The sequence below is a fragment of the Oceaniserpentilla sp. 4NH20-0058 genome (assembly GCF_040371755.1).
Lineage (GTDB): Bacteria > Pseudomonadota > Gammaproteobacteria > Pseudomonadales > Oceanobacteraceae > Bermanella.
The window spans coordinates 57,672-519,044 of sequence record NZ_BAABWE010000001.1 but is presented as its reverse complement, the minus strand read 5'-3'; the positions used below and the strand labels follow the sequence as shown (position 1 = coordinate 519,044).

The 461,373-nt window shown below is 41.3% G+C and carries 422 protein-coding genes, 5 tRNA genes, 1 pseudogene and 1 riboswitch (2 of these 429 running past the window's edge); of the genes and pseudogenes, 221 read left to right on the top strand and 207 right to left on the bottom strand.

The features are described from left to right. From sdhA to ABWV45_RS02320, 16 genes are all read left to right on the top strand, one after another. On the top strand, positions 1–1,055 hold the 3' portion of the coding sequence (sdhA, locus tag ABWV45_RS02395) for a succinate dehydrogenase flavoprotein subunit (protein WP_353348313.1). 721 nt of this gene lie to the left of the window's left edge; only the last 1,055 of its 1,776 coding nucleotides appear in the window; its start codon lies beyond the left edge, outside the window; its stop codon occupies positions 1,053–1,055. 17 nt (positions 1,056–1,072) lie between these two features. Further along, complete coding sequence (locus ABWV45_RS02390) at positions 1,073–1,777, top strand: succinate dehydrogenase iron-sulfur subunit (protein WP_353348311.1); 705 nt, start codon at positions 1,073–1,075, stop codon at positions 1,775–1,777. A gap of 256 nt (positions 1,778–2,033) precedes the next feature. Next, on the top strand, positions 2,034–4,865 hold the full coding sequence (locus ABWV45_RS02385; RefSeq protein WP_353348309.1) for a 2-oxoglutarate dehydrogenase E1 component: 2,832 nt from the start codon (positions 2,034–2,036) through the stop codon (positions 4,863–4,865). A 27-nt stretch (positions 4,866–4,892) separates the two neighbouring features. Beyond that, complete coding sequence (odhB, locus tag ABWV45_RS02380) at positions 4,893–6,134, top strand: 2-oxoglutarate dehydrogenase complex dihydrolipoyllysine-residue succinyltransferase (RefSeq protein ID WP_353348307.1); 1,242 nt, start codon at positions 4,893–4,895, stop codon at positions 6,132–6,134. An 81-nt stretch (positions 6,135–6,215) separates the two neighbouring features. Next, entirely contained in the window at positions 6,216–7,664 is a 1,449-nt protein-coding gene (lpdA, locus tag ABWV45_RS02375) for a dihydrolipoyl dehydrogenase (protein ID WP_353348584.1), read from the top strand. A gap of 181 nt (positions 7,665–7,845) precedes the next feature. Next, complete coding sequence (sucC, locus tag ABWV45_RS02370; RefSeq protein WP_353348582.1) at positions 7,846–9,012, top strand: ADP-forming succinate--CoA ligase subunit beta; 1,167 nt, start codon at positions 7,846–7,848, stop codon at positions 9,010–9,012. 1 nt (position 9,013) lies between these two features. Beyond that, the gene (gene sucD / locus ABWV45_RS02365; protein ID WP_353348305.1) at positions 9,014–9,886 is read left to right on the top strand and encodes a succinate--CoA ligase subunit alpha; all 873 of its coding nucleotides are present in this window, start codon (positions 9,014–9,016) and stop codon (positions 9,884–9,886) included. 131 nt (positions 9,887–10,017) lie between these two features. Next, positions 10,018–10,401 (top strand): SpoIIAA family protein, encoded by a 384-nt coding sequence (locus ABWV45_RS02360; RefSeq protein ID WP_353348303.1) that lies wholly within the window; start codon positions 10,018–10,020, stop codon positions 10,399–10,401. 15 nt (positions 10,402–10,416) lie between these two features. Further along, on the top strand, positions 10,417–11,373 hold the full coding sequence (locus ABWV45_RS02355; protein ID WP_353348301.1) for an HlyD family secretion protein: 957 nt from the start codon (positions 10,417–10,419) through the stop codon (positions 11,371–11,373). Next, on the top strand, positions 11,373–12,299 hold the full coding sequence (locus ABWV45_RS02350) for an ABC transporter ATP-binding protein (RefSeq protein ID WP_353348299.1): 927 nt from the start codon (positions 11,373–11,375) through the stop codon (positions 12,297–12,299). Before ABWV45_RS02355 ends, ABWV45_RS02350 begins: the two co-directional genes overlap by 1 nt. After that, positions 12,296–13,393, top strand: coding sequence for an ABC transporter permease (locus tag ABWV45_RS02345; protein ID WP_353348297.1), 1,098 nt, complete (start codon positions 12,296–12,298; stop codon positions 13,391–13,393). The genes ABWV45_RS02350 and ABWV45_RS02345 overlap by 4 nt, the downstream gene beginning before the upstream one ends. 421 nt (positions 13,394–13,814) lie before the next feature. Continuing rightward, positions 13,815–14,864 carry a hypothetical protein gene (locus tag ABWV45_RS02340; protein ID WP_353348295.1) on the top strand — a complete coding sequence of 350 codons (1,050 nt, stop codon included), beginning with the start codon at positions 13,815–13,817 and terminating at the stop codon, positions 14,862–14,864. 518 nt (positions 14,865–15,382) lie between these two features. Next, a complete protein-coding gene (locus ABWV45_RS02335; RefSeq protein ID WP_353348293.1) occupies positions 15,383–15,763 on the top strand; it encodes an MAPEG family protein in 381 nt (126 codons plus the stop codon). Between the two features lie 108 nt (positions 15,764–15,871). Next, positions 15,872–16,141 carry a hypothetical protein gene (locus tag ABWV45_RS02330; protein WP_353348291.1) on the top strand — a complete coding sequence of 90 codons (270 nt, stop codon included), beginning with the start codon at positions 15,872–15,874 and terminating at the stop codon, positions 16,139–16,141. Next, a complete protein-coding gene (locus ABWV45_RS02325; RefSeq protein ID WP_353348289.1) occupies positions 16,131–16,520 on the top strand; it encodes a hypothetical protein in 390 nt (129 codons plus the stop codon). Before ABWV45_RS02330 ends, ABWV45_RS02325 begins: the two co-directional genes overlap by 11 nt. Before the next feature lie 123 nt (positions 16,521–16,643). Continuing rightward, a complete protein-coding gene (locus ABWV45_RS02320) occupies positions 16,644–17,267 on the top strand; it encodes a class I SAM-dependent methyltransferase (protein WP_353348287.1) in 624 nt (207 codons plus the stop codon). Positions 17,268–17,313: 46 nt separating this feature from the next. Here ABWV45_RS02320 and trhP read toward each other — a convergent pair whose 3' ends face one another. Then, positions 17,314–18,663, bottom strand: a complete 1,350-nt coding sequence (gene trhP / locus ABWV45_RS02315; protein WP_353348285.1) for a prephenate-dependent tRNA uridine(34) hydroxylase TrhP — start codon at positions 18,661–18,663, stop codon at positions 17,314–17,316. Between the two features lie 173 nt (positions 18,664–18,836). Here trhP and grxD point away from each other — a divergent pair, with 173 nt between their 5' ends. Together grxD and ABWV45_RS02305 are read left to right on the top strand one after the other, a co-directional pair. Next, positions 18,837–19,163, top strand: a complete 327-nt coding sequence (gene grxD, locus ABWV45_RS02310) for a Grx4 family monothiol glutaredoxin (RefSeq protein WP_353348283.1) — start codon at positions 18,837–18,839, stop codon at positions 19,161–19,163. Between the two features lie 194 nt (positions 19,164–19,357). Next, positions 19,358–20,746 (top strand): substrate-binding domain-containing protein, encoded by a 1,389-nt coding sequence (locus ABWV45_RS02305; protein WP_353348281.1) that lies wholly within the window; start codon positions 19,358–19,360, stop codon positions 20,744–20,746. On the opposite strand, the gene ABWV45_RS02300 is transcribed toward ABWV45_RS02305, so the two are convergent. Next, the gene (locus ABWV45_RS02300; RefSeq protein WP_353348279.1) at positions 20,712–21,140 is read right to left on the bottom strand and encodes a YbaN family protein; all 429 of its coding nucleotides are present in this window, start codon (positions 21,138–21,140) and stop codon (positions 20,712–20,714) included. The genes ABWV45_RS02305 and ABWV45_RS02300 overlap by 35 nt on opposite strands. Positions 21,141–21,262: 122 nt before the next feature. On the opposite strand from ABWV45_RS02300, the gene ABWV45_RS02295 reads away from it, so the two are divergent. Further along, positions 21,263–21,565, top strand: coding sequence for an STAS domain-containing protein (locus tag ABWV45_RS02295; protein ID WP_353348277.1), 303 nt, complete (start codon positions 21,263–21,265; stop codon positions 21,563–21,565). Between the two features lie 3 nt (positions 21,566–21,568). Beyond that, positions 21,569–23,266 (top strand): ATP-binding SpoIIE family protein phosphatase, encoded by a 1,698-nt coding sequence (locus ABWV45_RS02290; RefSeq protein WP_353348275.1) that lies wholly within the window; start codon positions 21,569–21,571, stop codon positions 23,264–23,266. A gap of 1 nt (position 23,267) precedes the next feature. On the opposite strand, the gene ABWV45_RS02285 is transcribed toward ABWV45_RS02290, so the two are convergent. Beyond that, complete coding sequence (locus ABWV45_RS02285) at positions 23,268–23,840, bottom strand: YecA/YgfB family protein (RefSeq protein WP_353348273.1); 573 nt, start codon at positions 23,838–23,840, stop codon at positions 23,268–23,270. Between the two features lie 79 nt (positions 23,841–23,919). Between ABWV45_RS02285 and ABWV45_RS02280 the strand changes: the two genes are divergently transcribed. Beyond that, positions 23,920–24,873, top strand: coding sequence for a LysR family transcriptional regulator (locus tag ABWV45_RS02280; RefSeq protein ID WP_353348271.1), 954 nt, complete (start codon positions 23,920–23,922; stop codon positions 24,871–24,873). Here ABWV45_RS02280 and ABWV45_RS02275 read toward each other — a convergent pair. Together ABWV45_RS02275 and ABWV45_RS02270 are read right to left on the bottom strand one after the other, a co-directional pair. After that, entirely contained in the window at positions 24,870–25,973 is a 1,104-nt protein-coding gene (locus ABWV45_RS02275; RefSeq protein WP_353348269.1) for a polysaccharide deacetylase family protein, read from the bottom strand. The two genes, ABWV45_RS02280 and ABWV45_RS02275, sit on opposite strands and share 4 nt — an antisense overlap. Then, positions 25,949–26,521, bottom strand: a complete 573-nt coding sequence (locus ABWV45_RS02270) for a DNA-J related domain-containing protein (protein WP_353348267.1) — start codon at positions 26,519–26,521, stop codon at positions 25,949–25,951. Before ABWV45_RS02270 ends, ABWV45_RS02275 begins: the two co-directional genes overlap by 25 nt. 65 nt (positions 26,522–26,586) lie before the next feature. Between ABWV45_RS02270 and ABWV45_RS02265 the strand changes: the two genes are divergently transcribed. The 3 genes from ABWV45_RS02265 to ABWV45_RS02255 are packed head-to-tail and all read left to right on the top strand — an operon-like array spanning position 26,587 to position 28,585. Beyond that, the gene (locus tag ABWV45_RS02265; protein WP_353348265.1) at positions 26,587–27,624 is read left to right on the top strand and encodes a prenyltransferase; all 1,038 of its coding nucleotides are present in this window, start codon (positions 26,587–26,589) and stop codon (positions 27,622–27,624) included. Further along, entirely contained in the window at positions 27,621–28,100 is a 480-nt protein-coding gene (gene greB / locus ABWV45_RS02260; RefSeq protein WP_353348263.1) for a transcription elongation factor GreB, read from the top strand. Before ABWV45_RS02265 ends, greB begins: the two co-directional genes overlap by 4 nt. A 56-nt stretch (positions 28,101–28,156) precedes the next feature. Next, complete coding sequence (locus ABWV45_RS02255; RefSeq protein ID WP_353348261.1) at positions 28,157–28,585, top strand: hypothetical protein; 429 nt, start codon at positions 28,157–28,159, stop codon at positions 28,583–28,585. A 4-nt stretch (positions 28,586–28,589) separates the two neighbouring features. Here ABWV45_RS02255 and ttcA read toward each other — a convergent pair whose 3' ends face one another. The 12 genes from ttcA to ccoN all read right to left on the bottom strand — a co-directional run bounded on the left by ttcA (position 28,590) and on the right by ccoN (position 39,807). Continuing rightward, positions 28,590–29,567, bottom strand: coding sequence for a tRNA 2-thiocytidine(32) synthetase TtcA (gene ttcA / locus ABWV45_RS02250; RefSeq protein ID WP_353348259.1), 978 nt, complete (start codon positions 29,565–29,567; stop codon positions 28,590–28,592). 88 nt (positions 29,568–29,655) lie between these two features. Continuing rightward, positions 29,656–30,156 (bottom strand): hypothetical protein, encoded by a 501-nt coding sequence (locus ABWV45_RS02245; RefSeq protein ID WP_353348257.1) that lies wholly within the window; start codon positions 30,154–30,156, stop codon positions 29,656–29,658. A 131-nt stretch (positions 30,157–30,287) separates the two neighbouring features. Then, positions 30,288–31,073 carry a fumarate/nitrate reduction transcriptional regulator Fnr gene (gene fnr / locus ABWV45_RS02240; protein ID WP_353348255.1) on the bottom strand — a complete coding sequence of 262 codons (786 nt, stop codon included), beginning with the start codon at positions 31,071–31,073 and terminating at the stop codon, positions 30,288–30,290. Positions 31,074–31,167: 94 nt separating this feature from the next. Continuing rightward, the gene (locus ABWV45_RS02235; RefSeq protein WP_353348253.1) at positions 31,168–31,836 is read right to left on the bottom strand and encodes a sulfite exporter TauE/SafE family protein; all 669 of its coding nucleotides are present in this window, start codon (positions 31,834–31,836) and stop codon (positions 31,168–31,170) included. A gap of 3 nt (positions 31,837–31,839) precedes the next feature. Further along, on the bottom strand, positions 31,840–32,040 hold the full coding sequence (gene ccoS, locus ABWV45_RS02230; RefSeq protein ID WP_353348251.1) for a cbb3-type cytochrome oxidase assembly protein CcoS: 201 nt from the start codon (positions 32,038–32,040) through the stop codon (positions 31,840–31,842). An 11-nt stretch (positions 32,041–32,051) separates the two neighbouring features. Further along, entirely contained in the window at positions 32,052–34,439 is a 2,388-nt protein-coding gene (locus ABWV45_RS02225; protein ID WP_353348249.1) for a heavy metal translocating P-type ATPase, read from the bottom strand. 2 nt (positions 34,440–34,441) lie between these two features. Further along, positions 34,442–34,924, bottom strand: a complete 483-nt coding sequence (locus ABWV45_RS02220; protein ID WP_353348247.1) for a FixH family protein — start codon at positions 34,922–34,924, stop codon at positions 34,442–34,444. Positions 34,925–35,020: 96 nt separating this feature from the next. Then, positions 35,021–36,445, bottom strand: coding sequence for a cytochrome c oxidase accessory protein CcoG (ccoG, locus tag ABWV45_RS02215; protein WP_353348245.1), 1,425 nt, complete (start codon positions 36,443–36,445; stop codon positions 35,021–35,023). A gap of 225 nt (positions 36,446–36,670) precedes the next feature. Continuing rightward, positions 36,671–37,573 carry a cytochrome-c oxidase, cbb3-type subunit III gene (gene ccoP, locus ABWV45_RS02210; RefSeq protein ID WP_353348243.1) on the bottom strand — a complete coding sequence of 301 codons (903 nt, stop codon included), beginning with the start codon at positions 37,571–37,573 and terminating at the stop codon, positions 36,671–36,673. Then, entirely contained in the window at positions 37,566–37,748 is a 183-nt protein-coding gene (locus ABWV45_RS02205) for a cbb3-type cytochrome oxidase subunit 3 (RefSeq protein WP_353348241.1), read from the bottom strand. Before ABWV45_RS02205 ends, ccoP begins: the two co-directional genes overlap by 8 nt. A gap of 4 nt (positions 37,749–37,752) precedes the next feature. Next, complete coding sequence (gene ccoO, locus ABWV45_RS02200) at positions 37,753–38,361, bottom strand: cytochrome-c oxidase, cbb3-type subunit II (protein WP_353348239.1); 609 nt, start codon at positions 38,359–38,361, stop codon at positions 37,753–37,755. Between the two features lie 15 nt (positions 38,362–38,376). Then, positions 38,377–39,807 carry a cytochrome-c oxidase, cbb3-type subunit I gene (ccoN, locus tag ABWV45_RS02195; RefSeq protein ID WP_353348237.1) on the bottom strand — a complete coding sequence of 477 codons (1,431 nt, stop codon included), beginning with the start codon at positions 39,805–39,807 and terminating at the stop codon, positions 38,377–38,379. Between the two features lie 269 nt (positions 39,808–40,076). Here ccoN and ABWV45_RS02190 point away from each other — a divergent pair, with 269 nt between their 5' ends. The 6 genes from ABWV45_RS02190 to ABWV45_RS02165 all read left to right on the top strand — a co-directional run bounded on the left by ABWV45_RS02190 (position 40,077) and on the right by ABWV45_RS02165 (position 45,404). After that, positions 40,077–40,718: an alpha/beta family hydrolase gene (locus ABWV45_RS02190; RefSeq protein ID WP_353348235.1), complete on the top strand. Its 642-nt coding sequence runs from the start codon at positions 40,077–40,079 to the stop codon at positions 40,716–40,718. A gap of 18 nt (positions 40,719–40,736) precedes the next feature. Continuing rightward, entirely contained in the window at positions 40,737–41,795 is a 1,059-nt protein-coding gene (gene rlmM / locus ABWV45_RS02185; RefSeq protein WP_353348233.1) for a 23S rRNA (cytidine(2498)-2'-O)-methyltransferase RlmM, read from the top strand. 422 nt (positions 41,796–42,217) lie between these two features. After that, positions 42,218–43,429 (top strand): beta-ketoacyl synthase N-terminal-like domain-containing protein, encoded by a 1,212-nt coding sequence (locus ABWV45_RS02180; protein ID WP_353348231.1) that lies wholly within the window; start codon positions 42,218–42,220, stop codon positions 43,427–43,429. A gap of 35 nt (positions 43,430–43,464) precedes the next feature. Next, the gene (locus ABWV45_RS02175) at positions 43,465–44,679 is read left to right on the top strand and encodes a hypothetical protein (RefSeq protein ID WP_353348229.1); all 1,215 of its coding nucleotides are present in this window, start codon (positions 43,465–43,467) and stop codon (positions 44,677–44,679) included. 30 nt (positions 44,680–44,709) lie between these two features. Further along, the gene (gene acpP / locus ABWV45_RS02170) at positions 44,710–44,949 is read left to right on the top strand and encodes an acyl carrier protein (protein ID WP_353348227.1); all 240 of its coding nucleotides are present in this window, start codon (positions 44,710–44,712) and stop codon (positions 44,947–44,949) included. 233 nt (positions 44,950–45,182) lie between these two features. Further along, positions 45,183–45,404, top strand: a complete 222-nt coding sequence (locus tag ABWV45_RS02165; RefSeq protein WP_353348225.1) for a DUF2834 domain-containing protein — start codon at positions 45,183–45,185, stop codon at positions 45,402–45,404. 81 nt (positions 45,405–45,485) lie between these two features. Here the strand turns inward: ABWV45_RS02165 and ABWV45_RS02160 are convergent, their stop codons facing one another. The 5 genes from ABWV45_RS02160 to ABWV45_RS02140 form a co-directional block, all read right to left on the bottom strand. Next, a complete protein-coding gene (locus ABWV45_RS02160; RefSeq protein ID WP_353348223.1) occupies positions 45,486–45,638 on the bottom strand; it encodes a lipoprotein in 153 nt (50 codons plus the stop codon). A 68-nt stretch (positions 45,639–45,706) separates the two neighbouring features. Continuing rightward, positions 45,707–46,081 (bottom strand): hypothetical protein, encoded by a 375-nt coding sequence (locus tag ABWV45_RS02155; RefSeq protein WP_353348221.1) that lies wholly within the window; start codon positions 46,079–46,081, stop codon positions 45,707–45,709. Positions 46,082–46,295: 214 nt separating this feature from the next. Beyond that, positions 46,296–46,835 carry a DUF2058 domain-containing protein gene (locus ABWV45_RS02150; RefSeq protein WP_353348219.1) on the bottom strand — a complete coding sequence of 180 codons (540 nt, stop codon included), beginning with the start codon at positions 46,833–46,835 and terminating at the stop codon, positions 46,296–46,298. 60 nt (positions 46,836–46,895) lie between these two features. Next, positions 46,896–47,318: an MmcQ/YjbR family DNA-binding protein gene (locus ABWV45_RS02145; RefSeq protein ID WP_353348217.1), complete on the bottom strand. Its 423-nt coding sequence runs from the start codon at positions 47,316–47,318 to the stop codon at positions 46,896–46,898. A 4-nt stretch (positions 47,319–47,322) separates the two neighbouring features. After that, the gene (locus ABWV45_RS02140) at positions 47,323–48,126 is read right to left on the bottom strand and encodes a DODA-type extradiol aromatic ring-opening family dioxygenase (RefSeq protein WP_353348215.1); all 804 of its coding nucleotides are present in this window, start codon (positions 48,124–48,126) and stop codon (positions 47,323–47,325) included. A 212-nt stretch (positions 48,127–48,338) separates the two neighbouring features. On the opposite strand from ABWV45_RS02140, the gene tpx reads away from it, so the two are divergent. After that, positions 48,339–48,833, top strand: coding sequence for a thiol peroxidase (gene tpx, locus ABWV45_RS02135; RefSeq protein ID WP_353348213.1), 495 nt, complete (start codon positions 48,339–48,341; stop codon positions 48,831–48,833). Between the two features lie 65 nt (positions 48,834–48,898). On the opposite strand, the gene trhO is transcribed toward tpx, so the two are convergent. The 13 genes from trhO to ABWV45_RS02070 form a co-directional block, all read right to left on the bottom strand. After that, on the bottom strand, positions 48,899–49,912 hold the full coding sequence (gene trhO, locus ABWV45_RS02130; protein WP_353348211.1) for an oxygen-dependent tRNA uridine(34) hydroxylase TrhO: 1,014 nt from the start codon (positions 49,910–49,912) through the stop codon (positions 48,899–48,901). Between the two features lie 140 nt (positions 49,913–50,052). Beyond that, positions 50,053–51,411 carry a leucyl aminopeptidase family protein gene (locus ABWV45_RS02125; protein WP_353348209.1) on the bottom strand — a complete coding sequence of 453 codons (1,359 nt, stop codon included), beginning with the start codon at positions 51,409–51,411 and terminating at the stop codon, positions 50,053–50,055. A 529-nt stretch (positions 51,412–51,940) separates the two neighbouring features. Beyond that, the gene (locus tag ABWV45_RS02120; protein ID WP_353348207.1) at positions 51,941–52,147 is read right to left on the bottom strand and encodes a cold-shock protein; all 207 of its coding nucleotides are present in this window, start codon (positions 52,145–52,147) and stop codon (positions 51,941–51,943) included. A 277-nt stretch (positions 52,148–52,424) separates the two neighbouring features. Next, positions 52,425–55,802, bottom strand: coding sequence for a methylmalonyl-CoA mutase family protein (locus ABWV45_RS02115; protein WP_353348205.1), 3,378 nt, complete (start codon positions 55,800–55,802; stop codon positions 52,425–52,427). Positions 55,803–55,905: 103 nt separating this feature from the next. Next, positions 55,906–57,384, bottom strand: a complete 1,479-nt coding sequence (locus tag ABWV45_RS02110) for a protein adenylyltransferase SelO (RefSeq protein WP_353348203.1) — start codon at positions 57,382–57,384, stop codon at positions 55,906–55,908. Positions 57,385–57,409: 25 nt separating this feature from the next. Beyond that, the gene (locus tag ABWV45_RS02105; RefSeq protein ID WP_353348201.1) at positions 57,410–58,282 is read right to left on the bottom strand and encodes a DMT family transporter; all 873 of its coding nucleotides are present in this window, start codon (positions 58,280–58,282) and stop codon (positions 57,410–57,412) included. Position 58,283: 1 nt separating this feature from the next. Then, on the bottom strand, positions 58,284–58,457 hold the full coding sequence (locus tag ABWV45_RS02100; RefSeq protein WP_353348199.1) for an SEC-C metal-binding domain-containing protein: 174 nt from the start codon (positions 58,455–58,457) through the stop codon (positions 58,284–58,286). 9 nt (positions 58,458–58,466) lie between these two features. Beyond that, the gene (locus tag ABWV45_RS02095; RefSeq protein ID WP_353348197.1) at positions 58,467–60,128 is read right to left on the bottom strand and encodes a BatD family protein; all 1,662 of its coding nucleotides are present in this window, start codon (positions 60,126–60,128) and stop codon (positions 58,467–58,469) included. Further along, the gene (locus ABWV45_RS02090) at positions 60,122–61,993 is read right to left on the bottom strand and encodes a VWA domain-containing protein (protein WP_353348195.1); all 1,872 of its coding nucleotides are present in this window, start codon (positions 61,991–61,993) and stop codon (positions 60,122–60,124) included. Before ABWV45_RS02090 ends, ABWV45_RS02095 begins: the two co-directional genes overlap by 7 nt. Further along, positions 61,986–63,011 carry a vWA domain-containing protein gene (locus tag ABWV45_RS02085; RefSeq protein WP_353348193.1) on the bottom strand — a complete coding sequence of 342 codons (1,026 nt, stop codon included), beginning with the start codon at positions 63,009–63,011 and terminating at the stop codon, positions 61,986–61,988. The genes ABWV45_RS02090 and ABWV45_RS02085 overlap by 8 nt, the downstream gene beginning before the upstream one ends. Next, positions 63,005–63,439: a DUF4381 domain-containing protein gene (locus tag ABWV45_RS02080; RefSeq protein ID WP_353348191.1), complete on the bottom strand. Its 435-nt coding sequence runs from the start codon at positions 63,437–63,439 to the stop codon at positions 63,005–63,007. The genes ABWV45_RS02085 and ABWV45_RS02080 overlap by 7 nt, the downstream gene beginning before the upstream one ends. Then, positions 63,436–64,395 (bottom strand): DUF58 domain-containing protein, encoded by a 960-nt coding sequence (locus tag ABWV45_RS02075; protein WP_353348189.1) that lies wholly within the window; start codon positions 64,393–64,395, stop codon positions 63,436–63,438. The genes ABWV45_RS02080 and ABWV45_RS02075 overlap by 4 nt, the downstream gene beginning before the upstream one ends. A 9-nt stretch (positions 64,396–64,404) precedes the next feature. Next, positions 64,405–65,367, bottom strand: coding sequence for an AAA family ATPase (locus ABWV45_RS02070; RefSeq protein WP_353348187.1), 963 nt, complete (start codon positions 65,365–65,367; stop codon positions 64,405–64,407). A 182-nt stretch (positions 65,368–65,549) separates the two neighbouring features. Between ABWV45_RS02070 and ABWV45_RS02065 the strand changes: the two genes are divergently transcribed. From ABWV45_RS02065 to ABWV45_RS02055, 3 genes are all read left to right on the top strand, one after another. Then, positions 65,550–70,403, top strand: a complete 4,854-nt coding sequence (locus tag ABWV45_RS02065; RefSeq protein ID WP_353348185.1) for an NAD-glutamate dehydrogenase — start codon at positions 65,550–65,552, stop codon at positions 70,401–70,403. 61 nt (positions 70,404–70,464) lie between these two features. After that, entirely contained in the window at positions 70,465–70,683 is a 219-nt protein-coding gene (locus ABWV45_RS02060) for a DUF2835 family protein (protein WP_353348183.1), read from the top strand. 76 nt (positions 70,684–70,759) lie between these two features. Continuing rightward, on the top strand, positions 70,760–71,782 hold the full coding sequence (locus ABWV45_RS02055; RefSeq protein WP_353348181.1) for a quinone-dependent dihydroorotate dehydrogenase: 1,023 nt from the start codon (positions 70,760–70,762) through the stop codon (positions 71,780–71,782). 67 nt (positions 71,783–71,849) lie between these two features. On the opposite strand, the gene rmf is transcribed toward ABWV45_RS02055, so the two are convergent. Then, positions 71,850–72,044: a ribosome modulation factor gene (gene rmf, locus ABWV45_RS02050; protein ID WP_353348179.1), complete on the bottom strand. Its 195-nt coding sequence runs from the start codon at positions 72,042–72,044 to the stop codon at positions 71,850–71,852. A 248-nt stretch (positions 72,045–72,292) separates the two neighbouring features. Between rmf and rlmKL the strand changes: the two genes are divergently transcribed. The 7 genes from rlmKL to ABWV45_RS02015 all read left to right on the top strand — a co-directional run bounded on the left by rlmKL (position 72,293) and on the right by ABWV45_RS02015 (position 81,220). Next, complete coding sequence (gene rlmKL, locus ABWV45_RS02045; RefSeq protein WP_353348177.1) at positions 72,293–74,491, top strand: bifunctional 23S rRNA (guanine(2069)-N(7))-methyltransferase RlmK/23S rRNA (guanine(2445)-N(2))-methyltransferase RlmL; 2,199 nt, start codon at positions 72,293–72,295, stop codon at positions 74,489–74,491. Between the two features lie 221 nt (positions 74,492–74,712). Further along, entirely contained in the window at positions 74,713–75,924 is a 1,212-nt protein-coding gene (locus tag ABWV45_RS02040; protein WP_353348175.1) for an ammonium transporter, read from the top strand. A 99-nt stretch (positions 75,925–76,023) separates the two neighbouring features. After that, positions 76,024–76,242 (top strand): DUF6500 family protein, encoded by a 219-nt coding sequence (locus ABWV45_RS02035; RefSeq protein ID WP_353348173.1) that lies wholly within the window; start codon positions 76,024–76,026, stop codon positions 76,240–76,242. Positions 76,243–76,588: 346 nt separating this feature from the next. Continuing rightward, the gene (locus tag ABWV45_RS02030) at positions 76,589–77,224 is read left to right on the top strand and encodes a MiaE family protein (protein ID WP_353348171.1); all 636 of its coding nucleotides are present in this window, start codon (positions 76,589–76,591) and stop codon (positions 77,222–77,224) included. A 101-nt stretch (positions 77,225–77,325) separates the two neighbouring features. Further along, positions 77,326–78,108 (top strand): PhzF family phenazine biosynthesis protein, encoded by a 783-nt coding sequence (locus ABWV45_RS02025; protein ID WP_353348169.1) that lies wholly within the window; start codon positions 77,326–77,328, stop codon positions 78,106–78,108. A 246-nt stretch (positions 78,109–78,354) separates the two neighbouring features. Then, positions 78,355–80,097: an ABC transporter transmembrane domain-containing protein gene (locus ABWV45_RS02020; protein ID WP_353348167.1), complete on the top strand. Its 1,743-nt coding sequence runs from the start codon at positions 78,355–78,357 to the stop codon at positions 80,095–80,097. A 265-nt stretch (positions 80,098–80,362) separates the two neighbouring features. Continuing rightward, the gene (locus ABWV45_RS02015) at positions 80,363–81,220 is read left to right on the top strand and encodes a PA4780 family RIO1-like protein kinase (protein ID WP_353348165.1); all 858 of its coding nucleotides are present in this window, start codon (positions 80,363–80,365) and stop codon (positions 81,218–81,220) included. A 60-nt stretch (positions 81,221–81,280) separates the two neighbouring features. Here ABWV45_RS02015 and ABWV45_RS02010 read toward each other — a convergent pair whose 3' ends face one another. The 4 genes from ABWV45_RS02010 to ABWV45_RS01995 all read right to left on the bottom strand — a co-directional run bounded on the left by ABWV45_RS02010 (position 81,281) and on the right by ABWV45_RS01995 (position 84,177). Beyond that, entirely contained in the window at positions 81,281–81,694 is a 414-nt protein-coding gene (locus ABWV45_RS02010) for a GNAT family N-acetyltransferase (RefSeq protein ID WP_353348162.1), read from the bottom strand. Between the two features lie 20 nt (positions 81,695–81,714). After that, a complete protein-coding gene (locus ABWV45_RS02005) occupies positions 81,715–82,371 on the bottom strand; it encodes a YoaK family protein (RefSeq protein WP_353348160.1) in 657 nt (218 codons plus the stop codon). Positions 82,372–82,446: 75 nt separating this feature from the next. Then, the gene (locus ABWV45_RS02000) at positions 82,447–83,307 is read right to left on the bottom strand and encodes an endo alpha-1,4 polygalactosaminidase (protein WP_353348158.1); all 861 of its coding nucleotides are present in this window, start codon (positions 83,305–83,307) and stop codon (positions 82,447–82,449) included. A 126-nt stretch (positions 83,308–83,433) separates the two neighbouring features. Further along, entirely contained in the window at positions 83,434–84,177 is a 744-nt protein-coding gene (locus ABWV45_RS01995) for a YehS family protein (protein WP_353348156.1), read from the bottom strand. A 151-nt stretch (positions 84,178–84,328) separates the two neighbouring features. Between ABWV45_RS01995 and ABWV45_RS01990 the strand changes: the two genes are divergently transcribed. Beyond that, complete coding sequence (locus ABWV45_RS01990; RefSeq protein ID WP_353348154.1) at positions 84,329–84,580, top strand: VF530 family protein; 252 nt, start codon at positions 84,329–84,331, stop codon at positions 84,578–84,580. Here the strand turns inward: ABWV45_RS01990 and ABWV45_RS01985 are convergent. Further along, positions 84,577–84,744 (bottom strand): DUF2986 domain-containing protein, encoded by a 168-nt coding sequence (locus ABWV45_RS01985; protein ID WP_353348152.1) that lies wholly within the window; start codon positions 84,742–84,744, stop codon positions 84,577–84,579. The genes ABWV45_RS01990 and ABWV45_RS01985 overlap by 4 nt on opposite strands. Further along, positions 84,745–85,770, bottom strand: coding sequence for a zinc-binding alcohol dehydrogenase family protein (locus tag ABWV45_RS01980; RefSeq protein ID WP_353348150.1), 1,026 nt, complete (start codon positions 85,768–85,770; stop codon positions 84,745–84,747). Positions 85,771–85,897: 127 nt separating this feature from the next. Between ABWV45_RS01980 and bioA the strand changes: the two genes are divergently transcribed. From bioA to ABWV45_RS01965, 3 genes are all read left to right on the top strand, one after another. Then, complete coding sequence (gene bioA / locus ABWV45_RS01975; RefSeq protein WP_353348148.1) at positions 85,898–87,187, top strand: adenosylmethionine--8-amino-7-oxononanoate transaminase; 1,290 nt, start codon at positions 85,898–85,900, stop codon at positions 87,185–87,187. Then, the gene (locus tag ABWV45_RS01970; RefSeq protein ID WP_353348146.1) at positions 87,184–87,729 is read left to right on the top strand and encodes an RNA methyltransferase; all 546 of its coding nucleotides are present in this window, start codon (positions 87,184–87,186) and stop codon (positions 87,727–87,729) included. The genes bioA and ABWV45_RS01970 overlap by 4 nt, the downstream gene beginning before the upstream one ends. 262 nt (positions 87,730–87,991) lie before the next feature. Continuing rightward, the gene (locus tag ABWV45_RS01965; RefSeq protein WP_353348144.1) at positions 87,992–89,080 is read left to right on the top strand and encodes a methyl-accepting chemotaxis protein; all 1,089 of its coding nucleotides are present in this window, start codon (positions 87,992–87,994) and stop codon (positions 89,078–89,080) included. 59 nt (positions 89,081–89,139) lie between these two features. Here the strand turns inward: ABWV45_RS01965 and argF are convergent, their stop codons facing one another. Both argF and ABWV45_RS01955 read right to left on the bottom strand, forming a co-directional pair. Further along, positions 89,140–90,048, bottom strand: coding sequence for an ornithine carbamoyltransferase (gene argF / locus ABWV45_RS01960; RefSeq protein ID WP_353348142.1), 909 nt, complete (start codon positions 90,046–90,048; stop codon positions 89,140–89,142). 12 nt (positions 90,049–90,060) lie between these two features. Continuing rightward, positions 90,061–91,245, bottom strand: coding sequence for an aspartate aminotransferase family protein (locus tag ABWV45_RS01955; protein ID WP_353348140.1), 1,185 nt, complete (start codon positions 91,243–91,245; stop codon positions 90,061–90,063). Between the two features lie 455 nt (positions 91,246–91,700). Between ABWV45_RS01955 and ABWV45_RS01950 the strand changes: the two genes are divergently transcribed. After that, positions 91,701–92,498: an SDR family NAD(P)-dependent oxidoreductase gene (locus ABWV45_RS01950; protein ID WP_353348138.1), complete on the top strand. Its 798-nt coding sequence runs from the start codon at positions 91,701–91,703 to the stop codon at positions 92,496–92,498. A gap of 106 nt (positions 92,499–92,604) precedes the next feature. Here ABWV45_RS01950 and ABWV45_RS01945 read toward each other — a convergent pair whose 3' ends face one another. Together ABWV45_RS01945 and ABWV45_RS01940 are read right to left on the bottom strand one after the other, a co-directional pair. Further along, positions 92,605–93,816 carry an acyl-CoA dehydrogenase family protein gene (locus ABWV45_RS01945; protein WP_353348136.1) on the bottom strand — a complete coding sequence of 404 codons (1,212 nt, stop codon included), beginning with the start codon at positions 93,814–93,816 and terminating at the stop codon, positions 92,605–92,607. 323 nt (positions 93,817–94,139) lie between these two features. Beyond that, on the bottom strand, positions 94,140–95,630 hold the full coding sequence (locus ABWV45_RS01940) for an aldehyde dehydrogenase (protein ID WP_353348134.1): 1,491 nt from the start codon (positions 95,628–95,630) through the stop codon (positions 94,140–94,142). A gap of 246 nt (positions 95,631–95,876) precedes the next feature. On the opposite strand from ABWV45_RS01940, the gene ABWV45_RS01935 reads away from it, so the two are divergent. The 7 genes from ABWV45_RS01935 (at position 95,877) to ABWV45_RS01905 (ending at position 102,904) form a co-directional block, all read left to right on the top strand. Beyond that, a complete protein-coding gene (locus ABWV45_RS01935; RefSeq protein ID WP_353348132.1) occupies positions 95,877–97,796 on the top strand; it encodes a sensor domain-containing diguanylate cyclase in 1,920 nt (639 codons plus the stop codon). A 690-nt stretch (positions 97,797–98,486) separates the two neighbouring features. Beyond that, positions 98,487–98,969: a PaaI family thioesterase gene (locus ABWV45_RS01930; protein ID WP_353348130.1), complete on the top strand. Its 483-nt coding sequence runs from the start codon at positions 98,487–98,489 to the stop codon at positions 98,967–98,969. A gap of 2 nt (positions 98,970–98,971) precedes the next feature. Then, positions 98,972–99,412, top strand: coding sequence for a PaaI family thioesterase (locus ABWV45_RS01925; RefSeq protein WP_353348128.1), 441 nt, complete (start codon positions 98,972–98,974; stop codon positions 99,410–99,412). A 112-nt stretch (positions 99,413–99,524) separates the two neighbouring features. Next, complete coding sequence (gene htpG, locus ABWV45_RS01920) at positions 99,525–101,414, top strand: molecular chaperone HtpG (RefSeq protein ID WP_353348126.1); 1,890 nt, start codon at positions 99,525–99,527, stop codon at positions 101,412–101,414. Positions 101,415–101,564: 150 nt separating this feature from the next. Continuing rightward, positions 101,565–102,116, top strand: coding sequence for a YfaZ family outer membrane protein (locus tag ABWV45_RS01915; RefSeq protein ID WP_353348124.1), 552 nt, complete (start codon positions 101,565–101,567; stop codon positions 102,114–102,116). Beyond that, entirely contained in the window at positions 102,116–102,562 is a 447-nt protein-coding gene (locus ABWV45_RS01910; protein ID WP_353348122.1) for a DUF6586 family protein, read from the top strand. Before ABWV45_RS01915 ends, ABWV45_RS01910 begins: the two co-directional genes overlap by 1 nt. A gap of 93 nt (positions 102,563–102,655) precedes the next feature. Then, positions 102,656–102,904, top strand: a complete 249-nt coding sequence (locus ABWV45_RS01905; protein WP_353348120.1) for a hypothetical protein — start codon at positions 102,656–102,658, stop codon at positions 102,902–102,904. 47 nt (positions 102,905–102,951) lie between these two features. On the opposite strand, the gene lexA is transcribed toward ABWV45_RS01905, so the two are convergent. Further along, positions 102,952–103,554, bottom strand: a complete 603-nt coding sequence (gene lexA / locus ABWV45_RS01900) for a transcriptional repressor LexA (protein WP_353348118.1) — start codon at positions 103,552–103,554, stop codon at positions 102,952–102,954. A gap of 127 nt (positions 103,555–103,681) precedes the next feature. Between lexA and ABWV45_RS01895 the strand changes: the two genes are divergently transcribed. From ABWV45_RS01895 to ABWV45_RS01855, 9 genes are all read left to right on the top strand, one after another. After that, on the top strand, positions 103,682–104,404 hold the full coding sequence (locus ABWV45_RS01895) for a TetR/AcrR family transcriptional regulator (RefSeq protein ID WP_353348116.1): 723 nt from the start codon (positions 103,682–103,684) through the stop codon (positions 104,402–104,404). Between the two features lie 22 nt (positions 104,405–104,426). Next, positions 104,427–106,715 (top strand): efflux RND transporter permease subunit, encoded by a 2,289-nt coding sequence (locus ABWV45_RS01890; RefSeq protein WP_353348114.1) that lies wholly within the window; start codon positions 104,427–104,429, stop codon positions 106,713–106,715. 22 nt (positions 106,716–106,737) lie between these two features. Then, positions 106,738–107,523 carry an outer membrane lipoprotein-sorting protein gene (locus tag ABWV45_RS01885; RefSeq protein WP_353348112.1) on the top strand — a complete coding sequence of 262 codons (786 nt, stop codon included), beginning with the start codon at positions 106,738–106,740 and terminating at the stop codon, positions 107,521–107,523. Between the two features lie 31 nt (positions 107,524–107,554). Beyond that, positions 107,555–108,763: a hypothetical protein gene (locus ABWV45_RS01880; protein ID WP_353348111.1), complete on the top strand. Its 1,209-nt coding sequence runs from the start codon at positions 107,555–107,557 to the stop codon at positions 108,761–108,763. Positions 108,764–108,922: 159 nt separating this feature from the next. Beyond that, a complete protein-coding gene (locus ABWV45_RS01875; RefSeq protein WP_353348110.1) occupies positions 108,923–109,555 on the top strand; it encodes a TetR/AcrR family transcriptional regulator in 633 nt (210 codons plus the stop codon). Between the two features lie 29 nt (positions 109,556–109,584). After that, complete coding sequence (locus tag ABWV45_RS01870) at positions 109,585–110,064, top strand: L,D-transpeptidase family protein (protein ID WP_353348108.1); 480 nt, start codon at positions 109,585–109,587, stop codon at positions 110,062–110,064. After that, a complete protein-coding gene (gene nagZ / locus ABWV45_RS01865; RefSeq protein ID WP_353348106.1) occupies positions 110,065–111,057 on the top strand; it encodes a beta-N-acetylhexosaminidase in 993 nt (330 codons plus the stop codon). Positions 111,058–111,059: 2 nt separating this feature from the next. Further along, the gene (locus tag ABWV45_RS01860) at positions 111,060–112,163 is read left to right on the top strand and encodes a mechanosensitive ion channel family protein (protein ID WP_353348104.1); all 1,104 of its coding nucleotides are present in this window, start codon (positions 111,060–111,062) and stop codon (positions 112,161–112,163) included. Next, a complete protein-coding gene (locus tag ABWV45_RS01855) occupies positions 112,160–112,909 on the top strand; it encodes an S-methyl-5'-thioinosine phosphorylase (RefSeq protein ID WP_353348102.1) in 750 nt (249 codons plus the stop codon). The genes ABWV45_RS01860 and ABWV45_RS01855 overlap by 4 nt, the downstream gene beginning before the upstream one ends. A 42-nt stretch (positions 112,910–112,951) precedes the next feature. Here ABWV45_RS01855 and ABWV45_RS01850 read toward each other — a convergent pair whose 3' ends face one another. Beyond that, positions 112,952–113,686 carry a CsiV family protein gene (locus ABWV45_RS01850; RefSeq protein ID WP_353348100.1) on the bottom strand — a complete coding sequence of 245 codons (735 nt, stop codon included), beginning with the start codon at positions 113,684–113,686 and terminating at the stop codon, positions 112,952–112,954. After that, positions 113,683–117,123 carry a transcription-repair coupling factor gene (gene mfd / locus ABWV45_RS01845; RefSeq protein ID WP_353348098.1) on the bottom strand — a complete coding sequence of 1,147 codons (3,441 nt, stop codon included), beginning with the start codon at positions 117,121–117,123 and terminating at the stop codon, positions 113,683–113,685. The genes ABWV45_RS01850 and mfd overlap by 4 nt, the downstream gene beginning before the upstream one ends. A 221-nt stretch (positions 117,124–117,344) precedes the next feature. On the opposite strand from mfd, the gene ABWV45_RS01840 reads away from it, so the two are divergent. From ABWV45_RS01840 to ABWV45_RS01800, 9 genes are all read left to right on the top strand, one after another. Next, positions 117,345–118,796, top strand: a complete 1,452-nt coding sequence (locus ABWV45_RS01840; RefSeq protein ID WP_353348096.1) for a glyceraldehyde-3-phosphate dehydrogenase — start codon at positions 117,345–117,347, stop codon at positions 118,794–118,796. Positions 118,797–119,056: 260 nt separating this feature from the next. Then, the gene (locus tag ABWV45_RS01835; protein WP_353348094.1) at positions 119,057–120,388 is read left to right on the top strand and encodes a Na(+)-translocating NADH-quinone reductase subunit A; all 1,332 of its coding nucleotides are present in this window, start codon (positions 119,057–119,059) and stop codon (positions 120,386–120,388) included. Positions 120,389–120,390: 2 nt separating this feature from the next. Continuing rightward, the gene (locus tag ABWV45_RS01830) at positions 120,391–121,599 is read left to right on the top strand and encodes an NADH:ubiquinone reductase (Na(+)-transporting) subunit B (protein ID WP_353348092.1); all 1,209 of its coding nucleotides are present in this window, start codon (positions 120,391–120,393) and stop codon (positions 121,597–121,599) included. Then, complete coding sequence (locus ABWV45_RS01825) at positions 121,589–122,392, top strand: Na(+)-translocating NADH-quinone reductase subunit C (protein WP_353348090.1); 804 nt, start codon at positions 121,589–121,591, stop codon at positions 122,390–122,392. Before ABWV45_RS01830 ends, ABWV45_RS01825 begins: the two co-directional genes overlap by 11 nt. Before the next feature lies 1 nt (position 122,393). Then, positions 122,394–123,056, top strand: coding sequence for an NADH:ubiquinone reductase (Na(+)-transporting) subunit D (locus ABWV45_RS01820; protein WP_353348088.1), 663 nt, complete (start codon positions 122,394–122,396; stop codon positions 123,054–123,056). Continuing rightward, entirely contained in the window at positions 123,056–123,664 is a 609-nt protein-coding gene (gene nqrE, locus ABWV45_RS01815) for an NADH:ubiquinone reductase (Na(+)-transporting) subunit E (RefSeq protein ID WP_353348086.1), read from the top strand. The genes ABWV45_RS01820 and nqrE overlap by 1 nt, the downstream gene beginning before the upstream one ends. A 15-nt stretch (positions 123,665–123,679) precedes the next feature. Beyond that, entirely contained in the window at positions 123,680–124,915 is a 1,236-nt protein-coding gene (nqrF, locus tag ABWV45_RS01810; protein ID WP_353348084.1) for an NADH:ubiquinone reductase (Na(+)-transporting) subunit F, read from the top strand. An 84-nt stretch (positions 124,916–124,999) separates the two neighbouring features. Beyond that, on the top strand, positions 125,000–125,416 hold the full coding sequence (locus tag ABWV45_RS01805) for a secondary thiamine-phosphate synthase enzyme YjbQ (protein WP_353348082.1): 417 nt from the start codon (positions 125,000–125,002) through the stop codon (positions 125,414–125,416). Positions 125,417–125,545: 129 nt separating this feature from the next. Next, positions 125,546–125,935, top strand: coding sequence for a hypothetical protein (locus ABWV45_RS01800; RefSeq protein WP_353348080.1), 390 nt, complete (start codon positions 125,546–125,548; stop codon positions 125,933–125,935). Here ABWV45_RS01800 and ABWV45_RS01795 read toward each other — a convergent pair. The 3 genes from ABWV45_RS01795 to ABWV45_RS01785 are packed head-to-tail and all read right to left on the bottom strand — an operon-like array spanning position 125,902 to position 127,918. Further along, entirely contained in the window at positions 125,902–126,492 is a 591-nt protein-coding gene (locus ABWV45_RS01795) for a YigZ family protein (RefSeq protein WP_353348078.1), read from the bottom strand. The genes ABWV45_RS01800 and ABWV45_RS01795 overlap by 34 nt on opposite strands. Beyond that, entirely contained in the window at positions 126,485–127,579 is a 1,095-nt protein-coding gene (locus tag ABWV45_RS01790) for a methyltransferase (RefSeq protein ID WP_353348076.1), read from the bottom strand. The genes ABWV45_RS01795 and ABWV45_RS01790 overlap by 8 nt, the downstream gene beginning before the upstream one ends. A 3-nt stretch (positions 127,580–127,582) precedes the next feature. Next, positions 127,583–127,918 carry a hypothetical protein gene (locus ABWV45_RS01785; protein ID WP_353348074.1) on the bottom strand — a complete coding sequence of 112 codons (336 nt, stop codon included), beginning with the start codon at positions 127,916–127,918 and terminating at the stop codon, positions 127,583–127,585. A gap of 119 nt (positions 127,919–128,037) precedes the next feature. Here ABWV45_RS01785 and ABWV45_RS01780 point away from each other — a divergent pair, with 119 nt between their 5' ends. From ABWV45_RS01780 to sthA, 5 genes are read left to right on the top strand one after another with little or no spacing between them, the layout of a single operon-like run. Next, the gene (locus tag ABWV45_RS01780; protein ID WP_353348072.1) at positions 128,038–128,988 is read left to right on the top strand and encodes an AEC family transporter; all 951 of its coding nucleotides are present in this window, start codon (positions 128,038–128,040) and stop codon (positions 128,986–128,988) included. Positions 128,989–129,003: 15 nt separating this feature from the next. Then, on the top strand, positions 129,004–129,933 hold the full coding sequence (locus tag ABWV45_RS01775) for a DUF4062 domain-containing protein (protein WP_353348070.1): 930 nt from the start codon (positions 129,004–129,006) through the stop codon (positions 129,931–129,933). Between the two features lie 29 nt (positions 129,934–129,962). Beyond that, positions 129,963–130,970 carry an FAD:protein FMN transferase gene (locus ABWV45_RS01770; protein ID WP_353348068.1) on the top strand — a complete coding sequence of 336 codons (1,008 nt, stop codon included), beginning with the start codon at positions 129,963–129,965 and terminating at the stop codon, positions 130,968–130,970. An 8-nt stretch (positions 130,971–130,978) separates the two neighbouring features. After that, positions 130,979–131,212 carry a (Na+)-NQR maturation NqrM gene (nqrM, locus tag ABWV45_RS01765; RefSeq protein ID WP_353348066.1) on the top strand — a complete coding sequence of 78 codons (234 nt, stop codon included), beginning with the start codon at positions 130,979–130,981 and terminating at the stop codon, positions 131,210–131,212. Positions 131,213–131,235: 23 nt separating this feature from the next. After that, the gene (gene sthA, locus ABWV45_RS01760) at positions 131,236–132,630 is read left to right on the top strand and encodes a Si-specific NAD(P)(+) transhydrogenase (protein ID WP_353348064.1); all 1,395 of its coding nucleotides are present in this window, start codon (positions 131,236–131,238) and stop codon (positions 132,628–132,630) included. A gap of 44 nt (positions 132,631–132,674) precedes the next feature. Here sthA and ABWV45_RS01755 read toward each other — a convergent pair whose 3' ends face one another. Together ABWV45_RS01755 and ABWV45_RS01750 are read right to left on the bottom strand one after the other, a co-directional pair. Next, complete coding sequence (locus tag ABWV45_RS01755; RefSeq protein WP_353348062.1) at positions 132,675–133,253, bottom strand: hypothetical protein; 579 nt, start codon at positions 133,251–133,253, stop codon at positions 132,675–132,677. A 109-nt stretch (positions 133,254–133,362) separates the two neighbouring features. After that, a complete protein-coding gene (locus tag ABWV45_RS01750) occupies positions 133,363–133,809 on the bottom strand; it encodes a DUF1499 domain-containing protein (protein ID WP_353348060.1) in 447 nt (148 codons plus the stop codon). A gap of 117 nt (positions 133,810–133,926) precedes the next feature. Between ABWV45_RS01750 and ABWV45_RS01745 the strand changes: the two genes are divergently transcribed. Beyond that, positions 133,927–134,427 carry a hypothetical protein gene (locus ABWV45_RS01745; protein WP_353348058.1) on the top strand — a complete coding sequence of 167 codons (501 nt, stop codon included), beginning with the start codon at positions 133,927–133,929 and terminating at the stop codon, positions 134,425–134,427. Here the strand turns inward: ABWV45_RS01745 and ABWV45_RS01740 are convergent. The 4 genes from ABWV45_RS01740 to ABWV45_RS01725 all read right to left on the bottom strand — a co-directional run bounded on the left by ABWV45_RS01740 (position 134,424) and on the right by ABWV45_RS01725 (position 137,573). Next, positions 134,424–135,134, bottom strand: a complete 711-nt coding sequence (locus tag ABWV45_RS01740; RefSeq protein WP_353348056.1) for an SIR2 family NAD-dependent protein deacylase — start codon at positions 135,132–135,134, stop codon at positions 134,424–134,426. The two genes, ABWV45_RS01745 and ABWV45_RS01740, sit on opposite strands and share 4 nt — an antisense overlap. A 6-nt stretch (positions 135,135–135,140) precedes the next feature. Beyond that, a complete protein-coding gene (locus ABWV45_RS01735) occupies positions 135,141–135,845 on the bottom strand; it encodes a glycerophosphodiester phosphodiesterase (protein ID WP_353348054.1) in 705 nt (234 codons plus the stop codon). An 18-nt stretch (positions 135,846–135,863) separates the two neighbouring features. Beyond that, complete coding sequence (locus tag ABWV45_RS01730; protein WP_353348052.1) at positions 135,864–136,724, bottom strand: DNA replication terminus site-binding protein; 861 nt, start codon at positions 136,722–136,724, stop codon at positions 135,864–135,866. A gap of 120 nt (positions 136,725–136,844) precedes the next feature. Then, on the bottom strand, positions 136,845–137,573 hold the full coding sequence (locus tag ABWV45_RS01725; RefSeq protein WP_353348050.1) for a TSUP family transporter: 729 nt from the start codon (positions 137,571–137,573) through the stop codon (positions 136,845–136,847). Between the two features lie 174 nt (positions 137,574–137,747). Here ABWV45_RS01725 and ABWV45_RS01720 point away from each other — a divergent pair, with 174 nt between their 5' ends. The 4 genes from ABWV45_RS01720 to ABWV45_RS01705 all read left to right on the top strand — a co-directional run bounded on the left by ABWV45_RS01720 (position 137,748) and on the right by ABWV45_RS01705 (position 141,610). Further along, positions 137,748–139,376 (top strand): methyl-accepting chemotaxis protein, encoded by a 1,629-nt coding sequence (locus ABWV45_RS01720; protein WP_353348048.1) that lies wholly within the window; start codon positions 137,748–137,750, stop codon positions 139,374–139,376. Between the two features lie 157 nt (positions 139,377–139,533). Further along, positions 139,534–140,304: a peroxide stress protein YaaA gene (yaaA, locus tag ABWV45_RS01715; RefSeq protein WP_353348046.1), complete on the top strand. Its 771-nt coding sequence runs from the start codon at positions 139,534–139,536 to the stop codon at positions 140,302–140,304. Between the two features lie 25 nt (positions 140,305–140,329). Next, positions 140,330–140,893 (top strand): YajG family lipoprotein, encoded by a 564-nt coding sequence (locus ABWV45_RS01710; RefSeq protein WP_353348044.1) that lies wholly within the window; start codon positions 140,330–140,332, stop codon positions 140,891–140,893. Positions 140,894–140,899: 6 nt separating this feature from the next. Further along, positions 140,900–141,610: a DUF599 domain-containing protein gene (locus ABWV45_RS01705; protein ID WP_353348042.1), complete on the top strand. Its 711-nt coding sequence runs from the start codon at positions 140,900–140,902 to the stop codon at positions 141,608–141,610. A gap of 36 nt (positions 141,611–141,646) precedes the next feature. Here ABWV45_RS01705 and ABWV45_RS01700 read toward each other — a convergent pair whose 3' ends face one another. Both ABWV45_RS01700 and ABWV45_RS01695 read right to left on the bottom strand, forming a co-directional pair. Beyond that, positions 141,647–143,713: a carboxy terminal-processing peptidase gene (locus ABWV45_RS01700; RefSeq protein ID WP_353348040.1), complete on the bottom strand. Its 2,067-nt coding sequence runs from the start codon at positions 143,711–143,713 to the stop codon at positions 141,647–141,649. Between the two features lie 249 nt (positions 143,714–143,962). Next, positions 143,963–148,831, bottom strand: coding sequence for an ATP-binding protein (locus tag ABWV45_RS01695; protein WP_353348038.1), 4,869 nt, complete (start codon positions 148,829–148,831; stop codon positions 143,963–143,965). A gap of 208 nt (positions 148,832–149,039) precedes the next feature. On the opposite strand from ABWV45_RS01695, the gene ABWV45_RS01690 reads away from it, so the two are divergent. Continuing rightward, on the top strand, positions 149,040–149,297 hold the full coding sequence (locus ABWV45_RS01690) for a hypothetical protein (protein WP_353348036.1): 258 nt from the start codon (positions 149,040–149,042) through the stop codon (positions 149,295–149,297). 156 nt (positions 149,298–149,453) lie between these two features. On the opposite strand, the gene ABWV45_RS01685 is transcribed toward ABWV45_RS01690, so the two are convergent. Genes ABWV45_RS01685 through ABWV45_RS01675 form a run of 3 tightly spaced genes read right to left on the bottom strand, consistent with a single transcriptional unit; the run spans position 149,454 to position 151,739 of the window. Next, entirely contained in the window at positions 149,454–150,347 is an 894-nt protein-coding gene (locus tag ABWV45_RS01685) for a carbon-nitrogen hydrolase (protein ID WP_353348034.1), read from the bottom strand. Positions 150,348–150,360: 13 nt separating this feature from the next. Further along, the gene (locus ABWV45_RS01680; protein ID WP_353348032.1) at positions 150,361–151,389 is read right to left on the bottom strand and encodes an agmatine deiminase family protein; all 1,029 of its coding nucleotides are present in this window, start codon (positions 151,387–151,389) and stop codon (positions 150,361–150,363) included. A gap of 20 nt (positions 151,390–151,409) precedes the next feature. After that, the gene (locus ABWV45_RS01675) at positions 151,410–151,739 is read right to left on the bottom strand and encodes a hypothetical protein (protein WP_353348030.1); all 330 of its coding nucleotides are present in this window, start codon (positions 151,737–151,739) and stop codon (positions 151,410–151,412) included. 120 nt (positions 151,740–151,859) lie between these two features. On the opposite strand from ABWV45_RS01675, the gene ABWV45_RS01670 reads away from it, so the two are divergent. Together ABWV45_RS01670 and ABWV45_RS01665 are read left to right on the top strand one after the other, a co-directional pair. Continuing rightward, positions 151,860–153,104, top strand: a complete 1,245-nt coding sequence (locus ABWV45_RS01670; protein WP_353348028.1) for a lipoprotein-releasing ABC transporter permease subunit — start codon at positions 151,860–151,862, stop codon at positions 153,102–153,104. Then, positions 153,094–153,792: an ABC transporter ATP-binding protein gene (locus ABWV45_RS01665; protein ID WP_353348026.1), complete on the top strand. Its 699-nt coding sequence runs from the start codon at positions 153,094–153,096 to the stop codon at positions 153,790–153,792. Before ABWV45_RS01670 ends, ABWV45_RS01665 begins: the two co-directional genes overlap by 11 nt. Here the strand turns inward: ABWV45_RS01665 and ABWV45_RS01660 are convergent, their stop codons facing one another. After that, positions 153,793–154,317 (bottom strand): DUF2062 domain-containing protein, encoded by a 525-nt coding sequence (locus ABWV45_RS01660; RefSeq protein WP_353348024.1) that lies wholly within the window; start codon positions 154,315–154,317, stop codon positions 153,793–153,795. 90 nt (positions 154,318–154,407) lie between these two features. On the opposite strand from ABWV45_RS01660, the gene ABWV45_RS01655 reads away from it, so the two are divergent. The 6 genes from ABWV45_RS01655 to ABWV45_RS01630 are packed head-to-tail and all read left to right on the top strand — an operon-like array spanning position 154,408 to position 160,552. Then, entirely contained in the window at positions 154,408–156,558 is a 2,151-nt protein-coding gene (locus ABWV45_RS01655; RefSeq protein WP_353348022.1) for a DNA internalization-related competence protein ComEC/Rec2, read from the top strand. A gap of 37 nt (positions 156,559–156,595) precedes the next feature. Then, positions 156,596–157,225, top strand: a complete 630-nt coding sequence (locus ABWV45_RS01650) for a MotA/TolQ/ExbB proton channel family protein (RefSeq protein WP_353348020.1) — start codon at positions 156,596–156,598, stop codon at positions 157,223–157,225. Positions 157,226–157,228: 3 nt separating this feature from the next. Then, complete coding sequence (locus ABWV45_RS01645; RefSeq protein ID WP_353348018.1) at positions 157,229–157,642, top strand: ExbD/TolR family protein; 414 nt, start codon at positions 157,229–157,231, stop codon at positions 157,640–157,642. Between the two features lie 2 nt (positions 157,643–157,644). Further along, a complete protein-coding gene (gene msbA, locus ABWV45_RS01640) occupies positions 157,645–159,390 on the top strand; it encodes a lipid A export permease/ATP-binding protein MsbA (protein WP_353348016.1) in 1,746 nt (581 codons plus the stop codon). 3 nt (positions 159,391–159,393) lie between these two features. Further along, complete coding sequence (gene lpxK / locus ABWV45_RS01635; protein WP_353348014.1) at positions 159,394–160,374, top strand: tetraacyldisaccharide 4'-kinase; 981 nt, start codon at positions 159,394–159,396, stop codon at positions 160,372–160,374. Then, positions 160,367–160,552 (top strand): Trm112 family protein, encoded by a 186-nt coding sequence (locus ABWV45_RS01630; protein WP_353348012.1) that lies wholly within the window; start codon positions 160,367–160,369, stop codon positions 160,550–160,552. The genes lpxK and ABWV45_RS01630 overlap by 8 nt, the downstream gene beginning before the upstream one ends. Positions 160,553–160,555: 3 nt before the next feature. Here the strand turns inward: ABWV45_RS01630 and ABWV45_RS01625 are convergent, their stop codons facing one another. Beyond that, the gene (locus tag ABWV45_RS01625; protein WP_353348010.1) at positions 160,556–161,305 is read right to left on the bottom strand and encodes a murein hydrolase activator EnvC family protein; all 750 of its coding nucleotides are present in this window, start codon (positions 161,303–161,305) and stop codon (positions 160,556–160,558) included. Between the two features lie 146 nt (positions 161,306–161,451). Here ABWV45_RS01625 and ABWV45_RS01620 point away from each other — a divergent pair, with 146 nt between their 5' ends. Both ABWV45_RS01620 and murB read left to right on the top strand, forming a co-directional pair. Further along, a complete protein-coding gene (locus ABWV45_RS01620; protein WP_353348008.1) occupies positions 161,452–161,910 on the top strand; it encodes a low molecular weight protein-tyrosine-phosphatase in 459 nt (152 codons plus the stop codon). Continuing rightward, positions 161,907–162,914 (top strand): UDP-N-acetylmuramate dehydrogenase, encoded by a 1,008-nt coding sequence (gene murB, locus ABWV45_RS01615; RefSeq protein WP_353348006.1) that lies wholly within the window; start codon positions 161,907–161,909, stop codon positions 162,912–162,914. The genes ABWV45_RS01620 and murB overlap by 4 nt, the downstream gene beginning before the upstream one ends. Before the next feature lie 58 nt (positions 162,915–162,972). On the opposite strand, the gene rne is transcribed toward murB, so the two are convergent. Further along, on the bottom strand, positions 162,973–165,447 hold the full coding sequence (gene rne, locus ABWV45_RS01610) for a ribonuclease E (RefSeq protein ID WP_353348004.1): 2,475 nt from the start codon (positions 165,445–165,447) through the stop codon (positions 162,973–162,975). Between the two features lie 411 nt (positions 165,448–165,858). On the opposite strand from rne, the gene rluC reads away from it, so the two are divergent. The 16 genes from rluC (at position 165,859) to ABWV45_RS01530 (ending at position 179,885) form a co-directional block, all read left to right on the top strand. Further along, positions 165,859–166,815, top strand: a complete 957-nt coding sequence (rluC, locus tag ABWV45_RS01605) for a 23S rRNA pseudouridine(955/2504/2580) synthase RluC (RefSeq protein ID WP_353348002.1) — start codon at positions 165,859–165,861, stop codon at positions 166,813–166,815. Between the two features lie 10 nt (positions 166,816–166,825). Beyond that, complete coding sequence (locus ABWV45_RS01600; protein WP_353348000.1) at positions 166,826–167,494, top strand: HAD-IA family hydrolase; 669 nt, start codon at positions 166,826–166,828, stop codon at positions 167,492–167,494. A gap of 22 nt (positions 167,495–167,516) precedes the next feature. Next, entirely contained in the window at positions 167,517–168,485 is a 969-nt protein-coding gene (gene sppA, locus ABWV45_RS01595) for a signal peptide peptidase SppA (protein WP_353347998.1), read from the top strand. Positions 168,486–168,544: 59 nt separating this feature from the next. Beyond that, positions 168,545–169,087: a YceD family protein gene (locus tag ABWV45_RS01590; RefSeq protein WP_353347996.1), complete on the top strand. Its 543-nt coding sequence runs from the start codon at positions 168,545–168,547 to the stop codon at positions 169,085–169,087. Positions 169,088–169,096: 9 nt separating this feature from the next. Further along, positions 169,097–169,276, top strand: a complete 180-nt coding sequence (gene rpmF / locus ABWV45_RS01585) for a 50S ribosomal protein L32 (protein WP_353347994.1) — start codon at positions 169,097–169,099, stop codon at positions 169,274–169,276. A gap of 2 nt (positions 169,277–169,278) precedes the next feature. Next, the gene (plsX, locus tag ABWV45_RS01580) at positions 169,279–170,277 is read left to right on the top strand and encodes a phosphate acyltransferase PlsX (RefSeq protein ID WP_353347992.1); all 999 of its coding nucleotides are present in this window, start codon (positions 169,279–169,281) and stop codon (positions 170,275–170,277) included. Between the two features lie 66 nt (positions 170,278–170,343). After that, on the top strand, positions 170,344–171,258 hold the full coding sequence (gene fabD, locus ABWV45_RS01575) for an ACP S-malonyltransferase (RefSeq protein WP_353347990.1): 915 nt from the start codon (positions 170,344–170,346) through the stop codon (positions 171,256–171,258). Positions 171,259–171,267: 9 nt separating this feature from the next. Continuing rightward, entirely contained in the window at positions 171,268–171,993 is a 726-nt protein-coding gene (fabG, locus tag ABWV45_RS01570) for a 3-oxoacyl-[acyl-carrier-protein] reductase (RefSeq protein ID WP_353347988.1), read from the top strand. A 211-nt stretch (positions 171,994–172,204) separates the two neighbouring features. Further along, positions 172,205–172,438 carry an acyl carrier protein gene (gene acpP / locus ABWV45_RS01565; protein ID WP_353347986.1) on the top strand — a complete coding sequence of 78 codons (234 nt, stop codon included), beginning with the start codon at positions 172,205–172,207 and terminating at the stop codon, positions 172,436–172,438. Positions 172,439–172,525: 87 nt separating this feature from the next. Continuing rightward, the gene (gene fabF, locus ABWV45_RS01560) at positions 172,526–173,758 is read left to right on the top strand and encodes a beta-ketoacyl-ACP synthase II (RefSeq protein ID WP_353347984.1); all 1,233 of its coding nucleotides are present in this window, start codon (positions 172,526–172,528) and stop codon (positions 173,756–173,758) included. A gap of 8 nt (positions 173,759–173,766) precedes the next feature. Then, positions 173,767–174,600: an aminodeoxychorismate lyase gene (pabC, locus tag ABWV45_RS01555; protein WP_353347982.1), complete on the top strand. Its 834-nt coding sequence runs from the start codon at positions 173,767–173,769 to the stop codon at positions 174,598–174,600. Then, on the top strand, positions 174,593–175,615 hold the full coding sequence (gene mltG, locus ABWV45_RS01550) for an endolytic transglycosylase MltG (RefSeq protein WP_353347980.1): 1,023 nt from the start codon (positions 174,593–174,595) through the stop codon (positions 175,613–175,615). Before pabC ends, mltG begins: the two co-directional genes overlap by 8 nt. A 3-nt stretch (positions 175,616–175,618) precedes the next feature. Continuing rightward, positions 175,619–176,242 carry a dTMP kinase gene (gene tmk / locus ABWV45_RS01545; protein WP_353347978.1) on the top strand — a complete coding sequence of 208 codons (624 nt, stop codon included), beginning with the start codon at positions 175,619–175,621 and terminating at the stop codon, positions 176,240–176,242. Further along, positions 176,239–177,246 carry a DNA polymerase III subunit delta' gene (locus tag ABWV45_RS01540; protein WP_353347976.1) on the top strand — a complete coding sequence of 336 codons (1,008 nt, stop codon included), beginning with the start codon at positions 176,239–176,241 and terminating at the stop codon, positions 177,244–177,246. The genes tmk and ABWV45_RS01540 overlap by 4 nt, the downstream gene beginning before the upstream one ends. Positions 177,247–177,277: 31 nt before the next feature. After that, complete coding sequence (locus ABWV45_RS01535) at positions 177,278–177,625, top strand: PilZ domain-containing protein (RefSeq protein WP_353347974.1); 348 nt, start codon at positions 177,278–177,280, stop codon at positions 177,623–177,625. Between the two features lie 676 nt (positions 177,626–178,301). Continuing rightward, entirely contained in the window at positions 178,302–179,885 is a 1,584-nt protein-coding gene (locus ABWV45_RS01530) for a glycerol-3-phosphate dehydrogenase/oxidase (RefSeq protein ID WP_353347972.1), read from the top strand. A gap of 193 nt (positions 179,886–180,078) precedes the next feature. On the opposite strand, the gene leuA is transcribed toward ABWV45_RS01530, so the two are convergent. Next, positions 180,079–181,746, bottom strand: coding sequence for a 2-isopropylmalate synthase (gene leuA, locus ABWV45_RS01525; protein WP_353347970.1), 1,668 nt, complete (start codon positions 181,744–181,746; stop codon positions 180,079–180,081). A 270-nt stretch (positions 181,747–182,016) separates the two neighbouring features. Here leuA and ABWV45_RS01520 point away from each other — a divergent pair, with 270 nt between their 5' ends. The 3 genes from ABWV45_RS01520 to ABWV45_RS01510 all read left to right on the top strand — a co-directional run bounded on the left by ABWV45_RS01520 (position 182,017) and on the right by ABWV45_RS01510 (position 184,597). Then, positions 182,017–182,493 carry an Lrp/AsnC family transcriptional regulator gene (locus tag ABWV45_RS01520; protein WP_502914647.1) on the top strand — a complete coding sequence of 159 codons (477 nt, stop codon included), beginning with the start codon at positions 182,017–182,019 and terminating at the stop codon, positions 182,491–182,493. 324 nt (positions 182,494–182,817) lie between these two features. After that, a complete protein-coding gene (gene arsH / locus ABWV45_RS01515; RefSeq protein ID WP_502914646.1) occupies positions 182,818–183,474 on the top strand; it encodes an NADPH-dependent FMN reductase family protein in 657 nt (218 codons plus the stop codon). A 31-nt stretch (positions 183,475–183,505) separates the two neighbouring features. Continuing rightward, positions 183,506–184,597: a hypothetical protein gene (locus ABWV45_RS01510; RefSeq protein WP_353347968.1), complete on the top strand. Its 1,092-nt coding sequence runs from the start codon at positions 183,506–183,508 to the stop codon at positions 184,595–184,597. 21 nt (positions 184,598–184,618) lie between these two features. On the opposite strand, the gene ABWV45_RS01505 is transcribed toward ABWV45_RS01510, so the two are convergent. Together ABWV45_RS01505 and ABWV45_RS01500 are read right to left on the bottom strand one after the other, a co-directional pair. After that, a complete protein-coding gene (locus ABWV45_RS01505) occupies positions 184,619–185,551 on the bottom strand; it encodes a universal stress protein (protein WP_353347966.1) in 933 nt (310 codons plus the stop codon). A gap of 86 nt (positions 185,552–185,637) precedes the next feature. Beyond that, positions 185,638–186,540, bottom strand: coding sequence for a LysR family transcriptional regulator (locus ABWV45_RS01500; protein WP_353347964.1), 903 nt, complete (start codon positions 186,538–186,540; stop codon positions 185,638–185,640). A 236-nt stretch (positions 186,541–186,776) separates the two neighbouring features. Between ABWV45_RS01500 and leuC the strand changes: the two genes are divergently transcribed. The 18 genes from leuC (at position 186,777) to ABWV45_RS01410 (ending at position 208,935) form a co-directional block, all read left to right on the top strand. After that, positions 186,777–188,204: a 3-isopropylmalate dehydratase large subunit gene (gene leuC, locus ABWV45_RS01495; protein ID WP_353347962.1), complete on the top strand. Its 1,428-nt coding sequence runs from the start codon at positions 186,777–186,779 to the stop codon at positions 188,202–188,204. 11 nt (positions 188,205–188,215) lie between these two features. Next, positions 188,216–188,863 carry a 3-isopropylmalate dehydratase small subunit gene (gene leuD / locus ABWV45_RS01490; protein ID WP_353347960.1) on the top strand — a complete coding sequence of 216 codons (648 nt, stop codon included), beginning with the start codon at positions 188,216–188,218 and terminating at the stop codon, positions 188,861–188,863. Positions 188,864–189,000: 137 nt separating this feature from the next. Beyond that, entirely contained in the window at positions 189,001–190,086 is a 1,086-nt protein-coding gene (gene leuB, locus ABWV45_RS01485; RefSeq protein ID WP_353347958.1) for a 3-isopropylmalate dehydrogenase, read from the top strand. 2 nt (positions 190,087–190,088) lie between these two features. Then, complete coding sequence (gene asd / locus ABWV45_RS01480) at positions 190,089–191,213, top strand: aspartate-semialdehyde dehydrogenase (RefSeq protein WP_353347956.1); 1,125 nt, start codon at positions 190,089–190,091, stop codon at positions 191,211–191,213. 232 nt (positions 191,214–191,445) lie between these two features. Further along, positions 191,446–194,910, top strand: a complete 3,465-nt coding sequence (locus ABWV45_RS01475) for a FimV/HubP family polar landmark protein (RefSeq protein ID WP_353347954.1) — start codon at positions 191,446–191,448, stop codon at positions 194,908–194,910. Between the two features lie 70 nt (positions 194,911–194,980). Then, the gene (gene truA, locus ABWV45_RS01470; protein WP_353347952.1) at positions 194,981–195,817 is read left to right on the top strand and encodes a tRNA pseudouridine(38-40) synthase TruA; all 837 of its coding nucleotides are present in this window, start codon (positions 194,981–194,983) and stop codon (positions 195,815–195,817) included. Then, entirely contained in the window at positions 195,814–196,443 is a 630-nt protein-coding gene (locus tag ABWV45_RS01465; RefSeq protein WP_353347950.1) for a phosphoribosylanthranilate isomerase, read from the top strand. The genes truA and ABWV45_RS01465 overlap by 4 nt, the downstream gene beginning before the upstream one ends. Beyond that, positions 196,427–197,659, top strand: coding sequence for a tryptophan synthase subunit beta (gene trpB, locus ABWV45_RS01460; RefSeq protein WP_353347948.1), 1,233 nt, complete (start codon positions 196,427–196,429; stop codon positions 197,657–197,659). The genes ABWV45_RS01465 and trpB overlap by 17 nt, the downstream gene beginning before the upstream one ends. Positions 197,660–197,916: 257 nt before the next feature. Next, on the top strand, positions 197,917–198,720 hold the full coding sequence (gene trpA / locus ABWV45_RS01455; RefSeq protein WP_353347946.1) for a tryptophan synthase subunit alpha: 804 nt from the start codon (positions 197,917–197,919) through the stop codon (positions 198,718–198,720). Between the two features lie 70 nt (positions 198,721–198,790). Further along, positions 198,791–200,044 (top strand): bifunctional tetrahydrofolate synthase/dihydrofolate synthase, encoded by a 1,254-nt coding sequence (gene folC / locus ABWV45_RS01450; RefSeq protein ID WP_353347944.1) that lies wholly within the window; start codon positions 198,791–198,793, stop codon positions 200,042–200,044. A gap of 9 nt (positions 200,045–200,053) precedes the next feature. Then, the gene (locus ABWV45_RS01445; protein WP_353347942.1) at positions 200,054–200,593 is read left to right on the top strand and encodes an SPOR domain-containing protein; all 540 of its coding nucleotides are present in this window, start codon (positions 200,054–200,056) and stop codon (positions 200,591–200,593) included. Positions 200,594–200,696: 103 nt separating this feature from the next. After that, positions 200,697–201,200 carry a CvpA family protein gene (locus ABWV45_RS01440; protein WP_353347940.1) on the top strand — a complete coding sequence of 168 codons (504 nt, stop codon included), beginning with the start codon at positions 200,697–200,699 and terminating at the stop codon, positions 201,198–201,200. A 22-nt stretch (positions 201,201–201,222) separates the two neighbouring features. Beyond that, entirely contained in the window at positions 201,223–202,737 is a 1,515-nt protein-coding gene (gene purF / locus ABWV45_RS01435) for an amidophosphoribosyltransferase (protein ID WP_353347938.1), read from the top strand. A gap of 10 nt (positions 202,738–202,747) precedes the next feature. Beyond that, positions 202,748–203,950, top strand: coding sequence for an O-succinylhomoserine sulfhydrylase (locus ABWV45_RS01430; protein WP_353347936.1), 1,203 nt, complete (start codon positions 202,748–202,750; stop codon positions 203,948–203,950). A gap of 37 nt (positions 203,951–203,987) precedes the next feature. After that, entirely contained in the window at positions 203,988–204,902 is a 915-nt protein-coding gene (locus ABWV45_RS01425; protein ID WP_353347934.1) for an AAA family ATPase, read from the top strand. Continuing rightward, complete coding sequence (locus ABWV45_RS01420; protein ID WP_353347932.1) at positions 204,902–205,870, top strand: DUF58 domain-containing protein; 969 nt, start codon at positions 204,902–204,904, stop codon at positions 205,868–205,870. Before ABWV45_RS01425 ends, ABWV45_RS01420 begins: the two co-directional genes overlap by 1 nt. Continuing rightward, on the top strand, positions 205,863–207,830 hold the full coding sequence (locus tag ABWV45_RS01415; protein ID WP_353347930.1) for a transglutaminase TgpA family protein: 1,968 nt from the start codon (positions 205,863–205,865) through the stop codon (positions 207,828–207,830). Before ABWV45_RS01420 ends, ABWV45_RS01415 begins: the two co-directional genes overlap by 8 nt. A gap of 61 nt (positions 207,831–207,891) precedes the next feature. After that, a complete protein-coding gene (locus tag ABWV45_RS01410) occupies positions 207,892–208,935 on the top strand; it encodes a methyltransferase domain-containing protein (protein WP_353347928.1) in 1,044 nt (347 codons plus the stop codon). A 13-nt stretch (positions 208,936–208,948) separates the two neighbouring features. Here the strand turns inward: ABWV45_RS01410 and ABWV45_RS01405 are convergent, their stop codons facing one another. From ABWV45_RS01405 to ABWV45_RS01395, 3 genes are all read right to left on the bottom strand, one after another. Further along, positions 208,949–211,108, bottom strand: coding sequence for an HD domain-containing phosphohydrolase (locus tag ABWV45_RS01405; protein ID WP_353348576.1), 2,160 nt, complete (start codon positions 211,106–211,108; stop codon positions 208,949–208,951). A 76-nt stretch (positions 211,109–211,184) separates the two neighbouring features. Continuing rightward, positions 211,185–211,799: a DUF6436 domain-containing protein gene (locus tag ABWV45_RS01400; RefSeq protein WP_353347926.1), complete on the bottom strand. Its 615-nt coding sequence runs from the start codon at positions 211,797–211,799 to the stop codon at positions 211,185–211,187. After that, entirely contained in the window at positions 211,799–213,181 is a 1,383-nt protein-coding gene (locus ABWV45_RS01395) for an adenylate/guanylate cyclase domain-containing protein (protein ID WP_353347924.1), read from the bottom strand. The genes ABWV45_RS01400 and ABWV45_RS01395 overlap by 1 nt, the downstream gene beginning before the upstream one ends. A 141-nt stretch (positions 213,182–213,322) precedes the next feature. On the opposite strand from ABWV45_RS01395, the gene ABWV45_RS01390 reads away from it, so the two are divergent. The 3 genes from ABWV45_RS01390 (at position 213,323) to ABWV45_RS01380 (ending at position 216,029) form a co-directional block, all read left to right on the top strand. Beyond that, a complete protein-coding gene (locus ABWV45_RS01390; protein ID WP_353347922.1) occupies positions 213,323–213,874 on the top strand; it encodes a nitroreductase family protein in 552 nt (183 codons plus the stop codon). Positions 213,875–214,296: 422 nt separating this feature from the next. Next, positions 214,297–214,384: transfer RNA gene (locus ABWV45_RS01385), tRNA-Ser, on the top strand. A 733-nt stretch (positions 214,385–215,117) separates the two neighbouring features. Beyond that, positions 215,118–216,029: a hypothetical protein gene (locus ABWV45_RS01380; RefSeq protein ID WP_353347920.1), complete on the top strand. Its 912-nt coding sequence runs from the start codon at positions 215,118–215,120 to the stop codon at positions 216,027–216,029. A gap of 57 nt (positions 216,030–216,086) precedes the next feature. On the opposite strand, the gene ABWV45_RS01375 is transcribed toward ABWV45_RS01380, so the two are convergent. Then, the gene (locus tag ABWV45_RS01375) at positions 216,087–216,398 is read right to left on the bottom strand and encodes a DUF3301 domain-containing protein (RefSeq protein WP_353347918.1); all 312 of its coding nucleotides are present in this window, start codon (positions 216,396–216,398) and stop codon (positions 216,087–216,089) included. Between the two features lie 21 nt (positions 216,399–216,419). Beyond that, positions 216,420–217,193, bottom strand: a complete 774-nt coding sequence (locus tag ABWV45_RS01370; protein ID WP_353347916.1) for a hypothetical protein — start codon at positions 217,191–217,193, stop codon at positions 216,420–216,422. Between the two features lie 311 nt (positions 217,194–217,504). On the opposite strand from ABWV45_RS01370, the pseudogene metH reads away from it, so the two are divergent. Then, positions 217,505–221,253: pseudogene (gene metH / locus ABWV45_RS01365) on the top strand (methionine synthase). A gap of 359 nt (positions 221,254–221,612) precedes the next feature. Beyond that, entirely contained in the window at positions 221,613–222,812 is a 1,200-nt protein-coding gene (locus ABWV45_RS01360; RefSeq protein WP_353347914.1) for a permease, read from the top strand. A 1-nt stretch (position 222,813) separates the two neighbouring features. Here the strand turns inward: ABWV45_RS01360 and ABWV45_RS01355 are convergent, their stop codons facing one another. The 13 genes from ABWV45_RS01355 to metG form a co-directional block, all read right to left on the bottom strand. Then, positions 222,814–223,125, bottom strand: a complete 312-nt coding sequence (locus tag ABWV45_RS01355; protein ID WP_353347912.1) for a hypothetical protein — start codon at positions 223,123–223,125, stop codon at positions 222,814–222,816. Between the two features lie 2 nt (positions 223,126–223,127). After that, on the bottom strand, positions 223,128–223,574 hold the full coding sequence (hisI, locus tag ABWV45_RS01350; RefSeq protein ID WP_353347910.1) for a phosphoribosyl-AMP cyclohydrolase: 447 nt from the start codon (positions 223,572–223,574) through the stop codon (positions 223,128–223,130). Further along, positions 223,567–224,412 carry a 6-carboxytetrahydropterin synthase gene (locus tag ABWV45_RS01345; protein ID WP_353347908.1) on the bottom strand — a complete coding sequence of 282 codons (846 nt, stop codon included), beginning with the start codon at positions 224,410–224,412 and terminating at the stop codon, positions 223,567–223,569. The genes hisI and ABWV45_RS01345 overlap by 8 nt, the downstream gene beginning before the upstream one ends. Before the next feature lie 95 nt (positions 224,413–224,507). Further along, positions 224,508–225,530 (bottom strand): GTP cyclohydrolase FolE2, encoded by a 1,023-nt coding sequence (gene folE2 / locus ABWV45_RS01340; protein ID WP_353347906.1) that lies wholly within the window; start codon positions 225,528–225,530, stop codon positions 224,508–224,510. A 49-nt stretch (positions 225,531–225,579) separates the two neighbouring features. Next, a complete protein-coding gene (gloA, locus tag ABWV45_RS01335; protein ID WP_353347904.1) occupies positions 225,580–225,969 on the bottom strand; it encodes a lactoylglutathione lyase in 390 nt (129 codons plus the stop codon). A gap of 8 nt (positions 225,970–225,977) precedes the next feature. Beyond that, positions 225,978–226,613, bottom strand: a complete 636-nt coding sequence (gene nth, locus ABWV45_RS01330) for an endonuclease III (RefSeq protein ID WP_353347902.1) — start codon at positions 226,611–226,613, stop codon at positions 225,978–225,980. A gap of 2 nt (positions 226,614–226,615) precedes the next feature. Continuing rightward, positions 226,616–227,329, bottom strand: coding sequence for an electron transport complex subunit E (locus ABWV45_RS01325; protein WP_353347900.1), 714 nt, complete (start codon positions 227,327–227,329; stop codon positions 226,616–226,618). Continuing rightward, on the bottom strand, positions 227,326–228,039 hold the full coding sequence (rsxG, locus tag ABWV45_RS01320) for an electron transport complex subunit RsxG (protein ID WP_353347898.1): 714 nt from the start codon (positions 228,037–228,039) through the stop codon (positions 227,326–227,328). The genes ABWV45_RS01325 and rsxG overlap by 4 nt, the downstream gene beginning before the upstream one ends. 2 nt (positions 228,040–228,041) lie before the next feature. Continuing rightward, on the bottom strand, positions 228,042–229,097 hold the full coding sequence (gene rsxD / locus ABWV45_RS01315) for an electron transport complex subunit RsxD (RefSeq protein WP_353347896.1): 1,056 nt from the start codon (positions 229,095–229,097) through the stop codon (positions 228,042–228,044). Further along, on the bottom strand, positions 229,094–231,247 hold the full coding sequence (gene rsxC, locus ABWV45_RS01310) for an electron transport complex subunit RsxC (RefSeq protein ID WP_353347894.1): 2,154 nt from the start codon (positions 231,245–231,247) through the stop codon (positions 229,094–229,096). Before rsxC ends, rsxD begins: the two co-directional genes overlap by 4 nt. Continuing rightward, positions 231,248–231,823 (bottom strand): electron transport complex subunit RsxB, encoded by a 576-nt coding sequence (gene rsxB, locus ABWV45_RS01305; RefSeq protein ID WP_353347892.1) that lies wholly within the window; start codon positions 231,821–231,823, stop codon positions 231,248–231,250. 8 nt (positions 231,824–231,831) lie between these two features. Then, the gene (gene rsxA, locus ABWV45_RS01300; protein WP_353347890.1) at positions 231,832–232,413 is read right to left on the bottom strand and encodes an electron transport complex subunit RsxA; all 582 of its coding nucleotides are present in this window, start codon (positions 232,411–232,413) and stop codon (positions 231,832–231,834) included. A gap of 352 nt (positions 232,414–232,765) precedes the next feature. Further along, entirely contained in the window at positions 232,766–234,793 is a 2,028-nt protein-coding gene (metG, locus tag ABWV45_RS01295) for a methionine--tRNA ligase (RefSeq protein WP_353347888.1), read from the bottom strand. A gap of 160 nt (positions 234,794–234,953) precedes the next feature. Between metG and apbC the strand changes: the two genes are divergently transcribed. Further along, a complete protein-coding gene (gene apbC / locus ABWV45_RS01290; protein WP_353347886.1) occupies positions 234,954–236,039 on the top strand; it encodes an iron-sulfur cluster carrier protein ApbC in 1,086 nt (361 codons plus the stop codon). Positions 236,040–236,062: 23 nt separating this feature from the next. On the opposite strand, the gene ABWV45_RS01285 is transcribed toward apbC, so the two are convergent. Next, positions 236,063–238,105, bottom strand: coding sequence for a tRNA(Met) cytidine acetyltransferase TmcA domain-containing protein (locus ABWV45_RS01285; protein WP_353347884.1), 2,043 nt, complete (start codon positions 238,103–238,105; stop codon positions 236,063–236,065). An 80-nt stretch (positions 238,106–238,185) separates the two neighbouring features. Here ABWV45_RS01285 and dcd point away from each other — a divergent pair, with 80 nt between their 5' ends. The 3 genes from dcd (at position 238,186) to ABWV45_RS01270 (ending at position 240,581) form a co-directional block, all read left to right on the top strand. Next, complete coding sequence (dcd, locus tag ABWV45_RS01280) at positions 238,186–238,767, top strand: dCTP deaminase (RefSeq protein ID WP_353347882.1); 582 nt, start codon at positions 238,186–238,188, stop codon at positions 238,765–238,767. A gap of 148 nt (positions 238,768–238,915) precedes the next feature. After that, the gene (locus ABWV45_RS01275; protein WP_353347880.1) at positions 238,916–239,287 is read left to right on the top strand and encodes a hypothetical protein; all 372 of its coding nucleotides are present in this window, start codon (positions 238,916–238,918) and stop codon (positions 239,285–239,287) included. Further along, the gene (locus tag ABWV45_RS01270; protein WP_353347878.1) at positions 239,277–240,581 is read left to right on the top strand and encodes a type II toxin-antitoxin system HipA family toxin; all 1,305 of its coding nucleotides are present in this window, start codon (positions 239,277–239,279) and stop codon (positions 240,579–240,581) included. Before ABWV45_RS01275 ends, ABWV45_RS01270 begins: the two co-directional genes overlap by 11 nt. On the opposite strand, the gene ABWV45_RS01265 is transcribed toward ABWV45_RS01270, so the two are convergent. From ABWV45_RS01265 to purM, 7 genes are all read right to left on the bottom strand, one after another. Then, positions 240,568–241,437: a phosphotransferase gene (locus tag ABWV45_RS01265; protein ID WP_353347876.1), complete on the bottom strand. Its 870-nt coding sequence runs from the start codon at positions 241,435–241,437 to the stop codon at positions 240,568–240,570. The two genes, ABWV45_RS01270 and ABWV45_RS01265, sit on opposite strands and share 14 nt — an antisense overlap. Next, positions 241,430–242,113: a nicotinamide riboside transporter PnuC gene (gene pnuC, locus ABWV45_RS01260; protein ID WP_353347874.1), complete on the bottom strand. Its 684-nt coding sequence runs from the start codon at positions 242,111–242,113 to the stop codon at positions 241,430–241,432. The genes ABWV45_RS01265 and pnuC overlap by 8 nt, the downstream gene beginning before the upstream one ends. A 9-nt stretch (positions 242,114–242,122) precedes the next feature. Then, complete coding sequence (locus ABWV45_RS01255) at positions 242,123–242,395, bottom strand: YkoF family thiamine/hydroxymethylpyrimidine-binding protein (RefSeq protein ID WP_353347872.1); 273 nt, start codon at positions 242,393–242,395, stop codon at positions 242,123–242,125. A gap of 49 nt (positions 242,396–242,444) precedes the next feature. After that, positions 242,445–244,607: a TonB-dependent receptor gene (locus ABWV45_RS01250; RefSeq protein WP_353347870.1), complete on the bottom strand. Its 2,163-nt coding sequence runs from the start codon at positions 244,605–244,607 to the stop codon at positions 242,445–242,447. An 81-nt stretch (positions 244,608–244,688) separates the two neighbouring features. Beyond that, positions 244,689–244,788: riboswitch (TPP riboswitch) on the bottom strand. A 33-nt stretch (positions 244,789–244,821) separates the two neighbouring features. After that, on the bottom strand, positions 244,822–245,559 hold the full coding sequence (locus tag ABWV45_RS01245) for a DUF3108 domain-containing protein (RefSeq protein WP_353347868.1): 738 nt from the start codon (positions 245,557–245,559) through the stop codon (positions 244,822–244,824). An 89-nt stretch (positions 245,560–245,648) separates the two neighbouring features. Next, the gene (gene purN / locus ABWV45_RS01240) at positions 245,649–246,314 is read right to left on the bottom strand and encodes a phosphoribosylglycinamide formyltransferase (RefSeq protein WP_353347866.1); all 666 of its coding nucleotides are present in this window, start codon (positions 246,312–246,314) and stop codon (positions 245,649–245,651) included. Between the two features lie 5 nt (positions 246,315–246,319). Continuing rightward, entirely contained in the window at positions 246,320–247,375 is a 1,056-nt protein-coding gene (gene purM / locus ABWV45_RS01235) for a phosphoribosylformylglycinamidine cyclo-ligase (protein WP_353347864.1), read from the bottom strand. A 177-nt stretch (positions 247,376–247,552) separates the two neighbouring features. Between purM and ABWV45_RS01230 the strand changes: the two genes are divergently transcribed. The 3 genes from ABWV45_RS01230 to hda all read left to right on the top strand — a co-directional run bounded on the left by ABWV45_RS01230 (position 247,553) and on the right by hda (position 250,519). Then, positions 247,553–248,638: a DUF2066 domain-containing protein gene (locus ABWV45_RS01230; RefSeq protein ID WP_353347862.1), complete on the top strand. Its 1,086-nt coding sequence runs from the start codon at positions 247,553–247,555 to the stop codon at positions 248,636–248,638. A gap of 103 nt (positions 248,639–248,741) precedes the next feature. After that, positions 248,742–249,812 carry an AI-2E family transporter gene (locus ABWV45_RS01225; protein ID WP_353347860.1) on the top strand — a complete coding sequence of 357 codons (1,071 nt, stop codon included), beginning with the start codon at positions 248,742–248,744 and terminating at the stop codon, positions 249,810–249,812. After that, positions 249,812–250,519 carry a DnaA regulatory inactivator Hda gene (hda, locus tag ABWV45_RS01220; protein WP_353347858.1) on the top strand — a complete coding sequence of 236 codons (708 nt, stop codon included), beginning with the start codon at positions 249,812–249,814 and terminating at the stop codon, positions 250,517–250,519. The genes ABWV45_RS01225 and hda overlap by 1 nt, the downstream gene beginning before the upstream one ends. Here hda and ABWV45_RS01215 read toward each other — a convergent pair whose 3' ends face one another. Beyond that, a complete protein-coding gene (locus tag ABWV45_RS01215) occupies positions 250,520–251,026 on the bottom strand; it encodes a hypothetical protein (RefSeq protein ID WP_353347856.1) in 507 nt (168 codons plus the stop codon). Positions 251,027–251,060: 34 nt separating this feature from the next. Between ABWV45_RS01215 and ABWV45_RS01210 the strand changes: the two genes are divergently transcribed. Then, entirely contained in the window at positions 251,061–251,288 is a 228-nt protein-coding gene (locus ABWV45_RS01210; protein ID WP_353347854.1) for a hypothetical protein, read from the top strand. 36 nt (positions 251,289–251,324) lie between these two features. Here the strand turns inward: ABWV45_RS01210 and ABWV45_RS01205 are convergent, their stop codons facing one another. The 3 genes from ABWV45_RS01205 to arsC are packed head-to-tail and all read right to left on the bottom strand — an operon-like array spanning position 251,325 to position 252,631. Then, positions 251,325–251,687, bottom strand: a complete 363-nt coding sequence (locus ABWV45_RS01205; protein WP_353347852.1) for a DUF2069 domain-containing protein — start codon at positions 251,685–251,687, stop codon at positions 251,325–251,327. After that, complete coding sequence (gene wrbA / locus ABWV45_RS01200) at positions 251,688–252,284, bottom strand: NAD(P)H:quinone oxidoreductase (protein ID WP_353347851.1); 597 nt, start codon at positions 252,282–252,284, stop codon at positions 251,688–251,690. Beyond that, on the bottom strand, positions 252,284–252,631 hold the full coding sequence (gene arsC, locus ABWV45_RS01195; RefSeq protein ID WP_353347849.1) for an arsenate reductase (glutaredoxin): 348 nt from the start codon (positions 252,629–252,631) through the stop codon (positions 252,284–252,286). The genes wrbA and arsC overlap by 1 nt, the downstream gene beginning before the upstream one ends. On the opposite strand from arsC, the gene ABWV45_RS01190 reads away from it, so the two are divergent. Beyond that, positions 252,611–253,891, top strand: coding sequence for a YihY family inner membrane protein (locus tag ABWV45_RS01190; protein WP_353347847.1), 1,281 nt, complete (start codon positions 252,611–252,613; stop codon positions 253,889–253,891). The two genes, arsC and ABWV45_RS01190, sit on opposite strands and share 21 nt — an antisense overlap. Before the next feature lie 4 nt (positions 253,892–253,895). Here the strand turns inward: ABWV45_RS01190 and ABWV45_RS01185 are convergent, their stop codons facing one another. The 4 genes from ABWV45_RS01185 to ABWV45_RS01170 all read right to left on the bottom strand — a co-directional run bounded on the left by ABWV45_RS01185 (position 253,896) and on the right by ABWV45_RS01170 (position 257,361). Continuing rightward, a complete protein-coding gene (locus ABWV45_RS01185) occupies positions 253,896–254,498 on the bottom strand; it encodes a CBS domain-containing protein (RefSeq protein WP_353347845.1) in 603 nt (200 codons plus the stop codon). Between the two features lie 103 nt (positions 254,499–254,601). Next, entirely contained in the window at positions 254,602–254,967 is a 366-nt protein-coding gene (locus tag ABWV45_RS01180; RefSeq protein ID WP_353347843.1) for a group I truncated hemoglobin, read from the bottom strand. Positions 254,968–255,028: 61 nt separating this feature from the next. Beyond that, positions 255,029–255,607, bottom strand: a complete 579-nt coding sequence (locus ABWV45_RS01175) for a lytic transglycosylase domain-containing protein (RefSeq protein ID WP_353347841.1) — start codon at positions 255,605–255,607, stop codon at positions 255,029–255,031. Then, a complete protein-coding gene (locus ABWV45_RS01170; RefSeq protein ID WP_353347839.1) occupies positions 255,607–257,361 on the bottom strand; it encodes a proline--tRNA ligase in 1,755 nt (584 codons plus the stop codon). Before ABWV45_RS01170 ends, ABWV45_RS01175 begins: the two co-directional genes overlap by 1 nt. 116 nt (positions 257,362–257,477) lie before the next feature. On the opposite strand from ABWV45_RS01170, the gene ABWV45_RS01165 reads away from it, so the two are divergent. The 3 genes from ABWV45_RS01165 (at position 257,478) to ABWV45_RS01155 (ending at position 258,384) form a co-directional block, all read left to right on the top strand. Further along, positions 257,478–257,939 (top strand): hypothetical protein, encoded by a 462-nt coding sequence (locus ABWV45_RS01165; RefSeq protein WP_353347837.1) that lies wholly within the window; start codon positions 257,478–257,480, stop codon positions 257,937–257,939. Beyond that, positions 257,932–258,162, top strand: a complete 231-nt coding sequence (gene tusA, locus ABWV45_RS01160; protein ID WP_353347835.1) for a sulfurtransferase TusA — start codon at positions 257,932–257,934, stop codon at positions 258,160–258,162. The genes ABWV45_RS01165 and tusA overlap by 8 nt, the downstream gene beginning before the upstream one ends. Positions 258,163–258,225: 63 nt before the next feature. After that, on the top strand, positions 258,226–258,384 hold the full coding sequence (locus ABWV45_RS01155; protein ID WP_353347833.1) for a cell developmental protein SirA: 159 nt from the start codon (positions 258,226–258,228) through the stop codon (positions 258,382–258,384). Positions 258,385–258,400: 16 nt separating this feature from the next. Here ABWV45_RS01155 and ABWV45_RS01150 read toward each other — a convergent pair whose 3' ends face one another. From ABWV45_RS01150 to ABWV45_RS01125, 6 genes are read right to left on the bottom strand one after another with little or no spacing between them, the layout of a single operon-like run. Further along, on the bottom strand, positions 258,401–259,396 hold the full coding sequence (locus tag ABWV45_RS01150; RefSeq protein WP_353347831.1) for a glycosyl transferase family protein: 996 nt from the start codon (positions 259,394–259,396) through the stop codon (positions 258,401–258,403). Next, positions 259,396–259,710, bottom strand: coding sequence for a TusE/DsrC/DsvC family sulfur relay protein (locus ABWV45_RS01145; RefSeq protein ID WP_353347829.1), 315 nt, complete (start codon positions 259,708–259,710; stop codon positions 259,396–259,398). Before ABWV45_RS01145 ends, ABWV45_RS01150 begins: the two co-directional genes overlap by 1 nt. A 2-nt stretch (positions 259,711–259,712) precedes the next feature. Further along, positions 259,713–259,991, bottom strand: coding sequence for a sulfurtransferase complex subunit TusB (gene tusB, locus ABWV45_RS01140; RefSeq protein ID WP_353347827.1), 279 nt, complete (start codon positions 259,989–259,991; stop codon positions 259,713–259,715). Continuing rightward, complete coding sequence (gene tusC, locus ABWV45_RS01135; RefSeq protein WP_353347825.1) at positions 259,992–260,366, bottom strand: sulfurtransferase complex subunit TusC; 375 nt, start codon at positions 260,364–260,366, stop codon at positions 259,992–259,994. Further along, positions 260,366–260,755: a sulfurtransferase complex subunit TusD gene (tusD, locus tag ABWV45_RS01130; RefSeq protein ID WP_353347823.1), complete on the bottom strand. Its 390-nt coding sequence runs from the start codon at positions 260,753–260,755 to the stop codon at positions 260,366–260,368. Before tusD ends, tusC begins: the two co-directional genes overlap by 1 nt. Positions 260,756–260,810: 55 nt before the next feature. Then, complete coding sequence (locus tag ABWV45_RS01125) at positions 260,811–261,491, bottom strand: Bax inhibitor-1/YccA family protein (RefSeq protein ID WP_353347821.1); 681 nt, start codon at positions 261,489–261,491, stop codon at positions 260,811–260,813. A gap of 197 nt (positions 261,492–261,688) precedes the next feature. On the opposite strand from ABWV45_RS01125, the gene ABWV45_RS01120 reads away from it, so the two are divergent. Next, positions 261,689–261,779, top strand: a tRNA-Ser gene (locus ABWV45_RS01120). A 59-nt stretch (positions 261,780–261,838) separates the two neighbouring features. Here the strand turns inward: ABWV45_RS01120 and ABWV45_RS01115 are convergent. Then, positions 261,839–262,765 carry a histone deacetylase family protein gene (locus ABWV45_RS01115; protein ID WP_353347819.1) on the bottom strand — a complete coding sequence of 309 codons (927 nt, stop codon included), beginning with the start codon at positions 262,763–262,765 and terminating at the stop codon, positions 261,839–261,841. 78 nt (positions 262,766–262,843) lie between these two features. Between ABWV45_RS01115 and ABWV45_RS01110 the strand changes: the two genes are divergently transcribed. The 7 genes from ABWV45_RS01110 to ABWV45_RS01080 all read left to right on the top strand — a co-directional run bounded on the left by ABWV45_RS01110 (position 262,844) and on the right by ABWV45_RS01080 (position 269,220). Then, positions 262,844–265,573 (top strand): bifunctional acetate--CoA ligase family protein/GNAT family N-acetyltransferase, encoded by a 2,730-nt coding sequence (locus ABWV45_RS01110; RefSeq protein WP_353347817.1) that lies wholly within the window; start codon positions 262,844–262,846, stop codon positions 265,571–265,573. 66 nt (positions 265,574–265,639) lie between these two features. Next, on the top strand, positions 265,640–266,290 hold the full coding sequence (gene uvrY / locus ABWV45_RS01105) for a UvrY/SirA/GacA family response regulator transcription factor (protein WP_353347815.1): 651 nt from the start codon (positions 265,640–265,642) through the stop codon (positions 266,288–266,290). 14 nt (positions 266,291–266,304) lie between these two features. Further along, the gene (uvrC, locus tag ABWV45_RS01100) at positions 266,305–268,107 is read left to right on the top strand and encodes an excinuclease ABC subunit UvrC (protein WP_353347813.1); all 1,803 of its coding nucleotides are present in this window, start codon (positions 266,305–266,307) and stop codon (positions 268,105–268,107) included. 24 nt (positions 268,108–268,131) lie between these two features. Further along, a complete protein-coding gene (pgsA, locus tag ABWV45_RS01095) occupies positions 268,132–268,710 on the top strand; it encodes a CDP-diacylglycerol--glycerol-3-phosphate 3-phosphatidyltransferase (protein ID WP_353347811.1) in 579 nt (192 codons plus the stop codon). 165 nt (positions 268,711–268,875) lie between these two features. After that, positions 268,876–268,951: transfer RNA gene (locus tag ABWV45_RS01090), tRNA-Gly, on the top strand. A gap of 93 nt (positions 268,952–269,044) precedes the next feature. Beyond that, positions 269,045–269,118, top strand: a tRNA-Cys gene (locus ABWV45_RS01085). Between the two features lie 16 nt (positions 269,119–269,134). Beyond that, positions 269,135–269,220 (top strand) — tRNA-Leu (locus ABWV45_RS01080). Between the two features lie 66 nt (positions 269,221–269,286). Here the strand turns inward: ABWV45_RS01080 and ABWV45_RS01075 are convergent. The 4 genes from ABWV45_RS01075 to purB are packed head-to-tail and all read right to left on the bottom strand — an operon-like array spanning position 269,287 to position 273,364. Further along, positions 269,287–269,925, bottom strand: coding sequence for a hypothetical protein (locus ABWV45_RS01075; RefSeq protein WP_353347809.1), 639 nt, complete (start codon positions 269,923–269,925; stop codon positions 269,287–269,289). Then, positions 269,874–270,773 carry a GNAT family N-acetyltransferase gene (locus ABWV45_RS01070; RefSeq protein WP_353347807.1) on the bottom strand — a complete coding sequence of 300 codons (900 nt, stop codon included), beginning with the start codon at positions 270,771–270,773 and terminating at the stop codon, positions 269,874–269,876. The genes ABWV45_RS01075 and ABWV45_RS01070 overlap by 52 nt, the downstream gene beginning before the upstream one ends. Beyond that, on the bottom strand, positions 270,770–271,936 hold the full coding sequence (locus ABWV45_RS01065; protein WP_353347805.1) for a ribosomal protein uL16 3-hydroxylase: 1,167 nt from the start codon (positions 271,934–271,936) through the stop codon (positions 270,770–270,772). The genes ABWV45_RS01070 and ABWV45_RS01065 overlap by 4 nt, the downstream gene beginning before the upstream one ends. 60 nt (positions 271,937–271,996) lie before the next feature. Further along, complete coding sequence (gene purB, locus ABWV45_RS01060) at positions 271,997–273,364, bottom strand: adenylosuccinate lyase (protein ID WP_353347803.1); 1,368 nt, start codon at positions 273,362–273,364, stop codon at positions 271,997–271,999. 148 nt (positions 273,365–273,512) lie between these two features. Between purB and ABWV45_RS01055 the strand changes: the two genes are divergently transcribed. Then, entirely contained in the window at positions 273,513–275,348 is a 1,836-nt protein-coding gene (locus ABWV45_RS01055) for a sulfatase-like hydrolase/transferase (RefSeq protein ID WP_353347801.1), read from the top strand. A gap of 5 nt (positions 275,349–275,353) precedes the next feature. Here the strand turns inward: ABWV45_RS01055 and hflD are convergent, their stop codons facing one another. The 4 genes from hflD to ABWV45_RS01035 are packed head-to-tail and all read right to left on the bottom strand — an operon-like array spanning position 275,354 to position 278,153. Continuing rightward, entirely contained in the window at positions 275,354–275,986 is a 633-nt protein-coding gene (gene hflD, locus ABWV45_RS01050; protein ID WP_353347799.1) for a high frequency lysogenization protein HflD, read from the bottom strand. Between the two features lies 1 nt (position 275,987). Continuing rightward, entirely contained in the window at positions 275,988–277,097 is a 1,110-nt protein-coding gene (gene mnmA / locus ABWV45_RS01045; protein ID WP_353347797.1) for a tRNA 2-thiouridine(34) synthase MnmA, read from the bottom strand. Then, positions 277,090–277,542 (bottom strand): NUDIX hydrolase, encoded by a 453-nt coding sequence (locus ABWV45_RS01040; RefSeq protein ID WP_353347795.1) that lies wholly within the window; start codon positions 277,540–277,542, stop codon positions 277,090–277,092. Before ABWV45_RS01040 ends, mnmA begins: the two co-directional genes overlap by 8 nt. Next, positions 277,539–278,153, bottom strand: coding sequence for a pseudouridine synthase (locus ABWV45_RS01035; protein ID WP_353347793.1), 615 nt, complete (start codon positions 278,151–278,153; stop codon positions 277,539–277,541). Before ABWV45_RS01035 ends, ABWV45_RS01040 begins: the two co-directional genes overlap by 4 nt. A gap of 249 nt (positions 278,154–278,402) precedes the next feature. Between ABWV45_RS01035 and ABWV45_RS01030 the strand changes: the two genes are divergently transcribed. Further along, positions 278,403–280,631 carry an NADP-dependent isocitrate dehydrogenase gene (locus ABWV45_RS01030; protein ID WP_353347791.1) on the top strand — a complete coding sequence of 743 codons (2,229 nt, stop codon included), beginning with the start codon at positions 278,403–278,405 and terminating at the stop codon, positions 280,629–280,631. Positions 280,632–280,684: 53 nt separating this feature from the next. Here the strand turns inward: ABWV45_RS01030 and ABWV45_RS01025 are convergent, their stop codons facing one another. Beyond that, positions 280,685–280,960, bottom strand: a complete 276-nt coding sequence (locus ABWV45_RS01025) for a cold shock domain-containing protein (RefSeq protein ID WP_353347789.1) — start codon at positions 280,958–280,960, stop codon at positions 280,685–280,687. A 183-nt stretch (positions 280,961–281,143) separates the two neighbouring features. Here ABWV45_RS01025 and clpS point away from each other — a divergent pair, with 183 nt between their 5' ends. Then, the gene (gene clpS, locus ABWV45_RS01020; RefSeq protein WP_353347787.1) at positions 281,144–281,491 is read left to right on the top strand and encodes an ATP-dependent Clp protease adapter ClpS; all 348 of its coding nucleotides are present in this window, start codon (positions 281,144–281,146) and stop codon (positions 281,489–281,491) included. 11 nt (positions 281,492–281,502) lie between these two features. After that, the gene (gene clpA / locus ABWV45_RS01015; protein WP_353347785.1) at positions 281,503–283,776 is read left to right on the top strand and encodes an ATP-dependent Clp protease ATP-binding subunit ClpA; all 2,274 of its coding nucleotides are present in this window, start codon (positions 281,503–281,505) and stop codon (positions 283,774–283,776) included. A gap of 43 nt (positions 283,777–283,819) precedes the next feature. On the opposite strand, the gene infA is transcribed toward clpA, so the two are convergent. The 3 genes from infA to aat are packed head-to-tail and all read right to left on the bottom strand — an operon-like array spanning position 283,820 to position 285,520. After that, entirely contained in the window at positions 283,820–284,038 is a 219-nt protein-coding gene (gene infA, locus ABWV45_RS01010) for a translation initiation factor IF-1 (protein WP_007017783.1), read from the bottom strand. A gap of 59 nt (positions 284,039–284,097) precedes the next feature. Then, positions 284,098–284,835: an arginyltransferase gene (locus ABWV45_RS01005; RefSeq protein WP_353347782.1), complete on the bottom strand. Its 738-nt coding sequence runs from the start codon at positions 284,833–284,835 to the stop codon at positions 284,098–284,100. Continuing rightward, entirely contained in the window at positions 284,828–285,520 is a 693-nt protein-coding gene (gene aat / locus ABWV45_RS01000) for a leucyl/phenylalanyl-tRNA--protein transferase (protein ID WP_353347780.1), read from the bottom strand. Before aat ends, ABWV45_RS01005 begins: the two co-directional genes overlap by 8 nt. Before the next feature lie 76 nt (positions 285,521–285,596). Here aat and ABWV45_RS00995 point away from each other — a divergent pair, with 76 nt between their 5' ends. The 14 genes from ABWV45_RS00995 to ABWV45_RS00930 all read left to right on the top strand — a co-directional run bounded on the left by ABWV45_RS00995 (position 285,597) and on the right by ABWV45_RS00930 (position 302,625). Then, on the top strand, positions 285,597–287,990 hold the full coding sequence (locus tag ABWV45_RS00995; protein ID WP_353347778.1) for a DNA translocase FtsK: 2,394 nt from the start codon (positions 285,597–285,599) through the stop codon (positions 287,988–287,990). A gap of 10 nt (positions 287,991–288,000) precedes the next feature. Then, entirely contained in the window at positions 288,001–288,621 is a 621-nt protein-coding gene (gene lolA, locus ABWV45_RS00990) for an outer membrane lipoprotein periplasmic chaperone LolA (protein ID WP_353347777.1), read from the top strand. A 1-nt stretch (position 288,622) separates the two neighbouring features. Beyond that, positions 288,623–289,954, top strand: a complete 1,332-nt coding sequence (locus ABWV45_RS00985) for a replication-associated recombination protein A (protein WP_353347776.1) — start codon at positions 288,623–288,625, stop codon at positions 289,952–289,954. Positions 289,955–289,956: 2 nt separating this feature from the next. After that, a complete protein-coding gene (gene crcB, locus ABWV45_RS00980; protein ID WP_353347775.1) occupies positions 289,957–290,331 on the top strand; it encodes a fluoride efflux transporter CrcB in 375 nt (124 codons plus the stop codon). 12 nt (positions 290,332–290,343) lie between these two features. Continuing rightward, complete coding sequence (gene serS / locus ABWV45_RS00975; protein ID WP_353347773.1) at positions 290,344–291,633, top strand: serine--tRNA ligase; 1,290 nt, start codon at positions 290,344–290,346, stop codon at positions 291,631–291,633. Positions 291,634–291,638: 5 nt separating this feature from the next. Beyond that, positions 291,639–293,045 (top strand): siroheme synthase CysG, encoded by a 1,407-nt coding sequence (gene cysG, locus ABWV45_RS00970; protein WP_353347771.1) that lies wholly within the window; start codon positions 291,639–291,641, stop codon positions 293,043–293,045. Positions 293,046–293,115: 70 nt separating this feature from the next. Continuing rightward, complete coding sequence (locus ABWV45_RS00965; RefSeq protein WP_353347769.1) at positions 293,116–294,735, top strand: methyl-accepting chemotaxis protein; 1,620 nt, start codon at positions 293,116–293,118, stop codon at positions 294,733–294,735. A gap of 148 nt (positions 294,736–294,883) precedes the next feature. Continuing rightward, positions 294,884–297,772, top strand: a complete 2,889-nt coding sequence (locus tag ABWV45_RS00960; RefSeq protein WP_353347767.1) for an insulinase family protein — start codon at positions 294,884–294,886, stop codon at positions 297,770–297,772. A gap of 17 nt (positions 297,773–297,789) precedes the next feature. Continuing rightward, entirely contained in the window at positions 297,790–298,539 is a 750-nt protein-coding gene (locus ABWV45_RS00955) for a DUF3450 domain-containing protein (RefSeq protein WP_353347765.1), read from the top strand. After that, positions 298,539–299,894 carry a MotA/TolQ/ExbB proton channel family protein gene (locus tag ABWV45_RS00950; protein WP_353347763.1) on the top strand — a complete coding sequence of 452 codons (1,356 nt, stop codon included), beginning with the start codon at positions 298,539–298,541 and terminating at the stop codon, positions 299,892–299,894. Before ABWV45_RS00955 ends, ABWV45_RS00950 begins: the two co-directional genes overlap by 1 nt. A gap of 2 nt (positions 299,895–299,896) precedes the next feature. Further along, positions 299,897–300,400 carry a MotA/TolQ/ExbB proton channel family protein gene (locus ABWV45_RS00945; RefSeq protein ID WP_353347761.1) on the top strand — a complete coding sequence of 168 codons (504 nt, stop codon included), beginning with the start codon at positions 299,897–299,899 and terminating at the stop codon, positions 300,398–300,400. A gap of 11 nt (positions 300,401–300,411) precedes the next feature. Next, positions 300,412–300,819, top strand: coding sequence for an ExbD/TolR family protein (locus ABWV45_RS00940; protein WP_353347759.1), 408 nt, complete (start codon positions 300,412–300,414; stop codon positions 300,817–300,819). Further along, positions 300,819–301,430: an energy transducer TonB gene (locus ABWV45_RS00935; protein WP_353347757.1), complete on the top strand. Its 612-nt coding sequence runs from the start codon at positions 300,819–300,821 to the stop codon at positions 301,428–301,430. Before ABWV45_RS00940 ends, ABWV45_RS00935 begins: the two co-directional genes overlap by 1 nt. A 1-nt stretch (position 301,431) precedes the next feature. Beyond that, positions 301,432–302,625, top strand: coding sequence for a tetratricopeptide repeat protein (locus ABWV45_RS00930; protein ID WP_353347755.1), 1,194 nt, complete (start codon positions 301,432–301,434; stop codon positions 302,623–302,625). Here the strand turns inward: ABWV45_RS00930 and xthA are convergent. Next, positions 302,622–303,437: an exodeoxyribonuclease III gene (gene xthA / locus ABWV45_RS00925; RefSeq protein WP_353347753.1), complete on the bottom strand. Its 816-nt coding sequence runs from the start codon at positions 303,435–303,437 to the stop codon at positions 302,622–302,624. The two genes, ABWV45_RS00930 and xthA, sit on opposite strands and share 4 nt — an antisense overlap. A gap of 69 nt (positions 303,438–303,506) precedes the next feature. On the opposite strand from xthA, the gene ABWV45_RS00920 reads away from it, so the two are divergent. Then, a complete protein-coding gene (locus tag ABWV45_RS00920; protein ID WP_353347751.1) occupies positions 303,507–304,343 on the top strand; it encodes a DUF350 domain-containing protein in 837 nt (278 codons plus the stop codon). Positions 304,344–304,373: 30 nt separating this feature from the next. Here the strand turns inward: ABWV45_RS00920 and thiI are convergent, their stop codons facing one another. The 15 genes from thiI to ABWV45_RS00845 form a co-directional block, all read right to left on the bottom strand. Further along, on the bottom strand, positions 304,374–305,819 hold the full coding sequence (gene thiI, locus ABWV45_RS00915) for a tRNA uracil 4-sulfurtransferase ThiI (protein WP_353347749.1): 1,446 nt from the start codon (positions 305,817–305,819) through the stop codon (positions 304,374–304,376). Between the two features lie 101 nt (positions 305,820–305,920). Next, positions 305,921–307,156, bottom strand: coding sequence for a tyrosine-type recombinase/integrase (locus ABWV45_RS00910; protein WP_353347747.1), 1,236 nt, complete (start codon positions 307,154–307,156; stop codon positions 305,921–305,923). A gap of 3 nt (positions 307,157–307,159) precedes the next feature. Then, positions 307,160–308,197 carry a dihydroorotase gene (gene pyrC / locus ABWV45_RS00905; RefSeq protein WP_353347745.1) on the bottom strand — a complete coding sequence of 346 codons (1,038 nt, stop codon included), beginning with the start codon at positions 308,195–308,197 and terminating at the stop codon, positions 307,160–307,162. A gap of 79 nt (positions 308,198–308,276) precedes the next feature. Beyond that, entirely contained in the window at positions 308,277–311,342 is a 3,066-nt protein-coding gene (locus ABWV45_RS00900) for an efflux RND transporter permease subunit (RefSeq protein WP_353347743.1), read from the bottom strand. Positions 311,343–311,350: 8 nt separating this feature from the next. Beyond that, positions 311,351–312,394: an efflux RND transporter periplasmic adaptor subunit gene (locus tag ABWV45_RS00895; RefSeq protein WP_353347741.1), complete on the bottom strand. Its 1,044-nt coding sequence runs from the start codon at positions 312,392–312,394 to the stop codon at positions 311,351–311,353. A gap of 346 nt (positions 312,395–312,740) precedes the next feature. Continuing rightward, the gene (locus tag ABWV45_RS00890) at positions 312,741–313,616 is read right to left on the bottom strand and encodes a cation diffusion facilitator family transporter (protein ID WP_502914643.1); all 876 of its coding nucleotides are present in this window, start codon (positions 313,614–313,616) and stop codon (positions 312,741–312,743) included. Between the two features lie 2 nt (positions 313,617–313,618). Then, the gene (locus ABWV45_RS00885; protein WP_353347737.1) at positions 313,619–314,017 is read right to left on the bottom strand and encodes a YnfA family protein; all 399 of its coding nucleotides are present in this window, start codon (positions 314,015–314,017) and stop codon (positions 313,619–313,621) included. Between the two features lie 72 nt (positions 314,018–314,089). Beyond that, the gene (locus ABWV45_RS00880) at positions 314,090–314,362 is read right to left on the bottom strand and encodes a TMEM165/GDT1 family protein (protein WP_353347735.1); all 273 of its coding nucleotides are present in this window, start codon (positions 314,360–314,362) and stop codon (positions 314,090–314,092) included. A gap of 40 nt (positions 314,363–314,402) precedes the next feature. After that, positions 314,403–315,005: a methyltransferase family protein gene (locus ABWV45_RS00875; RefSeq protein ID WP_353347733.1), complete on the bottom strand. Its 603-nt coding sequence runs from the start codon at positions 315,003–315,005 to the stop codon at positions 314,403–314,405. A 40-nt stretch (positions 315,006–315,045) separates the two neighbouring features. Further along, positions 315,046–318,159, bottom strand: coding sequence for an efflux RND transporter permease subunit (locus ABWV45_RS00870; protein WP_353347731.1), 3,114 nt, complete (start codon positions 318,157–318,159; stop codon positions 315,046–315,048). 11 nt (positions 318,160–318,170) lie between these two features. Next, positions 318,171–319,238: an efflux RND transporter periplasmic adaptor subunit gene (locus tag ABWV45_RS00865; protein ID WP_283786464.1), complete on the bottom strand. Its 1,068-nt coding sequence runs from the start codon at positions 319,236–319,238 to the stop codon at positions 318,171–318,173. Beyond that, the gene (locus tag ABWV45_RS00860) at positions 319,238–319,486 is read right to left on the bottom strand and encodes a hypothetical protein (protein WP_353347729.1); all 249 of its coding nucleotides are present in this window, start codon (positions 319,484–319,486) and stop codon (positions 319,238–319,240) included. Before ABWV45_RS00860 ends, ABWV45_RS00865 begins: the two co-directional genes overlap by 1 nt. A gap of 54 nt (positions 319,487–319,540) precedes the next feature. Next, complete coding sequence (locus tag ABWV45_RS00855; RefSeq protein WP_353347727.1) at positions 319,541–320,803, bottom strand: TolC family protein; 1,263 nt, start codon at positions 320,801–320,803, stop codon at positions 319,541–319,543. A gap of 59 nt (positions 320,804–320,862) precedes the next feature. Next, positions 320,863–321,228 (bottom strand): hypothetical protein, encoded by a 366-nt coding sequence (locus ABWV45_RS00850; protein ID WP_353347725.1) that lies wholly within the window; start codon positions 321,226–321,228, stop codon positions 320,863–320,865. Between the two features lie 41 nt (positions 321,229–321,269). Next, the gene (locus tag ABWV45_RS00845; RefSeq protein ID WP_353347723.1) at positions 321,270–322,067 is read right to left on the bottom strand and encodes a cation efflux transmembrane domain-containing protein; all 798 of its coding nucleotides are present in this window, start codon (positions 322,065–322,067) and stop codon (positions 321,270–321,272) included. Positions 322,068–322,261: 194 nt separating this feature from the next. Here ABWV45_RS00845 and cadR point away from each other — a divergent pair, with 194 nt between their 5' ends. After that, positions 322,262–322,663 (top strand): Cd(II)/Pb(II)-responsive transcriptional regulator, encoded by a 402-nt coding sequence (gene cadR, locus ABWV45_RS00840; protein WP_283786468.1) that lies wholly within the window; start codon positions 322,262–322,264, stop codon positions 322,661–322,663. A 241-nt stretch (positions 322,664–322,904) separates the two neighbouring features. On the opposite strand, the gene ABWV45_RS00835 is transcribed toward cadR, so the two are convergent. From ABWV45_RS00835 to ABWV45_RS00825, 3 genes are read right to left on the bottom strand one after another with little or no spacing between them, the layout of a single operon-like run. Next, positions 322,905–323,288, bottom strand: coding sequence for a DUF6262 family protein (locus ABWV45_RS00835; RefSeq protein ID WP_353347720.1), 384 nt, complete (start codon positions 323,286–323,288; stop codon positions 322,905–322,907). Beyond that, positions 323,281–324,729, bottom strand: a complete 1,449-nt coding sequence (locus tag ABWV45_RS00830) for a tyrosine-type recombinase/integrase (protein WP_353347718.1) — start codon at positions 324,727–324,729, stop codon at positions 323,281–323,283. Before ABWV45_RS00830 ends, ABWV45_RS00835 begins: the two co-directional genes overlap by 8 nt. Beyond that, positions 324,726–325,949 (bottom strand): tyrosine-type recombinase/integrase, encoded by a 1,224-nt coding sequence (locus ABWV45_RS00825; protein WP_353347716.1) that lies wholly within the window; start codon positions 325,947–325,949, stop codon positions 324,726–324,728. Before ABWV45_RS00825 ends, ABWV45_RS00830 begins: the two co-directional genes overlap by 4 nt. Positions 325,950–326,041: 92 nt before the next feature. On the opposite strand from ABWV45_RS00825, the gene ABWV45_RS00820 reads away from it, so the two are divergent. After that, positions 326,042–326,881, top strand: coding sequence for a CZB domain-containing protein (locus ABWV45_RS00820; protein WP_353347714.1), 840 nt, complete (start codon positions 326,042–326,044; stop codon positions 326,879–326,881). A 97-nt stretch (positions 326,882–326,978) separates the two neighbouring features. Here the strand turns inward: ABWV45_RS00820 and gorA are convergent, their stop codons facing one another. The 12 genes from gorA to ABWV45_RS00760 all read right to left on the bottom strand — a co-directional run bounded on the left by gorA (position 326,979) and on the right by ABWV45_RS00760 (position 337,709). Continuing rightward, entirely contained in the window at positions 326,979–328,325 is a 1,347-nt protein-coding gene (gene gorA / locus ABWV45_RS00815; RefSeq protein ID WP_353347712.1) for a glutathione-disulfide reductase, read from the bottom strand. After that, positions 328,322–328,852, bottom strand: a complete 531-nt coding sequence (locus ABWV45_RS00810; protein WP_353347710.1) for a type II secretion system protein M — start codon at positions 328,850–328,852, stop codon at positions 328,322–328,324. The genes gorA and ABWV45_RS00810 overlap by 4 nt, the downstream gene beginning before the upstream one ends. Further along, the gene (gspL, locus tag ABWV45_RS00805) at positions 328,845–329,993 is read right to left on the bottom strand and encodes a type II secretion system protein GspL (protein ID WP_353347708.1); all 1,149 of its coding nucleotides are present in this window, start codon (positions 329,991–329,993) and stop codon (positions 328,845–328,847) included. The genes ABWV45_RS00810 and gspL overlap by 8 nt, the downstream gene beginning before the upstream one ends. Then, positions 329,993–331,096 carry a type II secretion system minor pseudopilin GspK gene (gene gspK, locus ABWV45_RS00800; RefSeq protein WP_353347706.1) on the bottom strand — a complete coding sequence of 368 codons (1,104 nt, stop codon included), beginning with the start codon at positions 331,094–331,096 and terminating at the stop codon, positions 329,993–329,995. Before gspK ends, gspL begins: the two co-directional genes overlap by 1 nt. Continuing rightward, the gene (locus ABWV45_RS00795; RefSeq protein WP_353347704.1) at positions 331,047–331,784 is read right to left on the bottom strand and encodes a GspJ family type II secretion system protein; all 738 of its coding nucleotides are present in this window, start codon (positions 331,782–331,784) and stop codon (positions 331,047–331,049) included. Before ABWV45_RS00795 ends, gspK begins: the two co-directional genes overlap by 50 nt. After that, the gene (gspI, locus tag ABWV45_RS00790) at positions 331,777–332,160 is read right to left on the bottom strand and encodes a type II secretion system minor pseudopilin GspI (protein ID WP_353347702.1); all 384 of its coding nucleotides are present in this window, start codon (positions 332,158–332,160) and stop codon (positions 331,777–331,779) included. Before gspI ends, ABWV45_RS00795 begins: the two co-directional genes overlap by 8 nt. Beyond that, positions 332,147–332,719, bottom strand: coding sequence for a pilus assembly FimT family protein (locus ABWV45_RS00785; protein ID WP_353347700.1), 573 nt, complete (start codon positions 332,717–332,719; stop codon positions 332,147–332,149). Before ABWV45_RS00785 ends, gspI begins: the two co-directional genes overlap by 14 nt. A gap of 6 nt (positions 332,720–332,725) precedes the next feature. After that, entirely contained in the window at positions 332,726–333,139 is a 414-nt protein-coding gene (gene gspG / locus ABWV45_RS00780) for a type II secretion system major pseudopilin GspG (RefSeq protein ID WP_353347698.1), read from the bottom strand. 17 nt (positions 333,140–333,156) lie between these two features. Further along, on the bottom strand, positions 333,157–334,374 hold the full coding sequence (gene gspF, locus ABWV45_RS00775; RefSeq protein ID WP_353347696.1) for a type II secretion system inner membrane protein GspF: 1,218 nt from the start codon (positions 334,372–334,374) through the stop codon (positions 333,157–333,159). 2 nt (positions 334,375–334,376) lie between these two features. Then, on the bottom strand, positions 334,377–335,864 hold the full coding sequence (gene gspE / locus ABWV45_RS00770) for a type II secretion system ATPase GspE (protein ID WP_353347694.1): 1,488 nt from the start codon (positions 335,862–335,864) through the stop codon (positions 334,377–334,379). Between the two features lie 166 nt (positions 335,865–336,030). Further along, a complete protein-coding gene (locus ABWV45_RS00765) occupies positions 336,031–336,960 on the bottom strand; it encodes an electron transfer flavoprotein subunit alpha/FixB family protein (protein WP_353347692.1) in 930 nt (309 codons plus the stop codon). Continuing rightward, positions 336,960–337,709, bottom strand: a complete 750-nt coding sequence (locus tag ABWV45_RS00760) for an electron transfer flavoprotein subunit beta/FixA family protein (protein WP_353347690.1) — start codon at positions 337,707–337,709, stop codon at positions 336,960–336,962. The genes ABWV45_RS00765 and ABWV45_RS00760 overlap by 1 nt, the downstream gene beginning before the upstream one ends. Positions 337,710–338,121: 412 nt before the next feature. On the opposite strand from ABWV45_RS00760, the gene ABWV45_RS00755 reads away from it, so the two are divergent. Then, positions 338,122–339,765: an electron transfer flavoprotein-ubiquinone oxidoreductase gene (locus ABWV45_RS00755; protein ID WP_353347688.1), complete on the top strand. Its 1,644-nt coding sequence runs from the start codon at positions 338,122–338,124 to the stop codon at positions 339,763–339,765. 114 nt (positions 339,766–339,879) lie between these two features. Here the strand turns inward: ABWV45_RS00755 and ABWV45_RS00750 are convergent, their stop codons facing one another. Next, on the bottom strand, positions 339,880–340,404 hold the full coding sequence (locus ABWV45_RS00750; RefSeq protein ID WP_353347686.1) for a DUF1285 domain-containing protein: 525 nt from the start codon (positions 340,402–340,404) through the stop codon (positions 339,880–339,882). Further along, entirely contained in the window at positions 340,404–341,288 is an 885-nt protein-coding gene (locus ABWV45_RS00745) for a radical SAM protein (protein WP_353347684.1), read from the bottom strand. The genes ABWV45_RS00750 and ABWV45_RS00745 overlap by 1 nt, the downstream gene beginning before the upstream one ends. 132 nt (positions 341,289–341,420) lie before the next feature. On the opposite strand from ABWV45_RS00745, the gene ABWV45_RS00740 reads away from it, so the two are divergent. Then, on the top strand, positions 341,421–344,117 hold the full coding sequence (locus ABWV45_RS00740; protein ID WP_353347682.1) for an SNF2-related protein: 2,697 nt from the start codon (positions 341,421–341,423) through the stop codon (positions 344,115–344,117). Positions 344,118–344,167: 50 nt separating this feature from the next. On the opposite strand, the gene rraA is transcribed toward ABWV45_RS00740, so the two are convergent. From rraA to ppsA, 3 genes are read right to left on the bottom strand one after another with little or no spacing between them, the layout of a single operon-like run. Next, entirely contained in the window at positions 344,168–344,656 is a 489-nt protein-coding gene (rraA, locus tag ABWV45_RS00735) for a ribonuclease E activity regulator RraA (RefSeq protein ID WP_353347680.1), read from the bottom strand. A 4-nt stretch (positions 344,657–344,660) separates the two neighbouring features. After that, positions 344,661–345,620, bottom strand: coding sequence for an alpha/beta hydrolase (locus ABWV45_RS00730; protein WP_353347678.1), 960 nt, complete (start codon positions 345,618–345,620; stop codon positions 344,661–344,663). A gap of 8 nt (positions 345,621–345,628) precedes the next feature. Next, on the bottom strand, positions 345,629–347,998 hold the full coding sequence (ppsA, locus tag ABWV45_RS00725; RefSeq protein WP_353347676.1) for a phosphoenolpyruvate synthase: 2,370 nt from the start codon (positions 347,996–347,998) through the stop codon (positions 345,629–345,631). An 83-nt stretch (positions 347,999–348,081) separates the two neighbouring features. On the opposite strand from ppsA, the gene ppsR reads away from it, so the two are divergent. Both ppsR and ABWV45_RS00715 read left to right on the top strand, forming a co-directional pair. Next, entirely contained in the window at positions 348,082–348,894 is an 813-nt protein-coding gene (gene ppsR / locus ABWV45_RS00720; RefSeq protein WP_353347674.1) for a posphoenolpyruvate synthetase regulatory kinase/phosphorylase PpsR, read from the top strand. Positions 348,895–349,116: 222 nt separating this feature from the next. After that, positions 349,117–350,409: an anthranilate synthase component I family protein gene (locus ABWV45_RS00715; RefSeq protein ID WP_353347672.1), complete on the top strand. Its 1,293-nt coding sequence runs from the start codon at positions 349,117–349,119 to the stop codon at positions 350,407–350,409. Here ABWV45_RS00715 and thrH read toward each other — a convergent pair. After that, positions 350,399–351,016 (bottom strand): bifunctional phosphoserine phosphatase/homoserine phosphotransferase ThrH, encoded by a 618-nt coding sequence (thrH, locus tag ABWV45_RS00710; RefSeq protein WP_353347670.1) that lies wholly within the window; start codon positions 351,014–351,016, stop codon positions 350,399–350,401. The genes ABWV45_RS00715 and thrH overlap by 11 nt on opposite strands. 174 nt (positions 351,017–351,190) lie before the next feature. Between thrH and ABWV45_RS00705 the strand changes: the two genes are divergently transcribed. Continuing rightward, complete coding sequence (locus ABWV45_RS00705) at positions 351,191–351,922, top strand: phosphoadenylyl-sulfate reductase (RefSeq protein ID WP_353347668.1); 732 nt, start codon at positions 351,191–351,193, stop codon at positions 351,920–351,922. A 22-nt stretch (positions 351,923–351,944) separates the two neighbouring features. On the opposite strand, the gene cysB is transcribed toward ABWV45_RS00705, so the two are convergent. Then, on the bottom strand, positions 351,945–352,919 hold the full coding sequence (gene cysB / locus ABWV45_RS00700; RefSeq protein WP_353347666.1) for an HTH-type transcriptional regulator CysB: 975 nt from the start codon (positions 352,917–352,919) through the stop codon (positions 351,945–351,947). A gap of 143 nt (positions 352,920–353,062) precedes the next feature. Between cysB and ABWV45_RS00695 the strand changes: the two genes are divergently transcribed. After that, positions 353,063–353,848, top strand: coding sequence for a sulfite exporter TauE/SafE family protein (locus tag ABWV45_RS00695; protein ID WP_353347664.1), 786 nt, complete (start codon positions 353,063–353,065; stop codon positions 353,846–353,848). Positions 353,849–353,850: 2 nt separating this feature from the next. Here the strand turns inward: ABWV45_RS00695 and ABWV45_RS00690 are convergent, their stop codons facing one another. Continuing rightward, positions 353,851–354,351: a universal stress protein gene (locus tag ABWV45_RS00690; RefSeq protein WP_353347662.1), complete on the bottom strand. Its 501-nt coding sequence runs from the start codon at positions 354,349–354,351 to the stop codon at positions 353,851–353,853. An 89-nt stretch (positions 354,352–354,440) separates the two neighbouring features. Here ABWV45_RS00690 and ABWV45_RS00685 point away from each other — a divergent pair, with 89 nt between their 5' ends. From ABWV45_RS00685 to ABWV45_RS00670, 4 genes are all read left to right on the top strand, one after another. After that, entirely contained in the window at positions 354,441–354,620 is a 180-nt protein-coding gene (locus tag ABWV45_RS00685; RefSeq protein WP_353347660.1) for a helix-turn-helix domain-containing protein, read from the top strand. A 131-nt stretch (positions 354,621–354,751) separates the two neighbouring features. After that, positions 354,752–355,819 (top strand): 3-deoxy-7-phosphoheptulonate synthase, encoded by a 1,068-nt coding sequence (locus tag ABWV45_RS00680; RefSeq protein WP_353347658.1) that lies wholly within the window; start codon positions 354,752–354,754, stop codon positions 355,817–355,819. Between the two features lie 79 nt (positions 355,820–355,898). Next, positions 355,899–356,393, top strand: coding sequence for a 5-(carboxyamino)imidazole ribonucleotide mutase (gene purE / locus ABWV45_RS00675; RefSeq protein ID WP_502914641.1), 495 nt, complete (start codon positions 355,899–355,901; stop codon positions 356,391–356,393). 3 nt (positions 356,394–356,396) lie between these two features. Next, a complete protein-coding gene (locus tag ABWV45_RS00670; RefSeq protein WP_353347654.1) occupies positions 356,397–357,503 on the top strand; it encodes a 5-(carboxyamino)imidazole ribonucleotide synthase in 1,107 nt (368 codons plus the stop codon). 58 nt (positions 357,504–357,561) lie between these two features. Here the strand turns inward: ABWV45_RS00670 and nfuA are convergent, their stop codons facing one another. Further along, complete coding sequence (nfuA, locus tag ABWV45_RS00665) at positions 357,562–358,140, bottom strand: Fe-S biogenesis protein NfuA (RefSeq protein WP_353347652.1); 579 nt, start codon at positions 358,138–358,140, stop codon at positions 357,562–357,564. Between the two features lie 208 nt (positions 358,141–358,348). Here nfuA and ABWV45_RS00660 point away from each other — a divergent pair, with 208 nt between their 5' ends. Next, a complete protein-coding gene (locus tag ABWV45_RS00660; protein WP_353347650.1) occupies positions 358,349–360,010 on the top strand; it encodes a nitrite/sulfite reductase in 1,662 nt (553 codons plus the stop codon). Beyond that, entirely contained in the window at positions 359,994–360,479 is a 486-nt protein-coding gene (locus tag ABWV45_RS00655; RefSeq protein WP_353347648.1) for a DUF934 domain-containing protein, read from the top strand. The genes ABWV45_RS00660 and ABWV45_RS00655 overlap by 17 nt, the downstream gene beginning before the upstream one ends. Positions 360,480–360,565: 86 nt before the next feature. Here the strand turns inward: ABWV45_RS00655 and ABWV45_RS00650 are convergent, their stop codons facing one another. Continuing rightward, positions 360,566–361,261 (bottom strand): hypothetical protein, encoded by a 696-nt coding sequence (locus tag ABWV45_RS00650; protein ID WP_353347646.1) that lies wholly within the window; start codon positions 361,259–361,261, stop codon positions 360,566–360,568. A 383-nt stretch (positions 361,262–361,644) separates the two neighbouring features. On the opposite strand from ABWV45_RS00650, the gene ABWV45_RS00645 reads away from it, so the two are divergent. Further along, on the top strand, positions 361,645–362,808 hold the full coding sequence (locus ABWV45_RS00645; RefSeq protein ID WP_353347644.1) for a cation:proton antiporter: 1,164 nt from the start codon (positions 361,645–361,647) through the stop codon (positions 362,806–362,808). Here the strand turns inward: ABWV45_RS00645 and ABWV45_RS00640 are convergent. Together ABWV45_RS00640 and sohB are read right to left on the bottom strand one after the other, a co-directional pair. Then, positions 362,805–363,785 (bottom strand): YhdH/YhfP family quinone oxidoreductase, encoded by a 981-nt coding sequence (locus ABWV45_RS00640; protein ID WP_353347642.1) that lies wholly within the window; start codon positions 363,783–363,785, stop codon positions 362,805–362,807. The genes ABWV45_RS00645 and ABWV45_RS00640 overlap by 4 nt on opposite strands. 14 nt (positions 363,786–363,799) lie before the next feature. After that, a complete protein-coding gene (gene sohB / locus ABWV45_RS00635) occupies positions 363,800–364,816 on the bottom strand; it encodes a protease SohB (RefSeq protein WP_353347640.1) in 1,017 nt (338 codons plus the stop codon). Between the two features lie 235 nt (positions 364,817–365,051). Between sohB and ABWV45_RS00630 the strand changes: the two genes are divergently transcribed. Next, positions 365,052–365,366 carry an SCP2 sterol-binding domain-containing protein gene (locus tag ABWV45_RS00630; RefSeq protein ID WP_353347638.1) on the top strand — a complete coding sequence of 105 codons (315 nt, stop codon included), beginning with the start codon at positions 365,052–365,054 and terminating at the stop codon, positions 365,364–365,366. 40 nt (positions 365,367–365,406) lie between these two features. On the opposite strand, the gene ABWV45_RS00625 is transcribed toward ABWV45_RS00630, so the two are convergent. From ABWV45_RS00625 to ABWV45_RS00605, 5 genes are all read right to left on the bottom strand, one after another. Beyond that, positions 365,407–366,048, bottom strand: a complete 642-nt coding sequence (locus tag ABWV45_RS00625; protein WP_353347636.1) for a hypothetical protein — start codon at positions 366,046–366,048, stop codon at positions 365,407–365,409. Further along, complete coding sequence (locus ABWV45_RS00620; RefSeq protein ID WP_353347634.1) at positions 366,048–367,688, bottom strand: FimL-related protein; 1,641 nt, start codon at positions 367,686–367,688, stop codon at positions 366,048–366,050. Before ABWV45_RS00620 ends, ABWV45_RS00625 begins: the two co-directional genes overlap by 1 nt. A 107-nt stretch (positions 367,689–367,795) precedes the next feature. Beyond that, positions 367,796–368,500 carry a DNA polymerase III subunit epsilon gene (dnaQ, locus tag ABWV45_RS00615; RefSeq protein ID WP_353347632.1) on the bottom strand — a complete coding sequence of 235 codons (705 nt, stop codon included), beginning with the start codon at positions 368,498–368,500 and terminating at the stop codon, positions 367,796–367,798. After that, complete coding sequence (gene rnhA / locus ABWV45_RS00610) at positions 368,500–368,946, bottom strand: ribonuclease HI (protein ID WP_353347630.1); 447 nt, start codon at positions 368,944–368,946, stop codon at positions 368,500–368,502. Before rnhA ends, dnaQ begins: the two co-directional genes overlap by 1 nt. Further along, on the bottom strand, positions 368,930–369,664 hold the full coding sequence (locus tag ABWV45_RS00605) for a class I SAM-dependent methyltransferase (protein ID WP_353347628.1): 735 nt from the start codon (positions 369,662–369,664) through the stop codon (positions 368,930–368,932). Before ABWV45_RS00605 ends, rnhA begins: the two co-directional genes overlap by 17 nt. 72 nt (positions 369,665–369,736) lie before the next feature. Between ABWV45_RS00605 and ABWV45_RS00600 the strand changes: the two genes are divergently transcribed. The 6 genes from ABWV45_RS00600 to ABWV45_RS00575 all read left to right on the top strand — a co-directional run bounded on the left by ABWV45_RS00600 (position 369,737) and on the right by ABWV45_RS00575 (position 377,271). Continuing rightward, the gene (locus ABWV45_RS00600) at positions 369,737–371,335 is read left to right on the top strand and encodes a lytic transglycosylase (RefSeq protein WP_353347626.1); all 1,599 of its coding nucleotides are present in this window, start codon (positions 369,737–369,739) and stop codon (positions 371,333–371,335) included. Positions 371,336–371,399: 64 nt separating this feature from the next. Further along, the gene (locus ABWV45_RS00595; RefSeq protein ID WP_353347624.1) at positions 371,400–372,428 is read left to right on the top strand and encodes an ABC transporter permease subunit; all 1,029 of its coding nucleotides are present in this window, start codon (positions 371,400–371,402) and stop codon (positions 372,426–372,428) included. Beyond that, positions 372,428–373,477 (top strand): ABC transporter permease, encoded by a 1,050-nt coding sequence (locus tag ABWV45_RS00590; RefSeq protein ID WP_353347622.1) that lies wholly within the window; start codon positions 372,428–372,430, stop codon positions 373,475–373,477. The genes ABWV45_RS00595 and ABWV45_RS00590 overlap by 1 nt, the downstream gene beginning before the upstream one ends. Positions 373,478–373,486: 9 nt before the next feature. After that, positions 373,487–375,289: an extracellular solute-binding protein gene (locus ABWV45_RS00585; RefSeq protein WP_353347620.1), complete on the top strand. Its 1,803-nt coding sequence runs from the start codon at positions 373,487–373,489 to the stop codon at positions 375,287–375,289. Further along, a complete protein-coding gene (locus ABWV45_RS00580; RefSeq protein WP_353347618.1) occupies positions 375,258–376,277 on the top strand; it encodes an ABC transporter ATP-binding protein in 1,020 nt (339 codons plus the stop codon). Before ABWV45_RS00585 ends, ABWV45_RS00580 begins: the two co-directional genes overlap by 32 nt. Beyond that, entirely contained in the window at positions 376,264–377,271 is a 1,008-nt protein-coding gene (locus tag ABWV45_RS00575) for an ABC transporter ATP-binding protein (protein WP_353347616.1), read from the top strand. The genes ABWV45_RS00580 and ABWV45_RS00575 overlap by 14 nt, the downstream gene beginning before the upstream one ends. A gap of 82 nt (positions 377,272–377,353) precedes the next feature. Here the strand turns inward: ABWV45_RS00575 and ABWV45_RS00570 are convergent, their stop codons facing one another. From ABWV45_RS00570 to tig, 6 genes are all read right to left on the bottom strand, one after another. Beyond that, complete coding sequence (locus tag ABWV45_RS00570; protein ID WP_353347614.1) at positions 377,354–379,192, bottom strand: SurA N-terminal domain-containing protein; 1,839 nt, start codon at positions 379,190–379,192, stop codon at positions 377,354–377,356. Between the two features lie 112 nt (positions 379,193–379,304). Then, complete coding sequence (locus ABWV45_RS00565) at positions 379,305–379,577, bottom strand: HU family DNA-binding protein (RefSeq protein WP_353347612.1); 273 nt, start codon at positions 379,575–379,577, stop codon at positions 379,305–379,307. Positions 379,578–379,715: 138 nt separating this feature from the next. Then, on the bottom strand, positions 379,716–382,109 hold the full coding sequence (lon, locus tag ABWV45_RS00560) for an endopeptidase La (RefSeq protein WP_353347610.1): 2,394 nt from the start codon (positions 382,107–382,109) through the stop codon (positions 379,716–379,718). Between the two features lie 113 nt (positions 382,110–382,222). Further along, entirely contained in the window at positions 382,223–383,509 is a 1,287-nt protein-coding gene (gene clpX, locus ABWV45_RS00555; RefSeq protein ID WP_353347608.1) for an ATP-dependent Clp protease ATP-binding subunit ClpX, read from the bottom strand. Positions 383,510–383,606: 97 nt separating this feature from the next. Continuing rightward, on the bottom strand, positions 383,607–384,236 hold the full coding sequence (gene clpP, locus ABWV45_RS00550; RefSeq protein WP_353347606.1) for an ATP-dependent Clp endopeptidase proteolytic subunit ClpP: 630 nt from the start codon (positions 384,234–384,236) through the stop codon (positions 383,607–383,609). Between the two features lie 102 nt (positions 384,237–384,338). Then, positions 384,339–385,649: a trigger factor gene (gene tig / locus ABWV45_RS00545; RefSeq protein WP_353347604.1), complete on the bottom strand. Its 1,311-nt coding sequence runs from the start codon at positions 385,647–385,649 to the stop codon at positions 384,339–384,341. 213 nt (positions 385,650–385,862) lie between these two features. Between tig and ABWV45_RS00540 the strand changes: the two genes are divergently transcribed. Next, positions 385,863–386,201: a hypothetical protein gene (locus tag ABWV45_RS00540; RefSeq protein WP_353347602.1), complete on the top strand. Its 339-nt coding sequence runs from the start codon at positions 385,863–385,865 to the stop codon at positions 386,199–386,201. Here ABWV45_RS00540 and kdsB read toward each other — a convergent pair. Genes kdsB through gltX form a run of 4 tightly spaced genes read right to left on the bottom strand, consistent with a single transcriptional unit; the run spans position 386,193 to position 390,438 of the window. Further along, entirely contained in the window at positions 386,193–386,960 is a 768-nt protein-coding gene (gene kdsB / locus ABWV45_RS00535; RefSeq protein ID WP_353347600.1) for a 3-deoxy-manno-octulosonate cytidylyltransferase, read from the bottom strand. The two genes, ABWV45_RS00540 and kdsB, sit on opposite strands and share 9 nt — an antisense overlap. A 16-nt stretch (positions 386,961–386,976) precedes the next feature. Beyond that, on the bottom strand, positions 386,977–387,531 hold the full coding sequence (locus ABWV45_RS00530) for a KdsC family phosphatase (protein WP_353347598.1): 555 nt from the start codon (positions 387,529–387,531) through the stop codon (positions 386,977–386,979). Continuing rightward, positions 387,528–388,916, bottom strand: a complete 1,389-nt coding sequence (locus ABWV45_RS00525; RefSeq protein WP_353347596.1) for a sugar phosphate nucleotidyltransferase — start codon at positions 388,914–388,916, stop codon at positions 387,528–387,530. The genes ABWV45_RS00530 and ABWV45_RS00525 overlap by 4 nt, the downstream gene beginning before the upstream one ends. Before the next feature lie 7 nt (positions 388,917–388,923). Next, positions 388,924–390,438 (bottom strand): glutamate--tRNA ligase, encoded by a 1,515-nt coding sequence (gene gltX / locus ABWV45_RS00520; RefSeq protein ID WP_353347594.1) that lies wholly within the window; start codon positions 390,436–390,438, stop codon positions 388,924–388,926. Positions 390,439–390,547: 109 nt separating this feature from the next. Here gltX and ABWV45_RS00515 point away from each other — a divergent pair, with 109 nt between their 5' ends. The 3 genes from ABWV45_RS00515 to ABWV45_RS00505 all read left to right on the top strand — a co-directional run bounded on the left by ABWV45_RS00515 (position 390,548) and on the right by ABWV45_RS00505 (position 397,149). Continuing rightward, positions 390,548–393,064, top strand: coding sequence for an EAL domain-containing protein (locus ABWV45_RS00515; protein ID WP_353347592.1), 2,517 nt, complete (start codon positions 390,548–390,550; stop codon positions 393,062–393,064). A 141-nt stretch (positions 393,065–393,205) separates the two neighbouring features. Continuing rightward, entirely contained in the window at positions 393,206–394,924 is a 1,719-nt protein-coding gene (locus ABWV45_RS00510) for a carboxylesterase/lipase family protein (RefSeq protein ID WP_353347590.1), read from the top strand. 458 nt (positions 394,925–395,382) lie between these two features. Next, entirely contained in the window at positions 395,383–397,149 is a 1,767-nt protein-coding gene (locus ABWV45_RS00505) for a carboxylesterase/lipase family protein (RefSeq protein ID WP_353347588.1), read from the top strand. Between the two features lie 192 nt (positions 397,150–397,341). On the opposite strand, the gene ABWV45_RS00500 is transcribed toward ABWV45_RS00505, so the two are convergent. Beyond that, positions 397,342–398,109 carry an SDR family NAD(P)-dependent oxidoreductase gene (locus tag ABWV45_RS00500; protein ID WP_353347586.1) on the bottom strand — a complete coding sequence of 256 codons (768 nt, stop codon included), beginning with the start codon at positions 398,107–398,109 and terminating at the stop codon, positions 397,342–397,344. Between the two features lie 241 nt (positions 398,110–398,350). Here ABWV45_RS00500 and dusA point away from each other — a divergent pair, with 241 nt between their 5' ends. The 4 genes from dusA (at position 398,351) to ABWV45_RS00480 (ending at position 401,545) form a co-directional block, all read left to right on the top strand. Then, positions 398,351–399,337, top strand: a complete 987-nt coding sequence (dusA, locus tag ABWV45_RS00495; RefSeq protein WP_353347584.1) for a tRNA dihydrouridine(20/20a) synthase DusA — start codon at positions 398,351–398,353, stop codon at positions 399,335–399,337. Positions 399,338–399,484: 147 nt separating this feature from the next. Next, positions 399,485–400,450 carry a transaldolase gene (gene tal / locus ABWV45_RS00490; protein ID WP_353347582.1) on the top strand — a complete coding sequence of 322 codons (966 nt, stop codon included), beginning with the start codon at positions 399,485–399,487 and terminating at the stop codon, positions 400,448–400,450. A 2-nt stretch (positions 400,451–400,452) separates the two neighbouring features. Then, on the top strand, positions 400,453–400,896 hold the full coding sequence (locus tag ABWV45_RS00485) for a tellurite resistance TerB family protein (RefSeq protein ID WP_353347580.1): 444 nt from the start codon (positions 400,453–400,455) through the stop codon (positions 400,894–400,896). A gap of 403 nt (positions 400,897–401,299) precedes the next feature. Beyond that, positions 401,300–401,545, top strand: coding sequence for a Rossmann-fold NAD(P)-binding domain-containing protein (locus tag ABWV45_RS00480; RefSeq protein WP_353347578.1), 246 nt, complete (start codon positions 401,300–401,302; stop codon positions 401,543–401,545). Positions 401,546–401,547: 2 nt separating this feature from the next. On the opposite strand, the gene ABWV45_RS00475 is transcribed toward ABWV45_RS00480, so the two are convergent. Further along, positions 401,548–401,787: a DUF1289 domain-containing protein gene (locus tag ABWV45_RS00475; protein WP_353347576.1), complete on the bottom strand. Its 240-nt coding sequence runs from the start codon at positions 401,785–401,787 to the stop codon at positions 401,548–401,550. A gap of 246 nt (positions 401,788–402,033) precedes the next feature. Between ABWV45_RS00475 and ABWV45_RS00470 the strand changes: the two genes are divergently transcribed. From ABWV45_RS00470 to ABWV45_RS00455, 4 genes are all read left to right on the top strand, one after another. After that, the gene (locus ABWV45_RS00470) at positions 402,034–404,223 is read left to right on the top strand and encodes a malate synthase G (RefSeq protein WP_353347574.1); all 2,190 of its coding nucleotides are present in this window, start codon (positions 402,034–402,036) and stop codon (positions 404,221–404,223) included. Positions 404,224–404,702: 479 nt separating this feature from the next. Then, complete coding sequence (locus tag ABWV45_RS00465; RefSeq protein WP_353347572.1) at positions 404,703–409,685, top strand: diguanylate cyclase; 4,983 nt, start codon at positions 404,703–404,705, stop codon at positions 409,683–409,685. A gap of 373 nt (positions 409,686–410,058) precedes the next feature. Continuing rightward, positions 410,059–412,350: an RCC1 domain-containing protein gene (locus tag ABWV45_RS00460; protein WP_353347570.1), complete on the top strand. Its 2,292-nt coding sequence runs from the start codon at positions 410,059–410,061 to the stop codon at positions 412,348–412,350. Between the two features lie 142 nt (positions 412,351–412,492). After that, positions 412,493–412,696: a GGDEF domain-containing protein gene (locus ABWV45_RS00455; protein WP_353347568.1), complete on the top strand. Its 204-nt coding sequence runs from the start codon at positions 412,493–412,495 to the stop codon at positions 412,694–412,696. A 72-nt stretch (positions 412,697–412,768) separates the two neighbouring features. On the opposite strand, the gene ABWV45_RS00450 is transcribed toward ABWV45_RS00455, so the two are convergent. Continuing rightward, complete coding sequence (locus tag ABWV45_RS00450; protein WP_353347566.1) at positions 412,769–412,927, bottom strand: hypothetical protein; 159 nt, start codon at positions 412,925–412,927, stop codon at positions 412,769–412,771. Between the two features lie 392 nt (positions 412,928–413,319). Here ABWV45_RS00450 and ABWV45_RS00445 point away from each other — a divergent pair, with 392 nt between their 5' ends. Then, positions 413,320–418,302 carry a diguanylate cyclase gene (locus ABWV45_RS00445; protein WP_353347564.1) on the top strand — a complete coding sequence of 1,661 codons (4,983 nt, stop codon included), beginning with the start codon at positions 413,320–413,322 and terminating at the stop codon, positions 418,300–418,302. A gap of 21 nt (positions 418,303–418,323) precedes the next feature. On the opposite strand, the gene ABWV45_RS00440 is transcribed toward ABWV45_RS00445, so the two are convergent. The 4 genes from ABWV45_RS00440 to ABWV45_RS00425 form a co-directional block, all read right to left on the bottom strand. Next, entirely contained in the window at positions 418,324–418,629 is a 306-nt protein-coding gene (locus ABWV45_RS00440) for a hypothetical protein (protein WP_353347562.1), read from the bottom strand. Positions 418,630–418,700: 71 nt separating this feature from the next. Beyond that, a complete protein-coding gene (locus ABWV45_RS00435; protein ID WP_353347560.1) occupies positions 418,701–419,588 on the bottom strand; it encodes an IS3 family transposase in 888 nt (295 codons plus the stop codon). Beyond that, entirely contained in the window at positions 419,519–419,893 is a 375-nt protein-coding gene (locus tag ABWV45_RS00430) for a transposase (protein WP_353347558.1), read from the bottom strand. Before ABWV45_RS00430 ends, ABWV45_RS00435 begins: the two co-directional genes overlap by 70 nt. 51 nt (positions 419,894–419,944) lie before the next feature. Then, positions 419,945–420,649, bottom strand: coding sequence for a hypothetical protein (locus ABWV45_RS00425; protein ID WP_353347556.1), 705 nt, complete (start codon positions 420,647–420,649; stop codon positions 419,945–419,947). Between the two features lie 281 nt (positions 420,650–420,930). Here ABWV45_RS00425 and ABWV45_RS00420 point away from each other — a divergent pair, with 281 nt between their 5' ends. Then, positions 420,931–421,926, top strand: coding sequence for an alpha-amylase family glycosyl hydrolase (locus ABWV45_RS00420; RefSeq protein ID WP_353347554.1), 996 nt, complete (start codon positions 420,931–420,933; stop codon positions 421,924–421,926). 268 nt (positions 421,927–422,194) lie between these two features. On the opposite strand, the gene ABWV45_RS00415 is transcribed toward ABWV45_RS00420, so the two are convergent. Both ABWV45_RS00415 and ABWV45_RS00410 read right to left on the bottom strand, forming a co-directional pair. Beyond that, positions 422,195–422,833 (bottom strand): transglycosylase domain-containing protein, encoded by a 639-nt coding sequence (locus ABWV45_RS00415; RefSeq protein WP_353347552.1) that lies wholly within the window; start codon positions 422,831–422,833, stop codon positions 422,195–422,197. A 69-nt stretch (positions 422,834–422,902) separates the two neighbouring features. After that, complete coding sequence (locus tag ABWV45_RS00410; protein WP_353347550.1) at positions 422,903–423,403, bottom strand: hypothetical protein; 501 nt, start codon at positions 423,401–423,403, stop codon at positions 422,903–422,905. A gap of 95 nt (positions 423,404–423,498) precedes the next feature. Here ABWV45_RS00410 and ABWV45_RS00405 point away from each other — a divergent pair, with 95 nt between their 5' ends. The 4 genes from ABWV45_RS00405 (at position 423,499) to ABWV45_RS00390 (ending at position 428,185) form a co-directional block, all read left to right on the top strand. Then, on the top strand, positions 423,499–423,816 hold the full coding sequence (locus tag ABWV45_RS00405) for a hypothetical protein (RefSeq protein WP_353347548.1): 318 nt from the start codon (positions 423,499–423,501) through the stop codon (positions 423,814–423,816). 147 nt (positions 423,817–423,963) lie between these two features. After that, positions 423,964–425,580 carry a GMC family oxidoreductase gene (locus ABWV45_RS00400; protein WP_353347546.1) on the top strand — a complete coding sequence of 539 codons (1,617 nt, stop codon included), beginning with the start codon at positions 423,964–423,966 and terminating at the stop codon, positions 425,578–425,580. A gap of 54 nt (positions 425,581–425,634) precedes the next feature. After that, the gene (locus ABWV45_RS00395) at positions 425,635–425,814 is read left to right on the top strand and encodes a DUF6435 family protein (RefSeq protein WP_353347544.1); all 180 of its coding nucleotides are present in this window, start codon (positions 425,635–425,637) and stop codon (positions 425,812–425,814) included. Between the two features lie 829 nt (positions 425,815–426,643). Next, on the top strand, positions 426,644–428,185 hold the full coding sequence (locus ABWV45_RS00390; RefSeq protein WP_353347542.1) for a sensor domain-containing diguanylate cyclase: 1,542 nt from the start codon (positions 426,644–426,646) through the stop codon (positions 428,183–428,185). On the opposite strand, the gene ABWV45_RS00385 is transcribed toward ABWV45_RS00390, so the two are convergent. The 5 genes from ABWV45_RS00385 to ABWV45_RS00365 form a co-directional block, all read right to left on the bottom strand. Next, complete coding sequence (locus ABWV45_RS00385) at positions 428,175–428,789, bottom strand: glutathione S-transferase family protein (RefSeq protein WP_353347540.1); 615 nt, start codon at positions 428,787–428,789, stop codon at positions 428,175–428,177. The two genes, ABWV45_RS00390 and ABWV45_RS00385, sit on opposite strands and share 11 nt — an antisense overlap. A gap of 34 nt (positions 428,790–428,823) precedes the next feature. Continuing rightward, positions 428,824–430,944: an ATP-dependent DNA helicase DinG gene (gene dinG, locus ABWV45_RS00380; RefSeq protein WP_353347538.1), complete on the bottom strand. Its 2,121-nt coding sequence runs from the start codon at positions 430,942–430,944 to the stop codon at positions 428,824–428,826. Next, on the bottom strand, positions 430,934–431,503 hold the full coding sequence (locus ABWV45_RS00375) for a general secretion pathway protein GspB (RefSeq protein ID WP_353347536.1): 570 nt from the start codon (positions 431,501–431,503) through the stop codon (positions 430,934–430,936). Before ABWV45_RS00375 ends, dinG begins: the two co-directional genes overlap by 11 nt. Position 431,504: 1 nt before the next feature. Next, positions 431,505–432,959, bottom strand: a complete 1,455-nt coding sequence (locus ABWV45_RS00370; protein ID WP_353347534.1) for an ExeA family protein — start codon at positions 432,957–432,959, stop codon at positions 431,505–431,507. 334 nt (positions 432,960–433,293) lie between these two features. Then, on the bottom strand, positions 433,294–434,241 hold the full coding sequence (locus tag ABWV45_RS00365) for a LysR family transcriptional regulator (protein WP_353348574.1): 948 nt from the start codon (positions 434,239–434,241) through the stop codon (positions 433,294–433,296). Between the two features lie 150 nt (positions 434,242–434,391). On the opposite strand from ABWV45_RS00365, the gene ABWV45_RS00360 reads away from it, so the two are divergent. Then, on the top strand, positions 434,392–435,993 hold the full coding sequence (locus ABWV45_RS00360; RefSeq protein ID WP_353347532.1) for an isocitrate lyase: 1,602 nt from the start codon (positions 434,392–434,394) through the stop codon (positions 435,991–435,993). A gap of 809 nt (positions 435,994–436,802) precedes the next feature. On the opposite strand, the gene ABWV45_RS00355 is transcribed toward ABWV45_RS00360, so the two are convergent. From ABWV45_RS00355 to topA, 5 genes are all read right to left on the bottom strand, one after another. Further along, a complete protein-coding gene (locus ABWV45_RS00355; RefSeq protein ID WP_353347530.1) occupies positions 436,803–437,225 on the bottom strand; it encodes an FAD synthase family protein in 423 nt (140 codons plus the stop codon). Positions 437,226–437,296: 71 nt separating this feature from the next. Then, entirely contained in the window at positions 437,297–437,950 is a 654-nt protein-coding gene (locus ABWV45_RS00350; RefSeq protein ID WP_353347528.1) for a CDP-alcohol phosphatidyltransferase family protein, read from the bottom strand. Positions 437,951–438,353: 403 nt separating this feature from the next. Continuing rightward, positions 438,354–438,857 (bottom strand): M48 metallopeptidase family protein, encoded by a 504-nt coding sequence (locus tag ABWV45_RS00345; protein WP_353347526.1) that lies wholly within the window; start codon positions 438,855–438,857, stop codon positions 438,354–438,356. Positions 438,858–438,868: 11 nt separating this feature from the next. Next, on the bottom strand, positions 438,869–439,285 hold the full coding sequence (locus ABWV45_RS00340; RefSeq protein WP_353347524.1) for a tetratricopeptide repeat protein: 417 nt from the start codon (positions 439,283–439,285) through the stop codon (positions 438,869–438,871). Positions 439,286–439,341: 56 nt separating this feature from the next. Continuing rightward, positions 439,342–442,059 (bottom strand): type I DNA topoisomerase, encoded by a 2,718-nt coding sequence (topA, locus tag ABWV45_RS00335; RefSeq protein WP_353347522.1) that lies wholly within the window; start codon positions 442,057–442,059, stop codon positions 439,342–439,344. A gap of 178 nt (positions 442,060–442,237) precedes the next feature. Between topA and ABWV45_RS00330 the strand changes: the two genes are divergently transcribed. Then, positions 442,238–443,014, top strand: a complete 777-nt coding sequence (locus tag ABWV45_RS00330) for a hypothetical protein (RefSeq protein ID WP_353347520.1) — start codon at positions 442,238–442,240, stop codon at positions 443,012–443,014. Here the strand turns inward: ABWV45_RS00330 and ABWV45_RS00325 are convergent. From ABWV45_RS00325 to fadB, 3 genes are all read right to left on the bottom strand, one after another. After that, positions 443,011–443,223: a DUF1653 domain-containing protein gene (locus ABWV45_RS00325; protein ID WP_353347518.1), complete on the bottom strand. Its 213-nt coding sequence runs from the start codon at positions 443,221–443,223 to the stop codon at positions 443,011–443,013. The genes ABWV45_RS00330 and ABWV45_RS00325 overlap by 4 nt on opposite strands. Positions 443,224–443,306: 83 nt before the next feature. After that, positions 443,307–444,482, bottom strand: a complete 1,176-nt coding sequence (gene fadA, locus ABWV45_RS00320; RefSeq protein ID WP_353347516.1) for an acetyl-CoA C-acyltransferase FadA — start codon at positions 444,480–444,482, stop codon at positions 443,307–443,309. A 29-nt stretch (positions 444,483–444,511) separates the two neighbouring features. Then, complete coding sequence (fadB, locus tag ABWV45_RS00315) at positions 444,512–446,659, bottom strand: fatty acid oxidation complex subunit alpha FadB (RefSeq protein WP_353348572.1); 2,148 nt, start codon at positions 446,657–446,659, stop codon at positions 444,512–444,514. A gap of 491 nt (positions 446,660–447,150) precedes the next feature. On the opposite strand from fadB, the gene ABWV45_RS00310 reads away from it, so the two are divergent. Beyond that, positions 447,151–447,981: a hypothetical protein gene (locus tag ABWV45_RS00310; RefSeq protein ID WP_353347514.1), complete on the top strand. Its 831-nt coding sequence runs from the start codon at positions 447,151–447,153 to the stop codon at positions 447,979–447,981. Here ABWV45_RS00310 and ABWV45_RS00305 read toward each other — a convergent pair. Beyond that, a complete protein-coding gene (locus ABWV45_RS00305) occupies positions 447,971–448,456 on the bottom strand; it encodes a hypothetical protein (RefSeq protein WP_353347512.1) in 486 nt (161 codons plus the stop codon). The two genes, ABWV45_RS00310 and ABWV45_RS00305, sit on opposite strands and share 11 nt — an antisense overlap. Beyond that, positions 448,456–450,372, bottom strand: a complete 1,917-nt coding sequence (locus tag ABWV45_RS00300; protein WP_353347510.1) for an ATP-binding cassette domain-containing protein — start codon at positions 450,370–450,372, stop codon at positions 448,456–448,458. The genes ABWV45_RS00305 and ABWV45_RS00300 overlap by 1 nt, the downstream gene beginning before the upstream one ends. Positions 450,373–450,537: 165 nt before the next feature. Here ABWV45_RS00300 and ABWV45_RS00295 point away from each other — a divergent pair, with 165 nt between their 5' ends. From ABWV45_RS00295 to ABWV45_RS00280, 4 genes are all read left to right on the top strand, one after another. Further along, positions 450,538–451,671, top strand: coding sequence for an efflux RND transporter periplasmic adaptor subunit (locus ABWV45_RS00295; RefSeq protein ID WP_353347508.1), 1,134 nt, complete (start codon positions 450,538–450,540; stop codon positions 451,669–451,671). A gap of 2 nt (positions 451,672–451,673) precedes the next feature. Further along, on the top strand, positions 451,674–454,805 hold the full coding sequence (locus ABWV45_RS00290) for an efflux RND transporter permease subunit (RefSeq protein WP_353347506.1): 3,132 nt from the start codon (positions 451,674–451,676) through the stop codon (positions 454,803–454,805). A gap of 70 nt (positions 454,806–454,875) precedes the next feature. Beyond that, on the top strand, positions 454,876–456,837 hold the full coding sequence (locus ABWV45_RS00285) for a transglycosylase SLT domain-containing protein (protein WP_353347504.1): 1,962 nt from the start codon (positions 454,876–454,878) through the stop codon (positions 456,835–456,837). 35 nt (positions 456,838–456,872) lie between these two features. Beyond that, a complete protein-coding gene (locus ABWV45_RS00280) occupies positions 456,873–457,472 on the top strand; it encodes a hypothetical protein (RefSeq protein ID WP_353347502.1) in 600 nt (199 codons plus the stop codon). Here the strand turns inward: ABWV45_RS00280 and ABWV45_RS00275 are convergent. Further along, positions 457,464–458,264: an MOSC domain-containing protein gene (locus tag ABWV45_RS00275; protein WP_353347500.1), complete on the bottom strand. Its 801-nt coding sequence runs from the start codon at positions 458,262–458,264 to the stop codon at positions 457,464–457,466. The two genes, ABWV45_RS00280 and ABWV45_RS00275, sit on opposite strands and share 9 nt — an antisense overlap. Positions 458,265–458,343: 79 nt before the next feature. Continuing rightward, positions 458,344–459,276 carry a chemotaxis protein CheV gene (locus tag ABWV45_RS00270; RefSeq protein WP_353347498.1) on the bottom strand — a complete coding sequence of 311 codons (933 nt, stop codon included), beginning with the start codon at positions 459,274–459,276 and terminating at the stop codon, positions 458,344–458,346. Positions 459,277–459,380: 104 nt separating this feature from the next. Between ABWV45_RS00270 and ABWV45_RS00265 the strand changes: the two genes are divergently transcribed. Beyond that, entirely contained in the window at positions 459,381–460,604 is a 1,224-nt protein-coding gene (locus ABWV45_RS00265) for an EAL and HDOD domain-containing protein (RefSeq protein WP_353347496.1), read from the top strand. Positions 460,605–460,703: 99 nt separating this feature from the next. Here ABWV45_RS00265 and clpB read toward each other — a convergent pair whose 3' ends face one another. Continuing rightward, positions 460,704–461,373 carry the 3' end of an ATP-dependent chaperone ClpB gene (gene clpB, locus ABWV45_RS00260; protein ID WP_353347494.1) on the bottom strand. The gene runs 1,952 nt beyond the window's last position, so the window shows 670 of its 2,622 coding nt (coding positions 1,953–2,622); the start codon falls outside the window, past its right edge; its stop codon occupies positions 460,704–460,706.

Sequence of the window (461,373 nt, the reverse complement as noted above, 5' to 3'; positions counted from 1 at the left end):
AAATGTGGCAGTTTCACCCAACAGGTATTGCAGGCGCGGGTGTGCTTGTAACCGAAGGTTGTCGTGGTGAAGGTGGTTACTTAATTAATAAAGACGGCGAGCGTTTCATGGAACGTTATGCGCCTAACGCGAAAGACCTTGCTGGTCGTGACGTTGTGGCTCGTTCTATGGTTATGGAAATCCTTGAAGGTCGTGGTTGTGGCCCTGAAGGGGATCACGTAATGCTTAAGCTTGATCACCTAGGTGAAGAAACGCTTAACGCTAAATTGCCTGGTATTCTTGAGCTATCTCGTACGTTTGCTCACGCTGATCCTGTTAAAGAGCCAATTCCAGTTGTACCGACTTGTCACTATATGATGGGTGGTGTACCGACGAACATTGGCGGTCAGGCAATTACTCAAGACGAAAACGGTAACGATAAAATTATCGAAGGTTTATACGCTTGTGGTGAAGCTGCTTGTGTATCTGTACACGGTGCAAACCGTCTTGGTGGTAACTCGCTACTTGACCTTGTGGTATTCGGTCGTGCAGCAGGTTTGCAAATTGAAAAGAGCTTCCGTGAAGGTTTCGATTCAATTGATCCTCGCGAAGAAGACATTCAACGTGCAATGGCTCGTTTAGATCGTCTAAATAACTCAACATCTGGTGAAGATGTTGCGCAAGTTCGCGCAGACCTTCAAAAATGTATGCAACTTTACTTCGGTGTATTCCGTGAAGGTGAAGCCATGCAAAAAGGTCTTGAGATGTTGAAAGAAATTGGTGAGCGCGTTAAAAACACTTACCTTGAAGATAAGTCTTCTGCTTTCAATACCGCACGTATCGAAGCTTTAGAATTAGATAACCTTTACGAAGTGGCTCTTGCTACGGCAATTGCAGCAGAAGAGCGTAAAGAATCTCGTGGCGCTCATGCTCGAAATGACTTCACTGAGCGTGATGATGAAAACTGGTTGTGCCATTCATTGTATTTCCCGCAGGATCAAAGCATTAAGAAACGTGCTGTGAACTTTGCGCCGAAGACAATGGACGCGTTCCCACCAAAAATTCGTACATATTAAGAGTGGGGAGAGAGAATATGTTGCAAGTTAGCGTTTATCGTTACAACCCTGAAACAGATGCTGCACCCTACATGAAAGACTATCAGGTTGATACTGGTGGTAAAGACTTGATGGTACTGGATGTTTTGGCTTTGGTTAAAGAGCAAGACACGTCTTTGGCATATCGTCGTTCATGCCGTGAAGGTGTGTGTGGTTCTGATGGTCTTAACATTAATGGTAAAAATGGTTTGGCATGTGTGACGCCATTATCTGAAAGTGTTAAGGGAAATAAGTTAGTATTGCGTCCATTACCTGGTTTACCGGTTATCCGTGACCTAGTAATTGATATGAGCTTGTTCTATCAACAGTTTGAGAAAGTGAAGCCTTTCTTACAAAACAATACACCAGCACCAGCGATTGAGCGTCTTCAGAGCCCTGAAGAGCGTGAAAAGCTAGATGGTTTATATGAATGTATCCTGTGTGCATGTTGCTCAACTTCATGCCCATCATTTTGGTGGAATCCAGATAAGTTCATTGGGCCTGCTGGTTTGCTTCAAGCATACCGTTTCTTGGCAGACAGTCGTGATACTGCGACCGCTGAGCGTTTGGATGGGTTGGATGATCCTTTCAGCGTCTTCCGTTGCCGCGGCATCATGAACTGTGTGAATGTGTGTCCTAAGGGGTTAAACCCAACCCGTGCAATAGGCCACATTCGCAACATGTTGTTGTCGAGAGAAATTTAAATAAAAGGGGCTTTATGCCCCTTTTATTTATTCGTAGTGTGCATTTTTTAAGTTAATTGTCTTAAAAGACAAAAAAAATTATAAAAAAAAGGTCCATTAGCATCATATTTGCTAGGCTGTAATAAATAGATCAAACAGGGAATCGGGAAACCCCCGAATTACTTGAAGAGCTTCAGGCCATACCCGGCCATCTGTCGATCCACGCAGGGGAGTTTGAAAGGTAATATCCCTCGAATTAAATTAAGGTGGTTTTGTCATGCACGAAGGCTCGATGGAGCAGCTATGGAGTACGTCCCAACTTGCAGGTGGGAATGTAGCCTACATAGAAGAGCTATACGAAGTATATTTAACAGATCCCAATGCGGTATCTGAACAATGGCGAAGTTATTTTGCTACGTTACCCCGAGCAGAGGGCGGGGCGTTAAATGATATCCCTCATACTCCTGTAAAAGAACAGTTTGTACTGTTGTCTAAAAACCAGCGTCGTTCTGGTGGTGCAACTCAAAGCCAGGTGTCTAGTGGCTATGATCAAAAGCAGTTGCGCGTTTTTCAACTTATTAATGCTTATCGCTTCCGTGGCCATCAACATGCCAAGCTTGATCCATTAGGGATTATGGAGCGTGAGCAGGTTCCCGATTTAGACCTACGCTTCCATGAATTATCAGAAGCGGATATGGATAGCACTTTCCAGACTGGCTCATTATTTATTGGTAAAGAAGAAGCCACGTTGGCTGAAATTGTAGATGCCTTAGATGCCACATATTGTCAGACCATTGGTTCTGAGTTTATGCACATTGTTGATACAGCAGAGAAACGCTGGTTTCAACAACGCATTGAAACTGTGCGCTCCAAACCTGAATACAGCGAAGAAGCCAAAAAGCACTTGCTGGAACGTTTAACCGCGGCGGAAGGTTTAGAGAAATATTTAGGCTCAAAATACCCAGGTGTTAAGCGTTTTGGTTTAGAAGGTGGTGAATCTCTTATTCCAATGATGGATGAAATTATCCAACGCTGTGGAACTTACGGTGCCAAAGAAATCGTTATAGGCATGGCGCACCGTGGTCGCCTTAACCTATTGATTAATACTCTGGGTAAAGCGCCATCTGATTTATTTAATGAATTTGATGGTAAAGCCTCGTTCGATCACTCTGGTGACGTTAAATACCACCAAGGGTTTTCATCTAACGTATTAACTCCTGGTGGGGAAGTTCACTTAGCACTTGCGTTTAACCCATCTCACCTTGAGATTGTATCGCCAGTGGTTGAGGGTTCAGTTCGTGCTCGCCAAGATCGTCGTGGTGATCCTATTGGTGAAACCGTAGTGCCAATTGCTATACATGGTGATTCTGCGTTTGCAGGTCAAGGTGTGGTAATGGAGACGTTCCAAATGTCTCAGACACGTGGTTATAAAACCGGTGGTACCATACACATTGTGGTTAACAACCAAGTAGGTTTTACCACTAATAAGCGTGAAGATGTACGCTCTACTGAATACGCAACAGATGTTGCTAAAATGGTTCAAGCTCCAATTCTTCATGTGAATGGTGATGACCCAGAAGCGGTATTATTTGTTACGCAATTAGCTGTAGATTACCGCAATGAATTCCATAAAGACGTAGTAATTGATTTAGTTTGTTATCGTCGTCGTGGTCATAATGAAGCGGACGAACCGTCAGCCACTCAGCCTTTAATGTACAAAGTTATCAAAAGCTTAAAAACCACTCGTACTTTGTACGCTGAAGAGTTGAATGATTCAGGCGTAGTGAGTGATGATGAAATTAAAACCATGGATGAAGATTACCGCAATGCCTTAGAAGAAGGTAAGCATGTGGTAAAAAGCTTGGTCACTAAGCCTAACTCAGAAATGTTCGTAGATTGGGCACCTTACCTTGGTCATGATAATGACGTGACGGTACCCACTACATACGATTTGAAAAAGCTCCAAGATCTTGCTATTAAACTACAAGAAGTACCTGAAGGATTTAATGTCCAACGTCAGGTAAATAAAATTCTTGAAGACCGCCGTAAAATGGCTGCGGGTGCTTTAGCGATTAACTGGGGTTTTGCTGAAACCATGGCATACGGTACCTTGTTAGATGAAGGTTACCCAATTCGTTTAACTGGGCAAGATGTTGGTCGTGGTACCTTCTCTCACCGTCATGCGGTTTTACATAATCAAAAAGATGGAGCATCTTATTGCTCACTTCAAAATATGAGTGATGATCAGCCTACCTATACCATTCATGACTCTTTATTATCTGAAGAGGCTGTACTTGGTTTTGAATATGGTTACTCAACCACAACGCCTAACATGTTGGTTATTTGGGAGGCGCAATTTGGTGACTTTGCTAATGGTGCTCAAGTGGTTATGGACCAATTCATTTCCTCCGGTGAACACAAGTGGAGCCGCTTATGTGGTTTAACTATGTTGTTGCCACATGGTTATGAAGGACAGGGCCCTGAGCATAGTTCTGCTCGTTTAGAGCGTTACTTGCAATTGTGCGCTGAGCATAACATGCAGGTATGTGTACCCTCGACTCCGGCACAAATATTCCATTTGTTACGTCGCCAAGCAATTCGACCTTTACGTAAGCCTTTAGTGGTTATGTCGCCTAAGAGTTTGCTTCGTCACAAAGAAGCTATTAGTACATTAGAAGACTTAGCTCATGGTGGCTTTCAAAATATTATTCCAGAGGTGGATGATGTAAAAGCAAAAGCCATCACTCGAGTGGTTTTGTGTAGCGGTAAGGTTTATTACGATTTACTGGATCGTCGTCGCCAAGAAGAAATGGATCACGTGGCAATTATTCGTATAGAGCAGTTATACCCCTTCCCAGAAGACGAGTTATATGATGCTATTTCTTCTTACAAAAATTTAAAAGAAGCGTTCTGGTGTCAGGAAGAGCCTATGAACCAAGGGGCATGGTACAGTTCTCAACACCATATGCGCCGTGTGGTTGATCGTCTTGATCCAAAACTGAACTTAGATTACGCAGGACGTGATGCTTCTGCAGCACCTGCGGCAGGTTACATGGCGTTGCACTTAGAACAACAAGAGCAATTGATCAAAGATGCACTGGGCTTATAAGCTCCAGCGACGAAGGAATTGAATGATATGACGATTGAAGTTAAAGCCCCGGTTTTCCCTGAATCAGTTGCCGATGGCACCATTGCAACTTGGCACAAACAGCCAGGTGAATCTGTTAAACGCGATGAATTACTAGTAGATATCGAAACCGATAAAGTGGTTTTAGAGGTTGTTGCGCAATCGGATGGCGTAATTAAAGAAATCCTAAAAGCCGAAGGCGAAACTATTTTAAGTGCTGAAGTGATTGCAATTTTTGAAGCGGGTGCTGCCGGGACAGAGGCCGCTCCTGCTCCATCTACGGAGACCGCAAGCGAATCAGCAGCTAACGCTGACGACTTAAAGGTCAACCCTGCTGCTCGTAAAATGGCAGAAGAAAAAGGGGTAGACTTGGCAGATGTGAAAGCCTCTGGCAAAGACGGCCGTATTACCAAAGAAGATGTTGTAAACCACCTTAAGCAGCCAGCTCCAGTAGCGCAAGCACCAGCGGCACCTGCTGCGGCAGTACAGGCCCCTGTAGCACCTACTCCTGTAGCAGCTCCATTAGCGCCTGTTTTTGCACCGGGTGACCGTGCAGAAAAACGTGTTCCAATGACTCGTTTACGCTCTACCATAGCTAAACGTTTAGTTTCGGCGCAACAAAATGCGGCCATGTTAACCACTTACAATGAAGTGGACATGAAAGCAGTAATGGAACTGCGCAAGCAATACAAAGACGCTTTTGAGAAAAAGCATAACGGCGTGCGCTTGGGCTTTATGTCGTTCTTTGTGAAGGCGGCCACTGAAGCACTAAAACGCTTCCCGTCAGTGAATGCCTCTATTGATGGTAATGACATTGTTTACCATGGTTATCAAGATATTGGTGTAGCTGTTTCAACAGAAAAAGGCTTGGTTGTACCTGTACTTCGTGATGTTGATGCTTTAGGTTTAGCAGATATTGAAGCGGGTATTTTGGATTATGCACTGAAGGCTCGTGACGGCAAACTTGCAATCGAAGAGATGCAAGGTGGCACGTTCACCATCACAAATGGTGGAACTTTTGGTTCATTAATGTCGACTCCAATATTAAATCCACCACAAACGGCTATCTTGGGTATGCATAAGATTCAAGATCGACCTGTGGCTATTGATGGCCAAGTGGAAATTCGTCCCATGATGTACCTAGCATTATCGTATGATCATAGAATGATCGATGGCAAAGAAGCGGTTCAGTTTCTAGTGACCATCAAAGAGCTGCTAGAAGATCCAGCGCGCATTTTGCTGGATATTTAATCGCTAAAAATAAGAAGGCCTAGTGCAATCTAGGCCTGACTTCACTTTTTATTATGCTTTGCTACAGGCGTAAAAGGAAAAATCATGGATAAGTTTGACGTTATCGTAATTGGTGGTGGTCCTGGTGGTTATGTTGCTGCGATTCGTGCAGCTCAATTGGGCTTAAAAACCGCGTGTATTGATAAGTGGTTAGATGAAGACGGTAAAGGTGTATTTGGTGGGACTTGCTTGAATGTAGGTTGTATTCCTTCAAAGGCGCTTTTAGACAGTTCAAGCAAATATGAAGAAGCAAAACACAATTATGATGTTCATGGTATTTCTATCAAGGATATCAAAATTGATGTGCCTGCAATGATTGCACGCAAAGAAAAAATAGTTAAAAACCTCACTCAAGGTGTGGCAGGGTTATTCAAGTCTAATGGTGTAACACCGTTAGAAGGCTTTGGTAAATTACTGGCAGGTAAAAAAGTTGAATTTACTAACCATGCTGGAAAAACCGAAGTACTTGAAGCTGAAAATGTAATTATCGCAACAGGCTCTATTCCAGTTGAGATTCCACCTGCGCCATTAACAGAAGGTGTGATTGTGGATTCAACCGGTGCGCTTGAGTTTTCCGAAGCGCCAAAGCGTTTGGGTGTAATCGGCGCCGGCGTGATCGGCCTAGAACTTGGCAGTGTTTGGGCTCGATTAGGAGCTGAGGTTACTGTTCTTGAGGCTCAAGACAAATTCCTGCACCTAGTTGACCAGCAAGTAGCCAAAGAAGCAGCTAAGCAATTTAAAAACCAAGGCTTAGACGTTAAATTAGGTGCGCGTGTAACGGGTACAGAAGTTAAAGGCAAGGGTAAGAAAAAAGAAGTTATCGTTTCTTACTCAGATAGCGAAGGTGAAAAAACCATTACGTTTGATAAATTGATCGTAGCGGTTGGCCGTCGTCCATACACTGAGAACCTATTATCAGGTGATTCAGGTGTTAACTTAGATGAACGTGGTTTTATCTTTGTTGATAATAAATGCTCAACTGATGCCCCTGGTGTTTATGCAATTGGAGATGTAGTGCGTGGCCCTATGTTGGCGCATAAATCCTCTGAAGAGGGTGTGATGGTCGCTGAGCGTATTGCTGGCCATAAAGCTCAGGTAAACTACGATTGCATTCCATCTGTTATTTATACTCACCCAGAAATTGCTTGGGTAGGTAAGAGTGAAGATGAATTAAAAGCTGCAGGGGAAAAATACAATGTTGGTACATTCCCATTTGCTGCAGTTGGTCGCGCAATGGCAGCGAATGATACGGCTGGCTTTGTAAAAATTATTGCTGATGCTGAAACTGACACCATTTTAGGTGCTAGTGTCATTGGCCCAAGTGCTGGTGACTTAGTTCAACAAGTGGTTATTGCAATGGAGTTTGGTTCAAGCGCAGAAGATTTAGGTATGATGGTGTTCTCCCACCCAACCTTGTCAGAAGCGGTGCACGAAGCGGCTTTAAATGTAAATAATCACGCCATTCATAAAGCGAATAGAAAGCGCAGATAATAGAAAAGTTGTGCGAAAAATAAACTGACTAGTTTAATTACTAGTCAGTTACCGTCTTATTTCCCTTGGTTTTACCCCGAAAGTGTTATTTATATTTTGTTTTTGATATAACAAAATTGTATATGACACATTGATGGTTTTTGGTGTGTCTTTTTCCATAATGAAGCACGACGAGGTCATCATGAATTTACATGAATACCAGGCTAAGCAGCTTTTTGCCGCTTATGGTTTGCCTGTTTCTCAGGGGGTGGTAGCCAGTACGCCAGAGGACGCTGAAAAAGCAGCAGACAATGTACCGGGCAGTGCATGGGTGGTTAAAGCACAAGTGCATGCTGGTGGTCGTGGAAAAGCAGGGGGCGTTAAGGTTGTTTCTGATAAATCAGACATAAGAGCCTTTGCTGAACACTGGTTAGGGAAAAACCTAGTTACCTATCAAACCGATGCAGGTGGTCAACCTGTTAAACAAATCCTAATCGAAGAATGTACGGATATTGATCAAGAATTGTATTTAGGTGCAGTGGTTGATCGCGCTTCACAACGTGTTGTGTTCATGGCATCAACAGAAGGCGGCGTTGAAATTGAAAAAGTCGCCCATGAAACCCCAGAAAAAATTCTTAAAGCCGAGATAGACCCACTAGCAGGTGCTCAGCCATACCAAGCCCGTGAGCTGGCGTTTAAGTTGGGTTTGAAAGACCATCAAATTAAGCAATTCACTCAAATCTTTTTAGGCCTATCTAAATTATTTTTCGAAAAAGACTTAGCATTGTTGGAAATTAACCCATTAGTGATTACCACTGAAGGCAATCTTCACTGCCTAGATGCCAAGATCAACATTGATGGTAATGCGCTTTATGCCCATAAAGACATTCAAGCTATGCATGATCCATCTCAAGACGATGCGCGTGAAGCAGAGGCCGCCAAGTGGGAGCTTAACTATGTTGCACTAGATGGCAATATTGGCTGTATGGTGAACGGTGCGGGTTTAGCCATGGGCACCATGGACATAATCAAATTACACGGTGGTGACCCTGCAAACTTTTTAGATGTTGGCGGCGGTGCTACAAAAGAGCGTGTGGCCGAAGCGTTTAAAATTATCCTTTCTGATAGTAATGTAAAAGCCGTATTGGTGAATATCTTTGGTGGTATCGTTCGTTGCGACATGATAGCCGAAGGCATAATTGGTGCAGTAAAAGAAGTGGGCGTAAAAGTACCAGTGGTGGTTCGCCTAGAGGGTAATAATGCAGAATTGGGTTCGCAAAAGTTGGCACAAAGCGGTTTAGATATCATTGCTGCAACCAGTTTAAAAGACGCTGCTCAGCAGGTAGTAAATGCAGTAGGGGGTCAATAACATGAGCATTTTAATCGACAAAAATACCAAAGTTATTTGCCAAGGTTTTACTGGCTCACAAGGTTCATTTCATTCAGAGCAAGCCATTGAATACGGCACTAAAATGGTAGGTGGTGTGACCCCAGGTAAGGGCGGAACAACTCACCTTGGCTTACCTGTATTTAACACAGTAAAAGAAGCGGTTGAACAAACAGGCGCAGAAGCATCCGTGATTTATGTGCCTGCGCCATTTTGTAAGGATTCTATTTTAGAAGCGGCCAATGCTGGTATTCAGTTAATTGTATGTATCACAGAAGGTATACCGACTCTGGATATGATGATTTGCAAAATCCGTTGTGATGAACTGGGTGTCACTTTAATCGGGCCAAACTGCCCCGGTGTGATTACTCCCGGCGAATCGAAAATCGGCATTATGCCGGGTCACATTCACAAGCCGGGTAAAGTGGGTATTGTCTCCCGTTCAGGTACTTTAACCTATGAAGCCGTTAAACAAACAACCGATTATGGTTTTGGCCAGTCTACGTGTGTCGGCATTGGTGGCGACCCGATTCCGGGTTCAAGCTTTATCGATATTCTTCAGCGTTTTCAAGATGATCCTAAAACAGAAGCCATTGTTATGATTGGTGAAATTGGCGGTTCAGCCGAAGAAGAAGCGGCTGCTTACATTAAAGCGAATGTGACCAAACCAGTTGTGTCTTACATTGCTGGGGTAACGGCTCCTGCAGGTAAGCGTATGGGTCACGCGGGGGCGATTATCGCTGGCGGCAAAGGAACAGCAGCCGAGAAATTTGAGGCCTTAGAGGCGGCAGGAGTGAAAACCGTTCGCAGCCTTGCTGATATAGGTGAGGCGCTCAAAGAAAAAGCCGGTTGGTAAGAATTAGCCCTCACATAGAGGGCTTTTTTTTGTCTATTTTTTATTAATCTGCTTTATATCATGGTTCTCATTAAATTTAGGTGTAGTGTGATGAGTGAAGTATGCATTCACAATACAATCAGGAGAGCATTATGACATTACAAAAACATGGGTTAACCATAGGCATGGAGCGTGTGGGTGAAGCGGTGTTCTTATCTTTAAAGGTGCAAGGCAAATTAACCCATGATGATTACCAAACGATCAATCCCATGTTAGACAGTGTTCTTGCACAATTGAATGAGCCAAAAGTCAAAGTGTTTATTGATGCTAGCGAATTGCAAGGGTGGGAATTAAGAGCCGCTTGGGATGACCTTAAACTTGGTTTAAAACATGGTAATGAGTTCACGCATATCGCCATTTATGGAAACAAAAAATGGCTGGAGTTAGCGGCTAAATTAGGCGCATGGTTTACCAAGGGTGAAATCAAATACTTTGAAGATCATGACGAGTCCTTGCTCTGGTTATCCTCTCATTAATACGTGAGTTAAAGTATGTCGGTGAAGCCATTGCATATAACATTTTCTTTGACCATTTTAATCTTACTTTTAATTGGTTGCAGTCCAAAGCAAGTGGAGCAAGCCTACGGAGTGCTTGAGCGTGATCGGGTTGTTTTAACCGCCACCGCCAATGAAATCATCACATCTTTGCCGGTGGCCAGAGGGAGCCACGTCAAAGAGGGGCAAGTTTTGGTTCAGCTGGGGACATTACAGCAGAATGCGAAACTTGCCAGGGCCAAAGCGGAATCAGCCAAGGCTGAAGCATTTCTATTGAAATTAGTGAATGGGGAGCGTCGAGAAGACATCGCCTTTGCTCAAGCGCAATTACGCCATGCTCAAGTCAATTTAATTGAAAGCAAAAAAAAGTATCAGCGAGTGCTTGGTTTAATAGAAGAGAGCCTCACGTCATACGCACAGAAAGACACAGCTCAAGCACAAAGAGATGCGGCACAGGCCGATTATCACTCATCTAAAGAAAAACTCGACAAGCTAATTAGTGGTGAACGTCCAGAAGTTATTAAACAAGCACAAGCCTCACTCGAAGCAGCAGACGCGGAAGTGACCTTGCAACAATCCATACTTGATGATTTAACCGTTGTGGCGACTCGTGGAGGAATACTCGACAGCCTGCCGTTTAATGTCGGTGAGCGAGTCCCGCAAAATGCCATCGTTGCGGTCATTCAAGCCGACTCCGTTCCCTACGCTCGGGTTTATATCCCTGAAAACAAAAGAGTGGGCTTAAACGTCGGCGATGTTCGCATGTTAAGTATTAATGGTGCTGACTCCTCAATAGAAGGGCGAATTCGTTGGATTGCATCCGAACCCGCCTTTACCCCTTATTACACGTTAAGTGAAAGTAGCCGTTCGCGATTAATGTACCTTGCCGAATTCTCCCTGCCAGAGTCTGCCAGTGCGTTACCCAGTGGCATTGCGGTGAAAGTGAGCTTGTAATGACAGAGTCAGCCATCAAAGCCACCAACTTGACTCGACAGTTTGGTGATTTTACCGCAGTCAATAAACTGAACTTGAGCGTTTCTAAGGGGCAGATTTATGGTTTTTTAGGTCCTAACGGCTGCGGTAAATCAACCACCTTGCGCATGTTAACCGGATTACTGAAACCGACCTCGGGTCAAGTTAGTGTACTGGGGTTATCCATACCGGAATGTGCTGAGCAGTTACGACTTCGTGTCGGTTATATGACCCAGAAATTTTCCCTGTATGATGACTTAACCGTCGAAGAAAATTTAAAATTCATGGGGGAAATATTTGGCTTGAGTGGGCGAATATTAAACAAACGCATCGCACAACAAGTATCCGTTTATGGATTAAATAAACGGCTAAAACAACGAGTGTCTAGTATGAGTGGGGGTGAAAAACAAAGATTAGCGTTATCAGCAGCCACTATTCACAACCCTGATGTTTTATTACTCGATGAACCCACTTCGGCGGTGGACCCTGAGAACCGTCGCGATTTTTGGGAGAAATTATTCGACCTTAGTGATGTTGGCACAACCATTTTAGTCACTACACATTACATGGACGAAGCTGAACGTTGCCACGGTCTTGCCATCATGGACAAAGGTGAAATCAAAGTCGATGGACCACCAGAGAAACTGATGCAAAACATGGGCGTAACTGTGGTAGAAGTGGAAACGGATCAGCCCAGACAACTGAAACAAATACTTTTATCCTTACCGCAAGTACGCTCGGTTGCGCAATTAGGTGTGCGGCTACGGGTACTCGTAGATGAAACCATTACAGAGCCAATTAACTGGCTAATTGGGCAGTTGCCAACGCTACACAACGCTCAGCTGAGTTTGGCGCGACCCAGTTTAGAAGATGTATTTGTAAGTGCTACAGGTGAGGCCCACAAATGATATTAAGCCTGTTGCGCATGAAAGCCATCATGCAAAAAGAAGTGCGTCAACTGACCCGTGACCGCATTACCTTTGCCATGGTGGTCATGATCCCCTTGATTCAACTTTTGCTATTCGGCTATGCCATCAATACAGAAATCAGAGACATCCCCATTGCAATCGTTGATCAAAGTGAATCAGAAGTAGGGCGAATCATTGCCGAGGCGGTCGAAGTCACGCAAGTGGTGACCATAGTGCAACGTTACGCCACCGTACATGAGGCCCAGCAAGCTATAAACGACGGCACCGCCAGAGCTGTATTAATATTACCTTCGGATTTGACACAACGCATTGCACAAAAACGCACATTAGGACAATGGCTAGTGGACGGATCAGACACCATGATCAGTGCTGCCATCATGCAATTAAAAAATATGCCTTTGAATATGTTGATTAATTATCAAACAAGCCAGCCAGCCACGTTTGAGGTGGCCTTGTTTTTTAACCCTCAACGTCGCTCGGCGGTGAATATCGTACCGGGTTTACTGGCGGTGATTCTCACCATGACAATGATTTTATTTACCTCCGCAGCGGTAGTGCGCGAAAAAGAGCGGGGCAACATGGAGTTGTTGATCACGACCCCTGTGCATCCGATGGAACTCATGCTGGCGAAAATTCTACCTTATGTGGTGGTAGGGTTTATCCAAGTCATTATTATATTGGGTTTAGGATACTACGTATTTGATGTGCCCATTAACGGCTCCGTTGTACAAATTTTGCTTGGCACCTTGCTGTTTATTCTAGCCAGCCTAACTCTAGGTTTAATTATTTCAACCCGTGCACAAACCCAACTGCAAGCCATGCAAATGACCATCTTTATTCTGCTGCCTTCAATATTACTTTCAGGGTTTATGTTCCCCTATGAAGGGATGCCAGTACCTGCCCAATGGGTAGCCGAAGTATTACCGGCTACCCATTTTATGCGAGTAATACGGGGGATCATTCTACGAGGCGCTGATTTACTGGATGTGTGGCGTGATACCCTGTGGCTTATTTGTTTTACTCTATTGGGTCTAGTCGGGGCTTCATTGGGATTCAAAAAATCGCTGGATTGATGTGAAATATCATGCCTTCGTTGAAAGCTGGTTTTATTGTCAGTACGACAGTAAATATTAATATTTATTTTAGACGTCGAACTCCGTAGAAGGTGAGGGAGTCATGTACATACAAATGGTTCAGCCGTTTTGAATTCATGTTTTTAACACTCACGGCGCTCATTTTTCCTGAAGATAAGGTAAGACTTGTTGTGTTGGCTATTAAATAGACTGGTTTAATCCAGTGCTATTTTCTTATCATGGGTGTCAGGTTAAGTTTTTATGGTAAATGAGTTTGCATATGGGATAAATCTTCAATAATAATGTATCAAATATGCGGTATTGTAACCGCTCTCTTGTTTTATACTCGGTTGGCTTTATAGTCTGCTTAGTTGATCTTATTTAATAAAAAGACTAAAAGCTAAATTCAAGGAGAGAGAACATGTCACACGTTCAATGCAAAGAGAATAGTCCTCTTGTTGGGGAAACACTTGCCGAATATCGCTCTAAGCAAATGAGTGAAACTAGATGGGAAAATATTAATCAAGGTGTTTCAAATCAGGATCTTGATAATAACTTTGAGTTTTTAAATGCAGCGGTATTAAACAGAAGTGCCGATGATGAATTACTCCTCACAACAACAGGTATATTTGGGCCGATTCGCAGCGGAACAATCGTGAGTTTGGACATCGATACCAACAATTTAGTTGTGCAAAGTGAACAGGCACCCACCAACCCTGAAGCTACATTAATACATCGCCTAAATAGCCTTCATGATGAACGTACTGGAAAGCCACCTGCACCAACACAGGCTTTGGAAGTCAATGGATATTGGACAGCTGCCGTGGACGGAGCGGGCATTGTTACGGACAAGTCAGCCAATGTGTTTGGCAGCACAGGGCAGTTGATTTGTGATACCGATGAATTGAAATTTCCTTTGTTACAATATGGGTCTAGCGAAGCCTCACAAGCAGAATACCTAGATGCTCTGGCGTACTATGGTGGAACATTAATTAAACCAAATGAAGAATTTGCCTTAGGGTTTAATCAAGACCTTTGGGGCATTCAATATGACCAAAAGCTTCCGCAGTACATTACTAAATATCAGTTTGGTGCAAAAAAAGCCGGTGGTTTATTTGTAGAGCACCATCCTTTCCCTCATATCTGGTTACCAGCACAAGGCAAAGACCCCGTCTTTAAACGTGAAACAGTTTCTCGGATTTTATTGGGCCGTCGACTAGATACTTCTCATGAAGACCCATACTTCCGTACAGTTGGCACTCAAAAGTTTCATTTCACCATGTTTGAGGTACCCGTGGGTGGATATGCTTTGGCGATTCGTCCGCAGTGTATTCACAATGATAGTTTTACCGATGGTGCACAGACCGTATTTTTAGCAAATACGCCAGCGAACACGGTGGCTTTACGCCAGAGTATGCCGATTACTAAGATGTCGGCTGGTGATACACCTGTAAATGAGTTAGAGAAGTAGTTCTGTTTAATTGAGGTGTTGATGGATAAATTGTGATTACCGTGAATGCCGCATTTAGTTATCGAAACGGGTCTGGTTTCCGATTGATAATGAAAAATTGTAGGAGGGCTGGGATACCCTCTGCCCGAAAGTGTGGAGGGAGTTGTCATTAGCGCGTAAGCGGTAATCCAATGACATATTCAAAAATTATCTATCATTAAAAGCGTCACGCGACCGTGTATTAAGATAAACAGTCGCATGACGTATATCCCCGAAATCAAGCATGATTAAGCTGATAATCAGTTAAAAGTACCAGTTACAAAAAATGGTAAGTAAATGAATAGATTGCGAGTGTACAAATGCTTAAGTGCGACCTAAAAAAAGGCACATGGAATTGACGAAATCACTTTTTATACCCCATGATTGCTGGATTAGAAAGGAATGTATGGCGTAAAATGTCCCGGCAAATACGTCATCTATAAAAAGCGTCTTGCGACGTTGAATAAACTGTTATATTTAAATTCATGTAAGGAATCTTGTTGAACTATTTCTATCTATATACAGGGTTAGGGGTTTTACTGATCACGGTTCTAGCAATGAACGTGACTCGAATTCGTTGGGTTCAAAAGATACCAGATGGTGACAATGACTATCTTCCGTTGAAGTTAGCTATTAGAACGCACATGAATAATCTAGAGCATATTGTACCGTTCGCCTTATTGATTTTTTCTCTTTCAGAAATAAAAATTGAGTCTATATACTTGGGTACGCTTGCTTTCGGTTTTATTTCACTACGAGTATTAAATAGTTACAGTATGCTGGCTTCTATATTTAAATTACGTGTTGTCACAGCAGACCTGACATATTTATTTGAATTTATCGGTTGTTTATTAGTTATTTGGTATGGGTTTTCAATATAACAAACGTAGGCAGGGCGACAGCTTTTCCGTTTCGCCTATCGGCTACACTACAAAGCTGCGCCTGCTACGGGCGTTAGCTGCCAGGCAGAATTTAAGTAAGGAGAAAGTTTGAAGTCACTGGATAGAGATAAAGTTGCTCAAAAACTAAGTGAAAAAGGTGCAACAAAGCCTTGTCATAGGTGCGGTCAAAATTCATTTACCGTATTAGAAGGGTATACGAATATCCAACTCCAAGATGACTTTAAAACAGGGCTTGTTATAGGGGGGCCAAGTGTACCTGTGACACATATCGCTTGTAATAATTGTGGTGCAATAACTTCTCATGCTCTTGGGGCATTGGACATGCTTCCTAAAGAGGAGGTTCCAGATGGAAAATAATGAGCAAGTAGCCAGTTTTAGTACGGGTGATGAGAGTAGGTTTGTTAATGAGCGTAGGTCAAATGTGAAATCTGACCTAATTGAAATAACAGAAGATAAACTAGAAAACATTCTAATCAAACATATCAAACGAATGGGAACTAGAAAAGGCTGGTTAGCTCCTTTAGGTTTATTTATTTCAGTTGTGCTGGCAAATGTCTCAGCTACATTTTCTGCGAAGTTTGGAATACCAGCTAGTACATGGGAAGCTATATTTATTTTGGCTGCAATAGGCTCTGGAATATGGCTTTTCGCAAGCCTTATTGTTATGTGGCTTAACTGGAAGGAAAGTACAACTGATTTTCTTATATGCAAAATTAAAGATTCAGATGAGAGTTAATTGCAGCTAACAAGCTGTTAAACAAGGAAAAAAACAGTTGGCTTTTGCTCCTTCGTCGCTAATTTTAGCCAACAATTTTTTGCCTGTTAACAGGGCGTTAACTCAAATGAAGGGTATCAAGATATGTCATTTTTAAGCGCACTGTTCTACGACAAGTGCATGAAGGCTACTGAAGACGCGTGTCTAATTGATTGGAGAAAGGATCTTTTAAAAGATATTAATGGCTCTATCTTGGAAATTGGTGCTGGCACTGGTGCTAGTTTAGAGCTTTATCCCAAAACTGATGGCTTACATATCACTCTATCTGAACCCGATAAAAATATGAGAGCTCAGCTTGAGGAGAAAATAACATCAAAAAAATTGAGCAATGTCTCTGTTTTACCTTGTCCAAGCGAGAGTATATCTTCTGACGATAACTCATATGATTATGTGTTTGCTTCTTTGGTGTGCTGCTCAGTAAATGATGTTAACGCTTCTCTTAAAGAAATAAAGCGTGTGCTAAAACCGGATGGTAAGTTTATATTCTTGGAGCATGTAGCAGCCGAGAGTGGATCAAATCGAAGAAAATGGCAAAACCGCTTGAATCCATTTTGGAAAAGATTAGCGGGCAATTGCCATCTAAATCGAGAAACTGAAAATTTAATTAAAGCCGCCGGATTTGTTTTAGAGGATGTCAAACGTGAGAGTATGCGCAAAGCCATGTCTTTAGTTAGGCCCACAATCCGCGGTATAGCGAGAATGAGTTAACAAGTGACTGTAACCAGCTACCAATATGGCGGCTGGCAAGGCGCTATTAACACTCCCCTAAATCTTTCATCAACAACGCAAACGGCGAATGGGAATATCCTTCCGGTTCCGGAATCATCACTTTAATCCCTGCACCTTGGGCGATTGGTTTTGGTTGGCTCTTGGTATCTAACATGCCTTGCACCACAAAGCGGAAGTTACCGCTAGGTGTCATGAGCTCCACTTGGTCGCCTTCTTCGAAGTGGTTTTTCACATCAATGCTGATGTAGCCTTGGTATTTTTGCTCGATTACTTCACCTACAAATTGTTGCTTGGTGCTTTCAGAGGTGCCCCGTTCGTAGTTTTGGTATTCGTCATGTACATGGCGGCGGTAGAAGCCTTCGGTGTAGCCGCGATTGGATAGGGCCTCCAAGGTGTCCATTAGTGACATATCAAAGGATTTTCCGGCCAAGGCATCGTCGATGGCTTTACGATAGGTTTGGGCAGTACGGGCGGTGTAGTAGTGGCTTTTGGTGCGGCCTTCAATTTTTAGCGAGTGCACGCCCATTTCCACTAGTTTTTGTACGTGCTGAATGGCACGTAAATCCTTAGAATTCATGATGTAGGTGCCGTGTTCGTCTTCAAAGGCGGGCATGTATTCTCCGGGGCGGCCCGGTTCCTCCAACAGATATACTCCATCAGTCGGCTCCCCTTCACCTAAGGTCGGTTTAAAACTGGGCTGTTCCGGCTGCCAGATTTGGGCGCTGTCTTTGGTGATGATGTCGCCGGTTTCACTTTCGGTGGCTTCATGGGTGTTGTATTTCCAACGGCAGGCGTTAGTGCAGGTGCCTTGGTTAGGGTCGCGCTTATTAATGTAGCCACTGAGCAAGCAACGACCAGAATAGGCAATACATAAGGCGCCGTGGACAAATACCTCTAGCTCCATTTCGGGTACCAGCATGCGGATTTCTTCGATTTCTTCCAATGAAAGTTCACGAGAAAGAATGACTCGTTCAATACCTTGTTTATGCCAAAACTTAACGGCGGCAAAGTTGACCGCATTGGCTTGTACGCTTAAGTGAATGGGAGTGTCTGGCCATTTTTCTTTTACCATCATAATAAGGCCGGGGTCAGACATGATCAGCGCATCGGGTTTCATTTGAATCACAGGTTCAATGTCTTTTAGGTAGCTGTGTACCTTTTTGTTATGTGGGGCTATGTTGCTGGCCACATAGAATTTTTTGCCTTGGTTGTGGGCTTCTTGAATGCCCAGATCTAGGTTTTCAAGGTCAAAGTCATTATTACGCACTCGCAGGCTATAGCGAGGTTGGCCTGCATAAACGGCATCGGCACCATAGGCAAAGGCATAACGCATGTTTTTTAGGGTGCCAGCGGGGCTTAATAACTCTGTTTTCATGGGGAATAGGGCAACTTACGAACAAAAGTGGCGTATTATGCCAACATATGATTTGCTGTTTTTGATCTTGATCAAGGTTTACTGTGGACGTTTACAGGTGGTTTAACCTAGTAATTTACTGGGTTATTGTTTAGAATACGCCATCATTTTAGTACTTAGATGAGAGCCAGAAAATGTCCGAGATCATTGATCAAATTAAGCAGCAAATAGAATCTAACGACGTTCTTATTTACATGAAGGGTAATCCAAACCAGCCACAATGTGGTTTTTCTGCCCGTACGGTTGCGGCATTAATGGAATGTGGTAAACGCTTTGCGTATGTGGATGTGCTTTCTAACCCAGATGTTCGTGCAAATTTACCAGCGTATGCCAACTGGCCAACGTTCCCTCAGCTTTGGGTGAAAGGTGAATTAGTAGGCGGTTGTGATATCGTAACTGAAATGGCTGAAAGCGGTGAATTGCAAAAAGTAATTGATGCAGCAGTACCAGACGAAGCCTAATTTTTTTAATGCTTTAGTCAAACCTTAAAACCGCCATTGGCGGTTTTTTTGTATCAGTTTCTCATTATTTATTCTTAAATTTTATACTTAAACGTATCTATATATCCTTGTAACAATTCCGTCATATTTAATGGTTAGCCTGCTGCCAATTTAAAATTTAATGGATAATTTGAATGTATATTTTCCGCAGTATAATGTTTTTAATTTGTTGTTTTAATTTACTAAATGCCAATGCATCATTATCTATAGAGCAAGAAATCCGTCGCACTGACGTTTTATCTAGTATTCAGGTTGCCCCAAAGCCATTTCAAACTATTAAATCCTCTTCATCATTAGTGCCTTTATTTACTATTCATGGTTCTAACACCGTGGGTGAAAGCTTAGCGCCTTCATTGGTGGTGTCTTATTTAAAAGCTAAAGGGGTAGAGAATATTCGTATTCAACCGACAGGTCGTGAAAACGAAAAATGGATTAAAGGGGATTTATTAGACCTCGGAAAAACAGTGCAGGTGTCTATTGCTGCGCATGGCTCTAGTACGGGCTTTAAAAGCCTAATGAATGGTGATGCTCATATTTGGGCGTCTTCGCGTCCAGTTAAAGACAAAGAAGTGGAAAATGCTAAATGGCGCTCGGATTTAAGATCCCCTGATTCTGAACATGTCTTAGGTATTGATGGATTAGCCATTGTAGTTAATCCAATCAACACGGTTTCAAAACTTAGTAAAGAGCAACTAAGTTTGATTTATTCTGGTTCTGTTGATAATTGGTCGCAAGTGGGTGGGCCAGATTTACCCATTACATTATTTGCCCGTGATGAGAATTCAGGTACTTGGGATAGCTTTAAAAATATGGTGTTGGGTAAGCGTTATTCGTTAAGTGATACGGCTGAACGTTACGAGTCCAGCGAAAATCTAGTGAATAATGTTTTGCAGCACAGTGGCGGTATTGGTTTTATTGGTATGGCATTTGTTGGTAAAAGTAAATTGTTAGCGATTAGTGATGGGCCAACACAGGCGTTTGAACCGACTCAATTAACGGTTGCGACGGAAGACTATGCATTATCACGCCGTTTATTTTTTTACACTCATGATGAAAAAAATAATGAGTACGTTGATGAATTTATGGAGTTTGCTCAAGGGGTAAATGGGCAAGCAATTGTTCGCTCTGAAGGGTTCATTTCACAAAATGTAGAGTCAATGGAAGTGGGTCTTGCGGATAACTTACCGGAAGATTATCTGAATATGGTTGACGGTGCTAAGCGATTGAGTGTGAATTTTCGTTTCCAAGAAGGCAGTGCACAATTAGATAATAAGGCGTTAATGGATATTCAACGTTTGGCTTATTTTATTCGTCACGAAGGAAAGGGGGCAGAAGTATTGCTGATTGGTTTTGGCGATAAACGTAAAAGTGAAAGCCGTTCTAAGTTGTTGTCAAAGTTACGAGCCATGGCCGTACGTCGTGAATTGGCTCGATTGGGCATCTACCCTAAAAAGACTACAGGTTATGGTGATTTTAACCCGGTAGCGTCATTTCACGGCGCGTCTAAGGTCAAGAATCGTCGGGTAGAGGTTTGGGTTCGCTAACCACGTCTAAGGTTGGTAAGCGCCAAATATAAATGCTTACGGCTAAACCTATGGCTAATAGTGTGAGTTTCCCCCAAATAACGGGTACAACCAGTAAGGCTGATGTGCCCATTGTTATAAAAATAAGTCCAATTGTTAGATATTTAGCCCGTTTGGGCAGTCCTTTCCCATCCAGATAATGCAAGATATAAGACCCTAATTTAGGGTGCTCAATTAGCCAGTTATAGAATTTTGGACTGGTTCTGACAAAACAAGCTGCAGCTAATAGTAAAAATGGTGTGGTGGGCAATAACGGTAAGAAAATCCCCAATACCCCCAAGAATACGCTGAGCCAGCCCACAGACATTAAAATCCAAGCCAGTATGCCATTGCGGTTTTGCGGAGGGTTTTGCATTCTTAGTCTCAAGCAACAGGTATTTTTACCTTTTTATAGTAAAAATCTAACATTTGTATGCGCAAAATTCCAATAGAGCATCTATTCTGGAAGATAAGCAAAGGCAAATATAAAGGACGACGATGACAAATGTAGCTGTTGAGCAATCGGGCTCTGATGTAACCATCTGTATTAAGGGGCGTTTTGACTTTAATATTTTGCAAGAATTTCGTAATGCCTATTCCGAGCACCAAGATTCAGGGTTGAACTTCACCATTGAACTGGCTGAAACTGAATATATTGATAGCTCTGCGTTAGGCATGCTGCTAAATATGAAAAACCATCTTGGTAGTGAAGATCGAGCAATCACCATTAAAAATTGCCAGCCCAATTTGATGAAAATCTTCTCCATTGCCCATTTTGATAAAAAATTTAAGTTTGTTTAATCCATGAAAGTATTAGTAGTTGATGACCAGGAGACCAATAGGGCGATTCTTGTATGGCTGCTGGAAGATGACGGCCACCAAGTAATTGAAGCGAAAGATGGTAAACAAGCAGTTGAGGCTTATGAAAAGCATGATGTTGACATTGATATTATATTAATGGATGTCATCATGCCCGTTATGGATGGCTTACAGGCTGCCAAAAAGATCAAAAGCTTAGCGTCTGATGGCTATCATGTACCAATTATATTTTTAACGGCACTGGATGATGATAAAGCCTTGAGCCAATGCTTAGAGTCTGGTGGAGATGATTTTTTATCTAAGCCCTATAATGAGGCCGTATTAAAGGCCAAAATTGCGGCTCATCAGCGTATTCGTGAATTAACTAACCAAATATCTCAGAACAATAAAGAGCTTACCTTGCACAATAGTCGCTGGGAGCGTGAGCAAAATATTGTGTCGCATATTTTTAACAAAGCGCTTGAACATAACTTAAGCGATTGTAGCAATTTACGCACCCATATAGCCCCTGCCTCAACCTTTAATGGGGATATTTTATTGTCGGCCCCAAGTCCAACTGGAGGCGTATATGTGTTTATTGGTGATTTTACAGGGCATGGTTTAGGCGCTTCAATCGGAACATTACCCATTGCAAACAGCTTTGATCAATTAGTGCAGCGTCATTTAAGTGTAGGGGAGATGGCATTCGAATTTAACAGAATGCTGCTAACCATGCTTCCTGATTATATGTTTTGTTGTGCATGTATCTTAGAGCTCAATCAACAGGGAAATAGCATCCAGTTATGGATGGGTGGCTTGCCTGATGGTTATATTCTAAATGCAAATGGTACAATAAAAGAGGCACTAAAATCTCAGAGTATGCCGTTAGGCATCGAAGATGCAGATTCTTTTAATAAAGGATTTGAAGTTAAAACCCTACAGGAGGGTGAAAGAGTAATTTTATTCACTGACGGTATTATTGAGGCAGAAAATCCTGAGGGTGAATTTTTTACTGAAGAAGGTTTGCAAAGTGCGTTTACAACTGGAACGAAAGATCCCATGGGGTCGCTGTTAAAGACCATGAATGACTTCATTCAAGGGGCAGAACAGCACGATGATATAACCTTGGTTGAAGTCTGTGCAGGTGAAGTAAAAATAAACAATAACAGCACAGTTGAAACATCCATTTACCAGGGTATTCTATGGAAAATACAGTGTGACTTAACCCCTGAGGACTTTAGAAAGTCGGACCCAATTGAAGAGTTAATGTCGGTTTTGGGGGCTCAAACCTCACTTAGGCCAAATAAAGATATCATCGGTTTGTTGCTTGCAGAACTGTATAGTAACGCTTTAGAGCATGGAATTTTAAACTTGTCCTCTGAGCTTAAACGCAGTGAAGAAGGGTTTATATCCTATTACCAAGAGCGATCAGATAGACTAAACAATTTAAGTGAAGGTCTAATACAAATTAATTGTGAGCTGATTCATGACGACACACCCGAACATGAGCTTGTTTTAAGAGTGCGTATACAAGATTCAGGGAATGGGTTTGATGTTGATGAAATGATGGGAGGAGCCCATGAGGACTCCTTTGGCCGAGGAGTTTCGCTTGTTAATCAGGTATCAAAGCGAACTCAATACCTAAATAACGGGAATACGGTAGAAGTGGATTTTCCCGTTAATCGTTCATTTAACCTAGAGTAATTTATTCACCGTGGTAGAGTAAAAATAGGTCAATCACGTTGTCAGGGATGCTGGCACAAACTTGTAGGCTTAACTGATCGTCGTTATCAATTTCTGCAAATGCGCTTTCGTCTGCATTTAAACCAGATGCATAGACAATTGGGAATAACAGTTCAGCTGCATTTTCTTCGTGCTCACCGTACCATACATCTGGCTTTTCTAAGCTTAATAGCATAAAACCAACCGACCAGTTTTCTAGTGGAGCCGCTTCGCCGTCTTCATCTGCTTCGACGTTTAAATCGCAAGGAACAGGAAAGCTTTGTCCTGATTCAACCAGCTCAACAATTTCTTTTTGCAAAAGCGAAATTAATTGAGCGATTTCTAGCTTTTGTTGATCGTTTGACCAGTCAGGTTCGCCATCAAAGATAATTGGAATTAATGCTTCTATGTCAAAAGTGGTAGGGCTAACCGCGTTGGCCGTTAATAAGCCATGAAGAGCGAAAAAATCTAAGCCCTCAGCGGTTTCTGCTTGATCTTCAAGAAAAAGAGCAAGGGTTTCTAGTTGGTCTTCATTTAAGGCTGCGGCTGTCGTCATAAAGCGGCTTCACTTGTAATTCACTAAGGGACTGTTTTATGCTGCAAGTATATCAGACTTTCACAGATAGATTTCTAATATGCCGATGCGTGGTCCAAGAGTAACTTTAGAGCAATGGCGTACATTACAAGCCGTGGTTGATCACGGCGGTTATGCCCAAGCGGCGGAAGCCCTGCACAAAAGCCAATCTTCAATTAGCTATACCGTGGCGAAACTTCAAGAACAACTTGGAATGGAGCTTTTGCATATAGAAGGGCGTAAAGCCGTATTAACGCCCTCTGGGAAGGCGTTACTTGAGCGATCCCGTCATTTAATTGATCACGCTATTGAAATTGAACAAGTAGCTTCCTCTATGGAGCAGGGTTGGGAAGCCCAAGTAGGGTTAGGGGTAGATGTAATCTTTCCTAAATCCATTTTAATTAAAGCGTTTAAGCAGTTTTATCCTGAGAGTAAGGGATGCAAGTTATTGCTACGTGAAGAGGTGCTCTCTGGTGCGGTAGAAGTGTTATTGCAAAAGAAGGTGGATATTTCTATTACGCCTTGGGTGCCACCGGGTTTGTTAGGTGAGCGACTTATGACCATTGATTTTATTGCAGTGGCTCACCCCGATCATCCGTTGCATAAATTGGGTAGAAAAGTGACCAGTAACGATTTAAGCCAGCATCTTCATGTGGTGATTAAAGACTCAGGAGAAAAGCAAAATCGCGATTCTGGTTGGTTGGGGTCAGATTTACGCTGGACGGTGACGAATTTAGAGAGTGCCCGTCAATTAGTCTTAGAGGGCTTAGGCTTTTCGTGGATTGCGGTGCACGAAGCTTGTGAATACATTCAAAAAGGGCAGTTACTGCCCATTGATCTTGATGAAGATTATCAAAAGCTTGGCTCATTATATTTGGTGTATGCGAATAAAGCCATTGCCGGCCCTGCCACACAATTACTCGCAGAATGTATCAAGCAATGCACCATTGAACACATGGCGTCTCAGCCTAGTGTAGAGCAATTGAAAAATGTCATTAATGCTAGCGGTGCTTAATCGACCCAAGTATTGTTTTCACCAATAGTGATAAACGGTATTGAATACCAGTAATACTCTCTGCTTGTTTTTGATGGAGCTGTACAATTATAACGGCTTCTGCCCAGCGCAAGGGGGCCATTAAACTGAGCTTGAATAACTAAAGTATCCTCAACTAGTTGTGCCGTGGTATCAATGGCTTCTCCTTGGTAAAAGCATTGTGCTTGCTGGTAATGAATATTATTGGGTTTGACGGTTAATATGAGTTGAGGTGCCGATTCCAGTTCTGACCGGATAATTGGTTTAGGTTCAACATTGATGATTTGAAATGGCAGGCTGTTTAATTTGACTTTAAGGGTTGCTGGGTTGGCATAAATCCCAGATGCAGGGAAGCGGGGCAGTGACTGAAAATCATTACTGATGTTGATTGGGCCTGATTGTTGCGAGAATGAGATAAAATTTAGCTCGCTTAATAGTTGTTTGAGGGCTTCATCAAACTCACCATATGGGTAAGCGAAATAGCGATTTTTAATGCCTAACTTTTCAACAAGACGGTTCTGAGCCGTTAATATATCCCCTTGAATACGTTGCTTCCAATCTAGTTGTGTTTCGTTGTCTATTTTTTTCAATAGGTGCAAATGTTCTTGGCTGTGATTAGCGATTGTGGCGCCTTGTGTTTGCATTTCTATTAAGTTTTCCCATGTCATGGTGCTGCCATGTTGCTCGTCAATGGCCAGCGGATTGACAAATATAGTAAAAGGCAAGTTACGCGCTTTTAATAGTGGAAAAGCGGTTGTGTAAATTGAGTCATAGCTGTCATCAAAAGTGATGGCCAATGTTTTTTGTTTAAACCCAATTCCTGAGTGTAACCCTTCAATCACGTCAATTAGGGGGAGCACCTGAAAGCCTAAATCATCAATAAGCTGTAGGTGTTCGGCAAAGCCTTCCGGCGAGATACTGGTGCTTGGAGGTGTGGCTTCACTGACATGGTGATACTGCACAATCACTGCGTGATGGTTAGGGTTAACCGTTTTAATTGTACCTTCAGTGGTAGCAACAACACTTTGACTAAAAATTGTGAAAAAAATAGTTAAAACTAAGGGTAATACTGCTGTAAACATTGAACTGCCTGATGAATTTCAATAAGAGTATCGGCATCGCCACCGCGGTCGGGGTGATGTTGCATGGCTAATCGACGATATTGCGTTTTTATGGCTTTAGAGTCAATTGGCTCACATAGACCAAGAGTATCCAATGCTTGCTGTTTTTGGCTGTCATTGAAATAGTGCTGCCAGAAGTTATCTAATAACTTAATGACATCGGTTTCTGTGGTTTGATTAAGGTGGTTTAAATCTAAATAGAAGATTGCAAGAGGATCAAATTGAGATAAATTACGGCTGGTGGTTGGTCTAAGCCGTGTGCATTCAACACGAACTTCAATACTGGAAATTTCAAGTGAATATTTGTTGTGTATTAAGGTGTTCAGTTGCAGTCTATACAAAGCGTTATAAATTAAAAAATGGGCCCTAAATAATGATAATGGCGTTGACAGTGCATTGGTGGGGATTCGCCCAAGGTTTTTTAAGTGAAGAATGATCTCATATTCTTTACAGATCTTTTTTTCTAAGATAAATGTTTCTATCTCTTGGCTCAAATCAAAATTAAACATACAGTATTTGCCACAATGATCTCTTACTAGCTTAGCTGATAAGTGGCTTGATTATAAGGAAGCATATGGACCAATTACGCATACCTAAAAGTAGTGGTGAACTTGACGTTTTATTGTTAACGGGTGAGTACCAGAATACAGCAGGCTGGGTGGCTTTATCAGAGCACAATCAAGAGGTTTTTTTTACTCAAGTGAAAAGCGACCCGCCATCGTGGCTTTATCGCTGGTTTAAAGCCCTACGCGCTATTAGCTTAACCGCTACTATCATGCCTGCAATAGCCACCGTTTTTTTATGTTTAGTGCTAGACGCTCATATTCAGTGGTGGGTTTTAGTACCAGCACTAATAGCCATGGTGTTACTGCAAATATCCGTTAATTTATTAAATGATGTTGAAGATTATCTAAAATTGATTGATCTGCCAGATACCCTAGGAGGAAGTGGCGTGATTCAATCGGCATGGCTTACAACAAAACAAATCCGAAATGCAGGTTGGGGGTGCTTTGTTCTAGCGGGTTTATTGGCTTTGCCTGTGTTTGTCGTTGCGCCCAGTATTATTTTGTTATGTGCCTTGCTGGCGGGAATAGGGGTCATCGGTTATTCCAGCAAGCCATTTGGGTTTAAATACAAAGCACTTGGAGATGTTTGGGTATTTCTTTTATGTGGGCCTGTACTGACTGCTGGAGTGTCACTGGCGGCCACTGGCGTGATTCAACCTGCAAGTTTGTTACTGGGATGTTTCTTTGGTTTGCTTGCGGGGACGATTTTAAACGCAAATAATATCAATGATATAAATGTCGATAAGAAAGCAGGGGCGATTACAATAGCAGGGAAATTAGGGCTTAAAAATGCTTCTGTATTACAGCTGTTGTATTACGTGGGGGCTTTTGGGGCTTTGCTAATGGTGGCTACTCTTATTCATTTATCCTTGTTATTACCCTTACTGGCATTACCCTTGGTCATCAAACATCTTAAAGTGCTGTTTTTAGCTCAATCCAGTGAAGACCCTAATTTGAACGAAATCCGTTTTGACGCGGCTAAAATGCATTTGTTAATGAGTGTACTCATGTGTATAGGACTGTTGCTCACTTGGGGTTGGTTTTGAAAACTCAACTAATTACTGAGCAAGGGTTTGCTGCATTAAAAGATGAGCTAGACCACTTGTGGCGGGTATACCGCCCTGAGATTACTCAAAAAGTTACGTGGGCTGCCAGTTTAGGGGATCGCTCAGAAAATGCGGACTATAAAGAAAACAAACGAATTTTAAGGCAGATTGACTCTCGGGTGCGTTACTTGAGTAAATGCATTGAAACCTTAAAAGTGGTGCCTTACTCCCAACAACAAGAAGGCAAAGTTTTTTTTGGGGCCTATGTGGAAGTTGAAAATGAACAGGGAGATACAAAACAGTTTCGCATTGTTGGCCCTGAGGAGATTTACTCTGGCAGTCAAAATATTTCTATCGATAGCCCCATGGCGCGAGCCCTTTTAAGTAAAGAGCAAGACGATGAGGTAGCTGTAAAAACGCCCTCTGGCTTACAAACTTGGTTGATCAATCACGTTCGTTACCAACCGTTTGACTAACCTAGCGCGATAGCCTGTTTGAACTAAGCTAAATATATTAAATGAGGATTTAATATATGCGCGGGCTTATTTTTTTGTTGTGTCTGTTTTTATCTATTAGTGTACAGGCCAAGACTGAAAGTCAAACCATTGAACAGGTGTTTAGGCTTAGCCCTGTTATCTATGATGTAAAAGGCATGGGGAATTGGAAAACAGCTAAGCATTCTGGGCAAATTCGCTTGGTCATCACCCGTTCGGATAAGCAAGATGAGATGTTTCTACAGTGGGTGCAATGGAATGAAAAAGGCCCAGAACTTATAAAAAGTACGGTGGCCATAAAAGAGATTCAGCAAGCAGGGCGCTTTAAGGTGATGTTTATTCGCCGAGAAAGCACAAATGGTCAACGGAAAATCATATTAGGGCTTGAAAACCTGCACGATAAACTATCCACACGAGCCATTATTCATGTGGATGGAATTGGGCGCTATCGCTGCGTGTTAGAGTAAAAATTTACCCTTTAGTAGGGTCTGCTTCAATGGATAAGTTAATGGCGTTAATTAGGTTGTCTGGTTTTAACCTAGGCGGCATTTGCGCAAATTCACCCACTCCTTCTATGATCTGCGCTTCGGCATATTCATAATCATCGCGTTGTTGGCTGCGGTCTATTATTAGGTTCTCAAAATCAAATAACTGGGTATCAGCCAATTGAGATGGCGCGATATTTTGTAGTGCATTGAATACTTGCTGAACCCTTCCTGGGGTGTCTTTTTCCCATTGAGCCAACATGGCCTTAATATTTTGACGTTGTAGGTTTTCTTGGCTGCCACATAAGTTACAAGGGATAATTGGGTAATTCTTAGCTACAGAAAATTCACTAATATCGCTTTCTTTGCAGTAAGCAAGAGGACGAATTACGATGTTGCGTTTGTCGTCACTGAGCAACTTGGGAGGCATGGCTGCAAAGCGTGCCCCATAGAACATATTTAAGAACATGGTTTCTACAATATCGTCCCTGTGGTGTCCTAGTGCAACTTTATTGCAGTTAATATCTTCAGCAAAACCATAAAGTGTGCCGCGACGTAAACGCGAACATAAGCCACAGGTGGTGCGTCCTTCTGGTACTTTTTCTTTTACCACTGAGTAGGTGTCACGATTAACGATGTAGTATTCAATATCTAATGTATCTAAATAACTTGGTAGAATATGCTCAGGAAAGCCCGGTTGTTTTTGGTCTAGGTTCACGGCAACTAATTCAAAGTTCACCGGCGCACTGCGTTGTAAACTGATTAAAATATCCAACATGGTAAAGCTGTCTTTACCACCAGAAAGGCACACCATAATGCGGTCGCCTTCTTCGATCATATTAAAATCTGCAATAGCACGACCCACGTCTCGACGAAGGCGTTTTTGCAACTTATTAAATTCGTTCTTTTGTTTTTTTTCTTCGACTGATTGGGCAGACGCAGAGGCGTCAACGAACTGGACCATTATTAAACCTAGCTAAGGGGTATTCTGGCGCGGATTTTAGCCTAAATGAAACCAATTTGCCCATGATATAGGGTTATAAAGCCTAAGCTTAATAAGCAAAGGCCGAAAGAGCAGGTGGATTGTGAATAGCATTGTAACGACTAATGTAGTCTTCTAGCGGGCCTTGGGGGCGGCTATGGAAGTGCTTGCGCCAGTATTTAGCCATAGCAGGTAAGTCAGAAGCTTCTGGCAGTGTGGCGTCTTTACGGGCGTAAATCAGCCAAGCAATGGCGGTGGCATAGCGCAAATTAGTGGTTAATTCTGTATGAGGGTCTTTTAAAAACTCATGCTGACTCGCCAGTCCACGTACTTTGCTGGCGAGGTCTGGCTTGGTCGCTAAGTAGTTATCCCACAGTAACTGATGGGTTCTAGGGTTGATGTGATATACCCCAAGCCCTTTTCCTTGTTGTTGGTTTAATTCATAGCCCAAGCCCGACTCTACAGCGGCGGTACCTAATAATAAGGTTTCTGCTGACAGCGAATATTGCTCTAAATATTGTAAGGTGGGGCGAATCACCAAGTGCCGAAGATCATTTGGGCACAGTCCCATGGTGGTGTCCTTGCATCTAGCGTGTTTGTATTTCTAGGCCAATCCTGAGAAAGATAGTTATACATTAGATGCAATTAGACAAAATGCAAAAAAAATACTTGCATTTTGTCTTTTTCTTTTATTTCAAGGGGTTAGTTTGATTGCTTGGGGTGCAGTTGGCAATCGGATTGGTCGCTAACAGTGCCGGCCAATGTATTGAGTTCATCCAAATTCAATAATGTGACTTCTTTGCTTTCTGTTTTGATGAATCCTTTCTTTTGAAAGCGGGTAAATATACGGCTCACCGTTTCAACGGCAAGACCTAAGTAGTTGCTAATGTCCACGCGTGACATGGCTAAGCGGAAGGTACTGGCTGAAAAGCCTCGACGCTCAAAACGGCTACTAATATCTAATAAGAAGTAAGCCATGCGCTCATCGGCTGTTTTTTTAGAAAGCTGTAACATCATTTGTTGGTCTTGACGAATTTCTCCACCCATATTGCGCATTATTTGTTTGCGAAGACCCGGAATCTCGTCACATAGGGTTTCTAGTTTTTCTAGGGGCAGTTCGCATACGGTAGTGGTTTCTAGTGCTTTAGCAGAAAGTGGGTATACGTCTTCGCTGTAACCAGATAAACCAACCAATTCACTGGCTAAATGAAAGCCAGTAATTTGTTCTTCACCACTTGGTGCAACTGTGAAGCTTTTGATGGTTCCTGTACGAATGGCATAGATAGCTTTAAATGGGTCACCTTGTTTAAACAGCAGCTCACCTTTTTGAATAGGGCGGCCACGTTTGATCATTTTATCAAGGGAGTCTAAATCGCCTTTCTCTAGGGCAATCGGGAGACATAGCGAGCTTAGACTACAGGTGCTGCAGTGGGTCTCATTCGGCTTGCTGGTGGCCAAAAAATGTACTGTTTGGTTGTCCTTAGACATCTCGCTCTCCTAATGACCTGTGTGTTGCGATGGAGTGACAGGTGACTAACAAGTCGGGAATACTCGTCAATAGTATGATTTATGTCAAGGCTTGTCAGTGGTTAATTTGAAGGATAGGGGCTACAAGCGTCCAAATACCAAAGCCAATGATACCTAGGCCTACAAAAGCTTTTACAAATACATTTTGTTTAAAGCGATTAATTTGGCCAGTGAAGGCGGCTAAACTTAATAATGCAGGCATATTTCCAAGGCCAAATGCTACCATTAAGCTTGCGCTATGAAGAGGATTGGCCGCCACTAAAGCCCAGCTTAAGGTGCTATAAACGAGTCCGCACGGCAGCAATCCCCATATGAGACCAAGTGCGATAGCTTGTTTTATATTGCTAATAGGGATGAGTGAACGGCTGAGGGGTTGAATACGCTTCCACAAACCAGAGCCAGCTTTCTCTAGCCATAGTAGTGCTTTGCTTGAGCCTAAAATATAAATGCCCATTAAAATCAGCAATACACCGGAAATTCCTCTTAATACTTGTCCTGCATAATCGTGGGTTTGTGACAGCCAAAGCCCCGCAAAGCCTGCTAACAAACCGATTAGGCCATACATACTAATGCGACCAAGGTGATAACTTAGCTGCAACTTTATGCTTTGTTGACCTGTATTAACCGATAGTGCACCGACAATACCTCCGCACATGCCCATGCAGTGTAAACTGCCAAATATACCTAGCAGGAAAGCAGTTAAATAAGAAAGCGGCTCAAGCATGGTTTAGTTATCTTGCTTTGAATCTTTGGTTGATTCAGCAGTATCTTCTTTTTTCGCTTCAGGAGTATCTTCCTCAAATAGAATGCGGTGGGCTGGACTATCTAGATCATCAAATTGTCCGCCTTTGTTTGCCCAAAAAAAGATGGCCACACCGCTGGCTATAAACAAGAGCGTAACGGGAACGGTGATAAATATGATTTCCATATGAGTCTCGGTTATTTAGGTAAGGTGTTTAAGCGAAGGGCATTAAACACCACGACTAATGAGCTGGTGGACATGCCAATGGCTGCAATGTAGGGCGGAATAATCCCCAATGCGGCTAATGGCAAAATACTACTATTGTACAGCAACGCCCAGAGTAAATTTTGCTTAATTATGCGCTGGGTTTTATGAGCTTGTTTGATTAACTGGCTGATGCGTTTTAGCTGGTTATTAACCAGAATCACATCCGCGTGGGTTTTGGCCAAGTCACTGGCACTGCCAATGGCAATAGAAATGGGTGCTTGGGCCAGTACCGGTACATCATTAATACCATCACCAATCATAATGGTTACATCACTAGGATCTTGTTTGGCCAAATAGGCTAATTTACCTTGGGGACTGACACCTGATTGAAAACGATCAATCTTCAACTGGTGCGCAATATCTTGTACGTGTCGGCTTTGATCACCACTTAAAAGCTCACATTCAAGTGACAGTTGTTTTAATTCTTGAATGGCTTCATAAGCGTGCGGACGAATTTCATCACTGAGTAAAAACCAAGCCAGTAGGTGTGTGTCGTTTGCAAGTGCGACCCAATGGCCATCATTCGGTGGCGTAGCATCAAGGCCCACAAATTGAGCTGTGCCGATTTTATAGGGGATTTGTTCAATAATACCGCTGATACCTTCCCCTGGGTGATTCATTACATCGGATGCAGGTAATATCTGGTCGTGTTGAAAGGCGCTGGCAATGGGGTGCTGGCTGTGTCGCTCAAGGCTGGCCGCTATTTGAAGCGGGTTTATTTGGCAGTGGTTTAATTCAATGTTTTTTTCGATGGTGAGCTGGCCTAAAGTTAGCGTACCTGTTTTATCGAATAAAATACGACGACTTTTTCGTAAGGTTTCCAGTACATGGCCACGGGTAATCAGCACGCCGTTTCTGCGAAGGGCTGCCGTTGCTGCGGTTAATGCAGTAGGTGTGGCCAGTGATAGCGCGCAAGGGCATGTGGCTACTAATACGCTAAGGGTAATCCAAAATGCACGATCACTGTCGATGAAATACCAGCTAGTAAATACGATGGCTGATGTTAGTAATACACCTGCTACAAAGTATTGTGCAAGTTGGTCGGCCAGTTGTGCAATTTTAGGTTTATCTTGGGTGGCTCTGTCTAATAGGGCCATGATAGTTGAGATTTGTGTGTCTTTACCTAATGCGTGTACTTTCACATCTATGGGGTTGTCTACGTTTAAACTACCAGCAATAACCCCGTCATTTGTTGCTTTATTTACGGGAATAAACTCACCAGTAATAATGGATTCATCTACTGAGCTTTTACCCGAAACAATCACTCCATCGGCTGGAATGGTGCCACCGGATACCACACGAATGACATCCCCTATGGCAATTTGAGTAACAGGTAGTAAGGCTTCGTCGCCGTTTTCAAGGATTTTTAATGTGGCTCGAGGCATCAAATTATGTAATTGATTGCCAGCTTCTCCATTGCGCAGACGTGTTCTGGTTTCTAAATAACGGCCCACCAATAAGAAAAAGGTAAACATACAGACACTGTCGTAGTAAACCTCTTGGCCATGGGTAAAGGTTGAATAGACACTGGCAAGGTAAGCGCCGCCAATTGCAATTGAAACAGGCACATCCATGGTGAGATGCTTAGATTTTATATCACGCCAAAAGGCTTTGAAAAAAGGTTTTGCACTGTATAACACAACGGGGGTCGTGATGATTAACCCTGCAAATCGAAAGTAGGTTTCGTATTGCAGAAGTATGCCGCTCCATTCACCAACGTATAAGGGAACGGCAAACATCATTGCCTGCATAGTACCTAATGCGGCTAAAACCAAGCGTTGAATGGATTGCTTCTGCTCTTTTTGTAATTGCTGAGAGGCCGCGTCAGGGGTATAAGGTTGTGCTTTGAACCCAAGACTGTAAATACGGGAAATAACATGGCTTAGCGGTGTAGTGTCTTGCTGCCATTGTAGGTAAAGCTTGTGCTCTGTGAGGTTTAAACGTACCGACTTAACGCCTTCGAAGTCTGCTAATTGCTTTTCAATTAGCCAAGCGCAAGCTGCACAGGTAATGCCCTCAATGATTAAAATGGTTTCGTAGGCGCCATTTATTTGAGAGCTAATGTCAGCTAGAACATCTGGATTATCAAATAGGGTTAGCTCTTGTTTGACGGTTTGGGGTAGGGTATCTAATGTGAAATCGGGGGTTTGATTGGTATCACTTCGAAACTGATAAAAGGACTCGCCGCCATGTTGTACAATAGCATTGGCCACCGCTTGGCAACCAATACAGCACATGTCTCGTTGTTCGCCTAACACTAAGGCGGTTAACTCGACACCTTTTTCAATAGGCTGTCCACAGTGGTAACAATCACCCATGTTTAGATTGCCGTCAACACGCCGTTTTTCACCCAGATATCTTTACGTACACGCCATTCTTGTTCTGGGCATTCCACTAACAAGTAATAACGGCCGTCTTCGATATCATCAATAAATCCAATGAAGCGTTTAGCTTCTTTTAGTTGCAAATGCGAGGCACGATCTTTTTCTGGAATAGTCGGGTGACCTAGGGATACTTTCAAAGTAGATGGCGGATTTTTACGTGAGTTTAGTATATTAAGGGTAAGGTTATTGCCCTCAATTAATAGATTTAAGCGAACATCTAAAGCATCCGCTTGTTTATCCCACTGCAGTTCAGAGTTATACGCTAAGCCATCTTTGTAGTAGTTGTCTCTTACTAGTGAATCTTGGTTTACGACCGCTGTGGTAATAAAGAAAATACCCACAATGACAGATGATAAAGGGAAGCCAATTAGCATCCACACGTAGGGTTCTTTATACCAAGGTTTTTGTGTGTCAGTCATGAATCAATACTGCGTAATAAAAATAGAGCGCCAGTGTATCACTACAGTGGCGCTGAACAAATTGATAGGTGCTTTAAGAATGGTAAAGTTATCTTTTTAGCGACCAGCTGGGCCAATAAAGCGACTTTCTTCGCTGACTTCTAGTCCGTCATCTCTCGTAGCAATGAAAATAATATCTGTTCTAGACTGTTTTAAGTCCCACGGTATCGCTCTTAAATTTAGCGGTAAAGAGCGCACTTCGCCCGGCATGAGGTGAACGGTGGTTTTACCGCTCAACTCACCACCTTCTAAACCTTCTACGCGAACAGTAAATGTGTGCTCTTCATTAGACATGTTAATGACTTTAGCAAAATAGCTATTTTGCAGGCGGCCATCACTGCTGGTGGTATATAAAGATCCACGGTCACGAGCCACATCAATCTCAGCGGGCTCTCGGTCAAAAATGGTATAAACAAAAATACCCATCATAACGATTAACGCCATGGCGTAACCTACCAGTTTGGGGCGAATGATATGTACTTTATTGCCTTTTAAAGCATGTTCATTGGTGTAACGAATTAATCCTTTTGGATAATTCATTTTGTCCATGATTTCATCACAGGCATCCACGCATAGTGCACAACTAATACACTGATATTGCAAACCATCACGTATATCAATGCCTACAGGACAAACCTGTACACACAAGCTGCAATCGACGCAATCCCCAATGTTTTGTTCAACAGGGTCAACACCCTTTTTACGTGTTCCTCGACCTGAACCGCGTTCTCCGCGACGTTCATCGTAAGAAACGATCAATGTATCTTGGTCGAACATAACCGCTTGGAAGCGGGCGTAGGGGCACATATGGGTGCACACCATTTCACGTAACCAGCCAGCATTGCCGTAAGTGGCTAACGTGAAAAATAACAACCAAAAACTGGCCCAGTGGTTTTCAATACTAAAGGTCATAATATCTGGCAGTAATTCACGAATAGGGTAGAAATACCCCACAAATGCGACTGCGGTTGCTAGTGATATTACGATCCAAATAGAGTGCTTAACGGCTTTCTTTAAAACTTTGGATTGAGTCAAAGGGGCTTTATCAAGCTTCATACGCTGATTTCGATTGCCTTCGATTTTCTCTTCCACCCACATGAAAATAAACGTCCAAACGGTTTGTGGGCAGGTGTAACCACACCAAATACGACCAGCTAATGTGGTAATGGTAAATAAGCCAAAGGCACAAATAATTAACAGCCAAGATAATAAAATGAAGTCTTGTGGCCAAAAGGTTAGGCCCCAGATATGAAACTGGCGGCTAGGTAAGTCGAACCAAACTGCTTGCATGCCGCCAATATTGATCCAAGGCGTCACAAAATAAGCAATCATCAATCCCCAAAGGGAAAAGGTACGAATTTTATTAAAAAGCCCATTGATCGCGCGCACATAAAGCTTGCCGTTTACTTTGGCAGAAACGCCTTCGTACTTTTCGTGAATATTGACAGGGGTAACGTCTTTAACGGGTATTTCATCACTCATACTGACCACCTTGTTTTTAAGAAGCGTCACGCATAGAAGATCAATGTTAATTGTAGTCTATGAGGCTTATTGAATGATGGCAGGGCACACCATTACTTTGTTATTAGGGCCAACACGTGTTACTTAAGTGTAAATTTGTCTTAAGTCTAAAACATTAGCAGCTTCTAATAAACACAAAAAAAGCGGCATATAGCCGCTTTCTTCGTATTAGTTGAGATAGCTCAATTATTCTTGGTTTTGAGACAAGGAATAAACGTAAGCAGACACAACATGTACTTTATCTTCACCTAGAATGTCTTTCCACGCAGGCATTACGCCGGCACGGCCGTGACGAATGGTGAAGTCAATTTTCGCTTCACTGCCGCCGTATAACCAAATGTTATCGGTTAGGTTTGGCGCACCAACAGCTTGAAGGCCTTTACCGTCCGCACCGTGACAAGCGGTACATGCTTGAGCGAATAGGGTTTTACCTTTCGCAGCATCACCAGAGCCTTCACGACCAGATAGTGACAACACATGGGCCACAATATCAGTACGCTCAGTATCAGTCATATTAGGCTTTAGGCCATTTGCAGGCATGGCACCGTTACGACCATTTAAAATTGAATGCTTGATAGCAGCAGGGGTACCGCCGAATAACCAATCGTTATCAGTTAAGTTCGGGAAGCCTTCAGAGCCAGAAGCGGTAGGGCCGTGACACACTGAGCAGTTCGAAGCAAAGATACGCTGGCCTGTGGCCAATGCTTCTTCGTCTTTAGCTAGCTCTTCAATTGTCATAGCGTTTAGCTTGTCGTAGTAAGGCTTGTATTTTTCTTCTGCCTTTGCCATCTCTTCTTGCCATTGGCCGTGGGAGCTCCAATCACGGAAACCAGTCCAGTCGCCAATACCAAAATATAGGATGTAGCCAAAGCCGTATATGATAGTAGACCAGAAGAAGTACACCCACCACTTAGGTAGAGGGTTGTCTAGTTCGTCGATACCATCAAATGAATGACCTGTTGTCTGGTCAGTTTCTTCATCATATTTTTGACCTTTTTTGGTCACAATAATCAAGGCGCCACAGGCAACCATGGAGCCAATAATAATGACACTTACCCATATGTGCCAAAAAGTACTTAATTCAGTCATTTTTCTCTCTCTCCGCGTCAGATGTACGTTGCGCGATTTGTTCGTCTTTAAAAATCATATCGGCGTCATCTTCGAATCGAGTCTTACGAGATGAACTGTAAGCCCATGCAATGATGCCTAAGAAAGCGATTAAAGCGAAAATGGTACCTAAACCGCGAACGTCATTAATATCCATAACTCTACCGTTTTTGGGTTAGAACTGTGCCAAGCTGCTGTAAGTAGATAACTAGGGCATCGATTTCACGAACGCCGTCAGCTGCTTCTTTTGCACCAGCGATTTGCTCATCAGTGTAAGGAACACCAACAGAGCGCAGAGCTGCCATTTTCTTCGGAGTATCACGACCATCTACTTTTTGCTCAAACAACCAAGGGAATGAAGGCATGTTTGACGATGGCACTACATCACGAGGGTTATATAAGTGAGCGCGGTGCCAGTCATCAGAATAACGTTGACCAACACGGGCTAAGTCAGGGCCGGTACGTTTAGAGCCCCAAAGGAAAGGGTGCTCGTAAACGTGTTCGCCAGCTAGCGAGTAATGACCATAGCGTTCAGTTTCCGCACGGAAAGGACGAATCATTTGAGTGTGACATACGTGACAACCTTCACGGATGTAAATGTCACGGCCTTCCAGTTCAACGGCTGTTAAAGGTTCAAGACCTTCAACAGGCTCAGTGGTTTCTTTTGAAAAGAATAAAGGAACAATTTCGGCTAATGCACCCCAACTGATTGCAATCACAATCAGTACGATCATTAGCGGTAGGTTTTTTTCGACGACATCATGTTTCATACTAATTTCTCGTCCTTATGCTTGTGCTAACTTAGCTTGTTCATCGGCGCTGGCGCCGCGAACTGTTTTATAGGTGTTGTAAGCCATTACCAGCATGCCTGCTAGGAAGATTGCACCACCAAGAGCACGTACAAAGTAACCAGGGTAAGAGGCTTCAAGTGATTCAACAAAGCTGTAAGTTAGTGTGCCGTCAGAGTTTACAGCACGCCACATTAGACCTTGCATGATACCGTTAACCCACATAGCTACGATATAAAGTACTGTACCGATAGTCGCTAGCCAGAAGTGAATGTTGATTAACTTAATTGAGTACATTTCACCTTGTTTCTTACCTAGAACAACCGGTAAAAGGTTATAGATAGCACCGATGGATACCATGGCTACCCAGCCAAGCGCACCTGAGTGTACGTGACCAACGGTCCAGTCAGTGTTATGAGATAAGGCGTTAACCGTTTTGATTGCCATCATTGGGCCTTCGAAGGTAGACATACCGTAGAAAGACAAAGAAACAACCAAGAAACGCAAAATAGGGTCTGTGCGAAGCTTATGCCATGCGCCAGAAAGGGTCATCATACCGTTGATCATACCACCCCAAGAAGGCGCTAGAAGGATCAAAGACATGATCATACCTGCAGATTGGGCCCAGTCAGGCAATGCAGAGTAATGAAGGTGGTGAGCACCAGCCCAAACGTAAATAGAGATAAGTGCCCAGAAGTGAACGATAGATAGACGGTAAGAGTAAACCGGACGCTCAGCTTGTTTAGGTACAAAGTAGTACATGATGCCAAGGAAACCAGCCGTTAGGAAGAAACCTACCGCATTATGGCCGTACCACCACTGAACCATTGCATCAATAGCACCAGCATAAATCGAGTACGATTTAAACGCGCTAACAGGAACAGAAAGGCTGTTGAAAATATGTAATACAGCGATGGTGATGATAAATGCACCAAAGAACCAGTTGGCAACATAAATATGCTTTTGTGAGCGTTTTGCAAGGGTGCCAAAGAACACAATTGCATAACACACCCAAACCACAGTAATGGCAATATCAATTGGCCATTCTAGTTCAGCGTATTCTTTAGAAGAAGTCAGACCCAGTGGAAGCGTAATAGCTGCCGCCACAATGATGGCTTGCCAACCCCAAAAGGTAAACATGGCTAACGAGTCAGAAAAGATTCGAGCTTGGCAAGTGCGCTGAACCACGTAGTAAGACGTGGCAAATAAGGCGCAACCGCCGAATGCGAAAATAACCGCATTTGTATGTAGAGGGCGTAAACGTGAGAACGTTAGATACGGTGTATCAAAGTTCAGTTCAGGCCACACAAGTTGAGAGGCTATCAGTACGCCAACAGACATACCGACAATCCCCCAGACGACTGTCATGATGGCAAAGTATTTTACCACCTTATAGTTATAGGTTGGATGCTCTATAGCAGTGCTCATGATCTAGTTCCATTCGCAGCAAGTTAAAAAATCGACGCAATTATCAGTAAAGGCGGGAGTAAATGCAATGAAAAGCCATGACACATATCAACCTTTTCTCTAGTGATAACAAATAGTTAGCAATATTGCTTAATAAATGCGCAATAAAAGAGGGTTTGAAATAGTTTATAAGCTTAACAGGGAAAAGCCAGTCCTGACGCGAAATTGCTAGACTGACAATCCCATCATTAATGATTACACTGCGCGCACTTAAATTAGTGGGTGAAGTTATGCCTTTGAAAATTGACGGTGAAAGCAATCCGTTAACTTGCATTTTTGCCCATGGTGCTGGTGCGCCTATGGACAGTGAATTCATGGAGACCGTCACTCAAGGCTTGGTAAAGTTAGGTGTCAAAGTGGTGCGCTTTGAATTCCCTTACATGCAAGAAAGACGCGTTAATGGTAAAAAGCGACCACCTAATCGTCAGCCTGAGCTAATTGCTGAGTTTAAATCAGTGGTTGCCCAAGTGAACGGGACGTGTGTATTAATGGGGAAATCTTTGGGAGCGCGCATGGCCAGTATTTTAGCCAGTGAAACCACATGCCCAAAGCATGTTTTGGGTGTTGTGGCATTCGGTTATCCGTTTCATCCCATTGGTAAGCCTGAGACGTTACGCATAGCTCACCTGCCAGATATTCAAGTGCCTATGTTGGTACTACAGGGTACTCGAGATAAATTAGGTGCCAAAGAATACGTTGCGGAATTAAATATTGGTAAAAAAGTGCAAGTGCGCTGGTTAGAAGATGGGGATCATGATTTAAAACCTAGAGTCAAAAGTGGGTTTACCCACGAGCAACACCTAAATCAAGCCATTGAGATAAGTGCTCAGTTTATAACGCAGTGCTTTGCTCAGAATGAAAACAAAATTTAATAGTTGGTAATTATGGCCATGACACAAATAATTCTGCTTTGCCGACAAGGCTTTGAAGCAGAAACCGCTGCCGAAATCCAAGAACTCAGCGCCCAAGCAGGTTGCTTTGGTTATTGTAAAACACAGACCAATCAAGGATATGTGAGCTTTATTGCTGAAGAACACCAGCTTAAGCAATTAATCGAGCACGTTAGCTTTCGCCGTTTAATTTTTACTCGCCAGTGGTTTATAGCTGGGGATGAGTTTGAACTAGATACATCGAACCGAGTGGATTCAATATTTTCTCAACTAGAGGGTGTGCCTCATTGCGGAGAAGTTGAGTTGGTGCATGTGGATACGAATGAAGGCAAAGAATTAAGTCGTTTGTGTAAAAGTTTAACCGCGCCGTTAGCTTCAACCTTGCGTAAAAAAAATAAATTAAGCGCCAAACGTAATCACAAAGTACCTAGGTTAATGATCTTATTGTTAGAGGATCAAAAGGCCATTGTTGGTTATCATTTTACTAATAATGCGTGTAAATGGCCTGATGGCATATTGCACTTAAAATCTCCTAAAGATGCACCGAGCCGATCCACCCTTAAATTAGAAGAGGCTTGGCACTGGTTTATCCCTAAGCGCCAATGGGGTGAACGTTTAAGTGCGGGTATGCGAGCGGTGGATTTAGGTGCAGCACCCGGTGGCTGGACATGGCAGTTAGTTAAACGCAGCATGATGGTTGAAGCCATTGATAACGGCCCCATGAAAGGGGATTTAATGGATAGTGGTCAGGTAACTCATCACAAAGAAGACGGTTTTAAATTTAGTCCAAGTAAGAAAGCACATTGGATGGTGTGTGATATGGCCGAAAGCCCAATCAAGGTAGCCGAGAGAATGGCTCAATGGATCATTCAAGACTGGTGTGCTGAGACGGTTTTTAACCTTAAATTACCTATGAAAAAGCGCTATCAAGAAGTGCGAGAATGCTTAGATTTGATTGAAAAGATGTGTTCAGATGCGAAAATCGAAGTGGATATAGCTGCAAAGCATTTGTACCATGATCGCGAAGAAATCACTTGTCACATTAGAAGACGCTATTAATAGCGCCTTTACTACTCAAAAAAGGGTGAAAAGTCACCCTTTTTTAAGGTTTCCTTGGTTTATATCAGTTTGTTGTTAATTTGCGCTCATTGTGCATCTTATGTGTCACGGTGAATCAACACCCTGATACTTTGAGTCAAGTTTCCTATTGCCTTCATCCCTATATTAGCCACCACTGCCACCTAGGGTGAATATTATTTGTTCATAAAAGTGTAAACAAACACCCTGAATATAGAGCCGTTGAAAATTATTTTTATTGAACGGGCGAGAAAAAGCTCGCAGGTGCAGTTTTATGAGTAAGAGATACCCAATATGTCGGCATTCGTAGTATTAGTTAATCAAGTAAATGAACAATATCTTTACGATGCCAAAGAATTAACGCTAGGGATGTTCCCAATATGCGTTCAACTGGGAGACACCAAATGAACCGTGTCGCTATTGTAGGTGTCGGGTTAGTTTCAAGCTTAGGTAATAGTTGGGCCGCAGTAAAAGAGAATTTATATATTGGTAAAAGCGGTATTACGGTAAACGAAGCGTTTATTGAAAGGGGTCTACGTTCTCATGTCAGCGGCAAAATTAACTGCCCTGAAGTGGATGAAATAGATCGTAAATTACGCCGTTTTATGGGTATAAATGGTGAATGGTGCCATGTAGCGATGGCACAAGCGGTAAAGCACGCAGGCTTAACTCAAGAGCAATTAAGCAGTGAAGATACCACCTTAATAGTAGGTGCTGGTGGAGTGGCCAGTGATGACTTGGTCGAGGCACTAGATGTCCTTGAAAAACAAGGTATCAAGCGAGTTGGGCCGTATCGAGTGACTCGTGAGATGGGCAGTGCGCCATCTGCGCAACTAGCCACCAATTATAAAATTAAAGGCCCGAGTTTCTCCATTTCCTCAGCCTGTGCCACAAGTGCCCATTGCATTGGCACTTGTTATCAGCATATTAAAATGGGATTGGCAAAAACGGCAATAGCAGGAGGGGTTGATCAACCTCATTGGTCTCACGCTATGCAGTTCGATGCAATGGGAGCATTATCAACCCAGCATAATGATCAACCCGAAAAAGCATCACGTGCTTACGACAAAAATCGAGATGGATTTGTTATTAGTGGTGGGGCGGGCATCGTCATATTAGAAGAATGGGAACACGCTAAAGCACGAGGTGCTCAAATTCTTGGAGAAATTGTTGGCTTTGGTGCCAGTAGTGATGGCGATAATATGGTCGCACCCAGCGGTGAAGGGGCTGAAAGAGCAATCGAATTAGCACTAAAAGATGCAAATGGTATCAGCATTGATTACATCAATACCCACGGCACAAGTACACCTCGTGGGGATGTGACTGAGCTTAAAGCCATTGAAAACGTATTTGGTGAAAATATTCCGTACATTAGTTCCACTAAGTCATTATCTGGGCATGCTCTAGGAGCTGCCGGAGTACATGAAACCATTTTTAGTTTAATTATGCTCAACGAAGGTTTTGTCTGTGCTAGTGCCAATGCGGAAGATGTAGAAGAAGATATTCAACACTTGCCTTTGGTAAGGCAAAGGCTTGATCAGAATATCAACACCGTATTAAGTAATAGTTTTGGTTTTGGTGGAACTAATGCGTGCTTAGTGATTAAAGCCGCTTAAGATACCTCTATGCACTTTAACAAACAGGAGGCGTAATGGGTTATTCACCAAGAACAAAAAATAACATTTGTACCAATGCGCATCCTGTTGGATGTTACTTTAATGTGTATCAGCAAGTACTCGAAGCCAGTGAAAATAAAATAAATGGCTTAGAAGGTGGTACTGCGTTAGTTATTGGTGCCAGTTCTGGTATTGGCTTAGCATCTAGAATTGCTTTGTCTTTTTCTTATGGAATGGACACATTAGGTGTATACTTCGACCGCGCTGCGCAGCCACATAAGTATGGAAATGCAGCATGGTATAAGAATCAAGCATTAGAATATTTTGCTCGCAGAGCGGATCGGATTGCACTGAGTACTAATCAAGATGCATTTCAACGTAATGCAAAGGACTGGGTAATACAAAAGCTACAGCAGTCAGGTAAAAAGATCGACGTATTGGTTTATTCGTTGGCTTCACCAAAGCGTAATATCAAAGGTGAAGGTGAATATAAAAGTGCTTTAAAACCAGTGAACAGCAATTTAAAAGGTAAATCATTGGATGTATTTAAAGGCACCATTGATTTACTAGATGTTCCAGTTGCCAGTCAACAAGAGATAAACGACACCATTAAAGTCATGGGTGGCGATGATTGGCAAGAGTGGGTAGCCCGCTTGAAAGAAGCAGGTGTGCTAGCCAATAATTTTAAAACCATTGCATATAGCTATGAAGCCCCTGCACTAAACAGGGCAATATATAGTGAAGGCACATTAGGTTTAGCAAAAGAAGAATTAAAAAAGGTGTGTGAAAACCTTGATACCGCATTAAGTGATATTCAAGGGCAAGCCAGAATAGGCATGATGCAAGCATCGCTCACACCCTCAAGCTCTGTGATACCTACGTTACCATTGTATATGGCCGTATTACATCAGCAGCAGCTAAAAAAGGGATTGCATGAAAGTGCATTACAGCAAGTTACTCGGTTATTCAGAGATAACTTGTTTAGTGATGTTGCCGAGCACACTTTGCAATTACGTGTTGATGATATTGAGCGTAATGAAGAAATTCAAAAGCAGGTGAGTTCGATAATAAACCAGATTAACGGGGATAATTTAAAAGATCTCATAAATTTGGGTGATTTTAAGCAATATCTATTACAACAATTTGGCTTTTCATATGACTTTATTGATTATAACCAAAGGCCAGATCCATTAACGCCGCCAGCGATTCATGATTTCTCTCAAATGCTGGGAATGAAGAAAGCGGGATAATTTAAACCATCAGATTCTTAGGAGATAAAAATGTCTGATATCTTAGTAAAAGTAACAGAAGTAGTAGTTGAGCAACTAGGTGTTGAAGCGGATCAGGTTAAACCTGAATCTCATTTCATTGAAGACCTAGGTGCAGATTCTCTAGACACAGTTGAGCTATTGATGGCTCTTGAAGAAAAATTCGATTGCGAAATCGATGAAGCTTCTGCTGAGAAACTAACTCGCGTACAAGATATTGTGCAATTCATCGAAGCGCTAGAAGCCGCTTAATCGATTGAATTTAAAAGGCCCCATGCTCACAAGGCTTGGGGTTTTTTTATGTCTGCTATTTTTAGAAATTGTTTTAGCTCTAAAAACAATGCTGAATTTTGCGAAAACTTGGTACGGCTATTCCCCGCTTTTTTCTTATATGGCTCAAACGCAAAATTCCTAATTTTAATCAAGGATGATTATGAGAATTTCAATATTCCCTCTAATTGTTTTTAGCCTTTGGTATTCAGTTAATGTCTAGCCCAGATACCGCTCAAGTTGTTACGGATTTATATATTCTTGCAGTGTTAGCTTGCATTTGGATTTACCAAGACGCTAAAAAACGCGGTAAAGGACTGAAATGTACGATTCCGTTTTTTACTCTGACAGTTGTGTTTGTTTCTGCTGGTTCGTTATTGTATTTGGTATTACGAGGTGAGGGGCGGGACAGGTTAAACAGTGACCTGAAAAATTAATTAAGATTATGTGAGCGGTTGTGAAATTGATTAGATTGAAGCAAATAACCGCGCAATTTTACGCGGCTATTTAATCGCGTATTACATGTCTTTTTTCATTTCTTCGTAGGCTTTTTCAGCCTTTGCTTTGGCGCGATCGGCGGCTTCACGGCCATCATCTTTTACTGTTTGAGGTATGCTTTCACAGCCGGCCAGTATTACGGTGGAAATTATTAATAAAAGATAGCGCTTCATGGAACGTCCTTTTAGCTGGTTTAATTATAGGCAAGCGAACTAGCCTTATCTGCCTAGTATTAAACAAGTTATTTTGAGTTGTGTAAATGCAACGCTTTGACTTGCCAGCCTTGTTTGGATTTTATCCAGTTTTCTTCAAAAATAACATCTGAAAATGGCTTTCCATTGGAGAGCATGCGTCCATGACCGGAAATTTTGGCTTTACCATCGTTAAGTAGAAATTGCAGGGCGTCTTCTTCTTTAAATACATTAGCCTCGAACCACTGTCCGCTTTTGATGGCTTGCTGAATGGATTCGTAGCGCGTATCCCTAGCTTGCTTGCCTTTTGCGCTGCTCACATAAAAATCGGAGGCTTCAATCTGTTTTAAGGTTTCTGTGTTACCGTCAAAATAGGCTTGATACCAATGTTCGCGGGTTTTCTTAATATCGCTTAAATCACTCATATATTCCATTACCTCAAGTAAGTAATTATGCAATGCGGAAGCTAATCATATGGCGGCTTCAAAAATATTATGAAGGGTGGGATTAGCCTTTGATTGTATAAGTTATAACCACATAGGGTATTTTTTAATCTTATTAGTTCATTTAAATATAGCCGATTTTAGCTAAAAAAAAAGCTTAGCCATTTTTGGCTAAGCTTTTTATCTTAGGTGGGGCTTACCACATTAGATCATCAGGAATTTGATAATCAGCGTATGGGTCTTCGTCGTCGGTTTCAGATTGCTGACTGATATCTGCCTGATACACAATAAAGCTGTCATTTCGTTCGCGGATTTTGTCGGCCACTACGCCCGGGATGACAAAATATGATTGATCAAGCTTAGCTATGGCAAGCATGCCACGGCTAAGTTGGTGCTGTAGTAACGGGGTTACTTGAATGCGTTTTACTTTTTTTCCATCGGTGAAATTATAATCAACATCTGCATTTTCGAGATTTATAGCGTGGTTGTGCACCAGTTGTTTGATTTGTGCTGCAAGGGCTTTGGTATGTTCTTGAGCTTTGCGCTCTTCATTAAGTTGTTTGTCTTTTTCCAGCTTGGCTAATCGAGCTTTTTCGGCTTGGGCTTTGGCTTCATCAACGACGTCTTCACCTTTACGTATTTGCTTTGCGACCTTTTTTTTGGCTCGTTCAGCTTGCTGAGCCTTCTTTTTATTGGTCAAGCCTGCTTTAAGTAGTTGTTCTTGGAGAGATGCCATTGGGTGCCTGCAAACGTGAATCTGAATTTCTTATATTTTAATACGCTAGGGTGTGCGTGCCTAGTCTTGTTGCTGATATGGTGAGAGTCCGGCGTAGAGCTTGTCTTTAGAATAGAGAGTCTCTAAACGGTTTCGGGCGGTTTTGGGTAGTTTACTAACGACTAATGCGTAGCTGTGATCAATGAGCCTTTGTATTTCGGTATCGGGTAGGGAGCCATCTAAAACTAAGCTGTTCCAATGTTGTTTGTTCATATGGTAACCCGGCTTAATGGTATCAAATACATCTCTGAGTTCTTGGGCATGGTGTGGCAAGCACTTTAGGTTCATTTGCGGATGCTTCCCTTGGGTGTAGTTTCCTTTTAGGGTGAAAAGGGCAAACATCTTTCCACATACCTTGTAGACGGGCACGTCTGGGTCAAACGGGTAGGATAATTCAGCTTCTGGCTTTTGCTGAGAGTAAGCTTGGCATTGGGTTAAGTTCATGGAATTACCAAATAAATGTACTGGCGAGTTTGTTTAATACCGTCACACTGATGTGCTCTTGGCAAGGGGCTTGGTTCAGTCCATAGCAGATATGCAGTGGTAGTAAGTGCTCTTCTCTGGGATGACAATAGCGAGCATGAGGTGCTTGTTCCCAGTTTATCAATTGGCTTTCTCTTTGTGACTCATTTAAGTGTGCATTACAGCATGTATCAGTTAGCCAGTTTTCAAATGCTAGGTTAGCCTGTTTTGATTTATGTGTGGGCGTTTGAAAAAAGTCAGGCAAATTATGAAACGAAAATCCAGATCCAATAAACAATATGTCTTGTTGTAATAATGGCTGTAAGGCTTTGCCAATATTAATGTGAACATGAGGGTCCAGATTGTTTAAAAGTGACACCTGCACGCAGGGAATATCCCCTTGAGGGTACATTACTTTTAAGGGGACAAAGACACCGTGATCGAACCCTCTGTTATTATTTAAATGAGTAGTGATTGCATGATGATTCAAATGTTTTGCAATGGAGTTGGCGAGGCTTGACTGTCCTTTAATTGGATAGTCAATTTCATATGCCTCAGGAGGGAATCCATAATAGTCGTAAATCAGTTGTGGTGTGTCATGAGCGGTTATTTCGACAGTCTCACCTTCCCAGTGTGCACTAAAAACCACAATTGCTTTTGGGGTAATGAGCTTGTCGGGTAATGATTTTAACCCTGTTATTAATTGTTTATGCCCCGGATCGCCAAGTAGTGGCATTGGGCCACCGCCATGAGATAGAAAAACGGTACGTGCTTTAACGTGCGGCATCATAAGCTTCACCTAGTTACATTCATCAAGGCTACTGTAAATTTAAACGATTGTTGAGTGTTATTACGATTAACTTTGAAAAAATTACGGTACTAATAGTTCATCTTTTACGCTATGGGTTTGTTGTGATCAAATAGGGTTTCCTATTCGTAAATGTTTCAGGCAAGCTAGTAATAGTTTGATTGTTAAAACCATATAAAATATAAGGAAAAGTTATGGCTTCTGTTACCCTTCAAGGTAATCCGTTTGAAACTTGTGGTGAGCTTCCTAAAGTTGGCTCTCATGCTCCTGGTTTTTCTCTAACACTGGGGGATTTATCTGATTTAACCCTTTCTGATTTATCGGGTAAACGCGTTATTTTAAATATCTTCCCTTCTGTGGATACTCCAACCTGTGCAACGTCTGTGCGTAAATTTAACGAACAAGCCGCTTCAATGGATAACACGGTTGTAATTTGTGTGTCAGCAGACCTACCTTTTGCAATGACACGTTTTTGTGGTGCTGAAGGCATTGGGAATGTAAAAGTGGCGTCTACTTTCCGTTCTAGTTTTGGTCAAGACTACGGTGTAGAGTTTGCCAACGGTCCACTTTTAAAATTGCTATCGCGTTCAGTTTTGGTGCTTGATGAGACAGGTAAAGTGATTCATGCTGAGCAAGTTGCTGAAACAGCAAACGAGCCAAACTATGATGCCGCTTTAGCTGTTCTTTAAGGGCTAAAAAATAAAAAAATGCCGCTAATAGCAATTAGCGGCTTTTTTTTACGTTAAATAAATGCTTATTTTTGTCCGGCTAGACTGCGTTGGCGTTGTTTTTCGCGTTCAGCTTCTTTAGCTTTACGGTGCTCTTCAATGGTGAGTTTTACGTCGCCACCGATGTGAATTTCACCGCGTCGTTTTGCCAGTTCTACTTGCTTTTCGCGTTCGGCAAAGCGTTGGCGTTGTTCTTGTGTTAATTTATCGTAACAGTGTGGACAACTTACACCTTTTTGATAGCGCGCATCTTCCATTTCTTCTTCAGTGATCGGTAAGCGGCATGCATGGCACTGGTCGTATTGACCTTTTTCAAGTTTGTGATTGACGGTAACGCGTTCATCAAAAACAAAACATTCACCGTCCCAAAGTGTGTTGTCTTCTGGCACTTCTTCTAGGTATTTTAAAATACCGCCTTTTAAGTGGTAAACCTCTTCAAATCCCTGTTCTTTCATATAAGCGGTGGATTTTTCACAGCGAATACCACCGGTGCAGAACATGGCCACTTTTTTGTGCTTGTTTGGATCGAGGTTGTCTTTCACATATTGTGGGAATTCGCGAAAGGTTTCAGTATTAGGGTTGATGGCGTTTTTAAACGTGCCCACTTGAAATTCATAGTCGTTGCGCGTATCCACAAGTACTACTTCAGGGTCGCTTATTAGGGCGTTCCAGTCTTTTGGGTCCACATAGGTGCCAACCACTTGTTTTGGGTCGATACCCTCAACACCCATGGTGACAATTTCTTTTTTCAATTTCACTTTAGTTCGGTGAAAGGGGGCAATCTCTGTGTAGGATTCTTTGTAGTCAATGTCGGCCAGTCGTTCGTCTGTTTTTAACCAAGCTAATACGGCGTCAATGCCTTCTCGTGAACCTGCTACAGTACCGTTGATGCCTTCTTTGGCTAATAGTAAGGTGCCGCGTACTTGGTTATCTTCCATAATATTTAGGAGATTCGGGCGGATGGCTTCAAAGTTGTCGAGAGTGACAAATTTGTACATGGCGCATACAACGATGCTACCAGTCTGTTTAGATTGGGTCATGATGTCTCCTGCTGACCGAAGCGTAATTTCGGCGCATTAACGAATGTAAATGGCAATAAGCCACAAAGCGCCATTATAGGGGGTGAGAAGGATTTGTGAAGAGCCAGCCTAAGAATAAGGCTGGCTTTGAAGACTAGGGGTTAGGCGTATTTAGTTTGCAGTAACTCAAATACAGCGCGAATGCCCATGGCTTCACCACCCACAGGGCGTCCTGGTAAATTGCGGTTGTTCCATGCCATAACATCAAAATGCACCCAAGGTATGTCTTTTTGCACAAATGACTGCAGATACAAGGCGGCTGTGATGGCGCCACCAAAGGGGGTTGGTACGCTGTTAACTATATCGGCTATGTCGCTTTTTAGCATATCGCGATAGGCTTGGTGTAACGGCAGTTGCCAAATATAGTCTTGGCTTACGTTACCTGCCACCATTAATTGGCTGGAGGTTTGCTCATCATTACAAAAAAAGCCGGGTAGTTCTGTACCAAGGGCAACGCGGCAAGCACCGGTTAGTGTAGCAAAGTCGATGATGAGTTCTGGCTCGTCATTGTTAGCTTCACTTAGTGCGTCACATAGTACTAAACGGCCTTCGGCATCGGTATTGTCTATTTCTACACTCAAACCATGGCGTGTGGTGATGACATCGCCAGGGCGAAAGGCGTTATCAGATACTGCATTTTCTACGCTTGGTACTAATACTCGTAATTGAATAGGTAGATTGTGACTCATGATTAAGCGCGCTAAGCCTAATACATGAGCGGCTCCGCCCATGTCTTTTTTCATGTTACGCATGGCCGCGCCGGGCTTTAAGTCTAAACCGCCGCTGTCAAAACACACGCCTTTTCCGACCAAGGTTACCTTAGGGTGCTTAGTATCCCCCCAGTGCATATCCAACAGGCGAGGAGCATGACAACTGGCTCGACCTACCGCATGAATAGTTGGGTAATTTTGAGTAAGTAGATCGTCGCCTATGATCTCACTGAATTGTGCATTAAATTCTTGAGCTAAATTAGCCATGGTTGCGGACATATGTTGCGGCATCATATCGCTGGCGGGGGTATTAATCATGTCTCGCACTAAGGTGACGGCTGAAATAATTTTATTGGCTTGTTCAACAATGCTTTGATCGTCAATGGCTAAAATTGGTTGGGCTTGGTTATTTGTTTTGTATTTTTCAAAGCGATAACTAGCTAGACCAAATGCGACCGCTGCATTTAGCTGGTATTCAGGTTTGGTATTTAATACAAAGGTTTGTGCTGGTAGTAATTTAGCTAAGTCGGCGCTGGCAAAATACTGTGATAAGTCATCACTTACAAAAACCGCACAGGCTAATTCGCCATTGGCTGCGGGTATTAATGCTAACCCTTGGTTTTTAAATTGACTGTTAGCCAGCCAGTTTTGAGTAAGGGTATTTTGATTATCTAGCCAAGAAGGGAAGTCAGACTTATTAATTAAATGAAGCGCAATACCTTGAGTATTGTGAATAATGCAGTTTGGCATGATGGATCCTTAAACTATTTTTAATAGTTTACCATGGCTTAGTATGTAGGCGACATTGCTTTAGCTGAATCTCGCGTGGTAAAGGGGCTTATATGAGGTTTAATATACTCAGTGGGTTAAGTAAAGTATTTACATGAGTTTGATCATCTTTGCTGAATTTAACATTGATAATACACAGTAGATATAGACGTATTTAGAGTGGACACCATTTATATTTAACCCAGTTGACTAAAGCGTCTTGGTAGTAAGGTGGCGGGAATAGTTGAAGGGTTAATCTAATGCTGTTAATAAAATGTAAGGGGCGGTTTAGTTTTTTAGCCATTCATGTAGTGAATAATATGGCTAACGTAATTTTTTGATAAATGAATAATGTAACGGTGAAAGGGTTTTGCTCCTAACCATAAACGGGAGGTATAACCATATGATGCGCTTGAGGGTCTACCGATTAATAAGGGTAGTAAGCACATGGAATGAATGGCGAACCTAAAGACAAAGAAAGTGGTCAAGACCACTTTCTTAAAAGTCATATTTAGGCTGGAGTAACGTCTTCTGCTTGAGGGCCTTTTGCCCCAGCTGTTACTGTCATTGTTACTGCTTGACCTTCAGCGAGTGTACGACGCCCAGTCGCGTTGATTGCACTGTAGTGAACAAATACATCTTTGCCACCTTCTTGCTGAATGAATCCAAAACCTTTTTCGTCGTTGAACCATTTAACGGTTCCGTTTACACGTGACATTTTTCTACTCTCTTGACTGGCTAACTTATTTAGCATTTTAACTGCCAACCTGACTTTGAATTTAGTATGGCAGGCATCGTACCTTTATTGCTGAGGTAACAGCGCATAAAGTGATAAACATATTAGACTCAATTATTCTCAAATAAAACCAAAAAATCGCAAAAATTATTTTTTTTTGTAATTGGAATATTCTTGTAAATATTATCGAAAAATTAATTGTTTTTGAGCGTACATTTATAAAAATTGGTAATAATATTGCAATATAAACTCAGGGTGACTACATGTTTCGGCGATACTCCCCTCCACATGAATAGAGCGTTTTACATATTTGACCCAGTGAAGCGTGCTTCACTGTTTCCATAAGAGCTTCAAATATATTTGTGCCTTGCTGGGCACTTTTAGTCAGCATGGTAAGGGCTTCATTAGTTTGTTGATTATGACGTTCATGAAAAGCATTTAAAGTATTAATTTGTTGTTGTTTTTCAGTTTCATTGGAACGGGCTAGGTTCAATTTTAAATCTGACTGATCTTTTGAATCGCCTAAAAACGTGTTTACGCCAATAATAGCAAGGCTGCCATCATGCTTTTTATGTTCGTAGTTCATTGATTCATCTTGAATTTTACTACGTTGATACATGGTATCCATCGCGCCTAGTACACCTCCTCGTTGATTGATTCGATCAAACTCTTCAAGTACTGCGTTTTCAACTAGATCTGTGAGTTGTTCTATGAAGTATGAGCCTTGCATAGGGTTTTCACACATATTCATTCCCAGCTCGTGATTTATAATGAGCTGTATAGCAACAGCGCGGCGAACACTTTCTTCAGACGGTGTAGTTAGTGCTTCATCGTAGGCATTGGTGTGTAAACTATTGCAGTTATCAAATAAAGCGTACATGGCTTGTAGGGTAGTGCGGATATCGTTGAACTGTATTTCTTGAGCGTGCAGTGATCTGCCTGATGTTTGAATGTGGTACTTAAGTTTTTGTGAGCGAGGGTTTCCTTGGTAGATATGTTTTATGGCTCTGGCCCAAATCCTACGTGCGACACGTCCAATTACGGCGTATTCTGGGTCCATACCATTGCTAAAAAAGAAGCTCAAATTTGGTGCGAAATCGTTTATATCCATGCCCCGTTGTAGGTAATACTCTACCATGGTGAAGCCATTCGCTAATGTAAATGCAAGCTGGGTGATTGGGTTCGCACCTGCCTCTGCTATGTGGTAACCACTTATGGAAACACTGTAAAAGTATTGAATGTTGTTATTGATAAAATATTCTTGCATGTCTCCCATCATTTTTAATGCAAACTCTGTTGAGAATATGCAGGTATTTTGTGCTTGATCTTCTTTTAATATATCTGCTTGTACCGTTCCTCGAATACTGTTTAATGTTTGTCTTTTGATGTTCTTGTATGTCGCGGAATCAACTAAAGACTCACCATTTATCCCTAATAGAGCCAAACCTAATTGATTGTGTGATTCGGGAAGTGGCCCTTGATATTTGGGTTGCTTATGATCTTTAAACTGACATGCTATTTTTTTCTGTGCGTCTTCCCAATCACCACTTTGTTTTAAATGGCGCTCTACTTGCTGATCAATGGCTGCTTGAAGAAAGAAAGCTAAAATAATAGGGGCAGGGCCATTAATGGTCATGGATACAGAAGTATCAGGTGCGCATAAATCAAAGCCGCTAAAAAGCTTTTTCATATCATCTAAGGTAGCGATACTTACCCCGGAGTTACCAATTTTTCCATATATGTCAGGCTTGGTGTGAGGGTCATCGCCATATAATGTCACGCTATCAAAAGCGGTAGATAAGCGAATTGAGTTTTGTCCTTGACTTAAATAATGAAACCTATGATTGCTACGCTCTGGAGTGCCTTCTCCGGCAAACATGCGAATTGGGTCTTCAGAGTCGCGCCTATATGGAAATACCCCTGCTGTATATGGATAAAAGCCGGGTAGGTTTTCTTTTGCTAAGTAAATAACTAAGTCATGCCAGTTTTGTAATTTTGGTGTGCAAACTTTTGGAATATTTAAACCACTTAAACTTAATTTGTAGTTGTCTCCTTGTATCGTTTTCTCTCGAACTTGGTAATGGTATTGATCCGCGGTGACAGCTTGTTTTTGAGTTTGCCACTGTTTTAGGTTGTTTAGGGTATCTTGGGTAAGTTGTGAAAGTGCATGATTATATTTTTCGGCTATTTCTGGGTATTTTGAACGTATTAATGTGTGTTCGTTAAAGGGTTCTAGTGGTGAGGGCAGATTTTCATCATTAAGTGACTTTAATGTGAGATAAAAATATTCTGCTTGTTTAGCGTGTTCTGCTTGAGCATTGATTTCTGCTTGAGCATTTCTTGCTTGCTGTGTTATTTCAGACAAATAACCAGTGCGGTTTGTTGGTATTAATGGCTTGATTTTTGTTTGTTCAAATTTTGTAGGTTTAGGCTGGTGCCTAAAGTTCTTAGAAAGCTGGCTAAGTTTTATGAGTAATTGATTAAAAAAATAAGTGACGCCAGTATCATTAAACTGATTAGCCATGCAGGGGTAAATGGGTAGTGATTCATCATTTAGGGTGAATTCATTGTGGTTTCTTCGCCATTGTTTTCTCACGTCTCTAAGTGCATCTTCACTGCCCAGTTTTTCAAATTTATTGATGATGATGCAATCAGCCATATCCAACATGTCTATTTTTTCTAGTTGGCTGGCTGCGCCATATTCATGGGTCATTACATAACAACTGATGTCGCTATGATCCACAATTTCACTGTCACTTTGACCTGTGCCTGCGGTCTCTATTACAACTAAATCAAAACCTGAGTGTTTGAGATATTGAATTACGTTTTGTAAGGGGGCATTGGTGGAGGCATTGTGTCGCCGAGTGGCCATAGAGCGCATAAAAATACGGCTATTGCGTAAGCTATTCATGCGAATTCGATCACCTAGTAGCGCGCCACCTGTACGACGTTTAGAAGGGTCCACCGCTAATACGGCTATATTGAGTTGTGGGTAGTGAAGTTTAAAACGAAGTAGCAATTCATCGGTTAGGCTTGATTTTCCTGACCCACCTGTGCCGCTAATACCAATAACAGGACAAGGTTGTTGGCTTTTATAAAATTTGTTTAACGATTGCTTAAGTTCTTTGAGCTGATCATTTTCAATGGCACTTAATATTCGGCCAAGTTCAGTAGAACAGGGTAAAGTCGCAAAAGGCAAAGTCGGTTGTCGTGTGATTTGCTTTTGCAGTACTCTATTAATGACATCATCAATAATACCAGTAAGCCCCAAACGTAACCCGTCATTAGGGTGATAAATTTTTTCTACACCGTAGTTTTCAAGAGTGTGTATTTCATCATGGGTGATGGTGCCTCCGCCACCTCCAAAAACGCTGATATGGTGCGCACCATTTTGTTTTAGTTGATCGACGAGATATTTGAAATATTCAATGTGTCCACCTTGATAGGAGCTAACACAGATAGCATTGGCGTCTTCTTCAATGGCAGCATTGACCACTTCCTCCACGCTTCTATTGTGTCCTAAGTGAATGACTTCGGCCCCTTTATTTTGAATGAGTCTGCGCATAATGTTAATGGCAGCGTCGTGACCATCAAATAGGCTGGCAGCGGTCACAAATCTTAGTGGTGGAAGGGACATAGACACCCCCTGATGGGTTGGCACTCAATAATTTATCGTTATTATATTTATTGAGTTTAGACCACGGGGGCTATATTTGCAGGCTTGTTAGTAAAAAGTAGCCCTAAGACGAGCAGCTAATTTCGAGCTTTTTCCCCCAATCTGGTGGTAGCGCAGCATAGGATTCAAATTCAGGCTGTTCATCAAATGGGTGTAGTAAAACAGTATGCAGTGTTTGTACTTTAGAGTAATCACCTTGTTGGGCCGCCTCAATGGCTTCTTGGGCTAAATAATTACGTAAAATATATTTTGGATTTACGCGATTCATCGCTAGATATCTTTGAGTGTCGTGCTGTGAGTTCAGCGGTTGCCCGTTTTCTTGTAATGCATTTTGGTAGTGGATAAACCATTCATCAAAGGCGTTAATATCCATGGATATATTGCGCAATTCTTGTTGAATTGCTGTTACATGGATATTCCCAAGCTTCCTAAAAAAGAACGTGTAATCCAGCTTGCATTGAGCGAGCATGGCTAAGGTTTTTTCGATAACACTGAGGTTAGCTTCGTTATTTTTAGATAGACCTAATTTAGGCAACATTAACTCAATAAAATACTGTTGAAACGTTTCTGAATAGCTTTCAAGTATGTCTATTAGGGATTCTTTTGGTACCAGTGGTAAAAGGGCCTGAGCTAAGACTGCTAGGTTCCAATTGGCTATGTTAGGTTGTTGATTAAATGCATAACGCCCTTGGTGGTCTGAGTGGTTACAGATAAAAGTTGGATCAAAATCATCTAGAAATGCAAAAGGGCCAAAATCAAAGGTGTCTCCAATGATAGACATGTTGTCTGTGTTCATTACCCCATGTGCAAATCCAATGCTTTGCCAGTGTGCCATTAACTTTGCGGTACGTTGCAAAACCTCTTGATAAAACGCGGCGTAAATATTGTCACTTGATTGCTTAAGTAATGCAGGAAAATGCTGTGCGATGGTGTGCTCACATAAGGTTTTTAAAAGATCATGTTGTTTGGTGAACGAGCAATATTCAAAGTGACCAAAGCGTATGTGGCTTTTAGCGACGCGTAATATGGTTGCACCTGTTTCGGCGGTTTCACGATACACAGGTGATTCACTGTCCATGACACATAAGGCTCGAGTGGTGGGGATGTTAAGGGCGGCTAAGGCTTCACTGCATAAAAACTCGCGAATGCTAGAGCGTAATACCGCGCGGCCATCCCCTTGGCGAGAATAAGGTGTTGGGCCCGCGCCTTTGAGGTGTAAGTCCCAGATTAGTTTGTCGTGTTCAACTTGAGTGAGTAAGAGGCCACGACCATCGCCTAAGTCAGGATTGTAATGACCAAATTGATGGCCAGTGTATTTCATGGCCAGAGGCTTCCACGTGTTTAATATGCCATTGCCTGAAAGCAAATTTAAACTAGATGGCTCATCAAGGCATTGCTCGTCTAAACCAATTAATTGGCTACAAGCGGCACTTTTTACCACCAACTTTGGATTTTCTAAGCCTCTAGGTTGAACATAGGTGAATAGGGTATTAGGTAGGCTTTGAAATGGCTGAACATAATTCAGGTTTAACCAGTTTTTCATATGTATCTCAATGGCCCTATATAAACTAAGGTTTTTTTGTAATGGCTTGTTGCCCACTATACAGCACTAAAAAGATACCGGATAAAATTCCCAAGCTTGCTAAAAAGAAAGTTAAGGTTATGGTTTCGTTATTCCATAATATTCCACCAATAGCAGCAATAATTGGAACACTTAATTGCATAACTCCAGCACTCAAGGCAGAAAAGTTGGGCAGCACTTTATACCAAACCCAATAACCTAAACCAGATGTGATGGCACCTGATGTGAAGGCAAGTAAGACCCCATTGGTTGTTATCATTGGTTCTGCAATCCACCAATATAATGGCACGATTAATGGGATAAACAATAAGCTATTGATAAAATTACGAGCGGTGTCTAGTTGTGCGTTTTGGCTGTTTTTTCCGGATAAAGTATAAAACGCCCAAGCAATACCGGCAAAAATCATAAGTAATATCCCGAAAAGATCAGGTCGTTGAGTACTGGGTGCAAGCCAGCTGACAAAGCAAATCACAGCAAGAGCAATCCCTACTAACTCCAGTCTTCGCAATGTTTTACCTTGTAAAAATTGACGGATTAACATGGCCAACTGAACGGTAACAAATAACACCAATGCTCCGGGGGCTGTACCTAAAAGAATGTACGCATAAGAAAAGCCTGCAGCATAAATGAACAAGTAAGCGGCTTGTCGGATTTGACGTGGATTCGGCTTGTTTAAAATCAGTTGAATTTTCAGGTTTAATAAGGCAACTAAAATAAAAGCACCACTTATCAGTCGAATAATGGTGAAGCTGGTAGCGTCTATTTGGGGATCTTGTAAGGCTAAACGGCATAATACACTGTTGCCAGCGAAAGCCAGTAAGGCAAAAGTGGTTTGTAGGGCTAAAGAAAAAGGGGACATGTTAGTCCCCTTTGTTGATGTTTTTCAGTAGGTCTTTGAGTTCTTGTGCTTTTTTTGGGTCGCTCATGGCCTGCTTAATTTTTTCGCGGGCTGCATTGGCGTGATCGTATTCTTTTTTACAGCATGTATCAAAAGGCTTACCGCTGCCACATGGGCATAATTCTTCATCTGTCATGCTGTTTCCTCAAACCGAGCTTGGATATAGAGGTGGCAATTCTACCTGATCTTTAGTGGATTCGGGTTTTAAATTTCGTATTAATTGCCATAGGTGTTCTCCTTGCCAAGCGCTATTTCCCGAGGGGGAATACAAGGTGTAATCTAATTCTTGTAGTGCCTGTTTAAGTTCAGATGAGGTATGCAAACTTGCAACATTATCTAGGTTTAAAATAGCTTCTGCTTTTTGGGATTGTGCCCACGCCAAAATGGCTTCTCTGGTCGACTTTGCGTCATTGTTACGGCATGACTTTTTAATATTCTTTAATAAAATATTGTTGTTAGGGGAGTTACTTTGATCTTTTGGTTTCACTTTATTAGGAGTTTGATGGGCACGCCATAAAAAGTAGCTTGTGGTTAACCATAACAGCATAAATAGTAAGCTGACTACAGGCCAAAAACGTGAAGCGGGTTGTTTGATGGGGCCAGAAACCTCTGGGATTATCGCCGTGCTATTGGTATCCATAGGCGATGCCGCTGGTACGATACTTTTATTTTGCGGGATACTGCTAGCTACTTTTAGAGTTTGTGCGGGAAGAATGGCGTATTCTGCGCGGCCATCTTCAGTGTTAAACCAAGGGATTCGGATTTCAGGAATGATAAAATCACCACCTTGAGTTGCCACCACCGCAATGTTTTGTGTGAGCCAGCTTGTCACACCTGAATCGTTATTGCTTTCATTTTTTTGTGCTTGCTCTGGGTAGTATTTTAAGCCATTCACTTCTGGTAATTTGATCGCAGGCAAATGGGCGGATGATAAACCGTTTGCTTTTAATGTGATGGATAAGGTGACAGGGTCACCGGCATTCATTTGAGTTTCATTACCTAGCCATTTAGCACTAACATCAAAGTTCTTTGCTGGTAACCATGTACTATTCTGTGGGTAATTGGCAGGCTGGGGTAAAACCTGTAATCGAATAGGAGGGTGGCTCACGGATATGGGACGACCTGGTCGCCAGCGACCATTACTTATTTCGCCTGAATACCTTGGGCCGGGAATAATTAATTCACCACTTGTTTGAGGATATATGACAAAACGGCGTTCATATACTTCAAAGCTGCGGCCGTTGAGTTGGGTGCGGTATTGTCGGGTTTCACCAAGTGCTTCTAAAACCGCATCTTCAACGGCTACTTCACTGAGTTGGCTATTATCTAATGGTACAGAAAAATACAGTTTCTCTGAATAAACCACTTGTCCTTGAACATAGCTTGTCTTCACGTCCGTTTCGGTGTGAAAAAACACATCTTTGTCTTGTTTAGCAATGTTCGGATTGATTTTTTCCACGTTAATTTGAATGGGTTTAGTACGCTCGCCTTGGTATTCAATGGAGGGCAGTACTAGGTTGCCTTTGCGTTTTGGTGTGAGGGTGACGGTCCACACTGTCCAAGATTCGCTTTTACCATTGATGTATTGAAAGCTATTTTTACGTTGTTGGTTTTCAATTTCAAATTGTTGGTTTAAGGCGGATAAGTCCGGCTCACCAGAAGACACATTACTGTTGTAGCGTAGAGTTAAAAATAACGATTCGCCTTCACCGATAGTACTGCGATCTACACTGGCCTCGAAAGTTGTGGCCCAAGTTAGGTTTGCCAGTAGACTTAGCATGATGAATAGTAGGGCATGCCTTACCATGGTTTACGCTCCTCGTTTTGTTCTTGTTGACCTTGACGCTGTTGGTACTGGTATAAAAATTTGTTTCGTAGTAAACCGCCGGGGTCATCTGGTATACGTTGAATCCATTGTTGCATGGCTTGTTCTTGTTCTAACTCTTCTGCCGTTTTTTCAGTTTGTATATTACTTAATTTGGAATCTTTTTGAGAGTCTTCTTGTTCATTTGGTGGTTGTGATTGTTCTTTTTTTAGGGCTTCCATCTCTTCTTCACGCTGTTTCTCCTCTTCAGTTTGAGCCTGATTGAGGGGGTTTTCGCTGGCTTGGTTTTCATCTTCTTCACTTGCTTGAGCGTCTTTTTGATCTGTCTGTTGGTTGTCAGAAGATTCATTATTTTTAGACGAATCAGAATTACTTTGTGAATCCTTCTCATTGTTTTGTTGTTTGCTTTGATCGCCTTGTTGCTCTGATGAATCTTGCTGATCTTGTTGATTTTCTCCCCCTTGTTGATCCTGTTGCTCTTGCTGCTCCTGTTGATCTTTCAGTTGCTCTAATAAGGCTTTATTGAATTGGGCATTTTCAAATTTAGGTTGTTGATTGATTGCTTTGTCATAAGCGGCAATGGCTTCATCAATTTTATGTAATTGTGCTAAGGCATTACCTTGATTATACAAACTTTGAGCGTCATCAAAATTTTGCCAAATAGTTAAGGCTTCTTCATATTTACCGGCTTTATACAAGCTACTGGCTTTCCATTTAGGGTCATTAAAATATTGGGAGGCTTGTTCTGGGTTTTGTTCATAATACTTAGCCCCTGTTTGGTCACCATTTAATAATATATCGGGTAACTCATAGGCGTATGTTTCAGAAGGGGGCAGTGCAATGCAAACAAGTATGGATAAAACGATGCCCTTACGGAACGCGCCAAGGGTTAAGAGTAATAATGGTAAAATTAGCCAGTAACCGCTATCTAGCCATTGATCAAACTGCAGGCTTTCTTCTTGCTTTTGATAGTTTTGTTGAATGTTTGTAGATGCCATTAGCTGATTTATATCGGTTTCTGTATTTGAGAGCCTCACAATTTTTCCGTTGCTATGACTTGCAAGTTGGTTCAGGGCTTCCCACTCTAAAGGGGGTAAGATCACTTGGCCTTGGCTGTCTTTTATGAATCGACCGTCAGGGCGCATCATAGGAGCGCCTGCTTCTGTACCAACTGCTAATATGTTTAGTTGAACATTTGCATTGGTTAAAATATTGGTGGCGGCATTAATGTCACTAGTTTCAACTCCATCCGTGATCAATAAAAGAGTTCTGGGCTGGCTGTTGCTTTGTTCAAATAATTCAACGGCTTTCTCTGCTAGAAGCAGGATGTTGCTTCCCTGTTTTGGCATTATGTATGGATCTACCGCAGGTAGCATGGATTTTATTGTATTAATGTCTTGAGTGAGAGGGCTTACCACGTGTGCATCACCAGCATAAGCAATCAGGCCAATATTTTTATCTTGTTGTTGTTCTAAAATATCAATGATTTTGTATTTGGCTCTTTGGATACGGGATGGCGATGTATCCTGTGCTGTCATAGACAGCGATAAGTCTAGGCCGATTACGATACCTTCAGAAGAGCGGTAAACGGTACTTTCTTGTCTTTCCCAACTGGGGCCAGATAGTGCAAATACACTGAACAACGCTGCTATCCATAAACTAGAACTGATCAGGTTTGAATGGCTTTGTTTGCCTTGGTTGAACAATACATACTGCTGTAATTTTGGGGCGATTACATTCTGCCAATTTCCAGCTTTTAGTGGTTTCACTTGTTTATAAAAAAACAACAAAGCTAATGGCAGTATTAAAAATATCCATTCAGGGCGAAGAAAGTGAAAATCAGACACGGGCTTTCTCCTTGTTTGGTGAGGTAATATCAATCAATTTATTCAGCCAGCGCTGTTGAATCATAAAAATAACGGTGGCCAATCCTAGAGCGAATGCTAATACATAGTGAAACAGGGATTTTTCAGGTCGAATAACTTGCTTGTCTGATTCGATAGCTTCTAAGTCATCTAAAAAGCTATATATCTGATTCAGTTCTTCTAGGTTTCGTGCACGAAAATATTGGCCGCCGGTTAAGTCTGCTACTTCTGTTAGGGTTTTTTCATCAAGGTCACGACTAGGGTTGACTCTGCGAGGGCCAAAGAATCCTTGTACGACTAATTCGTCAGCGCCTATGCCTATAGTATAGATTTTAACACCAGCTTGTTGTGCCAGTTTTGCTGCTTGAATTGGATCGATTTCCCCAGAGGTATTTTGCCCGTCGGTTAAAAAAATCAAAACACGGTTTGATTCAGGTAACGATTGTAAGCGTTTAACTCCTAAACCAATGGCGTCTCCGATAGCGGTTTGTTTACCAGCTAAACCGATGGCTGACTCATTTAATAATTGTTCTAGAGTTTGTAAGTCAAAAGTAAGGGGCGTTTGTATATAAGCTTTTGAGCCAAATAAAATTAAACCTAAACGATCACCTTTACGTTTTGCTATAAAATCTGTCAGCACCACTTTTACAGCCTGTAAACGGTTGATTAAGCGACCCCGAACGGCCATATCTTCTTCAGACATACTGCCGGATATATCTACGGCTAACATCATGTTTCGGTCGGTTTCTATGATCGGTTTGGGTTCACCAACATAAACTGGTCGAGCAGCGGCTGTGACTAAACAGAACCAAGCCAATGCCATTAAAATGTAAAGCACAATTGAAGGTTTTTGCGCGCCGATCTGTCTTTGTTCCGCTAGCATCATTAAGCTGGGTGCAAAAACTTGGCTTTGCATGGTTTGTTTAGCGGGTATTAAAAAATACACAAATAAAGGTAGTGGTAAGGCTAAAAATAGCCAAGGCCAATTGAAACTCAGCATTTTGCTTTCCTTATCCAAGTTCTAACGGCTTTTTGTAATTCAGTGTTATCCAGCTGTATGTTTGGTTCATCTAAAATATGGGCAAATGGCCTAAGTTGAGGCATGAAAATGGGTTGTTTGGTTTTAGTGTCTAAGTATTCTAACCATTCTTCACCACTTAGTCGGGCGCTGGTTTTATCGAACTTAAAAACGGTAATTTGCTTGAGTAATTTATTGCAATCACGGTGAGCTAGTTTTGGTTGCTGCCAGTTGATTTTATTAAACTGTTTTAATGCTGTTCTGCGCCAAGCTTGGCGTTTGTATTGCCATACGAATACAGCCACTATAGTCAATATTACCACCATGAGCAGCCACCAAGGCCAAGCCGGTGGCCAAATTGAAACAGCATCCGGTAATTGAATATCTTTTAATTGATCAAGAGGGTTCATACTTTTCCTCTTTGTTCTAACGCTATTTTTAATGCCATAAAGGGAATATCAGAAGCATCAATTTGATGGTGATTAATAGCCAATTGCTTAAAGGTTTGCTCAATACCTTGCTGGAAAACATTTACGGCTTCTTTGTAAGCTTGCTGAGAATGCTTGTTTTGCGTATCCAAGAAACCTTCCTGTAATCCGTCAGTTACAGCATATAAACCCGGTGGAGGCATTTGTCGTTCTAATGCATCAAACACTTGAAGCGCAACCACATGGTTGTGGCGCTTTAAATTAAACAATGCAGCTTTATCATTGGCACTTAAATCAAAAAAGTCACTGATAATATAAATGGTAGTGCCGGGTTTTACCCCTTGGTGTAGTTTATTTAAGCAATTACTTAGCGTATTGGTGATGTTCTGATGCTTTTCTAAAGCGTGATTGTACTGGTTTATGGTTTGTAATATTTGAAGCACATGTTGCGAGCGTTGTTTAGGCCTGAAGTCTTTCTCTGTTTGATCACCTAATACTAATGCCCCTACACGATCACCGTGATCCAGTGCAGCCCAAGCAATAATGGCGGCACACTGGGCCGCAACCACAGATTTAAAACTGCGTTTAGAGCCAAAAAACATTGGGGTACGTTGATCGCAAACAATCATTACAGGGCGTTCACGCTCCTCTTTATAAACCCGTGTATGAGGGGTTTGAGTACGAGCAGTAACGCGCCAGTCAATGGAACGGATATCATCACCGGGTAGGTATTGCCGAAGCTGGTCGAGATCTAAACCTCGGCCTTTTTGCTTGCTATCGTGGCCACCAGCAAGCATGCCAGTGATTTGCGGTAAACTTGCAAGGCGAAGCCGTTTAGCCAGCATCCTTAACTGTGTCAGTTGATGCTCATCGGTAAATGGCCCAGCAGGGAAAAAACCTTCAAGGTAATCCAATTGTTTGTTGGTAGCTACAGACATGACTTACCCCTAAGGAACGGCCACGCGCATGATTAATTCATTAATAATACGGTCTGCATTCATACCCGTGGCTTCTGCATCAAAACTAACGATTAAACGGTGACGCAAAACAGGGTGTAACACTGCCTGTACGTCGTCAGGGCTGACATAATCCTTACCTGCTAACCAAGCATGAGCACGAGCGCAACGGTCAAGGGCAATGGTGCCACGAGGGCTGGCACCAAATTCTATCCAACTGGCTAAATCTTCACCATAAGCTTGAGGTTGGCGAGTCGCCATAATCAGTTGCACAATATACTCCTCAACACGTTCACTTAAGTGCATGCTGAGTACTTCTTGACGGGCAGCAAAAATATTCTCGGCGCTGAGTTTTTCGCTAGGCAAGGGTGTAGCTTGGTTTTGTGCTTCACCACGGGCTAAGCGAAGAATCTCAGTTTCAGCTTGTGCGCTAGGGTATTGAACTCGGACATGCATCAAAAAACGATCAAGCTGTGCTTCAGGTAGTGGATAAGTACCTTCTTGTTCGATGGGGTTTTGTGTCGCCATGACTAAAAATAGCTTGTTCAAATCGTAAGTGGTGCCAGCTACACTTACTTGTCGCTCAGCCATGGCTTCTAGCAAAGCTGATTGTACTTTTGCTGGTGCGCGGTTGATTTCGTCGGCAAGAACTAGATTATTAAATAGCGGCCCTTGTTGGAATTTGAACTCACCAGTTTGAGCGCGGTATATTTCGCTTCCTGTTATATCGGCTGGTAACAAATCAGGCGTAAATTGTATACGCTGGTAATTACCTTCAATGCAGTCTGATAATGTTTTAATGGCTTTGGTTTTAGCCAATCCGGGAGCCCCTTCAACAAGCAGGTGGCCGTCGGCTAATATGGCAACCAGTAAAGCGTTTACTAAATCTGGTTGGCCAATGATGTGCTCTTGTAAGCTTTTCTGTAAAGCGATGATGTGCTCACGATTTGTCATATAACCGTTTCCAAGTTTTTGTTTTTGCAAGCATTTTAGGAGTATTCCTAATTGGGTCAAGGGTAGGATTACTGGATTATTAAAGAGTTCCCATCCCAGTTAATAATACATTGCATGAAGAGTGCGCGTTTTTTTAGGTTTAAACTATCATTTATATAAAGATAAATCCGTTAGGAACCGAAATGAATAACCTGTTGAATAAGGATGTACACCCTCAAGTTAGTCAATTAATTGAGCGTTTATTGGGGGAAGTTCCAAAAAATCAAGCCAAAGCTATTGAGCAGTTTACCAAAACTTACTATGCCGCGACCCCAGAACAGGAACTAGAAAGTCGAAAACTAGAGGATTTATATGGCGCAACGCTGGCATGTTGGAATTTTATGCAAAAGCGTCCAGAAACCAGCAAGATTCGAGTATTTAACCCAGATTTTGAAGAGCACGGCTGGCAATCGACTCACACCATTGTTGAAGTTTTACATGCGGATGTACCATTTTTGGTCGACTCGATTCGCATGGAGCTTAATAGGCGTGAAATGTCTATACACTTCATTAATAATGCTGTGATGCACGTTGATAGAACGGAGAAAGGCGAGTTAGATCTCAACTCTCCTCTTGATCATTCTGATAACCCAAGAGAAGCCATTGTATATGTGGAGATAGACCGCCACAGTGATGAAAAAACCCTGAAGGACTTATCTCAGTCTTTAAAAGAGATTCTGGATGAAATTTGCTTGGTGGTAAGTGATTTCCCCACGGTTAAATCAAGGTGCGAAGAAGCGGTTGGTTGGGTAAAAGATAGTAAAGGCCCGTTTACCAAAAAAGATGTCAATGAGTCGGTAGCGTTTTTAGAGTGGTTATTAGATGACCACTTTACGTTTTTAGGAACGGTTGATATATCCATCGAAAAAAGTGGTGATAAAACCGTATCCCTTAAAAATAAAGAAAGCGAAACCGGTTTGTTTAAGCGAGCGTTACATGGGAAGTCGAAGGTAATCATTGATGACCTTTCGCCAGGCATGCAGGCTTCCATAATGGCTCCACAGCTGATTTCTATTTCTAAATCAGGGCGTCGCTCACGAATTCATCGTCCAGCGTATCCTGATTACATTACAGTTAAAAAGGTAGATAAAAATGGTCAGGTGACAGGAGGAAGACGTTTTTTTGGTCTATTTACGTCCAATGTATATACGGAAAGTTCTTTTAATATTCCAATTGTTCGTCGTAAAACCGAGCAAGTTATTAAGCGTTCAGGGTTGAACTCTGGTAGCCATCATAATCGTGAACTGCAACATATTCTTGAAGTTTACCCAAGGGATGAGTTATTTCATACCGATGTGGACCAGTTAGCTAAGGCAGCAATTGGTATTTTAAATTTACAAGAGCGTCGACGTACTCATGTATTTATCCGCCATGATCAGTTAAATAAGTTTCTATCATGTTTGGTCTATGTGCCCCGAGACTTATACAACACCGAGCTTCGTCATAAGGTACAAAATATCTTAACTGACGTTTTTAAACCAGTTGATGTGGAATTCACCACGTATTTTTCTGAATCAATTTTAGCTAGAACATTATTTACTCTAAAGCTTAATCAGAATGACGTGATTGAATATGATGAAAAACGTATACAAAAAGACATACAGGCCGTTGCTCGCTCTTGGCAAGATGACCTGATGTCAGCTTTGATTGAAGGGGTAGGTGAAGAGACGGGGAATAAATATTTCCAACTGTATCGCCGAGCTTTTGGTGCCAGTTATCGTGAAGAGTTTACACCTCGCACCGCTGTTGTTGATATACAACATGTTATGTCCATGAAGTCTGATGAAGATGTCGCCATGAGTCTATATCGGAATGTGGCTGACACCGGTAGCCGCTTCAAGTTTAAATTATATAATCCAGAGAATTTATTACCGCTTTCTGACGTTATACCTATTTTAGAAAATTTAGGTTTACGTGTGATTGGTGAGCACCCATATGGAATCCATCGTAGTGATGGCAAGCAATTTTGGGTACATGATTTTAGTATGATTTATACGTTTAGTGACAATATTGACCTTCATGAAAGCAAGGAAAATTTTCAAGAAGCCTTCAGAGCGGTATGGTTTGGAAAAGCCGAGAATGACAGTTTTAATCGCTTATTGTTAGGTGCCAAACTAGGTTGGCGAGAAGTGGCATTGTTACGTGCTTACGCTCGTTATATGAAGCAAATTCGTTTTGGTTTTTCAGAGTCATTTATTGCCGATACATTGTGTAAGTACCCTGATTTAGCTTCGTTTATTGTGCGCTATTTTGTTACGCGTTTTAATTTAGTGAAAAACACGGTAGATGTTAGGAAAAAACATTTAGAAAAATTAGATGAACAATTCGCTGAATTACTTGATCAAGTAGAAAGCATCAATGAAGATCGTATTTTTCGCCGTTACATTGAATTAATTCAAGCCACATTAAGGACAAATTTCTTCCAGCATGAAGAGAATGACGAGTTAAAACAATATTTCTCGTTTAAGTTCAGCCCAAGAAAAATCAGTGATATACCCTTGCCTAAACCCATGTTTGAAATTTTTGTGTATAGCCCTCGTGTTGAAGGGGTGCATTTACGTGGTGGCAAAGTGGCTCGTGGTGGTTTGCGTTGGTCGGATCGGGTTGAAGATTTCCGCACTGAAGTGTTGGGTTTAGTGAAAGCTCAGCAAGTTAAAAACTCAGTTATTGTACCTGTTGGAGCAAAAGGCGGTTTTATCGCTAAGCAATTACCAGAAGGGGATCGTGATGCGTTTTTAGCAGAAGGAATAGAGTGCTATAAAACGTTTATCTCCGGTTTGTTAGATATTACGGATAACTTAATGGACGGAGAAGTCATTCCTCCTGAAAAAGTGATTCGTTTTGATCAAGATGACCCATACCTTGTGGTAGCGGCAGATAAAGGTACAGCCACATTTAGCGACATTTCAAATGGTATTGCTCAAGAGCGAGGATTTTGGCTTGGCGATGCGTTTGCTAGTGGTGGCTCAGTAGGCTATGACCATAAAAAAATGGGTATCACAGCCAAAGGGGCTTGGGTATCCGTGCAGCGGCACTTCAGGGAGTTGGGGCTTAATGTTCAAAAAGAGTCTATCTCTGTTATTGGTGTTGGGGATATGGCTGGAGATGTATTTGGTAACGGCATGTTGCGCAGTGAATACATTAAGTTGGTGGCGGCTTTTAATCACCTGCATATTTTCATTGATCCGAACCCAGAAGACGTTATAGCCAGTTTCAAAGAACGTCAACGTTTGTTTGATTTACCAAGAAGCGCTTGGACCGATTATGAAAGCACATTAATCTCTAAAGGGGGCGGTGTATTTAATCGTTCGGCAAAATCCATAGATATCACCCCAGAAATGAAAGCTTGTTTTAATTTAACCGCTGACCGGATGTCACCGAATGATTTGATTCATAGTTTATTAAAAGCACCTGTGGATTTGATTTGGAATGGTGGTATAGGCACGTATGTTAAATCTTCAAGCGAATCACATAATGATGCAGGTGATAAAGCAAATGATAGTTTGCGTATCGATGGGAAAGAGCTAAATGCAAAAGTCATAGGCGAGGGGGGGAACTTAGGTATTACTCAGCGTGCGCGAATTGAATATGCATTAAGTGGCAGTGGTGCATCCTTTACCGATTTTATTGATAACGCGGCAGGGGTAGACTGCTCGGACCATGAAGTTAACATTAAGATATTACTAAATGGTTTGGTTCAAGCTGGTGATTTGACCATAAAACAGCGCAATGAATTATTAGAAAGCATGACAGATGAAGTGTCGACTTTAGTGCTTTTAAATAACTACCGACAAACTCAAGCCATCGCGTTAGCTTATCGGGAAGCGAAAACCCGAATGGATGAATACAAACGTTTGATGAACGATTTGGAAAAACAGAAAAAACTGAATCGTGAATTAGAGTTTCTACCAAACGATGAAGAATTAGAAGAGCGCAAAAGCCAGAAAAAAGGCCTAACACGTCCAGAGCTTTCAGTTTTAATAAGTTATACAAAAGGCGATTTAAAAGAGTTGCTTAATACCCCTGAGATTTCTCAGGATACGTATCTTGCAAGGTCCGTAGAAAGCGCCTTTCCAAATACATTATTAGAACGTTTCCCTGAGGCGTTATATGACCATCAGTTACGTAGTGAAATTGTGGCGACCCAGCTTGCTAATGAAATGGTTAATCGTATGGGAATTACCTATGTGAACCGCATGCGAGACAGCACAGGTAGCGATATTAATGCCATAGTGAAAGCGTACGTCGCTGCACGAGATGTGTTTCGTTTAAGCGAATTGTGGGAGCAAATTGAAGCGCTGGATTATAAAATATCTTCAGACATTCAAGAAAGCATGATGGCTTCATTAATGCGCTTGGTACGCAGAGCTTCACGATGGTTTTTACGTAATCGTCGCCGTGAACTGAATATAGCTGAAGAGGTTGAGCGCTTTAGGGATCGTGCCGCCAGTATTAACTCTAAGTTGTCAGAGTTATTGGCAGGTGAAGGGCAAAAAGTATGGCAAGATCATTATCAAGAGTTAATTAATGCGCAAGTACCAGAAGAATTAGCTGCCACCGTGGCGGGTGCTAATAATATGTTCTCCGCTTTAAGTATCATTGAGGGGGCCGAGCAAACCGACCGAAGCCCAGAGGACGTGGCGGCCACTTATTATCAGGTGGGCTGTAACTTGGATTTGGAATGGTTCTTAGAGCAGTTGAATAAAGTTTCTGTGCAAAGTCATTGGCAGGCTTTGGCTCGTGAAACCTATCGTGATGACCTTGATTGGCAGCAACGAACATTAACGGCCAGCATTATCAAAACCCTACCCGATGGCGATATAGAGGCTCGTATGAATGCTTGGCTGATAAAAAGTGAGCCAATGATTGGTCGCTGGCGCAAAACAGTTGAAGAGTTACAGGAAAGTGACATCAATGATTTTGCTGTCTTTTCAGTTGCCTTAAGGGAGTTGTTAGATTTGGCTCAAGCCAGTCGATTAGCCACTGAATGTGATTAATTTTACTGCCAAGGGCCAATAGGCCCTTGGGTTTACACTGAGAAAAATAATGGAAACCGGTGTGAATACAATTGATGTTGATATACACATATCATCAGACGAGCTACAGTGCGCCTATGAAGGGGTTGGTACGGTGTTCGCGCACAGTTTAGATGGCCGCAGCATGCGTTTCCCTATTAAAATTCTATGGCAATTTATTGGCCATGATGGGATTCATGGCCGATTTCGCATTGAGTACGGTATGAGTGGGCAATTTGAGCGTGTAACACGAATTGCCTAAGGATTTTTGCCGATTCATAAGCAAACTCATTAGGCTTTCTATATAATGGCGCCCATATTTCATTGAGGGCCTGTCCGTGTATACATTGCTGCGTAAACTGTTGTTCAAAATCAATGCTGAAACCTCCCACGAACTGACTCTTGATATGCTGGGGGCGGCAAAGCGCCTAGGGCTACTGAGCTTCTTTGCACCTAAAGTAGCGGATCAGCCTGTTGAAGTGTTAGGCCTTACCTTTAAAAACCCAGTTGGGTTAGCGGCAGGTCTAGATAAAAACGGCGACTATATTGATGCACTGGGCAGTCTAGGGTTTGGTTTTATTGAAATTGGCACGATTACTCCTCGCCCACAAGCAGGTAATCCTAAGCCTCGCTTGTTCCGCTTGCCTGAGCATCAAGCCATTATTAATCGCATGGGGTTTAATAATAAAGGGGTTGATCATCTAGTTGAGCAGGTTAAAAAGTCTAACTATACAGGGGTTTTAGGCATCAACATTGGTAAGAACTTTGATACCTCAGTCGAAGACGCCAACCAAGACTATTTAATTTGCCTAGAAAAAGTATATGAATATGCAGACTACATAACTGTGAATATCTCAAGCCCAAATACCCCTGGGCTTCGCACGTTGCAGTTTGGGGAGTCATTAACCTCATTGTTAAGCGAGCTTAAACAGGCTCAATTGAAACTTGAAAAGCAACACGGCCAATACACCCCCATTTTGGTGAAAATCGCTCCGGATATGAACGAGGAAGAAACTCAAATGGTGGCTAAAACTTTAATAGAGACACAAATGGACGGTGTGATTGCTACCAATACTACATTAGAGCGTGATGCTGTAGCAGGGCATAAGTTTGCGGCCGAGGCTGGTGGTTTGAGTGGATTACCTGTTCAGGATGGGTCGTTACAGGTTCTTAAGTGGCTAGCTCAAGCGTTAAACGGTAGCATGCCGATTATTGGAGTAGGTGGTATTGTGGATGGTGAGTCGGCTGCAGATAAAATTAAAGCCGGCGCGGAGCTGGTTCAGGTTTATTCTGGCTTTATTTATGAAGGACCAAAATTGATTTCACAAGCAAATGATGCGATTGCAGCGGTGAAAAACTAGAAAAAACTTGATAGGGCCCGGGTGGGGCCCTTTGGTTTTGATATTCGGTAAAGTTTAAAGTGTGATGTTAAATGGGAAGACGATGAACGCCAGCTACACCTGAGTAACCATCCCAATGGTCTGCTCGACCCTCGCGCCATCCCGTCATCCAATTGAAGTGGGCTGTTCCTTCTGGGCATAGATCTTTAGATCGACCTTGAACACCCGCCAAGTAACCTTTTTGGTAAGCTCGGCGATCCATATCACGCTTCTGTCTTCTCATACGTCGTTGCCTCTGTTTGAAGATCAGTGGAAATTTGTCAGGTTAGAAAAGCACCGGACAAATTCAGTATGGGGTTATTACAGTTTCGTGTTAATGATTTATTTGGTCTTAATCATTGTTTTTTTAGCTTTAAAAGTTATTAAAAACCTAAGTAATTGATCTCCCAACAATTTTAAATTTCTATTTTGTGTGAATTTCATACAAAGATACCTAAATAAAGTTAATTTTAAATGAAAGTAGAAGCCTCTATGCAAGAACCTCAAGAACAGCCCATGGTGATAACCTGCCCTAAAGGGTTGGAGTCATTACTTGCACAAGAACTAACTGATTTAGGTGCGCAAGGTGTCAAACTGGGTGTGGCGTTTGTCAGTTGTCAGGCAGATCAAGTGATGGGTTATAAGGTTTGTTTATGGTCTCGTTTGGCCAGTCGCGTGTTGTATCCGCTGGCGCACTTCCCAGTGGAAAATGCGGACGATATGTATCAGCAGTTACTTCAGATTAATTGGCTAGAGCATTTAAGTGATCGCCAAACCTTTCGAGTTTATTTCTCTGGCACCAATGACGATATCCGCAACACCCATTTCGGTGCTTTAAAAGTAAAAGATGCCGTATGTGATTACTTTCGCGATAAGACTGGTACACGGCCAGATATTTCCGATCAGCCTGATATCAGTATTCATGTGCGTCTAAGCCGCGATGCTATTTCTGTTTCATTGGATATGGCAGGTGAGCCTTTACATAAACGGGGGTATCGCCAAAGCCAAGGGCTTGCACCGTTGAAAGAAAATCTAGCTGCTGCGCTTTTGACGCGTGCAGGCTGGCCGAAATTAATGAAGCAAGAAGACGGTGCATTACTGGACCCTATGTGCGGTTCAGGAACATTGCTCATAGAGGCGGCTTTAATGGCTGCTGATATAGCCCCTGGTTTATTGAGAAATCAATTTGCGTTTGAAAAATGGAAAACGTTTCAATCGCCAGAATGGCGTGAAATTAAGCAAGATGCTGAAAATCGAAAACAAGCGGCACAAGAGTCAGAAGTGGAGTTAACACTGATCGGCTATGACATGGATGAAAAAGTATTAAACAAAGCCAAAGATAATGCGCGACGTGCAGGTGTAATGCATTTCATTCATTTTAAAAATCAAACATTGAATGAATTAACTAAAGAAAAAGGGCTGCCTGAATCTGGCCTAATTTTATCCAATCCACCTTATGGTGAGCGTTTAAGTGATGAGGTGGCAATAGGCTCGTTGTATGCTGCTTTTGGTCGGCTGGTTAAGCAAAACTTTGCAAATTGGACATTAGGTGTGTTCACCGGTAATCCAGGGCAAGCGTATCAATTTAAGATGCGCGCCCATAAACAGTATCAGTTTTATAATGGCGCTATTGCCTCAAAACTTTTTTTATACACTATCTCTGAAGGGTCTAGTGAAAAAGCACAGGCTCAGGCTCAAGTGCAACTTGAAACAGGTAAAACGAATGAGCCGGTGGTTTTGGGCGAAGGCGCACAAATGGTGTGTAACCGCTTAAAGAAAAACCTTAAAAAAATTCGTTCATGGGTAAAAAAGCAAAATACAAATTGTTACCGCTTATACGATGCTGATATGCCTGAGTACTCAGTTGCCATTGATGTTTACGATAAGTGGGTTCACATTCAAGAATATGCACCGCCTAAATCCGTAGATCCAGAGAAAGCCGAAAACAGATTACGCGATATTTTAGATGCGGTACCTGTTGCTTTAAATATAGATAGGGAGCAAGTGGTACTAAAACAGCGCAAGGTGCAAAAAGGCAAGCGGCAGTACGAAAAACAAGACAAACAAGAGCAGTTTTTTGAGGTGCAGGAAGGTAATTGTCGTTTTTATGTGAATTTAACCGATTATTTAGATAGTGGATTGTTCTTGGACCATAGACCTATTCGTATGGATATTGCGCAGTGGGCCAAAAACAAGGATTTCCTAAATTTGTTTAGTTATACCTGCACGGCAAGCGTGCATGCCGCAGTGGGCGGAGCCCGTTCAACCACCAGTGTAGATATGTCGCAAACCTATTTAAATTGGGGGCGTAAAAACCTAGCATTAAATGGGCTGGCGGATACAGATCATCAATTTATACAGGCGGACTGCACTAAATGGCTTGAACAAGCTCAGCATGAAAAAGACCGTTATGACTTGATTTTTATGGACCCTCCCAGTTTCTCTAATTCAAAGCGTATGATGGATATTTTTGATGTACAGCGAGATCATGTGAGTTTAATTGAGCACGCTATGGGGTTATTACGTCCAGGGGGGACGCTTGTTTTCTCAAATAATCTTAGGCGCTTCAAAATGGAGCATGATGCACTAGAAGAGTTCAAAATTAGTGATGTAAGTGAGGGGAGTATCCCGCAAGATTTCGCTCGTAACCAAAAAATACATCAATGTTTTTTGATTGAAAATAAGTCATAACCCCTTGTATTTACTGAGTAAAATCAATGTTTTTACTCAGTGCTTATTCTTTTACTGAAATTTATTGCACTCTTTTAATGCTAGTGGCACGTAAAATGCATCTTATTGGGTCGATATAAAACAGTGAGATAAGCAAATCTGCTTTAATTACTATTAACTATAAGACTCGATCTCTTAGCAATGGCCCTTGCTTAACGAGACAATAAAAAAAGGGGAATGTTGTGGAAAACATCAACAGTGCTGTAGAAACCCTAATCAGCAGCTCAAATACTTTCTTTATCCTTCTGGGCGCCATCATGGTGTTCTTTATGCACGCAGGCTTTGCTTTTCTAGAAGTCGGTACTGTTCGTCATAAAAACCAAGTCAACGCACTGGTTAAAATCATTACTGATTTTGCCGTATCAACCATTGCCTACTTTTTTGTGGGTTACAGCATAGCCTACGGCGCTGACTTTTTTGCCAGTGCAACAGATCTTGCCCAAAACAATGGCTATGAATTAGTTAAATTCTTTTTCTTATTAACCTTTGCAGCGGCGATTCCGGCTATTGTGTCTGGTGGTATTGCAGAGCGTGCTAAGTTCTACCCGTTTTTAATTGGTTCTGCATTAATTGTGGGCTTAGTTTATCCATTTTTCGAAGGTATGATCTGGAATGGTAACTACGGCTATCAAGACTGGTTAGAAGCCACCTTTGGTGCTCAATTCCATGACTTTGCTGGTTCCATCGTTGTGCATGGTATGGGTGGCTGGATAGCATTAGCGGCTATTTTATTGCTGGGTGCGCGCAATGGTCGTTATCGTGAAGGTCGTCCAGTTGCATTTGCGCCATCAAGTATTCCATTTTTAGCGTTAGGTGCATGGATTTTAACTGTAGGTTGGTTTGGCTTTAACGTTATGTCGGCACAAACTCTAGACGGTATTAGTGGTCTTGTTGCTGTTAACTCTCTTATGGCAATGGTTGGCGGTACATTAGTTGCCATGTTAATGGGTAAAAATGATCCAGGTTTCATTCATAACGGGCCGTTAGCTGGGCTTGTGGCTGTATGTGCGGGTTCTGACTTGTTCCACCCAATGGGGGCGTTAGTAGTAGGTGGTGTAGCAGGTGCACTGTTTGTTTATACGTTTACGTTATTCCAAAATAAATTCCCGCGTATTGATGATGTGTTAGGTGTGTGGCCGTTGCACGGTTTATGTGGTTTTTGGGGAGCTGTAGCCGCTGGTATTTTTGGTTTAGAAGCCTTTGGTGGTATGGGTGGTGTTACCTTTATGTCTCAGTTGGTTGGATCATTGACAGGTGTGGCAGTTGCCTTAATTGGTGGTTTCCTTGTTTATGGTTTGGTTGGTGCATTGGCTGGTTTACGTTTAAGCCAAGAAGAAGAGTACAATGGTGCTGATTTATCTATCCATAAAATAGCATCAACCTCTGAAGACTAATTTTTAATTCGTTTTAGCCTAAAAACACCAATGGCCAACGCCCTTGGTGTTTTTTTATGGGTAGTATTTGTTTAATTTATATGAAATTAAGAAGAGTATATGAGAGTAAGTTTGAGGGATAAAATAGTTAAAGTATGTGAGCAAAAGGTTAATCAAAAAGGCGAAAATGTAGGGCTTTCGTTTTATGCTTTTTTTGAGAATAAAAATAGTGATCCAGAGCGACTGATGGAAGTTGCTACTTGGTGGATACAGACACATAAGCTAGACCATTTTGAAAAGGCTGTGAAGATAAAGCAGATGGTGACTTTAGGTGAGTAGTATTAATTAGTTGTCTGTTAGAAATGCTTTAAATAATGTTTCTCCATAGTTAATTTAATGAGCGTTGATTGTCACCCAACTCAAAGACAGTCATATTTAAAATAATCAAAATACCTTTCATTAAACCAAGTAAATCCAGCTGTTCACCAAAGGAGTACTATGTGCTGGGGTGAACAAAAATTAACCTTACCTTGTAGATCTAATAAAAGCTGATGCAATAGCAATTTTTTGTATCTTAGATCAGCAAACTCACCGGTCTGTGCCTATGAGTGATGACAGCGTGAGCTATTACAAGAAATGTCGCTATAATAGCGCTTTTTGATTTGGCGAAAGACAGAGTTATTCCATGGCGAAAATTGATATCGATGCCCTGATTGAACCGGTTTTAGAGTATTTACCAAATAGAACCCCAGACGTTTGGGTCGATATGGCACTTGAAAATCAAGAAACCATATTGATAGATCATGCCACTAATGAGCTAAAAGCAGCCCAGCAAGCCATGACCCTAATGGCTCGTAACCCTTTAAATATGGACATTCAAAATAAAATGTCCCGTCTAGCCCGTGAAGAATTAGTCCACTATGAACAGGTGCTTAAAATTCTAAAAAAGCGCGGTATCACCTTTCGTACCATGAAAGCCAGTGGCTATGCTTACAATATGGCGAAACATATTCGTCCAGATAACAAAGGCAAACTAACCGATAATTTGATCATCGGCAGTATTATCGAGGCACGCTCATGCGAGCGTTTTCATAAAATTGCCCCAAGCTTAGACGATGAACTAGGTCAGTTTTATATTTCATTACTTAAGTCTGAGTCTCGTCATTTTAAAGACTACCTAACCTTGGCGCAAAAATATTCAGAAGAAAATATACAGGATCGAGTTGAGTTTTTCTTAAAAACAGAAGATGAAAGCATTATGCAACCTGATCCATTATTGCGCTTACACTCAGGTGTACCTACCGCGGATTATCGGGTTTAAATCCATGCAGGACTTTTGTAAAGAATAGTTTCAAGGGTATTAGTCAGGCAACTACTGGATGTGCTCACCATTATTTAACTTAAGCATTACAAGGAATGTTTATGAAATTGCTAATATACCAAGTTGATGCCTTTGCAAAGCGTCTATTTGAAGGTAACCCGGCTGCGGTTGTTCCTTTGGAATCATGGTTGCCTGATGATGTAATGCAAACCATTGCTGCAGAAAACAACTTATCGGAAACTGCATTTTTTGTGGAAATAGATTCAGGGTTTCATATCCGCTGGTTTACCCCCACTAAAGAAGTGAGCTTATGTGGGCATGCAACATTGGCTAGTGCGTTTGTATTATTTGAGCAGCTAGGTTTTGAAGGAGAAACCTTGGTGTTTGATTCTCTGTCTGGTGAATTGAGCGTGAATCGAACTCAATTTGGTTATACTTTGAATTTTCCATCGCAAATGCCTGAACAAAGTACATATATAAACGAAATTGAGAGGACATTAGGTGTTAAACCTATTGCTTGTTTTGAACACGAAGACATAGTTGCGGTATTTGAATCAGAAAATGTGGTGAGGAGTCTCGACCCAGATTTTTCAATTCTAAAAACGCTGCCTTTACGAGGTGTTATTGCCACCGCTCAGTCGGAAGAATACGATTTTGTAGCGCGTTTTTTTGCCCCTAAGTTCGGTATTGATGAAGATCCAGTTACTGGCTCGGCCTATACTAAGCTTGCGCCTTATTGGGCTGGTGTGCTTAACAAGACGCATTTAAATGCTCGACAAATATCAAAGCGTGGAGGTGACGTTCATTGCGTATTAGACGGCGATAGAGTGTTAATTTCAGGTGGAGCAGTATTGTATATGAAAGGTGAAATAGACATCAATTAATGTTTATTCATTGAAAATAAGTACTTAATTCCAAGCATTTACACTAAAAAGTAAAGCGGGCAACTCATGTTATATTGCATATGCTGTAGGCTACATGATTTTGGTACTTTAAATGTATTGTAGTTGATGGTTCTACGGTTAAAATCTATCAACAAGAATCGATTCTAACAAATGTCTGAACGTGATTTGTAAAGATTGTTTCTACGATAACTTAAAATAATAATATTACCTTCAAGGATGTATCTCATGTTGTCTTGGTTGTGGCAATTCGTTAAACCCTATAAGTCTCAGGTATTTTTGGCCTTGGTAGCATTGCTGATGACTTCTGCGGTAACTCTCTCCATAGGCGAGGGTTTAAAGCAGATGGTGGATGAAGGTTTTTCAGAAAACTCAAGCCAAGGTTTAATTGATGCGCTTGTTGTTATTTTGGTTATCTCTCTTGTATTGGCTATTGGCAGTTTTGTGCGTTTTTATTTGGTGTCTTGGATTGGGGAGCGGGCGGTTGCCGATATCCGTAAGCAATTGCATCAACATTTATTAACCCTACAGCCGAGTTTCTTTGAAGATAATTTAGCAGGCGAAATACAAAGTCGTGTTACTACCGATACCACATTACTCGAAACGGTCATTGGCTCTTCAGTGTCGTTTGCGTTGCGTAATATCATCACCTTTATTGGTGCAGTTATCTTAATGTTTGTGACAAACGCAAAACTTGCGTTAATCGTGCTTACCATGGTGCCATGTGTGAGTGTTCCTCTTGTGTATTTTGGTCGTAAAGTAAGAAATTATTCAAAAGTAAGCCAAGAAAAAGTTGCCAATGTTGGCGCTTGGGCCAGTGAAAGTTTGCAGCATATTAAAGTGGTGCAAGCCTTTACCCGTGAAGATTTAGTATCACAACGTTTTTCAGCATCCGCTGAGATGGCCTTTGATGCAGCTCGTAAGCGTATATTTCATCGCGCCATGCTGATTGCTTTGGTGGTCATTTTGGTTTTTACGTCTATTGCTGCCATGATTTACGTGGGTGGGACGGATGTTATTAATGGTGAGCTGACAGCTGGTGAGCTTTCTGCATTTGTATTTTATTCGTTAATGGTGGCTGGGTCATTAGGGGCGGTTATTGGTGTGTTTAGTGAAATACTCAGAGCAGCAGGTGCGATAGAGCGCATTCGAGAGTTATTCTTAACAAAGCCATTGATTCAATCCGTTGAGTTACCAACTCCTATAAACTCTCAAGATACCTTTAAAGATAATTTAATCGAATTTAATCATGTTAATTTCATCTATCCCTCTAGGCCGGATTATTTAGCCTTGAATGATTTGAGCTTTACCGTGAAACAAGGAGAAAAAGTGGCTTTGGTAGGGCCAAGTGGCGCTGGTAAATCTACACTGTTTGATCTGTTGCTGCGCTTTAGAGATGCAAACGATGGTGAGATTTTATTAGCGGGTACACCTATTACAGAATTAGATATTCATGATTTACGAGATCAATTTGCATTGGTGCCCCAGCAGCCTGTGCTGTTCAGTGCTGATGTGTGGGAAAACTTGCGTTATGGCTCGCCAAATGCGACTCAGGAGCAAGTCATTGCGGCAGCAAAAGCGGCAAATGCACATGATTTTATTATGGAGTTACCAAATGGTTATCATGCGTTTCTAGGTGAACAAGGAGTTAAACTTTCAGGCGGACAAAAGCAGCGATTAGCCATTGCCCGCGCTATATTGCGTGATCCTAAAATCCTTTTGTTAGATGAAGCGACTAGTGCGTTAGATGCTCAAAGTGAATTCTTAGTCCAGCAAGCACTCAATGAATTAATGAAAAACAGAACTACATTTATTATTGCCCACAGGTTGGCCACAGTGGCTCAAGTGGATCGTATCTTTGTATTAGACCATGGGAGACTAATAGATAGCGGTTCGCACCAAGGTTTGATGGCCTCCAGTGAGTTATACGCACGTTTAGCCAAACTGCAATTTGAGGCGGCCACATTGTGATTAAGCTATACCCTTAAATTGCTAGTATGCGCTTTTGGTGAGGCCTAGGTTGAATTATCAATATATTGATTTAGGCTGCCATATTAGACAATATCTAACCCACATCTAATTTAGCCGCTATTTGCTTGTTTGCTATTTTGCTATGTTCTCATTTCCCAATAAAGGCTAAAAATAACTGAGTTAAATCATAGCTCCTTTGGTAATATCTATTTTAAAATCAGTAACCTGCATTCCAACTAAGGTCGAACTAAGGTATAACGGCCCAATGAAGATCCCAAAACGATTACAGCCTCTATATGAGGACGGCCTGATTGACGAAGTGATCAGCCAATTAATGAGCGGTAAAGAAGCCACTGTATATGTAGTAGCCAGCGGTGACGATATTTTATGCGCAAAAGTCTATAAAGATGCGGCCCAACGTAGCTTTAAGCAAGCCGTGCAGTATCAAGAGGGCCGCAAAGCCAAGAACAGTCGCCGCCAGCGAGCCATGGAAAAAGGCAGCAAGTATGGTAAAAAGCAACAAGAGGACGCTTGGCACAATGCTGAGGTAGACGCACTCTATAAACTAGATGCCGCCGATGTGCGTGTACCAAAACCCTTTGGTTGTTTTGATGGTGTGTTGCTAATGGAGCTTGTGTCTGACGATGAAGGCAATGTGGCACCGCGTTTAAACGATGTGGCCTTTGATGAAGCTCAGGCAATTGAAGACCACACCACCATGATGGAGTACATCAAGCGAATGCTGATAGCGGGCGTGGTTCATGGTGACTTATCCGAATTTAATGTTCTGGTGGATGATTACGGCCCAGTGATTATTGATTTACCTCAGGCAGTGGATGCAGCGGCAAATATGCATGCTAAGTCCATGCTAGAAAGAGATGTAAACAACATGCGTGCTTATTATGGTCAATACGCCCCACAATTATTAAATACACAGTACGCTAAAGAAATGTGGGCATTATATGAAGACGGTGAGCTTAAACCCGACACTGAACTTACAGGTTTGTTTGCAGAGGACAACACCGCTGCTGATGTGGACTCGGTTTTAGAGGAAATTAAAGCGGCTCTTCAAGAAGAGCAAGAAAAGCAAGCCAGACTAAAAGAAGACGAAGAAGAGCTTTAAGCGTATTTTTTGTATAACCATGGATAATTATAGCCATGGTTTTTTTATGTCTGCTGTTTTCTACTTGATGGTTTGGTGGCGCTCTAATACCCAGCAGCGTTCATTATTTGTAAAGCCAATGTGCTGGTAGTAATCATTGGCTGCAGGTGCGGAAATTAAAATCAATTTACATTTATCATTTAATTGCTGTTGCACCTTAACTTGTAATGCTTTGCCAATGCCTTGATTTTGGAAAGACTCATCTACGGCTAAATCAGACAAATAACAGGCGTAATGAAAATCCGTCATACACCGTGCAATGCCAACTAACTGATTATTGTGCCATGCACTGATACATAAATTGCTGTTTTCTAACATGCCTTTCAAACAAGTCTCATCGTCTATTGGGCGTCTTTTTGATAATGAAGACGCCTTAAGTAAGTTTGAAAATTGATCAACTGAGATTAATGCGTTGATCTTATATTGAATGTTCACCAGTATTCCTTGGCTGTAAATTAATTAAGTGTCCGTTGCCAATAAATTCGGTAGGCAATGGCTAATAATACACATAAAAAGGCGGGGGCGAATAGGGCGTTAAAGTGTAAGTGGTGAAATAAGAAAGCGCCTAAGCTACCACCTAAAATAAAACCAAGAATTAACCAAAAAAATAAGCGGCATTTTCTTGAATCAAATGGTTCTCGTCTTAAGGCGGAGCCCAGCATAATACCTAAGTCTGTGAAAATTCCTGTCATGTGGGTAGTACGGATAACCGCACCACTGTATTGAGTGGCTAATGCATTTTGTAATCCGCAAGCTGCCGATGCTAAATAGTGACCCATATTGGCCTCTTGATTTAAAAAGTACACAGCTAAACTTAACAACGTTCCTTCTATTAGTAATAACGAGTCGTAATGGCGCCCGAGTTTTAGTGAGGTACTAGTGAGTAAAAAACCACTTAGCATAGAACCAAAAACAAAGCTGGCTAAAATGATAAATAATTCCCAGCTTATTTCAGATAGTGCCCATAATTGTGTACCTAGTAGAGTTGCGGTGCCGGATAGGTGCGAAATAGCTTGATGTTGAAATCCCAGTAATCCGATTGAATTAATGGTGCCAGCAAGCAAAGCAAGTGTAAAAGCACCATATTCAATCCAGCGAGGTAAGGTATTCATGGTATTGGCTTATTAGGTTAAAAAGAATCATGAAACTCATACAAAATTAATGCCTAAATGCTGGATATATTAGTTTTATAGGCAGCTGTAGCGAAATTCATCGTCAAGGTCTAATGGCAAAATTAACGTGCTCAATTGTAAAGCATTGGCCGCTTTGCATAATGCAGTGCGGTTTTGATCATTGCTTACATAATCATCATGATATTCTGCATTAAAAACAGGTTTTCCTGCATCAATGAAAGGAATTAACGCGTCGCATTCGTCATATTCAAAGCATTGCTCGTTTACGGCAAAGTCATAGTAATCCACAAGTTCTTCGATTTGATCTAAATCGTTTTTAAGGCCTACAGATAAACCGTATTCATGAGCGGTATTGGCAATGAATCGATTAAACGCTAATTGATCATTGGCACTTAAATTGAAGCCTGAGTTATTTTGGTAGGCGTCCATATTATCTGGCTCTACGCCATCACATTGTTTTTCGGCGGCGTATTCGATGCGAGCTTCCATAATTTCATGAACACTGCTTAAACGAATATCTAACCAGCGTTCGCCTTCCCAGCCATCTAGATTATTGCCTAATGCTTCTTGTGGAAATTGGCTTTCATCAATTCGCCAATGTTCATAAGAACCTGCTGAGAAGTAACAGATGACTTTTCTGCCATTGGCTTGTAATGCGTTTATTTGTGAAATCGATGTATCGAATAGGTCAACGTCATACACGTCAACGTTATAACTGCTATTAAGGGTCTCACCATTCGGTATCAGTAGTTGCCATTGCCAAGTAGTTAAAACGTTTGGCTGAAACACATTACTGTTCTCTACGGGTGGAGGGTTAAGGGGGAGTTCTGATTTTATATCAGTTGTATTTGCACTGCCACAAGCGCCTAAAAGGCTTGTGATACATATAATTGATAGAGTATTAACTGTTTTCACATGCAACAGCCTAGAGAAATATTAATAACTCTAGGCGTGAATAGACGGCTTTTCAATTTTCATTTAGGTTATTTGATATCACTGTGACTTAGTTTACTAAATTCACACAAACACCTAGCCAATTTATTAACTGTCAGTTTTACTCCCCCAGATATCTTGGTTGACTGAGGTTTCTGAGTCGCTCTTTTTAAGGGAAATTTTAGAGCGTTTTGTTTTTTCAGGTTTACCTGTTTTTGATTCATCTTTACCCTTTAAGTTAGGGTTTTTATAGACCACTTTTTCGCTTGTCTTTTTAGGCTTTAAAAAGGGTTTAGTATCTTTTGATTTGCCCTTATTATTTTTGTATTCGGCTTTTTTATTTTCTGCTTTGCCCTTTAATGCTTGGTAATTTGATTGCGGGCGGGCAGTGGTTGAATTGGTAAATTTAAGTTGCAAGCCTTGAATGAAATTACGCAGGATTTGATCTTGGCATTCACGGAAATGGCGGTGATCAGGTTTGCGGAAAAAAGCCGTTAGCTCGGCTTTACCAATGGCAAAGTCGGCAAGTTCTAGGGTGTCTAGAATATCTTGATCAATAAAGTTTAAAGCAATTTTAAGCTTACGAAAGATAATATTGTTATTCAGACTGTATTCGGCTTTTGGTATTTGACCATCTTTACTGCCACGTTTTTCAATAATAAAGCCGTTTAAGAATTGGGCCATTTCGTGGTCAGTACAGCGGACGTATTCAGGGTCTTCTTCTTTTTTCAGCCAAGTTTTTATAATGTCAGTACTGACATCTAAACCTGCAAGTGCGCAGATTTCGACCATTTTGTGATCGTTGTAATTAAAGGTAAAGCGCAGTCGGCGAAGAATATAGTTGTTAGTCACAAAAAGCTCAGAACAGACGTTAAAAACCGTATTCTAACGGTTTTTGTGTGATTTCGCTGAGTTATTCCGTATCTTGGAATAAATTGATATAAGCCTAGCAGGTAAGCGACAGGGAGAGTCTGTGTTAATATGCGTTTTTTAGAGGTAGATTATGTCAGATCAGCCAAACAATCCGTTACATGGCATCACACTTAAAGCCTTGTTAGAAGATTTAATTGAATATCTAGGTTTTGAAAAGATGGGCAATGAGGTGAATATTCGCTGTTTCACCCATGATCCCAGCCTCAACTCTAGCCTTAAGTTTTTGCGCAAAACCCAATGGGCCAGAGAAAAAGTAGAGGCGCTATATTTAGAGCACCAACAAGCCATTACTCAAAAAAAGAGCATCTATAAACAGCCTTAATCGCTGGCGTCGTTAGAACCCTCAGCGGCTTGTTCGGCCTCTTGAGCCAGTCTTTCACGCTCGGCCTTTGATATATATTTAGGTTTATGTTTAGGGTTTGCTTTCAAATTTGCCTTTTTTGCTTTTGATGAAAGCTTGGTGAAAATCTTCTTTTTACGGTTCATTTAAAAGCCCTCCAAAACCAGTTTGCCTATACTTTGGCTTGATTCGGCAAGGGCATGGGCGGTTTTAAGGTTGTCCACATTGATTTTGCCAAGGTGCTTGCCCAACGTGGTTCCAACTTTGCCTTCATCCACCAGTTGAGCCACTTGATTTAAAATATGGTGCTGGCGAATCATATCGTCGGTTTGAAATAGACTGCGGGTAAACATCAGCTCCCAGTGTAGGCTGACACTTTTCGCTTTAAGTTGTTGGATATTTAATGGGGTAGCTGGGTCGTCAATTAAGCAGATTTTACCCTGAGGTTGGATGATTTGAGCAAAATCATCAAAGTGGCTGTGACTATGGGTAATACTGGCAATGTGGCTTACGCCCTTGATCCCTATGCTTTCAAATTCGCTGGCAATGCCGTTGGTGTGGTTGATTACATAATCGGCCCCCATGGTTTTACACCATTGCTGACTTTCAGGGCGGCTCGCAGTGGCTATCACCGTAACATCAGGGCAAAGTGCCTTAACCAGCTGAATCATGATACTGCCAACCCCTCCGGCCCCTGCGGTAATTAGTAACGAATTTTCTTTAGATTGAAAGGGACGTTTGGTATCGATTTGCAGGCGGTCAAACAGCATTTCATAAGCGGTAAGGCTAGTTAGGGGCAGAGCAGCCGTTTGAGCGCTGTCTAATGTGTTCGGTGCTTTGCCCACTAAGCGTTCATCGACAAGTTGATATTCGGCATTGCTACCTTGGCGATTCATGTCCCCAGCATAAAACACCACATCACCCACATTAAAAAGAGTGCAGTTTTCGCCTATTTCTTCAACGGTGCCTACTGCGTCATACCCTAAGACCTTGGGTTCGGCCTTTTCTGGGCGCGCACGCATGCGGATTTTGGCATCCACCGGGTTCACGCTAATGGCGTCTATTTTCACCAGAAGATCATGACCGGATGCCTTTGGTTTAGGTTGCTGTAATTCAAATAAACTATTGTCATCTGCAATGGGAAGGCTGAGGTCAAAGGCAATGGCTTTCATGTGATCACTAAAGATAAATTGGAGATTGCGCGAATTATAACTCAATTCAATGTTTCGTGTGGCTTCCTTGGTTCAATGGGCTTGATCCGTTAGAATGAAGGCTCTTTTTTATCTTGCTAGGTGAGTCATGGCCCAGTACACACAAGCCCAAATTGAAACACTCGATAAGCAACACGTTTGGCACCCGTATTCTTCATTTACATCACCTTTAGCGCCGTTTCCTGTGGCCAGTACAGATGGTGTGCGCATTACATTGATGGATGGCCGTGAACTGATTGATGGCATGGCGTCTTGGTGGTCAACCGTGCATGGCTATGGTCACCCTAAACTTAAACAAGCGGCCCATGATCAAATTGAAATCATGAGTCATGTGATGTTTGGGGGGTTAACTCATGAACCTGCTGTGACCTTGTGTGAGAAATTAGTGAAGCTTGCACCAGAAGGCTTAAATAAAGTTTTTATTAGTGATAGCGGATCAGTCGCGGTTGAAGTGGCCATTAAAATGGCGTTTCAATACAGCATAAGCCAAGGCCATAAAAACAAAAATAAATTATTAACTGTAAAAAATGGCTATCACGGCGACACCTTTGCCACCATGGCCACGTGCGATCCTGTAAACGGCATGCATCACATGTTTGAAAAGGTGTTAAACCAACATATCTTTGCTGAGGCGCCAGCTTGTTTGTTTGATGAAGAGTTTAACGAACAACATGTAGCGGATATTAAACAAAAACTTGAAGGTCATCGCAGCGAAATTGCTGCCATTATTTTAGAGCCCATCGTTCAAGGGGCCGGTGGCATGCGTTTTTATAGTCCTGACTATTTGAAACGTATTCGTGAACTGTGTGATGAATATGACATTTTATTAATTGCCGATGAAATCGCCACAGGCTTTGGTCGTACCGGGAAAATGTTTGCCTGTGAACACGCAGGTATATCGCCGGATATTTTATGCGTAGGTAAAGCGTTAACTGGTGGTTTTATGAGTTTAGCGGCAACCTTATGTAGTGATAAAGTTGCTAAAGGCATTTGTGAAGGGGAAGCCGGTGTATTTATGCACGGCCCAACGTTCATGGGTAATCCTTTGGCCTGTGCCGTTGCCAATGCCAGTTTAGATTTGTTAATGGAAGATAAATGGCAGCAGCAAGTTGCCAATATTAATGCAGGTTTAGAAAAAGGTTTAGCACCTGCCCGAGCATTACCACAAGTGAATGATGTGCGTATTTTAGGTGCCATTGGTGTGATTGAATTACATGAACCCGTGGATATGCCAACGGTTCAACCCATGTTTGTAGAAGAAGGCGTATGGGTGCGCCCGTTTGGAAAATTGATTTATGTATTGCCGCCATTTGTGATAAACGAAGAAGATTTGGCTTTTTTAACTCAAGCAATGATTAATGTGGTGAAAAAACTTTGAGTGATTTGGAAAATAAAACATCTGTTAGTATTGGTTTAATCAACCCAAAAGATGCGCAAAATGTGGGGTCTGTTTTGCGCGCCATCGGCTGTTACGAAGCAGATGATGTGTATTACACCGGTAATCGTTACGCTTATGCGTTAAAGCACAATACTGATACTCATAATATTCAGTCCACCACTGACATAACAAAAGTGGATGACTTAATTGATGTGCCTTCAAAATACATGACACCATGTACCAAAATTGTGTGCATTGAATTAGTAGAGGGAGCAACGCCGCTACCTGAGTTCGAACACCCTGAAAGTGCGCTTTATATTTTTGGCCCAGAAGATGGCAATATTGGACAAAAGATTATCAATCAGGCAGATGAAGTGGTGTATGTGCCAACCATTGGTTGTATGAATTTAGCGGCGACGGCGAATGTGGTGTTATATGATCGCATGGCGAAGTCTCACCGTGCTAAAGAGCTAATCACACAAGGTAATGAGCTGATTCGTGCTAGCCGTGATGGCAATAATCATTTAATCGTTAAAACGTAATTTTCCGCTCACTTACAATAAATAAGGCTAAGCCAAAATCATGCTTTAACCGTATTCATGCAGTCCATGGTCATAGCGATGAGTTATTTATGGGCCGAGTAGTCATTAAGGGAATATGGTGATTTAAGATTGGGCCAAGCAGATTCACTTTATTGTTTTTTATTTGGCGCAATTTGGTCAGTTTGAATTTACATTCCATAATGGCAGATTGAATTTTTAATCTACACTTATTACTTATATAGATTATTTTTAGGTATGCGGTATGTGGTTTAAAAAGCAACAAGAAAAGCCTGATGCTAGAATTGCTGATATGGCGATGCAAATCTCACAGCTAGAGCAACAAAATGCCAGTTTGATGGCCGAAAATAACCAAGCTAAAGAGAAAGTGGCACAACTTAAAGAATCATGTGGCCATTATGAGAAGTATCTTTCTATTATGTTGGTCAGTTACCAAGGCGTAGAAGATATTCGTCAGTCGATTGCAGGCAGTGCTGAGTCCTTTCGTAATCAAACCCGTCGTATTGAAAGTCAAAGTGTTGTTTATGATGATACCTCAAGTATGTTGCACGATACTTTATCGGGTTTGCATAGTATTGCAGATAACGCACAAAGCAGTTTTGATCAAGCTGCACGCTTGCAACAATCGGCTTCTGAAATATCTCAATTCACAGAAATCATCAATGGTATCTCTGAGCAAACAAATTTATTGGCCTTAAATGCTGCGATTGAGGCGGCTCGAGCAGGGGAAGCAGGCCGTGGTTTTGCGGTGGTTGCGGATGAAGTGCGTTTGCTGGCACAAAAAGCAGGGGAGTCCAGTTCAAAAATCTCAGAGTTGGTAGCGCGTATTGAGAGTGATACGAAAGACACGCAAGACACCATTAACCAAAATTTAGAAAAAACCAAGCATCTAAGCGCCACGTCAGAAAAAATTATGGATTCGGTGGGCAGTGCGTTAGATCTAGCTAAGTCTATGCAAGGCACCATTTCATTAGAAAGCAGTAGGGTGTTTATTCAAGCGGTGAAAATGGATCACCTAGCTTGGAAGTCCAATATCTATCAGATTTATGAGCAAAAACAACATGATAATATTCCTATTACAGATCATAAAGAGTGCCGTTTAGGTCACTGGTATTACGAGGGTGAAGGGGCGGAAAAATACAGTCATTTATCAAGCTTTAAGCAATTAGAAAACGCCCATATAAAAATCCATGAGTATGGGCTTGAAGCCGTTAATAAAATGAAAGCACATGACACGGAAGGGGCGATACAGTTACTTCAGAAAATGGAGCAAGCCAGTGAGGATGTAATGTGTGCTTTGGATAAATTATCGGATGAAATTGAACGTACTTAATAATTAACAGGCAAAAAAAGGCCTCTTGTGAGGCCTTGATTATGTTGTTAACAGTCAGATCACTCAGAGGCGAGTAAGTATTCCATTAAGGCTTTTTGTGCATGAAGGCGATTTTCCGCCTCGTCCCATACCACTGCACGAGGATCATCTAACATGTCGTGTGATATTTCCTCGCCGCGGTGAGCAGGCAAACAGTGCATGAATATAGCGTCTTTATGCGCTAAATCCATAATGGCAGGGCTAACTTGGTAGTCTTTAAATACTTTCTCGCGTGCTTTTTGCTCTTCTTCTTGGCCCATGGAAGCCCAAACGTCAGTCACTAATAAGTGAGCATCTTTTGCGGCTTCTTTGGTATCACGCACAATCCGAACACGATCTTTGTTGTCATTTAAAAGCTCAGGTAGTGGGTCGAAACCTTCTGGGCAGTTCACAACTAATTTGAAATCCCATTGGCGAGCTGCGTTTATGTAGCTGTGGCACATGTTATTACCATCACCAACCCAGACCACGGTTTTACCTTGAATGCTGCCGCGATGCTCTTGATAGGTTTGCATGTCAGCTAATAACTGACATGGGTGATAGTCGTCAGTTAAAGCGTTGATTACCGGAACGCGAGAGTTTTCTGCGAAAGTTTCAACGATGTCATGACCAAAGGTGCGAATCATGATGATGTCACACATACGTGATAGTACTTTAGCGCTGTCTTCAATAGGTTCGCCACGACCAAGTTGAGTATCGCGAGACGATAAAAAGATAGCCTGACCACCTAGTTGTGCGATGCCTGCTTCAAAACTTACGCGAGTACGGGTTGACGATTTTTCAAAGATCATCCCTAGTACTTTATTTTTAAGGGGTTCGTAAATTTCGCCCCTATGTTGCATAGCCTTTAGCTCGATGGCGCGGTTCATGAGCATTTCTAATTCTGAAGGCGTAAAATCCAATAATGTCAAAAAGTGACGGTTTGCCATAATGTTGGCCTTTTATTTTTGTGCGTCGAAATAAGCAATAATTTGCTCGGCCGTTTGTTTGGCCACTGCATCTGCTTCTTCGTCGGTTAAAACAAAGGGTGGTAATAAACGCACCACATTGCCGGCAGTGACGTTTAACAATAAACCTGCCTCTAATGCAGACTTCATTATGCCTGCTGCGTTTTCTTCGGTGTTCAGTACCACACCAATCATCAAACCTTTGCCTCGGTATTCTTTAACCAAACCTGTTTGATCTAAATGTGTTTTTAACTGGTTACGAATGCGATCACCCAGAACAGCCACACGTTCGCATAGGTTATCTTGAGTAATAGTATCTATAACGGCACATCCAGCAGCACACGCTAGCGGGTTGCCGCCATAGGTACTGCCGTGAGAACCCGGTTGCAGTACTTCAGCCGCTTTACCTTTAGCTAGGCAAGCACCGATAGGTACACCGTTACCTAGGCCTTTTGCTGTGGTTAATACGTCTGGCTGCCAGTTAAAGTGTTGGAACGCAAAGTATTTACCAGTACGGCCATTACCGGTTTGAATTTCGTCCAGCATAAGAAGGGCGTCTTTTGTATTACACAACGCACGTAAGCCGTTCATATATTCATCGGTAGCCGAGGTGACACCGCCTTCCCCTTGAACGGGTTCAACCAATATAGCAACAATGTTTGAATTATTTTCAAAGGCATTAGTAGCGGCTTGAAGGTCATTAAATGGCACACGCACAAACCCTTCAACTAGCGGCCCAAAACCGGCTTGTGCTGCTTTGTTAGCTGTGGCCGTTAAGGTGGCTAGAGTTCGGCCGTGAAAGGCGTTTTCCATTACCAAAATAGTAGGGCACTCGATGCCTTTGTTATGGCCATATTTACGGGCAATTTTAATGGCCGCTTCATTAGCTTCAGCACCAGAATTGCTAAAGAATACGTTATCCATACCGCTGATGGCAGTCAGTTTTTCAGCTAATTCTTGTTGGCGACCAATACCGTATAAGTTCGAGGTATGAACCAAGTTTTCAGCTTGAGAACAAATAGCTTTAGTGATGGCAGAGTGGCCGTGGCCTAGGCCGCATACAGCAATGCCGCTTAGTGCATCTAAGTACGGGCGGTTGTCGGCATCATAGACATAAGCCCCTTTACCATGGGTAAAAGTGGCAGATAAACGTCCGTAGGTATTCATAATAGGTTGCATTTCATTCCCCAGCAGCCTAAACGCAAAAAGGCAGCAATGTAGGCCAAACCCCTAATCAAGGGGGCTTACCTAGAGGCTGCCATAAAAAATCAAGGGAAGCATAATACATAACTGGCATGTGAATACAAGTAATGCGGGGGCTGTAGGGGGTTTTGTCTGGTTTAGTCGATTGATCTTAAATTTTATACAAAGCATCTAATTTGGGTGGCACTGGTATCTTGTTTTAGCCTGTTGGTGGCCAACGTTTAGTGGTGTGTTTAGTCATTTAGATTAAGTTGTTCACATATTTGTAAAATTTGCACAGGGTTTTCTGAGTACCGTTTGTTTGACTTGTGAGAGGGTTTTGTGGAACGGTTTAATTCATTTCTATTTAAAGGGTTTAAGTGACATTTCTGTGTAAAAAATCATATTATCCTGTGAGCAATATTTCGCTTAATTGAAAGAAGGAGGAATAAATGAAAGATTTATTTGATGTGGCGGGTAAAGTAGCGGTTATTACTGGTGGTTCTCGTGGAATTGGCGCCATGATGGCGCAAGGTTTATTAGCAAACGGAGCAAAGGTTTACATTACTGCCCGTAAAGAGCCTGAATTAAAAGCCGCACAAGAGCAATTAGGGACTTTAGGTGAGTGTATTGCCATTCGTTCTGATTTATCCACTAACGAAGGCGTTGCCGCGTTTGCAGATGAAATCAAACAACGTGAAGAAAAAATTGATATTTTGATCAATAATGCAGGTGCCACATGGGGCGCTGCATTTGAAGACTTCTCAGAAGCAAACTGGGACAAAGTAATGGATTTAAACGTGAAGTCTATTTTCTTTTTGACTCAACAACTTTTCCCTGCGCTAAAAAATGCAGCCACATATGAAGATCCAGCCCGTGTAATTAATATTGCATCGGTGAACGGTCTAACTCACCCAGGTATGCAAACTTATTCTTATTCGTCATCTAAAGCAGCTGTTATTCATTTAACTAAGCATTTAGCTGTGGATTTAGCTAAAGATAATGTAAACGTTAACGCCATTGCTCCTGGTTTCTTCCCTAGTAATATGACCGCTTTTTTGGCCAATGATCAGGCTATGCATGATGAATTAACCAGTAATTTACCCCGTGGACGTATGGGTGATGCAAAAGACGCAGCCGGTGCCGCTATTTATCTTTCTTCACGAGCAACAGCTTGGATGACAGGTAATACGATTGTATTGGATGGTGGACAAGTAGCCGCTGCGGGTGCCAATGACGGTGGCCATTAATATCTTGGTTTTATGAATGTTAGGCACTGTGGTTTCACAGTGTTTAAAAAACGAAAAAGGCGTTACTTAAAAAGTAACGCCTTTTTTGTGCTAAATAATAAAATTATTAAGCGGTGTAGCGTTTGATTAAGCGCTTACCAAGTTGTGACATGTGAACTTGGTCAGGGCCATCCGCTAAGCGAATAGAGCGTGCAGATGCAAAGCCACGTGGCAAGAATGAATCTTGGCTAAGACCCATGGCGCCGTGCATTTGAATGGCACGTTCAATTACATTGATGGCCATATTAGGTGCCACAATTTTAATTTGTGAGATCATTTCAGCTGCAACTTTGTTACCGTAAAGATCCATGGTGTTAGCGGCTTTAAGGGTTAACAAGCGAGCTTGTTCAATTTCACATGAAGAGCGAGCAATGTCTTCACGTACAGAGCCTTGGTCGGCTAGTTTTTTACCAAATGCAATACGGCTATCAGCGCGATGACACATGGCTTCAAGAGCACGTTGTGCTTGACCAATTAAACGCATGCAGTGGTGAATACGGCCAGGCCCTAAACGGCCTTGAGCGATTTCGAAACCACGACCTTCACCAAGAATGATGTTTTCAGCAGGTACACGTACGTTTTCGAATAAAATCTCTGCGTGACCTTCTGGCGCATCATCCCATCCTAATACTTGCATTGGACGTACGATTTTAACTCCAGGGGTTTTCATTGGCACAAGAATTTGTGATTGTTGAGTGTGACGGTTTGGATTTTCAGGGTCTGTTTTACCCATTACGATCATGATTTCACAATGCTTGTTCATGGCGCCAGAGATGTACCATTTACGACCATTGATTACGTATTCGTCGCCATCACGTACGATAGAGGTTTCGATGTTTGTCGCATCTGAAGAAGCCACTTCTGGCTCAGTCATAGCAAAAGCAGAACGAATTTCACCTGCAAGCAATGGCTTTAACCATTTTTCTTTTTGTGCTTCTGTACCGTAAGTTGAAAATACTTCCATGTTACCCGTATCAGGGGCTGAGCAGTTAAACACTTCAGGTGCCCATACAACACGCCCCATGATTTCAGCTAATGGTGCGTATTCAAGGTTGTTTAAACCGGCACCGAATTCTTTGTTAGGTAAAAAAAGGTTCCAAAGGCCGGCCTCTTTAGCTTTAGGCTTTAATTCTTCAACGATAGGGTGAATGTCCCAGCGATCTTCCATTGTTCCAAGCACTTGTGCGTACTCTGTTTCGCGCGGATAAATATGCTCATCCATAAATGCTTCAAGTTTAGTTATCAGGCCTTTTACTTTGTCACTGTATTCAAATTCCATGATACGGCTCCTATTGTGTGGTTTTTTATTTCTATCTAGTGGGATAAGCATAATCCCAATAGAAGTATTTAGGAAATTTATATTTTGAATACATTTGCATTAGAGGTATTAATAGATGATATATATCAGTTTTGATTTATGAATTATCCCGAAACCTCCATAAATATAAGGGGATTTTTGAATAAGCAGGGTGAATCACCGCTACTTGAGAGTACGTATTGGGGTTTAGGTGTGCGGATTTGGCCTTCAAGGAGGGGCCAATGTACATGTTGACGACAGCAATGACGTCATTACTTTGCTTGAGTGCTTGTTTTTATCCTAGCTTAGCTAAGCTCAATCCAAGTGGTTTTTAATTCAGTATAGTCATTCATGGCGTGTATGGATTTATCACGACCATTACCAGACTCTTTAAATCCACCAAATGGGACGGTGATATCACCACCAAAGTAGTTGTTAACACCCATGGTGCCTGTGCGTACGCTTTTAGCGACTTTCAATGCAGTATTGATATTCTGGCTCCAAACTGCCCCAGCTAAGCCGTAAGGAGAGTCATTAGCAATTCGTATGGCATCGGCTTCATCTTTGAAAGGGATGATGGTCATGACTGGACCAAAGATTTCTTCCTGTGCAATGCGCATATTATTGTCAACATGATCAAAAATAGTGGCTTGATGGTAATAGCCGCCATTTTGCTTGATTATGCTGCCACCTAAAATTAATTTTGCTCCTTCTTTTTTACCTATTTCGATATATCGCTGAATAGTGTCTAGCTGGGCTTGGTTAATAATGGCTCCCATGCACGTTTCAGGGTGTATAGGATCGTTTGGTTGCCACTGTTGTGCGTAGTGTAGAACTTTTTTAACAAATGCTTTGTGAATGCTTTTTTGCACCAATACTCGAGTACCCGCAGTACACGTTTGGCCACAGTTGTAAAATACCCCCATGGCAGCCATTTCAGCTGCTGCATCTAGATCGGCATCCGCAAATACGATATTGGCGCTCTTACCGCCTAATTCTAGGAATGTACGTTTAAGGTTGGATTGACCAGCATATTGCATTAATAATTTGCCGACTTTAGTCGAGCCTGTAAACGTCTGCCCATCAATATCAGGGTGCAATGATAGATGTTTACCTAGACTGATTCCGTCACCGGGTAATACATTTAAAACCCCCGCTGGTAGGCCAGCTTCTAACGCTAACTGGGCTATGTATAAGGCCGTCATTGGGGTTTTAGGGTCTGGTTTTAGAATAACGCTATTTCCAGTGGCAATGGCTGGGGCTAATTTCCAAGCAGTGGTGGAAAGTGGGAAGTTCCAAGGGACTATGGCTAAAACCACTCCCAATGGTAAACGTTCGACTAGCGCGATGGTGTTATGGGGGGTCGGGGCGATTTCTTCATAGACTTTATCAATGGCTTCGGCCGTCCAGCGAATGGTATTCAATGCACTGGGTACATCAATGTCATAAGTATCACTAATGGGTTTACCAGCATCTAAACTTTCTAATAGGGCGATCTCAGCTTGATGCTGTTCAATCAAATCGGCCCAACGGAGCATGGTGAGTTTACGCTCTTTGGGTTCCATTTTTGACCATACACCGCTTTCAAATACTTCCCGGGCGTTTTTTACCGCTAAGTCTGCATCTTCAGGTGTGCAATCAGCAACATGGTCTAAAATTTGACCATTAGCCGGATTAAAGTTTTCTAGGGTACGACCACTGGTTGAATCAGTATTCATGCCATTAATGATGGCCTGATTCGGTCGCTTAATGTGCTGTGTTAGTTTTATCCAGTTAATGCTATTTACATCGCTCATGATTGCTTCTCGATAGTAAGTGAACGTGCGATTTTAAAGGAACTATACCCCTATACTGCTAGTTACTTAATTATCTGTCTATATAGCCATAGGGGTATCTGGACGTAATGCGACTATATGGTGCTTAGTACGGGATTTCAGATAAAAAATGCCTTAAATTGGACATTGCTGTGTATTCTTCTTATGCTTTTTTAATACATTTGTAGTAAATCTGAGATCGGATTGACTGTTTACATGATGGTGATTATGTTCAACCCATTAATAAGTGCATTAAACCGTTTTCTAATTTTAGCTGGTATTTTGTGTTTCATTTCACCTGCGGCTTTTGCTGTGACTGTTATTAGTAACGATATTAATGATAGTGATATTAAAGACATCCAATTTTGGATATCTGATGTGGCATCTACTGATACTGAATCCCTCCCAAGAAAAATCGCTCAAAAAAACTGGCAACCTTTACGTCATATTGAAAGCAGTGAGGTTGGCAAAGGCGGCTCTGTTTGGTTTAAGTTCGAAATCAAAGCTTCCGAAGCGCTAATAGACCCTTGGGTGTTGACGCTGCGACTGGCGATCACTCAGCGAGCTAGAATTTTTACAGTTAATCAATCAACAAAAGCTTTATGGGGGAGTAAAGTTCTTGGTTTGCATTACCCATTTGAGGATCGCTACGAGCAGAGTCGTCACCTTGTTTTTCCTATCGATATTGAGCCAAGACAAATTTATGACGTATACCTAGAAATTCAAACCACTAATGTCATATTCGTGCCAATGATGGTATCTAAACAAAGTGACTTTAAAAAGCACAATACGCAAGATCTAATAACAATGGGCTTGGTGGTAGGGTCGTTGTTGGTGATGTTGTTTTATAATTTAGGCGTATTTTCAATTCTCAGAGATCCTACGTATTTTTATTATTGTGTTTATGTGTTTTCGGCCTTGCTTTATATCTTATGTATTACGGGTATCGCACAAATTTATATTTGGGAGGATAACTTATTTCTGATTAATGAAGGGGTTTATTTATTTGCATCGTTGACCTTTTTAACAGCCACCATCTTTTTTAGGAAATTTTTAAATTTAAAATCTTATGGTGGTTGGATTATTTGGGTGAATACATCAATTCTCGCTGTGTGGGCTAGCATTGTATTCTCTTTTATTTTTTACAATACTATTTATTTGGTTTCAATTATGGGCTTAATGTCCATTATTACGACCTTGATTGGTATTTATATGTCGGTCTATTTAGCATTAAAGCGTGATCGAATTGCTGTGATTTACTTATTTTCATGGTTCTTTTTGATGATAGGGACCATCACGTTTATTTTGATGAGTCGTGGGGTTTTAGAATACAACTTATTTACGACATATTCTCAAATGATTGGGATGGTGATTGAGCTTGTTTTACTTTCTTATGCTCTTGCTTACAGAATTAACTTAGGCCGTGAGCAAACTGCGGCAGCACAAGAAGAAGCTCTAGTATTAGCTAAAAGAGTTAGTACTGAGCGTCGCCGCCGAATTGTTGCACAAGAGGAAACACTATCATTACAGCGCAATATTAATGAAAAGTTAGAACAACAAGTTGAGCTTAGAACCAAGCAATACGAAGAGGCAATGGATCAGTTAGAAATTGCTAATGCAGATTTAACAAAACTTTCATTAACTGACCAATTAAGCCAAGTATTTAATCGTCGTGGTTTTGATGAAGCAATTGAGAGCGAGTGTAGAAGAGCCCGTCGTGAGCAACAAAACTTAGCCATGATTATTGTGGATATTGATAACTTTAAAACTATAAATGACAGCTATGGACATACAGTAGGTGATACCTGCATTAAAGAAATTGCTAAGGCATTAAAAAGTGTCGTCAATCGTTCTGTGGATATGGTTGCACGTTATGGTGGTGAAGAGTTTGTATTTTTATTGCCTAATACTAGTGTAGAAGATGCTCAATTAGTGGCTGAAAAGGCTCGTAAAATTGTAGAGGCATTGGAAATACATGACGAAGGCCATACTTTAAACATTACGGCTAGTTTTGGCGTGGCAGCATGGGTGCCTGAAACAGATGTTGATTTTCAGTTACTTATTAAGGCATCGGACGCAGCCCTTTATCAAGCTAAGGAAGCAGGACGAAACAGAGTGCACTTAGGGAGTAGAGACGCTGTTGTTTAGTTAACACATCAGGCAATCAGATATAATTGAGTAATATTGGTTTAAAGTGTTGTTGTAATCCTTCCTATATGTAATCACATTTCCAAAATCGCAGATCTAATTGCATAACCTACACACATACCGCTTAGGCTGTATAGGTTTTTATTCTAGGAAAAAGCTCCCCAGCCATGACTATCAACGGATGAAAAGAAAAAAGGGGGACAATCCTATGTAAATTAAACAGGTTGCAGTGCCCAGATCATTATTATTAATGGGATTTCTGATGGAACCTAAAAAGTGTGGTTGATATTTACCCTAAAAGTAACGGACGAATTATCCTTTAAAATCCTATGTGTAATTGACGCAGGTATTAAATGGCTGGTTTTATTTGTAGATCAATTTTACGTTTATCGTCCTACCTTATAGATGTGCTTTTTTCGTGTTTCCATTTAGCTTGTTTTTGTGTCAATGAGGTCTTGTTCGAAGTTGTGAAATATACTCGCATTCTAGATTCTGTTTAGTCTTATTTTAATGCTGTAAGGATTAGATTTTTTATGGAGCATGAGATCATCTTGATAAATATGTCCAAAATAGCGGTGAAAATATACCTTTAGGCCGGGAGGGCTTTGGCGGTGTCGTATTTTGTTGTATAACCACCGGTCAGTTATTCCGTCTATGCTTAAGTTAGATACAACTAAGGTTTAAATTCATATGAGTAGAAGCAACCCGTATTTAGGTCGCGCACAGCGATTTATAGGCTTACTACGTCACTGCCAAGTATTGGGCATGGTGGTGCAAGAGGCCAGTAAAGAGAGCCTAACCATTGAGTTGCCTTATAATGAGAGTCACGTAGGCAACCCATCTACAGGAGTGATTCATGGGGGAGTGCTAACCACTTTAATGGATACAGCGTGCGGAACCATGGTGATTAATGCGTTACCTGAATTTGAGTTGTGCCCAACGTTAGACTTAAGAGTGGACTACATACGTGCTGCAGAGCCAAATAAGTCGATATTTGCTTTTGCTGAGGCTTACCGTGTAAGTCGCCATGTGGTGTTCACACGATGCACTGTACATCAAGGAGACGTGGGTGAGCCTGTGGCTAATTGTGTTGGGACATTTATGCGAATCGGTAGTCACTTGTCACCACCGGATTTTAAACAAGCGGTATTGGGCGACGAGGGAGAAGGTTAATCATGGCGAATTTTGAACAAATCTTACATGCCGCTCATGAAGCAGGAGATTATCAACCTGTACTTTTCGCAATACCTTATGCTCAGTTGATAGGTATGGATTTCCAGCGTTTTGGCAGCGATGTCATGTTTAGGTTGCCAGATAATCCTAACAATATTGGTAATCCTATTTTACCTGCTGTGCATGGCGGTGTTCTTGGTGGGTTTATGGAGATGTCAGCCGCGCTGCATCTTATGATGATGCTGGATACGCCAGCTATGCCTAAAATTGTGGATTTTTCACTAGATTATCTGCGCGCTGTGCGTGGTGGCAGTGATACCTTTGCGGAATGTCAGGTAATCCGTCAGGGCTCCAGGGTGGCGAATGTCATCATAAACGCGTGGCAAACAAAGCGTGAAGAAGCGGTCGCAACCGCCAGAGCACATTTTTTATTGGCACCTTAATCCTAATTGGATAAATTTGATTACTAGGATTTTTTCTAGATTCCCCTTGAATTTGAAATTCCAGACCTCATATAGGCTCCTCTGCATGATAAAAAGGACAGTGAGGAGTCTTATGACCACAGCACAAAAAGAAACCTTAGGCTTTCAAACTGAAGTGAAGCAAATGCTTCATTTAATGATTCACTCTCTATACTCCAACAAAGAGATATTCCTACGTGAATTAATTTCAAATGCCTCAGACGCATGTGACAAGCTGCGTTTTGAAGGACTTAATAATGACGCTTTATATGAAGGCAATCCTGATTTAAGTGTGAGCATTGAATTTGATGCGGATGCCAATACGGTAACCATTTCTGATAACGGTATTGGTATGAACCGTGATGAAGTGATTGAAAACCTAGGCACCATTGCTAAGTCAGGCACATCTGCATTTTTACAAAAACTAAGTGGCGATGATAAAAAAGATGCGCACTTGATTGGCCAGTTTGGTGTGGGCTTTTATAGCTCATTCATCGTTGCCGATAAAGTTGAAGTATTAACTCGTCGTGCGGGTACTGATACCAAAGAAGCCATGCTTTGGACATCCGCAGGTGAAGGTGATTTCACCATTGAAGGCGCTGAAAAAGCGAATCGAGGTACGCAAATTACTTTGCACCTGAAAGCAGACGAAAAAGAGTTTGCTGATGGCATTCGTTTACGCAGCCTAGTGAAAAAGTATTCAGACCATATAGCTGTTCCTGTACAAATGATTAAAGAGCACAGTGGTGAGGAAGAAGCACCAGCTGAAACAGAATGGGAAGCGGTTAACTCGGCTAAAGCCCTATGGGTTCGTAGCAAAAGTGATGTTAAAGAAGAAGAATATCAAGAGTTTTATAAGCACATTGCCCATGATTACGAAGATGCCTTAACTTGGTCTCATAACAAAGTTGAAGGTACCTTAGAGTACACCAGCTTGTTGTATGTACCTAAGCGTCCTCCATTTGATTTATGGAACCGTGAAGGCAATCGCGGACTTAAATTATATGTTCAGCGTGTGTTTATTATGGACGATGCTGAGCAATTCTTGCCGCCATACCTACGCTTTATCAAAGGTGTCGTGGATAGTAACGATTTACCATTAAACGTCAGTCGTGAAATTTTACAAGATAACGCCAGCATTAGTTCAATGCGCACAGCATTAACTAAGCGCATCTTAGATATGCTTAAAAAGTTTGCGAAAAAAGACCCTGAGCAATATCAAACGTTCTGGGAAGGGTTTGGCCAAGTACTAAAAGAAGGGCCAGCTGATGACTTTGCTAATAAAGAAAAAGTCGCAGAGCTATTCCGTTTTGCATCCACGAAAGGCGAAGACAATAAGCAGTCGGTTTCTTTGGATGCCTATCTTGAGCGTGCTGAAGAGTCACAGGATAAAGTTTACTACTTAACCGCTGAAAACTACTTAACGGCTTCGCGCAGTCCTCACTTAGAGGTATTCCGTAAGAAGGGTATTGAGGTGCTTCTATTAACGGATCGTGTAGATGAGTGGATGATTTCTCACTTAAGTGAATTCAAAGGTAAAACGTTTGAAGACATCACAAAAGGTGATTTGGCTCTTGATGAAACCGACAAGGCGGAACAAGAAAAAGCCGAAAAAGAAAATGAGTCATTAGTTCAACGCATTAAAGATACATTAGGTGACAAAGTAGAAGATGTACGCATTTCTAACCGTTTAACCGATTCCGCAGCTTGTTTAGTGGTTGGTAAAGACGACATGGGCATGCAAATGCGTCGTATGTTGGAAGCAGCTGGTCAGGCATTGCCAGAGGCAAAGCGTGTACTTGAAGTAAATCCAGAGCATCCTCTTATTGTTAAGATGGATCTACAAAGTGATGAAGACCGTTTCAAAGAAATGGCCGAAATCATTTATGAGCAGTCACAGCTTGCAGAGGGTAGCCAATTACAAGACCCAGCAGGGTATGTGGATCGCATTAATAAATTGCTACTAGGTTTATTAGACGCGTAGGTCAGCTTGATCAAAAAAAGCTCAGTGTTTTGCACTGGGCTTTTTTTGTGGCGGATCCTAGGCCAGTACCCAAAAGGGTGACTAGGTTTATCCATAAGCTTATCGTATGATAGCGCCATAATAACCATACATATATTTAAAAGGTGATACATGAAATTGCTGAACCTATTGGCCCCAATTGGTTTGTTGCTTAGCTCTGCTGTATATGCGGGCGGTTCTTTAGATTTGAGTATAAATGATGAAACAGCGGGTTTAGAGTACGACGCTACCCGTATGGGCAGTCCTATGCATATCTCCGCTGGTTTTCTTTATCACGAAGAAGACGGCGAACTAATTACTTTTGGTTTGAATGCGGTGGATGTACGTGATTCGAAAAGTAGTCTTCGCATCGGCGTAGGCGGCAAGGTTTATGGTTATTTCAATGATGCTGGTGATGGCGGTGCGCTAGCTGTAGGCGGTTTTGTGCGATATGCACCACCTGAGCTTAATGGTTTAGGGTTTGCTGGCCATGCGTATTATGCGCCTAGTGTATTATCGTTTTCGGATACTGAAAATATGGTGGATGTGAGTGCCCGTGTCGAGTACATGTTATTGCCTACAGCCATGGTGTATTTAGGTTATCGCTTTATCGAAGCCAATGAAGACGCTTTAGATATCGAAGTTGCAAATAATGGCCACTTTGGACTGCGCATTAACTTCTAATGAGTGCTGTCAGTCGAACTAACCAAGTGGTGTTTTTTGCTCGCAGTTGCCTAGCACAAGCTGAGCAGGCTGCAGGGCAAGATAAGCGTCAGCTAGAAGAGGGCGCTTTATCTCATTTGTATACTGGTGTTGTTTCATTTGCTAATGAGCTGGTGGGTCAATATCGTTTAGCCCCATTTGAAGATATCAAAGAGCTATTCATGCGAACTGACCTACCTGCTGAGTTGTATGAGTTGGCACTTTTACAGCAGGACTCTAGTAGCTGGATAGCTGCATTGTTAAAACAGTATCAAAGAATGTTATTAACTGGGCTGGATGATGGTGTTGTTACACATTCGGCACAATTAATTTCTAGCCAGTCGGACTATGTCAGTCTTATGCGTAACTGGTTGATTGAATTAGAAAAAACCATACAACGTATGCGTTTACACTACCAAGAAAACTAAACCTCAAGATTTTAGGCGTTGGAGGCATGCTTTTGCAGTGATATACTCCCGCCCCCTTTGTATCGTGTCACCTGTTTTGAGAGAATGTTTTTCATGGCCTCTGTATTTGAAATTGTAGAACTATCCGATGGCGATATTGCCCTTAAGCGCAGTGACGGTGAAGGTGAGCCTTTAGTTCGTATAACATTTTCTGTAGATGCGAAAGAAAGTTTTCCTGAGCAACACATTGAAATAGCAAAAGCCATGATTGAGGCAGGTGTTCGTAAAGTAGGTGAGTTAAGTGGTGTAGAGGTGGAAGATACCTCGGCCATCGCCGATTTAGAGCATCGTGTTATACACTAACGCAGATTAAGTAAACGCTGCTAAGGCAGCGTTTTTTTTGGTGATGGTTATTGAATGTGTTGGCGAATGACACCTACATAAAGTCCTTCAATTTCCATGTCTTGAGTTTCTAAATCAACCACAATTGGTTGATAGTCGCTATTTTCTGCTTGCAATAGCACTACGTTATTATTCTTCACAAATCGTTTTACAGTAACTTCTTCGCCTACTCTGGCTACAACGATTTGGCCATTACGTGCCAGATTTGTTTTATGCACTGCGATTAAGTCGCCGTCCATGATACCTACATCTTTCATGCTGTCCCCGTGCACCTCTAACAAAAAGTCTGCATTGGGTTTAAAAAACTCTCTAGGTAGCTCTACATAGCGCTCAATATGCTCTTGTGCCAATATTGGTTCGCCAGCGGCAACGCGACCAATAATAGGTAAACCGCTTTCATGTTGAGCAAGGCGAATACCCCGGCTGGCACCTGGTGTCATTTCTATTGCGCCTTTGCGAGCGAGTGCTTTTAGGTGTTCTTCAGCAGCATTAGGGCTTTTGAAGCCTAATTCTTGAGCGATTTCGGCTCGTGTTGGAGGGAAGCCAGTGGACTCGATCGATTGCTTGATTAAATCTAAAACTTCTTGCTGACGTGCGGTAAGTTTGATCATGTTGGCTGCTTATCTGTTTTTATATACATGTTGTGATTATATACAGTGTTTAACTTGTGTAAAGTCATTGCCTAAAAAAGGGTTGACCGCATAGTTTCTTTATTCTAATTTGACGGTTCGTCAAAAAATGACGGTTCGTCAAAAATATGAAGTAGGTCATAAGTTGAAGCCTGTGAATCATAAAGATCAAGTAAGACTAAATAGAGAATCGCTGATTCTAGATGTGGCCTTAACCCAATTAAACGAGAAAGGGTTTCAAGGGTTGACCATGCAAGGTATTGCAAATGCCACTGATTACTCGAAAGGAACCATTTATCAGCATTTTGGTTGTAAAGAAGATGTGATAACTAAGCTGGTGATTCAATGTGCAAAGCGATTACTCCACCTAATTGATGTGGCGCTTGAGCATGGTCAAGGGTTGCGCCATCAGGTGATCTTGGTGAGCTGGGCATTTTTTAAAAATGCAGAACGTCACCCTGTGCTGACAGGATTATTATCCCGGGCTAAATCTCCAGATTTTCAAAGCAAAGTAAGCGAGCCGCTGCAAACCGAGTTGTCGTTCATTGATCAAACTATATTGTCGAAAGTTATGGGGCTGTTTGCTAGCCAAACTGATCTTGCACCTGAACAAGTAAAAGCCGCGGCATTTGGCTGGTGGGCTATGAAGTGGGGCGTCCAAGATGTAATGGTTAATGGTTGGGAGCTTTCTCGCTTAGGTTTTGATGATCCTAAAAAATTTTTTTTTGAGTCATTGCACATATTTTTAGATGGTTTTGGGGTTCAGCAAGATGAGCCCAGCCGCCAATATGAGCAACTACAAACATTATCAAACTCTATCTTTAAAATTTAACGATAAAAATAAGGAAATTTGTATGATAGAAAAATTAACGGCTTGGGTTGTCAAACATCCTTGGATGGTTGTGCTAAGCACACTTATTATTGTTGTTGCTTGTGGTTTTGGTGCTAAAAACATCAAACTCAATGCGGATTATCGAGCGTTTTTTAGCCATGATAATCCACACTTAAAAGCATTTGAAGATTTACAGGATCAATACAACAAAGTAGATAATATTCTTATCGCTTTAGTACCTGAGGATGGCGATGTATTTAATAAACGTATTCTCACTCTTATAGAGAAATTAACGGAAGACTCTTGGCAAGTGCCATATAGTCGCCGTGTAGATTCCATATCTAACTTTCAATATACCTATGCAGAAGAAGATGACTTGATTGTTGAAAACTTATTCGAGTTTTCAGCAGAATTAACCCAAAATGAAATTCAAGCAAAAAAAGTGGTTGCTCTTAAAGATCCTGTATTGGCAGGTAACCTAATTTCCCATGATGGTAAAGCGACAGGTATTAATATAACTATCAATCTTCCCGGGGTTGATCAGGCTGCAGAAGTACCTGAAGTAGTGAGTTATGTTCGTGAAATGGTTGCCGAATATGAAAAACAATATCCAAATGTAGGCTTCTATTTAACGGGGGTCACGATGACAAATAATGCATTCCCCGAAGCCAGCCAACAAGACATGCAGCAATTGTATCCAGTGATGATTGTCTTGATTTTAATCTTACTGTTTTTCTCTTTAAAGGGCATGTGGGGAACCTTAGCAACATTCAGTATTGTGGTGTTTTCATCTGCTCTGGCTATGGGGATTTTTGGCTGGCCTGGGCCTCAGGTTACTCCAACGACTTTATCGGCCCCTGTCATGATTATGACGTTAGCCATAGCGGATTGTATTCACATATTAATGAGCTATTACCATGGTATAGCAAAAGGGCAATCCAAACAGGCCGCTATGATTGAGAGTATTCGCATTAATTTTCAGCCTGTACTGTTGACCAGTGTTACAACGGCTATTGGCTTTCTAACGCTTAATTTCTCTGATGCACCACCGTTTCATGACTTAGGCAATATTGTGTGCATAGGTGTGCTGGCAGCGTTTGTATTGGCTATTGTCTATTTACCTGCATTAATGATGTTACTGCCTTCAAAGCGTGTTTCTGAGTCGTTTGAAGAAAACCCACGCATGCAGTCATTATCGGATTACGTTATCAAACACTATAAGAAGTTATTGGTGGTTTTTAGCGTGGTGATCGTTACGCTTATTGCCTTAATTCCGTTGAATGAACTTGACGACAATACCATTGAGTATTTTGATTGGAGTATAAAGTTCAGAAGTGATAGTGAAAAAGTCGCCGAAGTGTTAACAGGAGTGCAAAGTATCAATTATTCGCTTCAAGCGGATGGTGAGATGGGGGTTGTTGCCCCTGATTATTTAAAAACAATTGATGCGTTTTCAGAGTTTATGCGTGAGCAGGCAGGGGTGCGTCATGTAAACACATTTAGTGATGTGATGAAGCGGCTTAATAAAAATATGAACGGTGATGATGACGCATTTTATACTTTGCCAGATGATCGTCAGCTTGCTGCTCAGTATATGCTGTTATATGAATTATCCTTACCTTATGGATTAGATTTAACTAATCAAATAAACGGTAATAAATCTGCAACAAGAGTTTCGCTTCAAGTAGATAAAATTACTGCTCAAGAATTAATTACTTTAGATAAAAAGGCTGTTGCGTGGCTGGAACAGAATGCAGCGCCATACATGGTGACAGAAGGCGCAAGTACCAACATTATGTTTGCTCATATTACCGAACGTAATATTAAAAGTATGATTGGGGGTGTTGTGGGTGCATTAATCTTAATCTCTTTTATTATTATGCTGGCTATTAAGTCCGTTAAGTTAGGGCTAATTAGTTTAATACCCAATTTAGTACCTGCTGGTATGGGTTTTGGATTATGGGCGGTATTTGATGGGCAAGTGGGTTTAGGCTTGTCTGTTGTTATGGGTGTGACACTTGGGATTGTTGTTGACGATACCGTTCACTTTATGACGAAATATGTACGAGCAAAACGTGAGCTTAATCTCACTACTGAAAAAGCCATTGAATATGCGTTTCATACGGTGGGCGTTGCTTTAACTGCAACAACAATAGTACTTTGTGCTGGTTTTATGGTGTTAATGCTTTCTCCGTTTGCAATTAATACCCATATGGGAATTATGAGCGCATTAACTATAGCGTTAGCTTTGATTGTCGATTTCTTTTATTTGCCGCCATTATTATTGGCGCTAGATAAAGCGAATAAATAACTTATTTGAATAGGGATATATAATGTTAAAAACGATATTTGTATCAAGTGTTTTAGCTGTGAGCTGTGCGATGTCTTTTGCTCAAACGCCAGAGCAGAAAGGTTTAGATATAGCAGTTGAAAGCGATAAGCGAGACCAAGGATTTGATGATTCAATGGTTTCTTTGAGAATGGTACTTATTGATAGTAAAGGGACTGAGTCACCTCGTAAGTTACGTATTAAAGCGTTAGAAGGCGAGGGGGAAGAGGGAGATAAATCATTAATGATTTTTGATACGCCGATTGATCAAAAAGGCGTAGCAATGTTGACTTATACTCATAAAACGAAAGCAGATGATCAATGGTTGTATTTACCGGCACTTAAGCGTGTTAAAAAAATATCTTCAAAAAATAAGTCAGGCCCATTTGTGGGTAGTGAATTTGCTTTTGAAGATATCAGTGCTCAAGAGGTAGAGAAGTACAAATACAAATATCTACGTGATGAAACCTATGATGGCAAAGATTGCTTTGTGGTTGAACGTTACCCCACGGATCGTTATTCAGGTTATACCAAACAGGTTGCATGGATTGATAAAGAAGGTTACCGCCCATTAAAAATTGATTTTTATGATCGCAAAGATAGCTTATTAAAAACTTTAGAAAATAAAGAGTATAAAAAATACCTCGATAAGTACTGGCGTCCAAATATTAGCTTTATGCGAAATCACCAAACTGGTAAGGCTACTCGTTTAGAGTACAAAGACTATGAATTTAAAGTAGGTCTTAACAATAAAGAGTTCACAAAAAACAGTTTGAAACGAGCAAAATAAAATGAGATGCCTTTCTTCTTTTAGTGTATTTATGCTTGCCAGTGCATTTTCGTATTCAGATGTGAATATTACCTCTCAACTGGATTACGAAGGCACAGGGTATGTTGAAAATAGCAAAATAGATGAGTCAAATTCAACGAGTTTTAATCACTCGTTAAGTTTCAATACGGAAATCTATTCAGAAATAGCAGATGGTCAGTCTGTTACGTTTAAACCGTTTTTTCGTTGGGATGAAAACGATGACGAACGTACTCATGGCGATATCCGTGAGCTGATATGGCACAAAGTTGCTGATACATATGAGCTTAAAGCAGGTATAGGAAAAGTATTCTGGGGGGTGACAGAGTCACAGCATCTGGTTGATATTATTAATCAAACAGATGGTGTTGAAAGCTTAGATGGTGAGCAAAAACTGGGTCAACCTATGGTTCAGCTGTTGCTGGAACGTGACTGGGGTAACTTAGATTTATTTGTTTTACCTTTTCATCGTGAACGTACTTTTGTAGGCAAGGAAGGACGTTTAGGTGCTGGGCTTGATTATGCTGATGGGATATATGAAAGCAGCGAGGAAGAGCGCCATATTGACGTTGCTGCTCGCTTTTATACCTATATTGATGAATTTGAGTATGCTGTATCGTTGTTTCATGGTACAAGCCGAGAAGCTGCCGTTGGGTTTGACCTCATCCAAAATAAATTATTGCCATATTATCCGGAAATTACCCAGCTGGGTGTTGAGATGCAATACCTAGCAGAAGGGTGGGCTTGGAAGTTTGAAGGGATTGTTCGAGACGGTATGCCTGAAAGCTCGCTCAATGGCTTTCCTGTGGTATTTGATGGGATTAATCTTTCCGTCGCGGAATCGGATGAATACTTTGCTACCACAGCGGGATTTGAGTATACCCAAGTGGGCATTTGGGATACTCGTATTGATCTTGGTTGGGTTGTAGAGCACATCTATGATTCAAGGTCGTCTGATGTGAGTCCAACTACGTTTGATAATGAAGTCTTGCTAGCAACACGCTGGGCAGCCAATGATGCTGAATCATCTATTTTATTGGCTGGTGTATTGTTGGATGAAAAAGAGGGTGATTATAGCTTGAGCGTAGAAGGCAGTACCCGCGTACTGCAAAATATGACAATGGCTATAGAAGCCCGCATTTTTAGTCCTAATGAAGATAGTCAATTATGGGCTTTTCGCGATGAAGACTTTATTAAATTGACGTTTTCATACTATCTTTAATTGGTTTTTACTGGTTATGCTTGCTCTAGTTGCAAGCATAGCCCTTCTAAATATGAATAATTGCGATATGTAAGTTTATTTCTCATGTCGTGTACCATTACTTGACATGATTTTGAGTTAAACGTATGTTTCAAACAGTTGTTTGTTTGGACGCGCTACATGACACAAGTTGATACAGTAACAAGAATTCTTGATGCAGCAGAAGCCCTGTTTGCAGAGCGCGGCTTTGCAGAAACCTCTCTACGTAGTATTACCACCCGCGCGGATGTGAATTTAGCAGCTGTGAATTATCATTTTGGTTCTAAGAAAGCGCTGATTCAAGCTGTGTTCTCTCGTTTTCTTGGGCCATTTTATAAATTGGTTGAGGCCAGTCTTGATAATCATGAAAAAACACAACCAGACACGGTTTTGTCCATAGAAGATATTTTGCATTTTGTGGCCCACGCCATGACTGCAGTATCAAAAGGGGACCGCAGTAAGCTAACCATTTTTATGCGTCTACTTGGTCTTGCTTATAATCAAGGTCAGGGACATTTACGTAAATTCCTTCAGCGCGAATACCGCAGTTTGTTTCGTCGAGTAATGGCTTTAGTGACTAAGGCTACACCAGATTTAGATCCAATGGAGCGTTTTTGGCGTTTCCACTTCATGCTTGGCTCGGCCGCTTTTACCTTGTCTAGCATGGAACACCTAATGGCCATTGTTGAGGATGACCTAAGCATTAAATGTACAGAAGAAGACGTCGTTGGCTATCTTCTGCCTTTCCTTGCAGCAGGTATTCGGGCAAAGTAACCCTTTGTGGTTAATTGACGGGTTTTACTGTGCGGCATTTGCACATCTCCATATCAAAACAAGTATTAACGGCCTATGAAAATAAGGCCGTGGCTTTTGTTTTTTCTATTTCTAGTGCTTTAAACGGTACGGGTTGCGAGCAAGGTTCGGGTAAAACCCCCTTGGGTGCTCATTATATTCGTGCAAAAATTGGTCAGGGTGAACCCGTTAATTCTGTATTTGTTGGTCGTCGTACCACTGGCGAAGTTTATAGTGCCGCGCTTGCTTCACAGTTTCCTAATCGAGACTGGATTTTAAGCCGGATTATGTGGCTATGTGGCACAGAGTTGGGGGTAAATCGTTTAGGTTCTGTGGATTCAATGGCTCGATATATTTATATTCACGGTACGCCTGATTCAGAACCCATGGGAGTTGCTAAAAGCCATGGGTGTATCCGTATGCGTAATGAAGATGTGATTATGTTGTTTGATTGGGTGCCCAAAGGCTGCCCAGTGATGATCGAGGAATAAATGCCTGTTACATTCATAACTGATATTCAAGGTCCCGCTTTAACTAATCAGGAAAAAATCTGGTTAAAAGATGAATACTTAGGCGGTTTGATTTTATTTACTCGCCACTTTCAAAATAAAGCTCAATTGGTTTCTCTGATCAGTGAAATCAAAGCTATAAACCCTAAAGTTTTAATAACGGTGGATCACGAAGGTGGGCGAGTTCAGCGCTTTCGTGAGGGCTTTACTCAAGTACCTGCCATGGGGAAAATTGGCGCATTATATGAGCACGACAAACCTAAAGCGCAGACTCTAGCTAAGGCCGCTGCCATTGTTCTTGCCTATGAATTATTAGAAGTAGGGATAGATCTTACTTATGCTCCGGTTTTAGATATTAATTACCAGCGTAATACGGTTATTGGTGATCGAGGTTTTTCCGGCAAGAAAGAAATTGTGCAGGATTTAGCGAGTTACTTCATGCAAGGTCTAAAAGAAGTAGGTTTTGCAGTGGTAGGTAAGCATTTTCCTGGCCATGGTTGGGTCGATTTAGATAGCCATGTTGCCTGTCCTGTGGATGCAAGAACATTGGAAGAAATTCAACAGCAAGATTTGCAGCCTTTTAAAATGTTACTACCTAATATTGATTGGATGATGCCCGCTCATGTGGTGTATGAAAAAGTTGATTCAGAAACTGCGGGTTTTTCGGCGTATTGGTTGCAAACGGTTCTGCGTGGCGAATTAGGTTTTAATGGTCGGATCGTAAGCGATGATCTAAGCATGCAGGGTGCTGCAATAAAAGGGGGCTACAAAGCCCGTGCAATTGCAGCAATGGACGCAGGATGCGATATCTTATTAGCGTGTAATCATCCACAAGCATCCACTGAAATTTTAGGTGCCTTGGGCGAATTAAATGAATCACCTTTGAATCTTGATGAGTATCGACCCCGTGTTGAATTAAGTGAATTGACACTTATATATATGGATGCACTAGCGAAATTGAGTGAGTTGAAATAAAAATGCCTGAGTTATCAGATTTAGTTCAATTGTTAGAATTTTGGTGGGTAAAGTCGATCGTTACTTTAGTGATTGGCTTGATTGCGTATTTCATCTCATTGTTTGTGATTAACCAGTTAAAAATTAAGGCCAGTTATACTCGTAATCTATTTGATGATGCTGTGATAGGTGCACTAGAGGCGCCGATTAACTATGGTGTCATGCTGTGTACGATTGGTTATATATTGCATATTGCACAAGTGGAATTTGCCATTCAAATTCTTCCAAAACCCTACCATATATATGTCGTTTCAATTTCTGTGTTGTTTGCTTGGTTTGTCCTGCGGTTAATTCGCATACGAGAACATCAAATATTAAAAGGTAAAGTTGAAACTAAAGCAGACCAAACCACTATTAGCGCAATATTTAAATTGTTACGTATTAGTGTGGTGGTGGTTACCTGCTTGGTGGTGTTTCAAACACTGGGCGTGTCGGTAAGCGGTATTATTGCGTTTGGTGGTGTGGGTGGGGCTGCGGTAGCGTTTGCAGCAAAAGATATGCTAGCAAACTTTTTTGGTGGCTTAATGGTGTATTTAGATAAACCATTTGCTGTAGGTGACTGGGTTCGCTCACCGGATCAAAATATTGAAGGTACTGTGGAAAATATAGGCTGGCGCGTCACTCGTATTCGTACATTTGATAAGCGCCCTTTATATGTACCGAATTCTGTTTTTACTCAGATTAGTATTGAGAATCCATCTCGTATGAGTCATCGCCGAATCTATGAAACCATAGGCGTTCGTTATGCTGATTTCTCTCAAGTAGAGGCAATCTGTAATGATGTGAAAGCACTACTTAAACAACACGTGGACATTGATGATTCACAAACCATGATGGTGAATTTCAATCGTTTTGCAGATTCATCTCTCGAATTTTTTATATATTGTTTTACCCATACCACCCATTGGCAAACGTATCATGCAATTAAGCAAGATGTATTACTAAAAATAGGTGAAATTATCCTTAGTCACGGTGCTGAAATTGCCTTTCCAAGTCAAAGTATTTATGTCGAAAATACTAATCCAGTGACCCAAGCCCAAAGTGAAGTTGAGAATATCCAAAAATGAGCAGTACTTTAATCGGTATCATTGGTGGTACAGGGTTAACCCAATATCCTGGCCTTAAAGTGTTAAAAGAAGAAAAAATTGAAACAGAATTGGGCACAACCAGCGCCCCTTTAGTTTATGCTGAGTTAGCTGGGAAACCTGTTGTGTTTCTGGCTCGTCATGGGCATCCGCATACTCTCCCGCCCCATAAAGTAAACTATCGTGCAAATATATTGGCGTTAAAACAAGCTGGTGTGACAGAGATTATTGCGGTTAATGCAGTGGGTGGTATCAGTGAAGAGATGGGTGCACAAGCTATATGTGTGCCTGATCAGATTGTTGATTATACTCATGGTCGTGAAGATACATTCTTTGATGGTGTATTTAAACCTTTAGACCATATTGATTTTACTTACCCTTATGATGCTGTTTTAACTGAAAAGTTAGTGAACGCTGCAATCAGAGAAAATGTGGTTGTTCAGCATGGTGGCGTTTACGCAGCAACCCAAGGGCCAAGGCTTGAAACAAAAGCTGAAATTATTCGCCTGGAAAAAGACGGTTGCGATGTGGTGGGTATGACAGGGATGCCAGAGGCAGTATTAGCTCGGGAATTAGCAATCCCTTATGCATGTTTAGCGTTAGTAGTGAATAAAGCAGCAGGCAAAAGTGAAGGGCTTATCACTATGGATGATATTCACGCTGCACTTGAAAGTGGTATTCAAAAAGTGCAGATGATTATTCACAATTATTTAAAAAATACAGATTAGATAGCTGATACAACCGTTATTTTAATAGTTTCATTAAGTTGCCTAAAGTCGAATATTCAACGCAGAATTTAAAGAAGGTGTTTGCTTATCTTCTGGACTTTCTTGGGTTTCGACTTCTACTTTTTCCAGTGGGTGCTCCACTGGGATAATACGGATAATAGCCCCAAGTAATGGATGGTCGAGGTAGTGCATTTCTTTACTTCGCATACGACTGCTTTGTTCAAAGCTAATCACTTCAGAAGTCGATACAGCTCGGCTAGGTAAAAACTGCAAATCAATTGTACTGTGCAGGTAGCGAGAAACATGCAGATGGAATAGGCCTTTAACTTGGGCTGTTCCTAGGTGTAACTGTGAGCTTTCAAAATAAATTGGCAGACTGTGGGCTTGCTCATAAACAGGTTGCTGCCATTGTACGTTATACAAGATAGGTTGATTAACAGGATCAAGCTTGGACATTTTTTCAGCCCAGTCTTGATCTATGGTTTGTTCGGTAAAAGCAAGGTTGTTTGTGTTTTCATGGTGTAGGGCTAATGTAGCATTCATACCTGAATTTGATAGTGCGAATGCTTCATCATTTTTAAGCTTGATGATGTCAGCCATGTCTAATGGAAGTGGCGTGAACTTAAATGATTCATCAAGTTTAAGGTCGGCTTTTTGCTGGAAAAGCGTAAAGTTTACCTGATACCAACGGGCTTTTTTAACTTTTGCTTGTTCATCTTCAGCCAAACTCATTTGGCATACGATTAAAGCAGCTATAAAAATAATAATCTTATTCATGATGTACTCGGTTGAGATAATAGGTCTAGCACATTATTAATGGTGTCAAAACGTGCCTGTGCATCTGGCATGTCAAAAATAAACTTAAATGCGGTAGAGCCATCAAGTTTGTAGCTGGCTGGCTTGGTTTGTACCATACGAACCATGGTGTAAGGGTCGATGCTTGTTTCTGAGCCGAATTCCATTCGTCCTTGGATATCTCCAGCATCTAACTTCACTATACCTAGTTTGGCAAGTTTGAATTTAAGTTCTGTCACTTGGAACAAGTATTTGACTTGTTGAGGTAGTAATCCAAAACGGTCGATCATTTCAACTTGTAAGTCTTTCAGTTCATGTTTGTCTTTTGCATTGGCGATACGTTTATACAAAATAAGTCGGTTATGAACATCGGGTAAATAATCATCAGGTATGAGTGCAGGAATACGTAAATTGATTTCGGCTTGCGTTTGAGTTGGATTATCTAGGCTTAACTCTTTGCCGGCTTTGATGGCTTCTACTGCACGATCTAATAGTTCCATATACAAGCTAAAGCCAACGTTGTGTATATGACCGCTTTGCTCTTCTCCAAGTAATTCACCAGCACCACGAATTTCTAAGTCATGGGTGGCTAGCATGAATCCAGCACCTAAATCTTGAGCGTTACTGATGGCATCTAAACGTTTTTCAGCATCTTTTGTTACCTTCTTCTCTTGTGGTGCCAGAAGATAGGCATAGGCCTGATGGTGGCTGCGACCGACACGACCACGCAGTTGATGCAGCTGGGCAAGGCCGAATTTGTCAGCGCGTTCAATTATAATGGTGTTTGCGTTGGGAACATCAATACCGGTTTCAATAATGGTGGTACACATTAATACGTTAAAACGCTTATGGTAAAAATCCCCCATAACCGATTCTAACTCGCGCTCAGACATTTGTCCGTGAGCGACTCCTATACGTGCTTCGGGAATTAATTTAGCCAAATCTTCAGCGGCTTTATTGATGGTTTTAACTTCATTATGTAAAAAATACACTTGTCCGCCACGAAGTATTTCCCTTAATACCGCTTCTTTAATTTGATGCTCATCCCAAATTTTAACAAAGGTCTTAACTGCTAAGCGTCGTGCAGGAGGGGTAGCAATGATGGATAAATCTCGTACTCCCGACATGGCCATATTAAGGGTTCGCGGAATAGGGGTGGCGGTCATGGTTAGAATGTCCACTTCCGCTCTTAATGCTTTCACCTTTTCTTTTTGCTGAACACCAAAGCGATGCTCTTCATCAATAATGAGCAAGCCAAGATCTTTATACTTTACATCCCCTTGGAGTAATTTATGGGTGCCTACAACGATGTCTGCGCTACCGTCTTCTAAGGCTGCGATGGATTTTGTTTTGGCTTGGCCGGTTTTAAATCGAGACAGGCTTTCAACTTTTATTGGCCAATCAGCAAATCGGTCTCGAAATGTTTCATAATGCTGTTGTGCTAACAAAGTGGTAGGTACTAAAACAGCCACTTGTTTGCCGTTTTGTATGGCCAAAAACGCTGCCCGTAATGCTACTTCGGTTTTACCAAATCCTACATCACCACAGACTAAGCGATCCATTGGGTTGGGTTTCATCATGTCGGTAATAACGGCGTTAATAGCGGTTTTTTGATCGACGGTTTCTTCAAATGGAAAGTCGGATTTGAATATTTCGTAATCATCTCGGGGGAAGGAGAATGCATGGCCAGGTTTGGCTTCTCGTTTTGCGTAAACCTCTAGCAGTTCAGCGGCTGTGTCACGGATTTTTTCTAGTGCTTTACGCCTTTGAGCGGACCACTTTTCAGTACCTAATTTATGCAGCGGTGCCATATCAGTGTCTGCGCCGCTATAACGACTGATCAAATGCAGTGAGGAAACAGGTACATATAGTTTTGCTTGATCTGCGTATTCAAGCATTACAAATTCTGTGGCATCCCCGTCAACCTCGATAGTTTGCATGCCGCGATAACGACCTACACCGTGGTCAATATGTACCACAGCTGCTCCCATGGTTAACTCGGTAAGATTGCGAATGACGTTTTCGCTTTGATCTTTTTCTTGTTTTTGCCTACGACTTTGGCGAATGCGCTCACCAAAAAGGGCGTTTTCACTTATTAACCAAGCGTTTATTTGATTACTAAAAAAGCTATCTTCAATGGGTGCGGTGGTGATGGCAAATTCAAATTCATGTTCTAAAAGGTCGTGCCATGAATCGATAATTTGAGGGGTAATATTGATCCGTTCAAGCAACTCAAGAAGAGCCTCACGGCGCCCAGCACTTTCTACACAAAAGACAACGGCTTCATTGTTTTCCATTAAAAAGTTTTCAAGGGAAACCAATGGGTTATCTAGTTTGTGATTAACTTGCAAAGACGGTAATACGGGCAGCGAAAAGTTCTCATGTCCTTGCTGCTCGTTAATGGCTGTATCGCAAGTTTTGATGCGTCCATATAGCTTAAACTGGGCAAATGTTTGGTTGTCGTTTAGATAGATTTGATTTGGTGGAAGTACCGGATGTCGTATGTCGTGTCGGCGTTCTTCGTATCGGTTTTCTACATCTTTCCAGTTGTGCTGTAAGCTTTTTTCAAGGTCGTGATTAAATATTAGTTGGCTATTTTGAGGTAGGTAATCGAATAATGTGGCTGTTTCATCAAAGAACAGTGGTAAATAATATTCAATACCACCAGGGGCGATTTGCTTGGTGACATCGGTGTATAAAGGTGACTCTTTTGGATCGCACTCAAAGAAATCAAACCAGCGTTGCTTAAAGCAGCGTATGCCTGACTTATCTAGCGGTACTTCTTTAGCTGGCAGTAATTCAATTTGGTCAGTGGTTTCCGTTGAACGCTGGGTTTCTGGGTTAAACCAGCGAATACTCTCTACTTCATCATCAAACAGTTCTATGCGAAATGGTTGATCTGAACCCATTGGGAAGATGTCCAAAATGGCACCACGAATACAAAATTCGCCATGCTCAAAAACACCATCAACAGACTGGTAGCCCGCACTGATTAAATTTAATTTAAGTTGATCGAGTTCTAAGGTTTGGCCAACTTTAACGGTGAAACTGTGGCCTAAAATATAATTTACAGGTGGTAGTCTTAATTGTAGCGATAGAGCAGGTATTACTAAAATACTGTGTTTGCTGATTGGAAGTTTTGCCAGTGTACTTAGTCGTTCACTTATTATGTCTTGATGAGGTGAAAAGTAGTCATACGGTAGAGTTTCCCAATCGGGCAGGTTGAATACGGTGCCTTCAAAAAAATAACGTATTTCTTCCGTCAAGCGTTGGCTTTGGCTGCTGTTATTCGCTACAACTACGGTCAGGCCGTCAAATGCACTGGCAGCATTGGCTATGGTATGAGCCAAATGGGTGCCTTGGGTGTTGCCCCATGAAATAATGTTGCCGATTTTACCTGGCAGAGAGGGGGTCGCCATGACGTTCCTTTGTTACTAAATTAAAATAGGCCGCTAGTGTACTGAAAGCTTTGATCGGTGTTAAGGTTTGCTGCTTGTGTCTGGTCGAAATTACACAATGATGGGTAATCTTTGTACAGTGGGTGGTGTGGGGTTATTTAAACTGCCTAAGTGATTGAGATTGGTACTCTTTATGGGCATAATACCGCACAATTTTTTTGCCTAAGTACGAGGGTGTACCTGTGAGCCAAGACGTTCGTGAAGCTAGCTTGACTGATTGGACTATGCGTGAAGAAACCGCAGAATCCATGATTCCTTTGATTGGTGGTTTGTACCGTAAAAACAATGTTGTATTGTCTGTTTATGGTCGTGCCATTATCAATCGCTCTGTTATTGATATTTTAAAAGCGCATCGCTTTGTTCGTCAGGTAGAAAAAGAAGAGCTATCTGTATTAGAAACGTTCCCTGTGCTTAAAGCTTTAATTGATTTAAATGTTAATGCGTGTCATATCGATATTGGTAAAATGGCAGTTAACTTCCGTAAGGAAGGCAATGGTGCGTCTGTTGAAGAATTTGTTAAAGCTCAATTAGAACAAATGACAGTCAATGCATCTGATACACCAGCTGGTAAAGATGTGGTTCTTTATGGTTTTGGTCGTATTGGTCGTTTGTTGGCTCGTATCATGGTTGAAAAAGCCGGTAGCGGTCAGGGTATGCGTCTTCGTGCTATCGTTGTTCGTAAAGGTAAGGGTAACGACTTAGTTAAGCGTGCCAGTTTATTGCGTCGTGACTCTATTCATGGCTCTTTTAAAGGTACCATTCAGGTTGATGAAGAAAATAGTGCATTAATCGTAAACGGTACTTACATTAAAATCATTTACGCTAACAGCCCATCTGAAATTGATTACACTCAGTTTGGAATCAACGATGCGTTATTGATCGATAATACCGGTGTTTGGCGTGATGCAGATGGTCTTGGTTTACACGCAGCATGTAATGGTATTGATCGCGTTGTATTGACGGCACCTGGTAAAGGGGATATCAAAAATATCGTATACGGCGTTAACGATGGCGATATTACTCCAGAAGATACGATTCTTTCGGCTGCTTCTTGTACAACTAACGCCATTACGCCAGTACTTAAAGCGCTTAATGATGCATACGGTGTTGAGTGTGGTCACGTTGAAACAGTTCACTCTTATACAAATGATCAAAATTTGATTGATAATTACCATAAAGGTGATCGTCGTGGCCGTGCAGCGGCACTAAACATGGTTATCACTGAAACTGGTGCGGCTAGCGCAGTAGCAAAAGCCCTTCCTGAATTGGCTGGTAAGCTAACGGGTAATGCTATTCGTGTTCCGACTCCAAATGTATCGATGGCGATTCTTTCTTTAACTTTAAATAAAGAAGTAAGCCGTGATGACTTAAATGCATATTTGCGTGATGCATCACTGCACTCTGGTCTGCAAAAACAAATTGATTATGTTGCTAGTCCAGAAGTGGTATCGAGCGACTTTGTTGGTAATCGTTGTGCAGGTATTGTGGACGGTGAAGCGACAATCGTAAGTGGTAATCGCGTTAACGTTTATGTTTGGTATGACAATGAATATGGTTATAGCTGTCAGGTTGTTCGTATTGCGCAGCAACTTTGCGGTGTAAATTACCCTGCATACCCAGCGCTAAGTAAATAAAATATAAACCGCTGATATAGTCAGCGGTTTTTGTGTGTGTAATTTTTAAGCATACTAGGCGACTATGGCTATACTTACACCCAATTGCTTAGGGTTGTTCAAAAGTTATCGCTAGTCACCTAGTATTGACATGATTATACTAGCGAGCAGTTTTAGTAGAGCGTTTACTTAATGTAACTGTTTGAATAATAAGCAAAAAGCGGGCATCGTTCGATGCGAACGCTAACAGAATTTTTCGAAACTGTGATTAGGCAAGGCATATGATCAATATCAAGAAGGGTCTTGACCTGCCAATAGCTGGGAAGCCGGAGCAAGCCATTACCAAAGGTAATGCGATTTCTCGGGTAGCATTGGTGGGTTTCGACTATGTGGGCATGAAGCCTACCATGCTTGTGCAGGTAGGGGACAAAGTCAAAAAAGGGCAGGCGCTCTTTACCGACAAAAAAAATGAAGGGGTACAGTTTACTGCACCAGCTTCAGGTACGATCGTAGAGATCAATCGTGGCAGTCGCCGCGTATTTGAATCTTTAGTGATTGAAGTGGAAGGTAATGATGAACTAACGTTTAATCGTTATAGCGCAAGCGAACTTTCTGGGCTATCGCGTGAACAAGTTGAATCACAGCTGGTTGAATCCGGTATGTGGACGGCAATTCGTACACGTCCATACTCTAAAGCCCCAGCGCTTGGCAGTGAGCCAAGTTCTATTTTCGTCGCTACTATCGATACAAACCCATTGGCAGCAGATCCTTCAGTGGTGATTGCTGAGCAAAAAGAAGCGTTCTCTAATGGTTTAGCTGTATTGTCTTGTTTAGCTAAAAAAGTATTTGTTACTAAAGCACCTGAAGCAACGGTTCCTGCTGGAAAGGCTCAGGTAGTGGATGTAACTGGACCGCACCCTGCGGGTTTAGTCGGCACAGCAATTCATAACTTAGACCCTGTAAGTGCAAATAAAACGGTTTGGCATGTTGGTTATCAAGATGTAATTGCCATTGGCCACTTGTTTGTTGAAGGCTCTATTTATACTGATCGAGTTGTTGCTTTGGCTGGTCCTCAAGTTAAACAACCACGTTTAGTTAGGACTCAAGTAGGTGCAAGCCTTACCGAACTTACCGCAAACGAATTAAATGATGCTGACAATCGCATTATTTCTGGTTCTGTTTTTGGTGGTTCAACGGCCGCTGGGACTACGGCGTATTTGGGGCGCTTTGCGAATCAAATATCGGTACTTGAAGAAGGGCGCGCGCGTCAGATTCTTCATTATTTACGTGCCGGTGTTGATAAGCATTCAGTAAAAAATATCTACCTTTCTAAATTATTACCTAATAAATTGCTGAACTTTACTACCTCAACTAGTGGTAGTGAGCGTGCAATGGTGCCAATTGGTGCCTACGAGAAAATAATGCCGTTAGATATTTTGCCTACCCAATTGCTGCGTGCATTGATCGTAGAAGATATGGATTCTGTCATCAGTTTAGGTGGCCTAGAATTAGACGAAGAAGATTTAGCCCTATGTACTTATGTTTGCTCTGGTAAATATGAATATGGCCCAATTCTTCGCGGTAACCTAGATCGTATTGAGAAAGAGGCATAATCATGGGTTTAAGATCGTTATTAGATAGCCTCGAACCGCATTTTACGAAAGGCGGTAAATTCGAGAAGATGTATCCTCTATATGAGGCCATTGACACAGGTTTGTATTCACCTCCGTCAGTGACAAATAATACCTCACATGTACGTGACGGTATTGACCTTAAGCGTATCATGATCACTGTATGGTTATGTTGTTTCCCTGCCATGTTTTTTGGTATGTGGAATATAGGTATGCAAGCAAACAACGCACTAGATTCAATGAATATTGCTGAAATTGAAGGTTGGCGCGGTGCCGTTATTGGTGCGATTGCTGGATACGATGCTGGCAGTATCTGGGATAACATAATCTTTGGTGCTACTTACTTCCTACCTATTTATGCCGTGACGTTCATCGTTGGTGGTTTTTGGGAAGTGCTATTTGCTACAGTTCGTGGTCACGAAGTGAACGAAGGCTTCTTCGTAACGTCAATTCTGTTTGCATTAATCTGCCCACCCAATATTCCACTTTGGCAAGTTGCTCTTGGTATTAGCTTTGGTGTTGTGATTGGTAAAGAGATTTTTGGTGGTACTGGTAAAAACTTCTTGAATCCAGCTTTAACTGGTCGTGCGTTCTTATTCTTTGCATACCCAGCACAAATCTCTGGTGATGCAGTTTGGACTGCCGTTGACGGTTTCTCTGGTGCGACGCCTCTTGGTTTAGCTGCTACTGGTGGTATTGATGCCGTATTGGCTTCAGGCCTAACTTGGTTTGATGCTTTTGCAGGTACAATTCAAGGTTCTATCGGTGAAACCAGCACAATTGCCATTCTAATTGGTGGTGCAGTGTTGATGGTTATGGGTATTGCCTCATGGCGTATTGTTGCCGGTGTGATGATTGGTATGGTTGCGCTGTCTCTGGTGCTTAATTCTATTGGTTCAGATACAAATCCAATGTTTGCTATGTCTTGGTACTGGCACTTGGTAGTAGGTGGCTTTGCCTTTGGTATGATCTTTATGGCCACTGACCCAGTATCAGCATCCATGACGAACACGGGTAAATTCTTCTTTGGTGCGTTAATTGGTGTGATGGTGGTATTGATTCGTGTCATTAACCCAGCATTCCCTGAAGGCATGATGTTGGCAATTTTGTTTGCTAACTTATTTGCTCCATTAATTGACCATTTTGTAGTCCAAGCAAATATTAAACGGAGGATGGCTCGCAATGTCGGCTAATAACGATAGCATTCAAAAAACCATTTTGGTTGCGGTGCTGCTGTGCCTTGTGTGCTCCATCATCGTGGCAGGTTCAGCGGTTTCTTTAAAACCGATTCAAGTGAAAAACAAACTTGAAGATAAAAAGAAAAACATCTTAGCAGCCGCTGGCTTACTAGTGGCTGATAAGACAATTGATGAACAATTCAAACAAGTAACGACGCGTATTGTTAACCTAGAAACAGGTGAATACGCTAACGAGACAGAACTTGGTAAATTAGCGGAATCAGGTTACCCGGTTGAAAAGTTTGATCAAAAGAAGCTAGCGAAAGATCCTGGTTTCAGCGATAAGCTAGTAGGTAGTGAAGACCCTGCAAGCATCAAGCGTAAAGAAAAATACGCCGCTGTTTATCTTGTTGAAAAAGAAGGTCAAATTGATCGTATTATCCTACCTGTTCATGGTTACGGTTTATGGTCAACCTTATATGGTTTTGTGGCTTTAGAAAGTGATGCAAAAACCATCGCTGGTTTGGGCTTTTATGCTCACGCTGAAACACCTGGGTTAGGCGGTGAAGTAGATAACCCTTCTTGGAAATCATTATGGGAAGGTAAACAAATCTATAATGATCAAGGTGATGTGGCTATTGGTGTTGTAAAAGGCAAAGTAGTTGCGGGTAATCCAAAAGAAGATAACCAAGTTGATGGCCTTTCTGGTGCGACATTGACCAGTAACGGTGTAACCAATTTAATGCGCTTCTGGTTGGGTAAGCAAGGTTTTGCTGCCTATCTAGCTAGCCTAGAGCAGGGGGTTTAACATGTCATCCGTTAAAGAAATTTTAACCCAGCCGCTTTTGCACAATAACCCAATCGCTATTCAGATTTTGGGTGTGTGTTCAGCGTTGGCTGTAACTACAAGTTTGAACGTTACCTTAGTTATGTGTATCGCACTTACATTAGTTACTGCTTGCTCTAACTTTGCTATTGCGCTTATTCGTAATCAGATTCCAGGTAATATTCGTATTATCGTGCAAATGACGATCATTGCGTCTTTGGTAATTGTAGTTGATCAAATATTGAAGGCTTATGCTTATGAAATCTCTAAGCAACTTTCTGTATTTGTTGGCTTGATCATTACTAACTGTATCGTAATGGGTCGTGCTGAAGCCTTTGCTATGAAAAACCCTCCAGGTTTAAGCTTCCTAGATGGTATTGGTAATGGTCTTGGTTACTCTGTGGTGTTGATTTTTGTTGCTGTGATTCGTGAGCTTTTAGGTTCTGGTTCACTATTTGGTTTCGAAATTCTACCTCTAGTAACGAATGGCGGCTGGTATTACAGCAATGGCTTGTTGCTTTTGCCTCCTAGCGCATTCTTCATTATCGGTTTATTTATTTGGGCATCTCGTACCTTGATTCCTTCTCAAGTAGAAGAAGCAGATTTCAAGATTCAGCCTAATACTGAAACATCAGGGGCACACTAATGGAACATTATATTTCTCTATTTGTGAAAGCCGTATTTGTTGAAAATATGGCATTAGCCTTCTTCTTAGGTATGTGTACCTTTTTGGCTATCTCTAAAAAAATCCAAACTGCTCTAGGTTTGGGTATTGCTGTTATCGTGGTATTGACAATTACAGTGCCAGTTAACAACTTAATCTACACCTACTTGCTTAGAGAAGGTGCGCTTGCTTGGGCTGGTTTCCCTGACGTTGATCTAAGTTTCTTGGGTCTTTTAAGTTATATAGGTGTTATTGCGGCGATTGTTCAAATTCTAGAAATGTTTTTGGATAAATACGTACCGGCACTTTACAACGCTTTGGGTGTATTCCTTCCTTTGATTACAGTGAACTGTGCCATTATGGGTGCTTCATTATTCATGGTTGAGCGTGATTATCAGTTTGATGAATCTGTGGTTTACGGCTTAGGTGCGGGTGTAGGTTGGGCGTTAGCCATTACTGCATTAGCGGGTATTCGTGAAAAATTAAAATACAGTGACGTGCCAAAAGGTCTTGAAGGCTTAGGTATTACCTTTATGACGGTAGGCCTAATGTCCCTTGGCTTTATGTCATTCTCCGGCGTATCTCTATAAGGACGGTGACAGAATATGGGTGAATATACAGAAATTATTTTAGGCGTATTCATGTTTACAGCTATGGTGCTTGCACTTGTGGCTGTGATCTTAAGTGCGCGTGCCAAACTAGTGAGTTCTGGTGAGGTGACCATTGAAATCAATGGTGACCCTGAGAAAACAATCAAAGCAGCGGCTGGTGATAAACTATTGCAAACCCTTGCTAATAATGGTGTTTTCTTATCATCTGCCTGTGGTGGCGGTGGTACTTGTGCTCAGTGTAAGTGTATTGTTGAAGAAGGTGGCGGCTCTATGCTACCTACCGAAGAATCGCATTTTACAAAGCGTGATGCCCGTGAAGGCTGGCGTTTATCTTGTCAGGTACCTGTAAAGCAGGACATGAAAGTAGAAGTAGAAGACGAAGTATTTGGTGTTAAAAAGTGGGAGTGCACGGTTGAGTCTAACCCTAACGTGGCTACCTTCATTAAAGAATTAACATTGAAGCTGCCAGAGGGTGAAAATGTTGATTTCCGTGCAGGTGGTTACGTTCAGTTAGAATGCCCTCCATACGAAATTAACTTCTCAGAATTCGATATTCAGCCTGAATATCGTGGCGACTGGGAACACTTTAAGTTCTTCGATTTAAAGACAGTAAACAAAGAGACCACGATTCGTGCGTATTCCATGGCTAACTACCCTGAGGAGAAGGGCGTAGTTAAGTTCAATATTCGTATTGCAACACCGCCTCCAGGTACTCAGGGTATCAATCCAGGTATCATGTCTACTTATGTATTTAACATGAAGCCTGGCGACAAAGTGACGGTATACGGTCCTTTTGGTGAGTTCTTTGCTAAAGATACAGATGCCGAAATGGTATTCATCGGTGGTGGTGCGGGTATGGCGCCAATGCGTTCGCATATCTTTGACCAGCTTAAGCGTTTGAATTCTACGCGTAAAATTAGCTTTTGGTATGGTGCGCGCTCATTGAAAGAGCTGTTCTATCAGGATGAATACGACGCATTAGCGGCTGAATTCCCTAATTTTGAATGGCATGTGGCTATGTCTGACCCACAACCTGAAGATAACTGGGAAGGTCTAACAGGCTTTATTCATAATGTTTTATTAGAAAACTATTTGAAAGAGCACCCAGCCCCTGAAGATTGTGAGTTCTACATGTGTGGGCCTCCAATTATGAACCAATCCGTAATCAATATGTTGTTAGAGTTGGGTGTTGAACCTGAAAACATCATGCTTGATGACTTTGGTGGCTAGGCTTAAAAGCTAGTTAGCAAAGCGAAAAACCCATAAAATTTATTTTATGGGTTTTTTTATGCCTGAAATTTGGAGGTTATGACAATGTGGCAGCAGAAAACTATTCATTTAGCGGAAAAACCAAGAGGGTTCCATTTAATAACAGAGGAAGTTTTAGCTCAGTTACCCGAAATTAAAAACATCAAGATAGGCTTGGTACACCTTCTTTTACAGCATACCTCGGCAGGATTGACCTTAAATGAGAATGCAGATCCAACAGTTCGTGAGGATTTTTTACAGTATATCAATAGGTTAGCTCCAGAAGATCTAAATTACTTGAAGCATACCTACGAGGGCGATGATGATATGCCTGCTCACTTAAAAAGTAGCCTATTGGGCGTTGAGCTTATGTTGCCAATCACTCAAGGTCAATTGAACCTAGGAGTATGGCAGGGAATTTACCTTGGAGAATATCGAAATTTCGGTGGTGTTAGGCAGCTAATTGTCACAATACAATCGTAAAATGTGATTTAGTTGGCCCAATTTTTGTTCACTATTGTGAAAATTGTGTAATATTTGCTATATATTAAATGATTGTTTGAAAAATAACCTATTTGTGAACCCACAATAGACTAATACGTTGTTTGATCTATGAATACGAATGTTGTTAAAACTAAATCTAACGCCCCTAGCTTGCAAGTTGATGCGATGACCCTAGAGGGAAGCGAAAGTTTTTCATTAGTTGGTAGTCAAATCACTCCTAGAGGGGTTTGTGTTAGCTGCTCTGATAGTGAGATTACTGCCTTGCATGGCAGTAATAACTTTGAAAGTCAGCCTAAATTTCCTGTATTGCTTATTTCTCTAGATTTAGAGTTTTGTTCTGGTGAGCTTATTCAATTAGAGACCCAAGCTCAAATTCAAAGTATACGTAGGGTTTCTCAGCAGGAGTTCGAAGTATATATGAGTTTTAACAACATGGCGCAAGACGGTTATCGGCACATTGCTCGCTATATTGTGGACTGCGAAGGTGTGACTGAATAGGGTACTTTGAGTTCTATACCTTTTGGAATTTCCACTGTAATTTTCACAGTTTGAGAATACTCAACAGATTTAATTTTCCCGTCTGACGCTTCTACAATACGTCTAATTTCCGCTTCTTGAGAAAAATCAGCAATCAGTGATATTTGCTCTGTTTCTACATATTGTTTTAAGGTTACTTTTTCTAAAACTGATTTGGCTGCATCTGAATAGGCGCGAGATAAGCCTCCGGTTCCTAATTTTGTACCACCAAAATAGCGCACGACAACAATGGTAATTTCACCAATGTTATTGTGTTTTAAGTGTGAAAAAATTGGCATACCAGCGGTTCCACTTGGCTCGTTATCGTCGCTAAAACCGTATTGATTACTATCCCAAGGGGAACCTGCCATAAATCCATAGCAATGGTGACGAGCGTCAGGGTAGTCTTCTTTGAGTGTTTGAATGAAGGCTTTAGCTAGTTTGTTGCCCGCAGTGTGGGCAGCATAAGCAATAAAGCGACTCCTCTTCACTTCAATTTCTGTTGTACATGTGCCCACCGGAATTGAATAACTAGCCATGAGCACTCAATAGTACAAATTTTGAATTGGTCGCAAGTAAGTCTACATTCTTGAAGTATCTTTTAAGTGTTTGGTGGTAATTCAAATGCCGATTGCCGACGACGATCAGATGACCAGATTGCCTTAAAGCCTGTTGGCATTGTTTGAAAAGTCGCTTGGCAATATGATCACCGACGGTATGGGCTTCATGAAAGGGTGGGTTACAAAGAATGAGTTCGTAAGGCTTAGTTTGTGAGCCTAGGCCATCATTCCAGTAAAAATTAGCTTTCTGTGGTAGCTGATTTAACGCCCATGATTCTTGGCTACTGCGTACTGACATGTATGACTCATCATAAAAATCAATTTGCGCGTTTTCATGGTTTTGGGCGAACTTAATGCCTAAAATCCCACTACCGCAGCATAGGTCTGCAACTATATTGCTTGAAGGGATTTTAGCTAGGTTTTCCAGAAAAAATTGAGCGCCAGAATCTAACTTGTCTCGACCAAAAACATTGGCATGGCTTGATAGTCTAACGCCCATAAATTGATTGTTTTTTGGGTAGCTAGCATGATGGTGTTTACTTAGATTCAAGCTATATACAGTGGCTTTTTTAATAAATGGTAGGCGTTTAACCGTGCCATATTTTTGCAGTAATTCTAAAATATTTTTTGGTAGATGTTTCATCATTCCTGCAAGAAGCACATCATGAGTACCTAATTCATAGCAGGTTTGTAATTGATATTCTAGATAACTGATATTTTTAGGGATTTTAATTAGTGCCAAGTTTGGTGTTTTACTTGGTGTATCTAATGAATTTAAAATACTTACTTCGCTTTGGTGCTCGTTTATCTGTAGATTTAACTTTAATGCTTCATGGGCGCAATAACTATCGGATTGCCAAATAGGATGGCTTTTACTTAGAGCACAGCCTAAAGCGCCAAACTGATCATTTAAGATAAGTGGAGGGGTGCTTTTATAATGTTCAGAATATTGCTTAATTAAGTATTCATCTGCGGCATCCCAAGCTCTTAGAGGTTGCTTGGGATGGGCCCCTGGTCGGACCAGTTCAAACTGGCCGAAGGGGCAATCAAGTGTTTCTTTGAGCATGTGTTAGAAAGTGTCTGGGTTCTGCGGGTTTTCTAGTTGATCCCAAAGTGAAGTATCTTTTTTTGGTTTTTCGTAATGGCTGTCCATAACATCAGGAGTGTTAACAGTAGCGACACTTTCTGTAGCTTTAACTGGCTTTGCCACATGCTGAGTTTCTACGAGGTTGTTATCATCTAAAAACTTTTGATATACCGAGCGTTGACGGTTTTTGTTAACCGGGTTGGCAGCTTTTTGCTTTGCTTTACGCTGCTTTCTTTCAAGCTTCGTACGCTCTTTTGTTCCGGTTTTAACCCCGCCTGTTACGCGCTTTAAAGAACGTGATTTTTTAACTCGAGACATAATAGCCACCTGTGTATTGTCAGGCCATTGTATCACACTGATTAAGCCAAATAAATCGCCTATTTTATGTACAGAATATGAGTTGCTAAAACTGATATAATGGGCTTTTTGAGTAAAATATGGATTACATTTCAGCGCTAGAGTACACGGTTTCAGTGACTGGGCCTGTCTTTATTATCGTATTTGTGGGGTTTTACTTAAAGCGTAAAGACGTTATTGATCAGAACTTTATCACAAAGGCGTCTGGGCTTGTGTTTAATGTCTGCCTGCCAATTTTAATCTTTTTATCCATGCTTGATAACGACTTAGATATGAGTCAACAAGTACCGTTAGTTATATTTTGTATATCGGCAGCCGTCGCGAGCTTTGTGATATTTTGGCTGTTATCAAAATATTGGGTTGATCACCAAGATAGAGGAGTTGTTGTACAAGGGGCATTTCGGAGCAATTTAGGTATTATTGGGATTGCGTTATGTGCCAAGGCATTTGATCAAGATGGGCTAGCAATTGGGGCAATTATTTTGGCAGTTGTAACCCCTGTGTACAATATATTGTCTGTTTATGCGCTCAATAGAAGTGTGGATTCAAATAGGGCGGTCAATTGGCAAAAAACCTTCATAGATATTTTGAAGAACCCGTTAATAATTGCCATATTTCTTGGTTTTTTGGCTAATTGGTTGGATTTAAAACTACCCAAAGTCATGTATGATGCTAGTCACTACTTAGCCCGAATGACGTTACCATTGGCATTGATTGCCATTGGCGGTGCATTGAGTATCCAAGAGTTAAAAAATACCAGTGTTTTGTCATTTTGGGCGGTGGCTGGGAAGTTGGTCATCGTACCGATTTTCGCAGGCTTGTCGGCGTATACACTGGGTTTTGAAGGTGCAGCTTTAGGTTGCATTATTTTGATGTTCGCAAGCCCAACAGCAGCAGCTAGCTTTGTAATGGTTAGATCAATGGGTGGGAATGACCGACTTGCATCGAATATTATCGCCGTTAGCACATTGTTGTCTGTATTCAGTGTTAGTTTTTTATTGTATTTCACGAAGGTACTAGCGTGGATTTAAGTGGTAAATAAGGATATGAGTCAAAATACACAACCTATGGTTTATATATGTGCCGATCCAGATGATTCTGGTGAGTCGCTGTACACAATTATTAAAGTGGTGCTGCAGTTAGGCGGTATCCCTGTTCATTTAAATTTCACCCCTAACTCAGGAGATTATGATTGGCCTTTGGCTTCTAAGACCATAGATAAATCAGATCTGTTTATTTTATTGGTTGGTGACTCTTATGGTGCCATTTCCCCGACCAGTGAAAGTTATATTCACCGTGAAGCGGTTTATGCAAAAAGCAAAAATAAAAACATTATTGCTTTGTTGAAAAATGCGGAATTAAAAGAAATGCCTTCGCAAGATGTGCAGAGACTTAGAGCACTGCATCGTTTGACCATGTCTGGCACCTTTAAATACTGGAACCATAAAGAGGACTTGTTGCTTATTTGTCGTCAGGTTTTACGTGACTTATTAAAACCTCAAATTAGCTCAGATAAAACTAAATTAACAAGTGATAGAGACGTGCATATACCGCTGCATGAGGCAATTGCGGATACATTATTTGATATGCAGAGCTATGAAATGCGTTTTACAGGTAAGGTGTTTGCTCATGGTAATTGTCAAGAAATTCCTCGTACTATTAGCCTAACTTGGGATATGGCGTTTTTGAATATTGGTGTAATGATGACAGCACCAGTCAGTGAAGACAGAATGCGTTCGGCACTTGAGAGTTTCATTGAGGATCAGTACCGTGATGACTTTATGAATGAAGTTCCTGATTCTCATGCGTTATCTAATGTCCGCTGTAATGATATGGAATTTCAGCGTTTAAAAGCTTTTTTGAAAGGCGCTGGTGTGATTGAAAATGTGGCAACCGAATCATCAGGACTGAGAAGTTATTGGCAATTGACTCAGGTTGGTGAGAATCGCCTTCAGAAATTGCTTATACCTAACTAATTAAATGGGTAATTAAGAACAACTCATATATGAAGTATCTATTAAGTTTATTTGTAATGCTCCACCTTGTGGCATGTTCTGATAGTCAGCCGACTTTGGAGAAACTTCACGGCTATACCATGGGTACAACGTATACTGTGCAGTGGCCTCGACTTGATAATGCCGATAGTAACCTAGTTAATCGCTTACAATCCGAAACGAATACCCTGTTAAAACGGGTAAACCAGCAAATGTCGACATATCAAAAAGACAGTGAGTTGAGTGTCTTTAATACTATGACGGCACCTGCACAAATGGACGTGAGCACCGGCTTGATTGACGTTGTTGGAATGTCGCTCAGTTTGAATGTATATACCCACGGGTACTTTGATATTTCGGTTGGGCCTATTGTGAATCTATGGGGTTTTGGACCGGATAAAATGCCGTTGACGATGCCAACACTTGAACAAAAGCGCCAAGCAAAGTCGATGATGGGCTTAGAGGCCATAAAAATCAGTAATCAAAGTATTCAGAAAACAGCGCAGCGCTATTTAGATTTATCTGCAATTGCCAAGGGATACGCAGTTGATAAAGTAGCTGAATTGCTTGAAAGCAATGGTATTGCCAATTATTTAGTGGAAATTGGTGGTGAAATGCGTGTTGCTGGTGAAAAGGCAGAGGGACAAGCTTGGAAAGTCGCGATAGAAAAACCCGATGAAAACCTAAGAAGTGTACAGAAAGTATTCGAGATTACGGATGCTGCCATGGCTACATCTGGTGATTATCGTAACTTTTTTGAAATGGATGGCGAGAAATTTAGTCACAGCATTGATCCATTTACAGCTATGCCTGTTAAGCACTCTTTGGCATCTGTTACTATAATAGATAAATCATGTGCTCGAGCCGATGCGCTGGCAACTGCTATGCTAGTGATGGGGGCCGAAAAAGCAAAGGTATTTGCTGAGCATAATCAAATTAAAGCTTACCTGATTGAACGAGTATCAAGTGGCTTCAAAGAATATTCATCACCAGCGTTCAAACGCTGGCAAATAATGTGAGGTAAACCGTGGAGATGATATTAGTTGTCTTTGTTTTCATGCTTATTGTGATTGCTCTTATGGCGGTTGGCGTCATTTTAGGTAAAAAGCCGATTGCAGGGTCATGTGGTGGTATGAGTGCCATTGGTATGGAAAGCGCCTGTGATGTCTGTGGCGGTGATAAGCAAAAATGCGATACAGAAAAGAAAAAAGTGGCAAAATCGGCGAAGTCAAACCTTGGATACGATGCTAGCCAACAATAAAAAGACAAATTAAGGAGTCTTGAATGGCCGATTATCATTATGATGTCATTGTATTAGGAACCGGACCTTCTGGCGAAGGTGCGGCTATGAATGCGGCTAAAAAAGGCAAAAAAGTTGCTGTAGTAGAAGAAGCTGCAGTAGTCGGTGGTCATTGTACCCATTTTGGTACTATTCCATCGAAGGCGTTACGACATTCAGTTAAGCAGATTATTTCTTATAATACTAACCCCATGTTTCGGGATATCGGTGAGCCAAGATGGTTTAGTTTTCCTCGCGTATTGAAAACAGCCGAACGTGTTATTGCTAAACAAGTTAAGTTGCGAACTGAGTTTTATAGTCGTAATCGTGTACATTTGTATCATGGCCACGGTCGCTTTGTTGATAGCCATACTATTGAGATCTCTGAAGGACCAGCGTCGAGTACTAGGCTGCATGCGGACCAAATCGTATTAGCTACAGGCTCAAGCCCGTTTAGACCATCTGGTGTGGACTTTAACCATGAGCGTGTTTACGACTCGGATACTATTCTTAAATTGGAACATACCCCTAGAACAATCATCATTTATGGTGCAGGAGTAATCGGTTCTGAATACGCCTCCATATTTAGTGGCTTAGGTGTAAAAGTGGACCTTATTAATCCTGGTGAGCGCTTATTGCCATTCTTGGATGATGAGATTTCAGATGCTTTAAGCTACCACTTGCGGGATACTGGTGTATTGATTCGCCATAACGAGTTATTTGAGTCAGTTGAAACTGACGACACCTCTGTTGTTATGAATTTTCAATCTGGTAAACGTATCAAAGCTGATGCCCTATTATGGGCGGCTGGTCGCAGTGGTAATACTCAAAATTTAGGTTTAGAGCATGTAGGGGTTGAGCCTAATAGTCGTGGTCAAGTTGAAGTAGATGAAAACTATAAGACTACTGCGGATCATGTTTATGCAGTTGGTGATGTAGTGGGCTGGCCTAGTTTAGCCAGTGCGGCCTATGACCAAGGGCGTAGTGCAGCAGCTCATTTAGCGGGTGATGATGATTTCTGGTTTGTTGATGACGTACCCACGGGGATTTATACCATACCTGAGATCAGTTCTATTGGTAAAACTGAGCGTGAATTGACCAATGAAAAAGTGCCGTATGAAGTGGGTCAGGCATTTTTGAAAAGTATTGCAAGGGCGCAAATAACAGGCGAAAGCGTCGGAATGTTGAAAATCCTATTTCATCGTGAAACCTTTGAAATATTAGGTATTCATTGTTTCGGAGACCAAGCGTCAGAGATTATTCACATCGGTCAGGCAATTATGAAACAAAGTAATGGTGGTAATAATGTACGTTACTTTGTGAATAATACTTTCAACTACCCAACGATGGCCGAGGCTTATCGTATTGCGGCACTGAATGGTTTGAATCGGGTTTCTTAAGCCAGAGCTTAAAAAGCGAGCAGGAGGCTCGCTTTTTCAAGCTTTTAGAATTTTACGCTGTTTAGGGACTCAGGGCTTATATCTTTTTCATAGTAAGCTAAGCCAAGTACGTTTAAGTAATCATTCCTGTCCATGGTCACAACGTTTTCTTGAATCGCGTCTAAATCAAATGCCAGTCCACGTGCCTGATAAATTTCTTCCAGATAGCCCATATATGGGTTTAGATCTAATAACATAACAGCGGCGCCTACATCAGGTTTTACGTTGCTATTTTCAGCTTCATTTAATGTCACCTCTAAAATAGCAGGTTGTTCATCTTTCCCTGTATGTAGCAAGCGTGCGCGAACTTTTTGCTTTGCCCAATAGTAGGCCAGCTCCTTGCTTTGGGTTAGGAAAATGGGTTCTTTGCGCTCGGTGTAGTTGTTACCAATTGTCGCCATAGCCTTTTTCGTGGCTTGGTTTAAGTCATTATCGCCAGAGCGCTTTAACCCATCGGCTAGAATGGCAGGGGTTAGACCGCAGGTTGTGCCATGGTACCAAGTGTTGCTGGTTTTAAATCCATCATCTGTTAATAGATCTTTACTATCAATCAAGCTTTCAGGTGTGTGTATTTCTGTTGACATAACTACTCCGAAAATAAGCTTTTAGCGGTAAAGCAAGCCGCTATTATGTTTTGGCGCGATTATAGCAAGAAATTCATAAGAGTGTGATTAGCACATGCGGCTTTGATGTTCATAGAGCTGAGCACCCCTCAATAAAGTGTCGTTTTAACCATATCATCCTATCCCGATTGACGCCGAAGTCGCTGTAGCCAACTCTTGATGCCGAGCGCACATGAATAAGGTTACCTTGTCGTAACAGTTCGACGTCGTCGATGAAACCAAATACAGTGCTTTTAAATTCAGCGTGTAAGTACATATTGTTAGATTCAATGATTTTTACATTTTCCATCTGTTTTAGGCATAACGAAAGTTTCAACAAGGAATTATTAGCCCCAGCATCGCTGATAGGTGGGATGTAATTCATGCCTAAAGAAGAGCTTGAAACGCAATTTGGTGAAGCAGGGCATGGCTGTAAAGTGCCTTGTAGTGTTTCACCTAGCTGAAGCGGAGGGGCGGAGCTACAAGATGTAATAAGTAACGATAATGAAAGTATTGAAGCTAAATACATTATATTCATGGTATATCCGGTTGCTAACAAGAGTTAACAAATGATTATGCCTTTTTACAAAGGGAATACCATTGATAACTCTTTATCTCATAACGTGTGAAGTTATTCTCATTTGAAAGCGTACTATTGAGATTCAATTTTGGAGGCTTATATGGGCATTACAAAAAAATAATGGTGGTATCACTGATTCTTTTTACGCCTCATGCATGGTGCAATGAAGTAAATATTGTATATCAGGAAAGCAAGGCCATAGTTAAGCATTTAGCTAATTGGGATAATGAAATTCTTCGAGTGCTACTTGAAAGGCGTTATGAAGATAATGACAGCTTACTAGAGCTTGCTGCATCAAATGAATTGATTGAAAGTAATAAAGAGGTGGACGATGACTTTAATCATGCGATTAATAAATTATTAGATGATCAGAAAGGACTGAATTATTTTACAGAACACTTAGTTACTATCAGCACTAAAGAAAATTTGAATTTGGATGAATTCCTATTAAAAACAAATTGGATCAGAAGTCAATTTGAGGAAGATTCGGCGTATATTTCAGGAGAGCAAGGTGCTCGTACTCTTATAAATCGACTTATATATTTAAGTTTAATGGAAAAATATACTGTGAGCTAAAGCGATATGTATTCAGAGGCTGTCATTCTATAATACTTAATATTTTTATAGGGTAGGATAACCGGATCAGGATCAATAACTTCCACGGATATGTTGTTGTTCATTGCAATATTTAAAGCAATATTAGTAATGTTGACACTGAAAGATGTGCCCATGAATACGATTTTGTCTGCACTTTGCATTTTCTGTTCTGCTTCATTCATACGATATAAATTTGTATAAAATTCATCAAATAATAGAACAAAAGGCTTCAAGCTAATATTAAGCTCTGGTTTTTCTTTGATTTTAAAATGCTCTAGTAGTGAATTTACTGTATCGTTTGGGTCAATCTTGTCCCATGGTGCATCAAGTATTTTAGTGTCTTCTCCTTGCTCATGAAATGTAGTGACCTTGTCTAGGCGGCCATGAATAGCGATGTAGTCTTTATTGCCAGCTTTTCCATCTAACCCATCAATATTTTGAGTGATTAGGTTTTTATTTGCTAGCCAACGATGAACGTCATTTGGACCATGATGGCGATATGTAGCAAAGCGATGATAATACCATGCTAAAAAATCCGCTGGTTTTTGCGTGTACATTTTACGGGTTGCCATTTCCATTGGTGTGTAGTTTCGGCTGCCTATGCTCCAAAAACCATCTTCACCTCGGAATGTGGGAATGCTACTTTCAGCGCTTACCCCGGCACCTGTAATGTATAATGTATTCATATGTAATTAGGCAGTTGTTACCGTTAACGTTTCTTTTGCTTGTTGCGGGAAGTCACTAATAATACTGTCTGCACCAAGTTTAAATAAATCAGTCATGTCTTCAATTTTATTGACAGTCCAGACACTAACATGAAGATTCTTAGCTTGGGCTTGTTTAATGTACTGTTTACGGGCCAAAGTTTTGTTTAGGCATAAAAAATCACACCCTAAATTAATGGCTGTTTTTAAACCGTTAGGGTGATGCCATTCTTGAACATACCCCCGCGCAATATCAGGTAGGTGTTTTTGAAAGGCTTTTAATGTACCAATGTGTTTTGAAGTGATGACCACATTATCTTCTAGTTGGTAGGATTTAATTAATTCTAACATTGGCTTAATAAAACCAACCTCTGTACGTTGAGTTTTGATTTCGAACTGCCAATGTTTGACGCTAGGGCAAGCTTTAACCACATCTTCTAAGGTAGGGATGCCTTCATTAATGCCTTTTAATTCCGTTCTCTTTAAATCTTCTGAATGGGACTTGCTGACTAGTAAATCTGTATGTGTGAGACGGTTTAGTTTTTCGTCATGGATTACCATTAACTGGCCATCGCTACTTAAACGAATATCCAATTCAAAGCGATCAATTCCTTGGCTAACAGCAAGTTTGAAGCCCTTTATGCTGTTTTCCATGATGATACCTTTTGCACCGCGATGACCATAGATTTTCATAAAACTTACCTTAGATGATTAATAATATCGATGTACGCGGATACTGGGTAAAAATGGTGTATCTTCTATTTTACGGTCGCTACGTACAGCCCTTGCTCGATTAGTTGGAGGTACAGTATCGGGTGAATTGTGCACCGGTAATGTTTCATTCTTGCTGCACTTTATTAAAATAGGCAAAGAAATATTCATAGCTTGTCGAAGAGGGTGATGGCCGTCTTCATAAAATAAATTTGCCCGCATAGTCGGTGCTAAGTTTTGTACTTTAGCTAAAGGGGTGTTACTTGGTAGTTTCACTAAAGCTGCTAACTGAACTTGTATATGTTTGCTGTCTGTATTTAAACGGCTTAGTGAATCATAAGCTTGTTGAACGGTTATTTTTGTAATACTTCTGCCAGATTGGTACCAATTAAACCCTATTCTTGAGGGGGCTCGCTCTATGATTGGAATTGTTCGCCATGTTTGTTTTAAATGCAAACGGCTTAAGCCTGAGAAATGGAGTTGTTGTTGTACAGACGGGTGTCGCCTTGCTAGTTCACCTTTTAACGATACCCATGATTCTTTATTGTGTTTTTGAAATTTTTGCACACATTCTTTAAATGATTCTTTAAGAGTATTGATATCTTTGGCGTGCTGAAGTACGTGTTCAGGAAGCGCGATAAACCCAAAGCAACTTCGAGTCTCGCGGCCGTCTTGACCATCTTTATACCAAAAGTCTTGTAATACAGAGCAGGCAGACGTCAAGTTGGAGTCATCTTTAGGATTCACTTGATCAACCGCCGGGAGCCAAAAGCCTCGTTGATATGACTTTATATCCGAGGTTAATGCTTGAGTATCCACCACCAGTTTATCAAATATTTGAGTTAGTTCGAGGCTATCCATATTCTTTATACCGTTATCTTTTGGTAAGAATAACTGCTTTTAGCCTATAAATGTAGCTCTACTTTGATATTTAATATTTGATATTTGATATTTTGGGAGTGAACTGCGGTATGTATGTGATTAAACAAATGGCGTTATCAGCATGCGAATGGCTAATACTGTCAGGCAGCCTTTAAATAACAGGATAAATAACGTTTCAGAAACAAATCCCCTCACTGCAGTGCCCATTTTTGAGCCAAATATGGCAACGATTGAGAGGATAATTAACGGAATTGTTTCACTGGAAAGAGTTACCCCCATAAGCATGAATAACAATATTTTAATGAGGTGGCTGGCACTCATAATGACGGCATTACTGGCGACAATTTCGTTTTTATTAAATCCAAGTTTATAAAGTAGGGTGTTTCCTAGTGGGCCAGTGGCTCCAAATAGCATTCCAAGAGCCCCCTGAAATAGGCCTGTTATGAATAGAGGCTTTGGGAGTTTACTGAAATTGACGGGCAGTTTAAGCCAAAGTTGAGTCAGTATGTATATTGCGATAATGGGCTCAATCCAGTGCCAGTTGGCTGTATCAATCATGGGTGTGATTATAGTAGCCCCTAGAAAAGTACCGAATAGAATAGGGGTTATGATGTTCCATTTAATATGAGGAGTCGCTAAGAATGCTCTGCTGGCATTGCTTGAGAGCTGAATGACACTATGAAAGGCTATTAAAAGTGGCAGCTTTAAATATAAGGCAAGTACCGCAAATAATATTAGGCCCCCACCTTGGCCAATAATACCAGCTAGAGTGCTTGTTAGGAGCGCGCAAATAACTAGAAAAATAAAATCTAGCGAGGCGATATCCATAAATACCTTCTTTGATATATGAGAGTTTAGTAATAACGCCTAAGGTTTTTTAGCGTTTCTTAATATACTGATTTTTATAGCAAATCCTATAGATTCTTTGAATTGCATTTATAATCGCAGAAATTGCTTAACCTATTGGTTGAACTATTCTAAATATATAGATAGGAGAGCCTTATGAAATGGTCAGACCTAGGGTTGGCTAAAAAGTTACGTCTACCCATAGCGCTAGTGGGTATTTTGCTATTACTGGTATCTATTCTTCAAATTAATAGTATGCAGGTTATATCTAACGATTTCTCACATATAAATGAAGAATATATTCCAAGTATAGAGCTAGTTTTAAATGCAGATAGGGACTTATATCAAGCTCAGGTTGCTGAGCGAACTATGGCAATGGGTTTGTTAAATGATGATTATTTGAAGGCTCATAGTGAAAATATCCAGCAAGTTGAAGATCGAGTTAAAAAGATTTTAAGCTTGGATGTATCGAAAAAGGTTAAAGAAGAAGCCAAAGTATTCCTGACGTCATTTTCAAACTGGCGGCCTCAAACTCTATCCCTTGTTGATAAGATCCGTAATCAAAGTGTATCAATTGATGAGGCTACTGAGTTAAGTACGGGTAGTTTAGATAATGTATTTGAATCCATGAGGGGTAAGCTTGATATTCTTGGTGAAAGCTTGGGTCAAGAAGCTGCTTCGCTACAAGCCTTAACAGTAGAGGTAAAGTCAGATTCCATGACAAATACGGTTGTGTTAGTGCTAATCGTTTTTATCATAACCACATGTGTTGGTGTGCTATTTCCAAAAATGATAATAGGGCCATTAAATGACCTTTCAGTTGCGTTAAACGAATTGGCCAGCGGTAAAGGAGATTTAACGAAACGCATGCCTGAAATGGGTGAGGATGAAATTGGAAAGCTAGCTCATAGTTTTAATCAATTTTTGACGGGGGTGCAGCAATTAATGACAAATGTGAAAGCTGTATCTCTTGAAATTAACAGTGCCAGTCAGAGTTTAAAAGAAGGCGCTCAAGATAGCGTTTCAAATAGTGAGCAATATGCACACTCTATGGAAATGGTGGCTACGGCCAATAATGAAATGGGTTTGGCGATTCAAGAAGTTTCTAATAATACGCAACAGGTTTCAGAGGAAGCAAAAAATGCTGATTCTACCGCTAAGCAAATTGCCCATGATTTTAGTCGTGCTATGCGTGAGATTGAATCACTGGCAGATAATGTCAGTAATTCAGGGTTGGTTATTCAAGAATTGGTGGAAGAGACTACAAATATTGCATCTGTGCTAGATGTTATTAAGGGTATTGCGGAGCAAACAAATCTATTGGCATTGAATGCTGCAATAGAAGCTGCCCGTGCAGGAGAACAAGGGCGTGGATTTGCCGTGGTAGCAGATGAGGTGCGGACCCTTGCCAGTAAAACCCAACAGTCCACGGGTGATATCAATAATATGATCGAAAACCTCAGAAACGGGGTAAACAAGGCAGTTGAATCTATGAAAGATGGTCAAGAAAAGGCCACTTCTACTGTGGATTATGCTAAAAAGTCTGAAGAGAATCTTAATAATATTTCATCGTCTTTAGTGAGTATTAGTGATCGAATTTTACAGGTGGCCTCTGCAATTGAAGAGCAAACATCCGTTATTGACGAAATTAACTCAAATTTAGAGGGAGTGAATGAATTAAGCCAAGGCGCTAAGCAGAGTGCTGAATCCATTGGTAATGCCGTTCAGGGGCTTAACAAGCAGTCTCAAAGCTTAACCAGTCAAGTATCCAGTTTTATTCTATAAAGCCTCTCAGGCTCATTAAATGAGCCTGATGCCATTGTTTTTATCTATGTCCAACTGTCATATTTCTTTACGTTACTGTTCACAAGGTAGGTGAATGCTTTACTATTAGACATGAATTCTTTTGGGTGTCATTCCCTTCTAGTAATAAGGCTAAATCATGTTAATGCTAGTATCACCAGCAAAAACGTTGGATTACGAAACCCCTGCTCCAATTAATGAACATACATTACCGGATATGCTTGAGCAGTCTCATGCTCTCATTAAAGAATTAAAGCAGCTTACACCTAAGGACGTCGCTAGTTTGATGAAATTGAGCGACAAATTAGCTGATCTCAATGTCTCTCGGTTTCAGCATTGGTCTCTACCATTTACTCAACAGAACGCCAAACAAGCCATTTACGCGTTTAAGGGTGATGTATACACAGGGCTGGATGCATACAACTTTAGTAAATCGGATATGAACTTTGCGCAAAAACATTTGCGAATGCTTTCCGGGCTTTATGGGCTTTTAAGGCCTATGGATTTAATACAGCCATATAGGCTAGAAATGGGAACGAAGTTTGAAAACCACAAAGGTAAAAACCTCTATGAATTTTGGGGGAATCAAATTACAGATAAAATTAATCAAGAACCTAATGGATCGGATGTGATTGTTAACTTAGCGTCCAATGAATATTTTAAGTCAGTTAAAACCAAGCAGTTAAAGGCTAAAATTATTACGCCGGTTTTTAAAGATGAAAAAAATGGGCAATTTAAAATTATTAGTTTTTACGCAAAGAAAGCCCGTGGATTAATGTCAGCATATATTATTAAACAGCGCATTAAAGATGTTGAAAATATAAAGAAATTTGATGTTGACGGATATTATTTCTCCCCAGACCAATCGAATGATTGTGAATGGGTATTTTTAAGAAAAGAACAGAAATAATGAATCATAAATTAAGGAAATGAAAATGAAAATTAGATTTATATATGTAATGGCTTTATTTAGCTTATTAGCTGGGTGTGCAGTAGGCCCACAAACAGTGAATGTTAGCCCAATGTTGGACTTTCAAAATATGAAAGGTGTTAGTGTTCCTGTTGAGCTTGTAGTTGAAGATGAGCGTAACACCCCTGAGGTTCTTGGATATCGAAATGCTAAAAACGAAGGACCTATTACGTTTGATGAATCACTTTCGAAATCTATGGGTGAAGCTATACAGTCAGCTATGTTGGCACAAAATGTAGAAATGGAAAGAAAACCAGAACCTTTATCAAAGGTTAAGGTGAATATTGTAAAGCTTAGATACTCGTCCCCTAACAAAGATTGGGTTAGCCGAGTTGAACTGGAAGGTGAAGTGGTCATTAGCTTGCAGCGTGGATTGGCGAGTATGACCAAGCGTTTTTCTGCCAATCGTTCTCAAGATGTAGCAACAGCGCCTACACAAGAGTTTAATCAGAAATTCCTAAATACGCTGCTAAGTGAGTTATTTAATAAAGCATTTAATGATAAAGAAGTGATTAACTTTCTTAAGTAGGTATGAATGGAATTGATAAATTATTTTGATTCAATATGGTTGGACTATAGTGCGTTTGTTTTTTTTGTATTGATATGGGTGGGGTATAGCTATTTTGCTAAAAAAATGGCAAAGCGTATTCATTGCCTGGCTTCTGTTTTAGATTTGCATAGAGTTTCATGGATGGAGCGAATGATGCTTCGTGAAAATAGAATAGGGGATGCAGCATTACTTGCAAACTTAGAGCGCAATGTAAACTTTATGGCTTCTACAACTGTAATTATAGTGGCAGCTATATTAACGGCATTGTCTTCATCTTCAGATTGGCACTTATTAAAGCAGGTTAGTACTGAGTTTAATCAATATAAGCTAGGCCTTATTCTGTTTATTATGGTGTATGCCTTCTTTTGTTTTACTTGGTCACTGCGCCAATATGGCTTTGGCAGTGTATTGGTTGGAGCCTCACCAATGCCAGATCAGGAGGAGTTTAATGCAAGACAAAGAAAAGAATACGCATATTCGACAGGTAAAATTCTTGATCAAGCAGGGCATGCATTTAATTATGGGTTGAGGGCTTATTATTTTGCCATGGCTTCATTGGCATGGTTCATCCATCCGTTATTGTTTATTATCTCAACATCTATTGTGGTGACGATATTATATCGGCGAGAGTTTACTTCTAAGGCTTTAAAGTTATTGGTAATGGATGCAGATATTTTAGAGGGAAAAATAAAATAAAAAAAACCACGCTTAGCGTGGTTTTTTTTAGGTGGATTATTTTTTAGTTAAAACTTGATTTGTATCGAGTTGGATGAAATCTACTAATATCTCACCACCTTCTATTAATAATGCATCTTCAGTTGCATTCTTTTTCTCGCTATCAGGATTAGGCTCTTCACTTTCATCTTCAGCGTTATCTAATTTATCTAGTAATTTTAACCCCTTTGCTTTTCGACGTTTATTTTCAAGGGCAAGCCGACGAGACTCGTTAGTTAAGCGTTCTTTTTCACGGGTTTCGATATTTAAAGAAATACTTGTGTCATTTCTAAGCTCTTTCAAAAACTCCACTTGTTCGTTTAGATATTCGAAATCTGGATTGTTTGAAATTCGCTTCTCGTGCTGTTCTTTTAGAATAGGAATGCTAGAGCTCAGGTTATTTTGTGGTTTGAATTTTGAGGCTTCAATTTTATCCCAAGGTAATGCCTCTTCCAGTGCGCTCTCGCCAATCTTTTCAATGTCATAAATTTCTGGGTAACTGATGTCAGGGATGACGCCACGATGTTGTGTACTTTCACCACTGACACGATAGAATTTTGCATTGGTGACCTTCATTTGTCCTCTGAAAAGAGGGATTAAAGTTTGAACTGTACCTTTACCAAATGTTTGGCTGCCAACAACTAGACCGCGGCCGTAATCTTGGATTGCTCCTGCAAAAATTTCAGAAGCACTCGCACTTAAGCGGTTTGTTAGAACGACAAGAGGCCCGTTATATAAAACGCTAGGGTCCTGATCTGCTAATACTTGTGTGTGCCCAAAACTATAGTGAACTTGAACCGTCGGCCCTTGAGGGATAAATAATCCAACAAGGTTATTAACCTCGGCTAGTGAGCCACCACCATTATTACGTAAATCAATAATTAAGCCGTCAATATTGTCTTTTTTCAAATCTTCGATTAAACGACTAACGTCACGAGTTGTGCTTCGATAGTTGGGGTCGTTTGCGTTTTTAGCTTCAAAGTCAGCGTAGAACGCAGGAATATCAATGACGCCTAGTTTATAGTCTTTATTTTGTCGTTTAACATCTATGGTTTCACTTTGTGCTGCTCTATCCTCTAACTTTACTTCATCACGAACAATTGAAATTGTCTTATGTTCTTCGGTTTGGCCGCTTCCTGAAATAATGTCCAAGCGAACAGTGCTGTCTTTTGGACCTCGAATCAGGTCGACAACCTCGTCTAAACGCCAGCCGATGACGTCCTTCATTTCTTTATCACCTTGAGCGACACCAATTATTTTATCGCTTGGCTTGAGTTGCCCGGCTTTGGCAGCAGGACCGCCAGTTACAAGGCGCTCAACAATGGTATTTTCATTTTCAGATCTAAGGACAGCTCCAATACCTTGAAGGGAGAGACTCATGTTGATGTTGAAGTTTTCGCTATTGCGAGGGGACATATATTGAGTGTGAGGGTCAAATGTATAGGTGATGGCATTCATATATGACTGGAATGCGTCTTCAGAGTTGATCTGTTTAATTCTGTTTAATTGACTTTCATAGCGACGCTTAAGCAGGCCGGCAATGTCTTCGTCAGCTTTACCTGCTAATTTTAAGTTCAAAACCGTATTTTTAATGCGTTTGCGCCATAATGTGTCTAGTTCCTTTTCAGTTTTTGCCCAGTCGGTAGCTTCTCTGTCGAGTTCAAGTGATTCATCTTTTTTGAAATCAAATTGTTTGATTCCTTTATCTAAAACACCAATTGCAAACGTAAGGCGCTCGATGGCTCTTTGTTCATAGCGATTATAAATCTCGAAAGCAGGAGCAAGATTATTCGTTTTGATGGCTTCATCTAGCTGTTTTTTAAATTTCTCAAATTGCTTGATATCCGCCTGCGTAAAATACGAGCGAGTATTGTCGAGCAGGTCCAAAAACCGGGTATATACCTTTTCAGAGAATTCATTGTTGAGATATTTTCGTGAGTAGTGATGTTGGTATAAATGATGTACAACAGCACGATTAGCAAGTGCGTGTTCTGCTTCAGGCTTTAATAGCGGTATTTCTGGAGTGTTCGAGTGTACAAATGATGTGCAAAGCAGGGTGCTGAGTAATAATAAATGACGAAACATTTATGGGGCTTTCCTTATTAGATGACGCAAGCATATAAAGGGTGAATATTGATATTTATAGCACTTAAACCCAGTTTAATGTGTGCTTTGGCTGATAATAGCCAAAAATAAACCCATATTATCCTAAGCTTTCAGATATTTCATGTTTTACGTTATATCTATGATTCGCTTGAAGGCGAACAGTTCACATGAATATTTATGAGGGGCATAAAAAAAGCCCTAGCAATGCTAGGGCTTCAGGCTCAACAGTTAGTGTTGAACAGGGCTTATTACAAAGAGTAAGTCCCCTTGGTTTACTTGTTGTCCTTCTTCATTTTGAATGCGGACCACTTTGTATTGAGCGTCTGGATCATAAAGTGTATTGCCTTGTGTATTGAACGAGCTTAGGTTCAATGGGCTGAACATCTTCATAGCTTCCATTAGGCACAGGGTCTTAGTAATGGAGATAGTATCACCTTCCTTCACATATGGAGGCTCAGTTGGTGATGGTGCGCTATAGAATATAGAGCTAGCAGGGGCTAACACTTTAAGCTCACTTGAACCTTCGATGCGTAGACTATCGATTGTCATGCTTTGCTTGTCGTCACCGGCACTGGTTGCAATATCTTCAATCAATTGTTTCTGGTCAATACGATTCAAGAATTTAGGAAGGTAATTCGTATCGTAATCGCCATTTACAAAAACATCGTCAGTTAATATACGCTTAAGTAGCGGAATATTGGTACTAACGCCTTGAATAACAACGTCATCAAGGTACGCAAGTAGTTTTTTGATGGTGTCGTTACGATCTTTGCCAAAGCAGATAATTTGCACGACCATGCTATCGTAGAAAGGCGTGACTTCTTTGCCGTCATCGATAGATTTCAGGATCTGAATGTCTTTATTTTCAGGTAATACAAACTTAGTAATCTTACCCGCGTTTGGAATAAACTGAACTTCACCATTTTGTACCGCTGCCTTCTCTGCGTTAATACGCAGCTCCATGGCATAACCTTTCTGTGCAACTTTAAGGTCAGCAATACTTTCTCCACCGGCAATCTTGAACTGCTTGCCCATGATGTCAGTATTTGTGACTAGCTCAGTTACAGGGTGTTCAACCTGTAAACGAGTGTTCATTTCCATGAAGTAAACATCGTTTGCATCTAGGTTATAGATGAATTCAACGGTACCAGCACCAAAGTAATCCACTGCATCAGAAAGTTTTGCAGCGTAATCGTATACCTTTTTCTCTAGGTCCGCTGGTAACATGGTTGAGCCAGATTCTTCAATGATTTTTTGGTTATTACGCTGAACAGAACAGTCACGAAGTCCAAGTACTTTAGTATTGCCCTGACTGTCACGTAGAATTTGTACTTCAATGTGACGTAGAGAGGTTACAAACTTCTCAAGATAAACATCACCACTACCAAAGGCACTGCGAGCCTCGGTTGAGATTTGATGGAATAGCTCATGAATTGTTGACGGTTCATGTACCACTTGGATGCCTTTACCACCACCACCGTGTACGGCTTTTAATAGAACAGGGTAACCAATCTCATCTGCTACTTTGGCTGCCATTGCAGATGTAGTCACGATGCCGTGAGAACCCGGTACAACAGGTACGCCAGAGCTAATAGCGGTATTGATAGCGTTTGATTTATTACCCATGGTTTCCATTGATGAAACGCTAGGGCCAATAAAGTTGATGTCGTGGTTTCCACAGAATGCGGCGAACTGAGAGCTCTCAGATAAGAAGCCAATGCCCGGATGAAGGGAGTCTACTTTCTCAAGCTCAGCAATGCGGATAACACTTTGAGCGTTCAAGTAACTTTCATCAGGAGTGTTACCACCAATACATACCAAGCGTCCGTTTTCATTGAGGTTGTCCGCTGCGGTACTGCTCATATCAGGGTCAGATTGAACTAATACGACATCAATATCATTCTCTTGTGCTTTACGTACCAGTTTTTCGGCAGTACAGCCACGAGCATGAATTAGGATTTTCTTAACTGGGCGGAAAATCTTTTCTTCGTTTTGACTGGCAAGTTCTTTTGCTTCGGCTTTTTCTGGTGTCACATAGCCTTCAAGTATACGACCTAATACTTCATCCACTGTTTTGTTTGCAACAGGGATGGCAGGGTCGATGGCACGAAGTTGGCTATCTAAGTCTTCAACAAAAGGATGTTTAACCAAGTCGGCCATCGAACCATTATTTAATGATAAATAGTTAGAAAGGGTTGCCGTAGATGGCAGATAAGACGGAACAACAATTTGTCCAGCAAAAGGCATGTTGGTGCCAGAGAAGTAGAAACTTTGCACCATCGGGTGTGTTACAAAACTGGCCTGTGCGCCACCAGTACAATCGCCATAACCAAATACAGCAATTGGAAGGTCGTTATCACGAACAAAACGTGTAATACGGTCATTCACTACTGCCATGGAGAATAATGCAGATGCACCTTCTTTTGTCTGCATGCCACCAGAGCTGACGAAGCAGACAATAGGGTAGTTGTGCTTGGAACATTCAACCATTAACTTACAGAATTTTTCAGCAGATGCCATGTCGAATGCACCTGCTTGGAAATCTAGGTTGGAAATAAGAGTACCGACACGGCGGCTTTCATTTCCAATCTTGATAGTACCAAAACCTGTGATGACACCACATGGTGTAATGTTATTGTTTAATGCTTTCTCAATCGCATTTCTGAAACCAGGGAATTGTACTGGATCAGATGTCATAAGGTTGGCGTTAACTTCTTCGAAATCATTAAAGAAGCGGTCAATTATTGCCTGACTACCTGTGGTTTTTTGTTTTTTAACATCGTCTAAAACATCTTGGATTAACAAGTCAAAATAAGCGATTGTTAAACGGTTCCAGAAGTCTTTTTTACGGCCAATGCTATAAGGGTTAATACGACCATTGTATTCAGTGCCATCTTTAGCACCGTAGAATTCAGCCAGTAATTTATCAAAGAAGAAGGTGACGATAACAAACAGGGTGTCACTTAAACGAGGGAAGCTGTGTTTTTTCCACTCTTCTACTTGTTTTAAGAAATCACCACGAGAGCCTGACTCCATGAAGAATTTAAACCAGTTGGCGAATTCTTCTTTATGGTTTTCAGCGATGCTCAAGTTGTTCGTATACTCTAGGCCTTTGTTTAGAAGGTCGGAAACGGCAGTATAAGATAAGCTGTGAGTCTCTTTTGCTTCTTTAGCAATGACACCTAGATTACGAATAACGTAATCATATAACGCGCCAAACATGATTAAGTTTTGGCTGATACTGATAAACTCAGAGCGTAAGTCATCTAAAAGAACGGCGTCTAATACACTTGATTCGCGGCGATTTTTAATTGTATTTTCATCGCTTTTAATGCGAATGTATGGGGCTAACGCATCTTCTAGTGCACGACGATTAGCTTCACTAACACTGCTGGCAACACTATTTAATAATTGCTGTGATAGTGGGCTAAGGTTAATGCTTTCAGTGACTTCTTGAGGAAGTTTATCTGCTTTAATCATGATGTTTAAAGCTTCAGTTAGGCCGCCTAATAATTCATTGGCTGCTTTGCCGCTTTCATGTTTAGCCAGTAATGCTTGCATATCATAGTCTAACGATTTTTGAATATGCTGCGCTAATGCGTGTTCATTATTTTTAATGAATCCAATGATTGCTTCACTGTCTAGTATGTCGTCTTGAGTTAATAAGAAACGGCTTTCTTGATAGTTTTCTAAGTAATCAATTAATTCAACAAAGTTTACGTCGGCATCAGACTTCCAGCGATTAAATAAATATAACCCTAACGAGAAACTGAAATCCTGTTTTGCTTTAATATAGTTATCTTCTGGCTCACCAAAAAATAAGCGAGAGATGGAGCCACGTGAATCACTACGTTCTTCAGCTTTTTGGGTGTAGTTTTTCCAAAGTTTGTATAAGTCTTCGTCGTAACGGATTTTATCTGGTGCTTGAAGCCATTTTTGAAACTTCTTACGTTTTTCTTCTTCATTGCGCTCGTTCAACTTACCTTGAGGTACTTCAACTTCAGCAAGACGGCTATAAGTACCAGAGCTTGTAGAAGAAATACGTCTGCGCAATGTTAGGTAGCGCATGTAACGGTAAGTCATGCGGAATAAATTGTGATGCTCTGTTGCAGTTGTTGCGATGTTTAAGTTTGAATCGTTTTCTAAGGCAACCAATTTATCGGAAGGGTTCAAGTAGCGCTCTACACTTCGCTTGTAGTGGTCCATTAAATAAGGGTTTTCACGAGCAAACGCTTCGGATCCCTTTTCAATACCTTCAATGGAGCTTGTAATTGCAAGTGATAAGTTTTGTAGCTTGTCAATTCGATCGCCAGGGGCGTAATCGATGATACCGTCAATGACGTTACGTAGCTGAAGCTCATATGCAGATACACCTACGTACTTAGCACATTCCTGCCAAGATAGGTTGTATTTACGTGCGATGCTAGCTAGGCCTTGTGGTTGAATGGTGTTGAAAATACCATCACGTACAGATAATAAAATGTTGGTTGAGGCAAGAGGGATGGCACCACCAGAATAACCGGCGCCAAGAATGATGCCCACTGTTGGGATATCGATATTGGACATTTCAGCGATTAAGCGTGAAATGCTGTGTGCTTGGTTGTCTAGGTTAGCTTGTTCGTTTGCATCGGCCCCTGGTGTGTCAATGAACGTAATAACTGGCGTAGCGTGTTTTGCAAATTTACGTAAAGACTCAACGGCTTGCTGGTGGTGTTCTGGTAACCATGCACCATTACGTTCAGCACGGTTTTGACCAATTACACCAACACGGCGAAATTTGTTGTTGAAGTCTAGCTCGACTTCGGCAACGTATAGAGGGCCGTAATCGTTTTCGCTAATAAAACGATGGGTCAATTTGTGTACAATTTGCTTGGCATTTAAGCGTTGGCTAGATTCGCTTGGCGATACGACTTCTTTTATATAGCTATCTAGGTCTAACTCTTTAAATGCGGCGCTTTTGTCTTCCACTTGTTGTTGGCTTAGTAGGCCCTTAACAACAGAAGTGGCTTGGCTGTCCTCATGCTCTGGGAACAGCGAGAAATCTTGGCTAAGTTTTTCTGCTATTTGAAATAGCTGATCAGTTTCAAACTGCGACATATCTATTGGCACTTTTTTAATTGGTTATTAGGTAAAGCTGGCTGATGTTCTAAGCCAATATGCACTGCTTTATAACAGAGATTTATGAAGAAAACAGCCTCGTGGACTGGTTTCTTGAGATCTGTCATAAAATTAATTTTTTACGGCTAACCCTAAGGTTTATCCTGTTGGTTAACCTGACTATAATAGGCTCAAAATGGAGGTCACTATGGACTTAGCCGAAATACGGCGTACAAATGCTTCAACTATCATGCTTGAAAATGCACTGGATGAATTATCCTTTGCAATGTGTCTTGGCAAAGATGAAGAGCAAATCGCCGCTTTAATGGCCCCAACTAGCAAAAAAGTCATCTCAGATTCACTTGCTCGCTCAATGGAGCAGACCTTTAGCAAACCTAAGCTTTGGTTAGATACTGAGCCAGATAATACTATCACGAATGGCCCGAGTTACGACCTCTTTGGCTAGCGCCTAAAAAGTAGGTTGTACCATATAGAAAAAGGCCCAGCATTTGCTGGGCTTTTTGTTGCAACAACATGACTTTCTGTAATGCCGAAAGTCATGAGTCAACTGAGAATTGCAGAATGTGCTTAGGTTCCCATTATAAGCGGTATGCAGAAGGGGTTAGTCTTTAATATATCGCGATTGTAAACCTGTGTAAGCATCGATTCTGCGGTCCCTGAAATAGGGCCAAATTCGACGAGTCTTTTCAGTTTTATTAAAATCAATTTCGGCTTGTATTAAACAGGTCTCTTGGTGTTCGGCTATGTCTAGAAACTCTCCTTGAGGCCCTGTAATAAATGAATGCCCCCAGAATTTAATGCCAGAACTTTGATTGCTTGGGTCTGGTTCGTGCCCGACTCGGTTAATGGCAACAACAGGCAGGTTGTTTGCGATGCTGTGGCCACGTTGAACGCCAATCCACGCATCTTTTTGACGAGTTTGCTCGTCAGGTGTGTCTGTATCGTCCCAGCCTATGGCAGTAGGGTAGATGAGTATTTGAGCCCCTTTTAGGGCCATTATTCGAGCGCCTTCCGGATACCATTGGTCCCAACACACCATTACACCAAGTTTACCAATGCTGGTTTGTATTGGTTCAAAGCCATCAGGGTCGCCAGGAGTAAAGTAGTACTTTTCGTAAAAGCCTGGGTCATCAGGAATGTGCATTTTGCGGTAAAACCCAGCAAGTGAGCCGTCTCGCTCAAAAACTAAGGCTGTGTTGTGATATATGCCTGCTGCTCGTCTTTCAAAAATAGATCCTACAATCACCGCGTTTGAGTTTTTCGCTTGCGCACTTAAAAATTGAGCTGTTGGGCCGTCAAGTGGCTCGGCTAGGTCAAATTTATTGGGCTCCTGTGTTTGGCAGAAATAATCTGTGGCATGTAGTTCTTGCAAAACGATTAAATCTGGTGATTGCTTTGATGCTTGTTTAATAAGCGTTTTGGTAATTTCAAATGATTGTGCTTTTTCAGTTGAGCATGTTTGCTGAATACCAATCACTTTAATTATTTGAGACATAATCTGGATTTTCCTATGGGTTTACAGCGGCTGGAATTTGCATGGTTAAGCAATGCAAACTGCCAAATTGGCGAATAACCATTGAGCAATCAATTGGGATGATTTTATATTCTGGCAGTGCTTGTTGCATAGTTTGAACGGCTATTGGGTCTTGGGGAGTACCATAGGTAGGGAGTAATACAGCATTATTTATGAATAAAAAATTAGCATAAGTGGCTGGTAACCTATCGTTGCTTTCAGTGTCATATTGAGCATCGGGCCAAGGAAGTTCAATCAATTTAAATGGTTCATTTGGGCAGTTGGTAAGCTCACTTAATTGGGCTTTCATTTTTTGAAGCTCATCAAAATGAGCATCGTTTTTATCATTGCAGCCTTGAAAAATGATTTGATTGTTGGGGGCAAATCTTGCCAGTGTGTCGATATGGGCATCAGTATCATCGCCTAGTAAATCCCCATGGTTTAGCCATAATACTTTTTTTATGCCCAGTTGGCTGCTTAATAGCTGCTCGATTTGAGCTTGGTTTAAAGATGAGTTCCGGTTGGTATTTAATAGGCATTGGCGAGTGGTCAAAAGACAGCCCTTGCCGTCACTTTCGATGCTGCCACCTTCTAAAATGAAGTTGACCTTGTCTAGTTGATCACTAGGGTAGGCATTTTGATTAAATAAGTTTTGAGTGATTTGGTTGTCCAGTGAGGCATCAAACTTTTGACCCCAGCCATTGAAGATGAAGTCTTTTATAACCAGTTTGTTATTTTCTATAACAGCTATTGGGCCGTGATCTCTTGTCCATGTGTCATTATTTTGTGAAGCATAATAATGACATTTAAATTTCTTCTGTTTTAGGCTGCGGTTGATTGTTTCTACTAACGATAAATCTTGCACACTTAAAATAACATGCTCATGCTCTAATATGGTGTTAATTAGGTTGATATAAAATACTTGGATGTCAGCTAATATCCAGTGCCAATCAGTTTCTGCGTGAGGCCAAGTAAGCTGAATGGCGTATTGAGGGTGCCATTCAGCAGGTAGGTATCGGTTCATGTGTGTATTCTGAATAAATGTTAGTTTGAGCGATTAACAGTATGAATAAGGGACTTTGATTCAAAAAAGGCGCTAAAGGTGGGGTAATCCCATCGAGTAATGGGGGGCTTTCCTTTTGCTGGATGTACCTTTATTGGTTCCCCATATGTTTGCTTAACCGTATTCATGGATGTGCCCCTTGTAGGGCCAATGCTATTTTGCTTTATGTTTTTAGCAGATAGAGGGATGGAGATTTCTTCTATTTCTGTGTGGGTTTCAACTATTTCATTTTCATTTGCATAGGATGAAATGCATGCACAAAGCAGTAATGTGAATGCTGTGATGCTTTTATGTAGTTGCAATGATTTCATATTCATAGCCATTAGGTTGATTCTATCCTTAAATTTTAGCGTTAAATAATCATGAAGACCATTTCATTTCACAAGGGAATTCATTAGTCTTACGTTTTTTCACATTGGTAGTTATAGCGAATGCTTAAAACCTTGCCTGTTTTAATTGGTCTCAGATACACAGGGGCTAAGCGGCGTAATCACTTTATTTCATTTATCTCTGCTATTTCAATGGCTGGCCTTACGCTTGGCGTGGCGGTGCTTATTTTGGTTTTGTCCGTCATGAATGGATTTGATCGTGAGCTTCGTCAGCGTATTTTAGGTATGGTGCCTCATGCTGCGCTTTATGCAAGGGATGGTTTAGAGGATTGGCAGGCATTAGCTGAAGTGGTGGAGGCTAAACCTGGGATTGTGGGTGTTGCTCCTTTTGTAAATATTCAGGGGATGATGACCCATAAAGGCCGCGTTCATGGCGTCATGGTTAACGGCATCGAGCCAGAATGGGAGGCCAAAGTTTCAATATTGCCTGACTTTATGAAGCAGGGAGAGTTTACATCTCTTCAGGGTGGTGCTTATCAGGTGATATTAGGGGATCTTTTGGCGAGAAAGCTAGGGGTGACGTTAGGGGATAAAATAACCCTAATAATGCCTGAAGCAAGTTTAACTCCAGCAGGGGTTATGCCTCGATTAAAGCGTTTTACTGTGAGTGGTATTTTCTCAGTAGGTGCAGAATTGGATGCTAATTTTGCATACATTCATATGACAGATGCGGCAAAACTGGCTCGCATGAAACATTCAGCCCAAGGCTTGAGATTACAAACAGAAGATTTATTTCAAGCGCCCAGAATAGCATGGAACCTTACGTTTGATTTAGATGCCAGTATTACCAGTAGTGATTGGACACGGACGCACGGCAATTTATTTCAAGCCATTCAAATGGAAAAAACCATGATCGGATTGTTACTGCTGATAATTGTAGCGGTTGCGGCTTTTAATATTGTTTCGACTCTGGTTATGGTAGTCACAGATAAACAAGGGGATATTGCCATTTTAAGAACTCTTGGGATGTCCCCTGGCAGTATTATGAAAGTCTTCATGGTTCAGGGTTCGGTAATTGGTGTGGTTGGTATTTTGTTAGGAACCCTATTAGGCATTATTTTAGCGCTGACGGTTTCCGATATTATTGCGTGGGTTGAGCATTTGTTAGGTATTCAATTTTTGAATGCTAATGTCTACTTTATTAGTTATTTGCCATCTGAACTCAAATGGATGGATGTTTGTATTGTTACTGGTAGTGGTTTATTAATGAGTTTTCTTGCAACTTTATATCCTGCCTACAAGGCTTCTAAAGTTAAACCTGCCGAGGCATTACGTTATGACATCTAATCAATGGGTTTTACGCTGCCAGTCTTTGGTCAAAGAATATAAAGTTGGGCCTGAGCCCATTCGTGTGTTGGATAATCTGGAGTTTAACTTACAAAAAGGGGATTGGGTTTCCATTGTTGGTGCATCAGGTTCAGGGAAAACCACATTGTTAAATATGCTTGCCGGCCTTGATTCACCAACGCAAGGTAAGGTGTTATGGGGTGAGCAAGACATCCAACTATTAAATGAAGCCAGCTTAGGTAAATTTCGGAACCAGCATTTAGGATTTGTTTATCAGTTTCATCATTTGTTAGCTGAGTTCAGTGCTATAGAAAACGTGGCCATGCCATTATGGATTCAGGGTATTAATAAGTCTGAGGCATTAGCTCGGGCTAGTGAGATGTTGGCGAAAGTTGGCTTGAAGTCTCGTGTTGAGCATAAGCCTGCAGAGTTATCCGGTGGTGAACGTCAAAGGGTGGCCATTGCACGAGCATTAATCACACAGCCAGCCTTGGTTCTACTGGATGAGCCTACTGGAAACCTTGATGCTTCAACTGCTCATGATGTACAGCAGTTAATTGCAAAGTTAAACCAAGATATGGATACCGCTTTTGTTGTGGTTACCCATGATCAAAGCTTTGCTCGATTAGCAAAAGAAAGTTATACGCTGTTAGATGGCCAATTAAAGCCCATGGTAGAGCTTGCTTAATTACGAATTGGAATGGCGCTTGAGTTTGCGCTTGTTCCAGTTGCTAATGACATGAAAACGCCAAAATAAACGTATACCTACATAGCTGGCTAGCGAGAATATCGCACCGCACAATAAAGAGCCTAGAATCAAAGGTTGCCAAATGGCTCCGAGTTCTGTGAGTGCCCACTCTAAAGACAGCTCGATTTCGAATGCACGAGTAGGGGTGTCTAATAATATCGTGCCGACTTTATAGGTGAAATAGAAAATAGGTGGAATAGTGATGGGGTTACTGATCCAAACAAGTCCTATGGATATGGGTAAGTTTGAATGAGCAAAAACACCAATTAATGCCGCTGCAACCATTTGAAATGGCATGGGCATGAAGGCAAAAAATACTCCGACTAAAAAGGCGCGAGAAACAGATCGTCGGTTTAAATGCCAAAGATTAGGTTCATGAAGTAATGGTCCTAAAAACTGTAAAGAAGGCTGTTGCTGAATGGTCTTAGGGTTGGGGAATAACCGCTTAAGTGTCTTTTTTGGCATAGTTTTCTCTGGCACGTCCCCAGGAATAATTTAAATCAATGGACATGTGTCCCCAGAAGTGGGCGCAATTATGCACGGAATGCATAGATCATGCTAGTTCAGATACGACCCATTTATGGTTTTATTATAGGTGTATTATTGGCTTCTATTTTTCCTTTAGAAGTCCTGTTGTTATCTCCCTTATATCTCATATTGGTGGCTTTTGTTGCTCCTAAGCAAATTATTCTGGCCTTAGCATTTATGCTAGGGCTTATTTGGGTTTGCACTCATTGGTTTATAGCAGATAAACAGGCTTGGCCAGAGTCGGCAGGTAAAATTGAGCTAACATTAAAAGGAAGGGTAGAGAACCTAACCTTTGAAGCTAATAAAACGGGGTTTGATTTTTACACCCAAGGGCCACATTTTGAAAAGCTTAAAGTCAGTTGTTATTACTGTCCTTATGTATTGAATCCCTCCCAAACTTGGATTTTCAATTTACGCATAAAGCCGATACATGCTTTTGCTAACCCTCAAGGCTTTGACTATCGAAAATGGATGCTTACCAAAGGGTACACAGCCCAAGCGTATGTAAATGTGAAATCGACACAAAACCGAGTAATAAACGATACACAAAATGTATTGAAAGTTACTGTTTCTGATATGTTTGCTTGGGATGAGCTTCCTATATTACGAGCATTGGTATTGGGAGATAAATCCAGTATTCCAGCCGATATCAAAAGAACAATATATTCATTAGGTATAAGCCACCTTTTTGTTGTCTCTGGATTGCACATTGGAATTATGGGGGCATTTATTGGATTAATAGTTTATTGGTTGCAGCGGCCTTTATTATTGTTTCACTGGTGTTATGCAAAAGAAGTGGCTGTTTTTTTTAGTGTGCTGGCAGCTTTTTGTTATGGGTATCTTTCTGGTTTTCAAGTGCCGGCGTTACGGGCATTTTTTATGTTGTTTTGTGCCGGTGTGTTTGTAATTTCTTCGCGCCATATTCATGTGCTTAATTATTTAATCGCAGGGTTTATTGGAACGGTGTTTCTTTATCCGATTGCCTTTATGGATATGGGAAGCTGGCTTTCATTTTCTATAGTGGGGGCTTTGATTATAGGTTTAAGTGGGTATCGTAAATTACCTTGGTATATGGGGTTATTGAAAGTGCAGTGGTTGGCGTTTTGTGTTGGAGGCTTAGTATTAATTGGGTTTGGGCAAGGGGTTGTTCCAGGGGCCTTTTTGGTTAATCTGTTGTTGATTCCCATATTTAGCTTAATCCTGATGCCGCTTATTGTTGTGGCCGTTATTTTATACGGGCTTTTTTCAATTCAACTATTTTCAGAAATTGAATACGGACTGAATTTAATATTTCAACTTCTAGAGCTCGGGAAAGCGTTCTTGAGCTGGTGGTTACCGATTCATGAAGGGAATGTTCTGCTTATTTGTTTATCCCTTATATTATTGGTATTACCAGTAGGGTTAGCATTAACAAGATTGGCTGTCGCTGTTTTAGTGATTGGTTTGTTGCTTCCCGTAAATCGTTCTCATAGCGGCGGGTTTCGTTTAACTGTATTAGATGTTGGACAAGGAAGTGCGGCAGTAGTTGAGACTACGAATCGTACGATTGTTGTAGATACAGGTGCTAGGTTTATGAATGGGGCTACATTGGCCGACATGGTAGTTATGCCTTACCTTAGGCAAAAAGTCATAAGAAGTGTGGATTTGTTGCACCTAACCCACAATGATAATGACCATGCAGGTGGTAAAAATCAGCTAATCCCGTTTACAAATGAAGTGATCACGCAAAATGCCTGTAAAAATGAACAATGGGAGTGGGATGGTGTCTTATTTGAGCGCTTTCAGTCCCCCGACCATTATGAGGGTAATAATGGTTCGTGTTTATTGAAAATAACCTCTACTGGCAAGCAAAGTGTTTTGTTCACTGGAGATATAGAGCAAGAAGCAGAAGATAAGTTAATCTCTCGTTTTTCTCAGACATTGAAGTCAGATGTGATGATTGTGCCACACCATGGTAGTAAAACATCCAGTTCTGATAATTTTTTAGATGTGGTTGATGCCCATACTGCAATTATATCTGCTGGTTTTTTGAACCGATATGGTCACCCACATGAACAAACTTTAATCAAATTAACCGATAGAAACCTGTCGGTGTACACAACCTTTATAAATGGGGCCCTTCAAGTTGATTTTCCACCTAGACAAGCGGCGCTAGTTGTTTCAACATACCGCCCTTAATTGCATTAACAGAATAAAAATTTTAGGAGTAAATGAGGTGAAAGAACTGGTATTTGCTGGCGGCTGGATGATGATTCCCCTTATTTTGTCCTCTATTTTGGCCGTAGCCATTTGTATTGAGCGTTTTTTTACACTCAGAACTGAAAAAATAGCCCCTAAACACTTGCTTGCTCAAGTATGGATGTGGATAAAAAATAACGAATTAGACGGCACTAAACTTAAGCAGTTAAAACAAGAATCTCATTTAGGTTCGATTTTAGCAGCTGGGTTGAGTAACTCCCGTCATGGCCGCGATATTACTAAAGAAGCCATCGAGCAGGCTGCCAGTAAGGCTATTCATGAAATGGAGCGCTTTTTGAACGCGTTAGGTACCATTGCTGCCGTTGCTCCATTGATGGGCTTATTAGGAACAGTACTGGGCATGATTTCAGTCTTTAATGAAATTCTGGCGCAGGGTACAGGTAATGCTGGCGTACTGGCAGGGGGTATCTCAGAAGCCCTTGTGACCACTGCAGCGGGTATGATGATTGCCATTCCTGCGTTAATTTGTTTTCGTGTCTTACAGCGTCGTATTGATGAAATTGTCGTATTCATGGAACAAGAAGCTGTGAAACTGGTGGACGTACTGCACGGTGACCGTGAAGTTAGTGAGATGCCAGAGGGTTAAATTGTGAATTTTAAGCGTCAAAATAAAGAAGAGCTTAACTTAAACCTGACCCCTTTGATTGATATCGTATTTTTGTTGTTGATATTTTTCATGGTAAGTACCACCTTTACCAAGGAAAACCATTTAGCGATAAACTTACCAGAAGCAGATGGTGAGGTTGCACAAGCACCCGATACCATGGTTGAAGTGTTGATAGATAATCAAGGTATGTACAGCGTAAACGGCCAAGCTTTAATCGGGCAAAAAATCATTGTGCTCAAACAGGCCATTGAAAAAGTATCGGCGGGTGATCGAAGCCTGCCGTTTATTATTACCGCGGATGCGGCTACCCCTCATGAATTTGTAGTACGAGCCATGGATGCGGCCGGTCAATTGGGTTTTTCTCGATTGAGTATTACCAGTAAACAAGCTAAATAAATATGAAACAGTCCGAAGCTACAACCGATTGGGCGCTTTATAAGCGCCTACTTGGGTTTGTATTTCAACAAAAAGCCATGTATGCCATTGCTATGCTTGGTTTTTGTATCTATGCATCTACTGCACCTATGCTTGCTCATTTGATGGATTTAATTGAACAGACCTATCAAACCCCAACAATTGAAGCGCGGTCTCTTTTGGTGGTTATGGTTTTGAGTATTTTTGCATTTAGAGGGTTGGGCAGTTTTCTGGGAGATTTCTTTTTAGCAAAAGTGGGTCGCACAGTGGTGCATAAACTGCGTACCGCATTATTTAATCATTATTTGATCTTGCCAAACGATTTTTTTGATAAGCACGCTAAAGGCCATATCATCTCAAAAATCACGTTTGATGTTGAACAGGTTTACGGCTCTATTACAAATGCGGTTACCAGTTTGGTTCGGGAAGGCTTAACTGTCATATTCTTACTTAGTTATATGTTCTATATGAATTGGAAGCTGACACTTATCTTCTTTGCCGCAGCGCCTTTTTTAGCTTTGATAGTTAAACAAGCTAACAAGTATTTCAAAAAATACAGTATCAATGTTCAAGGTAGTATGGGAAAGGTGACCCAAATAGCTGGAGAAGCTGTTAACGCATATCAAGAGGTTAAGATATTCTCTGGTCATGAATACGAGAAAAATCGTTTCGCTGGTGCCAGTGACGTAAACCGTAAACAGACCATTAAATTTTACCGCGTGAAAGCTATAAGTGTGCCCGTCATGCAGATGATTGTTGCCATGTCTATCGGTGCACTAATCTGGGTGGCTTTAGATCCTAGGGTAATTGGTGGTATGGACTTCGGCGAATTGATGGCCTTTATGACGGCCGCCAGTACATTGGCCAAGCCTATGCGCACATTGGCAGGTATTAATGCCATGATTCAACAGGGCATAGTTGCTGCGAAAAGTATTTTTGATGTTTTGGGTAGTCCTGTTGAAGACGATTTGGGAGAAATTGACATTACTCGATCAAACGGTGATGTCACGATTAAAGACTTGAGTTTCTCATACCCAGATTCAGATGAAATGGTTTTAAAAAATATACAACTTGAGGTAAAACCCGGTGAAAGCGTCGCGTTGGTTGGTAAGTCAGGAAGCGGAAAGTCGACACTGATTAATTTGTTAACACGGTTCTATGATTATGAAACAGGAGACATATTCTTAGATGGCACTAGTATCAAAAATTATCCATTGGATGATTTGCGTCGTCAGATCGCGTTAGTTAGCCAAGGTGTTACATTATTTAATGATACGATTTTCAATAATATTGCATATGGTTGCCTAGCTGAAAAAACCAAGGAAGAAGTTTACATCGCAGCTAAAGCGGCTCATGCACTAGAGTTTATTGAGCAATTGCCACAAGGTATGGATACCATCATTGGAGACGATGGAGTGATGTTGTCAGGTGGGCAGCGTCAACGTTTGGCCATTGCTAGGGCTATATTAAAAGATGCTCCAATTTTAATTTTGGATGAGGCGACCAGTGCCTTAGATACTGAGTCTGAGCGTTATATTCAAGATGCATTGGATAACTTAATGAAAAATCGTACCAGTTTTGTGGTGGCACATAGGTTAAGTACAATTGAAAATGCGGACACTATTTTAGTGGTAAATAATGGTGAAATAGTGGAGCGTGGCAATCATAATTCATTGATCAGTAAAGGTGGTTTTTACAAAAACCTTTATGATATGCAATTTAGTGGATAGCCCGTGTTAGAGCGCCTATTTAATGCAAGTTGGTACGGTTGGTTTCAATGGACTTGGCTGCTTTATCCATTAACCATTTTAGTTAGTGTAATAACTAAACGTAAACGCCAGACTTTTTTGGCTAACAATCCTCAGCCTTTTTCAGTGCCTGTAATAGTGGTGGGTAATATCACCATTGGTGGTACAGGTAAAACACCTGTTGTGCAGTCCTTAGTACGTTATTTGCAAAGTTTAGGCTACAACCCTGGCATTGTAAGTCGCGGCTATGGAGGCTCGTTAGATCAATTTCCCCATATTATTACCACTGACGATAGCTGTGATGTAGTAGGGGATGAGCCATTTATGTTGTCTCGGTCTTTAGGTGTGCCAGTGGTGGTTGACCCTGTTAGGACCCGTGGTGTTAAACATTTAATTGAGCACGGTGTAAGTATTGTTATAAGTGATGATGGCTTGCAACATTATCAGATGTATCGGGACTATGAGGTTTGCGTAGTAGACGGCTCTAGAGGCCTAGGTAATCAGCAGATTATGCCTGTTGGACCGTTACGAGAAGGGACGGACAGACTTTCGAGTGTGGACTACGTGTTAACCAGTGAAAGTAAGCTATCTGATCACAGCTTTCAAATAGAGCCAGTTTGCTGGGTGAATGTGAAAACACAAGAGCAGGTGGCCATAAATGCACTTCGAATTAATGATGGTGCTATGGCAATTGCTGGAATTGGTAACCCTGAAAAGTTCAAGCAAACATTAAGTGAGTTAAATATACATGTTGAGCATAAATGGTTTTCAGATCACTATGCGTACAGTGAATCCGACTTAAATCAGTTACCATCACAGATATTGATGACAGAAAAAGACGCGGTAAAAATTAAACGCTTTGCATCAAAAGATATGTGGTATTTGCAGATCGCAGCAAATCTTCCACAGGTATTTAAAAATAACATAAAATATTCGCTAGATAATTGGGTGAGAGACCATGGATAAAAAATTACTTTCTTTACTTGTGTGCCCGTTATGTAAGGGTAATTTGATTTTAGATAAAGAAAAGTCCGAGCTAATTTGTAAGTTCGATGGTGTTGCTTACAAAATTGATGACGATATCCCAGTTATGTTGCCAGAAAGTGGGCGAGCATTAAGCACTGATGAGAAACTCGCAAAATAGCGGTTACTTTTTAAAATATACGAATGGGTCTTGAGCTTTGCCTTTGTAACGAATTTCAAAGTAGAGCTTGGCCTGTTTTCCGTTAGACTCTCCGACAGCTGCTATTAATTGACCTTTGCCGATTGGCTCACCCTCAGTTACATAATTTGAATAATTATTACCATAAACGCTGATTATATCGTTGTCGTGTTGAATTAAAATCAAATTGCCATAGCTGTTAATGGCGTTACCGCTGTACAGTACGACGCCTTTCTCAATGGCAACCACTGGGTCGCCTAATTTAGCATGTAGCTCTATTCCATGTTTATGGTTGGTATAGTCAATATCCGTGATATTGGGTTGTCTTTCTAAAGGCCATTTAAGTTGAGTTGGACCATTGATGGACTGGTCTGGTCTTGTAGGTGATAGATTGTTATTTGCGCTTTGAACGACAGGCACATTGTTAATTACTTCTGGATTGTTTGAATATGTTGAGTGAATTTGTGTATTGTAGTGAGGGTCTCTTAGAACAAGGCTTATACTGGTAAATACCAAAATCGCTAAAATGAATGTTAAGCCTAGTTCTTTGTAACCTATGCTGAATCTCAATACATGATCTGTGGTTTTTTCTAGCCTTTGTAAGCGCTTATCTATATGGCTTACTTTATTATTTAATCCGAGGATGAACCTTGCTCGACTTGACCCTTGAGCTTTAAGGTTTATGTTTTTTTTATCAGTCTTTTGTAAGTCAATGAGCTTAGGTTGCGCTTGCATGAGTTAAACCAATGTTAATTGTTACGACTGTAATTGCATAATGTTTGCCAGTTAATGGAAATGTAGGAATAGCAGGGTGTACAATGAATCAATACAGAAAAAAGCGGCAAGGGTTAACCTTGTTTAGGGCAATTTTTGGATAGTTTATGAATGTGTTATTTGTGTGTTTGGGGAATATTTGCCGATCCCCAACAGCTGAAGCGGTGCTAAGAAAGCTGACCTCGGAACAAGCGTTGGACGTTAAGATAGATAGCGCTGGTACAGCGGCTTATCACATTGGGAAGTCTCCTGATGCTCGATCTCAAGCGGCGGCTAATATGAGAGGCATTAATATGTCTGGTTTAAAGGCTAGGCAGGCTAATGTAAATGATTTTTATGAGTTTGATTATATCTTTGCAATGGATGAATCTAATTATCAAGATTTATTGGCTTTAAAACCCAGTAACGCAAGTGCGCAGTTAGTATTGTTTTTGAAAGAATATGGCACATTAGGATTTAACAATGTACCAGATCCTTATTACGGCGGTGATCAGGGGTTTGAAGAGGTACTAGATTTACTAGAGGATGCCTGTGAAGCATGGATCAATAGAAGTTATAACAAATGAACTTGGAACATAACGTCTCCTTGAAATCACTTAATACATTGGCCGTTGACTCTACGGCTTTAGTGATGGTTAAGGTCAATGCATTAGAGCAAGTACAAGAAGTATTGGATTACGCTAAAGCACATCAGACTAGAGTTCAGGTGATAGGCGGTGGAAGTAATATCGTGCTTCCTGATTGTGTGAAAAGTATTGTACTTCAGTATACGGGTAGAGATTCCCGAATTATTTCAGAAGATTCAGATCGGATTCTAGTTCGAGTTGAAGCTGGCTTTAATTGGCATGATTGGGTCATGTATAGTATTGGCCAAAATTGGTATGGCCTTGAAAACTTGGCTTATATACCTGGGCATGTAGGAGCTGCCCCTGTACAAAATATTGGTGCATATGGCGTAGAAGTAAAAGATTTTATTGAAGCAGTACATGGTATTTATTTAGATACAGGCAAGGCTTTCACATTTTCAAATGACGAATGCTGCTTTGCTTATCGTGAAAGTATTTTTAAGCAGGCTCATGATAATAATACGCTGATTACTCATGTGGATTTTAAACTGCTCAAATCACAAAATGTGAATGTTAATTATGCACCTTTAAATACAATGGCAAGTGAGAGAGGCATGCCTGATCCAGAGCAGCTTGCGCAATGGGTAATTGAGGTACGCAAAAGTAAGTTGCCTGATCCGCAGGTTTTGCCTAATGCGGGGTCTTTTTTTAAAAATCCAGTTCTCTCTTTAAAAGCTTTTGAAGTGCTACTTAAGAAATTTCCTAATATTCCACGTTATGAACAGCAAGATGGAATCAAGATTCCGGCAGGTTGGCTGATCGATCAATTAGGGCTGAAAGGACAGCAGTTTGGTCCCGTGAGTGTTCATGATTTACAGGCATTGGTTTTAATTAACCATGACGGAAGCGCAGAGGATATTTTAAATGCAGCCCGCGAAATTAAGACATTGGTGAAAAGCGAGTATGGAATAGAATTAGAACAAGAGCCGAGACTAATTAGTTGATACCCAGTCCATTAAAAAAGGCCGCTATTAGCGGCCTTTTTTAATGGAAAAGCAGTGCTTATACGTTGCTGCTGCTTTCTTGGCTTGTTTCTGCACGAGCCTTTGCTTCTGCTTCCAAGCGGCGGCGTTTCACTTCCCTAGGGTCGTTGTAGGCACGCTTGGGTGCTTGGTTGGTAACAGGCGCTTCAGCTACAGGCGTTTCAGCCTTAGGAGCTTCAGCTTTAGGTGTTTCAGCTTTTGCTTCTTGTGGTGCAGGGGCAGCTTCAGGAGCTTTTACTGGCTCTACTTTTTTGCTTTCTGTAGGTGCTTTTATTTCAGCTTTAGGTGCATCAGAAGGCACAGCCTTTTGCTCTGTTTTGACGGTTTTTGCAGTTTCGGTTTTATTTGCAACTGCATTAACACTAGACTCAGAGGCTTTAGGGGCTTCATTTTTTGGTGTTTGAGGTTTAGCTGGTACTGAATCAGGTTTGCTTTCAGTTTTTACCGACTTTACTTCAGTTTTTTTCGCTTCCTGAGTATTACTCTTGTTGATTTTAACTTCTTCAACTTTACGAGCAACATTTTCATCTAATTTATTAGATTGTTCTTTTCGATTGCGGCGACGAGGCGCGTTTTGAGAGCGAGACTCGTTGTGGCTATCATTGCTGCGTTCACGACGAGGCTGCTCGGATTTACCTTCACTGCGTTTTTCGCTTTTGCTATCGTTATTTCGGCTGTTACGAGTATCTTTCTTAGGCTCGTTACGGCGATTGCGATTACTAGAGCGGTGCTGGTTGTTTCGGCTGTTACTGCTAGAGTTGCTGCGGTTTCGGCTAGAGCTTTTGCTGGATGTGCTTTTCTTAGTCGTTGCTACGGGCTTTTCTTCACTTTTGAATAGCCCTGACAAGGTGCTTGCAAATTTGCTTAATAATCCCGGCTCTTGAGGTGCTTCAGCTGCAATCGGAGCAGGTGCGCGTGCACTCGAAACCGCTTGTACTGCGGCAGTCTCTTTTTTCACTTGAGCATCTTGTTCGGTAGCTAGCTCTTGTTCATAGTTGATTTCAAAGCTAACTGGATCAAACTGGTTTTCGCCACTTCTAATACGCGCTACTTCAAAGTGTGGAGTATGGAAGTTCGGGTTAGGAATAATCAGGATTTGAGCTTTGTGTCGTTGCTCAATGGTCATGATTTCTTGGCGTTTATCATTGGTCAGGAACGTGGCAACTTCTAAAGGAACCGTTGTACGCACTTGAATCGTATTTTCTTTGCTGGCTTCTTCTTCGATTAAACGAATTAGCGACAAGCTTAGAGAACGCATATCACGGATGAACCCAGTACCTTCACAGCGAGGGCAAACATGGCCAGAGGTTTCACCTAGAGAAGGGCGCAAACGCTGACGAGACATTTCAAGTAAACCAAAGCGTGAGATTCGGCCAACTTGTACACGTGCACGATCAATTTCTAGCGCATCTTTCATGCGATTTTCAACTTCACGCTGATTTTTATTGGACATCATATCGATAAAATCAATTACGATTAAACCGCCAATATCACGAAGTCGTAACTGGCGAGCGATTTCATCAGCGGCTTCTAAGTTGGTGTTGACGGCGGTATCTTCAATGTCGGTGCCTTTTGTGGCGCGTGAAGAGTTGATATCGATAGAAATAAGCGCTTCCGTTGTGTCGATAACAATTGAGCCACCAGAAGGCAGTTTCACTTCGCGCTGAAACGCAGTTTCGATTTGGGCTTCAATTTGGTAACGGCTAAATAGAGGAGTGCTGTCTTCGTACAGTTTGATTTTATTTTCATACTGAGGCATTACAGCTTGTACAAAGCTTTGGGCTTCTTCGTAAACCGTTTTGTCGTCGATTAAAACTTCACCAATATCTTGACGTAGGTAGTCACGAATCGCACGAATAACCACATTACTTTCTTGTAGTAATAGGCAAGGAGCTTGACGGCGCTCATAAGCACCTTTGATGGCATCCCAAAGCTGAGCTAGGTAATCCAAATCCCATTGAAGTTCTTCAGAGGCACGACCGATACCGGCAGTACGAACGATAGCGCCCATGTTATTAGGCACATTTACTTCACGCATTGCATCGCGAATTTGATTGCGCTCATCACCTTCAATACGGCGAGAAATACCACCTGCGCGGGCATTGTTCGGCATAAGAACCAAATAACGGCCAGCAAGACTGATCATTGTAGTAAGGGCTGCACCCTTATTACCGCGCTCTTCTTTGTCTACTTGAACAATGACCTCTTGGCCTTCTTCAATGACTTCTTTGATGTTAGGGCGACCAGATACTGATGTCTTGAAATACTCGCGGGAGATCTCTTTAAGAGGTAAAAAGCCATGACGTTCCGCACCAAAGTCTACGAAAGCAGCTTCTAGGCTTGGTTCTATACGAGTAATTTTACCCTTATAGATGTTGGCTTTTTTTTGTTCCCTTGTCGTAGGTTCGATATCTAGATCGTACAGGCGTTGGCCGTCGACCAGTGCAACACGCAACTCTTCTGATTGAGTGGCGTTAATTAGCATTCTTTTCATTAATTTATAGAGCTCATATTTATGTGGTTCTGACTCGAAACACAAGGGTTGAGCTAATCAAAATATTTATGCGTGCTTTGCGTGGATCTCTATACCGACTCTGGATTGACTACTTCCACGCAGGGGTGTTTAGCTGTTTTTTTACATGAATGTGCTAACACCGACACGAAACATAAGCTGATTTAGCAAGACCCCTTGCTCAATCAGAACGTATCGTTTTTCATATCTAGCGGCAATTTGGCCGCTAAATGCCAAAATTCCGGGAAGTTTCTATCTAACTTTCCCTAACTTACGTTATCATCCGGGCCCAATGTTGTTTGGGGCGCTTTAGCCCAGGGTACAACCGGAATGGCTGAATATAGCAAAGATTGACAATGCGTCAAACTGGTTTTTCTTAACTATGAGTTTTATATGTCAGAAAGTTCTAAGCGAGGGGTTATTTTTGAAGAAGTAAGCCTAGATTATGCAGGTCAGCGTCTAGATAACTTCTTGATGTCTCGAATAAAGGGGGTGCCAAAGTCTATGGTGTACCGAATTATTCGAAAAGGAGAGGTGCGGGTTAATAAAGGGCGTATTAAACCCGATTATAAATTGAAGGAGGGGGATGTGGTGCGTATTCCTCCTGTTCGTGTCAAAGAAGAGTCAAAGATTGAAAATGTACCTGATAAATTAGCCCATGATATTGAGGCTGCCATATTGTTTGAGGATGACTCTTTAATTGCGGTAAATAAGCCAAGAGGTATGGCTGTTCATGGGGGGAGTGGTATTAGCTTAGGCTTGATTGAAGCTTTGCGTGTCATTCGCCCTGATATAACACGTTTGGAATTGGTCCATCGTTTAGATAGAGATACTTCAGGTGTTATCTTGGTGGCTAAGAAACGCTCAGTTTTAGTTGCCTTGCATGAAATGCTGCAAAAAAAATCGGGAATTCAAAAGCGATATTGGGCTTTGGTTTATGGTGGTTGGCCTAAGCATGTGAAAGATGTCACTGTGCCTCTTTTGAAAAACGAACTTAAATCCGGTGAGCGTGTTGTAAGGGCGTCCCAAGAAGGTAAATCGTGTCATACGCGTTTTTCATTAGAAAGGCGTTATAAGGGTTATACTTTACTCAATGCTGAGCCGGTAACGGGTCGTACTCATCAGATTCGAGTGCATTGTCAATTTACTGGGCATTCTATCGTTGGGGATGAAAAATACGCCACAGATGAAGAGCTTAAACAGGCAAAAATTGAAGGTGCCAAGCGTTTATTTTTACACGCTAAGTCATTGAGTTTTATCCATCCTAAAACAAAAGAAAAACTACATTTGGAAGCACCTATTGATCAACTATATGGTGGTTTTTTATCCAAATTAGAACCGATTAATTAAAAAGTGGTTTATGAAATACAAAGCAATAATTTTTGATTGGGATGGTACGTTGATGGATTCAACAACTCGTATTGTTGAATCCATGCAGTGTGCTGCGCAAGAATTTGATTTACCATTTCGATCTGAGTTTGAAGTTAAACAGATAATTGGCTTAGGTTTGCCTGAGGCAATAGTGGCTTTATGGCCAGAGCTTGAGTTAGATAAATCCACAGTTAAATCTGTTGCAAGACAATACAGTGTGCACTTTTTGGCAGAAGAGCGTTCTGAGATGGCTTTGTTTGAACATGCACTTGAGTTGTTCGATGTTATTAAAAGCTTAAATTTAAGGCTTGCTGTGGCAACAGGTAAGGGGCGTGTGGGTTTGAATCGTCACTTTGCCCAATTTAAGTTGGCGCATGTGTTTGATGATTCACGTTGTGCTGACGAAACCCGCTCAAAACCCCATCCGTTAATGTTGCATGAATTATCAAAATCTCTAAATGTAGAAACTGATAACATGCTGATGGTTGGTGATACACAATTTGACTTGGATATGGCCCATAATGCAGGGGTGGATTCAGTTGCTATTACACATGGTGCTCATGCACTTGATAAATTGAAAAAAAGTAATCCTATTCATATAGTTGATGATTTGAAGCAATTAACGGATTGGATTCATTTACAAGCAAAGTCTATTTGAAAATAAATATTAAAGGGAATATATGTACCAAGATCCTGTAGATCGCCCTCAGTCGGATAAAGAATGGAAGTTGATTGAAAAAATGGTGGGCTCAATCAATGTCGAACAACGCCGTGCTCGTCGTTGGGGGATATTTTTTAAGCTGATGACGTTTGCCTATTTGTTCGTGGCTTTAACATTGTTTGCGCCGGGTAATATTGATACAAAAGACATCGGTGCGGATGGTAATTTTACAGCGCTTGTTGATGTGCGTGGCGTAATTGCTGATGGAGAAGAGGCTTCAGCTGATTTAATTGTAACCGGTTTGCGCAATGCTTTTGATGCAGAAGGAGCAAAAGCTGTGGTCTTGCGTATCAATAGCCCAGGTGGCTCACCTGTGCAGTCTGGTTATGTGTATGATGAAATTAAGCGCTTGCGTGCATTGCATGATATTCCGGTGTATGCGGTTATCTCGGACTTAGGTGCTTCGGGGGCTTATTATATTGCTGCTGCAGCAGATGAAATTTATGCTGATAAGGCCAGTTTGGTGGGCTCTATTGGTGTTGTGGGTTCAGGGTTTGGATTTGTGGATGTAATGAAAAAAATTGGGGTGGAGCGTAGGCAGTTTACCTCCGGAGAGCATAAGGCTTTCCTTGACCCGTTTACGCCGCTAAATAAAGAAGAAAAAACCTTCTGGGAAGGGGTGTTGGCAACAACTCATAAACAATTTATAGATCAAGTGAAAAAAGGCCGTGGTGATCGTCTATCAGAAGACGAAAGGTTGTTCAGTGGTCTAGTATGGACAGGAGAGCAAGCCTTAGGTTTAGGTTTGATTGATGGGTTGGGGAACTCAAGTTATGTGGCTCGAGAATTGGTTGGAGCGGAGAAAATCGTTGATTTTACTCCGCAACCTTCGCCGTTTGAGGCGTTGGTTGGGCGACTAGGGGCATCTATGGGGCAGGGTCTGGCTGCTTCATTAGGCCTGACAAATTCGCCACTTAGCCTAAAATGATGGTTTGTGCTTGATTTTACTTGAAAAATCGTCAAATAACTTTGACATGACTTGGTCCCATGAGTACTATTGCGCGCATTATGAGCCATGCTTTATTTCCAGTACGAGTTGATCCGCTTAAAAGCGTGGAACAAGAAGCTGAATTCAGCGGTTCCATTGCAGTCTCCAAATTAGATCGTCTTCAAGACTTTCTTCAGGATGACAGTGGTGAGGCTCAAGTAGAGATACAATTTGGGCACGATGAACAAGGCACCGCCTTGTTACGTGGTAAGAGTCACGCCAATGTACGCATGACGTGTCAGCGCTGCATGAATCCGGTTGAGGTGGCATTAGTCACTGACTTTGAGCTCGGTATCGTTTTTAGCGATGAACAAGCTAAGCATTTAGATAAGCAATACGAACCCGTTATTGCTGAACATGAATCTTTAGAATTGTTACCCGTGATTGAAGATGAGCTAATTTTGAGCTTACCTATGTATGCTTATCACAAAGAATGTGGTGATCATGAATTGGTAGATACGCCAAAAGAAGTTGAAAAACCGGTTGAAACACAAGCGCCGAACAATCCGTTTAGTGTACTAGAGCAATTAAAGAAACAGTAGGAGAGCCTAATGGCTGTTCAAAAGAGCAAAAAATCTCGTTCACGTCGCGGTATGCGCCGTTCACACGATGCACTAACCACTCGTGCATTGTCTATCGACCCAACTTCTGGTGAGACTCATGTGCGTCACCACGTGACTGCAGATGGTTTCTATCGCGGTCGTAAAGTTGTTGAAGTACAAGACAGCTAATTATGGTCACCATTGCCATTGATGCAATGGGCGGGGATCATGGTCCCCGCGTGACTGTTCCTGCTGCGCTATCTGCCCTTGAAGCGCACTCTGATTTAAATATCCTTCTCTATGGTAATCGCGCCAAGTTAGATCATTACTTAAATGACTCTACTGCATCTACTCGTTTAAAGATAATTCACACGGATGAAGCCGTAAGTAGCGGGGAGCGTTCTTCTGGTGCTTTGCGTAAAAAACAATCTTCAATGCGTTTGGCAGTGGATTCGGTTAAAAACGAAGAGGCTGATGCCCTTGTAAGTGCTGGAAATACCGGTGCTCTAGTGGCGATTTCAAGGTATGTCTTGAAGACTATGTTAGGTATTGACCGGCCTGCTTTGATTGCTAGACTCCCGAATGTCTATGGCTTCAGTTATATGTTGGATCTAGGTGCAAATGTAGAGTGTGATTCTGAAAATCTACATCAATTTGCTGTTATGGGTTCTGCGTATGCAAGCGCGATTGGTGAAATTCAAACCCCAAAAGTTGCCTTACTAAATATCGGCAGTGAAGAAATTAAAGGTAATGAAGATATCCGTTTAGCGAATGCTATTTTAAAAGATTCAGAGTGCCTAAATTACGTTGGCTATGTCGAAGGTGATGATCTTTATAAGGGTATTGCAGATGTCATTGTTACCAATGGGTTTGCTGGTAATATTGCACTGAAAAGCTCGGAAGGTTTGTTAAGTTTTACGACGCACATGGTGCGAAAAGCGTTTAAGAAAAATATATTTACACGTGTGATTGGCTTATTTGCACTACCTGTGCTGGATTCACTTAGATTGGCCTCAGAGCCAGATTTAAAAAGTGGCGGTGTATTGCTAGGTGTGCAAGGTATAGTTGTAAAAAGTCATGGTAAATCTCAAAAGTGTGCCTTTGAAAATGCGATAGACGGTGCTTATAGACTAGCAAAAAACAAATTGTTACAACAAATAGCTGAAATGCTAGACGATGAAATGTTATAACCCCCTCCTAAAAAAATAATATAGCATTCTTTTCTATTTAATAAAAAACGTCATTCTGGAATGAATATGTATAAAAATGCCGTAGTTTTCCCCGGTCAAGGATCTCAAAGTGTTGGGATGTTATCTGACGTGTTCGCTGAATATGCAGTCGCACAAGAGACATTAGCGCAAGCAGATGAAGTATTAGGTTTTAAAATAAGTGATCTTATCCTGAATGGTCCTGCTGAAGAATTAAACAGTACCAATAATACCCAGCCCGCTTTGGTTGCAGTTGAAGTGGCTTTATGGCGAGCAATGAATGGTGCGTTTGCTGCTGATGTCATGGCGGGTCATAGTTTGGGTGAGTATTCTGCATTGGTATGTGCAGGGGCTTTGAGCTTCGAAGATGCGTTGTTGTTAGTTCGCCGTCGTGGCGAGTTAATGCAAATTGCGGTACCTAATGGTGTGGGCGCTATGGCGGCTATTTTAGGTATGGAAGATAATAAGGTAGAAGAAATTTGCGTACAAAGCGCTCAAGGTCAAGTGGTACAGGCGGCTAATTATAATAGCCCTGGTCAGCTTGTAATTGCAGGTAATAAAGAAGCGGTAGAGCGTGCGGTAGACGCTTGCAAAGAAAACGGCGCTAAACGAGCTATGTTGTTGCCAGTAAGTGGGCCGTTTCATAGTGCGCTTATGGCACCAGCTGCTGACGAGTTTGCTCAGTTTTTAGAAGGGTTTGATGTCAAAAACCCAAGTGTCCCAGTTCTTCAAAATGCCACTAACACATTCGAGCAAGATGCGCAGCAAATTCGATTAAACTTGGTTAAGCAAATTGCCTCTCCGGTACGATGGACTCAATCTGTGCTTCAGCTTGCTGACAAAGGGGTGGAAAATCTGGTAGAAGTAGGACCAGGCAAAGTACTAACAGGTTTGAACAAGCGAATTGCCAAGCAGTTAAATTCTCAAACTGTAAATTCAGTTAGTACGCTACAAGCTTTGTAAGGAATTAAGATGTCAAAAGCCATTGCGGTTGTAACAGGTGCCAGTCGTGGGATTGGTCAAGCTATAGCAAAATCATTAGTGGAAGCTGACTATTTTGTGGTGGCGTCTGCCACCTCTGAGTCTGGCGTATCCGCTATTAAAGATTATTTAGGTGAAAACGGTACAGCGTTTGTACTTAACTTATCCAGTAAAGAAAGCTGCGCGGAATTTACCAAACAAGTGAATGCTTTAGGTGCGGTTGCCGTGCTGGTAAATAATGCTGGTATTACTAAAGATAATTTAATGCTTCGCATGAAAGACGAAGATTGGGAAAACGTCATCGAGACTAACTTAAGTGGTGCGTTCCGTCTGACTAAAGCCTTCTTGAAGGGGATGATGAAGCAACGCTGGGGCCGTATTGTTAATATTAGCTCTGTGGTTGGAGCTATGGGCAACCCAGGGCAGGCTAACTACTGTTCATCTAAGGCTGGTATTGAGGGTCTTACTCGTTCTTTGGCTTATGAGGTTGGTAGTCGCGGAATTACTGTGAATGCGGTTGCGCCGGGTTTCATTGCAACCGATATGACGGATGAGTTAACGGAAGATCAGAAAAACGCCATGATGGCTAATATTCCTCTTGGTCGTTATGGTGAGCCAGCAGAAATTGCCAGTGCAGTTTCTTTCCTTACTTCACAGGAAGCAGGCTACATTACAGGCCAAGTGATTAACGTCAATGGTGGCTTAAATATGGGTTAATCACCCATAGCTACTATTTGGTATTAGTATAAGCGGAAATATGGCTTTAATATCAATAGCTTAAGGAATGTTGACTTGTAATTTGGCAATTTAATCCAGCACAGAACAGGTGTAAACTTTGGTTTACCCCTGCTCAAAGAGCGGTATAATGTGCTTTTTATAGATTGAGCCATTATAGAGTGTAGGCTCTATAGATTAAATAGGATGAATTATGAGCAGCATTGAAGAACGCGTAAAAAAAGTTGTTTGCGAACAGCTAGGTGTTAAAGAAGACGAAGCGAAAGGTACTTCTCGCTTTGTTGAAGACTTAGGCGCAGACTCTTTGGATACGGTTGAGTTAGTAATGGCTCTTGAAGAGGAATTTGAAACTGAAATTCCTGATGAAGACGCTGAAAAACTAACGACTGTTCAAGAAGCTATTGATTACATCATTGCGCATATCTAAACGATAAGCATTGATAAAAAAGCCGCCACTTCATAGGCGGCTTTTTCGTTTGTAAGAACAATAGAGACAATAAAAAAGGAAAAGAATATGGCTAAGCGCCGTGTTGTAGTGACTGGTTTAGGGGCGATCACCCCAATAGCAAATGATGTGGAATCCACTTGGCAGGGCCTAATTAAAGGCCAAAGTGGTATTGACACCATCACTCACTTTGATGCCTCTGCAATTGCCACTCAATTTGCAGGTACTGTTAAAGATTTCTCATTGAAAGATGTGATTACCCCGAAAGATGCTAAAAAAATGGATACCTTTATCCAATATGGCTTAGTAGCTGCGGATGAAGCGGTGAAAAACTCTGGCATCCAAGACGCAGGTTATTCGCCAGACCGTATCGGTTGTGCTTTAGGGTCAGGTATTGGTGGTCTTAGTACCATTGAGCACAACTACACTCAGTTGACTAAATCAGGTCCACGTCGTGTTAGTCCTTTTTATATTCCAGCTTCAATTGTAAATATGTTAGCGGGTCATGCTGCGATGCTATGGGACTTTAAAGGCCCTAACTTTGCAATTTCTACAGCATGTACCACAGGTACCCATAACATTGGTTATGCTGCTCGTACAATTGCTTATGGCGATGCTGATGCAATGTTGGCAGGTGGTGCTGAAGCTGCTTGTACTCCAAGTGGTATGGCTGGATTTGCGGCTGCCCGTGCTATGTCTACTCGTAACGATGATCCACAAAAAGCATCTCGCCCTTGGGATAAAGACCGTGATGGCTTTGTATTAGGTGATGGTGCAGGTATTTTAGTTTTAGAAGAATACGAAGCAGCTAAAAAGCGTGGTGCAAATATCCTAGCTGAAATCACTGGTTTTGGTATGAGTGATGACGCTTACCACATGACAACACCACCAGAAGACGGTAGTGGTGCGGCAAAAGCCATGGCCAATGCGCTGAAAGATGCTGGTCTAAATGGCTCTGACGTGCAGTATGTAAACGCACATGGTACATCTACACCTGCGGGTGATGTGGCAGAAAGCCGTGCGATTGAAGATACTATTGGTGGGCATACGCTAGTATCTTCAACCAAATCAATGACTGGCCATTTGTTAGGCGCAGCGGGTGCTATTGAAGCTATTTTTGCGGTTAAGGCATTAATGCATAATATTGTTCCCCCAACTATTAACCTTGAAAACTTAGAAGACGGTTGTAACCTAGATTACGTGCCTCATACTGCGCGTGAAGTTGAGTTGACGAACGTTTTAAGTAATTCATTTGGTTTTGGCGGTACTAACGGATCGTTGATCTTCAGTAAAGTTAAATAAGGCCTGCTATGTGGGTAATAGACAATCAGCAGTACTTGGGTCAGCTGGATGGTTGGAATCGAGCCGCTCAATTTGCTGATGGTCTATTTGAAACCATGGTATTAAAAAGCGGGATGATTCTTGGTTTAAGGCATCATGTGATGCGTATGTCACAAGGATTATCTCGTTTAAACATTGCGCTACCGGATGAAAATCTGGCAGAGTTCTTTGAAAGTTATGCTCGATCATTTGTTGACTTAAGCGGCGTTAAAAACGGTGTTTTAAAAGTTGTTGTTAGTCGAGGAGATAGCCAAAGAGGTTATGGCTATGACAAAAGTATTAAGCCTCATGTCACTGCCTTCTATAATTCAGCACCTGAATACTCTAATGAAATTTATTCATCGGGTGTTGATGTCACGATACTAAATACACAATGTTCAATTCAACCCCAGTTAGCAGGGCTTAAACATTTAAATCGTTTAGAGAATGTTTTAGCGAAAGCTGAATTGGGTGATTTAGCTTTTGAAGGATTAATGGTTAACCATCTGAAATTTATAATTGAAGGTGCTATGAGTAATGTCTTTTTTGAAAAGAATTCAGAGTTGATTACACCTAAATTAGATGTATCTGGCGTGGCCGGTGTTATGCGGCAATGTGTAATGAATTACGCTGTGAAAAATGGCATTAAAATCACCGAAGTAAATATAACCACTGATGATCTGTCAGCCATCTCCAAGGGTTTTATTTGTAATAGTGTGATGGGAATCGTGCCAATAAAAACATTACTGAAAAGAGAATTTAAAATCGGTGAGGTGAGCACTGACCTTATTGATGCGTGGGAAATAGGGGATATTTATGCGTAAGCGAATCAGCTTGCTAATGATTATGCTGCTAATTTGGTTTTTAGCATTAATGATATACGGCATGTTTCAATTGCAGCGCCCGTTAAACATATCTGAAAAACAAGTTGTAGCATTAGAGAAAGGCCGACCTGTATCTAGTTTTTTTATGAAGTTAGAGCGTGAAAATTGGATGCAGGACAGTCGCTGGATTATGCTTGTTGCTAAGTTGTCTGGTAAATCCCGTTTAGCAAAAGCCGGTGAATATGAATTAACCCCGCAAATGAATAGTTGGGATGTTTTAGATACCTTAATAAAAGGCAAATCGGTTCAATATAAAATTACCCTAGTTGAAGGGCAAAATGTTCATGAAATGATGTCTCGTCTTGCCGCTAACGATAAGTTAATTCAAGATCTGCCGTCTGATGTCTCGCAGTTAATGACTTTCTTAGGATTGGAAGGGCATCCGGAAGGTCGCTTTTTTCCAGATACATACCAGTTTCATAGAAATACTCGTGCATCTGAGATTCTTGTGCGGGCACAGATTCGCCTAGAAACTGTATTAGCAGAAGAGTGGCGTGAGCGTGAAGAGGGTTTACCCTATAAAACGCCATATGAGGCATTGGTTATGGCTTCAATTGTAGAAAAAGAAACGGCAGCCCCAGAAGAGCGTGAAATGATTGCAGGTGTATTTGTAAGACGCTTACAGAAACGCATGCGTTTAGAAACAGACCCAACCGTTATTTATGGTTTAGGTGATCGGTATAAAGGTAATATCCGCAAGAAACACCTTCGAGAAAAAACAGCTTATAATACTTATCGCATGAAAGGATTGCCGCCGACTCCGATTGCCATGGTGGGGCGAGAAGCCATTCATGCTGCTTTGCACCCTGCAGATGGTGAAGAGTTATATTTTGTTGCAAAAGGCGATGGTAGACATCAGTTTTCATCCACTCTAGCGGAACATAATAAAGCGGTTCGCCATTATCAAATATACAAACGTAAAGATGAATATCGTTCAACGCCAACGGATCAATAAATTATGAAAGGTTGTTTTATTACCATTGAAGGCATTGAAGGTGTTGGTAAAACCACAAACCTTAAATTTATTCAGGCATGGCTAGAAAAACAGGGCATTGAATATATCTCAACCCGTGAACCAGGCGGTACAGACTTGGGTGAGCGATTACGGGAATTGCTGCTTCACGGTGGTGATGTCAGTAGTGAAGCTGAATTGCTTATGATGTTTGCTTCTCGCTCTCAGCATTTAGAAAAATTAATTAAACCTGCAATTGACCAAGGGAAGTGGGTGATTTGCGATCGCTTTACAGATTCTACCTATGCTTATCAAGGTGGTGGTCGTCAAATGAACTTAAGTTCAATTGAGAGTTTAGAGACTCTGGTACATAAAAACGTTCAGCCAGATTTAACATTATTGCTGGATGCGCCAGTTGAAATTGGACGCGAACGTGCTGCTAAACGCAGTGCTGCTGATCGCATAGAAGCGGAAGACTTGGCGTTTTTTAATCGTGTCAGAGATATGTTTTTAGCACGAGCAAAGCAGTATGACCGATTCAAGGTAATAGACGCCACCCAAAGTCTTGAAGATGTTCAGACTAATATCGAAACCAGTTTGGAGCATCTTTTGCAGCGAGAGAGTGTATGAAAGTCCCACATGCCTTGCCTTGGTTGAATATTATAAATGACCAGATATTGGGTCAGTATGATAAGCAGCGTTTAGGTCATGCATTGTTGCTAACTGGTCAGGCTGGCTTGGGCAAACGATTGTATCTGCGTGAACTTAGTCAATTGCTATTATGTTCCAATAGAGAAACAAAACCTTGTGGCCAATGTGCCAGTTGCAATTTGTTTAATGCTGGCTCACATCCTGATTTACTGATGGTTGAGCCAGAAGAGAAAGGTAAGCAAATTAAAATTGAGCAAATACGCAGGGTCACAGAGTTTGTAAATACCACTGCACAAAAAGGCCAGAGCAAAGTAGTGTTATTGGGCCCAGCTGAAGCTATGAATATCAACGCTTCAAATGCGTTATTAAAAAGCCTAGAAGAGCCTAGTTCAAACGTAACGCTGCTATTGTATAGTCATCAGCCTAGTGGACTATTAGCGACTATAAAAAGTCGTTGCCAGCAGTTCTCGATTTATCCGCCTGAATTCCAGCTAGCCTTAACATGGTTGCAGCAAAATAGTGCAACTCAATTAAGCCCAGAAAATGCCAACAGTGTATTGCGGTTAGCCAGTGGAGCCCCACTTAAAGCAATAGAGCTTATTGAGCAAGATGTTCATGTTCAGTATATGCAGTTTTGCCAAAATATGATGGATTTTCAAAACCGCCAAGTTATGTGGAGTGATCTATTAACAAAATGGAAAAACTGGGATATGGAGAACCTATTACAATGGTTTTACCATTTATTATTGGATGCTCAGAAGTTAAAGTCGGGTTCAGATACCGTGAATATAGCCATGCCTGAGCTGCGTGTTCAAACTCAGCAAGTGGCGCAGTGTGCTCCATACACCCAAATAGAACGAGTTCTAATGAAGCTTGTACAATCTCAAATGGCGTTTAGAGGGCAGGCTAACCCTAACCCTGTGATGATGATAGAGTCTGTGCTCATTGACTGGCTTGGCTTATTGGGGCAATCTTCTAAATAACTTGCAGTATTACAATAATAAGGTCAGCAATATGCCACCTAAGTTAGGGCCGGGGAACGGCATTCTATCGCTAACGATCAAAGACAAAGCAGTTTTATACGCCGCTTATATGCCATTTATTAAACATGGCGGCTTGTTTATACCAACCAATAAATCTTACTCCATGGGAGATGAGGTGTTCATGCTGTTGAGTTTGATGGATGAACCAGAAAAAATCCCAGTTGCAGGTAAGGTAATTTGGATTACACCAAAAGGTGCTCAAGGTAACAAGACAGCTGGTGTTGGGGTTCAGTTTGCAGAAGAAAATGCTGCACGCAATAAGATCGAAACTCACTTAGCAGGTGCGTTAAGTTCAGATCGACCTACTCATACGTTATAAAATTAAATACCTGCGCAAATATCACAAGGTTTTTCCTATACTCTCTTTTAAAGCTGCAATGACATGATTGTGGCTCATTAAACCCTAAGCCAGTGTAATACTTGTATAGAAAGTTGAGTATTACGTAAGACCGCTTGCTCCTGTTTTAAAAAATTATCTAGCTCTCATCTATAATTTTATAATTGATAGTATACACATTGAAATATTGATTGAAGCGCTGTTAATACGTCTTTAATCGTTTGGCAATGGATGTCATAGCCATGTTGCAAAGTATACGATAAGAGCCAGTTTGGATATATTGAGAGCGTTTAAATCAAGGTGTGTTAGGGAATCGAGACAAGTGAGCAATAAGGTTTTGATGGGCTATGTGTATTGCCATATGTATGCCTAGGTCTAGGCTTTTAATATGTTAGGTGTATCAAAACCCAAAGTGGCGAAGCAAGCAAGAAGCCTCCCAATAGATAGGATAGAATCACGAGTGGCGATAGTTATCTGATTGTTAAAAGACTGACATGAATAATCATTAGTATGGCGTGCAGATAAGTTACCCTCTTTTTGAAAGCAGGGGAAGTGCTTGGAATAAAAGTAATATTTGTACTTTCAAGTGGGTTTTTTATAGGGCGTGAACCCAGATGCTCAGCTTATACGTAACTGCTAATTTAAGAGAATGTATTTAATGGAATTAAATCGGCTAGATACCCGTTCTAAAGTCATAGATTCAATTAAGGATCACAATGAATGGGATATGGTGATTGTTGGTGGCGGGATTACAGGTGTAGGTGTTGCAAGAGAAGCCGCTCGTCAAGGGTTTAGTGTTTTATTGCTTGAACAAAAGGATTTTGCATGGGGGACTTCAAGCCGTTCATCTAAAATGGTGCACGGAGGGTTGCGTTATTTAGCGTCAGGAAATCTAAAATTGACAAGCCATTCTGTTAAAGAGCGGGAGCGACTAATGAAAGAAGCTCCGGGACTTGTGAATCTGCTGCCTTATGTTTGGCCTCATTATAAAGGGCAGTTTCCTGGGCCGAGAGTATTCTCCATATTATTGGCTGTTTACGATTTATTTGCTGGGCATAAATATAGAAAGTACATCAATAAACAAGCTGCATTGTCTGTATTACCTGGGTTAAATAGCACTAACTTAATAGGGGTGACTCAGTTTGCAGATGCAATAACAGACGACTCCCGCTTGGTTATGAGGGTACTGCAAGAAGCTCAAAATGATGGAGCTGTGGCGCTAAACTATTGTGAAGTTACAGAAATTATCAACGAAGAGGAGCAAATTAATAAGCTGCAAGCATTTGACCAAAAAAGTGGGGAAGCTTACCAAATAAAAGCAAAAGTTATTGTCAGTGCTACTGGTGCGTGGGCTGATAAATTTAGGCAAGATTTTGGTCAGTCGCCAAAAATTCGCCCATTACGGGGAAGTCATTTAATGTTTCACAATAGGCGTCTACCCTGTGACCTCTCTATTACATTAAAACATCCCACAGATGGTAGAAGCATGTTTATTTATCCGTGGGAAGGTATGACCGTGGTGGGAACGACAGATCTCGATAACCCAAAGGTAAGTCTAACTGAGCCTTCGATACAACAAAATGAGGTTGATTATTTATTAAAGGCGGCGAACGGATTATTTCCAGATTCTAATTTACAAAAAACAGATATAGTCTCTTCGTTCGCAGGAGTCAGGCCAATTGTATCAAGCGGTGCTTTGAGTCCATCGGCAGAAAAGCGAGATCATACTATTTGGGATGATAATGGTGTGATTACAGTTAGTGGGGGTAAATTGACGACCTTCAGACTCATTGCTTTAGATGTATTGAAAGCGGCTAGTCATTATTTAAAGGGCTTGGCCTACGCTGATAATAAACAACGTATATTTAATCATTACCCAATTAATAATGAAGCCTTGAATGAATTAACTGAACAACAAATTCAACGATTGTCTGGTTTTTATGGTGCCAGATTAAATGACCTGTGCCAATGCAGTAAGGAAGAAGGTTGGGTGCTGGTACCCGGGACATTGACGTTTTGGGCTCAAGTGCGTTTTTCGGCTCGTTCAGAAAGTGTGATTAACTTAGATGATTTGATGCTTCGTCGCACTCGTATTGGTTTGTTTTTGGATGATGGTGGTACCCAAGAGCGAAATAAGATTAAACAAATATGCCAGCAAGAATTGATGTGGTCAGACGATGAGTTTGCTGAACAATGGCAACGATACTGTGATATTTGGAAAGCGTATTATTATTTGCCTTAAAAAATATAGCTAAATTGTATTTAATATTGATTGTAGAATGCGAGTTAATATTCGCTACATTTAGTCTGATTCGATGAATAAGTAATAACTTCAAAATATCTATGGGGCTGAATTAAACGTTGGCCTGTTATTTCCTACCCCTAAGCATTCTCTTTAAAGTACTAAGAAATATGCCTCGGGGTGTTGTCATACCTTATGCTGCGATGGTTTGCTTACTTAAGTAAGTGTTAGTCGCATTCATAATTGCGAGTAAGCTTGCTTTTAAGCTGTCTTTCTCGATTGCGCATCCATAAATGGTTTGATTGTTTATATTAATTTCAATACTCGCCAAAGCATTCGCATCAGAATGAAACCCTAAAGAGCTTTCATTATATTGTGTGACGTCCATTGATACATTTAAGTATTCGCCTAGCGCTTTTGTTAAGCCATCAATGGCACCTTCGCTTTGATGGTGTAATGTGAATGTTTTATGTTCGTCTTTTAAATGAAGATGCATGACCTTGGATTGAGAGTCTTGCTTAGCTTGTATGTCATAATCCAATAACGAAATAGGCCCATTCGAACTTAAAAAGTGCACTTTAAATATTTGGTATATTTCATTGGCTGATACCTCGCCTTTACCTTCACTTTCTTGCTGCACTTTTTGGCTAACTTGAATCTGCATCCATCTTGGCAGCTGAATATTAAACTCAGACTCTAAAATGTAAGCCACGCCACCTTTACCACTTTGACTATTAACCCGTATGACGGATTGGTAGTCTCGGCCAATATCTTTTGGGTCAATGGGAAGATACGCTACTTCCCATGTTGAATTCTCGTCTTGCAAGGCTAAACATTTTTTTATGGCATCTTGATGAGAGCCACTAAATGCTGTGTAGACTAAGTCCCCCATCCAAGGGTGGCGTGCATGTGTTGGGATGTTAGTACATTCTTCAACAGTTCGGGTTATGCGTTTTGCATCACTTAAATTTAGTTTTGGGTCGATGCCTTGGCTGTATAGGTTCATGGCCATAGTGATAATGTCCATGTTTCCTGTGCGTTCACCATTGCCCAATAATGTCCCTTCAATTCTGTCAGCTCCTGCTAGTATTGCTAACTCGGCAGCTGCGACTGCACATCCTCTATCATTATGGGTATGAATACTGATTATGATGTTTTCTCGTTGTTTTATATGCTCGCAAAAAGTTTCCACTTGATCTGCAAATACATTCGGGCCAGCGCACTCGACAGTAGCAGGCAGGTTGATAATAATTTTTTTGTCAGATGTTGGTTGCCATACATCAATAACGGAATTACAAACATCTATAGCAAAATCAGTCTCGGTACTGGAGAAACTTTCAGGGCTATATTGAAATGTCCATTGTGTGCTGGGATAACGTTTTGATTCGGACAAAACTTTTTGAGCACCTCTTGTCGCAATATTTATGATGCCTTGCTTATCTAATTCAAATACTTTTTCACGCTGAACAGGGGAGGTTGAGTTGTAAACATGTACAACGGCTTGTTTCACTCCTTTCAAAGCTTCGAATGTTCTTTCAATTAACTCGTCACGTGCTTGTACCAAAACTTGGATGGTGACATCTTGAGGAATTTGATTTTCTTTGATTAACCATCTAACAAAATCAAAGTCAGTTTGTGAGGCACTAGGAAAACCCACCTCAATTTCTTTAAAACCCATGTCGATCAATAGAGTCCATAATTTCTGCTTTTGCGCCACGTTCATCGGTTCTATAAGGGCTTGGTTGCCATCTCTGAGGTCAACTGCGCACCACGCGGGTGCTTGCTCGATAGAGTTTGCTGGCCACTTTCTATCTGTCTTTTTAATACCTTTGTTAGGTTTGTATTTTCTGTGGTCAAACATAGTATTTCTCGACTGTCATCATGGGTTGTTACTTGAAAGGAGAATCACTTTTGGTGATGGGTTTGGACTTTAAAGGCTTTTGGCCTTTTTAATGTTCTTAGCTTGTGGCTAATGGCTCCTTCCAAGTGATATTAATTATATGTGAATATTCAGGGTGTATGATTGCTAATATTGCAGTTTAAAGCTGATTTTAGGGTTAATAATTTCAACTTGTTGTTGTATTTTGGTGTATAATTGCTGGGTATTTGTTATTTTGGCTAGGAGGGGTGAATGATGCACCAGTTGGATCGAACGGATCGTCGAATTTTAATGGAAATGCAAAAGAACGGGGCTATCAGTAACCTTGAATTAGCCGAGAAAGTAGGTCTGTCAGCAAGTCCTTGTTCTCGTCGAGTAAAAGCTCTTGAGGATGCTGGGTTTATTATAAAAACCGTAACCATTCTAGATGCAAAAAAGTTAGGGTTAGATCTGTTGGCAATAATTTCTATTAGTATGGATCGTCACACCCCAGAGCGTTTTGAGAGCTTTGAATCTAAAGTGAATAGCTTTGAAGAGGTTCTCGAATGTTATCTGATTACAGGTCAGAGCGCGGACTATGTGTTAAAGGTGGTAGTGTCAGGTATGGATGCTTACCAGAAGTTTTTACTGGGTAAGTTAACGAAATTAGAAGGTGTCACAGGTGTGCATTCAAGTTTTGTAATGAGGAAGGTTCTAGAAAGAAGCACGCTACCAATTGAATCGAGCTAATTGAGTGGGTAGTTAGTTTGGTGGCTAAAAAGAGATTAGCTTGAGATATTCTAAAAGAACTAATGCCGTTTTTTATACGGTTAAATAGTCCAAATTTTAACCTATCTTGATTTTAAACTGGGTGGATTGCCAAAGGGATTTAAATCTTTATCGGTTATGGCTATGGCAGAATATTTATACCAGCTGTTACAATTACTTTAGTTTCAATATGACAAGTGTGAAGGTCAATTGGCGAGCACGTTAATTGACTTTGAACGCAAAACGGTATTACACGGGTAAACCTATTACATCACTAAGGGTTCCTGTGGGCCATTACGGTGTATTATGTTACCAGATCACAATTTAAACGATTCATTAAAAAAAATTAAGTCCACTAGTTTAAGTGAACACCCACCAAAAGTACTGATTTTATATGGTTCTTTAAGACCAGAGTCTTTCAGTAAAAAAGCGGCGTTAGAGGCGGCTCGTATTCTTGAGTCATTTGGTGCGGATGTAAAAGTATACAACCCAGAAGGGTTACCAATTTTTGACCGTCAAACCTATGAACACCCAAAAGTGCAAGAGCTACATGAGCTGGCTCAGTGGTCTGAGGCTATGGTGTGGTGCTCTCCAGAAATTCACGGCAATATCACTTCTGTGATCAAGAATCAGATTGATTGGATTCCTTTAAGTATTGGGTCAGTTAGACCGACTCAAGGTAGAACTTTAGCGGTCATGCAAGTCAGTGGTGGGTCTCAGTCATTTAATGCTGTGAATAATTTACGTATTTTAGGTCGTTGGATGCGTATGTTCACGATACCGAATCAATCATCAGTAGCAATGGCGTGGAAAGAGTTCAATGATGACGGTACTATGAAAGATTCTAGCTATCGTGATCGTATTATTGATGTTATGGAGGAGTTATTCCATATGACATTGATCTTGCGTGATCATAGTGATTTTTTAACCCATAGATTTAGTGAAAACAAACCTAAAGATTAAAGGATTAGGTTACAGCCTTATGGAATGTAATATGCGTATATTGTTGTCTTTGGTTATCTGTTTGTCGCTATCGGCATGTTCGGGTTTAACCCCTATTGAGCAAAGAAACTTGCTGGATAATACCCCAGCAAAGGATGTGCTTAGTTTTGAGCCGCTGCCTGTTGGAATGCAGGAAGATCCTGACTTATCTTCTGGTGTGATAGATATAAATGGTAAGAAAAGCTTTTATAAAGCGTATGAGTTACCTAAAGGGCATGGAAGTTTTGTTATTCAACTACGGACCTATATTCAAAAATCAGAAGAAGGGGATGGATTCTTCTATCCCGTTATTGAGCTTTACAATTACGCTATGGAGCAGGTCGATATTCAGCGACCACAACTTCGCTTTACTCAGTTTAGTTCTGCTGGTCGATATGCGGCTGTCCCTGTTCGTTTGAATCCAGATATTGGTTATGTGGTTATTCGTACGGAACCAAAACTTTTTGGACAAGAAGCCTCATATACGACTAATCATGAAGGTGCCAGTTGGAGTTATAGTGTTTCACCCTTTAGTAAGCGCAAGCCTGCGGCGTATCTTCCATTAGGTCATCTTGAACTGCTAACCCCAGATGAGGACTTTCCTCAACCGTTTGAAAAATTATCTGGTCCGTTCTGGCAGTTTGCTTTTGATAAAGGCGGTTATGATTTAGCAACAGCTGAAGATTATTTACCAGATTTAACACTCGGAGGTGGCCCAATGTTGTCCATGGGTTATTCGTTTGCAGTGCCTTCAAGACCATCTTCTAGTATTCGTGCCAGTTTAGGTTTTGGTTATTTATCAGTTGGAGATAAATCAGGGGCTAGTCATTCGCAATTCTATGGAATGTCTGATTTGTTATGGGTTGAATCTAATCAAGTGAGCAGCTTGGGGCTAGGTTTAACGTTTAGAGGTGGGCATCAATATACATTAAGTGGCGATAAATATAAGTTCGACCCTACATTTGGGCCTAAAGTATTTGCTGAGATTCGTGGCGCAATGGGAGTGTCTTTGGGAGCGCAGTTGAGTTGGTTAACCTTCACCAGAGCTGATGGTGAAAAATATACCAGTAATCAAGCCGGTATATTTTTTACCAAGTTATATTAAAGCTGTTTGGCGAGCACCTTGTTAGCTCGCCTCATCAATATCCTTTACCCCGTCTTGGGGTTTGATGGCTAATACATCACTATCAGTCGCATCAAGAACGTGCTCTACGGTGCTACCCAAAATAGTACTTTGTAATTCATCATCAATTAATACTCCGATAGCGATGACATCTGCATCTAGTTTTCTAGCGATATCAGTGATGGCTGTTTCTGGGTCGCCTTCTAATACGTGAATTCTCTCTTCAGGTATATTGAATTTTTCAGCGAGAGACTCACTGGCATCGATATGCTGTTGTTGTACATACTGCTGTAAATCTTCCGGAATGGGTGCATCTGGTAGGCTGGCAAGTGTTAGGCTCATTAAAGGAAAGCTGTTTACAAGATGTACTTGGTAATTGTTGTCTTGATTTAAAATTTCAGTGAATTCAAAAATGTGTTCATTAATGATTTTATGAGCGTCATCAAGTGATGTGGCATCCACAGCATTGACGATGGTTTGAGCGTCCCAAGAGGTTTTGCCTTTTACCAGTAAAACAGGGGCGGGTGAATATTTTAGTAAATTCCAATCTTGATGCTGTAAAACACGTTCAAGAATATTATGGTGTTTTGCTGCGGCTTTGATAACTAAGTCAAAGCTGGCTTCTTCAGTATTATCCAATACCGCTTGATAGGCGTGATCACTCCAACAAATAGAAAGTGGGGTGTCTTTAGGAAGGTAGTGTTCTTCAAATAACGCCTCAGCCCACGCTTGAGCTTGTTCCAATAACATGGATTTAAGTTCATGGCGCATGTCTAAGTCTGTAAGGGAACCTTCTTCACAGGCATGATTATACGTATAGGTTGTTACAAAAAGGTTTGCATCGTGCTCTTTGCAAACTTGCATGGCGCGTTTTAATGCTGTGTTGTTTTCTAATGATTGGTCTAATACCAATAACACGTTATTAATGGCTAGCATGGCTGTGCTCCGTTTATGTAACTTTATTTAGTTTAGTCGTTATCTTTTTATTATGCGCTTCAAGCTAAAGTAAATATTGCTGTATGTCATCCATTGTTCGGAAGAATGGCTAAAAAGGCTTTGCCAGCCGTCCCCAGAGTTTTGCCTTTTCGTTGTAGTACTCCTAGTTCACGATGTAAGTGCTTTGGTCCAATGGGTAATTTCATTAAATCTTTATCTTTAGCCATATGTTCTGGAAGGACTGCCCAACCAAGGCCTACGCTGGCCATCATTTTAATGGTCTCCATATAGCTGGACATCATGCTGATGGTTTCTCGATAACGACTCGGCAGGGCGCTTTGCAATGAGAGTCCATCCGCTTTAAAAGCGTCTTCTATTATCTCAAACGTAACTGTATTGGGTTCCGGCAGAATGGCTTCAAATTGGGTGAGATCTTGAAGGGTTAATTTTTTCATTTTGCTTAGTGGATGAGTGAAAGCACAAACAAAACTGAGTGGGTCACGCCAAATAGGTTGCATATCTAGTTTAGGGTGCTCCTCAAGGGGCAGTGTGGCAAAAGCAATGTCGAGTTCTCCTTGGGCTAAAGCCTCGCAAGCGGCTTCTGATCCTAAAAACTGCATAGCCAGTTTTACTTGCGGGTAAGCGGTATGGAACTGCCTTAATAAATGAGGCAAGTGGTGTAGCCCTATGTGATGGCTGGTGCCTATGCGTAATGTTCCGCTGATATCGCCACTTAAGCTGGCCAACTCAGTTTTTATTTCAAGTAACTCGCTTAGAATATGCTTGGCCTTGGGTAACAAAGCCTCACCTGCAGGGGTAAGCACCGCTTTTCGGGGTAATCGATCAAATAACTGACTGTCTAGGCTGTCTTCTAGTAAAGCAATACGCTTACTTACCGCAGGTTGGGTAAGATGCAGGCGCTGGCCAGCCAGTGAAAATGACTCGGTTTCAGCAACGGCTATAAAAGCCTGTAAAGATTGGGTATCCACTATTTAACCTTACGGATTACTAAAAGTTATCCAATTAATAAAAAATATGAATTTGAGTTATTTGTAGCGGGGTCGTACACTTGCGTCAAGTAAAAAATATTATAAAGAGAAACGTCGTCGAGGCCGTCAGTACGCGGAAAAATGGGCGAAAAACCGGAGCTTAGTGCGCTAAGTGAGGATTTGAGTCAATTTTTAACAAGGTACTGGCAACGTAGACAGTTTCGAGGAGAGAGCAGATGGCACAAACACTTTACGACAAACTATGGAACCAGCACGTGGTGAAAACCCGTGATGACGGCACCGCTTTAATCTACATCGACCGCCAGTTACTGCACGAAGTAACCTCTCCGCAAGCATTTGAAGGTCTGCGTATTGCGGGTCGTAAGCCTTGGCGCATCGATGCTAATTTAGCCACCCCAGATCATAATGTACCAACCACCAAAACAGAGCGTGATGTGGGCATTGAAGGCATTGTGGACCCCGTTTCTAAAATCCAAGTGAAAACCTTAGATGACAACTGCGATGAATTTGGCATTGTTGAATTTAAAATGAAAGACATTCGCCAAGGTATCGTACACGTAGTTGGTCCAGAGCAAGGCGCTACTCTTCCGGGTATGACCGTTGTATGTGGTGATTCCCATACTGCTACTCACGGTGCGTTTGCTGCATTGGCTCATGGTATTGGTACATCTGAGGTTGAGCACGTTATGGCCACCCAGTGCTTGATTCAGCGCAAAATGAAAAACCTTTTAATTAATGTAGAAGGCGAGCTAGGGGCAGGCATTACAGGTAAAGACGTTGTATTGCATGTCATTGGTTTGATCGGTACGGCAGGTGGTAACGGTTGTGCAATGGAATTTGGCGGCAGCGCCATACGTTCCATGAGCATGGAAGGCCGTATGACCATGTGTAATATGGCAATCGAAGCCGGTGCTCGCGTGGGTATGGTGGCATTTGATGAAATTACGGCTGATTACGTTAAAGACCGTGCTTATGCACCAAAAGGCGATGATTGGGCTAAGGCAGTAGAAGCCTGGTCTGATTTAAAATCCGACGAAGATGCTGTATTTGATAAAGTGGTTCAGATCAAAGCCGAAGATATTCTTCCGCAAGTGACTTGGGGAACAAGCCCTGAGATGGTCACCACCATTGATGGTTTTGTACCTAAGTTAGAAGACGCTAAAGACGATGTAGAGCGCAGCGGTTTTGAACGTGCCTATGAGTATATGGGCTTAGAGCCAGGTCAAGCGATTACCGATATCGAATTGGACCGTGTATTTATCGGATCGTGCACCAATAGCCGTATTGAAGATTTACGCGCAGCCGCCGCTGTTGCCAAAGGCAATAAAGTAGCTGATAGCGTAAAGCAGGCTTTGGTTGTACCGGGTTCAGGCCTAGTTAAAAAACAAGCGGAAGAAGAAGGATTGGATAAAGTCTTTATCGAAGCTGGTTTTGAATGGCGTGAGCCGGGTTGTTCAATGTGTTTGGCTATGAATGCGGATAAGTTAGGTAATGGTGAACATTGTGCCTCAACTTCTAACCGTAATTTCGAAGGTCGTCAGGGTTACGGTGGTCGTACCCATTTGGTGAGTCCAGCCATGGCAGCAGCGGCTGCGGTGGCAGGTCACTTTGTTGATGTTCGTCAGTTCGAATTGGTTAAATAAGGAGTATCAATATGGAACCTTTTGTAAAACAAAGCGGTATCGTGGCTCCTATGGATCGAGCGAATATCGATACGGACATGATTATCCCTAAACAGTTTTTGAAATCCATTAAACGCAGTGGTTTTGGCCCTAATTTGTTTGATGAATTGCGCTACTTAGATGAAGGTCAGCCGGATGCAGATAACTCTGGTCGTCCGTTAAACCCTGACTTTGTATTGAATCAGCCTCGCTATAAAGGCGCGTCTGTTTTATTGGCCCGTGAAAACTTTGGTTGTGGTTCATCGCGTGAGCACGCGCCATGGGCGTTAGAAGATTATGGTTTTCGTACGATTATAGCGCCAAGCTATGCGGATATTTTCTTCAATAACAGTTTTAAAAATGGCTTGCTTCCGATTGTGTTGGATGAAGCGACAGTAGATGGATTATTCAAAGACGTTGCAGCTAACGAAGGCTATGAGTTAACCGTAGATTTGGAAAACCAAAATATTGTTAAGCCTAATGGTGACACCATTGCCTTTGAAGTGGATTCGTTCCGCAAGCATTGTTTGCTAAATGGCTTAGATGATATTGGTTTAACACTGCAAGATGCTGACGATATTAAAGCGTATGAAGCGAAGCGTCGTCAGACATCGCCTTGGTTGTTTGATCAGGTTAAATAGCTAAACGTAAAATGTGGGATGAGAGACGTTAGACGTGTTTGTCTCATGTGAATTTTAATGGTGCGGGGTTTGAAAGAGCGTATTACCGTCTTTCATCTCCCGTTGCCCATCTCTCTTTAAAGAGCGAAGTGAAATAAATGACTAAAAAAATTCTAGTATTACCGGGCGATGGTATTGGCCCAGAAATCGTAACTGAAGCGGTTAATGTTTTAGAAGTCGCAAAAGAAAAATTCAATTTAGATATTGAATTAGATAATGCATTAGTCGGCGGTGCTGCTTATGATGAGTTCGGTTCGCCATTACCTGATGTCACTATGGATAAAGCCCGTTCAGCGGATGCTATCTTGCTTGGTGCGGTTGGTGGCCCTAAATGGGATAACCTTGAAGATCGTGAGCTTCGCCCAGAAAAAGGCTTACTTGGTTTGCGGTCTGGCCTTGAACTGTTTGGTAACTTGCGTCCGGCTATTTTGTATCCGCAGCTGGCGGATGCTTCAAGCTTAAAGCCTGAAGTGGTTTCAGGTTTGGATATTTTAATCGTACGTGAATTAACCGGTGGTATTTATTTTGGTAAGCCTCGTGGTATTCGCACGTTAGAAAACGGCGAGCGTGAAGGTTACAACACTTACGTGTACAACGAGACGGAAATTCGTCGTATTGCTAAAGTGGCGTTTGAGTCGGCACAAAAACGCGGTAAAAAATTATGTTCTGTTGATAAAGCTAACGTACTCGAAGTGACCGTACTTTGGCGTGAAATTATGGAACAAGAAGCGAAAAACTATCCAGATGTTGAGCTTTCACATATGTATGTGGATAACGCCGCCATGCAGCTTGTGCGAGCGCCAAAACAATTTGATGTAATGGTAACTGGTAACATGTTCGGTGATATTTTATCCGATGCTGCTGCCATGTTGACGGGCTCGATTGGTATGTTGCCATCTGCCTCTTTAGATAAAGACAACAAAGGTATGTATGAGCCTTGTCATGGCAGTGCGCCAGATATTGCTGGTCAAGGTATTGCAAATCCACTTGCCACAATTTTGTCTGCTTCTATGATGCTTCGCTATAGCTTGGGTGAAGTGGCTGCAGCGGATGCAATTGAAAAAGCCGTAAGTAACGTACTGGATCAAGGCCTGCGTACAGCCGATATTTTCTCTGATGGCATGACTAAAGTATCGACAGCGAAAATGGGTGAGGCGGTAGTTGCAGCCCTACAGGAGCTATAAGTATGAGTAATGAATTGAAAGTTGGTCTCGTTGGCTGGCGTGGCATGGTGGGCTCTGTGCTCATGCAACGTATGCAAGAAGAAGGGGATTTTGATTTAATTAATCCTGTGTTCTTCACAACGTCTCAAAAGGGTTTACCTGCACCTGATTTTGCAGGCAAAGATGCTGGATTGTTGGAAGATGCATTTGATGTTAATGCGTTAAAAGCCCAAGACGTAATCATCACTTGTCAAGGCGGTGATTATACTAAAGAAGTTTACCCTAAATTGCGCGAAGCCGGGTGGGATGGCTACTGGATTGATGCGGCATCTTCTCTTCGCATGAAAGACGATGCCATTATTGTTCTTGATCCTGTGAACCAAAATGTAATTGAGAGTGGCCTTGATTCCGGTGTTAAAACTTATGTAGGTGGTAACTGCACGGTTAGCTTGATGTTATTGGCATTGGGCGGTTTATTCGAGAAAGATTTGATCGAATGGGTTTCCCCTATGACTTATCAGGCGGCTTCTGGATCTGGGGCTAAACACATGCGTGAGCTAATCAGCCAGATGGGCGCGGTTCGCGATAATGTGAAAGGTTTATTGGATGATCCTGCCTCAGCGATTTTAGAGATAGATAAAAGCACCGCTGAATTCATTCGCAGTAAAGAATATCCGGTAGACCAATTCGGCGTACCACTGGCGGGTAGCTTAATTCCATATATTGACTCCCAATTAGAGTCAGGGCAAAGCCGTGAGGAATGGAAGGCTGAAGTGGAGGCCAATAAAATCATGGGTACCTCAAATGCGCCAACGCCAATTGATGGGCTGTGTGTGCGAGTGGGTGCCATGCGCTGTCATTCTCAAGCTATGACAATTAAGCTGAAGAAAGACCTACCTGTGGCTGAGATTGAATCTATTTTGGCCGGTGCCAATGACTGGGTGAAAGTGATTCCGAATGACCGTGATATCACCATGCAAGAGCTAACGCCAGCTAAAGTGACAGGAACGCTAAGTATTCCTGTAGGTCGTATCCGTAAGCTGTCTATGGGGCCTGAATACATATCTGCCTTTACGGTTGGTGATCAGCTTTTATGGGGTGCAGCTGAGCCTCTTCGTCGTATGTTGCGTATACTATTAGCGCGATAAATTGAGAGCACCTACAGAATCCATGATCCTGTAGGTGTTAAATACCTCAAATCCTGCCAAGCGATCCTCACAATCATGCTGAAACGGCTCGCAAGCCCTTATAAATATTGATAAATACTTGAAATTACTTAATACTTACTCGCTTAATTACACAATCATATAAGTTGGTTGTTAGATAGGGCTAAATTTACCCTGTCGGCCCAAAGTATTAAAAGAATAAGGATACATTGCTATGTTGCGAAAGCTCGCGATTGCAATTGCCGCATCTGGGGCGATGATGAGTGCGACAAACGTTCTTGCCTTGGGCATGGGCGATATAGAGCTGGAATCTGCGTTAAACCAGCCCTTAGATGCACGAATCAAGCTTATGAAGGCAGGTGAGCTAGAAAATTGGGAAATGAAGCCCAACTTGGCCTCTTCAGACGAATTTGAAAAGTCTGGGGTTGAGTATGTATTCTTTTTGAACAGCCTTAAGTTTGAGGTGGAGCGTGAAGAAAGCGGAGACGTATTTATTCATGTGACATCACAAAAAGCGGTTGTTGAACCTTTTTTGAATTTTCTTGTGCAGGTAGATTGGCCAAACGGTCGTTTGCTGCGCGAATATACTTTATTACTTGATCCCCCTGTATTTACCGAAGAGCCAGTTGAAGCTGTTGCTCCTGCTGAATCTGATTATGTTGAAGAAGAACAAGAACCTTCTTTGCCAGCTGTGGCACCAGTTTCAGAAAAGCCGGATGTTACTCAGGTTGAACCTGAAAAGTTTGTGCAAAAGCAACCAAAGTCAGTTGAAAAGAAAGATGACGTATATAAAGTCAAGACTAACGATACACTTTGGGAAGTAGCAATTACAACCCGCCCAAATCGTTCTATCTCACCTCAACAGGCGATGTTAGCGATCCAAGATTTAAATCCTGATGCCTTTATTGGCGGTAATATTAATCGTCTCAAAGCGAATCAGGTTCTTCGTGTTCCATCTGAGGAGCAAATGTTATCGCGCACTTTTGATGAGGCGGTATCTGAGGTTGCACTGCAGAATCAATCACTAACTAAGCGTAAAGCACAGTTAGATGCTACTCGAAAAGAAACTACTATAGAGCGCGCCGATAAGGTTGAAGAAACTCGCCTTAAACTCGTTGCTGGCGGTGATGCAACAACAGATAGTGAACGTGGGGCCAGTGGCCAAGTGTCAGCTAAAACAGCGGGCGATCAGTCCCGTTTGGAAAAAGAGCTGTCAATCACACTTGAAAATCTTGATAAATCCACTCGTGAAAATCAAGAACTGCGTACTCGTCTAGATACTCTTGAAGAACAAATTAATACCTTGCAACGTTTGATCAATCTAAAAGATGAGCAAATGGTTGCGATCCAAGCAGGTATGGCGAAACCGAGCGGACTTGAGAAACCAGTAGTGGAAGCTGCAGATCCGAATGCTCCTCAACAGGATTTGAATTTTGCTGACACAGTGAAAGAGGAGGTTAAAAAGCCTGAGGCTGTGAAGGCAGAAGATCCTAAGCCAGTTAAACCAAAAGCCTTACCATCTCCTGTCGTCGAAGAGGCGTTTGATCCTATAGCTTTTGTTATGGAAAACCCACCTATTTTAGGTGCGGGATTGCTAGTGCTGCTGCTTGCTTTAGTGGGTGTCAATGTCGCGCGTAAGCGTAAAGAAAAACAGCAAGATGCTGAAAACGAATCAACAAAATCTATGTTGGATAGCGATATAGATGATGTGGATCTAGGTGATGATTTAGATGCCAACATAGATGTATCTGAAGAGAATAATGAAAATGAGTTTGACCTTGGTACAGAGTCTGAGTCTTTAGATACTGGAGAACTTGCTTCTGCTGAACCTGAGTTAAGCCCAGAAGATGTAATGGGTGAGGTAGATGTATATCTAGCTTATAACCGATTAGAACCAGCTCGTGACCTACTTGAAAAGTCGTTAGTCTCAAGTCCAGATCGTCAAGAGTATCGTACCAAGTTAATTGAGATTTTAACTGAGCTTGGTGACGATGACGCTGTAGCAAAACAGCAAGAACTACTATCAAGTGATGCATCGGGTGAGATTGAAAGTGCGGTTGAAGATGTCAATGAAGACTTCTCAATGGACTTTGATCTTGATGAACCCGAAAACTCTGCAGATCAAAGCGATGACCTCGTAGCTGATTTGTCAGAGGATGCATCTATTGAAGAGTCAAGCGATCTAGATTTTGATCTGGATGGGTTGGACCTTGGGACTCAGGACGATATTTCGTCACTTGATGAAGAACTATCCCTTGATTCCGATTTGGAATTTGATATGGATTTCTCATCAGACGGGAATTCTATTGATGAATTGTCTGATTTAGACTTAGAAGAAGAGGTAGCTAGTCTTGATGACTTGGACCTAGAAGAAAATTCTTCCACTGCTGAGCTTGAAGCGTTAAATGATTCTTTAGGGGAAGGTGTTTCCCTTGGCGAAGATGATGTTGAGTTTGATTTTAATGAATTGGATGCTGAGTCAAATGAAGCTGATAGTGATTTGGAGTTTGAATCATTGGATGTGGATGAATCTGATCTAATCCACACTGATAGCGATGACTTAAATTTAGATGATTTAGATTTAAACGCTGACGACGATGTATCATTTGAAGGTTTGGATTTAGATTTAGAAGATTCAGAGATTTCTTTGGACGCGACTGAAGATCAAGATTCAACGGTAGACGAGTCTGCTGAATCAGATGATTTTGACTTTAGTATTGATGAAGAGGCTGAATCAGGTGACTCTTTAGATTTTGAGTTATCAGATGATGATGTGGATGTTATTCCTGAGTTATCAGCAGACGATCTGCCGTTGGATATTAAAGATGAATCAGTCGATGATATTTCTTTTGAGCTTGATGACGAAGCCGAGACAGACAATACAGATGATTTATCTTTCGATCTAGCTGAAGAAGCTACTTTGGATTTAGCAGATGAATTAGATGATGATATACAGTTAAGTGCTGATTTTGACTCTGAAGAGGAGCAGCTTCCTGAGTTTGAAGAAGGACTCTCTTTTGATGAAGAAGTGGATCTTCCTGAATTAACAGATGAAGTTGTTGATGATATTGATGCTCAGTTAGATGAGCTTTCAGCCACTGATATTGAATTGCCAACACTTGAATCTGAATCAGATGAGCTTTCAGCTGATGATATTGAATTGCCGGTATTAGAATCTGAATCAGATGAGCTTTCAGCCACTGATATTGAATTACCAACATTAGAGTCTGAATTAAATGAGCTTTCAGCTGATGATATTGAGTTACCAACATTAGAGTCTGAGTCAGATGAACTTGATCTGCCTGAATTGAATGATGATTTTGATATATCAGTTGCTGATGAAGCAGATACAGAAGCAGACCTTCAAGAAATACTTTCATCCACAGATGCTGTTGCTGAGGAATATAAAGAAGAGTTACCAACATTAGGTTCTGATGACTTAGAGGATGATGATTTTCCTCCATTAGGTGACATTGATGACCTAGACTTGGATAACCTCGATAGCGATCTAGATTTCCTAAGTGGTACTGATGAAAGTGAAACCAAGTTAGATTTGGCAAGAGCCTATATCGACATGGAAGATCAAGAGGGTGCAAAAGAAATTCTTCAAGAGGTAATTGAAGAAGGTAATGACCAACAAAAAGTTGAAGCTAATAAGTTGCTAGACAGCTTGGCTTAATTCTTTAAATATGACAAACAAAACCCGATTATGGTGACATATTCGGGTTTTGTTTTTTTAGGTAGTGGTAATGATAGAAGAACCAACTATTCAACGCTGGGCGGCAGGAGTTGAGTATAATGGCGCTCGTTTTCATGGGTGGCAAAAGCAAAAGCACCAACCAGGGGTGAGTATCCAAGAATCCTTAGAGGCTGCTATCTCTGAGGTGGCTAATCACGAGGTAGGTATTGTGTGTGCAGGACGAACGGACTCGGGAGTACATGCCAGTGCACAAGTGATTCACTTTGATTCGACGGCTGTTCGTTCAGACCGCGGCTGGAAAATGGGTATCAACACCAAGCTGCCTGATGGTATTTGTGTAAATTGGGTTCAGCCTATTACTAGTGATTTTCACGCACGTTTTAGTGCGGTTGCACGTCGTTATCGTTATTTCATTATGAATAAGCCGGTGAAGCCGGGTTTGATGCATGATCAAGTGACGTGGTGGCGTAAACCGCTAGATGCCGAAAAAATGCATGAGGCGGCTCAGGCGTTACTTGGCGAGCATGATTTCACGTCGTTTAGGGCTCGTGATTGTCAGGCAAATCATGCTAGGCGTACTATGAAAGACATTAGCGTGAAGCGTATGGGTGACTGGGTCATGCTTGAGGTATGCGCTAATGCCTTTTTGTATCACATGGTACGAAATATCGCAGGTGTATTGTTACCGATAGGTCATGGTAGTAAACCTGTAGAATGGTGCGAGCAAGTTTTAAGCGCTAAAGATAGAACAAAAGCAGGGGTAACAGCACCGGGGGAGGGGTTATATTTTGTGGATGTTGAGTATCCAGATTATCCAGATTTACCTTCCTATAAGAACGGCCCTCCATTTTATGAATTAATGGCAACTCAGGGTGAATTAAAATGAAAAGAACTCGCGTTAAAGTGTGTGGTATTACCCGGGTGGAAGATGCTCTGACGGCTGTTGATGCAGGAGCAGATGCAATTGGTTTAGTATTTTATGAACCAAGTCCAAGGAATGTGCGTATAGAACAAGCAAGGGTTGTTGCACAAGCGGTTCCGGCCTTTGTAACAGTGGTAGCGTTATTTGTGAATGCAACTGTCGATCAGGTGCAAGAAGTATTAAATAGCGTTAGAATAGACTTACTTCAATTCCATGGTGACGAAGAAAATGACTTTTGCAGTCAATTCCAGCGCCCCTTCATCAAAGCCCAACGTGTCCGGCAAGCGTCGGATGTGGTGGCGTCGAGCCTGCGGTTCCCAGACGCATTGGGCATACTGCTAGATAGCTACAAACCTGGTGTGCCAGGAGGAACCGGTGAGACCTTTGATTGGTCCTTGATTCCAGAATCACAAACAAAACCTTTAATACTCGCAGGGGGGTTAGCCCCTGATAATATTGCTCAAGCCATTGAACAAGTACAGCCGTTTGCTGTGGATGTTAGTGGCGGTGTTGAGCAATCCAAGGGAATAAAAGACCCTGCGAAAATAGATGCATTTTTAAGTGAGGTATATCGTGTCAACAACCGATAAGACAGCGATTGATCTTAAAGCGGTAACGCAACTTCCAACTAAAACCGGACATTTTGGTCAGTATGGGGGCCGCTTTGTTTCTGAAACGCTAATGTCAGCATTAGATGATTTAACCGAACTCTATGAGCGTTTAAGTAAAGATCCCGCATTCCAAGAAGAGTATGACAAAGACCTTGCTCACTATGTAGGTCGACCTTCACCTTTGTATTTTGCAGAACGCTTAACCGAAAAAGCAGGCGGGGCAAAAATATATTTAAAGCGTGAGGATTTAAATCATACGGGTGCCCATAAAGTAAATAATACAATTGGCCAAGCCCTATTGGCTAAATACACAGGTAAGCCAAAAGTGATTGCCGAAACCGGTGCTGGACAGCATGGTGTTGCTACGGCTACCGTCGCTGCCCGTTTAGGTTTGCAGTGTACTGTGTTTATGGGTAAAACCGACGTTGAGCGCCAAAAACTCAATGTATATCGTATGCGTTTGTTAGGGGCAGAAGTAATACCTGTCACGTCAGGTACGGCTACGTTAAAAGATGCGATGAATGAAGCCATGCGTCACTGGGTGACCAATGTTGATGATACGTTCTACATCATTGGTACTGCGGCAGGGCCACATCCGTATCCAAAATTAGTACGTGATTTCCAGTCTATTATTGGTCGAGAGACTAAGCGTCAAAGCATGGAACATGAAGGGCGTTTACCTGACGCAGTGGTTGCGTGTGTTGGTGGTGGCTCTAATGCTATTGGGATGTTTTACCCATTCATCGAAGATGAATCGGTTGAAATGTACGGTGTAGAAGCTGGTGGTCATGGTTTGGATGGTGATGATCATGCTGCACCTCTATGTAAAGGAAAGCCCGGTGTGTTGCACGGAAATCGCACCTATTTAATGGAAGATGAAAATGGTCAGATCATGGGTACTCACTCAGTATCCGCCGGTTTAGATTATCCCGGTGTTGGACCTGAGCACTCTTACTTAAAGGATATTGGTCGTGTTAATTATGTAGCGGCTACTGACAAAGAAGCGTTGGATGCGTTCCATACGTTAACTGAAATTGAAGGTATCATGCCTGCGTTAGAGTCGAGCCATGCAGTGGCTTATGGTATGAAACTAGCTGCGACCATGGATAAAGATAAAGTTGTGGTAATAAATTTATCTGGTCGTGGTGATAAAGATATTCATACGGTAGCAGGCCTTGACGGTATTGAAATCTAGTTGCTTGGAGCTAGCTGCATTGTTAATGCTGCGTTAAAAGATCGCTCAGGTTTGTCATTTATGGATTATAAAATCCGCACCTTCGCGATCTTTTGTCTTGCCTTAACGGCTTCGCTAACGCTCCATGTTCAGTAGAGTTTTTTATAACCAGAACTGAACCAGAGTTTAAATTGTACGAGGCCACCCCGTGGCCGATCTTAAAGAATTAAAATTAGCGTCCGGCGTCTGACATCAGGCATCCGACTAGGAATAAAAAAATGAATCGAGTAGATCAGTGTTTTGCCGATTTAAAAGCGGCAGGAAAAAAAGCATTAATTCCTTTTATTGAAGGAGGTGACCCAAAGCCTTCTTTGACCGTTGAATTAATGCATACGTTAGTAGAAAACGGCGCAGATATAATTGAGTTAGGCGTACCATTTTCCGACCCAATGGCAGATGGCCCAGTGATTCAATTAGCCTGCGAAAGGGCGCTTGCACACAATACCAGTCTTACCGACATTTTAGGTATGGTAAAAACCTTTCGTGAAACTGATTCAAAAACCCCCGTTGTTTTAATGGGGTATCTGAATCCAATTGAAGTCATGGGTTATGAAGTCTTTGCAAAATCTGCAAAAGACGTTGGCTTGGATGGTGTGTTAGTTGTCGATATGCCACCAGAAGAATCCGAAGAGTTTGCCGGTTTCTTGAAAGAGAATGATTTGAAAATGATTTTCTTAATGGCCCCAACGACACCTGATGCACGTGTTACCACAATATGTGAGCATGGTTCTGGCTATTTATATTATGTGTCTGTGAAAGGTGTTACTGGCTCAGCTGCATTGGATGTGGATGATGTAAAAGCAAACTTAGACCGTATTCGCTCTAAAACACAACTGCCTCTGGGTGTGGGTTTTGGTATTAAAGATGGTAAGACAGCGGCTGCGGTCGCGGCTATTTCAGATGCTGTAATTGTAGGTAGTGCTTTGGTGCGTTGCATCGAAGAAAATGAACACGAACCTGAGATTATTAAATCTCAACTAGCTGCGTTGATGAGTGAAATGCGTAACGCTATGGATGCTTAATACGCGTGTGATGCCCTGTATTCTCAGGGCATTTTTATATAAATATTTTTTGTGATTTGTAGTTGGAAAGATGAAGCAAAACTTAGATCAATGGCTGTCGTATTTAGAGTCCAATCATCCAACTGAAATTGATATGGGGTTAGAACGTGTGCGCATTGTTGCGCAGCGTTTAGATCTTTTTAAGCCGACACCATTGGTATTACTGGTAGCAGGAACAAATGGTAAAGGCTCCACCGTTACATTTTGTACTGAGTTCTTAAAAACTTTAGGTCTCAATGTGGGTAGTTATATGAGCCCGCACCTCCATGTATATAACGAACGTGTTCGGATTAATGGGCAACCAGTTAGTGACGAATTAATTATTGAAAGTTTTGAGGCTATTGAAATAGCTCGACAGGAGATTAGCCTTACCTATTTTGAAGTGGGGACATTATCTGCACTTTATATTTTTAAACAACAAAAACTAGATGCCTGTGTACTAGAGATAGGTCTTGGCGGTCGGCTGGATGCGGTTAATATTGTGGATGCAGACGGTGCGGCGGTAACCAGTATTGGCTTAGATCATCAAGACTGGCTTGGTAGCGACTTAAATCAAATATCTTATGAAAAAGCAGGGGTCTTTCGAGCCAATAAAGCAGCTGTTTGCGGTCAGCGTTTACCACCTGAGTTATTGATAGAGCATGCTAATGACATTTCTGCCAATTTATTTGTCAAAGGTGAGGCCTTTGATTTTGATTGCAAAGATAACCTATGGACGTGGAGAGGGCTTGATACTTTAAATCGCCCTGTGGTTTTTGAAGGCTTGCCATACCCAAGTTTACCTATTGAAAATGCCGCAACGGCTATTCAGCTTATGGTTCAAGTGAAACCGGAGTTGACTTATGATCAGGTGAAAAAGGGGCTGTTAAGTGCTCAATTAGATGGTCGTTTACAGGTGTTTACGCACCCATTCAACGGTGTGATGGATGTAGGGCATAACCCACAGGCGGCCCAGTTGTTAAACCAGTATTTAATCCGTACTCCGGCGAAGGGTCGAAAAATTGCACTTCTTGCTATGCTGCATGATAAAGATGCTCCTTTGGTAGTTAAAGAAATGACGCAAATAGATGAATGGCACTTGGCTGGATTATCTGGTTATCGAGGACAAACCTCCGAGGAATTAAGGAAAAAATTACCAAAGACTATGGTTGTTGAACATTGCCATCAATCGGTTAGAGATGCGCTGGATGCCTTAATAGATATAGTTAATCCGGATGATACAGTGGTAGTATTTGGTTCATTTTTTACTGTTGCACAATTACAAGATTGGCTGAGTTCACACTAGGGGAGTGTTATGGAGCAAGGTGTTAAGCGGAAGTTAATCGGCGCTGGGGTGTTGTCTGCACTGGCAATTATCGTCTTGCCACAATTATCTCCAAGTGCTGATGATGCCTCATACTTATCGCAAAGCGTGGTGGTGGAAGAAAATATCCCTAAAATGGACATGCCATTGCCTAAATCATTAAATATTGTCACGCCAGATCCGCAGTCGGTGGCTAATCAGGTGCCTGCAAAAATCCCCATGTCTGATATGAAAATAGATAAGGCCAATATAAAGGTTGATGATTTTAATAAGCCAATCCTTGAAAAAACAGGGCAGGCAGTGGTTTGGCATATTCAAGTGGCTAGCTTTGCTAAGCCAAAAAACGCATTAGATCTTAGAGATAGCCTGCGTAAGGCTGGATATAAAGCATTTGAGTTACAATCTAAAGATGGCTTATATACTCGTGTATTTGTGGGTCCGAGTACACAAAAAGACCAATTGCAGGCACAACAGATCAAAATTAAGCAAGAGTTTAAGTTGAATGGTCAAATTGTTGTGTTTGAGGGGTAATGAATCCCTTTGCGAGGACTCTTGGCTTTGTTAGAATGCGCCCTTTCCTCAAGGGCGTTGGTTTTCATGTCCCACACATCAGTACATAGCTGCGGTTGCTGATATGCTCATTATCGATTGGGTAATCTTTGCTGTAGTCCTTGTCTCTGCCTTAGTGAGTATTAAGCGTGGATTCGTGAAAGAGATGCTGTCTTTGTCTAGTTGGATAGCTGCGTTTATTATCGCCCGAATTTTTAGTGGCCACCTAGATGTTCTGCTTGTTCAATGGATAGAAACCCCTTCAGCTCGATACGGGGCTGCCTTTGCTATTTTATTTGCTGCTACATTAATTGTGGGAGCTATGATTAATAATTTGGTGGGGGAGTTAGTCAAAGTGACTGGCTTGACAGGAACTGATCGGATTTTTGGTGTGGTATTTGGGACAGCGAGAGGGCTTATTTTAGTCACCGCTGCGATATATGGGCTTCAAATGACAGCCTTAAGCTCTGATCCATGGTGGAATGAGTCAATATTTATTCCACATTTTGAATTAATGGTGTCTTGGTCAAAAGATATTTTGCCCGGCGCTGCTGAAACCCTTCTAACACTGGGGCAACCTGGTGAGTAATTGTATTTAAAGAGGTAACGCCATGTGTGGCATTGTTGGTTTGGTTGCTAAAAGCAATGTGAATCAGGCGCTGTATGATGCTCTGACGGTTTTACAACATCGTGGTCAAGATGCTGCTGGCATGGTGACATGTGATTCGGGGCGTTTTTATCTACGTAAAGATAACGGCCTCGTAAAAGATGTCTTCCGTACACGCCATATGCAGCGTTTAGTAGGGAATATGGGAATAGGCCATATTCGTTACCCAACAGCGGGCAGCTCAAGCTCAGCGGAAGCACAGCCGTTTTATGTGAATAGTCCTTACGGCATTGTGCTGGCTCATAATGGTAATCTGACAAATACTCAGCAATTGGTTCAAGATGTATATCGTGAAGATCTACGCCATGTGAATACCAATAGTGATTCTGAAGTATTACTTAATATCTTTGCCCATGAGCTGCAAGAGCAAAAGCAACTTAAGCCGACTGCACAAGATGTATTTGATGCAGTTAAACGAGTACATAAACGTATCGAAGGTGGTTATGCCGTTATTGCTATGCTAGCTGGCTATGGCGTAGTGGGTTTTCGTGATCCAAATGGTATCAGGCCTGCGGTATTTGGTAAGCGTACAACTGAAAAGGGCGACGAATACATGATTGCCTCAGAGAGTGTTGCGCTGGATGCACTGGATTTTGAGTTAGTGCGTGATATTGAGCCAGGGGAAGCCGTTTTTATTGATGTTGATGGTAATTTACATACACAACAATGTGCAGAAAATCCTCAATTAAATCCATGTATTTTTGAACATGTATATTTTGCACGCCCTGATTCAATTATCGATAAAATCAGTGTGTATAAAGCCCGCTTAAAAATGGGTGCTCGGTTAGCCGAAAAAATCCTTCGTGAACGACCTGATCATGATATTGATGTGGTTATTCCAATTCCAGATACCAGTCGAAGTTCAGCCGTTGAGCTTGCCAATCGACTAGGTGTTAAATACCGTGAAGGCTTTATGAAAAACCGATACATCGGTCGTACTTTTATTATGCCGGGACAACAACAGCGCAAAAAGTCGGTAAAGCAAAAGCTTAATGCTCTAGATTTAGAGTTTCGTGGAAAAAATGTTTTATTAGTGGACGATTCAATTGTTCGCGGGACCACCTGTGAGCAAATTATTGAAATGGCCAGAGACGCAGGTGCAAACAAAGTGTATTTTGCTAGTGCAGCTCCTGAGGTTAGATACCCTAATGTATACGGTATCGATATGCCTGCAAAAGAAGAGTTCATTGCCCATGACCGTACAGTTGAAGAAATACAGCAAGCTATTGGTGCTGATTGGTTAATTTATCAAGACTTACAGGATCTAATAGAGGCTACTTGTGAAGGCACTGATGTAGAATATGAGTTCGATTGCTCGGTATTTAATGGAGAGTACATTACCGGTGATATTGACGACGCATACCTTGAAAACCTTCAAACTATGCGTAACGATGCAAATAAAAAAATTAAAGTGCAAAACAGCATTATAGATTTGCATAACGACGATCAAGTAGAGTAGAGGCAATTTAGTGGCCGACAATAAACGATACAACGCCCAATTAGAAGATGCAGAATTTGCAACGCTTGCTGTACGTTCTGGGTATGAACGTACCCATGAACATGAACATAGCGAGGCAATGTTTTTAACATCTAGTTATGTATTTGGTAATGCACAAGAAGCAGCGGCAGTATTTGCTGGTGATGAAGCAGGTAATGTTTATTCTCGCTACACTAATCCAACTGTTAGAGCCTTCGAGCAACGCTTGGCGGCTCTTGAAGGGGCTGAGCAGTGCGTAGCAACATCGTCGGGAATGTCGGCCATCTTTTCTGCTATCTTGGCGTTGCTTAATCCCGGTGATCATATTGTTTCGAGTCGCAGTATTTTTGGTTCAACCAATGTGCAGTTTGCTAAATACGTTAGCAAATTAGGTATCACTGTAGATTATGTGCCATTAAGTGATGCGAGTGCTTGGAAGGGCGCAATAAAAGAAAATACGAAAATGTTTTTTCTAGAATCTCCTTCTAATCCAATGAATGAAGTGGGTGACTTGAAGGCATTGGTTGATCTTGCTCATCAAAATGAGATCTTAGTGACAGTTGATAATTGCTTTTGTACACCTGCGTTGCAGCGCCCATTACAATATGGTGTGGATGTTGTGATTCACAGTGCGACTAAATTCATCGATGGACAAGGCCGAACCTTAGGTGGTGCGGTGTTAGGTCGAAAAGAATTAATGGATGAAGTGGTTGGTGTATTACGCTCTGTTGGTCCAACCCTTAGCCCATTTAATGCTTGGGTAATGCTTAAAGGTTTAGAGACTTTGCAGTTACGCATGAAAGCTCATAGCGCTAATGCATTAGCTTTAGCTGAATGGTTGAAACAACACCCAGCGGTTAAAGCGGTTCATTATGCGGGCTTACCTGAGCATCCTCAGCACGAGTTAGCTAAATCTCAACAAAGGGATTTTGGCGGTGTGCTTGCCTTTGAGGTAGAAGGCGGAAAAGAAGCTGCGTGGTCTGTAATTGACAGTACTCGTATGTTTTCGATTACGGCAAATTTGGGTGATGCAAAAACAACCATTACACACCCAGCAACGACAACACATTGTCGAGTCGACCCAGCTGAGCGAGAGCAAGCAGGTATCACGGATGGATTAATCCGTATTGCATGTGGTCTTGAAGATATAGCGGACATTAAAAGGGATTTATCCTTTGGGTTGAGCCTTTTGTAAGTACGATCACCCAATTTTGCAGGAGTAGAATAATAAGATGGATGCAAAATTAACTTCAGTTTTAGATGCACTTAATCAAGTGGTATTGGGTAAAGAGCATCAAGTAAAACTGGCCTTGGGTTGTTTATTAGCTAAAGGCCACCTTCTTATTGAAGACCTCCCAGGTATGGGGAAAACCACTTTAAGTCATGCATTGGCGAATGTTTTAGGTCTTCAATATCAGCGTATTCAATTTACCAGTGATTTGCTGCCTGCCGATATTGTTGGTGGGAGTATTTTTCAAAAAGATGAACGTACCCAGCAAACCGGTTTTGTTTTTCACCCTGGACCTGTTTTTTCTCAAGTAGTACTTGCAGATGAAATTAACCGTGCCACTCCAAAAACACAAAGTGCATTATTGGAAGCGATGGAAGAGCGTCAGGTCAGTATTGATGGTCATACCCATGCACTACCTAATCCATTTTTTGTAATAGCAACACAAAACCCTATTTCTCAAACAGGTACGTATAGTTTACCAGAGTCACAACTAGATCGTTTTTTGTTCCGCATTGAGTTAGGTTACCCAAATGCTCAGGCTGAGCGAGCTCTATTAGAGGGGCGCTCTAATTCATCCGATCAGTTAACACAATTACTTAGCTTAGATGAGCTAGAGTATTACCAGAATCAAGTGAATGCTGTTATTTCTAGCTCAGCATTGTTGGACTATGTTCAACGACTGATTACTAAAACTAGAGAGCATGATGCATTACGATATGGGCTTTCACCAAGGGCTTCATTAGCGCTGTTGAACTCTGCAAAGGCTTGGGCTTTATTGGAAGGGCGTGATCACGTTTTACCTGATGATGTTCAAGCTGTATTTCGTTATGCGGCTCAACACCGGTTATCTGATGCTCTGGTTGATCCGAGCTTGGATATTTGTGCAGACATTATAAGAAGCGTGCCTGTTTTATAATGTTTGAACTAAAAGATAAGTTTAATTTAATTTATCAAAATTGGTTAAATAGACGCCTTCCTACTTCTAGTGAAATACAGTTAACCCAAAAAAAAATATTTATCCTACCTAATAAAGTAGGGTGGATGTTTCTTCTTATGCTGATATTGATATTTGTTACTGGTATTAATTATCAAAATAATCTTATTTTAACGATAGGCTTCATACTTATTAGTGTTTTTATTACGTCTATCATTGCTACATATCAAAACTTATCCTCTCTAATTATTAAAGCAAAACCGACAGAGCCTGTATTTTTAGGTGAAATGGTAAACTTACCTATCACTCTGATAAATCCAAGTAAGAATAGTAAATACGGAATTCTTACTGGATATAATGCTAAATCATTATTGAGTATTGATGAAATTAAAGAAGTAGCTCATTTGAATATACCATTCAAGCCTAATAAAAGAGGAACTCTAATCACTCCAAGAATGAAACTCTTTACTGTTTATCCATTAGGTTTTATTAGCTGTTGGACATGGCTGAGGTTGGATTATAAGGGTGTGGTTTACCCTAAACCATTAGATAAACCATTTCGCCGAATGAAAGGTGATGGCTACGAAGATGATGCGCAATTGACTGAAATAAAAGGCGTTGATGAATACCAAGGGTTGCGGAAATACCAAAAAGGGGATTCCTTAAAACAAGTCGCTTGGAAACAATATGCAAAGACTCAGCAGTTGTTGACGAAGGAATACCAAGATGTGAAAGGTGACGATCGCATATTGGATTGGTATTCACTGGATGGTTATGACTTAGAGCAACGATTACAAATATTATGCGGTTGGATCTTAAAAGCTGATTTACAGCAATCAGAGTATTCATTGAGATTGCCTAATCAAGTCATTGCTATTAGCTCTGGCAAGAAACACAAATACAACTGCCTCAATGCATTGGCAATGTATCCAGGTGGTTTGAATGGTTAATAATTTCTTGCCTCAGACTACATTGTTGTTTTTATTTTCATCGGTATTTGCATCCTTGTTGTTGCATGCTTCCCGACTGCCAATATGGCTTTTATTGTTCTCAGTAGGGGCTTTGGTGTGGCGAGCTTTAATCTTTAATGGCCGTTTAATTAAACCTAATAGATTTATGAAGTCAGGCTTGGTAGTGATTGGCTTTACAGGAATCTATATTAGTTATGGCTCGACAATAACTATTGAAAGTATGGTGTCATTGTTAATAGCGGGGATCATGTTAAAACCATTAGAAGTAGAAAAACAAAGTGATGCTTACTTGCTGATATTTTTGAATTACTTTTTGTGTGGTTTGCTGTTCTTGTTTGGTCAGTCACCCCTTGATTTTATGTTAGTCATATTGGTGATGTTGTTTACGTTGTCTGCACAAGTGATGATTCATCTATATGGTAATGCAAATCGTAAACAGGCGAGTAAAACGGCCGTACTGTTATTTGTTAAGTCTATTCCTCTTGCTTTGTTTTTATTTTTTGTTGTGCCTAGGCTAGGCCCGCTCTGGACACTTAATATATCTACGCAGTCTGGTGTTGTGGGGTTAAGTGATTCAATGTCCCCCGGGAGTATGGCAAGTTTAGGAAGATCAAATGAGCTTGCATTTCGTGTGGAATTAGTTGATGGTGATTTACCTATGAGTGAACGCTATTGGCGAGCATTTACATTGTCGAGTTTTAATGGGAATGAATGGAATAGATCAAATAATTTAAATTTAATAGATGGTGATTTCACTCAAAATAATGACCAGTTGATAAGTTATGATGTATTACTTGAACCACATGAGAAAAAGTGGCTGTTCTCCTTAGGTGTGCCAAAGATAAGTGATCGGTACATAAAGCTAAAGTACGATGCTAGTTTGCAAAGCACCTTTAAAATTTACAATCAAATTCAATATCGTGTTACATCTCGTCTAGGCAGTTGGATTGATCAAAAGACATTAACTAAGCGTGAATTGCAGCAGTATCTTCAGTTCCCTAAGAATGTTAATGAGCAGAGCGTCCAGTTTTCTAAAGCGCTTTCCAAACATGCTGATGGTGATGCATTAAAATTAGTTGGTTTGATAGAAACGTATATTTCTGGCAATGAATTTGAGTATACCTTGCAACCCGGAGTGTACGATGGATCGAATCAAATTGATCACTTCCTTTTTCAGTCTAAATCCGGGTTTTGCTCATATTATGCTGGCTCATTAGCTTTCTTGTTAAGGGCTGCTGGTGTGCCAAGTAGAGTGGTGGCTGGTTATATGGGAGGTGAAGAAAATCCTGTATCTAATACATTATCTATATACCAATATGATGCTCATGCTTGGGTTGAGGTATGGATTGAGGGGAAAGGTTGGTATAGGGTTGATCCTACCGCTTGGGTGTCGCCTGAACGTGTCCAGAACGGTTTACAGCAAGCTGTTCCAAGTGGATTTACAGGCTTTACCAGTCAATCTAAGTGGTTGGTTGAACTAAGGCGCCAGTTTCAGGCTGTTGACTACTTTTGGAATGACTGGATGATCCGCTATAAAGGTGAAAAGCAACAGGCAATTTTAACCAATATAATCGGGGATCGCACATCTACGGAATTGTCTTTAATTTTGATGCTTTCATTTTTATTGCTTTTGGCTTGCTTGTTTCTATTTGTATGGTTTGATCAAGTTAAAATACATGTAAGGTACGAAGAGCGCTTATTAGACCAGCTTCAAAAATGGCTTATTAAGCACAATGTAAAGGTCACTTCTAGTCATACGATTGGGCAGGTAATTGAAATTCTAATTGATATCTACCCTGAACAAACTGAACAGTTAGTTGAGCTTAAGTCTCAAGTTAATGAATCTTTGTATGCTTCTAGTAACGGTGTTTTAAGTAAACATACGTTTAAAGCCGTTATATCTAAATTAAAAAAAATACAAAAACAGGCAAATAAATAAGGTTTTCGAACTTTATTGGTTGAAATGAGTCCTAGCGTTATAACTACAAATAGAGGTTTATATGCTTAAGTCAGTTAAAGATTATTACGGGAAAGTGTTACAAAGCTCTGAAGACTTACAGACCAACGCTTGCTGTACTGACGAAGCCATGCCTGAATTTTTGAAGCCTATTTTGTCAAAGGTTCATGATGAAGTCTTGATGCGTTATTACGGTTGTGGCTTGGTCGTGCCTGAGCAAATGCAAGGTTTAAAGGTTTTAGATTTAGGCTGTGGTGCGGGCCGTGATGTATATGCATTGTCTGCTATGGTTGGGGAGTTTGGTCATGTTGTCGGGTTGGATATGACAGACGAACAGTTAGCCGTTGCCCGTGAATATCAAGATTATCATGCAGATATTTTTGGTTATCAAACATCTAATGTGGAGTTTATTCAAGGGGATATAGATCAACTTAATAAGTTGCCATTTGCGGATGGTTACTTTGATTTGATCGTTTCTAATTGTGTTATTAATCTAGTTCAAGACAAACAGAACGTATTAAAGCAAGCACATCGACTTTTAAAACAAGGCGGTGAAATGTATTTCTCAGACGTTTATTGTGATCGACGAATTCCTCAGAATTTAGTGGATGACGAAGTGCTCTATGGTGAATGCTTAAGTGGGGCTCTTTACTGGAGAGATTTTTTAGAGTTTAGTAAGCAAGCTGGGTTTACTGATCCAAGGTTAGTGAAAGATCGTGTTTTAACGATTGAAAATTCTAAACTGGAACAAAAAATTGGGCATATGAATTTTTATAGCGCCACTTATCGTTTATTTAAAATTGATGGTTTAGAGAGCGCTTGTGAGGATTACGGTCAGGCTGTTCGCTATAAGGGTTCTATTGAGCACTTCCCTAATTTTTTAATGCTTGATAGTCACCATAAAATTGAAACAGGCAAGATGTTTAGTGTCTGTGGTAATACTTATAAGATGCTATTTGATACACGTTTCAAGGAGCACTTCGATTTTTATGGAGATTGGAGTACACATTACGGTATATACCCTGATTGCGGTACGCCGATACCGTTTGTGAATGATAGGATCGGCACAGAGGGGGCTTGTTGTTAAACTGTTGACGAATTTAAGAGGCGTTATTCAATAAGTAAGGTGTAACGTCTTCTACATCTATTTGTTCTGAGCTTAATACACGTTCTGCATAGGTTTTCCACACTCGCGATTTTACAAATAACTCAAATAAATCAGGGTCGATATGTTCATCTTCAACCATGCGTTTCATTATGTTGAGGGATAAACTGATTTTCATTGGGTCTTTGTATGGTCTGTCCTTTGCTGTCAAGGCTTCAAAAATATCTGCAATAGCCATCATACGTGCCGGAATAGACATTTGATCCCTTGTTAAACCCCTAGGGAAGCCTGTACCGTTCATTTTTTCGTGATGTCCGCCTGCGTATTCAGGTACACGTTTTAGTTGTTTTGGAAAGGGAAGGCCCTCTAACATGTCGATGGTTACCGTCATGTGGTTGTTTATGATTTGGCGCTCTTCTGCGGTAAGGGTGCCACGCTCAATGCATAAATTATAAATTTCATCTTCATTAAGCATGGGTTGTAAATTTCCATTGTTGTCTGGCCATGTTAATTTAGCAATGTCATTTATTTTAGTTTTTGATTCCTCGCTCATGAATTCGCCACCTTTATTGCTGGTACGAATGAACTCAAGTGCTTTATTTAGACTCTCTATCGTATTTTGATATTCAGTCTCAAAAACTGACCTATTATTTGGATTTTTAATTACTGATTTTAGAAAGTCGGATTCTGTTTTCTGTTTTAAAGCTGAGAATCGAGCTTCAATCAACTCTATACCGTCTCGCATTTTATGCAGTTTCGTCGATTTATCTAATACGCTATCTGGAGTGGCTAGTTTTCCGCAATCATGCATCCAAGCGCTGACTCTTAATTCGTACCATTCTTCATCACTTAATTGAAAATCTTGAAACTGAGATTCATCTTCACATGCGGCTTGTGCAATCAGCTCCATTAATAGCGGGACTCTTTGGCAGTGGCCGCTGGTGTGTGGGCTTTTTGCATCAATTGCTTTGGCGATGGTTTTGATAAAGGCATCAAGTAGGTTTTTTAAATCTTGCACCAATATTTGATTGTTTAGTGCAATTGCTGCGTACAAGGCTAAACCCCTGAGTAGCGGGATATAACGATTAGCAAATGGTATGTGGTCTCGATTGTCTGGGTGTCGTGCATTAATAAGTTGTAGCACGCCAATGATTTCATCTTGATGATTTAATAAGGGAAATGTCAAAATGCTTTTAGTTCGATAGTTGGTTTGTTTATCAAATGCCTGAGCACCAGAGAAATCAAAGTCTTGTGACTCATACACATCATCTATGTTGATGATTTTTTTTTGATTTGCACTGTATACCGCTACATTATGATTGTTTGGTTGGCCGTCCTTTTCAAATAACTCCAGTGCTGGAAAGGGAATAGGAACCCCTTCTTTACCACCCATTTGTATATCGAGCACATCATTTTTTATGATTTCAAATTTCAGTTTAGATACATCACCGCTATCATCACTTTGGGTTAAATACAGTGTGCCGCCTTCGCTGTGAGTCAGACTTATGGCTTCGTCTAGTATTCTTTCTATAATTTCTTGAGTGTCGTTGGTCGCTGCCAGCTCCACTAATAGAGCTTTTTGACCATCACTAATGGTGCGATTCTCAATGGCGCTGGCTGCAAAAGTTGCAAGTGATAAAATTAATGGTTCAATCTCTTGAGGGAAAGGACAGGTGGTGTCTGTGCCAGGCTCTTTAGCGTTTATTAGTTGTATTAATCCAAGTATTTGATTTGATTCATTCAATAAGGGGATGGCTAAAATGGATTGTGTTCGATATTGGTTAATTTCATCAAACTGTTTCGCACCAGAAAAATCAAATTGAGAGTCGTAGGCATCTTCAATGTTGATGAGGGTCTTAGCATGACATGTGAAGGCGGCTACATGGTGTTGATTGATATTGCCGTCGCTTTCAAATAATGGAATAGGTGGGAATACGCTATCTGAGGGTTCACTAGCAAGCCGGATATTTAGCGAGTTGTTATGTACGATGGCAAAATTGAGATGTTTTTCATCAACCAGATACAAGGTGCCGCCATCAGCACAAGTAAGATCTTGAGCTTCATCTAGTATCAATTCGCATAGCTTAGTGATGTTTCGCTCACTCATTAAGCTGCGGCCAATTCTCACTAGGCTTTGATAGTTGGATTGTAACATGTCAGTCAATTGTTAAGTACCTAGAGTAAGGTTAGCTGATAATTAAAGGTTGAATGCAAAAATCATGGCTATTTAATCATTCCCAGTTACAAAAGCAGCCTTTGCCCACTAAATTGTAAAAAGGCCTCACTTGATTATTAGCGATGCCGGTTAATTGAGTCTCAATGGCGCTAGTTGTAGCTTGATTGCAAAAGGTGCCAAAACCAAGTGGGCCGATATAGACCAGTTGATTAAATGAGCCTTCAATGAGTACAGAAGGAGCACTAGGCCAAGTATCCAATAATGAAGAGTCTATTACCATCATTTGAGTATCGGGGTTCAATGCTTGAAATGAACTGATCCTTGACTCATATTCTGCTGGAATAATAGTGATGTGCTCATAACCTAATGCTTTAGTGAGTTCAACAGCGGCTAAGGAATGGGGTCTAGCGAAGCGATTGCATAAACAATCAGGTTTCCACAGTTGTATTATGCGAGCTTTACTTTTTTTTGCAGGCAAATGTGTAAGTAGCGTTTCAAACCACAAATCAGTAAATGAAACGTTTAAAAAGTTAGGGTTATGATCTGTAAAGCTTTTAATATACTGGTTTTGAAACCAGCTTAACGTTACGAATAGTGCAATTAACCAAATCCCTAACCCAATAAATATACTGATGATAATGGATCTACGTGGTTTGTTTTCAATACTCATTAGCCTTGCATTTTTACTTGGTCTTTCATTTTTATGGCTGCTGCTTCTAGAGCTTTAGCTATTTTTTCGCGATCGTAGTTGTTGATACGATTGGTATCCATATACATGGAGAAACCGGGTAGTTCATGTTCAATAAAAGAAGATTTGGCTGCAAGATTGTGTCTAAAGTCTACGGCCTCATATACAGGTACAGGGCGACTAAAGCCTTTGGCTGAAATACTGCCTTTTTCCCGGCAAATTATTTTGTCCTGAATCAGTGCATAGGATTCCTGAGATAATAAGATTTCGCCTGCATCCGCTGCGCTTTCTAAACGGCTGGCCATATTCACTTCACGACCAATTATGGTGTAATCCATTCTTGATTCAGTGCCAAAATTTCCGACGGTACAATAGCCGGTATTAATCCCCATTCGGATCTCTAAAGGGGTTTTCACACCTTGTTGGCGCCACTGTTGCCTTAATACCTTCATGTGTTTACGCATTTCAATCGCCATTGAAACGCAAGCTAGTGTGTCTTTTTTAGCACCTTGTGTTTTTGGGTCCCCAAAAAATACCATGATGCTATCACCTATGTACTTATCGATTGTGCCACCGTATTTAAGCGCGATATTGGTCATTTCGGTTAGGTAATTATTTAAAATTGCAGTCAGGTCTTCCGATTCTAATTGTTCTGATAGGGCGGTGAACCCCTTAATGTCAGAGAAGAAAACAACCAGTTTTTTACGCTGAGTTTCTAATTTAACTTCTCTGTTGCCGGAGAAAATGGACTCCCAGATTTGTGGTGATATGTACTTGGCAACTTTTAGTGACAAATTTTGATGTTTAGCTTGTTCATTTTGAAGTTTTTCATGGAGTTGAGATAGCAACCTGTTTTGTCGGCCAGTATAAAATGAGGTAACTGCAAAATGAGCCGCCATAGATATGATGGCGGTGATATTGATGATGAACGGGGTTTCGAAGCTAGGGTTAAATTCATCCAGGGATATGCCTAGCAGAACACCCATGAGTAATGCGCTCATACAGGCAAGCCAAGCTTTAATGCTTCCTAATGACATCACAGAAGTGTTCACCATGACCAAGAAAATAACGCTAGGTATGAGGGCGAATTGAACATAGCTTATAAAATACCCGACTAATAGAGCATCGCAGAATATTAATGCAGGCCGTCTTAGGTGATGGAATTTAGCAGGGAAGTTAAGGCTTATAACGAGGGTGATAATAGGGTAAGACGCGCAAATGCCTAGCAGAATCTCAATACTTCCAGACCAAAGGTGTAAGTCGTCCCCTAGAACGATGGTAATAGCCGCCGCTATAATGCCGATAGTACGAGAGATAAATTCGTAAACAGAGGGTGCTTTAGAAACTTGGCTGGTGTTGGTCATTGATCTAATTGATAATTCTTCTTAAATGCTGCCCAATTGCAGCTAACCGTTTATTTAATACCTAGTCAGCCTAAGGTGCAAGGCTCTATATTAGACATAACTCAATTTATGCCCAGATTTGAACGAAAATAAGGTTTGCTCTTGAATAATATTATTGACTTGATAAAAACACGGGTATCTTGCCCCAAATTACAAGCGCCGGCACCTAACAAGCTTGAGTTAGAGGAAATACTGGCTTGTGCCATGAGGGCCCCCGATCATGCCCGCTTGAAGCCATGGCGTTACCATGTTGTTACAGGAGCTTCCTTGGATAATCTAGGTGAAGTATTTGTGCAAACACAACAAGAAAATATGGTATCCCAAGTAAAGATTGAAAAATGTAGAAATATGCCAAAGCGAGCTCCTATGATTATCGTAGCTGTGTGCGAACCAGTCGATAACCTTAAAGTTCCTAAAGTAGAGCAGCTATTGGCAGTAGGTGCAGGTATACAAAATATGCAAATTGCGATTAGCTCGCTAGGTTATGGCTCAATTTGGCGAACAGGTGATATGGCGCATCATCAAATTGTAAAAAAACATTTTAATATTAGCCAAAACGGAGAGATAGTTGGCTTTTTATATATTGGTACACCAGATAAGCAACCTAGCTTAAGTGTGCTGAACCTTAAAGAATACGTAAAACACTGGGATTAACCTTTAAAATCAACGAATTACTTGCACTTATAAGGGTGCTTTGTATAATACGCCGCCTTGAACAACCGCTAGTAAGTTGTCTGAAGAAACAGCCTGTATATAGGGTGACTTGTTGAACCCAAGCTAACAAGTATAAATATTGATGCTGGAAACTGTGGTGAGGTGTCCGAGTTTTAGCCGACTCGACGCGAAGCCAAAGAGAATGTCACGAAGTGAGAGTAACGAGCACGCATTGCGGGCAACTTGTTGATTCAAGCAAACAAGTATAAATATTGATGCTGGAAATTGTGGTGAGGTGTCCGAGTTTTAGCCGACTCGACGCGAAGCCAAAGAGAATGTCACGAAGTGACAGTAACGAGCACGCATTGCGGGCGACTTGTTGATTCAAGCAAACAAGTATAAATATCGAAGCTGGAAATTGTGGTGAGGTGTCCGAGTGGCCGAAGGAGCACGCCTGGAAAGTGTGTATACGGTAACGTATCGAGGGTTCGAATCCCTCCCTCACCGCCACTAATTTAGAGAAAGCCTGAATGAGAAATTATTCAGGCTTTTTTGCTTTTCGGGATAATGAAAGTTCGGTGAGAGAGGGTGAGAACCCTCGTGGTTCGACCTGTAGTGGCACACTAAATTTGGACACCTAATAAGAGGTGCTAAAATGCACCCAGATAATTATGGTGACAATATGAGCAGAGCCCGTTTTACCCCAGAATTTAAAGTTGAGTGCGCTCAACTTAAAGCCCTAGATGACAATCATCTCAGGATTTTTTTTGTTTTTAAGTAAGTTAGATATTTAGTGGTAACTCGATAAGCCTTTAAAGTGATTAATTCGTAGAGAGCTTAGGGTCAAAACACAATCTAATTTTTCTTACTTCATTAACTTAAATTAATGGGTGAGTTTAAGTAGTTTGAGTTTTAAATATCAAATTTTGTGTTTTTTTGCTCGCATAAGAGTCCGAATTTATCCTTAGTGTTTTATGAATCTTAAATCCATAATTTAAAGGAAAATTGAATATATTCTTTAATAAATAGAGTGCGGTGACATATTGCGTCATATTCTATTTGGAGGCTAAATTGCTCTGATACTTGCGGCTGAAACTGACTTATATTCGAAGTTATTCTATCTGTTTGTGGTCCTGAGTGACAGGTCGTAAATACAATGATTTGGCTAAATAGTTTTAGTGAGCAAATGCTCGAAAACTAGCAAGGGCTACCTTGCACAAATAATAATAAAGGCCTTATTGATATGAAAACGACAGATTTCATTAAAAAGACAAGCATTCTATCCACTTTAAGCCTTGGCTTAATTTTATCTTCAGCTTCTTTTGCATCCACTGGCGGTGGCGGTGGCGGTGGCGGTGGTTCTACTGATTCTTTCGACGATCTTTTTTCTGAAGCAGAAGATGATGGTCGCTGCTCTGTACAGCGTGTTGAAAGATCTGACTCAACTTTTTATGTGCCAACAGACCCTACTAACAGCAGCGCCAAATTCCACATTTTAGGTTGGGGTAATGGTACTGGCGGTACTGAAAACACTTACTCAACATTATTACGTTCACTAGCTTCTCAGTGTGTATTGGTTGCAGCTGCTAACACTGATAACTCTGGTACTGGTGAAGAAATAGAAGATGCAGTTAACGATGCTCGTAGTCGTTATGCTAGTAAAGTATTGTCTAACCACAAAGTATGTACCTCTGGTCACTCTCAAGGTGGCGGCGGTTCTTTCAATGCAGCTAACCGTTTAGATGCTGATTGTGTTATCGCGATTCAAGCCGATACTCGTTTCACAACCACTATTTACGATGATCTAGCTAGTGACGTTGAAGTTATTGCCCTTTGGAGTGAAGATGATACTTTAGCACCAGCTGGTAGCGAATACTTTACGAGTAACACTCGTAACGTTGAAGCTGCATCAAGCATCTTAACTGAAGCTGAAACGGCTAATGAAGATCACTTCACTATTACTTCTGGTCGTGGTGGTGATATCGGTTCTATGTTCCGCATGGCAGTAAAAGCACAGTTGAGCAATGATTCTGCAGAAGCGACTCGTTTCCGTGGTGCGTTCTGGGGTCCATCTACTTCTTCAACGGTTACTACTAGTGCTAGTGAAATCAGCGAAGTAGAACGCGATTCAGGTGCGGTAAATACTCAGCCTTAATCATTATGAATCTTTACTGATTTGTATCTTAAAGCCGCTATCTAGCGGCTTTTTTGTTTATATCTGATAGGGTTCTAATTCTATTTTCTGAATATTAGAACCAAGCATTTCAAGAGAACCTGTGTATCTTTTTTCAGAGGTGTAAGTAAATTCAAAATTGAATTTTCGATATATACCTAAGTTTCCATTTGGCTTTCTTTTAATTTTAATGGAAGTTATTTGAATATTATCATCAAGCAGCTGTACCTCAGCTTGCTGGCAGTATGCTTTGCATTTATTGAAAGCTGCTTGCTTTAAACCTCTATCTAGCCACCATACCCATGCTATTGATCCTAGTATTACAACAATGAATATATCTTCTAATAGCATAATTTTCTCTAATGATTGTATTTATTTAAGTTTGAGTAATTTAGGTGTGATATTGAGTAAGTTTTTGAGTGTGAGTGCATTTAAAGTTGCATCCGTTTCTGTCATGAGTTTTGAATCAGAGATGACATCAAAAGAACCAGAGCTGGTTTTAATAAGTGTAACAGGTATGTTTTGTTGTTGTAGAGATTTGGCTTTTTCAATGGCCTCATTTTTATTTTTAAATTGATATAGGCTAACTGCGTAATTGGCGTTTTGTCGCTGAATAAATAATGAATTTTGTTTTTTATCTAGTTGTTTATTAGTAGGGTCATTTGCATAAACTTGAGCGAAAAGGCTAAAGCGAATATCAAAATTGTTTTTTGGTGTGACTTCAGTGCTTTGATTAAATTGAATAATTTCAATTGATTGTACATTTTCAGTTTCTATCAGGTTGGTCTTTCGTGCTTCTTGTGAAATCCTTTCTGATTGAATCAGTATTTCGTTAGAGTTTTGTGTTTCTATGGCTGTGTTTAATGAGCCTGCGATCAAAGCTGGAATGGCAAGTGCCGAAAATAATGTGTCTTTAGGGGTCCTGGGTACTTTGTACTCCAAAATGGTTATTACTAAACCAATAAGTATGGCGAAGCCTGCAACTGATATGAAGAAAATGCTGGTGTAGTATGTTGGGGTAATATTGTCTAAGGTGCTTAAATCCGACGATAGCCTCGGTATAACAATGGCAACAAATCCAGCGATAAGTCCAATAGCAAACTTTCCAAGCGGGTGCGAAATGGTATTTTTGGGTGTGTCGGCCATGGTTAGCTCCTTGTGATTTCGCTGTCCTTATATGTGTATGCAAATCGGACACTTCAGCAGGTTACGGATAAGTAATTTGTGATTAATATTACCACCCAATAATATTGAAGTCTGTTTTAAGCAATAACAAGTTTGTCTTGCGATTATTTTAACCTTCATACGGCTAAAGTAAGTGTGAATAAATGAACTGATTAATTGTAATGACGTGTTTAAGATGAATCTGGCTCATCTTAATGGTGAGGCTTCATCGCTTTCTGCTGGCTACGTATTTCGTTATAATCCGCGCCATTTACGAATTATTAGGTGCTCTAATGGCTGGTTCAGTGGTTCAAGAACTCAATTCCATATTAGAAAAACGCATCATGGTCCTAGACGGGGCTATGGGTACGTCGATTCAAGGTTATAAATTAGACGAAGATGACTTTCGCAAAGGCCATTTTGAGGGGCATCCTAGCCCACTTAAAGGCAACAACGACTTATTATCAATCACGCGCCCAGACATCATCGAAGAAATTCACGATAGCTACTTCGAAATCGGTGCTGATTTTGCCTCTACCAATGCTTTTAGCGGCACTACCATTGCTCAGGCGGATTACAGCCTTGAAGACGCCGTCTATGAAATCAATTTCCAGTCCGCACAGTGTGCTCGCCGCAGTGCGGATCGCTGGACAGCTAAAACGCCAGATCAACCGCGCTATGTAGTGGGTTGTCTTGGGCCTACCAATCGTACAGCAAGTATTTCACCGGATGTGAATGATCCCGGCAAGCGTTTAGTAACGTTTGATGAACTTGTGACGGCATACCGACAGGCAGCTGATGCGTTAATTGATGGCGGCACTGACATCCTCATGATTGAAACCGTATTTGATACCCTAAATGCAAAAGCGGCCTTATTTGCAGTTATGCAGATGAAAGAAGATCGTAACCTAGATACCCCTGTTATGATTTCAGGCACCATCACAGATGCCAGTGGCCGTACACTTTCAGGACAGACAGCTGAAGCATTCTGGATTTCTTTAATGCACGGAGGTTTGACCAGTATCGGCTTGAACTGTGCGTTAGGGGCAAAAGACATGCTGCCACACATAAAGCTTTTAGATAAAAATGCCACGTGTTTGATTTCAGCTCACCCTAATGCGGGTTTGCCGAATGAGTTTGGCGAATACGATGAATCCCCAGAGCAAATGGCTGAGCAGGTTCGACCATTTTTAAGTGAAGGGCATGTGAATATTATTGGAGGTTGTTGTGGTACGACCCCTGCGCACATTGCTGCACTTAAACAGTTGGCTGATGAATATGCACCGCGTCCAATTCCAGAAAATTTTAGTGCGTTAACACCAAAGGGAGATAAATAATGCGTTACTCTCACGATAATGTTCCAGATATGGTGTTAAGTGGATTAGAGCCGTTAGTGGTTAATAAAACCACAGGTTTTGTGAATGTTGGTGAGCGTTCTAACGTCACTGGCTCACGTAAGTTTGCACGATTAATTCAAGAAGAAAACTACGAAGAAGCCATTGATATTGCTCGAGTTCAAGTGGAAGACGGCGCGCAAATTATTGATGTGAATATGGATGATGCCATGTTAGATGGCGTGGCTGCCATGAAACGTTATCTTAATTTGTTAGCGGCGGAGCCTGATATTGCCCGAGTGCCGTTTATGATTGATTCCTCAAAATGGGAGATCATCGAAGAAGGCTTAAAATGCGTACAGGGTAAGGCCATTGTTAACTCTATCTCGTTGAAAGAAGGGGAAGAGAAATTCATCGAACAGGCTAAACGCATCAATATGTACGGTGCGGCAGTTGTGGTCATGGCGTTTGATGAAAAAGGCCAAGCAGACACATATGAGCGTCGAATTGAAATTTGTAAAAAATCATACGATGTATTAGTTGATAAGTGCAATTTTGCCCCACAAGACATTGTGTTTGATCCAAATATCTTTCCAGTGGCAACGGGTATTCCTGAGCATGATAATTACTGTGTGGACTTTTTTGCTGCTACCAAATGGATAAAAGAGAACCTGCCGGGTGCGAAAGTTTCTGGTGGTGTCTCAAACATGTCGTTCTCGTTCCGTGGAAACGATATTGTACGTGAAGCCATGCACTCAGTGTTTTTATATCACGCCATCAAAGATGGTATGGATATGGGGATCGTGAATGCTGGCATGCTTACCATATACGATGACATCCCTAAAGACTTATTAGAACGTGTTGAAGATGTGGTATTAAATCGTCGTGAAGATGCCGCTGAACGTTTAGTCGATTTTGCAGAAAGCCTAAAAGGCCAAAGCGTCGAGCAAAAAGAAAGCGATAAATTAAAATGGCGTGAAGGCACATTACAAGAACGTATTACCCACGCACTTGTTAAAGGCATTACAGAATTTATTGAAGAAGACGCCGAAGAAGCCCGCCAAGCGGCTAACAAACCCATTGAAGTGATTGAAGGCCCGCTGATGGTGGGCATGAATGTGGTAGGGGATTTGTTTGGCGCAGGTAAAATGTTTTTACCACAAGTTGTGAAAAGTGCGCGGGTTATGAAGAAAGCCGTTGCCTATTTACTACCGTATATAGAAGAAGAGAAAAAACGCTCTGGCAATGTTAGCCAAAATAACGGCGTAATTATCATGGCTACGGTGAAAGGGGATGTACACGACATTGGTAAAAACATTGTAGGGGTGGTGCTGAGTTGTAATAACTACGAAGTGATTGATTTAGGCGTTATGGTGCCGCCGGAGGATATTCTGGCCGCTGCTGAAAAACACAATGCCGATATTATTGGCCTGTCTGGTTTGATCACACCATCATTAGATGAAATGGTGACCATTGCACAAATGATGCAGCAGCGTGGTATGACGCAGCCATTATTAATTGGCGGTGCGACCACTTCTAAAATTCACACAGCGGTTAAGATCGAGCCAGAATACGATGGTGTTACCGCACACGTATTAGATGCGTCTAAGTCGGTGCCGGTTGCCAGTGCATTGTTAAGTAAAACAGAAAATACCTTTGTTCAAGAATTACGCGACGAATATCAAGCGGCCCGTGATAAAAACGCCAAAAAGCGTGGGCAAAAAGCGTTCTCTGCTTTAGATGTGATTCGTCAGAATACCAGTGGACTTGATTGGAAAGTTTACCAGCCGGTAGTACCTAAGCAGCTTGGTAATCAAACCATCCGTGATTACCCGTTAGAAAAAATCAAAGAATACTTTGATTGGACGCCGTTTTTTATCACTTGGGAATTGCATGGGAAATACCCTGGTATTTTAGAAGACAAAGTAGTGGGTGAAGAAGCCACTAAGTTGTTTAAAGACGCCAATGCTATGCTTGATCATATCATTGCCGATAAATCATTACAGTGTCATGCTGTGTTTGGCTTGCATCCAGCGGGTGCGGTAGATGGTGATGACACCGAGATTTACACAGACGAAACTCGCAGTGAAGTGAAAGCAACATTGCATCATCTGCGTCAGCAAACCGCACGCCCTGCAGAGCGCCCTTATCGGTCATTAGCGGACTTTGTTGCACCTAAAGGCAGTGGCGTAAATGATTACATGGGTGCCTTTGTTGTGACGTGTCATGGGGCGGATGAATTGGCTAAAACCTATGAAGACAAACTTGATGACTATAACGCCATCATGGTGAAAGCCTTAGCAGACCGTTTTGCAGAAGCATTTGCTGAATTGCTACATGCGGAAGTACGTAAGAATTATTGGGGGTACGCGCCAAACGAGTCGCTGACGAATCAAGAGATTATTTCTGAGAAGTATCAAGGTATTCGTCCTGCACCGGGTTACCCTGCATGTCCTGAGCACAGTGAAAAAACCACATTGTTTGGCTTGTTGGATGCAACAAAAGAAATTGGTTGTGAGTTAACGGATAGCTATGCAATGTACCCAGCTTCCTCTGTAAGTGGTTGGTATTATGCTCATCCTGATGCGCGTTACTTTGCACTAGGTAAAATTGATAAAGACCAAGTTGAAGAATACGCGAGTAAAAAAGATTGGGATCTGAAAACCGCCGAACGCTGGTTGCGACCAACTCTTGGCTATGATGAATAATTCACTTATTAAGTTTATTAAACTGTAAAACGTAAAAAGGTTGACCAAAAATGGTCAACCTTTTTTGTTTCAGCATCTAACATCGAACTTCTTAGAATTTCACAACTACTTTTACTTCTGCGCCGTTACTGTTTTTACCTCTTGCGACTACATTCCTAATGAAAAGCGTGCTGTTATCAATATAAGCAGCTTGGTAAAGTGCCACTTTGGAGTATTGTAGATTCGCGGGTTGTGGTTAGGTTGACAGGCACCTTTAAGTTGATGTCTGTGTCTACAATGGACAAATTAAGAAGGTTAATTGATGCGTGTATGTTGTTTTTTTAGGAAATAGGCATAACCTTGACGAACTAGGAGAGCATATGTCCGAACATTGTGATGATAAAAAACAAAATAAGCAGTCAAGTTGTTGTGACTCTGATAATTCTAAATCGGCTGTTTCTAGCAGTTGCTCAAGTGAGTCAGCACAAGTAGCTGCGCAAACAGGCTGTTGTGCGACAGAAAAAACATCTGAGTCAGAAGAAGCAAGTTGCTGCGCACCTAAACAATCCTTTGATTGGATAATGTGGGGATCATTGGTTTTTGTTGCCACGTTTTATATCGGCTTTTTAGTGTTTGGCCATGATATTCATCAGTTATTGGGTGAAAAGGCCGCCACCATGGCGCACACCAGTTTCGAGATGATGAACACCATGTGGTGGGGTATTGCATTAGGGGGGCTTGCGGTAGGTGTACTGGGTCGAATACCTAATTCTATGGTAATGGCTGTTTTAGGCCGTCCGGGCAGTAAAAAAGGCGTATTCAGGGCCACTATGGCAGGCCTTATGTTGGACCTATGTAATCACGGTATTTTAATGGTGGCCATGGGACTGTACCGTAAAGGCGCAAGTTTAGGACAGGTTATGGCGTTTTTGATTGCCAGTCCTTGGAATTCATTTACTCTCACATTAATTTTAATTGCCCTGATCGGGTTGCCGCTTACGCTTTTGTTTATAGCGTGTTCAATGGTGATTGCTTGGATAAGCGGTCTGTTGTTTGACCGCTTTGTACGAGTAGGGGTGTTGCCTGCTAACCCTGTGCAAGCTGAATACGACGAGAGTATTAAAGTTTGGCCCTCGGTTAAGTCTCAATTATCGGTTAAGCATTTCTCGCCAAATAGTGTGTTTTCTATGTTTTGGCAGGGTTTGAAAGAATCCAAAATGGTGGTGCGATGGGTGTTGTTTGGTGTGGTTATGTTGTCGTTGATTCGCGCTTTTATCGATCCTGCTCAATTTGGCGTATGGTTTGGGGCTTCAATAGGTGGTTTATTACTGACATTGCTTGCAACCACTATTATTGAAGTTTGTTCTGAGGGTTCATCGCCCATTGCGGCAGATTTAGTGAATCAGGCTAAAGCACCGGGTAATGGTTTTGTGTTTTTAATGGCAGGAGCGGCAACGGATTATACTGAGATAATGTCGTTGAAAGACACTACAGGCAGTTGGAAAATTGCTTTGTTTTTACCCTTGGTGACAGTGCCACAGGTGTTGCTGGTGGGCTGGCTAATGAATATATACAGCTAGTTTATTCATCAACCCAAACCCATCTTAAAAGCTCGCCAAAGTCGTCATAGACGGGTTTTTTAGTTGGGCGTTTATGGCTCTTTTGAGAAGTTTTGCTGGCTTTTCTCGCATCTAGGCTCTTAAGAGCATTTCTAGCGTCAGTACGCGCACTGGCTTTCTCTGCAAACAGAGCTGGTGTTAACGCTTTTTCTGGATTCTCGCGACCGCTAATACCTTGTGGAACACTATCAACCTTGCCACCTTTGGCAAGAAAGCGTTCCATTTCTGCGTTTAGCTCTGCGCGTTTATCCGCCTTTGTAGGTTGTGTGTTCACAATTACGCCTTGCTGCTTTTATACAGCTCTTTAGGGTCTTGTATCGGGTCAGAGGTGATTATCAGACCACTTTTGTTGATTTCATTATAGAAGCAGTCTCTGCGACCAGTATGACAGGCTGCGCCTTTTTGATCTACCTTCAATAATAAAGTGTCACCATCACAGTCTGTACTCATGGAAATTAAGGATTGCTGATTACCTGAGCTTTCCCCTTTACGCCAATAATTATTGCGCGAGCGAGACCAATAACAAACTTGGCCTGTGTTAAGGGTTTCTTCAATGGATGCTCGATTCATCCAAGCCATCATTAATACTTCACCGGTTTCATGTTGCTGAGCGATGGCAGGTATTAAGCCGGCTTCATTGTATTTGAGGTTATCTAGGGCATCGTTTAAAGGAAGTTCACTGCCTTTGGATTCTTTTTCAAGTGATTTATAAGTGTTACTCATAACTGGCGATGGCTCCCTTGCCGATACCTTCAAATGCTTTAACTAATACGTTGTTGTGACTTTTTGAAATTACGCCAGCAATGTGATTGGCAATTTGCTCAACGGTACTGTCGGTTTCAATGTCATAACAGGCACTTTGAGGCAAAGTTAAGCTGAATTCACCCTGTGGTGCGGTGTATCGGTAATGGTTATGTATCACACCTTGGATTTCAGGCTGATTGTGTAAGTCTTCTATCGTACCGATGTAAATATCATTCCACTGTACAGCCCAGTCATGCTCCAGTTGGGTGTTTCTTGAGTTGTCGATGTAGATTTCGATTTTAGAACGGTGGCCGTGGGCAATACGCTGACAATTGCCATTATGCTTTTTTAAGCCGTGACTGTAATGATAAAACGCACCATCAATGGTTTCAGTGGTAAGGGTAACGCTTAAATCGTCAATGTCACCGGGAATAACGGAGTTTAATCGTTGATTTAGCCATTTTGAAACACTATCGGAGTCAATGGTTTCGCAATCTATAAAACAAAATGCTTCATCTGGTGCGCTGCATATGAATTCGCCACCGCAAGGGTGAGGGAATTTAACTGTAGTAAGTGAAGCGTGTTTCGAGATATGTAAATCAGCCATGTTAGCGGGTACAACCAAACGGTGATCAATAAATTCATCTAGCCAATTCTTAGCGGTTTTTTTAACGACGCCAAAGTCACAGATCATACTTTGGTTATCTAGGGTGCCGGTAAGCGTAATGCCAGCCATCCATGATTCACCTACCAATCCGCGTTTTGCATCCAAATAAGAGACGTCAACATTATTTAAGTTTTCAACGAACAGTTTCACCAAGAGCACTCGACTAAATAGGTAGCTGGATTTTATATCATTGTAGTTTGTATTGCATGGAAGGTTTTATCGGGTAGCGAACTACCCGATAACGGTTAGCGAGAAAGTAGAGGCTCGTAACCGTTTACAAGGCCTTTGGTTGCGATAGCTACGGCATCGTGGGCATGAAGGCTTTCTAAGTGCTCAATACGCAGCCAAAAATCATTGAGTTTGTCTTCATGGTTGTTTAGGGCGTTTTTAACGCGTCTGGCGGCATCTTCACAAAACATGAGGTTGTGGCCATTAAGGCGAGCAAATTCTTGTTCATCTTCGCGTTTAACCGCGGTTTGAACGGGTGTTTGTAATGCGTCTTCAATGATGCCAATGATTTCAGTAATGGGGAACTCATCGGCATTTTCACTCAGCTTAACCCAAACCTTAGAGATGCTGCGCTGGCTGTGTGGTGTGGCAAAGGTGCCTTTGTCGCTACGAAGCCAAGCTTCAACTTCTTCAGGGTTAACACTATCGCGCTCGCCAAAATCTTTGTTGAACTGCTGTTGGATTAACTGACGGGCAAGGGCTGCTGAGCAAGGGCAGGTTGATGAATAAGGCACATGAATACCTAATTCTAAGTCAACTTTACCATTTTTTAGGGTTGCACGAATTTCAGTTGGATAGTCTTTCCAGCCGGAAAATTGGCTTTTTAAGGCTTTACGCTGAATCACGTAGTCAAACTGGAAATTCAACGTGGCTTGATCGCTGATGTCTTCATGGCTATCAAGCATGTGCGCTAAAAATTCGCGTAAATTGGCTGCGCTTAATATCTGGTTGTCTGAAAACTCAGATAATAAAAGATACAGGCGAGACATGTGAATGCCTTTAACGTCTGGGTTGCAGATGTTTACGTAGGTTTGAACAAAGGCGTTTACTTTATTGACACCAATATCTGCATCTTGGATATTCAGTGGTAATGCAATTCGATTCATACCCACCCAGTTAAGGGTGCCATTTACCTGTGGTGCCTGACTGGCCGCCACATCTGGCATGTCGTTTGGGCGCTTTTCTGTCATAGGAGCAATTCTTTGGGCCACAATAAAAAATAAGGCGGCTATATTAGCTGATAGGGCAAGTTGAGACAATGAATCCCGAGTATTATGGTCGGGATTTACTGGAACAAATCGTTCCTATCTATGGATTTTTGGTCTGTATTAGTTCAATACTGTAACCGTCTGGGTCTTTCACAAAGGCGATATGGGTAGTACCACCTTTAACTGGGCCGGGGTCTCGGCTCACTATGCCACCGGCTTGCTTGATGGTGTCACAGGTGCTGTATATATCGTCACTGCCTATGGCAATATGGCCATAACCTGAGCCTAAATCGTATTCTGTTGTGTCCCAATTATAGGTTAGTTCTAGAACGGCGCTTTCGGATTCTTCACCGAAACCCACAAAGGCAAGGGTATATCTGTATTGTTCGTTTTCCCGTTTGCGGATTAGCTTCATGCCTAATACACGGGTGTAAAAGTCGATAGAGCGGTCAAGGTCGCCCACGCGCAACATGGTATGTAAGATTCGCATATTAGCTTTTAATCCAATTCTTTTTTGTTGTATTCGCACAAGTCTTCAATCAGGCAGCTACCGCACTTAGGTTTGCGTGCGGTGCACACATAACGCCCGTGTAAAATCATCCAATGGTGGGCATCCATTAAAAATTCTTGTGGTACTAGTTTTAGCAGACGCTTTTCAACTTCAAGAACATCTTTACCTGGTGCAATTTTAGTTCGATTGCCCATGCGAAAAATATGAGTATCTACTGCCATGGCGATCTGCCTAAAGGCTGTATTGAGTACGACGTTGGCGGTCTTTCGGCCTACACCGGGTAACTCTTCTAATTCTTCACGGGTTTGAGGGACAACAGAATTGTGTTTGTCGATTAATAATTTGCACATCTTAATGACGTTTTTGGCTTTGCTATTAAATAAACCAATGGTTTTGATGTATTCCTTTAGGCCTTCTTCACCAAGTGCCAGAATGGTTTCTGGGGTGTTAGCGATAGGAAATAATTTCCGCGTGGCTTTATTTACGCTTACGTCTGTGGCTTGTGCAGAAAGTGCCACAGCCACCACTAGTTCAAACGGGGTAGAGTACTCTAACTCAGTTTCAGGGTTAGGGTTTTCATTTCGTAAGCGTGTAAAAATTTCTGTGCGTTTGGTTTTGTTCATTGCTAAACGATTTTGCCTGTAACCCTAACGCGTTTTGATCCTGCTACGACAGGCTCTTTGTTGCGAGTATCAATCTCTTTTAATTTGTCATCAATCACGTTTTTAAATGCAATGATTAATCCCATGCCCACGAATGCACCCGGTGGCAAAATGGCAAACAAGAAATCAGGATAATCGGTGAAAATGTTGATTTTCCAAGTGGTGGCTGTATCACCAAATAATAAATCCATATTGGCAAATAAAGTACCTTGGCCGATGATTTCACGCATGGCCCCAAGAATAACCAGCACTATGGCGAAGCCTAATGCCATCATGAAACCATCTAGGGCGGAAGGTAAAACACCGTTTTTGGCGGCAAATGCATCGGCGCGACCAAGAATCGCGCAGTTGGTCACAATGAGGGGAATGAAGATACCCAGTACCGTGTATAGCTCGTAGGTGTAAGCTTGCATGAGTAGCTCGGTACAGGTTACGTATGAGGCAATAATCATAACAAAAGCCGGCAAGCGCACCGCGCTAGGTACGTAGTTTCTAACTAAAGACACCGCCACATTAGAGCCAACTAAAACTAACATGGTAGCAAGACCTAGACCTAATGCGTTTACAACAGTACCGGTTACCGCCAGTAATGGACATAAACCTAAAAGTTGCACCAAGGCAGGGTTGTTGGTCCATAAGCCGTCACGGCTAATTTGTCCGTAGCTTTTTGTGCTCATAGTGATTCACCACTTTTAAATGCCGTATTGGCTTGTAGTTGTGAAAGAATAGCTTTGTCTTTTTCAAACATAACAAGTGCGCGTTTGACGGCATGGATCACAGCTCTTGGTGTGATCGTTGCACCTGTAAAGGAGTCAAATTGACCACCGTCTTTTTTAACTTCCCAATTTTCTTCGCTTGGACTAATTAAAGAGGTGTCATTAAATGACAAAATCCATTTGGATTTTTTTAATTCAACTTTGTCACCAAGCCCCGGGGTTTCTTTGTGATCAACAACACGCACGCCAGCAATGGTGCCATCTACTTTAATGCCTACTAATAATTGAATGTGGGTGGTGTAGCCGTCAGGTGCGGTAACTGGAAATAAAAAGGTATGGGTTTGGCCTTCTTTTTGTGCAAGGTATAGTTTTGCATCATCTGCTATTGGGCCTAAATAGTTTACATGTAGATTTTTCTTAGCTTGTTCAGAATTAAGCTCAATATAATTTTGTAGTATGTCGTTATCAACCGACTCTTTAGGTGTGATTTCATACAAGGCTTTGGCTTGAGCCTTAGCAATATTATCTAATATGGTTTGCTTAGTATTGAGTTGAACAATCGCAATAACCCCAGCAGTAACAAACGCAAAGATGGCTAAGCCAATAGCATTTTTGCTGATGGACTGGATCAATGTTGGCTCTTGGTTTTCGGTGTTTGCTTGATCAGTCATGGTTAATCCTTTTTAGCCAAACCGCGTACGGCTTTTGTGTGACCATATGTACGAGGTTGTGTGTACTGGTCAATAAAGGGTGCAGCAAAGTTCATTAGTAACACTGCAAATGCAACAGCGTCTGGATAGGAGCCCCATGTGCGAATTACGTAAATTAAAATACCAATGCCTGCGCCATAGATCAGCTTACCTAAATGGGTGGTAGAGGCGGTGACAGGATCAGTAGCGATAAAAAATGCGCCTAACATGGTAGCGCCACCAAGTAGATGAATTGTCAGTGGTACGTAACTGTCACTATCCCAACCAAAAATACTACTGCACAAAGTGAGTGAAACAAGAAAGCTCACCGGAATGTGCCATGTGAATATCTTTTTCCACACTAAAAATATTCCGCCTAATAAAAAGCCTAGGCTCACCCATTGCCAGCCAAGCAAGATGCTTGATTGATCTTGCCCATTGAATAATGGGTTCATTAAAATTTCGTCAGCTGTAGCTACCGCCACTTGATGTTTATATTCGTCCAATGGGGTAGCCATGGTGAATGCATCTATGGTTTCACGGGAGGAAAAAATCGCAGTTAACGCTTGGCTAAGTTCAATGGTGTTATCAAGAAGTGGGCTAGGGGCGCTCCATGATGTGGTCATAGGTAATGGAAAGCTGACGAGCACCAAAGCAAATCCTACCATGGCTGGATTAAACGGATTTTGTCCTAAGCCGCCATATAAGTGTTTTGCGACAATAATGGCAAACCCTGTGGCAATAATAGTTACCCAGTAAGGTGTGTAAGGTGGCAGGGATAACGCGAGTAATACTGCGGTAAGCAGGGCGCTGTAATCTTTTAAATACATGCCAATTGGACGTTTGCGTATTTTTAAAATTAACGCCTCACACACCAAAGCTGTGCAAGCTGCAATGACAATTTGAATAAGATGGCCTGGGCCAAAAAATGCAGTTAATGCAACAATACCCGGAATGAGCGCCAGTAAAACGGTTTGCATGACATTGGCTGTGCTGAACGCGCGAGTTGTGTGTGGCGAGCTAATGTTTAAAAGTTTCATGCGCTGGCCTCCTGAAGGGCTTTTTTAGCTTCTTCGAGTTTGGCTTGTTGTTTGTCTAAGCCCATTTGTAATGCGCCTACTGTTTCTAGGCCTTGTTCTTTTGCCATATTGAGGCGCTCTAAGGCTTTATCTACCCGTGTTTGAGCCGCTAATACTTTCTGCTTGAGTTGATCGAGGTTAACTTCTGGCTTGGCTGGTAGTTGTGTAGCATTGCTCAAGGTGTTTAAGAATTCAGTTAATGCTTGTTTGGCTTCATTAACGCGCTCTTGCTGTTTTTCAACGGCAGTTGTTAATGCATCTACTTGTTCACTGTTTGATTCCTTTGCATCCGCTAAACGCTTTTGTGCAGTGTTTAGTCGAGATTCAGCCATCTCAACTTTTTTCTCCATTCGCTCCGGTGTCATTTCTATTTGAGCGGCAGCGGGTTCTGCTTTAGCGGCTTTTTTTGCACTTGCAATGGCCTTTGCGGCTTCTTTCATTTTGTCTTGGGATTTAGTCAGTGCACCTTTTAATAGCTCAACTTTGTCAGTGTCGCCGGCTTCTTCGGCTAAAGCGATTTTCTCTTTGGTTTTTTTAACGCCATTTTGTGCAGCGTCCAATTTCTTTTGCAGTAGCTCTAGGTCAGCGGCTGGGGCTGCTTTGGCTTCTGAAGAGGCTGGCGCAGCGGCTTCGGCGGCTTTTTTCTCTGCTTGTTTTTTTGCAGCGGCTTCCGCTCGGGCTTTGCGCTTGGCTTCTTTTTCTGCTGCTTCACGTTCTTGGCGAGCCATTCGTGTTTCAAAACGCTCTTTGGCGCGATCACTTTTTAGTTTGTCTGCATTGGCTTGTTTGATTTCACCTTTGGCAAAGCGGTAATACTGAACAAGGGGAATGCTGCTTGGGCAAACATAAGCGCAGGCACCACATTCAATGCAGTCACTAATGTTGTGGGCGGTGGCTTGCTCTAAATTACTGCTTTTGGCAAACCAGTAAAGTTGCTGTGGCAATAACTGAGCTGGACAGGCCTCTGTGCACATACCGCAGCGAATGCAGGCTTGCTCATAGGCTGGATCGGGCAGTTCTTGTTGTGAGGAGGCAATGATGCAGTTTGTGGATTTCACAATGGGGGTTTGTGCATCTTCAAGGGTAAAGCCCATCATCGGGCCGCCCATTATTAAGCGATTTAATTGGTTTGAGTCAGTATTGGTTTCACGTAGTAAGTGGCTAACTGGAGTACCCAAAAGAACTTCGAAATTTTGAGGTTGGCCGCAGGCATTACCTGTTACTGTGGTTACACGGCTTATTAGTGGCTCGCCTTTGCTAATGGCTTTGTATATTGCAAAGCAAGTACCTACGTTTTGACAAAGAATACCAATGTCAGAGGGTAGGCCGCCGGCTGGCACTTCTTTGCCAGTTAATATTTCAATTAGCTGCTTTTCACCGCCACTTGGGTACTTGGTTGGTATGGGTACCACATGAATATTAAAAGTATTATCTTTAAAGTGCTTCAAAGCATGTTCTAGGGCGGCAATGGCTTCTGGCTTATTGTCTTCGATGCCGATTAAACATTGCTTCGGCTGCACAATGCGTTGAAGGATTTCAATACCCTTGATGATGCTGTTAGCTTGTTCGCGCATCAGCATGTCATCAGCGGTGATGTAAGGCTCACACTCAGCTGCGTTTATAATTAGAGTTTCAATTTTACTGGGTTCAACCGATGCTTTAACGTGGGTTGGGAAACCTGCGCCACCTAATCCTGTAACCCCTGATGCGGCTATTTTTTCAATTAGGGCTTTTGGCTCAGCTTCTAAATAGTTTTCAATGCCTTGAATGGTTGCCCAGTTTTCTAAACCGTCTGGTTGAATTTCGATGCATATGTCGCTCATTCCAGAAGGGTGAGCAATAACTCTGTGCTCAATTGCGGTGATTTTTCCAGATGTGGGTGCATGCAAATTTGCACTGACAAAACCTTGAGCTTCGGCAATGACTTGGCCTTTAAGTACCATGTCTCCTAGGCTGACCACAGGTTTAGATTGTGCACCGATATGTTGTGCAATCGGTAAAGTGAGTGTTTCTGGCAGCTTTAAACTAGAAATTGGCGATGCTGTGCTTTGTGTTTTGTTTTCAGGTGGGTGAATGCCACCTTTAAATTCATGCAGAGTAATTAAGTTCATTTATGCCGCCTGTTCTTTATCTGTGGCAATGATGTTGGCGGGCTTGTCCCAGTGCCAAGTTTGTAAGCCGGTGGCCACAGGTAGCATGTCGATGCAGTCAACTGGGCAAGGGTCTAAACATAAATCACAACCAGTACATTCATCGGCTATGACGGTGTGCATTTGTTTAGCGGCACCTAAAATGGCGTCCACTGGGCAGGCTTGTATGCACTTCGTGCAACCTATGCATTCATCTTCACGAATAACCGCTACCATGGCAGATTCTTTTTCTGCACCGTGTTCGGCATCTAGTGGCTCAGGATCTACACCTAATAAGTCTGCGATAGCGGCTATGGTACTTTCGCCACCGGGAGGGCATTTGTTGATTTTTTCTTCCCCGCCAGCAATGGCTTCGGCGTATGGACGGCACCCCGGATAACTGCATTGTCCGCATTGGGTTTGAGGCAGTAGGGCGTCAATTTGTTCAACTACCGGGTTGCCTTCAACTTTAAAGCGTACAGCGGCAAAACCCAAAATAGCGCCAAAAATCAGGGATAATATTACAAGTGCGCTAACGGCAATTAAGATAATAGTCATGTTAGCCCCTAAATCGACACTAGGCCGGTAAAGCCCATAAAGGCTAGCGACATTAAGCCAGCAGTAATCATGGCAATGGCGCTGCCTTGGAATGCTTTAGGTACATCGGCTACTGCGATGCGTTCTCGCATGGCACTAAATAGAACCAAGACTAACGAGAAGCCTACAGCTGCACCAAACCCATAAAGAATGGACTCCATGAAGCCGTTATCACGTTTGATATTCAAAAGGGCAACACCTAATACGGCACAGTTGGTAGTGATTAACGGTAAGAAAATCCCCAGAACGCGATACAACAGCGGGCTGGTTTTGCGTATGGCCATTTCGGTAAAGCCAACTACTACGGCTATTACCATGATGAATGAGATGGTTTTAAGGTATTCAATATCTAATGGAATTAATAAATATTCATATACTAAGTACGAGCTAAGGCTTGCCAGTGTTAAAACAAAAGTGGTGGCGGCAGACATGCCGATGGCGGTTTCTAGTTTATTGGAAACCCCCATGAATGGGCATAAACCCAAGAATTGAACAAGTACGAAGTTGTTCACCAGTATGGTGGAAATAAGTATGAGGATGTAATCAACCATAAAGGCCTCGAATACTGGGTGTGAATATAATGTATTCCAGCTTGAGCAGCGTAAATCGGTCTAAATGGCTGTCAGTGCAGGAAAAAGGGGGCGTATTATCGGCTATGTGACAGGGCGGTACAAGCCAGTCTAGTGATTGTATTGACGAGTAATAGCAATAGTATATATCGGTATAATCGATTTACAGTGCTTGGGTTATCTATTTAGTGGTTTATGTTCTGCTGTGTATGGTTTCTTGTGGCTGTTTGATTCAAAAGTTAGGATGGAAAACATTGTGCAGTTAAGTGAGGCGCACAAAAGAGGACATAATGCCAACTGTGGTCAGCATTAAGCCTTTTGTGATAATACTGCTTTACATAACTCGCATACCGGGTTTTGCGCCTTCGTGTGGCTCTAATAGCCACAATTCGTCGCCACCTGGGCCTGCGGCTAGAACCATGCCTTCTGAAATACCAAATTTCATTTTTCGTGGTTTAAGGTTAGCCACCATGACGGTGAGTTTACCAGTTAGGTCTTCTGGGTTGTAAGCTGCTTTTATACCGGAAAACACATTACGGGTTTTGCCTTCACCAATATCGAGGGTTAACTGAAGTAATTTACCGGCACCTTTTACATAGTCTGCAGAAACAATTTTAGCGATGCGTAAATCAGTTTTAGCAAAATCATCGAATTCGATTTCATCGGCTAATGGCTCGCTCAATGCAGATTCAGTTTTAACTGTTTGATTAGTCGCAGCTTCGGCTTCTGCATCTGCTTTTTCGGCTTCAACAATGGCATCGACTTTGTCTTTTTCAATGCGGCTCATCAATGCTTTAAATTTGGTGATTTCGTGATCCAATAATGGAGCCTTGCGGGAATCCCAGTTTAAGTCTTCTATATTCAAAAACTTAGCAACGTTGTCACTCATGTTTGGAAGAACAGGTGAAAGGTAAGTCACTAATTGGCGGAACAAGTTAATACCAAGAGAGCAAATGCCGAGTACTTCTTCGGCTTTACCATCTTGTTTGGCTAATGCCCAAGGCTCTTTTTCGTGAATGTATTCATTAGCGGTATCAGCAAGGGCGATGATTTCACGAATGGCCTTGCTGTATTCGCGGTCTTCAAAATATTGGGCAATGACATCACCCTTAGTAACAGCTTCTTCAAGGATGTGTGCATCAGGCAATACTGGGGCTAACTTACCACCTGATTTTTTAACAAAGCCGGCGCAACGTGAAGCGATGTTAATAACTTTGCCGATTAGGTCGGAGTTCACACGTTGAGAGAAGTCTTCAAGATTCAAGTCAAAATCATCAACTCGGTTGTTTAATTTGGCGGCGTAGTAATAACGTAAATATTCTGGGTCTAGTTGATTTAAATAGGTACGGGCTTTAATAAATGTCCCACGAGATTTAGACATTTTTGCACCGTTAACGGTGACATAGCCATGTGCCCAAACAGCACTTGGTGTGCGATAACCTGCACTGTGTAGCATGGAAGGCCAGAATAGCGCGTGGAAGTTAATAATATCTTTACCAATGAAGTGATACACCTCGGTGTCGCTTCCCGGTTTCCAATAATCGTCGAAATTTAAAGCACTGCGATCACATAATTGTTTAAAGCTAGCCATATAACCGATAGGAGCGTCTAGCCAAACATAAAAGTATTTTCCCGGTGCCCCTGGGATTTCAAAACCAAAATAAGGTGCATCGCGGCTGATGTCCCATTCTTGAAGGCCGCTGTCGAGCCATTCGGCCAATTTATTGGCTACTTCATTTTGCAGTGTGCCTGAGCGTGTCCAGTCTTTTAAGAATGCTTGGAATTCAGGTAGCTTGAAAAAATAATGCTCGGATTCTTTTTCAATAGGTGTGGCCCCAGACATAACGGATTTTGGGTTGATTAACTCAGCAGCGTTATATGTTGCGCCACAGCTTTCACAGTTGTCCCCGTATTGATCTGGTGTTTTACATTTAGGGCAATCACCTTTTACATAACGGTCTGCAAGAAACATTTCTTTTTCAGGGTCGAAAAGCTGCTTAATACCACGAACCGCGATGTGGCCGTTATCTTTTAATGTGTTGTAAATGTCCGCTGAAATTTGGCGATTTTCTTCGCTGTGGGTAGAGCCGTAATTATCGAAATTGATTAAAAAGTCAGCAAAGTCTTTTTCGTGATCGGCCTGTACGGCTGCAATTTGTTCTTCAGGGGTAACGCCCATTTTTTCAGCTCGCAGCATGATAGCGGTGCCATGTGCATCGTCTGCGCATACATAGCTGCATTGATTACCTCGGGATTGCTGGAAGCGCACCCAGATGTCGGTTTGAATATACTCAAGCATGTGGCCTAAATGGATAGGGCCATTTGCATAAGGTAGAGCACTGGTTACTAGTATGCGGCGCATGGAAATCGTCTCGGTACTAAGAGGTTTGGATAAAAACAAAGGGGCGTAATATATCAGGATTTCACAGTTTCATATAGCTTGAGCGGTTTTCTCTACTAATTATAGTTGCGAGTCGGTAAAATCCGAGCGCATTACTTGGTTACTTTGTGTGAAGGTGTATATGTCACAATTACAAGCCGCTGTAGAAGGCGCAATTAAAGGGTATCAAGACCCATATCTAGGTAGCGATCTAATCACCGCTGATGCTTTGAAATCACTTCAGGTTGATGGATCTCGTGTTGAGGTGCAATTTTCTCTGCCATATCCTAGTGAATTTCTGAAGACGGGTGTTGAGCAGATGCTTCAGGTGGCCATCGAGAATGTGGATGGGATTGATTCTGCACATGTATTGATTGATTGGTATGTTGAGCCTCACAAAGCTCACGAAAATCTAGCAAGCATTAACAACGTTAAAAATATCATTGCTGTGGCGTCTGGTAAGGGTGGTGTGGGTAAATCGACTACTTCTGTTAATTTGGCGTTGGCGTTAGCGGCTGATGGCGCGCGAGTTGGCTTGTTGGATGCTGATATTTACGGTCCATCGGTTGCTATGTTGTTGGGTGTTCAGGACGGGGTTCGTCCTGAAACTGTGGATGACAAGTTCTTCAAGCCTGTTATTGCACACGGTGTGCAGTCCATGTCTATGGCGTATTTGATTACTGAAAATACGCCTATGGTGTGGCGCGGCCCTATGGTAAGTGGTGCGCTACAGCAGTTAATCACACAAACATTATGGGATGATTTGGATTACTTAGTAATTGATATGCCGCCGGGTACTGGGGATATTCAGTTAACCTTGAGCCAAAAAGTGCCAGTTTCGGCTTCGGTAGTCGTAACAACCCCTCAAGATGTGGCGTTACTTGATGCTAAAAAAGGCATTGAGATGTTTCGTAAGGTGAATATTCCTGTGCTGGGTGTGGTGGAAAATATGTCCATTCATGTTTGTGGCAGTTGTGGCCACGCAGAACATATTTTTGGTGAGGGTGGTGGTGAGCGTATTGCTCAGGAGTTTGATACTAAGTTGTTAGGTTCACTTCCTTTATCAAAATATGTGCGCGAGCAATCTGATAGTGGGCTGCCAGTTGTGGCGGATGAGCCTACTTCGAATATAGCGAATATGTACCGTAATGTTGCGCGTAATGTGGCTGTTGCGTTGAGTCGTTTACCGAGTCAGGCTGTGCCTGAAATTCAAATTTCTGACGATTAATCGCGACTATTAACTGATGCCACTCAGGTGTTTTGTATTGGGTGGCTATTTTGATTGTCTTCAAGCCAGTTTTTGATTTCACTTTTGAAGTCTTTGCTGGCTTTTTTAGGGAAAGCCATATTGAAGTTATTGAACCGTTGCAAAATCATTTTGGCGCTCTCATAGCTGCCGTTATGCTCTAGGAATGCATTAAGTAAATTGCGCTCGGTTGGTTTTAGTTCGCTGATGCTGTCGATTGCTTGATGTTGCCTTTCATGGAAGTTTAGGCAGTCTTGTTCGAGTTTTAACCCTTTTTGTGAAAGCCCATAAATGACCAGTGCTGATTGGGTGCCGCTGGATTTATCTAATTTATTACCTTGGCGAATGATTTTGAATTGGTTTCTCATCCAAAAGTAAGTGACGTCCTTTGTGTTGGCGTAACTTGATCCAATATAGTCATATCGGTTGGTTTTTAAATGTGCAATCGCGAAGCTCAGTAATCGGCTAGCCAGCCCTAGCTGTTGAAATGGGGGAAGGGTGGCGATACGTACTACCCGTGCTCCTTTCAGGTTGAAAGCTTGATATTGACCAAGATGATGGGCCAGTACTTGTGGGATCAAGTGGCCCTTTGGTCTTCTATAACCTTTGTAAATCTCTTCATGTAAATTATTAGAACGCTCGTCATGACTGGGAATAGGCCCTTCATCGTTAATTAGGCAGACACTTATGACGTGCTTTTTTTCTTTGTGTTTAATCGTTTGAATGAACAGCTCTAGTCCCGGTGCGTCTAGTAGGTCGCGCAAGTCACTTGGTTTAGTTTGGTAGTGTGCTTGTACCAGTAGTGCGAATACTTGCTCTAGTAGGTGAGGTGTCTTGGTTAGGCTTTTGTTGTTTAGATGTTCGCTTTGGTATTCGTTGGATACCTTGTTTTTTTCAACCAGTTTTAAGGCACTTGGCTCACTATCAAGACAGAAGCTTTTAAATAACCAGCGCTCTAATGGATCAGATTGACTAAAGCGAACAGGTGTAGAAAGGGTCAGGTGTTTCCATGTGTGAAGAGGCGATAGAGATAGCTGCTCTAAATAATTGAAAAAACGAATTTGAAAACCTTTGCCTGTGCCTTCGTAGCCGTGTGTTGTGCTGGCGAAGATGAGTCGTTTGAAATGAGAGCTCCATTCAATGAGCTGCCCAATGGGAAGGCTGGCGGCTTCATCAATAAAGATAATGTCATCAGGGCTTGCGGTTTCTGTTAGTCGCTCGGGGGCTAAAAATTGTAAAGCTTGTTTTGTGGTCTCGCTTAAGTGCTTATATACGGCGGTCGTTGCGGCTTTATTGGGTGCACAAAGGTAATAATTTATACCGTTATCTTTGTTCAGGTTTATTAAATTTTCAGCGATCATGCCCAGTAGGTGTGATTTGCCACGCCCCCGATCAGCTGTAATCACATAGGATGTAAATAAGTGGCTTTCAAGTGAGCTTAGATTGCTTGTTATATATTGAAGCGTATCTGTTTGATCATCGGTTGTGGAGTTTGCTGGGGTGTTTAGGTTAGGCGTAACGCTCTGCCATTCATGAAGCCAATCTGGTGAAAGATTAAATTCTGTGTGCTGTTCTAATATTATGACCCCTTGGTTTGCTCGTTGAGCTTTCTTTGCGAAATGAATTAGACGTTTTGTAGTAAGGGGGTTTTTACATTGGTCTTCAAATCCAAGACTGGTGCGGCCTTTTGCGAATTCATCTTCAAATTCAGGCCATTGTTCCAATGGTGGTGTGAGTAAAAATAGAACGCCTCCGGCTTTAATTGTGCCTGAAATGGCGGTTAGTGCGTCTGGGAATAAGCCGTGATGGGCATCGAATACCACGTTGTCGCATTCATAGCCAAGTAGGGTGCTGGGCTTGCTGGCCTTAACGCAGGTTAAATAAGCGTGCCTTAATTCGGCTTGGCCTACATAGATGTTGTGTTTGTGCAGGCTGAGCCAGTGATTGATATTTGACCATGCCCAGTGGTGATCCCCTGCAAGCCAAATGACCTGCCGTGCTTTTTGGTTTGCTCGGTATTCACTTAGTTGTGATAGCCATGGCAGCATAATAAGAAGGGTTACCTGTTACCGTATTCAATTATTCTGTTAGAATCTCGGCCAATTGTAACTGAGTTTGTAGGCTTTGCATGCGTTTAAGTGATGGTGATATTCAATCGGCCCTTGATATTGGTCATATAAAGCTCACGCCTAGGCCGGATGATAAGGCGATATCGGGTATTAGTGTTGATTTGCGCCTAGCGAATAGCTTTCGTGTCTTTAGCAATAATTCGGTGCCGTTTTTGGATTTATCAGGGGATCGTGACCAGTTAAATAAAAATATTGACCGGGTGATGGGTAAAGAAATTGTCATTGAAGGTGACGATGCATTATTTATCCATCCTGGTGAGTTGGTGCTGGGCTCAACATTTGAGTCGGTGGAGATTCCTGACGATTTAGTAGGTTGGCTTGATGGTCGATCAAGCTTGGCGCGTTTGGGTTTAATGGTTCATGTAACAGCTGGGCGAATCGACCCTGGCTGGAAGGGGCAGGTGGTGTTGGAGTTTTATAATTTAGGTAAGATGCCGCTGGCTTTGCGCCCTGAAATGATTATTTGTGCGCTGTCGTTTGAAACTTTGTCTAGCCCCTCTAAACGTCCGTATTGCTCTCGTGAGAACGCTAAGTACAAGAATCAACAAGGGGCAATATCATCGCGTATGGGTGATGATTAGGCTTTTAGTAGGTTATATTTGTTTTATAAGAAGCCCGCAATAGCGGGCTTTTTTATGGTGTAAAGATTTATAGTTGATATTTTATGTGCGTAATCTTACATATTGATATATTATTTTAATTTAATACGTATAAATATGCGGTTTAATTATGAAAGCTACCTTGGGGCATCAAGTGGAGTTGGCCATGGTTCGCATTGGTCGGGTGTGCAAAGATGCGCGCTTGTCGCAAAATCGAACTCAAGCTGAGCAGTCTGAATTAGCTGAAATCAGCTTACGGGCTGTGCAAAATATTGAGGCTGGCCAATCGGGGCAGACTCTTATCCTATTTAAGTATCTTCAATCTTTGGGTTTGTTGGAAGTACTTGTTTCTGCGCTTCCTGATCCTGAGGCATTGACACCATTGGAGCAGTTGGCCATGGAGAAGGCAAGGCCGCTCAAACCTAAGCGAATTTCTCGCAAGCGCAGAGATAAAGCGGAAGAAAAACTAACACCTAAATGGGGTGATGATCATGTCGATTGACTTAGCAGAGGTAGTGCTATGGGGAACGACCATTGCCGTTGTGCGTTGGGATGAGTCAGCTCAGGTAGCAGATTTTCAGTATACCCCAGAGTTTATTGAATTCGGCATTGAGGTGGCACCTATTGTCATGCCTGTGCGCCAAGCACCATATCGTTTTACAGGGCTTAATTTTCAAACATTTAAAGGATTACCCGGGCTGTTGGCAGATGTATTGCCAGATAAGTTTGGTAATGCCTTGATTGATCAGTGGTTAATCAAACATGGGCGCTCACCGGATGATTTCAATCCAATTGAAAGGTTGTGTTATACCGCGAATCGCGCCATTGGTGCGTTAGAGTTTAAGCCGACACAGCGTTACTTTGAAGAAGATGCGCAAAGTGAAATTGATGTATCAAATATGGTGCGCTTAGCAAGCATGGTTTTGCAGAAAAAGAACTTCCACATTGAGTTGGAGGGTGAGGCGGATATTGCCGCTCAGGATTTAGAGCAAATATTGCAAATTGGTACTTCTGCAGGTGGTGCTCGTGCAAAGGCCATTATTAATTGGAATGAGCAAACTCAAGAGATACTACCGGGGCATTTACCCGCGCAAGATGGCTTTGAAGGGTGGTTGATTAAGTTTGATGGGGTAAGTGAAAACAAAGACAAAGAGTTGGCAGACCCATTAGGATTTGGACGAATTGAATATGCGTACTACCTGTTAGCCAAGGGTGTAGGTATTCATATGATGCCAAGTAGGTTGCTAGAAGAAGGTGGAAGGGCTCACTTTATGACGCAGCGCTTTGATCGCATAGGTACAGAAAAACGCCATATGACCAGTTTGTGTGGTTTGGGTCATTATGATTTCAATTTGGCCGGTGGTGCCAGTTATGAGCAGGCGTTTGTATTGGCTAGAACGTTAAATGTGTCAAGGGATGATGTGGCGCAGCTGTTTAAACGTATGGTGTTTAATGTGGTGTATCGTAATCAGGATGATCACACTAAAAACATTGCCTTTTTAATGGATAAAAAAGGGCGTTGGCAATTAAGTCCGGCATTCGATGTGGCTTATAGTTTTAACCCTATTGGGCAGTGGACATCAAAACATCAAATGAGCATCAATGGTAAGCGTGATCAAATTTTAATTGAGGATATGTTGGCTGCAGGGGAACAAACTGGTCTTTCAAAGCAACACTTGAATAAAATTGTGAGGGAGGTGCTGACTGGTGTTGATAACTGGTTACCGTGTGCGCAACAAGCGGGTATTTCTCCGGTGTTAGCGGAAGACTTGTCATACACATTTAGGGCTTATTAATACTCCAAATGCTGTTAAGTGTGGTTGAAAACTCAGCTAAAGATAAATTTAGCTTAATGGCAAACCAGAGAGACTCTAAGTACTGCATTTCTTGTTTGGCTTGATTGAATTGAGTTATGGAAATGGACTGATATTGTTTGAGCATTGCCTTGATTTGCGTTGCATTTAATTGGGCGCTTTCACTCAGTACGGCTAAATCCCAAGCGGGGTTACCTATGTGGGCGTATTCCCAGTCGATTAAATGTGTTTCATTCTGATTGATAATCCAATTTTGTGTGTTGCAGTCCATGTGGCAAAGGCAAGGTTTGAAGTCATTACTGGTTTTGAATTGTCGCTCAATTGCGGTTTTTAAATGCTCTAGTTCTTTGGCTTGATCAGGTTGCTTTGAAATAAGTTGCTGCCAATAAGACTCAATTCGATCATTTAAATCAATAGTCGGCCAATGCTGATTTAGAGGCAGTTGGTGAACTTGTTTTAATATTTGGGTAACTTGATTTAAAAGCTCAGGTGAGCTGTTATTTACGAGTGTTTCTTTAAGTGTTTTGCCGTTAATGTAAGGGCGAATCCAGTAGTTTTTTTCTTTGTTTTCAAATATGACCGCTGGGCATAATCCTAGCTCTGATATGGATTGATGCACTTCCCGTTCGTGGTGACGGTTGATGTAAAAGTCGGATTCTTTATTGGAATTACAGCGAATAACATATTGGGCTTGGCTGTCTTTAGGTTGGAATAACCAGTTTTCGTTGGTTAAACCCTCATTGAGAGGGGTGAGCTCTTCTAAGGAGGGATGCTGTTGGCAAATTGATGGCCATTGCATCCAGTCGTTTAGAATATTGATTAGGTGTGAGTTAGGCATATTGTTTGTTGGCTGTGCTTTGTTCGTTTTTATAAGTTTTTAACCAAGCGTTGAAACCAAAAACAACCATAACAACGTATACCGCCATTAAAAGGGCTGTTAAATACAGTTCACGATCTAAATATAAATAGATGGCAAGGCTGTCTATAACAAGCCAGTAAATCCAATTTTCAAGAACTTTTTTGGCCACCATATAGGTCGTGAGTACCGCCCCCCATGTGGTGAAAGAATCTAAATAGGGCATGACCGCCGTGGTATGCTCGTGCAATAAAAATCCGCTGGTAAAGGTTAACAATAAAACAGCGCCAATGGCGAGCGTGTGTTGTTTGCCACTCCAAACCGTGATGGGAAGTTTAGTGCTGATGTCATTTTGCATAGCTGAGTGTTGTGGTTTTTTATTCCATACATACCAGCCATAAATGGCCATTACCAAATAATAGACATTAAGTGCGGATTCCATGATTAAACTAACATCAAAAAACAGCCAACTATAAATAGCGGTGCTACCAAAAGCGGCATACCAGCACAGACTGTTTTCGCGCATGGCCAAGACTAAATAAGCGATCCCCAATGCAACCGCGATGACTTCCCAATAGCTCATGGCTTGGGCGGCTGAGATTACCCCTTGAATAAAGGCTTCATTAAACGATTGCTGAGTTTGAGTATCTGCTTCCATACTATGCCTTTAATTGTCGCCGTGTGGGTTGAGGGCAGGGTTTAAATTTGCGCCTATAAACTTACACACAAAAATGGCTTTACCAAATTGCTCGTATGAGCGCTTCATTTCATTCGTTAACACCGACATGACTAAATCGTAATCGCCAAATATCTGCGTGCTCATGGTGTTGCCTACCACACTGATGCCGTCAGTGGCGTTTAGGCGGTTGATAAAGTCTTTGATGGCGGGGATGTAGTCATCGGCCAAAGGATACTTGCTGATTTCGACGGATAAATCCATGTTGGCTCCAATTGTGAGAGAAGCCGAGCTGAGCTCGGCTATGGTTGTATTAAAAATCGTAACGAGCACTTAATGAAATTAAGCGAGGTTCGCCAAATTGCGTGTATTTATTTGGTGTGTAAGCTGTTGCTGGATCTACATAGTATTGAGGGTCTTGAATCCATCCACTAAACCCACGAACCTCCGTGTCTACATTTGTAAGGTTTTTACCGGTGAGGGCTAGTGACCAATTATTGAATTTGTAGTCGATAGAGGCGTGAAGTAAGTTAAATGATTCTGATTTTGCGTCATGTGTGTCCGAGAAATAAAATTCATCTTTACCTTCTAGCTCTAAATTGGCGCTTAGATTGTTGGTTAGATCTAATTTGATAGCGGTCGAAAATGTGTAGCTAGGCGCATGAGATTGGTTTCTGCCGGATTTATCAAGCGTAGCATCATTTACCCAGTCTCCATCGGTGTCGATATTAATGGTGAACCCGTTAATTTCTGTTTCTAGTAAACCAATTGCTGCTTTCCATGTTAATAGTTGAGAAATTTTCCAATTCGCTTCTAATTCTAAGCCGAAGTTTTCACCGGAAGCTGCATTGTTGATGGAATCAATGAAGGTCGCGCCATTGTCTCTAACAGTAGAGCTTTTAACTTGCTGGTCTTCACGTTTTATGTGGAAAATAGCAATGTTGGTGGTCAATTCATCGTTGAGTAAGCTAGATTTCAAGCCTATCTCTGTTGCCCAATTGTATTCCGTGTTGAACTTTATTAGGTCGGTTGGCAGGTTTTTGTTTGAGTTGAACCCACCCATTTTATAACCTCGAGAAAGGCTTATATATGCAAGGTGATTTTCATTTAATAAAGTATCAAGTGAAATCTTGCCACCAAATAGTGTTTCTGAGTGTTTGTCTTTAAGTCCTTCGGAGTCAGCGAAGTTTGATCGCCATTCTTCAATTCTCAATCCATAAGTCATACTTGTTGTTGCTGTGAGTGAGGATGTTAGTTCACTGTATAGAGCGAATGAGTTCGAATGGAATGAATTGTTATATATTGTAGGGGCTGAGTTTTTAATGCGAGATTGTGTTAAATCTTCGTCAAATGATTTTGTGTAAGCACCTATTATCCAGCTAGTTGAGTTATTTAGTATGTTACTTTGAGGTTTTGAAAGTAGGCGGATATCAAAGCTGGCTTTGTCTGTGTCACGATTAAAGGCTTCAAAGTCTGTACCTGTATGCCCTCTAAATCCGTCATTCATCCAGTCATAGTCGTATGAGTACAGTGAATCGCTGTTTGAAAATTCGGTATTTGTTTCTATAGAAAAGTATTGAGTTTGATTGCTGGTTTGTATGGATGCTGCAGTTAAGTCAATAGTGTCTTTTCCTGGCTCATCGCTTTGCGTATTTCGGGTATTGTCTATTGTAAAGGCATCGTAGCCATTGTCAGTTTTAACTTTAATTAGGTTTAGCTTGTAGCGGCTAGCATGGTTTTCCCATACTAAATTGGCTTTTGCTGTATTTTCATCAAACCCAGCGGTGTCTTTTTTATTTAGGTGCTTGTTTTCAATGTAGCCATTTGAAGTGTGTGTTTTTAGCGCAAGACGTGCGGAAAGATTTTCATTTATTTGGGTGCCAATTGCACCACTCAAGTTGATGCTGTTGTAGTTGCCTATGCGAGCGGAAATAAATCCAGAGTTTTCATTGGTTTGTTCTGTACTTTTTATGTTGATGATGCCGGCTAATGCGTTGGCTCCAAAAGCAGTGCCTTGTGGGCCGCGTAATATTTCTATTTGTTTAATATCAAATAGAGTCGCTGCACCAGCTAAGCCTGTCATGTCTATTCCGTCTATGACTAAACCTACTGAAGGGCTTATAGGGTCGACAAATTGGCTGCGCTCACCAATGCCTCGAATCTGAATGAAGCGCCCGCGGGACGCGCCTGCAGCAAAATTTACGTTAGGCGCAAGGGATAACACGCTTTCTAAATGGTCGGCATTGCGGCTTTGAATGTCGTCTTCACCTACCACTGTAATAGAAGAGGGTATTTGCATTAAATCAAGTTGACGAAAATCAGCGGTGACATTAATGGTTTCTAATTGGGTTTCATTTGTATCTGGTGTGTCTGATGGTGTGGCTACTGAGTCTGTGATTTGGCTATTCACAGCGGTTGGAAATGCTGCAAGCGCAGGTAAGCTCAGTGCGCTTAATAATAAAATGGGGGTTTTCATGGGTCTTTTCCAAAAATTGAATAAGTCCCGGTTATTGCGTAGAGGTAATTTAACTATTCCGTTAGAAAAATAGGGAATACTTATTAAAAGAATGTCCATTCCTACGCCGGTATTAACCGGATCAGGTTCTAGGGGTTCGCTAAAAAGACATCTCAGGCCGAGGCCTCCCCCTGGGTGCGGCCATTCTACGTGATTTAACTGTGAGAAAGAAGTATTAGAGGCCAAGCAGGGTTTGGTTGTTAATTTGGGCGCTTTTTAGTTTGATGGTATTACTGTCGCCGTTGCTTTCTTTGTTTTTAAGTTTAATGAGTAGATATTCGTAATCGACGGCAAACCAGATCTGTGTTGATTCTTTATGCTTTTTATTGATTTGAATTACTTCTACGGTATTCATATCGCCGTTTTTTGTTTTAATTTTACCAGTATTGGCGACTTTGAATTTGAATTCCTTTAAGCGATTTTTGTACGCTATTTGGTAGCTAAACTCTGTTTTTCCGGCAATTAGGTCAAGGCGGATTTGCTCTTGGTAGCTCAGATTATCTTGCGTGCCAAAAGTAAGCTCGTAGTTGGCCCATTCATCTCTTTCTTTAATGAATGTTTGTCGTTTGTCCCAGTCGAATGTTTGACCGCGTTTTTTCTTAGATAAGAAACCTGATGTTTTATAGCGGTATGTCAGTGGTCTGATTGTGTTGTCTTCAATGTTGTACTTAGAGGCTTCATGCAAGTCTGCAATAGACGAGTAGGCCTCAAATGTGAGTTGCCAACTTCCATCTTCAAGTTTGGAAAGTTCTCTTTTTGCTTCGATGGTAACGGGGAACCAGCCTGCTTTCCATGTGGCTTCATATTTTGCTATGTATGGCGAAAGTGTAATGTTTGGTGTCGTAGGTATGTCTGCGATTACGGGATTTGCTGTAGCAAGGAGTAAATAAAAAATCACGCTGAAAATTTTCAAAGCATCCTGCCTAAGCATCTTGATCGGTAGATTTCGAGTATAAGCGCAGTTACTGGTGCGTGACTAGTAACTGGCTACATATGTCTATATTAATTGACGTTAAGTTGCAGGCCTGTTTCAGGTAGTGCTTCGCTGTCGAAATATGCATCACCCTTGATCATGGTAATGCGACCCTCTACGAACCATTTTACGGCTATTGGATAAATAACGTGCTCTTGTTGTTGAACGCGAGTTTTTAAACTGGCTTCGCTGTCATCGTCAAGAATAGGGACAACTGCCTGAATGATGTTGGGTCCGCCATCTAGGTCTTCACTGACAAAGTGTACGGTAACCCCGTGCTCTTTGTCGCCAGCTTCCATAGCCCGTTTATGGGTGTGCAGACCTTTATATTTTGGTAGTAGCGAGGGGTGTATATTTAGGAGGCGACCTTTGAAACGACGTACGAAATCAGGTGTAAGAATGCGCATGAATCCAGCAAGCACGACGAGATCGGGCCCGTACTGTTCAATTTCGTGAATCAGTTTGCCGTCAAACTCTTCTCGACTTGAATATTCAGTGTGGTCCACAACGCTGCAAGGGATATCGAGCTGTTTAGCTCGATCAAGGCCCATTACGCCGGGACGATTACTGATGACCCCGATAATTTCGCCATCGATTTCTTTTGATTTACAGGCTTCGGCAATAGCTTGAAAGTTACTGCCGGAACCTGAAATTAGTACGACAATGCGTGCTGGTTCTGCTTGTTCAGGATGCACTGTAATTATTCCTCGTCAACGCCTTTAACAATAACCTGAGCATCAGCATCGTTGGCTTGCTCAATGCGTCCTACTAAGGTGGCTGTTTCACCTTCGGCGTTTAAGAGATCTATGGTGGCTTGTGCGTCTTTTTCATCAACCACAACGATCATGCCAAGGCCACAGTTGAAGGTAAGGTGCATTTCATGCCAGTCGATATTGCCTTTCTCTTGTAGCCAGTTGAATACGGCTGGACGATCCCAAGCGGCGCTGTCTAGAACACATTTGGTGCCTTCAGGTAATACGCGAGGGATGTTCTCATACATGCCACCACCAGTGATGTGGCAAATAGAGTGCGCATCGATGGTTTCTAGCATTTTTAGGATTGGCTTAACGTAGATGCGGGTTGGTGCCATTAGGGCGTCACCTAATGATTGTCCGTCTAGGTCCTGGCTTAGGTCGGCACCGGATACTTCGATTACCTTACGTACAAGAGAGTAGCCATTAGAGTGGACACCGGAAGAGCGAAGGCCGATGATTACATCACCTGCTTTTACTTTGCTGCCGTCAATTAGCTCGGCTTTTTCAGCAACACCTACGCAGAATCCTGCTAGGTCATAATCTTCGCCTTCATACATACCTGGCATTTCAGCAGTTTCACCGCCAACAAGTGCGCAGCCAGATTGTAAGCAGCCTTCACCTATGCCTGTTACTACGTTAGTAGCTACATCAACGTTTAATTTTCCTGTGGCGTAGTAATCTAAGAAAAACAGAGGCTCAGCACCGCAAACGATAAGATCGTTTACACACATGGCTACTAGGTCGATACCTATGGTGTCATGTTTGTTTAGGTCCATGGCTAGGCGCAGCTTGGTGCCAACGCCGTCAGTGCCAGAAACCAAAATAGGCTCTTTGTATTTGGTCGGTAGGCTGCAAAGTCCAGCAAACCCGCCTAGACCACCCATTACTTCAGGGCGGCGAGTTTTCTTCACCACACCTTTGATGTTATTTACAAGCGCATTACCTGCGTCGATGTCTACGCCGGCGTCTTTATAGCTTAATGACTTGTTTTGATCGCTCATGTGGTGGCCCTTTTGTGCGGGAAGTATCTGTTGAATAAAAAAGGTGGCGGATTTTACCACTTGAGGAGAATTATATAAATCATACTTGCGTGTTTGATGGCACAATTTACATATAGGGGCTGCATTTTTTTGGTAATTTGTCAGAATACCCGCCAATTGAAGGATTTATGGCTATTTATGAAGATTTTCTCGTGTTTTTTATCTTTTTTATTGGTTGTGCCTGTTGCTTGGTCAAAACCGGTGGCAGGTTTATACGACTCAAAGGTGCCTGTGCCTAATCAGCAGGTTCAAAGCCGCCAGCAAGGAGCCAAAGTTGGCTTGCTTGAGGTTTTGCAAAAAGTCAGTGGCTTTAGTATTCCTGCGGATAACGAGGCGATTAAACGTGCGCTGGGTATTGCTGATCAGTATTTGTACCAGTTTAGTTATGAGGCGGTTGAGAAAGACGAATGGGATGAGACTATTCCTCCTGGTTCAAGTTGGCTCAATATGCGATTTGAAGGGCAGGCTATTCAAAGAATCGTTCAGCAGGCGGATTTGCCACTTTGGGGTGGGAATCGTCCCACTGTATTACTCTGGGCTATGATTGATGAAAATGCTCGTCGCGTCATTATCGATGGGGAGCAAAGTCTTATATCTGATGCCATAGCAGCTGCCTCATATAAGCGTGGGGTGCCTTTGGTATTGCCGCTTTATGATTTAGAAGACTCTATACGTTTGCCCCAAGAAAGCTTGTGGGGCTTGTTCGCTGAACCAATAAAAGAGGCTAGTACTCGTTACGAAGCTGACTCAGTGGCGGCTGTGCGCTTGTACAAGAATGCAGATGATCGCTGGGTGGGGCAGTGGCGCTTTTATTTTAGAGAACGTGAATATCGATATGAATTTGAATCTGACAGTGTCAAAGAACAGATGCTATTGGGTGTTAGTGCCAGTGCAGAGGTGCTTGCCAATGCTTATGCCATTCGCCCTTCGCTGGCGCAAAGTGATCTTATTGCTGTAAAGATTTTAGGTATAGCGGATTTAAATCGTTATGCGTCTGTATTGAAGTACTTAGAAAAGTTGAGTGTGACAAAAGATGTTGTGGTTAATAGCGTTCAAGGTGATACATTGGCGTTAAGTGTGACTTTAAATGGAACCATAGCTCAGTTTAATCAGGTGTTAAAGTTAGATAAAAAGCTTAATCAAATTGAAGTAGAGGCAGCAGAGGTTGTGTCGGACTTGGCCCCTCTACGGGCTGAGTCGTTACAGTTTAGTTGGCAGCCGTAAGATGAAATTAGGCAGGTGGCAGTTTTGCCATGGCTTAGTTGAGAGCTTGTGACCTTGGTTGGCGGCACTCGCAATATGTATATTTGGATAAGGAAGGCTGTCAATGAATAATGCTACTTCGTTAGCTGTGAGACCTCTTATTGCAGCGTTGGTTGTTCTAGTTTTAGGTTGGCTGATTTATCAGCTTGAACCAGTTTTAATGCCTTTCATTGTGGGGGGGTTATTAGCTTATCTGGGTGACCCTGTAGCTGATAGGCTGGAATTGAAAGGATTAAGCCGAACTTGGGCCGTTGTGGTTTGTTTTTTTGCCTTAACCTTGTTTTTTCTTGTTTTGCTTTTCATTTTAGTGCCTTTGGTTGTGCATCAGGTAAAGGTTCTTTACGGCCATGTGCCCATGGTTTTTGAGTGGATTAAACATGTTGTGCAGCCGTGGCTAATTGAGACCTTTTCTTTGCAGGCGAATGTGTTTGATGTTGATTCCCTTAAGGAAAAAATAGTTAGCCAGTGGGGAGGGAGTCAAGATTTAATCGGCACTGTTTTGGCTCGGGCGACTTCATCAGCTGGCAGCTTTATTAACTTTGTGGTTAACCTAACCCTTGTGCCTGTAGTGGGTTTTTATCTACTAAGGGATTGGGATATTTTAACTGCGAAACTGCTTGGTTTGATGCCTAAGCGCTATCAAGGTACGTCTAGTCGATTGGGTCGTGAATGTAATGAAGTTGTTGGCGCCTTTTTACGCGGACAGTTGTGGGTAATGGCCTCCTTGGCTTTGATTTACGGTCTGGGGTTGTGGATGGTAGGGCTTAAGCTAGCGTTGATTATTGCTCTGATAGCGGGTCTGGCCAGTATTGTCCCTTATATGGGGTTTGCCATTGGGATTATTGCCGCCATGTTAGCTGGGTACTTCCAGTTTGGCTTGGATTGGTCCTTGGTGTTTATTTTAATTGTGTTTGCGGTTGGTCAGGTTATTGAATCTGTTGTATTAACCCCCATATTAGTTGGAGATAAAATTGGACTGCATCCGGTAGCCGTTATTTTTGCCATTATGGCGGGTGGTCAGTTGTTTGGGTTTGTTGGTGTGATATTGGCTCTGCCTGTTTCGGCAGTTATTGTGGTACTCTTACGCCATATTCACGAAATTTATAAAGATACAGAGTTTTATTCGGAAAGTTGATGGCATCAATACAAGTTGTCGAGCAATTGCCTTTAAGGGTGCAATTACGCGACGAAGCAACATTTGAAAATTTTTATGCTAAGCAAGACTTAGAAGCCGTTGAACAGATTAAGCTGGCTTCTGTTCAATCTGGAGAGCAAAGCATTTATATATGTGGTGGGTTAGGTTCTGGCTGTAGTCATTTACTTCAGGCCGCTTGCCATGAAGCCCAATCCAATGGTTTAAACAGTGTTTATTTGCCTTTGGATGAGCTGGTTGACTATTCACCTGCAGTGTTTGAAAGCCTAGAGGATTTACCTGTTATCGCCCTTGATAATATTCAATGTGTTGCAGGGGATGCTCAATGGGAAGAGGCTTTGTTTCATTTATTTAATCGTATGCGTGATGCCGGTGGACGTATGATATTTGCCGCCAATGCTTCACTGGATGAACTGGGTATTGAGTTGCCTGACCTGTTATCTCGGTTGAAGTGGGGATTGGTGTATGAATTTGATGACCCAGACGAAGAATATAAAATGTCTGTGTTACAGCTTCGTGGCCACAATAGAGGGTTAGAAATATCACCTGAGGTGGCTAAATACGTTGTTAGGCAAGTTGAAGGGGATATGGAAAACATGTTTGAGGTACTGCAAAAGTTAGATCACGCCTCATTAAGTGCGCAGCGCAAACTCACACGACCTTTTGTAAAGGCCGTGATGCAGTGGTAGTTACCCCGAATAAGGCTCTACTAGTCCGGCTTCCAATAATCGGGCGTATAATTCTAGGTTTGTTCTCACTCTTTCTTCCGGGACTTTTAGGTCTAATAAAAGGTTAGAGGCGAGGTTCTCTAATTCTTCTTCAAGTTCCATTTCTGACATGTTAAATAATTCATACGCAGGAATGACGTCAAACGGCACTTCAGCACCATAAGCTTGGTATAATGTTGAAAGCCATTTTTGATACAGATATGGCTCTTTCACATATACAGGTTGTTTGTCTACATCTTCTGATAATTCTCTGATGACATCCAAAACGGTTTCACCAACTAATTCAATTTGTTTGCGGGTAATGCCGTGTTTATCCTCATTGGATGCATCCCATTTATCCCACTCGTCTTCTGGGCGAATAAGAACATCTTTGAGCTGTCCATCAGCAATAGACCAGCAAGCGGCGATCGGATACGCATCTTCTTCGTAACTACTGCTTTCAAGGACTAGAAAACGTGGGTATTCCATATACAATCCTGTACTAAATAAACCGGAGTTTAAAATGGCTAAACAAGAACGAGATTTTTACCAACGTGACCCAGAAGATCAAGCTGCTTTTTTAGAGCAAACTTGGTGTAACAATTGTTTAGAGGTCGATCTTGGTATGGTTGATCCTGTTGAATATGAGCAGGATGGTACCATTATGATCGAAGGAAAGTGCAAAAAATGTGGTGAATCTGTCATAACCGAGTTGGCAGATGAAGAAGACGACAGCGAATGGATTGATTAAAGTTTATAAAGCCACTCTTATGAGTGGCTTTATTTTTCATTGACGCTTAAGTAGGCGGGTATAATAAGCGGAAGTGATAAATTGAATTAAGGTTATGCATACGCCAAGAGTTGCCATTGAGCTACCACTTGCACCAAATACCGCTAACATCCAGATTATAAAATAAACCAAGCACACATAGCTCATCCAAGCCATGATGTTTTTGGTTTTCATTATTAAGCCGGGTATTAAAACCAGCCAAGGTAAGCCTTTAATGGCTGTCCAAAGAATCCCCAGAAATACATCATAGACTCCGGTTATTTGAAGATCCGGCCGATCAAAGCTGCTGATGCCTAAAATAATGAATTGTAGGAAGAAGCAGGTCAAAGCAATGTAGTAGTTGATATTGATTTTGGTCATTTATGCCTCAAGCATTTTGGCGAGTTCTGCAATACGGAAGCCTTGAGCCTGACATAAAGCGGTTTCTTCACTGCTTAGTGAAAGGTTGCTGTTTTTTCCTGCATAGTGGCTAACTCCGTAAGGTGTCCCCCCTGAAAGGGTGTCCATAAGCTCTGGTTCGGTATAGGGAATGCCTGCTAATACCATACCGTGATGCAGTAGCGGTAACATCATAGAAAGTAGAGTGCTTTCTTGTCCGCCATGTAAGCTCGATGAGCTGGTAAATACGGCTGCAGGTTTATTGACCAGCTCTCCGGTTAGCCATAAGTTGCTCGTACCATCTAAAAAGTACTTTAGTGCAGCTGCCATGTTGCCAAAGCGAACCGGGCTACCTAGTAAAAGGCCGCTACAGTTTCTAAGGTCATCTTCTGTGCAAAACAATGGGCCGTCATCTGGAATGTCAGCCTGACTTGCTTGAGTGTCGTTTGATACGCTTGGAACCGTGCGTATGCGTGCTTCAATGCCTGATCTTTCGATGCCACGGGCCATTTGTTCAGCCATGGCAGCCACGGCTCCTTTATGGCTGTAGTAAAGTACTAAAACGTATGGCGAGGCCACTATAGTATCTCCAGTACAGATTCAGGTGGTCGGCCTAGTCTGGCTTGATTACCATTTATAACGATAGGGCGTTGAATCAATTTAGGTTGGTTTACCATGGCGTTAATTAAGTATTCATCACTTAACGTTTTATCTTTGAGGTTTTGTTCCTTGTAAGCTGCTTCTGAATTTCTAAGTAATTCTCTAGGGGTAATGCCCAATTTGGCTAAAATATCGCAAATTTGTGAGGCATTTGGTTGTTTATCTAGGTAAAGGTAAACAGTTGGGGTGATACCTGTTCCTTCAAGTAAGGACAGGGTTTCTCTTGATTTTGAGCAGCGCGGGTTGTGCCATATCTGAATCGTCATACTGTACCCATTACAAAGTTATATAAAAGGCGTATTGTACTAAATATATGGTTTTGTGCGAGGTTGAAAGTGCACCAGTTTTTAAAGTTTTGTTGGTTTGTCATTAAGCGCTTTGAGCGCAATCAAAACCGTAGGAATGCAGCTGAGCTGACATTTGTGACGCTATTTGCAGTTGTTCCATTAATGACCTCTGGATATGTCATGCTCACATGGTTCCCTCAGTACACCTCATTTATTGATACTTTTCATGACTTTGTGTTTCAGCATTTTGTACCCACTTCTGGTGAAGCGCTTCAAAGCTATTTAGGTGGATTTTCCCAGCAGGCAAAGAAATTAACATGGATTGGTTTGGGGATTTTAGTTTTTAGTGCAGTTAGCTTAATGCTGACAGTTGAAAAATCATTTAATCATATTTGGCGTGTGAATTCTCAAAGGGCCGGCAAACGAGTGTTGTTTTATTGGTTGATGGTTGTTTTAGGGCCAATTTTACTAGGCAGCGCTTTTTTAGTGACAAGTTATTTATTGAGTTCAGCAATTTGGTTGGATCACGTGGACTCTGTATTTCATGTGAATCAACTGTTGTTTAGTTTTTTGCCGTTCATTATTTCTGTGGTTGCTTTAAGTGCAATGTACTTTTTTTTACCAAATACGAATGTTGTATTCTGGCATGCGCTTTTAGGTGGGGTAATTGGATCTTTAGTTTTAGAGTTGTGTAAATCAGGCTTTGTGTCTTTGGTTGCTTTATCACCGTCCTATCAGTTGATTTATGGTGCGTTTGCAGTTGTACCTTTGTTTTTGATGTGGATTTTTCTGGCATGGTCAGTGGTTTTATTTGGGGCGGAGCTGGTTAGGGCAATGCCATTTGTAAAAAAGGAGCTGGTTGGTGAAAAAGCGACCCAGCTTGATTGGGCATTATTGATTTTACAAAAACTAAAAGAATGCGATAAAAAAAGTGGCTTAGATAAAGAGGCTCTGACAAAAGCTTTAAATTTGGTGAATATTGATGATTGGCAGGTTGTTTTAAATTTATTTTTAGTGGAAGGTTGGCTCGATGAGAGTTCAACACATTTTTATTTGAAGATAAATTTAAAAGAAAAATCCGTGGCTGAATTAACCGAAATCTTATATGGATATAAGTTAGATCAATTCACCGTGATTAAGAATGGTACAGTTTGGTTTGATGTACTTAAGCCTATTTTTCGCGATATAAGAAAACAGAAGCAGGCAGTGTTGGAACTGCCTATCTTTGATGTTATATAAGAATTTAATGAATGTGCTGGCTTTCATGTAAGGCTCTGCTGTAATCGGCAAAAGTTTTGGCAGCAGGGCTTGGGCTGAAAAATATATTAAGTGAGCGTGCGATTTTACGCGCACTGAATATGCCGCGAATACTGTATTTATTGTCAATTATAGTGGTGACTAAAATGTATTCGCTACCAATGTCATTCAGGGTGTGCAAGATGTCTCCAATTTTTGCATTAAGTACATCTTGTATATCTAGTACAGGCATTACTTCTATGGGGGTCATTAGGTGGCCCACTTTTATATCATCCCGCTTCTTTTTTGTTTCTTTAATGTACTTGATTGGTTTTTCCCCTGAAATGTCGGCAGAAGAAATGAGACCCACAATTTGATCATGGGCATTGCTTACAAGTAACATATTGGTTTTTTCTTGAGCCATTAATTTTGTGGCTGTATCTAGAGGTGTTTTGGTGTTGCAAATGGGGGCTTTTTCTAAACGATGATCTGTCATAACTGATATTGCTGAATCATCTAAAGTAAGATCTTTATAGCCTCTGTCTGGCATTATTGGATTGGGTTGGGTATCAAGCTTACTAAATTTTATGATTTTATAGTTTTCTAGCATTGTGAATCCTCCGCAAGCACAATTTAATCATAGCTAAAAACCGTCACAATGCTGCAAAACTTGAGTAATCTTTAGTAACGAAATGTACTTGCCGAGTTGAGTTTTATAGGTTTAATACATCCGCTTTGGTGGAAGCCGCTATATTCATGGCTTCTTGTATGAGGTCATAGGGGACGTTGAGCTCTAAAAGGGTTTTTTGTAAGTGCTCGGCCACTTTATTAAAGTGCGATTCATTTAATCCAAGCGCTACTGGACGTGCGTGTGCGGCACGCATTCCCCGACCTGAGTAGTTGTTCGGCCCACCAAAGGCAACTGTTAGAAAGGATTTTTGCATTCTTTTTTGACGCTCAATGCTTATGCCGTCGAAAAAGTGTGATAGGGCATGGTCATTGATAACTTTGCTATAAAAAATATCTACGGCTGCTTCTACTGCTTTTTCACCGCCTATTTTTTCATAAAGAGAGGTCATGCCAATTTTCTTCCTTAATATGGTTTATATAAGGAATAGTTGAAGCTATGGCTAATTGCAATTATTGATGGCGAGCTTTGGATAGGTTTTTAACAAACCAGCGCTTTTGCCAAGCATTCATGACTTTTTCTGGGTACCAAGTTTTACCTAGACTCCCATTGTAGCGTGCTAAAGCGCGAGTCCAGTTGCCTTTTTCTTTTTTGAGGTAGTGGGCCAAAATGGCACATCCATAGTTAATATTAGTTTTATAATACATGAGGTTGTCATGAGGTCGACCAATTTCATTGCGCCAGAAGGGCATGATTTGCATGTAGCCTTGAGCGCCAACGGATGAAATAGCATAAGGTTTAAATGCACTTTCAATCTGTATTAATGCTAAGACCATCTCTGGTGGCAGGTTGTGTTTTGATGCGCTGTGATGCAGGTGCTTTAGAAACTCAATACGAAAGCTTTTATCCTTAATATAGCGTTTTAGTCTGGACGACATATCAACCATCCAGACTTCAGCATCAAATCGATCATTAAAACTAGTGCTAGTATTGATGGCTTGTTTTAGGTGTTGTCTTAGCTCGGCATCCACTTCGCTGTGTGCGAAGTGGCTTAATAATGAAAAAAGGCAGGCTAAAACAAGGCGCTGCATTATTTAATACCAAGAATCGACTTAATGTGATTAAGGGCATCTTCATGTTTAAGTTCGATTGCCTCGTTTTTATCTTGTGCGCGAGCCTTGTATTCAATGACTCCATTTTTCAATCCACGGGAGCTGTATACAAAGCGATGCGGAATACCCATTAGTTCTGCATCAGCAAATTTAACACCAGGGCTGGTTTTTTTGTCGCGATCATCTAAGAATACTTCAATACCTAAATCGGTAAGTTGCTCATATAGTGATTCGGATAGGTTGATTACATCTTCTGATTTGTTTGCATCAATTTGCACAATGGATACTTGGAAAGGGGCAATGGCTTCTGGCCAGATAATGCCACGGTCATCGTGGTTTTGTTCAATGGCAGCAGCAACAACACGCGATACCCCAATGCCATAGCAGCCCATTTCCATGGTCACACTTTTACCATTTTCATCTAGTACGGTCGCATTTAACGCTTTACTGTATTTGTTGCCTAATTGAAAGATGTGGCCCACTTCAATGCCGCGCTTAATTTCAATTGTCCCTTTGCCGTCTGGGCTAGGGTCCCCTTGAATAACATTACGAATATCTGCAACACGTGAGATTTGAGCGTCACGCTCCCAGTTAGTGCCGCTAAGATGTTTGCCGTCTTGATTTGCACCACAAACAAAGTCAGCTAATACGGCTGCGCTACGATCGACAATGACCTCAATATTTAGGTTGCACGGGCCGATAGAACCCGGTTTGCAACCAAGTTGCTCAATGATATCTTCTTCTTTTGCAAATTCTAATGGTGAAGCGACTCCCGCCAACTTTTCAGCTTTTAAATCGTTAAGTTCATGGTCGCCGCGAACCACTAACGCTACTAATTCAGGTTTTTTACCTGCCGCTTTGTCTTCATCGGAAATGTCTCCTTCTACAATAAGTGTCTTAATTATCGAATTAGACGGGATGTTTAAGAATGCACTTACTTCTTCAATGCTGTGCTGATTTGGCGTCTCCACTGTTTCAAGTGATGCGCTAGGTGACGGGCGCTCAATGTTAGGGGCTAGTGCCTCAGCAAGCTCAACGTTGGCGGCATAACTTGATTCATTGCTAAAAGCGATATCATCTTCGCCAGATTGGGCTAATACATGAAATTCATGGGAAAGGGCGCCACCAATTGAGCCTGTATCAGCCGCTACTGGGCGGAAATCTAAACCTAGGCGGGTAAATACATTGCAATACGCTTGATGCATGCGTTCGTAGGTGTCGTTTAGAGACTCAGTATTTATATGGAAAGAATAAGCGTCTTTCATTAAAAACTCACGAGCACGCATGACCCCAAAACGAGGGCGCGTTTCATCACGAAACTTGGTTTGAACTTGATAGAAGTTCATTGGTAGTTGGCGGTAGCTGCTTAGCTCGTTACGGGCTAGATCTGTGATAACCTCTTCGTGGGTAGGACCAATACAAAAATCACGGTTGTGACGGTCTTTGATTCTGAGTAATTCTCCGCCATATTGGAACCAGCGACCAGTTTCTTCCCAAAGTTCGGCCGGTTGAACGGCAGGCATTAGTAGCTCTTGTGCACCTGCGGCATTCATTTCTTCTCGAACAACAGCCTCAACTTTACGCAGGGTTTTAAGGCCAATGGGAAGCCATGTATAAAGACCAGATGCCAGCTTACGAATCATGCCTGCACGCAGCATAAGTTGATGGCTAATTACAACAGCATCAGATGGTGATTCTTTAAGGGTAGAGATAAGGTACTGACTAGCGCGCATTGTGGATCCATATGTGATGATAGGTGTGACAGCCTTGTGAAAAATAAACTCAAGATTGCCACTTTACAAAATAATCGCAAATTGTATGCTGCACGGCCCTTCGACACAATTCTTTCATGATGATTGATTATTTTATATACACAAAAACCCCTGCGGGTAAGGTAAGGCTTAATCAAGATGAGTCTTTACTGCCATTGTTGGGTGTGACAAGTCAAATTCCCGGTGAATTTGAAATAAAAGCCAAAGGCCAGAAGCCTCAGTTGAAAAGTTATTTGGAGTTGCCGTTAAAAGGTGCTCAGCAAATGAGCATGAGGGTTAAGGTGTTAGAAGTGAACGCATTGATTACTCCTATTGATGGCTGGAGTGCTTTATGTGAGGGGCCTAGTCAGTCTCAGTTTGATATAAAGGTTGCGAATATTACCTGTGATTGTTGCTCTGAGGTGACGCAATTGGAGTTCATTGATTTCGGCTTGGATACACAAGCTGATGCTTTAGTAGGTATGATAAAGTCTCACTGGTTGGCTTCAGCTGAAGCGCAAATTTGTCCAAGTTGTAAGAATAAGGCGAATAATGACTGATTTTTCTCATGAGTTGGATGCGAAGGGATTAATGTGCCCTGAGCCAGTTATGATGCTTCATGTAAAAGTGAAAGAAATGCAGGCTGGCGACGTATTAAAAGTGTTAGCCACTGATCCATCTACAAAACGGGATATTGCTAAGTTTTGCAGCTTTTTGGGTTATGAGTTGATTTTGCAGCAAGAAGTAAATGGCGCTTTAGAGTTCTTTATTAAAAAGCCTTAATTGCAAAATAGAATAAATACGGTAAAGTACTGTATTTAAATACAGTGTTAAGTTGGTTGGTGTATGTCTTTATTAAACCCTGTGACTATCCAGTATATGAGTCGCGATGAAATTGAACGTATGTTGTTTAGTTTAAGCGCCAGCAAAGATAATGATGAGGCCGCTGCATTTGAAGCTTTAGCGAGACGGCTGTTAGAGTTATTAGAACAAGCCGCTGATTAAGCGGCTTTTTTATGGATTAACTGAATCGCGTTTTGTTTCTGCCTTCCCACCAAATTTTTGCTTGGTTCATGCATTCTTCCTGAGTTATCCCTTTCCCCATGAGTCTTGCGGTATAAGACAGTGTGCCTAAAATTGCACCAATGCCGTATTCGTTGTTTTGTGTTTTCCAAGTTGTTTTAAGTTCAGACAGATCTAATGTCTCTGGCTTCACATGCCGGCGTGGGAAAATGGCTGGCCATTCTTCTTCAATTAGTTCGCCATCAAAACAGTGATGCATTTTTACAATGCTGTCAGGGTTCATTTCACACTCTCCACCTTCACCTTTTAGAATTGAAAGGCGCTTATAATTCAGTAGTTGCGCACTTTGTTGGTGGGATGGGCCGTAACCAGGGTGGAATACCCCTTGGCTTACATATGCGCAGTTTAAAGGATTAAGTAGTCTTGAAAAACTGTGTACAGGTGAGCGCAGGCCAAATGTATTTCGTAAGTCGATAATGCTCTGCAGTTCAGGGCATAGATGTTTCATGGACATGAAGCTGAAGTTTGATCCATTGAGGTCACTTTCTACTTGGTTCCAGTTTGTTGCTGCTTTTACACCAAGAAACTCAAGTACAGCTTGGCTGTATATGCGGCCTGCGGTATGGCCATCTGCACCATGCATGAAAATCTTTATGCCATTGTCGGCAAGTGCAAGGCATGAAAGTAAGTACCATGGTAATTGCCTGCGTTTACCTGCGTAGCTAGACCAATCTAAATCGGCTTTAATATGGCTTGGAATGCTACTTTGAATATGGTTTTTAGTGGCTTGAGTGAAGCCAGCGAGTTCTTCGTGGTTTTCTTCTTTGACGCGTAATAGCATCATGAATGCGCCTAGTTGCACATCTTCAGATTCACCGTTGAGGATCATGCTCATAGCGGCAAGCGCTTCATCATAAGTAAGTGAGCGTGAGCCTTTACGGCCCTTACCTAGGATGCGTACATATTGTGCAAAAGGGTGTTCAATATTGGTCATTATAAGCAGTTCGCAGGTTTCGGGAGTCCGGCAATTTTAGCGGCAATTTTAGCTGGGCTCTCTGGGAATAAAGTCATCAAATAGATGCTGTTGCCTTTTTCAGGGCCGTATTCGGTTTTTATTAGTTTAACAAAAGGGCGGTTGGCAGGAGCTACTTCGTGCGCTTGATAAAAAGCCCTTAGAGTATGGATGATTTCTAAGTGTTCATTTGAAAGTTGGATACCTTCACTTTGGGCTATTTCATGGGCAAGAGACTCAGACCATATGTTTAGGTCTTTTAGAAAGCCGTCTTTGTCAAACAGTGATGCATCCATAATTAATACCAGCTAATGCAGCTATTGGTTTTACTGCAAAGGGAGACGAACTCTTCATAATTTATGGGTGTGATGTTAGACGAGGATATATTCAGTCCGCGGGCTTGTATATCATCTGTCAGGGCATAAATATCAAATCCACTGTTTAAAATATCATTATGCTGGATGCCATAAACACCGTCTTGCATGAGTAAGACTTTGTCGCCATCAATGGCTGCGTTTGTGCATTGAGTAAATACGTCACTCTCAAAAGGGCTTTTTTGAATGAGGTGTAAAATCATTTAAAACCCCAGAATTTTTTCATGGCGGTGAATGAGCTGCTTGCTTTCTTTACGGGTGATGATGCTTGCAATGCTAAGGATATCGCCTGCATTTATATTGCGTGCTTCCATGTCTTCTTTAACTGCATATAGTTGTTCAATATCGTATAGGGGGAGAACCTCTAATGCGCCTTTGTGATTCTTTAAGTGTATATTTTTGCTGTTTTGGTTTTCCAATAATTGAAATACACCGTCACCACTAAACAGAATACTGATGTTTTGTTCATATGCGGCACTGGTTAGGGCAAAGTCTATACCTTCTCTGGCCAAACTTGAGCCATAGGGTGCGTGGCGTTGAATGATTAAAATGTCATGAATGTGGGTAGATGTGTCCATTATTTAAATGTTACCACTCTGTCAGAGTGTATCTGGGCGTCGAGTAATTGACCGAGTCCGGAAAGTTCAAATGCATCATCCAAATTAAATTGGTTTTTCTCGTAGCGCTGGGCTTCTTCTTGATTTAACACACCACGCTTTAAAGCGGCGGCAATACAGATGACTAAATCAGTGTTGTGTGTTTTAGAGAATGCTGACCAATTTGCTTGTATGTTTAATTCGTCTTGTGCTGGCGATTGTAAGTTTGAGCCACTGTGAACACCATCGTGATAAAAAAACACACGATAAATCTCATGCCCTTGATTGATAGCGGCCTTTGCAAATTTTAACGCGCTTAAGCTGCCTTGAGATGAGTAAGGATTGGCTAGTACTAGTAAAGAAAATTTCATATTTTTTCATTAAAAAAGGAGGGTTGCCCCTCCTTGATTTAAACCGAGATTAAGATTAATCGTCGCTTGTTGCGCCTAGAATGTGAAGTAGGCTAGTGAATAGGTTGTAAATATTAAGGTATAGACCAACGGTTGCCATAATGTAGTTGGTTTGCTCACCACGTAGGATGCTGCTTGTATCGTATAGGATAAAGCCAGACATTAATAAGACTACAGCACCAGAGATAGCTAGTGAGAATCCAGAAACATCAACGCCAAACGCCCAAGAGGCAATCATGGCACCGATTGCACCAACGATTACTAGGATAAGGCCAGTAATTAGGAAGCCACGCATAAACGTGAAGTCTTTCTTAGTGGTGTTTACGTAAGCAGACAGCGCAAAGAAAATGATGGCGGTACCACCAAGTGCTTGCATGACAATCTCAGTGCCGCCTTGCATGGCAAGGTAGCGATTAAGAATTGGGCCAAGTGAGGCACCAAGTAAGCCTGTAAATAAAAATACAACTGGAAGGCCGGCTGCAGAATTGGCAACTTTTGGTAATACAAGCCAAACAATAGCAAGGGCAGCTAGGGACATGATTAACGCTGCGCCGTGGCCAAGATTCAGGCTCATTGAAATGCCAGCAGTTACAGCACTAAAGGCCAGTGTCATACCAAGTAGCATATAAGTGTTACGCAGTACCTTTAGGGCACCGGATGTATCGACTTGCTGATGGGCAAGAGTTTGCTGATCCATTTTTTGTTGCTCCAGTTTATTATGTTAACTATCTAAGGCAGATAATAGAGTTGTTGCGAGGAAATTCAAGCATTCTTGTATCTATTTAAAGGCCTATATTTCATATGGTTTCTTGCTAAGTTACTAAAATGTAAGATTTTTTTAGAGAATTGGTTGACACAAATTCTGAAAAGAGTAATATGCGTCTCGCTCACAGCGGAGGGGTGGCTGAGTGGTCGAAAGCACCGGTCTTGAAAACCGGCGACGGCTAATACCCGTCCAAGAGTTCGAATCTCTTCTCCTCCGCCATTTATTTTAAAAACCAGATCCGAAAGGGTCTGGTTTTTTTCGTTTATAAGTTCGTAAATTTATAGGTTTCTTAGTGCTCTGATGTGCTCATGGGCGCTATTAGCAAGTGATTCCAAGTTGTACCCACCTTCAAGCATCGAGATAACACGCCCTTTGGCGTAATCCTTAGCAATGCTCATCGCTAATTTTGTTAGCCAAAAGTAATCATCTTTAATTAGATCAATTTCACCCATAGGGTCATCTGTGTGAGCATCAAAGCCTGCAGAGATTAATACAAGGTCGGGTTTGAATTTAGAAGCTGCTGAAATGAATTTAGGTTCAATGATGCGTCTGAACTTGGTACTGGCTGTTTCTGCTTCAAGGGGGATGTTAATTATATTGCTGGATTGAACATTCCAGTGGGAGTTAGGGAAGTAAGGGTGCTGAAAGCTGCTGATCACCATGACATCTTCTCTGTCTTTGAATATTTCTATGGTGCCATTTGCCTGATGTACATCAAAATCAAATATTAAAACACGATTGATTTCAGGTTTTGTCAGTGCGTATTGAGCGGCAAGGGCGATATTATTAACAAAACAAAAACCAAGAGTTTTATTAGGTTCAGCATGATGCCCAGGAGGCCTGATAGCACAAAAAGCATTACGAAACTTGCCTGTGAGTATTTGATCAATAGCCTGCATGCCTGAGCCTGCTGCTTCTTCGGTTGCCTTTAGGGTGTCAAATGTTAAGGGTGTATCTGGGTCGGCATAAATCATTCCCTTGTTTGGACTGATTTGATATAGCTGGTCTATGTACCCTGGTTTATGAATTAGCTTAAACATGTCTTTGTTGGTGCTTATTGCATGTTGTATGGCAAGGTCCTGCCATAGACCGGATTGCCTTAGTCGGGTTTCTACCGCCAAGCTGCGAAGAGGGCTCTCTGGATGATCTGGCGGAACAGAATGCTGATCAAACTGTGTGTGATGTATAAATAATGTGGATGACATGCACTTATGACTTGAGGCTTGTTTAATAAGTCTATATAACTCAATTAATTGTTAGTTAACACCTTTTATTAGGGATTTATGGGTACTCGTTGGTTAGAGCGGTTTTTTGAACCATCCAAAATTGCCGTTATTGGGGCTTCAGAAAGAAGTTCAAACATGGGTGGTGCTGTTATTCAAAATCTTAAAGCCGGTGGGTTTAAGGGTTCTGTTTATGCGGTAAATGTTAGGCGTCATAAGTCTGTTCATGGTGTGCCTTGTGTTTCTAAGATTGGGCGGCTTCCTAAAGATATAAGTCTGGCTATTATTTGTACGCCAGCAAATGCCATTGAAAAAATCATCAAGCAGCTTGGTAAGCATGATATTCGTGCTGCACTGATTCTCACTGGTGGTATTTCGCGTAAACGTGCTGAGCAATTTAGGCCATCCAAACATCCCATTAGAAAATTATCCAGAGAGCATGGCGTTAGAATCATGGGGCCGGATTGCTTGGGCTTAATAATTCCAGAGTTGAACTTAAATGCCAGTTACTCTCACATAAATGCATTGCCGGGGAAGGTTGCTTATTTAGGGCAATCGGGGACTTTAGCTAGTGCGCTTTTGGATTGGGCCTATGCAAGAGGGATTGGCTTTTCACACTTCTTGACCATTGGTGATAGCGCGGATGTCAGTATGCCTGACACAATTGATTATCTATCAACGCAAAGGCAAGTTAAGGCAATTATGCTGCATTTAGAGCAGGTGGCTGACGCTCTATCTTTTGTGCGTGCTGTTAGAAATGCATCGCGTAGCAAGCTTGTTTTGGCAATTAAAAGCTCTAGATTTCCTCAATCTCAAGCACCTGTCGAGCCAATCCCTAAGGGGCTTAGGCATAGGGATATGGTTTATGAAGCCATATTATTAAGAGCAGGTGTTTTGCGTGTTGATAGTACTGAAGAGTTATTTGAGTCGGTTGAATCTCTTACTCGTATGCGTCCTTTAAAAGGTGAGCGCCTTGCCATTGTTGCTAATGGTATTGGTGGGGCTATTTTAGCGGTCGACAGGTTGATTCACGAAGGAGGACAACTGGCTCAGCTTTCAAAAGAATCTATAGCCAAATTGTCTGAAATATTGCCTGAGTATTGGTCTCAATCGAACCCTATTGATATTACGCCAGAAGCTGATCCTACCGTTTATAAAAAAGTTCTGGAAATTATTGAGGCCGATAGAGGGGTTGATTCAATTTTAGTGTTGTTTTCTCCTCAGTCAGTTACCAATAGTCAGGATGTGGCTAATGCTGTGGTGCACCACTTCAAGTTTTATCATAAAAACTTAGTCACAAGTTGGATGGGCGGTGCGTCGGTAGAGCGTAGTAGACATATGTTTGATGATGCAGGTATACCAACCTATGACACCCCTGATAGAGCCGTAAAAGCTTTTATGCATATGGTTCGCCATCAGCGAAACCACGAGCTACTTAGAGAAACCCCTTCATCTGTGATTGAGGATATTCAGGCTGATAAAATAATGTGTCAGCAGTTGGTTGATCAAGCGCTTTTCCAGCAGCGAGATTATTTAACCGCAGAAGAAATTTATACCATCTTGGAGAGTTATGGGCTCAAGCAAGTAAAGACCGATTTCTTATCTGAAGGGTTTGATCCTTACACGCTTGATGTTAAGTATCCTGCCGCCATGAAAATTATACATGAGGAGTATTGTCACCCATTTGCATATGGAGACAATCCAAGGGATCGCTGGCGTGGCGTTATCACGGGAATAAAAAACAGCGAAGAGCTAGATATAGCAGCCAAAGAATTGCGTTCGCAAATTAGAAAACGCTTTGTTGGTAGTAAGGTTCACGGGTACTCGATTCAGCCCATGAGAAGTGGAGAAATTTCCACCCAATATAGTATGGGTATAACTCGTGATGCGACATTTGGCCCGGTTATTATATTTGGCGGCGGCGGAGCTGCGGCGAACATTATGGCGGATAGACAGGTTCAGTTCCCTCCATTGAATGATGTATTAGCCAAGCAATTAATGTCAAAAACCCATATCTATCGTGTACTCCAAGAGCGTAGTCGCCATTTTGATCGAGACGTTGAACAGCTTGCCGGAATGCTAATTAGTCTTTCGCAGATGGCAATAGATTTACCAAACATCAAGGGTTGTGAGCTTAATGTGATTTTGCATCCTGTTGAGGGTGCGAAAATATTGGGTATGGCGGCAGACATAGGGCCTAGGCATAATTTATGTATTCAGCCATACCCTGCAGAATACGAAGAAATAATAAAAGTACGTGACAATAAAGAGGTACTTCTTAGACCTATTAGGGGTGAGGATGAACCTGAATTAAAAGTGTTCCATGAGCAGCTAAGTGTAGAATCCATACGTTACCGCTTTTTTACCTCTAGACGAAACTTTAGGCATCGTGAGTTGGCATTATTTGCCCAGATTGACTATCAGCAAGAAATGGCGTTTGTGGCACTTAATAAAGAAGGCGAGATTTTAGGTGTTGTAAGAACGTGGACAGATGCCGATGCCTTACAAGCTGAGTTTTCGGTATTAGTTGGCGATAACGCTCAAGGTTTGGGTATGGGGCGGGCGCTCATGTCCAAAATGATTGATTATTGTACCAATAAAGGCACGCTTGAAATGAAAGGCACGGTATTATCAGATAATAAACCCATGCTAAAGCTGGCTGAAAAGCTAGGTTTTAGCATTATGAGGTATGTTGATAATAATGTGCTCGAAATCCGCTTATCTATGAATAAGCCAGAGCATGAATGGCAAAGAATCAAGCTATTGGACTTACACAAAAGCAAAAGTTAAACTGGCTTGAACTATGAGCTTTGATGCCATAGTGTCCGATATTTTATGTACTGCTAGGGGTTTATCTTGATTCGAGTATTAGTTGTTGATGATCATGACCTCGTTCGCATGGGAATTGTAAGTTTGCTTAGCAGTAGCGATAAAATAGAAGTTATTGCACAGGCAAGCAGTGGGGAGGAGGCAATTGATCTTGCTAAAACCCATGAGCCTGATGTTATATTGATGGATATACGCATGCCTGGTATGGGTGGACTTGAAGCTACACATAAGCTGATACGTTTGAATCCCGATGTAAAAGTTATTGCAGTGACGGCCTGTGCAGAAGACCCATTTGCTTCTCGCTTGTTACAGGCTGGTGCAGCTGGCTATATGACCAAAGGGTCAACTACGGAAGAAATGATTATGGCTGTACTTAAAGTTAAGTCTGGTCAGCGATATATCAGCCCTGAGATTGCACAAAGAATGGCATTAAAACCTTTTGCAACGCAAGAAGAGGCTTGTCCATTTGATGTGCTCTCTGATCGAGAAATGCAAATTTCAATATTGATTGTTAATTGCTCGAAGGTTCAAGAAATTTCCGATCAATTATTTTTAAGTCCTAAAACAGTTAATACATATCGTTATCGAATTTTTGAAAAATTAAACATAAATAGCGATGTCGAATTGACCCGCTTAGCGATTCGCCACGGTATTATTGATACCGAATCCATTAATTAAATCAAAACCCTATCATGAGTTTTGATTCAAAAACCTTTCTTAAGAGCCTTACTCAAAAGCCCGGTGTTTATCGCATGTACGATAAAGACGAAGGGCTTCTATATGTGGGCAAAGCTAAAAATTTAAAAAATAGAGTTTCAAGTTATTTTAGTTCCAGTGGTTTAACTAATAAAACGGTTGCACTTGTTTCAAAAATTCATGGGATTGAAATTAGTATTACCGGTAGTGAGACGGAAGCGTTGTTGCTGGAGCAAAACTTAATTAAGCAGAACAAGCCCCCTTACAATATTTTGCTTAAGGATGATAAGTCCTATCCTTATATATATCGGTCCTCACATGAATACCCTTTGATTACTCATGTAAGAGGTAAGAAATTTAAACAGGGGGAGTATTTTGGTCCTTTTCCTAGCTCCCTAGCTGTTAAAGAGAGCCTTAATTTTTTACAAAAGGTTTTCCGTTTAAGAAATTGTGAAGATAGTTATTTTAATAATCGTTCTCGACCTTGCTTGCAGCATCAAATAGGTCGATGCACAGCACCTTGTGTAGGCTTGATTTCCAAAGAGGAATATCTGGCTGATATTTTACATGCGCAAATGTTTCTACAAGGAAAGAATAACGATTTATTGGTGAATTTAAATCATGAGATGGAACTACTCTCAAATAACTTAAAATTTGAAGAGGCGGCAAGGATTCGTGATCAGATTCAATATCTACGTAAAGTTCAGGAATCTCAATCCATAGATGCGCAACAGGGTGATGCTGACATTATAGCGATTGATATGCAAAAAGGCGTGTCTGCGGTTCATGTTGCCTCGGTTCGTCATGGAAGGATGCTTGGAAGTCGCTCTTATTACCCGAAGTTTCAAATGGACGAGTCTCATGAGCAAGCTCTTGCTGCTTTTATTTCCCAATTTTATTTTATTTTGAATAAAGAAATACCGGATGAAGTAATTGTGTCTCATGAGATGGCAGATCAGTCATTAATTCGTACGGCTTTAAGTGAGAAAAAAGATAAAAAAATTAAGCTGTCAGTTAACGTACGTGCTGAAAGAAGCCGTTGGTTGCAGTTGGCCATAGCGAATGCTCAAGAAGCCGTTAGGGTGAAGCAGCAGGATAAATTACATATATTGACTCAATACCAAGACCTAAAAGAAGTGCTTTCTCTTGCTGAGATGCCTGTGCGAATGGAATGTTTTGATATTAGTCATAGTCATGGTGAAGCGACGGTAGCGTCGTGCGTTGTTTTCAATCAAGAAGGGGCGTTAAAAAATGATTACCGCAAATTCAATATTGAAGGCATAGAGCCGGGTGACGATTACGGGGCTATGAAGCAGGCTTTGACTCGTCGCTTTAAAAAACTAAGTCATGATAAAAAACCGGATATTTTGTTAGTTGATGGTGGCAAGGGGCAATTAAATATTGCGCTTAACGTATTGAGTGATTTATCTATCAATGACATCCCTGTGTTAGGTGTTTCCAAAGGGGTGACACGTAAAGCGGGGATGGAAATTTTGATATTCCAAGGAAAAGAATTTACTTTAAACTTGAACTCACCAGCTTTACACCTGATACAGCAAATTAGGGATGAGTCTCATAGGTTTGCAATAGTAGGGCATCGAGCAAGACGCGCAAAAGCGCGTGGAAGGTCAATTTTGGAAGGAATTGCTGGAATAGGTCCAAAAAGACGCAAAGAGCTGATAAGATTCTTTGGAGATGCTGGGCAGGTTAAAGCCGCCAATGTTGACGAGATTAGCAAGGTTCCTGGAATTAGTCGTCAATTAGCTCAACAAATATACGATGCCTTACATGGCTCATAGCTACAATTTGCAGTTGGAAAGACAATGCCTTTAAATTTACCAAATATTCTCACATCAATTCGTGTTGTTTTGATCCCGCTGATGGTGATTATGTTTTATTTGCCTGTGTACTGGGCAAGCTTTGCAGCAGCAGTTGTATTTTGGGTTGCATCAATCACAGATTACTGGGACGGCTATCTTGCTCGAAAAATGAATCTTATGACGCCTTTTGGTGCTTTCTTGGACCCCGTTGCTGATAAGTTAATCGTTGTTGTCTCTTTAATGATTATTGTTGAGCGTGACCAGACTTTATGGGTGACATTACCAGCACTTGTTATTGTGGCTCGAGAGGTAATCATTTCGGCTTTACGTGAGTGGATGGCTTCTATGGGTAAAAGCGACACGGTGGCGGTTAATTTTGTAGGTAAGGCTAAAACGCTATTACAGATGTTTGCCATTTGTGGAATGTTGGGTATAGAGCCATCAGGCAGTGGAGCATTGATTGCGTCGGATGGCTGGTATATTGCGGCAGTTGGTTTCTTGGTGGCGGCTGCAGTCTTAACATTTTGGTCTATGTTGTCTTATTTGTTGGCCGCTTGGCCGACCCTAAAGCAATCTAGTTGATTGATTTGATAATGAATTTTGAAAGCTTGAATGTGGTTTGTTGATTTTATAGTCAAAACATGAAAAATGCGCTAAGTGTTTCAGAAATAAGGAAAAAAAAGTTGACACTTAGGCTGTAGTCATTAGAATGTGCCTCCGTTGTCAGGGATAACCAGACAGCGAATTGCGGGAATAGCTCAGTTGGTAGAGCACGACCTTGCCAAGGTCGGGGTCGCGAGTTCGAGTCTCGTTTCCCGCTCCAAATCATTCTAGTAATAGAATGTTGCCATCCCAAAAGGTTGGTTTAATTTTAGTTTGAAGAGTTGCAACTCTTAGTATTCAAATTAAAATTGTTGGCGCGATGGTAGAGAGGCTATGCAGCGGACTGCAACTCCGTGTACGCCGGTTCGAATCCGGCTCGCGCCTCCATGTTTTACAGTGTCTTGCCCGGGTGGTGAAATCGGTAGACACAAGGGATTTAAAATCCCTCGCTCATAGAGCGTGCCAGTTCGAGTCTGGCTCCGGGCACCAATTCAAAAATAAGATATCATCTTATTTTTATAAGAAACCAGCTTAGGCTGGTTTTTTTATGCCTGCTCATAAAGCATCTAAAATTTCTAAGAATATGCCTTCCGGCCAACCCTCAATTGTTACCATTGTTTTCTCATGCTTGTTGATAATAAATTTATGGGCGGTGGGATTGGCTTCAATGTTGTTTTGATTTCTAAATTTGAGCTTAGTGCCATTTTGTATTTTTATTGATTCAATTTCCGCGCGAGAGGCGTTTTTGATGTTTTTAGTGAATACGCTTAAAGAAAACTGACTTTGATTTAAGCTGACTAGTTTTAATGCCCAATATTTATTGAATAACGAAACAGGATTTTCTGTGTTTAAGTTAATGGGAATAGGAGCAGGGAGGGCTGTGGTGCTGTAATGTTTACGGTCTCCCCATGAAAAGCGCAATATATAGTGATTAGGGCTTTTATCTAGTGTCTCAAGTAGTGATATAAGTGGTTGGATATTTTCTTTGTGGGTATAAAAAACAATACGATTATCTATGATGTCATATGAAATGTCATCTTGAGTATAACGCTCGATTAACTTAACACTGTTTTCGGCTTGTAGGTTACGTAGCTCTACGATGGTAATACTCTCGTTTGAGCACGAAATCAAACACAGTAGTGTTAAATAGATAGCGGCCTGATATCGTTTATTAGTTTTGCGCTGTGCCAGCATGTATTGAAGCGCTCCATGGTTAGCTTTATTTTTGATCTGTCGGAAAAGTTTACTCGGTAGGTGTTATTTTCATAATCTAGCCAAGCAGTTGAATCAAATAATATTTGATTGGGCAGATTCTCTTTTGATTGTCGAATGTGAAAATATGTAGGCAGTCTTACTAATAAGTTTAATAGGTTATGGCTGCGCTCTAGTTGGGAGAAATTTTTAACTAGAAGATATACTCTAAAATGCTTGTTGAGTTTACACTGCTTTTTTATGCAATCAGACATGGATTGACTAGCAAGAATTGCATGACACAAGTCGTTACACATCACAATAATGCTTCTAGTGGTTTGGGTTAAGATTAAATCCAGATAGCCTTTTGCTTCTAATAGTGTACTTCCATGATAGAGGGAGGAATCATTCCCTAGTTGGTACTTGTGGTTGAGAGTATCACTAAATTGCATGTCAATATGTGGGATGCTGGCGTCATCGTATGGTGCAGAGCATGCAGAAAACCCGTTGCTTAGGTAAAAACTAAAGGCGTGACACTGTGCGCTCAAGTGCAACTCAAAGGGCTTGTCCTGTTGGGCAATAATACTTTCTAATAGTAAGCTACCTAACCCCATTTTTCGAAAAGGCTTTAATACTGCCATTCGACCTATCTTTCCGTTGCTTAGCAGTCTGGCGCAAGCAACAGGGGTGTCATCAATAAAGCCAAGCCAGTGCTTGGCTGTATTATCTAAATCATCCCATTCAAGTTCAGCCGGAACACGCTGCTCTTGAATAAAGACTTGGTTGCGTATCTCTTGCAGAATGTCTTTGTCATCACTCCAGCAAGTTTGTTTAATTTTGATTTGGCTCATTCGTCATCAAAATAAATATGATTTTCATTTATTAAGTCTAGCAGTAACTCTTGGCATTGTGAGCTTTCAAGCTGATGTAGAATATCGGCAATTTTTATATGGCGATGATTAGCAAGGTGTTGGGCTAGTTGAGCTAGCATAGTGTCGGTTGTTGCGCATACTTCTTTGCCATTAATCATGAGTGTTAATCGGCCTTCCTGTGAAGTGTATGCCCAGCGGCTGGTCTCATTTTGTGTGATTGTATGTGAGGATTGAAAGAACGGGGCGACTTCCTCCCAATCTAATGGTTCTTCTAGAGGTTCTTGCAGGTCCTCATATTTACTTTCAGTCATAAACCCTGCAAACCACTTTGCAATATGCTCTCGATCAGTTAACTGTTTTTGCAATAGAGCTTGTATTCGGTCAATGGCTTTATCATCTATGAGTGCGGGTTGGGGCTTTGAATCTGATAAATCTAAGTCACTGTAGCGATTATCTTCATTTAAATTTAAGCAAGCATGATCAACAAAATGACTTAAAATATCTGATTCACTGGGTGCTCTAAAGCCAATGGAGAAGGTCATGCAATCGTTCAGCGCAACACCGTTGTGAGCATACTGAGGCGGAATGTAGAGCATATCGCCGGGATTTAGAGTCCACTCTTCATCGACTTGCATATCTTGTAGAATTTTAAGGTCTGTACCTTGAAGGAATGCACTATTTTCACTGTATTTAGGACCAATTTGCCAATGGCGTTGCCCGTGAGCTTGAAGCAAAAATACATCATATTGATCAAAATGTGGTCCGACACTGCCTCCCTTGGGGGCGAAGCTCACCATTAGGTCGTCTAGCCGCCATTTGGGTATGAAATTAAATTGATCAACAATATCGGATAGCTCAGGTACCCATTGATCAACGGCCTGTACCAGTAATGTCCAGTCTTTCTCTGGTAGGCGATTGAAGTCATCTTCTGAAAACGGACCGTGTTTTAACTGCCAAGGGCCGTCAGAGCCATGTTCAAAGATCATTCTAGATTCAGCTTGCTCCTCCATTGCAAGGCCTGCTAGGTCATCGGGGTCAATAGGACTAATAAATGAGGGGAAGGCATTCCTAATAAGGAGTGGCTTTTTTTGCCAATACTCAGACAAAAAAGTATCGATGCTGATGTTGCCTAATATATTCATGGTTAATCCTTGTGCAAAAAAAATCCCGCCGTAGCGGGATTTTAAAGGGAGTAGTGATATTTAGATAGCTTTGGCTTGATCAGCAGCGTTACCTGTATAGCTTGCTGGTGTCATTGCTTTTAGAGCATCCTTTTGCGCTTGAGGTAGCTCTAAGGAGTCTACAAATTCGATCATCATATCTTTTGTGATGGCTTTACCACGAGTAAAGGCTTTTAGTTTTTCGTATGGTTGTTCTATGCCAAAGCGACGCATAACGGTTTGAATAGGCTCCGCCAGTACTTCATAGGCATTATCTAAATCTTGAGCAATGCGAACTTCATTAACCTCCAGCTTGCTTATACCTTTAAGAGACGCTTGGTAAGCAATTAAACTGTAACCAAGGCCAACCCCCATGTTGCGCAATACTGTAGAGTCAGTAAGGTCACGCTGCCAACGACTAATTGGTAGTTTTTGAGCTAGGTGTGACATAACGGCATTAGCAATGCCTAAATTGCCTTCTGAGTTTTCAAAGTCAATTGGGTTAACTTTGTGTGGCATGGTAGAAGAACCTACTTCTCCAGCAATGGTTTTTTGCTTGAAGTAACCATTTGAAATATATGCCCAAATATCGCGATCAAAATCGATTAAAATGGTGTTGAAACGGGCAATGGTATCGAATAACTCAGCAATATAGTCGTGAGGTTCTATTTGCGTAGTGTATGGGTTGAATGTTAAGCCTAACCCACTAATGAAAATTTCCGCATTATCAGCCCAGTCAACATCAGGGTAAGCAGACAAGTGGGCGTTGTAATTACCAACGGCCCCATTCATTTTGCCTAGTATTTCGACATCCTTAAGTTGTTTAATTTGACGACGCATACGTGCAACAACGTTTGCCATCTCTTTACCCAAGGTAGTAGGGGAGGCTGTTTGACCGTGTGTACGTGATAGCATTGGTAGTTCAGCGTGCTCTATTGCTAGCTCAGCAATGGCGTTACTAACTTTTTCAAGGTACGGTAATACAACCTCATCACGGCCAGCTTTAAGCATGAGTCCATGGGATAAGTTGTTGATGTCTTCTGAGGTGCATGCAAAGTGCACAAATTCAGTAATTGCAGCTAGCTCAGCATTGGTTTCAATTTTTTCTTTTAAGAAGTACTCGACAGCTTTTACATCGTGATTAGTTGTGCTTTCGATGTCTTTGATTTTTTGAGCGTCTTGCTCATTGAAGTTGTCGACAATGGCATTTAATAGATCGTTAGCTTCTTTGCTGAAAGCAGGAACTTCAGCGATAGCAGTGTGCTCAGCCAAACGCTGCAACCAGCGCACTTCAACTTCAACGCGATATTTAATTAGGCCGAATTCACTAAAAATACTACGTAGTTCAGTGGTTTTGCTGCCATAGCGTCCATCAATAGGTGATACAGCAGTTAAGGCTGAAAGATCCATGAATTCCTCGCGTTCTGAGTAAGCTAAAAATAAGGCGCAAATTATACAGTCTTTCGTGTAATTAGGCAGTATTTATATGAGTTTGTGACTGTACCCTGTGATTGCCTAAAGATAGAATGTGGCATTTTTATAAAGTTAAGGTTTTTACATGGCGTATTTAAAACAAGTTTGGCTTGTGAATAGGGCTATAGCTTGGTTGTTACTGCTAAATGTGGTGCTCATTAGTCTAATATCGACTATGTTTGCCAAGCATTTTCCAGATGCAACCGCCATGTGGGATTTGATGTATCAAGTGGCGCTACTCCCTTCTGTTTGGGGGTTGTACGCAATATTAGCCATTGTTTTGATTTCCCCCTTGAGCTTAATTCCCTATTCGCGCTGGCCATTACAAGTCATCACTATAGGCCTGTGTGGAAACTTAGCTGTTGTAGTATTCATAGATAGCTATATCTATGATATTTATAATTACCATGTTAATTGGTTTTTTATCGAGGCTTTTTGGGCAGATGAAGGTGGCGAGTTTTTTGATGTTTCTTTAAAAACCTACTTAATATTCTCGTTTGTTGCAGCGCTTATTGCTGTTTGTCAGTTTTTCTTTTTATGGCTGGTCAATCAAAAGATTTTAAAAGCAAAAGTAATGAGATATTCAGGTGTGGCTTTGTTTGCACTGTTGCTGGCAGATATAGCATTTATTAGTCTATCTCATATTAAAGCATTCAATGAAAGCTACACCCCTATAACATCTATAAGTAATCATGTTCCTTTTTATTTTCCTGTGCAGTCTCGCTCAGAAGAGATGAAGAAAAACACCCCCAATACCAAGCTGATTGTTAGTAATAATATTGAATATCCAAAAAATGCGTTGCAGTGCACGTCAATGGATAATAAACCCAATATTATTGTTGTTGTCTTAGAAAGCTGGCGAGCGGATACAATGAACCGCTTGGTGTCACCTAATACATATGAGCTTTCTAAAAATGCTATTTCATTTAGCGATCACCACTCAAATGGTAGTGTCACCACTCGCGGTATCTTTTCATTGATGTACGGCGTTTCTCCAACCTATATGGATAATTTTATAGCCAATAATGGTGTTGGCGGTCCGGTTTTCTTGCAGGAGTTAAAGAAAGAAGGGTATGAATTTGGGGTGTATCCAAGTGGGGATATTGACCGCCTTAAGTTGACTGATACAAGTTTTCTACCCATTCGTGAGCATGTCGAACATGGAGAGGGCAGTGATACCATTGAAAAGGATATTGATGTGCTCAATAAAATGACTCAAAAACTTGAATCAGCCCAAAGCAGTGTATTTGGATTCATGTTTTTTAACTCGACGCACTACCTATACTACTACCCGGAGTCGTTTTCAAAGTTTAGTCCTACACAAAAGCCAAGCTTGGTGGATTTTAAAGCAGGTAAGAATCCTGAACCCTTTTTTAATCGTTATAAAAATAGTATTTATTTTGTTGATGATTTAATTGGCAAACTTATTAAGACACTAAAAGAAACAGGTAAATATGACAACACAGTCTTGATTGTCACATCTGATCACGCTGAAGAATTTGCTGATACTAAGCCCACAAGATTTGGTCACGGTAGTAATTACACAAAATTCCAAACACAAGTGCCTTTGGTTATTCACTGGCCTGGGAAAGAGGCAAAAGAAGTTAATTATAGAACATCCAGCGTGGATGTAATGGCGACCTTGGTGGATGAGTTATTGAATTGCAGCAACCCTGTTTCTGATTACAGTAGCGGTTCTAATTTATTTTCAGATGTACAAAGGGGGCCTCAAATTATTGCGAGCTACTATAATTATGCGTTTGTAACGCCGCAAGGAAGCTTTATACAAAATCCAATTGGTCTGCCTGAAAGCCGAAATAATAATGATGAATTAGATGACTCATTGCAATTAAGCCCTAAGTCAGCCTTTGGGGTGCTTGAAAAAATGAAGCATTTTTATGGGGGTAATGCGGCTAAATAGCCGCATTAAGATTTACCAATGATGTTTTCACAAGCACGATTTAATCGCTGACGTGCAAATAATAATTGCCAACGCTTACCGCCCACTTGGCGCCATAAAATAGCAGCGCGTACAGCGCATAATAGCAATGCCCTTATTTTGTGTGCATTTTGTGGGTTTTGTAGGTGTTGAACACTTCCGGTTACGTGTATGCGGAATCGTAACGTACTTAATGTTTCTTGATATAAACCGGAAAGATTAGCTATTAGGTTTTCATGAGAGCTGTGAAAGTGATCTAATTGTCTTTTGGCAAGATCAATCCCATCAGCTACTTTTGGCAACATCTTTTTGTTTTTTCTCAGCTTACCTTCTAAGTGTAAAACTCCAAGAGCGTAGCGCATGACATCTGGTGTTGAACTTGTTTTTGTCTTGCCACCGGTGAAAAAACGAAGTTCTTTGTATCCGAGTGTTAAGTTTGTATGAGCGCCTCCGTACACATCTTCAATGGATTTAGGGTGTGTTTGAAAGAGGCTTTCTATGCAGATTTTTAATTCGTGTTCATTGACCTGTCCAGTTCGGGCAATTTGTTCAACGAGATGCGTTGCCTGAAATAATCCGGCTAATGCAAGCGCTTGGTTATCTATGTTTGATTTTGTCATTTTATTTGTCGCTGTGCTTAGTGGTGGTTTCGATAACGCCTCCACCTAAACAAGTATCTTGATTATAAAGCACCAATGATTGGCCTGGTGTAACAGCTCGTTGTGATTCTGAAAACTCAACTCTGTAGATACCATTTTCTTTAAAAATTGTGCAATCTTGATCGGGTTGCCTATAGCGAACTTTAGCGGTGCATTCAAATGGAAAAACATGAGGTTCGTTGTTTACCCAGTAGATTTCAGAAACAGTAAGTGAATCTGAGAATAAGAGTGGGTGTTGTTTTCCTTGACCAATGATTAATACATTTCTTTCTAGGTCTTTAGCTACAACAAACCATGGTTCTGTACCGTGATTTTTTGTGCCGCCAATACCGATACCTTGCCTTTGACCTAAGGTGTAATACATTAAACCTTCATGTTTGCCAATTTCTTCGCCTTCAGCCGTTTCAATGATTCCGGGTTGCGCTGGTAGGTATTGCTGTAAAAAATCTTTAAAACGACGTTCACCTATAAAGCATATGCCTGTACTGTCTTTTTTCTTAGCGGTGGCAAGACCTTGGGCTTCAGCAATTTTTCGGACTTCTGGTTTTTCAAGCTCACCGACAGGGAAGAGTGTTTGCTTGATTTCACTTTCACCAACAGCATGAAGAAAATAAGATTGGTCTTTATTGCCATCCAAGCCTCTTAAAAGATAGGTATGACTGTCATCGTCAGAGCGCCTAACGTAGTGTCCAGTTGCAATGTAGTCGGCGCCTAAAACCTTGGCGTAATCTAAGAAGGCTTTAAATTTAATTTCACGATTACATAAAATATCTGGGTTAGGGGTTCTGCCTGCTTTGTATTCTTGTAGGAAGTGTTCAAATACGTTATCCCAGTATTCAGCAGCAAAGTTAGCGGTATGAAGCTTAATACCAAGTTTGTCACATACGGCCTTAGCGTCAGCAAGGTCATCCATCGCGGTGCAATATTCAGTGCCGTCATCTTCATCCCAGTTTTTCATGAATAGGCCTTCTACCTGATAGCCTTGCTCTATGAGTAGGTATGCGGAAACCGAGGAATCTACACCTCCGGACATACCAACTATGACTGTTTTGTCGGTATTTGAATTATTCATATGGGTGTTCATAAATCAGCTCTAATGGATAACGCTTGTTATCTAGATAATCTTGTGCGCATTTGATCACCAGTGGGGAGCGAGCCTGTCCACTGTTAATTAGTTCTTCTAGGGTCATCCATTTTGCGGCAATAATACCTTCATCCAAAGGGTGGTCTGGATTGTAGTGCGTCGACTTAGCAGCAAAGCAATGGCGATGATACATGACACCGTTTGATGGCGCTTTATATGTATATAGACCTATATAATGAGTGATTTCACAGTTATGGCCTGTCTCTTCTAAGGTTTCACGCTGGGCTGCTTGTATAAGTGTTTCGTTTTCTTCGATATGTCCCGCTGGCTGGTTGAAAACCGTTCTATCATTGTCTGTTTCTTCTACAAAAAGCAGCTTACCTTTATGCTCTATTATGGTCGCAACGGTAGAATTAGGTTTAAAACGAATCATCTGGATCTCCTAGGTGGCCGCATTTTACCGAATTTTCCCTTATTCTGATACGATCTTTTCTTTACGGGTGCATCAACGGTTAGCTCAGTAAACTCACCAGGGTTTAATTTATTAACAGTCCATTCGCCAATGGCGCTGCGGATTAACCTAAGTGTTGGGTGTCCAATAGCAGCAGTCATGCGCCTTACTTGCCTGTTTTTACCTTCAGAAATAATAATTTCAAGCCAAGTGGTTGGGATATTTGCCCGCTCCCTTATAGGTGGTGTGCGCTGCCATATCTCTGGCTCGTTTATAATTTTGACCTTGGCTGGTTGTGTCAGCCCATCTTTGAGAAGTACACCGTTTCGCAATTTATCTAGATCAAATTCTGTTGGAGCGCCTTCAACTTGAGTCCAGTAGGTTTTTTCTGCTTTATGATTCGGGTGGGCTATTTGGTGTTGTAATTGGCCATTGTCGGTTAACAGTAGGAGGCCTTCGGAGTCATAATCTAAGCGACCTGCAGGGTAAATATTGGGAATATTAATAAAATTTGCTAATGTCTTTTTATCATCACAAGAAGAAAATTGAGACATTACCTTGAAGGGTTTGTTAAATAATATGAGTTTAGCCATATCTTGTAATAAAATTACCAAACTTAGGGGAGTATGATGTATCTGAAGCTGATCATGTAAAAAATTTACAAAAAGCCATTTTGATTATACCATTGCATGATACAATCCGCGCCTTAAAAATACATAAGCAGTCCTATAGCGGCCAAAAGCCGTTATAAACCCCTTATTAGGGGAATCAACAAAAGAGTGGTCACAAGCTGCTTTTTATTGAGTTTCGGCAATAAAAGCCAAAGAACTTTAGGATACATAATGACGAACCAAACACCCAAAATCATTTATACACTGACCGACGAAGCACCTGCGTTAGCTACTTATTCTTTACTGCCAATCATTGAAGCCTTTTCAAAACCAGCAAATCTATTAGTTGAAACTCGCGATATTTCACTGGCTGGCCGCATACTTTCAAGTTTTCCGGAGTTTTTGGAAGAGTCTCAGCGTCAAAGTGATGACTTGCAAGAATTAGGTGAATTAGCCAAAACACCTGAAGCTAATATTATTAAGCTACCAAATATTAGTGCCTCTATACCCCAGTTAAATGAAGCAATTGAAGAGCTGCAAAAGCAAGGTTATGCAATTCCTGATTTCCCTGTTAACCCTTCAAGCGAAAAAGAAGAAGATATTAAAGCTCGCTATTCAAAAATCCTAGGTAGTGCGGTTAACCCTGTTTTACGTGAGGGTAATAGTGATCGTCGAGTAGCTGCTCCAGTTAAGGCTTATGCTCAAAAGAACCCTCATAGTATGGGTGAATGGAGATCTGATTCTAAATCTCATGTTGCTCATATGGAGCAAGATGATTTTTATGGCTCTGAGAAATCACATGTAATGACTGAAGCCGGCAGTGTGTCTATTGTACTGACTAACACTGAAGGCCAAGAAACCATATTAAAGCCAGAGGTAAAACTACAAAAATCTGAAGTGATTGATGCTTCTGTTATGTCCTCTAAAGCGTTACGTGAATTCTATGAAGCGCAAATGCAAGATGCTCAAAACAACGATGTGATGCTGTCTTTGCATCTAAAAGCCACCATGATGAAAGTCAGTGATCCTGTTATGTTTGGTCATGCGGTGACGGTTTATTATAAGGATGTATTTGCAAAGCATGCCGACTTATTTGCTGAGCTAGATGTAAATACAAGCAATGGCCTTGGTGATGTTTACGCAAAAATAAAATCTCTACCTGCAGATAAACAAGCTGAAATAGAGTCTGATATACAGGCCGTTTATGAAACCCGCCCACGCCTTGCTATGGTTGATTCAGCTAAAGGCATTACAAATCTACATGTACCTAATGATGTCATTATCGATGCGTCTATGCCTGCTGCTATTCGTGCATCAGGTAAAATGTGGGGCGTAGATGGCAAAATGCATGATACCAAAGCGTTAATCCCTGATCGCTGCTACGCAGAAGTATTCCAGCAAACCATTGAGTTTTGTAAGCAACATGGTGCGTTTGATGTAACAACCATGGGTAATGTTTCTAATGTGGGTCTTATGGCTCAAAAAGCAGAAGAATATGGCTCTCATGATAAAACCTTTATTTTGAAAGAATCTGGAACCATAAAAGTACTGGATTCTGCGAATAACACCTTACTGGAGCATACTGTAGAGCAAGGTGATATCTGGCGCATGTGTCAAACCAAAGATGCACCAATTCAGGATTGGGTTAAATTAGCCGTGAATCGCGCCCGTGCAACAGGTCAGCCTGCTGTTTTCTGGTTGGATGAAAAGCGCGGACATGATGCCAATCTAATTACAATTGTTAATAATTACTTAAAAGATCACGATACTAAGGGGTTAGACATTCAAATTAAATCCCCGGTAGATGCTGTTAAGTTCACGCTTGAGCGAGTAGGTAAGGGTGAAAATACCATCTCTGTAACAGGTAATGTGTTACGTGATTATTTGACAGATTTATTCCCGATTCTTGAATTGGGAACCAGTGCCAAGATGCTTTCTATTGTGCCACTGCTTGCGGGTGGTGGTCTATATGAAACGGGCGCCGGCGGCTCAGCTCCAAAACATGCGCAGCAATTAGCAGAAGAAGGGCACTTACGCTGGGATTCGTTAGGTGAATTTTTAGCCTTGGGTGTATCTTTGGAAGACCTTGGGCATAAAACTAACAATGCTAAAGCGTTAGTTTTAGCTGAAACACTGAATGAAGCCACTGGTAAGTTCTTAGACCATGATCGCTCTCCACTGAGAAGTGTAGGTGAAGTTGATAATCGTGGCTCCCATTTCTATTTGGCTTTGTACTGGGCAGAAGCATTAGCTAAGCAAGAAAGCGATTCTGAGCTTAAATCGATATTTTCTGATGTAGCTAAAAGCTTAGAGGAAAACCGCAGTAAAATCGTTAAAGAGTTAAGTGCAGCGCAAGGCAAGGCCTATGAGATTGGTGGGTATTATCACCCTGATACTGAAAAAGCAGCGAAGGCTATGCGCCCAAGTAATACATTAAATAGCATTATTAATAGTATTTAATGAATAAAAAAGCCCAGTAATGAACTGGGCTTTTTTTTGTCTATTCGCTTGGCTTATGCATCTTGGGCTGAGCTTAATGCACGCTCAGCGTTTTCATGCTGCGTATTTTTGCTATTACTAAGCATATCTAGGGGTGTGATATTAATGGCGTGAGTACCGTTATCACTCGGCTTAGTATCAAATTGAACACTTTGGCCTGCTTTTAGGGTTTTATAACCTTCCGTTTGAATGGAAGAGTAATGGGCAAACAAATCTTCACCGCCAGTATCAGAAAGAATAAATCCATAACCTTTGGCATTGTTAAACCATTTTACTTTCCCTGTTTGCATGAGTTGTACTCCATAACCAGACTTGTATTTATTATTTTAATGACCATATAGTGTCTAAGTGACATCTATATGAATTCCTATTGAAACTTACATTGTGGCAATATTTCTTTTTTGTCAAGGGGTTGATTCGGATTTTGTGCACAGTATATAAATCAACTATTGAGACGTGTAGGGTACAGCAGAATGGACAAAAGTAATCTAATCTTAAATATGGGAGAAGGCAGCAAAGAAGAAGCGCATGGCATAGCTGTTGCACCAGTAAAGCCAGAACTTCAAAAACCGTCAATGTACCAAGTGATCATGCTAAATGATGACTACACTCCGATGGATTTTGTTATAGAGGTTTTAACCCTGTTCTTTTCGATGGATATAGAAAAGGCATCACAGGTGATGCTGGCCGTGCACACCCAAGGCAAAGCGGTGTGTGGGGTTTTCACTAGAGATATTGCCGAGACAAAAGCAGCTCAAGTAGCCGCTTTCGCCAAAGAACACCAGCACCCACTAATGTGTGAAGTACAGCAGGTTAAATAAAGGGGAACTTTATGCTGAATCGTGATTTAGAAGCCACCTTAAACACTGCCTTTAAAGAAGCTAGGGGCAAGCACCATGAATTTATGACTGTAGAGCACCTTTTGCTGGCATTAACTTCCAATGAGGCTGCTAAAGAGGTTCTGCTTGCCTGTGGTGCGGAAATAGATCGCCTAGCTAAGGAACTACAAGATTTTGTAGATTCAACCACGCCGTTGCTTCCAGAATCTAATGGTGAGCGTGAGACCCAGCCAACCTTAGGTTTTCAACGTGTGCTTCAAAGAGCTGTTTTTCATGTGCAAAGCTCAGGTAAGTCAGAAGTAACAGGTGCAAACGTATTGGTTGCAATTTTTAGCGAGCAAGAAAGCCAAGCGGTTTATTTCCTAAAACAACAAAATATTGCCCGCATTGATGTAGTGAATTTTATTAGTCATGGCATTTCTAAACTTAATGGTGAGCAAGAAGAAATAGAATCAGAAAGCCTAGAAGAAGAGGCTGGCACTGACAGCTCTACTGCAGCCCTAGATAACTATGCGACTAATCTTAATAAGTTGGCAAAAGAGGGCAAGATCGACCCGTTAATCGGTCGTGATGAAGAGCTACTAAGATGTATTCAAATATTATCACGTCGTCGTAAAAACAATCCTTTACTGGTTGGTGAGTCAGGTGTTGGTAAGACAGCCATTGCTGAGGGTCTAGCTCGTCGTATTGTGGATAGCCAAATCCCTGAAATAATGAAAGACGCTGTAGTTTATAGTTTAGATATGGGTGCATTATTGGCAGGTACAAAATATCGTGGTGATTTTGAAAAACGATTCAAAGCACTTTTGGCTGAATTAAAAAAACAGCCTAAATCTATTTTATTTATTGATGAGATACATACCATTATTGGTGCAGGTGCTGCTTCCGGAGGTGTTATGGATGCATCTAACTTGCTCAAACCTTTGCTTACAGGAGGTCAGTTACGCTGCATGGGCTCAACTACGTTTAATGAGTTCAGAGGTATTTTTGAAAAAGACAGTGCTCTAGCGCGACGCTTTCAAAAAATAGATGTATGTGAGCCAAGCGTTGAAGATACCTATAAGATTTTGAAAGGCTTAAAAACTCAGTTTGAAGAGCATCATAACCTCAAGTATACAGATAAAGCACTCAAAGCTGCTTCCGAGCTGGCTGATCGATATATTCGTGATCGCCATATGCCAGATAAGGCCATTGATGTTATTGATGAGGTAGGGGCAGGACAGCAGCTTGTGGCCCCTAGTAAGCGTAAAAAGGTAATTAACGTTACAGATGTGGAAAAGGTGGTGGCAAAGATCGCTCGTATTCCTTCTCGCTCAGTTAATGTAGATGACAAGAAATCACTTCAAGACTTAGACAAAAATATGAAGATGATGGTCTACGGTCAAGACGAAGCAATTAGAGGTCTTGCCAATGCGATCAAACTCTCTAGAGCAGGGCTGAAAGCACCAGAAAAACCAATCGGTTCATTCTTATTTGCTGGTCCAACAGGCGTTGGTAAAACTGAGGTGACAAAGCAGTTAGCTCATGTAATGGGTATGGAATTAATTCGTTTTGATATGTCAGAGTATATGGAAGCCCATACCGTTTCCCGACTAATTGGCGCGCCTCCGGGTTATGTTGGTTATGATCAGGGCGGTTTACTTACAGAATCGGTGAATAAGACACCTCATTGCGTGCTGCTTCTGGATGAAATTGAAAAGGCTCACCCTGATGTCTTTAATTTACTCCTACAAGTTATGGATCATGGCACGTTGACTGATAATAACGGGCGTAAAACAGACTTTAGACATGTTGTACTGGTTATGACAACAAACGCAGGGGCAGAGGCAAGCAGTCGTCGCTCTATTGGGTTTAATGAGCAGAACCATCAAACAGATGCAATGGAGGTGATTCGTAAGCAGTTTACGCCTGAATTTAGAAATAGGCTTGATGCAATTATTCAATTCTCTTCATTAGGTAAAGATGTGATCGGACACGTGGTTGATAAATTCTTAACTGAATTGCAATCTCAGCTTGATGATAAAAAAGTGGTTATCTATGCATCAGATGAGGCTCGTGAATGGCTTTCTGAGCATGGCTATGATCCTCAGATGGGCGCAAGACCGATGGCCCGTCTGATTCAAGAAGAGGTTAAAAAGCCCTTGGCAGAACTTATCTTATTTGGTGAATTATCAGATAAAGGTGGAACGGTAAGAATTGACCTTAAAGACGATGCAATTACATTATCGATCATGTGTGATGAAGAGGTAGCAGAGCTTGAAAATTAGAGCTAAGAAGAAATAAAAAAAGCCCCTTTTGGGGCTTTTTTTGTTAGCGGGCGCGATATGTAATACGGCCCTTACTTAAGTCGTAAGGAGTCAGTTCAACCTTCACCTTATCGCCTGTTAAAATACGGATATAGTTTTTACGCATCTTGCCAGAAATATGGGCAGTCACAACGTGGCCGTTTTCAAGTTTTACACGGAACATTGTGTTTGGAAGGGTATCAATAACCTCTCCATCCATTTCAATGTGGTCTTCTCTAGACATTCATTCACCTGGGTTACATTAAAAACGGAGCGCATTCTGCCTTAATTTTAAATAATTAGCTAGACCTGCTCGGATAAGGGCTGCCAATTTTCACCATTAAATATCTCAAGTGGCTTAAATTGAGCCTTGTAGTGCATTTTTTGGCTGTTTTTTACCCAGTACCCAAGATAAACATATGGCAGGGTCATTTCCTTGGATATTTTACACAACAACAATACAGCCAATGTTCCTAGGCTGTATTTTTCATAACCAGTATCAAAATAGGTGTAGATTGCGCTTAAGCCATCATCAAGTGCGTCGGTCACGCAACATGCGATTAATTTATCTTGATCACGAATTTCAAGAAAATAGCTATATTTGGCTGGGTAGACTAGGAAACCCTTGTATTGATCAGTGCTTGGCGGATACATATCACCATCATGGTGGCGATTATTTATGTAGTTTTCGTAAAGCTCATAGTGTTCTGGTGTAAAGTGAGAATGAACAAATGAATAGCTAAGATGCTCAGATTTTTTAAGAATTCTTTTGAAGCGCTTGCCTTGTAGATTTATCTCATAGCTACCGACGCGGCAAGACAAACAAGCATCACAAGTCTTACAGTGAGGGCGATAGAAATGATCGCCAGAGCGACGAAAACCAATTCGGGTTAGTTGAGAGTATTGCTGCCAGCTAGGCGGTGTCTTGTGATCTAAGAATACCGAATTGGCTTTCTGATTGGGAAGATAGCTGCAGGCATGGTCTTCGCTTAGGGTTAATAAACGAATATTGTCGTCTGTTCCTGAGTTTACTTCATTCAAAGGTCCATTCCTTTATAGTCTCAGCTGCTGTAGCGTGCTTCAGTATCTCTAAAAACGAAGCTCTTGGTATTTCTGAGGCACCCAAGCTTTGCAAGTGGGGGTTGTGCACTTGGCAGTCAATAATTTCAAAGCCTGCTTTGACTAAATGGTTGCAAAGACTGGCAAACGCAACCTTACTTGCATTACTTACCTTTGAAAACATAGACTCACCAAAAAAAGCCTTGCCAATAGCTATACCATATAACCCACCCACTAATTTTGAGTCTTGCCAGCATTCGACTGAGTGAGCAAAACCCATTTTATGCAGTTTGGTGTAGCTTTCAATCATATCTGAATTTATCCATGTCCCTAGGCCATCTTTTCTAAGGGCTGCGCAGGACTCCATAACCTCAGTAAAGCATGTGTCAGTTGTAGTGGTGAACTCTGAGCGATTAATGACCTTTTTAAGGGTTCTTGAGGGCTCAAATTGTTGCGGAATAACAACCGACCTAGGGTCCGGAGACCACCACAAAATAGGGTCATCTTCATTGTACCAAGGAAAAATCCCAAGACTGTAAGCGTTTAAGAGTCGCGAGGGAGACAAGTCTCCCCCTGCAGCTAATAAGCCGTTAGGTTCTTTAAAGGCACTATTATGGCTAGGAAAGAGGGTTGGGTCCTCATTAAGCCAAATTATGGGTTGGTTCATGGAAACCTTGCTAGATAATTTCAGCTGACACAGTACAATCACTGTAATAATGACAAAAATCTAGGCTAGAGTCTAAGTGCTTCAAAATAAAGAAAAAGTTAATGTTGATTGGCACTCCCAGTTCGCTGCTGTACTAAAAGAAGGGCGGATCTTTCTATTGGTGGCTATAGCGGTATTTTTAATGATCTCATTGCTTTCTTATGATCCGCAGGATCCGGGGTGGCGTCAGGCTCAGTCCAGCGCCTTTATCCTGAATTACGGAGGTCAAGTTGGGGCTTTTGTCTCAGATCTTCTGTATTCGTTACTTGGCTATATGGCTTTTGTTCTTGCTTTGATACCCATGCTGCGAGGTATTCAGCGCCTTAAAGGTGCAAATATTCAATATGGTTGGGCAGGTTGGCTTTGGCGCTTTACTGGTGTTTTGATTGTTGTTATCTCTGGTAGCATTTTAACACACTTATACGATGGCACTAATGTACTGCCTGCGGGTTCTGGCGGTGTGATAGGCCAGCACTTTTCTACAATTTTTGCTAGTTACTTTGGTTTTGTCGGTGCAAGTTTAATATTCAGCCTTAGTTTTTTGTTTGGTTTAACTGTGTGTGGTGATATTGCTTGGCTTGCCACTTTGGATTTGATTGGCGAGAAGACTCTTTCGCTTATTGCACTTATTAAGCGCCAAATGAATCGTATAAACGATAAGCGAAACGCAAGAAAGGAAGCCAAGGAGATTGTTTCGCATATTGATGACAAAATACAGACGCGTCCTGTTCATGCTTTACCTGAAAATTCAGCACCTATAGAGTCTATCTCAATACCGCCAGTGCTTTCAGAAAAAGTCGATAAGATTGTTAAAAGCCCACTGAAGGCTATTAAGGAAAAAACTCAAGCCGTCATCGAAGACAAAAAGATCATTATTAAGCCTTTTGAAAAGAAATCAAAAGGCAATGGAATTGTTCAGGGTAAGTTATTTGAACCTGCAGAATTACCATCTCTTGGATTATTAAGTCATCAAGACGGTCCGCAAGAAACAGGCTATAGCGCTGAAAAGCTTGAAGAAATGTCACGCCTTTTAGAGCAAAAACTGCAAGACTTCGGTGTAAAAATTGAAGTAGTCGCGGTTAACCCTGGCCCTGTTATTACACGCTTTGAGATTCAACCTGCTCCGGGTGTTAAGGCTTCTAAAATCACCAATTTAGCAAGTGACCTTGCTCGTTCACTTGCCATGATTAGCGTTCGAGTTGTTGAAGTTATACCGGGTAAATCGGTAATGGGTCTAGAAGTGCCTAATGAAAATAGAGCTATGGTATTCCTTGGGGATGTATTGGCATCTACTGAATACCAAAAAATGACATCTCCTTTATCTTTTGCTTTAGGCCATGATATCGCTGGAGACCCTGTTACTGCCGATTTAGCCAAAATGCCTCATTTATTAGTAGCAGGTACAACTGGCTCAGGTAAATCAGTTGGGGTAAACAGCATGCTAATCAGTATGTTGTACAAAGCGGGCCCGGAAGATGTTCGCATGATCATGGTTGACCCTAAAATGCTTGAGCTTTCTATCTATGATGGTATTCCGCATTTGCTTACACCAGTTATTACCGACATGAAAGAAGCAGCAAATGGATTGCGGTGGTGTGTGGGAGAGATGGAGCGTCGCTACAAACTCATGGCGACCATGGGTGTGCGTAATATTGCAGGGTATAATAAAAAAGTTTTAGAGGCTATCGAGGCGGGTGAACCCTTAAAAGACCCATTATGGAAGCCAGAAGAAAGCTTTGACCCAACACCTCCCGATCTTGGAAAGCTACCATACATAGTTGTAGTCATTGATGAATTTGCTGACATGATGATGATTGTCGGCAAAAAAGTTGAAGAGTTAATTGCGCGAATAGCTCAAAAGGCCAGAGCGGCTGGTATTCATTTGATTTTAGCCACACAGCGACCGTCCGTAGACATCATTACAGGTTTAATAAAAGCAAATGTGCCAACTCGCATGGCGTTTCAGGTGAGTTCCCGCATAGATTCACGAACTATTTTGGATCAGGGTGGTGCAGAGCAGCTGCTGGGGCATGGTGATATGCTGTACTTACCACCTGGAACTTCTTTGCCAATACGCGTACACGGTGCTTTTGTTGATGATCATGAAGTTCATGCGGTAGTGGCTGACTGGAAAAAACGTGGCGAGCCTGAATATATCGAGTCCATTACTGATGGTTGCGATAATAGCGTCTCAATACCCGGTTTTGCTAATGATAGTGAAGAAGGGGAAGCTGATGTTTTGTTTGATGAAGCTGTGGCATTTGTAACTCAAACCAGAAAAGTATCCATATCCAGTGTGCAGCGCAAATTAAGAATTGGATACAATCGCGCGGCCCGACTTGTAGAAACCATGGAGCAGGCGGGTGTTGTTTCTACTCCAAGCCAGAATGGTTCTCGCGAAGTATTAGCACCACCTCCAGTTAGCTCATAAGGGAAAAACTTTGAAAATAGTACTAGTTATAATTTTAAGCTTGATTACACATCAAACTCTTTCGAATTCACCTGAATATGATAATTTGACTAAAAAGTTATCATTGCTGAATGATGTACAAGCGGATTTTGTTCAACATACCTTTGATGGTAAGGGCACGTTACTACAAACACAAAAGGGTGTCTTAAATTTAAAACAGCCAAATAAATTCCGCTGGGAAAGCCAACAACCATATGAGCAACTTTTGATTAGTAATGGTGACACTCTTTGGCAATTTGATGAGGATTTAGAGCAAGTCACTTTGCAAAAATTAAATAAAAAACTTTCAGCTACGCCAGCCTTGCTGCTTTCTGGTGATACAAATCAAATTGCCATAGAGTACGACATTTATTCAGAAACCCTTCAGGACGAGACTCATTTTGTACTTATCCCAAAACAATCAGATGTTTTATTTGATCGCTTGCGCTTAGAGTTTGATGGTAAACACCTGTTGCACCGAATGGTAATCAAGGATGAGGTGGGGCAAAAAACCATCATACGTTTCTTGAATATTCAGACTGAACAAAATTACCCGAACTCTAAATTTGAATTTATTATTCCTTCTGGAATTGATGTGATTCGTAATCAATAAAATGCAAGATTCACTATTTGCAAGCGAGCCCGCATTCGAACCATTAGCTTCTAGAGCAAGACCGTCAACCCTAGATGGTTATTTTGGTCAAGAGCACCTATTGGGCGAAGAAAAGGCTTTGCGTCGAGTCATAGAGTCAGGTGTTTTGCATTCTATGATTTTCTGGGGTCCCCCAGGTGTTGGTAAAACCACACTCGCCCAAATACTAGCCAACTATGCAGATGCTGAGTTTTTATCGCTATCTGCCGTGCTGGATGGCGTTAAAGATATTCGCCAATGCATGGAAAAAGCCAAAGAAGTGCGACAGCAAGGTAGGAAAAGCCTGCTTTTTGTTGATGAGGTCCATAGATTTAATAAATCTCAGCAAGATGCTTTTTTACCATTTGTGGAAAACGGTACGGTTATTTTTATAGGTGCCACCACTGAAAACCCAAGTTTTGAATTGAATTCTGCACTACTTTCTAGGGCTCGTGTTTATAAATTACGCGGACTAAGCGCTCATTCTATTGGTCAAATGCTCACAAGTGTCATGGCAAGTGATCAGTTATTAAAAGAAGCCAATATGGGATTGGCTGATGATGCCCTTGAGTTTATATCGGTTCTTGCAGACGGCGATGCACGCAAAGCACTGAATATTTTGGAAATGTCCTGTGACCTCGCTCTGGCTGATGATTTAGATTTAATATCGCTAACTATTGCTCAAGAAGTAGCCCAAGAGTCGGTTAGGCGCTTTGATAAAGGCGGGGACTTATTTTATGAGCAGATATCAGCTTTGCATAAGTCAGTAAGAGGTAGCAGCCCTGATGGTGCTATGTATTGGTATTGCAGGATGATAGATGGTGGATGTGATCCCATCTACATAGCAAGGCGACTCATTAGAATGGCTTCAGAGGATATTGGCAATGCGGACCCAAGAGCATTAGAAATATCCATGAACGCTTGGCAGGCATACGAGCGTCTTGGTAGCCCAGAAGGGGAGTTGATCATCGCTCATGCAGTTAACTACCTAGCTTGCGCACCTAAAAGTAATGCTGTTTACAAAGCGTTTAATGAAACAAATGCTTTAATAAGATCAACTGCGAGCTATGAGGTGCCATTACATTTAAGAAATGCACCAACAAAGCTCATGAAAGATGAAGAGTACGGCCAAGAGTATCGCTATGCCCACGATGAGCAGGGGGCTTATGCGGCAGGGGAATGTTATTTGCCTGTAGAGTTAAAGGACTTGTCTATTTATAAGCCCACAGATAGAGGGCTTGAATTTAAAATTGGCGAGAAACTTAAGCACTTAGCTCATTTAGATGAACTAAGTCAGACAAAAAGGTATGAATAACCGTGCATTACTTGATTATTGCCCTCGGAGGGGCGCTTGGAGCCGTGTCTCGTGCTTATTTAGGGGCGCAATTCACTAAGTTATTGGGAACTAGCTTCCCCTTTGCTACACTTGCCATCAATTTTTTAGGCTCATTTTTAATGGGTATATGTGCTGTCATTATTATTGAACACTTCAAGATGACAGGCTACTGGAGAGAGTTAATTATGGTGGGCTTCTTAGGGGCGCTGACAACCTTTTCAACTTTCTCATTGGAAGGCTTAAGTTTACTGCATGCTGGGGAGTTTTCAGCGGCACTAATTTACTTTTTTGCCAGTGTTATTGGCTGTGTGCTTGCTTGTTTTATAGGCTGGCATCTAGCCAAGGTATTTGTTTAACCGGAAAATCTTATGCTTGATATTCGTAAAGTGCGTGAAAACCCAGAAGCCATTGCTGAGGCTTTAAAAAAGAAGGGTTATGAGTTTGATGTGTCATCGTTTGTAGAATTAGACTCACAGCGTAAGTCAGCAGATATTTCCTCGCAGAATCTTCAGGCGGAGAAAAAAAAGGCATCGAAGCAAATTGGCCAGCTGGTAGGTCAAGGCATGAGTGTCGACGAGGCAAAAGCCAAAGTTGCTGAAACTTTGTCTGATATTGATGCGCAGCTCAATCAAGAAGTAGAAGCAGCTAAAGGCATTCAAGAAAAAATTCATAACTTACTTATGTCTATTCCTAATCTGCCAGATGATAGTGTCCCTTTTGGTAAGGATGAAGAAGACAATCTTGAAATCAAAAAATGGGGCGAGCCACGTTCATTTGATTTTGAAGTAAAAGACCATGTAGATGTTGGTCAAGATGACGGTGGTTTGAACTTTGAGTTAGCCGCTAAAATCACAGGCTCTCGATTCGCCGTAATGACTGGGCAAATTGCTCGCATGCATCGCGCCTTGATTCAACTAATGCTTGATACTCACTCGCAAGAAAATGGTTATACTGAAACGTATGTGCCTTACCTTGTGAATGCAGATAGCCTTAAAGGTACCGGTCAACTTCCTAAGTTTGAAGAAGACTTATTTAAAGTCCCTTTTAATGATACACACTATTACTTAATTCCTACCGCTGAAGTACCGGTCACAAATTTAGTTCGTGATGAGATTATTGAAGCAAAAGAACTACCATTGAAGTTTACGTGCCACACTCCTTGCTTTAGAAGTGAGGCGGGAAGTTATGGACGTGATACTCGTGGCATGATTCGCCAGCATCAATTTGAAAAAGTAGAATTAGTACAAATGGTGACCCCTCAGGAGAGTGAGAAAGCTTTAGAAGAGCTAACTGGACACGCGGAAGCCATTTTGCAAAAACTTAACCTGCCATATAGACTCGTCAAGCTTTGCGGTGGTGACTTAGGTTTTTCCGCTGCAATGACTTACGATCTTGAAGTGTGGCTGCCGGGACAAGAAAAATACCGTGAAATCTCCTCGTGTAGTAACTTTGGTGATTACCAAGCTCGTAGAATGCAGGCTCGCTGGAGAAATCCTGAAACCAATAAGCCAGAATTATTGCACACAGTAAATGGTTCTGGTTTGGCTGTAGGACGCACACTGGTCGCAATACTTGAGAATTATCAGCAGCAAGACGGCCGAATACAGGTTCCTGATGCATTAAAACCTTATATGAATAATCTTGAATTCATAGGTTAATTGCTATGGAATTCCTCCCTTTATTTTTTGATTTGAAAAACAGTAATGTCTTGATTGTAGGGGGAGGAGAGGTTGCCAAACGCAAAGCCAGCCTTCTTGTAAAATCAGGCGCAGTTGTACACTTAATAAGCCCTGAAATTAAAGCTGATCTTGTAGAGTTAATTGTTTCAAATAAAGGCGTCATTACTAAAGACGTCTTTTCAGAAGAGTTTGTTAAAAACAAGCGACTGATTATTGCCGCGACCAATGATCAGGCTATCAATAAGCATATAGCGGATCTTGCAAATCAATTAAACACTCCAGTGAATGTGGTCGATCAGCCTGAGCTGTGTTCTTTTATATTTCCTGCGATTGTTGATCGAAGCCCCATTATAGCGGCCGTTAGTTCAGGGGGGAGCTCACCTGTATTGGCTCGTCTTTTAAGAGCTAAAATTGAGACTGTATTACCGAGTACTTATGGGCGTTTGGCTCAGCTTGCCGAAAAATACCGAGATAAAGTGAAGCTGGCATTTTCTGATGTAAATAAGCGCAGAGGTTTTTGGGAGAAAATCCTGTCTGGCCCTGTATCTGAAATGGTATTTGCAGGTAAAGAAAAAGAAGCCGAGCAACTACTTAAAGAAACTCTTGATTCCAAGGAATCACCAAAACGTGAACTTGGTGAAGTCTACTTGGTTGGTGCAGGCCCAGGGGACCCAGATTTACTTACATTCAAAGCGTTACGTCTAATGCAACAGGCGGATGTAGTTCTTTATGATCGCTTGGTAAGTCAGCCAATAATAGATCTGTGCCGCCGCGATGCTGATTTTGTAAACGTAGGTAAAGCCAGAGCTAACCATCTAGTCCCGCAGGACGACATTAATCAATTATTGGTAGATTACGCCAAAAAAGGACATCGCGTTTTACGCTTAAAGGGTGGTGATCCATTTATATTTGGCCGTGGTGGAGAGGAAATCGAAAAGCTGGCTGAAAATGGCGTGCCTTTTCAAGTAGTTCCAGGAATCACAGCTGCGGCTGGTTGTTCTTCTTATGCAGGCATCCCGTTAACTCATCGAGATTACGCACAATCTGTCCGGTTTGTAACCGGTCACCTTAAGGATGATACCTCGGATTTACCTTGGAGTGAGCTTGCTTATTTAAACCAAACCATTGTTTTTTATATGGGTTTGATGGGCCTACCCGTTATCTGCAAGAAACTCATTGAAAACGGCATGCCAAAGGAAACCCCTATAGCACTGGTTCAACAGGGTACTACACCAAATCAAAAGGTGATAATCGCCACCTTGGACACCATGGTTGAAACACTTAAAACTCAAGAGGTGAGCGCACCGACACTTATTATTGTTGGTGAGGTGGTATCGCTACACGATAAGCTTAAGTGGTTCTCTCCAATCAAGGACCTGAATATCGCTTAATCATTAGACCTTGGCTAATCTTTGTCTATGCTTATATAAAGCAGGGATAGGCATGTTAGCTGAGGTCTAAATGAAGATATTGAGTCGTATTTCAATAAAAGCCAAAATTTTGGTCATTCCGGCCATTGCTGTGCTTGGTTTTATTGCCAGTTTGGCAGTCAATACAAGCATTAATAGTGATAACTCAAAACGATTGGCGCAAATTCAGAATTTATATTTTCCAGTCGTTCAATCTAGCCGTGAGAATATAGTTCGGATTAATAGAATCGAAGAGCAGTTGAATACAGCGGTAAGTACAGGTGAGAATGATATGGTGTCATCTGCCAAGTCTACTTTCAATCTGCTGATCGAAAAAATCCAAGAGCAAAGAAGTTTGTGGCCTGACAAGAAAGGGGATCTAAACACCCTTGAGTCAAACACTCAGGGTTACTTTAAAGTAGCACTAACCTTGTCTGACGGCATGGTTCAAGGAACACTTGACCCTTCACAAATCCCATCTCTTGTTCGAGAAATGAATACTAAGTTAACGGCCCTCAAAAAAGAATTTAATGACTTTAACTCAACTGCCTTGAATGCATTTAGCCTAACAGTCGAAGAATCTAATAGTGCCACGCAAGATGCTCTTGTTATGTCTTTAACTGTCAGTATTGGAGCTATTCTTGCCATCATCTTAATCAGTGCCAGTAGCGTTATGCTTATTACAAGGAATATAAATCTGGTAGTGGAATCCCTAAGAGATATTGCCAGCGGAGAGGGGGATTTAACTAAGAGAATAGAGCAGACAAGCCAAGATGAAATTGGTGACTTGGTATATTGGTTTAATTTATTTATGCAAAAGCTACACGACAGTATTAACCAGGTAATTAACTCAATAACACCGTTAGCCAAAGTCTCTAATGATCTTGGGGATATGACCAATAAGACCAGTGAACTAACTGATCAACAAAGTAGAGCAACAGATGAAGTAACACGTTTTGTAGATGAGATGTTTAGCAGTGTTCAAAATGTAGCCTCTAACGCTTCAAGTGCTGCTGATGCAGCCAAGGAAGCCGATAATGAGGCGAAAGCGGGTCGCTCAGTGGTCACCCAATCAGTAGAATCAATCAATGATTTGGCCGGTGAGGTTGAAAGGGCTGCATCTGTAATTGGTAAGTTGGAAGCTGATACTGAAAATGTCGGAACCATATTAGATGTTATTAAGGGTATTGCTGAGCAAACCAACCTACTAGCGCTGAATGCTGCAATTGAAGCTGCGCGGGCTGGTGAGCAGGGTCGTGGGTTTGCTGTGGTGGCTGATGAGGTTAGAACCCTAGCTTCAAGAACGCAGGATTCAACTCAAGAGATTCAGCGAGTTATTGAAGAGCTTCAAACAGCAGCAAGAAGTGCAGCAGAAGTTATGTCGCACTCTCAAGAGCAGGCTAAAAATAGTGTAGAGCAGGCAGCTAAAACAGATAATTCACTGGCTACCATTACTGAAAAAGTAGGATCTATTACCCGGATGAATACTGAAATTGCTGATGCGACAGGTGAGCAAGAAAAAGTTAGCAATAATATTAAGAATAATGTTGATGGTATTAGGTTGAATGCAGAGGCAGCTGTGAAAAACGTTCAAGAGGTAGGTGCTGCCAGTGAGTCCTTGTTGGATATCTCTAATAACTTAAGAACCATTACAAGTCAGTTTAAAGTTTAATCAATTTGGCGGGAGGTATCGCCTCCCAACTTCTTATACTCTCTTCTTATGAATTTCATTTTATTTTCTTTATGGAAATGGCTCTCATTTAGGTCTAATTAAGGTACTATTACGTAACTATATGATCTAATTAAAAGGCCAAATCATCATGGTTCCAGCCAGTTTCAAGCAACTAAGAACCAAACCAATACCGTCATTAGGCGTAAGCATTGAAGAATACGAGCATATCAAAACAGGAGCTCGCCATTACCACTTAGCATCACATAATGACGAAAATGTATTTTTAGTTGCTCTGCGTACCATGCCTAAAGATTCAACAGGTGTCGCCCATATTCTTGAGCATACTGCACTATGCGGTAGTAAAAATTACCCAGTACGCGATCCGTTTTTCATGATGATTAGGCGCTCCCTTAATACTTTTATGAATGCATTCACATCGAGTGATTGGACTGCTTATCCGTTTGCCTCAAAAAACAAAAAAGACTTCAATAATTTATTGTCTGTGTATTTAGATGCTGTCTTTTTTGCCACGTTAGACCCTCAAGATTTTGCTCAAGAAGGTCATCGATTGGAGTTTCAAGATCCTTCAGATCCTAGTACGCCCTTGCAGTTCAAAGGCGTAGTTTATAATGAAATGAAAGGCGCAATGAGTAGTGTTACTAGCCAATTGTGGCAGGCTTTTAGTAAGTATCTATATCCAACAAATACTTATCACTTCAATAGTGGCGGGGACCCAGAAACAATTCTTGATTTAAGCTATGAAGACCTGAAGTCTTTCTATGAAGAGCACTATCATCCAAGTAACGCTATATTCATGACTTACGGGGATATACCTGCTAGTGAGCATCATGATAAATTAGAGGCATACTTAAACCAGTTTGAGGCTAAAACCCATAAAATCGAAGTGGAAGATGAAAAACGTTATTTTGCTCCGCTTTCCGTAGTTGAACATTACGGCCATAATGAAACTAAAAGCAAAACACATCATGTTATTGGTTGGCTTTTGGGTCATAGTGCCAATTTGGATGAACAACTGGAAGCCCATTTCCTTTCGAGCTTACTATTAGAGAATAGTAGTTCTCCATTAAGAAAGGCCCTTGAAACTACAACTTTAGCTTCTTCGCCAAGTCCACTGTGCGGGCTAGAAGATTCAAATAAAGAAATGTCATTTATTTGTGGTGTTGAAGGCAGTGAGCCAGAACATAAAGAAGCAATCGAAGACTTAATTCTAAATACACTGCAGCAAGTATGTAAAGATGGAGTTAATGATAGTCAAATTGAAGCTGTACTGCATCAGCTTGAGTTAAGTCAAAGAGAGGTTGGTGGCGATGGTTATCCTTATGGGCTACAAATTATATTGTCTGCCATTTCTGCTTGCACTCATTATAGTGATCCTGTTGAACTGCTTGACTTAGATCCCGCCTTAGAAAATTTACGCGCTAAAAGTAAGTCCCCTGATTTCATTAAAAATTTGATAGAAAAATACTTACTAAATAACCCTCATAGGGTGACGTTGACATTTAAGCCTGACGAACATATTGACGAAAGAAAAGTAAAAGCAGAATCAAGCAAGCTCGATGCGATTAAAGAGAGCCTAAGTGAAGCTGAAATTCAAAGCATTGTTGATCAAGGTAATGCGTTAAAACAGAGGCAGCTATCTAAAGATGATGATTCTATCTTGCCTAAAGTTGGCATAGAAGATGTTGCAGAAAAACTAGTATCGCCAACTCCTAAAAAAGTCCTAGATAATAATGGACAAAGTATTACTTTGTATGAAGAAGGCACTAATGGACTTGTGTACTGTCAAGTGTTAATTGATCTTCCAAAATTAAATGAAAAAGAATTGTCATTGCTGCCCTTATTGTTGAGTTATATTACTGAGGTAGGTTGTGGTGATCAGGATTATTTAGATATACAAGAAAGACAATCTTTGGTTTTAGGTGGGATATCTGCTTATTCGGCTGTAAAGCATAATCTTAAATCACCTGATGAGTTGACGGCTTATTGGATATTATCTGGCAAGGCTCTTTCTCGTAATCGAGATGATTTCTTTGCGTTGATGTCTGATACATTAAAGTCACCTGATTTCAATAATGAAGATCGCGTGATTGATTTGCTTTCACAAACTATTAGCAGGAAAGAGCAGTCAATTAGTGGTAATGGTCATGGTATAGCAATGAATATTGCTTCTATCGGTATAAGTCCATTGGCTGCGTTATCTTATAAAACAACAGGATTGCCATCATTACTGGAATTGAGAAATTTAATTCAAGAAAGCAGTAAGTCAGAGTTGTGTAATCAGTTACAAACATTGCACGAAAAAATAATAGCGGGTAATACTAAGTATCTTTTGATTAGTGATCCTGAAAATATTAATGATGATCTAGAGTCACTAGTGAAATTTAACACTATTAATCATTCATTAAATAAATCCAAATACGAGCTTGATTTTACGCCTCAAATAATTAAAGAGGCATGGATAGTGCCCACACAAGCTAACTTCTGCTCTAAAGTATATCCAACTGTGCAATCCGATCATGATGATGCGCCAGCACTTACAGTTCTTGGAGTACTTTTAAGAAACGGTTATTTACACACCGCCATTCGTGAGCAAGGCGGTGCTTATGGTGGTGGAGCTAGTCAGGATAACTCTATTGGGGCGTTCAAGTTTTACAGTTATAGGGACCCAAGAGTCTCTGGCACATTCGAAGATTTTAATAAGGCTGTAGAGTGGTTTAAAAGTTCAGAAGCGGATTCGGAGGCTTTGGAACAGTCAATACTTGGCGTTATTTCAAGCATAGATAAACCAAGCTCTCCAGCTGGTGAAGCTAAGCAGTCATTTCATAATGATTTACACGGGAAAGATAACCAGTGGCGCAATGAATTTAGACAAAAGATTCTAGCGGTTACTTATGATGACTTATTGCGTGTAGCAAATGATTATTTTGTTGAATCGAAAGCGAGCATTGCTGCTGTTATTTCAGCTCAGCATAAAGGCGAAGCTGAAGATTTAGGTATGAATGTATTTGAAATCTAATGAAGATAATTATTTATATGACAACTAAATTATTCTTAAGCGCTCTAATTCTTTTTTCATATTCAGCTTTTGCTACGCAAGAGCTAAATAAAACAATAATAGAAGCAGGTAACAATCAGCAGGCTGGTGCAGCCTCACAAGCTAAAATTGATGGGTTATACGACAAAAAGCGTGAAGCCGTAAACTCCGTACGCAAAAACCAGTCTGAAATAGAGCAGTTAGAGGTTTATAACCGACAGCTTAGTGAGATTATCGGCAATCAAAATGTGCAAATACAATCTTTAAATAAACAGCTGAATGACATTGAGACTACGCAGCAGGGGATTATGCCCCTAATGGAACGCATGATAAATGGTCTTGATAAGTTCATATCTCTTGATGTTCCATTCTTGATGGATGAGCGAGAAATGCGTGTTGCTAATCTTAGGGTATTGTTGCTTTCATCAGAGATAACCGTGAGTGAAAAATTTAGGCGTGTACTAGAGGCGTACCAGATAGAACTTGAATATGGCCGCACAATTGAATCCTACAAAGCTAAGAATGATCAAGGCATTACTCTTAATTATTTGAGAGTTGGTAGGAGTGCGCTACTCGCTCTAACTTTAGATGAGAAGGCTGCCTTTGCTTGGGATAGAAAAATAAAGGATTGGACTTCAATTGATAGCTCCAATATACGAAGCATTAAGCAGGGTATTAATATAGCCAAGAAGCAATTGGCTCCAAGCTTGATTAATTTGCCAATTCAAAAAACAGAAGGAGCTAGATAATGAAATTATTGTTAATTCCTTTTCTTATGAGTCTTTCTTTTGTTAATTTTGCTGAAGAAAGCAAAAACGTTCCAGATAATATTAGCTCCTTGCAGCAGTTGTTAGAGCAAGTTAAATCAGACGGGCTCAAGGAGTCTAATGTAAGTCTTCAGCGAGAGGCTTTATTTAAAAAGAGTCTTGATTCACAGCTCAAACTTAAAAATGAAACCCGTATCAAATTGAATCGTATTCGAAAGGAATCTGAACGTCTTAAGAAAACATTCGATAGCAATGAGACCAGTTTAAGCGATCTTGAATCCGAGCTTCGTAAGCGACTAGGTAATCTAGGGGAGATGTTCGGTGTAGTAAGGCAGATCTCACAAGACGTTAGCTCTATACGTTACCATTCTCTAATAGCCAATGAGATTGGGGCTGAATCTGAGATACTTGAACAGTTGTCGAATAGTAAGGCCCTGCCAACAATAACTGAACTTGAGGATATGTGGTATGAAATTCAACTTCATATGACCAAGCAAGGTGAAAATAAATCATACAAGACATCTTTTTTGAATTTACAGGGTGTTACAGAGGAGTCTGAAATTCACCATATAGGACCTTTTGTTGCATTTAATAGTAAAGGATATTTGAGTTATGAGGCTGATTCTCAAGCGTTATTTCAACTTGGCGAACAGTCTTCAAATATTGATATTATCGAAAGCTATTTAAATGGAGTAGATGAGTTCAATGAGATTACCATGGACCTAACTAGGGGTACATTACTTAATTTAAACAGCCAAAGTCCAGGGTTGCTGGATAGAGTAAAACAGGGTGGAACCATAGGTTATATAATTATAATTCTAGCGGCACTAGGTATTCTTTACGGGGCTTATTTATTATTTGAAAAAGTTAATACGCAACTAAAAATAAATAAGCAACTTAGGGATTTTGAAAAGCCAAGTGAAAATAACCCACTTGGGCGCGTATTACTCTCTTATAATAAAGAATCGACAGAAAGCGATTTAGAAACCTTAGAGATGAAACTAGATGAGGCTGTGCTAAGGGAACTGCCACACTTAGAAAAAGGTTTGTCGATTATTAAACTACTTGCTGCTGTCGCCCCCTTGCTTGGGCTTCTGGGTACGGTAACAGGGATGATTGCAACCTTTCAGTCTATAACTTTATTCGGAACAGGGGACCCTAAGTTGATGGCTGGTGGAATATCGCAAGCACTCGTGACAACCGTACTTGGTCTGGTAGGGGCAATACCTTTGTTATTTATGCACAATATTTTAAATAGTCGAAGTAAGAGCATGATACAAATATTGGATCAGCAGTCGGCAGGTATTGTTGCTGAGCATATCCAAAAAGGCAGATGATTATGTTGCATGATGTATTTTCCTTTTTGAATAGCGGTGGCCCTGTATTATATTTTATTCTACTTGCCACTGTTGTTCTGTGGGTGCTTATCATTGAACGGTTTTGGTTTTTTTATAGGGAAGCACCTAGGTTGTGCTCTGAGATGAAATCAAACTGGGCGAACCTATCTAGCCATGATTCATGGGTGGCATTGAAGATACGAGACAGAATTATTTCTAGGGTCACCATTCAGTTTTCTCAGTACCGCTCATTTATACAATTATTAGTTGTTGTTTGCCCATTACTTGGCTTGCTTGGCACAGTTACAGGAATGATAAATGTCTTTGATGTAATGGCTATAACTGGGACGGGTAATGCTAGAGCTATGGCCTCAGGAATCTCAATGGCGACCATACCTACAATGGCTGGCATGGTTGTTTCATTAATGGGGTTGTATTTTATTGCCCGTTTTGATTCTTTATCAAAAAAACAATTAGAAGCGTTTAAAGACGCACTTATTAAATAAAAGGGTTATTTATGCGCAAGCAGCACGCAGGAACTGACTCTGACGAGTCCGTAATTGACATGACTCCAATGCTGGATATTGTTTTTATTATGTTGATTTTTTTCATTGTGACGACTTCATTTGTTAAGGAAAGTGGCATTACAGTAAGCCGTCCTTCTGCTGATACTGCAACGGAAGATAAAAAAGGTAATATTATGGTTGCCATTAAACCCAATGGTGAAATATGGGTTGATAAACGTGCTGTAGATGTTCGCTCACTGAGGGCTAATATTGAAAAATTGAGAGCAGAAAGTCCAGAAAGTGGCGTGGTCATACAAGCTGATACAGATGCTAGAACGGGAATACTTGTACAGGTAATGGATCAAATTCGCTTGGCGGGTATCGTGAATATTTCAATTGCAGCCTCCCCTGGTGCATGATGAAATTAATTATAATAACCCCTTTAGGAATAGCACTATCCATTTTTGTTTTTTGGTTAATGCAGTTACTAATAACACCAAGTTCCGAGCAATTAGTTAGGAACGACAATATTGCGATGGTGGATTTCATTAGAAGTATTAAAGATAGCAAAGCAGAGGAAAAGAAGCGAAATCCAAAAGAGCCTGAGAAACCCAAAACCCCACCTTTGTTAGATTCGCCAAAAATCCAAAAAACTCAAGCAGTCAAGGTGGATCTGGAAATGCCGGATATAACTAATTCTCTTGCTAGTTTCAAGGGGCAGGGAGTTGGAAATATGCTATCAGGCTATGGCTTTGGTGATAGTGATGTAATTCCTTTAGTGCAGGTAGAGCCAAGGTATCCATCACAGGCATTAGCTAGAAAAATTGAAGGGTATGTTGTTGTTCGCCTTAAGGTTTCAAAGGAAGGCGTCGTGGATGATGTTGAAGTTGTTGATGCAGATCCAAAAGGTGTGTTTGAACGTGAGGCAATACGGGCAGCATGGCGCTATAAGTTTAAACCGAAATTGGTTGATGGCAAACCTGTGGAGCAGATCGCAACACTGCCTTTTGAGTTCAATTTAGAGAAGTAATATGCGACTTATTTTATTATTTTTAATATTTATTAATGCATCAGTTTTTGCATCTTCAATCAGCCCAGGAACCTATAATGCATTAAATGAACTACAAGAAGACATTGCGGGAGAGCTTACTCCTAAGTCTATTGATAGCATTAGAGAGGAGTTGGATGATTTAATATCAAGCTTAAAGTCTAATCCTTTAGGCTTGGCTCTTAGTTTGCAAACTTTGGCGCAACTAGAGACCGTATTGGGTAATAATAAACAGGCGCAAATTCATTTATATAAAGCCATTGCTATTGATGACTTAGAGATTACAACGCTTAATCAATTACGAGCTATGTTAGGTTATTCACTTTATAGTATGGATGACCATCAATCTGCTATTCCTATTTTAAAAGATATTATAGAAAGCTCCGAGTCACCATCTGCAAATATTTATGCTCTATTAGCTGCTTCATATTATAGCATCCAAGATTATAGGTTGGGTCTTCCGTATATCGAACAAGCATGCAAGCTAAGTAAGCAGCCTAAAGAAGGTTGGTTGCAAATGGCATTTTCCGGACACTACCAACTTAAAAATTATGAAATGGCTTCCCGCTATGTTGATCTATTAGTATTTAACCACCCAGAGAAACGTGATTATTGGCAACAAAAAGCTGGTCTTCATCAATTGAGAGAGGAATATAATTTAGCTGCCATTACCAAGGAGTTATCTTATAAAAAAGGATTCCTTCAAAAAAACAGTGACTATACCAACCTTGGGCAATTACTGGCTTCTCAAGGGGAACCTTACAAGGTTGCTCTTATAATTGAAAAAAATATTAACAGTCAAGAAATTAAATCAGATGAAAAGATTTTGAATTTACTTTATCAATCTTGGCTGCAAGCAAAAGAAATCAATAAAGCGAAAGAAGTGCTCTCTATTCTGTACGATCAATATACGGTTTCTAAATATGGGTATACATTGCTTCAATTATATGTAGATGATCAAGATTGGGAGAAGGTTGTAAAATTGTCTTCAGGGTTGCTTAAATTAGAATTAACAGACGACCAGAAAGGGAAGGTATTTTTATATCAGGGTTTAGCTAACTACCGAATAGGTAATTCAAAAAAAGCTCGTATTTCTCTAGGGCGTGCTAGTGCATTCAAAAGCTCATCTAGCCAAGCAAAGAGCTGGATGAGCTACATAAAACAAATGGAAACTTAATAATCTAGCTCAATAAAAATAGGAGCATGGTCACTAGGTTTTTCCATGGCCCGGGTGTCGTAATCTATTCCGGTGTTTAATAATCTGTCTACTAAGGGAGGAGTAATCATTATTGAATCAATCCTCAAGCCACGTTTAGGTGTATCGTCAAACCCTTTGCTTCTGTAGTCAAACCAGCTAAACCTATCATTCACTTCCGGATTTAACAGGCGATAACTATCAATCAATCCCCAATTGATCAGTTTATCGACCCACTCGCGCTCTTCCGGTAAAAAAGCGCATTTACCCGTTTTCAGCCAGCGTTTTGCGTTTACATCGCCAATGCCTATGTCAGCATCAGTTGGGGCTACATTAATATCGCCCATGACAATAACATTATCAGAGCTGCTAAAGTTACTTTCTAAATATCCTAATAAATCTGAATAATATTTCTTTTTTGCTGGGTACTTTGTTTCGTGGCTTTTATTTTCACCTTGAGGGAAATAACCATTGATAACATGAAGGACATCATTGTTTGGCATTTGATAACTAGTATGAATTAGTCGTTTTTGGTCTTCCTCATCATCGCTGGGAAAGCCTTTTTGTACCCCTAACGCGGGAAGCTTCGAAAGAGTTGCAACGCCATAGTGAGCTTTTTGACTATGAATCTCGCAGTGCCAGCCAAGATTTGAGATCTCTTCCACTGGGACTTGATCGGGTGTCGCTTTAACTTCTTGTAGGCCTACGATATCTGCATTTAGCTTATCTTTAATAAATTCAAGTTGATGCATGCGGGCACGTATGCCATTTACATTAAAAGAGACTATTTTCATGCTGGTTCCGTGACTTTTTAAATTAATGGGGCATTATAAGCAGCCAAGGTATGACTAAAAAGGTTTTTCATGAATTGGTTGATAAATGACACATCTTACGCGCTGTTTTTGCTTGTCGATTTTATAGCTGTTTTGACACTGGTAGCAACAATGAGGTGGTTTAGTCGTATTGTGGTGCGACCAGTAAGCCAGCACTCTGAGGCCAGTAATATCGAAACGGCATGTGCGGTAATTGCACTGATGCTAGCTTTGACGGGGATTACCTCCGGTGAATTTAACCTAACATTATTTAATGAATGGGCACTGGTGTCTGCCTATGGATTGCTCGCAATTGCCTTGTTGAGGCTTGGGGGGATTATTCAGGATAAGCTTATTTTGCCAACCCTAAATTTAAATTCAGCCACTCAAAATGGGAATATTACGGCTGCATATTTAACGGGTGGGCACTTAATTGGTACGGCTATCGTTATACGTGCTTCTATGGAGTGGTCTTCACACAACGTTAATCTAGGTTTTATTGCATTGTTTCTTGGTTTTATCTTGTCGCAATTGCTATTGGCATTAGAGATTCGTCTTCGACTTATTTGGACGTCAGGCAAGCTACTTAAGTCTATTAAAGATTCTAATCGATCTGCGATCATTAAAGCAGCCTTACAGCATATCGGAGCAGCATTGGCCATCAGTACAAGTGCGCATTTTGCTTCAAACTTAGATACCCAGTGGCCCCTTGCCGTTCTTGCTTGGTTTGTTAGCTCAATCGTGTTTTTGTTGCTATATCTTGCACTGGCTGAGCTGTGTGTTCGACTCATCCTCCCTAAAGACGAAGCCTATGAGGGGGGAAGAGGGATATTAGAAGGGGCTATTTATTTAGGCTGGGGGTTTATATTGCCAGCAATAGCGAGCTAATCAAACAAGCGAGCTAATGCTGGCTTTTAATTAGGGTTTAAAAACTTTTACTTTATCAAAACCATTTTGCAAAAGCTGTTCAGCGTGCAACTGGCTCATAGTGCCTTTAGCGCAGTACAACAAGATGTTTTTATCTTTAGGCAGAGTATCTAGGTTGTTTAGCAATTGATAAAAAGGTACAAGCTTAATGTCGTTATTAGTTAGGTGTAATGGTGCAGTCTCAACTTCTTGAGGGTGGCGAATATCAATAATAACATCATCCGCAGCAGGAACTTGCACCAATTCAATATCGGTCACACCTTGCGTACTAGCTAACACGTTTTGAATACGTTCGATTCGCTTATTTTGTAGAGCGTCTTCAAGGACTGCAAAGTCAAATCGTGATTCTTCATGTTCAATTTTTTCAATTTTAGCGCGAGTAGTGGGTTTTACAGATATAACACCGCAATATTCAGGCATGGAAGCTGCAAAATCATATACTCCGATCTTTCTAGATATATCAATTATATCCGGTTTATCCATTGTGATAAGAGGTCTTAATACGAGTGTATCGGTAACAGAGTCTATAACTGTCAGATTGCGTAGGGTTTGACTAGAGACTTGAGCAACACTTTCACCCGTTACTAATGCCTCAATATTTAATTCATTTGCTACTTTAGAGGCGGCTCTTAGCATCATGCGTTTTAATATAACGCCCATTTGTGAGTTATCAACATTTTGTAGTATTTCACTCACAACACCTTCAAATGGAACGGTTACAAACTTTACGCCGTGAGATACAGCAAATGTTTCCCATAGATAATGAGCAACTTGTTTAACGCCAATTTCATGGGCGCTACCACCAAGATTAAAAAATAGGTAGTGGGTTTGCAAACCTCTTCTTAACATTAAATAGCTGGCAACATTAGAATCAAAACCACCAGATACCAATGAGAGAACGCCATCTTGGCAACCCATTGGAAAACCACCTAAGCCATCATCCTCTGAGGCGATTGTATGTAGCCTTTGTTTTCTAATGTCCAATTTCACTGTGTAATCTGGCTGCTTTAATTTTACAGCCTTCGCTTCACAGTGTTGCATCAAGCCGCCACCAACATAACGCTCAACATCAGTTGATGAAAATTCATGTGTACCGTTACGTTTTACACGAACACAAAATGTCTTATCTTTAATTACATCGGCATAAACATCTTTGGCGATATGGAAAATATCATCCATGGTTTCAAAGTTATGTTCTTTAACAACTAATATCTTGGAGATGCCAGGTATGCGCATTAGTTGCTGACGAACTTTCATTTCTAATGTGTCGTCCTGAATAATGACCTCAATGCTATCCCATTGACCTTGAACATGAGCCGTAATTTCAGAGTATTTTAAGGTGTCTTTGATATTTCTGCGTAATTGCATAATGAAGCGCTTACGTACAGGTTTTGACTTGATGGTAATTTCAGCAAATAGCTTAATGACAAATTTCATGGTAAACACTTGAGGGTAAAAATTGGGCGGATTATATCAAAATAATACGGTTAGCATTAGTCTAGCTAATACGGTTTAGGCATAAAAAACACCCAAATTGACTAATCTGGTTCACGCCTTATTTTCTTGTTGATAGCACTAGCGTGCCTTTCTCGTAGCTCGGAGTCTATGTATTTATCAGTAGTGGCCATACTTGAATGGCCTGCATCTTCTTTAACATGCTCCCTTGGCCGAATTTTGACGTCTTCAGATATTCCTGTATGACGGAGCCAATGGACAGTAGCTACTTTTAGCTCCATTGCCTCAGATTCTTGATCAATAGAAACAAGGTTATCATAAGCTTGATCAAAGCACTTTTGAACAAGATTTCTAACCTGTCTAGTGCTGGTTACAGGGCCTTGGCCATGAATTTTAGGTACTAGGGGAGTTTGCTCACCAATAAATGGTAGCGCAGGGAGGCCTAAAAATAACCTATACCGTTTTAATGCCTCAAGCATGGCATTAGACACCGTAATAATTCGGCTCTTGTTACCCTTACCTATGACATGAAACCACCAATTGCGGTCTTGATCCATTCTAAAGTCCCCCATAACTGGAGTAGAGCGCTCGTCTGCCACCAATTCAGAGATCCTTAGGTACATACCAAGTAAGCAATTCAATATGAATAGGGTGCGCTCATGGGCTAAAGGGTCATCACTTGCCATTTTTTCAGCCACCCTTATGACTTCATCCCACTGATAATTAGAGATTCTGCGCACAGGCTCTTGGTTTTGTGATTTTTGAATGAAGCGACTTTTTTGTCTAACTAGCGCAACAGGGTTAGCGCTTAAATACTCTTCTTGAATTAAAAAATTGAAATAAGAACTTAGCACTGCAAAGGTAGTTTGTATTGCCTTTTGAGATGGAGAGTAGAGCTTTGTGTCAATTCTGCCTCCAGAAGTTTTACTGGTAGGAGTAACAAAAGGTCGCCAATCACTGTTAGGAATTCGCTCCCCTTGTTTATTTTTGAACCTAGAAACGTTTTTATTGCCGATCCAATGTTGTGGAGGACTTAAGCAAAACTCAATAAATGCTTCAATATGCTCACGTTTTAAATCACTTAGCGTAAGATTACTTATGTGCCACGACCATTGTAAAAGTCTTTCTACTTCACGCCTGTAGGCATTAAACGTTGCACTGCTTCCTTTGTAACTTAACAAATACCGAACACTATAGAAGTAATCTTCTTGCTGATGTAATTCAAGCCCCGCTCCAATTTGGGCAGGGCTATATTTAAAGGCGTCAGGTAAGAAATCTAAATTATCAAATATAGGTTTAGGTATTTGTGCTTTATCCATGGTTTAAGCTTTTAGCTTCCATTTAAGAGGTTCACCAGCACGAAGCGGCACAATTACATCCCCTGCAAAGTCCATTTCTAAAGGAGCTGTCCAAGTTTCTTTTAGTAATGTAATGGTATCCGTATTACGAGGCAGCTGATAAAAATCTGGCCCATTAAAACTAGCAAAAGCTTCTAGCTTATCTAACGCACCTAAGTCCTCAAAGATTTCTGCATATAATTCAATCGCAGCGTAAGCACTAAAACACCCTGCGCAGCCACAAGCATTTTCCTTGGCTGATTTAGCATGGGGGGCCGAGTCTGTACCTAAAAAGAATCGATTATGCCCCTTGCTAACCACATCTTGCAGGGCTTGCTGGTGAATATTGCGTTTCAATACAGGTAGGCAAAATAGGTGGGGGCGCATGCCTCCTACTAACATATGGTTTCGATTATAAGCAAGGTGTTGCACTGTAATTGTGGCGCCAACATTGTCGCCTTGAGATTCAACAAATTGAGCTGCATCTTTTGTAGTAATGTGCTCAACCACCATGCGTAAGTCAGAAACTTTAGCTACTAATGGATCTAAAATATCATCTAGGAATGCTTTTTCGCGATCGAAAATATCAACATGATTATCAGTAACTTCACCATGCACTAATAATGGCATATTATTTTCTGCTAAAGCTGTAGCTATTTCTTCCAATCTACCTAGATCAGTAACACCGGAGTCTGAGTTCGTGGTTGCGCCTGCTGGGTAAAGTTTCGCAGCAACAACATGGCCACTGGCAGCCGCTTCGCGGATTAACTCAGGGGTCGTATTGTCTGTAAGATAAAGAACCATCAGCGGATTAAAATTAGGGTACTGCGTGCTGTGTTTAAGAATGCGCTCTCGGTACTCAAGGGCTTGCTTGGCATCCATAACTGGAGGATTAAGGTTGGGCATGATAATCGCCCGAGACATAACCTTGGCAGTAGCAGGAACGGTATACTGTAATGCATCACCATCGCGAAGATGTAAATGCCAGTCATCGGGGCGAGTGATGGTAATTTGTTCAGTCATGAGATAATCCAACAGGTGTTATATCTGCATTATACCTATGACTGAACAAAACTCATTGTCTAGGTTGTAATTTAATTCATCAGCTAACAACTTGCTGTTTATCTACCTTAATTGAGTCTTTTGCTAATAGCATATAAAAGGCCGGCACAATAAATAGCGTAAGCAATGTGCCGATAGACATACCTCCCACGATCACCCAGCCGATCTGTTCTCGGCTTTCGGCACCAGCACCGGTAGCTAAAGCTAGAGGAATAGCACCCAGTACCATGGCAGCCGTTGTCATAAGAATAGGGCGTAAACGCATGGAAGCCGCCTGTGTTACGGCATCTAGTTTTTGCTTGCCTTGCTCTTGAAGCTGATCTGAAAATTCGACAATGAGAATTCCGTGTTTGGTGATCAGTCCAACCAATGTCAGTAGGCCAATTTGGCTATACACATTTGCTGTTCCGCCACTTAACCAAAGGGCGATTACCGCACCTAGTAAAGCAGGGGGCACAGAAAACATAATAATCAATGGGCTTTTAAAGCTTTCAAATTGAGCCGCCAGTACAAGATATATAAATAACAATGCAAGAATAAACGTCTGTATTAAACCTGCACCTGAATCTTTGAATTCACGGGTCTGGCCAGCATAATCGACCTGAACGGGGATATTCATACTTTCTGAAAGCTCAACAATAGCATCCTCAATGAAGTCGAGCCCTTGCTGGGTGTCCACGCCCGGTTGCAGGCCAGCCTGCACGATTGCTGATTTCAATTTATTAAAGTGATTTAATTCCTTAGGGGCGATGGCTTCTTTGATGATCACTAAATTTGATAAAGGAATCATGGTTCCACTGGCTCCGCGAACATATACTTGACTAATGTCTTGTGGGTTTGCACGATCTTCAGGTGCTACTTGTAAGATAACATCGTATTGCTCAGACCCTTTTTTGTAACGAGTCACCTCACTACCGGCCATCATTATTTCAAGAGTTGAGCCTAATTCGGATACCGCTATACCAAGGTCAGCGGCTTTATCCCGATCAACTGAAATATCCAACTGAGGTTTATTCAATTTTAAGTCAGTATCTGGCTGTGAAAACAACCCAGACGAATACACTTTCCCCATTAAAGTTTGAATAAACGAGTTGAGCTGTTCATATCCTAAGGTGGTTTGTACTACAACCTCGATGGGCCGTGAAATAATGCTTTGCCCTAATGAAGGAGGCAGCATCGGAAAAGACATAGTTCCAGGTATGCCTTGGAACATAGGATTCATAATTGAATTTGCAATTGCCTGAGTGGAACGGTCTCTGTCCTCCCAATCTTGTACCCGTAAAAATGAAATACTGTTTGTAGAAGAGGGGAAACCAGTAATCATAAAATAACGATCCTTTTCAGGAATCCCTTCGTAGATTTCCTCTACTTGCTTAGCATATCGGTCAACATAACCCGTACTTGAACCCTCAGGAGCAATGGAGAAACCAATAACGGAACCTCTATCTTCAATGGGGGCTAGTTCACTAGGTAAATAGCTATACAAAAATGCCAGTGCAATGACAGTGAGTACTGCTAAGCTGATAAGTGACCTTGTTTTACCAAGCGCATAAGTTAAAAGTGACTTATAAGATTCAGTCAAGCGATCCAGTATTTCTTCACCCTTTAAATAAAAACGACTAGGGTTTGTTTCATGGCGCAAAATTTTAGAAGCCATCATGGGGGCAAGTGTTAAAGCCACAAAGCCGGATACCATTACTGCAGCAGCAAGGGTTAATGCAAACTCTGTAAATAGCTTGCCTGTGCGCCCAGGAGTAAAGGCCACCGGTGCAAATACAGCGGCTAAAGTAAATGTCATGGCTATTACAGCAAATGCAATTTCACGCATTCCTTTATACGCGGCTTTTAAAGGCTCCATTCCTTCTTCAATGTAGCGATAAATGTTTTCTAATACCACAATGGCGTCGTCAACCACTAAGCCCACAGCCAATACAATGGCTAAAAGGGTAAGTGTGTTAATACTAAAATCAAACAGTAGCATTATGCTAAATACACCAATTAATGATACGGGTATGGTCATTAATGGGATAAGTGTGGCTCGCATGTTTCTTAAAAATAAGAAAATAACAATAATCACTAGCGCTATAGCTTCAAAGATTGTCGTAAATACAGAGTCAATGGAGCGTGCAATAAAGACAGAGGAGTCATAAGCAATATCAATTTTCATACCCTCAGGTAATGCCGCTCGTATTTTTGGTAAACGCTGTCGAATACCGTCACTAACGGTAAGAGGGTTTGATACAGATTGTTTAACGATACCCAGCGCCACAGCACTCTTTCCATTAAAGCGAGAGATTACACGCCCACTTTTTGCTGCTTGCTCAATTCTTGCTACGTCTTTTAATCGAACCAAATAATCATCACCTTTTTTAAGTATGATATTTTCAAATTCGACTTCACGGTTTAAATCCGTTTGCGCCAGCACTGTAAACTCTCGTTCAGTACTCTCTATTCTACCTGCAGGTACTTCAATATTTTGTTGAAGTAATGCCTGTTGAATTTCTTGAGGCGTAATGTTCAGTGCCGCCATGTTGTTACGATTTAACCATATGCGCATGGCATATTCGCGTTCACCTGCAAGCCTAATACTGGCAACTCCAGGGACTGTTTGTAATGGATCTTTAACTTGTCTATCTGCATATTCAGTAACATCAAGCGGGGAGTGTCGATCACTGGAAAATGCTAACCAAATGATTGGTTGTGCATCGGCTTCTACTTTTGAAACAATAGGTACTTCTATATCACTTGGTAAACGTCCGCGAACACGCCCAACACGATCCCTAACATCATTAGCCGCGCTATCAGCGTCACGATCCAACTTAAAATACACTGTGATTTGTGATTTTTCAGAAGTGTTTTTTGATACTAGATAATCAATACCTTCAACACCGGAAAGAGAATCCTCTAGTATTTGCGCAACTTGCGTTTCCATAATTGATGCGTTTGCACCAAGATAATTAGTTTCGACTGTTACAACAGGGACATCTATGTTTGGATACTCACGAACTGTCATTTTATCAAAAGCAATAATACCTAGAAGTACAACCAATATATTTAATACAGTTGCAAATACAGGGCGGTCAATACTGATATCAGATATACTCATAAATCCCTCTACTTATCAGTTTTAAGCGCATCAGGGAAAAGAGCCTTTACTTTTACACCGGGCTGCACTTTCATTTGACCAGCCGTAATAATGATATCTCCTTCATTAATACCTGTAATAATTTCGACCTCTGATTTTCTGCGTGTACCAATTTCTATGGGGGTTATTTCAACTTTATTATTAACAACTTTCATAACTACGTAACTTTGTCCTTGCGGGACTAAAGCTTGCTCAGGCAAAAGAAGGGCGCTTGGATTTCTATTCACCTCAAGAATGACACTTGCAAACAAACCGGGTCTTAGAGTTTGAGATTGATTATCTATAATCGCCCTAACCGCTAAACTTCGAGTTTCTTCATTAATTGCAGGTGATACAGCTGAGACCGTGCCTTGGTAAATTTCTCCGGGGTAAGCTGGGGTTGTAATTTCTATATTTTGACCAACGGCCACTTTACTTAAATAGGTTTCGGGTAGCGCAAAGTCAAATTTAAGTGTTGTAAGATCAACCAATTTAATTAAATTTTCGCCTGCATTGACGTAGTCACCGATCGAGATATTGTTAATATCAATCACTCCTGTAAAAGGAGCCTTAATTGATAATTTGTTCAATTTTGCCTGAAATGATTGAACCTGCGCTTGGTAGATATTGTGATTAGCTGCAGCTGAATCTAGATCTGTTTCACTGGCTGCTTTTTGCTTATATAGTTTTTGAATTCTTTTTAGTTCTGTGTGGCTTAGCTGCGCTCTGGCTTTCGCTTCGTTTAAGTTGGCAGTTTCTATGCTGTTATCGAGTTTAAACAGTAATTGCCCAATGTTAACGTGAGCGCCGTCTTTAAAGGATACAGACGTTATGCGGCCTGAAACCTCTGGTGAAATAGTTACTGATTGATTCGCCTCAAGAGTACCTATGGAATTAATGGTACTTTTTAGTATCTGTGGTTTTACCTTGATGACCTCAACGGGCATTGGAGTGTCGGCGAATAATATAGTTGGCACCGTAATTAGAAGTAGTCCTAATAAATTACGCATGTATTTACTTGTTAATTGGTGCATGTGTCATTCCTACGGATATTTTCGTCATATAAGGTGCGGGCACTTAAGATTATTAAGAATCAAATGATGTATACATACTTAAATATAAGCACACATCGGGCGATTTATCTTATATTGATATATTCCGATAATAATTTTTATATAGGGTTTAATATTCAATTTACTTATAACTAGGGCTCTCCACTTAAGATTACATGTACGTTTAACAGGAAATCTAAAGTGAATTAAAGGGGTAATGACCCATTGCCTGTATATACTAGAGAGTCCATCATATTGATTTACTTCCTAGCTAATATTCAATTCTGCACATTTATATAGATGCTTCTACTTCTAGCCTTAAATCCGTCTACTCATCCCTACATAGTTCGTTAGGGAATTCTAACTCGATGGTTGTGTGCTCTAACCCAAATCCCGATAGGCGGTCAGCAATCTCGGTTTTTAATTGGATTTGACGGGTTGGTTCGATTAGCTTACTCAATTCTAAATGCGCGGTCATGACATGGTGTTCCCCGTCAAGCGACCAAAAATGTAGATGGTGAATCTCTTTGACTTCCGCAAAACTCAGTAGTGATTCACGAATAGTAATGGCCGTATCATCATTTGGCGTCGCCTGAAGAAACAGTTTAGTTGTGGCCCATAAATTACGAAGAACGTTGATTAATATAAAAATCGTAAAAGCAATGGAAAGAATAGGATCGAGTATGGGCCACTCGATAAACATCAAAATGATTGAGACTACCAGTACGGCTACCCAGCCTAGAACATCTTCCAGTAAGTGCCAATTCAGCATCTGCTCATTAAGTGACTTACCTTTGGAGAGTTTAAACGCTGCATAGCCATTGACGGTAACCCCTAGGACGGCCAGGCCGAACATACCCTCAACAACCGGCATTTCGGGGTTAAGGAGTTTGGGAATTGCTTCAGATAAAACCCAAATTGAACCGATAATTAATACGATTCCATTAATGAGTGCGCCCAATAAGGAAAATCTTCGATAACCGTAGCTAAACCTTGAGGTGGACTCTCTTTCGCTCAGGTTACCCAGTATCCAAGCAAGACCAATCGATAAACTATCCCCGAGGTCGTGTACCGCGTCAGCCATTATTGCGGTGCTATTTGTCAGCCAACCTCCAATAAACTCGATGATCGTAAAACTGACGTTCAGAAAAAATGCCCAAGCTATTCTGGAGGTGGTATCATTTTTATGTGCGTGATTGTGCATACTCATTTACCTAGGTATTGTGATGATAGTCCTTTAGCTAAACCTCTGGCTGGCTGTGTGCCGTAGTCCATTGCGTAGGTTGTTTGATATGAATTAAAGAAAATAAGCAGCGCACCAACAACACATAGTCCGGCGCCTAGAGCATCTTGAATATTGATCATATGTTTTTCAACTACGACAGCCCAAACAAGAGACATAACAATATAAATCCCTCCGTAAGCAGCAAAAGCACGTCCGGCAAATGAGGCCTCCACAAACGATAAAATCCATCCAAATAATGCAAGCGAAAGAAGTCCGGGCACTAGCCATAAGGGACTTTTATCGAGTTTGTACCACATCCAAAACGTGTAGCAGCCGGCAATTTCGAAAATGGCGGCAACGGTAAACCATAAAAAACTCATAATATTACCCTGTTAACTCACTTGACGTTTGAATAAGTTGTCTTCAATAGGCATAAGGTGTTGGGTGGTTCTCTATGCGTTATAGAGGGTAAAAATCCCAATGCCGATAAAACCAATTCCTGCAATATAGTGTAAGTATTTCTCATTGATGTATTCCGCTAGGAAACTACCCGCAAGTACACCCAAGGCAGATGCCACAATTAACGCAGCTGAGGCAGCAAAAAATACAGTGTACTTACTGACATCTTTATCTGCTGCGAATAGCATTGTTGCTAGCTGCGTTTTGTCACCAAGTTCGGCGACAAATACTGAAACGAATATCGTTAAAAATATTTTCCAGTCCATACCAATTCCTATTAATTGAGTATCTAGTTTTATTTTATTGCTATAACCAACGACGAACATGTTGGCAATACTCACTGTATGAGTCCCCGTGCTGTTTCGTTAAATACTCTTCTTCCAAAGCCACCTGTATTTGAATCAGCGCAATATCAAGGGCCAGTATTGTTAACGTAATTGGGTTGGGGAGTAACAGAAAAAACCCGAAAGAAATGAAAATAATACCGACAAAAATAGGGTTTCGTGAATATTTGAACAAGCCCTTTTGAACAAATTCTGTCTTTGTTTCATGATCGATTCCAATTCTCCATGATGCGCCCATTTGTGATTGTGCCGCCAGCACCCAAACTAGCGAAACAACCATTATTCCCATTCCCATCCACTGAATAGCGGTATGGTTCATCAGGTCAATCGGCCCGATAGATTGATACTGGTTTGGCAGGAAGCTATAGAGAATAAAAACCAAAATGGAAACAAGAGGTAGAAATTTAAAGTACCGCCCCGTAATCGATTCGGCCCCTGTTTTCTGGTTGAGCTTAAAGGCGTTTACGCCCGTTCTCTTTGCAACAACAAAATTCCTGAATATAACGGCAAATCCAAAGAAGCAAATAAAGTAAACGCCTAAAAAAATGATAATAGTATTTTTCATAGGTATAGCCCCTTACAAAGAAGGGGCTCCTCCATTGTTATTAGCTCACCTTTTCGTTTTTATGTAACCAGTGGTACAGCACCGGTAAAACGAGAAGTGTTAAGAGCGTTGATGAAATAATGCCGCCGATCACCACAGTGGCAAGGGGTCGCTGAACTTCTGCGCCGGTACCCGTATTTAGTGCCATCGGAACAAAGCCCAGGCTCGCAACCAGCGCAGTCATCAGGACGGGCCGCAGACGAATCATTGCGCCTTCAGTAACAGCCAAGATTAAGTCGCCTTTTTCATGCCAGAGGTCGCGAATAAAGGCGAGCATAACTAAGCCATTAAGTACGGCGACGCCCGAGAGAGCAATAAAGCCAATACCCGCCGAGATGGACAAAGGCATATCTCGAAGATATAGCGACAAGACGCCCCCGGTTAACGCTAGCGGCACGCCACTAAAAATAATCAAGGCATCTTTAAGTGACGCGAAAGCCATGACGAGAATTCCTAGAATCACCAATAGAGTAATAGGCACCACGATGGACAAGCGTTGGCTTGCAGACTCCAGTTGTTCAAAGGTGCCGCCATAATCTAACCAATATCCCGGTGGGATATCCGCTTGTTCACGGATGCTGGCTTGCACTTCTTTCACGAAACTGCCCAGGTCGCGACCGCGGACGTTAGCAGTGACCACAACTCGGCGCTTACCGTTCTCGCGACTTATTTGCGCGGGTGCCGGTGAAACATCCAAGGTTGCGACTTCTTCGAGTGGTACGTAATCTCCATTGGGGAGTGGTACCGGTAGAAACTTTAACCGGTCGATATCGCGACGCGTTGTTTCAGGTAAGCGAACCACTAATTCAAAACGTCGATCACCCTCGTAGATAATGCCGGCTGATTCACCACCAATGGCGGCAGAAACCCAATCCTGAAGTTCGGCAACATTTAACCCATATCGGCCCAAGGCAGTGCGATTCGGTATCACGGAGAGCGTAGGTAACCCAGTCACTTGTTCAACCCGAGCATCGGCCGCGCCTTCAATTGCGTTAACGATACCTAGGATATCGTTGGCCGTTATGACAAGTTGGTCCAAGTCGTCGCCAAAAACCTTGATGCCCAGATCCGCACGCACACCAGAAATAAGCTCGTTAAAGCGCATTTGAATAGGCTGGGTAAACTCATAGTTATTTCCCGGTAGCTCCTCCACAGAACGCTCTATTTCCTCAACGAGTTCGGCTTTCGTTTTGGAGGGGTTCGGCCATTCACTTCGCGGCTTAAGTGTCACAAAGTTATCGGCCACATTGGGTGGCATAGGATCGGTGGCCACTTCCGCCGTGCCAATACGGGCAAAGACCTTATCCACTTCTGGAAAAGATTTGATTCTCTGTTCGAGTATTTCCTGCATTTCCACGGCTTGTTCTAGACCTGTACCAGGAATACGCATGGCGTGCAGCGCAATGTCACCTTCGTTCAATTGAGGGATAAATTCTGAGCCTAAAGTGGAAGCTAACCATAAACAAAACACAACGAGAGCCGAGGCAAAGCCCACCACCGCCCAGCGAAATTTCAAAGCCAGGTTAAGTAAGGGTTTGTAGGCAGATTTTGCTTTGCTGATAACGATGCTTTCTTTTTCACTGATTTTGCCATTCATAAACACAGCAACAGCTGCAGGCACCACCGTTAATGACAGCACCATGGCTGACAACAAGGCCATCACCACCGTCGCCGCCATAGGGTGGAACATCTTACCTTCCACGCCGGTCAAGCTGAATATCGGGATGTAGACGATCGTAATAATGGCTACACCAAACAAGCTTGGGCGAATCACCTCGGATGTGGCTTTGAAGACAGTGTCTAAGCGTTCGCGTAGATTTTGCTGTCGACCATTCGAATGTTGAGCCTCGGCCAGGCGGCGAACGCAGTTCTCAACAATGATCACCGCACCATCGACAATCAAACCGAAATCTAGGGCTCCCAAGCTCATAAGGTTGGCCGATACACCCGTTTTCACCATGCCAGTGATGGTCATCAACATGGCTAACGGAATTACTGCTGCAGTAATTAATGCAGCCCGCATATTTCCTAACAAGAGAAACAACACCACGACAACTAGAAGCGCGCCTTCCATCAGATTTTTGGACACCGTAGCAATGGCCTTATCGACCAGTGCGGTGCGATCGTAGACGGCTTCCGCCACAACCCCTTCCGGTAGCGAAGCTTGAATATCATCGAGTTTACTCGCTACATCCTGAGCAACCGTGCGGGAGTTTGCACCGATGAGCATCATGGTCGTACCTAGCACGGTTTCCACACCATCGCGTGTTGCGGCGCCTGTGCGCAGCTCTTTACCAATGGCTATCTCGGCAATATCCTTGATCTTTATCGGCACACTGTCATGTTCCGTAATGATGACATTGCCGATGTCTTCGGTCGTTGCGAGCTGACCGGGAGAACGAACTAAAAGTTGCTGTCCATTTCGTTCGATATAGCCTGCGCCACGATTATCGTTGTTGGCTTGTAAGGCTTGTACAAGCTCTTCAACACTGACTTTGTAAAGCAGTAACTTCGTGGGGTCGGGCATCACGTGGTATTGCTTGTTGTAGCCACCAATACTATTCACCTCTATGACGCCTTTCACCTGGGCGAGCTGAGGTTTGATAATCCAGTCCTGTATTTCTCGCAAGGCGGTTGCGGTGTAGGGTTCACCATTGGCCATGCGGGCATCAGATTTGGCTTGCACGGTGTACATAAAGATTTCACCCAAACCGGTGGATATGGGACCCATCTCCGGTTCTAGCCCAGGCGGTAAGACACTTTTGATCGCACCCAGTCGAGCGTTAATCAGGTTGCGGGCAAAATAGATATCGGTGTCTTCTTCAAACACCACCGTCACCTGTGACAAACCGTAACGTGACAATGATCGCGTGTAGGAAAGATTGGGTAAGCCAGCCAGCGCAGTCTCCACCGGATAGGTAATGCGTTGTTCCGATTCCAATGGTGAGTAACCCGGAGCAGCGGTATTGATTTGTACCTGAACATTGGTGATATCGGGTACCGCATCAATCGGGAGTTTTTGGTAACTCCATACGCCCACACCGACTATCAACAAAATCGAACATAAAAATAGTAAGCGCCTTTCAATGGCTAGGCGCAAGATAGATTCAATCATAGTGCGCCCCTTTAATGGTCGTGTTCAGCTTCGGATTTTTCGATATCGGCTTTAATTAAATAGCTGTTCTGACTGACATACTCAGCGCTACTCTCAAGGCCATCGATAACTTCATAAAAGTGATCGTCTCCACGACCTAACACAAGAGGGGTAAAGGTGTATTCGTCGCCGCGCTTAACAAATACGCCCTGGCGTCCGCCCAGGCTTTGGACGGCATCTTTCGCAACGGCAAGAGATACGGGAAAGCGACCAATCTCTAATTGGGCTTCCACCATCAAGCCCGGAGATAAAGTCTGCTTGCTGTTGTCCAGTTTGACCCGCGCCAACTGATAAGGGGCGTCCATCGATGGCACGACATGTTTGACCCTAGATTCAACGCGTCCGTTGGTTGTCAAAACATGAACGGATTGATCTTCTGCGACCGAGGATTGGTGAGTAGGATAAACACGCAGCTCTGCCCACACAGTGTCAAAGTTGGCGATAGAAAATAGAATTTGATCCTGAGTCACTTCACCACTGTTGGCATGCCGTTGAACAACACGGCCAGAAATAGGCGAACGTATTTTGTAGATCTTGAGGCTCTCATTGGATTCAATTTCTGCCAATACATCATCGGTTTTTACCGTATCGCCAATAGTAACTTGAACAGACTTAACGAGGCCTTCAAAACGTGCGCGCACATGACTCAATTGTTCTGGACCTGAGACCACGTTACCGTAAACAGTGATGGTTTGGTGGAGCTCTTGAGAGCCAGCGTTTGCGGTTACGATCCCCACTTGTTGTGCCATATCGCTATTAATGCGGCTGCTATTTTCTTCGCCGTCATTCTCGCGACCATGCTCATCATGATCGTGCTTGCCCTCATTGTGATCAACATGATCTTCATGTTTATCATGGTCGCCGTCTTCGTGATGTGGAGCATGTTGTTCTTTGGCTTCATGCTCATGTTCGTGGTCACCTTCCGACCAGGAGTTTAATGACAGCATGCTTAGCAGAAATACCGGTGCAAACAGTGCGCCTAAAAAGGGCATTCTGCTTTTAGGTGTTAAATAAGAAAACAAAGTGGTTAAGTCTTTCATTATTTATTCTCCTTTGTTTTTTTATTTACATGGTCATCGGCGTGATCGTTGTGGTCATGATCCTCAATGTGTTTATCTTTAGATTTCTCTTCGTGATCGCCTTCAGCGTGATGTTTTTTATGGTTTTCACTTTCTTCATGTTGATGGTCGTGTTTATGCTCTTCGTTTGCCTGAGCACAGGTACTTAATCCAAGGACGCTTAAAACAAAAGTTAGCATCGTGAGAACTGTGAGAGTTGATTTTTTCATGGTCATAAATTCCTAAGGCCTGATAGTGATCAAACCTGATTAATTTGAATTAAATTATTGATTAAGGGCTTCACTGGACAGCTTTTCTATCAGCGCTTGACTAATGAGAGCTGTCGATGCTGCATCGATACGTGCTTGCTTAGTAGCAAGCAATTCTTCTTGAGCAGCAATTAAATCAAGATATCGATAACGGCCATTTTCGTAGGCTTTTCGTGTGAGTTTGAGCGCGTTTTCGAGCGCTGGAATGATCTCATTTTCGGTTTTATTCACGGCCGCGATGCTCTGCCGTCGGAGTGAATACGCTTCAAAAAGCTGGGCATGCAAACGCAAAAGAAGATCCTGCCGGGCATAATCCACAGCATTGCGGTTTGCCAGGGCAGTCTTAACTTCGCCGCTGTTTCGTTTTTTGGAAAATAACGGAATGGAGAGCCCTGCGGTGAATGCTGAATCACCAGTTTCCTCAAAGCGCCGAATACCCGCACGCCAAGTTAGATCACTCCGACCACCAGTGCGTGCCAGCGCAACTTCTGCGTCTTTGATTCTCGCTTCACTCGCAAGCACCTGAATGGCTGGTGATGTCTTTACTCGTGCATACAATTGATCAAACCCTTCGCTTGTCTCATTCTCAAATAGGGATCCCTCTAAGGCGCTAAAGGTCGGTGTGGTATCTCCCCAAAAACGCGCAAGCCGCACTTTCTGACGCTCCAGTCGCTCCACTAACGCAGCAAGGCGGATCTCAGCGCGGGCAACTGCCGCTTGAGCGCGCATGACTTCAGCTTCGGGTGTTGCCCCTTTGTTGGAACGCGTATTAACCGTTTTTAGTAATGATTGAGATAGTGCCAAAGATTCTTCCGCTAGCTGAATGTTGGCTTGGGTTGCCAAACTTTCAATATAACTCGCCGTCAGTTCACCGAGCACATCCAGTGTAGTGGCTTTCTTTTCCCATTCGGCTTGAATTATTCTTGCGTCAGCGAAAGAAAGGCGAGCTTCGCGTTTTCCTCCTAGCTCAATAACTGAAGACAAAGCCAGAGTGGTTTCCGCAGAATCAAATCCCTTGTTGTTATTTGATCCTGCAAAGTTTTCAGCCGCCAGTTCTAATTCTAGCGCCGGTCGCAAGGCACTGGTTTGTCGTTGTGCTCTTGTTGCTTCTTGAATAAAGGTATATTGATAAAGCTGTGGGTTTTTCGCTAACGTACGGGTTAGCGCTTCTTTTAAGGTTAGTGCGGTGTCTGCATTGGCAGCAATACTTAAATTGAAAAGTAAAAACGCAAGCCATACGCAGGAGGTGCAATACCTGTTTAAAGTGGTGCGATGCATGGATAAATCCTAATGTAATTCGTAAACCCGCAATTGCGGCTGGTAACGGTACTTAGGGTTTATATTCTTGGTGGGCGCAGTAAGGTATTTACAAAACCGGGGTAAGCTTGTTCAGAATACGCCGATATTTTTGTGGAATGCTTGCGCAATAAGACATGGTCAGTAGAGCACGAAGGGCAGGGAGGGCAATGCCCGTGACAATGACAGCAGTGTTGACAATCCGACTCTTGAGAAGAAAATAAGCTTTCGTCTAGGAGTTCGGTATTTTGCTTTTCAATCGTAAGATTATTTGAGTCTTGGTTATGCTGATCGAAATTAATATGCTCATACCCTGACTGATAAAACTGATGAGCATCAGCCATAGCAAGGCTTGATTGAGATGCAATCAATATCATCAGCAAGTATGTCAGGATACGTTTAAGCATATTTCAATTATACACGTTATAGGCTGTCATATGGTAATTTTTTATTTTAACAAAAGGATACGTCGGGCGCCGTTTAAGACGACTAATCCAATGATAGTTCCAATTACCAAGTCAGGAATTTGAGAGTTGGTCACAGCCACCAATACTCCGGCCGCAATGACACCCACATTAGCCAAAACGTCATTCGCGGAGAATATCCAACTCGCTTTCATATGAGCCCCTTGGTCTCGTGACTTGAATATTAGTAATAGGCAGGCAATATTCGCTATTAATGCCACTGCACCTAGGCTCATCATGAGAATTGAGGCGGGTTCACCTCCATATAAGAAACGCCTACCCACCTCTAATAGCACACCAAGTGCCAGCGTGACTTGTAACCAACCAGAGAAATGGGCTGCTTTAAGCTTAAGTTTGGCAGCTTTACCAACCACATATAAGGACACGCCGTAAACAGCTGCATCAGCAAACATATCCAGTGAATCAGCAATAAGTCCTGTGGATTGAGCAATAATGCCCACGCTAAGCTCGAGTACAAACATGACTGCATTAATACCCAGTAACCACCGAAGCACTCGTGCTTCGCGCAGCTCATCGGATATTGCAGTTTCCCGGGCAGCGTGAGTAGCTTCTCGATCGACCGACTCAATCGAGATCAAACTTGCCCCAAGCCCGACAGACACCATAGTTCTTTCTATTTCCTCCCCAATACCTGGATGATATACACGCACTCTGCGGTTGGGTATGTCAAATTCAAAGGTGAGTGCTTCACCAAGACTAGCAAAAGCCGTACGTATCAGATTCTCTTCCGACGGGCAGTCCATTTTCGGAACGTCAAACACACTCAAGTGGCTTATCTCAGCCTGATCATTACCCATAGGTTTCGATTTGCATTTAAATGACGCTCCATGACTGCCTTCGCAGTCACATGCTTTAGAATCTTCAGTCATAAATTAATCTTGATTATTAAGGTGATGTAAGTTATTTATTCTAATCTCTATAGTAAGTATAGAGTCAAGGGTTAGTGAGGTAATATATGAAAATAGGTGAATTAGCAAAACGCAGTGGCTGTTCTGTACAAGCAATTCGTCACTACGAAAAAGAGGGGTTAATTTCACCACCTAATCGTACCGAAGGGAATTTTCGAGTTTACAACTCAGATGCACTAGAAAAACTAATTTTTATTAAGAATTGCCGTGGACTGGACTTGGCATTAGATGAAATTAAACAATTAATTTCTTTGCAATTTTCACCATCCATACCTTGTGAAGCAGTCAATGAAATGGTCGATATGCACTTATACGCTATTAAGTCACGCATTGCAGACCTGCAAAAACTTCACGATACCTTAAAGCAGTTACGCCTTAAATGTGGAAGTGCTAGGTCTGTCGAACAGTGTGGTATTTTGGCTGAATTATCGTCTATTACTGATTCTTAGAGGGACTGCGTGAGCGGACTTTAAATGATACTCATGAGTGATAAACCTAGAGAGACCCCAGTTAAGTAGTGCTCAAGTAATTTCGTGCATCATAGAGGGTTAAAGCTATGATGCGGCTTCCACTTGGATTCATTTATTGTTGTAACGCAAGATATAGCTTCAAAGTATTCTATTCTGCTTCATGGCAGAAAGTGCAGTAGAATTTTACATTCCTTCTGTTTTCTAACTTTTTAAAAAGTTCTCAGTCCTCAATTTCCGAAATATAGCTTCTTAATTTGGCATTATCAGACTTAACTCTATCTAGCTCTTTAGTCAGCTCAGATAGTCTTCGCTTTAAGTTATTTATAATGGCTAATTTGCTTTCATCTGAACGCGCCTGGCCAGATGAAATTCGTTTTCTTTCTGCTTTTACTTTAGATGGCTCTCTACTGCTATCTATTAACTCTCTTAACTCTTTATTGCTGTATATAAAAGTCCTAGATACGCGGGCTTTTTTTGCTACTTTGTTTAAGTTGATTTCCTCAGAGGCGTAAAGCATATAAGAGACGGTATCTCGTACAGCCTCTATTTTCTTCTCTGACTCGTTTTTTTTATGAGCAATTAAATGCTTTGAATTATCAGTCATTTACCGCTTCCAGACCGTCTATTATTGTAATTAAGTTATCATGTACTTGCTTATTTAGGTCGTGTTGACGTGAGAAATTCTTGGCTTTCGACTCATTAACAAGAAACTTTGCTTTTTGAAGTTGTTGCTGATGTACATCCATGTATGTCTTATCCGTACGAAAACTAGTACAGGTTAAACAAGCATTTGCATGAGGACAGGTTTGCTTAACGGGCAGGGCACAAATTCCGTTAGAAAGGGCTTGGGTTGCCAGTTGATGCTTCAACCACTTGGCTTCTATAGGGGTGTCATCATGCTCTATAACTTCAATTTCACGAATCACATCTAGTCCACTATATAGCTTACCTTTTATATCAATTAGTTGATTTTGTGCCTTATCTATTGCTGTTCTCATTGTTTTATTGTGAAGGTGGGCATAGATAGCAGTCATCATTGGTGATTCATGTCCAAGATAATTCTGGACAGTAACCATATCAACACCATTATTTATTAAATTTGTACCAACGGTATGTCGAAAGGTATGGCTGCTGACTTCTTGTTTTAAACCAAGCTCATTAGTCAGCTTTAGCTTATCAGATAATTTTTTTAAGCGGATATTGAGTGTACGAAGAGCATAGGTTTTGAACTCTTTTTTTCTTCGATGGCCGAACAAATAATTATGAGGATTACTTATTTCCATTTTTTCGCAATACTGATCTATATAGGCAATTTGTGTTTTCACTGTGCCAGCCAACTTATGACTTATAGGAATAGTATGCTCTTTTATAAATTTTCGATTTATTCTTGTTAGGTACCAGTCACCATCCTTGTCTTGGCTCATTGAATCTTTTTTAAGGGCCAAGAGTTCACTGCCACGCATTCCAGTCTCCATGATAACCTGAAGCATCCTAGAACCTTCGTCATCTTCAGAGTCCACGTGACCCTCTAGTTCATTTTGCACTTTAAAGCTTAAGCCTTTAGGCTGAGACTGAATTCTTTTTCTTGGTCTCATTTCTTTTGTTACTAACGGGTATTTATCTTTAGAAATAAGTCCCCACTGAATCCAGCAAGTGGTTATTTCATTAAGCTGTGAGTAAGTACTGCTTTGAGTAGCCAGGGCTTTATCGTTAATGCTTTCAAGATAGCGACGAAGGGTGTTTTGTGTAATTACGCTAATAGTAGGTCTAGAGTACTCAGCATCTAAAAATCTACTTAAGCTTCTCCCTATACGGAGATATGAAATTAAAGTATATGCCTGAACAGATGTACGCTTTCTCCATATTGTCTCTTTAAACCTGTCACGTAACCATGGCTGTTGAATATCATAAAAAGACATATTGTTGTAACCGCTAGGGCGTTCATTTTCTGCATACCCTAATTTTTCAAAATTCCATATATCCTCGTCAAAAATCGATTCTCTCGTAACCAGCCTGATAGATGCTCTAGAATGATGATGGCTCATAGTAAGTTATCTCCTTTATCTGCAAATATCGCCCGCTTAATGTCTTCTGCTGTTAAATGCTCGTAGATCTTTTTGGTTGTTTCGATTGAAGCGTGGCCTAAGCGCTTTGAAACGATCTCTATTTTCACGTTTTGTCTTAATAAGTCAGTAGCATGACTGTGTCGCAACATGTGAGGTGTTACAGTTTCCCCTATGACCCGTGAGAACCTTTCAAACAGATCTTTTACAGAAGGGTAGGTAAGGGGTTCGCCTTTTTCACCGCCATCTTTTCTGTATAGCTTTGTGAACACATAGTCAGAGTCAATGTCGCCAGTATCATTTATGAGGAACTCTGTATACATATCCGCCCACTTTTTGGTAATTCCAACTTCATAGGGAACTTTGGTTTTGGAGTAAACTTCATTGGCATTATCTACTCTAGGATGAATGATAAGTTGAGAGTCCCAGCTTTCAATATCTGAGTGTCGAAGTTGTAATACCTGTCCAATTCGCATACCAGTTTCAATCAGTAGCAGGATCAAAAGCCGATCCCTTGGGTTTGAACAGAATTCTAAAAGCTGAAGCTGACGCTCCTCACTAATAATCTTTACCTTTCGCAATACAGGTTTGATCCTACGAAAGGGCTTTAACTCCCTAGAAACAGACTGAGGTCTCGATGCTGATGCAAACGATAGGAATTCTTTAACCTTCGGGTTTCTGGATAAGTCAGAGGAAATTATTTCAATTGAAAAAGACGGATCTAAAACATTTGTATTTAAGCAATACCGATAAAATGCACTTATGGCTGCAAGACATCTATTGATGGTTTGAATAGTGCGGGCTTGTCCTAATTCTGTAGGTAGGACCGATAGGTTCTCAGATTTAGAGTGTTTGTAATATGCAATGAAATCAGTAATGACATCGATACTAGTTAGCTCCCAATCTATTTTAGATTTATCCAGATACCTGAAATATTGCGCTAGGTCGTAGGAATATGCCTTAACTGTGTTTGGAGCAAAATCTCTTTTATCTAGGTGACTAAGAAATCTATTTATGTGCCTAACAGGTAAACCGTCTGAATAAACTCTAAATGTAACTCTTTCTAAGGTTGGGTGCTGAAACTTCTCAACTCGCACTAAATCAGCCTTGCTTGGTAGTTTTGGGGCTGTGAAGCTTACATAGCAAGAGTTGAGGTGTAAACAAAAGGTGTTTTTTCTGTGTGGCGGACGTGAATTACACATATATTGGTACTTCCGATAATAACAATTATCGGAAATTGTAATTATCATTGTGTTGTCTACTATTAAAGAAAACCATGGATTGAGTAACCAGTATGGAATCGGCACAACAAGCGATCTCAACACCTTTATTTGGCCTAGTCGACTACCTAGAGGTAATCACCTTTTATGTCGGTAATACACAGTATGCAACTCCTGTTAGCGAGGTTCGCTACATCGAGCAGGATAAGCGCAAAACAACACGCATTGAAGTAAATGCCAAACTGGGTGCTGAGGTAACCACATATCAAGGAAAGCCAGTTCCAATTTATGATTTTGCTGAGTTAATGGGCTGTGAAGCCGAATACATTAAAAACTTTAAATTACTGCTCACATTAAAAGAAAGAGAAAAAGACCACATAGCATGGATGGATGCACTGGAAGCTACGTTACGAACCGGTGTGGCTTTCACTAAAGCTAGGGATGCCAGTCAATGCGAGTTTGGTAAATGGTACCTTACATTCACATCTGAGGATGAGTTACTGGCTGATATTATGACGGATTTTGATGAGCCGCATAAGCGCATACATGCATTGGCTGACGACCTACTAAAGCTTAAAGAGGACGGTTCTCTAGAAGAGGCGTTGGAAATATTTGAAGCAGAAAAAAATAGAACGCTAGGTAAGTTAATTAGCTTATTTGAAGCAGCAAGAGAACGCCTTGAGATTATCACTCGCCCTATTTTGCTGTATATCGATACCGGCAAAAAAATGATAGCGGTTCGATTAAATGCAATTAGTGATATTTTAACTTACTACAAAAATGATTTTACATTACAGCAGGATGTAGATGATAACGAAGCCATCATCAATTTGACGTTCGTTGCTGGATATCTAGATAATAAGGACTCTCAACCGCCATGTGTCGTATTAGACTGGCGGTTGTTTAATCGTTAGGGTGTATTGCCTTGCTTTAATAAGGAACTAAGCATACCTACTAAGCGGTCAGGTAAGCCTTTAGATAAATATGTCCCTACAGGTAGCAATGCTTTATTTAACTCGGATTTCTCATTGTTACAAACTCCTCTGCTGAGCTTGGGTGTATGCCAATTGTCTCATCAAATACTGCTTTGGTAGCGCCTGCTTTAATTGCAATGACAATACCTTGAATGATCTCAGCGGCATGCTCTCCTACCATATGTGCGCCAAGCACTTTGTCGCTTTCATTATCAACAATTAACTTCATGTAGGTGCGCTCTGTTGAATCAGTCATCGTTAATTTTAGTGCTCGAAACTCGCTTTCATAGCGCTTTACCTTGTATCCCTTTTGTATAGCCTCTTGTTCTGTCATGCCGACTGTTGCCAAGTTAGGCTGAGAAAATACAGCCGTAGGAATATTTGTATAATCCAAAGGTATTAAGTTACCTTCATACTGCTGGCGTAAAAATGTCATTGCTTCAGCTAGTGCGACTGGTGTGAGCTGAGGAGTGTCGATCAAATCTCCCAGTGCATAAATTGACTCTGTGCTGGTTTGATATTGCTCGTTAACCTTAATAAAACCACCATCATCGAGCGCAATATTGACATTCTCAAGACCTAAATTTTGAAGGTTTGGATTCCTTCCTGTTGCAGCTACTACAAGATCAACCAGAATTGAAGGTTGGTTATTAAATTCAACCCTGTACCCTTCTTCTTCTTTTGTGATCTTAATTGGCTGCTCTTTGATTAAAGTTAGACCTTTCTTAAGGATTTCATTTTCAGCAAACTCTCTTGTGGACTCATCAAACCCTCTAAGTAATTTCCCTGAGCGTGAAGAGATTGATGTTTTACAGCCTAGACCATTTAAAATGCCTGCAAATTCCACAGAAATATAACCACTGCCCACCACCAAAGCTGTTTGGGGAAAGCTCTCTAAATAAAAGAAGTCATTGGAATTGACCATGAATTCTTTGCCAGGGATTTCTGGTAAGTCAGGCCAACCACCTGTAGCAAGAATAATTTTTTCTGCAGTAAAGTGCTCCCCATTAATAGTTACGGTATTAGAATCCACCAATGAAGCATGACCTAATTTTGTTGTCACGTTCGAGCCATCTAATAAGTTTTGATATATCCCATTTAATCGCTCAATCTCTTTTGTTTTGTTATCACGAAGAGTGTTCCAATTGAATCCATTTAAGTTTAAGTTTAGCCCGTATCCTTTAGCTTCATTTATCATATGAGGGAACTCGCTCGCATATACAAAAAGCTTTTTAGGTACACATCCAACATTTACGCAAGTACCACCAAGGTAACGTGATTCCGCAACCGCAACACGTCTGCCCATAGCCGCAGCCATCCTACTCACTCGTACTCCTGCTGAGCCTGCACCAATTACAAATAAGTCGAAATCAAATTTACTCATGACTTTAAAACCGCTCTAATATTCACAATACCTGGTTCGACCTTATCTATGGAGATTTGTTCTACTTTAATACCTCTTGAGGACTCTAAAAGCTCCAGCCAATCTATTGCAGAATTGAAATTAACCTTGTCTAGCCAAATTCGAAGACCGGTATCCCCATCTGGCTCAAAGCGTTTCAAATGAATATTTTTAACCTTAGCTGTATTATTTACAGTGCTTAGTATTGATTTATTTCCGCCTGCGCTTGTACTGGTGCCCGCCCCAAACAAGTAAGCGTTTTCTTTCATTTTAGTATGGAATGCCATTTCTGATTCATAGCGCTTAATTGCACTATCACGTTTTTGTGATACTGGGGACCATACCCACGAATAAACAATCGCGATTGACACAACTATGCCAAGCAGCTTAACCAGCTTTTGATCTTTTTCAGCTAGGTTTGTAAACCAGTTATGAGTGCTCTTATACAAAGAGCTTTGTTCTAATTGTATTTTTAAGTTACGCTTTAAATTATCTATGCCGTTAGCCATTTTGCTTCACCTTTAAAACGCCCTTGATTTGACTTCCAACTTCTGTGGCTGATGTGATATCCACTTGCAAGCCAGAACTGGCAAGCTTTTGTTTAATACCATCAAGTTGAGCTACGTTTTTAACTATTAGGTTTACTTCAATTTCATTCTTTTTTCCTGTGTATCTAACAGCGTCCCATTGAGCGCCACCGGATTCATTAATACCTTTTGTGGTGCTGGCTAATAAATTAACAAAACCATTATTTATGGTTGTTGCCCCGCCAGTTTCTTCTAACTTATCTTTAAATTGACGTCTTAAACTCCTAACTCGCTCATCCGGAAATAAATTAGTGTAAAAACTTTTTGACGCGTTCGACACAAGATCGCCCATTTGTTTGTATTGGTTAAGCTCTTTAAGTTGCGTGACAAACATAGCTACCAATAGAACTGCTGCCAAAGCTAAAGGTGCCTTAAATTTATTTATTTTAGTGGTGTTTTTGGGTTTTCTCTTTTGGTAGGAGCCTGATAATAAATTGGCATTAGCTGATTTTAGCTGATTGATCAGGTGTGCATGTAGTGTTGATGCCTCACCTTTAATGACTTTAAATCCGATATTTTCAAGCTCTAAGGATAATAGTTCATTTTTTTCATCTAAGTCATGAAATTCAACGACTTCTCGCTCGTCATTTTTTAGTCGCTCAATAACAAGGGGCAATATATCGATACTGACACTCATGGCACCAAATTTCGAAAAACGAATATTAGCTATGTCATCTAAAACACAAACACATATCCCCTTTTCTACTTGAGGAAGAAGTAGTGGTAAATAAAACAAACCATCGGGATTATTTGTATTCACCACAGATGTCATTAGATCATGGCTGACAATTAAAGCGTGGGCTTCTCCATTTTCTTTACCTAAGTAATGAATATGGTTCTGATCAATATCATTAGCTAGCTGTTCTTCGAGCGCAAACGGCAATGCTTTAATGATTTGCTTGGCCTGCTTAACAGGCATCTGAACAGATAAAATTTGACAGGCTGTACTGTTGATTATTTGCAAACCCAAATCATCATCTGAATTTGCACTTATTTTGTGTAGTTGCTCGTCTAGGGTGGTTAAGCTCTGTGAGATTGGCTCATATATATTTATTATTGTCATTAGGTGCAATCCACTATTTTCAAATGATTGTGGTCTTCTGGCTTACGAGATAAATCACGATAAATAATCCCAGTAAAACCATCGTTATTTCCAGTTGAGTTTGGTTTACGACGCAAAATGCTTTCTGTATTTATATCTGCATCATTAATTGTGTCACCATCAATATCTAAAGTAACCCTTGATAGAATACTAAAATATGTCGAATTAACTGCAAAATCAGCAGCAACTATAGTAGCTGGTACTGTTGAGGTTGCTTTACTAGTGATAGCCTCAATTATTGGGTCGCTCATGAAGTCTGATACCGTTTTATACAAGGCCACCCCTCTATCCTTTCCGCATGATCCTGAGCGTGTCTTTTTAACTAGCGCCTCTGCGTCAGTCTCTGAAAGTGCTGAATCCCATGCTGATAATACTTTAGCTGTGGTTGTATTGATGTTCAATTGTATAGAGCTAGGCAAGGCCGTTATATGAGGCTCTAAAGCATAAAACAACTCATTGGTAACCCCTTCAACCAATTTAAGCTCCGATGGGTGAGTCATAACAATTTCGCCAGCACGATAAGGTGGTGTATTGTTTTCATATATGTAATTGGCAGAGCTGCTAGGTGTGAACCAATCCCTTAAGTTATTAGCAACTGCAGAGGCGTCTGAAAATAAAGGGTCGACTATTGTTATTAAACGCTTAAAGCGGGCCAAGGCCAAAGATGGATTGCTCGCAGCTGGATGAAGCCAATTTAAATTAAATAAACCCTGTAAATCACGAATCCTAACCTCAACAAAAGCATTATCTATTTGAGTTGGGAATGCCTGATTCCATAACTCACTGGCAGTATCCCACTCCTCTGATTGGTTTATATCTCGATTTAAGTCAAATGAGAGCCCTGCTTTTGCGATTTCCTCAGCTGACATAACTAACTGCATGGCTTGAGATTGTGTAAAGGTTGTCGATGCCTGAGCAATGTCTAAGGCTTGCCTTTGCTGCATGGAAATTGCCATTAAAGACACTAATGCAAAGATGAATAGTACTGTTATAAGTGCAAGGCCTGATTGCTTATTATTCGGTGAATGCAAAACGCGGCACCTCGTATAAGCGGGTAATTTCACCAAGTTTTTTTGTGGTGATTTGTACCTTTAACTGCACTAAATCTGGCGTTAGTGAGCCGGTAAGATATGGTCCGGGCCAGTCTTCTTGCCAACTATCGCTACGCACGCTATTTGAAGGGGTTACAAAATCCACTAACTGGCCACGATAAAAAAACCTAACGTCTTCTACTTCTTCCATTAAGAGTTGAACAAGTGGCTCTGAGTCTGATGCCAAATCTAAAACAGGCCAATAAATTCTAACCAAGCATTGCTTGTCTGATGTATCTTCATTTTCATCAAAGGGTTTAGGAACATCTTTACAGTACTCACTACCGTGCCCTCTAACGGCATAGGCGACACGCTGCATATTTGAGCGAGAGGTTCGCTTTCCCTCATCACCAAAACTTGGTAAAGAGGCCAAGCCTGAACGGGTAAACTCTATGAGATAATCACTACCGGTACTGAATAGTTGGTCAATATGTTGACCATAGACATCACGAGTTTTGCGTCCTGCGATTTGTGTTAAATCACGCTTCACCCAAAAGTCCATTCGCTGTATTTCTTTAAGCTGTTTTGCTCGTTGTTCGGTTGCGTTTTTAGTGCTGGCAGTACTGGTTAATAGCTGGCTTGCACCTACGCCAATTAAAGCTGTAATTGACACAGCCAGTAATACTTCTAGTAATGTAAAGCCGGACTGAGATTTAATCATTGGCGATATACGTAGTTAGGGTTTGCAGTGGACTATCAGGATTTTCTGCCAAGCTGACAGCTACGGAAACCTCTTTAATCTCTAGGGGAATTGGCATGCCTGAGAAATTCTTTTTAGGTTTGGCGTTAATTTCAATGATCCATTTGCGCTCACTGAACTTTATATCTTTTTTCTTTTTAGTGATGGCTGAAAAAGCAGAAGAACGCATTTCAATAATTTCATTTTCTGCAATCCAAGTGGCTAGCAGCTTGCGCTCTAGGTGTATTTGATTATCCACGGCTAGGGCTGATGCTTTAGATAATGTAGAGGCAATTAAAGCAAAAATAGTCAGAGCAATCATTACCTCTAATAAGGTGAAGCCTTTATTGCTCTTCATTGTGCACCTCATAAAAGAAACGGCCCATGCCATCACCCCTTACTGTGGCGTAGCCGTCATAATCTTCCATTTGAATTTTAAGTTGTATTGGTGTTTGCTCCCCCGATGCCATCATAAAAAAGACTGGTTTAATCTCTTCTTGTTTTTTGTCTTGCTTTAAAACATAGGGTAATTGTAGTTCTTGACCCTCCACACTTAACTCTAAGTACATGGACTCAGGCAGTATATAATGCTGAATATATTTTCCAGTATAACCATTCCAACTACTAATTATTTCATCTTCACTTGTACTATCGGCTGTGGTTGCAGGTGTTTGAATTTCGTAAGAGAATGGTGTGAATTCAGTTTTTGCAAATTCAAAGCCTATATTTTTATTATTAAAAAGAGCCTCATCCGCTGAGGCCTCTAATAAAAACTTTAACTTTTCAGCTTCTGATTTTATTTCATTAATACGGCCGTCATGAGAGGTATTCAGTGAGGCCATTGAAACCAATAAGGCTATAATGACCAGTACCACTAAAATTTCTATTAATGTAAAACCTGAATTATGACGGCGCATTATGCATTAATCGTTTGAGCTAATGTCTGCGTTGTCTTCTTCGCCGCCTTCTTCGCCGTCAGCACCAAAAGAGACAATTTCATATTTACCGCTCTTAGAAAAGTACAGGTAAGGATTGCCCCAAGGGTCGATAGGTAGCTTTTTCATATAACCACCAGACTTATAGTTTTTAGGCTCAGGGCTTCCTGATGGCTTAGACACTAATGCTTCTAGACCTTGAGAAGTAGATGGGTAACTAAAGTTATCAAGTTTATAAATATCTAAAGCTTGAGAGATGTTTGCCATTTCCGCTTTGGCTGTTTTGACACGAGCCGCCCCTGCCTCTCCAATGATATTAGGGGCAACCATAGCCACAAGGCCTGCTAAAATGGCTAGCACTACCATTATTTCAATTAAGGTAAAACCTGATTGTCTTTTCATTATTATTTCCTTTTTTGTTATCCAATCATTTGATTCATATTTAAAATTGGTAGCATAATTGCTATCACAATTAACACTACCACCCCACCCATTACTAATAGCATGATAGGTTCAAACATACTGACTAATGTTGTAATGGTGTTTTGTAAATCTGTTTCCTGATTTTTAGCGGTACGCTCTAGCATAGAGTCAAGCTCGCCACTGGATTCGCCGCTGGCAATCATATGTAACATCATAATGGGAAATACACCCGTTTCTTTTAGCGCTTGATGAAGACTGCCACCTTCGGTTACCTGCTGGCAAGCAACGGTTAGCTTCTCTTGAATAATGACATTACCTACTACTTGGCCAGCTATTTTCATGGCCTCAACAAGAGGGACACCACTTGAATTTAAGATAGCTAACGTACTAATAAAGCGTGAGGTATTAAAGCCTTTAACCATTTTGCCAATAAACGGCATATGGATCATTGCATGATGATATTTCTTTTTAATGTGATCTTTTTTTATCGCCCATAAAAAACCAAATATGGTACCTGAAAATACAATGATAAGTTTTATCCAATGGTCCACTAAAAAGTCACTGGAATTAATCATCACCTGCGTAAGTGTAGGTAGTTCTTGACCGTTTTTAACAAAAACTTCGACAATGTCAGGCACTACAAGCGTCAACAATAAAACCACAATACCAATTGCAACTACGCACAAAATAATGGGATATACAGCCGCTAATTTAATTTTTTGTTGATTAACTTGACTGACTTCCATGTAATCAGCCAGTCTGACCAAAACAGTATCAAGGTGTCCTGCGTGTTCACCAGCAGCGACGGTTGCGCGATACAGCATTGGGAAAGCATAATCGTATTCGTTTAGTGCATTAGCAAGGCTGTGCCCTTCTAAAACTTTAGAGCGAATAGATAAAATCATAGATTGAATGCGTTTTTTTTCTGTTTGCTCGGCCGTTGCCTTTAGGGCTTCTTCAATTGGCAATCCCGCACCAATTAAAGTGGAAAGCTGGCGCGTTAACATAGCTAAATCAGCAACAGAAATGGCTCGTTTAAAAAGTTTGCTGAATGGCTTTTCAGAGTTTTGATTAGACGTACTTTGTTCAACCGAGACAGGCATAAGCTGCTTATCACGTAGTTGCTGGCGAACCTGCCTTGGGCTATCGGCTTCGATGACCCCTTTCTTTTGTCTGCCATTGGCGTCTAAGGCTTTGTATTCAAATGCTGCCATGATTACGCCTTAGTTACTCGTAGTACTTCTTCTAGGGTGGTTTCCCCTTCGATGACTTTTTGCAAGCCGTCTTGCTGAATGCTATTGCTTTGTTTACGGGCATGGCGATTAAGCTCTATCTCTCCAGCGCCGTTATGTATAAGGGTCTTCATATCATCGTCAATCTCGATGATTTCATATATACCACGTCGGCCTTTATAGCCAGAGCCGCCACATTCAGCACACCCACCGGCATGATAAATCGTTGTTTTTGCATCTTGTGCAAAACCCAGCAACTCGTTTTCTGCTTCATCTGCTAAATACGGCGTTTTGCATTCGTGGCACAAGGTACGTACAAGACGCTGGGCAACCACACCTACCAAGCTAGAGGCCAATAGGAATGGCTCAACCCCCATATCCTGAATACGAGTTACAGCACCTACGGCTGTATTGGTGTGCAATGTAGATAAAACCATGTGGCCAGTTAATGACGCTTGTACTGCTATTTCTACAGTTTCTCGGTCACGAATTTCGCCAATCATAACAACATCTGGGTCTTGGCGAAGTATGGCGCGAAGACCACGAGCAAAAGTCATGTCTACTTTAGTATTTACCTGTGTTTGACCGATGCCAGCAAGACTGTATTCAACAGGGTCCTCTACCGTAAGAATATTACGTGATTTGTCGTTTAGTTCGCTTAATGAGGCATATAGGGTTGTTGTTTTACCTGAACCAGTAGGTCCAGTTACTAAGATAATGCCATGAGGTTTATGAATGATATTCAAAAGACGCTTGAGGTTATCACCTTTCATGCCCAACTGGCCCAGATTTAAGCGGCCTGCTTGCTTGTCCAATAATCGCATTACAACACGCTCACCATGGCTAGATGGCATAGTTGATACCCGTACATCTACCTCTCTGCCTGCCACTCTTAATGCTATGCGCCCATCTTGTGGTATGCGTTTCTCAGCAATGTCTAACTTAGACATAACTTTAATACGGCTAACTAACAAGGGGGCTAATGCTCGTCTTGGCTCTAACACCTCTTGTAATACGCCATCTACGCGAGAGCGCACAACCAAGCGTTTTTCAAAGGTTTCTATGTGAATATCGGAGGCGTTACGTTTTACGGCATCGGTTAATATGCCGTTTATTAGGCGCACAATAGGTGCGTCATCTTCTTGTTCTAGAAGATCGGAGGTTTCGTTAATAGCATTGGCTAAGCTAGCAAGGTCAAGGTCTTCGCCTAGCTCCTCCATGGCTTCACGGCTATCGGCGGATTCTTGATAGATGCGAGCTAACTGGGTATCGAAGTCATCATCTGATACAGCTTCAAACTTAACAACTCCCGGAAGCACGCGTAGGCACTCAGTAAAAGCTTGATTCGGCGTAGTTTCTTTATGCCAAACAAGGTATGAGTTATCGGGCTGATTTTGGGCCACTAGGCCAAAGCGTTTTGCAAACCCGTAAGGTAGGCGCTCAGGTGACGTTTTAACTTCAACAGATTCCACTTCTACTTCACTTATTATTATCGGGATCTAATAGACTGCTAGTGTACAGCCAAGTTTCATTTTTTTGAAACGAACTATTACCATTATACCAACTAAATACGCGGAAAATATAACAAACACAAAAAAGCCCGGATAAACCGGGCTTTTTTGACGAGTAAGACAACTATTAAAGCTTGCTATCTAGCTCTGGAATGGCTTCAAATAAATCAGCCACTAGGCCATAGTCAGCCACTTGGAAGATAGGCGCTTCTTCGTCTTTGTTGATAGCAACAATGACTTTAGAGTCCTTCATACCTGCCAAATGCTGAATAGCACCAGAGATACCAACTGCAACATATAGGTTTGGTGCAACGATTTTACCCGTTTGACCAACCTGCATGTCGTTAGGTACGAAACCAGCATCAACTGCTGCACGAGATGCACCTACACCAGCGCCGATCTTATCAGCTACCTTGTAAAGCATTTCAAAGTTATCGCCATTTTGCATGCCACGACCACCAGAAATGATGATATCAGCAGACGTTAGCTCAGGGCGATCAGATTTAGCTAGCTCTTCACCAACAAAAGCAGAAATGCCCTTGTCAGCAACAGCATTGCCAGCTTCAATAGCAGCAGAACCGCCTTCAGCTGCAACCGGATCAAAACCAGTTGCACGAACAGTGATTACTTTCACTGCATCGCTAGATTGAACGGTTGCAATGGCGTTACCTGCATAGATAGGACGCTGGAACGTATCTGCAGAAACAACTGCAACGATCTCAGAGATCATATTTACATCTAGCAAGGCAGCCGTACGAGGTAAGAAATCCTTACCTGTGGTTGTAGCAGCAACTAGGATGTGGCTATAGCCTTTACCTAATTCAGCAACTAGATCACCCATAGGCTCACCAAGCTGCTGAGCGTAAGCTGCATCATCAACAAGGATTACCTTGCTTACGCCTTCAGCTTTTGCAGCTGCATCGGCAGCAGCTTGACAACCTTGGCCAGCAACCAATACATCAATATCACCACCAATCGCTTTAGCGGCAGCGATTGTGTTTAAAGTCGCACCCTTAAGGGTAGCGTTATCGTGTTCAGCAACAACTAATATACCCATTACAGCACCTTCGCTTCAGTCTTAAGTTTTTCAACTAGTTCATCAACGCTTGCTACTTTAATACCAGCAGAACGCTCAGCAGGCGGCTCAACTTTAACTAGAGTTTGAGTAGATTTGATTTCTACACCAAGATCAGCAGCAGACACTACTTCTAATGGCTTACGCTTAGCTTTCATGATGTTTGGTAGAGAAGCATAGCGAGGCTCATTCAAACGAAGGTCAGTAGTAACGATTGCAGGCAGAGTTAAACCTACAGTACGAAGACCGCCGTCGATTTCACGAGTAACATTCACTTTGTCGCCATCAACCGCAACTTCAGAGGCGAAAGTACCCTGAGGCATACCAGTTAATGCACCAAGCATTTGACCAGTTTGGTTGTTGTCGTTATCAATAGTTTGCTTACCAAGAATAACTAGTTGAGGTTGTTCTTTTTCAACAATGGCTTTAAGTGTTTTAGCAACAGATAAAGACTCTAGTTTTTCTTCAGTTTCTACTAGGATGCCGCGATCAGCACCTAATGCAAGAGCAGTACGAATTTGCTCTTGAGCAACTTTAGGCCCAATGGAAACAACAATAATTTCAGTGGCTACACCTTTTTCTTTAAGGCGTACCGCTTCTTCTACTGCGATTTCACAAAATGGATTCATGGCCATCTTAACGTTGGTCAGATCAACGTCAGAATTATCAGCCTTAACGCGCACTTTTACGTTGTAATCAATTACACGCTTAACAGCTACAAGAACCTTCATAGATTCCCCGTCAAGTTGAGTGGATTTAAGAAAGTAGAACGACTTATTTCTCGGAAAAATTATCAGCCGCCTACAAGGGGGTGCATATATTGAACCTAAATAACTATAAGGTCAATAAACACCACCAAGTTGACGATTTAATAAGCAGTCGATATTAAAGTTCTACTTAACGATACATTTGTGGGAAGAGATTCTATTCAAACGCGCGTTTGAATGCTAGTCTGATTATGACGATTTGTTATTTAATTAGTTATAAATAGCCAATCCCCTATTTTTCACTCGGCCATTAAATTTGGCGAAACCCAAGTAAATCAGTATACTACGGCGAATTTTTTGGCTCATTTGGCCGCATTTTAATCACAGCCCACACTTAGAAACGGCTGAGTTAGCTTGAGATAACGAGGAGAGTTCAATGGAACGCGAAGCGATGGAATATGACGTCGTCATTGTTGGCGGTGGACCGTCTGGCCTATCAACAGCCATTCGTCTTATGCAACTTGCACAAGAAAAAGGTCAAGAATTAACTGTCTGTCTAGTAGAAAAAGCAGCAGAAGTAGGCGGCCATATTTTATCAGGTGCTGTCATTGAAGATCGTGCACTTGCTGAGCTTTTCCCAGACTACAAAGAAATGGGCGCACCTCTTAACACCCCAGTTAAGCAAGATGAAGTTTACTTTTTCACTGGTGAAGAAAAGAGTTTTAAATCTCCAAACTGGATGATCCCCAAGCCAATGCACAATGATGGCAATTATATTGTCAGCCTTGGTAATGTTGTTCGTTGGTTAGGCGAGCAAGCTGAAAACCTAGGGATTGAAATTTACCCAGGCTTCGCAGCAGCGGAATACATCGTAGAAAACGGCCAAGTAAAAGGCATTATCACTGGCGACATGGGTGTAAGTGAAGCTGGCGAGCAAACTGAAAACTACATGCCTGGCATGGAGCTTCGCGGTAAATACACTATCTTCGCAGAAGGCTGTCGCGGTCATTTAGGCAAACAACTTATTAATGAGTTTAAGCTTGATGAAGGTAAAGATGCACAGCATTACGGCATCGGTATCAAAGAGCTTTGGGATGTTAAGCCAGAAAACCACAAAGAAGGCCTAGTAATACACGGCGCTGGCTGGCCTTTAGATGAATCAAACTCTACAGGCGGCTTTTTCCTTTACCACACGGAAAACAATCAAGTGGTTGTTGGTCTAATTACCGACCTTGCTTACTCTAACCCGCACGTAAGCCCATTTGATGAATTTCAACGTCTTAAGCATCACCCAGTACTGAAGCAGTATCTTGAAGGTGGCAAGCGCGTATCTTATGGTGCTCGCGCCATTACTAAAGGCGGCTTAAACAGCTTACCTAAAATGACCTTCCCGGGTGGTTTGATTGTTGGTTGTGACGCAGGCACTTTGGACTTCTCAAAAATCAAAGGCACACACACTGCTATGAAGAGCGGTATGATTGCTGCAGAACAGGTGATTGCTGCTATTGAGTCAGGTCGTGCAAATGACGAACTAACTGAATACACAGAAGCATTTGAAGCATCTTGGGTGTACAAAGACCTACACAATAGTCGTAACTTTGGCCCAGCCATGCATAAATTCGGCATGTTCTTAGGTGGTGCATTTAACTATGTTCACCATAATATCCTGCCATTACCATTTACACTGCATGATACCACTCCAGATTACGCGACACTTAAGCCTGCAGCTGAGTGCAAGAAGATCAATTACCCTAAACCAGACGGTGTAATTAGCTTTGCCAAACTGGACTCTGTATTCATTGGTAACGTTAACCATGCTGAAGATCAGCCATGTCACTTACGCCTTACAGATGCCAACATTCCATTAGGGAAGAACCTTCCTTTATATGATGAGCCTGCGCAGCGTTACTGCCCTGCAGGGGTTTATGAAATTGTTGAAAATGAAGCCGGTGAACAGCGCTTCCAGATCAACTCTCAAAACTGTGTACACTGTAAAACATGTGATATTAAAGACCCAGCTCAAAACATCACCTGGGTAACACCAGAAGGTTCTGGCGGTCCTAACTATCCAAATATGTAATTTCAGACAATAAAAAAAGGAGCCAGTGGCTCCTTTTTTATATGCAAAACAATTAAGACAGGCTTAATATATAACTGCTCATTATTTGTTCCCCGTGGAACATATTTTAACCAACTAACCTATTTGATGCAGCTCCCCTGCACTTTCAACCATATACCTACCATCTTTAGCTAAGGCACTCGATGCCAAATCATAATAAACGTTGCGATTTAATCGAGCGAACATTCCTGCTCTAACATGAACTTTTGGAGCCTCGTGAGCATCAATCTCTAAATTATGCGCAGAAGAAATTACTAATTCATCACCTGTATTCGTAATCAGTTCAATGTTTTGACCCATCTCTGTGGTGATATTATTGGAAAGAACAGCAACAAAGGGTTGATCTTCTACCTGTATGCGCCATTTCTCTACTGGCGTAACCAAGAAGTATTCACCTCCTTCGTACTTTAAGATAGTACTGAATAGCCGCATAAGTTTCTCACGAAGAATTGGATCACCTTCGTGAAACCACTTACCATTTTTATCAATGCGAATATCAATATCACCACTAAAATCAGGATGCCACTGATCAATCGGTGGCAACTGAGACGGCATGTCTAAAAAACGCCCTAACTGCTGACTTAGTACAGTCAAATCCATTAAAGACCTCGCTGCCATTCCTGACGTAAACGAATTCGATCAGGCTGATAAAGAGCGGTATTAATCTGCTCAAGCATGTCGGCTTTATTTCGCCCTAATACACCCTTCAAGGGTAGATAGTTACTGGCATGATCACTACGAAATATTGTTTTTTCCAACTCAAGATGTTCGATAAAGTGCTTTAACTCTAGGAATAATCCTGTTTGATCCATCAAGGACCAATCCTGTTTAAATCCTTCCTTGAAGCGCTCCTCCCCCTGCGGGAAGCTAACCACTAAGGTTGAAAGGTATTCAGGCTGGGTTTCATTCATCAACTTAGCACTATTGATGGCATGCTGCTCAGTATATTTAGGGCCACCCAAGCCATTTAGAATCATCACTGAAGACCTTAAACCCGCGGCTTTTATTTTTAATAATGCATCACGCTGGGTTTCATAGGTTTCACCTTTATTAACAAACTCAAGAATTTGAGTGTCACCTGACTCACAACCTACATATAAAATATCCAAACCCAGTTCTTTAAGCTGAGCTAGATCCTCCACTGATTTTTTGTAAATATTTCGCGGCAGACAATAGCTCGATACACGCCTTACTTGCGGTAAGTGTTTCTTTATCATCTCAAGAATCGAAACTAGTTTGCGCATAGGCAGTACCATAGCATCACCATCAGCTAGAAAGACCTTGTTAAATGGATAGCCAGCTTGTGCAACTTTGATTATATCTTGCTCGATATCTTCTTCTTTTCGAGCTTTGAACTTCTTTTGTTCTTCTGTATACATCTCACAGAATGTACATTTATTCCAAGAGCAGCCATTGGTTACCTGTAAAATAAAAGAACGAGCTTCGCTTGGGGGTCTAAATACGGGTTCTATATAAGAAATCATGATTTCACCTCATTAATTCTTCTATTTTCGCATGCTTGGCCCAGTAACAGCAATTTTGTTCGATTTATTAATAAAATGGCTGAGCTTATTAGTTCAAAATGATAAAATCCGCGGCTTAATTTTGGGGGTGTTATGAGTCAATTTATACTTGGTCAAAGATGGATCAGCTTATCAGAGCCAGAATTAGGCCTTGGCTTAGTAACCAATATTGAAGGCAGACGCGTTACCCTTGATTTTCCTTTGGTCGAAGACAACCGTGTATACTCTATTGGCAACACCCCTCTTATACGTTGTATTTTTGCAGTAAATGACCGAATTCAATTGATCTCTGGCATTGAGGCAAACATCATCAGTGTGAATGATGAATCAGGCATTATTCAATATCAAATTAGTGAATTCTTATGGGCAGAAGAAGAAGATATCGCGCCAAACCAAGGTAAAGTATCTCCAGTTGACCGATTAAAAGCTGGGCAAATAGGCAGCTTTAAATGGAGTAACCTGTATCGTCGCTTACTTGAGGCGTACACCCATCAGCAAGGCTTAATGTGTCACGGCTTTGTTGGGCCCAAAATCAACATCATTCCCCACCAATACGATGTTGCCCAGCAAATTTTAAATATGCCATTACCAAGGGCATTATTAGCTGATGAGGTAGGCCTAGGTAAGACCATCGAAGCTGGTTTAGTAATCCATCAACTTGTGGCATCTCAGCGTGCTCAGCGTATTTTGATTTGCGTGCCGTCCTCTCTGGTCAATCAATGGCTTGTTGAGATGAAACGAAAATTTAATTTAGATTGCACACTAATTGACGATGAGTTTTGCGCAGAGCAATCCAGTCAAAATCCTTTTGATCAAGTTCAAATAGCCTTATGTAATTTTGACTGGCTCACTCACTCTCAATATCTAGATCAGGCTCTACTTGCTCAATGGGATATGATGGTAGTAGATGAAAGCCATCGTCTACAATGGCAATCAAAAGCCTATCAATCAGCATTAGCCTTATCAAAAGTTAGTGTGGGGGTTTTACTATTAACCGCCACACCAGAACAGCTAGGTGTAGAAAGTCACTTTGCACGATTACATTTATTAGATCCCTTGCGCTTCCCTCAGCTTGAACAATTTTTAGATGAAGAACAAAAATATGGCACGGTTAGTGAAATTGTAGAGTCCATTGAACAAGATGGTTTAGCAGTATCACTCCCGCTTATAGAAAAATTAAATGACGAAAAATTAAATGTTTACGCCACAACAATCCTAGAGAATGAAAAATCAGAATCTGATTTTATAGACTGGATGGCGGATCGCTATGGTACTGGAAGAATGGTTTACAGAAATACTCGTCGTAGTATTTCTGGTTTTCCTTTGCGTCACAGTGAGTTCTACCACCTAAAGGAAATAGATACCTTAGATTGGCTGATTGACTGGCTTCCAAGCATAGAAGACAAAAAGATTTTAATTATTTGTCATAGCGCAGAAACCGCACAGAAGATTTCTGAAAACATAAACCAAAGAACATTAATTCAATCTGGCGCTTTTCATGAGCATTATTCATTAATTGAGCGTGACCAAATAGCCGCACGCTTCACTGAAGATGATGGCATTCAAATATTAGTTTGCAGCGAAATTGGTGGTGAAGGACGCAACTTCCAACACGCTCAGCATCTTGTGTTATTTGACCTGCCAGAACACCCAGACTTAGTTGACCAGCGCATTGGTCGACTAGATAGGATTGGTCAAGGTAGTGATATTTATATTCATATCCCAGTGATCTCTGGAAGCAAACAGTCAAGACTGGCTGCACTGTATCATCACGGCTTTGATATGTTTAGTCAGCCAAATCCTGCTGCATCTCCAATATTTGAAGCCTATGGTTATGAAATCGAAGATATGCTTGATACGGGAGAGAACGCTGAAACGGTTATCATGCAGGCTCAACAAGCTAGCAAGCAGCTCCTCGAAGAAATCGAACAAGGCCGCGACCGCTTACTCGAACAGCATTCATTTCAAGAAGATCGTATCAGTAAACTCATAGACTCAATTAATGAATCAGACAACAACAATGACAAACTTAAGCAGCTGGTATTAGATATATTTGACAATGGCCATATAGATACCGAGCCCACTGGTAATAACAATCTAATTATTGGTCCGCAAGAAAACTGCCCATTCTCTTTCATTAATAGTCTTCGCGATGAAAAAGCAACGGTTACGTTTGATCGCCAACAAGCCTCCATAAGAGAAGATTTAGAGTTCATCTCATGGGACCACCCTTGGATTAAAGGTATTATTGATGACCTAGAAGCAAGTGGAGATGCGTTCACGTCATGTGCTTTGTTTAGCAACCCAGAATTCAAAAATGGCCAGATATTTGTAGAAACACTTTATCAAGTTAAAGCAGAAGGGCCGGGGCGACTTGAACTCAATCGTCATTTAACCCCAGAACTAAGACACTATGTGATTAGCGAAGAGTTAAAAAATGTTACACGCATATTGGATTTAAATAGTATGCGAGCTAATAGTGAACTAATTTCTAAAGATATGGCCAGAGAAGTAATCCAAATGAAGCTGCAGAACATCGACAATGCCGCTTTATTAAGTGAAAAACTTGCTGCACATACATCCAAAGAGCATATCGAAAACGCAATCAACAACCTAAGTGATAAAAGCGCCCAAGAGCTTGAACGATACAAGTCACTTGAAATATCACCAGGAAGTTATCAGTTAGAAATTGACACACTTACAAAAAACACAAAAGAAGCCACTGAGTTTTTAAGTGCAACCAAACCAAAATTGTTATCTATGACACTTTGGATTAACTTTAATCAATAAAGCGTAAAAGGCCGCAATTGCGGCCTTTTATGTTGGATTTATTTGGTATCTCATGAAGGCATTGATAGCGCTTTATCAGAAACAATAATGCCATTGTTGTCAGCATAAATGAATTGCCCCGGCTTGATTTCGACACCAGCAAACTTAACTGGCACATTTATCTCACCAATGCCTTTCTTTTCTGTTTTTCTCGGATTGGTAGCCAGAGCCTGAACACCTAAATTAGTTTCCATGATGATATCTACATCACGAATACATCCATAAATAACCAAGCCTTCCCAACCGTTTTTTGCCGCTTTTTCAGCCAACATATCTCCTAGCAAGGCTGCACGCATAGACCCACCACCATCAACCACCATAACTTTCCCGGTGCCGGGCTTGTCCACATTTTCTTTTACTAGGGAATTATCTTCATGACACTTAATGGTCACGACTTCACCGCCAAATGACTCACGTGCACCATAATTACTAAACATAGGCTCTAATACTTCAACTTCTGGGTACTCATCGCACAAATCTGGTGTTAAATATTGAGTCATTGTTTTAACCTCTTTCGTTTTTTAAAGTTTCAATCCACTCTCCGATTTTTGGCCAAACATCATTTGCCGCATCGGAGCTTTTTAATAAATCGGTATAGCCGTAATTTCTTGAGAATCCCTGCTCTTTGGATAATAAAACAATCGTGGCATCCTCAGAGATGGCAAACGCTAATTTTCGGCATGCTTTAACTGGGTTGGCGCCATCATCTTTGCCACTAAAAGATAAAACTGGAGTTGATAGGTTATTCAGCCCACTCCAGAATGAGTTACCTGCTTTAGATTTCCAGCGACTAAGTAACCCAGACCACCTTAGCTGCTCAAGAAGTACGCCCTTTGGCTCCGCCTCTGGGCCGATTTTTGGGCAAACATTCAATTTTCTGAAGAACTGTCTGATTCTTTTAATACTACGTAAAAATGGCACATAATAAGAAATAGGAAAGCTAGATACTTGTGTATTAAGCAAGCATACACCTAATACATCGTTTGAATGCAAGCTCTTATTAGCCAAAGATGTCGCGATAGCAATACCCCCTGCCCCTTGCCCTAACCAAATAGCTTCAAATGGGTTTTGCTCACTTATAAACTGCTGCGCCGCACTTAAATCGTATTGAGCGTATGCCTCAATTGTATTTTTGTCATAGAGGTTATTAACAGGGCTATCGCCATGCCCTCTAAACTCAAGCATCCAAGGATCAAAACCAAGCTCCAATAAAAAAGCCGCTAGGCCATTTAGATCCTGATCAAGCCAGCAACTTCTATTTTCATAAAGCCCATGGAGCAATACAACCGGCACACCTTGCTTGCTTTGATCTGAATCTGCATACCCCAAACGGGAAAGTGCAACTTGTGCCGTTAGATCGGGACTGTTGTTTGGCTTTAATAGATAAGTGTCTTCTATGTATTTAGAAGACAACACCTCAGCTCGCATCAATGCAACCGGAAATAAAGTGCTGCTACTTTTCATTTAATCCCTTATTGAGGTTTATCTGCTAGATAAAACCAAGTATCCAATACAGAGTCTGGGTTTAACGAAACGCTATCAATCCCCTCATCCATTAGCCACTTCGCAAATGACGGATGATCACTTGGTCCTTGCCCGCAAATACCAATATATTTATTTTGTTTTTTACAAGCTGATATTGCCATGTGTAGCAAGCTTCTTATGGCATCATTTCGCTCATCAAATAAATGCGCAATGACCCCTGAGTCTCGATCCAAGCCTAGAGTAAGCTGGGTTAAGTCGTTAGAGCCAATAGAGAAGCCGTCAAAGTATTCTAAAAACTGCTCAGCAAGTAACGCGTTTGCAGGAAGCTCACACATCATGATTAAACGTAAGCCGTTTTCACCACGTTTAAGGCCATTGGTTGCCAATAAGTCAACAACTTGTTTAGCTTCACCAACGGTACGTACAAATGGAACCATTACCTCTACGTTAGAAAAGCCCATTTCATCGCGAACTTTTTTCATTGCGCGGCACTCAAGTTCAAAGCAATCCCTAAATGACTTACTTATATAACGAGCAGCACCGCGAAAACCCAGCATAGGGTTTTCTTCTTCTGGTTCGTATAAACGACCACCAATTAAGTTAGCGTATTCGTTTGACTTGAAATCTGATAATCGTACGATTACCTTTTTTGGGTAAAAAGCTGCAGCCAAAGTACTGATACCTTCAACTAATTTTTCTACATAAAAATCAATAGGCGAAGCATACCCAGCTATTCGCCTTTCAACTGTAGATTTAACTTCTTCTGGTAAGTCATTAAAATTCAAAAGAGCTTTAGGGTGAACACCTATCATTCTATTAATAATGAATTCTAATCGGGCTAGGCCAACGCCTTCATTAGGTAAAGCTTGAAAATCAAAAGCACGATCAGGGTTACCTACATTCATCATGACCTTAAATGGTAATTCAGGCATATTGCCAACGGAATTTGTTTTGTGCTCAAATTCCAATGTACCATCATAAATAAACCCGGTGTCACCTTCCGCACACGAAACTGTAACAAGCTGACCATTTTGTAATTCATCAGTTGCATCACCACAACCTACTACGGCAGGGATGCCCAGCTCACGAGCAATAATGGCCGCGTGACATGTACGCCCTCCACGGTTTGTGACAATTGCACTGGCTTTTTTCATGATAGGTTCCCAATCGGGGTCCGTCATATCTGCAACTAAAATATCACCTTCATCAATATCTTGGATTTGATTAATATTGCGCAAAACTTTTACAGGGCCTCGTCCGATTCGATGACCGACACTTCTACCCTCGCAAAGTACACTGCCAGTTTCTTTAAGAATATAACGCTCCATTACATTCTTACTTGTGCGACTTTTAACCGTTTCAGGTCGTGCCTGCACGATATATATTTCTCCGTTTATACCGTCTTTAGCCCACTCTATATCCATTGGTCGCTTATAGTGCTCTTCGATGATGAGCGCCTGTTTTGTAAGTACAGCAAGATCTTCATCTGTGATACTAAATTTAAAGCGCTCTTCCCTATCAACGCGAATAGTTTCAACTGGCGTGTCGCTATATGGATCTTGGCTATAAATCATTTTTATTGCTTTAGCACCAAGGTTACGTCTTAGAATGGCTGGGCGCCCTTCTTTGAAGGACTTCTTGTGAACATAGAATTCATCAGGGTTAACCGCACCTTGCACGACGGTTTCACCCAAACCATATGCGGAGGTAATAAAGACAACACCATCAAACCCGGATTCTGTATCCATGGTAAACATGACACCTGACGCACCTGATTCACTACGAACCATGCGCTGAATGCCGACAGATAGTGCGATTTCATGATCCTGATAACCTTGATGGGCACGATAGCTGATTGCCCTATCATTATACAAAGATGCAAATACTTCTTTGACCGCTCTGAGAACCGCGTCCTCTCCCACAATATTTAAGAAAGTTTCTTGCTGTCCCGCAAAAGAAGCATCTGGTAAATCCTCAGCCGTGGCTGAGCTTCGAACAGCTACTGAAATCTCGGCTTCAGACCCCCTTAATTTAGCAAGACTTTCTTTAATTTGGGATTCTATTTCTTTAGGTATGTCGGCGTCTAATATCCACTGGCGAACTTCAGCACCCACTTCAGCAAGATGTGACAACGAGCCTTCGCTAAGCGAGTTTATTTTTTCATCAATTTTTTGCTTGAGATTGTTTTGCTTAAGAAATAAATCGAAAGCATCAGAGGTAGTTGCAAAGCCATTTGGTACATTTACACCGGACGAAGAAAGGTTGCTGATCATCTCGCCGAGGGAGGCATTTTTCCCGCCGACCTTGTCCACGTCTTCCATGTTAAGCTGATCAAACCAAATGACGTGATTTTTCAAGTTTACCTCCGATAAATTCTAGTGTGCGTTAGGCCAATATAGTAATCTAATTCTAGAGACTAATCACAAAGTTGTTAAATAAAATGAAGCGACAAGCGTTTTTCATATCGGACGGTACAGGTATTACAGCTGAAACCCTAGGTCATAGCCTTTTATCTCAGTTTGAGAGTATAGATTTTGAACAAACAACACTGCCTTATATAGACACCCTAGATAAAGCTAAAGAAGTTGTTCTTAGGCTAAATGCAATTGCTTCCGAAGGCGGTCGTGCAATAGTTTTTGATACTATTATCAATCAGGATATACGCGATGAAATATCTAAAGCGGACGCATTTAAGGTTGATATTTTCGCAACATTTTTAGCCCCCTTAGAAAAAGAGCTGAACATGGGCTCAAGCTATTCGGTGGGTAAATCTCACGCTGGCGGTGATAATAAGTCATATCTAGCAAGAATCGACGCTGTTAATTACGCTCTTGATAATGATGATGGAAGCAAAATCAAGCATTATAATAAAGCCGATATTATCCTTGTAGGGGTATCACGCTCAGGAAAGACTCCTAGCTGCTTATATCTTGCGCTGCAATACGGTATAAAAGCCGCCAACTATCCATTAACAGAAGAAGATCTTGGTAACGGTGAATTACCAGAAGCATTAAAACCCTATAAAGATAAATTATTCGGCCTAACCATTGATCCTGAGCGGTTGGCTGCTATTCGTAATGAACGTAAAGCCAATAGTCGATATGCAAGTTTGAATCAGTGTTATTATGAAACAGAAGAAGTAGAGATGCTTTTTCGTAGGATGAACATTCCATTTCTAACCACCACCGACCTATCCGTAGAGGAAATTTCAACCCGCATAATGGTTGATTCAAAGCTCATTAGAAGAGCTTAATTGATGATAGCTCTAAGTTAATACAGTCAAAGTCAGTGATACCCACTGACTTTTTGATGGCAAAACATTCAAATATTGGAAGTTTTTATTTTACCTGAATATTACGGGCACGCATCTACAGATATTCTGCCTTAAGCCTATCTAAAACAAGGTACAAGCATTAAAATATTACTATTAATTAGGTAGTAATATATGCAGTGCAGTTATACCAAGCTCCCGTACATGGCGCATACGCACCAACTCTTACTAGAGCTTTCAGAGCTTGGCCACTTGGTTGCCTTAGAAAGCTCCAATACGGAACATGATAATGGCCGCTGGAGCATCATCGCGGCCAACCCAAAAGAAATCATTGAAATCAAAGATAGCCTATCAATACCGCAAGCTATTAATCAACTGCACACCTTGTCACAAGAATTACCAAACCACTCATCAAAGCTTCCATTTACTGGCGGGTTAATTGGTCATATTAGCTACGACTTTGGCATTCCCAATTCAAACAAGCTAAAACTAAAGCAATATAAAGTGCTACCAACTCTACTGGTAGGGCTTTATACATGGTCATTTGTTATCGATCACAAGGAAGAATGTAGTTACCTTACTTACTGGAGTGATGACACCAACTCAGAAGCAGAGCTTAAAACAAAGTTTATCCAGTGCCTAAAAGAGCATAAACAACAAAAAGAAAGTGACTTCAAGATTCATGCAGCTTTCCAACCTCACTGGGATAAACCCACATACAAGCAAAAAATAGAATCCATTAAAGACTACATCGTAAATGGTGATATATACCAAGCGAATCTTGCGCAACATTTCTCAGCTTCGTATTCTGGCAACCCTATTAATGCATACTCAGCACTAAAGGAATCTGCCAACGTACCTTTCGCTACTTATTTTGAATCTGACAATTGGTCGTTTGCCAGTGCATCTCCGGAATTATTTATTCAGTATGAAAATGGTGTAGCCACAACTAAACCCATTAAAGGGACACTACCTAGATTACCCAACCCAGAAGATGACAACCTACAAAAATTACGTCTATCAAGCAGCCCAAAGGATATGGCTGAAAATCTTATGATTGTTGATTTGTTAAGGAATGATCTCAGTAAGCATGGCAGTAATATTTGTGTATCAAAGTTATTTGATATTGAGACCTTCTCTACTGTGCATCATTTGGTTAGCACTATCACATCAAATGTCAATAGAAGGGATATTATTAAATTGCTTCTAGATGCCTTTCCAGGCGGGTCAATTACAGGAGCACCAAAACAAAGGGCCATGGAAATAATTAGTGAGTTAGAGTGCTTTCCTAGAAGTTTTTATTGCGGCTCTACTTTTTATTTATCGAGCAACCATAAATTCAACTCAAATATTTTAATCAGAAGCTTTCTTTTTGAAGACAGCAAGGTGACCTGCTGGGCTGGCGGGGGGATAGTTCATGACTCCCAATGGGAGTCAGAATACCAAGAGAGCCTAGATAAAATAACTAAGCTCATGGAGTGCCTTACTAAAGTGTAAGCTCACGATTACTTGCTGCTATAAACTGCTTTTTCAAATCTTCATATCCATGTACGGCTGGGAATTGCGGGAATTCCTCAATTACATTTTTTGGTGATTTAAATAGAATGCCGGCCTCGGCCTGCTTGAGCATGGTGGTATCATTATATGAATCACCTGCTGCAATACACCGATAATTAAGTAATTGAAATGAACGAACTGACTGACGCTTAGGGTCCACTTGGCGAAGTTTATAGTCCGTAATAAAACCATCTTCGCTTACTTCTAGCTTATGGCAGAACAATGTGGGGAAACCTAGCTGACGCATTAATGGCTGTGCAAATTCATAAAACGTATCTGACAAGATAATCACCTGAAAGCGTTCACGAAGCCAATCAATGAATTCTTTTGCACCCTCAAGCGGTGATAATGTTGCTATCACTTCTTGGATGTCATCAATTTTAAGATTATTCTCTTTTAGAATGCGCAGGCGCTGTTTCATTAGAACATCATAATCAGGAATATCGCGAGTCGTGGCTTTTAACTCTTCGATACCGGTTTTATTGGCAAATTCAATCCAAATTTCAGGGATTAATACCCCTTCCAAGTCAAGACAAGCTAACTCCACTGCAATTCTCCTAGAAGCTTAAAAAGGCGCTACTCTATCCGTTATAATGAAGCCATTCAATCAGTTATTTCCATATGCCATATAAGCTATAGTTATTAAATTATTCTTAATAATTATTTTTTAGCATAATTTAAAATCTGTTACTGTCCCATGATATTTATTAGAGATAGCATAATGTCGCTTATAGACTCTCAAATCACTGAAATCGATCAAGAATTAGCCAAAAAACAGCCAAAGCAAATCATTAAAGACGCCTTAGAACGTTTTAATAATATCGCCATATCATTTAGTGGTGCTGAGGATGTTGTTTTAATTGATCTTGCTTTGAAAGCAAAAAAAGACATTCAGGTATTTAGCCTTGATACTGGCCGCTTGCACCCGCAGACATATGCCTATATTGATCAAATTCGTAAACATTACGGCATTACTATTGAACTTGTATCTCCAGACCATCAAGAATTGGAGCCATTCATTAAAGAAAAAGGCTTATTTAGCTTCTATGAAGATGGTCACAATGAATGCTGTAGTATACGCAAAATCAACCCGCTAAAAAGAAAACTAAAGACCGTAGATGCTTGGATTACAGGTCAACGCAAAGATCAAAGCCCAGGAACACGAAACTCAATCCCGGTTTTCCAAAAAGACAACTTTGAAGGCACCAGTGGGGATTTGTATAAATTCAACCCTTTGGCTAACTGGAGTTCAGAAGATGTTTGGAACTATATTCAGATGTTTGATGTACCCTATAATCCCTTGCACAACCAAGGTTTCATCAGTATAGGCTGTCAGCCATGTACACGGGCGGTACTGCCAAATCAGCATGAACGCGAGGGGCGCTGGTGGTGGGAAAATGAAGGCGGCAAGGAGTGCGGCCTTCATGCATCGAACATTATCACTAAGGGCTAATCTGCTATTTGAAACCGCCCAGTTATCGACTGGGCAGTTGAATATGCTGAAACATCTCTTCCAATTCAGACTTACTGTGACACTGCGCTGCCTTCTCGATAGTCGCCTTATCCAAATGAGGCGCAAAGCGAGCAACAAAGTCGCACATAAATCCACGTAAAAATGTTCCCTTTCTGAAACCTATACGCGTTACACTATCTTCAAATAAATGGCTTGCATCTATTGCAACCAAATCACTGTCTTTTTCAGGATCAATTGCCATTGTAGCAACAATACCTACCCCTAAACCTAAGCGAACATAGGTTTTAATGACATCTGCATCTGCCGCTGTAAATACAACCTTTGGTGTTAAGCCTTTAGATTTAAACGACTCATCCAAACGGGAGCGTCCAGTAAAGCCAAAAACATAAGTCACAAGCGGAAATGTTGCCACCTCTTCCAAGGTAGGCTGAGCCCTTTGTGCTAACGGGTGGGTTTTAGGCACCAATATGCTGCGATTCCAGCGATAACAAGGCATCATAATTAGATCGTTGTAATGGTCCATTGCCTCTGTGGCTATTGCAAAGTCTACTGTACCATCTGCCGCCATCTCAGCGATTTGAGTCGGTGTTCCTTGGTGCATATGCAAAGAAACGTCCGGAAACTGCGCTATAAAATCTTGGATTATTCCGGGTAAGGCATACCTTGCCTGAGTATGGGTAGTGGCAATAGACAAACTACCCTTGTTCTCATTTGAAAACTCCTGCGCAACCTGTTTGATGCTTTCAACCTTACGTAGAATCTCACCAGAAACTTTTAAAATTGCCTCTCCAGCAGGAGTTACACGGGTTAAGTGCTTGCCACTTCTTGCAAATATCTCAACACCCAGCTCATCCTCAAGCAAGCGGATTTGCTTACTAATGCCAGGTTGAGAGGTATACAATACCTGAGCGGTTGCAGAGACATTGAGATCATGGTGCGCCACTTCCCAGATGTAACGCAATTGTTGTAGCTTCATAAGCCCTCCAGGCTAACACGACCTACTATCCATTTAATTGGTTATAAAAATATAAATAAATATTCTTTTCCAGAATAGAACTAAATCTATAGATTTACCAGCCAACTTTCTTTAACTGTATGTTATAAGCATAGACTATATTTATGGATTTTCTGTTATATGTAATGTCCGGTGCCCTTGTAGGGTTAATAGTAGGCATTACTGGAATCGGTGGTGGTTCATTAATGACACCGTTACTACTACTTTTTGGCATCCCCCCCCATATTGCCGTTGGTACTGACCTTTTATATGCGGCCATAACAAAAGCCAGCGGCGTTGTTGCTCATCATAAACAAAAGACCATCAATTGGTCCGTTACTTTTTTAATGGTAGCTGGCAGTATCCCTACCGCCATCATAACTGGATTTATTTTAAGCGCGTATTTTAAAGATTATCAGCAGTATACCGGCATTATAACGGCCAGCTTGGGAGTTATGTTGGTTATTACCGCCACCCTTTTACTTTTTCGTAAAAAGATCCAATTAGCGGCCGAGCACCAATCCAATTTAAATAAAACTAGCTGGATACAAAGCCACAGAATGCTGTTAACCGTTATCATGGGTATCATTCTTGGTGTCTTTGTTACCCTATCATCCGTAGGGGCTGGAGCAATAGGGACAGTTGTACTCCTGATTCTTTATCCATATTTGCGCTCGATACAGATTATTGGAACCGATCTGGCACACGCTGTACCACTAACCCTAGTTGGCGGGCTCGTACATTTAAGTCTAGGTAATGTTGATTACGGACTTTTAGGTGCCCTATTAATTGGCTCAATACCAGCCATACACCTAGGCAGCAAAATTGGAAGTCGCCTCCCTGAAAATATCTTAAGAAATGTGCTTGCAGGACTACTTATGATACTAGGTATTAAATACATCATATTTTAAGCCTAGGTCTGACGATCTAATCCTTCTATATCCAGCATTGGAATAACCAGTACAGGCACATGAGAGGTTTGCACAACCTTGCTTGCAACCGAACCAAGGGCTGCATTATTTGGAGAGTATTGACCATGACTCCCTAGAACAATTAAATCAGCTTGACGATCAGCGGCCGTCTCTACTATGACTTGTGAAGGTCGTCCAAGCTCGACCATTACATTTTCGACGCAAGCGCCGCTTAATACCTCTTTGTATTCATTATCCAGAGCTTCTTCAACTTGCTTTTTAATGGATAATAGAACCTTATCTAAGCCATACTGATGTAGGTAGCGCCTTTCATCATCTCCTAAATAGCTTCTCAATATTGACTCTGCAAAGACTCCAATTGGCTCTATTACATGCAGGATATCAACAACCGCCCCCATAGAAATGGCCATACGGGAAAGCTTCTTCATAACATAGGGACTATATAGGCCCAAATCAGTAGCATATAAAATATGATGCTTCATGGCGACTTCTTAACCTGCCAGTAATCATTTTAAGCATAGCATGCTGATTTTCTGTCTATACTTTGATTTGTATCTTAGAGGAGATTGATATGAGTGACAGAATGTTAAGTCTTGCTGAAGCTAGTAACCTACTAAACGTCAGCGAAGTTACCGTTAAACGATGGGCAAGAGAGCATCTCATTAAAAGCAGCAAAGAAGGTTCAGATTTAGTATTTCCAGAACCAGACATTCTAAAATACAAAGAGATCAATGATCGACTTAAAAAATAACCTTTTTGGCCCGCGTTAAGTGGGCCTTTTATCACTTAAATTGCCATTTCTTGTAATTACCCCTTTGAGTCCCTGATTCAAGTACTCTATTATTACGCTCTTTAAGTATTGCTGTCGGAATAATAAGCATAATGTCAGATAATCGCGTAGAAGATCTAAATATTGAAAGCACTCAGACCCTTATCACCCCTGAGCAGCTTAAATCAGAACTCCCTATTTCAGATAAAGCCGTCACTTCTGTAGAGCAAGGCCGTCTTGCCATCAGAAACATTCTGGATCGTAAGGATCACCGCTTATTTGTTGTGATTGGCCCATGCTCAATCCATGACGTGCAAGCAGCCAAAGAATACGCAGAAAAACTTAAAACATTAAGCGAAGCTGTATCTGATACTATTTTAATCGTTATGCGCGTGTATTTTGAAAAACCTCGCACCACTGTGGGTTGGAAAGGCTTAATTAATGACCCGTACTTGAATGACACATTCAAGATCGAAGACGGACTGAAAATTTCTCGCAAATTACTACTGGACCTTGCAGAGCTAGGCCTCCCTCTTTCCACAGAGGCATTAGACCCTATTTCACCTCAGTACCTACAAGACCTTATTTCTTGGTCTGCCATTGGTGCACGCACCACAGAAAGTCAAACCCACCGCGAGCTGGCTAGTGGCTTATCGTGTGCAGTAGGCTTTAAAAACGGCACTGACGGTAACTTAACTGTGGCTATTAATGCTCTTCAGTCTACTGCTAACCCACATCGCTTCCTTGGTATTAATGGCGATGGGCAAGTAGCGGTTGTGAAAACAAAAGGCAATCAATATGGGCACGTTGTACTTCGTGGCGGCGGCGGCAAGCCTAACTATGATTCAGTAAGTATCGCTCTATGTGAGCAAGAAATTGAAAAAGCAGGCATCGCTAATAATATTATGGTGGATTGCTCCCACGCAAACTCCAATAAAGACCCAGCATTGCAGCCACTGGTAATGGATAATGTGGCCAATCAAATTCTTGAAGGCAATAAATCCATAGTCGGCTTAATGGTTGAGTCTCACCTGAAATTTGGTAACCAAAGCATCCCTGCTAATTTAGATGAGCTAGAATATGGGCAATCCATTACTGATGGCTGTATTTCTTGGGAGCAAACAGAAGAAGCTATCTTGAAAATGCATGAAAAACTAAAAGACATCTTACCTAAGCGCTAGCACAAAGTGGGTTGCCTTGTGCAACCCACTGATATTTTTGTGATAGAATCCGCCCTTTCTAAAATTTGAGCAGTTACAAATGAATTCTCCAAAAGTCGGAATAATCATGGGTTCCACCTCTGACTGGGAAACCATGTCAAAAGCAGAAGAAATACTGATTAAACTCGGCGTTGCATACGAAGTTAAAGTTGTATCTGCCCATCGTACTCCCGACCTTTTATTTGAATACGCTGAAACTGCTTTCGATCGCGGCCTTCAAGTCATTGTCGCAGGCGCAGGTGGTGCAGCCCACTTACCCGGCATGATTGCATCTAAGACTCACCTACCTGTTTTTGGTGTTCCCGTTAAAAGCAAGGCACTAAATGGCATGGACTCTTTACTATCCATCGCCCAAATGCCAGCAGGCATCGCCGTAGGTACCCTAGCCATTGGCCCTGCTGGGGCTGCTAATGCAGGCCTATTAGCGGCTCAAGTTGTGGCACTTCATGACGAAAGTGTGCGCACAAAACTTACTGAGTTTCGTGAAAAGCAAACTGAAAAAGTTTTATCTATTCCTGATCCAAGGGAAGCATAATTCATGGCGGTACAACGCATAGGCATTATTGGCTCAGGCCAACTAGGCAGAATGATGGCCCTAGCAGGCACCCATTTAAATACAGAGTATGTGTTTTTTGATGAGGCACTCTCCTCCCCTTGCACTAATCTTGGCAAGACAATCCAACCTAGCTCTGAAAATGCAATTCAACGATTCCTAGAGAGCGTTGATGTTATTACCTATGAATCCGAAAATACGGATGCAGAGCTGGTGTCACAGCTTACAAAAATCAAACCGGTTTACCCTAGCGCTCAATCACTACTTAAAAGCCAGCATAGGCTTACTGAAAAGAGCTACTTTCAGTCACTCGGCATTCAAACCGCTGATTTTAAGAAAGTTGAGACGAAAGAAGAGCTTACCGAGGCCGTTGCATCTCTTGGTTTACCTATCATTCTAAAAACTACTCGTGAAGGTTATGATGGAAAAGGCCAAGCCCTTATCAGGGAATCATCAGATATAGAGCCTGCTTGGGAATCCCTTAAAAACCAAGAGCTTATTGCTGAAGCCTTTGTCACTTTTACCCGTGAGTTATCTGTAATTGCCGTGCGCAATCCTAAAAAAGACATAAAAATATACCCGCTAGCTGAAAACGACCACAGCCAAGGTATTTTAAGGGTTTCACGCATCCCTGTTGAAAATCTTTCAATTGAAAAACAGCAACAAGCCAATGAATTCATCACCAAGCTGTTAAACGACCTTGATCATATTGGCGTACTTACTCTTGAATTATTTGATACCGAGCAAGGTTTAATAGCCAACGAAATGGCACCTAGAGTTCACAACTCAGGTCACTGGTCCATTGAAGGTGCCAACACTTGTCAATTTGAAAACCATGTGCGAGCTATTTGCAATATGCCTTTAGGGGATACTTCCCTTCGCCAGCCAAACGCTGGCATGGTTAACATAATTGGTCGTCATGGTAATCAAGCCAGTGTAATGGCTATACCCAGTGCGTTCTATCATGCATATGGTAAAGCTGAACGACTCAACCGGAAGATTGGCCATATCAATGTAGTTGCCAACTCAACCTCTGAACTCAACAAGACTATTCAAGCCTTGCAGCCATTTATTGATGAATGCGGCGAGTAAGTAGTTTGGAATGAGCATAAAAAAGCCTCTAAGGAGGCTTTTTTATGCGTCTAAATTATCACATGTAGGCATTATCAGCCTTGCTGTGATCGGTTACATCTCGCACACCCGCCAATTGGGGCAGCTTTTCAAGTAAATTTTTCTCGATACCTTCTCTAAGCGTAACATCTACAGCACTACAACCTTGGCAGCCACCACCAAACTCAAGAATGGCATAACCCTCTTCCGTTACCTCAACCAGTTTTACTTCTCCACCATGAGAGGCAAGGCCTGGATTAACCTCATTATAAAGAATGTAATTAATTTGATCTTCAACAGGGCTGTCTTGGTTAACTTTTGGCATTTTGGCATTAGGGGCTTTTATAGTTAACTGCCCACCCATCTTATCTTTTGCGAAATCTATTTTTGCATCTTCTAGGTACAAGATACTTTGCTTATCTAGGTAGACTCGCAAATCATCGACATCCATAGTTTCATCACTGGTGTTTATCTCTTCAGGTCGACAATAGGCAAGGCAAGTTTCGGCATATGGTGTTCCTGGTTGAGTAATAAACACCCTAACAGCCATACCCGGTACATTTTGCTTAGCTAATAACTCAGATAAATACTGCGCAGCTGCATCGGTTATATTAAGCATTTTAAGCTCCGTAAAATTTTAGCTGATTTTACTGAGTTTTAACGCTAAAACCAATCCCTAGTTTTTTACTCGGGTATTAATAAGGCCCTATATAATCAAAATAGATATTATTTATAGGAAATAAACCATTTTCTCGATATGCATCTTTTGCTATTGTCTGCGCAAAATTAATAAGCTTGCATTGAAATGCAGCCATGATGAGAGCTTTATGTACATATATGATGAATACGACCAGCGCATCGTTGATGAGCGAGTCGCACAATTTAAAGATCAGACAGACCGATACTTTGCTGGCGAATTAACAGAAGAGCAGTTTCTTCCATTAAGACTTCAAAATGGTCTTTATGTACAGCGTTACGCCCCTATGTTACGAGTGGCTGTTCCATACGGCTTACTTTCTAGCAATCAAGTTCGCAAGCTAGCTCATATTGCACGCACCTATGATAAAGGCTATGCCCATATCAGTACTCGAACAAATGTTCAATTCAACTGGCCTGAATTAAAAGATGTTCCTGAAATATTAGCCGAGCTAGCAAGCGTACAAATGCACGCCATTCAAACCAGCGGCAACTGCATTCGTAACACAACCACTGATCAATTCGCGGGCGTAACTCCGAATGAATTAATTGATGCACGCCCATACTGCGAGATCATTCGCCAATGGTCCACCTTTCATCCTGAGTTTGCTTTTTTGCCTCGTAAATTCAAAATTGCAGTAAATAGCCATTTCTCTGATGATCGCGCTGCAACCTTGCTTCATGATATTGGAATTAAAATCGTCAAAAACGAGCAAGGCGAGCTTGGCTTTGCTGTTTATGTTGGCGGCGGACTAGGCAGGACACCTATCGTTGCATCACTAGTAAAAGAATTTCTTCCGGAAAAACACCTCCTAACCTATTTAGATGCTGTTCTTCGCGTATACAACCTTAATGGTCGTCGTGACAACAAATATAAGGCGAGAATCAAAATTCTAGTTAAGGCTATTGGTGTAGAAGCGTTTGCTAAAAAAGTTGACGAAGAGTGGCAGCATCTTAAAGACGGCCCGGGTACACTAACACAAGAAGAAATTGATCGTGTTAAAGGTCACTTCACTGCACCTGCGTACGAAGCATTATCAAACAATAATGAAACCCTCGCCCAGCAACTAAGTGAAAATAAAGCGTTTTCAAACTGGTATAATCGCAATGTAAGCGAGCACAAAGTTGATGGCTATTCAATTGTAACCCTCACCCTTAAAAAGCTAGGCACACCTCCTGGTGACATCACAGACAAACAACTTGATATGGTTGCAGATCTTTCTGACCGCTATAGCTTTGGTGAAGTGCGCAACACCCATGAGCAAAACATCGTATTGGCTGATGTTAAGCAAGACCAATTATTCGAATTATGGCAAGAAGCTAAAGCGAACGGCTTTGCCACACCAAACCTAGGCTTATTAACCGATATGATCTGTTGCCCTGGTGGTGATTTTTGTGCTCTTGCTAACGCAAAATCCATCCCTGTAGCTGAGGCTCTTCAAGCTAAATTTGATGATTTAGATTATCTGCACGACTTAGGTGAAATAGATCTAAACATCTCTGGCTGTATGAATGCATGCGGTCATCACCATATTGGTCATATTGGCATCTTGGGTGTCGATAAAAAAGGCGAAGAGTTTTATCAGGTTTCATTGGGTGGAGACGCTGGGCCTGATGCAACCATAGGCAAAATATTAGGCCCCTCTTTTGCTCGCGAGCAAATGCCAGAGATCATCGAAAAGGTGCTGAATATTTACGTAACAGAAAGAATAGAAGGTGAGCGCTTTATCGATACTTACCGTCGTGTTGGCCATAGTATTTTCAAGGAGCGCGTATATGCAAAATCTAATTAATCAGACAACTATCCTTGAGAACCCTTGGTTACTTGTAACAGATACTGACGCACCGCTACCTAGCGGTAGTATATTGGTGGACTCGAAATACTGGCTTGAAAATATTGACAAGCTAAAAGCTCGCGGTGACGTTTCAGTCTTCCTAAATGCCGATGCGGATCTTGAATTACTTAAGGATCATTTAAATAGCTTTCCGGTCATTGCGGTTAATTTCCCTGCTTTTGCTGATGGACGAGGCTACAGCCTAGCGCGACTTTTAAAAGAGCGCTTTGGTTATGAAGGTGAAATACGCGCTATTGGTGATGTGTTAATTGATCAGCTTTATTTCATGAAGCGCTGTGGCTTTGACACTTATCTTTTAAAAGATGGTCTGGACGCACAAAAAGCATTAAATTACTTCTCCACATTCAGTGACCCATATCAGTTAGCTTACGATTTAAATACCCCTCTATTTAGACGCAAAGCTTAATTCCCCCCTAAAAAAACAACCCCAACCTCTATTAGAGATTGGGGTTCTAAATATCATATTTTAATAAATTAAATTATGAATATTTATTAGTTTGCCAACCAACGTCTAGCAAAGCTACGCATTGAATCACCAGGAGCACCACCGTCACCATAAGTGATAGTGAAGTGAGTACCTAAAGTAAGGTCTTCAGTGTAACGAGTTGAATTAGCACGACATGCTAGAGAGTTAAACGGAAGCGCTGGAGCCAGCACGTCAGACCAACTAAAAATACAAGCCACATCAACATTGCTCGCTACTGGGCTGTAAATGCTTGTAGTGTAAACAGTATCAGGCTGAACTGCGATTACACAATCAGCACCAAGGCGATTTGCAGCATTGAAAGAACCGCCGCCACCTTGAGAGTGACCAGAAGTACATACTTTAGGGTTAGAACCTAAGATATTACTGTAACGGTTTTTAGCATCGTTAACTGCATTTGCTACTTCACGACCAGTACCAGAGTTTGCAGTATTTGCAGCTGCAACAAAGATACATTGTTCAGCGATAGACTCTAGAACGCCACTATAAGTGTACGAAGAACCGCCAGTACCATTACCCCAACCTAGGATATTGTAAGTACCAGAACCACCACTTGGCACATAGAAAGTAGACGAAGCCCCAGATATACGAGTTACGCTACAACGATCGCCACCACCGGTAGAAGCGAAAGAAGGCATCGCAAAGGCTGCAGAGAGAGCCGCAACCGCAGCGCCTTTAACTAAAAGGTTATTAAAACTTAACATAGGATACTATCTCCAGTATTTGGTTGTTTTATTATTTTTGTTATAAGTCGAGCAGTTGCTCGACCCTGTTTACAAATCCTATTCCCCCTAAGAATTGAATGATAGGCGCATATTGGCCAATTAATAAGCACTGACCCAAAATGTCTTATGTATTTTTATTGTATGTGTATTTAGTATTAGACGTTTTTCAAAATAATCTCTTATAATTGGCCACATTAGACCAATACAGGTAATAATCCGTTAGATTTTTAGTCTTTTAGCAATTCTGATGATCAATAAAGCTATTAACTCGAAAAAGAACAAACAAATAGCCATTTAGACCTTTTCGCTTTACTACACAGGGGTTTTATATCACGCTTAGATAATCACTATGGAAGCACGTTATGGAATACAATCTGTTTTTTTCGTTTTTTATTATTTTTAGTGGTGCAGCAGTTTTAGCTACCATATCTTTATATACCCATCAGCCAATCATTGTTGCTTACGTAGCACTTGGAGTTATTGCTGGACCATCCGTTATGGGTTGGGTTGGCGATGCTCATCAGTTGGGCGAAATTGCTCATATCGGCATTGTGTTCTTGTTGTTCTTATTGGGTTTAGATATGCAGCCCAAAAGTCTCGCTCATGTACTTAAAAAGGCTAGTCTCGTGGCTATCGCTAGCTCGCTTATATTTTTTGCGACCGGTTACTTGGCAGCTATAAGCTTTGGCTTTAATCAAACAGAATCCCTTGTTACCGGCGCTGCACTCATGTTCTCCAGTACTATTATAGGTATTAAGCTTTTACCTACCACGGTATTGCACCACAAGCACATGGGTGAATTAATGGTTGGTCTGCTATTACTGCAAGATATGATTGCTATTATCACACTTTTAGTTCTAGGGGGGGCTACATCGGGAGGCGGGGCTTCTGACTTTGCAATAACAGCCATTGCATTGCCCTGTCTAATTTTATTCTCTTACTATTTTGTTAAATGGGTAATTCTACCTTTATTGGTTAAATTCGATTTGTTTCATGAATACTTATTCCTTATGGCTATTGGCTGGTGCTTAGGTGTGGCCGAATTAGGAGCTTACTTAGGGTTATCAAAAGAAATGGGGGCATTTGTAGCAGGGATTACCCTAGCAACCCACCCTGTTGCTCAATTTATGACTGAAAAACTAAAACCTATTCGCGACTTCTTTTTAGTGTTGTTTTTCTTCACGCTAGGAGCCGGATTTAAATTACATGTATTAGCTGACATTTGGTTGTATGCATTAATATTAAGCGCTCTTGTAATTATTATTAAACCTGTCACTTTTAAATTATTGCTAAATCAACAATCTGAGAAAAACACGCTTTCATGGGACATTGGGTTTAGGCTTGGCCAAATAAGTGAGTTTTCTTTATTGATCTCTTATTTGGCCATTGCTTCCAATTTAATTGGTGAAAATGCAGCGCATACAATACAAGCAACTGCCGTAATCACTTTTATTGTTTCAACTTACATTGTGATTTTTAAGTACCCTAATCCAATTGCTCCTTCAAGTAGACTAAGGCGGGATTAATGCTGAACGATAAAGCGTCCACTAATTTGGCCTTTCAACATATTTCCCATAACGTCAATTAACTGCTCTTTATTAATAACCTCGCAATGCTTTATAAGCTCCGGCAGTTGCCAGTTAGTTGCGATCTTATTCCAAATCTCTTGCTTTCGAGTCAGAGGAAGCTCTACCGAATCCACCCCTAACAAAGAAATATCTCTTAATATAAACGGAAAAACACTGGTATTAATCTCTGGTGATGCAACCAAACCGCAACAAGCCACAGAACCACCATAATCCAGAGTTTTTAAAATAGAGCTTAATACATTACCACCAGCAACATCCACAGCTGCACTAAACAAAGGCTTTAAAATTGGCCGCTTAGATTCATCAATGAAATCTGATAACAAATGGATCTCTTTAGCACCGATGGCTTTCAAATATTCACTGCTTTCAGCTTTACTCGTTAATGCGTGAACGTAATAACCTAGCTTATCAAGCAGCATGATCGAGATACTACCCACACCACCTGTAGCACCTGAAACTAAAATAGGTTTTGATTTACTAATACCGTTACTAATTAGCTTATCGACACATAAGGCAGCAGTAATTCCAGCTGTCCCCCAAGCCATAGAGTCAAGTTCTGTAATGTTTTCTGGTAAATGCAGGACCCAAGATGAAGGTACACGTATATACTCACCGAACCCTCCACTTGTATTCATACCTAGGTCATAGCCTGTCACTATAACTTTATCTTCGACCTTGAAATTAGAATGAGTAGATTCAATTACCGTACCTACAGCATCAATACCCGGTGTGTGCGGATAAGAACGTGTAACGCCTTTATTACCAGAAAATGATAAGGCATCCTTAAAGTTCACGCTGGAATAACTCACCTTTATAAGTATTTCACCGTCAGGCAAATCACTTGTATCTAAGGATTCAATGGCCGCTGAGAATTCCCTGTCATTTTCTGTAACAACTAGAGCTGAATATTTCATAAGCTATCCCAAAGCTAAAGGTACCATTTAGTAAATGCGAGTTTTTCGATTGTTTTTTCAATTGAAGTACTAATGCCTTCTTGTGCACTGGCGCCAAGGCGTTTCAATAATGGTTTCTTTTCTTCGCTTTTTAATAAGTAAACATCGGCAGTTTGGCAGCGCGACAATAGATAATCATCGCTTGTTGAAACCTCATCAATCAAACTTTGCTTAATGGCATCTTGCCCATACCAAACATCACCATTGGCAACCTCATCAAGGTTAATATTATCGCGATGACTACTGATAAAGTTTTTAAATAACACGTGAACATCTTTTAAATCTTCTTTGAATTTTTCACGGGCTTTGTCAGTGTTTTCACCAAACAAGGTTAGCGTTCTTTTGTACTCCCCTGCCGTATGAACTTCGAAGTCCACATCATGTTTTTTTAATAGTTTATTGAAATTAGGCAGCTGGGCAATCACGCCTATTGAGCCGATTATTGCAAATGGTGCAGCAATAATTTTATCTGCCACAACAGCCATCATATAACCGCCACTGGCTGCTACTTTATCGACACAAATAGTAAGTGGAATACCCTGTGATTTTATCCGATCTAATTGAGAAGCTGCGTATCCATACTGGTGAACCATGCCGCCGCCACTTTCAACCTTTACAACCACCTCATCAATATGATCGTTAAGGCTTAATAAAGCAGTGATTTCATCTTTTAAATGTTCACTTTGAGAAGCTTTAATGTCGCCATTAAAGTTAAGTACGTATACCTTTTCTTTTACTTCTAAGGATTTTTCTTTAGCTTTAGCTTCGGTTTTTTCTTTTTTTGCTAACTCCTTGAGCTGCTTCTTAGTTAATACTTCAGACTGCAGTTGTTTTTTGAGTTTATCGAGTTTGTCATTAAGATGTTCAACAGTGAGCTTCTCAGGTTTTGCCTTTTGTCCTACGCTAGCAATCAATCCAATAATAATGGCAACTACAACCACAAAAGTGGCGGATTTAGCCAAGAAAAGGCCGTATTCAGATAAAAATTCCACGCTATATCCTTAATTTATAAGTATTTTTTTATTAGTGTAACCACTTAGTGGGTCATTAACTAGCAGTCAGATGGGATTCATTTACCGTGAAATTCAAACGCTTGTATGAAAAATTGTTGACAGCCTGACTTAGCTTACCTAATCTCACATTGTTCTGCTTAAATGCAGTCACTTTAGAGCCTGCCAGTTGAATTAGAGCATGGCCATTAATATACATTCTACATAGGAACACGATATGACTTCAGTTGCTGACATCATTGAACAAATGAAGGCACGATTTAATGCTGATGCCGCCTCTGGCATGGATAACGTATTTCAATTCAGCATTGAAGATGGCGACAATTACTACATCGCTATTAAAGACGGTGCATTTGAACTAGGTAACGGTGATCACGAAGATCCTTCTGTTACGTTAATCCTCAATAGTGAAACCCTTATTGCTATCATGACTGGTGAAACCGATGGTATGCAGGCGTTCATGGCCGGTCAGCTACGCGCTGAAGGCGATATGATGCTTGCCACCCGTTTAGGTGACTTATTTCCACAATAAGCCAACCTAAATGATTAAAGGGGCTAATTAGCCCCTTTTTTTATTGCCACGCACTTAAAGCCTCTTTGGCCTGATCATTAACTGCACTAGCATCTAGGCCATCCTGAAATAATCTAATCTGATAGATTGCCCCATCAGCCATGGGCATATAAGTTGCGGATCCATACTTAACCTGTAAGGCTTCAAGCCAACGCTGCTTGGCAAACCAACCCCATGTATCCACCCAGAATACATCTGCCAAATCATACGCCTTTGACTGACTATTATTTTGCTGCTCTAGAGATAAGTATCGACCTGAAAGCCTATCCAATTTAAAAGCGGGTAAATCCCCATCAAACCAAGATGAAAACTTAATGAGCCTCACGTCAAGCTGCCACTGGTCGCCGTTTACTCGATACAATTTACGATTATTAGCCGAATCAGTTAGCTCTACGTCGTATTCTTGGTCATTAACTTCGGCAAACGCTAGCGTAGCAATTACCTGCCCTTCATCTGCTGTACCGTATTGGATCAAATTAACAATCAACAATACACTCAGTACTGCACCTATAATGGCTAATATACCGATAGTGCCTCTGAGCCATTGCAAAAACCAAGTTTTTGAGACGAGGGATCTTACAGCCAGAAATAAAGCCGCCAAGGCAACAACCAAAAAAACAAATATAAGAAGGTAGATACCCATTAGCTTATCCTGTATCCAAGCTGAGCCATGCTTTTCACTGCAAGACTAAGAATATCCTTAGGAGCGACATCAGATTGAGAAACTGTCTCAATGTAATATTCAATACTGGTAAGAACATCCGCAAGAACTTCGAGCTTTGCCTCACCTGCCGGATGATCAGTATTCAATACTTTTTCATTTAAAAAGCGAATGGCCGCCCAAATAACTTGAACCGCTTGCTCCTCGTTTAAGAAAATTAACGCCCCTTTTACACCACTCAATGCTTGTGCAATATTGGCGAGATGTAGTTTATCTTTATTATCGACATATGAGGCGATGGCACGTTTTGAAACAGACAAACCAGTGTTGATTTCATCATATAAAACAATTCGTGCTTCGTAATAATGTCCTGCACCGATTATCTCTTGCTTTGAATTAATATTTGCTTGACGACCAAAACGATCGCTTGCTAACTCCACTTGTAGCAGTGCATCTGCCACAGACGCTAAGGCTGTGAGTCTTTCTTCTTGAGAGAATTCAGTCATCGCTATAATGTGGCTTAGTTGTTCTTCTAAACGCTGACTAAGAGCATCTTGATGTATAACTTTTAAAATGCCAGCCATACCAGCCAAGCGCTCACGCATCTCTTCAGTTTGCTCTGGGGTTAATGCAGATTTCTCACTAGCATCTAGTGCTTCTTTAACACTTTGAATTTCCTCTTTAAATGCTTTAGAAAGTGCATCGAAAGAACCAATATCTGGCCCTGCAAGTTGTTTTCGCTCTATTTTAAGCTGCTCTTCTATTGTACTTGGCTTGATTTCATAAGCAGCTTTAACTTCTGCAATTACACCTTCCTTCACGCCAGACAAGCTTACTAAGTGCAAAAAATCTTTATGCAACTCATTCGCATGCTGACTTGAAAAAACTTTTATGCCGTTTTTAATCATTGCCCGCATGAGTATATCGACTCTCGAGAAAAGCATTTTGCGAGCAAGCGTAAGATCGTAATGTTCAGAGGTGATAGCCTGAAGCGCCGCCACAGAGGACCACCAGAATGGCCATGCTAGCGTCCCACGTAACCCTCTTTCAAGGAGCATTAACGAGCGTTCAATTAGCTTAAAGCCAATTTCAGGGTTCTTATCTTTTAAAACTCTTAGCAGTCCCGCTTGAAACATGAGCCGCAAGCGTGGCAAGTGAGGTTTGATGTCAAATTTTGCTTTATCGATAACAGGGAGTTTTGGTCTTAAATTTACACTAAAGAAATGAGACTCACTAAATAGCCTGTGTCCACCGGCCTTTCTAACCTGATTGATAGTAGGGATCAATAAAATTGGATGGTCCACTTCCTGCTCAAACAGAATATTTACATATTGCGTAAGGCCAATAAGAGCCTGACCTAGCACCTCTAGTTTTAATACTTGTTTTACGGAGCCGTCACCAATCAACGAGAGCATTTCGGCTGAAAGTGCCTCTGCCCCTGAAAGCTCTAGCAATTTAAAGGTACCACGGACTAAATTTAACTCATCCGCAAATAGCTTCAGGTGAGTACCATCGAGGTTTTCACTGAACTGCGAAAAGTAGCTTTCTGCTTTTTGTAGTGTGCTTTCTAACTCTTTGCGGACTAATCCGATAGAAACACTAATGTTTGATGCTTGATTCATGTGAGCTTATTTACTCATAGCGCAAATACGCGCCCTTATAATTATCATTGTTATTAATCTATCCCTTATACCACAAAAATACGGTGAAAAAATTCCCCGTTGCATGGTTATTTATCCCAAAGGACTTGATCGCACTTCCCTTTAAGCATTTCTATGAATGCTTTATGTTGCTCTTGTTCGTCATCAGAAACCCCATATACAAGCAAATTCGCGGCCAATGAGGGATCTATTTTAATACTTTCCAGTAGCTGAGCTTCTGATGGTTTATCTTTATCATCTTTGGTATCTAACAAAAGGGCTGTTTGCCCGCCCGTCATTAAAAGATACACATCCGCTAATATCTCGGAATCTAGTAGTGCTCCGTGTAATTCGCGGTGGCTATTGTCTATACCATATCGGCGACACAGTGCATCCAAGCTATTTCTCTGGCCGGGATGAATTTTCCGAGCAAGAGCAAGCGTATCAAGAACGGTGCATATCTCTATGGTTTTTGGGTATCCGTTTAAAAAACCGAATTCCCTATCCATAAAGCCCACATCAAATGGCGCGTTATGAATCACCAGTTGGGCGCCGCTAATGAATTCAATAAAATCATCCGCAACCTGAGAAAAAACAGGCTTATCCTGAAGAAACTCGTCGGTAATGCCGTGAACTTCCATTGCTTCAGGGTCGACCAGTCTTTGCGGATTAACGTACTGGTGATAATGTCGCCCAGTTAACTTTCTATTAACCAGCTCAACACAGCCAATCTCTATTATCTTATGACCTTCACCTATGCCTGTAGTTTCAGTATCCAGTACAATTTGACGCATTATTTTGCCTTCATCACTTGCTCAACACCTAAATTGGCTAGTTGATCTGCTTTTTCGTTGCCTTCATGGCCTGAGTGGCCTTTTACCCAGTGCCATTGAATATTATGCTGTTGAATAGCCTCATCTAAGCGCATCCATAAATCTTGGTTTTTAACCGGCTGTTTGGCTGCTGTTTTCCAATTACGTTTCTTCCAATTTTGCATCCATTCGAGCACCCCTTTTCTAAGGTACTCTGAATCGGTTGTAAGTTTGACCTCACAAGGACGATTTAGCAGCTCTAAAGCTTTTATAGCTGCCATAATTTCCATACGATTATTGGTGGTATTATCTTCACCGCCATACAGCTCTTTTTCATTATTACCAAAACGAAGCCAAGCCCCCCAGCCACCGGGGCCAGGATTCCCTTTGCAGGCACCATCTGTATATATTTCAACGACTTGTGACACTCACACCTCGAGTACTAGGAGCGGCTACTGGTATTCTTCGGCCGCTTAAAGCCCTCCATTGTGGCCGAATAGGGGTTCTTCCTGCAACCAATTTACGTGCGATTAATACATATACACCTGCCCCTGGGAATTTCATTCGAGCTAAAACCCGATCAACGGCATTCGAGAACTTCGGGAAGTATCGCAATATAAAAGGAGGGAGGTACTGGCATCCAGTGGTAAGTTCGACCCTATACCCAAGTAATGTAAGCCAATCTAATAACCTGCCCTTTGAGATGTAGTGTCCTTTTGGCGCTAACCCATACTTGTACAAAAAGCGGCTTGCCCCCCAGAAACTATGAGGGTTAAATCCAATGATCACTAAATAGCCATTAGGGACAACAATCCTAGCCGCTTCTCTTAAGCATTGGTGGGCATTTGGATTTTGATCAAGTATATGGTGAGCCACTACACAATCTAGGCTGTTCTCTCTAAATGGCATACACTCATAATCCACCTGTAAGTCTTTATTTGGCAGATGAGAAGCAAAAAAATGATGCTTTAGAAATGTTTTGCGCACAACAGCACGATTAAAGGCACTATATTGTAGTAAGTAATGCCCAAATAAATCAGGGATAACAAGTTCAGCGGCATCCTGCTCGCTTTCTATCAAACTATTAAGTAGCTTGCTGTTGCTTCTAAATATGTGCACTAAACCCTCGTCAAACGATACACCCAACACAAAACCTAACTTGACCGCGAGGTGCTGTGTTCTTAAACTGCGCGGGTATTTTTATATCTGGTATTTCAATTGTTAATCCGTGCTATTTCAATCGCGTTATCGATATTCGTTATAACAGCCTGCAATCATATTAAACCAAATGATTCTCAAGTTACTAGCTATCAATCCCCTGAATTACTTTTAGAGGAAAACAACCCTTCTCTGAATGCTTCACACATGGAAGTCGCAGCCAGTAACGGCAACTCAACAAACAGCACTGAAGTAGATTTATGGCAAAGAATGCGTAATCAATACCAGTTAGATATTGACCTTGATAACCGCAGAATCCAAGCCCAACTAAATTGGTATAAATCTCACCCAAACTACCTAAACAGAGTATCCATTAGGGGTGAGCGATATTTGTACTTTATTATGGAGCAAATTGACGTACGAGATATGCCGGGCGAAATCGCACTACTGCCAATTGTTGAAAGTGCATTTGAGCCTTTTGCTTATAGTCATGGTAGAGCATCTGGTGTCTGGCAGTTTATCCCTAGTACTGGTCACATCTATGGCCTACATCAAGACTGGTGGCACGATGGCCGTCGCGATATTCGTCGCTCAACAATTGCGGCACTTAAGTTTCTAAAAGGCCTTTCGAGGGAGTTTAATGGCGATTGGATGTTGGCTCTTGCCTCTTACAACTCCGGCGCTGGCACAGTTCGCAAGGCCATTCGCAAAAACAAACGCAAGGGTTTGCCAACTGATTTTTGGTCACTTGATCTACCTAAAGAAACTCGAGACTATGTGCCCAAACTAATTGCACTCTCTAAGCTAATTTACTCACCACAGAAGTACGGATTAACGCTGCCGTTTATTGAAAACAAGCCCTACTTTGCTGTTATCAATACAGGCAGTCAAATGGATCTTAGCCAAGCGGCCGCAATGACAGGAGTAGAATTAGAGGAGATTTACAAGCTAAACCCTCAATACAATCAATGGGCAACCAGTCCTAATGGGCCACACGAAATTCTCGTACCCATCGAAAACAAACACATTATTGAAGCAAAACTGGTTGAAGTCCCCCCAGGGCAGCGAATTAAGTGGCAACGATACAAAGTTCAAAGTGGTGATTCGCTAATTTCTATCGCCAGAAAATTCCATACTACCCCTGATGCTCTTAAGCAAGTTAACCCAATCAACGGAAACCTGCTGCACGCAGGTGATATGTTGTTAATCCCCACCGCTTTTCAGCATTTATCTAACTATACTTATACCGCAAAAAACCGAAAAACCAGCAAGCAAAGTCGAGCAAAAGGATCAAAAGGGTCCTCGAAAATCACCCACTCTGTACGAAACGGTGATAGCTTTTGGAGCCTATCGCAAAAGCATAAGGTATCGGTAAATAGCATTGCACGATGGAATGCCATGTCTCCGAAAGACCCGCTGACCCCAGGACAAAAACTTGTCATCTGGTCAAAAACAGGTAATAAATGGGGTAAGCAAAGTCGCGAAGTCATACGAAAAGTGCGCTATCGCGTTAGAAATGGTGACAGTCTTCATCGAATTGCCAATAAGTTTAATGTAAGAGTTAATGACATTAGACGCTGGAATCAGATTAAAAACCGTAAGTACCTGCAACCGGGTGATGAACTCATTCTTTATGTTGATGTCACACAAGCAAGCTAGCATGCCTTTGTTTTAATTAGGGTATCTGGTAAGTTACAAGCATCAACAATTATAAGAATTCAGCATGCAGCGCTATTTCCTACATAGGTTATTACTGATTATTCCGACTTTCATCGGAATAACTCTTCTTGTATTTACATTAACCAGATTGGTTCCTGGTGGACCAATAGAGCGCATGCTGGCAGAAGCTCAATTTGCAAATAGCGCTCAATCTTCAAGTAATCAAGGCTTTGGCTCTCAAAGTTTAAGTGAAGACCAGCTAGAACAACTTAAAGCCTATTATGGGTTTGACCAGCCTATTATCATTAGCTATTTCGACTGGTTGTTTAAAATATTGCAACTGGATCTTGGCGAGTCTACCCGTTACGGCGAACCGGTTTGGGATAGCATTAAAGACAGGCTACCCATTTCTATTTTTTATGGTGTTACCACCATGATTTTAACCTATTTAATATGTATTCCTCTTGGCATCATAAAAGCCATTAAGCACGGCGCGCCGTTTGACCATTTATCCTCCGCATTTATATTTATAAGTTACGCCGTACCGGGCTATGTCATTGGTATTGCTTGTATCTCATATTTTGCTGCCCATCTTGAATGGTTTCCTTTGGGTGGGTTTGTCAGTGATGAATTTGAGTATCTTGATTTTTGGGGTAAAACTTCAGACCTTTTAATTCATGCCACCCTGCCGTTAATCGCCTACATGTCTGGTTCATTAGCCGTTATGACATTCATGATGAAAAACGCATTAATGGAAAACCTTGCTGCAGATTATGTACGCACCGCCACAGCAAAAGGCTTTAGTTTTAAAGAGGCTGTAAAAAAGCACGCATTACGCAATAGTTTAATCCCCCTAGCCACCCACTTTGGGCAAAATATTAGCGTAATACTTGGTGGCTCCTTTTTGATTGAAAAGATTTTCAATATTGATGGTATCGGCTTACTTGGGTATGAAGCTCTCATTGAAAGGGACTACCCCGTAGTCATGGGGATTTTAGTTATTTCCGCTGTTTTATATTTAATTGGTAATATTCTGAGTGACCTATGTGTGGCATGGGCAGACCCAAGAATTCGTTTTGGAGAGGCGAAATAATGTTTTCAATTTCACCTCAAAGTAAACGCCGCTGGCAGCGATTTAAATCGCTTAAGCGTGGATATTATTCTTTTGTACTGCTTTGTTTATTAATAGTACTTAGCTTATTCGCTGAGCTTTGGGTAAGTAATCGCCCTATTATTATAAGTTACGATGACCAGCTCTACTTCCCAAGTTATGGTGATATATTGCCCGGTCGAACCTTTGGCTTAGATTATGATTGGGAAACCAATTATCATGAATTAAGAACGTCGTTCAAAAACAATCCAGACTCTAACAATTGGGTTTTCGGGCCGCTTATTCCATACAACCCTTTTGAAAATCATTTTATTCAAGGGCAGTACCCGCCTTACCCTCCATCTGCTGAAAACCAGCATTACTTAGGGACTGACATGGCTGGACGGGATATCCTTTCACGGCTTATTTATGGTTTTCGAATCGCTATTTTGTTTTCTTTATTTTTGCTCATTATTACTTATGTTATTGGCATAATCATTGGTGCATTAATGGGCTTTCTAGGTGGTAAATTTGATTTAATATTCCAAAGAATCATCGAAATTTTATCCAACGTCCCAATTCTTTACATTATTATGATTGTCGCATCTATTATCACACCTAACTTTTGGACACTGGCCCTTATGCTAGGCGCCTTTAGTTGGATGGGGCTCACTTGGTATATGCGAACCGAAACATACCGCGAGAATACACGGGAATATGTATTGGCCGCACGCTCGATAGGTGCCTCTAATTGGCGAATCATGCTAAAGCATATATTGCCTAACTCAGTTTCAATTTTGGTAACATTCTTTCCTTTTTCAGTGGTCAGTGGCATTACGGCATTAACCAGTTTGGACTATCTTGGTTTTGGGCTACCTGCACCGACACCAAGCTGGGGAGAGTTACTTCAACAAGGCACTAGCAATTTGGATTACCAGTGGATAGCAGCATCAGCGGTTGTTGCACTCACCATAGTGCTAACATTAGTCACGTTCATCGGTGAGGCCATTCGTGAAGCATTTGACCCTAAAAAATATTCTTACTTTAGTTAAAGGACAGCTATGACATTTTTAAAACACACATGGGTTTTCCTTCTTTTATGCTTGGGTAATTTAGCGTATTCCAATACCCTACCCGCCGATTTGAAATGGCAAAGCAATGAAAGCGCGCCTATATGGGCCGCTGAAAACGTAAAAAAAGGCGGCATTTTTACGGATTATATTCTTTCATTTCCACCAACACTTCGAACTGTTGGTCCTGATTCAAATAGCTCATTTAGACGCTTTATAAATGCCAACCAAATAGGTCTTGTGGGCATACACCCGAATACAGAAGAAATCATTCCAGCTCTTGCGCAAAAATGGGCTTACGATGACGATGGTAAAACCGTTTATTACCAAATTAACGCGGATGCCAAATGGAGCGATGGACACGCTGTAACAGCCGATGACTTTTTATACACATTAGAATTTATGCGCTCCCCCCATATAAACGCTCCTTGGTACAATAACTATTACACCGAACAAATTATCAATGTAAAAAAATATAGCGATCTCGTTATATCAATTACCGGTGCTGTAGAGCGCCCAAAAGATGAGTTGCACTACTATTACGGTGTCAACCCCACCCCTAAGCACTTTTATAAAACCCTCAATGAAAATTGGGTTAAAGACTTCAATTGGAAAGTTGTTCCAAACACTGGACCTTATCAAATAGGGAAAATTAGCAACGGTAAGCAAATTACATTTGATCGAAAACCAAACTGGTGGGGCAACAACCTAAAATACAACCAAGGGCGTTTCAACGTAGACAAGGTCATATTCAAAGTAATACGTGACGTAAATATCGCCTACAATCACTTTGAAAAAGGCAATATTGATACTTTTTCATTGGTGCAACCTGAGTTTTGGCACAACAAGGCCACAGGCTCACTTTATGATAAAGGATTGATAGAAAAGGTTTTATTTTACAACGACATGCCTCGCTCAAGTTCAGGTGTATTTCTAAATCAAGATCATGAGATTTTAAAAGACAAAGACGTACGGTTTGCTCTAGCTCACGCAATGAACTTTGACAAAGTAATTCAGACTGTCTTAAGAGATGACTATGAAAGATTGCAATCTTTTCACACTGGCTACGGCAAATACAGCAATCAAAACATTAAGGCCCGTTCTTTTGATTTAACAAAAGCCAATGACATTTTAGACAATAGCAACTGGTCTGAACGAGATGGTAAAGGCATCCGAACTAAAGATGGTAAACGCCTAAGCCTCAACCTTGTTTATGGAAGGAAAGAGCACACTGAACGCTGGGCAATTATAAAACAAGATGCATTAAAAGCTGGCATTGAAATCAACCTTGTTCTGCAAGATTCATCGTCCCATTACAAGACAATCATGCAGAAACAACATGATATGACTTCTCTAGGCTGGAGCACGGGCTTTAGGCCCGCTTACTGGCAGCATTTCCATAGTGAAAACGCTCATAAGCCTCAAACCAATAATGTAACAAATATGGACAACCCAGAAATCGACAAATTGATTATGTCTTATCGCTCTGCCATTGACACACCTACCCGCATCAAATTAGCCAATCAGTTAGAGGGTAAAATTCATGATTCCGGTGCGTTTATCCCTGATTATAAAGTCCCTTATACAAGGGGCGCACATTGGCGCTGGATTAAATTCCCCAACGTTCCTGGCACTAAAACCACCTCTAATTTGTACTCCCCTTTTGGTAATGGCGGTATATTTTGGGTAGATAACCAAATAAAAATCGAAACTAAATCTGCACGTAAAAGTAAAACTAAATACCCTGTCGTGAATAAAGTTTATGAACAATTCAGAGTCTCAACAGGTGAGTGATATATTACTAAGCGTCGAGGAGCTATGCGTCACATTTGAAACGGACCAAGGTCCGCTTCAAGTACTTGACAATATCAGCTTTGATATTCACAAAGGGCGTACCTTGGGGCTTGTTGGAGAGTCTGGCTGCGGTAAAAGCGTTACTTCACTTTCCATAATGAAGCTTCTTCCCCAACCCGCAGGTGTGATATCCCACGGTAAAATCCTGCTTGAAGGAACGGACTTAGTAAAAGCACCTAGTGCATTTATTCATTCTGTACGTGGTAATAAAATTGCCATGATATTTCAAGAGCCCATGACGGCCTTGAACCCAGTCAAAACCATAGGCAAACAAATACTTGAAGTATTTGAACTACACAAAAAAGAATTAAGTAAAAAAGAACAATTTCAAGAAACCATTACTGTACTAAAAAAAGTCGGTATTCCTGACCCAGAAAAACGCATACGTGAATACCCTCATCAGTTATCAGGGGGCATGAGGCAGCGAGTAATGATTGCTATGGCTTTAGCATGCGAGCCCGATCTTTTAATTGCTGATGAGCCGACTACTGCATTAGATGTCACCATTCAGGCTCAGATATTAGATTTAATGAAGGAGCTACAACAAGAGTACGGCATGGCCATACTGTTTATCACCCATGATCTAGGTGTAATTGCTGAACTATGCGATGACGTTATCGTTATGTATGCAGGCAGAATCGCCGAATACGCTTCAGTTAAGAGTTTATTTGAGCACCCTAAGCATCCATATACCCAAGGCTTGCTGGACTCTATACCAAAGCTCAATCAGCCCAATAAAAGCTTGCTAAGCACCATAGAGGGTCAAGTTCCTAGCTTAGCTAACTTACCTCAGGGCTGTCGTTTTTATAATCGCTGTAAATACAAGCAAGACTCCTGTAAGTCGTACAATCAAATGGCCGCTGATTCTGATCAAGCTCATTTTGTAAACTGTTTACACTGGGAAGGTATTCAATATGAGTCAAACTGATTTGCTTACCGTGTCGGGCTTATATAAGGCATTCCCAGTTAAAAAAGACACCATTTGGGGTAAATCGCTAACCCTGAAAGCGGTTAATGATATTCACTTAACGATTAAAGCAGGAGAAACACTTGGGATTGTAGGAGAGTCTGGCTGCGGCAAAAGCACACTAGCTAAGACAATTGCCCGCCTATATGAGCCAACCGACGGAAGTATTGAGTTTAAAGGCCATGAACTTACTCAACTTAGCCAAAAAGAATTACGCCCTATTCGCCCAAAAATACAATACGTATTTCAAGACCCTTACGAATCGCTTAACCCAAGGCATACAATAGGTAGCATTTTAGAAGAACCTTTTGTGATTCATACTCAGCTTGATTCTGAGCAAAGACAAGCAAAGGTGCGAGCTCTACTTGAAAAGGTTGGATTACCAGACTCTGCTATTAATAAATACCCTCACGAGTTCTCAGGTGGGCAGAGGCAGCGTATTGGTATTGCAAGGGCTATTGCATTAGAGCCGGAATTACTAATATGCGATGAGCCTGTATCTGCTTTAGATGTCTCCGTACAGTCACAGATCATAAACCTGCTGATTAAGCTTCAACAAGAAATGAACTTAGCCATATTATTCATCGCACACGATTTAGCAGTTGTAAAACATATCTCTGACCGAATCAGTGTGATGTATTTGGGCTCTATTGTTGAAAGTGCAACAAGTGATGAGTTATTCAAGCAACCCATGCATCCTTATACACACTTTTTACTTGATGCCATTCCTAGCATTAGGCCCAACCACAAAAGAGATAAACTGCGCATTCAAGGGGAGCTTCCCTCCCCTATATCTCCACCAACTGGGTGTTTATTTAACACTCGTTGCCCGCTTGCAAATGAACAATGCTTGGAAGAGCGCCCGAAGTTGATTGCATCCGATAAAGATGATCATTTAGTGGCTTGTCATCATCGCGTTCGCGCCACTCAAAATTGGCAGTCTCCTTGGGGCTAATCTATTTATATCCAACAACCCTAAAAAATAACTGGCATAAAAAAAGCGGGCATTGCCCGCTTTTTATAATCAGCTAGTAGTCTTAGCCTTTTTCGATATCTGACTCTTCTAAGTTGTACTCAAAAAGCGCCTTAAACTCATTGTTTGATTTAATACGGGCCATTTTTTGTTCTTGGCTTTCACCCACTTGAGCATCAACATCACGATTGATTTGCTCTAAGCGAACAATAGCTTTATCACCATTTTGCAAATCAACTAGCGAGTAACTCGGAGAATCATCACTGATACCTAGGGTGAAAGCAGTGGACACTACCTCACGATTAGCACCAGTGAACTCACGTGTTTTTTCAGCGAATGAATCCCACTTAACCTGTAAAGTACCCGCTTTTGCAGACTCTAAAGTTTCATCTGCTTTAACATTAAGCGCAGCAACAGCCTTATCGTTAATCAGTATAGTTTTAATTTGTGCATTTACAGCAGTCAGCTCTTTCGGTTTAGCTTCAAAAAATTCATTCAAATGAAGGACTACTGCTCGTCCATCTTCAATTTCAATAACTTCACTATTAGCCCCTTCTGATAACACAGATTCAGAGAAAGCAGACATAGCCACGTTACGGTTTGCCGCAACACCTTCGCCACCAGCTTGAGGAAAAGGACCGGCCATTTGTATTTCTAGGTCTAAAGAACTTGCAACAGCTTCCAGGTTTGTAGAGGAGAACGCTTCATCCTTTAAGGTTTCTAAAGCCTCTAAGTAAACAACTCGTTTCGCTTCTTCTCTAAGTTCTAACTCAATAGAATCTTTTAACTCAGTTAAAGGAGCTACTTCAGGTTGTCTAACTTCTAACAGTTTTATTAGGTGTAATCCATCACGAGTTTCAACCACACCAGAAACTCCATCAACACTTAGACCAGTTAGGGCTTGTGAGAACTCAGTTTCAAATACGGATTCATCAGCAAATCCTAAATCACCACCTGAGAATTTTGAAGTATCATCTTGAGAATATTCTTTTGCTAAATCTTCAAATGCCTTACCGTTTTTAAGTTCCATTTGAATTGTCGCCATTTTATCCTTGGCAGCTTCGTCACTGTCTAATAATAAGATATGTGCGGCTCGGTATTCTTTCTTGCTGTTTGAATCAGCTTTTAACGCCTCATAATGCTCAAGTACGTCATCTTCTGAAATATCCACCGATTTAGCTAATTCAGATGCTTTAAGTTCTACATACTTAATACTAACTTTTTCTGGAATCATAAAAGATTCAGTATTTTCATCATAGTACTGCTGAATTTCCTCATCGGAAACTGTAATGCCCTTTTTCATCTCAGCTAAAGATAGAGTGGAGGAAGAAAAGTTACGTGTTTGCGCTTCTAAATTAGCAATTTGTTTTACTTCTAAAGGCGTTGCAAAACTAGTGGTTTGCCAAGCATTTTGAAGCTGCTGTGTTAATAACGATGTACGTAAAAGCTGGCGATATGTTGCACGGGTAAAACCTGCACTTCTTAATACTAAATCAAACTGATCACGGTCAAATTTACCGTTTACATGGAAATCTGGTGACTTAACAATCAAAACGTCAATATCGGCATCAGAGAATTGTATGCCACTTTTTAAAGCCGCTTGTTTAACTACAGTTTCCTGAATAAGGTTTTCCACAGAAGATTGGCGAATCAGCTCATCTTTGAAAATGGCAGGATCGAAGTTTTCGCCAAATTGCGTTTGTAAGCGACGCTTCTGCATTAGAACTGCTTGTTGTACCTGATATTCACTGATTTCTTCACCGTTGACAGTGGCTGGTGCATCTTCACCTCCACCTAACGCAACAATACTTTCAATACCGAACAAAGCAAATGTGAGTATGATCAATCCAACGATGATCTTGGCAACAGGACCCTTAGAGCCGTCGCGAATAGCTTGCAACATGGTACAACCAACCTTATTTTTAGAATTCTTATTTACTAGATAGCAAAAAAGCGCACCATCAGATGCGCCTTTTATTTATACAAAATTAGGAGGTTAATCCTAATTAAATATATTAATTTACAGCATCTTTTAATGCTTTCCCTGGTTTAAAACCAGGTACTTTCGCAGCGGCAATCTCAATTGGTTGACCAGTTTGAGGGTTGCGACCTGTACGCGCTGCACGCTCTTTAACAGCAAAAGTACCGAAGCCAACAAGAACAACTTGATCACCGTCTTTCAGGGCAGTTGTAATGGCTTCTACAGTGGCATCCAAAGCACGACCAGCAGCCGCTTTTGGAATGTCAGCAGAAGCTGCAATGGCATCGATTAATTCAGACTTATTCACACGTATCCCCTTTACCAATATTGGTTAATTATAGATATAAACTTATATTACTAAGCGCCGGAGCCATAGACCTAGATAGAGCGCTGAAAGGTATAACAGCGCTAAGGCGAGTGTCAACTGCTTAATATGTTTTTTATATTAATGTGTACTTAAACGAGACTGTTGATTTTGCTGGGTTGCGGCTTCCTTTTCAATAACCGAAGCAACATTTTTTTCCAGATTTCCCGTTAAAGCTACATCAAGTACCTCATCGACCCATTTTACAGGGATAATTTCCAGCTCTTGCTTAATATTATCCGGAATTTCCTTTAGGTCACGCTCGTTATCATCCGGAATTAAAACCGTCTTAATTCCACCCCTATGGGCTGCCAGTAGTTTTTCTTTTAACCCACCGATTGGTAGCACTTTACCACGTAGCGTTACCTCACCTGTCATTGCCACATCAGAACGTACCTGTGTATTAGTAATAACAGACATTAAGGCTGTTACCATACCCACACCAGCACTCGGGCCATCTTTTGGTGTAGCACCCTCTGGAACATGTATATGCAAGTCGTGAGTTTCAAAGAAGTCATGAGGCAACCCCAACCCTTCTGAGCGACTTTTCACAACGGTAAGAGCGGCTTGAATAGACTCTTGCATAACATCGCCTAAAGATCCTGTTTTAACAACTCGGCCTTTGCCTAGTGAAATTGCAGATTCAATGGTTAAAGTTTCACCACCTACAGAAGTCCACGCCAAACCTGTCACCTGACCAACTTGGTGTTCTTCTTCGGCCATGCCGTATTTAAACCTTTGCACACCTAGGTAGTTTTCTAACTCTTCTGGTTTGATCTCACTTTTAACGTCATCACCTTTTTTAGCCATAACGTTTTCTTTAACCACTTTACGACAAATTTTAGCCATCTGGCGCTCTAGGTCACGTACACCCGCCTCTTTTGTGTAATGACGAACAACAGACCTTAAACTTTGCTCACTGAGCGTCAATTCTGAATCTTTAACTCCGGTATTTTTCATTTGTTTAGGCAGTAGATAGCGCTGACAAATGTTCACTTTTTCATCTTCGGTGTAACCCGGAATACGGATAATTTCCATACGATCCAACAAAGGGGCTGGTATATTCATGCTGTTAGCGGTACATACAAACATAACGTCTGATAGATCGTAGTCCACTTCCAAGTAGTGATCACTAAATGTACTATTTTGTTCAGGATCTAAAACTTCTAGTAATGCGCTAGCCGGATCACCACGGTGATCCATACCCATTTTATCTATTTCATCCAGCAAGAATAACGGGTTTTTCACACCTTCTTTACTTATCTTTTGTATAAGCTTACCCGGCATTGAGCCAATATAAGTACGGCGATGACCACGAATTTCAGCTTCATCACGTACGCCACCAAGTGCCATTCGGATGTATTTACGATTAGTTGCTTTTGCAATTGAACGCCCTAAGGAAGTCTTACCTACACCGGGGGGACCTACAAGGCACAAAATATTACCATTGGATTTTTTAACACGCTTTTGGACAGCCAAATATTCAAGAATACGTTCTTTCACTTCATCTAAACCAAAGTGATCGGAATTTAGTATTTCATCCGCCACTTCGATATTGCTGCGAACCTTACTCTTAGATTTCCAAGGTACGCCAATCATCCAATCTAAATAACCACGAACAACAGATGCCTCTGCTGACATCGGGGACATCATTTTTAATTTATTTAATTCTGATTCGGCCTTTTCCTTTGCCTCTTTTGACATGCCCGATTCATTTATTTTATTTTGTAATTCTTCCAGTTCATTAGGAACATCATCCATGTCACCTAATTCTTTTTGAATAGCCTTCATTTGCTCATTCAAATAGTATTCGCGCTGGCTTTTCTCCATTTGTTTTTTAACACGCCCGCGAATGCGTTTTTCAATATCCAACAAATCAACTTCAGATTCGATAAGCGCCATTAAGTGCTCTAAACGGTCACGCTCAGAAACCATTTCAAGGACAGCTTGTTTTTCATCAAGCTTAAGCGATAAATGAGATGAAATTGTATCAGCTAGACGACCAGCCTCTTCAATACTTTCTATAGACGCAAGTACTTCACTGGGGACTTTTTTACTCATTTGAACAAACTGATCAAACTGCTGAGTCACTGCCTTAACCAAAACAGACTCTTCTCGCTCAGCGATAGCTTCTATTTCAAGTGGTGAACCATCCGCTTGGTAAAACTCTTCACCATCTGTAAAGTTAGTCACTTCCGCACGGTAATTGCCTTCAACTAAAACTTTAACGGTACCATCTGGTAATTTTAATAATTGAAGTACCGAAGCAACTGTACCAATAGAATAGATATCATCTACAGTTGGCTCATCGGTAGTGGCATTCTTCTGTGCAACCAAAAGGATTTTTTTATCTCCTTCCATGGCTGACTCAAGAGCTTTAATGGATTTATCGCGACCCACAAATAATGGAATAACCATGTGTGGATAAACAACGACATCGCGAAGCGGAAGTAAAGGAAGCGTTTGTATTGTCATAAGATACCTTGTGCTAAACAGCGCACTGAACATGCTTCTAAGATGGGGATAAACTAAAAGGATTACAAGTATTTAATATAAAAAAAGGGGCTTTAAAGCCCCTTTTAATAGAATTATGCATCATCCGGTGCGACTTTAGCACTTTCATTTGACTCATAAATAAACAAAGGTTCACTATCACCCTTAATGACAGAGTCATCAATAACCACTTTACTTACATGGTCTTCTGATGGGATTTTATACATACTATCAAGCAAGATGCCTTCCATGATTGAGCGCAAACCACGAGCACCAGTTTTACGTTCCATGGCCTTTTTAGCAACTGCAAGCAAGGCAGAATCCCTAAACTCCAACTCAACATCTTCCATTTCAAATAAAGCCTGATATTGCTTAACTAACGCATTTTTTGGCTCTACTAAAATTTGAATTAATGCTTCTTCGTCAAGCTCATCCAAGGTTGCCACTACTGGTAATCGACCAATAAATTCAGGAATCAAACCGTATTTTACTAAATCCATTGGCTCTACATCTTTCAATAATGAGCCAACTGACTTGCTATCATCTTTTGCTTTAACAACAGCGTTAAAACCAATTCCGCTCTTTTCAGTACGATCGCGGATTATTTGATCCAAACCAGCAAACGCCCCGCCGCAAATGAACAGGATATTACCAGTATCAACTTGTAAAAATTCTTGTTGAGGATGCTTACGACCACCCTGAGGTGGAACTGATGCAACTGTTCCTTCAATCAGCTTCAATAACGCTTGCTGAACACCCTCACCACTAACATCACGAGTAATCGATGGATTGTCTGATTTTCTAGAGATCTTATCAATTTCATCAATATAAACGATGCCACGCTGTGCTTTATCAACATCATAATCGCACTTCTGTAGAAGTTTTTGGATTATATTTTCAACATCCTCACCAACATAACCGGCTTCGGTTAACGTTGTGGCATCAGCTATGGTAAATGGCACATTTAATAGGCGTGCTAATGTTTCAGCTAGGAGCGTTTTACCACTACCCGTTGGGCCAATAAGCAGAATATTACTCTTCGTAAGCTCCGTAAGGCCCTTTTTACCTTCCCCATGACGTAAGCGCTTATAATGATTATAAACAGCTACAGACAGGACAATTTTGGCTCTTATCTGACCAATAACGTATTCATCAAGAGTTTCTTTAATTTCTTGCGGTGTCGGCAAACGGTCAGAAGGTGCTTCTCCCTGACTCTCTTGAACCTCTTCACGAATAATATCGTTGCAAAGGTCGACACACTCATCACAAATAAAGACACTGGGCCCAGCTATGAGCTTACGAACCTCATGCTGACTTTTGCCACAGAAAGAGCAGTAAAGTAACTTACCCTTTTCGTCTTTATTGTTTGATTCGTCGCTCATTCGACTTCCTCATAATTACAGCAATTATCTAAAGATGTTGCTTAATGGCTAAAACTTCAAGTATTTAGGCGGTTTTCGCCAGAAACAAACCGTTTTATTAGCCTAAACGCTTTTCAAGCACTTCATCGATAAGACCATATTCTAACGCTTGCTGAGCATTCATAAAATTATCACGCTCGGTATCTGCAGCAACCTCTTCATAGCTACGACCACTGTGCTGAGCTAAGATTCGATTTAAACGTTCTTTTGTGTCTTTTATGTTCTCAGCATGGATCAATATATCCGTTGCCTGACCCTGCGCTCCACCACTTGGCTGATGGATCATCACACGGCTATTAGGCAGGCAATAACGCTTACCTTTCTCACCGGCTGTTAGTAAGAATGCCCCCATACTGCAAGCCTGACCAATACAAATGGTACTAACATTTGGCTTGATAAATTGCATGGTATCGTAAATCGACATACCGGCAGTAACTGAACCACCAGGTGAGTTAATATACAACTGGATATCTTTCTCTGGATTTTCAGCTTCTAAAAACAACAACTGAGAAACTACTAGGTTGGCCATATGGTCTTCCACTTGGCCAACTAAAAAAATGACACGCTCTTTTAGTAATCGTGAATATATATCATAAGAACGCTCACCACGGGCGGTTTGCTCAACCACCATAGGCACTAAACCGGACATTTGTATTGCTGGATCCTGGGCGGCCAGAAGATCTTTCATTCGTTATCTCCGTCAACGACATCAGAAAAAACAGCCATTATCTTGAGATAACAGCTGTTTATGAGTGTAGCCTGATTGATGCCTAAATGGCAGTAAAAATGATTATTGGGCGTTATTTGCCGCTTTAATCACTTCCTCATAGCTACTTTCTTTTTCGGTTACAGTCGCTTTTTCAAGGATTGTTTCCACTACCTGCTCTTCTAGTGCAAGGGCTTCAAGTTGAGCGCGTTGCTCTTTGTTGCTCTTGTAGAATTCTTTAACCTGTTCTGGGTCTTGGTAGGTAGAAGCCATATCTTCAATTAATGCGTCTACTTTTGCGTCATCAGCTTTAATTTCTAACTGCTCTATAGCAGCATTGATTAATAGGCCTAATTTAACACGACGCTCAGCTTGTGGCTGGAACAATTCATTAGGTAACATACCTGGTTTGAACTCTTGGCCGCCACCAAACTGCTGGAAAGCTTGTTCTTGTAAGCGCTGGATCTCTTGATCAAGCAGAGCAGCAGGAACATCAATTGAGTTTTGCTCAAGCAAGCCATCAAGTGCTTGGTTTTTAGTGTTACGCTGAATAGCTTGCTTTAGTTCACGCTCCATGTTTGAGCGAACATCGCTACGGAAGCTATCTACATCATCCGCTTCAACACCAAATAACTTGAAGAACTCTTGGTTAAGCTCAGGAAGTTCAGAAGCTTCAACTTCATGAACCTTGATCTTAAACTCTGCTTCTTTACCTGCTAATTCTTCATTTTGATAATCAGCAGGGAAAGTTACTTTAATGGTGCTTTCATCGCCTGCTTTTAGGCCAGCAATTTGCTCTTCAAAGCCAGGGATCATGCTTTTTGAGCCTAGTGTCAATGCATAACCTTCAGCCTTGCCACCTTCAAATGTTTCGCCACCTACATAGCCGTCAAAGTCAATTTTCACTTTGTCGCCATCTTTAGCAGCTTCTTCGGTTACTTCAAATTTAGCTTGTTGCTTTTGAAGGATCTCGATCATGTTGTCTAGATCGGCATCGCTAACTTCTGTTGCAAACTTTTCAACAGAAATGTTTTCTAAGCCTGATACTGTCACTTCTGGGTAAATTTCAAAAGTTGCAGAAAATTGAAAATCCTTACCTTCTTCATCAATCAACGGCTCAACCGCTGGCATACCAGCTGGGTTAAGTTTCTCCTGAGAGACAGCTTGGATGAATCCTTGCTGCATTTGTTCGCCTAGAACCTCTTGGCGAACCCCTTTCCCGTAGCGCTGTTTAATAACACGCATTGGAATTTTTCCTTTACGGAAACCGTCGATACGAGCGGTACGAGAAACTTGATCCAAGCGCTTAGCAATCTCTTGCTCTACGTTAGATGCTGGAATATCGATTACAAGCTTACGTTCTAAGCCTGCTAATGTTTCTACAGAAACTTGCATGAATGCCTCACACACAAAATACAGAAGCTGGTGAATTTTAAGGGTGGTAACTCTATTGATCTGGAACGATGTAATCAAGCAGTTTTTGGCCCAATTACTCCTAATCCGCTATTTTCATGAATAATTGATTATTTAATAAGCTTTACAACTGTTTTTATATACAGTACTGTTTGAATCACAAGTGAAACACTGTACAAATAAACAGGTCAAATTATGAGTGCATTATTAAAAAACAACACTAGCTTATCGAATCATTATTGGATGCTTTGGATCGCACCTAGCATCAGCGAAAGGCAAAAGATTAAAAATTTACCTTTGGATCAACAACAAAAAGTACTAATGCTTCATCCAAAGAATAATACTCAGGTGTGCGATGCCTTGAAAACGGCCATTATAAGTGGCCTTTATCAAAGCATTACCTTGGACAGGTCTATCATTCCAAGCCAGCAACAACGAATGCTTGAAGTCATTGCTATGCGCCACCAAACTCATATTAATTGGTTAAACTCGCAATCAAAGCTGAATAGCGCCAGCCAATTAAGCCTAATTTAGTACGCTTAACTGCTCTTCTACACGCTTAACATCTTCCTGAGTATCAACCCCATGACCTGGGGGTTGAGCTATAACACCCATATGGATTTTCACGCCATAACATAGTGCTCTTAACTGCTCTAGACATTCTGCTTGCTCAATTGGGGTTGGTTCCATACTCGCATACTGCTTCAAGAAGGAAACTCGGTAACCGTACATACCAATATGACGATAAACAGGAGCCAATTGCGTAAGCTGGCTTTCACCAGTTTTATAAAGATCTCTATCCCAAGGAATTGGCGCCCTTGAGAAATACATGGCAAATCCTTGATTATTTAAAACGACTTTTACTGCATTTGGATCAAAGGCATCGTCTGCACAATCAATTGGTGTACATATAGAAGACATCCCCGCAGAAGGATTCTCCAATAAGCCATTTGCGGTCAATTGAATTAACGATTTTGGAATCAAGGGTTCATCACCTTGTACGTTAACGATCACATCATCGGCGCTCCAATTAAGGTTTTGGGCAACCTCAGCAATACGTTCAGTTCCATTTTCATGGCCAACAGAGGTCATCATGACATTCGCGCCAAATGCCTTAGCCACCTCAAAAATTCTTTGATCATCAGTTGCAATGACTATGTCTTTCACACCTGTTTCAAGTGCCCGTTCATAAACATGCTGAACCATAGGTTTGCCTGCCAAATGAATTAGGGGCTTTCCCGGCAACCGACTCGAACCGAATCGAGCAGGAATGACTATTTTGTAATCTGACATTTCCACTAATACCTATTTATTTCTTTTCTTCAAATTCAGGCAGCATAGCCTTTATATACGCATCTTTTAAATCCATGCGGCTAGATAAAATAACATCTGCTACTTCTCTCGCTACACCTTTACCACCCAAGGAACTAGTTACATAATGCGCAGCTTCTTTTACCATGAAATATGCATCATTTGGAGCAATGGCAAAGCCGATTTTAGTCATAACCTTCAAGTCAATTACATCGTCACCGCAATAGGCAACTTGCGTATAATCTAACTTCAATTTTACTAAAAGCTCATCTAATGCAGCCAATTTATCTTTACAAGCCAGATACGAATACTTGATACCTAAATCGATGATTCTCTTTTTTAACGGTTCAGATTCTTTAGCACTTATGATCGCAACATGAACACCATAAGTTTGAAGTAGCTTAATACCCACACCGTCTTTCACATTAAAATGTTTTACTTCTTCACCACTTGGCCCATAAACCAAAGTACCGTCGGTTAAAACGCCATCAACATCAAATATCATTAAAGCAACACTATTAGCCTTTTCTTTCACTTGATTTGGCAACATCATTGATTTTTTCCCTGCTTTTTATGATTTAAATGGCGTAGATATTGATCATCATATCGAACTATATCGTCTTCGGTTAAGATTTCACCTGTTTGCACTTCTATTATTTCTAAAACTTCCTGCTGCGCATTACGTAGTCTATGTTTTTGCTGAGGTTTAATAGAAATACTATCACCGACCCTTAAAATACGTTTTTCATCTTCTAACTCAACATGAGCAAGCCCTTTTATGACTACCCAATTTTCATTCCTATAGCTATGGCTTTGCAATGAAATTTGAGAATGCGGAAAAACAATCAAATGCTTAACAACATAATGTGTATCTTGAGCAAGGACTTTGAATTGCCCCCATGGACGATGCACATCAATGCGATCTAGCAGTTTGAGCAAGTCATTATGCTTTAGGTATCCCATCAAACAACTCAAATCAGATAAATCATCCTGATTAGCTACAAAGAGCACATCATCAAAATCACAAAGTACAATATTATCCGCCTGCAATATGATCGACTTATTATTTTCACTGAATATATTAAATTGCTTTAAACCTAATTTTTTGCGCCTACTAATGAGGCTGTTCCATGTTCCTAGGTCATCCCATTCATGATGGTACTTTTGTGCTTTAATACCTTTATAGTTTTCAAGTACCGCCACATCAAAAGATTCAGGCTGAATCTTTTGATATTGCTCACCCGTCACGTTAAAATCATATAATTTTGATTGATTATTGAACGCATCTTCAACCAAATTCAGAAGCTTCGGAGTGCATATAGAAAGCGCCTGATAAAGCGCACTTGCCTTCACCACTACCACTCCACAATTCCAAGCAATATTATTGCGCTTAATTAATGATTCTGCTTCTGAAGCATTAGGTTTTTCAATAAATTGAGTTACAGCCCCCTCTTCCGATATATCCATATACCCGTATTGAGTATTAGCATGACTAGGCAAAACCCCCATCAAACCGATATCCTCGTCAGACAATTTAGCAATCAAGGTATTAATGACTGTTTTAAATGCAATTTCATTAGAAAAATAATGATCTGAAGGCAGAATCAAAAGTATTCCATCAGGGTCGAGCTGCTTGATCTTCAAACAAGCCAAGGCCACAGCAGGCGCGGTATTTTTTGATTCCGACTCAAGTAAAACATTTTCAACGCTTAAGCCGTATACAGAAATTTGATGCTGCAATATAAAGCGGTGGGATTCATTGGCGATAATGAAAGAAGGCATTTCTGAGCAAAGCATGGCTCTTTCAATAGTGGACTGAATTACCGTCTTTCCACTATCTAAGAGATCAATGAATTGCTTTGGATGATTTAACCTTGAGACGGGCCACAACCGAGTGCCACTGCCACCGGCGAGTATAACTGGGTAAATGGCCGCCATAAGTCAGTTATGCGTCTATATCAGCTAGTTGTAATTCAATCTGAGCAGATACATCTCGGTACTTTTTATCTAACTTTTTCATGGCCTTCTTAGATATTCCACCTAAAACATCAACACTATGACGAACACGTGCGCGACTCATATCTGGACCAATGATAGCCATACTATCTAAAACAGAAAACGAGTTTGGCGTACCTGCAATGGCCACAAAAAAACCATACAAGAAGTCTTTTGGCTTAACCCCTTCAATTTTTGCCAATGCGAATAATCTTTGCTGAATCTCAGGCTTTTGCCAGTCACGAATGGCCTCTAATTGCCACAAACCCATTTGCAAAAGCTCAACCATCTGAGTTGGTTCAATCGATTTATGAGCAAAATCAGTTTCATCTACCTCAGGCATGCCTGATAGTAAAAATCCAGCTAAAGGAACCACATCACTAAAGCGCTCAATACGTGGCTGGATATGAGCAATAGCAGGTGCTAAGGCTTCTTTATTCAACCCCCATTTGATGAACTGTTCTACAAATTCACTTTCAGAAAGATCGCGAATCCACTGACTATTCAACCAACTTAGTTTTTCCTGATCAAAAATCGGACCGCCAAGAGATACCCGAGAAATATCAAAATGAGAAAACATCTCATCACGACTAAATTGTTCACGTTCATCAGGCATAGACCAACCCATACGGCCTAAATAGTTAAGCAATGCTTCAGGCATAAAACCCATATGCTTGTAATACAAGATACTTGTTGGGTTCTTACGTTTGCTTAGCTTAGATTTATCAGGGTTACGCAATAATGGCATATGACAAAGTACGGGCATATCCCAACCGAAATACTTATAAAGAAGCTGGTGCTTTGGCGCAGAGCTAAGCCATTCTTCTCCACGAATCACATGAGTTATATCCATTAAATGGTCATCTACCACATTAGCCAGATGATAAGTGGGCATGCCATCTGATTTCATTAGAATCTGGCAATCCACCATACCCCAATCCATTTCGATATCACCGCGTAACATATCATTAAACGTACAAACACCCTCTTCTGGTACGTGCATCCTAACCACATAAGATGCCCCTTCGGACTCCCTTTGCGCAACGACATCCTCAGGTAACTCAAGATCGCTAAATTTAAGCGCAGAGAAACCACCTGCTTCTTGCTTTTGAGCGCGAAGCTCGTCTAATTCCTGTGCAGTACGATAACATTTAAAGGCGTGACCAGATTCCAACAGTATTTCAATATGCTTTGCATAAATATCACGGCGCTCACTTTGACGGTAAGGGCCATTATCACCGCCAACATCAGGGCCTTCATCCCAATCTAAACCTAACCAGCGCAAGCTATCATAGATAGATTGTTCTGATTCAGCTGTGCTTCTTGCTTGATCCGTGTCTTCAATACGCAGTAGAAATTGACCACCATGCTGACGTGCGAATGCTAAATTGAACAAAGCAATATAAGCAGTACCAACATGAGGGTCACCAGTTGGCGAAGGCGCAATACGAGTACGGACAGTCATAATTATCTCAAAGGGTGAAAAGTTGCCGAATTATAGGGGTTAAGCCCGCTTTGGCCAATATCATTAGCTGAACTATGCTTAAAAAAACTTCGGCCGGTTGCTTTCCTACATGTCTATTCGACTATTTGTTGTATTAATGTTCTTATCTTGCCTAGCAACGGCTATGGAAGTTGGGTCAGAGGACAAAATAACGATCAATCAGTTTGAATACTTTATCGACAGCAATCATCATTACAGCCCTCAAACCATCGATAATTCAACCAATTTGAAATGGACAGAAATCAATCAAACAAGCATTAATCTAGGATATGAACAATCCACTGTTTGGATTAAGTTCCATATAACAAATAGTCTAACCTCTAATAGGGATTACCTATTAGATATAAACTATCCATTACTAGATTACATAGACCTATACGAACGTCGTAATAAGCAATACCACACACTCATTCATTCAGGTGATGGGCGCCCCTTTGACAGCAGAGACTTCAAACACCCAAACTTTGTCACTGCCATTAAATTAACTCCCAATGAAACAAAATCATTTCTAATTAAGGTAAGAAGTAACGCCCCTATTCAAACAGAAGTTCTTCTGTGGAGCCCTAATGAGTTTCAAAATTTTTATCGCTCCAAGGCAAGTATTACTTTTCTGTATTTGGGGGTTTTACTCAGTACCGCATTATTTAACCTAGTGGTCTTTCTATTTATAAAAGAAAGAACATTTCTGGCCTACGGTTTGTACGCCACGTCATTTGCATTACTCATGACCTCACAAGACGCCATTTTATTTGAATATATCTTCCCTAACCATCCGAAATACCATAACTGGGCCCAACTCATATTAGGTGCTTCAACACTTTCATTAACATGCTTATTTAACCTTTTATTTCTTAAGCTCAATAAATCAAGCAATGGTAAGTTGCTATATCTAATGAGCTTTGTACCAATAGGTATCGTATTAAGTAGCGTTATAATCGGCTATTCAATGGCCATTAAACTACTTATATCAAGCATACTTTTGATCATTCCATTGTGCTTTATGATCGGAGTCATCCATTCAAAAAACAACGAGAATCGAATTTTTTATTTAGTAGCTTGGAGCTGGCTATTTATTGGTGTCATCATTTTTATTTTCTCCAAGCTAGGCTATATACCTTTCAACTTATTTACTAATCACGCCATTCAATTAGGTTCGGCTTTAGAGTTATTGACGTTTGCCATTGCGCTTGCAAAACGTTTACACACTGAAAAAGAAACACGCATTCAGGCCCAGCAAATTATCATAGACAGCACCAAGCAAAGTGCAAAATTCCAGCAAGAGCTTCTATATAACGCAACACATAATGACATCACAGGCTTTCCAAACCGAAATTTATTTAGCCGTGAACTAGAAACACTCATTAAAACTGAGAATAGTTTTACCGTTGTGCTACTGCACCTATCTCGCATATCTGAACTTGATAAAACATTAGGGCGAGAAATCAGTAACTATGTATTAGAGCAAGTATCCATTAATTTGAATTCATACATTCACCATATGGAAAACATTCAATGCCTAGATAAACTGGAAGAATTTTACGCTGCAAATCTAAGTAACAGCACCTTCTCATTTGTAATAAAAAACAATAAAAAACAAGAAGTAGACCAAGTCCTGCAGTCACTAGCCCATAAAATTAACAAGCCAATATTAGTTAATGAGCTACTCATTGATCCATGGGTCACTCAAGGTTATGCGATCTATCCAGAGCATGGAAAGAGTGCTTCATTATTACTGCGAAATGCTACCATCGCACTGGATCACGCAGACACTAAAGAAAGTGGTATAAGCTACTACCATACAGATCAAGACACATACAATGAAAGGAGGTTAATTTTAATTAATGAATTAAAGCCCGCAATTTCCACCAACAAAATGCAGTTACTGTATCAACCTTTAATTAATACAAATAGTGAGGCAATTATCGGCGCCGAAGCTTTAATAAGGTGGCCACATGAAGATTATGGTGTCGTCCTTCCAGATGAATTCATAGAAATAGCCGAGCAAACTGGCATCATTCAGGCACTGAGTTTATGGGTATTTAAAAATGCACTTAACCAATTAAAACTATGGCTAAAAATGAATCCTAATTTTTTGATGTCGGTTAATATTTCAGCACATAACATTAAAAATAAAGAATTCATAAGGGCCATATTACTACTGATATCTGACACACCAAATATCGCAAAAAATATCATTCTGGAATTAACTGAATCTCAAATGATGGGAGACACCCAACACACCTTAGAAAATCTTTGGTCACTAAGTGAACACGGTTTTAATATCGCAATTGACGATTTTGGGACAGGATATAGCAACTTAAGCTATTTAAAAAAATTACCGGCCAATGAACTAAAAATCGATAAAACTTTTATTCTTAACTTAGAAAGCGACAAGCAAAATCAAGTACTGGTACAAACGGCGATACAGATGGCCCATAACTTAGGATTGAAAATCGTCGCGGAGGGAGTCGAGTCGGAAAAATGTCGCGCCATACTTGAAACAATGCAATGTGATATGTGCCAAGGCTTTCATTTTTCCAAACCTATTTCAGCCAAGCAATTCAGTATACTTATCGACAAGCCCTAATAAATAGCATTAGATACTATCCGCCTACAAGGCAATTTTTAAATCTAACTTCACAGAAAGTCGCATACGAGACACTTTTAGACTAAAAGATAAACCATCATTCGTTTTCATGCTTGCAAGATAACAACAACGGAAAATGTCATGAAAACATTCCAAAAACTTAAATCAGCAGCCTCCTATATAGGTTGCGCAGCTTTAACGCTAGCTCTAGTAGGTTGTAATTTAGAAGCCGAAACTGAGCAAGGCACCTATCAAGGTGTTGAAACAGACGGCATCATTTCATTCAAAGGTATTAAGTATGCGACAGCTGAGCGCTTTGAAGCACCTACAGCAGCTCCATCTTTCACCGACATCCAGTTAGCTGACACTGCTGGTAGCCCGTGCCCACAAGTGGGCGGCTCGTTTGGTACATCTAGCGTAAATGAGGATTGCTTGTTTTTAAATATCGATCGACCAGCACTGGGTAAAAATCGCCCTGTAATGGTTTGGATCCACGGTGGCGCATTCATTACTGGTTCTGGCGATACTTATGACACCAGTCGTTTAGTTGAGCAAGGCGTTGTTGTGGTTACTATTAACTATCGCTTAGGTGCTTTAGGCTTTTTAACTCACCCAGCGCTGTCTGAAGCAACAGGCACAGGTTCAGGTAACTATGGCTTGATGGATCAACAGTTTGCCCTACAGTGGATTCAAGATAATATTGAAGCATTTGGCGGCAACCCAGATAACGTTACTATCTTTGGTGAATCAGCAGGTGGTCACAGCGTTATGGATCAATTAACTATCCCGACTTCTCAGGGCTTATATAGTAAGGCTATTGTACAAAGTGGTACGTACCATCTAGAAGAAGTTCCACTAGAAGTAGCAGAAGGTTTAGGTCAATTACTGGTCGCAAACTCTAACTGTGCCACTAGTACTGACATGCTAAATTGCTTAAAAACATTACCAGTTGAAGATATGCTTGCTGCTCAAGGTAGTGATCAATTCCTACCGACCACAGGCACTGCTTTCCACCCTTATTCACCACTTGTTGCAACTTATACTGGTCAGTTAGCTGACGTACCATTAATGAGCGGTAGCAATAAAGATGAAGGCACGTTGTTCACAGCTCTAGCTCAAGTTAATGCCTATGAAGCGGCTATCCAAGAAGCGGCAACCGCGGCTTATCTTGCTGAATTAGCGCAATCAGGTGACCCTGTAGCAGCTGCAGCCGCAGCTGAAGCAGCCGGCACTGCTGCTTCTCAAGGTAGCGCGTTCTATGCAGCTGCTGCTGTGATCTCATCTCAAGCAACCTATGATGCAGCAGTAACTACACTACTTGCACCTTTCCCTTACACCTTAAACGGTCACACCATTGCAGAAGTTGCGGATGAATACCTTGCGGGCACAACAGATTACTACGGTGCCTACAACCGTTTGCAAACAGACTGGCGCTTTGCCTGTACTGCTTTAAATACAGCCAATACGTTGAAAGCTAATCCTTATCGTAGCAGTGATATTTTTGCTTATCACTTCACCGACCAAAATGCACCAAACCTATTTGCTCCGTACTTTCCAATTGGCTTTGCAGCTGGCGCAAGTCACGCAGCTGAGATTCCTTATGTGTTAAGTGATGGTTCAGGCTTCGAAGGCAATGAAGATCAAGCAGCACTTTCTGCGGCCATGATTAAATATTGGACAACGTTTGCTAAAACCGGCAATCCTAATCCAAACCACAGCCAGTTAGTACAATGGCCTGCATTCTCTGCTGTTGAAAACAACATGCTTGAATTAGGTACTGGAGACAACTTTAAAGTGCTTGCGGAAGCAGACTTCAATAACACCCACAATTGCGGATATTGGAACATTCCAACACAATAAATTACTAAATATTTTTAGCTAATTTATTTCTAATAAAGGGCGAGTAATCGCCCTTTTTATTTTTTTATAAAATAATTTAACAATTATTAATTATTTCCCTTCCTGCTAAATCTTAATTTTTATTTAAAAAGCGCTCCACATAAAAAGCATTCTAAAAACAATTAAGTTAAGTATCCGTTTTCCTTTTTTAACGATCATTAAATTTCAAATTAACTTGCACCTACTAATTATTAGTTTGTTAATCAATAAAACAGCATTCACATCTTAGCTTCACTCACAGAACTATCGGGACCATGAAACTCACTACATATAACTAGACAGTAAAAGCCAATCTATATGGAATTCCCCCATTAAACAGCTAATATTAATATTCATGTCACACAAGGGACACTTGTTTTGTGTGACATAAATCATGCTTTATGCTCATTTCGCTAAATACAGTAACAACGGAAGAAGTAATGAATAAATCCCGAATTTTAGGAACTGCAGCGTCCTATATAAGCTGTGCCGTATTATCTTTAGCCTTAGTGGGCTGTGGATCCTCATCAAATGACAAGGAAGAAACACCACCAGTTGTAGAACCACCAGTTGTAGCACCACCAGAGGTTACAACTGAACAGGGTACTATCGAAGGTGTCCAAGAGGACAGTCTTATTTCATTTAAAGGCATTAAATACGCTGCAGCTCCTACGGGTGATTTACGCTTTAAAGCACCAACAGCGCCTCCTGCCCTGACAGAAACACAAGTGGCGGATTCATTTGGCTCAAATTGCCCTCAGAAAGACTCTGGTTTTGGTGGCGGTAGCACGAACGAAGATTGTTTGTTCTTAAATGTTTACACCCCTGATACAGATGGCGACTACCCTGTCATGGTTTGGATTCATGGCGGAGCATTTGTATATGGCTCTGGCTCAGATTATGACCCAACACGCTTAGTCGACGAAGACGTGGTGGTTGTGACGCTTAATTATCGATTAGGTGCATTAGGGTTCTTAGCTCATCCGGAACTAACAGCTGAAGCAAGTGCTGGTTCAGGTAACTATGGCCTTATGGACCAACAGTTTGCTCTTCACTGGATTCAAGATAATATCAGTGTTTTTGGTGGGAACCCTGATAACGTCACCATCTTTGGGGAATCAGCAGGTGGCCATAGTGTAACATCTCAGTTAGTAGCAACTGGCCATGAAGGGCTTTTCCACAAAGCCATTATTCAAAGTGGCAATTACCACTTAGAGCAACAATCACAAGTACTCGCTGAAGATTTAGGGAATAATGCTGATCTTGTTTTTCCTGGCACTGGTTACGCAACCCTTGCAGGGTGCGCCACTACCGGAGAAGATTTGACCTGCCTAAGGGGCAAAACAGTTACCCAACTGCTAGCTGCCCAAACTCAGGATCAATACATCCCTACATCAGGCACAGGCAATGGCTTCTTACCAGTTACACCTGAGACCGCCATTGCAGCAGGTGATTTTGCTGACGTGAGTATTATGAATGGCACAAACTTGAATGAAGGTACGCTTTTTACAGCCCTTGAACAAGGCGATGCACTGACTAATGCATTACCAGAAGGCGTTACCTCAGAAGATGCTACAGACGCACAATTATTAGCTGCTTTCTTTGTAAGCTTGGGATTTCTTGATACAGAAGATGAGTACCTAGCAATAGTTAACGATCTATTCCTTTACTTCCCAGCTCTCTTAGCTCAAAGCAACCACACCATCACCGAAATTGCAGCAGAGTACGCCGCAGACTTTACAACAACAGTAGACGGAACAACAACGGTAGATTACTACAAAGCAGCAAGCAAAATTCACACTGACTGGCGCTTTGCCTGCACAGCATTGAACACTAACGATCAGCTTGCTGAACACGCTACTGTTTACGCGTATCACTTCACAGACACTACTGCTCCAAATATTTTAGGTGACTTTGAGCCAATTTATCTAGGAGCAACTCATTCAGCTGAGATTCAGTATCTGTTAAGTGATGGCACTCAATTTAACACGGAACAGCAAGCCCTCTCTGATGCTATGATTGACTACTGGACCTCATTTGCAAAAACTGGTAACCCTAATCCTAATAATAGTGATTTAGTTACTTGGACTGAGTTCGGTACCAATGGTGCTATGATTGATTTAAATACAACGTTAGCCGCCACAACAAGAGGAAATTTCAATACTACTCACAAATGTGATTACTGGCCTCAAGCAACGGCCAATTAAAAAGCCAAGAAGTTACTAATCTTGCAATTTAAAAGGGCGATCTATTCGCCCTTTTTTTATTTTTGAAATTCTATGTTTTACTGCGAATAAATAAAAAAATCTCAACACCGCTCAACTAATCTGATCAAAATTCAGGCATAAAAAAAGCCAATCAAAGATTGGCCTTTAGAGTAAAAATCACGAGTGTACGAATTACATAGCCGACATACCACCATCTACAGCAATGCACTGGCCATTCATAAAGCTATTACCCGGAGAGCACATCATCAACATCACATTAGTAATTTCAACAGGCTGACCTAAACGTTTCATTGGGCAACTGCGAGCCAAAATTTCTTGTGTTGATTCCTTGGTATCTCCAATTAGCTCGCCATCTGCCACCATTGGTGTCAAAGTGAAAAATGGACAAACAGCATTTACACGAATACCTTTTCTTGCATATTCAACTGCAGCAGTTTTGGTTAGGCCAATAACGGCATGCTTAGCTGCTGAGTAAGCACTAATATTTGGCGCACCACCTAGGCCTGCCATAGAACTTACATTCAGAATCACACCATCACCTTTTGGCATCATGGCTTCTATTTGATGCTTCATACCATAAACCACACCTTTGATATTAATATCAAATTGTAAATCCATGATTTCATCCGTCATTTGATGCAATGGTATATAACCGTGTGAAATACCGGCATTGTTGATAGCAATATCCAACTGTCCGTAATTTTCAATAGCCGCATCAACCATGGCTTTGCATTCGTCTTCTTTTGAAACATCACACTTAATCACTGTTACTGGGCCAGCTAGAGTTTCAGCAACGGCATTCAGGCCTTCAATATTTAAATCACCAATCACTAATTTGGCACCGCGGGCCGAAAAGTCGATGGCTAGTTGCTTACCAAAACCACTGGCAGCGCCCGTAATCAAAACCACTTTATCGGTAAAATCTAGTAATGAATCCAAGGTCGTACTCCTATTCTTAGTGATAAATCCACTTTTTGATCAATTACATGAATGAAATCTATCTTCACTCATAAATAAAATTAATTATAATCACCATCTACTATGACCTAAATTTATTAAATGTACATGACCAAGTTGTTCATACATTCCTCTTTTATTATTTACGCGGCGACACGACTAAGTAGCACCCAACCCTTTATGTTCGCTATAATGCGCCGCTTATTAATATGCAGTGATCACTATGAACTCTAAATCCATCAATCGTACTTTTTCAACTGCCCCTATGATGGATTGGAGCGACAAGCACTGTCGTTATTTCTGGCGTCTTTTATCAAAAGAAGCCCTGCTCTACACAGAGATGGTCACATCAGGAGCAATCATTCACGGCAAGGGTGGTCCGGAGCGCTTTTTGAACTTCAACCAAGAAGAACACCCAATCGCTCTACAACTAGGCGGAAGCAATCCGGCTGAGCTCGCCCAATGCGCAAAAATCGCCCAAGACTTTGGTTACGACGAAATCAACCTCAATGTCGGCTGTCCAAGTGATCGCGTGCAAAATAATCTAATTGGCGCTGTTATGATGGGCCACCCCAACCTAGTGGCCGATTGCATTAAAGCCATGCAGGATGCCGTTGATATCCCGGTGACCATCAAACACCGTATTGGTATTGATGACCAAGACAGTTATGATGAATTACACAGTTTTGTTGAAACCGTTGCCAATACCGGCTGCGAGACCTTTATCATTCATGCTCGTAAAGCCATCTTGCAAGGGTTATCGCCAAAAGAAAATCGTGAAATTCCGCCACTAAAATATGATGTTGTGGCTCAAATTAAACGGGACTTCCCTCAGTTAGAAATCCTGCTTAATGGCGGCCTTGAAACTTACGAGCAAATGCATGACGCCCTAACCTATTGTGATGGCGTGATGATCGGCCGCGAAGCCTACCATAACCCTTCTATATTGCTGGACGTAGACAGTGAGTTTTACAATCACGAAAAAAAAAACCATGACAAAAAAGCCATCGTGCGCAGTTTATATCCTTACATCGAAAACCACTTAAAAGAAGAACGTAGCAAGCTTGCCTATATTACTCGTCATATTTTGGGGTTATTTAATGGCATGACTGGCAGTCGACAGTTTCGTCGCCACCTAAGTGAACAAGCCTACAAACCCACAGCTGGCATTGAAATTGTCGAAGCTGCCTTAGCACTCATGCCGGATTAATCACTCAATGTCACACAAACACTTGTATACACCTTAAATAGGTGAAAAAGTGTCATATAACTCGTGTTTACTGAGTTACCTTATTTGACTTTGTACAACAAATTAAACAAAGTAATCACCTATACGACACAATAAGTAAGTAGTCTCATGAACAAATTAGAACAATTAAAAACCATGACCTCTGTGGTAGCAGACACTGGCGACATTGAAGCCATTAAACGCTATCTTCCTGAAGACGCCACCACCAACCCATCACTTGTATATAAAGCCGCCCAGCTTGATCAGTACCGCCCATTAATTAATGAATCAGCCGCATGGGCTAAAACACAATCTGGCGATGTACTAGAGAACACTCTAGACATGGTTTCGGTAAAACTAGGCATCGAGATTTTAAAAATTGTACCGGGCTATGTCTCTACCGAGGTAGATGCACGTCTATCTTTTGATACCATTGCCACAATCAACAAAGCTCGTCGCTTAATTAGCCTGTATGAAGACGCTGGTATCGAACGTAATCGCATACTAATAAAAATCGCCTCCACTTGGGAAGGGATTCAAGCAGCCAAAGTCCTTGAAGAAGAAGGCATCACCTGCAACTTAACCCTACTGTTTAACATTGCCCAAGCCATTGCCTGCGCTCAAAGCAATATTACCCTCATCAGTCCATTTGTTGGCCGTATTTTAGACTGGTACAAAAAAGCAGAAGGGGTTGATAGCTACCCAGGCATGCAAGACCCAGGTGTTATGTCAGTCACTCGCATTTACCAGTACTTCAAAACCCATGGTTATGACACCATAGTAATGGGTGCAAGCTTTCGCAATACGGACGAAATTGAATGCCTATCGGGCTGTGACAAACTCACCATATCCCCTGACTTACTTAACTCGCTAAACGAAGACAGCGGTACATTGACACAAGCATTAAATGCTAACAATCAGTCTAACGAAACCAAATGGGAAGAACTGACCGAATCCCAATTCCGCTGGCACCTAAACCAAGACCCAATGGCCACAGAAAAACTGGCCGAGGGCATTCGCAACTTCACTAAAGACCTGATCTCACTAGAGCAGTTATTATCCAGTGAATATCTTAGCGAGAAGGAATCTAATTAATCATGTTCAAGCATATTCTCGACTGGTTTAAAGAACCCGCGACTGAAACCATACCTACTAATGATACTGAACGGGCAAGCGCTGCTTTAATGGTTGAAGTAGCACTGGCTGATGACAGCATCACTCAAGCAGAGAAAGATGCATTACCTGAAATGCTGAAAAACCACACAGGTTTAACCACACAAGAATGTGTCAGTTTAATTGAAACCGCCCACCATGAGGTGGATCATGCCGTGTCTTTACATCAGTTCACACAGCACTTAAACGAAGCCTTAGATTTAGAGAAAAAAATACAACTACTGACTCGTTTATGGCAAATTTCACTAGCGGATAATCACATAGATAAATACGAAGAACACACCATTCGTAAAATTGCCGACTTATTGCATTTGAGACACAGCGAATTCGTACAGTGTAAGCAATCCGCCTTAAACGCCCATGAGTAAAGGGGTTGTCATTGCTGGTGCCACGGGAGAAATGGGCAAAAGACTTGTAAAAAAGTTAATTGCACACAATTAAAACTGTACAATTCATGCTCTAGTACGCACTACTTCCCTAGATTTACCACCACAAGTTATTCAACATGTGGTGGATTTCTGTAAGCTTGAGCAATTTCATTTAGATCAGCAATTTAGCATGGCTTATTGCTGCCTTGGTACAACCATCAAGCGAGCTGGATCAAAAAAAGCATTTAGACAAATTGACCACCTATTAGTGATTCAGTTTGCTCGCTGAGTACAGCAGCATGATTGCGATAAATTTGCCTGCATCACAGCCATTGCTGCAAATCGCAAAAGCAGAAACTTCTATTTACAAGTAAAGGGCGAAACCGAACACGACTTAACCCAGATGAACTTTAAGCATTTATGGCTCATTCGGCCAAGCTTGTTATTGGGTGATCGGGCAGAGTTTCGTTTAGGGGAATATCTGGGCACACTAATTGGTAAAATTACAGCCCCACTCATGCAAGGGCCATTATTGAAATATCGCCCCATTCCAATGATCGAATTAGCCGAGACCATGGCCCTGCTAGCAGAGACTCATAACACTAAAGAAGGTTGCCATGTGCTAGAAGGGAAATATCTATATCCCTAGACTTATTCTGAGTCAGCACTTGGAGAAGATTGGGCTTCTTGCTTGGCCTTTATCATGGCCTCTAGTTTTTTCTTACGCAGCGTGCATAAATCCAATACACGCATTTTTTCCGCGGGCATGAAATCATTCCATTTTTGGCGTTCAGTACGTGAACGTAAACAACCCATGCAATAGCCCTTAGCGTTGCTCTGGCAAACACCAATACAAGGGTTGGGAACTGGGAATAATTCAACTTGCTGCATCGTTGACCTGACGTCTTAATTTGAGACAGTCTAGCCTATTGAAACAGGCCATCCAAGCATCTGTGTTGTATCACTGAGCTTTATACTGACTATATAGTATATAACTATGAATTATGGGTTAGATTCGTGTAGAATTCTGCCCACTTTTTCCACTGTGTGGTTCTCAGTTCCTCCGAGCCTACGCAGAACAACCGCTGAACTATAGTACTTATTCACCTATATTTGAGCATATTACAGAGGCATATAATGACTGATCGCATTCAAGTTGGCGGCCTACAAGTCGCAAAAGAACTTTTTGATTTCGTTAACGAAAAAGCCATTCCAGGCACAGGTGTTGACCAAGACAAATTTTGGTCTGAATTCAGCACACTAGCGAACGAACTAGCGCCTAAAAACAAAGCGTTACTTGCTAAACGTGATGATCTTCAAGCTAAAATCGATGCCTTCCACACAGAACGCAAAGGCTCGCCTCTTAACTTTGCTGAATATAAGTCTTTCTTACAAGAAATCGGCTACCTAGTTGAAGAAGGTGCCGATTTTGAAGCCACTACTCAAAATGTAGAGCCTGAAATTGCTGAAATGGCTGGCCCACAGCTAGTAGTACCGGTAATGAACGCCCGCTTTGCACTAAATGCATCAAATGCTCGCTGGGGTTCTTTGTACGATGCCGCATACGGTACCACGATTATCTCTGAAGAAGGTGGCGCGGAAAAAGGCACTGGCGGATACAATAAAGTACGTGGCGACAAAGTTATCGCATACGCTCGTGGTGTATTAGATACAGCCGCCCCATTAGCAAACGGCTCTCACGTTGGTACAACTAACTACGCTATCGAAGCAGGTAAACTGGTTGTTACTCTAGGGGACGGTTCAAAAACTGGCCTAAAAGAAGAAAACAAACTAGTTGGTTTCACTGGTGACATCGCTAATCCAACATCTATCTTACTTAAGAACAACGGCCTGCACCTAGAAATCGTATTTGATGCCACTAGCCCTGTTGGCTCTACGGATCCTGCTGGCATTACTGATATCATCTTAGAATCAGCCTTAACTACCATCATGGACTGCGAAGACTCAGTAGCCTGTGTAGATGCAGCTGACAAAGTGATCACATACGGTAACTGGTTAGGTCTAATGAAAGGCGACCTAGCGGAAGAAGTATCTAAAGGCGGCAAAACCTTTACCCGTACCATGAACGCTGACCGTGAATTCAACGGCCTAGACGGCAACACTTTCAAATTGAAAGGCCGCTCTATGTTGTTCGTACGTAACGTGGGTCATCTAATGACTAACCCAGCCATTCTTTTAGAAGATGGCAGCGAAATCCCTGAAGGCATCATGGACGGTGTCATCACCACTCTAATCGCTATTCACGATATCAAAGGCAACAGCCCTATCCAGAACTCAACGACAGGTTCTGTGAATATCGTTAAGCCTAAGATGCACGGCCCTGAAGAAGTTGCATTTGCAGATGAGCTTTTCGCACGTGTTGAAGACGCACTTGGCCTACCTCGCTTCACCATGAAAATGGGTATCATGGATGAAGAACGTCGCACCACTGTTAACCTAAAAGAGTGTATCCGTGCTGCTAAAGACCGTGTTGTATTCATCAACACCGGTTTCCTAGACCGTACAGGTGACGAACTACACACCTCAATGCTGGCAGGTCCTTTCGTTGCTAAAACAGTCATGAAGCAACAAAAATGGATCAGCGCATACGAAGACTGGAACGTAGACACCGGTCTTGAAACTGGCCTACAAGGTCGTGCGCAAATCGGTAAAGGCATGTGGCCAATTCCTGATGAAATGGGCATGATGATGGAACAAAAAATTGGTCACCCTAAAGCCGGTGCCAATACAGCTTGGACCCCATCACCAACCGCTGCTACCCTACACGCGATTCACTACCACATGGTAGACGTATTCGAAGTGCAAAACGGCCTGAAAACTCGTGAACACGCCAACGTAGACGACATTCTAACTATTCCTCTAATGAGCGAAGAAGAAGCAAAAGCGTTAACCCCTGAGTTCATCCAAAACGAACTAGACAACAACAACCAAGGTATCCTAGGTTACGTTGTACGCTGGGTTGACCAAGGTGTTGGTTGCTCTAAAGTGCCAGACATCAATAATGTTGGCCTAATGGAAGACCGCGCAACACTGCGTATCTCTTCTCAGCACGTTGCTAACTGGCTAGAACACGGTATTTGTACACAAGAGCAAGTTGAAGAAAGCCTAAAACGTATGGCTGCTATTGTAGATGGTCAAAACGCAAACGACCCTCACTACATCCCAATGGCACCTAACTTCAACACCATCGCTTTCCAAGCCGCTTCTGACTTGATCTTCAAAGGTAAAGAGCAACCTTCTGGTTACACTGAGCCACTACTTCACGGCTACCGCTTGAAGTTTAAAGAAGTTAAAGGCATCAAATAAACGGTGCATGATAAGCAAGAAACGTAAAACCCTTGTTTTACGGCTCTAAAAAAACCCAGCTTCGGCTGGGTTTTTTATTAGATGATGAAAAGCTAGGCCTTTAATGCCATAAAAATCAGACAATAAACAAATACCGCCTAGTCACAACAAGCCACCCCAAAACAAAAAAAACACTCTTTACCCTAATTAATTTACTTGTTATCACTCCACACTCTAACCCTTTCATGAATTTCATAATATGTATTAATAAAGTGGCACCGATATCACGTTGCAGAATCTCATTAATGCACTCTACAGATGGAATTCAATATCTGATGGATAAGCATTTTAATACGAACAGGAAGTGCCAAATAATTGAAAATATTAAAAATATCCCCCATATGATCTATAGTTAGTAGTGTTATCTGGTATTAAATTGGTCTATCTTGGTTATGGAAGTGTTTAGTTATTCAGAGCTCCTATCTACGGACAAGGGTTAGATGCAATTAATACCTGATGAAATCACAATTCCTGGCTACGAAATAGAAAGCTTAATATGTGATAGGCTTTCTACGCGGGTCTATCGGGCTCGTCGACTCAAGGATAATCTACCAGTCATGCTCAAGTGCATTGGTAGTGACCAACAAGCACGTGAATCCATCGCCAGTTTAAAGCATGAATACGAAATTGCTCGGCATCTAAATGCTTCCACCGTCATACGTATGCATGATCTGGAATACTTTAACGACTTTCCTGTGGTGGTACTTGAAGATTTCGGTGGCGACTCTTTAGCGAATATCTCCAAACATCACCGCTTTGATCTACATGAAGTACTCTCTATCGGTATTCAACTGGCCAAAGGACTAGCCGAAATCCACGCCGCCAACATCATACATAAAGACATCAACCCTACGAATATTGTCTATAACCCAGAAACGGGCATATTGAAAATTATAGATTTCGGCATTTCAAGCTCCCTTACTAGGGAACAAGCAGCCATCGCTAACCCTCATGTGTTTATGTTAAACCTGCCCTATATTTCACCAGAGCAAACTGGGCGAATGAACCGCTCTATTGATTATCGCTCTGATTTTTATTCTTTTGGTGTCACCATGTTTGAGTTAATTACAGGTGAACTGCCATTTCTCGTGACAGAAGCCATTGAATGGTTTCATTGTCACATTGCAAAACGCCCAAAGGCGCCAATTCAAATTAACCCGACTATTCCACAAGTTGTGTCAGACATTATCGAAAAATTAATGTCTAAAATGGCAGAACATCGTTATCAAAGTGCATCCGGCATAGCAGCTGATTTGCAAAAATGTTTAGATCAACTTGATCAAACAGAACAAATCGAACCATTTCCTTTATGTATCAATGAAATCCCTCAACACTTTCAAATACCTCAGCGCTTGTATGGTAGAGAACGAGAAGTTATTCATTTACTAGACACCTTCAGCCGAGTGCGTAAAGGTAACAATGAGATAGCTTTGGTTTCTGGGCACTCAGGTATAGGGAAAACATGCCTTGTGAGGGAACTATATAAACCAATTACTGAATACAACGGTTACTTTGTCAGCGGCAAGTTCGATCAATTACAGCGAAACATCCCCTACAGCGCAGTCATCAACGCCTTGCAGGAAATGATCAAACAACTGCTATCCCTCAATGAAGAGCACCTATCACAATGGCGTAGTAAACTTCTTGATGTATTAGGACCCAACGGCCAAATCATAATCGAGCTTTTTAGCGACGTAGAATTAATCATCGGCCCTCAACCCCCTGTGACAAAATTACCCCTTATCGAAACTGAACAACGTTTCCATTTAGTTTTTTTAAATTTTATAAAAGTGTTTTGTAACCCAGAACATCCATTGGTTATTTTTTTAGACGACCTTCAATGGGCTGACAGCGCCAGCCTTAATCTCATTGAGATCCTCACCAACCCTGATTCGAAAACCAAAAATTTACTCATCATTGGTTCGTATCGAAATAATGAAGTCTTTAAAGGGCACCCACTGCTACAGTGCATCGAAAATTTAGCCAATCAAAACTGCACCATTAACGAAATCCAACTACAACCTTTAACACTTGCCAATATAACTGATCTATTATCCGATGCTTTATATAGTGATGCATCCCAAGTACAACAACTGGCACAACTATTGGAACAGAAAACCGCTGGAAATCCATTCTTTGCCGAGGAGTTTTTAAAAGCCCTAAACAAAGAAAATCTTATTACCTACTCTAAAGATAAACATCAATGGCAGTGGGATATAAATCAGATTCAAGCACAAAAAATGACGGACAATGTGGTGGACTTAATGACGGAAAAACTTCGTCAACTGCCGCCTACAAGCTTACACCTAATGGAGCTAGCAGCTTGTATCGGAAATCGCTTTAAACTCAATGACCTCGCAGTGGTTTCGGAACAAGTAAACGACTCCATCGCTAAAAATTTACGCTATGCAATGGGTGAAGGTGTCATCGCCCCAATCGGCGATGCCTATCAATTACTAGAACTAGACGACAATCAAAATGACGAGCTATCAATTGAATTTGCTTTCGCCCATGACCGCATTCAACAGGCCGCATATTCGTTGTTAGATGACAAAAACAAAGAACAAACCCATCTTAAAATTGGTCGTTTATTATTAATAAATGCATCCGAAAGCCAGCAAAAAGAAAAGTTATTTGATATAACCAACCACTTAAATCTAGGCGTACACTTTATTGAAGACGCCATAGAAAAGGATCGCTTATGCCTACTCAATCTAAAAGCAGGTCAACGCGCCAAAGCGTCCAGTGCTTATCAAGCCGCTTTTGCATATCTACAAGCAGCATTACAACTATTACCCACAACATGCTGGCAAGATAAATATTCGTTAACATTAAAACTTCATGAAGAAGCCGCAGAAACGGCTTTCCTTAATGCAGACTACGACTCCATGGAAGCATTTCTCGAAACTGGCTTTACTAAAGCAAAATGTTTATTAGATAAAATTGAGCTCTACCTTGTTAAAACCTCTGCATTAATTGCACAAGGAAAACTTGCAGAAGCAGTAACATTAGTTAAACCAATCATGAAACAACTTGGCCATAAATACCCAGAAAAGCCAAATAAACTTCATGTGGCATTTGAACTGATAAAAAACCTAGTTGTACTTAAAAACGTCAAGCCAGAATCACTGCAACACCACCCAGAAATGACCGACCCTTACCATATTGCCGCTCACAAACTAGGGGATCGTGCAGGTTCAGCTGTATTATTTACGCAGCCAGACATGCTTTCCATGATGGCCTTACGTGCAGCTCGCATCCAGTACAAACATGGTATCTGCCCTGACTCACTACCATCGTGGGCGGTTTATGGCATGGTACTAAGTAGTCAACTTAATAAAACCAAACTCGGCTTCGAATACGGCCAACTCTCTATAACGTTATCACAGCGTTTTCAAAATATGCCTATGCTTGCTCGCTCCATGCATGTTTTTAACGCCATGGTAAGACATTGGCATGAACCAGCAAAAAACACACTTGAACCATTGTTAGACACATTTCGCATCGCCATGGATAACGGCGAATTTGAATACGCCGCTCTCGCCATAGAAATACGTTTATTCACCATGTTTGACCTTGGCTACAATCTTTCTATGTTGGCTGAAGAAATGACAGAATGGCAAGACACATTAAAACCTCTGAAACTTGGCTATGGTTTAGATTATTTGTTAAACCTACAACAGGCTGTCGCCAATCTTCAAGGGCAAGCAGAAGACCCGTTGGTTATGGTAGGCGATATTTACGACATCATTGAAAAAAGAAAATTACACGAAGAGATTGGTGATAACACGTTAATATCAACCGATCACGAAATGTCACTTTGGGTACGCTTCCTGATGGGAGATAGGAAAAACGCCTTAAAACAAGCCAACCTATTCCCCATAGAAAAAAGCCTTGTAGCTGGATTTCAAAAAACTTCTCGCTGTTACATGCTCGACGCATTAATTCGCTTAACCAATATTAAGTACGCAAATAAAAAAGAAAAACGTCAATTATTAAAACAAGCAAAAAAAACGCAAGCCAAAATCAAATCATGGGCCGACCATAACCCTACCAACTTTTTACATAAATACCTATTGGTTGAAGCACAACGTTTACGCGTTAACGGCCATGATTTTGAAGCACATGAACAATTTGATGCTGCCATAGAAAGCTGTACCGATAATGATTTTTTACAGTATCAAGCTTTAGCTAACGAGCTTTGCGGCGAAATGCACTGGGAAAAAGGAAGAAAAACCATTGCACTGCCCTATTTAGCCCAAGCAAGGACTCTGTACGCTAAATGGGGCGCAATGGCGAAGGTTAAACAGTTAGAACAACTTTTCCCTCAATTAACCTCTTTTATTAAACGTACTGAAGTTACACCACCAACCTCGCCAGACGAAACGCACACAAAACATATCGACAATGTTGACATCACCGCATTAATGAAAGCACTTAAAACCATTGCCGATGAAAAAGTACATAGTCGCATGTTACAGGCAATCATTGCGTCCTCAGTAGAATTTGCTGCCGCACAACGAGGCATATTAATACTTCGCAATGCTGAAGGAGATTTTCGCATAGAAGGCGAAATAAGCGTTGAAGGCAGCAACCCAAAAGTATTGCAATCTCTGCTCGTAGAAAAAGCCAAATTATCCCACACCCTATTAAATTATGTACAGAGAACTGGTAACAGCCTTGTGGTTCATGACGCCCAATTACCGTTTGAAGATCTACCCGGCTTACACCTAGATGACTACATACAACAAAACAAAGTACGCTCTATTCTGTGCTTACCTATTATGTCTGGCTGCGACGAAAATATTGAATTAATTGGCCTTCTCTATCTTGAAAACAACCTTACCAGTGATTGCTTCACTCAAGCTCGCTTTGATACGTTAGAGATCATCGTCATGGCCGCCGCTGGTCGATTGGAATTATCTCGTAAAGCGTCATTCGACGGGCTTACAGGCCTATTCAACCATGAATATTTCCAAAACTCTTTAAAACAAGAATTTGCCGCGTCCCGTAGAGCTAAAAATAATTTAGGGCTACTCTTAATCGACATCGACCATTTTAAAAAATTCAACGACACTTGGGGCCATCAAATTGGAGATTTAGTACTGCGTGAAGTATCCAAAGTAATTAAAGACTGCAGCCGTAGCAGTGATCTAGTTGCTCGTTATGGTGGTGAAGAAATGGTCGTGGTACTGCCAAATACCAACCGTAGCGGCGCAATGGAAATTGCAGAACGCATCCGCAGCTCAATAGCCAACCATAGCGTTGCGCACAATGGGGAAGAACTTAAAGTAACCATCAGTTTGGGTGTAGCTTTAATTACACCCGACGTGCAAGATAAAGATGAGCTAATACGCCAAGCGGATGCTGCGCTCTACCGCGCTAAACATAATGGCCGGAATCAAGTTCAAATTTGGGATTAAAATTCTAGAGGAATAACAGTTTACGGCGTGTCTGTTGCACGTTGCCCGCCTGTTATTTTTGCTCGTAGCTCGATACTGAGCCCATGCTTTCCCCTGTCAACGCTTAGCCATAATCGTTACCGATTACCGCCCATGACTCGGGGTTTTGGCGGCTTACTATGCCTTACCAAATAGAGGGCTTTCACCTCCAATCTTACGCCAGCTTTGCTTGGCGCACTGGGTGTCTAAATTTATTTGCTAAATTCGCTAGTTTAAATAACCCTGAAAAGCTGGAATTATTAAATGAATTAGTATTCCACGTTAGAACTATAGTATGATTGCGCGGCATATTAATCGTGCACAAAACGGGAATTTGTAACCATTGGGAAGGGCGATGTTAAAAGTAATACTTATTTCAATATTGGGGCTGAGCCTTGTGGCTTGTGGTGGTGCAGGTTCTGAAGAAGGCGCAGGGTCTGAAGAAGGCGCAGGGTCTGAAGAAGGCGCAGGGTCTAAGAATCCTACACTTACTTACGTATATAAGCTAAATGCGTTCGGAGAGGGTGTTTGTGCACAAGATGGCTATTCAGATAACGATCTTGCAAATGAAGCAGTTAATAATCTAGGTTATTTGTTTGGTAAATGTGAAGACAGTTTAGGTGTTGATATAATAGGCTACTGTGAGGTCTCAAATCAGGTAGCAGAAGAATCGCGTTATTATTTCGATCTTTCCATAAATTATTCTGATGCGGAATCTCGATGCTCTGTATGGGGTGGTGTCTTCTATAATTCACATTACCAGGGAGAAACTGGTGGAGAAACTGGTGGAGAAACTGGTGGAGAAACTGGTGGAGAAACTGGTGGAGAAACTGGTGGAGAAACTGGTGGAGAAACTGGTGGAGAAACTGGTGTATTCAGATTATCTGGAACAGTTTCCAATGCTACAGGTTCATTTGAATTAACACTTAAAAAGAATGGAAAATTGGTTGAAACAGCTACAGTCTCGATGGGCTTCTTTGAATTTTCCACGTTATTTAACGAAAGTGACACCTATGCAGTAGAGGTTTATTCAAACCCTTATGAACAAGTTTGTTCAGTCACGCAAAATGAGTCAGGGACATTTCCAGCTACAAATATTTCTAGCGTTGTTTTATCTTGCCAGGCAGCAAACTATTTTTCAATGGGTGCATTTGGAATACCCAGTGAGGGAGTGACAGTTCAGTTAAATGGAATGGAAAGCGTCATTGTTAACTCAGGCGAGACAGTAGTTAATTTTTTAACACCACTTGCTGTGGGTGATACAATATTTTTGGAGTTAACTCAATTCCCTGAAAATTATAACTGTAAGATTAATGATATAGGTATTGATAATGCAGTCATGGAAGCTCGTTATCAGTATGAAATTTTTTGTTTAGAGTTGAATCGACCAATAGTAGATGTATACCCATCTGGTATTGGATTTGCTGCCATTAGAGATGATGATATTGGAGTTGTATGGGGGTCAAATTTACTGGATGCAAACGCGTCGCAAAACAATCTAGTAAACCTAGATTTCTTTAGTTCTAGTAAAACAGCCTCGGTAATGTATGGAATCAAAACTGATGGAAGTGTTGTTGCATTAAAAGATGAAATTACAGGTGAAAGTATTGATGATGTTAGTCATCTATTGCAATCGGGTGTAAATGGAATTTGGAGTAATTTAGCGTCGAGTGCGGCCAATACGAAAGATGGGTACCTGGTGACTTGGGGCAATACTTTGAATGGCGGTGGTGTCTACCAATACGTAGGGCAAGATTTTAAAGAAGTAGTGTCAAATAACTTTGCTTTTGCGGCCATAAAACAGGACGGATCGGTTGTGGCGTGGGGTAATAGTTCCTTCGGTGGCTCTATAACAGGCAAAACAGCCAAACTACAGAATGTACGTAAAATAGTGGCCATGGGTTCTGGATTTGCCGCACTAACGAATGATGGTGATGTGGTATTTTGGCCTGATATTTCAGAAAGCCAATCAGTCCTAGACCGAGCTGTGGATGTTAAAGACATCGCGGCATCATATTCGGGGGTTGTAGCAGTTAAAGAAAACGGAGAACTTATAGTTATAGGCTATATACAATCTGAACTTATTCTAATTGATGGCAGTTTTACAAATACTACGGACTGGGCAAATACTCTAACTGGGGTAGATAAGGTTTACGCTACTAATGGTGCTTATGCGCTCTTGATGAATGATAAAACGGTGCTAACTATTGGAGATGATAATCATGGTGCTGACAGTGAGCCAGTTGAAGCAGACTTAGTAAATGTAAAAGAAATTTACCCAGTAGGAACAGAAGCAGCGGGTTCTTTTGCGGCGTTAAAAGAAGATGGTACTGTTATTACTTGGGGATATAGCACGGATGCAGGTGATTCATTTTCTGTAGCAAGCCAATTAACAAGTGTCAAAGAGATAATTTCAACTGAGGAAGCATATGCAGCACTAAAAGAGGACGGAACAGTTGTTGCGTGGGGGAACAGTACCAAAGGCGGTAGTACACTGTTAGTTCAAGGTGAACTCACTAATGTACAAAAGATTGTGTCCAACTCTCAAGCATTTGCGGCTATCAGGGAAGATGGTTCGGTTACAACTTGGGGTAATCCTGGAAGGGGTGGAGATAGTTCCAATGTAGCTGTTCAGTTAAACCGATAATTAAAAAACTATTATAAGCCTGTATCACTTGATACGGGCATGCTAATCAAGGCATGAAAAACTGATCAATAGAACAGTCTTGGATAATGTAAAATTGAGACTGTAGATAAATCTGTGTAACTGCCTATCATCAATGCCAGCAATGGAAATTGCAGAACGCATTCGCAGCTCAATAGCCAATCATAGCGTTGCGCACAACGGGGAAGAACTTAAAGTAACCATCAGTTTGGGTGTAGCTTTAATTACACCCGACGTACAAGATAAAGATGAGCTAATACGCCAAGCGGATGCTGCGCTCTACCGCGCTAAACATAATGGCCGGAATCAAGTTCAAATTTGGGATTAAAATTCTAGAGGAATAACAGTTTACGGCGTGTCTGTTGCACGTTGCCCGCCTGTTATTTTTGCTCGTAGCTCGCTAGGTATATTTACCCAAGCAACGCTGGGAGAAAACACCAGCACACAGCCTTGCTTCGCTACCGTTTTGGATATCAGGTTGATCGCTTAATTTAACAGCTTTGATTTTGAACTCATGTGAGTAAAACCATGTTTTTCTGGGGTTATTATACTTGGGCATTGAGACACCTTTAAGTTATTTAAAGGTGTCTACATTATCGGGGGAAGTTCAGGCGATCGTTGACAAACTTGTTATGAGTTTTCCTCAAGGTGCCACCCTACAATACCACCAACATCATCGTAGACGTTGTAAATTACTTCACAATCGAAGAACCCGCCGTGTTCGCCAAGCAAAGCTGGGTGTCAGAATTATCTTTATTGAAACAAGAATCATTTATCGTGGGTATCAGAATTATCTTACTATCTTACAAGGGGGATTTGGTTAAATTCCAAGCGAGTGCCGTAAATTTACATTTGTGATCTATAGTTATTAGGATGAACTGGTTGTAAATGAGTTTTGCTTTATATGTACCTCACGTTATTCCAAAAGCTTACTAAAAGGACGTTAACTAGATGAATATTACGTCCGAAGATACGTCGTTTCCTGGGTATGAGGTAGAGAGCCTGATCTGCGATCGGCAATCTACTCGTGTCTACCGAGCACGTAGGCTCAAAGATAACCTTCCGGTGATGCTTAAATGCTTAGGCAGTGAAGAAGAGGCCCGCGAAACCATCGCCTGTCTAAAACATGAATTTGAAATTGGCCGGCATCTTGATGCTAGCAGTGTGATTCGTATTTACGAACTAGAGCACTTCAATGACATGCCCGTTGTCGTATTAGAAGATTTTGGCGGCGATGCATTAGCTAATCACATTCAGGATCATAAATTCGAGTTACAAGAACTACTTAAAATCGGTATACAGCTGGCCAATGGATTAGCTGAAATTCACGCGGCCAATATCATCCATAAAGACATCAACCCCACCAATGTGGTGTATAACGCTGAAACTGGTACCCTCAAAATCATCGATTTTGGTATTTCAAGTTCACTCACAAGGGAACAAGCGGCAATCGCCAATTCTCAGATTGTCAGGCACAACCTGCCTTATATATCACCGGAACAAACAGGCCGCATGAACCGCTCTATTGACTATCGATCGGATTTTTATTCATTTGGCGTCACCCTGTTCGAGCTATTAACGGGCGAATTGCCATTTTTAGTATCAGAAGCCATAGAGTGGTTTCATTGTCATATTGCCAAACAACCTAAGACACCTCATCAAGTCAATCCCGATATCCCTCTTGCTGTATCAAATATAGTCATTAAGTTAATGGCCAAAATGGCGGAGGATCGCTATCAAAGCGCATCCGGTATTGCAGCTGACTTACAAAATTGCTTAAACCAACTTGAACAAACAGGATCTATTGAACCTTTTGATTTGTGCTCTCATGAAGTTCCTCATCAATTCCAAGTGCCTCAGTACCTTTATGGGCGCGAATCAGAAATCAAACAACTGTTAGATACCTTTGATCGAATCTGCCAACAAAAAAATGAAATTGCTCTGGTATCTGGGTATTCAGGTATCGGTAAAACTTGCCTAGTAAAAGAATTATACAAGCCCATCACTGAACGACGAGGGCACTTTATTAGTGGCAAGTTTGATCAGTTACAACGCAACATTCCCTATAGTGCGGTTATTGTTGCCTTACAAGAGATGATCCGACAACTACTTACTCTATCCGAAAATCATTTAGAACCTTGGCAGAAGAAAATCAAAGATTCTTTAGGCCCAAATGGACAATTAATTATTGATCTATTACCTGAACTTGAATGGATTATTGGGCCCCAACCTCCCATTGCTGAGCTTCCACCCGTTGAAGCAGAGCAACGTTTTCATTTAGTGATTGTTAACTTTATAAAAACATTTTGCGAAGCTGAACACCCCCTTGTGATGTTTCTTGATGATCTACAATGGGCAGACAGCGCAAGCCTTAATCTCATTGAGATGTTAATCAACCCAAAAACTGAAGCTAAAAACCTGCTCATAATTGGATCTTACCGTGATAACGAAGTTAATAAAGGCCACCCTTTATTACATACCCTAGATAATTTAAATAATCACGGATGCTTAATAAACGAAATCAGATTAGAGCCTTTAACATTCGAGCACCTAACCCAGATGTTATCCGGTGCATTAGCGTGCGACCCATCAGAGGTGCAAGAGCTTGCGCAACTACTGGAACAGAAAACAGCCGGTAATCCATTTTTTGCCGAGGAATTTCTTAAAGTATTAAATAAAGAAAAATTAATCACTTACTCGCAAGAAAAGCATCAATGGATATGGGATATTGAAAAAATTCAATCCCAAAAAATGACTGACAATGTAGTTGAATTAATGACCGAAAAATTAAATCAACTACCGCCTAAAAGTTTGCGCCTGATGGAATATTCTGCCTGCATTGGCAATCGCTTTAAACTGAATGACTTGGCTGTAGTATCTGGTCAAGATCACATATCCATCGCTAATAATTTACGCTACGCCATGAATGAAGGGGTCATCGCCCCCATTGGGGATGCGTATCAATTATTAGAACTCGATAACACGCAAAATGAAGAATTAACCGTTGAATTTGCGTTTGCCCATGACCGTATCCAGCAAGCGGCTTACTCGTTACTTGATGATACGAGTAAACAACACACTCACCTAAAAATAGGCCGATTATTATTAAACCACTTGTCTGAGAGACAACAAAAGAAAAAATTATTTGATATAACCAATCATTTAAATATGGGCATCAATTTAATTGAAAACACTGATGAAAAAGCGCATTTATGTGAATTAAACATGAAAGCAGGCCGACGTGCAAAAGCATCAAGTGCGTATCAAGCAGCTTATTCGCATCAATTATCCGCACTCAAGCTACTTCCAACTAAAAGTTGGCATCATCAATATGCGCTTACTTTAATGCTGCATGAAGAAACCGCCGAAACCGCCTTCTTGAATGCTGACTACAAGTCAATGGATAAGCTTTTGCAAACAGGATTTGAAAATGCCAAAACTTTGCTGGATACCATCGAGCTCAATCTTGTTAAAATCTCTGCGTTCATTGCTCAGGGAAAATTAGCCGAAGCCGTCGCACTGGCCAAGCCTATTATGAAAAAACTTGATGATGGCTACCCAGATAACCCAACTAAGCTTCATGTCGCCATTGAACTTATTAAAAGCCTGATCACATTAAGAAATGTCGACCCCGAATCACTAAAAGATCACCCTGAAATGACTCACAAAAATCACATTGCGTCCCATAAGATTGGTGCACGAGTCAGCACTGCGGTCATCTTCATACAACCTGATATGTTTTCTATGATGTTGTTACGATCTGTACGAATTCAATATAAACACGGACTTTGTTTACAATCTCTAGGCTCATGGGCTGGTTACGGTATGGTGCTAGCATCTGAACTGAACAAAGCAGAATTGGGTTTATCGTTCGCTAATCTTTCGATACATGCAGCGCAACGCTTTCAAATGACACAGCAACTTGCACGCTCTATGCACATTATGAATGCAATGGTAAAACACTGGAAAGAACCGTTAAAAAACACCTTGCAACCACTCATGGAAACCTACCGCCTTGCTATGGATAACGGCGATTTTGAATATGCTGCATTGGCTATTGAAGTTAGATTGCTCAATCTATTTGAGTCTGGCCGCCCTCTTACTGAAGTAGAAGAAGACCTAAGAGAATGGCATGAAACATTAAAATCACTTGAATTAGGGCATTCATTAGATTATCTGAGCGCTATGCTCCAAACTTGCGACAACCTTATGGGCAAAGCAGCCGATCCTTTGCTTTTGGTAGGCGAGCATTACAATATCACTGAGAAACGAAAATTCCATGAAAAAATAGGTGATAAAAGCCTAACCGTAACCGACCATGAACTATCGCTCTGGGTTCGATTTATTATGGGTGATATTGCCGGATCATTAGAGCAATCAAAACACTATAATATTAAGAACAGTCTTGTGGGCGGATTCTTCAAAGCTGGTCGCTGTTATATGCTTGATGCATTGGTACGGCTTATAAGTGCTAAAGACAAAACGGGCAAAGCGAAACGCCTGTTAATAAAACAAGTAAAACCCACTCAAGCAAAACTTAAAGTTTGGGCAAAAAACAGCCCTACAAACTTCGAACATATGTACCTATTAGTCGAAGCACAGCGTTTGTATGTTAACGGTTGTGATTTTGAAGCCCATGCCCAATTTGATGCTGCCATCCAGTGCGCATCAGAAAATGGATTCACCCATATACAAGCAATAGCCAGCGAACTATGCTCAAAAATGCACTGGGAGGCAGGCAGACATACCATTGCACTACCGTATATGAAACAAGCGAGAGATCTATATGCAAAATGGGGCGCAATTGCAAAAGTGAATCAATTAGAGCAACTTTACCCACAATTGATTATCTCCGTGAAAAGTGGTGAAGATAAATCAAGTACAACTCAAGTTGGCACTCAGACTGAGCGCATTGACGATGTTGATATCACTGCTCTAATGAAAGCCTTAAAAACCATCGCCAATGAAAAAGCTCACAGCAAAATGCTGAAAGCCATTATTAATGCTTCTGTCGAATTTGCTGCAGCCCAACGGGGGATACTCATTTTACGTAATGCCGAAGGCGAGTTCTGCGTAGAAGCCGAAACAAATGTTGAAGGCGGCAATACGGATGTACTGCAATCACTCCCTATTGATCAGGCCAATTTATCTCATACACTGCTTAATTATGTTCAACGCACCCATACCAGCATGGTAGTACATGATGCCCAGATACCAGATGAAGACTTACCAGGGCTAAATCTAGATGACTACACACAACAAAACAATGTTCGTTCAATTTTGTGCTTACCGATACTTTCTGGCAGCGATGAAAACGTTGAACTGATAGGCCTGCTCTATCTAGAAAACAACCTAACAAGTGGTTGCTTCACACAATCTCGGTTTGATACGTTAGAAATCATTGTTATGGCTGCTGCAGGACGGTTAGAACTTTCCCGTAAAGCATCGTTCGATGGACTCACGAGCTTATTCAACCATGAGTATTTCCAAAATACGTTAAAACAAGATTTTGCATTGTGTCGTAGCTCTGAACATGACCTAGGGCTGATTCTCATCGACATCGATCACTTCAAAAAATTCAACGACGACTGGGGGCATCAGGTTGGCGACCTTGTATTACGTGAAGTGGCTCAAATCATTAAATCTTGCAGCCGCACAAATGACTTAGTGGCACGTTATGGTGGCGAAGAAATGGTCGTCATACTACCCAACACCAACAAATCATCTTCCATAGAAATTGCAGAACGAATTCGCAGTTCAATCGCCAACCATAGTGTCATTCACGAAGAGCACACCCTAGCCGTCACCATAAGTCTTGGGGTTGCTATGTTAACACCCGAAGTGAAAGACAAAGATGAATTGATCCGTAATGCCGATGCCGCGTTATATCGGGCTAAGGACAGAGGCCGAAATCAAGTACAGGTTTGGGATTAAAATTTCTAGAGGAATAACAGTTTACTGCGTGTTTGTGGCACGTTGACCACCTGTTATTTTTGCTCGTAGCTCGCTAGGCATATTTACCCAAGCAACGCTGGGAGAAAATACCAGCACACAGCCTTGCTTCGCTACCGTTTTGGATATCTGATCATACCACTCAATGTAGCTCCACTTACGAGGTTTGCCTCCGTAGAGATAACCTTGCTCACTATTCCAGTGAACCTCCATGGCTTCACGGTAAATCATAGGAAAGGTTTTAGTTGCTGGCTTAAGATATAAGCACCCTTCTTCATCAATTCCTATTTCTTCGATTAAATCTATCATACTTTCTCTGAGGCATAACGCTCAAAGCAGCGGTTTATGATCTTCCCCCGATAAAATGGACACCGCCATTTTCATACTAGGCTTTGTTCATATTTAATCGGTGACATATAGTTTAAACCAGAGTGTAACCGAACATTATTATAAAACTGGTTTATATAACGACCAATTTCTTTTCGTAAATGAGCTAGCGATGTAAATTTTGTTTTTCGGATCAACTCACCTTTTAAACTGTGATAGAAGGATTCCATAAAAGCGTTATCCGTACAATAACCAATTCTATTCACACTATGCTTAAAGTCGTATTTAGAGAGAATTCTTTGAAATTCTGAACCCGTAAACTCTACTCCTCGATCTGTGTGAAATATAATTCCACGAGGATAGCCACGATTTTTAATAGCCGCAGCTAGTACTTGAGCTGTAATATTCGTAGTGCGCGATTTTGAAAGTGTCCAACCAAGCACTCGTCGTGAATATTGATCCATTATCGTTACTAAATACTGCCAAGATCCTTGGTGTTTAATATACGTAATATCAGCAACCCAAACTTGATTGATACTAGTCGCATTACCATGCGCTATCAGTCTATTCTCACCTTTCGATACAAAACGCTTTAAACCTGGCTGCCTCCTAGTAACACGACTAACTCTGCCTTTTAGTCCTGCGAGCCTCATAAGTCTCTCTACACGCGATTTTCCAACTGAAACCCCCTGCTTACGTAGTGCTGCATATACTCTTGGGCTACCGTAACGGCCTTTGCTTTTATCAAAGACCTCCTTAATTTTCTTTAATAAAACTTTATCTGATTTAATTCGTTCAGAAGGCTTTCGATTTTTCCATGCGTAAAACCCGCTTCGGGATACGGACAGCCATTTACATAAAAACTGTGTTCCTAGCTCTGATCGGTATCGCTCGATGAATCCAAATCGTTCTGATGGCTTTCCGCTAGAAACTGTTGCCACTTTTTTAGAAGGTCATTCTCCTTCTTTAAACGCTCAACTTCTTTTTTAAGTTTCGCATTCTCTGTAAGTTGCTTCTTAGGCAGGGATTTTCGTTTGTTATTCACACCAACTCTCTTTTGGCCATCACCTTGGATCTTTCCTTCTCGATACTCTTTCCTCCATCTTGACAGCATTAAAGGGTGAATACCAAGGCCATCAGCAACTTGCTTGCTTTGGATCTCAGGTTGATAGCTTAATTTAACAGCTTTGATTTTGAACTCGTTAGAGTAAAACCATGTTTTTCTAGGATTATTATACTTGGGCATTGAGACACCTTTAAGTTACTTAAAGGTATCCACATTATCGGGGGAAGTTCATTATCCGCTGCCTTTGCTTGTTATGTTGATTGCGGCCAATATTACTACAACAAAAATCAATATATAACCGGCCTTGTTAATCAGCTCACTGGCCTTCTTCTCTTGCTTTTTAGTGGGGTTTATTTTCTTTAAAATAGGATAGATGAAAGATAGAAATCGAAAGGTGTACGAACTTTCATTTATTCTATTCTTATTGATTGTTTGTTTAACGGGTGGTAGATCTACAGTGTTCTGGGAAAAAATAGAATCAACTAGCTTTTCAAAATCATAATATCTGTAGCTTGAAATCGGTAATTCATATTCAGAAACTCTCGATACAGTATCATTTGTATTCTCTATTACATGAAAGCCCTGATCTAAATTAATTGCTACCAATGATGTATAAATTCTATTGTTAGTTTTATTATATTTTTGAACTTTAAAAATGAAAGTAATTTCATCTAGCCACTTACAAAATGGACTGCCCCAACAAGACACTCTCATATCTTTAGGGTTTTCAATGACCCTATGACCTTGATCACTCTTAGTTCCCCAAGCAATATGGCCAATATTATTACCCATACTAGCTTCGTAAATCGTATAAATAATTACAAAATGTGTTTTTGAATGATTCCAAAATATTTGATCATCGACATAACAGTTCGGAGTGCGACCCTCTTTTATAGGGCCGTATAAATCATCAATATTAATATCATTTGGAATCATATGCTTTCAACATAACGCCTTTAATAAACCGCACAATATGCGGAGCTAACTTGGCGAAAATTCTCGAAGCGCAATGCCAAGTTTAATTAATCAGACACCCATGATAAGAAATTATGCCTAGTTCGTATAGGCCGATATTTGATCACTCATACTAATTAATCAGACACCCATGATAAGAAATTATGCCTAGTTCGTATAGGCCGATATTTGATCACTCATACAAACTTCGTATTCACAATCATCAACGGCTCCATCATATTTAAAATATCGGAGGAGTGAATATGCCAAAACCAAGGAAGGAACAGGTGAGCCTTGAGGCTACGCCTTATTATCACTGTGTATCCCGCTGTGTACGAAAAGCATTTTTATGCGGTTATGATTCCCACAGCGAAGTAAGCTATGAGCATCGACGCGCGTGGCTTGAAGAAGCATTGCTGGAGCAAGCGCAAGTCTTTGCCATTGATATTGCAGCCTACGCCATCATGTCCAATCACTATCACGTGGTGTTACACATAAATCAAAAACAAGCTGAGCACTGGGATATTGATGAGGTTATTGATCGCTGGCATAAGCTGTACAAAGGCAATGCCCTCAGCCAACGTTATTTAAGCGACCCTAATTTTTCAAAAGCGGAATTCGAAAAACTCCAAGAATTTATAGAAAAATGGCGAGCGCGATTAATGGACATTGGTTGGTTTATTGGTCGGCTTAATGAAAAAATAGCTCGGCAAGCCAACTATGAAGATCGATGTACTGGCCGTTTCTGGGAAGGTCGTTTTAAATCACAAGCCCTGCTTGATGAAAAAGCCCTCGCCGCCTGCATGGCTTATGTCGATTTGAATCCCGTTCGCGCTAAAATGGCAAAAACACCGGAAAAATCTGAACATACATCGGTTAAAGCTCGAGCTGAAAAAGCGAAACTAGCCCATCAACCTAACCACCCTAAACAGCAAGTATCTAAACTCATGCCGTTTGTGGGCAACCCTAGAAACAACATACCTGACGGACTACCCTATCGTTTAACGGATTACTTAGCCTTAATTGACATAACAGGCCGAGCCATTCGTGAAGACAAACGGGGCCATATTAAGAAGAACCTACCTGACATTCTCAACCGCTTAGGCATTGAGCCTGAAAACTGGCTCACCATGACACAAGAGTTTGAACAGAACTTTAAAGATTTAGTCGGAAATCCTACGATTCTGGATAAAACCATTAAACTACTTCAACGCAAACGACGGCCTGCGTTTAAAAACTGCGAAAGACTATTGGCTTAAAGCAAAACGTTAAAACCTCAAGATTTTACAGGCCTAAACGGTAATCCCCTGCCTGTTATTCAAAAAAATAATTATAATTTAGACGTAGATTTTCCAATCTCTGAAAATTCAGGCTCTTTCTAAAGGGCTCCGATCAAATGCAGCAAAAAGTAATAGCTAGAACCCTTGATTTTTCAATGAGAGCACCGAAACAATATTTATTATGGGTGTCTAATTTTTTGTCATGAGAGCACCGAAACAATATTTATTATGGGTGTCTAATTTTTTGTCACCTCTCAGAACATTGGTCTAAGAATATTTGAGACACATGGTTGTAAACGCACTCACCGTTTAATACCTGTTTGATACGACGCACCCTTTCTCTCGACGCCACTGTATTTGGCTTGAGCATATTTGGACCAGGAAGCATGGCAATTAACGACAAGTATTCATCATCAGCTAATTCCGATAGCGGTTTGTTAAACCAAGAGTGCGCCCCTTGGTCAAAGCCAAACAGTTGTATTCCATCTTTTTCGCCAAAATATACGGTAGACATAAACGCTGCAAGTTGGGTTTCCTTTGATATGTTTGGATTTACAACAAACCGAGCTATTAATGTTTGTTCTATTTTCTTAAATCCTTTCGTAAATTTTTTGAAGAAAAGCTTCTTTACCAGGCTCTGGGTGATTGTTGTGGTGGTAAGCGGACTAGGCCACTCAATCCCGGAGTGTTTAAAAAAACTAGGGTCCTGAATTTTTATTAATATGTCCTGGCGCTTTTCACTTAACCCCAAGTCCTTTGGTAATATTGAAGCATAAGGTGCAAATTGATGAGGAAGGTTTTGATATGCAATTGCTACTGCATATGCTTCATATATTGCCAGTGCCCCAAATAACAATATAATAATATATTTGAGCTTTCGTATCATAATGTTTTGGTGCCTAACGCCAGCTTCAGCCGCGCGAGGTACGAGCGTCGGCTGGAAGCAGTGGTTATTTTAAATCGGTTGCCATGTTGTGACAATGCCCTCAATTGCATCATCAGGCAATTCGTTGAACAAAATTTTAGCATTGTCGCCGCAATTATAAAAAACAAAATAATTTTGATTGGCCAATTTAACTCGCCAACCAGCCAAAACTTCAGAATTGAACTTAAGATATTTGTCATACATAGTATCAATGGCTACAATCTTTGAACCGGTGACATTGAATTCTTGTTCAATAGGAATCTTTTTCCAGGAAGCTTGTTCTCCATCATTAACCTCAAATGAAGAAGGAACATATAAATCGCCACTATACGCGCCTACACTTTCTCCATCGGATAGCAGTTTGAAACAGACTTTTAGTCCTGAAACAGTTTCAATTTCAATTTCACCTAAATCTTCATCAACCTTTTCGTCATTGAAGAAATACTGACTGTTTGATAGAGAGCAAATCTCCTCTCCAATCAGGCTTTTAACAATATCATTATATTGTTTATCTTCTTCTCGTTCAGTCATAGTTGCTTGTGAAAAATAACATTTTAATCATTGGACCTTGCAATCTTACCTACCTTGCAAGGTCCAATGATCTTACAAGGTAAGGAGACCTGATTATGTATCGAAGAAGCAAGAAGTATCAACAATTAAGGGCCAAAGTGGCCAAATCTATTGCAGCGAGAGAGCAAAAAAGGATTGAAGGGGCAAATGAAGTCGAGATTCCCCCTCTGCTGCCAGAACTGCGGAAAAAGATCGAAATAACCAGTTTTGATATGGGCGAGCCAATCACTATCACCTTTGAATTATTCAAAAGTGATCGGATTGATTGCTACAAGGTATTTGTTAATGGCAAGCTTTGGAAGAAACGCATTGGTTTAAGTCGAGTGCTAGAAGGTATTCGAAAGTCACTACCTAGGCATAGCAGCTTGGTGTAGCCACACCTTATTTACTGAGATCAGCGCTTAAAAATCAACCACTCAACATGCAGCATTCAATAATACTCACTAAATAAAAGCCTCTGCATTAACATTCGAATGAACCGTGTTTTCTGGCATGATATTAAAAAACCGAGAATAACAATAATGAACCCTACCCAATTCGACTACATTATCGTTGGTGCTGGCAGTGCTGGTTGTGTACTGGCCAACCGCTTAAGCGAAAACCCGAATCACTCAGTTTGTTTGATTGAAGCAGGCAAACAAGACAATAACATCTTAATTAAAGCGCCCTTTGGTCTTGCGGCTATGGTGCCCAACAACCTATTTAGCTGGGGTTTTGAGACCACTGAACAGGCGGGATTAAACAAGCGTAAAGGGTTTCAGCCTAGGGGGAAGGTACTGGGCGGGTCAAGCAGCATTAACGCCATGATGTATGTGCGTGGTAATCCGTGGGATTACGATAACTGGGCTGCCCTTGGTAATACAGGTTGGGGCTATGAAGAGGTACTGCCCTACTTTAAAAAAGCCGAAAACAACGAGACGTTTCAGCAATGTGAATACCATGGCAATACGGGGCCATTAAACGTCGCCGAATTAAGAAGCCCAAGCCCGCTGAATGAAACCTTTATGGCCGCGTGCCAGTTAAATAACATCCCCTACAACTCGGACGTGAATGGTAAACGCCAATTAGGCTGTCGACTCACTCAGGTGACACAAAAAAATGGCGAGCGTTGCAGTACTGCCAACGCCTATTTACATCCAGCCCTGACGCGCAACAACTTAACCGTGATCACCCAAGCACAAGCCAATAAGGTGTTATTTGAAGGCAAAACCGCCACAGGTGTTGAGGTGACCATCAAAAAGCAAACTCAAACCTTGCTGGCCAAAAAAGAGGTAATTCTAAGTGGCGGCGCCTATGGTTCGCCACAACTACTGATGTTAAGTGGCGTAGGCAATGCCGAGCATCTTAAACAGCATGGTATTGCTGTGGTGCATGACCTACCCGGTGTCGGTGAAAACCTGCAAGACCATATCACCACCACCCCTATTTATCGCAGCACTACCCATAAAGGCAGTTATGGTTTTTCTGTCCATGGCTGCATTGAGTTCGTTAAAGGCGTGTATCAATGGATCACGCAGCGCAAAGGCATGATCACCACCAATTTTGCCGAATCCCTTGCCTTTGCTTATGTTGATAGTTCTGAGCCGGCTCCGGATATCGAGCTTGAGTTTTTGCCCGGTATTGTGGATGACCATAACCGCACAAACCATGGGGGCCATGGCTATAGTATTCACGCCACTCTACTGCGCCCTAAAAGCGTAGGCAGCCTGAAACTCAAGTCTAACAAGCCAAGTGATGGGCCGCTGATTAACCCTAACTTTTTGAGCGAGCCAGACGATTTAAACAAACTGGCCAAAGGCTTGCAGTTGGCTTTGAATATTATGGAGTCGGCACCTTTTGCCGCCATCAAAGGCAAAATGATTTATCCCCTAGACGCCAATGACTTTAAGCAACTAAAGCAATACTGCCAAGAGAAAGCCGACACCGAATACCACCCTGTTGGCACCTGCAAAATGGGGCCAGATTCAGACCCTATGGCGGTGGTTGATCATGAATTAAAAGTGAAAGGTATTAAAAACTTACGAGTGATCGACGCGTCTATCATGCCTAACTTGGTTAGTGGTAATACAAACGCCCCGACCATTATGATTAGTGAGAAAGGTGCGGATATGATTTTAGCTGGGCTACTAAAAAAGTAACATCCGTTTAAGCTCTTCATACGTATATTTGTTAAGTCTGCTTAGGGTATAAATATGTTTTCAATATTTAAGAACGATCCAGTTAAAAAGCTACGCGAAGAATATGAAGGGATTTTAACAAAAGCAATGCACGCGCAGCGCAATGGCAACATAAAGGAGTATTCGTATTTATCAGCACAGGCTGATCGAGTACTTGAACGCTTACAAGCAGAAGAAGCCAGCAATAATCAATAGCGAATGAACTATTCGCTATTTGTGTTTATTAATCCCACGGCGTGCTTGTAATAGTAAATAGTGCAAGTCTAATCATGAGTACTTCAGCTTAGGATAAAGCATAAGCAAAACCTGACGTTGCCACGCCTCTCTGCGCTCTAGAAAAGTTAAACCCACGGCCAGCAAAGCCAATTACAACTCATTTCGTGCAGCCATATACTCACGGGTATTTGGGTCTAGCCTATTAAAGATTCAAGCTATACCTTTGAATTTTTAATTAACCGTTGAATACCTAACAAACCAACCACTGCATATTCAAAGGCTCCTCAGCCTGTTTTTGATTATCGGCATAATTGGCAAATATTACGGGTTCATTACTGATAATAGCGGCAGACGCTGCTGCATAGGTATCCACTTTTGAAGAGCTATTAATGATCTTGGCTTTAATGTCCAGCTCACGTTCTAAGCCCTGAACCCAGTCTTTTACTTACTTAGCGTGTTCATCAGAGACAGGTAGCCTAATTAACTGTTCATGTACATTTAATGCAACGGTCACGGCTATTCCTCTTTAGACTAAATACTCAGTTATTCTGAGTCTAAGAGTACAAAATAATAAAGCGATTCATTCCAAAGTGTGATTGCTGTCATAGGCCATTGCTCACATAGATTACCTATACCACAGATTTAGTAAAAAGCACCAATGCAAATGATAATCGTTATACCTATGTATCAATAAGGGAATTGACATAGAACAATACAATCACGAAACACCTTAAAAACCATAAAGCTTACCGCTTAAGTAAAAGCGGCCAAATCCCCCATAACGACTATCCTTAAAGAAGGAGGCCCGATGAAATTAAGAACCCTAATAATGTTAGCCGCCCTCACTTATGTCATGGTCATAGGTGGCGGATTGCTATTTTACCGATTATTCATCGCCTACCCCGAATTAGAGCGCATCACCCTTGCTGCCCATCAAGATGATTTCCAAATCATTCAAAGCACCTATGAAAATGACTTAGCAGCTATTAGCTACCTAAATTTAGATTGGGCCAAATGGGATGATATTTATGAGTTCGCTAAAGAGCCCAATAAAGAGTTTATCGATAGCAATATTTACACAGAAAGCTTTAAAGAAGGCAAAATCGATGCTATTTCAATATTTAACGAAGATAAAAAACACGTATTTAGTGCCATTAAAACCAAAGATGGTTTTACTGAAATTCCAAGCTTGTTGGCTTTAACCAGTGATATAGACATTGACTTAATTTTTAAACATGAGAAACAATTCGGCTTATTACGCCTTAATGGGAAATTCGCTTATTTTTCTAGCCGCAGCATCCAAGATAGCAAAGAATTATTACCCACATCAGGAAGATTAATATTTATTAGCTTATTCGGGGAGGAATTCAAAAATCGTATCAAGCGACTAACAGGTAGCAATATAAAGGCATTTCCCATTGATACCTCCAACCACAGGATATTACCAACACTTGATCCTGAAAAAATTACAACCGTAAAACAACACTATAAATTTTATTTAAAGAATCACAATAAAAAGCCAATTGCTATTTTAAAAATAGATTACCCTAACAACCCTCTACCAGAAGCTATTGACAACATAACTATTTTCAGCATATCCATATTAATCATGCTGCCAATTATCATTACAGTATTGGTGTATTTTTTATTTTTACGCCCCCTGACATTCATCTTTAATAAAATTGGTGAAATGAAACACACAGGTAAATTATCTGACATAAAAATCCATACCCATATTTATGAAATCGATGAATTTACTAAAAGTTTCAATGGTTTCATCATCCAAATTCAACACTATCAATTTAAATTAAAAAGTGAATCCATTACTGACAGTCTAACCAAATTAAATAATCGCCGTTATTTTGATAAACGTTACGATGAAATCTGGCGTACTTGTATTAGGCAAAAAGATTCTCTGGCTATCATTCTTATGGATATTGATTATTTTAAGAAATATAACGACAACTATGGTCACCAAAAAGGTGATGAAGCATTGCAACTTGTTTCAAAACAGTTATCAAATCAAGCAAGACGTGGCAACGAGTTACTAGCTCGTTATGGTGGTGAGGAGTTCATATTGGTAATTGAAAATATCAATCATGAACAGTTGACTGATTTTCTAGATAATTTATTAAACAGTATTCGAGATTTAAATATTGAACACTGTAAATCAGAGGTGAGCGACAACTTAACAATCAGTTGTGGCGCTTGCATAATTACATCACCAGGATCATGGATGAATCAGAAAAAAGAGGCTGCATTAAAACAAGCAGACGACAACCTCTATCAATCAAAAGCAAATGGCCGTGATCGATTCTTAATCACAGCCTTCAAGCCACCTAAACCCTAGCACTTGGCCTTGCATCAACACTTGCATACCAACGCTTAAGGTTAACCATTTCGTCTGGAATTTTAAGCTTAATCACTCTAGCAAAATCAATCGCTGTAAAAGCTGTGATATCCGCTATTGAAAATTGATCACCTGCCACAAATTCACAATCAGACAATTGACTCTCTAGTAGCTTGTAAAACTCCCCTGCACTTTTAATACACTCTTGCCCCCAATCAGCAATAGGCGTCATGCGATCAGCAAAATATCCAGTACTATGTTGAAACCCCATTCCTATCTGGTTAAAGAAATAAATTTCACAGCGGCGCTGCCACATTTCAATTTTTGCTTGCTCTAATGCAGAATCACCCATTAGGCTTGGCTTTGGATACAAAGCTTCAAAATACCGGCACATTGCAACCGTTTCAGAGATATATTGACCATCATCAAGCTCTAATACAGGAATTTTAGCTAAAGGATTCTTCTCACGAAAAGCCGCTTGAATGTTATCACCCTTTTGCACATTAATTTCAATGAATTCAATTTGATCTAAAACGCCTTTCTCAGACAAAAACATGCGTACACGTCTTGGGTTGGGGGCTGTTTTAGTTTCGTATATTTTCATAATTTCACCTTAGTAATGTAGCTTTATTATTATATTAAACATGCAACTGTCTAGAAAAATTAGGTAATCCGTTTAGTAGCATACTGCCGTAACGCTTACTGACAATGCGCTTATCTAAGATGGTGATTTTTCCTGTATCGGTTTCGGTACGAATCAAACGGCCACAGGCTTGAATCAACCTAACAGACGCATCAGGTACAGATATTTCCATAAATGGATTACGCCCTTTTGATTCTAGCCATTCTGCCAACGTGGAATCTACCGGATCATCAGGCACCGAAAAAGGCAAACGAATAATGACCACATGCTGCAAATAATCACCGGGTAAATCTATGCCCTCTGCAAAACTGGCTAAACCAAATAAAAAACTAGGTAATTGATTATCTATTTTTTCTTTATGCTTTTTTATGACCTCTTGTTTGGAATAATCATCTTGGGTCATTACATGGTCGGCCACGTCATAGGGTAACTTGTATTTCACATCATTCATCATTCGTCTAGACGTAAACAGTACCAATGTACTTTCGTTTTCATCAAGGTGCTCTTGTAAAATTTCACTAATGCTTTGTGAATACTCATCACCATGACCGGCCTCTATAGCATTTTTAGGCACAACTAATTCACCTAAGTTTGGATAGTCGAACGGGCTTTCAATAATTTCAAAGTGATTTTTTCTAGCAACCCCTGATTTCATTCTAAAGCGGTCAAATTGACCCAATGCCGTCAACGTTGCCGAAGTTACAACCGCTGAAAAACAGCGGCTCCAGAGATTTTTAGCCAGTAATTCTGAGGCTAATATTGGACTACTGTACAAGCCAATATCATCTTCATATTCATTATTGATACGCTCAAGCCAACGAGCAACAGGTGTGGAGTCCGCAAAATCCGCTTGCGCGAAGCTTAGCCATAACATTCCTGCCCCTTCAAGGCGGGCCTGTAACATGCCAATAATTGGAAACCAGCGCTCTGCATCGCTTTGCTTGTATTCACCGTCATCCTTACCTATAGATGCTTTCAGCGCATCAACAATTTTATCAACGATGCCATACAGACTGTTATGAGCTTTATTTAATTCACCAGCTAATTCTTGCAAGCCTTCTGGGACTTTCCCCATTCTAAAGCGGTGCTGAGAGATACCTTCCGCTTCTGCTTGCTCCCCCATAAAATCCATAAGTAAATGACGAACATAACTAAGTTGACCATTAATATGACCGATATGTTCAGGCATAGAAGTGACCACTTGCAGTAAACCTACAGGAGTACCGCATTGTTTACCTAAAGTATCGACAGCTTTTGAAATTTGTTTTAGTAAATTTTCTTCTTGGTGTAGCTTCACTTGCGAAGCAAAATGACTAATAGCTTTATCTGGCAAGTGATGCCCTTCGTCAAACACATATATACTGTTTGATGGTTCAGGTAATACCGCACCGCCACCCAAGCTAATATCCGCCATAACTAAGTCATGATTTGCAACAATGACATCGGCATCTTCTAAGGACTTTCTAGCGGTGAAAAACGGGCACGCATTAAAGTGAGGACAACGCCGATTACTGCATTCACGATGGGTTGCAGTCACTCTTGACCAGTCTTCTTGTTCTATTTGATCAGACCAGTTATCACGATCTCCGTCCCAATTGGCTGAAGTAAAACCATCTAATAACTGCTGATATAGTACTTTTTGATCATCTGAGGTATCAATTAAACCAAACATATCCATAGCCGCATCTTGCATGCGCTGATCTTTAAGCTCTTGGTCTAATTTGTGTACACACAAATAACGTCCACGCCCTTTAGCCAATGCATATTTAAAATTTAAGCCACTGTTCTTTTTAACATCAGGAATGTCTTTAACTATTAATTGTTCTTGTAAGGCAACGGTTGCTGTGGACACGATGATTTTTTTATTTAAATCTTCCGCCATGGGAATAGCCGCAATAAGATACGCAAGGGTTTTTCCTGTACCTGTACCGGCTTCTATTACACAAATATGATTATCAGATGTTCGATTGCCTTCATCATCGCACTGAACGTTCCCGATAGTACGGGCAATGGCCGCTATCATTTGCTTTTGACCACGGCGAGGATTCAACTTATTTACTTCTAGTATTTTACTGTAGCCGGTTTGGATGGCGCCTTTGGCTTCACTACTTAACATTTTGACTGGCTATCCACGAAATACCTTTTGGCAATTCAACTTTTTGACCTTGTACATTTATCACAATGCCGGATGGTATTATTTCATCCAATATAACCCCTGATTTAATCAGCATACCCTCTTCATATGTTTGCCCATTAATAACAACTGAGCGAAAACTAGGTGCACTAGAATAAATATGACTGGCCAGCTCTAAACTTGGGATTCGAGCCAATTCCTCTGTACTTAATTCATATAAGTCTTTTGCTTTAACAGCTTCAGGTTGAATGGGTTTATCTAGGGGCTTATTAGAATCATCATTCAATACTGGATTACTTGAAACCTGATGCTTACTTATAGGATGTGGTTCAGTTTGTGTCAGAGAGGGTTCCTCAAAAGTTGGCTCGCTTTTGGGAATCAACTGCCAAATAGTCGCAGCCACTAACAAAAATACAACAACTAACAAGCTTTTAGGTAATTTTGACTCAACCATAAGAACTTGCGTAGAAAGTTGGTCACCCTGTTTTTGTTGCTGGCGTTCTTGCTCAGCTTTGGCAAGAGCCTTTAATAAATAAGACACGTTATTGACCCACCATTTCCATACGTTTATCCAGTAAAGATAAGCTCACTAAAGTCTGAGGGCCTAAAATTCCGTCAACCATTAATCCATGTTTTTGTTGAAAGCGTTTTACCGTTTCATGCAGTAAAACGTCATAAACATCCGAAGACTCAACCGGTTTATTTTCAGGCGTAATTAATTGCCAACCTGATGTATCACCCTGTGTGTGGGTGCTAGCGGTCACCTGTAAAACTTCGCGAACCCAAGGTATCAAAACATGGCGCTCAGAGGGTTTAATTAAAGAATTTTGTAATTCATATGGTACCTTGCGAACTGCCACAGATAGCGGACCCTTTACGCTTGAAAGTGGTCGTTGATATTCTTGCCAGATACCATTTATCCAAACCTGACCTTGCATTGAGCTCTCATTTAAAATACTCAAAGGTAATTGTCCGAACCAACAATCCGATTCATTTCCACAAGGGTTAATCGCATTTTTGCCCGTTGATGGTATGACAGGGTTAACTAAATTATGTACAACATCGTTTGATTTATCATTTAAAAAATCGGAAAGGAAATTATGCTGGTTGTATCCATAGGCAACGGCAATAATCATTAAACTTAAAAATGCCATTTTGGGTAATGTGGCTATTTTTAGTTTTTCTGGCTTATGCGAAATCACCTCTTTCGAAGCTTTCCAAACCATTGGTAGCGTTACCTGTTTTTTTTGTTCGGCATAGCAACCCATTAAACAACGATCAGCCAAAACATTGACCAGCCTTGGAATACCTTTCGTTAACTTATGTAACATCCAAATAGCTGGCATCGAAAACAACGACTGCTTTCCTCCTGCTACTTCTATTCTGTACTGAATGTAAGATTGAGTTTGCATGAAAGACAAACCATGCAAATGAAAACGGGCAGTAAAACGCTGATTAAGCTGTCTTAGCTCGTAACGATTTAACCTTTCGCGTAATTCCGGCTGACCTAAAAGAATAATTTGTAGCAGTTTGTCTTCATGGGTCTCTAAGTTGGTTAGTAAACGTACCAACTCCAAAACCGATTCATCAAGGTGTTGAGCTTCATCAATGATAAGTACGCTATATCCACCCTTTGAATACACTTGCAGTAAAAATTCAGTTAGATATTCGATTAACTGTGACTCTTTAACGTCAGATTCTGAGGGTATACCAAATTCTTTACAAATTAGCTGTAGAAGCTCTAGCCGATCAAGCTGAGGATGAAGAATAAGCGCAAGCTCTGTATCTTGGGGGACTTCCTGAAGCAGGTATTTACACAATGTTGTTTTGCCTGTACCCACTTCACCAGTAAGCAATACAAAACCACCTCTGTGTAGCATGCCATATTCAAGAGCAGCTAACGCCTCTTGATACTGGCCACACGCGTACAAAAAGCTCGGATTTGGGGCAATTGAAAATGGCCGCTGTTTAAGCGCAAAATAGTGTTCATAAATCATAGAAAGGCCAATTCACATCCGGAGTTATTTGCCAGTATTTAGCATTTATTAATATTTAACTGGTCTGGCCCATTTTACCTTGAGATGCGTAGATTCATAGCCAAGATTCTAAGTTTCATAATTAAATTGTAACTAAAGAGCAGCATTTGCCCCACCCATCCCCTGATGAAATGGGCTTCATATTTATCAAAGCACAAATAGATAACGGTATAAATTATTATAAAAATACAGGCCTGATTTAATTACATTCCTGTTTAAACCCAATAAATAGACCCCTTAGAAATATAAACGCTGTTTACGCCTAAAATTAACAGGTTATTTCTTATGGCCAGTATTATCTGGCCAGTTTTTCTGATTCTTCTGTTATTAACGCCCGCATCCATTGATGTGGAGGGTTGTGGTGCAATAAAGGACTCCATGCCATTTTTAGCTCAAATGCTGGAATCTCAAACGGTGCAGGTACCATTTTAAGGTCCCCAGACTGGGCCTGCATTTTAGCGACTTTAGTAGGTAACGTTGCTACTAGATCATTATTCATAGCCAGTAATGCCGGCATTTGATAATGGCGCGTGAACACACTGATATTTCGCTTATAGCCGGTTTCTGCTAATGCCTCATCAACCCAGCCTAAATGTACCGCCTTGTCTTTACTTGGGTTAACCCCTGTTCCCACTCCCATACCGGTTTTACTCACCCAGATATGATTGGCTTGTAGGTACTTTTCAAGGTCAAACCCCTCTAATAAGGGGTTTGCAGGATTAACCAAACACGCAAAATCATCGCGCCACAATGTCTTTTGATGAAAAGATTGAGGCAGTTCATCAAAACGATTAATCGCCATATCTACCTTACCTTGCTCTACGTCTTTATATGTCACATCAGAAGGGGTTAAAAAATCCAGAATGACCCCGGGGGCTTCTTCACGTAACCGTTTTACAATGGCAGGCACCAGCGTAGCTTCTGCATAATCACTTACCATAATACGAAATACACGACCACTGTCGTAGGCTAAAAACTCTCCTGTAGGCTGAACAGCCGCGTCCACCTCAGCAAGAATATTACGCACCATAGGCTGCAAAGCCTGCGCTCTTTCCGTAGCACTCATGCCATCACTAGTACGAACTAAGATGGGGTCTCCAAACAACTCTCTTAGACGCTTAAGGCCATTACTCATAGCTGGTTGAGTGATCCCCAATGACTGAGCAGCCTTAGTAACACTGCGTTCTCGCAGCAATACATCCAAATAAATTAAAAGATTTAAATCAAAGCGGTCCACATTCACCTCATGAATACCCATTATAAGAGCTATAAATTAGATAAATTATCACAAAAACCTTAAGATGCGCACGTCATTTAAGAGGCGTGCCTCGATAAAGCTGCTATTTTTATAGGCGGCTTTAGACAATTAACCTATTTTTTAAGGATTGGACATATGTCAGCTTACCAAGACGACATCAAATCAGTAGCCGCTGTAACAGAAGCTGCTGGCAGCTCATGGGATGCGATCAACCCTGAATCTGTTGCTCGCATGCGCGCTCAAAACAAATTCAAAACTGGCCTAGACATCGCTCAGTACACTGCAGACATCATGCGTGCTGACATGGCTGCATTCGATAAAGACAAAACTAAGTACACTCAGTCTTTAGGTTGCTGGCACGGTTTTGTAGGTCAGCAAAAACTGATCTCTATCAAAAAACATTTCGGTTCTACTGAACGTAAATACCTATACCTTTCTGGTTGGATGGTTGCTGCTCTACGTTCTGAATTCGGTCCTCTTCCTGACCAATCTATGCACGAAAAAACTGCTGTAGCTAGCCTAGTTGCTGAGCTTTACACTTTCCTACGTCAAGCTGACGCACGTGAACTAGGCGGTCTTTTCCGTGAACTAGACGCTGCTCGTGAAGCTGGCGATGCTGCTCTTGAAGCAGAAGTACAAGCTAAAATCGACAATCACGAAACTCACGTAGTGCCAATCATTGCTGATATCGATGCTGGTTTCGGTAACGCTGAAGCCACTTACCTAATGGCTAAGCAAATGATCGAAGCAGGTGCTTGTGCACTTCAAATCGAAAACCAAGTTGCTGATGAAAAGCAATGTGGTCACCAAGACGGTAAAGTAACTGTACCTCACTCTGATTTCCACGCGAAAATCCGTGCTCTACGTTACGCCTTCCTAGAATGTGGTATCGACAACGGTCTTATCGTTGCTCGTACTGACTCTGAAGGTGCTGGTCTTACTAAAGAAATCGCTGTTGTTAAAGAGCCAGGCGATCAAGGCGACGTTTACAACTCTTTCCTAGACGTTGAAGAAATCGACGTAGCTGATATGGCTGAAGGCGATGTAGTATTTAACCGTGGTGGCAAACTGGTTCGTCCTAAGCGTCTACCTTCTGGTCTTTACCAGTTCCGTCAAGGTACTGGCCATGAGCGTTGTGTATTCGATTGTATCGAAGCGATCAATGCTGGTGCTGACCTTCTTTGGATCGAAACGGCTGTTCCTACCGTTCACGAAATCAAAGGCATGATGGACGAAGTACGTAAAGTACACCCAGATGCGAAACTTGTTTATAACAACTCTCCATCTTTCAACTGGACTCTAAACTTCCGTCAGCAAACTTTCGACACTTGGACTGCTGAAGGTAAAGACGTTTCTGCATACGATCGTAACAAGCTAATGTCTGCTGAATATGACGATTCTGAATTGTCTGCTGTTGCTGATGCTCGCGTTAAGACTTTCCAAGCGGATACTTCTCGTGAAGCAAACGTATTCCATCACCTAATCACTCTTCCTACTTATCACACAACTGCATTGTCTGTTGATAACTTAGCGAAAGAATACTTCGGTGAAGCGGGTATGCTTGGTTACGTTGAAGGCGTACAGCGTAAAGAGATCCGTCAAGGTATCGCATGTGTTAAACACCAAAACATGTCAGGTTCTGACATGGGTGATGACCACAAAGAATACTTTGCTGGTGAAAACGCTCTTAAAGCTGGCGGCGCGAAAAACACTTCTAACCAATTCAACAACATCTAAGTTTTGAATTAGTTAAGTGTTAAAAGAAAGGTCACTTCGGTGGCCTTTTTTTATGATGTGAATTTGTCATTTTTGACCCAACAGGGTGCTTTATTCGCTATTCAAGCTTTATTAGAAGTCCCACATAAACCCTAAAGAGATAATCTGATCATTTTAAATCACCACAAAATAAGGCTGACTAATTATCTGATGCGTATATTAAGTACATCACTCATATTGGCCGCAGGTGACTAATTTCATCACTCACCCTCCGCCCTATTCTCCACCTAATTTCTTTTTATACATCACCATCTACATTTAAAAACAAACATTCACCGCCTAAAATACCGCTTAAACAACATCAATAAACAATGCACTCCTAGGTAGTAATCTCTCATCCAAAAACAAAACTACCCATGCTCAATGAGGCATTTACTACAAACCAAGAAAATAATAACAAGTTAATATCTAATATTTCCATTGAGTTATTAGATATTAAGCCCATACTAAAATAGTCCGCATCGACACATAAAATTAAAGTCATGCAAGGTATGTGCTTTAGTGTTAACTCAAAACTGCCTCTAAATGAAACGATTCATAACCAGAGATTAATATCATGAGTAAAGGTCAGAACAGTAAAAAAGCAGATAAGAAGAAGCCACTTTTAACCGCCAAGGAAAAGAAAGCAGCTAAAAAAAGCAAAAAGACAGAAAAAAATGTTTTAGGAAATTAAATAAAAAGAGGCTACCAAATCACTAGGCAGCCTTGCACTAACCTAAACCTCCATAGAACAATGAAGCACCAATAAAACTAAAAGACACGATTGCAAATCAACTAGTATGGTTTGCTTGCGCCATCACATTTCTTTTGATCATGGTAGACGATGTGCGTGGATTATAAAGCACTTGTTTAATCTGCTTACCGGTAGATTTCAAATACAACTCTACAGCAAGATTATGCGGTTTATCCCCCCAGTCTTCACCTATTACAAAAATATCTACATTTAATTCCTTACAGCCGGTTACATACTCCAGCTCATCATAGGTGCGAACAATATCCACACAACTCAGTGCTTCCAGCATCTCCACTCTTTGCTCAAGAGGTATGACAGGCATATTTGGTTTGTAAGATTTAACGACACGATCCGATGCCACACCTACTGCCAAAACACTACCAAGAGACTTACAATACTCCAGCAAAGCAAGGTGGCCTACATGCAATAAGTCAAATGTACCTACGGTATAAACAATCATATTTTTTTTGGATTCTCATTTTAAAAAAGATCACCGATATTAATCGGCCTATTTAGTTATACAAATTCAATTTACAAGATCGGCCAAATATTGAAACCACTTATGGCAAGCGTATATATTGCTAGCAAATATACATTACGTGATTTACCGGACAACTTTGGAGTTTTAATCTGAGAAACATTTAGAATAGCCAGCATCAAAGCACTGACATATAAAACAGGCGAAAACACATCACTAGGAAGTAACGACTCAAAAAGAAAAACAAACACCAAAAAAATATTATTATTATCCAGCGCTAAACCTGTGTATTTAGATTCATCTGACAACCCAAACGTACTAAAGTAACTCAACCGAATAGCCGCAGCAGCTAACATTACGAATGCCAATGGTAAAAATAAAGGGTTAAAGCCAGAGAAACTAAGAACAAGAACACTAGGTGTAACACCATAACTAACAATATCAATCACCAGATCTAACTGACCACCAAACATTCGATCATCACCTGTACGCCCTTTCATTTTTCGAGCAATCAACCCATCAGCCCAATCAAAGGCCACTGCCCAAATCATGCCCACCATTGCAAGGGAATAGCTACCTTTAACACAAAAATAGATAGCCATGAGAGTACAAGCCAATCCAGCAAGCGAGCATAAATTAGGTAAATCTTTCACAAAAGAGATAATAGCGGGTTGCGACATTCGATTTTCTTTTTGATCAATGATCATGACATTCCTAAAAGCATTCGGAAATTGACAGGCACACTTGCTCAGCGTTATACGTTTCGCAGTACTTCTTCATTCAATAAAGAGCAAAGAATTATATAGATTAATAACCCTCAAAAATTGAAAGTCATAAAAAGGTGCGGTAGTAAATCTAGAGTGTTGCTTACAAGCAACAGAATAAAATAAAGAGGATAGTGGCGTACGACCAATAGGCTCGATAATTGAAAGACTAACCGCTGCACTATACGCCTTATTAAGTCATTGGCACAGCAGTTTATTTTTTCAACACTAAATACAACAAACTAGGAGCAGCTCAACCTAGTATATAAAGCGGACTCAGCGGTGAATTTTAACGCTTAACAAGCCATATCCATGGGAGCGGGGATAATTGTAATCGCAGGAATTGTCACTGAATGACATGTAGTTGTTTTTGTAACAAGTATAAACGCATATCAAATTCAAGCTGATGATAATCTGGCAGCATATGCTGGCATAGCTGATAAAACGCTTTATTGTGATCTTTTTCTTTTATATGAGCCAACTCATGTACGACAATCATATCTAAGAATGCTTTTGGCGCTGCTTTAAACACAGAGCTTATGTGAATTTCATTTTTACTTTTAATTTTACTGCCTTGCACCCTATTCACATAACTATGAGTACCCAGTGCGTTTTTAATTACATGAATTTTATTATCGTAAATCACCTTACTTAACGGGGAAGACTTTTTAAGATATTGATTTTTGTAGGACATTACAAATTCACGTAAATCGGCATCTGACTTTACATCATGACTTTTAGAATAACGATCAAGCAAGTAGGCTTGCAACCTACCCGCTTCGATTAAACGAACCACCTGCTCCCGTACAGAGTCCGCATAGCCAGCCAAATAACGATCAACTTCACGCATACAGCAAATACTTAATTAATTAAAGAATGAAGCAAATCATGAATTTCATTTTTAAGGGCTTTATCTTCAATATTTGCCGATACTAATTTTGCTTCTCTAAGCACTTCGATAGCCTCTTGAGTTTGATTTAGCTCAATCAACATATTGGCCAATGAAAATCGAATAGAAGAGCAAAAATCAGCTGAACCTATTATTTCAGCTTTTTCTAGTGCTTTGCGATAATATACTGCAGCTTGAGCTATATCATCGGTAAAATCTGCTAAAGTCTCCCACTGAACAGGGTGATCCTTCTCTTGCCCTTCGTGCTCTAAACAAATTTTATTAAGCTCACCATACAAAGCATCAAAGGTAATTTGGTCTTTTTTTTGTGCCGCCTTCATTAGACTCTCTGCTAATGAATGCACGCGTTTATATATTTTTGTATTCATAATATTCCTAAACAAAAAACCCAGCACTAAGCTGGGTTTCTTATTACCAAATCAGCTTATTTTGCTTTCTTGGCAGTGGTTTTCTTTTTTGCGCTGGTCTTTTTCTTAGCGCTTGTTTTCTTTTTGGCACTGGTCTTTTTGGCTGATGATTTTTTCTCAGTTATAGCCCACTTACCATCTTCGTAAAATGCACTCCACCCAGTTGCTTTACCTTCTTCATTATCTGATGCCACATATATCTGAGCAGTCTTGCGACTGTATCGAACAGTGGTCGGATTACCATCAGAGTCTTTAACAGGTGCCTCAGTTAAGTAATGGTACTTTTCTGGTAGCTCTGCTTTGTGTGGAATCAACTCAAACACCTTGGGTGCTCGGGTTTCACGATTTTTAGGAAACTGACTCGCCGCCAAGAATAAACCTGCTGCACCGTCACGCAATATGTAAGTATCTTCCACTTTATCACATTGAAGCTCAGGACATGGCACTGGGTCCATTTTTGGTGGTGCTGGCTGGCCACTTTTAAGCAACTTACGAGTATTTTTACACTCTTCATTCATACAGCCAAAGTATTTACCAAAGCGACCGTTTTTAAGCTGCATTTCACTGCTGCATTTATCACATTCAAGAGTTGGGCCTTCATAGCCTTTAATCTTAAATTCTCCGGCTTCAACTTCAACACCCTCACAATCTGGATTGTTACCGCAAATATGTAATTTACGTTTTTCATCCAGTAGGTAGCTTTCCATTGCTGCGCTACAAATTTTGCAACGGCGCTTTTCACGCAAACGACGGCTTTCTGCTTCTTCATCATCATCTGCGCTAATTGCTTCATCACCTGATGTCAGGTTCATGGTTTTGGTACAGCGCTCTTTTGGTGGCAAGGCATAGCCCTCACAACCTAAGAATACACCTGTAGAGCCGGTACGAATCATCATATGACGACCACATTCTGGACACTCGATGTCGGTAGGCACAGGTGAATTAAGACGCATACCATCTTCGTTACTGGCCTTATCAAGTTTTAACGAGAAATCTTGGTAAAATTCATTTAAAACTGATTTCCACTTTTCACGACCTTCAGCAATATCATCTAATTGCTCTTCCATGCTGGCAGTAAAGCCGTAATCCATTAAGTCGTTAAAGTTTTCTTCTAGGCGAGAAGTAACGATTTCACCCATTTTTTCGGCATAAAAGCGACGCCCTTCAAGGCGTACATACCCACGATCTTGAATGGTTGAGATAATTGATGCGTAGGTAGATGGTCGCCCAATTCCACGCTTCTCTAACTCGCGCACAAGGCTGGCTTCATTAAAGCGAGCGGTAGGCTTAGTGAAATGCTGCTTAGGCTCGACTTCTACTAAATCTAACCCATCTCCTGCTTTTAAGTCTGGGAGGACTTTGTCATCCTCTCCTTTGGATACGGCGCTCATGGCTGCCATATGCCCTTCAAAGCGTATAACGCGTCCTTTCGCTTTAAGCTCAAAATCGCCGCATTTCGCCGTTAACGTACTACTAGTAAACTCTGCATCAGCCATTTGACATGCAAGAAAGCGATTCCGGATTAGGTCGTAAAGCTTGTGTGCGTCCGGCTCCATGGCGTTTAGAAGATTCGAGCTCATACGTACATCGGATGGGCGTATCGCTTCGTGAGCCTCTTGTGCGCCATCCTTGCTACTATATATACGTGGGGACTCAGGCAGGTACTTATCGCCGAATTTTGAGTTAATATACTCCCTTGCCCCTTCGACAGCTTCTTTACTCAAGTTCGTTGAGTCTGTACGCATATAGGTGATGTAACCTGCTTCATACAAACGCTGCGCCATCATCATTGTCTTTTTAACACTAAAGCCTAAACGGGTACTGGCTGCTTGCTGAAGTGTAGAGGTGATGAACGGTGCCGCTGGCTTTGATTTAGTGGGCTTATCTTCACGCTGAACAATCTCATATGGTTGGCTCTCTAGCTTAGCTACCGCCGCCATAGCTTGTTTTTCATTATCAGGCTTATATTCTTGACCCGCTTCTTTTGTCACCTGAAAGCGAATGGCATCTTTTTGTTTGGATGTAAGTTGACTGAAGGTTTCCCAGTACTCTTCTGGTACAAATGCACGAATTTCTGCTTCACGCTCAACCACAAGACGCACCGCCACAGACTGAACTCGGCCTGCAGATAAACCCCGTGCAATTTTAGCCCATAGCAATGGTGATACCATAAAGCCCACAACACGGTCTAGAAAGCGGCGAGCCTGCTGAGCGTCCACTCTTGCCTGATCAAGTACTGACGGCTGCTCAAAGGCGGCCTGAATGGCTGTTTTAGTGATTTCATTGAATACTACGCGCTTATATTCAGCACCAGTATTACCAATTACTTCTTTTAAATGCCAAGCAATGGCTTCCCCTTCTCTATCCAAATCCGTCGCGAGATAGATAGTGTCAGCATCTTTAGCTAGCTTTTGCAGCTCAGCGACCACCTTTTCTTTACCTGGCAGTATTTCATATTGAGCTTTCCAGTCATTTTCCGGATCGACACCCATCTTATTAATAAGATTGATCTTGTCTTTCTTCTTTTTATGAATGATTTTATCTTCAGGGGACAATTTACGTGTAATCGCAGCTTGGCGAGCACGTTCTTTGGCATCCACTGGCTGTTTATTGGCTCCTGTTGGTAGGTCACGAACGTGGCCCACTGAGGATTTAACAATAAAGTCATTGCCCAGATATTTATTTATAGTTTTAGCTTTTGCCGGTGATTCGACAATTACGAGCGATTTTCCCATATACCTTGCGATTCCCTAGGTATGTCCTAAATTTGGCTGGCCCATATATAAGGGCCGAAAATTCATCGGTCAAGTAAAAACCCTATAAAGTGCCAAACGAGACGTGAAATGCTTAATATTTGTACTCAATGAAGCTCATTTCAACTGCTACACTAAAAGAAAGATCTAGCTGTTAAAAATGGATTGTGCAAACTTTATGGCTTATTTCGGCGCGTTTATATTTCTATTATTAGTCATTGGCGGCATTATTTATGCCCAAAAAGTGGCCCAAAAAGAACAAGAATTACGTTTATTAATTGCCAAATCTAAGCGGTTATTACACCGTGCAGGTGAAGTCTGGGAGATTATTCAAGATGCTAAAGACCTAGTGGGTAACGCCGAAGTTATTGAGACATTACTGCAATATTATGCGTACATTCTGAACCAGCGTGAGCATATCTTTCCGCAACAAGACACAGGTGGACTATTAGCACAAGCCGACACATTTAAAACCCAATATAACCCCAGTGCGGCAACACTAGAGCTCACTAATGATTTTGAAATCAAGCACTGTAAAAATACTTTTGCGAGTATTTTAAAAATTTTAAAAGCCGCAACCAGTAAAAATATCATTCACACTGAAACCTATATGGAACTAGAAAATCAGCTGAAACAAAAACAACTTCACTTAGAAGTAGCCGCTTATGAAAAATTAGGCGATATAGCCGGAGAAAATAAAAATCCAGCCGTAGCCACAAACTATTACAAATATGCTAAAAAGCTACTCATTGAGTCTAATGTTAAATATGAAAACAAACATGAACACATACGAAGCATAACTGAAAAAAATCAAAAGATATTTGGCAACGTAATAAAAGACAAAATTGAAAAACAGCAAGAAGCGGAAAACACACAAGATGAATTCGGCTTTCCCACAGATTTAAATGTCATGTCAGGAAAAGCCAGAAAAGACTAGTCTTGTTTTATACACTTAAAACGCGCTACCTCTTCACCCTCTATCACCACTGTCTCTTGAAACATTTCAAGAGGCCTAACCCAGTAACCATAGTCGCCATATAGAGCCTGATAATAGACTAACCATTCTTGGGTTTCGCTATGTTGAGCACACCCTATCACTTTATACAGTGGACCTTTGTAGTGCTGGTAAATTCCTGCTTGAATCATCTCACACCTTTTCCTTAACAATAAAAAAGGCCAAGTATACACTTGGCCTTTTTCGCTGGGCTATATTTTAGCAACAATGCTAATTATAGGCGTTCCCATACTGTTGCAATCCCTTGACCCATACCGATACACATGGTCGATACGCCAAGTTTCGCATCTTTTTGCTCTAATACGTTGATTAGAGTAGTAGAGATACGCGCACCAGAACAACCTAGTGGGTGACCTAATGCAATTGCACCACCATGAATATTAATACGCTCTTCAGCAATATCTTTAAGACCTAGGTCTTTAACACATGGTAGAGACTGAGCAGCAAACGCTTCGTTTAGCTCCCAGTAGTCGATGTCTTTTGCATCTAGGCCAGCACGTTTAAGTGCTTTCTTAGTTGCAGGAACAGGACCGTAACCCATAATAGCTGCGTCACAGCCAGCAACCGCCATAGCACGGATACGTGCACGAGGAGTAAGACCAAGCTCTTTCGCTTTCTTACCGCTCATTAGCAACATTGCAGCAGCACCATCAGTAATCTGTGAAGATGTACCCGCAGTAACTGTACCCGATACAGGATCAAATGCTGGACGTAGTTTACCTAGGCTTTCAGCAGTGGTCTCTGGACGAATGGTTTCGTCTTCAGTGATCAAAACTTGCTTACCTTCAGCATCGTGTCCATACATAGGTACGATTTCGTTTTTGAAGTGACCTTCTAACGTCGCTTTATGTGCTAAGCGGTGAGAACGCGCACCAAACTCATCTTGAACCTGACGAGTAATGCCATGCATTTTACCAAGCATTTCAGCAGTCAAGCCCATCATGTTAGACGCTTTAGCATAATGCTTAGACGCTGAAGGACTTGCATCAAAACCATGCTGCATATTTACATGACCCATATGCTCAACACCACCAACAACAAACACATCGCCGTTACCGGTCTTGATGGCTTGAGCAGCTGTGTGAATGGCAGTCATTGCAGAACCACATAAACGGTTAACTGTTTGACCAGCAGCTTCTTTAGGTATAACTGTTGTCAAAGAAATATTGCGAGCAACGTTAAAACCTTGCTCTAAAGTTTGGTTAACACAACCCCAGATAACGTCTTCAACGTCAGCTGGATTGGCACCAGGGTTACGCTCAAAAAGCGCATTAATTAAGTTGGCAGAAATTTCTTCTGCACGTACGTTGCGGAAACAACCGTTACGAGAACGGCCCATCGGTGAACGCACTGCATCAATTACAACTACATCGTTATCTTCGTAGCTCATATTTATTCTCCTATCGTTACGTTCGCCAATTAACCGTGATACTTCTCACCCTTGGCCGCCATGTCACGCATCTTGTCAGTTACGTGATATAGAGGGCTAAGGTCTTTGTATTTGTCAGCAAGTTCTACAAACTTGTCTAGACCAACGGTGTCGATGTAACGAAGTGCACCACCACGGAATGCTGGGAAGCCAATACCCATAATTAGGGCCATGTCTGCTTCAGCTGCAGTATCTACGATACCTTCTTCTAAACAGCGTACTGTTTCGATACACATTGGAATCATGCAACGTGCAATAATGTCTTCCGCGTCGAAATCTTTCGCTTCTGCAACAACAGGCGCTAACAATTCAAGTATTGATTCATCAAATACTTTCTTAGGCTTGCCCTTTCTATCGGTTTCATAAACGTAGAAACCTTTGTTGTTTTTCTGACCGTAGAATTCGTTTTCGTACAATACATCCATTGCAGATTTAAAATCAGAACTCATGCGCTCTGGAAAACCAGCTACCATAACTTCGTTAGCGTGCTTACCAGTATCGATACCTACAACGTCCATTAAATAAGCTGGACCCATTGGGAAACCGAATTTTTCCATTACTTTATCAACTTTGCGGAAATCAGCACCATCACGTACCAGACCAGCAAAGCCACCAAAGTAAGGGAACAATACACGGTTAACTAAGAAGCCAGGGCAATCATTAACAACGATTGGTGTTTTACCCATTTTTTGAGCATATGCCACAGTAGTAGCAACCGCTTCTTCTGAAGTCTTTTCACCACGAATGATTTCTACTAGAGGCATCATGTGTACTGGGTTAAAGAAGTGCATACCTAGGAAGTTTTCAGGGCGCTTAACGCTCTTCGCTAAGAAATCAATAGAGATAGTAGATGTATTAGAAGCAACAATTGTATTGTCACTTACGTGGCTCTCTACTTCTGCTAATACGATGCCTTTAACTTTAGGGTTTTCCACAACCGCTTCTACAACCACATCTACATCACCAAACTCAGCATAAGATAGAGTTGGACGGATACGATTAAGTGCTTCACCCATTTGAAGAGGCTTCATTTTCTTACGTTCTACACGCTTAGAAAGAAGTTTGTTTGCTTCACTAAGACCCAACTCGATACCGGCTTCTGCGATATCTTTCATTAGGATAGGCGTACCTTTAAGGGCAGAAACAAACGCGATACCGCCGCCCATGATACCTGCACCTAAAACAGCAGCTTTATTAGTAGGCTTAGCAATTTTGGCGTAATCTTTTGCTTTTTTCTTCAGCAATTGGTCGTTATTAAATAAACCAATTAATGCTTGAGACTCAGTGGTTTTAGCTAGCTTAGCAAAACCCTTCGCTTCAACTTCTAATGCTTTTTCACGACCAAAGTTAGCCGCTTTTTGCATTGTCTTAATTGCTTGAACTGGCGCTGGATATTGACCCTTAGTTTGACCCGCTACGAAACCTTTAGCCGTTTCGAACGTCATCATTTGTTCCATTGGGTTCAACTTAAGCTTGCTGGTTTTTTCAGCACGTCTTTCTTCCCAGTTAATCTCACCAGCAATGGCCGCTTTAAGCATGGAAAGCGTTGCATCCAATACTGCTTCTGGAGCAACTACAGCATCAACAGCACCAAACTTAAGTGCTTTAGCCGCGCGATTTTCAGCACCCATACAGATCCATTCTACTGCATTATCACCACCGATAACTCGTGGTAGACGAACCGTACCACCAAATCCTGGGTATAAACCCAATTTTACTTCTGGTAGGCCTACTTTTGCTTTTTCTGACATTACACGTAAGTCAGTGGCAAGACACATTTCAAAACCACCACCAAGAGCAAGACCGTTTATCGCAGTTGCTGTTGGGAATGGAAGATCTTCTATACCATTAAATATTTCGTTTGACTCAAGTACCCACTGAGCAATGGTCTCTTCGTCTTGTTTAAATGCATCACCAAACTCAGTGATATCTGCACCAACAATGAAAACGTCCTTAGAAGATGTAACAACAAGACCTTTAACACTGCTGTTATCTTTAAGTGCTGCAACAGAAGCTTTTAAATCTTCCAATGTAACACGGTCAAACTTGTTTACAGATTCACCTTGTAAATCGAAGTTAAGTTCGGCGATGCCGTCTTCGAGTAGCTTAACCGTGATGGCTTTACCTTCGTAAATCATCAACAAATCTCCACGCTAATTTTAGCTGAGTGAATGCAAAATCGCTGTTGGCCTGAAAGTGGTGATAATGATCATCAAATTCTGGCTTCATGGGCAAAATTGCTACTTACGGGCATTTGGATAAAAACACCCAACTAACCTAATTCATACGCCCGTTTGAATTCGGTGGCCGAACCATCGTAAATATGACCTCAAAAGTCAACCTTTTCCGTTCGAAATAGTCTATTTAAGTCAAATATGATCAAATTATAGACACCAATTTGAAACATCCGACTAAATCAATTTGGCTCAGTATGACCATAGTTGATATTAAATAATTATGTTGTTTTTTTAAGCAACTGCTCAATATTTGATAGGTTAATACTGCCTAAGAAGGTATTAGTAGGTTTTTTTTAATAGCAAATACCCTAAAGGCCTTTAAGACCTTTGACATACGGTGAAAATATAGGAAACTGGTCACAAAATAATAAAAGTCAGCCTCAGGATCCAAAATGATAAAAACAGCCCTGAAAAAGCTTTGCAGCGTCCTTGGTTTAAGCCTACTTCTCAGCGCTAACCCTGTCACTGCGAATGCTAGTCCTAATGACTCACTTAAAGATATTTATGATATGCGAGTGTTAACCTTCGCAATCTTAAGTGATTATTACATGTTCAGTGGTTTAGAGGGTGACTCTCGCTATAATCGCGAGATCGAATCCAATATTAAGCAGTTTGAGCACAAACTTTCCCAGATTACTGACGCCACCTCACCTACCGCCAAACTCAGTTCACTGGCTAACGCCATCACAGAGTGGCAAAAATACAAAGACCTTCTGGATATCAACCGCGCTGACTTTCTTACTCAAGGCTACGCAAATGCCCGATTAGTCTCAGACTTAAGTGACAATGCAATCTCTTTAAGCGACAGCTTGAACATTGTGTATAAGGTTTTAATCGACGAAAATAAAATTCAACTAAATGATTTCACAAAATACACCCGTGAAATGGGTTTAATCATTCAAACGGTAACGGCAGAATATGCGGCTCGTAGTACTTCTAGCCTCGGACAAGTGAATGTTATCAATATCAATGAGGGTGGCATGGACAATCAAGGCAAGGTATTTTCCGACTTACTGGCCAAGCTTAAAGATGGCGCTAGTGAGCGCCGTATATACAAACTTGTGGATCAGGTGGGTGTAAAATGGGAGTTCATTGCTAAATCCATCGCCAATTACAACAAAAATGCAGTGCCTTTCATTGTTAGTAGCTATGGTGATCGAATCAGCAAAGACCTTGCGATCATTGAAGAGCGTTACGTGAAAAGCTTACAGGCTAAGAAATAGCCTGTAATGTTTCTAGATAATCCCTTAGCTGCTCTGGATTAAACTCCTTACCGTTTTCATTCCAGATTACGCGACTTGAACGAGGTGTTCGCTCTAACGCATTCACCTCTACTGGACATTGTTCAATTATCTCAGCAATTTGCTCTGCTATATCCTTTGACTCCGTTGAATACCAACTCCATCCATCTGGTAACCCATCTTTTAACCAGCCATCTGTTTTTACAACTGCCCAAGTTAGCTGATCTGATTTATCCGGTTTTGGGTTATACCATTCATAAGTAATGCCCTCCACGTCATCACGGATACCGCTGTTTTTAGGCTCTGCTTTTAGTGTTTGCATACGGACTTTCAGCCCAGCCATTATGGCGCTCCCACGCCATTTAGCTAACTTTTGATCCCTAGGGCTTGGTCTTACCCATACCACACTTCCCACAACCACCAACGCTACAACAGCAATAACAACCCAGACACTCATTATGAGTCACCTTCTTGCATGGCTTCCAGCTCCATCCAGCGCTCTACTTTCTCATCCAGTATTCCCTGCTCACTTTCTAGCTTCGCTAGGGTATCCGTCACATACTGAGTCTCTTTAGAGTAAAAGTCCGCTGAAGCAATTTCTACGTTTAATGCTTCAATTACAGCTTCTTGAGCTTCGATGATTTTAGGAAGCTGATCCAATTCCAACTGCAATTTATAACTTAACTTTTTAGCGGTTTTTGGTTTTTCTTGAACCACTTCGGCTTTTTTAGCCTGCGCCGCCAACTTAGCAGACTGTTTTATTGACAAGTCTTCGTCTTTTAAACGATTGCCTCTGGCATACCATTCACTATAACCACCAACATGCTCTGAAATCTGGCCATCTCCATCAAATGCATACAGTGATGTGACCACATTATCTAAGAATGATCGATCATGGCTCACCACTAGTAATGTACCAGGGTATTCCATTAAACGATTTTCAAGCATTTCTAGGGTTTCAACATCAAGATCGTTGGTTGGCTCATCCAGTACCAACATATTTGATGGCTTACTAAATAATTTAGCCAGCATAACACGACTGGTTTCACCACCTGACAATGCCTTTACAGGTGTGCGAGCACGCTGTGGTGTAAACAGAAAGTCACTTAAGTAACTCAAAATGTGTCGTGAACCGGACCCGGTATCAATAAATTCACGACCTTCAGCAAGGTTGTCTACTACGTTTTTCTCAAGATCCAAGCCTGCACGTAGCTGATCAAAGTAGGCTACTTCTAACTTGGTTCCTTGCTTTATGCTACCTGATTGCGGTTGCAGTTGATCAAGCAACAGGCGAAGTAAAGTACTCTTGCCACAGCCGTTTACACCGAGTAAACCTATGCGGTCGCCCCGTTGAATCAGCGTAGAGAAATCATCAATAATGTTTTTATCATCAAAACCGTACTGAACATGCTTGGCTTCAATCACCAATTTGCCTGATTTATCCGAGGAATCCATGGTAAAGTCCGCTTTACCTTGGCGATCTACCCGCGCCATACGCTCATTACGCATGGCTTTTAATGCACGTACACGCCCTTCATTACGAGTGCGTCGCGCTTTAATACCTTGGCGAATCCACTTTTCTTCTTCTGCTAAGCGCTTATCAAATAATGCGTTTTCTTTTTCCTCATCTTCTATACGCTTTTCTCGCCATTCAACCAATCCGTCATAGTCACTTCCCTCAAAGCGAAATAAATTACCCCGATCAAGGTCTAATACTTGTTTCGCTACTTTCTCCATAAAGGCACGGTCGTGGGTTACAAACAGTACAGCCCCAGGAAAGTCTGCTAACTGCTCTTCTAACCATTCAATGGCCGGAATATCCAAATGGTTGGTAGGCTCATCTAAGAGCAATAAATCAGGCTCACTTAGCAAAGCCCGACCCAACATTACTCGACGACGCCAGCCACCAGACAGCTCTGCCATTGTCTTTTCTTTAGGTAAATTTAGCTTTTCGACAATAGCATCGGCTTTTTGCTGAAGTAGCCAGCCATCTTGGGCTTCTATTTGGGTTTGTAGGCGCTCTAGGGTTTTCATATCGGCATCGGTTGCAGCCCGCATGCTCAACTCATGATAATCATGCAATATCTGCCCTAATTCCGCCTTACCACTGAGCACCACATCCATTACATTACGCTCATCTGCAGCGGGTAGGCTCTGGGGCAGCTCAGCAAGCGTACAGCCATCAGCGACGCGGACAACACCAGAATCAGGAAGGTTTTGCCCCAACAATAAGCGCATTAACGAAGATTTACCGGCCCCATTACGTCCTACCAAGCAAAGGCGATCTCTCTCGTTAATTGTGAGATTTACACCGTTTAGCAGCACTTGCTCACCGTAATGCAAACCCACGTTATCTAATATGACGACTGCCATGTAACCTCTGTTTCTATGTCTGTCTATTTGGCGCGCATTGTACGTCATTTGGTTAAGGAATTGATCATCTAAATTTTCAGAACAGTTAGATGCAGATTTAAGGGTTTAGTTGTTACTTAATTCGCCTATAATCATCCATCTTTAATAATATCGGATCAAAAAGAGATGCAATTGAATCGAGGCCCTATTATCGCACTGGTGGCGACTGCTCTTATCATCATATGGATGATGTCGAGTGTGTTAACACCGACAACTATTGAACAACCTAAGGCGCCTGTTGCACCTAATTCTGAATCGTATTTTTCTGTTCAAGTAGAGCGATTTGAGTCGCAAACCATCGTGCCAGAATTAAATATCTACGGGCAAACTAAACCAAACCGCATCGTTCACCTGACTGGCGAAATTGAGGGTAAAGTCACTAAAATTCTTGCCCGTGAAGGCAGCTTTGTAAAAAAAGGGCAACTCATCCTTGAGATCGACCCACAAGATAAGCCGCAAAAACTTAAGCAAGCTCGCTCCCTGGTCAAGCAAAGAGAATTGGAATATAAAGCTAATGAAAAGCTGATTGATCAAGGTTTACAAAATCAAACCCGTTTAGCCGAAAGTGAAGCATTACTTGAATCAGCTAAAGCACAGGTTAAAGCGCTAGAAGTAGCCTTAGAGGCCACCAACATACGTGCTCCTTTTGATGGCGTATTAGAAAACAGAAACGTAGAACTTGGTAGCTTTGTCCGTAAAGGAAACAAAATCATCACATTAATGGATTTTAACCCATTCCTAATTAGCGGTTATGTTGCAGAAAAAGACTTACCGAAAGTGAAAGTAGGCCAAAAAGCTCGAGGTAAAACTTTAGATGGCAAACTGCACACTGGTATTATTCGTTATGTTTCTTCTCAGGCTTACCAATCTTCTCGCACATTCTTAGTTGAATTAGAAATCAGTAATCCAAGTGAGCGTCAAATCAATGGTGTGACGGCCGAGATTTTAGTCCCACTAAAAAAATCAAACGCCATTTTAGTTAGCCCTGCCCTTTTAGCTTTAAATGAAAAAGGAATTCTTGGGGCAAAACATGTTGATCAAGATAACCACGTTATATTTAGCCCAGTGGAATTGATAAAAGCACAGTCAAACGGTGTTTGGATTTCTGGTTTACCTAATCCTGTTGATTTAATTATAACCGGCCAAAGTTTTGTAAGCGCCGGAGAAAAGGTCACACCGGTACTAAAGAAAAAAGCAGTTAAAGCAGACTTACTTGAAGCAAATACATCTAACGCTGACATGACTGCCGAGGCACCATAATCATGAACGCATTAATTAACGCGGCGTTAAGCCGTATTCGTAGTGTTGTGTTGTTATTTGCTTTGGCTATGTTAGCTGGCATCAGCGCCATGAATAATTTACCAAAAGAAAGTTTTCCGGATATTACCATCCCCATGATTTACATATCCGTTAGGCACGAAGGCATTAGCCCTGAAGATGCTGATCGGATTTTATATTCACCTTTGCACAAAGAATTAAAATCATTAGATGGCTTAAAAGAAATCATAGCTACGTCTGCTGAAGGTCACTTGTCTGTCCAATTAGAATTTACGACAGATATCGATATTGATGCTGCTCTAATTGATGTGCGAGAAGCTGTCGACGCGGCAAAAGGAGAGCTTCCACAAGCAACTGACGAGCCTATCGTAAAGGAAATTAACCTTTCTCTTTTCCCTGTCATGGTTGTCGGTTTAGCCGGCAATGTAGATGAGCGAGTGTTATTCGCCATCGCTAAAGACTTAAAAGAAAAAGTTGAAGGGCTTGATGGTGTACTAGAAGCGAAAATTCAAGGCAATCGTGAAGAATTGGCTGAAATCGTTATCGACCCAAATAAATTGGACTCCTATAACATTGATCAAAACGCGCTTTATAGTTTGATTAATAACAACAACCAATTAGTTGCGGCAGGTAACCTTGATACCGGTTCAGGTCGATTTGCCGTTAAAGTTCCGGGCCTAATTGAAAGCACTGATGACATTCTCAATATGCCAGTAAAAGTAGATGGCGAGACTGTGGTTCGTTTTAGAGATATCGCAATCGGACAGCGTACTTACAAAGACCCAACCAGCAAAGCCAGTATTAATGGCAAACCTGCTCTGGCACTTGAAATTTCTAAGCGCGTAGGCAGTAACTTAATCAAAACCATTGATGAAGTGAAAATCTTGGTTGCTGAGCAACAAACCTTATGGCCAAAAGGTATAGAGGTCAGCTTCAATCAAGATCAAAGTAAAGAGATCAAACGTACATTAGACGATCTTTTTAACAATGTATTTTTTGCCACTATATTGGTTATGATCATCATTGTATGGTCTTTGGGTGTTCGCTCTTCAATCCTAGTTGGTTTAGCTATTCCAGGCTCTTTCCTGCTGGGTATGCTGACTTTAAGCATAATGGGTTATACCCTAAACATGGTGGTATTGTTTGCTTTAATTTTAAGCATTGGAATGTTGGTTGATGGCGCCATCGTCGTCACTGAATATGCCGACCGACGCATGGCCGAAGGAGTCAATAAACTTCAAGCATTCAAAGAAGCCTCTCAACGCATGGCTTGGCCTATTACCGCCTCTACGGCTACCACTCTTGCTGTTTTCTTACCCTTGCTTGTCTGGCCTGATACGGTAGGTGAATTCATGAAGTTCATCCCTATTACGGTGATTATTACCTTGAGCGCGTCATTGCTAATGGCATTAATTGTCATACCCGCCATAGGTGCTTGGTTAGGTAAAGCAGGCGCAATATCCAGTAAAGATCTTGCAAGTTTAAGAGCCGCAGAAGAAGGACGCTTTGATGAAATCAGCGGTTTCACCGGTAAATACATATCTGCACTTAAAGTCTTCATCAAATACCCTAAAACGACTTTAGTAGGCATCATTGGCTTGATGTTTTTAACTATATTTATGTATGGAAAACTTGGGCAAGGGGTTGAATTCTTCCCAGAAGCCGATGCCGAAATCGCCTTAGTAGATGTTCGCGCACGGGGCAATCTTTCACTACAAGAACGTGACGCTTTAGTAAAAAACGTTGAAAAACGTCTATACGATATGGAAGAAATTCGCACCCTGTATACCAGTTCGTTTATTAAACCCCCAAGGGGCGGCTCCAGTGATTTAGTTGGTCGTATTCAGCTAGAACTTGAAGATTGGCAAATCCGTCGCCCTGCCAAAGTCATACTAGAAGACATTCGTGAAAGAACCGCCGATATTCCTGGCATCATCATTGAAACGAACGTTAAACAAGATGGTCCTGCCGGTGGCCCACCTATTCAATTAGAAATTATGGGCGACTATCAAGAAGTCTTATTTGCAGTGGTCGAAAAGATTCGTGCCGAACTAGAAAAAGACCCTGAACTTAGAGACATAAAAGACAGCCGCCCACTTGAAGGTATCGAATGGGAGTTCTTAGTGGATCGCGAAAATGCCAGCCGCATGGGTGCCAGTATCGCCTCAGTGGGGAATATGATCAAAATGGTCACCTCTGGCCTACAATTAGGCTCATATCGCCCTGACGACGCCGATGACGAGGTTGATATTCGTTTACGCTTTCCAACTTCTAGCCGTACCCTTGATCAAATGGACCAACTGAGAATCAGTTATCAAGGGCAACTTATCCCAATTAGCACATTCACAGAAAAAGTTGCGCGACCTCAAAGTGGCAACTTGGTACGTAATGGCAGCAAGTATCGCTACATGATTAATGCTGACGTAATCGAAGGTGTAAACGATGCGAAAAAACGCGCACAAATTGCCAGTGTTCTGTCCAAAACTGAATTACCGATCGGTGTAACCTATCAGTTTAAAGGTGATGCAGAAAAAATGGTGGAAACCATGGGGTTCTTAGGTAAAGCATTCATATTAGCAATATTTATGATGGCAATTATTTTAATAACCCAATTCAACAGCATATATCGAGCCGGACTGGTGTTAAGTGCCATAGTATTGTCATTTGCTGGTGTATTCCTTGGCCTAATGATACGTGGCGAGCCCTTTGGAATTGTAATGAGTGGTGTGGGTATGATTGCTCTTGCAGGTATTGTGGTAAACAACAATATAGTATTGATTGATACTTATTCCATTTTACGTCGAGAAGGTATGGCACCCGTAGATGCTGCCCTGAGAACTGGCGCTCAACGTTTACGACCAGTATTGCTTACCACCATCACCACCATTTGCGGCTTAATCCCAATGGTTTATCAATTAAACATCGACCTAATCGGCCGTGAATTATTAATTGATGCTCCAAGTTCACAATGGTGGACACAGCTTTCAACAGCCATTGCAGGTGGTTTAGCATTTGCAACGGTACTCACTTTGATATTGACCCCTTGTTTATTAGTCTTAAATGACCAGAAAAAATATCGAAAAGAGCAGCTATTATTGTCACAAAATTTGACATAAATTAATGGTTTAAATTGTGCATCTCCCTAGTGTTATCAGCTATGCTGTAATAAACACTGGGGGGATGTTGATGGTACATTGGTTAAAACATGTTTGTATCGGGTTATTACTGACACCGTCTTTATGTACTGCATTTTCAATAAGTAATGATGCTTTTTTAAATACTGAAAAGTTATTAAAAAAACGTCAATATTCTCTTTTTGATCAAACTTTCCCTTCAATTCAACAACACCCTTTAGCCCCTTACCTAGAAGCCAAGCGACTCCAAACACAATTTTATAAAAAACCAATCCAGCAAATAGATGATTTCTTAACTCGTTATAAAGGCCAGCAACCCGCTATAGAGCTTCAAAAAAAATGGGTTATATATTTGGCTAAGAAACAAGAATGGTCGCTATTTCTTAGTTATTACACTCCAACCAGCAATCTCACATTACAATGTCACCGCATAAAAGCCCTTGAAAGTACAAAGCGGCAATTTGATGCCATAAAAGAAGGACAAGATATTTGGTTATTAGGCGTCTCACTACCTAAGACCTGCGACAAGGTATTTAAAAATTGGGAAAGACATGGCTTTTTAAGTCAAGATTTAATATGGCAAAGACTCGTCACCGCCACACAAAAACGCCAATATAAATTGGTGCGTTACTTAACAAAAAAACTTAGCACCGACTATAAGAAAAACGCATATTTATTAAAAGATCTATGGCGCTATCCGGAAAAACTTCTTAACTACTCTGATGTTCAACCCTTAACCTCTGATATTCGCTTTTTAATTCTAAACAAACTATTAAAAAAACAACCGGATATTTTATTCAATCATAATTATGAAAAACACCTCAATACCCAAGACTATGATGAAGAGCAACAAAATGTATTAACCAAAACAGCGATTCATTCATATGCCCTTAAATCGGAAGTTAATAATTTCAACTGGTATGAGCTAGCCAAAACAAAGCAATTACTTGACCTCAATTTAAAAGAAGCATTTCTACAAGGAGCCATAAACAACTCAAACTGGCCTCTGTACACACACTTATTTAAACTGATGAATAATGACATTCATGCCGAGCCTAAATGGTTATATTGGCAAGGCCGTGCTCTTCAGTCTTTAGGCGCTAACGCCAAAGAACAAAATAAGTTTTATCAGCAAGCGGCTACTCACCGGGATTTTTATGGGTTCTTAGCAAGCCAAAAAATAGGCATTATTGCCAGCATGAACCACACCCCAAGCCATGTCCCAGCTTCTTTATTACAACGTGTTAGGCTGCTTCCAGGTGTGAAGCGCGCTCTTGCTCTATACGAGCTAAACAGAACCGTGCAAGCAAGAAGAGAGTGGCAAACCGTTTTCGATGCCCAAACTGATGAAGCCAAGGAGGCTCTAGCCATCTTAGCGGGTCGATTAGACTGGTCAGACCGAGCTATCATGGGTTTAGCCAAAATTAAAAGCTGGCATGATCTTCAGTTGAGGTTCCCCCTAGCCCACGATCAATACTTTGATAAAGCAGCACAAAAAAATAACATAAATAAACACTGGATATATGGGATTGCGCGACAAGAAAGCGCCTTCATGCATGATGTCCGCAGCTCTGCCGGCGCCACAGGATTAATGCAACTCATGCCAAAAACGGCAAAAAGTGTATCTAAAAAAATGCGCATTCCCTATTCAAAGAAAAAATTAATAGATCCCGCCTACAATATCAAACTTGGTAGTCGGTACCTTCAATATTTACTGAAACGATATGATGGCAATCGAGTATTAGCAACGGCAGCTTACAATGCAGGCCCAGGTAATGTGAATCGCTGGCTTAAACGCTTTAATGGCGACATTGATATCTGGATAGAACAAATTCCTTTTAAAGAAACAAAAGAGTATGTTCAAAGGGTATTAACCTATAGCACGATCTACTCATATCGACTTGGTTTTCTTCAACCTGTTTTAGACGACACCACCCTAACCGCTTGGGCTCAGATTCAACCTGCGGAACTTAAGATTTCGAAAGCAAATATCAAGCAAAATGGGAAAGGTTAACTATGCTAAACATAGATAAGTGAAGGAATATAACATTGAGTACCGATAAGCGTTATGGGATCAATCAACACGGCTCAAGTGTACAAAACCCGGATTTAGACTGGAGCCAAATAAGAGAAACCATCACCATGCTTGCTCTGGCAGTGGCACAGGTGGAGTCTTCCATGAAAGATGGCGAACAAAGTGTCAGCACTCTTTCCGCTTCATTTACGGACATGGCAGATTATATTAGCCAAATCCGAAACTTAACGAGCAAAGTTACCCCCAATAATTTAGAGAAATATCAAAGTGTTATTGATGAAACCACGGCGAACCTAGAGCATAACGTGCAAAATGCTGTGATTGCCTTTCAGTTTTATGATCGCATCAGTCAACGTCTAGATCATGTTTGCCAATCCCTTGACCAATTGGGCTCATTAATAAGCGAAAAAGACTCTCTGTACAACCCAGAATGCTGGTTAAGTCTTCAAGATCAAATTAAAAGTTCTTACACCATGGATGCCGAACGCATCATGTTTGAGCATATTTTACGAGGCCATAGTATTGAAGAAGCACTAGAAATATACAGGCATCACTTTGACACGAATGATAAAGGCAAAGATGACCAAACTGGCGATGAAATAGAGTTATTTTAGAATTTTCACAATCTGCCCCACTTCAATGGAACCAAAACTTTGATGTATCGCATTCTGCCCAAGGTAAACCTGCTTATCCAGTTTTCGGTGCTTAAGTAATACCTGCATAACCTGCGGCTCTTTAATAGCGGTTTTAGGGTTAATTGTGGGAATAACACAGCGTGAACACGGCTTTACAATATCAAATAAAATGCCGTTAATTTCTATGGAAGACCAAGTATCTTCTTCGAAAGCATCACACCCAGCTACAACAATGTTTGGTCTAAAGCGCTCAGCAGCTAATGGATAGCCGATATCATCGCTAAGAAATTCAAGCGATGCTTCACTTAGAATCAAAAATGGAAAACCATCAGAAAACCCTGTCCTATCACCTTTCTTTGCGAAATTAAGATCAACTTGCCTATGCGTGTCTTGTTTTATGAAACACAATTTCACTTGTTTTTCTAATACATCGCTCATCCAAGAATTGATAGACGCAGGTAATTCAACCGCTAAAACCTCGTCATTCCAGACTGATACCGCTATTTCTTTATCAAGCATAGGAAGTTCAGACAATTGAATTGTTATATTCTGCTCTTTAAAGCTAAGCATGAGTGTTTCATCTTCAAATTTGGTCGCTACCTGAGACATCTGGATAAGTTGCCTTTGAGTTAAGAACTTACCGTTTTGATCTACCACCATAATTCGACGATCCCAAATCGGCCCAAATTCATCGATTGAGATTTTATCACTGGATATTCCTGTCAAAGATTTAACCGGATAAGTATAAAGCTGACTAACATACACAGACATAATCACTTCCTTTTTACAGTGATTATAAAAGATAAAAAAATAGGGCCATAGGCCCTAATAATATTTAAATAGAAATGTTTCAACCAAAGAGCTGCTTAGCTCGAACCTCAACAGCTTGTGCCAATCCATCTGGCTGAAATTTCGATAAAAATGCATTACAGCCTACTTTTTCAACCATGGCTTCGTTAAAACTGCCACTTAAAGAGGTGTGTAATACAACATACAAATCTTTTAAATTACCATCTTGTCGGATCTCAGTAGTTAACTTATATCCATCCATTGACGGCATTTCTGCGTCAGTAATAACCATCAATAGTTGACTATTAATGGGCCCTTCCGCGGCCAATTTTTTAAGGATATTCAAACCCTCAAGGCCATCACTGGCTTGTATAACTTCAATGCCAATACTACTTAGTGTCTCTTTTACCTGAGATCGCGCAATTGGCGAGTCATCAACCGCTAGCACTTTTAACCCTGATTGAGCCGCGCGCTCCATAACACCTAGATCAACCACATCATCGCTAATGGTCGTTTCATATGGGACAATTTCTGCCAGTACCTTCTCAACGTCTATAATTTCAACAATTTTGTCATCTACTTTTGTGATTGCTGTTAAATAGTGTGATTTACCCGTCCCCTTGGGGGGAGGCATAATTTCTTCCCAGTTCATATTTACAATACGTTCAACCCCAGCCACCAAAAATGCCTGAACTGTACGATTATATTCAGTAACAATCATCGTCGTTTCATCTGTCATTTTAATTGGGCCCATACCAATGGCATGGCTCAAATCCACAACAGGTAAACTATGGCCTCTTAAATGGGTCACCCCTCTTACAACTGGGTGAGAATCAGGAATATTCGTTAAATGAGTCATCCTTAACACTTCTTGGATCTTAAATACATTTATGGCATAAGACTGCCCACGACCAAAGTGAAACAGCAGCAGTTCCAAGCGATTTTGACCCACAAGCTTGGTTCTTGAATCCACATTTGAAAGTACACCCGACATACAGACCTACATATTTTCTCAACTATATTATTGAGTGTAGCTTAAGGTACAGGTTTGCCCACTTTCAGCTAAACTGATTATAAGATTGATAGCTAAGAGCCTCTATGAATAATCGAGATCATGTTTTATTGGCTAGACAGCCCATATATAACAAAAAGCTTGAAATTCATGCTTATGAGCTACTCTTTCGTAGTAATCCAGTAGCCGACTCTGCCAGCTTCACATGTGGAGACAAGGCAACTTCGCAAGTTCTGCTTAATGCGTTTGGAGAAGTAGGCTTAAGTGCTATCTGCGGAAATCACAAAGCCTATATTAACTTTACGAAAAACCTTATTCTAGAACCCCCACCTTTCGATCCATCACAGTTTGTCATAGAAATCTTAGAAGACATTGAAATAGATCAAGCGCTAATCAATGCACTCAGTGATGCTAAAAAGAATGGTTCGTCTTTAGCCTTGGATGACTTTATTTTAAATCATAATAGTGCACCACTACTGCATATGGTTGATATTGTTAAAATTGATGTGCTCGCCATGAGCCGACAGCATATAGAGAGATTTGCTAAGGCATTTATACCACGCAATATAATATTATTAGCTGAAAAAATTGAAACCCATGAGATGTTTGAATTTTGTAAAGATATAGGTTTTGAATTATTCCAAGGGTATTTTTTAAGTAAACCACAAAATATTGAAGGTCATTCAATTCCTGAAAATAAAGCCATTGTGCTTAAACTTCTAAAAGATATTCAAAATCAAAACATCAACGCATCTAACCTTGCTGAAACCATCAATCAAGACCCTCAGATTAGCTATAAACTTTTAAAGCTGGTCAATTCTGCCGCATTTACACGAATGCAAACTTGCACATCATTACAACAAGCCATTACCCTTTTAGGGCTAAAGCAATTAAGAAGTTGGGTGACATTAATAGCTCTTGGCAATTTAGAAGACAAACCCGTAGCCTTACATCAAGCCAGCTTAGAACGTGCTGTAATTTGCAGGCGGCTTGGTGAGAAGCTCGGAGAGCATTCAGTATTCGATTATTATACCGTTGGTTTATTCTCACTATTAGATGCTTATTTTGATCGCCCTTTACTCGGTATTATAAAAAGTCTAAACCTCCCAGACTCCATGATAAAAGCAATTACAAACGAACAAGGTAAGTTAGGCTTAGCATTACATAGTGCCAAGTGTTTTCAAACAGGGAAATTAGATGAACTTAAAATAATAGAATTAGAAAAGTACAATCTTTGTATTACTGATATCAATCAATTGTACAAAGACTGTATAGTAGAAAGTGATGCCCAAAGTATTGAACTAAAATAGAATACTGTTAACCCATACATCAAGTACGCAACATTAATGCTTTTACATACAAGATGTACAGAAACAGCTAAATCTCAATCAAATAAGACTTAAACTTCATTATTGAGTAACAGCCTGTTTAGCCTCAAAGGAGAATGCATCTCCATCAATATTCACTTGGATATTATCCCCACTTATAAATTTACCCGAAAGAATATCCTGAGCAAGTGGATTTTCTATAAAGCGTTGAATACTACGGCGTAGAGGTCGAGCACCATATACTGGATCAAAACCTTGGGCCACTAAACGATCTATTGCATCATCTGACAACTCCATTGTTAGCTCACGCTCTTTTAGTCGCTTGCGTAACTGATCCAATTGAATATCAGCAATACCTCGAATTTGATCACGCATAAGCGGATGAAATACAACCACTTCATCTATACGGTTAATAAATTCAGGTCTAAAGTGCCCTCCTACAATCTCCATAACCGCTGACTTCATGTCTTCATATTCACCTTCTGATTGTTCTTTACCTTCATTATTTTGACTTAATGTTTGAATCACATCACTGCCAAGATTTGAAGTCATAACCAGCACTGTATTTTTAAAATCGACAGTACGACCTTGTCCATCGGTTAGTTGGCCATCGTCAAGAACTTGCAACAAGATATTAAATACATCTGGATGTGCTTTTTCCACCTCATCCAATAAAATAACACTATAAGGTTTACGACGAACATGCTCGGTTAAGTATCCACCCTCTTCATAGCCTACATAACCAGGAGGC

Bases quoted from the DNA above. Each gene is read 5' to 3' on its own strand.
- ABWV45_RS02390 (WP_353348311.1), top strand. From the start codon at position 1,073: ATGTTGCAAGTTAGCGTTTATCGTTACAACCCTGAAACAGATGCTGCA.
- ABWV45_RS02385 (WP_353348309.1), top strand. From the start codon at position 2,034: ATGCACGAAGGCTCGATGGAGCAGCTATGGAGTACGTCCCAACTTGCA.
- odhB (WP_353348307.1), top strand. From the start codon at position 4,893: ATGACGATTGAAGTTAAAGCCCCGGTTTTCCCTGAATCAGTTGCCGAT.
- sucC (WP_353348582.1), top strand. From the start codon at position 7,846: ATGAATTTACATGAATACCAGGCTAAGCAGCTTTTTGCCGCTTATGGT.
- sucD (WP_353348305.1), top strand. From the start codon at position 9,014: ATGAGCATTTTAATCGACAAAAATACCAAAGTTATTTGCCAAGGTTTT.
- ABWV45_RS02360 (WP_353348303.1), top strand. From the start codon at position 10,018: ATGACATTACAAAAACATGGGTTAACCATAGGCATGGAGCGTGTGGGT.
- ABWV45_RS02355 (WP_353348301.1), top strand. From the start codon at position 10,417: ATGTCGGTGAAGCCATTGCATATAACATTTTCTTTGACCATTTTAATC.
- ABWV45_RS02350 (WP_353348299.1), top strand. From the start codon at position 11,373: ATGACAGAGTCAGCCATCAAAGCCACCAACTTGACTCGACAGTTTGGT.
- ABWV45_RS02345 (WP_353348297.1), top strand. From the start codon at position 12,296: ATGATATTAAGCCTGTTGCGCATGAAAGCCATCATGCAAAAAGAAGTG.
- ABWV45_RS02340 (WP_353348295.1), top strand. From the start codon at position 13,815: ATGTCACACGTTCAATGCAAAGAGAATAGTCCTCTTGTTGGGGAAACA.
- ABWV45_RS02325 (WP_353348289.1), top strand. From the start codon at position 16,131: ATGGAAAATAATGAGCAAGTAGCCAGTTTTAGTACGGGTGATGAGAGT.
- ABWV45_RS02320 (WP_353348287.1), top strand. From the start codon at position 16,644: ATGTCATTTTTAAGCGCACTGTTCTACGACAAGTGCATGAAGGCTACT.
- trhP (WP_353348285.1), bottom strand. From the start codon at position 18,663: ATGAAAACAGAGTTATTAAGCCCCGCTGGCACCCTAAAAAACATGCGT.
- grxD (WP_353348283.1), top strand. From the start codon at position 18,837: ATGTCCGAGATCATTGATCAAATTAAGCAGCAAATAGAATCTAACGAC.
- ABWV45_RS02305 (WP_353348281.1), top strand. From the start codon at position 19,358: ATGTTTTTAATTTGTTGTTTTAATTTACTAAATGCCAATGCATCATTA.
- ABWV45_RS02300 (WP_353348279.1), bottom strand. From the start codon at position 21,140: ATGCAAAACCCTCCGCAAAACCGCAATGGCATACTGGCTTGGATTTTA.
- ABWV45_RS02295 (WP_353348277.1), top strand. From the start codon at position 21,263: ATGACAAATGTAGCTGTTGAGCAATCGGGCTCTGATGTAACCATCTGT.
- ABWV45_RS02290 (WP_353348275.1), top strand. From the start codon at position 21,569: ATGAAAGTATTAGTAGTTGATGACCAGGAGACCAATAGGGCGATTCTT.
- ABWV45_RS02285 (WP_353348273.1), bottom strand. From the start codon at position 23,840: ATGACGACAGCCGCAGCCTTAAATGAAGACCAACTAGAAACCCTTGCT.
- ABWV45_RS02280 (WP_353348271.1), top strand. From the start codon at position 23,920: ATGCCGATGCGTGGTCCAAGAGTAACTTTAGAGCAATGGCGTACATTA.
- ABWV45_RS02275 (WP_353348269.1), bottom strand. From the start codon at position 25,973: ATGTTTACAGCAGTATTACCCTTAGTTTTAACTATTTTTTTCACAATT.
- ABWV45_RS02270 (WP_353348267.1), bottom strand. From the start codon at position 26,521: ATGTTTAATTTTGATTTGAGCCAAGAGATAGAAACATTTATCTTAGAA.
- ABWV45_RS02265 (WP_353348265.1), top strand. From the start codon at position 26,587: ATGGACCAATTACGCATACCTAAAAGTAGTGGTGAACTTGACGTTTTA.
- ABWV45_RS02255 (WP_353348261.1), top strand. From the start codon at position 28,157: ATGCGCGGGCTTATTTTTTTGTTGTGTCTGTTTTTATCTATTAGTGTA.
- ttcA (WP_353348259.1), bottom strand. From the start codon at position 29,567: ATGGTCCAGTTCGTTGACGCCTCTGCGTCTGCCCAATCAGTCGAAGAA.
- ABWV45_RS02245 (WP_353348257.1), bottom strand. From the start codon at position 30,156: ATGGGACTGTGCCCAAATGATCTTCGGCACTTGGTGATTCGCCCCACC.
- fnr (WP_353348255.1), bottom strand. From the start codon at position 31,073: ATGTCTAAGGACAACCAAACAGTACATTTTTTGGCCACCAGCAAGCCG.
- ABWV45_RS02235 (WP_353348253.1), bottom strand. From the start codon at position 31,836: ATGCTTGAGCCGCTTTCTTATTTAACTGCTTTCCTGCTAGGTATATTT.
- ccoS (WP_353348251.1), bottom strand. From the start codon at position 32,040: ATGGAAATCATATTTATCACCGTTCCCGTTACGCTCTTGTTTATAGCC.
- ABWV45_RS02225 (WP_353348249.1), bottom strand. From the start codon at position 34,439: ATGGGTGATTGTTACCACTGTGGACAGCCTATTGAAAAAGGTGTCGAG.
- ABWV45_RS02220 (WP_353348247.1), bottom strand. From the start codon at position 34,924: ATGACTGACACACAAAAACCTTGGTATAAAGAACCCTACGTGTGGATG.
- ccoG (WP_353348245.1), bottom strand. From the start codon at position 36,445: ATGAGTGATGAAATACCCGTTAAAGACGTTACCCCTGTCAATATTCAC.
- ccoP (WP_353348243.1), bottom strand. From the start codon at position 37,573: ATGACTGAATTAAGTACTTTTTGGCACATATGGGTAAGTGTCATTATT.
- ABWV45_RS02205 (WP_353348241.1), bottom strand. From the start codon at position 37,748: ATGGATATTAATGACGTTCGCGGTTTAGGTACCATTTTCGCTTTAATC.
- ccoO (WP_353348239.1), bottom strand. From the start codon at position 38,361: ATGAAACATGATGTCGTCGAAAAAAACCTACCGCTAATGATCGTACTG.
- ccoN (WP_353348237.1), bottom strand. From the start codon at position 39,807: ATGAGCACTGCTATAGAGCATCCAACCTATAACTATAAGGTGGTAAAA.
- ABWV45_RS02190 (WP_353348235.1), top strand. From the start codon at position 40,077: ATGCCTTTGAAAATTGACGGTGAAAGCAATCCGTTAACTTGCATTTTT.
- rlmM (WP_353348233.1), top strand. From the start codon at position 40,737: ATGACACAAATAATTCTGCTTTGCCGACAAGGCTTTGAAGCAGAAACC.
- ABWV45_RS02180 (WP_353348231.1), top strand. From the start codon at position 42,218: ATGAACCGTGTCGCTATTGTAGGTGTCGGGTTAGTTTCAAGCTTAGGT.
- ABWV45_RS02175 (WP_353348229.1), top strand. From the start codon at position 43,465: ATGGGTTATTCACCAAGAACAAAAAATAACATTTGTACCAATGCGCAT.
- acpP (WP_353348227.1), top strand. From the start codon at position 44,710: ATGTCTGATATCTTAGTAAAAGTAACAGAAGTAGTAGTTGAGCAACTA.
- ABWV45_RS02165 (WP_353348225.1), top strand. From the start codon at position 45,183: ATGTCTAGCCCAGATACCGCTCAAGTTGTTACGGATTTATATATTCTT.
- ABWV45_RS02160 (WP_353348223.1), bottom strand. From the start codon at position 45,638: ATGAAGCGCTATCTTTTATTAATAATTTCCACCGTAATACTGGCCGGC.
- ABWV45_RS02155 (WP_353348221.1), bottom strand. From the start codon at position 46,081: ATGAGTGATTTAAGCGATATTAAGAAAACCCGCGAACATTGGTATCAA.
- ABWV45_RS02150 (WP_353348219.1), bottom strand. From the start codon at position 46,835: ATGGCATCTCTCCAAGAACAACTACTTAAAGCAGGCTTGACCAATAAA.
- ABWV45_RS02145 (WP_353348217.1), bottom strand. From the start codon at position 47,318: ATGAACTTAACCCAATGCCAAGCTTACTCTCAGCAAAAGCCAGAAGCT.
- ABWV45_RS02140 (WP_353348215.1), bottom strand. From the start codon at position 48,126: ATGATGCCGCACGTTAAAGCACGTACCGTTTTTCTATCTCATGGCGGT.
- tpx (WP_353348213.1), top strand. From the start codon at position 48,339: ATGGCTTCTGTTACCCTTCAAGGTAATCCGTTTGAAACTTGTGGTGAG.
- trhO (WP_353348211.1), bottom strand. From the start codon at position 49,912: ATGACCCAATCTAAACAGACTGGTAGCATCGTTGTATGCGCCATGTAC.
- ABWV45_RS02125 (WP_353348209.1), bottom strand. From the start codon at position 51,411: ATGCCAAACTGCATTATTCACAATACTCAAGGTATTGCGCTTCATTTA.
- ABWV45_RS02120 (WP_353348207.1), bottom strand. From the start codon at position 52,147: ATGTCACGTGTAAACGGAACCGTTAAATGGTTCAACGACGAAAAAGGT.
- ABWV45_RS02115 (WP_353348205.1), bottom strand. From the start codon at position 55,802: ATGTCCCTTCCACCACTAAGATTTGTGACCGCTGCCAGCCTATTTGAT.
- ABWV45_RS02110 (WP_353348203.1), bottom strand. From the start codon at position 57,384: ATGAAAAACTGGTTAAACCTGAATTATGTTCAGCCATTTCAAAGCCTA.
- ABWV45_RS02105 (WP_353348201.1), bottom strand. From the start codon at position 58,282: ATGTCCCCTTTTTCTTTAGCCCTACAAACCACTTTTGCCTTACTGGCT.
- ABWV45_RS02100 (WP_353348199.1), bottom strand. From the start codon at position 58,457: ATGACAGATGAAGAATTATGCCCATGTGGCAGCGGTAAGCCTTTTGAT.
- ABWV45_RS02095 (WP_353348197.1), bottom strand. From the start codon at position 60,128: ATGGTAAGGCATGCCCTACTATTCATCATGCTAAGTCTACTGGCAAAC.
- ABWV45_RS02085 (WP_353348193.1), bottom strand. From the start codon at position 63,011: ATGCTGAGTTTCAATTGGCCTTGGCTATTTTTAGCCTTACCACTACCT.
- ABWV45_RS02080 (WP_353348191.1), bottom strand. From the start codon at position 63,439: ATGAACCCTCTTGATCAATTAAAAGATATTCAATTACCGGATGCTGTT.
- ABWV45_RS02075 (WP_353348189.1), bottom strand. From the start codon at position 64,395: ATGTCTGTAGCTACCAACAAACAATTGGATTACCTTGAAGGTTTTTTC.
- ABWV45_RS02070 (WP_353348187.1), bottom strand. From the start codon at position 65,367: ATGACAAATCGTGAGCACATCATCGCTTTACAGAAAAGCTTACAAGAG.
- ABWV45_RS02065 (WP_353348185.1), top strand. From the start codon at position 65,550: ATGAATAACCTGTTGAATAAGGATGTACACCCTCAAGTTAGTCAATTA.
- rmf (WP_353348179.1), bottom strand. From the start codon at position 72,044: ATGAGAAGACAGAAGCGTGATATGGATCGCCGAGCTTACCAAAAAGGT.
- rlmKL (WP_353348177.1), top strand. From the start codon at position 72,293: ATGCAAGAACCTCAAGAACAGCCCATGGTGATAACCTGCCCTAAAGGG.
- ABWV45_RS02035 (WP_353348173.1), top strand. From the start codon at position 76,024: ATGAGAGTAAGTTTGAGGGATAAAATAGTTAAAGTATGTGAGCAAAAG.
- ABWV45_RS02030 (WP_353348171.1), top strand. From the start codon at position 76,589: ATGGCGAAAATTGATATCGATGCCCTGATTGAACCGGTTTTAGAGTAT.
- ABWV45_RS02025 (WP_353348169.1), top strand. From the start codon at position 77,326: ATGAAATTGCTAATATACCAAGTTGATGCCTTTGCAAAGCGTCTATTT.
- ABWV45_RS02020 (WP_353348167.1), top strand. From the start codon at position 78,355: ATGTTGTCTTGGTTGTGGCAATTCGTTAAACCCTATAAGTCTCAGGTA.
- ABWV45_RS02015 (WP_353348165.1), top strand. From the start codon at position 80,363: ATGAAGATCCCAAAACGATTACAGCCTCTATATGAGGACGGCCTGATT.
- ABWV45_RS02005 (WP_353348160.1), bottom strand. From the start codon at position 82,371: ATGAATACCTTACCTCGCTGGATTGAATATGGTGCTTTTACACTTGCT.
- ABWV45_RS01990 (WP_353348154.1), top strand. From the start codon at position 84,329: ATGTCAGATCAGCCAAACAATCCGTTACATGGCATCACACTTAAAGCC.
- ABWV45_RS01985 (WP_353348152.1), bottom strand. From the start codon at position 84,744: ATGAACCGTAAAAAGAAGATTTTCACCAAGCTTTCATCAAAAGCAAAA.
- ABWV45_RS01980 (WP_353348150.1), bottom strand. From the start codon at position 85,770: ATGAAAGCCATTGCCTTTGACCTCAGCCTTCCCATTGCAGATGACAAT.
- bioA (WP_353348148.1), top strand. From the start codon at position 85,898: ATGGCCCAGTACACACAAGCCCAAATTGAAACACTCGATAAGCAACAC.
- ABWV45_RS01965 (WP_353348144.1), top strand. From the start codon at position 87,992: ATGTGGTTTAAAAAGCAACAAGAAAAGCCTGATGCTAGAATTGCTGAT.
- argF (WP_353348142.1), bottom strand. From the start codon at position 90,048: ATGGCAAACCGTCACTTTTTGACATTATTGGATTTTACGCCTTCAGAA.
- ABWV45_RS01955 (WP_353348140.1), bottom strand. From the start codon at position 91,245: ATGCAACCTATTATGAATACCTACGGACGTTTATCTGCCACTTTTACC.
- ABWV45_RS01950 (WP_353348138.1), top strand. From the start codon at position 91,701: ATGAAAGATTTATTTGATGTGGCGGGTAAAGTAGCGGTTATTACTGGT.
- ABWV45_RS01945 (WP_353348136.1), bottom strand. From the start codon at position 93,816: ATGGAATTTGAATACAGTGACAAAGTAAAAGGCCTGATAACTAAACTT.
- ABWV45_RS01940 (WP_353348134.1), bottom strand. From the start codon at position 95,630: ATGAGCGATGTAAATAGCATTAACTGGATAAAACTAACACAGCACATT.
- ABWV45_RS01935 (WP_353348132.1), top strand. From the start codon at position 95,877: ATGTTCAACCCATTAATAAGTGCATTAAACCGTTTTCTAATTTTAGCT.
- ABWV45_RS01930 (WP_353348130.1), top strand. From the start codon at position 98,487: ATGAGTAGAAGCAACCCGTATTTAGGTCGCGCACAGCGATTTATAGGC.
- ABWV45_RS01925 (WP_353348128.1), top strand. From the start codon at position 98,972: ATGGCGAATTTTGAACAAATCTTACATGCCGCTCATGAAGCAGGAGAT.
- htpG (WP_353348126.1), top strand. From the start codon at position 99,525: ATGACCACAGCACAAAAAGAAACCTTAGGCTTTCAAACTGAAGTGAAG.
- ABWV45_RS01915 (WP_353348124.1), top strand. From the start codon at position 101,565: ATGAAATTGCTGAACCTATTGGCCCCAATTGGTTTGTTGCTTAGCTCT.
- ABWV45_RS01910 (WP_353348122.1), top strand. From the start codon at position 102,116: ATGAGTGCTGTCAGTCGAACTAACCAAGTGGTGTTTTTTGCTCGCAGT.
- ABWV45_RS01905 (WP_353348120.1), top strand. From the start codon at position 102,656: ATGGCCTCTGTATTTGAAATTGTAGAACTATCCGATGGCGATATTGCC.
- lexA (WP_353348118.1), bottom strand. From the start codon at position 103,554: ATGATCAAACTTACCGCACGTCAGCAAGAAGTTTTAGATTTAATCAAG.
- ABWV45_RS01895 (WP_353348116.1), top strand. From the start codon at position 103,682: ATGACGGTTCGTCAAAAATATGAAGTAGGTCATAAGTTGAAGCCTGTG.
- ABWV45_RS01890 (WP_353348114.1), top strand. From the start codon at position 104,427: ATGATAGAAAAATTAACGGCTTGGGTTGTCAAACATCCTTGGATGGTT.
- ABWV45_RS01885 (WP_353348112.1), top strand. From the start codon at position 106,738: ATGTTAAAAACGATATTTGTATCAAGTGTTTTAGCTGTGAGCTGTGCG.
- ABWV45_RS01880 (WP_353348111.1), top strand. From the start codon at position 107,555: ATGCTTGCCAGTGCATTTTCGTATTCAGATGTGAATATTACCTCTCAA.
- ABWV45_RS01875 (WP_353348110.1), top strand. From the start codon at position 108,923: ATGACACAAGTTGATACAGTAACAAGAATTCTTGATGCAGCAGAAGCC.
- nagZ (WP_353348106.1), top strand. From the start codon at position 110,065: ATGCCTGTTACATTCATAACTGATATTCAAGGTCCCGCTTTAACTAAT.
- ABWV45_RS01860 (WP_353348104.1), top strand. From the start codon at position 111,060: ATGCCTGAGTTATCAGATTTAGTTCAATTGTTAGAATTTTGGTGGGTA.
- ABWV45_RS01855 (WP_353348102.1), top strand. From the start codon at position 112,160: ATGAGCAGTACTTTAATCGGTATCATTGGTGGTACAGGGTTAACCCAA.
- ABWV45_RS01850 (WP_353348100.1), bottom strand. From the start codon at position 113,686: ATGAATAAGATTATTATTTTTATAGCTGCTTTAATCGTATGCCAAATG.
- mfd (WP_353348098.1), bottom strand. From the start codon at position 117,123: ATGGCGACCCCCTCTCTGCCAGGTAAAATCGGCAACATTATTTCATGG.
- ABWV45_RS01835 (WP_353348094.1), top strand. From the start codon at position 119,057: ATGATCAATATCAAGAAGGGTCTTGACCTGCCAATAGCTGGGAAGCCG.
- ABWV45_RS01830 (WP_353348092.1), top strand. From the start codon at position 120,391: ATGGGTTTAAGATCGTTATTAGATAGCCTCGAACCGCATTTTACGAAA.
- ABWV45_RS01825 (WP_353348090.1), top strand. From the start codon at position 121,589: ATGTCGGCTAATAACGATAGCATTCAAAAAACCATTTTGGTTGCGGTG.
- ABWV45_RS01820 (WP_353348088.1), top strand. From the start codon at position 122,394: ATGTCATCCGTTAAAGAAATTTTAACCCAGCCGCTTTTGCACAATAAC.
- nqrE (WP_353348086.1), top strand. From the start codon at position 123,056: ATGGAACATTATATTTCTCTATTTGTGAAAGCCGTATTTGTTGAAAAT.
- nqrF (WP_353348084.1), top strand. From the start codon at position 123,680: ATGGGTGAATATACAGAAATTATTTTAGGCGTATTCATGTTTACAGCT.
- ABWV45_RS01805 (WP_353348082.1), top strand. From the start codon at position 125,000: ATGTGGCAGCAGAAAACTATTCATTTAGCGGAAAAACCAAGAGGGTTC.
- ABWV45_RS01800 (WP_353348080.1), top strand. From the start codon at position 125,546: ATGAATACGAATGTTGTTAAAACTAAATCTAACGCCCCTAGCTTGCAA.
- ABWV45_RS01795 (WP_353348078.1), bottom strand. From the start codon at position 126,492: ATGGCTAGTTATTCAATTCCGGTGGGCACATGTACAACAGAAATTGAA.
- ABWV45_RS01790 (WP_353348076.1), bottom strand. From the start codon at position 127,579: ATGCTCAAAGAAACACTTGATTGCCCCTTCGGCCAGTTTGAACTGGTC.
- ABWV45_RS01785 (WP_353348074.1), bottom strand. From the start codon at position 127,918: ATGTCTCGAGTTAAAAAATCACGTTCTTTAAAGCGCGTAACAGGCGGG.
- ABWV45_RS01780 (WP_353348072.1), top strand. From the start codon at position 128,038: ATGGATTACATTTCAGCGCTAGAGTACACGGTTTCAGTGACTGGGCCT.
- ABWV45_RS01775 (WP_353348070.1), top strand. From the start codon at position 129,004: ATGAGTCAAAATACACAACCTATGGTTTATATATGTGCCGATCCAGAT.
- ABWV45_RS01770 (WP_353348068.1), top strand. From the start codon at position 129,963: ATGAAGTATCTATTAAGTTTATTTGTAATGCTCCACCTTGTGGCATGT.
- sthA (WP_353348064.1), top strand. From the start codon at position 131,236: ATGGCCGATTATCATTATGATGTCATTGTATTAGGAACCGGACCTTCT.
- ABWV45_RS01755 (WP_353348062.1), bottom strand. From the start codon at position 133,253: ATGTCAACAGAAATACACACACCTGAAAGCTTGATTGATAGTAAAGAT.
- ABWV45_RS01750 (WP_353348060.1), bottom strand. From the start codon at position 133,809: ATGAATATAATGTATTTAGCTTCAATACTTTCATTATCGTTACTTATT.
- ABWV45_RS01740 (WP_353348056.1), bottom strand. From the start codon at position 135,134: ATGAATACATTATACATTACAGGTGCCGGGGTAAGCGCTGAAAGTAGC.
- ABWV45_RS01735 (WP_353348054.1), bottom strand. From the start codon at position 135,845: ATGAAAATCTATGGTCATCGCGGTGCAAAAGGTATCATCATGGAAAAC.
- ABWV45_RS01730 (WP_353348052.1), bottom strand. From the start codon at position 136,724: ATGGATAGCCTCGAACTAACTCAAATATTTGATAAACTGGTGGTGGAT.
- ABWV45_RS01725 (WP_353348050.1), bottom strand. From the start codon at position 137,573: ATGGATATCGCCTCGCTAGATTTTATTTTTCTAGTTATTTGCGCGCTC.
- ABWV45_RS01720 (WP_353348048.1), top strand. From the start codon at position 137,748: ATGAAATGGTCAGACCTAGGGTTGGCTAAAAAGTTACGTCTACCCATA.
- yaaA (WP_353348046.1), top strand. From the start codon at position 139,534: ATGTTAATGCTAGTATCACCAGCAAAAACGTTGGATTACGAAACCCCT.
- ABWV45_RS01710 (WP_353348044.1), top strand. From the start codon at position 140,330: ATGAAAATTAGATTTATATATGTAATGGCTTTATTTAGCTTATTAGCT.
- ABWV45_RS01705 (WP_353348042.1), top strand. From the start codon at position 140,900: ATGGAATTGATAAATTATTTTGATTCAATATGGTTGGACTATAGTGCG.
- ABWV45_RS01700 (WP_353348040.1), bottom strand. From the start codon at position 143,713: ATGTTTCGTCATTTATTATTACTCAGCACCCTGCTTTGCACATCATTT.
- ABWV45_RS01695 (WP_353348038.1), bottom strand. From the start codon at position 148,831: ATGTCGCAGTTTGAAACTGATCAGCTATTTCAAATAGCAGAAAAACTT.
- ABWV45_RS01690 (WP_353348036.1), top strand. From the start codon at position 149,040: ATGGACTTAGCCGAAATACGGCGTACAAATGCTTCAACTATCATGCTT.
- ABWV45_RS01685 (WP_353348034.1), bottom strand. From the start codon at position 150,347: ATGTCTCAAATAATTAAAGTGATTGGTATTCAGCAAACATGCTCAACT.
- ABWV45_RS01680 (WP_353348032.1), bottom strand. From the start codon at position 151,389: ATGAACCGATACCTACCTGCTGAATGGCACCCTCAATACGCCATTCAG.
- ABWV45_RS01675 (WP_353348030.1), bottom strand. From the start codon at position 151,739: ATGAAATCATTGCAACTACATAAAAGCATCACAGCATTCACATTACTG.
- ABWV45_RS01670 (WP_353348028.1), top strand. From the start codon at position 151,860: ATGCTTAAAACCTTGCCTGTTTTAATTGGTCTCAGATACACAGGGGCT.
- ABWV45_RS01665 (WP_353348026.1), top strand. From the start codon at position 153,094: ATGACATCTAATCAATGGGTTTTACGCTGCCAGTCTTTGGTCAAAGAA.
- ABWV45_RS01660 (WP_353348024.1), bottom strand. From the start codon at position 154,317: ATGCCAAAAAAGACACTTAAGCGGTTATTCCCCAACCCTAAGACCATT.
- ABWV45_RS01655 (WP_353348022.1), top strand. From the start codon at position 154,408: ATGCTAGTTCAGATACGACCCATTTATGGTTTTATTATAGGTGTATTA.
- msbA (WP_353348016.1), top strand. From the start codon at position 157,645: ATGAAACAGTCCGAAGCTACAACCGATTGGGCGCTTTATAAGCGCCTA.
- ABWV45_RS01630 (WP_353348012.1), top strand. From the start codon at position 160,367: ATGGATAAAAAATTACTTTCTTTACTTGTGTGCCCGTTATGTAAGGGT.
- ABWV45_RS01625 (WP_353348010.1), bottom strand. From the start codon at position 161,305: ATGCAAGCGCAACCTAAGCTCATTGACTTACAAAAGACTGATAAAAAA.
- ABWV45_RS01620 (WP_353348008.1), top strand. From the start codon at position 161,452: ATGAATGTGTTATTTGTGTGTTTGGGGAATATTTGCCGATCCCCAACA.
- murB (WP_353348006.1), top strand. From the start codon at position 161,907: ATGAACTTGGAACATAACGTCTCCTTGAAATCACTTAATACATTGGCC.
- rne (WP_353348004.1), bottom strand. From the start codon at position 165,447: ATGAAAAGAATGCTAATTAACGCCACTCAATCAGAAGAGTTGCGTGTT.
- rluC (WP_353348002.1), top strand. From the start codon at position 165,859: ATGTCAGAAAGTTCTAAGCGAGGGGTTATTTTTGAAGAAGTAAGCCTA.
- ABWV45_RS01600 (WP_353348000.1), top strand. From the start codon at position 166,826: ATGAAATACAAAGCAATAATTTTTGATTGGGATGGTACGTTGATGGAT.
- sppA (WP_353347998.1), top strand. From the start codon at position 167,517: ATGTACCAAGATCCTGTAGATCGCCCTCAGTCGGATAAAGAATGGAAG.
- ABWV45_RS01590 (WP_353347996.1), top strand. From the start codon at position 168,545: ATGAGTACTATTGCGCGCATTATGAGCCATGCTTTATTTCCAGTACGA.
- rpmF (WP_353347994.1), top strand. From the start codon at position 169,097: ATGGCTGTTCAAAAGAGCAAAAAATCTCGTTCACGTCGCGGTATGCGC.
- plsX (WP_353347992.1), top strand. From the start codon at position 169,279: ATGGTCACCATTGCCATTGATGCAATGGGCGGGGATCATGGTCCCCGC.
- fabD (WP_353347990.1), top strand. From the start codon at position 170,344: ATGTATAAAAATGCCGTAGTTTTCCCCGGTCAAGGATCTCAAAGTGTT.
- fabG (WP_353347988.1), top strand. From the start codon at position 171,268: ATGTCAAAAGCCATTGCGGTTGTAACAGGTGCCAGTCGTGGGATTGGT.
- acpP (WP_353347986.1), top strand. From the start codon at position 172,205: ATGAGCAGCATTGAAGAACGCGTAAAAAAAGTTGTTTGCGAACAGCTA.
- fabF (WP_353347984.1), top strand. From the start codon at position 172,526: ATGGCTAAGCGCCGTGTTGTAGTGACTGGTTTAGGGGCGATCACCCCA.
- pabC (WP_353347982.1), top strand. From the start codon at position 173,767: ATGTGGGTAATAGACAATCAGCAGTACTTGGGTCAGCTGGATGGTTGG.
- mltG (WP_353347980.1), top strand. From the start codon at position 174,593: ATGCGTAAGCGAATCAGCTTGCTAATGATTATGCTGCTAATTTGGTTT.
- tmk (WP_353347978.1), top strand. From the start codon at position 175,619: ATGAAAGGTTGTTTTATTACCATTGAAGGCATTGAAGGTGTTGGTAAA.
- ABWV45_RS01540 (WP_353347976.1), top strand. From the start codon at position 176,239: ATGAAAGTCCCACATGCCTTGCCTTGGTTGAATATTATAAATGACCAG.
- ABWV45_RS01535 (WP_353347974.1), top strand. From the start codon at position 177,278: ATGCCACCTAAGTTAGGGCCGGGGAACGGCATTCTATCGCTAACGATC.
- ABWV45_RS01530 (WP_353347972.1), top strand. From the start codon at position 178,302: ATGGAATTAAATCGGCTAGATACCCGTTCTAAAGTCATAGATTCAATT.
- leuA (WP_353347970.1), bottom strand. From the start codon at position 181,746: ATGTTTGACCACAGAAAATACAAACCTAACAAAGGTATTAAAAAGACA.
- ABWV45_RS01520 (WP_502914647.1), top strand. From the start codon at position 182,017: ATGATGCACCAGTTGGATCGAACGGATCGTCGAATTTTAATGGAAATG.
- arsH (WP_502914646.1), top strand. From the start codon at position 182,818: ATGTTACCAGATCACAATTTAAACGATTCATTAAAAAAAATTAAGTCC.
- ABWV45_RS01510 (WP_353347968.1), top strand. From the start codon at position 183,506: ATGCGTATATTGTTGTCTTTGGTTATCTGTTTGTCGCTATCGGCATGT.
- ABWV45_RS01505 (WP_353347966.1), bottom strand. From the start codon at position 185,551: ATGCTAGCCATTAATAACGTGTTATTGGTATTAGACCAATCATTAGAA.
- leuC (WP_353347962.1), top strand. From the start codon at position 186,777: ATGGCACAAACACTTTACGACAAACTATGGAACCAGCACGTGGTGAAA.
- leuD (WP_353347960.1), top strand. From the start codon at position 188,216: ATGGAACCTTTTGTAAAACAAAGCGGTATCGTGGCTCCTATGGATCGA.
- leuB (WP_353347958.1), top strand. From the start codon at position 189,001: ATGACTAAAAAAATTCTAGTATTACCGGGCGATGGTATTGGCCCAGAA.
- asd (WP_353347956.1), top strand. From the start codon at position 190,089: ATGAGTAATGAATTGAAAGTTGGTCTCGTTGGCTGGCGTGGCATGGTG.
- ABWV45_RS01475 (WP_353347954.1), top strand. From the start codon at position 191,446: ATGTTGCGAAAGCTCGCGATTGCAATTGCCGCATCTGGGGCGATGATG.
- truA (WP_353347952.1), top strand. From the start codon at position 194,981: ATGATAGAAGAACCAACTATTCAACGCTGGGCGGCAGGAGTTGAGTAT.
- ABWV45_RS01465 (WP_353347950.1), top strand. From the start codon at position 195,814: ATGAAAAGAACTCGCGTTAAAGTGTGTGGTATTACCCGGGTGGAAGAT.
- trpA (WP_353347946.1), top strand. From the start codon at position 197,917: ATGAATCGAGTAGATCAGTGTTTTGCCGATTTAAAAGCGGCAGGAAAA.
- folC (WP_353347944.1), top strand. From the start codon at position 198,791: ATGAAGCAAAACTTAGATCAATGGCTGTCGTATTTAGAGTCCAATCAT.
- ABWV45_RS01445 (WP_353347942.1), top strand. From the start codon at position 200,054: ATGGAGCAAGGTGTTAAGCGGAAGTTAATCGGCGCTGGGGTGTTGTCT.
- ABWV45_RS01440 (WP_353347940.1), top strand. From the start codon at position 200,697: ATGCTCATTATCGATTGGGTAATCTTTGCTGTAGTCCTTGTCTCTGCC.
- purF (WP_353347938.1), top strand. From the start codon at position 201,223: ATGTGTGGCATTGTTGGTTTGGTTGCTAAAAGCAATGTGAATCAGGCG.
- ABWV45_RS01425 (WP_353347934.1), top strand. From the start codon at position 203,988: ATGGATGCAAAATTAACTTCAGTTTTAGATGCACTTAATCAAGTGGTA.
- ABWV45_RS01420 (WP_353347932.1), top strand. From the start codon at position 204,902: ATGTTTGAACTAAAAGATAAGTTTAATTTAATTTATCAAAATTGGTTA.
- ABWV45_RS01415 (WP_353347930.1), top strand. From the start codon at position 205,863: ATGGTTAATAATTTCTTGCCTCAGACTACATTGTTGTTTTTATTTTCA.
- ABWV45_RS01410 (WP_353347928.1), top strand. From the start codon at position 207,892: ATGCTTAAGTCAGTTAAAGATTATTACGGGAAAGTGTTACAAAGCTCT.
- ABWV45_RS01405 (WP_353348576.1), bottom strand. From the start codon at position 211,108: ATGTTACAATCCAACTATCAAAGCCTAGTGAGAATTGGCCGCAGCTTA.
- ABWV45_RS01400 (WP_353347926.1), bottom strand. From the start codon at position 211,799: ATGAGTATTGAAAACAAACCACGTAGATCCATTATCATCAGTATATTT.
- ABWV45_RS01395 (WP_353347924.1), bottom strand. From the start codon at position 213,181: ATGACCAACACCAGCCAAGTTTCTAAAGCACCCTCTGTTTACGAATTT.
- ABWV45_RS01380 (WP_353347920.1), top strand. From the start codon at position 215,118: ATGAAAACGACAGATTTCATTAAAAAGACAAGCATTCTATCCACTTTA.
- ABWV45_RS01375 (WP_353347918.1), bottom strand. From the start codon at position 216,398: ATGCTATTAGAAGATATATTCATTGTTGTAATACTAGGATCAATAGCA.
- ABWV45_RS01370 (WP_353347916.1), bottom strand. From the start codon at position 217,193: ATGGCCGACACACCCAAAAATACCATTTCGCACCCGCTTGGAAAGTTT.
- ABWV45_RS01360 (WP_353347914.1), top strand. From the start codon at position 221,613: ATGTCCGAACATTGTGATGATAAAAAACAAAATAAGCAGTCAAGTTGT.
- hisI (WP_353347910.1), bottom strand. From the start codon at position 223,574: ATGAGTAACACTTATAAATCACTTGAAAAAGAATCCAAAGGCAGTGAA.
- gloA (WP_353347904.1), bottom strand. From the start codon at position 225,969: ATGCGAATCTTACATACCATGTTGCGCGTGGGCGACCTTGACCGCTCT.
- nth (WP_353347902.1), bottom strand. From the start codon at position 226,613: ATGAACAAAACCAAACGCACAGAAATTTTTACACGCTTACGAAATGAA.
- ABWV45_RS01325 (WP_353347900.1), bottom strand. From the start codon at position 227,329: ATGAGCACAAAAAGCTACGGACAAATTAGCCGTGACGGCTTATGGACC.
- rsxG (WP_353347898.1), bottom strand. From the start codon at position 228,039: ATGACTGATCAAGCAAACACCGAAAACCAAGAGCCAACATTGATCCAG.
- rsxD (WP_353347896.1), bottom strand. From the start codon at position 229,097: ATGAAACTTTTAAACATTAGCTCGCCACACACAACTCGCGCGTTCAGC.
- rsxC (WP_353347894.1), bottom strand. From the start codon at position 231,247: ATGAACTTAATTACTCTGCATGAATTTAAAGGTGGCATTCACCCACCT.
- rsxB (WP_353347892.1), bottom strand. From the start codon at position 231,823: ATGACTATTATCTTAATTGCCGTTAGCGCACTTGTAATATTATCCCTG.
- rsxA (WP_353347890.1), bottom strand. From the start codon at position 232,413: ATGGTTGATTACATCCTCATACTTATTTCCACCATACTGGTGAACAAC.
- metG (WP_353347888.1), bottom strand. From the start codon at position 234,793: ATGCGCCGCATACTAGTAACCAGTGCTCTACCTTATGCAAATGGCCCT.
- apbC (WP_353347886.1), top strand. From the start codon at position 234,954: ATGTCACAATTACAAGCCGCTGTAGAAGGCGCAATTAAAGGGTATCAA.
- ABWV45_RS01285 (WP_353347884.1), bottom strand. From the start codon at position 238,105: ATGCTGCCATGGCTATCACAACTAAGTGAATACCGAGCAAACCAAAAA.
- dcd (WP_353347882.1), top strand. From the start codon at position 238,186: ATGCGTTTAAGTGATGGTGATATTCAATCGGCCCTTGATATTGGTCAT.
- ABWV45_RS01275 (WP_353347880.1), top strand. From the start codon at position 238,916: ATGAAAGCTACCTTGGGGCATCAAGTGGAGTTGGCCATGGTTCGCATT.
- ABWV45_RS01270 (WP_353347878.1), top strand. From the start codon at position 239,277: ATGTCGATTGACTTAGCAGAGGTAGTGCTATGGGGAACGACCATTGCC.
- ABWV45_RS01265 (WP_353347876.1), bottom strand. From the start codon at position 241,437: ATGCCTAACTCACACCTAATCAATATTCTAAACGACTGGATGCAATGG.
- pnuC (WP_353347874.1), bottom strand. From the start codon at position 242,113: ATGGAAGCAGATACTCAAACTCAGCAATCGTTTAATGAAGCCTTTATT.
- ABWV45_RS01255 (WP_353347872.1), bottom strand. From the start codon at position 242,395: ATGGATTTATCCGTCGAAATCAGCAAGTATCCTTTGGCCGATGACTAC.
- ABWV45_RS01250 (WP_353347870.1), bottom strand. From the start codon at position 244,607: ATGAAAACCCCCATTTTATTATTAAGCGCACTGAGCTTACCTGCGCTT.
- purM (WP_353347864.1), bottom strand. From the start codon at position 247,375: ATGAGCGATCAAAACAAGTCATTAAGCTATAAAGACGCCGGCGTAGAC.
- ABWV45_RS01230 (WP_353347862.1), top strand. From the start codon at position 247,553: ATGAAGATTTTCTCGTGTTTTTTATCTTTTTTATTGGTTGTGCCTGTT.
- ABWV45_RS01225 (WP_353347860.1), top strand. From the start codon at position 248,742: ATGAATAATGCTACTTCGTTAGCTGTGAGACCTCTTATTGCAGCGTTG.
- hda (WP_353347858.1), top strand. From the start codon at position 249,812: ATGGCATCAATACAAGTTGTCGAGCAATTGCCTTTAAGGGTGCAATTA.
- ABWV45_RS01215 (WP_353347856.1), bottom strand. From the start codon at position 251,026: ATGGAATACCCACGTTTTCTAGTCCTTGAAAGCAGTAGTTACGAAGAA.
- ABWV45_RS01210 (WP_353347854.1), top strand. From the start codon at position 251,061: ATGGCTAAACAAGAACGAGATTTTTACCAACGTGACCCAGAAGATCAA.
- ABWV45_RS01205 (WP_353347852.1), bottom strand. From the start codon at position 251,687: ATGACCAAAATCAATATCAACTACTACATTGCTTTGACCTGCTTCTTC.
- arsC (WP_353347849.1), bottom strand. From the start codon at position 252,631: ATGACGATTCAGATATGGCACAACCCGCGCTGCTCAAAATCAAGAGAA.
- ABWV45_RS01185 (WP_353347845.1), bottom strand. From the start codon at position 254,498: ATGCTAGAAAACTATAAAATCATAAAATTTAGTAAGCTTGATACCCAA.
- ABWV45_RS01180 (WP_353347843.1), bottom strand. From the start codon at position 254,967: ATGACCTCTCTTTATGAAAAAATAGGCGGTGAAAAAGCAGTAGAAGCA.
- ABWV45_RS01175 (WP_353347841.1), bottom strand. From the start codon at position 255,607: ATGCAGCGCCTTGTTTTAGCCTGCCTTTTTTCATTATTAAGCCACTTC.
- ABWV45_RS01170 (WP_353347839.1), bottom strand. From the start codon at position 257,361: ATGCGCGCTAGTCAGTACCTTATCTCTACCCTTAAAGAATCACCATCT.
- ABWV45_RS01165 (WP_353347837.1), top strand. From the start codon at position 257,478: ATGATGATTGATTATTTTATATACACAAAAACCCCTGCGGGTAAGGTA.
- tusA (WP_353347835.1), top strand. From the start codon at position 257,932: ATGACTGATTTTTCTCATGAGTTGGATGCGAAGGGATTAATGTGCCCT.
- ABWV45_RS01155 (WP_353347833.1), top strand. From the start codon at position 258,226: ATGTCTTTATTAAACCCTGTGACTATCCAGTATATGAGTCGCGATGAA.
- ABWV45_RS01150 (WP_353347831.1), bottom strand. From the start codon at position 259,396: ATGACCAATATTGAACACCCTTTTGCACAATATGTACGCATCCTAGGT.
- ABWV45_RS01145 (WP_353347829.1), bottom strand. From the start codon at position 259,710: ATGGATGCATCACTGTTTGACAAAGACGGCTTTCTAAAAGACCTAAAC.
- tusB (WP_353347827.1), bottom strand. From the start codon at position 259,991: ATGATTTTACACCTCATTCAAAAAAGCCCTTTTGAGAGTGACGTATTT.
- tusC (WP_353347825.1), bottom strand. From the start codon at position 260,366: ATGGACACATCTACCCACATTCATGACATTTTAATCATTCAACGCCAC.
- tusD (WP_353347823.1), bottom strand. From the start codon at position 260,755: ATGAAATTTTCTTTACTAGTACTAGCCAATCCTTACTCATCTCAAGGC.
- ABWV45_RS01125 (WP_353347821.1), bottom strand. From the start codon at position 261,491: ATGGATCAGCAAACTCTTGCCCATCAGCAAGTCGATACATCCGGTGCC.
- ABWV45_RS01115 (WP_353347819.1), bottom strand. From the start codon at position 262,765: ATGTCATCCACATTATTTATACATCACACACAGTTTGATCAGCATTCT.
- ABWV45_RS01110 (WP_353347817.1), top strand. From the start codon at position 262,844: ATGGGTACTCGTTGGTTAGAGCGGTTTTTTGAACCATCCAAAATTGCC.
- uvrC (WP_353347813.1), top strand. From the start codon at position 266,305: ATGAGTTTTGATTCAAAAACCTTTCTTAAGAGCCTTACTCAAAAGCCC.
- pgsA (WP_353347811.1), top strand. From the start codon at position 268,132: ATGCCTTTAAATTTACCAAATATTCTCACATCAATTCGTGTTGTTTTG.
- ABWV45_RS01075 (WP_353347809.1), bottom strand. From the start codon at position 269,925: ATGCTGGCACAGCGCAAAACTAATAAACGATATCAGGCCGCTATCTAT.
- ABWV45_RS01070 (WP_353347807.1), bottom strand. From the start codon at position 270,773: ATGAGCCAAATCAAAATTAAACAAACTTGCTGGAGTGATGACAAAGAC.
- ABWV45_RS01065 (WP_353347805.1), bottom strand. From the start codon at position 271,936: ATGAATATATTAGGCAACATCAGCATCGATACTTTTTTGTCTGAGTAT.
- purB (WP_353347803.1), bottom strand. From the start codon at position 273,364: ATGGATCTTTCAGCCTTAACTGCTGTATCACCTATTGATGGACGCTAT.
- ABWV45_RS01055 (WP_353347801.1), top strand. From the start codon at position 273,513: ATGGCGTATTTAAAACAAGTTTGGCTTGTGAATAGGGCTATAGCTTGG.
- hflD (WP_353347799.1), bottom strand. From the start codon at position 275,986: ATGACAAAATCAAACATAGATAACCAAGCGCTTGCATTAGCCGGATTA.
- mnmA (WP_353347797.1), bottom strand. From the start codon at position 277,097: ATGAATAATTCAAATACCGACAAAACAGTCATAGTTGGTATGTCCGGA.
- ABWV45_RS01040 (WP_353347795.1), bottom strand. From the start codon at position 277,542: ATGATTCGTTTTAAACCTAATTCTACCGTTGCGACCATAATAGAGCAT.
- ABWV45_RS01035 (WP_353347793.1), bottom strand. From the start codon at position 278,153: ATGGCTAAACTCATATTATTTAACAAACCCTTCAAGGTAATGTCTCAA.
- ABWV45_RS01030 (WP_353347791.1), top strand. From the start codon at position 278,403: ATGACGAACCAAACACCCAAAATCATTTATACACTGACCGACGAAGCA.
- ABWV45_RS01025 (WP_353347789.1), bottom strand. From the start codon at position 280,960: ATGCAAACAGGGAAAGTAAAATGGTTTAACAATGCCAAAGGTTATGGA.
- clpS (WP_353347787.1), top strand. From the start codon at position 281,144: ATGGACAAAAGTAATCTAATCTTAAATATGGGAGAAGGCAGCAAAGAA.
- clpA (WP_353347785.1), top strand. From the start codon at position 281,503: ATGCTGAATCGTGATTTAGAAGCCACCTTAAACACTGCCTTTAAAGAA.
- infA (WP_007017783.1), bottom strand. From the start codon at position 284,038: ATGTCTAGAGAAGACCACATTGAAATGGATGGAGAGGTTATTGATACC.
- aat (WP_353347780.1), bottom strand. From the start codon at position 285,520: ATGAACCAACCCATAATTTGGCTTAATGAGGACCCAACCCTCTTTCCT.
- ABWV45_RS00985 (WP_353347776.1), top strand. From the start codon at position 288,623: ATGCAAGATTCACTATTTGCAAGCGAGCCCGCATTCGAACCATTAGCT.
- serS (WP_353347773.1), top strand. From the start codon at position 290,344: ATGCTTGATATTCGTAAAGTGCGTGAAAACCCAGAAGCCATTGCTGAG.
- cysG (WP_353347771.1), top strand. From the start codon at position 291,639: ATGGAATTCCTCCCTTTATTTTTTGATTTGAAAAACAGTAATGTCTTG.
- ABWV45_RS00965 (WP_353347769.1), top strand. From the start codon at position 293,116: ATGAAGATATTGAGTCGTATTTCAATAAAAGCCAAAATTTTGGTCATT.
- ABWV45_RS00960 (WP_353347767.1), top strand. From the start codon at position 294,884: ATGGTTCCAGCCAGTTTCAAGCAACTAAGAACCAAACCAATACCGTCA.
- ABWV45_RS00955 (WP_353347765.1), top strand. From the start codon at position 297,790: ATGACAACTAAATTATTCTTAAGCGCTCTAATTCTTTTTTCATATTCA.
- ABWV45_RS00950 (WP_353347763.1), top strand. From the start codon at position 298,539: ATGAAATTATTGTTAATTCCTTTTCTTATGAGTCTTTCTTTTGTTAAT.
- ABWV45_RS00945 (WP_353347761.1), top strand. From the start codon at position 299,897: ATGTTGCATGATGTATTTTCCTTTTTGAATAGCGGTGGCCCTGTATTA.
- ABWV45_RS00940 (WP_353347759.1), top strand. From the start codon at position 300,412: ATGCGCAAGCAGCACGCAGGAACTGACTCTGACGAGTCCGTAATTGAC.
- ABWV45_RS00935 (WP_353347757.1), top strand. From the start codon at position 300,819: ATGAAATTAATTATAATAACCCCTTTAGGAATAGCACTATCCATTTTT.
- ABWV45_RS00930 (WP_353347755.1), top strand. From the start codon at position 301,432: ATGCGACTTATTTTATTATTTTTAATATTTATTAATGCATCAGTTTTT.
- xthA (WP_353347753.1), bottom strand. From the start codon at position 303,437: ATGAAAATAGTCTCTTTTAATGTAAATGGCATACGTGCCCGCATGCAT.
- ABWV45_RS00920 (WP_353347751.1), top strand. From the start codon at position 303,507: ATGAATTGGTTGATAAATGACACATCTTACGCGCTGTTTTTGCTTGTC.
- thiI (WP_353347749.1), bottom strand. From the start codon at position 305,819: ATGAAATTTGTCATTAAGCTATTTGCTGAAATTACCATCAAGTCAAAA.
- ABWV45_RS00910 (WP_353347747.1), bottom strand. From the start codon at position 307,156: ATGGATAAAGCACAAATACCTAAACCTATATTTGATAATTTAGATTTC.
- pyrC (WP_353347745.1), bottom strand. From the start codon at position 308,197: ATGACTGAACAAATTACCATCACTCGCCCCGATGACTGGCATTTACAT.
- ABWV45_RS00900 (WP_353347743.1), bottom strand. From the start codon at position 311,342: ATGAGTATATCTGATATCAGTATTGACCGCCCTGTATTTGCAACTGTA.
- ABWV45_RS00895 (WP_353347741.1), bottom strand. From the start codon at position 312,394: ATGCACCAATTAACAAGTAAATACATGCGTAATTTATTAGGACTACTT.
- ABWV45_RS00890 (WP_502914643.1), bottom strand. From the start codon at position 313,616: ATGCACAATCACGCACATAAAAATGATACCACCTCCAGAATAGCTTGG.
- ABWV45_RS00885 (WP_353347737.1), bottom strand. From the start codon at position 314,017: ATGAGTTTTTTATGGTTTACCGTTGCCGCCATTTTCGAAATTGCCGGC.
- ABWV45_RS00880 (WP_353347735.1), bottom strand. From the start codon at position 314,362: ATGGACTGGAAAATATTTTTAACGATATTCGTTTCAGTATTTGTCGCC.
- ABWV45_RS00875 (WP_353347733.1), bottom strand. From the start codon at position 315,005: ATGAAAAATACTATTATCATTTTTTTAGGCGTTTACTTTATTTGCTTC.
- ABWV45_RS00870 (WP_353347731.1), bottom strand. From the start codon at position 318,159: ATGATTGAATCTATCTTGCGCCTAGCCATTGAAAGGCGCTTACTATTT.
- ABWV45_RS00865 (WP_283786464.1), bottom strand. From the start codon at position 319,238: ATGAAAGACTTAACCACTTTGTTTTCTTATTTAACACCTAAAAGCAGA.
- ABWV45_RS00860 (WP_353347729.1), bottom strand. From the start codon at position 319,486: ATGAAAAAATCAACTCTCACAGTTCTCACGATGCTAACTTTTGTTTTA.
- ABWV45_RS00855 (WP_353347727.1), bottom strand. From the start codon at position 320,803: ATGCATCGCACCACTTTAAACAGGTATTGCACCTCCTGCGTATGGCTT.
- ABWV45_RS00850 (WP_353347725.1), bottom strand. From the start codon at position 321,228: ATGCTTAAACGTATCCTGACATACTTGCTGATGATATTGATTGCATCT.
- cadR (WP_283786468.1), top strand. From the start codon at position 322,262: ATGAAAATAGGTGAATTAGCAAAACGCAGTGGCTGTTCTGTACAAGCA.
- ABWV45_RS00835 (WP_353347720.1), bottom strand. From the start codon at position 323,288: ATGACTGATAATTCAAAGCATTTAATTGCTCATAAAAAAAACGAGTCA.
- ABWV45_RS00830 (WP_353347718.1), bottom strand. From the start codon at position 324,729: ATGAGCCATCATCATTCTAGAGCATCTATCAGGCTGGTTACGAGAGAA.
- ABWV45_RS00825 (WP_353347716.1), bottom strand. From the start codon at position 325,949: ATGTGTAATTCACGTCCGCCACACAGAAAAAACACCTTTTGTTTACAC.
- ABWV45_RS00820 (WP_353347714.1), top strand. From the start codon at position 326,042: ATGGAATCGGCACAACAAGCGATCTCAACACCTTTATTTGGCCTAGTC.
- gorA (WP_353347712.1), bottom strand. From the start codon at position 328,325: ATGAGTAAATTTGATTTCGACTTATTTGTAATTGGTGCAGGCTCAGCA.
- ABWV45_RS00810 (WP_353347710.1), bottom strand. From the start codon at position 328,852: ATGGCTAACGGCATAGATAATTTAAAGCGTAACTTAAAAATACAATTA.
- gspL (WP_353347708.1), bottom strand. From the start codon at position 329,993: ATGACAATAATAAATATATATGAGCCAATCTCACAGAGCTTAACCACC.
- ABWV45_RS00795 (WP_353347704.1), bottom strand. From the start codon at position 331,784: ATGATTAAATCTCAGTCCGGCTTTACATTACTAGAAGTATTACTGGCT.
- gspI (WP_353347702.1), bottom strand. From the start codon at position 332,160: ATGAAGAGCAATAAAGGCTTCACCTTATTAGAGGTAATGATTGCTCTG.
- ABWV45_RS00785 (WP_353347700.1), bottom strand. From the start codon at position 332,719: ATGCGCCGTCATAATTCAGGTTTTACATTAATAGAAATTTTAGTGGTA.
- gspG (WP_353347698.1), bottom strand. From the start codon at position 333,139: ATGAAAAGACAATCAGGTTTTACCTTAATTGAAATAATGGTAGTGCTA.
- gspF (WP_353347696.1), bottom strand. From the start codon at position 334,374: ATGGCAGCATTTGAATACAAAGCCTTAGACGCCAATGGCAGACAAAAG.
- ABWV45_RS00765 (WP_353347692.1), bottom strand. From the start codon at position 336,960: ATGGGTATATTAGTTGTTGCTGAACACGATAACGCTACCCTTAAGGGT.
- ABWV45_RS00760 (WP_353347690.1), bottom strand. From the start codon at position 337,709: ATGAAGGTTCTTGTAGCTGTTAAGCGTGTAATTGATTACAACGTAAAA.
- ABWV45_RS00755 (WP_353347688.1), top strand. From the start codon at position 338,122: ATGGAACGCGAAGCGATGGAATATGACGTCGTCATTGTTGGCGGTGGA.
- ABWV45_RS00750 (WP_353347686.1), bottom strand. From the start codon at position 340,404: ATGGATTTGACTGTACTAAGTCAGCAGTTAGGGCGTTTTTTAGACATG.
- ABWV45_RS00745 (WP_353347684.1), bottom strand. From the start codon at position 341,288: ATGATTTCTTATATAGAACCCGTATTTAGACCCCCAAGCGAAGCTCGT.
- ABWV45_RS00740 (WP_353347682.1), top strand. From the start codon at position 341,421: ATGAGTCAATTTATACTTGGTCAAAGATGGATCAGCTTATCAGAGCCA.
- rraA (WP_353347680.1), bottom strand. From the start codon at position 344,656: ATGACTCAATATTTAACACCAGATTTGTGCGATGAGTACCCAGAAGTT.
- ABWV45_RS00730 (WP_353347678.1), bottom strand. From the start codon at position 345,620: ATGAAAAGTAGCAGCACTTTATTTCCGGTTGCATTGATGCGAGCTGAG.
- ppsR (WP_353347674.1), top strand. From the start codon at position 348,082: ATGAAGCGACAAGCGTTTTTCATATCGGACGGTACAGGTATTACAGCT.
- ABWV45_RS00715 (WP_353347672.1), top strand. From the start codon at position 349,117: ATGGCGCATACGCACCAACTCTTACTAGAGCTTTCAGAGCTTGGCCAC.
- ABWV45_RS00705 (WP_353347668.1), top strand. From the start codon at position 351,191: ATGTCGCTTATAGACTCTCAAATCACTGAAATCGATCAAGAATTAGCC.
- cysB (WP_353347666.1), bottom strand. From the start codon at position 352,919: ATGAAGCTACAACAATTGCGTTACATCTGGGAAGTGGCGCACCATGAT.
- ABWV45_RS00695 (WP_353347664.1), top strand. From the start codon at position 353,063: ATGGATTTTCTGTTATATGTAATGTCCGGTGCCCTTGTAGGGTTAATA.
- ABWV45_RS00690 (WP_353347662.1), bottom strand. From the start codon at position 354,351: ATGAAGCATCATATTTTATATGCTACTGATTTGGGCCTATATAGTCCC.
- ABWV45_RS00685 (WP_353347660.1), top strand. From the start codon at position 354,441: ATGAGTGACAGAATGTTAAGTCTTGCTGAAGCTAGTAACCTACTAAAC.
- ABWV45_RS00680 (WP_353347658.1), top strand. From the start codon at position 354,752: ATGTCAGATAATCGCGTAGAAGATCTAAATATTGAAAGCACTCAGACC.
- purE (WP_502914641.1), top strand. From the start codon at position 355,899: ATGAATTCTCCAAAAGTCGGAATAATCATGGGTTCCACCTCTGACTGG.
- ABWV45_RS00670 (WP_353347654.1), top strand. From the start codon at position 356,397: ATGGCGGTACAACGCATAGGCATTATTGGCTCAGGCCAACTAGGCAGA.
- nfuA (WP_353347652.1), bottom strand. From the start codon at position 358,140: ATGCTTAATATAACCGATGCAGCTGCGCAGTATTTATCTGAGTTATTA.
- ABWV45_RS00660 (WP_353347650.1), top strand. From the start codon at position 358,349: ATGTACATATATGATGAATACGACCAGCGCATCGTTGATGAGCGAGTC.
- ABWV45_RS00655 (WP_353347648.1), top strand. From the start codon at position 359,994: ATGCAAAATCTAATTAATCAGACAACTATCCTTGAGAACCCTTGGTTA.
- ABWV45_RS00650 (WP_353347646.1), bottom strand. From the start codon at position 361,261: ATGTTAAGTTTTAATAACCTTTTAGTTAAAGGCGCTGCGGTTGCGGCT.
- ABWV45_RS00645 (WP_353347644.1), top strand. From the start codon at position 361,645: ATGGAATACAATCTGTTTTTTTCGTTTTTTATTATTTTTAGTGGTGCA.
- ABWV45_RS00640 (WP_353347642.1), bottom strand. From the start codon at position 363,785: ATGAAATATTCAGCTCTAGTTGTTACAGAAAATGACAGGGAATTCTCA.
- ABWV45_RS00630 (WP_353347638.1), top strand. From the start codon at position 365,052: ATGACTTCAGTTGCTGACATCATTGAACAAATGAAGGCACGATTTAAT.
- ABWV45_RS00625 (WP_353347636.1), bottom strand. From the start codon at position 366,048: ATGGGTATCTACCTTCTTATATTTGTTTTTTTGGTTGTTGCCTTGGCG.
- ABWV45_RS00620 (WP_353347634.1), bottom strand. From the start codon at position 367,688: ATGAATCAAGCATCAAACATTAGTGTTTCTATCGGATTAGTCCGCAAA.
- dnaQ (WP_353347632.1), bottom strand. From the start codon at position 368,500: ATGCGTCAAATTGTACTGGATACTGAAACTACAGGCATAGGTGAAGGT.
- ABWV45_RS00595 (WP_353347624.1), top strand. From the start codon at position 371,400: ATGCAGCGCTATTTCCTACATAGGTTATTACTGATTATTCCGACTTTC.
- ABWV45_RS00590 (WP_353347622.1), top strand. From the start codon at position 372,428: ATGTTTTCAATTTCACCTCAAAGTAAACGCCGCTGGCAGCGATTTAAA.
- ABWV45_RS00585 (WP_353347620.1), top strand. From the start codon at position 373,487: ATGACATTTTTAAAACACACATGGGTTTTCCTTCTTTTATGCTTGGGT.
- ABWV45_RS00580 (WP_353347618.1), top strand. From the start codon at position 375,258: ATGAACAATTCAGAGTCTCAACAGGTGAGTGATATATTACTAAGCGTC.
- ABWV45_RS00575 (WP_353347616.1), top strand. From the start codon at position 376,264: ATGAGTCAAACTGATTTGCTTACCGTGTCGGGCTTATATAAGGCATTC.
- ABWV45_RS00570 (WP_353347614.1), bottom strand. From the start codon at position 379,192: ATGTTGCAAGCTATTCGCGACGGCTCTAAGGGTCCTGTTGCCAAGATC.
- lon (WP_353347610.1), bottom strand. From the start codon at position 382,109: ATGACAATACAAACGCTTCCTTTACTTCCGCTTCGCGATGTCGTTGTT.
- clpX (WP_353347608.1), bottom strand. From the start codon at position 383,509: ATGAGCGACGAATCAAACAATAAAGACGAAAAGGGTAAGTTACTTTAC.
- clpP (WP_353347606.1), bottom strand. From the start codon at position 384,236: ATGAAAGATCTTCTGGCCGCCCAGGATCCAGCAATACAAATGTCCGGT.
- tig (WP_353347604.1), bottom strand. From the start codon at position 385,649: ATGCAAGTTTCTGTAGAAACATTAGCAGGCTTAGAACGTAAGCTTGTA.
- ABWV45_RS00540 (WP_353347602.1), top strand. From the start codon at position 385,863: ATGAGTGCATTATTAAAAAACAACACTAGCTTATCGAATCATTATTGG.
- kdsB (WP_353347600.1), bottom strand. From the start codon at position 386,960: ATGTCAGATTACAAAATAGTCATTCCTGCTCGATTCGGTTCGAGTCGG.
- ABWV45_RS00530 (WP_353347598.1), bottom strand. From the start codon at position 387,531: ATGATGTTGCCAAATCAAGTGAAAGAAAAGGCTAATAGTGTTGCTTTA.
- ABWV45_RS00525 (WP_353347596.1), bottom strand. From the start codon at position 388,916: ATGGCGGCCATTTACCCAGTTATACTCGCCGGTGGCAGTGGCACTCGG.
- gltX (WP_353347594.1), bottom strand. From the start codon at position 390,438: ATGACTGTCCGTACTCGTATTGCGCCTTCGCCAACTGGTGACCCTCAT.
- ABWV45_RS00515 (WP_353347592.1), top strand. From the start codon at position 390,548: ATGTCTATTCGACTATTTGTTGTATTAATGTTCTTATCTTGCCTAGCA.
- ABWV45_RS00510 (WP_353347590.1), top strand. From the start codon at position 393,206: ATGAAAACATTCCAAAAACTTAAATCAGCAGCCTCCTATATAGGTTGC.
- ABWV45_RS00505 (WP_353347588.1), top strand. From the start codon at position 395,383: ATGAATAAATCCCGAATTTTAGGAACTGCAGCGTCCTATATAAGCTGT.
- dusA (WP_353347584.1), top strand. From the start codon at position 398,351: ATGAACTCTAAATCCATCAATCGTACTTTTTCAACTGCCCCTATGATG.
- tal (WP_353347582.1), top strand. From the start codon at position 399,485: ATGAACAAATTAGAACAATTAAAAACCATGACCTCTGTGGTAGCAGAC.
- ABWV45_RS00485 (WP_353347580.1), top strand. From the start codon at position 400,453: ATGTTCAAGCATATTCTCGACTGGTTTAAAGAACCCGCGACTGAAACC.
- ABWV45_RS00480 (WP_353347578.1), top strand. From the start codon at position 401,300: ATGAACTTTAAGCATTTATGGCTCATTCGGCCAAGCTTGTTATTGGGT.
- ABWV45_RS00475 (WP_353347576.1), bottom strand. From the start codon at position 401,787: ATGCAGCAAGTTGAATTATTCCCAGTTCCCAACCCTTGTATTGGTGTT.
- ABWV45_RS00470 (WP_353347574.1), top strand. From the start codon at position 402,034: ATGACTGATCGCATTCAAGTTGGCGGCCTACAAGTCGCAAAAGAACTT.
- ABWV45_RS00465 (WP_353347572.1), top strand. From the start codon at position 404,703: ATGCAATTAATACCTGATGAAATCACAATTCCTGGCTACGAAATAGAA.
- ABWV45_RS00460 (WP_353347570.1), top strand. From the start codon at position 410,059: ATGTTAAAAGTAATACTTATTTCAATATTGGGGCTGAGCCTTGTGGCT.
- ABWV45_RS00455 (WP_353347568.1), top strand. From the start codon at position 412,493: ATGGAAATTGCAGAACGCATTCGCAGCTCAATAGCCAATCATAGCGTT.
- ABWV45_RS00450 (WP_353347566.1), bottom strand. From the start codon at position 412,927: ATGCCCAAGTATAATAACCCCAGAAAAACATGGTTTTACTCACATGAG.
- ABWV45_RS00445 (WP_353347564.1), top strand. From the start codon at position 413,320: ATGAATATTACGTCCGAAGATACGTCGTTTCCTGGGTATGAGGTAGAG.
- ABWV45_RS00440 (WP_353347562.1), bottom strand. From the start codon at position 418,629: ATGATAGATTTAATCGAAGAAATAGGAATTGATGAAGAAGGGTGCTTA.
- ABWV45_RS00430 (WP_353347558.1), bottom strand. From the start codon at position 419,893: ATGCCCAAGTATAATAATCCTAGAAAAACATGGTTTTACTCTAACGAG.
- ABWV45_RS00425 (WP_353347556.1), bottom strand. From the start codon at position 420,649: ATGATTCCAAATGATATTAATATTGATGATTTATACGGCCCTATAAAA.
- ABWV45_RS00420 (WP_353347554.1), top strand. From the start codon at position 420,931: ATGCCAAAACCAAGGAAGGAACAGGTGAGCCTTGAGGCTACGCCTTAT.
- ABWV45_RS00415 (WP_353347552.1), bottom strand. From the start codon at position 422,833: ATGATACGAAAGCTCAAATATATTATTATATTGTTATTTGGGGCACTG.
- ABWV45_RS00410 (WP_353347550.1), bottom strand. From the start codon at position 423,403: ATGACTGAACGAGAAGAAGATAAACAATATAATGATATTGTTAAAAGC.
- ABWV45_RS00405 (WP_353347548.1), top strand. From the start codon at position 423,499: ATGTATCGAAGAAGCAAGAAGTATCAACAATTAAGGGCCAAAGTGGCC.
- ABWV45_RS00400 (WP_353347546.1), top strand. From the start codon at position 423,964: ATGAACCCTACCCAATTCGACTACATTATCGTTGGTGCTGGCAGTGCT.
- ABWV45_RS00395 (WP_353347544.1), top strand. From the start codon at position 425,635: ATGTTTTCAATATTTAAGAACGATCCAGTTAAAAAGCTACGCGAAGAA.
- ABWV45_RS00390 (WP_353347542.1), top strand. From the start codon at position 426,644: ATGAAATTAAGAACCCTAATAATGTTAGCCGCCCTCACTTATGTCATG.
- ABWV45_RS00385 (WP_353347540.1), bottom strand. From the start codon at position 428,789: ATGAAAATATACGAAACTAAAACAGCCCCCAACCCAAGACGTGTACGC.
- dinG (WP_353347538.1), bottom strand. From the start codon at position 430,944: ATGTTAAGTAGTGAAGCCAAAGGCGCCATCCAAACCGGCTACAGTAAA.
- ABWV45_RS00370 (WP_353347534.1), bottom strand. From the start codon at position 432,959: ATGATTTATGAACACTATTTTGCGCTTAAACAGCGGCCATTTTCAATT.
- ABWV45_RS00360 (WP_353347532.1), top strand. From the start codon at position 434,392: ATGTCAGCTTACCAAGACGACATCAAATCAGTAGCCGCTGTAACAGAA.
- ABWV45_RS00355 (WP_353347530.1), bottom strand. From the start codon at position 437,225: ATGATTGTTTATACCGTAGGTACATTTGACTTATTGCATGTAGGCCAC.
- ABWV45_RS00350 (WP_353347528.1), bottom strand. From the start codon at position 437,950: ATGATCATTGATCAAAAAGAAAATCGAATGTCGCAACCCGCTATTATC.
- ABWV45_RS00345 (WP_353347526.1), bottom strand. From the start codon at position 438,857: ATGCGTGAAGTTGATCGTTATTTGGCTGGCTATGCGGACTCTGTACGG.
- ABWV45_RS00340 (WP_353347524.1), bottom strand. From the start codon at position 439,285: ATGAATACAAAAATATATAAACGCGTGCATTCATTAGCAGAGAGTCTA.
- topA (WP_353347522.1), bottom strand. From the start codon at position 442,059: ATGGGAAAATCGCTCGTAATTGTCGAATCACCGGCAAAAGCTAAAACT.
- ABWV45_RS00330 (WP_353347520.1), top strand. From the start codon at position 442,238: ATGGATTGTGCAAACTTTATGGCTTATTTCGGCGCGTTTATATTTCTA.
- ABWV45_RS00325 (WP_353347518.1), bottom strand. From the start codon at position 443,223: ATGATTCAAGCAGGAATTTACCAGCACTACAAAGGTCCACTGTATAAA.
- fadA (WP_353347516.1), bottom strand. From the start codon at position 444,482: ATGAGCTACGAAGATAACGATGTAGTTGTAATTGATGCAGTGCGTTCA.
- fadB (WP_353348572.1), bottom strand. From the start codon at position 446,659: ATGATTTACGAAGGTAAAGCCATCACGGTTAAGCTACTCGAAGACGGC.
- ABWV45_RS00310 (WP_353347514.1), top strand. From the start codon at position 447,151: ATGATAAAAACAGCCCTGAAAAAGCTTTGCAGCGTCCTTGGTTTAAGC.
- ABWV45_RS00305 (WP_353347512.1), bottom strand. From the start codon at position 448,456: ATGAGTGTCTGGGTTGTTATTGCTGTTGTAGCGTTGGTGGTTGTGGGA.
- ABWV45_RS00300 (WP_353347510.1), bottom strand. From the start codon at position 450,372: ATGGCAGTCGTCATATTAGATAACGTGGGTTTGCATTACGGTGAGCAA.
- ABWV45_RS00295 (WP_353347508.1), top strand. From the start codon at position 450,538: ATGCAATTGAATCGAGGCCCTATTATCGCACTGGTGGCGACTGCTCTT.
- ABWV45_RS00290 (WP_353347506.1), top strand. From the start codon at position 451,674: ATGAACGCATTAATTAACGCGGCGTTAAGCCGTATTCGTAGTGTTGTG.
- ABWV45_RS00285 (WP_353347504.1), top strand. From the start codon at position 454,876: ATGGTACATTGGTTAAAACATGTTTGTATCGGGTTATTACTGACACCG.
- ABWV45_RS00275 (WP_353347500.1), bottom strand. From the start codon at position 458,264: ATGTCTGTGTATGTTAGTCAGCTTTATACTTATCCGGTTAAATCTTTG.
- ABWV45_RS00270 (WP_353347498.1), bottom strand. From the start codon at position 459,276: ATGTCGGGTGTACTTTCAAATGTGGATTCAAGAACCAAGCTTGTGGGT.
- ABWV45_RS00265 (WP_353347496.1), top strand. From the start codon at position 459,381: ATGAATAATCGAGATCATGTTTTATTGGCTAGACAGCCCATATATAAC.